This window comes from Streptomyces mirabilis, assembly GCF_018310535.1.
Lineage (GTDB): Bacteria > Actinomycetota > Actinomycetes > Streptomycetales > Streptomycetaceae > Streptomyces.
The window spans coordinates 1-461373 of sequence record NZ_CP074102.1 but is presented as its reverse complement, the minus strand read 5'-3'; the positions used below and the strand labels follow the sequence as shown (position 1 = coordinate 461373).

Below are 461373 nucleotides of genomic sequence, written 5' to 3'. Positions count from 1 at the left end.
AACCCCTCCCGCAGCCGGCCCTTCTCTCTGCGCCCCCGGCAGGATTCGAACCTGCGACACCCGCTTCGGGAGCAGGGGATCAGCTGACGTCGAGGTAGTCCCGTAGGGCCTGGGAGCGGGAGGGGTGGCGCAGTTTGGACATCGTCTTGGACTCGATCTGGCGGATCCGCTCGCGTGTCACCCCGTACACCTGCCCAATCTCCTCCAGAGTCCGGGCCTGCCCGTCGATGAGGCCGTAGCGCAGGGAGATGATTCCGGCCTCGCGTGCGGTCATGTTCGCGAGGACGGCCTGGATGGCGTCCTTGAGGAGGAGGAAGGTGACCATGTCCGCGGGGGAGATGGTCTCGCTGTCCTCCAGGATGTCACCGAGTTCCGTGCCGCCGTCCTCGCCGAGCGGGGTGTGGAGTGAGACCGGTTGCTTGCTGTAGCCCTCTATCTCGGTGATCTTCTCGACGGGGACGTCCAGCTTGTCCGCGAGTTGTTCCGGTGTGGGTTCGGCCCCGGTGTCCTGGAGTATTTCCCGGCGGACCTTGGCCATGCGGTTGATGACCTCGACCATGTGGACGGGAATGCGGATGGTCCGGCTCTGGTCGGCGAGGGCGCGTGAAATCGCCTGCCGGATCCACCAGGTCGCATAGGTCGAGAACTTGAACCCTTTGGTGTAGTCGAATTTCTCCACCGCGCGGATCAGTCCTGTGTTCCCCTCCTGGATCAGATCCAGGAAAAGCATTCCGCGCCTGCTGTACCGCTTGGCGATGGAGACGACCAGGCGCAGGTTCGCCTCGACGAGATGGGATTTCGCCACGTGCCCGTCCGCGGCGAGAATCTCCAGTTCGCGTCGGAATTCCAGGCCGAGGGCCGACTCCTCCGCCAGCCTCCGCTCGGCGAACAGGCCCGCCTCGATCCGCTTCGCCAGCTCCACCTCCTTCTCGGCGTCGAGGAGGGAGACCCGGGAGATCTGCTTGAGGTAGTCACGCACCTGATCGATCGTGGCGCCGCCGGAGGTGAGCCGGGGGCTGGGCGCGTCGGCGTCCTCGTCCGGGTACGCGTCGGGACGGGGCGACTCCAGTTCCCATGCCTGAGTGTCCGTTTCCATGGCGCTCAACTCCTCTCCAGAAGCGGTCGGAGGAACTGCCCGGTGTAGGACCGAGGCTGGGCCACCACCTGTTCGGGGGTGCCCTCGGCGATCACGGTGCCGCCGCGGTGGCCGCCTTCGGGACCCATGTCGACGATCCAGTCGGCGGTCTTGATCACGTCGAGGTCGTGCTCGATGACGACGACCGTGTTGCCTTGGTCGACGCGGTGGAGCACGGCCAGCAGTTGGCGGACGTCGTCGACGTGCAGGCCGGTGGTCGGCTCGTCGACGACGTAGAAGGTTCTGCCTTTGGTGCGTTTCTGCAGTTCGGAGGCGAGCTTGACGCGTTGTGCCTCGCCGCCGGAGAGCGTCGTGGCGGGCTGTCCGAGTTCCACATAGCCCAGACCCACGTCATGGAGTGCCCTCAGGTGCCGGGAGATGATCGCGTGTTCCGCGAAGAAATCCAGGCTGTCCTCGATGGTCATGCCCAGTACGTCGGCGATGGACCTGCCTTTGAAGTGTACGTCCAGGGTCTCCCGGTTGTACCGCGCTCCGTGACACACCTCATACGGCACGTAGACGTCAGGGAGGAAGTTCATCTCGACCTTGATGGTGTCGCCGTCGCCGTGGCAGTGCTCGCAGCGGCCGCCCTTGAGGTTGAAGGAGAAACGGCCCGGCTGGTAGCCGCACACCTTCGCCTCCGGGGTCTGCGCGAACAGCTTCCGCAGGTGGTCGAAGACTCCGGTGTACGTCGCCGGGTTCGACCGGGGGCTGCGGCCGATCGGGGACTGGTCGACCTGGACCACCTTGTCGATCTCCCCGACGCCGGTGAGCGTGCGGTGTCGGCCGGGCACCTTGTGGGCGCCGTAGAGCTGTTTGGCCAGTGCCGTGTAGAGGATGTCGTTGACCAGTGTCGACTTGCCCGAGCCGGACACATCCGTGATGGCGACGAACTGCCCGAGCGGGGACGAGACCGACACCTCGCGCGGGTTGTGCTCGCCGGCGTCGTGCACCGTGATCGCACGCCCCTCCGTGCGGGGCCTGCGTGCCTCGGGCGGCGGTATCCGCCGCCGGCCGGACAGATGGGCGCCGGTGAGGGAGGTCGGATGGCCGAGGAGCTCGCGCACGGTACCCGAGTGCGCCACGTGTCCGCCGTGCGCGCCCGCGCCCGGCCCGATGTCCACCATCCAGTCGGCGACCTTCACGGTCTCCTCGTCGTGCTCGACGACGAGGACGGTGTTGCCACGGTCCCGCAGCCGCAGCAGTGTCTCGACGAGCCGCCGGTTGTCGCGCAGGTGCAGCCCGATGCTCGGTTCGTCCAGCACGTACAGCACGCCGACCAGACCGGTGTCGATCCGGTTGGCCAGCCGGATCCGCTGCGCCTCGCCGCCGGACAGACTGGCGGTCGGCCGGTTCAGCGACAGATGGTCCAGGCCGACGTCGAGGAGGAACCGCAGCCGCTCGCCGATCTCCGCGACGACGGCGTCGGCGACCCGCCGCTCCCAGCCCGCCAGCTCCAGGTCCCGCAAAAATCGTGCGAGTTGATCGATCGGCAGTGCCGTCAGCTCGGCGATGGTGCGTCCGCCCATGGTGACGGCGAGCAAGCCCGGCTTCAGCCGGGCGCCGCCGCAGGCCGGGCAGGGCACCTCGCGCACACAGCCCGCGAACCGCTCCCGGGAGGCGTCCTCCTGTGAGTGGCGGCGGGTGACATGGGGGAGGACGCCCTCGAACCGGGTGAGGTGGGAACGCTCGCGCCCGAACCGGTTCCGATCGGTGAGGTGTACCTGCTCCCGGAACCCGCGCAGTACCACCTTCTTGGCTGCAGCGGGCCGTTGATGCCAGGGGACGACGGTGCTGAACCCGGCCGACGCGGCCACCGCTTCGAGCAGCCGGGTGAAGTACCCGGCGCCGCCGGTGTTCGTCCACGGCGCGACGGCGCCCTCGGACAGCGACTTCTCCTCGTCCGGTACGACGAGTCCGGGGTCGGCCTCCATCCGCGAGCCCAGGCCGGTGCACTCGGGGCAGGCACCCCACGGCGCGTTGAAGGAGAACAGCCGCGGCTCCAGCGCCCCAAGGCCGATGTCGTGCGACCGCGGGCAGGCCATCCGCTCCGAGAACAGCACCTCACGTTCCGGGGCGGAGGCGTCCAGATCCACGAAGTCGACGCGGACGACGCCTCCGGCGAGCCCGAGCGCGGTCTCGACGGACTCGGTCGGCCGCTGTCGCGCAATCGCCTTCACCACGAGCCGGTCCACGACCACGTCGATCGAGTGCTTCCTGCGTTTGTCCAGCGGCGGCGGACCGGTGAGCGGATGGACCTCCCCGTCGACCCGCACCCGGCTGAACCCGTCGGCCCGCAACTGCCCGAACACGTCCGCATGCTCGCCCTTGCGGTCCCGAACCACCGGAGCCGGCACCTGGACGCGCACCCCGTCGCCCTTCGCGAGCAGCCGGTCCACGATCTGCTGGGGAGTTTGCCGTTCGACCGGCTCGCCGCACTCGGGGCAGCGCGGGCGCCCGACGCGGGCGTACAGCAGACGCAGGTGGTCGTAGACCTCGGCGAGGGTGCCGACCGTGGAGAGCGGGTTGCGGCCGGTCCTCTTCTGGTCGATCGCGGTGGCCGGCGACAGGCCCTCGATCACATCGACATCGGGCTTGTCCAACTCGCCGAGAAACTGTCGGGCGTAGACGGAAAGCGATTCGACGTAACGCCGGCGACCTTCGGCGAAAATCGTGTCGAAAGCCAGACTGGATTTTCCCGAGCCCGATACTCCGGTGAAAGCGATGAGCGCATTCCTGGGCAACTCCACGGAGATGTCACGCAGGTTGTGCTGACGGGCGCCCTTGATGACGATTCGGTCTTTCACACATCCGAACCCTACGACGCGGCAGAGCGTGCGGTTGCGGAATCGTTATCAACTGATTCCGCCCTCGGTGCCGCTCCGCCCGTCGCCGCCGCGACCTCACGCTTCGACGAGCTCGCGGACGCCGTCCCGCACCTGCTGCTCCTGCTCCTGCTGGTTCCGCGCCTGCTCCTGCGTCCGCTCCTCGACCGGGTGGCGGTGGCGGTACAGCCAGGTGATGTCGCGGCCGAACGACCAGACGAGCGAGGCGAGCGCGAGGAGCACCGCGGCGGCGTTGCCCTCCAGGGGCATGATCCCGGCGCCCGCGACGAGCAGCACGATCCCCTGAAGGGCCGCCACGGTCTTGCGCGCCATGCTGTGCGGCAGCGCCGCGTTCAGCCAGGGCAGCACCCGGGCCGCCGCCACGAACGCGTACCGCATGGTGCCGATCAGCAGCACCCACGGGCCTAGCGACATCGAGACGTACACGCTCAGCACCAGGATCAGGAACGCGTCCACCTCCATGTCGAAGCGGGCGCCCAGCGCGGTCGAGGTGCCGGTGCGACGGGCGACCTTGCCGTCCACCCCGTCGAGGATCAGGGCGACCGCCGTGAGACCGACGAGCAGGCTGACCGGGGGCGAGCTCTCGAAGGAGTCCGCGACCAGGGCGGTGACCCCGCCGACCAGGATGGCCCGGCCGAGCGTCACCCGATTGGCCGGTCCGAAGGAGCGGGGCCGTGAGCGACGCAGGGCACGGGTGAGAACCGCCCAGGTGGCGAGCGCGAAGGCCAGACCGGTCAGCCAGCCCGCGGGCCCCATCCCGATCGCCGTGCCCAGCAGAGCCAGCACCAGGAGCTGCAGACCCGCTCCCACCATGGTCTCCTGCGCCAAGAGCCTCGCGTCGTACGTGTTGTTCAGGGCCACCGCACATCCTCCGGCCGTATGACAGAGTCGATCAACGCCGCGTACAGTGCGCGGCTTGTCACCGCTCCGTACGTGAAGATCTGCTGAATCGTTCAGGGGGACGCTCATGGAACTCACAGCTCGTGCCTTCTGGCTGAACTCGCCCGGCCACGCCGAGATACGCGAGGTCGCCCTGTCGGCCCCCGCCGAGGGGGAGGTGCTGGTGCGCACGCTCTACTCGGGGGTGAGCCGGGGCACCGAGACCCTCGTCTTCCGCGGCGGCGTTCCGGAAAGTCAGCATGCTTCGATGCGTGCACCGTTCCAGGAGGGGGATTTCCCCGGACCGGTGAAATACGGCTATTTGAGCGTCGGCCAGGTGGAGGAAGGCCCGGCGGGTCTGCGCGGCCGGACCGTCTTCTGCCTGTATCCGCACCAGACGCGGTACGTCGTGCCGCTGAGCGCCGTGACCGTCGTACCGGACTCCGTCCCCGCCCCGCGCGCGGTGCTCGCCGGGACCGTGGAGACCGCGGTGAACGCGCTGTGGGACGCGGCCCCGCTGGTCGGCGACCGGATCGCCGTGGTGGGCGGCGGCATGGTCGGCTGCTCCATCGCCGCGCTCCTCGCCCGCTTCCCGGGCGTACGCGTCCAGCTCGTCGACGCCGACCCCGCGCGCGCCGACATCGCCCGCGCCCTGGGCGTCGATTTCGCGCTCCCCGCGGACGCCGCGGGCGAGTGCGACCTCGTCGTGCACGCCAGCGCCACCGAGGCCGGGCTCACCCGGTCGCTGGAGCTCCTCGCCCAGGAGGGCACCGTCCTGGAGATGAGCTGGTACGGCGACCGGCGGGTCAGCCTGCCCCTGGGCGAGGCCTTCCACTCACGGCGCCTGGTCGTGCGCAGCAGCCAGGTGGGTTCCGTTTCACCGGCGCGGCGCGCCAGCCGGACGTACGCCGATCGGCTGGCGCTCGCCCTGGAACTGCTCGCCGAGCCCGCCTTTGACGCGCTCGTCACCGGTGAGTGCGGCTTCGACGAACTGCCCGACGTGATGCCGAAGTTGGCCTCCGGATCGATACCCGGCCTGTGCCATCGCGTCGTCTACGAAGGCGTTTGAGCACTGAACAACCTGCCTGACCTCCAAAAACTGCAAAGAAAGGGGAACAGGCAGCTGAACAAGGAGAACGGGGCAGCCGTACTACACGGCATGGTCCCGGCAGGGGATCAGACGTGCCGCACCTGGAGGGTCGTCCGTTGTTCAGCATCACCGTCCGCGATCACCTGATGATCGCCCACAGCTTCCGTGGCGAGGTCTTCGGGCCCGCGCAACGCCTGCACGGGGCGACGTTCCTGGTGGACGCCACGTTTCGCCGGGCCGAGCTGGACGACGACAACATCGTCGTCGACATCGGTCTGGCCACGCAGGAACTCGGCGCAGTCGTGAGCGCGCTGAACTACCGCAACCTCGACAACGAACCGGACTTCAAGAACACCAACACCTCGACGGAGTTCCTGGCCAAGGTCATCGCCGACCGCCTCGCCGAGCGCGTGCACGCGGGGGCCCTCGGCGAGGGCGCCCAAGGCCTCGCGGGCATCACGGTCACCCTGCACGAGTCGCACATCGCCTGGGCGAGTTACGAGCGTGCACTGTGACCGACACGACCATGGACCAGGCGTCCCCGAAGACCGGTCAGGTGTCTCCCAAGACCGGTCAGGTGTCCCCGAAGACCAGCCCGGCGGCTCCGAAGACCGGCCCGGCGTCCGCGAACGGCGACCAGGCTTCCCTGAACTACGTGCCCGTGCAGCACACGGCTCTCAAGAACGCCGAGATCATCCCCATGTCCCTGCGCTCCGTGCACTTCGTGATGCCGGGCGGTGTCGACGACGCGTCCGCGCCCAGCGGCGGCAACGCCTACGACCGGCGGCTCTGCCTCGACCTGCCCGGCTTCGGCTGGCAGGTCCACAAGCACGCCGTCGCGGGCAGCTGGCCCCGACCGTCGGCTTCCGCCCGTGCGGAGCTGGCTCGCACGCTCAGTGAGTTCCCGGACGACGCGGTCGTCCTCCTCGACGGGCTGGTCGCCTGCGGCGTCCCCGAGATCATCGTCCCCGAGGCCGAACGGCTGCGTCTCGCCGTCCTGGTGCACCTGCCGCTCGGCGACGAGACCGGGCTCGCGCCCGCCGCGGCCGCCGAGCTGGACGCGAAGGAACGGGCGACGCTGCGGGCCGTGTCCGCCGTCGTCGCCACCAGCGACTGGGCCGTCCGCCGGCTGGTCGCCCACCACGGGCTCGCCCCGGAACGGGTCCATGTCGCCGCCCCGGGCGCCGACATCGCGCCCCTCGCCTCCGGCACCGACGGTGTCTCCCGGCTGCTGTGCGTCGCCGCGGTCACCCCGCGCAAGGGCCAGCACCGGCTGGTCGAGGCCCTCGCCACCGTCACCGACCTGCCCTGGAGCTGCGTCTGCGTCGGCGGACTCACCCAGGACCCGGCGTATGTCGCCCAGCTGCGCACCCTGATCGGGAAGTACGGGCTCGGCGACCGGCTGCACCTCGCCGGACCGCAGGCGGGCGCGGAACTCGACGCGAGCTACGCGGCGGCCGATCTCATGGTCCTCACCTCCTACGCCGAGACGTACGGCATGGCCGTCACCGAGGCACTCGCGCGCGGGATCCCGGTGCTGGCGACCGACGTCGGCGGTCTCCCCGAGGCGGTCGGGCGCGCGCCCGACGGCGGGGTCCCCGGCATCCTCGTACCTCCGGAGAACCCGGCGGCGCTCGCCGCGGAACTGCGCGGCTGGTTCGGCGAGGCCGATGTGCGCCGCCGGCTGAAGGCCGCCGCGCGCAGTCGCCGGGCCGCGCTGGACGGCTGGGCGACCACCGCCCGCAGCCTGGCCGGAGTGCTGGGACGTCTTCCGCAGCAGCCTCGGAGGGCGGCATGAGTATGACTGCGACTCCGTCGGGAGTTCCGGAACAGGGCGTGTCGGAGGTGGGCGTGCAGGGTGGTGTGTCCGGGGTTCCGGGGCAGCGCGCGAGCGCGCCCGACGACGACGTGCCCCGCTACGCCCCCCAGTGGCTCCAGCTGCGGGAGCCGGCGGACGCCGCCGCACGGGCGCCCGAACTGCTCGACCCGCTGCGCATCCGGCTGGCGAACCGGCCGGGCCGCGGCGGCGACCTGGTGATCCACGACCTCGGCTGCGGCACCGGCTCCATGGGCCGGTGGCTCGCCCCCCGGCTCGACGGCGCCCAGCACTGGATCCTGCACGACCGGGACCCGTATCTGCTGCACTTCGCGACCGTGGGCGCACCGCACGCGGCCGCCGACGGCAGCCGGGTCACGGTCACCACCCAGCGCGGTGACATCGGCCGGCTGACCGCGGACGCGCTGACCGGGGCGTCACTGGTGACGGCGTCCGCCCTGCTCGACGTGCTGACCCGCGAGGAGATCGACCGGCTCGCGGCGGCCTGCGCGGGCGCCGGGGTGCCGGCCCTGCTCACGCTCTCCGTCGTGGGGCGCGTCGAGTTCACACCGGCCGATCCGCTGGACGCCGAGTTCATCGAGGCGTTCAACGCCCACCAGCGGCGCGGGGAACTGCTCGGCCCCGACGCGATCACGGCGGCCTGTGAGGCCTTCGACCGGCACGGCGCGACGGTACGGGTGCATCCGAGCCCCTGGCGGCTCGGCGCCGACGAGGCCGACCTCACGGCGGAGTGGCTGCGCGGCTGGGTCGGCGCGGCCGTCGAGGAGCGGCCCGCGCTGGCCGCCCGTGCAGAGTCGTATCTGCAGTCCCGCCTCGCCGCCTGCGCCGCGGGTGAGCTGCGCGTACGGGTCCACCACAGTGACGTACTGGCGCTGCCGCGACCGACGGACGGTGCGGCGTGAGCGCCGGGGCGGGGACGGCGGAGGCGGTCGGCGTGGACGCCGGCACGTCCCGCGAGCGCGATGCGGCGACCGCTGTCCGGGCCCACGCCGACGTGGACCTGGTCGCGGTGTGCGGCGACGTGAGTCACGCGGACACGGCACCGACCGGTGGCGAGACGGGTGAGCCGCACTCTGAGGGTGAGCCGCACACCGAGGGCGAGTCGAACGTGATGCCGGGCCGCCGCTTGACGGAGCTCCTGCGTCCCCGCCCCGCCGCGGAAGCCGACCGCGGCAGACTCGCCGTCATACCGCCGCCCGGCGACGGCGGGCGGGACGCGGCCGCCGCGGTACACGTCGACGCCGAGACGTCCCCGACCCCGGCCCGGCAGGAAGCCGAAGCGACCCCCGCCCGACGCAAGGGGGGCGCGCTGCGCACGCACATCGGTTCCGTCGCCGGTGTCCTCATCCTCGGTGTGCTGCTCTGGCGGCTCGGTACCGGTGTCTTCCTGGACGGGCTGCGGCGGGTCGACGGCCCGATCCTGCTGGCAGGGCTTGGGCTCGGTCTGCTGACCACCGTGTTCAGCGCCTGGCGCTGGTGCCTGGTGGCGCGTGGGCTGCGGATCCGGCTGCCGCTGGGCGGCGCCGTCGCGGACTACTACCGCGCGCTGTTCCTGAACGCGGCGCTGCCCGGCGGTGTCCTCGGCGATGTGCACCGCGCTGTACGACACGGCCAGAGCACCGGGGACGTCGGCCGCGGCGTACGCGCCGTGGTCCTCGAACGGACCGCGGGCCAGGCGGTCCTGGTGGCCGTCGGAGCGGTGGTCCTGCTCACCCTGCCGTCACCGGTCCTCACGGACGCCCGCCACCTCGCCCTGATCCTGGCCATCGTCTCGGTGTGCGGGGTCGTCGTGACGGCGGGCGCGGTTCGCAGGGGCAGAGCTTCGTCCGGCTCGTCCCGGCGCTACGGAGCTGTCCGCGCCGCGCTCATCGAGGCGCGCGGCGCGCTGCTCGCCCGCGGCAACTGGCCGGGCGTGCTCATCTCGTCGGTCGTGGTGCTGGCGGGACATCTGGCGATGTTCCTGCTCGCCGCCCGCGTCGCCGGATCCCACGCCTCCGCCACGGTACTGCTGCCGCTCGCCCTGCTGGCCCTGCTCGCCATGGGCCTGCCGCTGAACATCGGTGGCTGGGGCCCCAGGGAAGGCGTCATGGCCTGGGCCTTCGGCGCCGCCGGGCTGGGCGCCGGCATGGGCCTGAGCGTCGCGGTGATCTACGGAGTGCTCAGCTTCGCCGCCGCGCTGCCCGGCGTCGTGGTCCTGGTCGTCCGGTGGTTCGCGGCGCTGCGGCGCCCCCGGCAGGAGAACGCAGGAGGGCACGATCAATGCCGAGCGTCAGAGACCGCCGAAGTTCACATTCCGGAAGTCCCCTTGACCGGGGCCGCGTCGGAGGCGGTGGGCAGCGTCTTCGCCGTCACCAAGGAGAAGTACGCCCCGAAGGCCTCGGTCAGCCCGGCCAGGAGCTCCTTCCCCTTGTCGGCGGACGCCTTCGAGGGACGGCCGATGACGCCGGACTCGGTATAGCCGGCCATTCCGAGGGTGAGCAGATGACGGCGGTCGTCCGCGACGAAATCAGAGGTCTCGTAACCGGGCCGGACCAATTCGGGGTGCGTGTGCAGAAGAATGGAGGTCTCGATTTCACCGGCGTGCATGTCGGTGAGCAACGAGGTCTCCACGCCTGCCCGTTCCAGCGCCGCCTCCCAGTCCTCCATGGCCGGGAAAAGCGCCATACGCGTACCGGTGCCGACGGATTCCTGAACCACATTGCCCAGCACGTAATTCCCGCCGTGCCCGTTGACCAGCACCAGGGTGTCGACGCCGGAATGGCGCAGCGATGCGGCTATGTCCCGTACCACCGCGTGCAGCGTGACGGCGGAAATGCTGACGGTACCCGGCCAGGCCGCGTGCTCGTGCGAGCAGGAGATCGTCACCGGAGGGAGGAGATGGACCGGATGAGCGGCGGCGATCCGTTCCGCGACGGCGCACGCGACCAGGGTGTCCGTCGCCAACGGAAGATAGGCACCGTGCTGTTCGAAACTCCCGACGGGAAGCACGGCGACCTCACGGGCGACACCGGCCCCCCGCTCGCGCACATCCTCCGTGGTGTCCGCCGGCAACAGACCGGATACCGCCGAGCGCGTTCCCGAACCACTCATGTTTCACGGCCTTTCGACTCTGCTTTCGACTCTGCTTAGGAACCAGATCATGACAGATAACTTTGGAGTACTCGCCGGGACCGCACGCCTCACAGGTGTCGAACGAGTCGTCAATGCCCCTTTGCCCACCGTGTACGGGGACTTCCAGGCGGTCGGCTTCCTGGATCACGATCGCGGAGAGGAGCAAGTGGCCCTGGTTTACGGCGAGGTCGGCGACCTCAGCAAGAGCGGGGAAGGCGCCACGAAGGAGGGCATCCTCACCCGGCTCCATTCGGAGTGCCTCACCGGGGACGCCTTCGGCTCCACCCACTGCGAGTGCGGCGACCAGCTGGCCGCCGCGCTGCGCGCCATCGTCGCGGAGGGCCGTGGCGTCCTCGTGTACCTCCGCGGCCACGAGGGCCGCGGCATCGGCCTGCTCGCCAAGCTGCAGGCGATGAAGCTCCAGTCGGAGGGCCTCGACACCGTCGAGGCGAACGTCGCCCTCGGCCTTCCGGTCGACGCCCGTGACTACCGGGTGGCGGCGGACATCCTGCACGACCTCGGCGTCCGCTCCGTACGCCTCCTCTCGAACAACCCGCGCAAGCGGGAGTCGCTCCAGCGCAACGGCATCAAGGTCACCGAGCAGGTCCCGCTGCTCATACCGCCGTGCCCGCAGAACATCACCTATCTGCGCACCAAGCGGGAGCGCCTCGACCACTTCCTGCCGCACCTGGACGTGGTGGTCTCGCACTCCTCCTGAGCGCGGGCGCCCGAGGACGTCACCCGGAGGCGTCGGTTGTGGTGAGAGAGGTGCGTGCGGGGAAAGGTACAAGGAATGACCGACGACGTCCTGTACCTCTCCCGGGACCGGGTGACGGAGCTGTTGGACACCGATGCGGCGATCGCCTCGCAGCGCGCGGCGTTCACCGCGCTCGGTGACGGCACCGCCGAGCTCCCCGGCAAGATCATGCACCCCAGCCGATTCGACGACAGTGTCGTCTTCGCCTACCTCGCCCGGCTGTCCGCGGACACCGGGGCCGTCGCCAAGTTCGGCAGCGTCAACCCGGCCAACACGGCGGCCGGGCTGCCGACGGTGCACGCCGTGATCAACGCGCTCGATCCGGTGACCGGGCAACTCGCCGCCGTCATGGACGGTACGGCGGTCACGACCCTGCGCACCGCCGCGGCGAGCGCCGTCGCCCTCGACGCGCTGGCCACCGCCGACAGCGCGGAGCTGGGCCTTCTCGGCTCCGGCACCCAGGCTCTCGCCCACGCGCGGGCCGTCGCCCGGGTGCGGGACCTCAGGTCCGTACGGGTGTGGAGCCCTGACCCGGCCCGACGGGCGCGGGCGGCGCGGCGCCTCGCGACGGAACTCGGGGTCGCGACCAAGGCCGTCGACACGGCGGAGGAAGCCGTCGCGGGCCTGCCCATGGTCGCCGCCTGCACGCTCAGCAGCACACCCGTCGTACGGGGCGCGTGGCTGGCGCCCGGGTGCACGGTCGTGAGCGTCGGCTCCTTCGAGCCCACCCGCAGCGAGGTCGACACGGAGGTCGTACGGCGGGCGGCGGCGGTCGTGGTCGACGACCCGGAGACGGCGGCGGAGCACGCCGGACCGATCGTGGACGCGCTGCGGGACGGAGTACTCACCCGTGCCGACCTGATCCCGCTCGGCGGCGTCCTCACCGGCCGCCACCCGGCCCGCACCCACCCCGACGACATCGTCTTCTACAACAGCGTCGGGCTGGGCATCCAGGACGCCGCCGCGGCCTGGGCCGTGATCGAGGCCGCTCGCGCCCGGGAGACGCGCCCATGACCGGGAGCGCGCGGGTCGTCGTGATCGGCGGCGGGGTGATGGGCACGAGCATCGCCTACCACCTGGCCAGGGCGGGCGTGCCGGACGTGGTGCTCGTCGAGCGCGACGAACTCGCCTCCGGTTCCACCTCGCGGGCCGCGGGCGGGGTCCGGGCGCAGTTCTCCGACGAGCTGAACATCCAGCTGGGTGCCCGGAGTCTGGAGGCGTTCGTCCGTTTCGGTGAGGAGCTGGGCCAGGACATCGGGCTGCACCAGGTCGGCTATCTGTTCCTGCTCTCCACGCCCGAGGAGGTCGCCGCCTTCGAGGACGGCGTACGGCTGCAGAACGCGCTCGGGGTGCCCAGCCGCCTGATCGACCCGGCCGAGGCGCGGCGGCTCTCCCCGCTGATCACCACCGACGGGCTGCGGGCGGCGGCCTTCTCCCCGGACGACGGGCACTGCACGCCCGAGTCCGTCGTCCAGGGCTACGCGGCCGGGGCCCGCCGGCACGGCGCGACCCTGCTGCGGCACCGCGAGGTCACCGGCATCGAGACCCGCGGCGACGAGATCACCGCGGTCGTCACCAGCCAGGGGCGGATCGCCACCGACACGGTCGTCTGCGCGGCCGGTGCCTGGTCGCGGGCGATCGGCGCGATGGTGGGCGTGGACCTGCCGGTGGAACCGCTGCGCCGCCAGATCGCCGTCACCGAAGCCGTCCCGGGCCTGCCGCCCGACCTCCCCATGACCATCGACTTCACCACCAGCCTCTACTTCCACAGCGAGGGCCCCGGCCTCCTCCTCGGCATGTCCGACCCCGACGAGGTCCCCGGCTTCGCCACCACCACCCACGACCGCTGGATCCCCCGCCTGTCCGAGGCGATGGAGCGCCGCGCCCCGGCCCTGCTCGACCTGCGCCGGACGGGCGGCTGGGCGGGCCTGTACGAGATCACCCCGGACCACAACGCCCTGATCGGCGAGGCGCCTTCGTGCTCACGTTTCCTGTACGCGACCGGGTTCTCGGGCCACGGCTTCCTCCAGGGGCCGGCGGTCGGCGAGGTGATCCGTGATCTGTACCTGGGCCGCGTACCCTTCGTCGACATCAGCCCCCTGAGCGTCGAGCGTTTCACCGCCGACGCCCCGCGCCCGGAGGTCAACCTCGTATGACCGAGCTCCACTTGTGGCTGCGCCACGAGATCCGTACGACCGAACGGCGTACCCCGATCGTGCCCTCGGACGCCCGACGGCTCGTCGAGAGCGGCGTGACGCTCACGGTCGAGGAGTCGCCCCAGCGGGTCTTCCCCATCGAGGCGTACGAGAACGCCGGGTGCCGGGTCGCGAAGGCGGGCTCCTGGGTGTCGGCGCCGCCGGACGCCGTAGTCGTGGGACTGAAGGAACTCCCGGACGGGCCAGCCGAACTGACACACCGCCATGTCTTCTTCGGGCATGCCTACAAGCGGCAGCCCGGGGCAGCCGCTCTGCTCCACAGGTTCATCGCCGGGGGCGGAGCCCTGCTGGACATCGAGTACCTGGTGCACGACGACGGGCGCAGGCTCGCCGCGTTCGGCTACTGGGCCGGATACCTGGGCGCCGCCCTGGCGGTGTTGCACCACCGGGGCAGCCTCAAGGCCCCTTTGCGGCCCATGTCGAAGGAGGAGCTCGATGCCGAACTGGCGTCAGAGAAGGGGGAGTTGCGAGCCCTCGTCATCGGCGCGCTCGGCCGCAGCGGCCGGGGCGCCCGCGTGGCGCTGGGTGTGGCCGGGGTCGAGCCCACCTGCTGGGACCTCGACGAGACCCGTGAGCTGGACCGACCGGCGCTGCTGGCACACGAGTTGATGGTCAACACCGTGCTCACCACCCGGCCGATCCCGCCCTTCCTCACGGACAGGGACCTCGACGAGCCCGGCCGCCGGCTGCGCACGCTGTGCGACGTCACGTGCGACGTCGGCTCCCCCCTGAACGTGCTGCCGATCTACGACACCACGACGGACTGGACGCACCCCGCCCGCCGCATCCGCGAGCGGCCCGCGCTCGACCTGATCGCCATCGACAATCTGCCGTCGCTGCTGCCGCTGGAGGCGAGCGTCGACTTCTCGGCGGCGCTGCTGCCCCAGCTGCTGGAGTTCGGGGTCGGCGGTCCGTGGGGGCGCTGCCTGGACCGCTTCCACGAGGCGTGCCGCGCCCTCGAAGCCGAGGAAGCCGAGGAAGCCGGGGAAGTTGAGGAAGAGGAGAAGACAGAGGAAGGGGAGTCGCGTGATGTCTGAGGTGACGGCCGCAAGCGGCACCGTCCACTGGATCGGCGCGGGCCTGTCCACCGGCAGCGGTCTCGCCGCGACCTGCGACGCCGCCGACCGCGTACGCCTGTGGCACCGCACCGAAGAGCGCGCCGCGCGCAGCCTGGAGGCGCTGGGCCTGACCGGGCGGGCCGAGCCCCGCGCGTACACCCTGGAGGCGCTCGCCGCCGAGCTCACCCCCGGAGACGTCGTCGTCTCCATGCTGCCCGCACCCGAACACGCCCCGCTGCTCGGCGTCTGCGTCGAGCGCGGCGCCCACTTCGCCTGCTCCAGCTACGTCTCGGACGCGGTCCTCGACCAGGTGCCCGCGGCCGAGGCGGCGGGAGTGGTGGTACTGACCGAGTGCGGGCTCGACCCGGGCATCGACCACCTCTTCGCGCACAGTCTGATCGCCCGGGCCGAGGCCGAGATCGGCGCCGAGTCGGCCGCCTCGTACCGCCTCACCTCGTACTGCGGCGGCATCCCCGCCGTGCCCAACGACTTCAAGTACCGCTTCAGCTGGGCGCCCGCGGGCGTGCTCAACGCTCTCCGCTCGCCCGCCCGTTATGTCGAGGACGGCACCGAGACCACCGCCGACCGCCCCTGGGAGGCCACCCGCCCCCACCTGATCGACGGCGAGGCCTTCGAGGTCTACCCCAACCGCGACAGCGTGCCCTTCGTCGAGCAGTACGGGCTTCCCGGCACCTGGAAGCCGGAGACCTTCGTGCGCGGCACCCTGCGCCTCGACGGCTGGCTGCGGGCCTGGGACGCGGTCTTCGAGGAGCTGAAGGCGGGCGACGACCGGCGGATCACCGACCTCGCCCAGGAACTGGCGAAGACCTATCCGACCACTGACGCGGACCGTGACCGGGTCGTCCTCGCCGTCTCCCTCGACGTCCGCGGCGGCTCCGGCGCGGCCTGGTCGGGGCGCTACCTCCTCGATCTCGTGGGCACCGCCGAGGAGAGCGCCATGGCCCGCTGTGTCTCCCGCACACTCGCCCTCGGAGTCCGCCACATCCTGGACGGTTCGCTTCCGCCAGGCCTCGGCCGCGCCGCGGAGACGGCGCGGCGGTCCGAGCAATGGCTGGCCGAACTGGCCCGGGAGGGAGTGCCCTTCACCCTGCACGCGGGGTAGCCGGGCTCAGTCGAGCACCGCCTCGTGCACGAGCCGCTTGAGCTCGGGATAGATCGAGTGGGACGAGGTCGGGCGGACCTGGGTGTAGAACTGCACGGTCAGGTCGTGGCGCGGGTCGACCCAGAAGGTCGTACTGGCGACCCCGCTCCAGCCGAACGCGCCCTCGCTGGAAGGCGACCGGGTGATCTCGGGGTCCACCACGACGGAGACCCCGAGCCCGAAGCCGAGCCCCGCGTTGCCGGGTTCCCGGTGCAGCGCGCTGCCGAAGGTGCGGCGGTCTGTCCCGCCCGGGAGGTGATTGGCGGCCATCGTGTCCACGGTCTCCGGCTTCAGCAGCCGGGCCCCGTCCAGTTCGCCGCGGCGGCGGAGCATCTCCATGAAGCGGTGGTAGTCGTGCGCGGAGGCCACCATGCCGCCGCTCCCGGAGAGGAAACGCGGGCGGCCGTGCAGTGGGAGCCCGGTGATCGGGGTGATGCGGCCCTCGGCGTCCTGCCCGTAGAGCTGGGCGAGCCGCCCGGCCTGCTCGTCGGTGACGCAGAACCCGGCGTCCGCCATCCCCAGCGGCCCGAAGATCCGCTCGGCGAGGAACTCGTCGAGGTCCTGCCCCGACACCACTTCGATCAGGCGGCCGAGCACATTGGTGGAGACCGAGTAGTTCCACTCGGTGCCCGGCTCGAACTGCAGGGGCAGCCCGGCGTACACGTCGCAGGTGCCGGCCAGGTCCGAGCCCGGCGCCACCGACGACTCCAGACCGGCGTCGCGGTAGAGCGCGTCGACGGGGTGGGAGTGGTAGAAGCCGAAGGTCAGTCCCGAGGTGTGGGTCAACAGGTGCCGGATCAGGAGGGGTTGCTCGGCCGGGCGGGTCTTCATGCCGGCGCCGGACCCGCTGACGTACACCCGGGGTTCGGCGAAGGCGGGAAGGAAACGGGCGACGGGGTCGTCGAGCCGGAAGCGTCCCTCCTCCAGGAGCATCAGCGCGGCGACCGAGGTGACCGGCTTCGTCATCGAGTAGATCCGCCACAAGGTGTCGGTCTCGACGGGGAGTCGGGCCTCGCGGTCGCGGTGGCCGTACGTGGTGAGGTGCGCGACCCGGCCGTGCCGGGACACGGACACGAGATAGCCGGGCAGCCGGAGGTCGTCGACCAGATGGGAGAAGTGCTGGTCCAGGCGGGCCAGCGCCTTCGGATCAAGGCCGGCCTCGTTCGGCTCGACCTCTTGTCGCAGATGTCCCATGGTTCTCCTCCGGACTGCGGCTCTCGGACTCGCTCGCCCTCATCGTCTCGCTCGCCTTCATCGTCTCGTACGGACTTCGCAAGCGGCGTCGGTGGGTGGGTGACCGGCGGGTCGCCGCTCGGCGTCCGGCGCTTCGCCGCGGCCCGGGAGCCGCAGCGCCGACAGCGCGCCGACCGCTGTGAGGGCCGCGAGGACGGACAGCGCGGGGCCCATGTCGACGCCGGCCAGGCCGACCAGCGTGGTCGCGACGGCCACCCCCACCGTCGGTCCGATGTTCATCGCGGTCTGCTGGAGCCCGCCCGCCACCCCGGCCGACCCGGCGGACGCGGACCGCACGACGACGGCCGTCGCGCTCACCATCACCGCGACGAACCCCGCGCCCAGGAGCAGGAATCCGACGCCGATCGCCAGGTCCGTCGAGGCGCGGTCGAGCCGGGACAGCAGCAGGACGCCGAGGAGGACCAGCAGCATCGCGGTCCCGGTCGTGCGGCGCGGGCCGTAGCGGCGCAGCAGTACGGCCGAGACCGGCGCGCCCAGCACCGTCATCACGGCCAGCGGGAGCGCGCGCAGACTGCTCTGGAGCGGGTCGAGGCCGAGCACGTCCTGGAGGTAGTAGGTGCTGACGAAGAGCGTGCCGAACAGCGTTGCTGAGGCGCACACGAGGGTGCCGAGCGCCGCGCCGACCGTGGGGGAGCCGAGCAGGCCGGGCGGCACCAGCGGGCTCGCCGCGCGCCGTTCGTGCCGTACGAACGCGGCTGCCGCGGCCGTCGCCACGAGCGGCCCGAGCACGGTCGCCATGGGCCGGCCCGTCTCCGGCAGCACGACGAGCGTGTGCACCAGGGCGACCAGGGTCACCGAGAGCAGCGCCGCGCCGGGCACGTCGAGTCCGGCCGCCGAGTCTCTGTCCCGGGGCGCGTCCCGGACGGTCAGGGCCAGGGCGGCCATGACGAGCGCGGGTACGACGTTCAGGAAGAAGACGGCCCGCCAGCCCAGCTGGGTGACCAGCGCCCCGCCGAGGAGGGGACCCGCGGCGGCCGCGAGACCGATGGCACTGGTGCGCAGCGCGATGGGCATGCCGAGCCGGTCGGGCGGGTAGGCCGCGCGCAGCATCCCGAGCGTGGCGGGCTGCGACAGCGCGCCGAAGACCCCCTGGGCGACCCGCAGCCCGATCACCCAGCCGATGCCGGGCGCCAGACCGATCCCCGCCGACGCCGCCCCGAACCCCACCATCCCCACGGCGAAGACCACTTGGTGGCCGTACCGGTCGCCGAGACGCCCTGCGAACACCAACAGGCCCGCCACCGCGATGAGATAGCCGGTACTGGTCCACTGCACCTGCGCGAACGACGCGTCCAGGTCGCGCCGCAGCGTGGGCTGAGCGACGGTGAGGACGGTTCCGTCCAGCGCGACGATCACGGCCCCGACGACGCTGTTGGTCAGCGTGAGACGGCGCCGCGCCGAGGGGTTCACCGCTCCTCCGGCCCGAGGTGCGCGTCCAGCGCGGCATCCAACAGGGGTACGAAGTCGGCTGCTCCCGTGGCGAGTTGGAGACTGCCCCAGCCCCACAGCTGGGCGATCCCGTGCAGGTTCGCCCACAGGGCGCTCGCGACGAGCGTGGCGTCGGCCGCGGGGCGCGCCCGACCGACCAGGTCCACCAGGACGCCGAACAGCGGGAGGCTGGTCTCCCGGAGTCCCAGTCGTCCACTCTCCAGCAGATCATGACGGAACATCAGCTCGTACATTCCGGGCTGAGTGAAGGCGAAGTCGAGGTAGACCCTCCCCAGCGTCGCCAACTGGGCGCGGGGACTCGCCCCTTCGTCGACCAGCGCCTCCGTCGCCCGGGCTCCCAGGTCGGCGAAGCCCCGGCGCGCGATGGCGGAGAGCAGCTCCAGATGGGTCGGGAAGTAGCGGCGCGGGGCGCCGTGGGAGACGCCCGCGCGACGGGCGATCTCCCGCAGGGTCAGAACCTGCGCGCCCTGCGTGGTCACCAGGTCCACGCCCGCCTCGATCAACCGGGCCCGCAGCCCCGTCTCCGCTTCACTCATAGACAGTGTCTACCAGTTCCCGTAGACACTGTCTACCTTGTCGGTAGACAGTGTCTACGCGACGGGAATGGCCATGCGTCCCCCGGGGTTGAGCGATACATGACTCAGGACGCGACGCAGGACACACTGCTCAAGCTGCTCTCCGAGTACGACGGCGGGGTGCTGGTCACCCTCAAGAAGGACGGCCGGCCCCAGCTGTCCAACGTGAACCACGCCTACGATCCCGACGAGCGGATCGTCCGGGTCTCGATCACGGACGATCGCGCCAAGACCCGCAATCTGCGCCGGGACCCGCGGGCCTCCTACCACGTGACGGCCGAGGACCGTTGGGCGTACACGGTCGCCGAGGGCACCGCCGAGCTCACGCCCGTCGCCCGGGACCCCCACGACGAGACCGTCGAGGAGCTGGTGCGGCTCTACCGGGCCGTCCGGGGCGAGCACCCCGACTGGGACGACTACCGGGCCGCGATGGTCAGCGACGGCCGACTCGTCCTACGGCTCCACGTGGAGCGCGCGTACGGCATCCCGCGCGGACGCTGAGCCCGCTCCCTCGTCGATGACGGTTTCCGAGCGGGGGCCGCGCGAGCGGATGGTGTTCAGCGCGGCACAGCTCATCCGGCGCGACGGGGTCACCGCGACGGGCATGCGCGAGGTCGCCGCGCATGCGCGGGCGCCGCGCGGATCTCTCCAGCACTACTTCCCGGTCGTCAAGGAGCAGTTGGTCAACGAGGCCGTGGACTGGGCGGGCGGTTACGCGGGCAAGCGCGTCGCGCGCTTTCTCGCCGCGCTGTCCCGGCCGACGCCGAGCGGTCTGTTCGCGGCGATGGTGCAGCAGTGGGCCGACGAGTTCCAGGAGGCCGGATTCGCCTCCGGCTGCCCCGTCGCGGCGGCGACCGTGAACTGCGCGGAGTCCACCGAGTCCACCAGGACCGCTGCCGCCGCCGCGTTCGCCCGCTGGAACCGCGCGGTGGCCGAGGCCCTGACGGACATGGGCGTACCGGCCGGACGGGCCGAACCGCTGGCCACGCTCATGATCAGTGCCCTGGAGGGGGCACTCCTCATCGCCAGAGCCGAACGGGACGTACGGGCCCTGACCGCTGTGACCCACGAGCTCGGTCCCCTGCTGGACGGGGCTCGAACGGTGAGCCGAGGGTCGATGGGGTCTCCGCGCACACCGGCCGCCCCTGAACCCGGCCGGGGTGCGCGGAGTGGCTCTGTGTGACCGCGCTGTTTCTTTCCGCTTGTTCCGGCCGATGTTCTTGCCGAAAACGTCGGATGTCAACTCCGCCCCGACCGCACCGGCCCGAGAACCGCCACGTCCCCGGCAGTCCGAGGCTGCCGGGGACGTGAGTGACCGGGGTACGGAGCGCGCGGTCAGGGGTTCAGGCGGTGACGGTCTCGCGCTTCGCGGCGTCCCGGGGCACCCGCTCACCCAGCTCCTCCGTCGGCACCGTGTGCGTCTCGCGGGCGGTCAGCGCGGCGATCACCGGCGGGACGCACAGGGCCGCGGTGAACAGCGCCACGGACGACCAGTCGTCGCCGCCCGGGCCCGCGATCTGCGCGGCGAAGGTGACCGCGAACCCGGCGACGGCGAAGCCGATCTGCGTGCCGATCGCCATACCGGAGAGCCGGACGCGGGTGGAGAACATCTCGCCGTAGAAGGACGGCCAGACACCGTTGGCCGCGCTGTACACGACACCGAAGGCGAGGATGCCGAAGAGGAGGACGAGGGGGTACGAGCCGGTGGATATGGCCCACAGGTAGGCGAACATCAGCACGGCGCTGCCCGCGGCGCCGATCAGATAGACCGGACGGCGGCCGATACGGTCGGAGAGCGTGGCCCAGGCGGGGATCGCACCGAGGGCGACGACGTTGGCGAGCGCGCCCACCCACAGCATCTGCGTGCGCGACAGCCCGACCGAGTCGCTCGTGCCGTACGCCAGCGCCCACACCGTGAAGATCGTGCTGACCGAGGCGATCAGGGCGCCCGCGACGACCCGCAGGACGTCCGCCCAGTGCTCGCGCAGGAGCACGAGGAGCGGCAATTTGGGAACGCCCTCGCTCGCGGCCTGCTGGGTGAAGGCGGGAGTCTCCTGGAGGGTGCGGCGGATGACATAGCCGACCACGGCGACCGCGACGCTCGCCCAGAACGGCACACGCCAGCCCCAGGAGAGCAGTTGGTCCTCGGGCAGCGCGGCGACCGGCAGGAACACCAGGGTCGCCAGGAGCTGGCCGCCCTGGGTGCCGCTGAGGGTGAAGCTGGTGAAGAAACCCCGGCGGTTGGGTGGCGCGTGTTCCAGCGTCATGGAGTTGGCGCTCGCCTGCTCACCGGCCGCGGAGATGCCCTGGAGAACGCGGCAGAGCACCAGCAGGACCGGGGCGAGGCCGCCGACCTGGGCGCGGGTGGGCAGACAGCCGATGAGGAACGTCGACAGGCCCATCAGGATCAGCGTGAAGACCATGATCTTCTTGCGGCCGACCCGGTCGCCGAAGTGGCCGAGGAAGAGCGCGCCGACCGGGCGGGCCGCGTACGCGACACCGAACGTGGCCAGCGAGAGGAGGGTCGCGGTGGCCGGGTCCGACTCGTCGAAGAAGACCTTCGGGAAGATCAGGGCGGCGGCGCTGCCGTAGATGAAGAAGTCGTAGTACTCCAGGGCGCTGCCGATCCAGGCGGCCATGGCGGCCTTCCGGGGCTGGCCGGGTGGCGCGTCGAGCGGGACGGCGGGGACAGACACGGCGTGCTCCTTCGAGGGAACTCCGGGGACGGGAGTGACGGAGTGGCGGAGGGGAGAGGTGCCGGGGCCCTGGGGGTGTACGGGTCGGCCGTGCCGGATGCGACGAGTCTGCTTGACGGTAGGGAGCCTGCTCAACGTTGTGCGTCCGGCTAATTAACCCACTGGATAGTTAGTAGCGGATGGCTACGGATGTTGCGCCCACGTTTCCCGGGTGTCAAGAGGTCGTACTGAAGGATCTTTCCGGCCGTGCCCCGTCCCGGCCCCGGAGCGGGGCGTGGGACGGGGTGTCGGTGCTCCGGTTCTCAGTCCTGGGTGCGGTCCGCCGTCAGATAGGCGATGACCATGTCGCCGAGCATGGTCCGGTAGTGCTCCCGCTGGTCAGGGGCGACCAGGTCACGGCCGAAGAGGGCGCCGAAGGTATGGCGGTTGGAGACCCGGAAGAAGCAGAACGAGCTGATCATCGCGTGCAGGTCCACGGCGTCGACGTCGGCCGTGAACAGCCCCGACCTCCGGCCGGTCTCCAGGATCCGGCGGATCACCTCCAGCGCGGGCGAACCGATCTTCCCGAGCTCCTCGGACGCGGCTATGTGCTCCGCCTCGTGGATGTTCTCGATGCTGACCAGCCGGATGAAGTCCGGGTGCGCCTCATGGTGGTCGAAGGTCAGCTCGGCGAGCCTGCGGATGGCCGCGACCGGGTCCAAGTGCTCGACGTCCAGCTCCTGTTCGGCCATCCGGATCACGGAGTACGCACGCTCCAGAACGGCCGTGAACAGCTGCTCCTTGCCGCCGAAGTAGTAATAGATCATCCGCTTGGTGGTGCGGGTGCGGGCGGCGATCTCGTCGACGCGGGCACCGGCGAAGCCGGCCCGCGAGAACTCCTGGGTCGCCACGTCGAGAATCTCGGCCCTGGTCCGGGCGGCGTCGCGGATGCGCCCGCCGGGCCGTGCAGGTTCTTCGACGCTGGTCATCGGCTTCCTTCGGGCGAGAGGGTCAGTGCCCGCGATTGTAGAAGCAGGGTCTGCCGCCGTGGTCCCGAGTTCCGGGGCGGGCCTTCCCGTGAGCTCGGGATGCTGATATAGCTAACGTACTAGTTCGTACATTAGTGAGTCGCTCAGGAGGTCCGCCGTGACCATGGACACGTATCTCGTCGGCCTCATCGGTTCCGGCATCGGCCCCTCGCTCAGCCCCGCGCTGCACGAGCGAGAGGCCGACCGGCAGGGACTTCGCTATCTGTACCGACTGATCGACATCGACGTGCTCGGCGTCGGGCCGGAGGCGGTGGGCGATCTCGTACGTGCCGCGCGGGACCTCGGCTTCGACGGGCTGAACATCACGCATCCCTGCAAGCAGCTGGTCATCGACCACCTCGACGAGCTCGCTCCGCAGGCGGCGGCCCTCGGCGCGGTCAACACCGTCGTCTTCGAGGGGGGCCGTGCGGTCGGGCACAACACCGATGTCACCGGGTTCGCGGCGTCCTTCGCGCGCGGGCTGCCCGACGTCCCGCTGGAGCGGGTCGTGCAGCTGGGTGCGGGCGGGGCGGGGGCGGCGGTCGCCCACGCCGTGCTGACGCTGGGCGCGGGGCACGTCACCGTCGTGGACGCGATGCCGGACCGGGCGACGGATCTTGCCGCCGGGCTGAACCGGCACTTCGGTGCGGGGCGGGCGGTGGCCGGGACGCCGGATGCGCTCGGGGGGCTGCTCGGCCTGGCCGACGGGGTGGTGCACGCGACGCCCACCGGGATGGCGGCCCATCCCGGGCTGCCGTTCCCTGCCGGGCTGTTGCATCCCGGGCTGTGGGTCGCCGAGGTGGTGTACCGGCCTCTGGAGACCGAGTTGCTGCGCACGGCGCGGGCGGTGGGGTGCGCGACGCTGGATGGCGGGGGCATGGCCGTGTTCCAGGCGGCGGACGCGTTTCGGCTGTTCACGGGGCGGGAGCCGGATGCTGTTCGGATGCTGGCGGACATTTCTGAGCTGGCGGGTGTGTCGGGTGCGGCGGGTGTTCGTGGCTGAGGACGCCTTGTGGGTGGGGTGGCTCGGGTTGTGTGGCGGGGTGCCGGTCGGTGGGGGCTGGTCGCGCAGTTCCCCGCGCCCCTTGCGGGGCGGGGTGGCTGAGGTCGGGCGGCGGGTGCGGGGCGGTGGGGGTTGATCGCGCAGTTCCCCGCGCCCCTTGCGGGGCTCGGGCCTGGCCGTGCCTGTGTCTGGAGCGCTGGATGAGGAGTATCGACGTGCGTACGTCCATTGCCACTGTCTCGCTCAGTGGGTCCCTGACCGAGAAGCTCACGGCCGCGGGGCGGGCGGGGTTCGACGGGGTGGAGATCTTCGAGAACGATCTGCTCGCGAGCCCCCTCACACCCGAGGAGATCCGGGCCCGCACCGCGGACCTCGGTCTGAGCATCGACCTGTACCAGCCGATGCGGGACATCGAAGCGGTGCCCGAGGAGGAGTTCGCCCGCAATCTGCGCCGCGCCCGGCACAAGTTCGAACTCATGCGCCGCCTCGGCACCGACACGGTCCTGGTCTGCTCCAGCGTCTCCCCGCTCGCCGTGGACGACGACGCGCTCGCGGCCGACCAGCTGCGCCGGCTCGCGGACCTCGCTCAGGACTTCGGCATGCGCGTCGCCTACGAGGCGCTCGCGTGGGGCCGCCATGTGAGTACGTACGACCACGCCTGGAGCATCGTCGAAGCCGCGGACCACCCCGCCCTCGGCACCTGCCTCGACAGCTTCCACATCCTTGCCCGCGGCGGCGACCCCAAGGGCATCGAGGACATCCCCGGAGAGAAGATCTTCTTCCTGCAACTCGCCGACGCCCCCCTGATGGCGATGGACGTCCTGCAGTGGAGCCGCCACTACCGTTGCTTCCCGGGCCAGGGCGGCTTCGACATCGCGGGGTTCCTCGGACACGTCCTGCGGGCCGGATACCGCGGACCGCTCTCCCTCGAGGTCTTCAACGACGTCTTCCGGCAGGCCGAGGCCGGGCCGACCGCCGTGGACGCACGCCGCTCCCTCCTCGTCCTCCAGGAGGCGACTGGACTCGCGGCCCCGCCCGCGCCCGTGGTGCCGACCGGTGTCGCCTTCGCCGAGCTCGTCACCTCCGACGCCGAACCCGTCACCGCGCTCCTCGGCGCCCTCGGCTTCACCCGCAGCGCCAGGCACCGCAGCAAGCCCGTCGACCTCTGGCAGCAGGGCGAGGCCCGTGTCCTCGTCAACACCGGACCGGCCGCCCGGCGCGACGGCACCGCCCTCGCCGCTGTCGGCCTGGAGTCCCCGGACCCGGCCGCCGCGGCCCGGCGCGCCGAATCCCTCCTCGCCCCGGTTCTGCCTCGCCGTCGTGCCCCCGAGGACGCACCGCTGGACGCGGTGGCCGCCCCCGACGGCACCGAACTCTTCTTCTGCGTCACGGATCGCTCCGGGCACCCCGAACTCGCGAGCTGGACAGGCGACTTCGTGCCGGTCCCGCACGAACGACTCCCGCAGCACGTGGCCCGTATCGACCACCTGGCCCTCACCCAGCCCTGGCACCAGTTCGACGAGGCGGCGCTCTTCCACCGCAGTGTGCTCGGGCTGAGCGCACAGGACAGCGTCGATGTCGCCGATCCGTACGGGCTGCACCGCAGCCGTGCGGTCACCAGCGCCGACGGCAGCGTCCGTATCGCCCTCGGCGTCGGGCCCGCCCCCACCGACGAGGGCGCCCGCGCCCAGCACATCGCCCTCGCCTCGGACGACGTGGTCACCGCGGCCCGCCGCTTCCGCGAGGCCGGCGGCCGACTGCTGGCGATGCCCGCGAACTACTACGACGACCTCGCCGCGCGGTATGAGTTCGCCGACGGCGAGCTGGCGGCGTACCGCGAACTCGGCATCCTCTACGACCGTGACGCGGAGGGCGAGTTCCGCCACTGCTACACCGAGACGGTCGGCCGTGTCTTCTTCGAACTCGTCCAGCGTGACGGCGGCTACCGGGGCTACGGAGCGCAGAACGCCCCCGTGCGGCTGGCCGCGCAGCACCTGCCGCGCCGGCCGGGGCGGTGACGCTTCAGCCGTGTGCCGCCGCCGCTCGTCCGAGTCCCGGGCGGCGCATATTACCCGTCAGTTGACATTGAAACGTCAATGGCCACCGCTATCATCACACCACCCGCGGAACACCTCTGCGGAGCGACCGTCGGCCGATGACAGCGGCAGCACGGTATCGCCCCCAGTCCGCTGCCCAGGACGTGGAGCAATCGGCCTCCGGCTCCGAGGCCGGTTTCAGTGCCTCATGTTCTGAGAGGGAGCCCATGCCGGGAGACCGCTTCACCCCCGACTTCGACCCCGACTACGGGGACGCGCCCCTCTCCACCGCACGCAAGGACATCGCCAACGGGCGCTGGCAGGGCCTGCGGGATCTGCTGCGGGTGACCGGCCCCGCGTGGTCCGTGCGCGCCCACCGGATCCGGCTGCTCGCGCCGGCGTGCGCGGGCAACTCGGCGGTCGAGTCCTGGCTCGCCGCGGAGCCGCGCAGCGCCGACGCCCTGGTCCTGCGGGCCGCGACCGAGGTGGCCAGGGCCTTCACCCTCGCCACCGCCGCGGGTGGGCGCGTACCCGTCGAACAGCGACGCGTCGACCGGGCGGTGCTGGCTTGTCTCCAGGGCGCCGAAGCCTACCCCGAGGACCCCACGCCCTGGATCTGCCTCATCTCCGTCGCCCGGCTCTATGCCGCCGGGGTGCGCCGCCAGGAACTCGGCCGCTGGTGGGACGAGTTGCACGCCCGTGACCCCTACACGATCGAGGGCCACCTCCATGTGCTGCGCTACTACTCGGCGCGCTGGCACGGCACCCACGCCCTGATGTACGACTTCGCCCGCGACGCGGCGAGCGTCGCCCCGCCGGGCTGCGCGCTGCCGGTCCTGGTGCAGTTCGCCCGTGTGGAGGAGTACCGCTTTCTCCAGGAGGAGGCGAAGGGGCGGCCGGACGCGCCCGTCGACCTCGACGGGCACTGGAACCACGAAGGAGCCGTCGACGACGTACGGCGCACCTGGCAGCGCTGGATATCCGCGCGCCCGGACGGCCAGCCCGCGCCGGAGGAGGTGCGCGACCTCAACTACCTGGCGCACGCCGCGAGTTACGCCGGCCAGTGGGATCTCGCGGCCCCGCTCTTCCGGACGCTTGGGGTGCGCGCCAGCCGGATGCCCTGGTCCCGCACCGGCGACCCGGAGGCGGAGTACGTGAAGTGGCGCAGGCGCGCCACGCGCGGCGCCTGAGCCACCTCACGTGTCCCGGCCGTCGAGGTGGCGCGGCCGGAGCCGGTGGGGAACTACAGGTCGAACTCGTGCGGCGGCAGGTCGAGCGTGAAGCACGCCTCGCGCACGACGGCCTGCTCGGTCTTGTCGAAGTCGCCGTCGGCGCCGCCGATGACGATGCCGATCTGGATGACGGCGCGCGCCTCGGCCGGCTTCTTCTTCGCCTTGGCGATCTCCTGGAGGACGCTGACCTTGCCGAAGGCGAAGTCGGCGGTCAGCTTGTTCAGGTTGTCGTCGAAGCGGCGGCGCAGGTCGTCGGCGTCGAAGTTCTGCAACACCTCGTTCGTGGCGATGAGTTGCGCGACGCGCTGGCGCTCGGAAGGATCGACCGTTCCGTCCGCCGCGGCGACGAGCGCGCACATCGCCATGCTCGCGTCGCGGAAGGCACCGCTCTTCAGATCGTTCTTCTTCGCCACGAGCTGGGTCTGCATCGTCGACGCGGACTCCTTGATGCGGTCCCACAGGGCCATGAGAGCTCCATACGTTGGGAGAGGCCCGGCCCGCCCCTGAGGGCGGACCGTGACCTCTTCGATTTCTACAGCAATGTAGAAACTAGCGAACCGCCACAGAAGTTCCGGCGGCGTTCCACTCGGCGATCACAGGATGTCCGTGCTCGGTGGACAGCCGGCTGACGGTGCCCGTCGCGAGTTGGAACAGCCGCCCGTCCGCGGGGGACAGCCCGAGCCGACGGGCCGTCAGCACACGCAGGAAGTGGGCGTGCGCCACGAGGATCACGTCGCCGTCGGCCAGCGCCGGTCCGACGCGGGACAGCACGCGGTCGGCGCGCTCTCCCACCTCCGCCGGTGACTCGCCGGGACGGCCGTCAGGGCCGGACGGCACACCGTCGTTCCACAGGAACCAGTCGGGCCTGGTGCGATGTATCTCGACGGTCGTGATGCCTTCGTACGCGCCGTAGTCCCACTCGTGCAGATCGGGATCGGCCACGGCCCCGTACACGCCCGCGAGTTCCGCCGTGCGTATCGCGCGGCCGAGCGGGCTGGTCAGGGCCAGGGCGAAGGTCCGGCCGGCGAGCAGCGGGGCGAGGGACTTGGCCTGTTCCTCGCCGTGCTGGGTGAGGGGCAGGTCGGTCCAGCTGGTGTGCTGGCCCGACACGCTCCACTCGGTCTCACCGTGGCGGACCAGCAGGAGGTCGCCCATGGTCGTTACTTCGCCGACTCGACGGCGTGGCCGCCGAACTGGTTGCGCAGTGCCGCGATCATCTTCATCTGCGGGGAGTCGTCCTGGCGGGAGGCGAACCGGGCGAAGAGGGAGGCGGTGATGGCGGGCAGCGGGACGGCGTTGTCGATGGCCGCCTCGACGGTCCAGCGGCCCTCGCCGGAGTCGTCCGCGTAGCCGCGCAGCTTCTCCAGGTGCTCGTCGTCGTCCAGCGCGTTGACCGCGAGGTCGAGCAGCCAGGAGCGGATGACGGTGCCTTCCTGCCAGGAGCGGAAGACCTCGCGCACGTCGGTGACGGAGTGGACCTTCTCCAGGAGCTCCCAGCCCTCGGCGTAGGCCTGCATCATGGCGTACTCGATGCCGTTGTGGACCATCTTGGAGAAGTGGCCGGCGCCGACCTTGCCGGCGTGCACGAAGCCGGCGTCGCCCTCGGGCTTGAGGGCGTCGAAGACCGGCTGCACCTTGGCGATGTGCTCGGCGTCGCCGCCGACCATCAGCGCGTAGCCGTTCTTGAGGCCCCAGACGCCGCCGGAGACGCCCGCGTCGACGAACCCGATGCCCTTGGCGGCCAGCTCCTCCGCGTGCTTCTCGTCGTCCGTCCAGCGGGAGTTGCCGCCGTCGACGACGGTGTCACCGGGCTCCAGGAGCTCGCCGAGCTGGTCGATGGTGGACTGCGTGGCGGCGCCGGCGGGGACCATCACCCACACCACGCGCGGGCCTTCGAGCGCGCTCACGAGTTCGGTGAGGCTGCTGACGTCCGAGACCTCGGGGTTGCGGTCGTAGCCGACGACCGTGTGGCCCGCGCGGCGGATCCGCTCGCGCATGTTGCCGCCCATCTTGCCGAGGCCGATGAGTCCGAGCTGCATGACAGTCACTTCTTTCGGAGGGTGCGGTACGCGGCCACGAGGGCGGCGGTGGAGGGGTCGAGGCCGGGCACGTCGGCGCCTTCGGTGAGCGCGGGTTCGACGCGCTTGGCGAGGACCTTGCCGAGCTCTACGCCCCACTGGTCGAAGGAGTCGATGTTCCAGATCGCGCCCTGGACGAACACCTTGTGCTCGTAGAGGGCGATGAGCTGGCCGAGGACCGACGGCGTCAGCTCGCTCGCGAGGATCGTCGTCGTCGGGTGGTTGCCCTTGAACGTCTTGTGCGGGACCAGTTCCTCGGGCACGCCCTCGGCGCGCACCTCGTCGGGCGTCTTGCCGAAGGCGAGGGCCTGGGTCTGCGCGAAGAAGTTCGCCATCAACAGGTCGTGCTGGGCGGCGAGTTCGGGCTCCAGCTCGTCCACCGGGTTGGCGAAGCCGATGAAGTCGGCGGGGATCAGCTTCGTGCCCTGGTGGATGAGCTGGTAGTAGGCGTGCTGCCCGTTGGTGCCGGGCGTGCCCCACACCACGGGACCGGTCTGCCACTCCACCGGGTTGCCGTCGCGGTCCACCGACTTGCCGTTGGACTCCATGTCCAGCTGCTGCAGGTAGGCGGTGAACTTGGACAGGTAGTGCGAGTACGGCAGTACGGCGTGCGACTGGGCGTCGAAGAAGTTGCCGTACCAGACACCCAACAGGCCAAGCAGCAAAGGCGCGTTGGCCTCGGCGGGAGCCGTACGGAAGTGTTCGTCGACGATCCTGAACCCGTCGAGCAGCTCCCGGAAACGGTCCGGGCCGATCGCGATCATCAGCGACAGGCCGATCGCCGAGTCGAAGGAGTAACGTCCGCCGACCCAGTCCCAGAACCCGAACATGTTGGCCGTGTCGATACCGAAGTCCGACACCTTGCCGGCGTTCGTCGACAGTGCCACGAAGTGCTTGGCGACCGCCTTCTCGTCACCTTCCAGCGCGGCGAGCAGCCAGGTCCGCGCCGAGGTCGCGTTGGTGATCGTCTCGATCGTGGTGAACGTCTTCGAGGCGATGATGAACAGCGTCTCGGCCGGGTCGAGGTCGCGGACGGCCTCGTGCAGATCGGCGCCGTCCACGTTCGACACGAACCGCACGGTCAGCGAACGGTCCGTGAAGGCGCGCAGCGCCTCGTAGGCCATCGCCGGACCGAGGTCGGAGCCGCCGATACCGATGTTGACGACATTGCGGATAGGACGACCCGTGTGACCGGTCCACTCGCCGGCGCGGACCCGCTCGGCGAAGTCGGCCATCTTGTCGAGCACGGTGTGCACGCCAGGGACGACGTTCTCGCCGTCGACCTCGATCACGGCGTTCCGGGGGGCCCGCAGCGCGGTGTGCAGCACCGCCCGGTCCTCGGTGACGTTGATTCTCTCGCCGCGGAACATCGCGTCCCGCAGCCCGAACACGTCGGTGGCGGTGGCCAGTTCCTGGAGGAGGGCGAGGGTCTCGTCCGTGATCAGGTGCTTGGAGTAGTCGATCCGCAGATCGCCGACCCGCACGACATAGCGTTCTGCGCGGGCAGGATCGGCGGCGAACAACTCACGCAGCCGCGGGTGGAGCAGACCGTCCGCGCGGTGGTCCTCCAGGGCCACCCACTCCGGACGCCGTGTGAGCTTGGGGGAGTCAGACATGACGGGGGGTCTCCTTGGTGCCGCCCTCGCCCCGCAGGGCGACGGCGTACATCTCGTCCGCGTCGAGGCGGCGCAGCTCCTCGGCGATCAGCTCGGAAGTACTGCGCACCTTCAGCGCGAGGGTGCGGGAGGGTTGCCCGGGCAGCGACAGCGTGGCCAGCGGCCCCTCGGGCCGGTCGATCACGATCTCGCCGTTCTCCGTGCCGAGCCGCACCGCGGTCACCACCGGACCGGCGGTGACGACCCGCTCGACCGGCACGTCGAGCCGGGCGCCCAGCCAGCGGGCGAGCAGCTCGGCGCTCGGGTTGTCGGCCTCGCTCTCGACGGCGGCCGAGATCACCTTCGTACGGGCCTGGTCGAGCGCGGCGGCCAGCATCGAGCGCCAGGGCGTCAGCCGGGTCCACGCCAGGTCGGTGTCGCCCGGCGCGTACGAGTTGACGCGGGCCTCCAGGGCCGTGAGCGGCGACTCGACGGCGTACATGTCGGTGATCCTGCGCTGCGCGAGGGCGCCCAGCGGGTCCTTGGCCGGTACCTCGGGGGCGTCCACCGGCCACCAGACGACGACGGGCGCGTCCGGCAGCAGCAGCGGCAGGACCACGGAGTCGGCGTGGTCGGACACCTCTCCGTAGGTCCGCAGCACGACGGTCTCACCGGCGCCGGAGTCGGCGCCCACCCGGACCTCGGCGTCGAGGCGCGAGTTGGTGCGGTCGCGCGGGGTGCGGGCGTGCCGCTTGATGACGACCAAGGTGCGCGAGGGGTGCTCGCGCGAGGCCTCCTCGGCGGCCTTGATCGAGTCGTACGCGTTCTCTTCGTCGGTGACGATGACCATCGTCAGGACCATGCCCACGGCGGGGGTGCCGATGGTGCGGCGCCCCTGCACGAGCGCCTTGTTGATCTTGCTTGCCGTGGTGTCGGTCAGGTCGATCTTCATGGCCTGCGCCAGCTCCGTCCGTCTCGTGCGAGCATCTCGTCGGCTTCCTTCGGACCCCAGCTGCCCGAGGGGTACTGCGCGGGCTTGCCATGGGTCTCCCAGTAGTCCTCGATCGGGTCGAGGACCTTCCAGGACTCTTCCACCTCCTGGTGACGGGGGAAGAGATTGGCGTCGCCGAGCAGGACATCCAGGATCAGCCGTTCGTATGCCTCCGGGCTGGACTCGGTGAACGACTCGCCGTAGGCGAAGTCCATCGTGACGTCCCGGATCTCCATCGACGTACCCGGGACCTTCGATCCGAAGCGCACCGTCATACCCTCGTCGGGCTGGACGCGGATGACGATCGCGTTCTGGCCGAGCTCCTCGGTGGCGGTCGAGTCGAACGGGGAGTGCGGGGCGCGCTGGAAGACCACCGCGATCTCCGTCACCCGCCGGCCAAGGCGCTTGCCGGTGCGCAGATAGAAGGGGACGCCCGCCCAGCGGCGGTTGTCGACCTCCAGCTTGACGGCCGCGTAGGTGTCGGTCGTCGACTTGGGGTCGATGCCCTCCTCCTGCAGATAGCCGCGCACCTTCTCGCCGCCCTGCCAGGCCGCCGCGTACTGGCCGCGCACGGTGTGCTCGCCCAGGTTCTCCGGCAGCTTCACCGACTTGAGGACCTTGAGCTTCTCGGTCAGCAGCGACTCGGCGTCGAAGGCGATCGGCTCCTCCATGGCGGTCAGCGCCATCAGCTGGAGCAGGTGGTTCTGGATCACGTCACGGGCCGAACCGATGCCGTCGTAGTAGCCGGCCCGGCCGCCGATGCCGATGTCCTCCGCCATGGTGATCTGCACGTGGTCGACGTACGACCGGTTCCAGATCGGCTCGTACATCTGGTTGGCGAAGCGGAGCGCCAGGATGTTCTGGACGGTCTCCTTGCCGAGGTAGTGGTCGATGCGGAAGACCTGCTCCGGGTCGAACACGTCGTGCACGAGCGCGTTCAGCTCGCGCGCGCTCTCCAGGTCGTGGCCGAACGGCTTCTCGATCACCGCGCGCCGCCAGGAACCCTCCGGCGGGCTCGCGAGCCCGTGCTTCTTGAGCTGTTGGACGACCTTCGGGAAGAACTTCGGGGGTACGGAGAGGTAGAACGCGTAGTTGCCGCTGGTGCCCCGGGCCGCGTCCAACTCCTCGATGGCGGAGCGCAGTTGCTTGAACGCCGTGTCGTCGTCGAAGGTGCCCGGGATGAACCGCATGCCCTCGGCGAGCTGCTGCCAGACCTCCTCCCGGAACGGGGTGCGCGCGTGTTCCTTCACCGAGTCGTGCACGATCTGCGCGAAGTCCTCGTCCTCCCAGTCGCGGCGGGCGAACCCGACGAGCGAGAAGCCCGGCGGCAGCAGACCGCGGTTGGCGAGGTCGTAGACGGCCGGCATCAGCTTCTTGCGGGACAGGTCGCCGGTGACACCGAAGATGACGAGGCCCGAGGGACCCGCGATACGGGGGAGGCGGCGGTCACGGGGGTCACGGAGCGGGTTCTCCCATTCCGCCACCGGAACGGGGCCGTCGCTCTTGGCCGCGGCCTTCACATCGACAGCCTTCACATCGACCGGCTTCACACCGTCCGGTTCCACGGTCGTGTCACCAGGTCCCTCCGGCGTGGTGGCCGCATCCTGCGGGGCACTGTCGGGAAGCGCTTCACGCTCGGTCATTCCCCCTCAACTCCCTTGCTGCTCAGCGAGGTCGCGACCGCGTCGAGCAGATCACCCCAGGCCGCCTCGAACTTCGAGACGCCCTCGTCCTCCAGCAGGTCGACCACCTCGTCGTAGGAGATCCCGAGCCCTTCCACGGCGGCCAGGTCGGCGCGCGCCTGGGCGTAGCCCCCGGTCACCGCGTCGCCGTGGATGTCACCGTGGTCGGCCGTGGCGTTGAGCGTCGCCTCCGGCATGGTGTTGACCGTGCCCGGCGCGACCAGCTCGTCGACGTACAGCGTGTCCTTGTACGAGGGGTCCTTGACGCCCGTCGAGGCCCACAGCGGGCGCTGCTTGTTGGCGCCGGCCGGAGCGAGCGCGGTCCAGCGGGCGGAGGCGAACACCTCTTCGTATGCCTCGTAGGCGAGCCGCGCGTTGGCGAGCGCCGCCCTGCCCTTGAGAGCGAGGGCCTCGTCGGTCCCGACCTTCGTCAGCCGCTTGTCGATCTCGCTGTCGACGCGGGAGACGAAGAAGGAGGCGACGGAGTGGATGGTGGCGAGGTCGATGCCCGCCGCCTTGGCCTTCTCCAGGCCCGCCAGATAGGCGTCCATGACCTCGCGGTAGCGCTCCAGCGAGAAGATCAGCGTGACGTTGACGCTGATACCGAGGCCGATGACCTCGGTGATCGCCGGGAGACCGGCCTTCGTCGCCGGGATCTTGATCATCACGTTCGGGCGGTCGACGAGCCAGGCGAGCTGCTTGGCCTCGGCGACGGTCGCCCTCGTGTTGTGGGCGAGGCGTGGGTCGACCTCGATGGAGACCCGGCCGTCACGGCCGGCGGTGGCGTCATACACCGGGCGCAGGATGTCGGCGGCGGCGCGGACGTCGGCCGTGGTCATCATCCGGACGGCCTCGTCGACCGTCACGCCGCGTTCGGCCAGGTCGGCGAGCTGCTCCTCGTACCCCTCACCGGAGCCGATGGCGGCCTGGAAGATGGAGGGGTTGGTGGTGACGCCCACCACGTGCCTGGTCTCGACGAGTTCGGCGAGGTTGCCGGAGGCGATGCGCTTGCGGGAGAGGTCGTCCAGCCAGATGGAGACGCCTTCGTCGGAGAGGCGCTTCAGGGTTACCGCGGTCGCGGTTGTTTCGGTCACAGTGATCATCTTCCTTCGTGCGATCGGATCAACCGCGGGCGGCGGTGAGGGATTCCCGCGCGGCGGCGGCGACGTTCTCGGCGGTGAAACCGAACGCGGCGAACAGGGTCTTTGCGTCGGCCGAAGCACCGAAGTGCTCGAGGGAGACAATGCGTCCATGGTCACCGACGTAGCGGTACCAGGTCAGGCCGATGCCCGCCTCGACCGCCACGCGGGCCTTCACGGACGGCGGAAGGACGCTCGCCCGGTACTCCGTGGACTGCTCCTCGAACCACTCCACGGACGGCATCGACACGACCCGGGTGCCGATCCCCTCGGCCTCCAGCAGCTCACGCGCCTCGACGGCGAGGTGCACCTCGGAGCCGGTGGCGATCAGAACCAGGTCGGGCGTCTCGGTGGAGGAGTCACGCAGCACGTAACCACCCTTGGCGGCATCGGAGTTGGCCTCGTAGGTGGGGACGCCCTGGCGGGTCAGGGCCAGGCCGTGCGGGGCGGGGTTGGTGGCGTGCCGCTTGAGGATCTCGGCCCAGGCGATCGCGGTCTCGTTGGCGTCGGCCGGGCGGACGATGTTCAGGCCCGGGATGGCGCGCAGCGAGGCCAGGTGTTCGACGGGCTGGTGGGTCGGGCCGTCTTCGCCCAGACCGATGGAGTCGTGTGTCCACACGTAGGTGACGGGGAGCTGCATCAGCGCGGACAGACGTACGGCGTTGCGCATGTAGTCGGAGAAGACCAGGAAGGTGCCGCCGTAGATGCGGGTGTTGCCGTGCAGGGCGATGCCGTTCATCTCCGCGGCCATGGAGTGCTCGCGGATGCCGAAGTGGACGGTACGGCCGTACGGGTCGGCCTCGGGCAGCGGGTTGCCCTTCGGCAGGAAGGAGGACGTCTTGTCGATGGTGGTGTTGTTCGAGCCGGCCAGGTCGGCGGAACCGCCCCACAGCTCGGGGATCACTGAGCCGAGCGCCTGCAGGACCTTGCCGGAGGCGGCGCGGGTGGCGACGGACGTGCCTGCCTCGAACGCCGGGAGCTTCTCCTGCCAGCCCTCGGGAAGCTGGCCGGCGACGATCCGGTCGAACAGCCGGGCCCGCTCGGGCTGCGCGGTGCGCCACTCGGCGATGTGCTTGTCCCAGGCGGCGTGCGCCTCGGCACCCCGGTCCAGGGCCTGGCGGGCGTGGGCGAGGACCTCGCCCGCGACCTCGAAGGACTTCTCCGCATCGAAGCCCAGCAGACGCTTGGCGGCGGCGACCTCGTCCGCGCCCAGCGCGGAGCCGTGCGAGGCCTCGGTGTTGCGGGCGTTCGGCGCGGGCCAGGCGATGATCGTGCGCATCGCGATGATCGAGGGCCGTCCGGTCTCCGCCTGCGCCGCCTTCAGCGCCGTGTACAGCGCGCGGACGTCGATGTCGCCGTCGGCCGAGGGCTCGATGCGCTGCACGTGCCAGCCGTAGGCCTCGTAGCGCCCCAGCACGTCCTCGGAGAACGCGGTGGCGGTGTCGCCCTCGATGGAGATGTGGTTGTCGTCGTAGACGAAGACCAGGTTGCCCAGCTTCTGGTGGCCCGCGAGCGAGGACGCCTCGGCGGAGATGCCCTCCTCCAGGTCACCGTCCGAGACGATGCCCCAGATGGTGTGGTCGAAGGGCGACTCACCCTCCGGCGCCTCGGGGTCGAACAGACCGCGCTCGTAGCGGGCGGCCATCGCCATGCCCACCGCGTTCGCGACACCCTGCCCCAGCGGACCGGTCGTCGTCTCCACACCCGCCGTGTGCCCGTACTCGGGGTGACCCGGCGTCTTCGAACCATGCGTGCGGAACGCCTTCAGATCGTCCAGGCCGAGTTCGTAGCCGGAGAGGAAGAGCTGCGTGTAGAGGGTCAGCGAGGTGTGACCGGGGGACAGGACGAACCGGTCGCGGCCGGTCCACTCCGGGTCGGCGGGGTCGTGTCGCATCACCTTCTGAAAGATCGTGTACGCGGCCGGGGCCAGGCTCATCGCGGTGCCCGGGTGGCCGTTTCCGACCTTCTGTACGGCGTCAGCGGCCAGGATGCGGGCGGTGTCGACGGCCCGCCGGTCGAGCTCGGTCCATTCGAAGCCGTCGGGGCTCTGCGCACTCATCTTCAAGAAGTCCTCACTGGATCTGGAATCTCTGGTGGAACGCCTTCAAAACTAAAAGTCAGACTTTTGCCGGGGAAGGTGCCCGTGTGTCAGCCTTCGGTGAAAGTGGGACACGGAGTGCTGTAGCGAGTCGACGCGAGAGGGACATGGCAGACAGAACCACCCAAGGCGGTGCAGGGGGCGAAGGCGGGACCCAGGACGGGATCAGGACCTTCCCCTTCCCGGTCGATCTGAGCCTGTCCGGCGTCGGTATGCAGGTCGGCGCAATGGGGACCGGGCGCGTCTGGCACGCGGACGCCCCGCTGGAACGCGTGCACCGGATCGACTTCCACGTCGTGATGATCTTTCGCGAGGGCCCGGTCAGACACATGATCGACTTCGCCGAGTACGAGGCGTCCGCGGGCGACATCCTGTGGATCCGCCCCGGTCAGGTGCACCGCTTCTCCCGCACCGACCGCTACCGCGGCACCGTCCTGATCATGCAGCCCGGCTTCCTGCCGCGCGCGACCGTCGAGGCGACCGGTCTCTACCGCTACGACCAGCCGCCGCTGCTGCGACCCGGCGTCGCCCAACTGGCCGCCCTGGAGCACTCGCTCACCCAGCTCGAACGCGAGTACGTCGACACCACCACGCTGCCGCTCAGTCTGCATACCGCGGTGCTGCGGCACTCCCTCACCGCGTTCCTGCTGCGCCTCGCCCATCTCGCGGCCAGCTCCGCCGAAGCGGCCCGCGAGCAGACCGACACCACCTTCACGCGCTTCCGGGACGCGGTGGAGAAGGACTTCGCCTCCAACCACAGCGTCAGCGCGTACGCCGACGCCCTCGGCTACTCCCGCCGCACCCTGGTCCGCGCGGTGCGCGCGGCCACCGGTGAGACACCGAAGGGATTCATCGACAAGCGGGTGGTCCTGGAGGCCAAACGGCTGCTGGCCCACACGGAGATGCCCATCGGCCGCATCGGCGTCGCCGTGGGCTTCCCCGACTCGGCGAACTTCTCCAAGTTCTTCCACCAGCACACGGGGACGAGCCCGGTGGTGTTCCGGGCGGAGCTGCGCTGAGTCCGTCCCGACGAGAAGGGTCCGTGCCGAGGAAAGGACGAAAAGGGTCCGTGCCGAAGAAAAGGGGCGCGCCCGCGGGCCCGCCCCTTCACTCCTCGTACCACTCGCCGGGGAACCTCCTCGTCAGTGGCCGAAGTCGAACCAGTTGACGTTCACGAAGTCGGCCGGCTGGCCGCTGGTGAAGGTCAGATAGACGTCATGGGTGCCGGTGACGCCGGTGATGTTGGCCGGGACCGTCCGCCAGCTCTGCCAGCCGCCGGTGTTGCCCACCGCGAAACTGCCGATGGGGGTGCTCGTACGGCTGTCGAGGCGCACCTCGACCAGACCGCTGACCCCGCTCGCCGCACCGCTCGCGACCCGCGCGTAGAACTGCGTGGCCGCCGTGGAGCCGAAGTTGACGCCCTTGTAGAGCGCCCAGTCACCGCTTGCGAGCGAGCCGATGTCCTGGCCGCCGCCGGTGTCCGTGGTGGTCTCGGTACTGGTGCCCGACTGGCTGTCGTACGACTCGGCCTGGATGGCGCTGTAGGCGTCACGGTTGCCGGTCGGAGGCGGTGTGGTACCGCTCCCACTGGCCTGCAGCACCTGGACGTAGTCCACGACCAGCGGGTGGCCGGGCTCGGTGCCGCTGTCCGGACCGCCGCCGAACGCGTCGGGGAAACCGCCGCCCATCGCCACGTTCAGGATGACGAAATAGCCGTGGTTGGTGGCGTTCGCCCAGGTGGTCGCGTCGACCTGGTTCGCCTTGACCGTGTGGAAGTTGACGCCGTCGAGGTAGAAGCGGATCTCCTCGGGGCTCGTCGAGCGGTCCCACTCCATGGCGTAGGTGTGGAAGCCGGCCTGACAGGTGGTGCCGGCGCACGGGGTGTTGCCGCCGATGCCGCTGGTCTCGTTGCACGGGCCGCCCGGGTTGGTGCCACAGTGCATGGTGGCCCATTCGGTGTTGAGGCCCTGGACGTTCTCCATGATGTCCAGCTCACCGACGCTCGGCCAGTTCTGGTAGTTGCCGCGGTAGGGCGCGCCCAGCGTCCAGAAGGCGGGCCAGTAGCCCTTGGCGGCGGCGCCGGTCACGTTCGGCATCTGGAGGCGCGCCTCGACGCGGAGTTTGCCGCCCGCGGGCGGCTGGAAGTCGGTGCGGGTGGTCTCGATACGGCCCGAGGTCCAGTTGCCTGAGGCGTCCCGCCGCGGGGTGATCAAAAGGTTGCCGTTGCCGTCGAGCGCCACGTTGTTGGTGCTTGAGGTCATCGTCTCGACCTCGCCGGTGCCCCAGTTGGCGGCGCCGCCCGGATAGCTGGTGCCGGTGTCGTACTGCCAGTTGGAGGTGTTGACGCCGGAGCCGGCCGCCCCGTTGAAGTCGTCGACGAAGACCTGGGACCAGCCGGCCGGGGGAGTGGGCGCGGACGCGTTCGCGGGGAGGACCGCGGCCACGGCCAGGGACAGTGTGCCGACCGCTGCCAGGATGACGCGCCGCAGGGGGCCGCGTCTGACAGGTGTGCCGGAGGGTTCACTCATGAATGCCTCTTCGGTACGGAGTGGGGGTGCGCGGGTGGTGCTGAGAGCGCTCTCAGCAAGGTGCGCGGCCAATGTGCTCTCTGTCACTCCGAGCGTCAAGAGGTAAAGCCGAGAAACTCCTTTCCCTGTACGGGAGTTCATGCAATGAAGAGTGGGATGTGCGGGGCCCTGCCTAGAGGGCGCTCCCCGCCTTCCAGTCCGACCAGGACAGGTTCCAGCCGTTGAGGCCGTTGGACGCCTCGACGGTCTTCTCGCCCGAGTTCTTGACGACGACGACATCGCCGAGCATCGAACTGGCGTAGAACTTGTAGCCCGGCACGGAGCTGTCGTCCGCTCCCTTGGCGTCGTGCAGACCGACACATCCGTGGCTGGTGTTGGTGGAGCCGAACACCGAGGTCGAGGCCCAGTAGTTGCCGTGGATGAAGGTGCCGGAGGTGGTCAGGCGCTGGGCGTGCGGGACATCCGAGATGTCGTACTCGTCACCGAGCCCGACGGTCGAGGACTCCATCCGGGTCTGCTTGAACCGTTCGCTGATCACCATGATCCCGGACCAGGTGGTGTGCTCGGCGTCGCCGCCGCTCACCGGGTAGGTGGCGAGGGTGGAGCCGTCGCGCTCGACGGTCATGGTCTTCTTCGCCAGGTCGACCGTGCTGATCTGACGGCGGCCGATGTGGAAGGTGACGTCCTTGGACTGGGTGCCGTAGACACCGGTCGTGCCCTCGACGTCTTTCAGGCGCAGGCTCAGCGTGATCTTCGTGCCCGCGGCCCAGTACTCCTCGGGCCGGAAGTCGAGCCGAGTGTCGCTGAACCAGTGGCCGACCACCTCGACCGCGGGCTCCGCCGTCACCGTGATCGCCTTTTCCACGGCGGCCCGGTCCTTCACGGCCTCGGTGAAGTTGATCGACACGGGCATGCCGACACCGGAGGTCGAATTCGCCTCGGGCGTGAAGTAACCCACGAACATGTCCGAGGGCTGCTTGGTGACGAAGGTCGCGCTTTGCGCGGCGGCGCCCTTCGGTGTGGCCGTGACCGTGTATTTGGTGCCCGAGTAAGGGTTTTTCGTGGACGTCCATTTCGTACGGGCGTCATTGAAGGATCCGGCCAGGGTGGAGCCGTCGTTTCCGCTGACCTCGACGCTCGCGAGCGTGCCGTTGCTGACGGTGACCTCGACCGGGTCCGTGAAACCGGCCTTCTTCGTGCCGTCGGCCGGGGTGACGGTCACGGTCGGGGTCTTGACCTCGGCTTTTGTGCTCGCGCCGGCCGTCGCCCCCGCCTTCGCGTCCGTTCCCTCCGAGGCGTCCGCCGAGCCGCTGCAGCCCGCGAGGATGCCCACGGCCGGCACGGCGCCGAGGGCGGCCAGCACCCCGCGCCGCGACCAGGCCTGCCACTCGGACCGGTTCGCCGTCCGCCGCTCGGACCGGTTCGAATTCTTCGCGAAGCCCACGGCACGCCTTTCCTGGATGACCATCACGCCTGCTGGTGCATCCTGCGCCGCCTTCCTGGGGTGACTCTTTGAAACCCGGGGCTTCCGTCTGAGACTTGCGTGAAGAGGACCTGAGAATCGGCCTGAAGGAACGGCGTACGGCAAGGTGTGAAGCGCCGTTCGAGGGAACGGCGAGTGTCGTGGACAGGGGCGAGGAAGCGTGGCTCGTACGTTCGGCCGACGTGACCCATGTATCGCGTGACCGCGAGTCCGGCTCCACCCGCCGCACCGCGCTGACCGGGCTCGTCGGTGGTGCCGGGGCCCTGCCGGCCGCCGGCTGCACCCCGTCGGACGTGGAGTCCTCGGCCGCGTCCACGCCCGCCACCCGCATCTGGCCCCGCAGCGGCACCGCGAGGCTGTCTTCGGCTGACTGCAGGGCAGGTTGTCGGGCAGCTGACCGCCGCGGGGCGGATCCGCGTTCCCGGGAGCCTCAGATGATGCCCGGCTCGGTCCGTGTCTGTGGCTGCCACCCCAGGGCGCGGGAGATGCCCCGCGCCGCCAGCCGTACCGCCGGAATCAACGCCGGTACCTGGGCTTCGTGTTCGGGGACCACGACGGAGACCGCCGCGACCACCGTGCCGCCCGCGCCGCGGACCGGAGCGGCGACCGACAGGGCGTCGTCGGTGACCTGACGGCTGCTCACCGCCACGCCGGTGCGGCGGACTTCGGCGAGCGCGCGGCGCAGGCGGACCCCGTCGGTGAGGGTGTGCGGGGTGAACGCGGCCAACGGCCCGGAACAGTAGGCCTCTTGGGACGCCAAATCGCCGTGGGCCAGCAGCGCGAGGCCCACGCCCGTCGCGTGCAGGGGCCAGCGGGCGCCCACCTGGATGCGTACACCGACCGCGGAGCGTCCGGAGATCCACTCGATGTAGACGACCTCGGAGCCGTCGCGGACCGCCATCTGCACGTTCTCGTGCGTGGCCTCGTACAGGTCCTCCAGGTACGGCAGGGCGATCTGGCGGAGGGCCAGGCCACGGGGTGCGAGGGCCGCGATCTCCCAGAGGCGCAGGCCCACGTGGTAGACGCCGTCCGCGTCCCGCTCCAGCGCGCCCCAGTCGGTGAGGGCGCCCACCAGTCGGTGCGCGGTGGTGAGGGTCAGTCCGGCCCGGCGGCTGATGTCCGTCAGGGAGAGCGCCGGATGCCGGTGGTCGAAGGCGGCGAGCACGGCGAGCAGACGGTCGGGCGCGGACAGCATGGTCATGAGTTCAGTTCGGCTTCCGCGACCCGTTGCAGGAGCGTGTGCAGGGCGTCCCGCTCGGCGGGGGCGAGCGGCTGGAGCAGGTCGTTCGTGACGCGCAGGCCCGCCTCGTCCGTGTCGCGCAGGAACGCCCTGCCGTCGTCCGTGAGCACGACGATCCGGCTGCGGCGGTCGTCCGGCGACGGGCGGCGCTCGGCGAAACCGAGCTTCTCCAGGTCGTCGACGAGTCCGACGATCGCGCTCGGGTCGTAGCCGAGCCGCGAGCTCAGCTCCCGCTGGAGCGCTCCCTCGGAGGTGGCCAGGAAGCGCAGCAGCGCGTAGTGGCGCAGCCGCAGCCCCGACTCCTGGAGGAAGGTGTTGAACAGCTGCCCGGAGCGAAGGCCCAGCCGGTACAGCAGATAGCCGGTGTCGGCGTGCAGTCCGCGCATCCACGGCTCCTGGGCGTCGATGGGGGCGGGGCCGGTGGCCGGGCTGGTGGCGTGCTGCTGGCCTGCGATGACGGGCTCCCTGGGCCGGGCCCCGGGCGGGGCGGTTCATTCGTGCCGGGTACGGCATGCCGTACTGCGTACAGCATCGCGCCGTACTCCGCACAGCATGCCGCACGGATGAGTCGGCAACAACTATTGACGTCAACAATTATTGTCCTTAGCTTCGATCTCGTAGCCGCAGCTCGGCATCGCAAGCCGCGCTTTGGACCCTCAGCGTCGAAGGGACCCCCTCGTGCCCAGCATCGATCTCACCGGCAAGGTGGCCGTCGTCACCGGCAGCGGCCGTGGCCTCGGCCTGGCCTACGCGCACGCCCTCGCGGCCGTCGGCGCCCGCGTGGTCGTCAACGACGTCGACGAGGCCGTGGCCGAGCAGGCCGTGAAGTCCATCACCGCCGCGGGCGGCAAGGCCGTGGCCGAGGTGGTCCCGGTCGGCACCACCGAGGCGGCCGACCGGCTCGTCGCCCGTGCGGTGGAGGAGTTCGGACGGCTCGACATCCTGGTCACCAACGCGGGCATCCTGCGTGACAAGGTGCTGTGGAAGATGACCGACGAGGACTTCGACGCGGTGATCACCACGCATCTGAAGGGCACCTTCACCTGTGCCCGCGCCGCCGCCGTGCGCATGCGCGAGCAGGGCGAGGGCGGCTCGCTGATCCTGGTCGGCTCGCCGGCCGGACAGCGTGGGAACTTCGGCCAGACGAACTACGCCGCCGCGAAGGCGGGCATCGCCGCCATGGCCCGTACCTGGTCGATGGAGCTGGGCCGCGCGGGCATCACCGTCAACGCGATCGTGCCGGTCGCCGCCACCGCGATGACCGAGACCATCCCCGCCTTCGCCCCGTACGTCGAGGCCATGCGCACCGGCGAGCCGCTGCCCGACTTCCTCCGCAAGGGCGAGGGCTTCGGCACCCCCGAGGACTGCGCCGCCCTCGTCCCCTTCCTCGCCTCCGACGCCGCCCGCGGGGTCACCGGCCAGGCCATCGGCATCGGCGGTGACAAGGTGGCACTCTGGTCGCACCCGCAGGAGGTCAGGGCGGCGTACGCGGACGGCGGCTGGACCCCCGACACCCTGGCCGACGCCTGGGCCACGTCGGTCGGCGCCGAGCCGCAGACCGTCGGGATCCCCGCGCCGAAGCTTCCGGAGGCGTGATGGACCTGAACGAACTCGTCGCGATCGACGTCCACACCCACGCGGAGGTGTCCTCGAAGGGTCACGCCTCGCTCGACGACGATCTGCACGAAGCCTCCAGCGCCTACTTCAAGGTCGAGGGCAAGCGGAAGCCCACCCTGGAGGAGACGGCCGCCTACTACCGCGAGCGGAAGATGGCCGCCGTGATCTTCACGGTGGACGCCGAGTCCGCCACCGGCACCGCGCCCGTCCCGAACGAGGAGGTCGCCGAAGCCGCCGCCGCCCACCCGGACGTGCTGATCCCCTTCGCCTCCATCGACCCCTTCCGCGGCAGGGCGGGCGTCAAGCAGGCCCGTCGGCTGGTCGAGGAGTACGGGGTGAAGGGCTTCAAGTTCCACCCCAGCATCCAGGGTTTCTTCCCCAACGACAGGTCGGTGGCGTACGAGCTGTACGAGGTGATCGAGGAGACCGGCACCATCGCCCTCTTCCACACCGGGCAGACGGGGATCGGGGCCGGAGTTCCGGGCGGCGGCGGCATCCGGCTGAAGTACTCCAACCCCCTGCACGTGGACGACGTGGCAGCCGACTTCCCGCACCTCAAGATCATTCTGGCGCACCCCTCCTTCCCCTGGCAGGACGAGGCCCTGGCCGTCGCCACCCACAAGCCGGGTGTGCACATCGACCTGTCCGGCTGGTCGCCCAAGTACTTCCCGCCGCAGCTCGTGCAGTACGCCAACACGCTGCTCAAGGACAAGGTGCTCTTCGGCTCCGACTACCCCGTCCTCACCCCCGACCGCTGGCTCGCCGACTTCGACAAGCTGACGATCAAGGACGAGGTCAAGCCGAAGATCCTCAAGGAGAACGCCGCCCGGCTGCTCGGGCTGACACCGTAAGGGGCCACAGATGCGCAATGAGGGACTGGGGTCGTGGCCCGCACGCCGGGCCCGCAAGACCCCGCACCGCACCGCCCTGATCCACGGCGACACCACCGTCAGTTATGCCGAGCTGTACGCCCGCACGACCCGCCTCGCCCACGCGCTGCGCGCTCTCGGCCTGCGCCGCGGCGACCGCATCGCCTATCTCGGCCCCAACCACCCCTCCTACCTCGAAACCCTCTTCGCGGCGGGCACGCTCGGCGCGGTCTTCGTGCCGCTCAACCCGCGTCTCGCCGGACCCGAGATCGCCTACCAGCTCAGCGACTCGGGCGCCAAGGTCCTCGTGTACGCGCCCTCGACGGCCGGACTCGTCGCGGGGCTGCCGGGCAACGCGCACGTTCGGACGTACGTCGAAGTCGGCTCCCCGTACGAGGAGTTGATCGACAAAGTCGCCGAGGAACCGATCGACCAGCCCGTCACCGCCGACGACATGTGCATCATCATGTACACCTCGGGCACGACAGGCCGCCCCAAGGGCGCGATGCTCACCCACGGAAATCTGACCTGGAACGCGGTCAACGTCCTCGTCGACCACGACCTGATCGCCGACGAACGCGCCCTGGTGTCGGCCCCGTTGTTCCACACGGCCGGGCTGAACATGCTGACCCTGCCGGTGCTGCTCAAGGGCGGTACCTGTGTCCTGGTCGAGTCCTTCGACCCGGCGGCCACCCTCGACCTGATCGAACGGCACCGGATCACCTTCATGTTCGGGGTGCCGACCATGTTCGACCAGGTGGCCCGCCATCCCCGGTGGGCCGACGCCGACCTGTCCTCGCTGCGGATCCTCACCTGCGGCGGCTCACCCGTACCGACCCCGCTCATCGCCGCCTACCAGGAGCGCGGGCTCACCTTCCTCCAGGGCTACGGCATGACCGAGGCCTCGCCCGGCACCCTCTTCCTGGACGCGGAACACGCGGTCGGCAAGGCGGGCTCGGCGGGCGTGCCGCACTTCTTCAGCGATGTGCGGGTCGTACGGCCCGACTTCACGCCGGTGGACATCGGGGAGACGGGCGAGGTGGTCGTCCGCGGGCCGCACGTCATGCCCGGGTACTGGGGACTGCCCGAGGAGACTGCGGCGGTGTTCGCCGACGGCTGGTTCCGCAGCGGGGACGCCGCCCGGGTCGACGAGGACGGCTATGTCTTCATCGTCGACCGCATCAAGGACATGATCATCTCGGGCGGCGAGAACGTCTACCCCGCCGAGATCGAGGACCTGCTCCTCGGTCACCCCGGCATCGTCGAGTGCGCCGTCATCGGTGTCGCCGACGACAAGTGGGGCGAGGTGCCGCGCGCGGTCGTCGTTCCCCGCGAGGGAGTCGAGCTCGACCCGGACGAGGTCCTCGCCTCGCTCGCCGGACGCCTCGCCAAGTACAAGGTCCCGAAGTCGGTGGTCGTCGTGGACGAACTCCCGCGCACCGCCTCCGGAAAGCTCCTCAAGGCCCGTGTCCGTACGCGGTACGGCACCACCGACTCGTAAGCAAGGAAGTGCTCATGAGCATCACCGTGAACGGTCTCGACGAGCTCAAGAAGCTCGCCGGCGGCGACCTCGGCACCAGCGAGTGGATCGAGGTCACCCAGGAGCGGATCAACACCTTCGCCGACGCCACCGGCGACCACCAGTGGATCCATGTCGACCCGGAGAAGGCCGCCGGGGGCCCCTTCGGCGCGCCCATCGCGCACGGCTATCTGACCCTCTCCCTCTTCATCCCGCTCTTCACCGAGCTGCTGGAGGTCGAGGGCGTGTCGACGAAGGTCAACTACGGTCTGAACAAGGTGCGTTTCCCCGCCCCGGTGAAGGTCGGCTCGCGCATCCGGCTGGTCGCGAGGCTCGCCTCGGTCGAGGACGTGCCGGGCGGGGTGCAGATCGCCGTCGACGGGACGGTGGAGATCGACGGCGGCGGGAAGCCCGCCGCCGTCCTCCAGAGCCTGTCGCGCTTCTACGCCTGACGGTCCTCGTCAGACGGCTGTTCTCCCTACCGGCCGCCCACCACGTCGACGAACACGGGGTTCGCGTAGAACCACGTGTCGACCCACGGGTCACCGTTTCCGGGCACGTGCGGAATCGGGCCGTGCGGGTCGATCGAGGCGCCCAGGTAGCCCGTACCGTTGCGGTTGCCGTCGCTGCCGCGCAGCCGTACGTAGAAGGACTCGTCACCGGCGGCCAGCGGGATGCGCAGGGTGTACGTGCCCTTGCGGCCGCTCACGTCCACCGTGCGGACGACCTTGGTGTCGGGCGCGCGCCAGTCGTCGCGGTCGGCGGCCGGGCCGCGCACCGCGCCGCGGATCACGTCGACGTGCGCCAACTCCGGCAGGATTCCATGGGGGTTGGCGCGCGAGGCGGTCGTCACGGTGACCGACAGCGTGAGCTTCTCGCCCTTGCGGACGCGGATCCGGCCACCCATGGTGACACCCGGACCGTGGTCGCAGTCCCGCTTCACCCGGACGTCGAGCCCGTCGAGCAGGTGCCCGTGGTCGAGCCAGACGCGGCCCGCGCGCAGGCCCGCCATCACGGCGCGGTAGCCGTAGCGGGTCACGCCCACGTGGGTGCGGCTGAACTGGCCGGGCCAGAAGTCGCCGCCCGGCTGCTGGGAGTCGGTGTTCACCGGGTCGGGGATGTGCCCGGTGTTGTCGAAGTTCTGCCCGGGTGCCCAGTCGCCGTTCTTCCAGGTGTCGAAGACGACGCGGTGCACATCGGAGTTGGTGGTGATGGTGAACAGCCTGCCCTCGGCGAGCATCGCGTCCCACATGCCGCCGACGGTCGCCGTCATCCAGTCGAAGCCGCCGTACAGGACGTAGGCGTTCTCCGGGTAGCCCGCGAAGGAGTCCGCGGACGGCTTGTTGGTGTACTCGCCGCGCTGCTGGCCCGAGCCGACCCAGCCCGGGATGCCGCCGCCCTGGGCGCCGGGCGCGCCCTCCATGCCGATCATGATCTCGGGCGCCGCGTCCCGCCAGTTCCGTATCTCGTGCGGGGAGTCGATGCCCAGGCGCGTGGGGTGGTTGGCGAGGACGAGCACGTCGTCGACGTAGCCGGTGCGGCGCTGCTCCGCGAGCCACTTGACCGCCTTGACCGCGTGGGCCTCGTTGCGGGCCGTGTCGGGGCTGGTCGGCGAGCCCGCCGTGTAGCCCAACAGCTTGCCGTCGTAGGCGAGTTCGAACTTCGTGAGCAGATCCACCTCGTGCCGGCCGGGCGCCGCGAAGACGGTGGCGTGCTCGGCGCCCGGTATGTACCACTCCAGACCCTGGAAGATCAGCTGACGCGGGTTCTCGGCGCGCGCCTTCAGGATCTCCTGGTGCTCCAGCTGGGCGCCGTAGTTGGCGTGCCCGAAGTTGGAGTGCTCGTTGAAGACCATCCAGTCCAGGCCGTACTCGGCGCTCGCCTGGGCGAGCTGGGAGAACGTGTACTTCGCGTCGTGGCTGTACACGGAGTGGACGTGGTGGTCGCCGACGAGATAGGCGAGGCGCGGGTCGCTTCCGCCGAGGCGCCGTGAGTCGGCCGTCGCGGGCGTGGCGAGCGAGCCGACCGCGAAGGCCGCCCCGAACAGGCCGGCGCTGCGCAGCAGCCCGCGCCGTGACATGCCTTGCGGGTCCAGCGCGGCGGGGGAGACGGATGGATCGGCCCAGGCGGGCAGTTGCTGCTCGGACATGCGGAAGTTCTCCCTCGGGGAGTCAGAAGGTCTTCGGGGCCACCGGTGGCGGAGACGGCTCAGTGGTTCATGAACTGTGAGACGGACAGCGCCCGTTCGACGACGCGTACGTCGCCGAGCCGTCCGTGCAGGATCTGGTCGATCTTGCCCGCGTACTCGTAGCCGCCGAGCAGCCAGGGCAGCCCGAGCGAGGTGAGGCCGACGGCGACGGTGTGCGGGTTGCGTGCGACCGGGCAGCCCTGGACGTACATCGTGGTGTGCGAGCCGTCGTTGACGACGGCGACGTGCCACCACTGCTCGCGGGCCGTCTCGTCGCCCCAATTGGTGACGATGCCCTGCTGGTTGAGCGGCCGGACGGCCCACTGCGGGCCGGGCCCGTCGGACAGGGAGAGCGTGGCGAGCGGCTCGTCCGGGTCGTCGGCGGTCTTGCCCGCGCCACCACCCGTGCCGGTACGGCTGATCAGCGAGGCCCAGGCGTTGTGCGAGGCGTCCCAGTCGGCGGGGAGCTGGTAGAAGGCCTCGATGGTGTAACCGCGCTTGAAGGTCGCCGAGTTGATGGGGGCCCCGTCGACCGTGCGCAGATACGCGCCCTTCAGCGGGGGCTTGCCGCCCTGGAAGAAGAGGCTGCCGTGGCCCGGCTGGTCGGGGTGGTGGGCCGAGGACCAGGTGAGGGCGCTGTCGCCGACCCTGACCACGGTCAGGTCGTTGCCGTGCCCGGACCGGTCGCGGACCGTGCCCTCGGCCGCCGTACCGTCCGCGTGTCCGTCGAAGCGCCAGTACGCGACCGTGCCCCGGACCAGCATCTCGGACACCGGGCGCGACGAGCGGACGGGCACCGGCGCGAAGCCCGCGAAGCGGTCCTCGAAGTCGACGCCGACCGAGAACCGGTCGGCGTCGCCGCTGAGTTCGATCTCCTGCCGCTCCAGCTCGTTGAGGCCCTTGGCCGCCCGGCCCAGGATCCACGGCGAGATGGTCTCGACGTCGATGGTGTTGCGGTCGAGGTCGAAGCGGTAGAGGCGGATCATCGCCGCGCCGCCGTAGTAACGGTTCTGATAGTTCGTCAGGTGGAGGTGGACGTCGTGCCCGGCCGCGTTGGTGCGGGTGGCGCGGGCGGCGGGCCAGTAGTGCCCGTTCAGGGTCAGGAAGATCTGGTCGTGGTCGTGGATGAGCTGGTCCCAGAGCTGCTGACCGTACGAGGACAGGGTGTCGTCGTCCACGACCAGCTCGTGCGTGGTGAGGATGACCGGCGTCTTCGGGTGCTGGGCGATGACGTCCTTCGCCCACGCGTAACCCTGCGACGAAAGCCGCCAGTCCAGGGCGAGGACGAGCCACTCCATGCCCGCCGCCCGGAACAGGTGGAAGGTGTTGTAGCCGTCCGTCGAGGCGCCACCGAACGTGCGCTTGCTCTGGAAGCGCTGCGGGCCGAAGACGTCCAGGTAGGGGGTCTCGCCCCGCTGGTCGTTCGTGGACGACCTGATGTCGTGGTTGCCGGCGAGCACGCTGTAGCCGACGCCGCGCCGGTCGAGCAGCTCGAACGCCTTGCCCGCGGCGGCGAATTCGGGCTGCGCCCCGTTCTCGGTGAGGTCACCCAGGTGCGAGAGGAAGACGATGTTCTCGTCCTTGCCGTGCTCCAGGAGATAGCGCAGCGAGGCCTCGATCGGCGCGGGGTTGATGCTCGGCCCGTCGAAGAGGTACTGCGTGTCGGGCATGACGGCGAGCGTGAAGCGGCGGCTGTCGGCGTCGGGCCACCAGTTCGCCTCACGCGTCGCCGCCTGTGCCGTCACCGCGGGCAGGGCGACCGAGGTGGTGGCCGCCGCGCCGATCAGGGCCGTGGCCCGCAGGAAGTTGCGTCTGCCGGCGCCGACCTGCTCGGCCTCCGTCGCCTGGTCATGCGAAGTACACACGTCTGCTCCATGAAGGTGCGAAAAGGTCAGTGAGGAGTTCGAGTCAGGTCGAGCGTCGAGTCGGGTCGAACGGGTCGAGGCGGTCGGACAGGCGGCGCGCCGCGGGCGGGTCAGAGCACGCGCAGCGTCCAGGACCAGCGGTGGGTGCCGGCCGGGACGAGATAGCCGGCCGAGGTGTCGGACCCGCACGAGGCCGTGCCCACCCCCCGGTGCGCGGCGTCGAGGTGCACCACGCAGCCGGGCCGCGGCACCAGCTCGTCGTGATGGGTGGAGGCCGCCAGGTCCGTCGCCCGGTAGCGGGTCACGGTCACCTGGCGCGGTTCGTCGAGCGCGACCGCGAAGCCCGTGGCGTCAGGCGCCGAGAGCGTGAAGCGGCGTACACCGTGCCGCCCACCGCTCTCCTGCGGACGCAGATAGGGGGTGAACAACTCGTCCACGGGGAGGGAGTGGTGGCCCACCGGCGCGCCTGCGCTCCGGTCCGGGTAGGACTCCCAGGGGCCCTGCCCGTACCACTCCAGGACATCGAGCCCGGCGACCGTCTCGAAGACCGAACCCACCCGCGGCACGTCGTCGAGCGCGGCCGGCAACTGCGCGGTCTCCTCGATCCGCACCCCGCCCTCGACTCGGGTGAACACCTGCTCGTGACGAACAGCGCCCGCCAGGGTCGCGTACTCGGCGACCACCGTGACGCTTCCGCCCTCCCTGCGTACATCGACGAGCTTGCGCTCCAGCGCGTCGAGCCCCCAGGCCCGCCAGCGCACCGCCATGCCGCCGAGCTCGTCGTTGTCGGTGGGTGTCCGCCACAGCGACAGCACAGGGGCCGCGGTGAGCAGCGGATGGACGAGCAGCCCGTCCTCGTCGACCTCGACAGAGGAGTCCGGAGTTGCGACAGAGCCCATGGGGGTGGCCGCCCTGAGCCGTACCTGCGGCACACACACCTCCGTGCCGCGCGGTGCCCACGCCTCCTCGTCCGCGGTGGTCACCCGCAGCGTCAGCCAGGCCTCGCCACCGTCCTCCGGCAGCGTGAACGGCACCGGTACGGCCACCGATGCGCCCGCCCGTACGTCGGGCAGCTCGGCCGGAGCCGTCAGCGTGCCGCCCTGGGCGAGCGACAGCTCCCACTCGGCGGTCAGCCACTCAAGGCCCCGGAAGTGCTGGTGGTTGGTGAGCCGCAGCTCGCCGTCGATGTACGCGAGGCGCACCGGCGCCGCGATCTCCCGGTGTTCGTACATCACCGGCTTGGGCGTGCGGTCGGGGAAGACGACCCCGTCGGCGATGAAGGCGCCGTCGTGGATCGTCTCGCCGAAGTCGCCGCCGTAGGCCCAGCGGTGGCCCGGCGCGGCGACACCGTTGTCATACAGCCCGGCGCCACCGCGCCCGGCCGGTCTTCCGTCGTTCACGCGTTGAAGAATGCCGTGGTCCCAGAACTCCCAGATGAAACCGCCCTGAAGCCCTGGGGTTGACTCGATGGCGGCCCAGTGGTCGGCCAGCGTGCCGTTGCTGTTGCCCATGGCGTGCGAGTACTCGCACTGGATGAGCGGCTTGGTCTGCTCCCCGGAGAGGGCGTGCGCGACACAGTCCTCAAGCGGCGCGTACATGGGACAGGCGATGTCGGAGGCGACCTTCGGATCGGCCCAGCCGAGCTTGGCCGCGCCCTCGTACTGGAGGGGCCGGCTCGGGTCGTGGCGGCGCACCCAGCCCGCGGCGGCGTCGTGGCCCGCGCCGTAGTCGGACTCGTTGCCCAGCGACCAGATGATCACCGAGGGGTGGTTCTTGTCGCGCAGGACCATACGGGAGACGCGGTCCACGAAGGCGCCGAGGTAGCGGGGGTCGTCGGCGATCTCGTGCGCGTGGTCGTGCGCCTCGATGTTCGCCTCGTCCACGACGTAGAAGCCCAGCTCGTCCGCGAGGTCGAGCAGGGAGGGGTCATTGGGGTAGTGGGCGGCACGGATCGCGTTGAACCCGAAGCGCTTCAGCGTCACCAGATCCGCGCGCATGTCGTCGTACGACACCGTCCGGCCCGTCAGCGGGTGGAAGTCGTGCCGGTTGACGCCCCGGATGTAGACCCGCTCGCCGTTGAGGAGTAGATCCCGGCCGCGGATCTCGACCTCGCGGAAGCCCACGCGGTGGTGCGAGGTGTCGGCGACCGAGCCGTCGGCGCGGTGCAGCCGTACGGTCAGGTCGTACAGCTCGGGCGTCTCCGCGGTCCAGGCGCGGACGCCCTCGACGACCGTGGTGAGCCGTGCCTCGCCGAGGAAGTCGGAGACCCGGCCGTCCTCCTCCTTGAACCGCTCGTACTCGGCGTCCTGGGTGAGCAGTTGGCCGTCCAGCTCCCCGGTGACGTACCAGCCCTCCGGCAGCGCGCCCCCGGCGTCCCGCACCTGGCAGTCGACCCGCAGCCCACCGTCGCACCGGGCCCGTACGGTCACGTCGGCCAGCCGCAGCGGATCGGTCGCGTACAGCAGTACCGAGCGGGTGATCCCGGCGTGCCACCACTGGTCCTGGTCCTCGAGGTGCGAGGCGTCCGACCACTTGACGACGGTGAGCCGCAGCGAGGCGCGCTCTGCGGGCCGTACGACGTCGGAGAGGTCGAACTCGGCCGCGAGGTGCGAGTCCTTGGACACGCCGACCGGCCGCCCGTCCACATGGACCAGCAGCACGCTCTCGGCGGCGCCGACCTGGAGCACGATCCGGCGGCCGGCCCACTCTGCGGGGACGTCCACCTCACGCTCGTACACGCCCGTCGGATTCGCGTCCGGCGAGGTGGGCGGGAACTCGGCCCAGGGCATCTGGAAGTTGGTGTACTGCGGCAGGTCGTCGGTGTCCTGGGTGGTCCAGGAGCCGGGCACCTGGAGCGAGGACCAGGCGAGACCGGGGGCCGAGGTGGGCGTGGGCAGCAGCTGGAAGCGCCAGGAGCCGTCCAGCGAGAGGGCACCGGCCCGGCGGTCGACGGCGTTCATGGGCAACCGCCCCCAGGAGGTCACCTCAGGTGACTCCCAGGGGCGGAGCGCGAGCAGCGGGTCCGTCATCAGCGGATGGCCCCCTTGCCGAGATCCGCGATGATCTGCTTGGCGCCGATCGCGAAGACGATCAGCAGCGGGATGAGGGCGAGAAGTGCGCCGGTCATGACCATTCCGTAGTCGGTGGTGCCGTGGACACCGTTCAGCTGGGAGAGCGCGACCTGGAGGGTCACGTTGTCCGGGTTGGTGAGGGCGATCAGCGGCCAGGCGTAGTCGTTCCACTGGCCCATGAAGGTGAAGATGCCGAGGAAGGCGAGGCCCGGCCGGACCACCGGGAGCGCCACGTGCCAGTACTGGCGCAGGAAGCCTGCCCCGTCCAGCTTCGAGGCGTCGATCAGCTCGTCGTGGATCGCGCTCTTCATGTACTGGCGCATCCAGAAGATGCCGAACGCGTTGGCCGCCGCCGGGACGATCAGCGCGGTCATCGAGCCGATCCAGCCCAGCTTCGCCATGATCACGAACTGCGGGATCGCCTGGAGCTGCGCCGGGACCATGAAGATCACCATCATCAGCGCGAACAGCACCCGGCGGCCCGGGAACTGGAACTTGGCGAACACGAACGCGGCCAGCGAGTCGAAGAACAGGACCAGGACGGTCACCGAGCACGCGACCAGCAGCGAGTTGAACATCGACCCGAAGAAGTCGACGTTGTCGAAGAGGTTGCGGACGTTCTCGAGGAAGTGCGTACCGGGCAGCAGCTTCGGCGGGTAGGAGAAGATCTCCGTCGACGAGTGCGTCGACATGATCACGGCCCAGTAGAACGGGAAGACCGAGAGCAGCAGACCGATGATCAGGGAGAGGTGGAGGGCGATGCCCCGGCGCTGTGACCCCTTGATGGCCGACCTGCGCCCCGCCCCCTTCATGGAGGCCGATGAACCCTTGAGGATTGCCATGGTGGGGCCTCCCTAGTCTTCGCCCCGGCGCTGCACCAGGCGCCAGTTGATGATCGAGAAGATGATGACGACGAGGAAGATGCCCCAGGCCACGGCGGCGCCGTAACCGAAGTCGTTGTTGTCGAAGGTCTGCTGGAAGAAGTAGAGGACCATGGTCTGGCCGGAGTGGCCGGGACCGCCCGCGAACGACGAGTTGTTGTCCGTGGTCTGCAGCAGCACCTGCGGTTCGGAGAACGTCTGCAGTCCCGTGACCGTCGAGATGATGAGCACGAACAGCAGCACCGGACGCATCAGCGGCAGCGTGATCCGGAAGAAGGTCTGGATGGGCCCGGCGCCGTCCATCCGCGCCGCCTCGTACAGCTCGCCCGGGATCGTCTGGAGCCCCGCGAGGAAGATGATCGCGTTGTAGCCGGTCCACTGCCAGGTCATCAGCGTGGCGATGGCGACCTTGATGCCCCACGGTGTGTTCAGCCAGGCCACCTGGTCCAGGCCGATCGCCTGCAAGAACGCGTTGACCAGGCCGAAGTTGGTGGAGAAGACCGAGCCGAAGATGATCGCGACCGCGACGATCGAGGTGACGTTCGGCAGGAAGTAGGCGAAGCGGTAGAGGTTCTTGAAGCGGACGGCCGAGTTGAGCATCACGGCCGTGACCATCGCCAGGAAGATCATCGGGAAGGTGGCCAGCGCCCAGATGATGATCGTGTTCCCGATCGAGGTCCAGAACTGGGTGTCCGACAGCAGATAGCGGTACTGCGAGAGCCCCGCGAACTCCATCGAGCCGAGGCCGTCCCAGCGGTGGAACGACAGATAGAGAGAGAAGCCGACCGGTATCAGACCGAAGGCGAGGAACAGCAGATAGAAGGGGGAGATCGCGGCGTACAGCCGCCAGTAGCTGAGGATGCCCTTCTTGGGGTGGGTGACGGGTGTCTCGGCGAGGGCCGCGCGGGGCGTGTCGACCACGGGTGCGGTAGCCATCAGTAACTCACCCCCAGGTGGTCCGCGATGCGCCGGCACTTGCTCATGGCGTCCCTCCAGGCCTTGTCCGGGTCCTTGCCGAGGACGGAGAAGTTCCGCAGCTCGTCGTTGATCGGGGTGCTCAGCGCGATGTCGTACGGGCTGTTGAAGGCGACCGGGATGTTCTGCGCCGCCGGACCGAAGACGTCCATGGTGACCTGGTCGCCGAAGAAGGCGTCGGGTTCGCGCAGCTTCTTCATCGCGTACGACGCCGGGGTCGAGGGGAAGAGCACCGAGTCGACGAAGCCCTGGGCCTGGTTGCTCGCGTCGAGCATCCAGGTGATCATCTCGAAGGCCTTCTCGGGCTCCCGGCACGCCTTGGTGATCGCGAGGAACGAGCCGCCGATGTTCGAGGGACCGCCCGGACACGCGGCCACCCGCCACTTGCCCTTGGTCTTCGGCACGTTGAGCTTGATGTCGCCGGCCGCCCAGGAGGCGTTCAGCTGGCTGGGCAGCAGACCCCGCTCGGTGGCCGAGGTGTTGTCGGCCGTACCGTTGATGATCTTCGAGACGAGTCCGCGACGGGTGGCCTCGACGGAACGGTCCCAGGCGGTGCGTACATGCTCCTGGTCGCCGATGAAGTGCCGGTCCTTGTCGACGAACCGTTTGGTCGTCTGGTTGACCGAGATGCCGAAGACGCTGAGGGCGTCGGTCAGGATGAACGTGCCGGGGAGGTGCTTCTTCAGCTGCTCGCCGGCCGCGAAGAACTGGTCCCAGGTGGCCAGTTCCCTGGAGACGTCCTCGGGCTCGTACGCCAGTCCGGCCTTCTGGAAGACGGCGGGCTGGTAGTAGTGCGCGACCGGACCGCAGTCGATCGGGAAGCCCACCATCGAACCGTCCGGAGCGATGCCCTGGTCCCATTTCCAGGGCAGGTACTGGTCCTTGAGCTTCTCGGCACCGAGCGTGCGCAGGTCCACGAACTGGTCGGAGTTGGGCAGATACGAGGCCATGTCCTCGCCCTTGAGCCCGGCGATGTCCGGGATGTGGGCGCGTCCGGTCATCGTGGTCATCAGCTTCGAGCGGTAGTAGCCGCCGATCTGGATGGCCTGCAGGTTCACCGCGCTGTCGTAGCGGGTCTTGGCATCCTGGACGACCTTCGGGCTCAGCCCGCCGCTCCAGTACCACAGGACCATGTTGCGCCCGGTCGAGCCGGTCGGAACGCCGCAGCCGGTTGCCAGGCCGCCCAGGGCCGTGGCGGCCGTACCGGCCAAGCCGGCGCGCAGCAGGCCCCTTCGTGAGAGCCGCACAGCTCCCACCGCCTTTCGGTTCTTTTCGGTCTTCGCGTACGTGGGGTGTTACGTGGGGTCTTGCAAGGGTTCGTGCGAGGGGTGTTTCGAGTTGCGATGCGTGGGGTCGTGCGTGTCATGCGGGGGGTCTTGCGGGGTGTTGCGCGTGGGGTCATCGGGGTGCGCCCGGCCGACGTGTGGCGTCGGGCGGGGTCACGGGGGCGGGGCGGACGGGCGGGCCCGGGTCCGCCGGGAGACGGTCGGCCAGGAAGCCGTACGCACGCCGCAGTTCACGGTCTTCGAGCGACTGCCACCAGTGGTGGACGCCGTACCAGCCGGGCGCGGCGAGCGCACCGCCGTGCCGTTGTACGGACAGGCCCGCGGCCAGTACCGCGAAGCGCAGCCGTTCCTCCAGCGGCCAGCCGCCGAGCGAGGCGGCGACGAAGCTCGCGCCGAAGACGTCTCCGGCACCCGTCGCGTCCAGGACGTCGACGGGGAGGGCGGGCACCTCCGCGTACTCGCCCGTCGTCTGGTCCACCGCGACCGCGCCGTCGCCGCCCCGGGTGACCACGGCGACCGGCACCAGCTCGGTCAGGGTGCCCAGAGCCGCGACCGCGCTCTCGGTGCGCGTGTACGCCATCGCCTCCGTCTCGTTCGGGAGGAAGGCGTGGCACAGGGAGAGCTGGTCGAGGAGGTCGCGGGACCACTGTTGTGTGGGGTCCCAGCCGACGTCCGCGTAGATCTGCGTGCCGGCCGCGGCGGCCTTGGCGAGCCAGGTGCGCGGCTCGGCCTCGAGGTGCACAAGGGCGGTGCGGGCCTCGGGCGGGTCGCCCATCAGCTCGTCCTGCGAGTACGGCGGTTCCTGGCCGTGGGTGACCAGGGCCCGGTCGTTGCCGTGGGCCAGTGAGACGGTGACGGGAGTGTGCCAGCCGTCCGCGGTGCGGGACAGGGAGAGGTCGATGCCCTCCTGGTCGGCGAGGACCTCACGGCAGTACGCGCCGTAGTGGTCGTCGCCGAAGACCGTCGCCAGGGAGGTGCGCAGACCGAAGCGCGAGGCCGCGACCGCCAGGTTGGCGATGCCGCCGGGGCTCACGCCCATGCCCTCGGTCCAGATCTCCTCGCCGGCCGTCGGCGGCTTCCCCAGTCCGGTGAGGACGAGGTCGTAGAAGAGCAGCCCGGTCAGCAGCACATCGGGCCGTTCGTCACCCACGAGCGCATCCTCTCGTCAAAACTCTGCAAGCGGTGCACAGGATCGTGCGCGCCTCTGGCCAATTTGGCAAGAGTCGAGCAGAACTGAGCATAGAAATGATTGGGAATGACGAGTACTGTTCACAGGGTGCTGGCAGAGCGACGACATCAACTCATCCTGCGGGCCCTGCGCTCCGGCGGGCCCGCAGCCGTGACCGATCTCTCCGAACAGCTGGGCGTGAGCCCCGCCACGGTCCGCCGTGACCTGCTGAAACTGGAGGAGGAAGGCCTGCTCACGCGGGTGCACGGCGGGGCGGTCGTGGAGGAGGGCGACCAGCCCTTCGCCGAGGTCGCCGAGGTCCGTGTGGCCGAGAAGGACGTCATCGCGGCGCGCGCCGCCTCGATGGTCCAGGACGGCCAGTCCGTCCTGCTGGACATCGGCACCACCGCCTACCGGCTGGCCCGGCAGCTGCACGGCCGCCGGATCACCGTGATCACCAGCAACCTGGTGGTCTACGAGGAGCTGGTGGACGACGAGGGCATAGAGCTGGTGCTGCTCGGCGGGATGGTCCGCCGTGAGTACCGCTCCCTGGTCGGCTTCCTCACCGAGGACAACCTGCGACAACTGCACGCCGACTGGCTGTTCCTCGGTACCAGCGGGGTGCGGCCCGGCGGGCAGGTGATGGACACCACCGTCGTCGAGGTGCCGGTCAAGCGGGCCATGATCGAGGCGGGCGACAAGGTCGTCCTGCTCGCCGACCGCGCGAAGTTCCCGGGTACGGGGATGGCGCGGGTCTGCGGCCCCGAGGAGCTGGACGTGGTGGTGACGAACGACCCGATGGACCCGGCGACGCGGTCGTCGTTGGAAGAAGCGGGCGTGCAAGTGGTCGTGACAGGAAAGGCGGAAACGGCGTGAAGCTGACGATTCTGGGTGGCGGCGGATTCCGGGTGCCGCTCGTGTACGGGGCGCTCCTCGGGGACCGCGCCGAGGGCCGCGTCACCCATGTCGTGCTGCACGACGTGGACGCCGGGCGGCTCACGGCCGTCGCCCGGGTGCTGGCCGAGCAGGCGAAGGACCTGCCGGACGCCCCCGAGGTGTCCTTCACCACCGACCTCGACGACGCCCTGCGCGGCGCCGACTTCATCTTCTCCGCGATCCGCGTCGGCGGACTGGAGGGACGTGCCGACGACGAACGGGTGGCACTCGCGGAGGGCGTCCTCGGCCAGGAGACGGTCGGCGCCGGCGGTATCGCGTACGGCCTGCGCACGGTCCCCGTGGCCGTCGACATCGCCCAGCGGGTGGCCCGGCTCGCCCCCGACGCCTGGGTCATCAACTTCACCAACCCGGCCGGACTGGTCACCGAGGCCATGTCCCGCCACCTCGGCGACCGCGTCATCGGCATCTGCGACTCGCCGGTCGGCCTCGGCCGCCGCATCGCCACCGTCCTGGGCGCCAACCCCCGAGAGGCCTGGATCGACTACGTCGGCCTCAACCACCTCGGCTGGGTGCGCGGGCTGCGCGTCGCGGGCCGCGACGAACTGCCGCGGCTGCTCGCCGACCCCGAGCTGCTCGGCTCCTTCGAGGAGGGCAAGCTCTTCGGCGTGGAGTGGCTGCAGTCCCTGGGCGCCGTCCCGAACGAATACCTGCACTACTACTACTTCAACCGGGAGGCCGTCCGGGCCTACCAGCAGGCGGAGAAGACCCGCGGCGCGTTCCTGCGCGACCAGCAGGAACAGTTCTACGCCGAGATGAAGCGCCCGGACGCCGCCGCGCTGACCGCCTGGGACCGTACGCGGGCCGAGCGCGAGGCCACCTACATGGCGGAGAACCGGGACGCGGCGGGCGCGGGCGAACGCGACGCCGACGACCTCTCCGGCGGCTACGAGAAGGTGGCGCTCGCCCTGATGCGGGCCATCGCCCGCGACGAGCGCACCACGCTCATCCTCAACGTCCGCAACCGCGGCACGCTGGGCGTGCTCGACACCGAGGCCGTCATCGAGGTGCCCTGCCTCGTCGACGCCAACGGTGCCCACCCGGTCGCCGTCGACCCGCTGCCCGACCACGCCAGCGGGCTGGTCTGCGCGGTCAAGGCGGTGGAGCGCGAGGTCCTGTCCGCGGCCGAGTCCGGCTCGCGCGCGACCGCCGTGAAGGCCTTCGCCCTGCACCCGCTCGTCGACTCCGTGAACGTGGCCCGTCGTCTGGTCGAGGGGTACGCGTCGGTCCACCCAGGCCTGGCGTACCTTAAGTAAGCGCTTTCCCCCTTTCTTGGCTTCTTGGCTCCTGGAGACCTCACATGCACGACGAACGCCGCCGGATCGAGGAGCGCGTCGCACGCGTCCACGACCAGCGCATCAAGCCCGCGATCTACGCCGCCTCGGTGCCCTTCGAGGTCGAGGCCTGGCAGGCGCCCGGCGAGCCGGTCCCCTTCGAGGAGGCCGCCACGGCGCCGTACAAGCCCTTCGCGATGGACACCCCCTGGGGTCCGCCGTGGGGCACCACCTGGTTCCGGATGCGCGGGTCGGTCCCCGCGGACTGGGCGGGCAAGCGCGTCGAGGCCGTCTTCGACCTCGGCTTCGTGGGCGACTGGCCCGGCAACCAGGCCGAGGCGCTCGTCCACCTCCCGGACGGGGTCCCGCTGAAGGCGGTCAACCCGCAGAACCAGTACGTGCCGATCGCCCACCCGGCCACGGGCGGCGAGGAGATCCACTACCTGGTCGAGGCGGCCTCCAACCCCGACATCCTCGCGAACGACTTCGCGGGCCCGACCCCGCTCGGCGACCGCCTCACGGCCGGTGACAAGCCGCTCTACACCTTCAAGCGCGCCGACATCGCCGTCCTCGACGAGAACGTCTGGCACCTCGACCTCGATGTCCAGGTGCTGCGCGAACTCATGCTGGAGCTGGGCGAGCTCGACCCGCGCCGCCACGAGATCATGATCGCGCTGGACCAGGCGATGGACGCCCTCGACCTGGACGACATCTCCGGGACGGCCGCCGCCGCCCGCGCGGTGCTGGCCCCCACCCTGGCCAAGCCCGCGCACGCCAGCGCCCACACCCTCTCCGCCGCCGGTCACGCGCACATCGACTCCGCCTGGCTGTGGCCGATCCGCGAGACCAAGCGCAAGACCTCCCGCACCTTCTCGAACGTCACCGCGCTCGCCGAGGAGTACGAGGAACTGGTCTTCGCCTGCTCACAGGCCCAGCAGTACGAGTGGGTGCGCGACAACTACCCGCATGTGTGGGCGCGCATCAAGAAGGCCGTCGCCGACGGGAACTGGGCGCCGGTCGGTGGCATGTGGGTGGAGGCCGACGGCAACCTGCCCGGCGGCGAGGCGCTGGCCCGCCAGCTCATCCACGGCAAGCGGTTCTTCATCGAGCACTTCGGCATCGAGACCAAGGGCGTCTGGCTGCCGGACTCCTTCGGCTACAACGCGGCCTACCCGCAGCTCGCCAAGCTCGCCGGCAACGACTGGTTCCTGACCCAGAAGCTCTCCTGGAACCAGACCAACAAGCTGCCCCACCACAGCTTCTGGTGGGAGGGCCTCGACGGCACCCGCATCTTCACGCACTTCCCGCCCGTCGACACCTACAACGCCGAGTTCTCCGGCAAGGAGATGGCGCACGCCGTCCGCAACTACCAGGACAAGGGCCGCGGTACGACGTCCCTGGCACCCTTCGGCCACGGTGACGGCGGTGGCGGACCCACCCGCGAGATGATGGAGCGCGCCCGGCGTCTGGCGAGCCTGGAGGGCTCGGCGAAGGTCCGTGTCGAGCACCCGGACGCCTTCTTCGCCACCGCCCGCGAGGAGATCCCCAAGGACCAGGTCTGGTCCGGTGAGCTGTACTTGGAGCTGCACCGCGCCACCTACACCTCGCAGGCCCGCACCAAGCAGGGCAACCGGCGCAGCGAACACCGCATGCGCGAGGCCGAGTTGTGGGCGACCACCGCCGCGCTGAACGCGCCGGGCTACGCCTACCCGTACGAGAAGCTCGACCGGCTCTGGAAGACCGTCCTGCTCCACCAGTTCCACGACATCCTGCCCGGCTCGTCCATCGCCTGGGTACACCGGGAGGCCGAGGCGGAGTACGCGCGGGTGGCGAAGGAGGTCGAGGTGATCACGGCCGAGGCCGTGGCCGCGCTGGGCACGGGCGAGACCCGGGTGTTCAACACCAGCCCGGTCGACCGCGCCGAGGTGGTCCGCACTTCCGTCGGCATCCCGATGTACGCCGAAGTCCCCGCGAACGGCAGCGCGTTGCTCGACGCGGGTGAGCCCCCGCAGCCGGTGACCGTCGACGGCCGCGTCCTCGACAACGGACTGGTCCGCGTCGAGCTGGCCGAGGACGGCACGCTGGCCTCCGTACGCGACCTGACGGCCGGCCGTGAGGTCCTCGCCGACAAGGGCAACCTGCTCCGTCTGCACAGCGACCTCCCGAACTACTGGGACGCCTGGGACATCGACAAGCACTACAAGAACCGCTACACGGACCTGCTCGACGCCGAGTCCGTCACGGTCGTCGAGGACGGCCCGCTGCTCGGCGCGCTGAAGGTGGAGCGCGCCTTCGGCAAGGGCTCCCGGATCGTGCAGACGATCACCGTGCGGGCCGGCAGCCGCCGGATCGACGTCGAGACCGAGATCGACTGGCACGAGGCGGAGAAGATCCTCAAGGCGGCCTTCCCGGTGGACATCCGGGCCCCGCACTCCTCCGCGGAGATCCAGTTCGGCCATGTCCAGCGGCCCACCCACACCAACACCAGCTGGGAGTCCGCCCGCTTCGAGGTCTACGGTCACCGCTGGGTGCACATCGCCGAGCCCGGCTACGGCGTCGCGGTCATCAACGACTCGACGTACGGCCACGACGTCTCCCGCACGGTCCGCGAGGACGGCGGTACGACCACGACCGTACGCCTGTCCCTCGTGCGCGCCCCGCGCGTGCCGGACCCCGAGGCCGACCAGGGCAAGCACCGCTTCACCTATGCGCTGCTGCCGGGGGCGAGCATCGAGGACGCGATCGCGGAGGGCTACGCGCTCAACCTGCCGCTGCGGGTGGCGGATTCGGCCGGTCCCGTCGAGCCCGTCGTCTCCGTGGACGGGGAGGGCGTTACCATCGAGGCGGTCAAGCTCGCCGACGACGCCTCGGGCGACGTCGTCGTACGCCTCTACGAGTCCCGCGGCGGTCGCGGCACCGGCACCCTGCGCACCGGCTTCCCGCTGGCGGGGGCCCAGGTGACCGACCTCCTGGAGCGCCCGCTGACGACCGTGGGCACGGACGGGAACGCGGTTCCTGTCGCACTGCGCCCCTTTGAGGTGCAGACGCTGCGGCTGGCCGTGGTGAAGGCGTGATCCCAGTTCCCATGAAGTATTAAGGAAACGGTAAAATGCCTGGTCGCGGCGGGTTTCGCGCCCGCCGTGACCACGGCGCTTCTTCTGTGCGACACCTGGAGTTCGCCCTTCCCCGTTGTGATGCGGGGACCAGCGAGAAAGAGGTGTCACGGTGCGAGACCCGCGTATGTCCGCGATCGGCAAGGGACTGAAGCGCCGGGGGAGGCTGATGGCGGAGGCGGTGCGCCCGCCGCGGCGAACCCTCGACGGGGTGCTCTCGCCCCGGAGTCCCGAGGGCCCCGACGGGCGGCCGTACGTCGCCCCGCCCGCCCCGCGGCTGGTGGACTCGCCCGTCTTCGTGCTCTCGTCCGTGCGCTCCGGCTCGACCCTGCTGCGGGTCCTGCTCAACAGCCACAGTCAGATCCGCGCCCCGCACGAGATGCATCTGCGCACCGTCCACGTCCACCTTGTTTTCGGGCAGGGTGCCCGGTCCTTCAGGACTGGTGCGAATGCCCGCTCCCGCGTGGCGGGGCAGGGGTGGCCGAATCGCCTTCAGGGCGTTTTGGTGTCTTGCCCGACGTGACGGCGCGTCGCACGACGGCGATCAGCCAGGAGTTCAGGGAACGGTCGTCGGCCTCGGCGGCGGCTCGGGCCTGTTCGTGCAGATCGTCGGGGAGTCTCAGGTTCACATGTTTCATGGGACCATGGTTGAGCTAGATTGGTCCCATGGCAAGGTTTCGGCTGTACCCCACGGGTGAGCAGGAGCAGCAGATGCTGCTGCACTGCGCGCACGCCCGGTACGTGTGGAACCTGGCCGTCGAGCAGCACTCGTACTGGTACAGGGGCAGGAAGGCCGCGCCCGGTTTCGCCGAGCAGTGCCGCCAGCTCACCGAGGCCCGCACCACCAGTGAGTGGCTGCGCAAGGGCAACGCGGATGTGCAGCAGCAGGCACTGAAGGACTTCGGGAGGGCCAAGCAGGCGCGGTTCACCTCCGGGTTCGGCGAGCCGACCTGGCGCAGGAAGCACCGGCACGAGGGCTTCCGCGTCGTCGGCACCGACCGCGTCCCGGAGTTCGACACCGACGGCGGCCCGAAGCTGAACGCGAAGACGGGCAGGCAGATCATGGGCCGCTCGGTGGTGGTCCAGAAGCTGAACCGGCGATGGGCACAGGTGAAGGTGCCGGGCTGCGGCTGGGTCCGCTTCCGTCTCACCCGGACCGAGCTGCCGCAGGCGAAGACGTTCCGGGTCACTTGGAAGAACGGGCAGTGGCACATCGCCTTCGCCGTCGTCCCCGCCCCGGTCATGGCGCCGGACACCGGCGAGGTCATCGGCATCGACCGCGGTGTCACGATCACCGCGGCCCTGTCGGACGGCCGGACCCTGAACTGCCCCCAGCTCACCACCCGTGAGCGGGCGCAGATCCGCAAACATCAGCGGCGTGCCGCCCGCGCTCCCAGGAACAGCCCGCAGAAGACGGCCGGGTACGCGAGGGTCGCCAAGCTCAAAGCCCGTGAAGCAGACCGGCGCAAGGACTGGTGCGAGAAGACCTCGACCATGCTGGCCAGGTCGTACGGCCTGGTGCGGTTCGAGAAGCTGAACATCAAGAACATGACCCGCTCGGCGAAGGGGACCATCGAGGAGCCGGGCAAGCGGGTGGCGCAGAAGGCCGGGCTGAACCGGGCGATCCTCGCGCAGGGCTGGGGTCTGCTGCGCCGGCGCACCGAGCACAAGGCTCCCGGGCGGGTCGAGGACGTACCCGCCCCCTACACCAGCCTGCGGTGCAGTGCCTGCGGATGGATCGACAAGAACTCCCGCAAGAGCCAAGCCGAGTTCGTCTGTTCCTCCTGCGGTTTCACCTGCAACGCGGACACCAATGCAGCAGCCAACGTCGCGGCAGGACAGGACGGCGAAAGCCGCCCCGGGTGCCAAGCCCGTGCCGGAGGGACAACACCGCCCAGACGGCGGTCGAGTGTCCGTGAACCGCAACCCACCCGGGTTGGAATCCCTCTCTTTTAAGAGGGGGAGGATGTCAATTGTCCCGGGACTTCACCGCGGACGCCATGCGGGCCCTCGAACTCGACAAGGACGAGCTGGAGCACGCCCTGTGGGACCGGCTGCTGCACCTCGAACTCACCCGCAGCGGCAAGCGGATCATCGTCGACAAGACCCCGCCGAACACCCTCGTCTGGCCCCGCCTGCACCGATGTTGGCCCAGCGCCCGCTATCGAACTCTTGCCCATTGATGCGACCTTCAGGGTGGCGGTGTGGGGCATCCGGCCTGTAGCGGCCCGGGAGTCCGCGGCTCCAGGCTATTGTCGTCGTGTCCGACACCGAGGTGTCGGACCTACCGCCGGACGGGCGGGAAGTCAGGCCTGCGGAGGCCTTGTAAGACCGACCCTCACCAGTCGGCAGGGCCCGTGAAACAGGAACCCAAGGTGGTACCGCGTAGCGGTACGGACCGGAATCTCCTGCCCCCGGGCAGGAGAGGGCGTCAAATCGTGCTGCTGCGCCTCCCGGCGACTGGAGCGACACGTGGGGGTACCCGACCGTCTGACGGCCGGATACCCCCACGCCGGGAGCGTCAGCCGGTGAACCCGGCCGTGATGGAGGTGAACTGCCAGTTGTTCTGGCTGATGCCGGAGCAGTTGCTCACCACACCGCCGCCGGGACAGGGCCGGTCACGGTTGACCGCCCAGTAGGCGAGACGGGCGATGTGGTGGGAGTTCGCCCAGTCGCGGATCTGGGTCCAGATCGCCGGGGTGGTGTTCTCCTGCTGGTCGGACAGACCGTTCATGCCGGAGATGCCGATGTGGGAGTAGGCCGTGGCGTCGTCCCAGCCGAAGGTGGACTTCAGCTTGGCCTTCAGCCCCTCGGCGGCATTGACGGTGTTGCCGTACATGTCGGAGCCGCCGCCGAAGTCGAACGGCATGATCGTGAAGACGTCGATGCCCGCGTTCAGCGACTGCGCCTGCTCGATGAGCCGGTTGCCGTAGTAGGTCGGGCCGGTCGTCGAGGTGCCGAAGGTGACGATCGTCCTGAGGCCCGGATTGTTGGCCTTGACGGTCTTCAGCGCGGTCAGGATCTTGGCCTGGACGGCCTCGTTCTCGAACTCGTCCGTGTTCTCGATGTCCATGTCGATCGCCTTGAGGCCGTAGGCGTCGATGACCTTCTGCAGCGCACCGGCGAGCGCGCTCGCCGAGGAGCAGTTGGCCCCGAGCTTGCTGCCCTGCCAGCCGCCGAACGACGGGACGACGTCACCGCCGGCGGAGCGGATCTGGTTGATGACGGTCTGGTCGTTGCCACCGGTCAGCGCCCTGCTGCCGTCCCAGGCGGGGTTGCAGCCGCCCGAGTCCAGCATGAACGCCATCGTGAACCACTTGACGCCGGTCGAGCTCATCACCGAGGTCGCGCTCGGCGGGTCGCCCCAGCCGAGGTAGAGGTACGGTGCCGCCTGCTTGAAGCCGGTGCCGCCACCACCGCCCGCGTCCGTGGTCACGGACACGGAGTTGGAGGCCCCGGAGGTGTTCCCGGCCGCGTCCCGCGCCTTCACCGTGAACGTGTAGGCGGTGCTCGACGCGAGACCGCTGACCGTCGCGCTCGTCCCCGACACGCTCAGCACCTGGTTCGAGCCGCTGTAGATGTCGTACGCGGTGACGCCCACGTTGTCGCTCGACGCGCCCCACGACAGGGACACGCTGGAGGAGGTCTTGCCGGTGGAGGTCAGGTTCGTCGGCGCGGTCGGCGCCTGGGTGTCGGAGCCGCCTCCGCCGCCGCCCGGACCGTCCAGGCTGATGTCGTCGGCGTAGTAGGTGCCCTGCGCGTACCAGCCGTGGACGTAGATCTTGGCGCTGGTCTGCGAGGCGCCGGTAGTGAAGGAGACGCTGAGCTGGCTGTACGCCGACGGGGACGTCGTCCACGTCGAGGCACCGCCGTCCACACCCAGGTAGACGTAACTGCCGCGCACCCAGCCCGAGAGGCTGTACGTGGTGTTCGGCTGGACCGAGACGGTCTGGCTGCACTGGGCGTTGTCACTCGAACTCACCGCCCCGGCAAGGGCCTTGGAGCCGCCGTGTACGGGGCTGGAGACGACCGAGCCGAGGTTTCCGGTGCACGACCAGGGGGAGAGGCTGCCCGACTCGAAGCCGGGGTTGGACAGGATGTTGGCCGCCTGGGCCGTGGTGGGCAGCGCGACCGCCCCGGCCAGCGCCAGGGCGGCGGTGCCGAGCAGCGCGAGGACGCGATGTCTGGAACGCCTGAGGTCTGTTCTGAGGTTGATGCGCACGCGATCTCCCTTGAGGCATGGGGGTGTTCGGGAGTGCTTCAGGAGTGCTGAGAGGTGCGCAACCAAGTTGGTATGGACCAATCCCACTGTCAAGGCGTTGCGCGGAATTGGTCCAGACCGGTGAGCGGGTGGTGAGAGGTGAAGGGCGAGGGGCGAGAGGTGAAGAGTGAGAGGCGAGGAGTGGAGGCCGGGGCGTAGGGCTCAGGCGGGCGCGATGGCGGCCGTGGTCGCGTTGGAGGCCTTGGACGCATGGGTGGGCGCGGACTCCGGCACCGGAGCGCCCTCCGTCGCGGGGGCCGGGGCGGGCACGGCGGGCAGGGCGGGCGCGGGCGCGTCGGTGCGCTGGTGCGGCAGCGAGACCGGACGCACCGGACGGGGGCCCGCGAGCACGGTGTAGTCCTGTCCGAGCAGCGGCGGCACCATCTCGCCCGTCTCCTCGCCGAGTGCCAACTGCACCGCTGCCCAAGGGGCGTTGATGCCGCACTGCGAGAGCTGGTGCAGACCGCCCGCCGGGCGGGTGTTGACGTCCATGAGGACCGGGTCGTCACCGAGCATGCGGAACTGAATGTTCGTCAGATAGTGCAGTCCGAACGCCTCCGCGAGCAGCCGCGCGGGCTCGATGAACGAAGGGTGCAGCGTGAAACCGCGACGCCGTCCGTTCTTGGTGCGGCCCACCGCCATACGGACCCGGCCGTCCGGCGCCGTGAGGCAGTCGACGGACACCTCCGGCTGCCCCAGAAGGGGCATGACCAGCCAGTCGACGGGCTCGTCCGCCGACCGCAGTGCCTCCACGACCAGGTCGAGCGGCACGTACGGGCTCGGAAATCCATTGAGGTGAGCGAGCGAGAAGGGGGCGCGTGTGATGACGCGGAAGCCCACTCCGCCCGCCCCCGCCGCCGGCTTGAAGCAGGCCTTGTGACCTTCGGCCTCCAGCGTCTCGACCGCGGCGACGAGCTCCTCCTCGGTGCGCACCCGCCACCACGGCGGCACCGGCACGCCCACCGCCTGCACCGCCTGGTACGCGGTGGCCTTGTCCAGGAAGACGGCCACGGCCTCGGAGGGCGGCGCCAGCAGGGCCGTACCGAGCGCCGCGAACTCGGCGCGGTGCGCCACGATCGCCGCCTGCTGCAGGACCGGCACGAACACGTCGATGGAGTGGCGCGCGCACTGGTCGAGGGCGTACTCGACGTAGGCGGCGGGGGAGAGGCCTTCCGGCTCCATGGCGGCGGTGTCGGCGGCGGCCAGTACAGGGGAGTCGGGATCGCCGTGGGTGGCATGGATCTCGACCGGGCGGAGCTGCGGATTACTTCGCAGCTGGTCCATGAAGAACACGTTCTCCGCGTACGTGCGGTTGAGCCAGACGCGTACGCGAGAACCCATGCAGGCCGCCTTTCAGGGTTCCGGGCACGGCGGAGCAGGCCGTGCCCGGCCAGGGGAGAGGGAGGAACAGCAAACCGCCATACGCCGAGAAGGGTTCGTGGCGGTTGTGTTGGGGCGATCATAAGGGGCGCGAGCCCGGTGTGACGCTACGGGCGTGTTACGGATTTCCCGAGACCCCGGAATCCGGCCCGACGCGCCGGGGCGCGAGGCCCGGCGCGCGGGCCGTCCTTGTCCCGCGGGGACGAATGTGTTCTTGTGTTTCCAGTCCTTTTCTCGGAGGTGGCGAGGGTGCGGTCGACGGCCGGCGGACACGGAAACCTGCTGGCCATCAGCGACCTGCACATCGGGTACGCGGAGAACCGCGCCCTGGTCGAGAAGATGCGCCCGCACACCGACGACGACTGGCTCCTGGTGGCCGGTGACGTCTCGGAGACCGTGGCCGACATCCAGTGGGCCCTCGAAACCCTCAGCGGACGCTTCCGCAAGGTCGTCTGGGCGCCCGGCAACCACGAGCTGTGGACCCATCCCAAGGACACCGTGCAGCTGCGCGGTGTCGCCCGCTACGAGCATCTCGTCGCCATGTGCCGGGAGTTGGGTGTCACGACCCCCGAGGACCCCTACCCCGTCTGGGAAGGGCCGGGCGGCCCCGCGGTCGTCGCACCGCTCTTCCTGCTCTACGACTACTCGTTCCTGCCGCCGGGCTGCGCGACCAAGGACGAGGGCCTGGCGTACGCCGAGGGGACCGGGGTGATCTGCACCGACGAGCACGTCCTGCACCCCGACCCCTACCCGAGCCGCGAGGCCTGGTGCCGGGCCCGGGTCGCCGAGACCGAGCGCAGGCTCGCCGAGCTGCCCGAGGACCTGCCCACCGTCCTGGTCAACCACTACCCCCTGGACCGCCACCCGACCGACGTCCTGCGCTACCCCGAGTTCGCCATGTGGTGCGGCACCCGGCTGACCGCCGACTGGCACCGCCGCTTCCGCGCCCAGGTCATGGTCTACGGTCATCTGCACATCCCGCGGACCACCCACCACGAGGGCGTCCGCTTCGAAGAGGTCTCGGTGGGATACCCCCGGGAGTGGCGGCCCCGCCCCGACCCGCCGGACACCCTGCGCCACATTCTGCCGATGGAGGTCGGAACCGGTGATCGAGGAGCTGCTCCCGGAATCGGTCGTGACCGTGGAGACACACGGTGACGACCAGGACTGGGGCGCGCCGCTGTACCCCGGGGAGCAGCAACTCGTGGCGCGGTCCGTGGAGAAGCGGCGCCGTGAGTTCGCTGCCGTGCGCGCCTGCGCCCGCCGGGCCATGGAGAAGCTCGGCGTGCCCGCGCAGGCCGTCCTGCGCGGCGAGCACGGGGCGCCCGTCTGGCCCGACGGGCTGATCGGCAGCATGACGCACTGCGAGGGCTACTGCGCCGCCTCCCTCGTCCGCGCCACCGACCTGGCCTCCCTGGGCATCGACGCCGAACCCCACGAGGAACTCCCCGACGACGTCATCGCCTCCGTGGCCCTGTCCACGGAGAACGACCGGCTGCGCGAGCTGGCGCGGCGGGACGCCTCCGTGCACTGGGACCGGCTGCTTTTCAGCGCCAAGGAGTCCGTCTACAAGGCGTGGTACCCCCTCACCGGAAAGTGGCTGGACTTCTTCGAAGCGGACATCGAACTCTTCGCGGACGACGGCCCCATACGCTCCGGCGGCCTGCGCGCCGAACTCCTCGTGCCGGGACCGCTGGTGGACGGGCGACGCATACAGTCCTTCGAAGGACGCTGGACCGTGCGACGAGGCCTGCTGGCCACGGCCGTCACCGTCCCGCACACCGGGGCCGACGCGGCCTAGGCAAGGCGGCCTCCGGGCTCCGGGCACCAGCTGTGCAGCAGCCGGAAGAACTCCTCCTCGTTGCCCGCGAGCCCGGCCGCCGCCAGCGCCTGCTCCGCCTCGGCGAGTGCGGCGGGCGGCACCACGGGTGGTCGACACCCGTCCGGCGGACCGTCGAACGCCGCTCGTACGGTCTGAAGGAGACGCAGATAGGCCTGCACGGCGGCGCGTTCGTGGTCGGTCAGTACGGCGGTCGGCATCGGACGGCTCTCCCCGGGTCGGCTGGTCGAAGCGGTACATGGCGGTACGTGCCTCCAGCTTGCCAACCGCCACTGACAATGCCGTTTCGATGCGTGGAGGTTCGCCCGCTTAGCGGAGGCGAAACCTCACGGAAATCCCTTGTGGGACAGGGGCCCTAGGGTGGTGAGAAGAGCCGGGAAGCGCCTTCTCGGCGGCGGGGAAGCCGCTTTCACGGCGGCCCGGAACAGGAGGTGAGCCCGTGGTCGACGTACCGCCTCGGCGTCCGCGGCGCAATCCGCGGCTGCGCTCGGTGGGTGGCGCGGAGCTGCGTCTGCAGCACCGTGTCGTGCACGGCTACCGTCGTGCCTACCGCGTGGCCGGTGAGGGCCCCGCGCTCGTCCTGATCCACGGCATCGGCGACTCCTCGGCGACCTGGGCCGACCTGATCCCCGACCTCGCCCGCTCGCACACGGTGATCGCGCCGGACCTGCTCGGCCACGGCTCCTCCGACAAGCCGCGCGCCGACTACTCGGTGGCCGCGTACGCCAACGGGGTCCGTGATCTGCTCACCACGCTCGACATCGAGTCCGCCACCCTGGTCGGACACTCGCTCGGCGGTGGTGTCGCGATGCAGTTCGCCTACCAGTTCCCGGAGCGCACCGAACGGCTGATCCTGGTCAGCGCGGGCGGCGTCGGCGGCGAGGTCAACCCCGTACTGCGGGCCGTCTCGCTGCCGGGCGCCCACCTCATGCTCTCCACGCTGCGGCTGCCCGGCATGCGGCTCCAAGTCGGGCTGTTCCTGCGTCTGATGAGGCTCCTGGACACCGATCTGGGCCAGGACGCACCGGAGTTGCTCAACCTCGTCGACGCGCTGCCCGACGCGACCTCCCGCAGCGCGTTCATCCGCACCCTGCGGGCGGTCGTCGACTGGCGCGGGCAGGCGGTGACCATGCTCGACCGCTGCTATCTGACCGAGGGCATGCCCACGATGCTGCTCTGGGGCGACCGGGACAGCGTGGTGCCGGTGCGGCACGCGTACGGCGCGCACCAGGCCATGCCGGGCAGCCGGCTGGAGATCTTCGAGGGCGCGGGCCACTTCCCGTTCCACAGTGACCCGGGCCGTTTCCTCGACCTCGTCGAGGAGTTCACCAGCAACACCAGCCCGGCCGACTGGAGCCGCGAGCACTGGCGCGAACTGCTGCGCGCGGGCCGCCCCGGCACGACGGCCGGCCGGCCCGACACCGCCCACAACCGGGCGGTGGAGCGAGACCTGCGCGAGGCGAGCGAACGCAGCGCGACCTGACACCCGCCGCCGAGGGTGCCCGGCGCCGCCGGATGCCGCCCTCCGCTCAGCCGACCGCCCGCGTTCCCGACGGCTCCCGGGCACTCAGAACCGCTTCCCGTTCCTCGGCCGTGAGGGGCGGGGCGGTCAGGGGAGGGCGGCGTGGGCCCCGCAGTACGGCGAAGACGACCTTCGGTCCGACCAGCGCGGACAGGGGCGCGGAGAGGGTGAACACGGCCAGGAACGCCTCGGCGACCAGGGGGCGTCCCGCCGCCGTCCGCAGGAGCCGTTCGACATAGCGCCCCAGCAACTTCCGCGTGGCCCCGGGCTGCTCGCCGATCGCGCCCGGGTAGCGGATGTCCGTGCCCGTGGCCAGATCCCAGGCGATCGTCACCGGAAGCGCCACCGCTCGCTGCACCCGCCGCGCGAGCCCCGGCGTCGCGATCCCGTGCTCGGCGAGCTGCCCGCGCAGCGCCAGCGCGCCCTGCGCGGCCACCGCCATGCCGTGCCCGTAGACCGGGTTGTAGGTGGCGACGGCGTCGCCGAGCGCGACGAACCCCTCCGGCCAGCCCTTGACCTTTTCGAAGAAGCGCCGCCGGTTGATCGTGCTGCGGCTGATGGTGACGTCCGTCAGCGGCTGCGCGTGCGCGATCAGCTCGCCCACCACGGGGTGGCGCAGACCGCGAGCGAACGGCTCGAACTCCTCGGCGGAGTCGGTCGGCTGTCCGTCGCGGGTGCCCGACAGCGTCACCAGCCAGCGCCCGCCCTCGACGGGCACGATCGTCGCGGACCGGCCCGGCACGGGCTGCGCCGGGTCGGGCTGTACACCGACCACGGGGTAGTCCTCGGTGCCCGCCGGTGCCCGGAAGATCCGACTGGCGTAGGTGAGTCCGGAGTCGACCTCGTCCAGCGGCGCAGGTGCGACGCCCAGCGCGTCGAGCCAGAGGGTGGAGCGCGAGCCGCGCCCCGAGGCGTCCACCACCAGGTCGGCAGGCAGCACCCGTTGCTCACCGTCGCGGGTCCGCACGCGCACGCCCGTCACCCGGGAGGCGTCGCCCTCCAGACCGAGCAGTTCCGTGCCGTCCACGACGGTCACCCGGTCCTTCGTGGCGACCTGGTCGCGCAGGACCGAGTCGAGCAGATCACGACTGCACGAGATCATGAACTCCATCTCGGGCCAGCGCCGCAGCCAGCCCTGCGCCGTCAGCGAGACGAATCCGGTGGGCAGCGGGATCCGGCGGGCGCCCGCGGCGAGCCAGGCGACGGTCACCCCCGGCAGCAGCTCCTCCATCGCACGGGCGCCGCCGGACAACAGCAGATGGGCGTGCCGGGCCTGCGGGAGGCCCTTGCGCGGCGCGGGCCCGTCCGGCAGGACGTCGCGCTCGACGACGGTGACCTCGGCGTACGGGTCCAGGGCGGCGGCGGCCAGTAGACCGGCCGTCCCCGCGCCGATGACGACGGCCCGACGGGGGGCCGTAGCTCTGTCGCCTGCTGCCGCGTTAGCGGGATTGCTCATGAAAGTCGCTCTCTGACCTGGTCGCGGCCCGTCCTTTGACGGCCGCGACGACGGGTGACTGACGCAGGGCCATCGACATCCGTACGAGGTCGCGTGGACCCTCGGCGGAAGCGGCGGGGGCTGCCTCCGCCGCGCTGATGACCCTGCCCTCCGGGTCGGCCGCCCTGGCCCGCACCGCCGCCGTCACCATCGCCGCGTCGGCCTCGGCCTGAGCCTGGGCGGGCTCGGAGCCCGCCGTCACGGCCGCGTCGTAGGCGAGGGAGCGTACCTCGGAGTCGAAGTAGGGGTACAGGCTGAGCATGCCGTCGTGGATGTCGGACTCGCGCTGGGTGACCTGGAGTTCGGCGGAGGACCACCAGGAGATCCGCACCGCGTGGTCCGCGTGTGCCGAGACCGTCCTCAGCTCGCGCCACAGCGGCCCGAGCCGGCGGTACGTCGACCAGGTGGTCCAGCTGTCCCCGATGCGCTGGCAGGCCAGCGGGAGCAGGAAGCCGACCGCGCTGACCTGGGCTCCGACGGAGGCCAGTACAGGGGCCACGTCGGTGCTCAGACCGTCCAGGTTCGCGCCGTTCCAGCGGGCCACCACGGCGATGAACTTGGTCGCCGCGTAGGGGACGTTGAAGAGGAAGCCGACCGCGATCGTCAGCAGCCCGGCGCGCAGCCAGCCGTCCACCTGAAGGGCCCAGCGCCAGCACATGACGTTCATCGCGACGCCCGCGACGGTCAGCGCCACGAGGTAGAGGACGATCATCTCGCGGATGAACGGGGTGTTCGCGTAGTAGGTGTCGAGGTCCCGCAGGCGCTCCTCGGGGCAGTCCCCGAGCAGGTAGAGCACGACCAGCGCCACGCTGACGACGCCGTACCCGGTGATCCAGCGGCGGGAGAGCCGGCGGGTGACCTCGGGGGGTCCGCCGCGCCAGTGGATGATCAGCACCAGACAGGACGCGCTGAAGACGCTCAGCAGGCAGTAGACCAGGGGCGCCGAGACGTTGGGGATACCGGTGATGTCATTGACCTCGGCGATGGTCGGCGGAGCAGCGAAGAGGAACACCAGACAGGCCAGCGCCAGCAGGATGCCCACCGACCGCAGCAGCGGGTCGCGCCAGCCGCGGATCAGGGTGGGCGCCTTGACGGCGAGGGCGACGCCCATGGCGACGGCCGGGACGTAGTAGCTGGATCCGTCCATGTCCGGGAAGGCGCCTCAGCCCTGCGGTCCGCGGTACCCCAGGGACGCCTCGATGCGGCCGGCCAGACCGTCCCGGCTCACCGGCCCGCGCAGTGGCGAACCGGCCAGCCAGGTACGGCACTTGCTGGCGAGCAGCAGGCCGAAGCTCTCGGCTTCCTTCTCGTCCGCGAGGTCGAAGCGGGTGCGCGCGGCGACCCTCAGGACGGTCGCCTGCAGATCGGCGGTGTCGCTGAGTAAGCGGGCCGCGACGGCGGCGCCCTCGACGTGGTGACTGCAGTGCCCGGCCTTCATGTGCCACAGCTCGTGGCCGAGGATCACCAACTGGTGGTCGGGGGCGGTGCGTTCCTCGATGACGACGAGGTCCTGGTCGGCCATGTCGAGCCACAGCCCGCTGGCTGTGCCGGGCGGGAACGCGGCCGTGCGGAACTGGACGGGACGGCCGCGGCGTCTGCTCATGGCGTCGCACAGGGCGGCGTACAGGTCGGCGGGTTCCGCCGGTGCCGGGAGCGAGAGCTCCGCGACCAACTCGCCGCACAGGCGGCGCATGTCCCTTCCGATGCCCACAGTTCTCCCCCGGATCACGACTCGGGCCGCTTGACGCTCTCCAAGAGCATGTCCAGCCACTCGGCGACCTTGTCGCGGTGCTGGTCGGTGGGCAACTGCGCAGCCCGCCAGGCGATTCCGCGGACACCGTGGTCCTGGAGCAGCCGTTCCAACGGGTCGTCGGCGGCCGCGGCCGCCTCGCGCTCACGGTCGGCGAGCTGTTGCAGCAGCTCCTGCTCCGAGCGCTGCAGGGCACCCACGAGCGCCTCGGAGTCCTCGGCCGTCAGGAACCCCGCATGCACCCGGAAGAAGCGCTGGATGGCGTCGCAGTGCTCCATGGTGGGGCGCCGGTCGCCGTTGATGAGGGCGCCCGCCTGTTGACGCGACATCCCGGCGCCGTCGGCGATCTCCTGTTGGGTGTATTTGCGCCCATTGGGCTTGAGCCGGGTGCGGCGCAACAGGTCCAGGCGCTGGAGGAAGCGGGCCTGCAGATCGGGCTCCCCGGCGGGGCGACCGCTCAGCAGGGCCCGCACCACGGGTTGGGGGACGCCGGACTCGGCCGACAGGCGCTGGACGTCGAAAACCTCGGAGTGCTGCACATCGAGCCGGTCGGCGAGTGCGGTGACCCGGGCCACGACGGCCGGCAGCAGAACCGTCGCCGTGGCGCCCGGAACTTCGAAGCCATCCGTCACCGACTGATCTCCTACGTCTCTCTCAGTCTCGCTCAGGTCTGTCAGGTCCCTCTCACAAGGGTCAGGGACCAACGGGAGACTAGCCGCTCGCTCGAACTCACATCCAGCGGTCGCCACAACTGTGGCGCGAATCAGCTGTCAACAAGCGCCAAATGCCACGATAGTTGACATGGCTGAGCTCCGGGCAGCAGGATCGGGGCGCCGCGTGAAGGCCGCAGAGGCAAGAGGGGTGACCTCCCGATGGCGTACCAGGCAGGATGGCAGCGGTCTCAGCCGCGACCTGTCCCCGAGAGTCTCGAGGCTCAGGCGTATCTCCAGGACTACGCCACTCTTCTGGAGGCCGTTGCGTTCCCGTCCGTCGTCTTCGACCACCGCTGGGACGTCGTGTTGGCCAACGCCGCGTTCGAGACACTTTTCAGTGGCGTAGGCCCTCATCCGACCGCCATGCCGGGTGACAACTTCCTCCGGTTCGTCCTCTTTCACCCGGACGCGGCCACGGTCCTCGGTGAGCACGAGTCGAGCTGGTGCCTGCCGCTGCTGGCCCAGTTCGCCGCGGCGGTGGAGCGCCACGGTCAGGACCGCGGACTCCAGTCGGTCCGCCGGGACATCGCCCAGGACCCGATCATGGAGGCCGCCTACCGGCAGGGCCTGCCGCACTGGATCCGCGCCGTCGGCCCGGACGCCGTCGAGCACGACGGCGCCGTACGGCCGCTGGTGCACCCCGATCCCCGCTGGGGCCGCATGGACTGCCGGATCGTCGGCGAGACCCCCAAGACCCTTCAGGACATGGGATATACGCGGATGACCCTGGTCCTGCGCGAGGCACGGCACATGACGGCCGGACCGCGCAGGACACGCAACGGCGCGGCGGAGCTCCGCGTGGTGTGAGCCCGCTCGGCGGTCCAGGGTGTGGGCTCGCTCAGGGGTCCAGTACTACGAGCACGAGGGGCACTCCGTCGCACGGGATCAGCCGCATCCCGTCGTGGCGCGCGGTCCGCGCCCCTGCCAGTACGGCCCCGAAGTCCGGGCCCTTGGTGAGCGATCCGGCCAGATGCGCCGGATCGGCGGACGCGGCCACCCGCCCGCGCCCGTTCACCAAATGGGCGGACCCGGGCAGCTGTTGGAGCAGCGGCACGACCGCCGCCTCGAAGTGCCGCAGATACACGTCGGCCGCGGCGACCCCCACGAACCGGCCCTCCACCTGCACGGGTGCGGACAGCGTCAGGCTGTACTCGTCGGAGCAGAGGTAGTCCACATAGGGGCCGGCGACCGCCCGCTGCCCGGTGTCACGGGGGAGGGCGAACCAGTCCCAGTGCGTGTAGTCGGAGTACGCGGAGTGCGCGGGGTCGAGGTCGAGCAGCAGCGGCCGTACGTCTCCGTCGGAGCCGGTCTGCCACCACTCCAGCCACGCCGGTACGTCACTCAGCAGTCCCGGCGCGGCGACGAATCCGACGCCCGACACCAACCACTGCCGGGTGAGCCGGAGATGAAGCCCCGGGCGCAGCGCGGCCAGGTCGACGGTCGCGGGGCGACGGCCCTGCGCGGCGACCCCGGTGAGCCGGGCCGTGGTGTCGGCGCGGGTCTCGGCAACCGCCTCGAACACGGCCTCAAGGGTGGAGCGGACCTGGGCGGCGACGGCCGCCTCCGGTGTCGCGTCAAGCGTCGCCGTGGCGCCGGCCGGACCGGGGCTCCTGCTCATGGACGCCCTCCAGCGGACGGGGACCGGACGCGGCGCGCGGCATCGCGAGGCGGAGGGCGATGAGCCGTGCCGTCGAGGCTTGGACGCACCGCTCGGCCAGCGCTCTGGCCGATGCGTGGGCTCCATCTTGCACGGCCGAGATTACGGAGCGGTGACGGTCTGCGACTTCTTCACGATATGCGTCGTCCCCGAGCACGAGACACAACAGTGCCCCCACCTCCGTCTGGAGCGCGACCTGCTCGCGGGTCAGCCGGGCGGACTGGGCCGCCGCGGCGAGCTCGACGTGAAACCGGCCGTAGACCCGGCTGCGCGCCGCGGCGTCCTCGGCGGACGTCAACTCATCCAGTGTGCGCCGCAGTTGCCGTAGATCGCCCGGCTCCGTGCGCTCCGCGGCCAGCTGGGCGGCCGCGCCCGACAGGGCGGCCCAGTGGTCGCCCAGATCGCGCAGTTCCTCCGTGCTCCAGCCGGCCAGCCGCACCCTGAGCCGCTCCTCGCCGGGCTCCTCGGGGAGTGAGACGAAGCTGCCGCCGCCGCGCCCCCTGCGAGTGGTGACCAGTCCTTGCTGGCGCAGCGCCATCAGCGCCTCGCGCAGGGTGACCGTGGAGACGCCGAGCTGACCGGCCAGCTCCATCTCGCCGGGCAGCTGCTCCCCGTCGGCGAGCAGGCCGAGCTCGATGGCGTCGCTGAGCCTGCGGATGACCGTGTCCACCCGGGCGCGGTTGTCCACGGGGGTGAAAACGGCTCTGCGGGCACCCTCGGCGTTGTTGTTCACGTACTGCTTCACGGCCACCACCTTGTGCGTTGACTCAACCTTTACTCTAAGGGGGTCTTGAGCTTTGAACTATGACTTCATATCTTTCCGGTCAACGCGCCAGTGCACCAGAAAGGTTCCCGCCCATGGAGGCAACAGCGATCCGGCTCCAGGGCCTGCGGAAGGCGTTCGGTGAGACGACCGCCGTGGCCGGAGTGGACCTGGACATCGCCGACGGTGAGTTCTTCTCGATGCTCGGCCCGTCCGGCTCGGGCAAGACGACCGTCCTGCGGATGATCGCCGGCTTCGAGAGCCCGACCGCGGGCCGGATCGAGCTGGCGGGCCAGGAGGTCACCGGGCTGGCCCCCTTCGAGCGGGACGTGCACACCGTCTTCCAGGACTACGCGCTGTTCCCGCACATGACCGTCGAGCAGAACGTCGCGTACGGCCTCAAGGTCCGCAAGGTGCCCAAGGCCGAGCGGCTCCGACAGGCCCGCGAAGCGCTCGCGAACGTACGCCTCGAAGGCTTCGGGGCCCGCCGCCCCTCCCAGCTCTCCGGCGGTCAGCGTCAGCGCGTCGCACTCGCCCGCGCCCTCGTCGGGCGCCCCCGGGTGCTGCTGCTCGACGAACCGCTCGGCGCCCTCGACCTCAAGCTGCGCGAGCAGATGCAGGTCGAACTCAAGGCGATCCAGCGCGAGGTCGGCATCACCTTCGTCTTCGTCACCCACGACCAGGAGGAGGCCCTGACGATGAGCGACCGCATCGCCGTCTTCAACCAGGGCCGCATCGAACAGGTCGGCACCCCGGCCGAGATCTACGAACGCCCCGCGACCCCCTTCGTCGCGGGCTTCGTCGGCACCTCCAACCTGCTCGAAGGCGACTGTGCGCAGCAGGTGGTGGGCGCCTCGGGCACGTACAGCATCAGGCCCGAGAAGATCCGGGTCCTCAAGGAGTCCGCCGAGGCCGACGAGCCGGAGCACTCCACCGCCACGGGCACCGTCGTCGAGGTCGTCTATCTGGGCGACGCCACCCGTTTCCTGGTGGACCTCGACGCGGGCGGACGTCTGACCGCGCTCCAGCAGAACCTGGAGACCTCCTCCGAGGACGTCGCCGCCTATCGCGGCACCCGGGTCCGGCTCCAGTGGCACCACCGTCACACCTTCAAGGTCCCCGCCCCCCGCTGACGACCCCCACGCTCAGTCCCCCATCACGTATGGAGTACGTCGTGCGCCCCAACCGAACCCTCCGCACCTCTCTTTTCTCGTTCACCGCCGTCGCGGTGCTCCTCGCCGCGACCGCCTGCGGGTCGTCCGACTCGGGCGCCTCCTCGGCCACCGGCCTCAACCCCCCCGACCTCAAGGCGCAGTCGAAGCTGGGCAAGACCGAGGGCCAGGTCAACCTGGTCGCCTGGGCCGGGTATGTCGAGGACGGCTCCAACGACCCCAAGGTCGACTGGGTCGGCGACTTCGAGAAGCAGACCGGCTGTCAGGTCAACTCCAAGGTCGCCGCCAGCTCCGACGAGATGGTCAAGCTGATGAAGACCGGCCAGTACGACGCCGTCTCCGCGTCCGGCGACGCGTCCCTGCGCCTCATAGCCTCCGGCGACGCGGCCCCGGTCAACACCAGCCTCGTGCCGAACTACAAGGACGTCTTCAGCGGCCTGAAGAACGGGGCCTGGAACTCCGTCGACGGCAAGATGTACGGCATCCCGCACGGCCGCGGCGCCAACCTGCTGATGTACAACACACAGAAGGTCACGCCGGCCCCCACCTCCTGGTCCGCGGTCTTCGAGGACGCCTCGAAGCACAAGGGGCACGTGACGGCGTACGACTCGCCGATCTACATCGCCGACGCGGCGCTGTATCTGAAGGCGACCAAGCCTGAGTTGAAGATCAAGGACCCCTACGCGCTGGACCAGAAGCAGTTCGACGCGGCCGTCGCGCTGCTGAAGAAGCAGAGCGCGAATGTGGGGGAGTACTGGAGCGACTACCTCAAGGAGATCTCCGCCTTCAAGAGCGGTGACTCCGTGGTCGGCACCACCTGGCAGGTCATCGCCAACCTCGCGCAGGGCGAGGGCGCCAAGGTGAAGGCCTTCGTGCCCAAGGAAGGCGCCACGGGCTGGTCGGACACCTGGATGATCTCCGCCAAGGCCAAGCACCCCAACTGCGCCTACAAATGGATGGACTGGATCATCTCGCCGAAGGTGAACGCCCAGGTCGCCGAGTACTTCGGTGAGGCCCCGGCCAACTCCAAGGCGTGCACCGAGACCAGCGACAAGTCCTTCTGTGACACCTTCCACGCGGCCGACGAGAGCTACTGGAAGAACATCGCCTTCTGGAACACGCCCATCGAGCAGTGCCTGGACGGCCGCACCGACGTGAAGTGCGTGCCGTACGCGAAGTGGGTCCAGGCCTGGACCGAGATCAAGGGCTGAGAGACAACCGATGACCTCCACCGCGCAGGCCGCCGGACGGTCCCCCGTCCGGCGGCTCGCCGGGACCCTGCACCGCCGGCCGCGGCTCAGGCTGTCCCTGCTGCTCACCGCACCGCTGCTGTGGCTGGCCGTGCTCTACCTCGGCTCGCTGGCCGTGCTGTTCGTCTCGGCGTTCTGGACGACCAACTCCTTCACCTCCGAGGTCGTGAAGGTCTGGTCGACCGACAACTTCCACGCCCTGATCACGACGCCTGTCTTCCGGCAGGTGATCCTGCGCAGCATCGGTGTGGCGCTCGCCGTCACCGCTCTGTCCGCGGTGATCGCCTTCCCGGTCGCCTTCTACACGGCCCGCATCGCCAAGCCCAAGTGGCGGCCGTTGCTCGTGGTCGCCATTCTCACGCCGCTGTGGGCGAGTTACCTCGTCAAGGTGTACGCCTGGCGGTTGATCCTCTCTCAAGGAGGCTTCGCCGACTGGATATTGAAGCCCTTCGGGCTCAGCGGACCCGGGTTCGGACTGTTCGCGGCGATCATCGCGCTGACCTACCTCTGGCTGCCGTACATGATCCTGCCGATCCACACGGCACTGGAACAGCTGCCCGCCAACCTGCTCGACGCGTCGGCGGACTTGGGCGCCCGCCCCGGACGCACCTTCCGCTCGGTCGTGGTCCCGATGGTGCTGCCGTCCGTGGCCGCCGGCTCGGTCTTCACCTTCTCGCTCAGCCTCGGGGACTACATCACCGTGCAGATCGTCGGCGGCAAGACCCAGCTGATCGGCAACCTCGTCTACTCCAACATCGAACTGAACCTGCCCATGGCCGCCGCGCTCGGCACGGTCCCCGTCGTCGTCATCGTGCTCTACCTGCTCGCGATGCGCCGCACGGGCGCCTTGAGCAGTCTCTGAGGAGCCCGCCGTGCAACTCTCCCGTTCCGCGCGCATCGCGCTCCGCGTCGCCGCAGGGGTCGGCTTCGCGTGCATCTACGTCCCGCTCGCGCTGGTCCTGGTCAATTCCTTCAACCCGGACCGCAGCGCGAGCTGGCCGCCGTCCGGACTCACCTTCCGCTGGTGGTCGGTCGCCTGGGAGAATGAGGGTGCCCGCGCGGCGCTCTGGGTCTCGGTGAAGGCGGGCCTGGGCGCCACGGCCATCGCCCTGGTGCTGGGCACGCTGATCGCCTTCGCCGTGGCCCGGCACCGGTTCTTCGGCCGCGACGCCATCTCGTTCGTGGTCGTCCTGCCGATCGCGCTGCCCGGCATCGTCACCGGCATCGCGCTCAACTCGGCGTTCAGTACGGTACTTGAGCCACTTGGCGTCGGTCTCGGCCTGTTCACCGTGATCGTCGGTCACGCCACCTTCTGCATCGTGGTCGTCTTCAACAACGTCGTCGCGAGGCTTCGGCGTACCTCGGGCTCGTACGAGGAAGCGGCGATGGATCTGGGCGCGGACACCTTCCGGGCCTTCATCGACGTCACCTTCCCGCTGGTGCGCTCGGCGCTGCTGGCGGGCGGACTGCTCGCCTTCGCGCTCTCCTTCGACGAGATCGTGGTGACGACGTTCACGGCCGGGCCCGGCATCGAGACCCTGCCGATCTGGATCTTCAACAACATGACGCGGCCCCAGCAGGCACCGGTCGTGAACGTCGTGGCGGCGGTGCTCGTCCTGCTCTCCGTGCTCCCGATCTACGCGGCCCAGCGGCTGTCCGCCGACACGGCGTCCGGGAGCCGGGTGTGAACGGGAGCGGGAGGTGGTGCGGGCCGGCTACGCGGCGAACTCCCGCATTCGACGTGTGCCGTTGAGGGCCGCCGCTGAAAATGAGAGTTGACAAGGCCTCTGACCTGCGCAGTATCAGTTCGAGGAACATCGTACTAGGGCGCGTATCGAGTCGTGATCAATGGGTGGTCCGGGTGAGGTCTTTGATCCAGATCATCGAGGCGCGTAGGTGGAGGCCGGCGAGGTAGCTGTCCGGGGTCTTGTCGTATCGGGTGGCGATGCCTCGCCAGGCCTTGAGCTTGTTGATCAGGCGCTCGACGGTGTTCCTCTCCTTGTAGAGGTCGGCGTCGTGGCTGACGGGGCGGCCGCCCCCGGAGCCCTTCTTCTTTCGGTTGGCGGCCTGGTCCTTCTTCTCCGGGATGACTGCCTTGATGCCGCGTTGGCGCAGGTGGGCCCGGTTGCCGCGGGACGAGTAGGCCTTGTCTCCGGCGACCGCGTCCGGCCGGGTGCGGGGACGGCCGACGGGGCCGCGGACCCTTAACTTCTTGAGCACCGGGATGAACTGCGGACTGTCCGCGGCCTGGCCCGCGGTCAGCACGAACGCCAGCGGGCGGCACTTGCGGTCGGCGGCCAGGTGGACCTTGCTGGTCTGCCCGCCCCTGGAGCGTCCGAGGAGAGCGGCCTTCAGGCGGAGTCTTCGCCGACGCCGGATGCGTCGTCGTTCCTCCCACTCGGGATCTGCTGTGACGTCCTGCCCGCTTTGTTCTTCGAGGCTGCCCCCTTTGACCTGGTCTTCTCCTCCTCGGCGGCAGCCTTCTCCAGTGCAGTGATGACGTCCTCGCCCAGGTGCATCCCGGCGGCGTCGTGGTGTGCCCGCGCGGTGGTGGAGTCGATGCTGACCAGGGACAGGTCCACCTCGCCCCGCTTCGCCGCTTCCGCGATCAGGCCCTCCAGCAGGGCCTCGAAGACGCCGGCGTCACGCCACTGCCGGAAGCGGTTGTGCACGGTCGACCAGGCGCCGAACTCCCGCGGCATCTCCCGCCACTGCCCGCCGGTCTTGAACCGCCAGATCACACCCTCGAACTGGTACCGAAGCCGTTCGGGGTACGGGCCGTACGCGCCGATCGGCAGGTACGGCCCGATGAACTCCCACTCTGCATCCGTCAGTTGCACTCGCGTCACGCAAGAAGGCCTACCGGACCAGACCCCGCCGCGAGAGCAAATCCCGCAGATTGATCACGACTCGATACGCGCCCTAGTGCGATTTTGGGACATTGGGAATGAGAGTGGCGCTGACCTGCGCTTATCGAGAGGCGCGGCAGTGATCTTTGCGTGGAGCCTCCAGCTGGCGCCCCGGGGGGCGCAGTGCTTCTCGCGTCTCTTGCTGCAGGTGGCGATCACGTGGTTGTGATCACCGCCTCTCGACATGGCACGCCGGACCTCCTCGTGGAATCGGGCCCGCCACCTTGATCGTGGACACCTCGACACTGGATCTTGAGTCCAGGGAGAGGAGTCCCAGGTGGGGACCTACAAGTACTCGGCGGAGTTCCGGGCCGACGCTGTGGCGTTGGCCCGTTCGTCGGGCCGGCCCGTCTCGCGCGTTGCCGCCGAACTGGGTGTGAACCACGAGACGCTGCGGCAGTGGATCAAGGCGGCGGACAAGGCCGCGCGGCCCGAGGCCGTGGCGGAGTCGGCGAAGGACGCGGAGATCGAAGCCTTGCGCAAGCAGGTGCGCGAGCTGGAGATGGAACGTGACATCCTGCGCCGGGCGGCCAAGTATTTTGCGGGCGAGACGAACTGGTGAGCCGCTTCGAGTTCGTTGCCGACCACCGCGGCGCCTACGGCGTGAAGCGGCTGTGCACAGTGTTGAACCTGTCGAGGTCCGGGTTCTACCGGTGGCTGAAGACCGCCCCGGCCCGCGCCGCGAAACAGGCCGCGGACGCCGCACTCACCCGACGGATACGCAAGGTCCACGCAGAGTCTGGAAAGACGTACGGGGCCAAGCGGATCACCGCCGAGCTTCGCGAGGGCGGCGTGGTCGTCAACCGCAAACGTGTCGAACGGCTCATGCGCCAACACGCCATCCAGGGGCGGACGTTGAAACGCCGACACCGAACCGCCATTCCGGACCCCGCCGCCCAGGCGGTGCCCGATCTGCTGCGGCGCAACTTCACCGCATCCGCCCCCAACCGGGCCTGGGTCGGCGACATCACCTATCTGCCCATCGCCGGCGGGAAGTTCCTGTATCTGGCCACCGTCATCGACGTGTACTCCCGTCGCCTGCTGGGCTGGTCGATGGCTGATCACATGCGGGCCGAGCTCGTCACCGACGCGCTCAACGCGGCTGTCCGCACTCGCGGCGGCCGGGTGGACGACGTCATTTTCCACAGCGATCACGGTGCTCAGGGCGGATTCAATCGGTCGTTGCAACACCTCGTCCTCGGAGGTGTTGATGGGCAGGCCAGCAGGGTGGATGGCAGCGTTGACCGGGCGGTCGCCGATGAAGTCCCCGGGTGCGCCGGCGCTTCGGCGGGAAGTGGAACGTCAGTTCTGGCGGGAGATCGCGAAGGGGCTGCTCCCGGAGGAGGCGGCAGCTGCGGTCGGCGTATCCCAGGCAGCGGGTTGCAGGTGGTTCCGTCACGGTGGCGGCATGCCACCAATGGATCTTGCTCCGCAGTCCGGCCGGTACCTGTCCTTTCACGAGCGGGAAGAGATCGCGATCCTCAAAGCGCAGGGCATCGGGGTCCGGGAGACCGCGCGACGTCTCGGCCGCGATCCATCGACGGTATCCCGGGAGCTGCGGCGCAACGCCGCGACCCGTGGCGGCCACCTGGACTACCGGGCTTCGGTCGCGCAGTGGAAGGCCGATCTGGTGGCCCGGCGCCCGAAAACAGCGAAGCTGGCCGCGAACGACCGGCTGCGGGACTACGTGCAGGAAAGGCTTTCCGGCCAGGTCAGCCGCCCGGACGGGACGGTACTGGGGCCAGAAGGCCCGCGGTGGAAGGGGAGGAACAAGCCGCACCGCGGCGACCGCCAATGGGTCATGGCGTGGAGCCCGGAGCAGATCGCGAACCGCCTGAAGGTCGATTTCCCCGATGATGAGTCCATGCGGATCAGCCATGAGGCGATCTACCAGGCACTGTTCATCGAAGGCCGTGGAGCGCTCAACCGTGAGCTCGTTGCCTGCCTGCGCACCGGCAGAGCCCTGCGGGTGCCCCGAGCCCGCTCCAGGCGGAAGGCGTGGGCCCACGTCACGCCCAAGGTGTTGATCAGCGAACGGCCGGCCGAAGCCGAGGACCGCGCCGTACCGGGACACTGGGAGGGCGACCTCCTGATCGGACTTGAACGATCAGCGATTGGCACGCTGGTCGAACGCACGACCCGGTACACGGTGCTTGTCCACCTGCCCCGCCAGGACGGCTACGGCGCCGTTCCCCGTACCAAGAACGGGCCGCCGCTGGCCGGTTACGGCGCCGTGACGATGAAAGATGCGCTTGCCGCAACGATCGGCACCCTGCCCGAGCAACTATGGCGATCGCTGACCTGGGACCGGGGCAAGGAGTTGTCGGCGCACGCCCAGTTCACGATCGAGACCGGCGTCCCGGTCTACTTCGCCGATCCGCACAGCCCCTGGCAGCGCGGCACCAACGAGAACACGAACGGCCTGCTGCGCCAATACTTCCCGAAGGGAACCGACCTTTCTCGATGGGCGGCGGAGGACATCGAGGCGGTCGCAGCCACGCTCAACAGTCGCCCCCGCAAGAGCCTCGGTTGGAAGACACCCGCCGAAGCCCTCAACGGCCATCTACTATCGATCAAATAAGCCGGTGTTGCATCCACTGATTGAACCTGGTCAATACAGCGCGGCCGCGTTCGCCGAGGTCTGCCGCCGGCACGGCATCCGCCGCAGCGTGGGCCGGGTCGGCTCAAGCTATGACAATGCCCTCGCCGAGTCGTTCTTCCAGGGTCTCAAGCGCGAGTTGCTCCACGGAAGGCGCTGGACCTCAAAGGCACAGACTCGGCTGGAGCTGTTCCGCGGGCTGTCGTACTACAACCGGCGCCGTCGGCATTCCGTGCTCGGCTACCTCACACCAGCCGAGTTCGAACAGCAACTGACCACATCACGTACGCTGTCACTCGTCGCATGAAACCCGGTGTCCACTCCCGGGGATCAGCCTCACCGGACGCCTGCCCCTGCGGGACGGCTCCTGTCCCGTGAGTGGCCTGGTGAGCCGGGCCGGCGCCTGGCTGGCATTCCTGCAGTAGGCGTTCCCGCGAGATACCACTCCAGCGATCGCATGCTTGCGGCGCCCGGACCGTCAGGCGTTGGGCACACTGCGCTCCAGGGCCGTGACGAGCAGTTCCAGGGCCTCGACGACCCGCTCCCGATCGGGTCCCAGACCCGCCAGCGCCTGGGCCTCCCGGTCCAGATGGCGGGGGAACGTCGTGTCGATGGCCGCCACACCACCCTGGGAAATCGTTACCAGAGCACTGCGTTGGTCGGCCGGATTCGCCCGGCGCTCGATGAGACCCCGGCTCTCGAGCTTGGCCAGCATCTTGCTGACGGCAGCACGCGAAAGACCCATCCACTGCGCCAGCCGCCGCGCAATGACCGGCTCCTCCAAGTACCGGAGGAAAACCAGGACGTCCGCCTCCGAGGGGGTGAGTTCGGAACCCTCGTACGTCGGCTCCAAAGCAAGCGCCAGCAGCGCGTGCGCATGCTTGAGCCGACCGACGACCTCCAGGGAGGACGTGTCGAGGTCCGGGCGGGCCGTCCGCCACTTCTGCCTCACCTGTGCGCGTGCAAGCGGGGATGGCTGAGTCTCCATTGCGACATGTTAACCGATTAACGAAGTGGTCTCGCCGGGATTCTGAAGGCTGCCATCAAGGACCCGCGAAACCATCGGCGATGGGCGCCCGCCAGCGTCTCTCGGCTGCCGCCGTCGGGTGTGGGAGGCCATGCCTCGTCCCACCTCCCCGACTCCCGGGTCTGGCGGCACCGTGCGGCCGGCAAGCGGCGCGGGACGCGTGCGCGCCCTAGACCGGTAGCCAGTGGTTGACCTATTAACAAATTTGCCGCTACGGTCCTTCTGCCACCCCGGCATCGGGGCAAGATCCACGTATCTGTAGTTGCAGGTAACGGTCTCGTTGAATGCCCGGACGAAAGGAAGCAGCGTGTCTCACACCAGCCGCATCGCCGTGGCCCGGAGGTTCGGGCCGCCCGAGGTCATCACCATCGAAGAGCACCCTGTGCCGAAGACTGATCCTGGGCACGTGCTCGTCGCCGTACGCATCGGCGGGCTGAACCCGGTCGACGCTCGTCGCAGGGCGGGCACGTTCGGCGGGAGCCCGCCGTTGGTTTTCGGTACGGAGTTTGCCGGGGTTGTCATCGAATCCGCCGACGCCGCCTGGCGTCCCGGCGACGAGGTCATCGGGTTTGGGGTGAACGGCGGTGACGCCGACGCCGTCATAGCTCCCGGCTCACAGTTGCAGGCCAAGCCTGCCGAGATCCCGTGGGAGGTCGCGGGTGGCCTGAGCGGAGTCGGACAGGCCGCACTCACGGCGCTGGACTCGCTGTCGCTGGACCGCGACAATCTGATCGTCGTGCACGGAGCCGCGGGCGGCGTCGGAACGGTGCTCACCCAATTCGCCGTCGCACAAGGCCTGCGCGTTATTGGTACCGGCAGCGAGGAGAGGCGGGACTACCTGCGAACCCTCGGCGCGATCCCCGTGGCCTACGGGCCTGGGCTCGCCAAGCGCCTCGCGGACGCCGCGGACGGCGCGCCCATTGCCGCGTCGATCGACCTTGCCGGAACCGCCGAGGCAGGGGACACCGGCCTCGCCGTCCGCGCGGCCGGGGGTCAGTCGATCACCATGGTGCCGGAGACCATGCAGTCGCACGGAATCAAGTTCGTACAGGTTCAGCGCTCGAACACGCGGCTGCGCCAGCTTCTGGACGCGGTCGTGACCGGCTCACTGACCTTCCCCGTCGAGACGGTGCCGTTCAAGGACATCGTGGAAGCACACCGGCGGCTGGATGCGAAACATGCGAGAGGAAAGCTCGTACTCGACCTATCGGACAACCCGCTGCTTCCCGGGAAGGGAGAGGCGAGCTGACATGGCGGCTATCACGCTTATCGGCCCGGGCCGGCACGGCTCGGCGATCGCCCGGCTCTTCGCCTCGCACGGGGTCGGCGTGACTTTGTACCACCACCGGCCGCAGAAGGCGGACCTTGCGGCAGCGAGCGTGCGGCAAGCCGCGACTGGCGCGGCCGAGGTGACGGTCGCGCCCACTCTCGCGGCAGCGGCTTCCGCGAACGAGCTGATCATCCTCACCACGCCCTGGGACTCCGCGCAGCGGGCGGTGATCTCTGAACTGGGCGACGCGCTTGCCGGGAAGGTGCTTCTCGACGTCTCGAACCCCCTGGACATAACACCATCCGGCGTCGTCCCGCGCCGGCCTGCGCAAGGCTCGGCCGGGCAGTTCGTCGCAAGCCTCCTTCCCCGCGGTGCTGGTCAGGCGAAGGCGTTCTCGAACCTGCCGACCGTTGCCATCGCGGAGGGCGCGGACCGCGACCCCCTGGCCGTGCTGCCCTTCGCTGCCGATTCCCACGCCACTGCGGAGCTGGTGCGTCCCTACCTGGCGGCGACCGGATGGCTGCCCTGGCTCATCGGGGACATCTCCCGGTCTGCCGCCCTGGAGATCGGCGGCGAGCTGAACGTCGTGCAGGGCCGGTGGGGCCGCGCCCGCCTGGATGCGGAACAGATGCTCGCCTACTGGGGGCCGGAAGCAACCATCATCTCTGCCCCAAACCTCGGCTAGGGCCTGTTCTGAGTTGAGATCACAGGATCGGTCATTCCCGCTTCAGGAGGGCGCTGGCTGCGGTAGACCGGTCGCGTGACTCGTGGTGATCTGACCGATGCCGAGTGGGAGTTGATCGAGCCGCACCTGCCGCTGGGGGCGTTCGGACCGATCCCTGACCTGCGCAGCTACTTCAACGCGGTGATGTGGCGGTTCCGCACCGGCAGCCCCTGGCGGGATGTGCCGGAGAGCTACGGCTCCTGGTCGACGATCTACGACCGGTTCCGGATGTGGGCGCATGGCGAAGTCTTCCAGGCCCTCATGGAAACGATGATCGCCGAGGCGGCGGCCCGCGACGATGTCGATCTCAGCCTGGTCAGCGTGGACTCGACCGTTGCCCGCGCGCATCACCACGCGGCGGGCATGGTCGTCGACCCGGAGCTCCTTGAGGACCTGGAGAAGGCCGTGGCGGAAGAAAAGGGGCTGCAGCAAAGGGGCAAAACAACCCCGTAGGTGAGGGGTCCGCGGACAGGGAGGACCCCGAGCGGGAACAGCGCCGCGCCGTGCGCCGACGCCGCAGGGCCCGACTGCGGGCCGCCGAACTGGGCCGCTCCCGGGGCGGGCTCACCAGCAAGGTCCACCTCGCCGTCGAGCGACGCTGCCGCCCGCTGGCCATCATCCTCACCCCCGGGCAGTCCGCGGACAGCCCGCGCTTCATCCCGGTCCTCAAGAAGATCAAGGTGCGCGTCCCGGTCGGCCGCCCCAGGACACGGCCGGACGCGGTCGCCGGAGACAAGGCGTACTCCTCCCGCGCCAACCGCGCCCACCTGCACAGACGCAACATCAAGGCAGTGATCCCGGAAAAGGCCGACCAGGCCGCCAACCGCAGGAAGAAGGGACGTTCCGGCGGCCGCCCGGTCAGCCACGACGCCACGCTCTACAAAGATCGCAACACGGTCGAGCGCGCCATCAACAAGTTCAAGGAATGGCGGGGACTGGCCAGCCGGTACGACAAGACATCCGAGAGCTACGCCGCAGGACTCCACCTGCGCGGATCCATCCTCTGGTTACGCAGCCTGCCAGCCCTCCCGTGATCTCAACTCAGAACACGCCCTAGGGCGCGTATCGAGTCGTGATCAATCTGCGGGATTTGCTCTCGCGGCGGGGTCTGGTCCGGTAGGCCTTCTTGCGTGACGCGAGTGCAACTGACGGATGCAGAGTGGGAGTTCATCGGGCCGTACCTGCCGATCGGCGCGTACGGCCCGTACCCCGAACGGCTTCGGTACCAGTTCGAGGGTGTGATCTGGCGGTTCAAGACCGGCGGGCAGTGGCGGGAGATGCCGCGGGAGTTCGGCGCCTGGTCGACCGTGCACAACCGCTTCCGGCAGTGGCGTGACGCCGGCGTCTTCGAGGCCCTGCTGGAGGGCCTGATCGCGGAAGCGGCGAAGCGGGGCGAGGTGGACCTGTCCCTGGTCAGCATCGACTCCACCACCGCGCGGGCACACCACGACGCCGCCGGGATGCACCTGGGCGAGGACGTCATCACTGCACTGGAGAAGGCTGCCGCCGAGGAGGAGAAGACCAGGTCAAAGGGGGCAGCCTCGAAGAACAAAGCGGGCAGGACGTCACAGCAGATCCCGAGTGGGAGGAACGACGACGCATCCGGCGTCGGCGAAGACTCCGCCTGAAGGCCGCTCTCCTCGGACGCTCCAGGGGCGGGCAGACCAGCAAGGTCCACCTGGCCGCCGACCGCAAGTGCCGCCCGCTGGCGTTCGTGCTGACCGCGGGCCAGGCCGCGGACAGTCCGCAGTTCATCCCGGTGCTCAAGAAGTTAAGGGTCCGCGGCCCCGTCGGCCGTCCCCGCACCCGGCCGGACGCGGTCGCCGGAGACAAGGCCTACTCGTCCCGCGGCAACCGGGCCCACCTGCGCCAACGCGGCATCAAGGCAGTCATCCCGGAGAAGAAGGACCAGGCCGCCAACCGAAAGAAGAAGGGCTCCGGGGGCGGCCGCCCCGTCAGCCACGACGCCGACCTCTACAAGGAGAGGAACACCGTCGAGCGCCTGATCAACAAGCTCAAGGCCTGGCGAGGCATCGCCACCCGATACGACAAGACCCCGGACAGCTACCTCGCCGGCCTCCACCTACGCGCCTCGATGATCTGGATCAAAGACCTCACCCGGACCACCCATTGATCACGACTCGATACGCGCCCTAGTGGCCCGTGCCGGAGTCTCGTCGTCTTCGGTGCGCCCTGAGTGCGTGCTTCCGGACCACGTTCCGTCCGTACCGTGAGCGAGATCACAACCTAATTTGAGGGGTCCCTCATGTTAGTCTGGATGCATGAGTCACCAGCACGTCCTGTCCGCGCCCCAGGCGCCGGTCAAACCGCTGCGCCGCGACGCGCAGCGCAACAGGGACGCGATCGTGGCGGCTGCCCGCAAGGCTTTCGCCGAGCAGGGGCTGGACGCGTCCTTGGAGGGTGTTGCCCGCGAGGCGGGTGTCGCGATCGGCACGGTCTACCGTCACTTCCCCAGCCGGCTCGACCTGGTCGAAGAGCTCTTCACCGCGAAGTTCACGGATCTGCTTGCCGCAGCCGAAGAGGCTGCGGCCATGGACGACGCCTGGGAGGGGTTCTGCCACTACCTGGAAAAGTTCTGCGAACTGCAGGCCTGTGACCGGGCCTTCAATGACCTGGTCTCGGCTCGCCTGCCGGTCCATGCGCTCGGCAGGGGAATGTTCGAGCGTTCGAAGGAACGGCTTGCTCAGATCTTCCGCAACGCCCAGGAGCAGGGCGTCCTGCGTGACGACGTCACTCCGGAGGACATCGTCTTCGTGATCTGGTCCCAGGTGGGGATCATCCGGGCCACCCGTGCCGTCGCCCCCAACGCCTGGCGCCGCCAGCTTCACCTGCTGCTCGACGCCTTCCGCGCCCAGTGCGCCCACGAGCTGCCCGAACCCCCGCTGACCCCCCAGCAGGTCGACCAGACCCTCACCACTCTCGAGTGCCCCGAAGAGGAGTGCCGCGAGTGCCGCGAGGAGACATGAGCCGCGGCTGACGACGTCGGGCAACAGGGCATACGACGTTGGGCAACACGGCATACGGCGTCGGGCAACGCGGCATACAGCGGGACATGCGGCGGGCCCGGTGCCGCGGTCGGCATCCGGGCCTTCAGTCCCTCGGGGGTGTCACCGTCCAGGGGATGGCGTTCAGTTTTCCGCCAGCAGCTGTGCCAGTTCGGCGTCCAGGTCGAGCCGGCTGGATTCGGCCCCCGGCGGCACCGCGGACCGCGTTTCGCGCAGGAAGGATTCCACGCCCTGCGCGGGGAACTCGAGCAGGGCCGATCCCCCAGGCGAACGAAGAACCATGCACACCGCATCGCGTCCCGAGTCACGGGTCGGCCACATGTGCACGTCTCCGTGCCCGGTGTGCTCGCTCAGAGCCTGAGCCAGCATGTCGCGGCTGAGGAACCACTCGACCGTTCCGCTCTGGTCCAGGGTGTGGAAGACGGCACGCACGGCATAGGGATCATCCGCGTCGTACTGCAGTGCTGCACGTATCGGCACCGACAGGTCGTGCGACAGGACGAGCCGCACGGGCAGCTCGTGTGCCACGGTTCTGACCGATCTCACGGTCCCTCACTTCCATGTCCCCGCTTGCCCGGCACTGCGATCGCTCCCCGTGTGCTTCGAGGCGCGGGGGTGGCGGTACCACCGGCGCGACCGGAAGCGCCGGTGGACGGGAGCGGCACACACGGATCCCGCGTGTTGTCCCGGTTCGGCCGGAGGGCGATGTCACCGGCTCGCGCTCGATGTCGGCTCGGCGAGCGGTCGGTTTGACGAGTCGCAACGGCACAGCCCAAAGCCACGTCGTTGCGGCCGGTCAAACCGACCGTGCCGGCCTGCGGCCGCATCAGCGCTGGTTCGCGTACCACGCGACCTGGTCCAGGTGCCAGCGCTCGGTGCTGACGCGGTACGTGGTCGCCTCGTTCCAGCGGTACCCGTCCCAGACGTACACGTGGCTACCGTTCCAGCGCTCTTCACCGTAGTGGCCCTGGCGGTCGTCGTTCGTGTACCAGCCGCGGGGTGCGCCCCAGCTGTCGTCCTGTGCCTCGTGGTGGGCGCTCTGGTATCGGTCCGCGCGGTCGCCGCTGGTGGCGAAGGCGGTGATCGCGGTGTGCGTGTGCTCCCCGGGCGCCGAGGCCGTCGCCGCCGAGGCCGTGCCGCTGACTCCGAGAAGGGCTCCGCCTGCCAGCGCCGTAGAAGCGACAGCGGTCGAGACGCGCTTGATCCACTTGTTCATGGTCATCTCCTTGTGATGTGCCGCGATTCCGTTGACCGGGCGGCCGTCCTGTCCGTGATCCGGGGAATCCGGATCGGCCGGGTGCCGAACTGTGAGGATCATTCGGAGGGGGCCCTCATGTTCGACGTTGCCAGCGTACTCGAGGGGGCCCTCATGTTTGCGGTGAGGCTCATCACAGCACGTCGGAGGGGGCGAATGGCATGAGCAGGGCGACGGTGGCCGAGGCGGCGGGCGCCCGGCCTGACCTTGCAGGAACGGGCATCCGGGACCCGGGGCGCCGACGCGTCCGGCAGCCGCGAGGTCATGGCCTGGATGGACTTGCGGCGACCGTCCACCATCAGTTCGCCGGAGGCAATCACGTTCAGAAAGCGTCACACCGTGACGCCTTCATGTGACGCTATAGGGCTCAGGAAACCGGCATTGCCCGGCCGCGTAGCCACGCTGCTGCCAGCGCGCCGGCAGCATCCTCCGACGGGCACGAACGGGTGAGCCGCGCCTCTCTCCAAGCGGACCTGGCGAACGCACTCGACCACAATCGGCGCCTCGCCACACGAGTGCAGCAGTTGGAGAAGCGGCTTTCGCAGCTGCTCGGCGAACAGGCATGGCGCGACTCCGGGCTCGGGGCCTCGGCCGACCTCGACCAACTCCAGCGGCACGCCACCGGCCTCGAACAGCGCATGATCGACCTCCAAAGCCAATTGGAAGAACGCACCGAAGAACTCCAGGCCGCGCGGGCGGCGAACCGGGAACTCACACGCTCACTCAACCACGGCCAGCACTGACTGCGTTCCGCCGACTGGTGAGATCCGGGATGCGATCAGCGCCCAGTGGCGGTCGGATGGGAACCAAGGAGGTGACAGGTCATGGCGGCAGTCTGGAGCGGCGCTCTGTCATTCGGGTTGGTCGCCATGCCAGTGCAACTGGTTACCGCGACGGAAAGCCATACCATTCGGTTCAACCAGCTTCAGCGCGGCACTTCCGACCGAGTACGCAATAAGCGAGTGAACGAGCGCACCGGTGACGAGGTCCCCTTCGAGGAGATCGTCAAAGCCTATGACACAGGAAAAGACTACGTAGTGGTCGAGCCCGAGGAGTTGGAAGAACTCGCCCCTGGTCGCTCGCTCGAAGGCACTGGAAATCACCGGATTTGTTGACCTGGAGAAGGTCGAACCGGTCTTCTTCGACAAGACGTATTACCTGGTTCCGAAGGGCAAGGAGTACGCCAAGGTCTATAGTCAGCGGAACAGTCGGGAAGGGCGAGCCGCCCCCGAAGGCAACGAAGGTCCTCGACCTCATGGCGGCCCTGCAAGCCAGTGTCGAAACAGCCAAGAGCCACAGACAACAAGTCGGTGCGGAAGAGGAAGCGTCCCAGCGTGGTCGCCCACCGACGCATATCAAGGAAGCGGCAGAGAAACGCCGGACCCGGACTACGAAGAAGACTGAAGAGAAGCCGCCGAAGCCTTCCGAGCTCAAAGAACTGAGCAAGGCAGAGCTCTACCAGAGGGCATCCGACGCAAACATTCCTGGTCGTTCCTCAATGAGCCGCGATGAACTGATCAAAGCCCTCTCCGGCAGGGGCGGCCGACGCAAAGCGAAGGTGTCCTGACGCTGGTGCAATGTGTCGACCCTTCGTACTACCGGGAAGCCTTGAGACGGATTCCATACTCGGCCAGCCATGCCACCAACTCATGCCGGGAAGTCTCGACCAGTCTCCTGCCGGTGAAACGAGCGTCATCCGTGACCTCGGCCACGCACTCCGGGGGTGGCACAAAACCCAGTGCCTCTTCATCGCTGGTGAACTCGGCCTCTCCCAGGACCAGGCCCTCCAGAGGAGCGTCGAAAACATCAATACCCAAAGGCGGCACGCTGAACCGCGTCTTGGTCAACACCGCAGCCGGCAACGAGGGTCTTCGAATTTGGTGGGGGTACGGCGGTGACAATCTGACGGTCGGTTGCTGACTGTGACGGGTCCGGGGTGTGGGTGGCCTGGACGCAAGGAGCCCGCGGGCCTTCGCGATCATGGTTGTCCTACCTTTCAAGCGTGGGTTTCCGCTGGTCATTCGTAAGATCGGTGGGCCCAGGGGCTCCGGGTATTTGTGTCCTGAACGTGGATGGAGCTGGTTGTAGGAACAGTTCTTGAAGTGATGCTGTGCGGAAGATGAAGGTTGTTGGCCCTTCGGAGTCGCCCTGCGGGGGGAGGCTTCAAACCACCTCGTGCTGCGTTGGCTGAAGACCGTCGTGGTGAGCGACGAGGAAAAGGCGTCGTAAGAGGCGTCAGGTGGGGATCGGGAAGACGAACGCAAGTGAATCGCTGCTGACGTGTCGTAAGAGCCAAATCTGACATCAAAACCGGGGTGTATACCCAATCCCGGGATGAGTCTGGCGGGTGCCCGTTTACTGGCCAGGTGGTGTCCGGCATGCAGGCGACGTGAGCCCGGTCTGCGGCTTCCGCATGGAACAGGAGAAGGCGTTCCTTGCCGCTGCTCGTGTTGATGGCGGGCGAGAGGGAGTGTCCCAAGCAGCCGAAACTGCAAGGGATCGAGTACCGAGGCCAGGCGCGCCGGCGGACCGGCTCGTAGTAGTGGTGAAGCCCCTGTAACGGGGGTGGAGCGAAGGGGCCGGGCCGTTCGTGGCTGAGTTGATCGCGTCAACCGGGCGGTGCCCGGGAGGAATTCGGTGGACCAGTTGAAGTCACAGGCCAAGCCGTTCGAGATTTCGAAGTGGGAAGTGAAGGAGGCGTGGGAGGAAGTCAGGGCGAACAAGGGCGCTCCCGGGGTGGACGGGCAGTCTCTTGACGAGTTCGAGAAGGATCTGAAGGGGAACCTCTACAAGGTCTGGAACCGGATGTCGTCGGGGTCCTACTTTCCGCGGCCGGTGCGCTCGGTGGAGATTCCTAAGCCGCGTGGCGGAGGCGCGAGAATCCTTGGGATTCCTTGTGTGGCTGACCGGGTGGCGCAGACCGTGGTGGCCAGGCATCTCATGCGTCGGGTGGAACCTGTTTTTCACCCGGATTCGTATGGATACCGGCCCGGGCGGTCGGCGCTGGACGCGGTCGCACGCTGTCGGGACCGCTGTTGGAAGAGGAATTGGGTCATCGATCTCGATGTCGCCAAGTTCTTCGACAGTGTCCGGTGGGACCTCCTTGTCAAGGCGGTGGAAGCCCACACTGATGCCGTTTGGGTGATTTTGTATGTGCGGAGGTGGCTCCAAGCGCCGATGCAGCAGCCCGACGGCAGCCTGCTGGTCCGAGACCGGGGGACCCCACAAGGTGCACCGGTCTCGCCCGTGCTGGCGAACCTGTTCATGCACTACGCGTTCGACACCTGGCTCGCCAGGGAGTACCCGGGCGTCTGGTTCGAGCGTTATGCGGACGACGCGGTCATCCACTGCGTCACCGAGCGCCACGCCACAGAGGTGCTGGCCGCGCTGATGGACAGGATGGAACAGGTCGGGCTGCGACTGCATCCCGACAAGACCCGGATCGTGTACTGCCAGGACGGCAAGCGCCGGAACTCGTACGAGCACACGGCGTTCACCTTCCTCGGGTACACCTTCCGCGCCCGCAGGAGCCGGGACAAGAAGGGGGAGAGCTTCCTCTCCTTCGACCCGGAGATCAGCAAAGAGGCCCTGAAGCGGCTCAGTGCGGAGGTCCGTTCCTGGCACCTTCATACGCGGGCCGACCTTTCCTTCGTTGATCTCGCCCGGTGGGTCAACCCACGGGTGGCGGGGTGGATGCAGTACTACGGCCGCTTCCGGCGGTCGGGGCTGGATCCCCTTCTGACGCGCATCAACGCCTACTTGGTGCGATGGATCCGCAAGAAGTACGAGCGGCTCAGGGCGAAGCGGAAGGCCATTGCGAAGATGGGGGAGATCGCCAAGCGGTATCCCCGCATGTTCGCGCACTGGCCTTGGACCACCACCTCGGCCTGGTGACCAGGACGGCAGGAGCCGTGTAACGAGAGATCGTTCCGCACGGTTCCGTGAGAGCCGAGGGGTGAGATTCCCCTCGGCTACTCGGCGGCTGTCATGGAGGAGCCGATCGGATGGCTCAGAGAACATGACCGCCCGGAGCCCCGCGACGACTCGACCGCCAATTGGGATGCGCGACTTGATCGCTCTGTAGGACTACGTCGGCGAGGTCGTCTGCGGGATGGACTGACGACGAGCTGACGGAGGTGGCCGTGCCCCAGATCTGGGCCGGGATGGACATCGGCAAGGAGCATCACCACTGTGTGGTGATCAACGAGCGGGGCGAACGGCTGCTGTCCCGCCGAGTCCTGAATGACGAGGCGGCCCTGCTGGAGCTGATCCGCGACGTCCTGGACATCGACCAGGACGTGCTGTGGGCGGTGGACGTCAATCACGGCGGTGCTGCGCTGCTGATCGGTCTGCTGCTCAACCACGGTCAGCCCATGGCCTACCTCACCGGCCTGGCCGTCCACCGCGCGTCCGGCACCTACCGCGGTGAGGGCAAGACCGACGCCAAGGATGCCTTCGTCATCGCCGACCAGGCCCGCATGCGTCGCGACCTGGGCCTGCTGCGGCCCGGCGACGAGATAGCCGTCGACCTGCGCATCCTCACCACCCGCCGCACCGACCGCGCAGGCGACCGCACCCGCCAGATCAACCGGCTCCGCGCCCAACTGCTGGAGTTATTCCCCGCGTTGGAACGCGCGCTGGACCTGACCAACAAGGGTCCCGTCATTCTCCTGACGGGATACCAGACACCGGCCGCCATCCGCCGCGCCGGCGCGAAGCGTATCGAGACCTGGCTGCGTAATCGCAAGGTCCGAAGCGCCGCGGCCCTGGCCAAGGTCGCCCTGGAGGCGGCGCAGGCCCAGCACACCGCGCTGCCCGGCGAGACGCTGGCCGCCGGCATGGCGGTCCGTCTCGCGAAGGCGGTGATGGTCCTCGACGAGGAGATCGCCGAGCTCGATGCGCTCATCGAGGCCCGGTTTCGTGAGCACCCGCACGCCGACGTGATCTGCAGCCTGCCCGGAATGGGCACTCAGCTCGGTGCCGAGTTCATCGCCGCCACCGGCGGCCACATGACCGCCTTCGCGAGCGCCGACCGTCTTGCCGGCTACGGAGGCGTGGCCCCCGCTGCCCGCGACTCCGGCCGCATCAGCGGCAACCACCACCGCCCGCGGCGCTACCATCGCGGCCTGCTGCGGGTGTTCTACCTGTCGGCGATGGCGAGCCTGAAATCCTGCCCGGCGTCGCGGACTTACTACGATCGCAAGCGCGCCGAGGGCAAGGGACACAAGCAAGCCCTGATCGCGCTCGCACGGCGGAGAGTGAACGTCCTCTGGGCGATGATCCGTGACGGAGCGTGCTACCAATCCGCACCGAGTGTCGCACCCGCGGTTTGACAACGGCATTGGGATGTTCTCTACGCAACCGATCATGAAAACCCACGGGCTTGAGCATCGACGATACCGGGACCAACGAGGCTGCGACACGGCTGCTGGGGCTGGAGGGGGTGAATGTGATCAAGGTCGGGGACGACGGAGCGGGCGGGTCGGTGGCGTACGTGGTCACTGCCGAGGAGGGTGCCCGCGCCCCCCGTCGCTTCGTACTCGGGGTGCGCACGCACGCCTTGGCCTCCTTCTTGCCGATGTCCGCACCCGCACAGCGTTCGTGCAGCACATCCACGGCCTTGCTCCCTCCCGAACACCAAGCGGTACGCCGTTCCGGGAGGGCCAGGGTGGCACAGGAATTCTGACGCCCGTGCTCACAGCAACACTCCACGGTTCCCGTGGACGGCCCTCAGCGCCACGCTGACCTGCGAGCTCACCAGCATCACAGAGACATCGGCTTCGGCCGGAACGAACCCCTCCAGCGTCCCGGACCGACATCACTCCACGTCAGGGCAGACAGAAGCACGTTCGGCGCGCGCCATGGGATTTGCCACGCCCCCGGCGCGCACCGAAGGTGCGCTGGTTCGCTGACCTGCGCATTCACGTGAGATCGCGATTCCTGGTCCGCATCTGGCCCGGATCTTGGACTGAAACCTGCCTGCGCCGCTCGCGGCCGTGAGCTCGAAGAGCGCATCCGCCCGGGTGCAAAGGCAGTCGTAGAACTGGACACGAAAGTGGGACAGGATGCCCAGCGCGGCGTCAACGGACTGTTCAGGGGCGAGACTCATCACCAGCGGCCGTTCCTTCACGCGACGTTGCTCGACACCTCGAAGCGTGCAGAACGGCCGCCCTGTTGTCTCACGAAGAAGCCAAGATCAGCAGGTCGGGTGACCCGGCGAGGTTACTGTAAACACAAAGCTGAGACCGGCGCCGGTCAGCGGGTGATGCGCTGCCATAGGCCGTGTCCGCCAGCTGCCAGCGCGGCGTCCGCGACGACGTCGTCCCAGTGCTGCACCGACCCGTACTCCGCGCGCCAGGACAGCGCCGGGAGGGTGAACCGGTGCAGCGGGTGTTCGAGCGTTGTACCGATGGCGCCATGGATCTGGTGCGCGTGCCGGACCACGAGTGAGGCCGCGTGACCGACGCAGGAGCGGGCGGTGGCCACCGCGAAGTTGGTTGCCGAAAGGTCGGCTGCGTCGGTGTCCATACGCCGCACCGCGGCGTTCACGGCGGCGCGGGCCAGTGCGCTCTCGGCGGCGGCGTCGGCGAGCTGCTGCTGCAACGCCTGGAACTTCGCCAGCGGCCGGCCGAACTGCACCCGGGTGGTCGCGTGTTCCACGCACAGGTCGACGATCCGCTCGAGGGCCTGGCACACCTGGACCGCGCGGGCGAGCGCGCCCCGCACGACGAGCTCGTTGGCCACGTTGTCGGGCACGGGGACGCCGGAGAGGCCGGCCATGTCGACGCGTACGTCGTCCCGCGGTTCGCCAGCCAGGTTGCTGCCTTCCACGATGCTCATCTCGGACGCCGGAACATCCGCGACGAGCCAGGTGTGCGCCTGCCACAGCACGACGATCCGCTCGGCGTGACGCGCCCAGGGCACCGCGGTCGCGTGGCCGGCGTGGAGAACGCAGGCGGTACGGACATGGGCGTCCCCCGGCAGTCCGGCTTGGGCCAGCAGCCAGCCTGCGAGGAGGTCGTGCTCGACGAGGGGCAGTGACACCGCATGCGCGGCGGCCGCGCCGACCACTGCCGCCGACTCGCGCCAGCCGGCGCCGCTGCCGCCCTGGTCCTCCGGAGCCGTGAGGCGGGCCAGCCCGAGTTCGTCCAGTTTGTTCCAGAGGGTCCGGTCGAAAGTCACGCCGGTGACCGGGTCGCGCTCGGTCGGACCGGTCCGGCTGAACAGGTTGTTGACGGTGTCGACCAGTGTGGGGTCGACGGCGTCTGTCTCTATCTCGGTGGCCATGTCAGCGCAGCCCCATCTCTCGTGCGATCACACCACGCAGTACCTCGTTGGTGCCGCCTCGCAGGGTGAAGCCGGGGCGCTGCACAACTGCCTGGGAAGCCAGGTCGCGCAGCTCCGGCGGCGATCCGGCGGCGATGAGCCGGTCGGCCAGGTCGGCGATGTCGCCCTCGGTCGTGGTGCCGAGCACCTTGACCACGGCCGCCGCCGTCTCTACCGGCGCGTGCCGCTCGAGTGCGGCGGCCACCGCCGAGGACAGGTGATGCAGGCTCGCCACGCGGGCGACGTACCGGCCGAGGTCGGCGTGTCGGCGCACCTGGCCATCCCGGGTCGCGTCGACGAGTTCCGCCAGCAGGACGTAGGTCGACAGCACCCGCTCCGGTCCGCTGCGCTCGTAGCCGAGTTCGGCGGTGACCTGGTGCCAGCCGGCCCCGACGTCGCCGAGGACCCTCTCGTCGGGGACGAAGGCGCCGTCGAAGGTCACCTCGTTGAAATCGTGGCCGCCGTTCATCCCCAGGATGGGACGGATTTCCACGCCGGGGGAGGGCAGTTCCACGATGAGCTGGCTCAGGCCGGCGTGCCGGTTGGTCGGGTCGGCGGGCGAGGTGCGGGCGAGCACGGACATCGCGTGAGCGTGGTGCGCGCCCGAGGTCCACACCTTCGTGCCGGTGAGCCGCCAGCCGCCTTCGACCCGTTCCGCCCGGGTCCGCACGCTCGCGAGGTCGGAGCCGGAGTCGGGCTCGCTCATCCCCAGTGCCCAGAAGCACTCGCCGCGGGCGATGGCGGGCAGGAACCGCTGTTTCTGGAGTTCGGAGCCGAAACGCAGCAGCGACGGCGCCGCCTGCCGGTCGGCGATCCAGTGAGCCGCAACCGGGGCTCCCGCGACCAGAAGCTCCTCGGTCACCACGAATCGTTCCACGAATGAGCGTCCGAGGCCGCCGTACTCGATGGGGATGGTCATACCCAGCCACCCCTGTGCGGCTAGCGCCTGGCTGAACTCGGTGTTCCAGCCGGTGAGCCAGGTGTCCACGGCCGGCGTGAACCGTCCGGCTGCGATCTGCTCGGCGAGGAACCGCCGTACGTCGGCCCGAAGCGCGGCCAGGGCGGGGGTGTCGGCGACCGTGGGGGGCATCAGTGCGGGCATGTCACGCTCCGGTGAAGACAGGGTCGCGGCGGTCCAGGAAGGCGGCGACGGCCTCGGCATGGTCCTGGGTCTGGTGTGCGATCCCCTGCAGACTCGCGGACAGTTCCAGCACGGAGTCGAGACTGTGCGTCTGCGCTTGTCGCAGCAGCTTCTTGGCCATCCGGACCGCGCGTGGCGGGTTTGCGGCGATCCGACCGGCCAGCGCCCGCGCCTCGTCGAGCAACCGGTCGGCGGGCACCACCTTGGAGACGAGGCCCCAGGCGAGGGCCGTCTCGGCGTCGACGCGGTCACCGGTCAGCGCCATCTCGGCCGCCCGCGCCGCGCCCACGGCGCGCGGGAGGAACCAGGCTCCGCCGTCGCCGGGGATCAGCCCGAGCTTGACGAAGTTCTCCGCGAGGAACGCCGTCGGGGTCGCGATCCGCAGGTCGCACATGAGCGCCAGGTCGCACCCCGCGCCGACCGCAGGCCCGTTGATCGCGGCGATCAGGGGCACCTCGCAGGCGTGCAGCGCGCGGGGGATCCGCTGGATCCCGTCGCGATACGCCGTGCGCTGCTGGTCCGCCGTACCCTCGAACAGGCCCCGCCGCTCGGCCATCTCCTTGACGTTGCCGCCCGCCGAGAACGCGGACCCGGCGCCGGTCACGATCACGGCCCGCACGGCCGCATCCCGGTTGACCCGGTCGGCGGCTGCGACGATCGCGTCGATCATGTCCGCGCCGGAGATCGGGTTGCGGGAGTCTGGCAGGTTGAGCGTCCAGGTCTCGACATAGTCGGTGCGCTCGACGAGGAGGGGGCCGGTCATAGTGGGGTTCCTTCCGATGACGGGTCGTGGGTGATCGGTAGCGGATTCTGTTCTCGCACCCGCGGGCGCCCTTACGGAATCAGCAGCACTTTGCCGAGTGTGCCGCGTGCTTCCAGCGCGCGGTGGGCCTCGCCGACCTCTTCGAGGGGGTAGCGGCCGGCGATCCGGGGACGGATGCTCCCCTCGCGCAGCAGCGAAAAGATTTCCGTCAACCCGGACCGGAGGCGTTCACGTGACAATTGACCCTGGATCCCGAAACTGGCCACCGTGAGGTTGCGCAGGTTCATCATCCTCATCTGGTCGCTGCTGATCGAGTCGCCCTTGAGGTTGTTCGATCCGTAGAAGACGAGCTTGCCGTGCTCGGAGAGCATCGCGAGATTCGTGTCGAAGACCTCGCCACCGACCGAGTCGTAGACCAGGTCGGGGCCCAGCCCGCCGGTGGCGGCCCGAAGGGCGTCCTCCCATCCCGGCTCGTTGTAGTTCACGACATCGCTGGCGCCCAGTTCCTTGACAGCGCCGAACCTGGCCTCGCTTCCGACGGCCCCGATGATCGTGTGCGCGCCGTGCAACCGAGCGAACTGGACCAGCATCCCGCCGACACCGCCCGCCGCCGCCGTGACCAGGACACGACGATCCCGGGGAGGGTGCACCGTGGTGATGTAGTGCCCCGTCAGCCCCTGGACGGTCACAGCGCACGCGTCCTCGAAGGAGATGTCGTCTGGTATCGGGAGAACGAAATCCTGCTTGGCCACGGTGTATTCCGCGTAGCCCCCGTTTCGGGTCCCGTCGACGAACAACGCCGCCACGACGCGGTCGCCGACGCGGATGCCGTCAACGCCCTCCCCGAGCTTCTCGACCGTTCCGACGACTTCGGAGCCGAGAATCGTCGGCAGCGACGGGGTGACGAGGAAGTTGTTCTGCCGGAGACTGGTTTCCGCGAAATTGACTCCGCATGCCGCCGTCTTGACCAGAACCTGCCCTGGCGCTGGTTCCGGCCGGGGAATTTCGACGATCGAGAAGACCTCCGGTCCACCGAAACGATCGATTTGTGCTGCCTTCACGAGTTCACTCCTTGTGCAGTGGGTCCGCCGATGACCTGACGCAGGGCGTCGGTCAGGTCATCGGCAGCGGTCGGGCCGAACCGGTGGGCGCGCCAGGCGATGTGACGGTCGGGTCGCACGAGTACGCAGCCGTCCTCGGCGACCTCGCGCCGTGCGGCCCATTCGCCGTACAGGTCGGCCGTTCCGCCAGGGGTTCCGATGACGTGGGTGTCGATTTCCACCCCTGTCGCTTCGGCGGCAGCCTTGGCCGCCGCCAGCCACTGCTCGCCGCCGATACCGGTGATGAGGAGGAACCGGGGTCCGTCCACGAGGTCCAACGTGGAGATCTCAGAGGTGCCTTGCCCGAGCCGGGCGTGCGGCAGCCGGGCACCGGGACGGGTGGTAGGCCGGTAGTACAGCTCGCGGTCGTCATCATCGCGGTCCGGTGCACCGGCGTCGGTTGCGGTGTCCGAGGCGACGGCGCCGTGTTCGTAGAGGTATCCCAGCTCGGTTCCGTGCGCGTTGAGCTGGTGGTTGGTGCGGTCGATCGCGCGGCGCACCGCCGCGCGCCGCTGCTCGCCTTCCGGCCCTGCCGCGTACAGCAGGTCCAGAGCCTCTTGCCCGTCCTGCCTGGACTGGCCAGGCGTCAGTCCGAGCGCCGCGCGCACGTCGGCGAGTTCGTGGCGGCTGGTGATTGCCCGCCGCACACCGACCGCGCCCACCGGCTGCCGTTCCGTCGAGTAGCTGTCGAGCAGCGTCGGCGGTGCCTGCCCGTTCAGGACGAGGGCGAGTTTCCACGCCAGGTTGTAGGCGTCGGCGACCGACATGTTCAGGCCGAGGCCGTTGGTAGGCGGGTGGCGGTGCACCGCGTCGCCCATGCAGAAGACCCGGCCGGCCGAATAGGCGTCGGCGACCTGCGCGTTGACCGACCAGGCGGCGCGACCGAGGATCTCGACCTCGACCGTGTCGTCTCCGATGAACTCGTGCACCCGGTGCACCAGCTCGTCCTCGCCGGCCGAGGCAGGGCCGTCCGCTCCGGGCTCGTTGAACAGGACCATCACGAACTCGGTGAACGGCTGGTGGCAGATGAGCGTGCCCAGTCTGCCGTTCGACTGGGGCCCAGGGGCCACGTTCCAGGTCAGGATGCCCGGCCGGTGGGCCAGGTAGCGGGACAGGTCGGCCCGGAACCAGACGTTGTAGGCGTCTGCGAGCCCGGACGGACCCGTCACCGTCAGCCCGGCCTGGCCCAGTATTTGGCTGCGGGCGCCATCCGCGCCGATCAGGTACTGGGAGCGGACCGTCAAAGTCTCGCCCGTGCGGCGGTCACGGACCGTGCTCACGACGCCGAGCTCGTCCTCGCTGAAGCTCTCGAAGACGTGCTCGAAACGGACATCGCAACCGGCTTCCGTGACGGCGTCAAGCAGCATGGGCTCGAAGACGGTCTGCGGGCAGTTGACCATCGGTGACGGGCTGGCCGCACGGTATTCCGTGGCACGGTCCGGACCGGCGCCCCACGATTCAAGGCGTGCGACCTCCTGTCCGGCCAGGCTGGTCACCCAGAGCGAGTTGCGCATCATGTCCTGGGGTGTGGCCGCCGCGAGCAGGCGGTCCTCGATGCCGAGGTGCCGCATGATCTCGACGGTTCGCTGGTTGACGATGTGCGCCCGAGGCGTGTGCGCGGTCCCGGCGTGCTTTTCGACCAGCAGTACGTCGATTCCGTAGCGGGCCAGGGCCAGTGCGCTGGTCAGACCGGACGGACCAGCGCCAACGATCAGCACCGGCACAGATATTTCGGGCATGACGACTCCGTTGTCGTAGGGATGCGAGATGGCCCGGGCCTGGTCAGGCCGGCCGATGGGCGCCGGTCATCGCCGCCGCGATGTCCTCCGGCGTCACGAAGGACTTCGGCGGGCGTGGTCCCCAGCTGTAGAGGCTGCGGGCGCCCTGGAAGTCCTCGGGGGTCCACAGCGCGTCGTCGACCACGCAGTCCAAGTCGGAGTAGTACTCGGAGAAGTTCCCCGCCGGGTCTTTGAGGTACCAGAAGAAGTTGGAACCGACGTGGTGGCGGCCCAGGCCCCAGGCGTGGCGATCCGGGTGACCTTCGAGCATCGCCGTGGCACCGCGCCCGATCTCGTCGACGTCGGCGACCTCCCAGGCGGTGTGGTGCAGGAAGTTCACCGGCGCCTTCTGCACGAGCACGTTGTGGTGGTCGCTGGAGCAGCGCATGAACGCCGCCCGGTCGCCCAGATTGTCGCTTATCTTGAAGCCGAGCCCGGCGGTGAAGAATCGCTGGCTGGCCTCCTTGTCGACCGATCCGATGACGACATGACCGAGCTTGTGGGGACGTACGGGCTCGGCACGCAGTACGACGGGGGCGCGGAGGTTCTCTCGCACGGTACGGCCCGGACCGTTGTACAGCGGGTCCGGTGTCCTGGCCGGGGCGATACGCGGCGCGACGGTGACGTCCACCTTGACCCCGGTGACCGATTCCACGGTGTGAAGCGAATCGCCCGTCGAGCGCACCGGCGCGTCGATGGCGCGCAGCGAGGCCTCGATCCGGGCGATGTCGTCCGGATCGTCCACGCCGACGCCCAGCGTGGTGAGTCGACGGGTGGGGGCAGGCTCGATCGTGAGCTGCTCGCCGCCGTCTACCGTGGCGAACCGGTGGGGCGCGATCTCGCGCAGGCCGAACTCGGAGTAGAACCGGGCGACGTCAGCGACGTCGGGAACGCCGATGGTGATGGATGTCAAGCGGTGCAGTGCCATGGTGACGCCTCTTTCTCCAGGTTACCGGCTGGCGACGCAGGTCTGGCTCATGAAGCCGAGCCCGTCGATGGCGCTGCGCACGGTCTCTCCCGGCTTGAGGAAACGACGGGGTCTCCGCGCCGCGCCGACGCCGGCGGGAGTGCCGGTGAACAGGACGTCGCCGGGAAGCAGCGGTGTGACGGCGGAGAGCCGGGCGACCAGTTCGGGCACGCTGAAGATCATCGACGAGGTGCGGCCTTGCTGGACGCTGTCACCGTCGATCGTGCACTCGAGCCCGAGATCATCGGGATCGGCGAACTCGTCAGGGGTGACCAGCCAGGGGCCGATGGGCCCGAAGCCGGGGAAGGACTTGCCGAGCGAGAACTGCGGTACCGGGCCGACGCGCTGGACCACCCGCTCGGAGTAGTCCTGTCCGATGGACAGCCCCGCGATGTACGACCAGCCGTCTTCGACCCGCACCTGCTCGGCCCGGCGGCCGATGACCGCGACGAGTTCGATTTCCCAGTCGACGTTCTCGGTGGGGAGAACCAGGTCTTCGAACGGTCCGGTCAGTGATGAGAGGAACTTGGTGAACACCGGCGGTTCCTCGGGTATCGCCAGGTTGGCCTCGCGTGCGTGGTCGCGGTAGTTCAGCCCGATCGCGAACACCTGGCGTGGTTGCGGCGTCGGAGACCCGATCGTGGCGGGAGACGGCATGTGCGCGTCAGGATCGCCGCCGGCGTGCGACTCCGCCCAGTCCCGAAAGTCGTCCCACGACTCGTACACGGCCTGAACGTCGGGGCCGAAGCGCCCCCCGCTCAGGGTGGCGACGTCCGCCAGTCCGTTTTTGGTCAGCAGGGCCAGCCGACCCTCCACGTTCGTGATCCGCATGCATTCCTCCAGCAGGTGGGGCGATTCCGGAAGCCCTGCGCCTGGCCACCGCCCAGAGGTCACCGGTGAATGACGACAAGCTACAAGAACATCGTAATTATTGCCAGTCTGCGAAATTCATGGTTTGCTACGACCATGGAACCAGGAGGCAGGTCCAAGACCGACGACGTGCAGCGCCTGCTGCGCGCCGACATCCTCAACGGGGTGTGGGCGCCCGGGACGAAGCTGCGTTTCACGGAGCTTCGGGAGCGCTACCGGTGCAGCACGGGGGTGGTCCGCGAGGCGCTGCCGCGTCTGGTCGGCGAGGGCCTGGTCACCGCGGAACCACAGCTCGGATTCCGGGTCGTGACGGTCAGCCCGGAGGACCTGCGCGACTTGACCGAGGCGCGGATCCTGCTGGAAACGATGGTCTTGCGGAGCTCCATCGAGCAGGGAGACCTCGCCTGGGAAACCCGCCTCGTCGCGGCCCATCACCTGCTGGCGAATCTGCCCAGACGAACTGCGGACGGCTCGCCGTCGCTGGAGTGGCTCTCCGCCCACTCGGCGTTCCACGCGGCGTTGGGTGGGGGTTGCGGCAATGGGCGGATGAAGACGATCGTCAACTCGCTGCGGGACTCGGCCGAGATATACCGGTGCTGGACGGCCAAGGACGACCGTGCGCTGACCCGGGACGTGGAAGCCGAACACCGGACGATTCTGGAAGCCGCTCTCAGGCGAGATGCGGACGCCGCTGTCGCGGCGCTCACCGACCACATCCAGCGGTCGACCGACTTGCTGCTGCATTCGCAACGACAGCCCGCCGGGACGGGTCTTGACGGTCGGGCGGGAGGGGACGGCTCGTGACCACCGTCTACCCCGGTGCCGACCTGGCCCCGATCTGGACTCCCTCCCCGGACGTGCGCGACGCCGCCAACCTCGAGCACTTCCGCCACTGGGTGAACGACCGGAACGGGTTGGCGCTTGCGGACTACCACGCCCTGCACGCCTGGTCAGTGACCGAACTGGAGCGGTTCTGGGGCAGCCTGTGGGACTACTTCGATGTGTGGGCTGCTACAGCCGCCGAGCGTGTCCTCGCCGAGCGCGTCATGCCCAACACCCGCTGGTTCCCCGGTGCCCGTCTCAACTACGTCGATCACGTCCTGCGCCATGCCGAGCGCTCCGGTGCGGCCGTGATCGGGCTGACCGAACCCGGCGGCCCGGCCGGGCGCACCCTGTCCTGGGCCGAGCTTCGGCGCCAGGTCGGCGCCGTGGCCCACACCCTGCGCGAACTCGGTGTCCAGGAAGGTGACCGGGTCGTGGGGTACTTGCCCGACATACCGGAGGCCGTTGTGGCGTTTCTCGCCACGGCGAGCATCGGCGCGGTCTGGGCGGTCTGCGGGCAGGATTATGCGGCGCCGGCCGCCGCGGCGCGACTGGCGCAACTCGACCCGGTCGTGCTGATCACGGCCGATGGCTATGGCTATGCCGGAAGGCTCCACGACCGGCGCGAGGCCGTCGCGCGCCTGCGCACCGAACTGCCCAGCCTCCGGGGGACCATCCTGATCCCCCGGCTGGGATCAGAGCCTGATGTCCCGGAGGGAACCGTCCCGTGGGAACAGGCGAGTTCCGGCGACCACCCACCCGTTCCCGCGCCCGTCGCGTTCGACCACCCGCTGTGGGTGCTGTTCACCTCCGGTACCACCGGCAAGCCCAAAGGCATCGTGCACGGTCACGGCGGGATCCTGCTCGAGCACCTCAAGATGGTCACCCTGCAGTACGACCTCAAGCCCGAGGACACCTACTTCGGCTACACCTCACCCAGCTGGATGATGTGGAACGTCAAGGTGTCGGTGCTACTGACCGGGGCCACGATCGTGTGCTACGACGGCAACCCGGCATATCCGGCCCCCGACACCCTGTGGACGCTGGCCGCCGGGCACGGCGCCACAGTTCTCCAGACGAGTCCCCCGTACCTGGACAGCTGCCACCGGCTCGGCCTGCACCCGGCCGTCGACCACGATCTGTCCCGGCTGCGGAACCTCCGCGCAACGGGGTCTGTCCTGCCCCCCGAAACCTCCCTCTGGGCAGCACGCGAACTGGGCCCGCAGGTCGCCGTGACATCGTCTGCCGGGGGCACCGACGTGGCCAGTGGGCTGGCCGGCGCAGTGCCTACGCTGCCCATCTACGCCGGGGAACTGACCGCGCCGTGCCTGGGCGTCGCGTTGGAGGCATGGGACAACGACGGCAACAGCGTCCGTGACCGCGTCGGCGAACTCGTCGTCACCGAGCCGATGCCGTCCATGCCACTCGGCTTCTGGAACGACCCGGACGGCCAGCGGTACCGCAGCGCCTATTTCGAGACCTTCCCCGGCGTGTGGTGGCACGGTGACTCGATCACCGTGACCCACCGCGGCTCCGTCATCATCCACGGCCGCTCGGACGCCACCCTGAACCGCAACGGTGTCCGGTTCGGCAGCGCAGACATCTACCAGGTGGTCGAGCAGCTCCCTGAGATCGCCGAATCCCTCGTGATCGGCGTGGAGCTGCCGGACGGCGGCTACTGGATGCCACTGTTCGTCTCGCTCGCCGGCGCGGCCGAGCTGACGCCCGAGTTGAAACACACCGTCACCACCGCGATCAGGGAAAACGCGTCACCACGGCACGTCCCCGATGAGATCATCGCCGTCCCGGGCATACCGCACACACTCACCGGAAAAAAGCTCGAGGTACCGATCAAACGCATTCTTCAGGGAACCGCCCCACGCGACGCCCTGGACCCCGAGTCGGTCGACATGCCCCAATTCCTCGACGCCTATGCGCGCATCGCCGAAACCAGCCTCGGCACGGCGACCAGGCCACCGGCCAACGCCGAATAACAGGACCTCGGACCGCCCGCCGTCAAAAGCACTGTGAAGGAAAAGCACTGTGAAGGAAAGGACTGCGTCAATCATGACCGCCCAGCTCAGCCCGGAAGCTGTCATCAGGTCGTACTTCGGCCTCGTCGATGTTGGCGACCCGAAAATACTCGAGCTTTTCAGCGACGATTTCGAGTTCTACTTCCCAGGCTTCGGAGTCGGCCGGGGGCGGGATGCGTTCGCCGCGTGCATGACTGGATTCCAGGGAAAGATCGACGAGCTGAGGCACCACATGGATGACCTCGAGTTCACCATGGCCGGAAACCGGGTCGTCGTGGAGGGCACCACCGAAGGCCGCATCGACACCAAGACCTGGAACGGAGGAACGACACCAGGCGGGCGATTCTGCAGCGTGTTCGATGTCGACGGTGGCCGCATCGTCCGGATGTACGTCTACCTCGACCCGGACTACACCTCCGACAACGACCTCGGGTTCCCCTGGCCGGCTGACCGTGAGGTCAGCTGGTAACCCACAGGCCCGCAGCTCGACCGATGGGCACGTCCCCGGCGGGCCTGCCGCAGCGGCACGGACGGCACGGTGTTCCCAGATATCGGGGTCTTCGAACTTGAGCGATGCGTCTCGTCCGGCGCGCTGACTGTTCGTCACGGTGTGTGATGTGCAGGGCGGGACTGGCCCCTGGACGCAGGACTGCGGGTGCCGATACATCATCCGACCAGGTCACGCCCTTGATCATTGATCTCCGGCCGTGCCCGCTGTCCGGCCCGCCATCTTCACCTGAGCAGGGCACGGACGGCATGTCATTCCCCTCACTCCGAGAGACGACACACCGCTACTCACCCAGGGTAACCAGGCCCTACTAGGCCTCTACTAGGGCCTGGTGGAGGCCGAGCAGCTCCAGCTGCGTCATCAGGGCCTGTTCGGGGCTGCGGACTCGGACTCGACGATGCGCCGCCTGTCGGCCGGTTGATCATCTCAGATCGAATGAACAGTAAAGGGAACTCCTCCTTGCCGATCCATCAGTCTTTTTCTGGCAAAGAGCATCGAGACTGACAGTGGGTGACTGTAAGGCCTGGAGCGGACCTGGCGGGGCGCACGGCCGAGCTGGAACTGATCGACTCGCTACTCGCAGGGGAGTACCGGGCCGGCCCCGGCGTGCTGCTGCGTGGCGACCCGGGGGTGGGGAAGAGCGCGCTGCTGAATGCCGCAGAGGAGCGGGCCACAGCAGTCGGCAGGCGTGTACTGCGCGCCTCCGGTGTGGAGTTCGAGGCCGGGATGAACTTCTCGGCGCTGCATCGGTTGCTCTACCCGCTGCGTGAGCGGGCCGGCCGGCTCGCCGACCGCCAGCGCTACGCCCTCCACCACATCCTCGGCCTCGCGCCGGGACCCTCGCCGGACCCGCTGGTCGCCTCGACGGCCCTGCTCGCCCTGCTCGACGGCCCTGCTCGCCCTGCTCGACGACCTCGCGGCCGATGGTCCGCTGCTCTTGATCGTCGACAACGTGCAGTGGGTCGACCGTGTCAGCGCGACCGCGTTGGGGTTCGCCGTCCGCCGCATCGACGGCACCACCATCGTCTTCCTGGCCGCCAGCAGGACCGGGGTGGACGGCTTTGTCCACCACATCCGGCTATACGAACGTATCATCGAGCCGCTGTCTGAGCAGTCGGCGGCCACGGTGCTGGACACCCGGTGGCCGGGGCTGGCGCCGAGCGTACGGCGGCGGCTGCTCGCCGAAGCCGCAAAGGCGTACTGGCCATCGACCAGGAGATCACCGAACTCGACACGCTCATCGAGGCCCGCTTCCACGAGCACCGTCACGCCGCCGTGATCCGCAGTCTGCCCGGCATGGGCGCCCTTCTCGGCGCCGAGTTCATCGCCGCTACCGGCGGAGACATGGATGCTTTCGGCACGGCTGACCGCCTGGCTTCCTTCGCCGGCCTATCGCCCGTCCCACGGGACTCCGGCCGCGTCAGCGGGAACATGCGCCGTCCGCGCCGCTATCACCGCGGCCTACTCCGAGCCTTCTACCTGTCCGCCATGGCCAGCCTGAGAACCTGCACCGCCTCGCAGGCCTACTACGGACGTAAGCGGAACAAGGGGAAGGGACACAAACAGGCCTTGCTCGCTCTGGCCCGTCGACGAGCCAACGTCTTGTGGGCCATGATCCGCGACGGAGCGTATTACGAGGTACTACCAACCGTCACGACAGCAGCTTGACATCGTCATTGGGAAGTTCTTTATGGTCTGACCTCGAACGATGCCCCGAACGTGATCGCTCGTATGAGCGATTCCGGGGACGTGAACACGGTCTCCGTCTGATCCTGTGCTCCGACCAAAGAGGCACTTGACCAGTACGAAGGCCGTGGGGGAATGAGTCTGCTGCATCATGATGCCCGGCAAGAAGCGTTCGCGGTGGCGTCACACTTCCGGGACGACTTCTTCGAGTGCCTGCCCGTGCGCGGGGACACGCTGTTCGAGCTGACCGACGCGTTGCTGTGCGCGGATGGGCCGGTGACCACGCCGGTGGACCTCACGCTGACGGCCGAGCACCGGCGCGGTCACGGCGCGATGTACGACGCGCTGAACAGCGGAGGTGTTGATGTGCCGCGGCTGCGGCAGGTGCTGGCCGGGCTGCCGCAACCCGAGGCCGCCGACGGTCGTCTGGTACTGGCCGTGGACGTCACCCACTGGCTCCGGCCGGACGCTCCGTGCAGTGCGGACCGCCCGTTCTGCCACGTCTACGGCTGTAGCGGACGCTCCTCGGATCAGTTCGTGCCCGGCTGGCTCTACTCGTTCGTCGCCGCGCTGGAGTCGGGCCGTACCTCCTGGTGCCAGCTCCTGGACGCCGTGCGCCTGGGGCCGGCCGACGATGTCGCCGAGGTCACCGCCGCGCAGGTCCGCCGGGTGGTCGAGGACCTGATCGAGATGGGCCGTTGGCACGCGGGTGACCGCGACATCCTGGTCGTCTTCGACGCCGGTTACGACGCCCCGCGCATGGCCTATCTCCTGGAAGGACTGCCCGTGGAAGTCCTCGGGCGGATGCGCACGGATCGTGTGATGCGCAAGCCGGTGCCAGTGCCGTGGATCTCGCCGCCGCAGGGCGGGCGCCCGCCGAAGCACGGCAAGGAGTTCCGCTTCGCCAAGCCGGAGACCTGGGGTGAGCCGGATGCCGCGACCCTTCAGGTCACCGACCGCTACGGCACCGCTCGCGCGATGGCCTGGGACCGTATCCACCCGAGGCTGACCACCCGCTCCGCGTGGATCGATCACACCGGCGAACTCCCCGTCATCGAGGGCACGTTGATCCGCCTGGAAGTTGACCGTCTGCCAGGCGGCCACGATCCGCTCCCCGTCTGGCTATGGTCGTCGGCCACCGGCCTGCCGGAAGAGGACGTCGACCTGCGCTGGCGGGCGTTCTTGCGCAGATTCGACCTCGAGCACACCTTTCGCATGCTCAAGCAGACGCTGGGCTGGACACGCCCGAGACTCCGCACGTCCGAGGCGGCAGACCGGTGGACCTGGCTGATCGTCACCACCCACACACAACTCCGCCTCGCCCGCCCGCTGGCTGCGGATCTACGCCGCCCCGGGGAGAAACCGGCAGAGCCCGGCCGGCTTACCCCCGCCCGGGTCCGCCGGGGGTTCAGGAACCTCCGCCCCAACCTGCCCTGTCCGGCACGTGCACCCAAACCCAACCGACCCGGCCCCGGCAGGCCGCCCGGCTCGAAGAACCGGCACCCCGCCACCCGCTACGACGTGGGCAAAACAGTCAGGCGACCCGAGACCATCGCCGAACGTGACCAGGTCAGACCATAAAGAACAAGATCATGGACGCAATCTTGTACGTGGACCGGACCGGCGTTCAGTGGCGCTACCTGCCGCACGATTTTCCACACTGGAACACGGTCTACGGCTACTTCGCCAAGTGGGCGGACGAGGGCGTGTTCGCGCAGCTGGGCGGCTTGCTCCGGCAGCTCCTGCGGGAGAAGGAGGGGCGGGATGCCGAGCCGTCGGCCTGTGTGATTGACGCCCAGAGCGTCAAGACCTCCACCAGCGTCCCCGCCGCCGGCCAGGGCATCGACGCCGGGAAGAAGATCGTGGGCAGGAAGCGGAACATCGTCACCGACACCATCGGGCTCCTGCTTGCCGTGCTGGTCACCGCAGCGAGTGTGCAGGACTCCGTCGCCGGCACCAGACTCCTGGACCAGGTCGCGGCCGAACACCCCGGCATCCGCAAGGTGTGGGTCGACGGCGGCTACCGTCAGCACCTCGTCGAGCACGCGGCCACCCTCGGCATTGACATGGAAACCACTCAACGCAAGCCCGGGACCAAGGGATTCACCCCGATCCCGAAACGCTGGGCAGTCGAGCGGACCTACGGCTGGCTCATGCTCCACCGACGACTGGCCCGCGACTACGAAACCCTGTCCGTCCGCTCCGAAGCCATGATCCACATCGCCATGACCGACCTCATGGCCCGCCGCCTCACCAGCGAGAACGCCATCTCCTGGCGCGACCCGACACCGCAGACCAAACGGAAGATTCCGGGATGAAACAACGGGAGAAAACGACCTCTGAGTCAGGCTGACGATGTCGGTCCCGGCACCGCCGCCTCGTGACGTAGAACGAGGCGTCACAGCCAGCCGCGTCGGGCGGCGGTGAGGCTGGTCTGGAAGCGGGTGGAGGCGCCGAGCCGGCGCATCAGCTGATGGATGCGCCGTTGAGTGGTCCGCTCGCTCCAGCCCTGGGCCCGAGCGATGGCGGCGTCGGTGAGGCCGGAGGCGAGCAGGGCAAGCAGGGCTCGGGTGTCCTCGTCAGGCTGTGCGTCCTCGGATTCCGCTGCGGTGGCGCTACCGCCGGGTGGGAGTCGGGTGTCCGACAGCGGCAGAGCGCGCTCCCATTGAGCCTCGAAGAGCGATTCCAGGGCTACGAGCAGGGGGGATTGGTGAATCAAGTAGGCGACCGACTGGCCACCGGGCGCGAGGGTGAAGGGGAGGATGGCCGTCCGGCCGTCGCTGATCACGAGTTTGAGGGGCAACTCGGGGTGTACCCGTGCCTGCTCGCCTGCCCGGATACTGGGCACGATGTCGTTGTGCAGCCTGCCGGGCCAGGCCACCGCCTCCCGGTCGTAGATCACCCGGTGGATCACTCCGCGCTGCTGCTGCTGGAGTTGGTGGCCGAGATTACTGCCCGGCCGGTCGACATAGGGCGGGCAGTCGAATGCACGCACCTCGTGGCGGGCATAGGTGGTCAAACGGCGGACTGCGTCACTGATGTGCTCGCGGTTGGTGAGCAGTTCCACGGCCATGTCCGGCTGGCTGATCCGGGCTGCCTCCCGATGGGTCTCGGTCAACTGCTGTACCAGGGATCGTGCCTCCTTGAGCTGGTCCTCCCGTTGGTCTATCAGCGCGGTGACGGCGACGTCCGGGGGCGTGGCGGTGAAGCGTGGCGGGCGTCCGGCGTCCCGCACGGCAAGCCCGTCCTTGAGCAGATTGGACAGTTGTCTTCCCACAGTGATCGCTGACATGCCGCAGGCCTCGGCCAACTCCGCAGAGCTGCACCGCGGCTGCCGAACCAGTGCCACGTAAACGCGTTCAGTCTCTTCGGCCAGCCCGAGCACGCTGAATCCCATACCGTCCCGCCAATTCTGTGGCGACTCCCGCCAGCTGGCGGAGAGCCGCCAGAAGTTTAACCTTGTACTTTGTTCGTCGCCGGTGACATTTTTCACGCTGAACCTGGCACTGTCCTGCTGACGTTCGAACGGACGGCGCCTGCCGGTGCGCGCCCGCACTTGCGGACTCGCTCCACTGGAAGGTGTCCCATGACGCATGCCCATATGCGCGGCAGACGGCCTGGCGCCGTCGGTGTCGCGACCGTGCCCATAACCGCCGCCGCCTCAAGCTCTCCCGGCTCCAGCCCCCGTGCCCACTGGATTCGGGGCGGACGCCTCGACCGTGGCGAGCGGCGCACCTGTCATTCACACCTCGGCGGGCACACCGGTGGCACGCACCCAGCCGGATATCCGGTGGTCAGCCTGATAACAAAGCCGTTGAGCAGGAAATCCACCATGGTCGGCTGCGACTGCGGCCCGGTCCGCCACGTCCGTGCCGCCCGGACGGCGTCAAGCAGAGTGTCGTCCCTAGAGGGCGTTAAGTCCCTTCTCTCTCGGTTTGTGATCGCTCGTTCGTGGTACTGATCGCCGTACGGGCCAGGCGTCGGCATGCGCTTGCCGAGATGCGAAGCATGGAGCGAAGATCGTGTCCGAGCGACTTGGCGGATGAGCAGTGGGCGTTGATCGAGCCGATGATCACGGCCTGGAAGCAGGGCCGGGTGGAGCGGTCTCCGACCGGGGACCCCGGAGACTGTGATCTTCGGGAGGTCGTGAACGCGATCTTCTACCAGAACAGGACGGGCTGTCAGTGGCGCTACCTGCCCCACGATCTCCCGGCCTGGTCAGCGGTGCTCTACTACTTCACGCTATGGCGCCAGGACGGGCTCGACCAGCGGATCCAGGAACTGCTGCGCCCGAGTCGGCCACCGCCTACCGGGCCATCCTGACTGCCTTCAACACCCAGCTCGATCAGGCGTTCCGGGTCCGTGAACTGCACGAACTCCTTGGCATGCCCACCGACGGCCCGGCCATGAACGTCACCCGCAGCCGCCTTGGAAGCCTCACCCGTCAAGGCTTCCTCACTCAACCTGGACGCGGCCGCTATCAGAAACAGACTTACAGCCGCTCTTCGCGGGCTGGTATCGGCACGGCCACCGGTCGCCACTCTCGCCTGAGCAACCCGAACACCCACGAGTCGGATACCTCGCCGTTCACGACGCAGTCTTCCCGCAACGTCCCTTCACGCACGAATCCGATCTTCTCCAGGACCCGGGCAGATGCCACGTTGCGCGTATCGGTCTCGGCCTGAACTCGATTCAGGTCCAGTGTGTCGAATGCCCACTGCAGCAAGGCGTGCGCGGCCTCCGTCGCGTAGCCGTGGCCCCACATCGCTTCGTCGAGGACATAACCCAACGACGCGCTGCGGTAGTCCGGGTTCCATCCGGTCAGACCGCACCAGCCGACGAAGGCCCCGTCAGAAGCACGGTCGATGGCCACCCGCGCCCCGGTGTCTTCGTCCGCCATCTTCCGGCACATCGCGATGAAGCGCTCGGCGCGGGCCCGTTCGTTCCACGGCGGGGAGTCCCAGTAGCGCATCACGTAAGTGCTGCTGTGCAGCGCGAAGAGGCGGTCCGCGTCGGCGTCGGTGAAGGGGCGCAGCCGCAGGCGAGCGGTGTGCAGTATGGGGGTGGCCAAAGTCATGCGCGCCATCTTGTGTCCTCATGGGGCGGGCAGAACACCGAATATCCGATCTCGGTTCGGTCCTCACACCCAAGGCGCCGCCTACCAGCAGATCGTGCACGGCACGGCTACTCGGCCTGCCCACCGACGACCCGGACATGAACGTCACCCACGGCCGCCTCGCCCGCCAAGGCTTCCTCACCCACCCGGACGAGGCCACTACCGGAAACGGACTTGGCTTCCTATGAAACCGAGGAGCGCCCTGCGGCGAGCAATTCTCAAGAGCTGTGGATCAGTAGCCGTTCACCACGCCTCGTGCTTCATGTGGCGCTCGCTTTCGTAAGAACTTCGTAAGGCCGCAAAGCCAGTAAGGGGCCTTCGCGGCCGCCCCGTCCTGTACTTCCCGACCCCGTCGCAGCCGACGGGAAAGCGCGGGCGCAAGCCCAAGCGCGGGACGGAGTTCAAGTTCGAGGATCCTGCCACCCAACCTGCCCCGCCCATCACCACGGTGACCGATACCACCCACTATGGGAAGGTCGTCGCCACCGCCTGGGACCGGCTGCATCCCCTGCTGGTCCGGCGCTCGCCCGGGCCGACTGCCCCGACGGACGTCGGTACGCGAACTGTTGACCTTGGGGCCGGGCCACGCTGATCCACGGCGGTTCGGGTCCGTCGGCCGCATTCGTAGCACTCGGTCCGACACCGGGGCACCACCCCCAACGGCTCGACGGCGGCGGCATCGACCCGGAAGACGCATCGCAGCGGCCGTTGTGGACCTTGGCCCTCCGAGAGTCACAGGCGGCCGTGCCCCGTGGCCCGGAAGCAGCAGTATCCAACTGGCCCGAATCGGCGCGAGATGACGAACAGGTCACAGAAGCCGATCGTCTGGCGGATCTCCGCCACATGGCGCGAGCTCGCCATCCCGAAGATCTTGTGGTCCGAGCCCTTCCTCCGGAACCTTGCAATCCACATCTCTCGGGCGACCGCGCCTTGCTCTGCGGTGCGTTGGCTCAACCTGCAGGAGGTTCCTCAATGAATCGTGTCCATAGACCGGGGAGGCGGCTCAGTACCGTCCTTCTCGCAGTCATGGCCACCAGTGCCGCCATGCTCCCTTCGACGTCTGCGGCGGCCGCCTCCGCCTCTGCTGCCCCTTCTCCGGCTCCGGTCTCGACCGGGCCTTCCGCCTCCATAGCACCCGCCGCCAAGACGCCACTTGGCAAAGGCCTTTCGGCTCAGCAGCCCCGACAGCGCAACGGGAAGGTGCCCGGACAGGTCGTGGTGACCCTGGCCGCGGGCACCGCGGTCACCGGGAAGCCGCTGACCGGCCATCGGTTGTCCACATGGACTCCGCAGACGGACAACGCGACGGTGAACTCCGCCCTTCGTGCGGTCGGCGCCAAGACGATGCGCACCGTCGTCCCGGCACTGTCCCAGACTTCGGGGACTGCGCCCCGCGACAACGCCGCCTCCCAACCGTCCGCAGGCTCCGCTCTCTCGCGCACCTATGTGCTCCAGACGACAGACCGCGACTCCGAGGCGGTGGCGAAGAGGCTGCGCACGACGCGCGGCGTCGCGTACGCGGAGCCGAACCGCTATGTCAATACACTCGACACCCCGAGTCCGCCGCTACCCGCGTCCGTGGTCAAGGCCGCCGCACGGGCGGGGGCAGCGCAGGCTCACGCGACGCCGTCGGGTGCGACAAGGACCAGCCCCGACCCCAGCGGGATTCCGACCAACTACGCACTGGCCGATTCCGCTCAGGCGCTGCTCAACGCCGGAGGGGTCAACGCGACGGGCGCCTTCGCGACGCTCAAGGGCAGGTTCGGACAGGAACCGGGGGCCGGCGAGATCATCACCAACGTCTCCATCGGAGACCTGGTGGACCAGTCGATGCTGGACGGCAGCAACGCCGTCGCTGTCAGAAGCGGGGCCACCACCATCCTGAAGGATGGCCAGCGCTATCTCGACCTGCCGTCGATGCCGCTCATCCCGACCTATGTGTCCGATGGGCAGGGCGGCCTCAGCGGCTCCGCCGCGGTTCAGGGTGAGGACCCCGGGCTGGGCGAGGCTTTGATGGACTTCAGCGTCATGAGCCCGCTGCCGCACGACCAGCAGCGGCCTGGCCGAGAAGGGAGCGGCTACACCGATCTGCTCGGCATCGCGCCCGGGGCCAAGTACCGTCTCGTGGTCCCGCAGACCCCGACGACCGACCAGATAGTGTCCGCGCTCATGGCGGCGGCCAACCAGTCGCCCCGCCCCGATGTGATCACCGCCAGCCTCGGCTTCGGCACTGACGCCCTCGGCTTCGCGGGGCGTTACCTGGAGGACGACCCGGTCGTCCGCGCCGTCGTCGAGCACATAGTCAAGCAAGACGGCATCACGGTGGTCATCTCCTCCAACGATGGCACCCGCCTGTTCACCTCGGCGGCGGTGGGCCCGGACGGTGGCAGCACACCCACCGACCTGGCTGCCGACGACGCGGCGGCGACGAGCCTCGACGACGTCCAGATGTCGTCGGTGCCTTCACGGGACCCGGACACCGGCGCCATCGCGGCCGGCGGCACCACCCTGGACGACACGCTCGCCGGCCCGGCGGGCAGCCCCACCGTGGCGGAGACCCGCATCAGCGGCTTCGGCACGTTCTCGTCCGGCTTCGGCAGCCGCGTCAACCTCTCCGCGCCCAGCGACAACATCCCCTCGTTCCTCCACCCCGTCGAGACGAGTTTCGCTCCTGCCGGCGGCCCCTCGGACGTGCAGGTGGTCCTCAACGGCGGCACGTCCGCGTCCGCTCCGGAGATCGCCGCAGCCGCGGCCGTGGTGCTGCAGGCGTCCCGCCTGGCCGGACACCACCTGACGCCCGCCGATGTCCGCGACCTGCTCGAGCGCACCGGGCGACCGGTCTCCAGCCCGCGGCAGATCGACCGGACTGTGCATGTGGGACCGCAGATCGACGTCTCCGCAGCCGCACAGGCAGCCCTCGGTGACAAGCTCAAGGCCAAGCCCGCCCTGGTGCGGCTGTCGGTCGCCCACCGGGTGACCCGTGGCAGCCTCGGCGGCATGTTCACGGAGACGACCGATCCACAGCACATCGACCTCGGCGACGTCGCCTCCGGCGGCAACGGCGAGGGCCTGGTGGGTCCGGTCACCTTCGCCGGCGACGTCACGGGCCTGCCCAGCGGGGCGGTCGCCCAGTACCGGCTCACCGAAGGCTCCACGGTGTGGCGGTCCAACACCCCGGCCATCCGTGTGACCCCGCGTCAGCTGCTCGCCGCGGCCGGTCTCCCGGTCGTGTCCACGAGTGACCGCAGCGTCAAGCTCCGCTACGACGTCCTGATCAAGGGGCACGTGGTGGCGAGCGCCGACCGTACCGTCACCATCGGAGCCAGCGACGGCACCTACATGGAGGCCAAGGCACCGACGGCGCCCGCGGTCGCCCCGCTCGGAAGTCCGGTCACCGTGCACTACGACCTGACCGGCGTCAACCGCCTGTCCAACCCCGCCATCGCCGTGTCCGGCGTCGGCCACTGGAACCCGGACCTCGGGCCGATCTTCTACCCGGCCTGGACGCAGCCGCTGACAGCCACCTCCGGCAGCGTCACCATTCCGGCGAGCGCCTTCCACGGCGGGGCCGGACTCTACGGCATCGGCGTCATCCAGAAATCCGTCAACCTTGCGGACAACGTCTACGCCGAGTTCACTCCTATCCGCATCGGCACCGACACCGCCCGCCCGGCGGCGCCGCTGATCACCGACGCGAGCGGTGCAGCCGGCCACAGCGCCACCGTCAACCGTGCCAACCCGGTCCTCCACCTCGGTTACGACGTCAGCGCCGTCCACGGTGCGGTCGCCGCCGAAGTCGAGTTCTCCGCGCCCGGTCCGGCGAGAGCCGGCCACAACCGGTACAACACGTTTGACAACCCCAACGGGTCCCAGGTGGACAATGACGGCATCAACACGCCGTCCACCCTCCACCAGACGCTGCCCGGAACCTCGGGCACGGCCCGTCTCGACGTCCTGAAGCTGGGGCTGCCGCTGTCCGAGCTGTACAACGTACGCGTGCTCGCCCTGGACAGCGACCACCACGTCATCGGGCAGGCATCGCCGAGCGCGGAGTTGGAGGCCGATGACGGGCTCGTTCCGGACGACGCCCGGGTGGTCGACTTCGCCTTCGCCGGCCAGGACTCGCTGGTCTCCCTGATAGACCGGAACGGTGTGGCCATGGTGAAGCCGTACGACCCGGCGACCGGCACCTACGGGGCCGCCCTGACCGTGGACCGCACCAACCCCTCCGGTGCGACCTACGGTGCGACCTACGCGGTGATCGGGGCGTCGGCCACCACCCACCGGGCCCTCGTGGCGCACCAGGCCAAGCCGAACGGCGACGTCGACCTGCAGGTCTGGGACACGGCGAGCCGGACGATGGTCACCCAGCAGACACTGTCCGCATCCGATTACACCTTCGTGAACGGCCGGCTCGATTCCGCCCGGAACCGCGGCGTCGTTCTGCTCCACCGGACGTCCGACGATGTCTACGTCCTGCTGCCGATCAGTCTGACGACCGGCGCATCCTCCGCGGAGGTTCCGCTCCCGGTCTCCGGCGCGGGAGTCACCGATCCGGGCGCTGCCCGCATCCATTATTCGCAGATGGCCGTCGACCCCAAGGACGGCACGGTCGTCGTGCTGCCCGGGAGTGACCGGCTCTGTTCGGGCAGCGTGTCCGCACCTCGCGTCGACCTCGATTCCGGCACCGCCACTCTGGCTGGGGACACCTCCCGGTGCGCTAAGGGCGTCGCGATCGATGATGCGGGCAACGCCTACAGCGCGTCGAACACGGGATGGAGCACAAAGCAGTTCGCTCCCAGCGTGATCACCAAGATCGACCCCACGGACTCGTCCGATCCGGTCACGGTCCGCCAGGACCTGGGTCTCGAATTCACCCTTGACGGTGGGCGCGACCTCGCCTTCGAGAAGTTCGTCGGGCCCGATGGCGTTCACCTCTACGGGCATCCGACGCTGGTCTTCGACAACGACGCGGTGGGGCAGACGGACGTCGTGGACCTCACGACCGGCAAGCGTGTGGAGACGATCAACGGCGCCTACACGTACTCCGACGGCAGCCCGCTGATGTCCTTCCCGGGGCTCAACGCGCCTATCTTCCAGGACGGACAGTCCATTCAGCTGGACCCCGCCACCCGCACCGGATACACGATCGGCGTGAACCGCCAAGAGATCCAGCAGTTCTCCTACTGAGGATGAACTGACCACCGTCAGGCGACGGGGGCGAGGAACGGTGGCCCGTTCCTCGCCCCCGCTCGTGGGACGGGTCGCCTCGGGCGAGCTGCGCACGCCGGCCACTCAGACGCTGCCCCTCGCCGAGGCCGCCGAGGCCCACCGTCTTCTGGAGACCGGCCAGACCACGGGCAAGCTCGTCCTCAAGCCCAGATCCGCCGGGCCGGCTCTGCCAGCTGCTACCGGCTCCGGCCGTATCGGCGGCGCCGGCCCTCGCTCCTCCGTGAGGCCCAGGTGTCGCGCGCCCGCTGGGGCGCGGGTGGAAGGTTGCCCTGCTGCAGTATTGCCCGGACTGTGGCTGCAGAGACGGCGATCGCTCCCTGGGCAGCAGCCGTGAAAGGGCCGCCAGCAGGACCCGGTCGCCCGTTTCCAGCTTCGGTTGACCGACCTGACGCTGCAGCACTGCGAGTTGGTGCCGCAGCACCAGGAGTTCGACGTCCTTCGTTGCATTGCCCAGCAGGCGCAGGCCCGCCGGCTCCGGCGACCTGCGCGTCAGCAGGTGGATCCAGGACCACCGCATGGACCTCGATCATGACCCGGTCCACACCCGACGCGCAGCGAAAGGCCGCAGATCAGCGATCCGAAACCAGGCTTTCACACTCCCTGCTCGGCGACCGCTGATGCGCACCTTCCGCCAGACTGTGCTGCAGGACCTCGAACCGGGCGCGGTCGCCGTCCATGACCGCTACCAGCCATACGACAGCGCCAAGTTGGGCGAGCTGAATCACCGGCTGTGCTTGGCCCACGTGCTGCGCGATCTCGCCTCGGCCGCCGAGCTCTGTCCCAACCAGACCTGGCCCAACCAGTTGGCCGACGAACTGCGCGAGCTGATCCACCGCGCCAGCCAGGCCCGGATGCGAGGCGAGACCTCGCTGCCCCAGCGGATCAAGGACCTGGGAGTCCGTGCTCTGCGCGCCGCCGCACGGCACTCCGCCAGCCGACGACCCGCACGGTCATCGGCCGTCACAGCACACCCGAATCGACCACCCAGCGCACACGAGCCGAATGTTTACGTTGCGACTTCGGTGGCGCTTGAAGCTTTCACGTGCTTGACGCAGCCTGTGGCCGAGTCCATGAAGCAGGTGCGCAGTTCTTCTGGCTCGGTCGTCAGAAGCTCAGACGCAGCCGCACGGGTCTACTCACGGTACTTACGCCGTACCACGGTGACGGCTCGCTCTCAGCTGGTGGCTGCGCCGTATCGCCGGGGTCGGCGTGATTTCTTGTGTGTCCTGCTACGCGGTGTCCGTCGCCTGTTGCGGGTCGCACGGCGACCGCAGCAGCGTGTGTACGCGGTAAAAGAGGAAGGCTGCCATGGGCAGTTCGACGAAGACGGCCAGCGCGGCGGACGCCCAGACGGCCGATGTGCCCAAATCGAGCGAGACGTCGAACCATGCGTCGCACACCAGTAGGACGGCGGTCGCCACTGCGGGAATCATCGCGGCCTGGTGGCGGCGCTTCGCAAGGACGGTCGTCATTCCCAGGGCGGTGAGCAGCAGGATGTCGAAGCCGACCCAGGTGGTGCGCCACGCGTGGACTCGGTAGTCGGATGGCAGGGTCAGTCCCAGTATCACCGTCCAGGGGGCCAGGCTCAGTGCGGACACCGCGAGCAACTCGAGTGTGTGCCGTCGGCGGCGCTCTTGCGGGTCGTTGCGCCTGGCGCGGCCCACGGTGGCCGCGGGTGTCGGTGTCCGGGCATCCGTGGAGGTGGCTGCCCTTGAGTACTCGATCGCGTGGCTCATCGGCGTCTCGATTCCTCGAGAACACTGCGTGACGACGCGGGGTACCGGTTCGCGATGCGCCCGGTGGCGAACCAGCCGAGACCGGCCAGGAGCACACCGGCCAGGGCGCTGGGAAGGTGTCGGCTCAGCAGCATCGCTGCGGCTGCCGTGTCCAGGCCCACCGCAAGGAGGACGAACCCGGCGCGCTGCCATGCTTCGCGCGGCGCGGTGGCCGCCATCGGACGGTCGGGCCAGCTGCGGAAGATTCCCGGAGTGAGGTGGCTCATCGCGGTTCCCCCTCCTGACCCCCATGACGGTTGTCCATATCAACCTCCAGAACGCCCCCGGATGTGAGCAACAACTGGAGAAAGGTCTGCTGATATTTCCGGGGAGACCACCAAAGAGCCGACATCCCGCGTGACGTGAGGCACACAAGGTGCAGGTCCGGGCGTGGGTCGCGCGCACGAGGCGCACAGGCGACGCGCCGACACGCAGCAGGCGACGCAGCCTGCTGTATCGATACCCGCAGACCACCTGTCCACCGCCGCGAAGCAGGGGAAGAACCTGCTCGACGCGGTGGTCACCCGGCTCTTCGACGGTCGAGGCGCCCGGATACCCACCCCGTTCCGACCTCCAGATCAGTCACATGGACGGATGCCTCGCCAGAACCGGGCTGTCCCGCACGCCGACGACAAGCCGAGTTGCCGTACGGGCTATGACCGGGATCACAGCGCCGCTCGGACAGGCCGGGAATGCATGCGCCGTCATGTTGTTTGGAATGCATGCGAAGTCATGTATCAGCGAGGAGTGCGCCATGCAGTTCGGCATCTTCGGTGTCGGAGACGTCTCGGCCGACCCCACGACGGGTTACACCCAGAGCGAGGCGGAGCGGATCAGCAACATGATCAAGGTCGCCCGGCGGGCCGACGAGGTCGGCCTCGACGTCTTCGCGCTGGGTGAGCATCACAACCCACCCTTCGTGCCGTCCTCGCCGCCGGCGCTGCTCGCTCACATCGCGGCGCTGACGGAGCGGATCATCCTCAGCACATCCGTGACCCTGATCACGACCAATGACCCGGTGAAGCTCGCCGAGGACTATGCGATGGTGCAGCATCTCGCCAAGGGGCGGCTGGACCTGATGCTCGGACGCGGGAACACCGTCCCGGTCTACTCGTGGTTCGGCAAGGACATCCGCCAGGGCGTCGCGCTCTCCCTGGAGAACTACAACCTGCTCCACCGGTTGTGGCGCGAGGACGTGGTCGACTGGGAAGGCCAGTTCCGCACCCCGCTGCAGGGCTTCACTTCCACCCCGCGTCCGCTGGACGACGTCCCGCCGTTCGTGTGGCACGGCTCGATCCGTACCCCTGAGACCGCGGAGCAGGCGGCGTACTACGGCAACGGGTTCTTCGCCAACCACATCCTGGCCCCGAACTTCCACTTCAAACCGCTCGTCGACCTCTACCGGCGGCGGTTCGAGCACTACGGACACGGAACCGCCGAGCAGGCCATCGTCGGGCTGGGCGGCCAGGCGTTCATCGCCAAGCGTTCCCAGGACGCGGTCAACACCTACCGGCCCTACTTCGAGAACTTCCCGATGTTCCGCGGCTCGAAGCTGGAGGACTACATGGCCGGCACGCCGCTGACGGTGGGCAGCCCGCAAGAGGTCATCGAGAAGGTGCTCACCTTCCAAGAGGGATTCGGTGACTACCAGCGCCAGCTCTTCAACATCGACGCGCTCGGCCTCCCGCTCGACATGGCGCTGGAACAGGTCGAGCTGCTGGGCACCGAGGTGGTCCCGGTACTGCGCAAGGAGATGGAGGCGCGCCGCAAGCCCGGCGTCCCGGACGCACCGACGCACGCTTCGCTGGTCAAGGCCAAGTACGGTGACGCCGAACCGCGCCAGCTGCGGCCGAACCCCAACCGGGGCGACAACCTCTCGGGTACCTCGCCCTACCAGGACAGTGACCCGAACACGGCGGCTCGCCTCCCGGTGGGGCCGTGATGGAGGCAACCAGGGGCTTGACCAGGTTGGCGAACGAGGCCTGGGAAGCGATGTTCAGGGCGCAGGCGACCCTCGCGCGTGAGTTCGAGTTCTGCGGCGACTGGGGCGACTTCCCGCCCCGGGAGTACGGCGTGCTCTATGCCCTTTCCGACGCCGAGGACGGTTTGCGCATCACCGATCTCATCGACGACGTCCTGCTGACTCAGGCGGGGGTCTCCCGGCTGGTGGCGCGGCTGGAGAAGCGCGGCCTTGTCGAGCGTCTCGCGGATCCCGACGACGGCCGTGCCTGCCGCATCGTCCTGACCAGTGAGGGACGCGATGTTCAGCGGCGCCTCGGTCGCGCACACGCGCGACACGTCGCGACAGCGATGACCCGCGCGCTCACCCCGTCACAACTGACAACGCTGCGCGAGCTCGGGAAGGCGCTTACCGCCGCAGCCCCGCCGACAACCTCGCAGCACTCGAAGCCGGACCCAGGGAACATCGCATGAACAACCCGCCCGTCGTCCCCCGACAAGGCCTCATCCTCACGGTCGTCAATGCCGGGGTGAGTGATCCGTCCTCGACCCGGCTGCTGGCCGACCGGATCGCCCAGAAGAGCATCGACGCCCTCCGTGACATCGGCATTGCCGCGACCGTGCGCTCGATCGATCTGGGACCTATCGGCGTCGAGATCGCACGGTCGATCGTCTCGGGGCTGCTCGACCCGAAGGTGCGGGACGCCATCGCACAGCTCGCCGAGTCGGACGCGATCATCGCCGCGGCCCCGGTCTACAAGGCAGGGATCAGCGGCCTGTTCAAGTCGTTCGCCGACCTGATCGACAACGACCTGCTCATAGCCAAACCGGTCGTCCTCGCCGCCACCGGCGGCTCGGCCAGGCACAGCATGGTCGTCGACGAACACCTCCGGCCGCTGTTCGCGTTCCTACGGGCGATCCCGATGCCGACCTCCCTGTACGCCGCACCGGAGGACTGGGGCTCGACCGACCTCGGCAAGCGCATCGCCCGCGCGGCCGGCGAACTCGCCGCCGTCCTGCGCAGCGGCGTCGGCCGCGACATCGCCGACGGCAACTGGGCGGGCTACCAGCACGCGTTCGGCGGCAACGCCACCCGCGCCGAACGCAGCATCGAGGACGTCGACTTCGACACCGATCTCATGCGCCTGGCCACCGGCAGAACCGCGCGCCCCCAGGCCGGTGACCGGGCCGATGTACGCTGACGTATCCACCCCGGCACGGGAACCAGCGGGGCCCGAGCGAGCCGGTGGGCACGCGACGGTGGTGGTCATAGGCGGAGGGCAGTCGGGGCTCTCGGCTGCCTACCACCTGAAGCGGCGCGGTTTCACCAGCGCCCTGACCGGCACGGACGGCCCGGACGGCGACCGGACCTTCGTGGTGCTCGATGCCGAACCGGCAGCCGGTGGGGCCTGGCGGCACCGGTGGGAGTCGCTACGGATGGCGACCGTGAACGGCATCTTCGACCTACCCGAATTCCCGCAACCGCCCGTCGACCCCGACGAGCCCAGTCGTACAGCGGTGCCGCGCTACTTCGCTGCCTTCGAGCACGCGACCGATCTGCCGATCCTGCGGCCGGTGACCGTCACCGCCGTACGGCGTGTGGACGCCCGGCCCGAAGGGGAGCTGGTGGTCGACTCCAGCGCAGGGAGATGGACCGCCCGGGCCATCATCAACGCCACCGGGACCTGGACCAACCCCGTCCGTCCCCGCTACCCGGGGCAGGAGCGTTTCACCGGCATCCAGCTGCACACCCACGACTACGTCTCGGCCGACCAGCTCGCAGGGCTGCGGGTCGCCGTCGTCGGCGGTGGCATCTCGGCACTCCAGCAGCTGGAGGAGATCTCACGGGCGGCCACCACGTTCTGGTACACGCGTCGCGAACCCGTCTTCCGTGACGGTGAGTTCGAGGCCGAGGTCGCCGGCCGTGAGATCGTCGCCAAGGTCGCCGCCGATGTCGAAGCAGGCAGGCCCACCGGCAGCGTCGTCTCCTACACCCACCTGGCCTGGACTCCGTACGCGTTGGCGGCGAAGGAACGCGGGGCACTGCAGCGTCACCCCATGTTCACCGCCATCGAACCCAACGGCGTCCGCGAGGCGGACGGTTCCTTCACCCCGGTGGACGCGATCGTGTGGGCCACAGGGTTCAAGGCCGCCCTGGCGCACCTGGAACCTCTGGGGCTGCGCAACGAGTTCGGTGGGATCACGATGCGGGGCACCCAAGTGGCCGGCGAACCGCGCGTGCACTTGGTCGGCTTCGGACCGTTTCAGTCCACCGTCGGTTCCAACCGTTCCGGCCGTCAGGCGGTCAACAGCCTGTTGCGGCAGTGGAACGCTGCTTCGAACGGTACGTCGAGCGGCTCAGGTTTCGCGACACGTGCATACGCCGGGGGTGGCGCCGCGGCTGGTGAGTGACGGTTCCCGCAACAGGCTGCGGGACTCGTAGTGCCTCAAAATGGCTTCACCGGGTTTGACCTGCGGCGTTACGTCTTGATCAGCTTGCTCGATGGTACTTGTTGATCAGGCCGGTGACGGCATGTCGGCGTTCGATCCGGGCGGCGGGGAGGGGGATGACGTTGGGGTCGTCGAGGGGTGCGAGTTGTTCTCGGCCTTGGTGGGGCCGGTGCCGGTTGAAGTGGGTGGCGTACTCGTGGAGGATCTTCTCGGCGTGGCCGCGGTCGTAGATCAGGAGCCGGTCGGTGCACTCCTCCCGCGCGGAGCGCACGAAGCGTTCCGCGTGGGGGTTGCAGTTCGGGCTGCGCGGCGGGATCTTGGTCACGGCGATGTCCTCGCTGGCGAAGACGGCGTCGAACGCGCTGGTGAACTTGGTGTCGCGGTCGCGGATAAGGTGGGTGAACTCGTCAGCACGGTCGCCGAGTTGCCACAGGAGTTGACGGGCTTGCTGGGTGGCCCAGGCGGCGGTGGGGTGGGCGGTGACGCCGAGGATGTGCACGGTGCGGGTGCGGACCTCCATGACGAACAAGGCGTACAGGCGCTGCAGGCCGATGGTGTCCACGTGGAAGAAGTCCGTTGCGAGCAGGCCGCTGGCCTGGGCTTTGAGGAACGCCGCCCATTCGTCACGGATCGACTGGCGCCGCGGGGCGGGTCCCAGGCAGGCCTGGCGCAGGATGCGGCGGACGCTGGCCGCGCTGATCCTGTGGCCGAGGCGGCGTAGTTCGCCGTGGATGCGGCGGGTGCCCCAGCGGGGGTTCTGGACGCCGAGCCGGATGATCAGGTTGTACAGTTCCTCGGTTATCGGTGGACGTCCCGGCGATGCTGGCTGTGTCCACTTCTCCTTGGCCAGCCGCTGGTGCCAGGCTAGTAGGGTGCGCGGAGAGACGATCCGGTGGCCGCGCGGGATCCGCGGCAGCAGTCGGGCCAGGGCTGCGAACACGGCGCGGTCCGGCCAGGTCGGCTTCGGGGCATTGATCTGGCGACGCAGCACTGCGACCTCGTGCCGGAGAATCAGTATCTCGGCGTTCTTGGCTGCGGAGGACCGGCACAGCAGAACCTGCCAGGCGAAGATCCTGGTGGCGAGTAGGTAGATCATCCGTACGAGCACAGGCCCCGATGATGCCGGACGGTCGTCCGGTCGGACGCATCGGGCGAGGTCGGCGACTGTGAAGGGGTTTTAAAGCAGTACGGGTCACTTGCGGGTCGAAGTCCAGCAGCGTCAGCCACTTCGACTCCAGCACGCTCTCGTAGTCGACGAAGTCACCCCACTTCGCCACCAAGTACTGGCCCGGCATGTGCCCTTGGTCCCTGTGGCTGGGGATGGCCCGCGCCATCCTGCCGTTCTCGAACGGCACGTCAGCGGCTTCCTCCAGCCGCACCAGATACTCGTCCCCCTCAGAATCGACGTACCGTACCCGCACTAGGTCGATGTCTCGAACGGATGGCTCCGGTGCTTCCGTATCACTGCTCACCGCGAACACCTCCTCCTCACGCACTCCTTGCCGAACGTCCCACCGGCACCTGCGCCGCCACTGCCTCCGCGAAAACCTCCGGCACCGAGAGCCGTGCCAACGGCCGGGCCGTCAAGCAGCCTTCCTCAACCGCCGTCCGCACCAACGGCGCCAACCGCCGAGTCAACTTCCGCATGTCAGCCGCAGCCAGAAGAGGGGTCACCACCGTGAGAAACGCTGCCGCAGCTCCGGCCGAAGCGGGACCCCAACCAAACTGGTTCCGGTACACGTCGCGCTCGATGCGTTCATCCAGAAGGGCGCGACCGCACCAGTCAGGCACGTTCGGTAGACGTTTTAGGATCTGGGGCAGTCCGAGCCGCAACAAGATCACACATGCTCGGAACGCCGCGAACCACTCTCCTGCCGACACGTTCACGCCTCCCAGCGAGGGGCAGGCCCGGCTGTACGCGGTGTCCAGCCATCGCCGCTGCGCGGCGACCGTCCGCTTGTCCGCCTGGCCCACGCGAATCGCGGGCAGCCACTGCGAGCACGGTTTCCCGTGAACGGAATTCGCGCAGCACGTCGGCGACCTGACCCACTGTGCCGGCATGACCCGAGGCCGGTCCCCACCCCATCTCAGTACCCAACCGCACGCTGGACACCGATCCAGCAGCGTCACCCGATGCTTGGGGCACACCGCCGCACACGACAGCTTCCACCACAGTTGCCACACCCCACCCGATGCCAGCAGACAGCACGGACAGGCCCGGCTGCCGTACACCTCCACCCACTCCCGGGTTGCCGACGGCCAGTGTGCCTTGTCCGCGGAGAGCACCGCCGCCACGCTCAGCGGCCCACCCTCGAAAACCGACAGGTGCATCCTGTCCACCGTGCCGCCAGGGACACCCGTCGCTGCGTACACGGTTTGCCGGACCGCCTCATCACATTGCACTCCGAACACAGGGGGCCGGGCCTTCGCATACACCCCCCGAAGGCGCAGCCCCAGCAGGTCGGCGACCTCAGCCGACGGACATCGGTTCGCGCGAGCCATCCGATCCACCCACGACGCGAACGCCTCATCCGCCCGCGGAGCTGTGACCAGCGCTAATCGCCGTGGCAGCATGTGCCCACCTCCTGAGAGTGACCTGCGTCACTAACATTTTGAGGTATTCACTCTCATTTGCGCTCTCATGTTGAGGTATTCACTCTCATTTTGAGGTGCCGCGCTCGGCCGTGGACTGTTCCCGGCTGTGCTTCCCGAGCAGAGAAGCATGTGACATAGTACTGGCGTGAGCGAGCGGCTGACCTGTGATGTCGTGATCGTCGGAGCCGGAATGGTCGGCGCGGCCTGCGCGCTGTACACCGCGCGGGCGGGTCTCGACGTCGCTCTGGTGGACCGCGGCCCGGTGGCCGGCGGGACCACCGGCGCGGGTGAGGGCAATCTACTCGTCTCCGACAAGGAACCCGGGCCTGAACTCGACCTCGCCCTGCTGTCGGGACGCCTGTGGGCCGACCTCGCGGAGGAACTGGGCGAGGCCGTCGAGTACGAGGCCAAAGGGGGCGTCGTCGTGGCCGCCACGCCCGAGGGGCTCGCCGCGCTGGAGACCTTCGCGGCGGGACAACGAGCCGCCGGGGTCGAGGCGGTGCCGGTCGCCGCCGACCAACTCCACACCCTGGAGCCCCACTTGGCACCCGGCCTCACGGGCGCCGTGCACTACCCCCAGGACAGCCAGGTGATGCCGGCACTCGCCGCGGCGCACCTGGTACGGGCCTCGGGGGCGCGGCTCCTGACAGGGCGGACCGTGACCGAGGTGCTGCGCACGGCGGACGGGTCGGTGCGCGGCGTGCGGACCGACCGTGGTGACCTCCACGCCCCGGTGGTCGTCAACGCCGCCGGAACCTGGGGCGCCGACGTGGCCGCCCTCGCGGGCGTCTTCCTGCCCGTTCTGCCCCGACGCGGCTTCGTGCTGGTGACCGAACCACTGCCGCGCCGGGTGCGGCACAAGGTGTACGCCGCGGACTACGTCGCCGACGTGGCCAGCGACTCGGCCGCGCTGGGGACCTCACCCGTCGTGGAGGGCACCGCGGCGGGGCCGATCCTGATCGGCGCGAGTCGTGAACGGGTCGGCTTCGACCGGTCGTTCTCACTGCCGGCCGTACGGGCGCTGGCGGCCGGGGCGACCCGGCTGTTTCCGTTCCTGGCCGACGTACGGGCTCTGCGGACGTACCTGGGTTTCCGCCCGTACATGCCCGACCATCTGCCCGCGATCGGCCCCGATCCACGGGTGCCCGGGCTCTTCCATGCCTGTGGGCACGAGGGCGCGGGAATCGGCCTCGCCACCGGCACCGGGCGGCTGATCGCGCAGGTCGTCGCGGGCAGGACACCCGACCTGGACCTCACGCCGTTCCGGCCCGACCGCTTCCCGAAGGAGACCGGGTGAATCCCCTGGAGCTGGTCGGGGCCGAGCCGGGCCCCGGGTTCACCGTCACCCTGGACGGCCGCGAGATCGCCGCGCTGCCCGGGCAGACCGTCGCCGCAGCACTGTGGGCGGCGGGCGTCACTTCCTGGCGCGCCACCCGCGGCGCGGGCCGCCCGCGCGGCGTCTTCTGCGGCATCGGCGTCTGCTTCGACTGCCTGGTGACCGTCAATGACCGTCCCAACCAGCGGGCCTGCCTGGTGCCGGTCCGAGCGGGCGACACGATCCGTATGCAGGAGGGGACAGGCCATGGCGACTGAGCGACCGCACCTCGCGGTGATCGGCGCGGGGCCGGCCGGGCTGGCCGCGTCCCTGGCCGCCGCGGCGCACGGTGTCCGTGTCACGCTGATCGACTCGGCGGCCGGAGCGGGCGGCCAGTTCTACCGGCGGCCCCCGGCGGGGCTCGGGGCCCGGCGCCCGGAGGCGCTGCACCATCAGTGGCGGACCTGGCGGCGCCTTGAGGACGCACTGGCCGCGCGGGTCGAGGCGGGCACGATCAGGCATCTGGCGGACCATCACGTGTGGTGCGTCGTACCCGCCGTACCCGTCGGCTTTGTCGTGCACGCGCTGCTCGGACCCCTCCAGGAGGAGCCCGTCACCGTCCGCGCCGACGCCGTGCTTCTCGCCACCGGCGGGTACGAGAAGGTGTTGCCGTTCCCGGGCTGGACCCTTCCCGGAGTCGTCACCGCCGGTGGTGCGCAGGCCATGCTGAAGGGCGGGCTCGTCGTCCCCGGGCAGAGGGTGGTCGTGGCGGGGACCGGGCCCCTGCTGCTGCCCGTGGCGACCGGGCTCGCCGCGGCGGGGGTCGAGGTCGCCGCCCTCGTCGAGTCCGCCGATCCGAAGGCGTTCCTGCGGCGGCCCGTGGCACTGGCCGCACAGCCCGGGAAGCTCGCCGAGGGGGTGCGGTACGGCGCCCAACTCCTGCGACACCATGTCAAGTTGCTTCCACGCCACACCGTCGTCGCGGCACACGGCGAGGAGCGGCTCGACGCCGTGACCGTCGCCGCGCTCGACACGCACGGACGGGTCAGGCCCGGCACCGAACGGCGCGTCCCGTGCGACACGCTCGCCGTCGGCCACGGCATGCTGGCGCACATCGACCTCGCCGAGTCGCTCGGCTGCCGTATCGACGGCCTGAACGTCGCGGTGGACGAGGAGCAGCGCACCGACGTCCCCGGCGTATGGGCCGCGGGCGAGACCACCGGCATCGGTGGCGCGGCGCTGTCGCTCGCCGAGGGACACATCGCGGGACGCTCTGCCGCGGCCCGGCTGACGGGGACGCGGCTCGACCCCCGCGCATGGGCGCGCGCCGCCAGGTCCCGCAGGAGAGCGCGGGAGTTCTTCGCCGCGCTCGACACCGTCCACGTCCCGCCCGCGCACTGGACGGAGCAGGTCACCGACGACACCGTCGTCTGCCGCTGCGAGGAGGTCACCGCCGGTGCGGTCAGGAACGCCGTCGACGAGCTCGGCGCGGGCGACGTACGGACCGTGAAGCTGCTCACCCGAGCGGGGATGGGCTGGTGCCAGGGCCGGATGTGCGAGCCCGCCGTCGCCGGTCTCGCCGGATGCGAACAGACGCCCGCTCGGCGGTTGCTGGCACGCCCGGTACCGCTCGGGGTGCTGGCGAGGGCCGGGGACCCCGACGACGACTGACCGCCTTCGTACCGCCCCGCCCACCGCGACTGAACGTCAGTAAAATGTCACACACCATGGAGAGGGAACCGCTCATGACCGCCACCGAGAACCGTCCCTGGCGCGGCGTCCTCGTCGCCACCGCGCTCCCGCTGAACGACGACCTCTCCGTCGACTACGACCGCTACGCGCAGCACTGCGCCTGGCTCGTCGAGAACGGCTGCGACGGGGTCGTACCGAACGGCTCGCTCGGCGAGTACCAGGTGCTCACGCCCGAGGAGCGCGCGAAGGTCGTCGAGACGGCGGTGTCGGCGATCGGCGGCTCCCGCGTGATGCCCGGCGTCGCCGCCTACGGCTCCGCGGAGGCCCGACGCTGGGCCGAGCAGGCCCGCGACGCCGGCTGCCGGTCCGTGATGCTGCTGCCGCCGAACGCCTACCGCGCCGACGAGCGTTCCGTCCTCGCCCACTACGAGGCGGTCGCCGAGGCGGGCGTCCCGGTCGTCGCGTACAACAACCCCATCGACACCAAGGTCGATCTGGTGCCCGAACTGCTCGCGAAGCTGCACGCGGAGGGGTACATCCACGGCGTCAAGGAGTTCTCCGGCGATGTCCGCCGCGCCTACCGGATCGCCGAACTCGCTCCCGAACTCGACCTGTTGATCGGCGCCGACGACGTCCTGCTGGAGCTCGCCGTCGCGGGCGCCAAGGGCTGGGTGGCCGGCTACCCGAACGCGCTGCCCGCCGCGAGCGTCGAGCTGTACCACGCCGCCGTCGAGGGCGACCTCGACACGGCACGGCTGCTCTACCGCCAATTGCACCCACTGCTGCGCTGGGACTCCCAGGTCGAGTTCGTCCAGGCCATCAAGCTGTCCATGGACATCGTGGGCCGGCACGGCGGGCGGGTGCGTCCACCGCGCGTCCCGCTGCGGCCCGAGCAGGAGGCCGCGGTCCGCGCCGCCACCGAGAAGGCCCTCGCCGCCGGTCTCGCCTGAGCGCCGCTCCTTGAGCGAGTCAAGTTCCCCGCGAAAAGCAGGAGTTACGGAGATCCCATGCGCAGCAAACTCGTCCTGCACGCCGTCGACTCGCACACCGAGGGCATGCCCACCCGGGTGATCACCGGCGGCATCGGGACCATCCCCGGCGCGACCATGAACGAGCGGCGGCTGTATTTCCGCGAGCACCGCGACGACATCAAGCAGCTCCTGATGAACGAGCCGCGCGGCCACTCCGCGATGAGTGGCGCCATCCTCCAGCCGCCCACCCGCCCGGACTGCGACTACGGAGTCCTCTACATCGAGGTGTCGGGCTATCTCCCGATGTGCGGGCACGGCACCATCGGCGTGGCGACGGTCCTGGTGGAGACCGGCATGGTCGAGGTCGTCGAGCCGGTCACCACGATCCGGCTCGACACCCCGGCGGGCCTCGTCGTCGCCGAGGTCGCGGTCGAGGACGGCGCCGCCCGCGCGGTCACGCTCAAGAACGTGCCGTCCTTCTCGGCGGGCCTCGACCGCAAGGCCACCCTGCCCGACGGCCGGACGGTGACGTACGACCTCGCATACGGCGGCAACTTCTACGCCATCCTGCCGCTGGAGCAGTTCGGTCTGCCCTTCGACCGGTCGCGAAAGGAGGAGATCCTCGCCGCCGGACTGTCGCTGATGGAGGTCGTCAACGCCAAGGACGAGCCGGTCCACCCCGAGGACCCGTCCATCCGCGGCTGCCACCACGTCCACCTGTACGCGCCCGGCGCCACCGCCCGCCACTCGCGCCACGCCATGGCGATCCACCCCGGCTGGTTCGACCGCTCGCCCTGCGGTACGGGCACCAGCGCGCGCATGGCGCAACTGCACGCCCGGGGCGAACTCCCCCTGCACACGGACTTCGTGAACGAGTCCTTCATCGGGACGCAGTTCACGGGACGACTGCTCGGCACGACCGAGGTCGCCGGAATCCCCGCCGTACTGCCCAGTTTCACCGGTCGCGCCTGGATCACCGGCACCGCCCAGTACCTCCTGGACCCGACCGACCCGTTCCCGGCTGGTTTCGTGCTCTAGAGATACTGATGTCACGTGACATTGCACAAACCCACCATGCCGTACGAGGAGTCGACCCATGCCCGCCACGCGCAGCAGCGCACCCTCCGCCGCTCCCGCCGCCCTGCCCGTCCTCGGCGGCAAGAAGAGCAGCTACCGCGAGCGCGTCGCCGACGCCCTGCGGGCCGCGCTGATCGCGGGCGAACTACGGGCCGGCGAGGTGTACTCCGCGCCGACGCTCGCCGCCCGCTTCGGCGTCTCGGCGACACCGGTGCGTGAGGCCATGCTCGACCTCGCCAAGGAGGGCCTCGTCGACACGGTGCCCAACAAGGGCTTCCGGGTCACCGCGGTCTCCGAGAAGCAGCTCGACGAGTACACCCACATCCGCTCGCTGATCGAGATCCCCACCACCGTGCAGCTGGCCACCACCGCGGACCCGGTCTCCCTGGAGGCGCTGCGTCCCGCCGCCCGGGAGATCGTGACCGCGGCGGCGGCCGGTGACCTCATCGCCTACGTCGAGGCGGACATCCGCTTCCACCTCGGTCTGCTCGCCCTCGCGGGCAACGCCCACCTGGTCGAGGTCGTCGGCGACCTCCGCAAGCGCTCGCGCCTGTACGGCCTCAACGCCCTGGCCGAGGCGGGCCGCCTCCAGGACTCCGCCGAGGAGCACCTCGAAATCCTCGACGCCCTGGTGGACCGCGACCCCGAGTCCGTACGCAGGGTCATGACCCGGCACCTGGGTCATGTCCGTGGCCTGTGGGCGGCCCACTAGGTTCGACTGGGCCGAGTGAGTGTTACGCAAGACGCTTGCATTTCTTGCGCTATTCTTGCGCGCATGACGCGACGACTTGCTCAGGTGGCGAAAAAGGTCGGGGTCAGCGAGGCCACGGTCAGCCGGGTGCTCAACGGGAAGCCCGGCGTCTCCGACTCCACCCGGCAGGCGGTGCTCTCGGCGCTGGACGTGCTCGGCTACGAGCGGCCCACCCAACTGCGCGGTGAACGCGCGCGGCTCGTGGGGCTCGTCCTGCCCGAGCTGCAGAACCCGATCTTCCCGGCGTTCGCCGAAGTGATCGGCGGGGCGCTCGCCCAGCTCGGGCTGACGCCGGTGCTCTGCACCCAGACGAAGGGCGGCGTCTCCGAGGCGGACTACGTGGACCTGCTGCTCCAACAGCAGGTATCCGGTGTGGTGTTCGCGGGCGGACTGTACGCGCAGGCCGACGCCCCGCACGAGCACTACCGGCAGCTCGCGGACCGCAACATCCCGGTGGTGCTGGTGAACGCGGCCATCGAGCACCTGGGCTTCCCGGGCGTCTCCTGCGACGATGCCGTGGCGGTCGAGCAGGCCTGGCGCCACCTCGTCTCGCTCGGTCACGAGCGCATCGGTCTGGTCCTCGGGCCCGCCGACCACATGCCCTCGGCGCGGAAGCTGGCGGCGGCCCGCGCACTCGCCCCCGAGCTGCCCGACGCACACATCGCACGGGCCATGTTCTCGATCGAGGGTGGCCACGCGGCGGCCGCCCGGCTCATCGACCGCGGAGTCACCGGCTTCATCTGCGCCAGCGACCCGCTCGCCCTCGGTGTCGTACGCGCCGCCCGTCGCAAGGGACTCGGCGTGCCCTCGCAGGTGTCCGTCGTCGGCTACGACGACTCCGCGCTGATGAACTGCACCGAGCCGCCCCTGACCACCGTCCGCCAGCCCATCGAGTCGATGGGCCGGGCGGCCGTCGAGCTGCTGAACGCCCAGATCGGCGGGAGCAGCGTCACCCCCGAAGAGCTCCTGTTCGAACCGGAGTTGGTGGTCAGGGGGTCCACCGCGCAAGCGCCCCGCCACTGAGACCCACTCAGCTGTCAAATAATTCCAGATTCTGCGCGACATCTTGCGGACCCTTGTCGGCGGTGCTTGAGTGTGCGGCGCCAGCACACGGCGGTGCGCCAGATCAAGGTGGCGCGCCCCCGTGGGCCTTCCTCGCTCCTGCCCAAAGGGGTCCACCGATGAGAAGTACCGGGTTCCGCCGTACCTTCGTCGTGCTCACGGCGTCCGCCCTCGCGCTCACCGCCACCGCCTGCGGTGGCAGCGACGACGGCTCCGCGGGTGGCAAGACCCGCATCACGGTCAACTGCATGCCTCCGAAGAGCGCCAAGGTCGACCGCTCGTTCTTCGAGGCCGACATCAAGGCGTTCGAGAAGCAGAACCCGGACATCGACGTCGTCGCCCACGACGCGTTCCCCTGCCAGGACCCCAAGACGTTCGACGCCAAGCTCGCCGGCGGCCAGATGGAGGACGTCTTCTACACGTACTTCACCGATTCCAAGCACGTCGTCGACATCAACCAGGCCGCCGACATCACGTCATACGTCAAGGACCTCAAGAGCTACGGCACCATTCAGCAGCAACTGCGCGACATCTACACCGTCGACGGCAAGATCTACGGAGTGCCGCGCACCGGCTACTCGATGGGACTCATCTACAACCGCAAGCTTTTCCAGAAGGCCGGTCTCGACCCGGACAAGCCCCCGGCGACCTGGGAAGAAGTGCGCGCGGACGCCAAGAAGATAGCGGCGCTCGGCGGCGGCACCGTCGGCTACGCCGACTACAGCGCCCAGAACCAGGGCGGCTGGCACTTCACCGCCGAGATGTACTCGCAGGGCGGCGACGTCGTGGCGCCGGACGGCAAGAAGGCCAGCGTCGACACCCCGGAGGGCAAGGCCGTCCTGCAGAACCTGCACGACATGCGCTGGACCGACAACTCCATGGGCAGCAAGCAGCTCCTCGTCATCAACGACGTCCAGCAGCTGATGGGCTCCGGCAAGCTCGGCATGTACCTCTCCGCGCCCGACAACATCCCGATCCTCGTCAAGGAGAAGGGCGGCAACTACAAGGACCTCGCCCTCGCGCCCATGCCCGGCGGCAAGGGCACGCTCATCGGCGGCGACGGCTACATGTTCAACAAGAAGGACAGCCCCGAGCAGATCAAGGCCGGCCTGAAGTGGCTCGACCACATGTTCCTCACCCCCGGCAAGGGCTTCCTCGGCGACTACGCCCGCGCCAAGCAGAACAACGCCCCCGTCGGCCTCCCCGAGCCCCGCCTCTTCACCGGCGCCGCCGACGCGAAGGACCAGCAGGTCAAGAAGGCCAACGCCAATGTGCCCGTGGAGAACTACCAGGCCTTCCTGGACGGCAACCAGAGCCTGCAGATGAAGATCGAGCCGCCCCAGGCCCAGCAGATCTACTCGGTCCTCGACGGAGCCGTCTCCGCGGTCCTCACCAAGAAGGACGCGAACATCGACCAGCTCCTGGGGGACGCCTCCGGGAAGATCGACTCCATCCTGGCCCGGGGCTGACCACGCGTATGAAGACCGCATCGAAGCCCGCGGTGCTTCCTCCGGCCGCCGTCGGCGCGCCGGAGGTACCGCGGTCGGCCGGGCGCCGGGCAGGGGGCCCGTGGCGCCGGCGCCTGGCCGACCAGTCCCGCGCGTACGCCTTCCTCGTCGGCGGCCTGCTCTGCTTCGCGCTGTTCTCCTGGTACCCCGCGATCCGCGCGGTCGTGATCGCCTTCCAGAAGTACACGCCGGGCTCACCGCCCCAGTGGGTCGGCACCGCCAACTTCACCCGCGTCCTGCACGACCCGGAGTTCACCGCGGCCTGGCGCAACACGTTCACCTTCACGCTCCTCGCCCTGCTCATCGGGTTCGCCGTCCCGTTCGTGATGGCCCTGGTCCTCAACGAACTCCGGCACGCGAAGGCCTTCTTCAGGGTCGTGGTGTACCTGCCGGTGATGATCCCGCCGGTGGTCAGCGCCCTGCTGTGGAAGTGGTTCTACGATCCGGGAGCGGGCCTCGCCAACGAGGCGCTGCGCTTCCTGCACCTGCCCACCTCGAACTGGTCCAACGGCGCCGACACCGCGCTCGTCTCCCTGGTCATCGTGGCCACCTGGGCCAACATGGGCGGCACGGTCCTGATCTATCTGGCCGCGCTCCAGGGCATCCCGGGGGAGCTGTACGAGGCGGCGGAACTGGACGGCGCGAACATCCTCCAGCGCATCCGGCACGTGACGATCCCGCAGACCCGTTTCATCGTCCTCATGTTGATGCTGCTTCAGATCATCGCCACGATGCAGGTCTTCACCGAGCCGTTCGTCATCACCGGCGGCGGCCCCGAGAACGCCACGGTCACCGTCCTCTACCTCATCTACAAGTACGCGTTCCTCTACAACGACTTCGGCGGCGCGTGCGCGCTGAGCGTCATGCTCCTCGTGCTGCTCGGCCTCTTCTCCGCGGTCTATCTGCGGCTGACCCGCTCGTCGGGGGAGGAGTACTCATGAGCAGCGGCACCCGCACCCTGGTCTCCCCGCTCACCCTCGCCCGCCCCCGTGGCAAGGCCCTCTACTGGACCGTCTTCACGGCCGTCGTCCTGCTCTTCGCGCTCGCCTTCCTCTTCCCGGTCTACTGGATGGTCACCGGCGCGATGAAGTCCCCGGACGAGGTGACGCGGACCCCGCCGACCCTCGTGCCCAAGGCGTGGCATCTCAGCGGCTACACCGACGCCTGGGACCTGATGGACCTGCCCACCCACCTGTGGAACACGGTGGTGCAGGCCGCCGGCGCCTGGCTGCTCCAGCTCGTGTTCTGCACGGCCGCCGCGTACGCCCTCTCCAAGCTGAAGCCGGCGTTCGGCAAGGTGATCCTCGGCGGCATCCTCGCCACCCTGATGGTCCCGGCGCAGGCGCTGGTCGTGCCGAAGTACCTGACCGTCGCCGACCTCCCGCTGATCCACACCAGCCTGCTCAACGACCCGCTCGGCATCTGGCTGCCCGCCGTGGCCAACGCCTTCAACCTCTATCTCCTCAAGCGCTTCTTCGACCAGATCCCGCGCGATGTCCTGGAGGCCGCCGAGATCGACGGTGCCGGACGGCTGCGCACCCTCTGGTCCATCGTGCTGCCCATGTCCCGCCCCGTCCTGGGCGTCGTGTCGATCTTCGCCCTGGTCGCCGTCTGGCAGGACTTCCTCTGGCCGTTGATGGTCTTCTCCGACACCGACAAGCAGCCGATCAGCGTGGCCCTCGTCCAGCTGTCGCAGAACATCCAGCTGACCGTGCTCATCGCCGCGATGGTGATCGCCAGCATCCCCATGGTCCTGATGTTCCTGGTGTTCCAGCGACACATCATCGCCGGGATCAGCGCGGGCAGCACGAAGGGCTGACGCCGACCCCCGCAACAGAAAGGCAGGCACCGTGGGACAGCCCACCCATGCCCAGAACTGGTGGCGCTCCGCCGTCATCTACCAGGTGTACGTCCGCAGCTTCGCGGACGGCGACGGCGACGGCACCGGCGACCTCGCGGGCGTCCGCGCCAAACTTCCCTACCTCGCCGAACTCGGCGTGAACGCCCTGTGGTTCAACCCCTGGTACCTGTCCCCGATGAAGGACGGCGGCTACGACGTCGCCGACTACCGCGTCATCGACCCGGCCTTCGGGACGCTCGCCGAGGCGGAGAAACTCATCGCCGAGGCGAAGGAGCTGGGCATCCGCACGCTCGTCGACATCGTGCCCAACCACGTCTCCGACCAACACCTTTGGTTCCAGGCCGCCTTGGCCGGGGGACCCGAACGCGAGCTCTTCCACTTCCGTCCCGGACGCGGCGAACACGGTGAACTCCCGCCCAACGACTGGCCGTCCCAGTTCGCCGGCTCCGCCGAACCCGTCTGGACCCGGCTGCCCGACGGCACCTGGTACCTCCACCTGTTCACCCCCGAGCAGCCCGACCTCAACTGGGCGCACCCCGCCGTCCGCCAGGAACACGAGGAGATCCTGCGGTTCTGGTTCGAGCGCGGCGTGGCGGGCGTCCGCATCGACTCGGCCGCCCTGCTCGCCAAGGACCCGGACCTCCCCGACTTCGTCGAGGGCCGCGACCCGCATCCGTACGTCGACCGCGACGAGCTCCACGACATCTACCGCTCCTGGCGCACGGTCGCCGACGCCTACGACGGCATCTTCGTCGGCGAGGTCTGGCTCCCCGACACCGAGCGCTTCGCCCGCTATCTGCGCCCCGACGAGTTGCACACCGCCTTCAACTTCTCCTTCCTGTCGTGCCCCTGGGACGCGGGACGCCTGCGGACGTCCATCGACGAGACCCTCGCCGAACACGCCCCGGTCGGCGCGCCCGCCACCTGGGTGCTGTGCAACCACGACGTGACCCGCACGGTCACCCGCTACGGCCGCGCCGACACCGGCTTCGACTTCGCCACCAAGGCCTTCGGCACCCCGGCCGACCTCGCTCTCGGCACCCGCCGGGCCCGCGCCGGGGCCCTGCTCTCCCTCGCCCTGCCCGGCGCCGTCTACCTCTACCAGGGCGAGGAGCTGGGCCTGCCGGAGGCCGAGATACCGCGTGACCGCATCCAGGACCCCATGCACTTCCGCTCCGGCGGCACCGACCCGGGCCGGGACGGCTGCCGGGTCCCGCTCCCGTGGACGGCCGACGCGCCGTACGCGGGCTTCGGCGGCGAGCCCTGGCTGCCGCAGCCGAACGGCTGGTCCGCGTACGCCGCCGACCTCCAGGCCGCCGACCCCGGCTCGATGCTCTCCCTCTACCGCGCGGCCCTGAGGACCAGGCCGGAGTTCGGCGACGGCCCGCTCACCTGGCTGCCCGCGCCCGAGGGGGTACTCGCCTTCGCCCGGCCCGGACAGGAGGGGCGGCTGCTGTGCGTCGTGAACCTCGCCGACGCCCCCGCCGACCTTCCCGCCCACTCCCGACTCCTGCTCGGCAGCGGTCCCCTGGACCCACAGGGGCGACTGCCGAAGGACACGGCGGTCTGGCTGCGCGGCTGAGACCGCGTCGACGGCGTCGACCGCATACCGCTATCCCCGTACCCCCACCACGAAGGGATCAGCACATGCACAACAGCTCCAGTTCTGTCAGGCGCATGCCAACCTTCGTCACCGTCGCCGCGGTCACCGTCGCCCTCGCGGCCGGCAGTGGACATGAAGGTTGTGAATGACGTGGCGGCCAGTTCGTGCAGCGGGATTTGGAGTCCATCGTGGTGACATGAGCCAAATCGTAGAGTGATCGTGTGAGTACGGAACGTGTGCGGGAGAAGTGGCGGTTCGGGCACCGCGCCCGACTGGGGCTGACGCCCGCACAAGTCCGCCTGATTGACGGCCAGGCGCACGCCGTCCGTACGACGTGGAACCTCCTGCATGACTGGTGGACGATGCTGCCGAAGGGCAAGCGCACGCTTGCCGCGGCGGACGCCGCGATCCGCCAGGCCCGCAAGGACATCGATTGGCTCGCAGTCCTTCCCGCCCAGGCCGCCCAGGCGGTCCTCAAGACGTACTTCCAGGCATGGAAGAACTGCTGGGAGGGGCGGACCGAAGCGCCGATTTTCAAGGCCCGCTTCCGATCGGTGATGAGCGTGGACATCCCGCAGGGCCGCGACCTCCAGATCGAGTGCGTGCACCGCCGCTGGGGCATGGTCAACATTCCCAAGGTCGGCCGCGTCCGCTTCCGCTGGACCAAAGACCTCCCCGTCGGAAAGCATGCAGGCGCGGATAACAAGATCACCGGTGCCCGGCTGATCAAGGAGGCGCTCGGCTGGCACATCGCCTTCCGCGTCCAAATCCTCGCACCTTCGCCCGAGCCGCACGCCGGTCCCGAGGTCGGTATCGACGTGGGAGTCAGCATCCCGCTCGCCCTGTCCGACCAAAACCATCAGGACCACGGCCGACCGGCTCACCTCCTGGACGGCACAGCAGACCGGGACAAGTGGCTGAATGCCGCCCGGAACGTCCTGCACCTGTACCGGACGGGCCATGCGCTCATCCCGGCTGCCGGAAGGGCAGTCGTCAGGCGCCCGCGAGGCGTCGAGCCCGCCACCGTGAGGTAGGTGGGAATCTCCCAGCTTCAATCGGGAGAGCACTTCAAAACTGCCCCTACCCGACCGGGCGCTCGGGTGCCTTCACGCTCACCAACGGCGGCGGCAACTCCGGCTGGGACACCACCTGGGCGGACTGCTCCACCTGGCCCCAGCCCGGCGCTGGGAACCCGGACCCCGACCCCGCCCGCAACCTTGCCAAGGGCCGCCCGGCCTCCGCCACCGGATCGCAGGACGTCTACACCCCCGGCAAGGCGGTCGACGGCGACGCGAACAGCTACTGGGAGTCCACCAACAACGCCTTCCCGCAGGCCTGGACGGTGGACCTCGGCTCGAACCAGCCCGCCCGCCGCCTCGTGCTGAAGCTGCCGCCCGCCTCGGTCTGGCAGGCGCGCACACAGACCCTGTCGGTCCTGGGCAGCACGGACGGCTCGGCGTACTCGACGGTCGTCGCCTCGAAGGACTACCGCTTCGACCCGGCCACCGGGAACACGGTGACGGTCACCCTGCCCAGCGGCACGAACCTGCGCTACCTCCGGCTCAACGTCACCGCCAACACCGGGTGGCCCGCCGCCCAGTTCAGCGAGGTGGAGGCGTATCTGTCTTGAGGCCGAAGGGTGTCCCGCGCTTCGCCGCCTGGATCTGCTCGTACACATGGGTCCGCAGTTCGGCGAAGCGCGGGGCGACCCGGGTGTGCAACTGGTCCCGCTCGTCGGGGAGATCGATCTTCAGCTGCTCCTGTACGACGGTGGGGGATGCGGAGAGGATCAGGACCCGTTCGCCGAGGTACACGGCCTCGTCGATGTCGTGGGTGACGAACAGGATGGTGATGCCGCGTCCCCGCCACAGGCCGCGCACCAGGTCCTCCAGATCGGCTCGGGTCTGCGCGTCGACCGCCGCGAACGGCTCGTCCATCAGCAGGACGTCGGGCTCGTACGCGAGCGCGCGGGCGATCGCGACGCGCTGCTGCATCCCGCCCGACAGCTGCCACGGGTAGGCCCCCGCGGCATCCGTGAGCCCGACCGACTCCAACGCGTCCGAGACCAGCTCCCGGCGCCGCGCCTTGCTCAACGGCTTCTGCTTCAGGGGCAGTTCGACGTTCTCCCGCACTCGCATCCAGGGGAACAGACTGCGTCCGTACTCCTGGAACACGAACGCCATCCCCGGCGGCGGACCGCTCACCGGGCGGTCGTTCAGCCGCACTTCGCCCGACGTCGGTGTCAGCAGCCCGCCCATGCACTTCAGGAGCGTGGTCTTGCCGCATCCCGACGGGCCGACCAGACAGACGAGTTCGCCCGCCTCGACGGTGAAGGTGAGGTCCCGTACCGCCTCCACCCGGCGGCCGGAACCCTCGTAGACCTTGTTCAGGCCGGATACGACAAGAGACGCGTGCATGGACCGCCCTTTCGCGAGCTTCACGGAGACCGCCGGGACACCGCGCGCTGACCGTGGTACCAGCCGAGCACCCGGCGCTCGACCAGTTGGAAGACGACCGAGAGAAGGAAACCGAGCAAGCCCAGGACGAGGATTCCGGTCCACATGTCGGGGATCGCGAAGCTCCGCTGGAACTGGACGACGGTGAAGCCGAGGCCGTTGCTGGCCGCGAACATCTCGCTGATGACCATCAGGATGATCCCGATGGACAGGGCCTGGCGCAGGCCCGCGAAGATCTGCGGGCTCGCCGCGCGCAGGACCACGCTGCGCAGCCGGGCCACGCCCGTGATGCCGTACGAACGCGCCGTCTCCGCCATCACCGAGTCGACCGCCCGCACGCCCTCGACCGTGTTGAGCAGGATCGGCCAGACGCAGCCGCTCGCGATCACGGCGATCTTCATCGTGTCGCCGATGCCGGCGAACAGCATGATGACGGGGACCAGGACGGGAGGCGGTACCGCGCGCAGAAACTCCAGGACCGGCTCGCACAGGGCCCGCACCCGCCGGTACGAGCCGATGACCGTGCCCAGCGCCACGCCCACGACGGCCGCCGCCGCGTACCCGGCGAGCAGGCGGAGCACGCTGGGCACGAGGTCGGAGCGCAGCCGCTCGCGCGTCCAGACGTCCGGGAAGGTCCTGAGGATCGTGCGCAGCGGTGGCCAGTACACGTTCGTACTGCCGTCGGACGCCAGCCACCAGACCGCGACGAGCAGCGCGGGCAGCGCGACGACGAAGAGCAGCCGCAGCAGGAAGGACCTCACACCATCACCTCCCCGCGCACCGACTGGTGCCAGGCCAGCGCCCGGCGCTCCACCGTACGGGCGCCCACGTTGATGAACAGCCCGAGCAGACCGGTGACCACCACCAGCGCGTACATGTCGGGGACCGCCTGCGAGGACTCGGCGACCGCGATCCGCGCGCCCAATCCCGGCGCGCCGATGACGAGTTCGGCGGTCACGGCGAGGATGAGGGCGACCGCGGCGGCGAGCCGGACGCCCGTCATGACGTACGGGAGGGCCGTGGGCCACAGGACGTGCCGGACGCGTGCCCATGGGCCGAGGCCGTACGAGCGGGCCGTCTCCTCGGCGACCGGGTCGACATCCTGGACGCCGTACAGGACCTGGACGAGGACCTGCCAGAACGAGGCGTACACGACGAGGAGGAGGACGGAGCGCAGTTCGGTGCCGTAGAGCAGGACGGCGAGGGGGATCAGGGCGACGGAGGGGATCGGGCGCAGGAACTCGATGGTCGAGGCGGTGGCCTCGCGCAGATACGGCACGACCGAGACGAGCAGCCCCACGACGACGCCCGCGCCTACCGCGATCGCCAGGCCCAGGGCCCAGCCGGTCAGGGTGTCACCGAGCGCCGTCCAGAAGGCGTGGTCGGTGACCTCCTGGCCGAGCGCGTCGGCGATGCGGCTGGTCGGCGGAAAGTACGCCTCCTTGACGAGACCGAGCCGCGGCACCGCCTCGCCCAGCGCGAGGAAGGCCGCGAGCCCGGCTGCGCCCAGGGCGGCGTTCGCACCCCTCATGGCAGCAGCTTGTCGAGGTCGGGCGTCGACTTGAACAGCCCGTCCTGCTCGCCCAGTTTCTCCAGCGCCTCGATCGACGCGCGGTTCGGCTCGGCCGGCCACTTCGGGAGGGTGACCTGGGCCAGTGTCGCCGCCGGGATCTTCGTGTACGTGGTGACGGCCTGGCGGACCTCGTCCGGGTGGGCGTCGGCGTAGGCGAGGGACTCCGCGGTCGCCTCCTGGAACTTCTTCACCACGTCGGGGTTCTTCTGCTCGTACTGCGTCGAGGTGAAGTACATCGCCACGGTGAGGTCCTTGGCGACGTCGACCAGGGACGAGGCGATCTCCGTGGCGCCCTGGCTCTTGACGGTGGCGAGCGCCGGCTCGACCATCATCGCGGCGTCGATCTGACCGCTGTCGAGGGCGGCGGGCATCTGGTCGAAGGCCAGCTCGACGAACTTCACCTTGGACGGGTCACCGCCCGCTTTGCGCACCGACTCGCGCACCGCCGTCTCGTTGATGTTCTTCAGCGTGTTGACCGCGACCTTCTTCCCCTCCAGTTCCTTCGCGGACGTGATCGGGCTGCCCTTCTTCACGGTGATGGCGCCGAAGTCCTTGCCCGCCATGCCCGTCGAGGCGACGCCGTTGACGACGGCCTTCACGGGCAGGTTCTGGCTCTGCGCGATCATCAGCGAGGTCATGTTGCTGAACCCGAACTGGAACTGGCCGCTGACCACTCCCGGCACGATCGCCGCGCCGCCCTGCGCGGTCGTCATGGACAGCCTCAGGCCGCGCTTGCTGAAGAAGCCCTTCTGCTGGCCCAGGTAGAGAGGCGCGACATCGACGATGGGGATGACCCCGACCTTGACCGTGGTGGTACCGCCGGACGACGCGTTCTTGTCCGAGGCGCCACCGCCGCCGGACGAACCGCATGCCGACGCGGCGACCAGAAAGGATCCGACCGCGAGACCGGCGAGCAGACGACGCATGGCTCCTCCTGTGCAGACGACATTGTTCCGACAGGCTGTGCGCGCACCGCAATGGGTGCTCAGCGGGAAGGTAGAGCCCTCGTACGGCGGGGTCAATGGCTTTGGCTAACAATATTGTTGACAGTTGGTTCGGGTCGGGGCCCGCGCCGAGGCGGGCCTCCAGAACCCCGCGGCTCACAAGTCCAGCACGAGCCGCTTCCCGAGGCACCGGGAGACGCAGATGAGCATGGTCTCGCCCGCCTCCCGCTCCTCGTCCGTGAGCACCGAGTCCCGGTGGTCCGGGGTCCCTTCCAGGACGTCCGTCTCGCAGGTCCCGCAGGTGCCCTCGGTGCAGGAGAAGAGCACCTCGACGCCCGCGCCGCGCACGGTGTCGAGCACGGAGACATCTGCGGGAACGGTCAGCGTATGCCCGCTGCGTGCGAGTTCCACCTCGAACTCACCGTCCGCGCCCGTCTCCTGAACCTTCGGCTGGAAACGCTCGACGCGCAGCAGCCCGGCGGGGCAGCGCGCCTCCACCGCGTCCAGCAGCGGGCCGGGACCGCAGCAGTAGACGAGTGTGCCCTCGGGGACCCCGGTCAGGACGGAGTCGAGTTCCAGCAGTCCGCACTCGTCCTGCGGGGCGACCGTCACCCGATCCCCGTACCGCTCCAACTCCCCGGTGAACGCCATGGAGTCGCGTGTCCGCCCGCCGTACAGCAGCGTCCACTCGGTGCCCGCAGCCTCCGCCGCGGCGAGCATCGGCAGGATCGGGGTGATGCCGATGCCGCCCGCGACGAAGCGGTAGCGGGCGGCGGGTGCGAGCGCGAAGTGGTTGCGCGGGCCGCGGACCCGGACCTTGTCGCCCGCGCCCAACTGCTCGTGCACGTACGAGGATCCGCCGCGCCCGTCCGCATCCCGCAACACCGCGATCCGCCACGCCCGACCGTCCGCGGGATCCCCGCACAGCGAGTACTGCCGCTCAAGGCCGACCCCGAGCACGACGTCGATGTGGGCGCCGGGCTCCCAGGCGGGGAGTTCCTCGCCGAGAGGATGGCGCAGGGTGAGGGAGAGCACGCCATCGGCGACGAACTCTCTCCTGTCCACGACGAGTTCGACTTCGTAGGAGCTCATGATCCAAGCCCCCGTGACTCTTGCGGCCGATGTCCTTCGGGGTGGCCGAGCATCCACTCCCACATCTCGATCGGGTCCTGGGCGCTGTGCTCGGCACCGCAGTGACAGGTGCCGTGCAGCACATCGGTCCCCGGGATCCAGTCGATGCGGTAGATCTCGCGGGTCGCGAAGCGGGGAGGCATGGTCACAGGACCTTCTCCATCGGCTTGTCGCCCTCCTCGACCAGGCGGGCGAGGATGCGGCGGGCCGCGAGACCGCCGGTGTCGATGTTGATGCTCAGCTCCTGGTAGCCCGTCCGCTCGGTGCCGAGCGTCTTCTGCAGCAGGTTGAGCGCGTCCACGTCCTGCATCACCACGGTGTGGTTGAAGTCCCGCAGGAACGTGGTGACTTCCTCGTCCTCCTTCGCGAAGTCCCGGGAGACCGCCCAGAAGTCGTAGACATGGCCGTCGCTCGACGGAGTGATCGCGTAGGTGATCTCGGTGTGGAAGCCGTTCGGGTCGCTGCCGTCCGCCTCGGGCAGCACCCCGACCGGGGCGATCCGGCTGTGCAGCAGATACAGGCACGGCGCGTGGTACTCGATGTCCTGCCAGCGGGTGATCCGGCCCTCGATGCCGGTCGAACGGGCGTAGAACGGCGGACACTCGGCGTCGTCCATGTGCCTGCTGACCCGTACGACTCCCGCGCCCTCGTCGACCTCGGTGGTGATCGGCGTCTCGGCGACCTCGGGGGTGCCGATGTATCCGCCGTGCAGATACGTCTCGTGCGAGAGGTCGAGCAGATTGTCGACCAGCAGCCCGTAGTCGGCGTCGATGGGCTCCATGCCGCAGACGGTGGTCCAGTCCGGCGAGTCCATGTGCCGGGCGCGGGGGACGGACCCCGGGTCGGCGAGCGCCGGGTCGCCGAACCAGACCCAGACGAACGAATCCTGCTCGACGACGGGGTACGAGGCGACCCGGGCCGTGCGCGGTATGCGTTTTTGCCCCGGCACGTACACACAGCTGCCGGTCGTGTCGTACGTGAACCCGTGGTACCCGCACACGATCCTGTCACCGTCGAGCCGGCTCTCCGAGAGCGGGAAGCGGCGGTGCACACAACGGTCCGCCAGGGCGACGGCCGTCCCGTCGTCCTCGGTCCGGTAGAAGACGAGCGGTTCACCGAGGATCGTCCGCCCGAGCAACTCCCGCCCGACCTCGTGCGAGTAGGCGGCGACGTACCACTGGTTCCTGGCGAAGGCGGTCAAGTGAGGCATGGCGTTCCCGTCCCTGAGAGCGGGGCGCCGTCGCCCCGCGTGCCGTGGTTGGATTCAGGGTCGTGACGCTTGCTGCCTCTCGGCAAGGCGGCTTCTGCCAGGCGGAAGGGCTTCCGGGAAATGGCTGTTCAGGTGCGATGTCCCAGGGCCGAGGAAGCCGCTCGGTTGTTCCGGTCAGCTCGGTCCGTGGTGGAGCAGGGCGGCCCTCAGGTAGTTCTCGGTGATCTGGTCGGCGGGGCGGTGGAGTGTCCAGCGGTGGACCTCGCCGTCCATCGGCACCACGGCGACGACGGTTTCCAGCGGTGGGCAGCCGGGTTCGCTGCAGGTGAGTTGGCGGACTATGACGGCGGTGTCGTCGTCCAGTCCTAGCAGGGCGCGCACGGCATCCTTCAGTTCGCGGAGGTGCGGGCTCGACCGGGCGGTTCCTGGGCGCGGTTCCAGGTGCATGGGGATCCTCCTTGGTTCTGGGCCATCCCGAGCGGCTTGGCCGTGGTGGTTCAGTTGGTGGCCCGCTCCCGGATGGGTGTCCTGACGGGTGTTCGGGCAGCGCGGTGTTGTCTTGTCACGGTCACCTGCCAGATCGAGAGGAGCAGCAGCGTGCCGGTTTCGGCGAGGAGGCTGAGGAGGGCTTGTGGGGCAGGCTGCAGGCCGTGTTCGGTGAATCCGAAGACGCCCACGGTGCGTGAGGCGGCGAAGCCGGCGAGGGCGCCGAGCGTGACACCGGCTGCGGCGGCCCTCAGGAGCAGGGGTGGTGTCCCCATCAGCAGCAGGGCGGCGAGGGCGAAGGAGGCGCCGGCCTGGAGCAGGAACAGCGGACCGATGATGTGGATGAAGCGGTACCCGTCGACGTAGAGCTGGGCGTGTATGTATCCGCCGGCGGCGAGGGCGGCGGCGCTCGCCGATCGCAGGGTGGGGGCAAGGAGTCTTTGGGTGTTCATGCCAGCCTCTGATCCTTGATGGCCAGTTCGCGGTCGCCTTGGCGGTAGCCGACGGTGCGGATGCCGAGTGCGTCCTTGAGCTGCCGGGCGGGGACGACCTGCGGAGTGGGGGCGGGGCCACGGCCCGGTTTGGGCAGGGGGTAGGCGGTGGTGGTGGCGGAGTGGAAGGTGATGTTGCCGTCTGTCTTGGTAAACAGCTGGTGGACGTGCCCGTTGAGACAGGTGACGGAGGAGAAGCGGCGCAGGAGGGCGATGACCTTGAGGGCGTCATCGGTGCTCCAGCCCCACTTCGGGTACATGGCGAACAGCGGGATGTGGCTGAAGACCACGATGGGGGTGTCCGACGACAGTCCGGCGATGTCCTTGCGGACGAAGTCGATCTGGTCGTTGCCGAGATGGCCGAGCTTCTCCAGGCTCAGGGTGTTGACCAGGGCGATGAAGTGCACGCCGTGGGTGTCGAAGCTGTACCAGCCATCGCCGAGCGTGCCCATGCCGAAGGTCTTCCGGTAGGCGCGGCCTGCATCGCCGATGGAGTCGTGCTCGCCCGGTACGGTGAAGACACGGTCTGTCTGCATACCGGTCAGCATCTGCTTGACCTGGTCGAACTGGCCGGCCGTGGACAGGTGGGTCAGGTCGCCGCTGTGCATGACGAAGTCGGGTCTGAATCCGAGCGAGTTGACCTGGTTGATCGCTTCGGTGAATGAGCCGACCACGTCCGTGTTCGCCGGGCCCTGGAACCCGATATGGCTGTCGGAGACCTGTACGAACCGCAGCGAGCCGTTCGCCGCCGCGGTGGCGCCGGCGGCGGCCATGGAGTTGGTCTCCCGGGAGTCGGCGATGTGGCTGATCACCTCTCCACTGGCCACGGTCAGCACCACGGCGCCGCCGAACCACCCCGCGTGGCGGATGAGCTGGCGCCGGGACATACCGTGCTCCGCGGCGGGCTGCTCGGTATCGCCGGCCGGTGCACTGTCGTGACTGTCGTAGTAGCCGGTCATCGGGTCACCTCCACGGTGGCTGTCATGAACGGATGGATGGTGCAGAGGTAGGCATATGTGCCGGGCTTGGTGAACGTGTAGCTGAAGGTTGCGTGGGTGTTCAGGGCTGCCGAATGCAACGGGCCGCCCGATCCCGTGCTGGTGACCGTGTGGGCGTCGGTGTCCTGATTGGTCCAGGTCACCGTCGTGCCCACTTTGACCTTGAGTGTGGCCGGGGCGAATGTGAAGTTCTTGATCGTCACGGCGTCCCCGGCCACCGGCGCGGCAGCCGCGCCCGTGCTCGGGGGGCTCATGGGCATGCTCATGCTGGGCATCGGCGAGGTGCCGGGAGCGGAGCTCGCCGTGTTCCCCGGTCCGGCGGCACCGGGCATCCCGGCCGTCTGGTGCTGACCTGCTCCGGGTGTGATGGCGCCGGTTCCGGTGGACGAGGAATGCGACGACTGGCCGCATGCGCTGAGGAGCCCCAACGCGCAGGCGGTGGCGACGGCCAGCCCGGCCGCGGCGCGTGATCGCCGACTTGGTGTACGAAAGTTCAGGTGCATGGTGTTCGTTCCTCGCTGATCAGGCAGAGATGGGGGAATGTGCCGGCTGAGCGCACGCCATCGCAGTGATGTGTGGTGGATGCCGTGTCACGGTCGCGCGCCCTTGACGGATGGAGGAGGAGTGCCGCGTAAATCGGCTCTTGTCCGGTTCCACGGGCGGCGGGGGCGCTCGGTTCGGTAGATATGCACTTTTTATGATGCTTCTTGGTGATCTTCGTAGATCAGCCGGCCCCGGGCGCTCCGCTCGCGTGGTCCTGGTGGTGCCGTCGGACCCGGCAGGGGCGTGCCGCCTCCGGCGCTCACGGAGTGTCACCGGCACCACGCCGTGCGTTACACGACAAAGCAATACATATGCGCGATGATCGTCTTATGCCCTGGAGTTCCCGAAAACGTGATCAAAGGACCGATCCGGATGACTCCGCGCACCGTGTCTCTGGTAAAGGGACCCTTTCGACCGCAGACGAGGAACTGTTGCGCACTCTGTACGCGGAGCACGCAGGCCCCCTGTTCCATTACGTGTTGCGACTGACCTCAGGAGACTGGCAATGGGCGGAGGATGTCGTGCAGGAGACGCTGCTGCGAGCGTGGCAGCATCCCTCCGCGTTCGACCCGGCACGCGGCCCGGCCCGGGCATGGCTGTGCACCGTGGCCCGGCACCTGGTCATCGACGCCCACCGGGCCCGGAAGGCCAGACCGGCCGAGGCCGGCGGCGAGGCGCTGGAGCGAGTCGCCGAGCAGGCACCGGGCGAGGACGAGATCGAGCAGGCACTGCAGAGCTGGGCGGTGGCCGATGCCATCCGGACGCTGTCCCCGGACCATCGCGCGGTCCTGCTGGAGACCTACTACCGGGGCCGGACCATGGCGGAGGCCGCCCGGGTGCTGGGCGTCCCGCTGGGCACCGTGAAGTCGCGAACGTACTACGCCCTGCACGCCCTGCGGCTGGCGCTGCTGGAACGGGGCATCGAGCCATGACCGTGGCATGCAGGAGGTGGCGACCATGAGCGCGGAGCACGACGGCCTCAGGCTGGTGCTGGGAGGATACGTCCTGGGCACGCTGTCCCCGGCGGAAATGGAACAAGCGCGCGCCCACCTCGCGGAATGCGCCGAGTGCCGGGCGGAACACGCCCAACTGGTGGGACTGCCCGTGCTGCTGGCGACGGTGACCGCAGCCGAAGCTGCGGGCCAGGCGGTGCCGGCGGCCGGTGAGGACCTGGTCGACCGGCTGGTGGCGCGGGCAGCCGAGAGCGCCCAGGGTTCCTCGCCTGCGGGGCCCACCGTGCCTGCGGTGCCGCAGGCGGGTGTGCTGGAGAGGCTGCTCCAGCAGGCCGCGGCGCGGCGCCGCAGGACCTGGCGTCTGCAACTGGCCGGCGCCGCCGCCTCCCTGACGTTCATCGCGGCAGCGGTCGGCGGCACATGGCTGGCGGCTGTCGGATCGGTGGGCAGTCAGGCGACACGGCCTGGGCCGACCGCGCCTACTGCCTGGCGTACCTTCTCCGGAAGCGATGCCGCCACCGGCGTAACCGCCTCGGTGAAGGTCTCACCCTCTGCCTGGGGCAGTGTCCTGCAGGTCTCCGCCAAGGGGGCGCCCGCCGGAATCACCTGCCGGCTGCAGGCGGTCGGGCCCGGCGGGGCCAGGGCGGACGGCGCCACCTGGCGGGCAGGCGAGTACCCTCCCGGCACCACGATCCCAGGGGCGGTTGCCATGTCTCCGGGAGCCATCGAGCACTTCGAGATCGTCGCAGGCAACGGTCAGAAGCTGGTCACGATGCAAGCGTGAGGGGCGGGGAGCCCGGTCATCGAGGAGGCCAGTGCTCGTGGCATCGGCCGCAAAGGCGAGCTCGCGGGCGCTGTCGTCGACCGACGCCATCACGCCGTACGCCTCCGGGATCGGCGAGATCGAGAGCGTCCGACAAGGGCGCCCGGCGGATGCCCGCGGTGGCCCCGGAGGCCGACATCGGCCTCTATGGTCACGGACTGATGCCTCACCGTCGGCTCCCGCGAAACGGGCCGGTCCTCAGCCGCACCTGATGCGTGAGCGCGCCGACAGGGCGTGCACGCCCCCTCCGAGTGGCCGGTGACGGCGCCCTGGGCCTCAGAAGGACCTGGCCGAGGTGTTCCCCGTCCCCTCGCGCAAGCGGATGTACGGGGTTCACAGACGGCCGGCGTTCTCGACTCTCCCTCTCTTGCGAAGTCTGTGCAGCCCGGGACGGAGGCGAGTGAGCCCAGCCCGGCACCGGCATTGACCTGACCCACAAGAAGTTGGGCAAAAGGCGCGAATAACTCGAACCGTTCGGCACGCGTCGCCCGTGGAACTGAATGAGCGCTCCCATGCAGGATCCGGCATAGCGACCGCCCCTCGAAGTCATTGGCGGTCCCCCACTTTCCGGTCTCCGTACATCCACAGAAGAGCCAGATGACCATGTTTGTAACCGATTCCCCCTGCCCGAGCCCGCCGCTCACCCGGCACTGCGGCCGGCAGGCGCTGCTCACCCTGCCCGCGCAGGAGGCGCACGTCTCCGCCGTTCGTCACTTCGCGGCCGATCTGCTGGAGACCTGGAGTGTTCCCGCGAGCGAACGGGACTCCGCCGTTCTCATCGTCGACGAACTCGCCGCCAATGCCGCCCAGTACGGACGCGAGCGCATGACCCTGCTGCTCGTCCTCGACCACGGCACTTTGCACATAGTGGTCAGTGACTCCGGAACGGCCGTGGAGCACCTTCGCCCCGACATCGCCCCGGACGAACACGGCCGCGGCACCGGCATCGTCCAGTACCTCGCACAGTCGACCGAGGTCCACCAGACGCGCGGCGGACGCGAAGTCCGCGCCTGCCTGGAGTGCTCGGCATGACCGGCCCCGGATCACCCGATGGCCCCACCGCGTGGGCCTTCGCGACCCACAGGCCGTGCCCCGTGGACGGCTGCCTGGGCCCGGCGCAGGTGCTCGTGCCCTCCCCGGCAAACCTGTCGGCCCTCGGCCACGGCGACCCCGACCAAGACACGGTGCTCTGCAAACGCTGCGGCCTCGGCGTACCGGCGGAGGTGTGAGCGTGGGGGTCACCCCGGATACCGCCGAGGTCATCGACGCGCCGCGTCCGCACCAGGCGTACTCCAACGCCCCCGAACTGCGCCGCGAGATGCACCAGGTGCTCGCCCTCGGGGCCGAACGCGACGGCCGTCAAGTCCGGCCCGTCTCCGGCCCGCCGGTCGATGCGACGGCTGCAGAACGGGTCTGGCTGCTGCGTAGGGCTGCTCTTATGGACCGGATGGCCCTGGACGACCCCGGCCCCGGCCCGGTCGGCGCCGCCGCACAAACCGCCGAAGAACTCGTGCTGCACGACCGACGCCATCCCGGCCTGGTGGCCGGCCCGCACCACCCCGACGCGATCACGCTCGACCCCAGCCGCCGCCCCTACGTCCGCCAGGAGTACGCCGCGTGGACGGCCGCCGGGCGTCCCGGCACCTGAGGCGACCTCGAAGTACGACGAATTCCCTTCTGAGGCCGGGCTGCCCGGCGACCTCCTGTGGATTCCTTCTGCGACGACGAGTGCCGGGCATCCGTCGGTGAAGAGCCCTGCCGGGTCACGCACGCTGGTGTTCGCATCGCAGACTCCTGTGCGACACACCACCGCCACGGGGTCTTCCCCGACATTCGTTCCTCTTGGAACACTCCCCCCGCGCAGGTCCCATCCACAGCACCACGTCAGGACAAGAGGTCACCCAGTCATGCCTCAAGTGAACCGACGCCGATTCCTCCAACTCGCCGGTGGCACCGCGGCGTTCACCGCGCTGTCGAACAGCATCGAGCGCGCCGCCGCGCTGCCCGCGCACCACGGGTCCGGCACGATCGACGACGTCGAGCACATCGTCGTGCTGATGCAGGAGAACCGGTCCTTCGACCACTACTTCGGCTCGCTCAGAGGCGTCCGCGGTTTCGGTGACCCCCGCCCGTCCACGCTGCCCAGCGGCAAGTCGGTCTGGCACCAGTCGGACGGCACCAAGGAGGTGCTGCCCTTCCGGCCCACCGCCGACAACCTGGGCCTGCAGTTCATCCAGGACCTCCCGCACGGCTGGAGCGACGGGCACACCGCGTTCAACGCGGGCAAGTACGACAAGTGGGTGCCCGCCAAATCGTCGACCACGATGGCGTACCTGACACGCGAGGACATACCGTTCCACTACGCGCTCGCCGACGCGTTCACCATCTGCGACGCGTACCACTGCTCGTTCATCGGCTCCACCGACCCGAACCGCTACTACATGTGGACGGGCTACACGGGCAACGACGGCAAGGGCGGCGGCCCGGTCCTCGGCAACGACGAGGTGGGCTACGACTGGACGACGTATCCGGAGCGACTGGAGGCGGCCGGGGTCTCCTGGAAGATCTACCAGGACGTCGGTGACGGCCTCGACGCGAACGGCTCCTGGGGCTGGATCCCGGACGCCTACCGCGGCAACTACGGCGACAACTCGCTGCTCTACTTCAACCAGTACCGCAATGCGAAGCCCGGCGATCCGCTCTACGACAAGGCCCGCACCGGCACCGACGCCCGCAAGGGCGAGGGCTTCTTCGACCAGCTGAAGGCCGACGTCAAGGGCAGGAAGCTGCCCAAGATCTCCTGGATCGTCGCACCCGAGGCGTTCACCGAGCACCCCAACTGGCCCGCGAACTACGGCGCCTGGTACATCGCCCAGGTCCTGGACGCGCTGACCTCCGACCCCGAGGTGTGGGCGAAGACGGCCCTGTTCATCACCTACGACGAGAACGACGGCTTCTTCGACCACCTCGTGCCGCCGTTCGCGCCGCAGTCGCCCGCGCAGGGCAAGTCCACGGTCGACGTCGGCCCGGACCTCTACAAGGGCGACGCGAGCCGTGCCGCCGGACCGTACGGACTCGGCCAGCGGGTGCCGATGCTTGTCGTCTCGCCCTGGAGCAAGGGCGGTTTCGTCTGCTCCGAGACCCTCGACCACACCTCGATCATCCGGTTCATGGAGCGCCGCTTCGGCGTGCACGAGCCCAACATCTCGCCCTGGCGGCGCGCGATCAGCGGCGACCTCACCGCCGCCTTCGACTTCTCGTGCAAGGACACCAAGCCGGTCGCGCTGCCGGACACCGACGGCTACCAGCCGCCGGACCACGACCGGCATCCCGACTATGTGCCGACCCCGCCCGCGAACCCTGTCCTGCCCCGGCAGGAGCGCGGCTCGCGCCCGGCCCGCCCGCTCAAGTACGCGCCCCTCGTGGACGGTTCGGCGGACGCGGCGGCCGGGAAGTTCACGCTCGCCTTCGGTTCGGGTGCCAAGGCCGGCGCCGCTTTCTTCGTCACCTCCGGCAACCGCACCGACGGCCCCTGGACGTACACCACCGAGGCCGGGAAGGCCGTCTCCGACACCTGGAACTCGGCGTACTCCAGCGGCTCGTACGACCTGACGGTGCACGGCCCCAACGGCTTCCTGCGCGTCTTCAAGGGCCCCGGCAAGTCCGCGGGACCCGAGGTCACCGCGCGCCACGTCGACGGGAACCTGGAACTGACCTTCACCAACAAGGGGTCCGGCACGGCCGAGCTCAAGCTCACCAACGGCTACGGAGGGCGGCCGAGTTCGTTCAAGGTGCGGGCGGGCGCGACCGTGCGGCACACGGTGGACCTGCGGGCGAGCCGTCGCTGGTACGACCTGACCGTCGTGTCCGCGGCGGACGCGGGGTTCTTGCGGCGGTTCGCCGGACATGTCGAGAACGGTCACGCGGGCGTGAGTGACCCGGCGATCCTCACCTTCTGATGGATATCTCGCCTCTGGTCAAATTCCGGCCAACTCACGGTAGTGTGCCCCGGTGACCACGCATTCGAACACACCTGCAGGTTGGTACCCGGATCCGCACGGGGCGCCCCAGACGTTGCGTTACTGGGACGGCTCGCAGTGGACCGAGCACACCAATGCGGACCAGGCGGCCCCGGCGGGGCCGTCGGTTCCGCAGCAGGCCCAGCAGCCGTACGGACAGCCGTCGGCCGGTCCCGACCCTCGCGTGCAGAAGCAGGTGCGGCAGCAGGCGGGTGTCGCGGGTGGTGGTGCCGGTGGTGGCACCCTGTTCACCGAGCCGGTCCTGGTGGTGAACCAGAAGGCCAAGCTGATCGAGCTGACCAACGAGTACAAGGTCATGGACCAGCAGGGCAACCTGCTCGGCGCGGTCGTCGAGGTCGGCCAGAGCGGTCTGAAGAAGGCGCTCCGCTTCGTCTCCAGCCTCGACCAGTACATGACGCACAAGCTGGAGATCCGTGACGCCTACGGGCAGCCGGTGCTGCGGCTCACGCGTCCCGCGAAGTTCATCAAGTCGCGGGTGGTCGTGGAGCGTCCGGACGGGCAGCCCGTCGGCGAGATCGTGCAGCAGAACATGATCGGGAAGATCAACTTCGCGATCAACGTCAACGGCCAGCAGGTCGGCGCGATCAAGGCGGAGAACTGGCGCGCCTGGAACTTCGCCATCGTCGACCACACGGACAACGAGGTCGCCCGGATCACCAAGACCTGGGAAGGCCTCGCCAAGACGATGTTCACCACGGCGGACAACTACGTCCTCCAGATCCACTACCAGCTTCCCGAGCCCCTGCTGAGCCTCGTCGTCGCGACGGCGCTCACCGTCGACACGGCGCTCAAGCAGGACGCCCGCGGGCTGGGCTGAACCGTCGCACGACAAGAAGAAGGGTGGCCGCGGAACTCTCCGCGGCCACCCTTCTTCCTTGTCGTGCGTTTTCCTGGAGTCCTCCTGTAGGACTCCAGGAGTCCTACAGGGGCGTCAGCTGACCCGAGTCGGGCTGCTTCGGCAGCAACGAGGGTTCGTACGCCGCCGATCCTGGCTCCAGCGCCAGTACCGCCGCGACGGGGTGCTCGTCCGCGGTGCCCACCAGAGGTTCGGGCAGCGCCGGCTCCGGCACCGAGCGGGACAGCGTCACCACACCCCACGACGCCACGCCCGCGCCCACGGCCGCGAGCAACAGGCCGGCCGGGCCGCCCTGCAACTGCTCCCCGAGCAGGAAGAGGCCTATCGCCGCGGCGGCGACCGGGTTGGCGAGCGTCACGACGGCGAGCGGGGCGCCGAGACCACCCCGGTAGGCGGTCTGCGACAGGAGCAGTCCGCCCGCCGCGAAGGCGGCGACGAGCAGGGCCACCACGATCACCTGGGCGCTGAGCAGCGGGCCGGAGCGGTCCGTCACGGCCACGGTCACCGTCTGCGTGAGCGCGGAGGCGACACCCGAGGCGAACCCGGAGGCGGTCGCGTGCCGCAGCCCCGGCCGGGCGCCGGGCCGAGACAGGATGCCGATCAGGGCGGCCGTCGTGGCGGCCACGCCCAGCGCCTGCGGCACACTCAGCACATCGTCGGGCGCGGGCCCGGACGCCGTGACCAGCAGCGCGGACAGTCCGATCAGGGTGAGCGCGGTACCGCGCCACTCGACCGCGCTGACCCGCCGTCCGGCGACCCGTGCGCCGAGCGGCACCGCGGCCACCAGCGTGAGCGCGCCGAGCGGCTGTACGAGCGTGAGCGTGCCGTACTTCAGCGCGGCGACGTGCAGCAGCGCGGCGGAGGCGTTCAGTACGACGGTCCACCACCATGCCCCGCTGCCCAGCAGCCGCAGCATGCCCGAGTCGGTGGTCCGGGAGGCCAGCCGCTCCTGGGCCACTGCCGCGGCGGCGTACGCCACGGCCGAGAAGAGCGAGAGGACCACGGCGGCGAGTGTGGCGTTCATCGTCTTGCCCCCACGAGCTCCGGTACGGATTCCTTTTCGCCAGCACCGCCGGCCCCGCCGGAATTCCCGGCTTCTCCGTCGGCTTCCTCGGACGCTTCGGCGGCGACGAGGCCGTGCGCCTCGGCCGCCCCGGTCCCGCGCGGCAGACGGATCACGGCCAGCGCGATGCCGAGCAGCGCGGTCGCCACGATCGCGTCGAGCCAGTAGTGGTTCGCCGTACCGACGATCACCAGCAGGGTGAGCAGCGGATGCAGCAGCCACAGCCAGCGCAGGCGGGAGCGGGTCGCGGCGATCAGGCCGATCGCCACCATCAGGGCCCAGCCGAAGTGCAGCGAGGGCATCGCCGCGAACTGGTTCGCCATCTCGTCGGTCGCCGGGTGCGCTCCGTACACGGTGGGCCCGTACACCTGTCCGGTGTCCACCAGGCCCGCGGCGGCCAGCAGCCGGGGCGGGGCGAGCGGGAAGGTGAGGTGCAGAGCCAGGGCGGCGGCGGTGACCGCGGCCAGGACTCGGCGGGCCCACACGTAGTGGACCGGGCGCCGCAGGTACATCCAGACCAGGAAGGCCACGGTGGCCGGGAAGTGCACGGTCGCGTAGTAGGTGTTCGCGAGGTGCACCAGGGCGTCGCTGTGCAGCAGCGCGCCCTGTACGGAGCCTTCGCCCGGCAGGTGGAGCGTCCGCTCCCAGTCCCACACGCGGTTCGCGTTGCGGAAGGCCTCGGCGGTGTGGCCGTCGGCCAGCTGCCGGCCGACCTTGTAGACGACGAAGAGCCCTGCGACGAGCAGGAGCTCACGTACGAGAGGCGGCCGTGCCGCGGTGCTGTGCGGCGACGGCCGCCGTATCGCCGCGGCCGGCTCTGGTTCTGCTTCCGCAGGCTCGGTTCGGGATTCCATCCCCCGGCCCCTTTGCTGACGGTGTTGCTTGGGGTGGTGCGCGGTGAGCCCAGGACAGAATCCACTCGATCACTCGAGATTCACTCGACAGCGGAGTGGGTCCTGTCCAAGGCTCATCGATACGGAACTGTACCGATACGGAAGTGTACCGATACGAAGGTGTACCGATACGCCACTGTACCGATACGGATGCGTACCGGTACAGTGGCGTATCGATATACACTGTGTGAAGCGGAACACCAGGCGAGCCACCCACACGAGCGAGGAGATGAGCCATGACGTCGCAGGCCGCGGACGGACCGGAGACGGTCGTCGCCTCGCGCCGCTCCAAGATCACGCCCGAGCGTGAGCAGGAGTTCTACGACGCCGTGCTCGAGCAGATCCGCGAGTGCGGCTATGACTCGCTCACCATGGAGGGCGTGGCCGCGAGCACCCGGTGCAGCAAGTCCACGCTCTATCGCCAGTGGAAGACGAAGCCGCAGTTCGTGGCCGCCGCCCTGCGCGCCAACAGTTGTCCGCGCTTCTCGGGCATCGACACCGGCACGCTCGCCGGGGACCTGCGCGCGATGGCGCAGGCCGCGGGGAACTGGTCGGGCCGCGACAGCCAGCTGCACCAGGCGCTCGGCCACGCCGTGTTCCAGGACAAGGAACTGCAGGAGGCGCTGCGCGACGCGCTCGTCGAACCCGAGATCGGCGCGGTCAAGGAGATCCTGGCCCGCGGGGTCGCCCGGGGCGAGGTCGCCGCGGACCACCCGGCGCTGGAGTTCATCCCGGCGCAGCTGTTCGGTGTGGTGCGGGTTCGCCCCGTGCTGGAAGGGCGGAACGCCGATGCGGCGTATCTCACACAATTCGTCGAGGCCGTCGTGATTCCGGCCCTCGGCCTGACCTGAGACTCAGGTCGCCGTCCGCGGGATGACCGGACGTCGGCCTGCTCGCGCCGCACCGTGGGGACGGGGGCGGCGCGCACCCCCCGGCCGGGTGGGGTTCCTCTTGAGCGGAGGGGCACCCCACCCGGCCGATCCATGTCCGGGGCTGGACTTACGGGCTAGACGTTCTGCCCGTTGCCGCTCACTCCGGACGCCACCTTGATCCCCTTGGTGATGTCGTCGATCACGGACTCCTGGGGCGCCTTGGAGCTGACGTCGATGCCGAAGCGGACGACGATCAGCGACTTGGAGTCGGCGGGGGACGGGAAGACGAGCGACTCGACGTAGCCGTCGTCACCCTTGCTGGTGACGACCTTCCAGCGGACGAGGTAGCCCTTCTCGCCGGCCACGGTGACCGCCTTGGAGGCGAGCTCCGTGTGCGAGGTGATCGTGCCGTAGCCCTTGCCGTACGACTCGGTGGCGTTCTTGGAGATGTCCTCCTTGGCCGCCGCCTCCGCCGTGGTGGACTTCAGTTTCTGTGCTGCGGCGGTTGCCGAGTACGCGCCGCCCCGCTGGCAGTCCTGCGAGGTGTCGCCGGGGCACTTGTAGGTGTCCTTGGTCGACAGCACGGCACCCGTCGTGGTGCTCCCGCCGGTCCAGTTGTCGGGCACGGGCATGCTGATGCCGCTGATCAGATCGGTGGCGTAGCCGTCCTCGAGCTGCGGCTGCCCGGACTGGCCCGGTGCCGGGGTCTGGCCCCCGGAACCGCCCGAGCCTCCGGAGCCCCCGGAGCCGCCGCCCGGTCCGCCCTCGAGGCCCCCGTTGCCGCCGCCCTGACCGCCGAATCCGCCCTGGCCGCCGTTCTGCCCGCCGGAGGCCTGGGAAGTGGCGCTGTTCCCGCCGTTGCCGTCGCTCTTGGTCAGGGCGTACACCCCGCCCCCGATGCCCGCGAGGACCGCGATCGCGGCGGCGACGGCTATGCCGGTGCGCAGTCCGCGTCGCGGGGCGCCCGGAGCGAGCGCCGGATACGGTCCGGCGGCCGGCGGGTGCGTCGGGGGACCCCATGCGGCGGCGGACCCGACGGGGCGGGTCTGGTCCGTCCATGTCTTGCCGTCCCACCAGCGTTCGGTGGCGGGACTGTCACTTGTCTGCCCCGGGTCGGGATACCAACCGGGAGGAGTCACCTGCGTCATGGACCCACCGTATGAGCCGTGGGTGAAAGGCGGATGAGAGGGATCCGGAAGATTCGTTTCAAGAACGCCTCGGAAGCGCCGCCGGGTGTCCTGTCACGACCGGCGGATGTCATGCCAGGACCAGTCGCACCGGCGCCGCTCCCGCCCTCGGCGGCAGCCGCAGCCCGCCGCGCCCCGGCGTGATCGAGCCGAGCACACTCGGATGCCGGGCCCCGGTGCTCACCGGATCGGTGCCCGTGAGCCCGTGCAGGGTCAGGAAGCCCAGCACGGCGAAGGCGTACGCCTCCTTGGCGGCCGCGGGCAGGCCCAGAGCGTCGGACGTGCGCACGGGCACTCCCGGCAACTCCGCGCCCAGCATCGCCATCAGCGCCGGATTGCGGGTGCCGCCGCCGGACGCGATCACCTCCGTGGCATCCACCGAGCGCACCGCGTCGGCGACCGTACGGGCGGTGAGCCGGGTGAGGGTCGCGATGACGTCCTCGGCGGTGAGCGTGCCGAACCCGGTCAGCGCGTCGCGCAGATGGCCGAGGTGGAAGAGCTCCTTGCCGGTGGTCTTGGGCGCGGGCAGCGCGTAGTACGGATCCGCGAGCAGGCGTTCCAGCAACGGCTCGTGCACCGCGCCGCGGGCGGCGAGGGCGCCGTCCACGTCGTAGTGCAGACGTCCCCCGGTCAACCCCTGCACGGCCACGTCGACCAGGGCGCACCCGGGCCCGGAGTCGAAGGCGGTGCCGTCCGGCGCGGTGAGGTTGGCGATGCCTCCGACGTTCAGCGCCACCGGAGTCCCCGCCCTGCCGCGCAGCCACAGTAGGTCGACCAGGCTCACCAGGGGCGCGCCCTGACCACCGGCGGCGATGTCCCTGGGGCGGAAGTCGGCGACCACCGGCAGCCCCGTCGCCTCGGCGATCCAGGCGGGCTGACCGAGCTGGAGCGTGCCGTGCACCCGCCCGTCCTCGACCCAGTGGTAGACGGTCTGTCCATGCGAGGCGATCAACTCGGCTCCGCCGTCGCACAGTTCACGGTCGGCCCGGACCGCCGCCGCGGCGAACGCCTGCCCGATCAGGGTGTCCAGGCGGCACACCTCGGCCAGCGTGGTGGCCGCCGGGGGCAGCGCGGCCGCGAGCGCCTCGCGCAGTGCGCCGTCGTACGGCTCACCGACCATCCCGAGCGGCCGCAGGGCGAGGTCCTCGCCTTCGAGGGTCAGTTCCGCCGCCGCCGCGTCGATCGCGTCGTACGACGTCCCGGACATCAGGCCGATCACCCGCACGTGCTCAACTCCCTCGGTTGTCGGGGAGCGTGGCCAGGGCGAGCGCACTGACGGCGCACGTCGCCGCCGCGTAGTACGCGGGGATGTCCACGCTTCCGGTCCGCTTCATCGTCTCGGTGATGATGAGGCCGGCACAGCCCGAGAACACCGCATTGGACAGGGCGTAGGCGAGTCCCAGGCCGGTGTGGCGGACGCTTGTGGGGAACATCTCGGAGAGCATGGCGGGCCCCGGTCCCGCCATCAGCCCGACGACGGCACCTGCCCCGAACACGGCGACACCCTTCACGGCGTTCGAAGTCCCCGTGTCCTGAAGGAGGTTGAGCAGCGGAACGGACAGGACCACGACCAGTCCTGCGCCGGTGAGCAGCACCGGGCGCCGCCCGATCCGGTCGCTGAGCAGGCCCGCCGGGACGATCGTGGCCGCGAAGCCGAGGTTGGCGAGGACCGTGGCGAGCAGTGCCTGCCGGAAGCCGGCGTGGAGGGTGTTCTGGAGGTACGAGGGGAGCACGACCAGAAAGGTGTAGCCGGCCGCCGACCAGCCCATCACGCGCCCCGCTCCGAGGACGACGGTCCGCGCGACCTCGCGCCCGGGCGGGTGCTCCCGCTTCCCCTCGTGCCGGAAGGCCGGCGTCTCCTCCAGCCGCAGCCGCAGCCAGAGCGCGACCAGCCCCAGCGGCAGTGTCAGCAGGAACGGCAGCCGCCAGCCCCAGTCGTTCAACTGCCCCTCGGTCAGCACCGTCGCCAGCAGTGCCGCCACGCCCGCACCACCGAGCAGCCCCAGAGCCACCGTGAACGACTGCCACGACCCGTACAACCCCCGCCTGCCCGGCGGAGCGAACTCCGTCATGACCGAGACCGCGCCCCCGAACTCCCCGCCCGCGGACAGCCCTTGGACCACTCGGAGGAAGGTCAGCAGCCACGGTGCGAGGGCGCCGACCGTGGCGTAGGTGGGCAGCACGCCGATGAGCGTCGTGGCGCCCGTCATCAGCGCGATCACCAGGATCAGCACCGGGCGGCGCCCAATGCGGTCGCCCAGCCGTCCGAACAGCGTGGCGCCCACCGGCCGGAAGAAGAACGCCAGCGCGAAGGACGCGTACGTCCTCACCAGACCCTCGGTCTCGCTGCCGCCCTCCGGGGTGAAGAACCGCGCCGCGACGACGGTCGCGAAGTAGCCGTAGACCCCGAACTCGTACCACTCGATGAAGTTGCCGACCGAGCCCGCCAGCAGGGCCCCGCGCCGCGGGCGCGGGGGACGGGCGGTGTGCGGGACGGAGTCGTGCACGCGGGCGCCGCTCATGGGTCCCTCCTCCTCGCTGTCCATGGGAAAGTCAGCACCATTTTGGGGGCTTTTGACTGTCGACAACTTTCACCATGGCTGGTCGGCGCCCCACCGCGTCGCCTGTCGACACCTCCCGTCACCCGTCTCGGAAACAGGTGCGCCGACCCGCCTCCGCATCGGCTTCCGGACGGCTAGGCTCAATGTCTGTACGTCGTACGGGCGACCTGGGGAGGTAGCGGCGTGACGGAGGCACGGCCGGAACCGGCCGCCTCGTCCTCCCTGTGGGAGCGCGAGGCGGAGATCGCCGACGTCGTGGAGGCCGTCAGGGCCCTGCGCGCGGACGCCTCGTCCTCCGGCAGCCTGCTGGTGTTCAGCGGTGAGGCCGGCATCGGCAAGACCGCGCTGCTCGCCGAGGCACGCCGGATCGCGGAGGCCCACGGCTGCACGGTGTGGTCGGCCCGCGGCGGCGAGACCGTCACCTCCGTTCCCTTCAACGTCATACGGCAACTCCTCCAGCCCGCCATCGTCTCGCTGATGCCCGAAGAGGCCCGCGAATACCTGGGCGACTGGTACGACATCGCCGGACCCGCGCTCGGCATCGCCGAGCCCGGTGAGCGCCAGGCCGACCCGCAGGGCGTGTGCGACGGACTGGTCGCGGCGGTGCGGCGGCTGGCCAAGCGCGAGTGGCCCCTCGTCCTGATCGTCGACGACGCGCACTGGGCCGACCAGGAGACCCTGCAGTGGCTGGTCGCGTTCGCCGAGCGCCTCGACGACCTGCCCGTCCTCGTCGTGGTCGCCCGCCGGCCGGGTGACGTCAGCGGTGAGCGGGCCCGCCAGCTGGAGGCCGTCGCCGCCGCGGCCCGCCCGGTCCTCACGCTCAGCGCGCTGACTCCCGACGCCACCGCCGGGCTGACCCGCGCCACGCTCGGCGAGCACGCGGACGCCCCGTTCTGCCGCGAGGTGTGGGCAGTCACCGGCGGCAACCCGTACGAGACCGTCGAACTGCTCGCCAAGGTGCAGGACAGTGAGCTGGAACCGGTCGAGGCTTCGGCCGCCGAACTGCGCGCCCTGAACCGCTCGGCACGCGGCCGCGGACTCGTCGCCCGCCTCGAAGGGCTCGGCATCGACGCCACCCGCTTCGCCTGGGCGGCCGCGATCCTCGGCACCGGGATCTCCCTCGACCTCGCCGCCCAGCTCGCCGGGATGCAGCGCGACGAGGCCGTGCGCTGCGCCGAACTGCTCGGCGCGGCCCGTATCCTCGCCGCGACCGAACCCGCCGGCCGCGAACTGACCGGCGGCGACCTGGAGTTCGTGCACCCCCTCATCGCCAGCGCCGTCTACCGCTCGATCCCCGACGCGCTGCGCACCGCGATGCACGGCCAGGCCGCCTGGGCGGTCACCGAATCGGGCCGCGGCGCCGCTGCCGCCTCCCGCCACCTCCTCGAAGTACACCCGGACGACGACCCCGAACTCGTCGAGCAGATGCGCGAGGCCGCCCGCGAACACCTCGCCGTCGGCGCGCCCGACGCGGCCAGGCGCTGCCTGGAGCGCGCCTTGGCGGAACCCCCGCTTCCGGAGGTCCACGCGCGTGTGCTCTACGAACTGGGCTGCGCCACCCTCCTGACCGCTCCCGCCACCACGATCCGCCATCTGCGCACCGCGCTCGACCAGTCCGGCCTCGACGGCGATCTGCGGGTGGACGCCGTCTTCCGTCTCTCCCAGGCCCTGGTCCACAACGACCAGCTGGACGAGGCCGTCCGCACGGTCGACACGGAGGCCGCCCGGCTCGACCCGGGCGCCGCCCGGATGCGGCTTCAGGCCGTCCACTACATGTGGGAGGGCATCCACGCGGGCGAGGACCACGTTCCGGGACGCTCCCGAAGCCTCGCCGAACTCGTCAAGACCTGCACCGGACGCGACAACTCCGAGCGCGCCCTGCTGATACTGCGCGGCTTCGACGCGATGACCCGTGGCGAGAGCGCGGAGGAGGTCGTGGAACTCTGCGACCGCGCCCTCGTCAACGGCCGCCTCGCGCCCGGACTCGGCTGGACCGACACCGAGTGGGGCATCGAACTCCTCATGATGCTGGGCAGTTCGTACGCCTACGCGGACCGGCTCGACCGGGCCGAGAGCCTCTTCTCCGAGGCGCTGCGCTCCTACACGAGCGCCGGATGGAGCGGCGGCCACCTCGCCCTGGCGCACGCCTTCCTCGGTCTCGCCTACCGCAGGCGGGGCCGCCTCAGGGACGCCGAGACCACCCTGCGTGAGTCGCTGCGCATCGCCGAGCGGGTCGGGCGAGGGCTGCCCCTGTACTGGTCCGCCACCTGCGGCCTCGTCGACACGCTGCTTGTCCGCGGCGACGTCCAGGAGGCCTGGGCGATCGCCGAGCAGTACGGCTTCGCACCGCCGTACCCGTCCACCATCGTGCTGCCCGACACCCGGTCGGTACGCGGCCGGCTGCTGCTCGCCGTCGGCCGCGTCAAGGACGGCATCAACGAACTCGAGGCCGCCGAGAAGGCCGCCGCCGCGCGCGGCCACCACAACACGGTGATGGCGCCCTGGGCGCTCGACCTCGCCCGCGCGCTCGCCTCGGACGACCCGGCCCGCGCCGGCGCACTGGTCACCGACGCCCGCCGCCAGGCCGAGCGCTTCGGCACGGACACCGCGATCGGCGAGGCGCTGCGCTGTGCGGCGGCCCTCGAATCGGGCCAGCGCGCGGTACGCCTGGCCGCCCAGGCCGTCACCTACCTGGAGGCCTCGCCCTGCCAGTACGAACACGCGGCGGCCCGCGTCGAGTACGGCATCGTGGCGCGCTCGGTCTCGGAGCTGGGCAAGGGCCTGACGCTGGCGCGCTCGTGCGGGGCGGACGGGCTGGTGGCGAGGGCGGAGGAGGTCCTGGCGACGGGGAGAGGGCTGAGGTAGCCGCCAGGCCGTGCGCGAGGACGAGGTGGCCGCAGCGGACAGGCAGGCTCAGCCTGCGGCGCCGTCGCCGCCCTCCTCCTCGGCGAGCACCCGCTGAGCCGTCGCGAACGCCGAGTTCGCCGCCGGGACACCGCAGTACACGGCCGTCTGCAGCAGTACGGCGCCGATCTCCTCCGGGGTCAGGCCGTTGCGGCGCGCCGCCCGGACGTGCATGGCCAGCTCGTCGTAGTGACCGTGTGCGACCAGCGCGGTCAGGGTGATCATGCTGCGTTCGCGGCGCGAGAGCGTCGGATCGGTCCAGATCTCGCCCCAGGCGTAGCGCGAGATGAAGTCCTGGAAGCGGGCGGTGAAGGGGGTCTGCCGGGCCTGCGCCCGGTCCACATGGGCGTCGCCCAGCACCTCACGCCGCACCTCCATGCCCCGCTGGGCGCCCCCGTCGAAGTGGGCCCGCAGCGCCGTGAGGACCGCCGCCGGACACTGCGCGGGCGCGAGGTGCGAGGCTCCGGGGAGCTCGACGAGCGTGGCGCTCGCCACCGCGTCCGCGATCTCCCGCAGATGGGCGGGCGGCGTCGCCGGGTCCTGGCGGCCCGCGATCAGCAGGGTGGGCGCGGAGATCTCGGGGAGCCGGTCGCGCAGGTCGAAGGCGGCGAGCGCGTCACAGCAGGCGGCGTACGCCTCCGGGTCCGCGTCGCGGTGGTCCTCGATCAACCGCGGCACGGTGAAACCGGGTGTGAACCACCGGGAGTTCGCGTTCTCGGCGAGCGCGGCCAGCCCCTCCCGGCGTACCAGCTCCGCACGCTCCTCCCACGGCTTGGAGCCGTTGAAGTGCGCCGAGGAGCAGATGACGGCGAGGGACGACACACGCTCCGGGTGGTGGACGGCCAGGTGCAGACCGACCGCGCCGCCGAGCGAGACGCCCGCGTAGGCGAAGCGGTCGACGCCGAGCGAGTCGGCGAGGTCGAGGACCAGGGCGGCGAGGTCTTCGACGGTGGCTCCCGGCCCGATCAGGTCCGGCGCCGACCCCCCGTGTCCCGGCAGATCCCAGCGAACCACCCGGTGGGTGGCGGACAGCTCGGGCGCGACCTCGTCCCACAGGGCGTAGGACGTGCCGAGCGAGGGCCCGAGGAGCAAGGGGGGAGCGGTCTCGGGGCCCTCGGCGAGGTGGTTGAGCAGTTTGCGGGTCACGTTCGCTCCAGAGCACGGTCGGTGAGGGCTCCCGCGGAGCCCGTGTAGCGGGTGGGGTCGGTGAGTTCCACGAGGTCGAGCTCCTTGAGCTCCGCCTCCTCGCCGAGTACGTCCACGAGGGGTCGCCGCTCGGCGACGGCCCGTTCGGCGGCCCGGGTCAGGAGCTCCTTGGCGCGGGCCCGCCCGAGCACCGGGGCGAGTTCGACGGCCAGGCGTTCGGAGACGATCAACCCATGGATGAGACCGAGGTGTTCGCGCATGGCATCCGCGTTCACCCGGAGCCCTTCGACCAGCTCGACGGCGTTGTGGGCGGCGCCTCCGACCAGCCTCAACAGCTCGCGCAACGGCTCCCACTCGGCATGCCACGCACCGGCCGGCCGCTCGTCCTCGGCGACCATCGACCCGTAGAGCGTGGCAGCGAGCCCCGGCGCGCGCCGCGCGGCGGCGGCGATCACGGTGGCCGCCACCGGGTTGGCCTTGTGCGGCATCGCGGACGACCCGCCACCGCTCCCCTCCGAGACCTCGGCGATCTCGGTGCGGGAGAGGGTGTGCACATCGGCCGCCATCTTGCCGAGGGCCCCGGCCGTGAAGGCCAGACCGCCGGCCAGGTCGGCGATCGGAGTCCGCAGGGTGTGCCAGGGCAACGCCGGTTCCGCGAGGCCGAGTTCACCGGCGTACGCCGCCACGAGCGCGCCCGGATCCACGGCGCCGAACGCCGCGAATGCGGCCAATGTCCCTGCGGCCCCGCCCAGTTGGACCGGGAGCCGGAGAACCGCGAGCCGGTCCCGCGCGTCCAGCACGAGCGACCGCCACCCCGCCGCCTTCAGCCCGAAGGTCGTCGGCACGGCGTGCTGAGTGAGGGTCCGCCCCGGCATCACCGTGTCCCGGTGCTCGGCGGCGAGTCGGCCCAGGGCCCGCGCCGTCCGCTCCAGCTCCGCCAGGACCAGGTCCAGCGTGCGACGGGCGACCAGCATCAGCGCCGTGTCCAGGATGTCCTGGCTGGTCGCGCCCCGGTGGACGTAGGGCCCGTACTCCGTGCCGACCGCCGCCGTCAGATCCGCGACCAGCGGAATCACCGGATTGCCGCCGCCTCGGGCGCGCAGCGCGATCGACCTGACATCGAGGTCCGCCGCGGCCACGGCGGACACCGCCGACGCCGCCGCGTCCGGAGCGAGCCCGAGCCCCGTCTGAGCGCGGGTCAGCGCCGCCTCCGCGTCGAGGAGCGCCCCCAGAAACGCGCCGTCCGTGGTCACGGACGCCGCGGGGGAGCCTGCCCACCCGGGGGCGAGCAGCCCGGCGTCGGCGTCGGCATCGGACTCGGAACGGACCGGGCCGGCAGCTGTCACTGGAACTCCAGGAAGACCGTTTCGCCTTCGCCCTGAAGGCGGATGTCGAAACGGTATGTCCGGTTCGCGCCCTTGGCCGCGATCAGCGTGGCGCGCCGGTCGGCCGGGAGCGAGTCGAGCAGCGGGTCGGCGCCGTCGGTGAGGTACGCGCGGGTGAAGAGGTGGTGCACCAGACCGCGCGCGAACACACACACGCTGATGTACGGAAGTCCGGCATTGCCCGGCGGCAGGGTGTGCAGCGCGTACTGACCGTCGGCATCCGTGGCGACCCGGCCGAAGCCCGTGAAGTCGACGCCACTCCGGCCGAGGAAGCCGCCCGTCGACGGGTCGCGGCGCATCGAGCCGGGGGCACCCTTGAGGGAGCCGTCGGGCGCCGCCTGCCAGAAGTCCAGGAGGGCGTCCGGGATCACCTTGCCCGCGCCGTCGAGCACGTACCCGTGCAGGGTGATCGCCTCAGGGTGGCCCTGCGGCGCGACCTGACCGCCGCCGGGAAAGGGCAGCGCGTGGCCGTAGAAGGGGCCGATGGTGTGGGACGGGGTGGGGAGCAACCGCTCGGTCATGGTCAACGACCTTCCTCGATCCAGGTGGCGGAGGGACCGTCGAGGACGATGTCCCACTCGTAGCCCATGGAGAACTCGGGCTGGGAGAGATCGTGCCGGTAGGCGGCGATGAGACGGTCGCGCGCCGCCTGGTCCGTCACGGACTGCAGGATCGGGTCGTAGCGGAACAGCGGGTCGCTCGGGAAGTACATCTGGGTGATCAGCCGCTGGGTGAACGCCGTACCGAAGACCGAGAAGTGGATGTGCGCGGGCCGCCACGCGTTCGTGTGGTTGCCCCACGGGTAGGGGCCCGGCTTGATCGTGGTGAACCTGTACCGGCCCTGATCATCCGTCAGAGTGCGCCCGACACCGGTGAAGTTGGGGTCCAGCGGCGCCGGGTGCTGCTCGCGCAGATGGGCGTAACGACCGGCGGCGTTGGCCTGCCAGACCTCGATGAGCTGACCGCGCACGGGACGCCCGTCGCGGTCGAGCAGCCGGCCCGAGACGGTCATGCGCTCGCCGATCGGCTCGCCCCGGTGCTGGATGGTCAGGTCGCTGTCGTGCTCGGTGATGTCGGTGACGCCGAACACCGGACCCGACAGCTCGACCGTCTCCGGGTCGCCGCCGTCGACGGCGACCAGCGGCTGCTCGGGGTGGCGCAGCAGGGAGCTGCGGTACGGGGGGTAGTCGCGCGACGGGTGGTTGCGAACCGGCGCTCCGCCGGCGACCGCCTTGTCGTACGCGTCCTGGAGATCCTTGATCTCGACGTCGATGTCCGACTGGGTGAGGGCCATGGTCGACTTCCTATCGTTCGAGGACGAGGGCGAGGCCCTGGCCGACGCCGATGCAGAGGGTGGCGACGCCGGTTCCGGTGCCCTTGCGGGCGAGTTGGTGGGCGACGGTGCCGGCGAGGCGGGCGCCGGATGCGCCCAGGGGGTGGCCGAGGGCGATCGCGCCGCCCTGGGGGTTGAGGACCTGGGGGTCGAACTCGGGCCATTCGGCGAGGCAGCCGAGGACCTGGGCGGCGAAGGCCTCGTTCAGTTCGAGGACGGACAGGTCCGCGAAGGTCTTGCCGGCTTTGGCCAGGGCACGGGTGACGGCTTCGACGGGGGCGAGTCCGAAGTACTGGGGGTCGGTCGCGGAGACGCCGGTGGCTCGGATGCGGGCGAGGGGCTCACGGCCGGTGGCTTCGAGGCCTTCCTCGTCGGTCAGGAGGAGGGCGGCGGCGCCGTCGTTGAGGGGGGAGGCGTTGCCCGCGGTGACGGTGCCGTCGGTGGTGCGGAAGGACGGCTTGAGCCTGGCCATGGCGGTGGGGGAGGCGTCGGGGCGGACGGATTCGTCGGCGGCGAAGACGACCGGGTCGCCCTTGCGCTGGGGGACCGGCACGGGGGTGATCTCGCGGTCGAACAGGCCCTCCTGCTGGGCCTTCGCCGCCTTGCGGTGGCTGCCCAGGGCGTATTCGTCCTGCTGCTCGCGGCCGATCTTGTGTTTGTCGGCGATGAGTTCGGCGGACTCACCGAGGGGGACGGTCCACTGGGGGTCCATGTTCGGGTTGACCATGCGCCAGCCAAGAGTGGTCGAGTACAGCTCGGCGTGCCCGGCGGGGAAGGGCCGGTCACTCTTGGGCAGGACGTACGGCGCGCGGGTCATCGACTCCACACCACCGGCCACGGCGATGTGGGCGTCCCCGACCGCGATGGCGCGGGCCGCCTGGATGACTGCCTCCAGGCCGGAGGCACACAGCCGGTTGACCGTCACGCCCGGCACCGAGGTGGGCAGGCCCGCGAGCAGGGCGGCCATGCGGGCGACGTTGCGGTTCTCCTCGCCGGCGCCGTTGGCGTTGCCGAAGTACACGTCCTCGATGCGAGACGGGTCCAAGTCCGGCGTACGGGCCAGGAGTTCACGGATGGCGTGGGCGGCCAGGTCGTCCGGGCGCACGCTCGCGAGGGCGCCGTTGTAGCGGCCGATGGGGGTCCGTACGGCGTCGACGATGTACACGGTGTTCACTGCAGGTCCTCCGCGACGGTCAGCTTGGCGGCGGTCTTGGCCACGATCTCTCCGGCCGTGACGCCGGGCGCGGTCTCGATGAGCACCAGCCCCTCGTCGGTGACGTCGAGGACGCCGAGGTCGGTGATGATCCGGTTGACGCACGCCTTGCCGGTGAGCGGCAGCGCGCACTCATCGAGGATCTTCGCGGTGCCGTCCTTGGCGGTGTGGGTCATGACGACGATGACGGTGCGGGCACCGTGGACCAGGTCCATCGCGCCGCCGATCCCGGTGATCATCTTCCCCGGGACGGCCCAGTTCGCCAGGTCGCCGCCCGCGGACACCTGCATCGCGCCGAGCACGGCCACGTCGATGTGCCCGCCCCGGATCATCGAGAACGACAGCGCCGAGTCGAAGAAGGAGGCGCCCGGCAGGACCGTCACGGTCTCCTTGCCGGCGTTGATGAGGTCCGGGTCGACCTGGTCCTCGGTGGGGTAGGGGCCGGTGCCGAGGATCCCGTTCTCCGACTCGAGGATCACCTCGACGCCGGCCAGGAGGTGGTTGGGGATCAGCGTCGGCAGTCCGATGCCGAGATTGACGTACTGGCCGTCCTGGAGTTCGCGTGCCGCACGGGCCGCCATCTCCTCGCGTGTCCACGCCATCAGCCGCTCACCGTCCTCTTCTCGATCATCTTCGCGGCGGCCTGCTCCGGAGTCAGCGCGACAACCCGCTGCACGAAGACCCCCGGCAGATGCACCGCGTCCGGGTCGATCCCGCCGGGCTCGACCAGCTCCTCCACCTCGGCGATCGTCACCCTGCCCGCCATCGCCGCGAGGGGGTTGAAGTTCCGGGTCGACTTGCTGAACACCAGGTTGCCGTGCCGGTCGCCCTTGGCCGCCCGGACCAGCGCGAAGTCGGTACGGATACCGCGCTCCAGCACGTACTCGGTGCCGTCGAACTCGCGCACCTCCTTCGGCGGCGACGCCAGCGCCACCCCGCCGGAGCCGTCGTAGCGCCAGGGCAGGCCGCCGTCCGCGACCTGGGTGCCCACCCCGGCCGGGGTGTAGAAGGCGGGGATCCCCGCACCGCCCGCCCGCAACCGCTCCGCGAGCGTGCCCTGCGGGATCATCTCCACCTCCAGCTCACCCGCCAGATACTGCCGCGCGAACTCCTTGTTCGCCCCGATGTAGGAGCCGGTCACCCGCGCGATCCGCCCGGCGGACAGCAGCACCGCGAGCCCGGACTCCATCGCCCCGCAGTTGTTGGAGACCACGCCCAGAGAGCTGACCCCGCGCTCGTACAGCGCCTCGATCAGCACGTTCGGCACACCGCTCAGCCCGAAACCGCCGACCGCGAGGGTCGCGCCGTCCGGCACATCGGCCACCGCCTCCAGGGCTGTGGCGACCACCTTGTCCATCCGTGAAGCCCCATCTCTTCCAAGCGTCCAGACCCTCAATTGCTCAGGGCACTGATTATTTCTGCGAGGTTTCACTCACGCTGCCATCAGCGGCCCGAGCCGTCAAGACCTCCAGGAGATCGGCGGGTGGACGGCCATGAACGCGCTGGCACGCATCCGGGCGATGGGCGGTATCGTTCAGTGCACCAACGAAATGACGGACTCATCCAGGGGGAGCGCACATGGCCGCGGTGGACCTCACCACCCACCCCGGGCACCTCGCCCGGCGACTCCAGCAGGCCCACTATCTGCTGTGGAACACGATGGTCTCCGAGGAGATCACCTCGCCGCAGTTCGCAGTCCTGAACGCGCTGGTCGCGGAGCCGGGACTGGATCAGCGCACGGTGGGGGAGCGGGTGGGCCTGGACCGGTCGACCATCGCCGAGGTGATCAGCCGGCTCAGTCGCCGGGGCCTGCTCGACAAGGTGCGCGATCCGCAGGACGGCCGGCGCTTCCTGCTGCGCCTCACCGACGAGGGGACGCGTACGCACCGCAAGCTGACCGTGCGTACGGCGCGTATGAACCAGGTCTTCCTGGCCCCGCTCTCCGCCGAGGAGCAGACCGTCTTCTTCGACCTCATCCAGCGTGTCTCGGACGCCGCGGAGGGGCTGCGCAACCCGACGGAACCCCTCACTGCGCAACGCTAGGCGTTCCCTCACCAGGAGGTGCCAGGCGAAAACATCTGACGGATCACGGTCAGGAGCGCTAGGCTCCCCGCGATGATGACTCACTCTGTCGGCAGAATGGGGGTCCCATCCGCGCAAGGTGAGTGCTGATGCTCACTCGGACCGCGAATGGGGATTCCCGCCTTTCCTTCTGGCTGCCCGTGCGAGAGTTCGCCGTGCCGCCCGCCATGATCGAGACTGCGACCGCCCGCCGCCGTGCCGGGGACTGGGCGGGGGCGTGCGCCGCCGCAGGCATCGATGTCGATCTCAACCTGCGTTCCGTGGCGCGTACTTACGGCCACGACCTCGCCGCTCGGGTCCGGGCCGATCTCCGCCATCTGGCTCCCGACCTGCTGCGCTGGCACATGCCGAGGATCGCTCCGCACGGGTTGCTGCGTCCGGGGCTGACCATCGCCCTGGCTCGGTACGACGCCCACGGCCGTGACGGCGTAGGTCCGGTGCACCTCGTGGTCCGCACTCCACCGGCCTGGGCGGACGGCGGCCAGCGGATCAGCCTCGCTCTGTGGGCTGCACCGCACGATGGACCCCGCGATGGACCCCGCGACGGATCTCACGGCCGATCCCACTTCGAGGCCGGTGTCCGCCGGCATCCGCACCCTCGTCCCAGCCGCCGGTTCCGTCTCGATCTGCACCGCCATCTGTGGGACGCGCGCAGGACCGATGAGCTGCGGGTGCGGTCCGGGGCCGACCGGCTGCCCGCCGACGGCCACCCCGAGAACCCGGATCCGCTGGGGTTCGTGCCGCAGGGGCGCGGGTGTGCCGTGGATCGGTGGGCGGCCGAGGCGGGGATTCTGCTTCACACCGAGGGGCGGACGGCCGGTACCGTCACCGTGCGGCTCGGGGCCCGGGACCGGCTGGTCCTGGACGTGGTCGCGGACAGGGACGGCGTCGGGCCGCCGGGTATGCGGATCGCGGCGGCACCCAGGGACGGCAGTGTCTCCACGCTGCCCGTCCTGCCCGACGCGGCCACCTGGCTGCTGCCCGATCTGGAACTGATCCGCACCGGTTCGATCGAGGTCGATCGGCTGCATCCGCTGGTCGCCTCGGCACTGGTGCCGAATCATTCGCCGACGGCTTCCTCGCGGGCGCTGGGGCATGTCCCGGCCGAGCCCTCCCGGGCATCGGACCGGGCCGGTCAGCCGCGCCTGGTGGACTGCCGGGGAGCCCAGCACCGTATCGGCCTGGTCGACGGGGTGCTGGCGCCGCTGGACCACGACCCGGCCGAGATCCGCCGGGAGGAACTGCTGGTCGCTCTGACCGGGACGCCGCTTCCCTGCCTGCGGGCCATCGACGAGGCGCACCGTCGTCCGGACTGCCTCACCGGGGTCCGCGAACGCCTGATCCATGGCGACACCGCCGGTGCGCTGGACGTCGTCGAGGGCCTGCTGGGTCCGGACGCGGTGCTGCGCAGCGGCCCTCTACTGGACGAGCTCGAGGCGGCCGCGCTACGGCGGATCACGTACGGCCTGTTCAGGGCGGGCATGACCGGCCCCGGTCCCGGATCCGGCCGCCTGCTCCCCGGCCCCGACCGCCCCCGTGGGCACCGAGCGCACCCGCGCCACACGACCTCTCGCTGACCCGGGGCCCTCCGCCCCCCCTGCGCCGACCCGGCCACAGAGCATCCATCGGCCACCCAACGGCCGCCCGCCAAGCACCCACACACTCGTTCCACCACGACCCAAAGGTGATGAAATATGCCCACATGTACACCGTTCGTTATGACCGACACTCCGTCCGGCCCGGCCCCCGCCTCTCAGATGGACGTCGCCGGCGCGTTGCTGGCCCTGCTGCGTGACGCCGGCACCGAACCGCGCCCCGACATCCAGCTGGAGGCACTGACGCTGGCCGTGGCCGCCGACCTGCCCGTGCTCCTGTGGGGTGAGCCGGGGATCGGCAAGACCGCGGCCCTGACACAGCTCGCCGCGGCCCTGGACCTTCCGCTGACCACCGTGATCGCCAGCGTGCACGAGCCGTCCGACTTCTCCGGACTGCCCATCGTCGGAGACGATCCCGCGCAGCAGGGTGTCCCGATGGCCCCGCCGGACTGGGCCGTGCGACTGGTACGGGCGGGCCGAGGGCTGCTGTTCCTGGACGAGCTGTCCACCGCGCCACCGGCCGTCCAGGCCGCCCTGCTCCGCCTCGTCCTGGAGCGGCGGATCGGCGCCCTGCAACTGCCGCCCGAGGTCCGGATCGTGGCTGCCGCCAATCCGCGGTCCTCGGCTGCCGACGGCTGGGAGCTGAGTCCGCCGCTGGCCAACCGGTTCGTGCATCTTCAGTGGACCCACGACCACGAGGTCGTGGTACGAGGCCTCGGTGGGACGTGGCCGCGGGCGACACTGCCCCGGCTCGACCCGGAGCGGTTGCCGGAGGCCGTGGACTTCGCCCGCCGCGCGGTGTGCGGGCTCCTCTCCGCCCGGCCTGGGCTCGTGCACCGGCTGCCCAGCAACGAGACGCGCCGGGGCGGCCCCTGGCCGTCGCCCCGAAGCTGGGAGATGACCCTGGGCCTCATCGCCTTCGCCACCGCGGCCGGCTCCTCCCGGGAAGTGCTTTCCCTGCTGGTCAGGGGCACAGTGGGGGACGGTCCGGGGCTGGAACTGCTGGCAAGCCTGGACCGGATGGATCTCCCGGACCCCGAGACGCTGCTCGCCGACCCGGCGGGTGCCGACCTGCCCGAGCGGGGGGACCTCCGCCAAGCCGTGCTCGACGGTGTGGTGGCCGCGGTCCGTGGGCGTCCGGAGAAGTCCCGTTGGGACGCGGCATGGGCGCTCCTGGTGCGGGCGCTGGAGACCGGAGCCCCGGACCTCGTGGTCGTCCCCGCGACCACACTCGCCTCGCTGCGCCAGGAGGACTGGGACGTTCCGGCAGCGATCGAGCGGCTTGCCGGAGCGGTGTCCCTGTCCCGACGGGCGGACCGGGCGGCGGTGCGGACCGCGGCCGCCGCGAAGGCCGGCCGATGACGGCGCCCGCGCCCGCACCGGGGACACTGGACCTCGACAAGCTCTTCGCCGCCCGGCTGCACGCCGCCCGGGTCCGGCCCTACCTGGCCACGGCGCTGTTCGCCCTGCACACCGTGGAGTCGCGGCGCGTACCGACGATGGCCGTCGACCGGCACTGGCGCTGCTACGCCTCGCCGGCGTTCGTGGACCGGACCCCGGTGGAGGAACTGGCCGGGGTGTGGGTGCACGAGGTGTCGCACCTCCTGCGCGACCATCACGGGCGCGGGGACAGGGTCGCGCGGGAGCGCGGACTGACCGGCCCGGGGGAACGGCTGCGTATGAACATCGCCGCGGACTGCGAGATCAACGACGACGCGTTCGGCGACGGACTGCTCCGGCCCGAAGGCGTCGTCACGCCAGGGTTCTTGAAGCTGCCCGAGGGACAGCTCATGGAGGACTACCTGCGCCAGTTCCGCCTCGGGGCGCTCACCCAGAGCCTGGCCTGGCTGGACTGCGGAAGCGGCGCCGACGGACTCGAACGGGAGTGGGACCTCGGTCCGGACGGCGCGCACGGCCTCAGCCCGCAGGAACAGGACGCGGTCCGGTTCCGGGTGGCGCAGGGCATCACCGCCCGTCCGGGAGACACTCCGAACGGGTGGCGGCGGTGGGCGGACGAAGCGTTCCACCCGCCGCAGCCCTGGCGCGAGTTGCTGGGCGCGGCGGTCCGCTCGGCCGCCTCGGCCTCCGGCGTGGGGGAGGACTACACGTACGGCCGGCCGTCGCGGCGCTCGGCCGGGGTGCCCGGCGCCGTGCTGCCGAGCCTGCGGCGCAGGCCGCCTCGGGTCTGCGTGGTCATCGACACCTCCGGGTCGGTCAGTGACGCCGAACTGGGCAGCGCGCTCCTCGAGGTCACCGCCATCTCCCGCGCCGTGGGCGGCCGCCGCGACCTGGTCACCGTGGTGCCCTGCGACGCGGCGGCCCCGATCGCGCACCCGCTGTGCCGTGCCGAGGGAATACCGCTGGTGGGCGGCGGGGGTACGGACCTGCGCACGGGCTTCGCCAAGGCGCTCCGGGCGCAGCCCCGACCGGACGTCGTCGTGGTCCTGACGGACGGGCAGACACCGTGGCCGGACCGGCCACCGTGCCGGACGGTGGTGGGTCTGTTCCCCCGGGAGCCGGCGGCCGGGTCGGGGGACGAGGACGATCCCGACTACACACCGGACTCACCGCCCGCGTGGGCACGAGTGGTGGCCATCGGGTAGGCCCCGGCCGCGGTCACGGCTCCGTCGTCATGCCTCGGCGAAGACCACCCACACCTGCCCCTTCGCGAAGTTCATCGGCGCACCGGCGGTGGTCGTGAAGTCCGTGCCGTCGCCGGCGGTCGGGCGCTTCCAGTCGGCGTCGAAGACCTTGCCGTCGCGCAGCACCTTCGCCGTGCCCGAGCCCACCGTCTCCGTGTACGGCGTGTTGTTGCCGAGGAAGTCGTGGTACTTGGAGTTGCGCACCTTCACGTACTGCACGACGACGGTCGCGGGCGCCACCCGCTTCCCGTCCGTCGTCACCGTCGGCGTCCCGTCCATCGACACCAGCCAGCGGTGCTTGCTCGCCGACCAGGCGAAGGTGAAGCGGGCCGCGGGGAAGCGCACCGTGCGGGAGGTCTCCGGGCTCCCGCCCGCCGGGGCGGCACCGAAGTGGAACCCGGTGGTGAGGGCGTCGGCCCCCGGCGCGGAGCGCATGAGCTGCTTCGGGTGCAGAAAGAGGTTGTGGGGGGCGACCTTGGAGGCACTGCGGTAGTACGCGCTGGAGCCCTGGTCGGCCGACACCGCGTGCAGGGGCGCCTTGGCGATGACCGGCAGCAGCTTGTGCTGGGCACCCGAGAAGGCGAGCGTCGGCATGTGGAACTGGCGCAGCAGCTCCAGGTCCGACTCGCGCGCACTGCGCACCGGCCCGACGGCCTTGGGCAGCTTGCTCGCGTAGATGGCCATCAGCCTGCTCAGACCGCCCTCGACCTGCTCCGCGTAGACGACGTCCGCCGCGTCGAGACCCGTTTGAGGGCGCGCCGCACTCACATTGTCGATCTTCACGGCGAGTACGGGACCGGCACTGGCGGCACTCGAGGGGGTCTGTGCCGGTCCCGTCTCCTGCCCTTGGCTGCGGCTCGGTGCCGGGGCGCGTCCGTCGTCGGTGGCGCTACTGCCCGAGGAACAGCCCGTCATCAGGGAGCCGGCCGCGGCGACGGTCAGCAGCGCCACCGTCATCGCGCCGCACCGCGTCCGCGCCATCTGTCGCATGCTCAACGTGCCACCCTGTCCCGTGCCATCAGATTGTGCGCTCATAGGTTCATCGGTGGCCATACCCGCTCACTTCTGTTCGCGTGCGCAGAGTTGGGCCGATCAGCCCACTTATTGGACCCATCGGACCGCGGGTCGGTTGTGCGGGTGACGGAGTCAGTTCTGCGGGCCGAGGATCTCCGCGAGGTCGTACCCGACGGGCTCGTCCAACTGGCTGTATGTACAGCTCTCCGCGGTCCGGTCCGGGCGCCAGCGGCGGAAGCGGGCCGTGTGACGGAACCGCACGCCGTTCTCCATGTGGTCGTACGCCACCTCCGCCACCCGTTCGGGCCGCAGCGGCACCCAGGAGAAGTCCTTCTTCGTCGACCACCGGCTGGGCGCGCCCGGCAGCCGCGCGGACTCGTGCGCCGACTCCTGCGACCAGGCCGCCCAGGGATGCCGCTCGACGTTCTCCATGCGCAGCGGCTCCAGCTCCTCCACCAGCTGTGCCCGCTGTTTCATCGGGAAGGCGGCGCTCACCCCCACGTGCTGGAGGGCGCCCCCGTCGTCGTACAGACCGAGCAGCAGGGAACCGACGACGGGCCCGCTCTTGTGGAGGCGGTACCCCGCGACGACGACGTCGGCGGTGCGCTCGTGCTTGATCTTGAACATGGCCCGCTCGTCCTGCCGGTAGCGCAGGTTGAGCGGCTTGGCGATGACCCCGTCGAGGCCCGCGCCCTCGTACTGCTCGAACCACCGCTCCGCCACCTCGCGGTCCGTGGTCGCCGGTGCCACGTGAACCGGGGCCGTCACCCCCGACAGCGCCATCGTCAGCAGGGCCCGTCGGTCGCCGAGCGGCACGTCCAGCAGCGCCTCGTCGGCCAGCGCCAGCAGATCGAAGGCCACGAAGGAGGCGGGAGTCCTCTCCGCCAGCATCCGTACCCGGGAGTCCGCGGGATGGATGCGCTCGGTGAGCGCGTCGAAGTCGAGCCGGCCCTCCCTGGCGATCACGATCTCGCCGTCCATCACACAGCGCTCCGGCAGCCGCTCCCGCAACGCCGCCACCAGCTCGGGGAAATACCTGGTCAGCGTCTTGCCGGTACGGCTGCCGAGCTCGACCTCGGCGCCGTCGCGGAACACGATCGCGCGGAACCCGTCCCACTTCGCCTCGTACTGCATGTCCGGCGGGATCTTCGCCACGGACTTGGCGAGCATCGGCTTCACGGGCGGCATCACCGGCAGATCCATGCTTCGACTCTACGAGTCGTCCGTGGTGTCCGCACGCTCCGCCGCTTGAGCGCCAGGGTCCCGCTGGCCTGGGCTTTTGTCGCCGCCAAGCTGCAGGACTGTGAGATGAATGTGAGACGGCTGCCCCGCCCGTCAGGGCTCGGTGGCCGTCTCGGTCTCGCCGTCGGGCACGATGCGACGCACCTGCCGGCGGGTGTCGCCGATGGCCTCGCAGATGTCCACCGCGGACCTCGCCGCCGCGGGCGCCCTGTACGCGGAGATTGCCCGCAGCGCCGCTGCCGTCGCCGAGGCCTGCCCGAGGACGTCACCGAGACCCGGAGGGCACCAGTGTCCGAGCATCCGTCCGCGCCAACAGTGGCAAGGCCGCCCAGGGCGCCAAGTGCTCCAAGGGCCGCGCCCTGCGTGAACAGGCCGGACAGCTCACCGGCGAGGCCGCCAACGACCCCGGCGCCATCGCCAGCGCAGCAGGCATCACCGTGCCGCCGACCTGCTCGCCCGCCTGGAGAACCTCGACGAGGACCATGGCGACTGGGACGCCGAGCGCCTCGCCATGGAGCTCGACGACGCCGGCGTGAGGCGCACCACCAAGCAGGTCAACATCGGCGGCGAGAACCTCGCCGGGTACCGTCGCGAGGTCCACGAAGCCGCCGTCCCCGCCGAGCTCCTCAACGCCCGGTAGAGAGGGGAGGGCTCTACAACCCCCGCTTCAAGACCCTCGCTTGGCCACCCCTACCCAGCGAGTGGATCTAGAGGGGGCTCTCTACGGCCACTCACTTAGTGGTGGCAGTACTGCCGTTCGGCCCGGGAAAACCCGTCGCCGAAGCCATCGCTGTAGCCGCGGTAGTAGTCGCCGTTGGAGCGGCCGTGTCCATACCCGCCGCGGTCCCTGTGGCAGTCGCGTCTGGCATCGTTATAGCCATCCCGGAAGCCGTCCTTGTAGCCCCGGCGGTATTCATTTTGATTTGAAACGGCTGTAGGCGCACTCGCGTGGGTCTCGCTCGGCGTGGCCGCCGAAGCCTGCTGCAGGCCCACCGGAGCGAGGGCGAGAATGAGGGTCGAGCTGAAGACGACGGATCGCTTCCAATGACTGGCGTTCACGGCCTTACCCCTCAGTCATATAGGCCAAATGCGGTAATTACTACTCTAATCGCCCTAATGGGCCCTGCAACTTGCCGCACGCCGACGTCAGCAATACCGTCCAGCGCCTCGACTCCCCCAACGGGTCCCTGCCGCGTCATGGAGGGCATGGAGTCGCAGATCATCCGCCACGGCCACCTCACCGCCCGCCAGGTCGCCCGGCAGTCGGCGGCACCCTCGGAGGGCGTGCGCCGCCTCGTCCGACGCGGCGGACATCACCCCCACGGTCACGAGACGGCCACACCGCGTACACGCGGCCCCGGCACGGCGCATGACGTCCCCTCAGCAATGGAACGCCCTCGGGGGACCATGCATGCCCGTAGAGCCGCCGTAGCCGCCCTGCTCGCCGCAGCCACCATCACCGCCTGCAGCAGCAACAGCGCCGACGACAAGGCGCAGAGCAAGCCCATCAGCGGCACTGCGACCGTCCTCAGCTACGCCCAGCCCGCCAAGGACGTTGACCTCACGAAGGAAGCCTCCGACTTCGCCCACCCCGTCTGGTCCGTCCTCGAAGTCAAGGTGTGCGTCGCCGCCAAGAGCAGCCCTGTGACCGTCTCCCAAGGCCCCCGGGCCCTCGGCTTCCCCGACGACACACGCCTCGACGCCCCCAACGTCAGCGGCTCCGGAGTGCCCAAGCCCGAGTACGCCGGCAACGGCGCCACCGTGAACGCCGGCAGCCACCTTCGAGGCAAGATCACATACTTGGTCGAGCGAGGCACCCGTCCCGACCGGATCGTCTACGGCGCGGCAGGCCGCGACACCGTCGAATGGGCAGTGCCCAAGGCATAGGTGGGAGGCGCTCCGGGGCGTGCTGCACGGCACCCTGCGCGTGTTCCACCCCATCTGGTGGGACCCTGACCGCAAGATCTGTCCATAGCCGGTTGGCACCGCCGCTGAAATCGGGCACTCATGCGAGTGCCCCTTCGTGCGGGTGAGGATCTGACATCAAACCCCACGATCGAGTGGAGCGGCGCCCCCCATCCGTGAGTGCGGCTGGCCATGTACGCATCACGATGTGGCGGCGGCCACGCCTACCACGAAGTCGCGGCCATCCTCCGCGCCGAAGAGTTGTGGCTGCGCAGGCACATCAAGAAGCTGCCGCACTCGACGAAGTGTCGGGTCGTCACATTCTTTGACGACGACCTCAACCGGATAGACGCCGAGTTCCATCACGAGCCGACGGCGGCCCTCGTGCCCGCGGTGCCGGCCGGGGTGTCCGGCTCGCATCCGATGGCGCATCTGATGCCGCTGCCGTCCCGCCGGTCGAGGAGGAGATCGCGGTGACCGCGAGGAGCGCCTCGCGATCCTCGGCCCCGCGACCGTCGCCAAGATCCGCGCCCGCGTGGCGCTCGCCCCGGTGCCGACTGACGAACTCGTCGAGGAGGAAACAATCCTCGCCCACCGCAGCGTGCTGGGTGCGCTCGGTCTCCTGGACACGCCCAGCGCGGCCAAGGTCGGGTCGGTGGGGGTGAACAACAGTCGTATTTTTCATCAGTAGTTATCTGCCTTCATCAGTCTTTATCATGGTTGCGTGAAGCTTTCCGAGTGGGCGGCGCGCAACGGCGTGCACTACCAGACCGCGTGGGCCTGGGCGAAGGAGGGGCGTATGCCGGTCCCTGTCGTGCAGACGCCGTCCGGTATGTGGCTGGTCGAAGAGTCCGCTCCCGAGGTCGTTGGGCGGACGGTGGCGTACTGCCGTGTTTCGTCCGGCGACCAGAAGGCGGATCTTGACCGGCAGGTCTCCCGTGTCGTCCAGGGAGCAGGCGGGCTGGGGCTCGCCGTTGCCGAGGTTGTGACCGAGGTCGGGTCGGGATTGAACGGGAATCGGCGCAAGCTGCACCGTGTCCTGTCGGACCCGGCCGTTGCCGTCATCGTCGTGGAGCATCGCGACCGGCTGGCCCGTTTCGGTGTCGAGCAGCTGGAATCGGCACTGTCGGCTTCCGGCCGGCGTCTGGTGGTACTCGATCCGCAGGAGACGACCAGCGACCTGGTCCGGGACATCACCGAAGTCCTCACCTCGATGTGTGCCCGACTGTATGGGCAGCGAGCGGCGAAGAACCGGGCCGCACGCGCTATCGCCGAGGCCACCGCCCCGGCGGCGGAGACGACCGGGTGAGCGGGGCGGAGCCTGCCGGGAACGGGAAGAAGAAGCGCCGGGGGTTCGAGGCGCGGCCCGGCTTCCACGTCGTGGGCCACAGGCTCGCCCTCGATCCCAACGCGTCCGCCCTGCAGGCTCTGGCCTCGCATTGCGGGGCGGCGCGGGTCGCCTACAACTGGGCGGTGCGGCATGTGCTGGCGAGTTGGTCGCAGCGCGCAGCGGAGGAGACCTACGGCGTCCCCGAGGCAGAGCGCGTTGCGTGGCGGTCGTGGTCGCTGCCGTCGTTGCGGAAGGCGTTCAACGAGGCCAAACACACCGACCCGTTCCTGCGGGAGTGGTGGGCACAGAACTCGAAGGAGGCCTACAACACCGGCCTCGCGAACGCTGCCGCCGCGTTCGACAACTACGCCAAGTCCCGGCGCGGCGAGCGCAAGGGCGCCCGGATGGGCAGACCCCGTTTCAAGTCGAAGCGGAAGGCTCGTCCGGCGTGCAAGTTCACCACCGGCACCATCCGCCTCGATGACCGGCGGCATATCGTCCTGCCCCGCCTCGGCCGGATCCGCCTCCACGAGGACGTCCAGCCCCTCGTGGACGCGATCGCCGAAGGCGGGAGGCGGATTCTGTCGGTGACGGTGCGGTTCGAGCGGGGCCGCTGGTTCGCGGTCCTGCAGACCGAGGAACGCCACACCATCGCTCCTGCCATCCGCCCCGGCACGGCGGTCGGGATCGACCTCGGCGTCAAGACTCTCCTTGTCATGGCGGACTCGGCCGGCGAGGTCCGCGAGGTCGCGAACCCCAAACACTACGACCAGGCACTCACGCAGCTCCGGAAGGCCTCCCGGACCGTCTCCCGCCGACGCGGCCCCAACCGGCGCACCGGACAGGCCCCGTCCCGTCGCTGGGAGAAAGCCAACGCGGTCCGTAACCGGGTGCACCACCGGGTGGCGAACCTGCGGGAGAACCATCTCCACCAGGCCACGGCGCGTATCCCCGCCGAGTACGGCACCGTCGTGGTCGAGGACCTCAACGTGAAAGGCATGGTCCGCAACCGGCGTCTGTCCCGCCGTATCTCCGACGCGGCGTTCGGGGAACTGCGGCGCCAGCTCACCTACAAGACCCAGCGCCACGGTGGACGTCTTGTCGTCGCCGACCGTTGGATGCCCTCCTCGAAGACCTGCTCCCGCTGCGGTGCGGTGAAAGCCAAACTGCCCCTCGGCGTGCGCGTCTTCGAGTGCGACGCCTGCGGACTCGTCCTGGACCGGGACGCGAACGCAGGCCACAACCTGGCCGCCCTCGCGGCGGCCAACGGTAAAACGGGTACCGGAGTGACCGGAGACCCGGGCCCCCTGGTGGTGGTGCCGAAGCCTCGTGGAGCCAACCAGAAGACCCGCACCGCCCGAACCCGCAAGGGGACCGGCACGCGGGCAGCTGGCGCAACACCCCGCCAGGGGACGGAAACGAGAGATCGTCGACAGGACACCAGGCGCGAGCAACTCGCGCTCTGGTGACACCGTCACGAACCTTCCGGGCGGAAACACCCGGAATACTGAGAGTCGCTGAGACTCGAAGCAACGGTTGATGGGGCGTGTCTACAGGCCTCGGCCTGGATGACGAGCAACGCGCGTTCCTCGGGCTGACGCTGTCGATGCTGGGTATCGGTGGTGTCTCCCTTGCGGCGGCATCCGAGCTCGGCGAGCGCCGCCTGGCCGTCATGCTGCGGGCGATCGCACGACTGGCCGGCAGCGACACGATCGCGGTCGGTACGCGGATCTAAGCACTCGCCGTCGGCTTCCCTGTCCGGCGGTGAGAAGGGGCGGCCGCCCTATGTCCCCACGTGGGGCGGTCGCCGCACGAACGCCTGCCCGTCCTCGCACCCCAAGCTCAACGGAGGGCGGGCGGGTCACCAGCCCCGGATCTGGGGCAGCTGTCCGCAACAGGAGGAAGACGTGACCGTCGCGTTAGGGCGCGTATCGAGTCGTGATCAATCTGCGGGATTTGCTCTCGCGGCGGGGTCTGGTCCGGTAGGCCTTCTTGCGTGACGCGAGTGCAACTGACGGATGCAGAGTGGGAGTTCATCGGGCCGTACCTGCCGATCGGCGCGTACGGCCCGTACCCCGAACGGCTTCGGTACCAGTTCGAGGGTGTGATCTGGCGGTTCAAGACCGGCGGGCAGTGGCGGGAGATGCCGCGGGAGTTCGGCGCCTGGTCGACCGTGCACAACCGCTTCCGGCAGTGGCGTGACGCCGGCGTCTTCGAGGCCCTGCTGGAGGGTCTGATCGCGGAAGCGGCGAAGCGGGGCGAGGTGGACCTGTCCCTGGTCAGCATCGACTCCACCACCGCGCGGGCACACCACGACGCCGCCGGGATGCACCTGGGCGAGGACGTCATCACTGCACTGGAGAAGGCTGCCGCCGAGGAGGAGAAGACCAGGTCAAAGGGGGCAGCCTCGAAGAACAAAGCGGGCAGGACGTCACAGCAGATCCCGAGTGGGAGGAACGACGACGCATCCGGCGTCGGCGAAGACTCCGCCTGAAGGCCGCTCTCCTCGGACGCTCCAGGGGCGGGCAGACCAGCAAGGTCCACCTGGCCGCCGACCGCAAGTGCCGCCCGCTGGCGTTCGTGCTGACCGCGGGCCAGGCCGCGGACAGTCCGCAGTTCATCCCGGTGCTCAAGAAGTTAAGGGTCCGCGGCCCCGTCGGCCGTCCCCGCACCCGGCCGGACGCGGTCGCCGGAGACAAGGCCTACTCGTCCCGCGGCAACCGGGCCCACCTGCGCCAACGCGGCATCAAGGCAGTCATCCCGGAGAAGAAGGACCAGGCCGCCAACCGAAAGAAGAAGGGCTCCGGGGGCGGCCGCCCCGTCAGCCACGACGCCGACCTCTACAAGGAGAGGAACACCGTCGAGCGCCTGATCAACAAGCTCAAGGCCTGGCGAGGCATCGCCACCCGATACGACAAGACCCCGGACAGCTACCTCGCCGGCCTCCACCTACGCGCCTCGATGATCTGGATCAAAGACCTCACCCGGACCACCCATTGATCACGACTCGATACGCGCCCTAGAGCGTTCCTCCGCAACCCGAACCCGCGACCCGCAACGCCCCGGCCAGAGCGGTTGCGGTCGCCCCGCCCTGGTCCACTCCGGCGGCGCGATCTGCGCGATCAGGTCCGACGACAGTCCCTTCTTCTGCGATGCGCGCAGCTGGGCCGCAAACTGGACCGCCTTGCTCATCTGGTCGCGCATCTTGTTGACGACGTCCTGAGCGGACCACGCGAACCCGTCCTGGGGCGCCTCCGTGACGATGCTGAAGCCCTGCATCACGCCGGACGCCACCGACTTGACCTCGTCGGACCACGACTTCTGCAAGGCGGCGAGGTTCTTCGGCGCGACTTCAGCTTCGTCGCGACCGAGTCCCGTTTCGCCGCGAGGCTGCGGAGCGCCTTGTCCTCGCGCTTCGCGTACGCCTCCAGGTGCTTGATCGTCGCCTCGTGCGACTTCACCCACCGGTTAGAGACGTCCTTCGCCCCCTTGAGGTCCGCGACCTTGCTGTAGGTCTGGATGAGGAGCGTTTCGATTCTGCGGCGACACGATGCCTTTCGCCCGGTGTGCGAGGTGTGCGCGCTGCGCCTACCGTGGCTCGCATGGCCGATGCGGTGGAACTCGACGCAGCCGGGAGGACCGTACGTCTGTCCAGCCCGGGCAAGATCTTCTTTCCGGAGCGCGGCTTCACGAAGCTGGACCTCGCCCAGTACTACCTGTCCGTCGGCGAGGGCATCCTGCGCGCCCTGCGCATCCGCCCCACCACCCTGGAGCGGTACCCGGAGGGCGTCACGGGCGAGAGTTTCTTCCAGAAGCGGGCGCCCAAGAACATGCCCGACTGGATCCCGACCGCGCACATCACCTTCCCCAGCGGGCGCACCGCCGACGAGATGTGCCCCACCGAGGTCGCGGCCGTGGTGTGGGCCGCGCAGTACGGCACCCTCACCTTCCACCCGTGGCCGGTGCGCCGCGACGACGTCGACCACCCCGACGAACTCCGCATCGACCTCGACCCACAGCCCGGCACGGACTACGACGACGCCGTGCGCGCAGCCCATGAGCTGCGCGAGGTCCTGCACGAGTACGGCGATCTGCGCGGCTGGCCCAAGACCTCCGGAGGTCGAGGGCTGCACGTCTTCGTCCCGATCGCGCCGCGCTGGACCTTCACCCAGGTGCGCCGGGCCGCGATCGCCGCCGGGCGCGAACTCGAACGTCGGATGCCCGAGCAGGTGACCACCGCCTGGTGGAAGGAGGAACGCGGCGAGAAGATCTTCGTCGACTACAACCAGACCGCGCGGGACCGCACGATCGCCTCCGCCTACTCGGTACGGCCCCGCGCGCACGCCCCCGTCTCCGCGCCCCTGCGCTGGGACGAGGTGGCCGAAGCGCGTCCCCGGGACTTCGACCTGGCGACCATGCCCAAGCGCTTCGCCGAACTCGGCGATGTGCACGCCGACATGGACGACCACGCCTTCTCACTCGAAGCGCTCCTGGAGTTGGCCAGCCGCGACGAACACGACCACGGTCTCGGGGACCTGCCGTATCCCCCCGAGTACCCGAAGATGCCGGGCGAGCCCAAACGGGTACAACCGAGCCGAGCCAAACGTGAGGACGGCTAGGGCCTGTCCGGCGGCTCCGGTCGGCAGTCCCTCGGCGGCGCGGTGGACGTCGGTCGGCAGTCCCTCGGCGGCGCGGTGGACGTCGGTCGGCAGTCCCGCAGTGGCGCGGTGGACGTCGGTCGGGGAGCGCTCTCACCACGTGCTGTCCGGGGCTATCCTTCTTGGCAACCGCCGAGGAGGAGCCCTGAGGTGACCGAGACAGCGTCGCGCCCCACGCTGGAGGCCGTGGCCGCGCGGGCCGGGGTCTCACGGGCCACCGCCTCGCGCGTCGTCAACGGCGGCGACGGAGTGCGCGAACCGCTCGTCGAGCGGGTCAGACAGGCCGTCGAGGAGCTCGGTTACGTCCCCAACCAGGCCGCCCGAAGCCTGGTCACCCGGCGCCACGACGCCGTCGCCGTCGTCATCGCCGAACCGGAGACCAGGGTCTTCGCCGACCCCTTCTTCGCCCTCCAGCTCCGCGGCATCAGCAAGGAGCTGACCGCGCACGACTCGCAGCTCGTCCTGCTGCTCACCGAGGGCCGTGACGACCACGCGCGCGTCGGCCGCTATCTCGCCGGCGGCCATGTCGACGGCGCGCTCGTCTTCTCGCTGCACCTCGACGACCCGTTGCCGGAGCTGATCCACGGCGCGGGCGTGCCGACCGTGTTCGGCGGGCGACCCGGGTGGGGCGACGGCGCGCGGCGGGCCGTCTACGTCGACAGCGACAACCGGGGCGGCGCCCGAGAGGCCGTACGCCATCTCGTCGGACTCGGCCGCACGCGTATCGCGCACATCACCGGCGCCCTCGACCAGACGTCCGCGGTCGACCGGCTCGACGGCTTCCGGGACGTCATGGGCGACGCCGATCCGCGGCTCGTCGTCGAGGGCGACTTCACGCCCGCGGGCGGCGAGCGTGCGATGCGGGAGCTGCTGGAGCGCTGCCCGGACGTCGACGCGGTGTTCGCGGCCAACGATCTGACGGCCTCGGGAGCCCTGCGGGTGCTGCGAGAGCGGGGGCGGCGGGTGCCGGACGACGTCGCCGTGATCGGCTTCGACGACATGCTGCCGGTCGCCGAACAGACGGACCCACCGCTCACGACGGTCCGTCAGGACATAGAGGAGATGGGCCGGTTGATGGCTCGGCTGCTGCTGCGGGACCTCGATCGCCGGGCGGGCAAGCAGGGCGCGGACGGCGCCCCCGCCGGCGTGGTGCTGCCGACGACGTTGGTACGGCGGCTTTCCGCGTAGGACCGTTGCTCCCCGTGGTGCGCCCACCCGCTCTGGTTCGTCTCCGTTCGCTTCCTTCAGTCCCGGTGCGGTCCCAAGTTGCCCAGGAACGTTCCGAGTTGGGGCGCGGTGAGCGACGGCTCGGGCAGCGGGGCGGCGGTGGGGGAGGCACGCAGGCCGTCGAGGAGGAGGGCGAGCGGGCGGCGCCAGGCGTCCGGGGCCGTACTCGTGAGGGCCGGGACGGCGCGGCCGAGTACGGCCAGCGCGACGAGGAGGTCCTCAGTGGTGAGATCGTCGCGGAGCGTGCCCTGTTCGCGGCCGCGGCGCAGGAGCACCTCCACCGTCTCCCGGTTGTGGGCGTGCACGGAGTCGAGGGAGTGGACGCCCTCCAGGTGGGTGGTCATCAGATCGTTGGCGCCGCGGTCGGCGGCGAGGCCCTCGAAGACCTCTTCGACGTATCCCAGCAGACCAGCCCAGGCGTCCTCGGCGGTCCTGGCCCGGTCTCCTGCGTCCATGGTCTGCGTGAGCGAGTCGCGGAAGACCGCGTCGACCAGTGCGGCGCGGCTGGGGAAGTGCCGGTAGAGCGTGGCGTTTCCGACACCGGCCCGGCGTGCGATCACATCGAGCGGCGCGTCCAGGCCCTGCGCGGCGAACACCTCGCGAGCCGCCTCGACCAACAGCTCGCGATTGCGCCGCGCGTCGCGTCGCCGCACCGGATCGGGCCCGTTCGCGTCGACTTTCATCATGTCGCCTCCCGAAAGTACCGGGGAGCACTCCCCGGAACTGATGATATCGGTTGGGCTCGTCGCAGCCGCCGGGGGCGCGTGGCCCTCCGCGCGGGGGCCGAGGGCGCATTCCCCGGACGGGGGCCCGGTGGCTGCGGCCATGAGGAGGTCGGTGGGGCCCAAGCGCAGGGGCCCCACCGACTCGGCCCGTATGTTCAGCTCTCCCGCGTCGCGCTCTTGATGACCGCGAAGCGCGCCCCGTACGGATCGGCGAGCTTCGCCATGCGGCCGACGCCCTCCAGGTCCGTGGCGGGCATCCGGACCGTGCCACCCAGCTCCTGGGCCTTGCTGACGGCGGCGTCCGTGTCGGTGACCTCGAAGTACGGCAACCAGTACGCGCCCGACTGGGCCTCGGTCGGGTCGTCGGCCAGCGGGACGACACCGCCGAACATGTCCGACTCCTCCGCCCCGGCCGGGTTGATACAGGTGTACGTGCCCCCGGGGAACGAGGCGGCCGAGGTCTCCCAGCCGAACACGGAGTTGTAGAACGCGGCGGCCGCCGGCTCGTCCGGGGTGTAGAGCTCGACCCAGCACAGTGAACCCGGGTCACCCGCCACGTCGATGCCCTTGGTCAGGGCCGGCTGCCAGATACCGAAGGGCACACCCGCCTCGTCCCCGAGAATCGCCATGTGGCCCTGGCCCATGACATCCATGGGCTGGACGATCACACTGCCGCCGGCCTGCTCGGCGGCCTTGGCCGTGGCCTGCGCGTCGGGGCTCTGGAAGTACACCGTCCAGGAGGGCGGGCCCTGCTCCTCGGTGGTCTGCATACCGCCCGCGGCGGTCTTTCCGGCGAGCTGGAAGAAACCGTAGCCGCCGGCGTCGGGCCCTGCCGACTGGAACTGCCAGCCGAAGAGGCCGCCATAGAAGGATGAGGCGCCTTCGATGTCGGGGGTGCCGACATCGAGCCAGTTCGGAGCGCCGGTGACGAAACGGGTGGTGAGCATGTTGTGCCCTCCTTTTGAGGGGTCCCGTTGCCTGTACTGCCGAGTCTGGCACCGCCCACTGACAATCGCTGACAGGACTCCCACCGCGGGCGGGAGAGACCATTGCGATTACCCTGGGTGATCGGTTATGTTTGTTTTGTTTTCATACTTTGCGGCGAGCCGCCTGGTACCTCGGAACGTGGCGTTGATCCCGCGTTGATCGAACGTTTTTCGCCGCGCGGCACGATCCTCGTCATGCACACCGACACCATGACCCCGGCCGACTCCGCCTGGCAGGAGCAGGCGTTGTGCGCGCAGACCGGGGCCGATTTCTTCTTTCCCGAGCCGGGCAGCTCGGTGCGTGAGGCAAAGCGCATCTGCGGGATGTGCGAGATGCGCTCCGCCTGCCTCGAGTACGCGCTGAACAACGATGAACGCTTCGGCGTCTGGGGCGGCCTGTCCGAGAAGGAACGGCTCAGCCTTCGGCGCTCGGACCAGAACTGACCCCTACGACGCCGAACTGACCCCTACGACGCCGGGCCCCGCGCCGGACGCCGTGAACGGCCGCGTCCGGGCGGTGCCTTGCCCCGGTTCGGTGCCATGCCCAGGGCCGGGGCCCTGCCGTAATTCGGTGGGGCGATCCGGTGGCGGTGGTTAGGATCGCCGTGGCGCACCCGGGCGTAGAGCAGAGGCAGACTCGCCGCCTTGGCAAGGCGGATACGCCGGTTCGAATCCGGTCGTCCGGGCTGCGTCCGGCCGGACGGACCGGGACAGCGGGGTCCTGTAGAGCAGAGGCAGACTCGCCGCCCTCTCAAGGCGGATACGCCGGTTCGAATCCGGTCAGGATCACGGCGGCGCACACGCGGGGCGGGGACACATGGGTGACGGCGGCGCGATCACACAGGACGAACTGGCGGCGTTCCACCGTACGGTCGGCAAGCTGCGGGCACTGCCCGTCGACGACCCGGTGAGGCTGCGCGCCGAACAGGTCGCCGCGTCCTTCGCGAGAGACGGGCGGGTGCGCAGGCGCAAGGTGCGCGGCGCCGAACTCTCCGCCGCCGACGCGGCCGTGATGGCCGCGACCGCGACGGGAGCGCTCGACCGGCGGGAGGACGCTCCGCTCGACCGTCCCGGGGGTGGCGGCGTCTTCGTCAAGCCCCGTTCCTGCTATGTCTGCAAGACGCCCTATCGACAGGTCGACGCCTTCTACCACCGGCTGTGCCCGGACTGTGCCTCGGACAACACCGCCCGGCGTGCGCTCACCACCGACCTGAGCGGCCGTCGCGCGCTGCTCACCGGAGGCCGGGTCAAGATCGGTTTCCAGCTGGCCCTGATGATGCTGCGCGACGGCGCCGAACTCCTGGTCACCAGCCGCTTTCCGCACGACACCATGCGTCGCTTCCGCGCCGAACCGGGCAGCGCGAAGTGGCTGGACCGGCTGACGGTGCTGGCGGTGGACCTCCGTGATCCTCGTCAGGTACTGGGGATCTGCGAGCAACTGAGGCAGGAGGGTGAGCCCCTCGACATTCTGGTCAACAACGCCGCGCAGACGGTGCGGCGGCCCGCCGAGTCGTACGCGCTGCTGGCGGGCGGGGAGCGCGCCGCGCTGCCCGAAGGGGCTCGGGAGGCGCCGGGGTTCACAGCGATGCGGGCGCTGGCCGGTGGTGGTCCCTCGGCGCTCCCCGCGGCGTTGCGGGAGGCCGACGAGGCCGGGCTGCTGCCCGATCCCTCCCCGGAGAACTCCTGGTCGGCCAGGCTGGGCGAACTCGACCCGGCCGAGGTCCTGGAGACCCAGTTGGTCAACGCGCTCGCCCCGGCACTGCTCTGCGACCGGCTGCTGCCCCTGCTGCTCGCCTCGCCCCACCCGCGGCGATATGTCGTCAACGTGACCGCCGTCGAGGGCCGCTTCGCCGTACGCAACAAGACGGCGGGCCATCCGCACACCAACATGGCCAAGGCCGCCCTCAACATGCTCACACGCACCAGCGCCGCCGAACTCGCCGAGCAGGGGGTGCACATGTGCGCCGTCGACACCGGCTGGATCACCGACGAGAACCCCGCCCCCAAGAAGGAGCGGATGGCGGGCGCGGGGTTCCGCACCCCCCTCGACATCGTGGACGGAGCGGCCCGGGTGTACGACCCGATCGTGCGGGGCGAGGCGGGCGCACCCGTGTCCGGGGTGTTCCTCAAGGACTACCAGGAGGCGGAATGGTGACCGAGCCGGAGCGGAGGCCGGACCCGCGGTTCGCGGGCGTACCGGCGGTCGTACCGCGCCCTTTGACCGAACTCGCCCCGCTGCTCGACTGGTTGCGCGACGGGCGCCCGGCCGGCGAGCGGCTGGACTTCACGGCCGGTACGGCGCTGCCCGACGGGCGCCTCGACCTGTGCAAGCAGGGACTCGGAGCGCGGGGCGCGGCGCTGGTCGCCGAGGCCCTCTCCGAGATGTCCGCCGTCTCGGACGGACCCTCTCCCGTACGGCACTTGCTGCTCGGCACCGACGGGCTCGGCGACGAGGGTGCCGCCGCGGTCGCCGCGCGTGCCGAGGTCGAGACGCTGTACCTCGGCTGCAACGGGATCACCGCGGGCGGCGCCTGCCGCATCGCCGACAACCTCCGTGCCTCACCGCGCGTCGTCACGGGCGTCTGGCTCAAACGCAACCCGCTCGGCAGCGGGGGAGGGCGTGCCGCGGCCGAACTCGTCGAGGCCGCACGATCGTTGCGCACGCTCGACCTCGTGCAGACCGGGCTCGACGCGACGGGCGCCGTCGTCCTCGCCGACGCCCTCCTCGCCGCGACGCAGAACGGCCGCCGCATCGAGCGGTTGTTCGTGGGCGGCAATCCGCTGGGCGCGGCGGGTGCGGTGCCGCTGTCCGCGCTGATCGCCGAGGGCGCGGTGGACGAACTCTACGTATCCGCCGCACAGTTGGGCGACGTGGGCGCGCTGCGTCTCTCCGACGCGCTGGCACGGGCACCGCACGGACGGCTCGCCCGGCTCTCCGTCGCCAGCAACGGCATCGGGCCGAACGCCGCCGCCCGGCTGGTGGCGGCGGCGACCGCGGCGGGGGTCGCCCTGCTCGACCTCGGGCGGGTGCGGGCGGCCGCGGTGCTCGGCGCCGCCGACAACCGCGTCGACCTCACCGCGGCCACCGACATCGCACACACCCTCGCGAGCGCCGAACACCGCCTCACCCACCTCGTCCTCTCCCACACCGGCATGCGCAGCCGCGAGGCCCATCGTCTCCTCGACACCGCCCCGCGCGCCGCGACCGCGACCCGCTTCGTGCTGGGGCAGTCCATCGCGACCAGTGTGAAGCGGCGCCTGGACGCGCTCAGCGCGCACATCCCGATGCCGTCGGTCCCCGCCGACGTCGCCGCCGTACGCAGCGTCCACCGCACGGCGCCGCTACGCTAGGCCTCAAGGGCGGGGCCGTAGCGCAGAGGCAGGCGCACCTGGTCTCCAAAACCGGAACACGCTGGTTCGAATCCAGCCGCCCTGCCCCCTTCCCCCAGGGTTTCGGGCGATGGCCCCGGCCCGCCGGAGCGCACCGGGAAATCAGTACGCCGCGCGTACTTCAGCAGGCACAATCCCCGCATGGATCGCACCCCGCAGCGGCACGCCGAAAGTCTGCTCAACGCCCTCGACCCGCTGCCCTTCCCCCAGCGCATGCGCGAACTCGCCCTGCGGGTGCGGGAGCCGGTCCCGCTGCGGCCCGTCCTGGAAGAACTCGAATCCCGCGGACCGTACGAACGGGGGATCGCCGTCGTCGCGGCCGCCGTCGGCGGCGACGCCGAGTGGATCGCGGACCGCATCGCCGACCCGGACGCCTTCGTGCGCGGACAGGCTCTCCGGGTCGCGGACAGCCTCCAAGTACCCGACTCCGCCTACGAGTCGGCGCTCGACGACGCTCCAGAGGCGGTCCGCAGGGAGCTGTTGCGCGCGATCGTCGTGGGACGGCGCACCGCACTGGCCGAGCGGCTGCTGCCGGGGCTGCGGCGGGACTGGGGCGACGCGGAGGCGGCCCGCCTGCTGCCGGGGTGCGCGCCGGAGACGGTCGCCCGGCTGCTGCCCGAACTCTTCCACGCCGTCACCGGCTGGAAGGCCCTCGCCAGGCGGCATCCCGGCACCCTTCTCGACGTCGCCGAAGACGAGTTGGCGGCGCTCCCCGAGGCCCTGCGGGACACCTGGTGGGGCCGGTACGTCCCAGGTGTGGCCGCCACGGTCGCGGCGGAGCCCCTGCGCGTGCTCGACCTTCTCGAACGCTTCGGGCCCGCCACCCTGCCTCTCCAACTGCACGACCACTTTCCGCGGTTCGCGGCGACCGACCCGAGCGGGCTGCTGCGGCTGCTGCTCACCCCCGCCGGATTCGCCGCGCGCCGCTATCGGGCCCTGAGCCCCGCCGTGCTGCGCAGGCTTGCCCGTTCCGACGCACCCGAACTCCTGGCATTCAGCCAGGTCTTGGCCGACTGGGGGGATCTCGCGCCGCTCGTGAAGGCGCTGCCGCCTGCGCGACGCCACGCCTTCTACCAGGCCGCGCAGGAAGGTCGTGGAGCCGGAAACGTCACCATCGACGCGGTCATCCTCGACGTCCTGCCGCGCAGTTGTGTGGCGGAGGAGGCCCGCCGCATGGCCGCCGTCGCACGCGAGCGCGGCGCCCTCTGGAACTCCCTGCTGCTCGCCGATTCCTTCCTGCCCGTCGCGGAGGCGCGCGCCCGACTCGTCGAGGCCACCCGCCGCCCGGCCGCCGAAGACCGTGCCGAGGCCTGGCCGTTGCTCATCCGCAACGCCGCCGGCTCCGGCGACAGCGCGGCCGTCACCTCCGTCCTGGAGGAGATGGGCCGGCTGCGCAACGAACACGACCCGGTACGCTCGGCCGCGCTCGGCGCACTGTCCGGGGTACGGCCCGCGCTGTTCACCGAGGACGCCGAGCCGCACCTCGACCGTATCGCCGCGGACGCCGTCGAGGCCCGCGACTCCTCGCCCGCCACCCGGCAGAATCTCAGTCGCCTCGCCCTGTCCGTCCTGCGCGAGCACGCGGCGGGCGGGCGGCGGGAGTTGGTGAACTGGGCCCTGCGCACCCTGGTCCGGATATCCGGCAGCACCGGTGACGTCGACCTCGGCCGCCTCGACACGACCCTGCGGCGGGGCCAGGAGCACCAGGTGTACGAGGCCCTGCGCCCCTGGATCGAGGCGGGCGCGGAAAAGGCCGACTACAGCCTCGCCTTCACGCTCGCCCGTGCGGTGGGACGGCGCGCCGCCGGTATGCCCGAACTGCAGGACCTGCTCTGGCAGGCCATCCGGTACGGCGACGACGTGACCATGCGCTGTGCGGTCGAACTGTGGCTCGAGCCGCCCGCGACCCGCGACGAACGGGTGGCCCGCGTACTCGCGTTCGAACTGTCCGCGGGCGTGCTGTGGCCCGTCGTGGGGATCGTCACCCGGCGCCGCACCGATCTGCTCGACCCGCTGCTCGCCGAGGCTCCTCCGTACGGCCGCTTCCTGACCACGGGCACCCCCTGGACCGTACCGGTGGTCCGTGACATACGGCGCTGGGTACCACGCCAACAGCGCGCGGTGGCACGACAGTTGGCGGACCGTGCCGAGGACGCCGCGCTGCCGCTCTTCGTGCGTGCCGCAGCCGTCGCGCAGGCCGCCCTTGTCCCGGGTCGCGGCGCCGATCTCGTACGTCACTGGACCGATTCCGCGCACGTGCCGCTCGCCGAGGCGGCGCTCGCCGCACTCGCCCGTACGGACCGGCCCGCCGACGCGCTGCCCGAGTTGCTGGCGCACGTGGGTGGCGAGCGGGCGCGGGTCGCGGTCTACGCGGCCACGCAGGCATCCCGGTACGCGGCACCCTCGCTGCTGGCCGCAGAGCTGCGCGCGGTGCTCTTCGCGCCGCGCGCCAAGGTGACCAGCCGCAAGGAGGCCGCCCGGCTCGCCGCCGTACGGCTCCCGATGCCACGGGCGGCGGCGCTGCTGACCGAGGCGTACGCGGCGCCGGGCACCCATGTCGACGTCCGCGCGGCCATCGTCGCCTTCGCGGGCGGCCTGCTCGCCGAGGAACCGGTGTGGGGCCTGCTGCGCGATGCCGCGGGCGCCGAGCCGGTGCTCCGTACCGCGATCCTGCGCGTCACCCCGCTTGACCTGCCCGAGCCCCACCGCGAGCGGTACGCCGGGCTGGTCCGCGACGTGTCGTCCACCGACGACCCCGAGACCGCCACCCTCGCCTTCGACGCCCTGGCCCGCTGGGCGCCCTGGTCCCCCGAGTCGCCGACGGTCCTCGCCGACGCCGTCACCGATCTGACGGGACGCATCGGCTGGCGCGCGGCGGCCAATGGCCTGGTGACCGCGGCGGCGGGCTCACCGCGCGGCGGCCGGGGCCTTCAGGAGGCGCTGCGGGCGCTGGCGGAGGCGGAGACGGCCGCTGCGACGGAGGAGACCGGCCGTGCCGATGCCGGCGAGCGGCGCGACCGACCGGCCAGGCGGCGCGTCGACCACCTCGTCGTGCGCCTCGCCCAGCAGGCCAGGACGGCCCCGCGACCCATCCGGCCCGCGGCTCTCGCCGCCGGCGAGCTGCTCGCCGGGTACGACGCCTTCGTACCGCAGGCGGTCGCGATCACGGCGTTCCACCTGGACCTGGACGGGGAACCGGGGGACCTGCGGCGCCTGGCCGCCCTCACCGAGGGACGCCCGGCGCTGGCCGCACGGACGGCCCAGGAGCTCGGGGAGCGACTGCGGCGGCAGGCGCACGAGGGGGATCCCGACGTCCTGCTGGACGTGGTGCGGCGGCTGGACGCGCACGGCGGTCACGGCGAGGGACTGCTCGCGGCGGCCGTCACCGGGGCGATCGGCGCCCGCACGGGCTGGGCCGCGCCCTGGCGGGAGCGGCTGAGAGCACTGCGCCGCCACCCGGTGGCCGACGTGCGGGACGCGGCGCTGGACCAGGTGACGGCGTACGAGTGAGGCGGCTTCGACCGGAGAGGGTCAGCCGGCGGCGCGCGCGGCCATCCGCGCCTTGCGGGTCGCGAGCTTCTCGTCGAACTTCGAGGCCTCCGCGTCCAGGCCGCCCATGAAGAAGCCGAGCTCCTCCTGGGCCTGCAGGCCCTCGGGGCCGAGGCCGTCCATCTCCAGGACCTTCAGGTGGCGCAGCACCGGCTGCAGCACGTCGTCGTGGTGGATGCGCATGTTGTAGACCTCGCCGATGGCCATCTGCGCGGCGGCGCGCTCGAAACCGGGCATGCCGTGTCCGGGCATCCGGAAGTTGACGATGACGTCGCGGACGGCCTGCATGCTCAGGTCGGGGGCCAGCTCGAACGCGGCCTTGAGCAGGTTCCGGTAGAAGACCATGTGCAGGTTCTCGTCGGTCGCGATGCGCGCCAGCATGCGGTCGCAGACCGGGTCGCCCGACTGGTGACCGGTGTTGCGGTGCGAGACGCGGGTCGCGAGCTCCTGGAAGGCGACGTACGCGACCGTGTGCAGCATCGAGTGGCGGTTGTCCGACTCGAAGCCCTCGTTCATGTGCGCCATACGGAACGCCTCGAGCTTGTCGGGGTCGACGGCGCGGGAAGCGAGCAGGTAGTCGCGCATCACGATGCCGTGCCGGCCCTCCTCCGCGGTCCAGCGGTGCACCCAGGTGCCCCAGGCGCCGTCACGGCCGAAGAGTGCGGCGATCTCGTGGTGGTAGCTCGGCAGGTTGTCCTCGGTGAGCAGGTTGACGACCAGCGCGATCCGGCCGATCTCCGTGACCTTGGACTGCTCCTTGCCCCAGGCCTCGCCGTCCTCGAAGAAGCCGGGGAAGTTGCGGGCGTCGCTGAACGGCACGTACTCGTGCGGCATCCAGTCCTTGGCCACCTTGAGGTGGCGGTTGAGCTCGGTCTCGACCACTTCTTCCAGCGCGTACAGCAGCCGAGCGTCGGTCCAGGCGGCGGACGGGCTGCCAAGGTGGGGAGAAGTGATCGTCACGGGTGCTCCAGGGGGACGTGAAAATATCGAGCGAGTTACTGAGCGGGTTGCCGAGCGAGTCACTCGGCGAGTTTCCGAGCGGAGACGAAACCTACGGCATCGTAGGCTACGTATCCGTAGGTTACGAAACCGTAGGTTAAGTGTGCTGTAAAGAGTGCCTGATCAGTGGGGGTCCCAGCGGGGAGCGGGCGTGCTCAGAGGTACAGCTCCCTCAGTCGTACCGAGAGGCATGTCACACAGCCCTCGAGCTTCTCGAACTCGCTGATGTCCACGAGAACCGGTTCGTGACCGAGGCCCGTGAGCAGCTCCGCCGTCTGCGGGGCGCTCGCCGCCATCAGCAGCTTCCCGCCGCCGAGCAGCACGACATGCGCCCCGGACTCCTCCGGCACCGGCAGGAAGCGCGGGAACAGCGAGGGCGTGTCCACCAGGGGCTCATGGCCGATCACCGTCCCGTCGGGCAGCGCGGTGACCGCCGACTTCAGATGCAGCACCTTGGTCACGGGTACGGCCACGACCCGCGCCCCGAGCGGTTCGAGGGCCGCCCGCAGCTGCTGGACCCCGGCCGCGTTGGTGCGCCCGCCGCGGCCCACGTACACCGTGTCGCCGACCTTCAGGACGTCACCGCCGTCCAGGGTCCCCGGCTCCCAGATCCAGTTCACCGAGCAGCCCAGCCGGGCCACGGCCTCCTCGACCCCGGCGGTCTCGGCGCGCCGGGACTCGGCGCCGGGGCGGGAGATCAGCGCGACATTGCGGAAGACGACCACGGCGTCCTCGACGAACACCGAGTCGGGGCAGTCGTCGGCCGCATCGACCTCGACGGTCTCCCAGCCGTGCGTGCGCAGCGCCTCGGCGTACCCCTCCCACTGTTCGACGGCCAGGTCGACGTCCACCTTCTCGCGCTCGATGTGCGTCACCAGTCCTTCGGCGAGAAGGGGACTGGGCCTGCGGATGAGGGCTTTCTGGCTGGGCACGTGCGGTCTCCGAATCGGCAGGGTGCGTCGGCGCACATCATGCAGCGCCGTTCGCGCGCACAACAGCCCCCGACTCGGCACCCCCGGACCGGACGGCGGGCGGACCCGCGTCCGAACGTGACGCGGGGCGGTGCCCGAAAGCTGACGTTAGCCAGCCTCCGGGCACCGGCGCTATGTCGGATACCCGACAGCTTCCGCCGTGGTTTCTTTCAGTTCTCCTCCTTCCAGCAGCAGCCGGCGTGTGATTCCGATCGACTCCAGGAACGGCAGGTCATGGCTGGCGACGATCAGCGTGCCCTCGTAGGACTCCAGCGCCGTGGTGAGCTGGCGGACGCTCGCCAGGTCGAGGTTGTTGGTCGGCTCGTCGAGCATCAGGAGCTGCGGCGCGGGCTCGGCGAGCATCAGCGCCGCGAGCGCCGCCCGGAAGCGTTCGCCGCCGGAGAGCGTCGCCGCCCGCTGGTCGGCCTTCGCCCCCTTGAACAGGAAGCGGGCGAGCCGTGCCCGGACCCGGTTGTTCGTGGCCGCGGGCGCGAAACGGGCCACGTTCTCTGCCACGGTCAGCTCCCCGTCGAGCACATCGAGCCGCTGAGGCAGGAACCGCAGCGGCACATGGGCCACGGCCTGGCCGGACACGGCCTCCAGCTCCCCGGCGATCGTCCGCAGCAGCGTCGTCTTGCCCGCGCCGTTGCGCCCGATCAGCGCGACCCGCTCGGGCCCGCGCAGATCGAACACACCGTTCACGCGCGCGCCGTACCTCAGCTCCAGGTTCTCCAGCGTGAGGACGGTGCGGCCCGGCGGTACGGCCGTATGGGGCAGGTCGACACGGATCTCGTCGTCGTCCCGTACGGCCTCCACCGCGTCGTCGAGCCGGTCCTTCGCCTCCGCGAGCTTCTCCTCGTGCATGATGCGGTGCTTGCCCGCCGACTCCTGGGCGGCCCGTTTGCGCGCACCCATGACGATCTTCGGCTCGCGCTTCTGTTCGAACATCTTCTGGCCGTAGCGCTTGCGACGGGCGAGCTTGACCTGTGCGTCGACCAGCTCGCGCTTCTGCTTCTTCAGATCGGCCTCGGCCACGCGCACCATGCGTTCCGCCGCCTCCTGCTCGCCGGCGAGGACCCCCTCGTACGCGGAGAAGTTGCCCCCGTACCAGGTGACCTCGCCCGACCGCAGATCGGCGATCTGGTCGACCAGGTCCAGCAGTTCGCGGTCGTGGCTGACCACGACCATGACCCCGGACCAGGCCTCGACGGCCGCGTACAGCCGTCGGCGCGCGTACAGGTCGAGGTTGTTGGTGGGCTCGTCCAGCAGCAGGATGTCCGGCCGGCGCAGCAGCAGCGCGGCCAGGCGCAGCAGTACCGACTCGCCGCCCGAGACCTCGCCGATGGTGCGGTCCAGCTCGACGTGCCCGAGTCCGAGTTCGCCGAGCATGGCGAGCGCCCGCTCCTCGACGTCCCAGTCGTCGCTGACGACGTCGAAGTGCTCCTCGGCCGCGTCGCCCGCCTCGATGGCGTGCAGCGCGGCACGCGTGGCGGCGATGCCGAGCGCCTCGTCGACCCGCAGGACGGTGTCGAGCGTGACGTTCTGCGGCAGGTAACCGACCTCGCCGGTGACGCGGATCGTGCCGTCCGTCGGGGTGAGTTCGCCCGCGATCAGCTTCAACAGGGTCGACTTCCCTGATCCGTTGACGCCGACGAGCCCGGTCCTGCCGGGGCCGAAGGCGACCTGGAGGTCGTCGAAGACGGTGGTCCCGTCCGGCCAGGCGAAGGAGAGGGAGGTACAGGTGAGGGAGGTGGGGAAAGTAGACATGAGGGCCTCGCGATTACTGGGTGCGGTCAGGGGCACGCGTTCGGGACACCGCGAGGTGACGACGATCCAGTCAGGAGGGCGGAAAGAAGGCCCCGTAAAACCGGAGGACGGCTCATACGCCGAGGTCGCACGCTGCGCACACGGGGGCGACGAGAGCCCACTGTGGACGCGGTGTCTCAGACCTCAGACGAGCAACGTCCTTCTCCAATCGACGGCAACAGGACCGCTGTACACCGTAGGAACAGCCCTGAACGCTGTCAACGCATTAACGGCCTGTCCGGCGGATCAGGTCGCAGGAAACGGGCGGTGCCTCAACGCCGCAGATGGGCGCGCCAAGCCCCGCGTCTGCGGCATGATCCGCCGGACAGGCCCTAACGTGGCCCCGACCTCGACCCCGAAGGAGACGCCGTGCCCAACGGCTCGCTGTCGCTGCCCGCCCGGCTCTATCTGCTGGCCTGGGACACCACGAGGCTCAAGGTCACGGGGGCGACCCACCTCCACCACCTGGTGCGCGCCGGCGCCCTCACGGAGCTCGCCCAGCGCGGACTGCTCGCCGACGTGGACGGCATCGCCACACCGGTCGACGCCGACGCCCATACGGGGGACCTCGTCCTCGACGGGCTCCTGGAACTGGTGGAGGAGTCCCGGCCCCGGAAGTGGAAGGCGTGGGTGACCCTGCGGGCGCGCGTCACCCTGGACGCGGTCCGCGCCCAGCTCGCCGCCGAGGGATACCTGCGGGCCGAGAAGAAACGGGTGCTCGGGCTCTTCCCGTCCGTGGAGTACGAGCTGGAGCGGGTGTCCGCGGTGGAGGCGCTGCGGGAGGAGGCACGGACCGTGTTGCAAGGGCCCGTGCCCGTCGAGGACGTCTCCGACCGCGACGCGGCCCTTGTCGCCCTCGCCGCCGCGGCCGAACTGCGCACGCTGGCGTCCGGCAAGGACCGCAAGCTGTACAAGCAGCGCATCGAGGAGCTGACCGACCGCAGTGGAGCGGCGGCCCCGGCGCTGAAGAAGGTCATTCAGGAGGTGCGCACCGCGATCGTCGTGGCGGCCACGGCGGCATCGACCTCGGGCGCGGCAACGGGGGGTTGAGGCGCCCGGGAAGGGGCGCGGGGAACTCCGCGAGCAACCCCCGGCAGCCCGCACCCGGTCGTACTTCCCGGCCCCCACGCACATGTCGCATTCCTGCCAGCCCCCACCCCGCCCCCGGTGATGGGATCGGCCCCATGACGAACCAGAACCCCACCCACGAAACCGCCCTCGCCTTCCGCGCCCTGCACACCCCCGGCCGCCCACTCGTCCTCCCGAACGCCTGGAACACGGCGAGTGCGCGCCTGGTCGAGGAGGCGGGCGCCGCGGCCATGGCGACGACCAGCGCGGGGCTCGCCTGGGACCTGGGAACGGCCGACGGGGACCGGCTCGACAGGGACCGGGCCCTCGGCGCGGTCGCACGCGTCGCCGCCGCGGTCCGGGTCCCGGTGAGCGCGGACATCGAGAGCGGCTACGCGAAGGACGCCGCGGGCGTCGGGGACACGATCCGCGCGGTGCTCGCGGCCGGCGCCGTGGGCGTGAACATCGAGGACGCGCTCTACGACGGCGAAGGGGGCGAGGGTGACGGCGGCCGTGGCCCGCTGCGCCCGGTCGCCGAGCAGGCGGAACGCATCGCCGCGGCCCGTGCCGCAGCCGATGCGGCAGGTGTCCCGCTGTTCATCAACGCGCGTATCGACACTGTTCTGAGGGGCGCGGGAGGGGTCGGGGAGACCCTGGAGCGAGCCGCCGCCTTCCTCGCCGCCGGAGCCGACGGGATCTTCGTTCCCGGGGCCGTCGACCCGGGGACGGTGAAGTCGCTCGTGGCGGGGGCCGAGGGCCCGCTCAATGTGCTGGTCGGTCCCGGCGCGCCGCCCGTCGCCGAGCTGGCCGCCCTCGGGGTCGCCCGGATCAGCGCGGGTTCGAGCATCGCGCAGGCCGCGCACGCCGTGGTCCGCCGTGCCGCGCGGGAGCTGCTGAGCGCGGGGACCTACGACTCGCTGACCGGTGGACTCGACTACGCCGAGCTCAACACCGTGCTGGGCGGCGCTCGCTGAGGGCGGGGGCGCCGCTCAGCAGGTGCCCCGCATCAGCTCCTCCAGGTCGTGGTCCAGGTCGACCTGGAGATGCTCGAGTCCGACGGGCACCAGCTCGGTCGTGCGCTGGAGGAACTTCCGCACCTCGCCCGAGCGCACATGCACCACGGCGGTGCCCTCGGGGGCGTGGAACTCCAGAACGGTGCGGTCGTAGCCGTACGGTCGCACCCGTACGTCGCCGTACCCCACGGAGTCCTCCATGCCGGACGCGAGCAGCTCGCGCGCGAACGTCCAGCAGACCTCCACGCCCTCCAGCGTGGCCGGGGCGGGGAAGGTCATACGGACGGCGAAGGGGTCGCTCCGGTCGTAGTGGAGCGTTGCGGGAATGCTCGGCATCCGCGGGGCGGCGGCGACGAGGCGGGCCTCTACGGGCTGCTCGATGACGGTGGACAACGCCTTGCTCCCTTGTGACGGCTGGACGAACTCCGGGCGGATGAGGCCGGGCAATGTATGAGACGACGGAATGAGCCATTCAGTGCACCTGAAGCCCAAGTGACCTCTGTCACCGAGTTCATTCACCTCGGTGACGCGTAGTGATCCATTTCTCGTTCCGGCATGCCCGCGATACCGGAGAGGACACCAACCGCGGCCCCAGGGTTCCCGCCGAGGCCATCTGGACGGCGCCGGGGGAGTGGGCTAGCTTCGCCCGCCATGAGGGGCTTGGGGAAGTCGAGACGTACGAGTCGGGCGGTCACCGTGGGACTGTGCGCGGCGGCGTTCGCCGCCGCGCTGACGGCTACGCCCGCGCAGGCACACGAGGCGGGGAAGGCGGCCCACTGGGCGCTCAAGGACAGCGGCAGCGACGTTCGCTTCCGCGGACTGTCGGCCGTCAGCCGGGACACCGCCTGGGTGGCCGGCGCCAAGGGCACCGTCCTGCGGACCACCGACGGCGGCGCGAGCTGGCGGAACGTCTCGCCGCCCGGCGCCGCCGACCTGGAGTTCCGCGACATCGAGGCGTTCGACGCGCGGCGCGCGGTGGTCCTCGCCATCGGTGAGGGCGAGGCCTCCCGGGTCTTCAGGACCGACGACGGCGGCGCGACCTGGACCGAGTCCTTCCGCAACACCGACGCGAAGGCCTTCTACGACTGCCTGACCTTCTTCGACCGGCGCCACGGCCTCGCGATGAGCGACCCCGTGGACGGCAGGTTCCGCATCCTGTCCACCAGCGACGGCGGACGGTCCTGGAAGGTGCTGCCCAGCGACGGCATGCCCGCCGCGCAGGACGGCGAGGCGGGCTTCGCCGCCAGTGGACAGTGCCTCGTGAGCGCGGGATCGCACGATGCCTGGCTGGCCACCGGCGGGGGCGCACACGCGCGTGTGCTGCATTCCACCGACCGGGGACTGACCTGGAAGGCGGCCGAGACGCCGATCCCCGCGGGCGACCCGGCGCGTGGCGTCTTCGCCCTCGCCTTCCGGGACCGCGCCCACGGCCTCGCGGTAGGCGGCGACTACCGCGCCGACCAGGCATCGCCCCAGGCGGCCGCCGTCACCTCCGACGGCGGGCGCACCTGGACCCCCGCCGCCCAGCCGCCGCCCGCCTACCGCTCCGGTGTCGCCTGGCTCCCGCACAGCCGCACCTCCGCGCTCGCGGTCGGCCCGACCGGCACCGACCTCACGACCGACGGCGGCCGCACCTGGCGCACCCTGGACACCGGCTCGTACGACACCGTGGACTGCACCCCCGACCTGGGCTGCTGGGCGTCCGGGGAGAAGGGCCGGGTGGCACGTCTGGAGCGCTGACTCGCCGCGTGCCCCGTGGCGAGTGGGGTACCCGTGTCGCCGACGCGCAAGCAAGCGATCGGCGACACGGAAGGAAGTGAGCCGCCATGCCCCGTGGCTCCAGCCCCAAGCGCGAACGCCAGTACGAGCACATCAAGGAGAGCGCTCTCGACCGGGGAGAGAGCAGGGAGCGCGCCGAGGAGATCGCCGCGCGCACCGTGAACAAGGAGCGGGCCCGGTCCGGCGAGTCGAAGACCGCGAGCCGCACGTCCACCCAGGACATCTCCTCCGGCAGGCGCGGCGGCCTGCGCTCCCACCAGGGCGCTCAGGGACCCACGTACGACCAGCTGTACGAGGAGGCCAAGCGCCGTGACGTCCACGGCCGTTCGGACATGAACAAGGAGGAGCTGAGGCGCGCGCTGGGTGGCAAGTGACCGCCCTCAGGACTTCCTCCGGAGCTGTGGGCCTAGGCTCGTCGGCACCATGAACACCTCGTTGAACACCGTACCGATTCCCGCGGGTTGGCCCGCGACCGAGGAGCAGGCCCGCGCCGTGCAGGACGAACTGCGGGGGCGCGTGGTGCTCGACGAGCCCGGGCCGCCGCCCGGCACCGGCAGGGTGACGGGCGTGGACGTGGCGTACGACGACGAGCGGGACGTCGTCGTGGCCGCGGCCGTCGTGTTCGACGCGGCGACCCTCGCCGTCGTCGCCGAGGCCACCGCCGTCGGACAGGTCTCCTTCCCCTACGTCCCCGGGTTGCTCGCCTTCCGCGAGATCCCGACCGTGCTGGCCGTGCTCGACGCGCTGCCGTGCGCGCCGGGTCTCGTGGTCTGCGACGGCTACGGGCTCGCCCACCCCCGCCGTTTCGGCCTCGCCAGCCACCTCGGAGTGCTCACCGGGCTCCCCACGATCGGGGTGGCCAAGAACCCGTTCACCTTCTCCTACGAGGAGCCCGGCGCCCGGCGCGGCAGCGCCTCCCCGCTGCTCGCGGGCGAACCGACGGGCCCGGAGGAGGTCGGTCGGGCACTGCGCACCCAGGACGGCGTCAAGCCTGTCTTCGTCTCGGTCGGCCACCGGGTGAGCCTCGACAACGCCTGCGCGCACACCCTCGCGCTCACCCCGAAGTACCGCCTCCCGGAGACCACCCGAAGTGCGGACTCCCTGTGCCGACGGGCCCTGAAGGAGACAACTCCCTCAGGAGCCTCACCCGTTGACTGAGCACGTGCCCTGAGTATGTGCCCCGAGTACGTGTTCTGAGTACCTGTACGGATGTGGGGGCGCCGTCATGATCGGCAGGCTGTGCCGCATGACGACGCACCGTTCCCCGAAGCCCGCCACCGGCGCCACCCAGCCCGTCGAGCGCACCGTGATGGCCGCGCTGGTCCTGTCCGTCCTCGCCGGGGTCGGCTGGATCGGCGGGATGATCTACACGGTGCTGGGCTGGCCGTTCTAGGGGAGTTCCGGACGGTCCTACCTGGACGCGGCCACCCGGAACGTGATCCCCGCCCCCCGCAGCCGCTCGATGAGCGCGTCGCCCATCGCCACCGCCGTCGTGACCTGTCCGGCCGTTTCCGGCAGGTCGTCGAAGGCGAGCGACAGCGCGGACTCCGCGAACATCTTGGCGGTCTCGCCGTAGCCGGGGTCGCCGCCCGCGACCTCCGTGAACACGCGGCGCCCGCCGCCCTCGCCCACGAACCGCACGGAGAACCAGCTCTTGGCCCGCCGCGAGGCACTGGGCCCCTCGCCCGGCTTGATCCGGTCGGACAGCCAGCGCCGCGCGGGCGGCACCTGGGCGGCCGCGAACACCGCGCCGACGGCCGTGACCCCGCCCAGCGCGACCGGCAGCCGTTCGACGGCCGCGTAGTGGCGGTAGCGGAAGTCGGGCCCGTAGCGCTCCAGCACCCGAGCCGAACGCTGCACGATCTGGGCGTCGATGGTGGGCAGCGGCAGCGCCCATGCCCCGACCTCCTTGGCGAACCGCGGCGTGCTCAGCGGCGCGTGTGCCCGCCGCCCGACCAGCCGTGGTTCGTGCCGCCCCCGATCCCGCGCCGCGGCCAGGATGTGCCGCCCGCGCGCGAACTGGGTGAGCGCGGAGGCGAAGGTGCCGCCCGAGAACATCGCCTGGGCGCGGACGAAACCGTCGACCCGCAGCGGCACGTCCTCGGGCAGTTGCCGCACCGTGAAGTAGGCGCCCAGGTCGTGCGGAATCGAGTCGAAACCGCAGGCGTGCACCAGGCGTGCCCCGGTCTCCCGCGCGCGTGCGTCGTGCCGGACGTACATCAGGTCCACGAACTCGGGCTCGCCGGTGAGGTCCAGATAGTCGGTGCCCGCGTCGGCGCAGGCGGCGACCAGCTCCTCGCCGTGCAGGATGTACGGCCCGACGGTCGTCGCCACCACGCGTGCGCCGCGGGCGAGTTCGCGCAGCGACGCCGGATCGGCGACATCCGCCAAGAGCACGTCGGGGGCGCCGGACAGCCGCTCCCGCAGCCGCGCCAGCTTCTGCTCGTCGCGGCCCGCGATCGCCCAGCGCAGGCCCTCGGGCGCGTGTGCGGCGAGGTACTCCGCGGTGAGGGTCCCGACGAACCCGGTGGCTCCGAAGAGCACTATGTCGTACGTGCGAGCCGTCCCGTTCAGCCTGCTCATGACACCCCATCTGTCGTGCGCGAAGCGCCGTTGTCGGTGGCCGAGGCTAGCGTGAGGTACGAGCAGCCGAACGACGAGGTCGACATAGAGGTCGGAGGTGGCCGTGGCCGTGCAGGGGAACGCGCGCCGGCGGTGCGGTGGCATACGCCGCTGACGTGCCCGGTTTCATGACCTTTCGGCACGATCCGCCACCCGGGATTTAACTAAGCGCTTGCTCGCTGGGGGCTTGCCCGGCGTGGAACACGTTCATAACATCACTGATGTCACATCAGTGGTGTCACAGTGCTGGGGGCTCGATGGCAGTGGCAGGGACGCCGGCGTACGGCCCGCTGGCCGGAGTGCGCGTGGTGGAGCTGGCGGGCATCGGCCCCGGCCCGTTCGCCGCCATGCTCCTGGCCGACCTCGGCGCGGACGTCGTCCGCGTGGACCGGCCCGGCGGTACGGGGCTCGCCGTCAACCCGGAGTACGACATCACCAACCGCAACAAGCGGTCGGTCGTGATCGACCTGAAGGCCGAGGACGGCCCCGCCCGCGTCCTCGATCTGGTCGAGCGCGCGGACATCCTCGTCGAGGGCTACCGCCCCGGCGTCGCCGAGCGCCTCGGTGTCGGCCCCGAGACCTGTCACGCCCGCAACCCCCGGCTCGTCTACGGCCGGATGACCGGCTGGGGCCAGCAGGGCCCGCTCGCCCCGCGTGCCGGGCACGACATCGCTTACATCGCCCTCACCGGCACCCTCGGCATGATCGGCAGGCCCGACGAGCCGCCCACGGTCCCCGCGAACCTCGTCGGCGACTACGCGGGCGGCTCGCTCTATCTCGTCGTCGGCGTCCTCGCCGCGCTCCACCACGCACGCGCCACCGGCGCCGGGCAGGTCGTGGACACGGCGATCGTCGACGGCGCCGCGCACCTCGCCTCGATGATCCACGGCATGCTCGCCGCGGGCGGCTGGCAGGACCGGCGCGGCGCCAACCTCCTGGACGGCGGCTGCCCGTACTACGGCACCTACGAGACGGCCGACGGGAAGTACATGGCGGTGGGCGCCCTGGAGCAGCAGTTCTACGCCGAGTTCGTGGAACTGCTCGGCATCGAGGAGCACGCAGACTCCCGCAAGGACCTGGCCCGCTGGGGCGAGCTGCGCGAGGCGGTCGCCGCCCGCTTCAAGACCCGCACCAGGGACGAGTGGACCGCGGTCTTCGAGGGCTCCGACGCCTGCGTGGCCCCCGTCCTGTCGTTGCGGGAGGCCCCGGCCCACCCCCACCTCGCCGCCCGCGGCACCTTCACCGACCACGGCGGCATCACCCAGCCCGCCCCGGCACCCCGCTTCTCCCTGACCCGCACCTCCGTCCGCACCGGCCCCGCCCTGCCCGGCGCCGACACCGCCGACGTGGCCCGCGACTGGGACGTACCACGGCTGACGCGGCACGACCGCATGAAGGACGACACGATGAAGGACGGCGACTGATGGAGCTCTCCCTCCCGCTCGACTACGCGGGCGACCCCCGGCACGCCGCCGATGAGGTCGCCGCCCTGGAGTCCGCGGGCCTGGACGCCGTCTGGGTGGCGGAGGCCTACGGCTTCGACGCACCCACGATCATGGGCTATCTGGCCGCCCGCACCGAGCGCATGAAGATCGGCTCCGGGATCCTCAACGTGTACTCGCGCACCCCGGCGCTTCTCGCGCAGACCGCCGCCGGACTCGACGCGATCTCGGGCGGCCGCGCCATCCTGGGGCTCGGTGCCTCGGGCCCGCAGGTCGTCGAGGGCTGGCACGGGAAGGCATACGACAAGCCGCTGGGCCGCACCCGCGAGGCCATCGAGCTGACCCGCCGCATCCTGCGCCGCGAGGTCATCGACCACCACGGCATCACCGACATGCCCCGCCCCGGCGGTCTGGGCAAGCCCCTGAAGCTCCTCACCAAGCCGGTGCGCCCCGACGTGCCGCTGTACGTGGCCTCCCTGGGCCCGGCCAACGTCCGGATGACCGCCGAACTCGCCGACGGCTGGCTGCCCACCCTCTTCATCCCGGAGAAGGCCCACCAGGTGTGGGGCGCCCCCCTCGCGGAGGGCGCCGCACTGCGGGACCCGGCGCTCGGCCCCCTGCGGACCGTCGCGGGCGGCCTGCTCGCCATCGGCGAGGACGCGGCGGCCGTACGCGAGCTCGCGCGACCCAAAATCGCCCTCTACGTAGGCGGCATGGGTGCCCCCGGCAAGAACTTCTACAACGACCTCGCGGTGGCCTACGGCTACGAGAAGGAGGCTCGGCTCATCCAGGAGCTGTACCTCTCCGGTCGCAAGAAGGAGGCCGAGGCCGCCGTACCGGCCGAGTTCTGCGAGCTGATCTCGCTGTGCGGGCCGGAGAGCTATGTGCGCGAGCGTGTCGAGGCCTTCCGGGAGGCCGGGGTCGACATGCTCAACATCACTCCCGTGGGGCCGGAGCCGGCCCGGCTGGTCGAGACCGTCAAGAGCTGGCTCTAGGAGGGCGACCGCGCATGAAGCGGCAGATTTTCGGCGCCGAGCACGACGCGTTCCGGGAGACCGTGCGCACCTTCCTCGCCAAGGAGGTGACGCCGTACTACGAACAGTGGGAGAAGGACGGCATCGTCTCGCGCGAGGCCTGGCGCGCCGCAGGGAAACAGGGGCTGCTCGGCCTAGCCGTACCGGAGGAGTACGGAGGCGGCGGCAACGCCGACTTCCGCTACAGCGCCGTACTCGCCGAGGAGTTCACGCGCGCGGGGGCCGCGGGTCTCGCCCTCGGGCTGCACAACGACATCATCGGGCCGTATCTGACGGACCTGGCCACCGAGGAGCAGAAGCGGCGGTGGCTGCCCGGGTTCTGCGACGGTTCGATCATCACGGCGATCGCGATGACCGAGCCCGGCGCCGGATCCGACCTCCAGGGCATCAGGACGCACGCCGAGGACCGGGGCGACCACTGGCTGCTCAACGGCTCCAAGACCTTCATCTCGAACGGGATCCTGGCCGATCTGGTGATCGTCGTCGCGAAGACGACCCCGGAAGGCGGCGCCCACGGTCTGTCTCTGCTCGTCGTCGAGCGCGGCATGGCAGGCTTCGAGCGTGGCCGCAACCTCGACAAGATCGGGCAGAAGGCGCAGGACACGGCCGAGCTGTTCTTCCACGACGTACGCGTCCCCAAGGAGAACCTGCTCGGGGAGCTCAACGGCGCCTTCGTGCACCTCATGACGAACCTCGCGCAGGAACGCATGGGCATCGCCGTCGCCGGGATCGCGGCGGCCGAGCACCTGCTGGAGATCACCACCCAGTACGTCAAGGAGCGCGAGGCCTTCGGACGGCCGCTGTCCAAGCTCCAGCACATCCGCTTCGAGATAGCCGAGATGGCCACCGAGTGCGCCGTCACCCGTACGTTCCTCGACCGCTGCGTCGTCGACCACACGAACGGGGAACTCGACGCCGTGCACGCCTCGATGGCCAAGTGGTGGGCCACCGAACTGCAAAAACGCGTCGCGGACCGCTGCCTCCAGCTGCACGGCGGCTACGGCTACATGACGGAGTACCGCGTCGCCAGGGCCTTCACCGACGGCCGTATCCAGACCATCTACGGCGGGACCACAGAGATCATGAAGGAGATCATCGGCCGCTCCCTGCTCGGCTGATCCTCCGCACCCTCCCCGAAAGGCTTATCCAGTGAGCACCGAAGCGTACGTGTACGACGCGATCCGCACCCCGCGCGGGCGCGGCAAGGCGAACGGCGGCCTGCACGGCACCAAGCCCATCGACCTGGTCGTCGGCCTCATCCACGAGATCCAGCGCCGGTTGCCGGGCCTGGACCCGGCCGCGATCGACGACATCGTGCTCGGTGTCGTGGGCCCGGTCGGCGACCAGGGCTCCGACATCGCGCGGATCGCCGCGATCGCCGCCGGACTGCCCGACACGGTCGCCGGAGTCCAGGAGAACCGCTTCTGTGCCTCGGGCCTGGAAGCCGTCAACCTGGCCGCGATGAAGGTCCGCTCCGGCTGGGAGGACCTGGTGCTCGCGGGCGGCGTCGAGTCGATGTCCCGCGTGCCCATGGCCTCGGACGGCGGCGCCTGGTTCGCCGACCCGATGACCAACATCGCCACCAACTTCGTGCCGCAGGGCATCGGCGCCGACCTCATCGCCACCATCGAGGGCTTCTCACGGCGGGACGTCGACGAGTACGCGGCCCTCTCCCAGGAGCGCGCGGCCGCCGCCTGGAAGGACGGCCGCTTCGACCGGTCCGTCGTCCCCGTGAAGGACCGCAGCGGGCTCGTCGTCCTCGACCACGACGAGCACATGCGCCCCGGCACCACCGCCGACTCGCTCGGCAAGCTGAAGGCCTCGTTCGCGGACATCGGCGAGCTGGGCGGCTTCGACGCCGTGGCGCTGCAGAAGTACCACTGGGTCGAGGAGATCGACCACGTCCACCACGCGGGCAACTCCTCCGGCATCGTCGACGGCGCCTCCCTGGTCGCCATCGGCTCCAAGGAGGTCGGCGAGCGCCACGGCCTGACCCCCCGCGCGCGGATCGTCGCCGCGGCCGTCTCCGGCTCCGAGCCCACCATCATGCTCACCGGCCCCGCGCCCGCGACCCGCAAGGCGCTCGCCAAGGCCGGGCTGACCATCGACGACATCGACCTCGTGGAGATCAACGAGGCCTTCGCCGCGGTCGTCCTGCGCTTCGTGAAGGACATGGGCCTGTCCCTCGACAAGGTCAACGTCAACGGCGGCGCGATCGCGCTCGGCCACCCGCTCGGCGCCACCGGCGCGATGATCCTCGGCAGCCTCGTCGACGAACTGGAGCGCCAGGACAAGCGCTACGGCCTCGCCACGCTGTGCGTGGGCGGCGGCATGGGCATCGCGACCATCGTCGAGCGCCTGTAACCCCCGGCGGACCCCCAGACTTCCACGGCTTAAACGGCTTCTACGGAGACCCTCCTCATGACCGAGAGCACCACCATCCGCTGGGAACAGGACGAGACCGGTGTCGTCACCCTCGTCCTCGACGACCCCAACCAGTCCGCCAACACCATGAACCAGGCCTTCAAGGACTCGATCGCGGCGATCGCCGAACGCGCCGAGGCCGAGAAGGACTCCATCCGGGGCATCATCTACACCTCCGCCAAGAAGACCTTCTTCGCGGGCGGCGACCTCAAGGACATGATCAAGGCAGGCCCGGAGAACGCCCAGGAGGCCTTCGACGCCGGCACGGCCATCAAGTCCTCCCTGCGCCGCATCGAGACCCTGGGCAAGCCGGTCGTCGCCGCCATCAACGGCGCGGCCCTCGGCGGCGGCTACGAGATCGCCCTCGCCTCCCACCACCGCGTCGCCCTCGACGCCCCCGGCTCCAAGATCGGCCTGCCCGAGGTCACCCTCGGCCTGCTGCCCGCGGGCGGTGGCGTCACCCGCACCGTCCGCCTCATGGGCATCACCGACGCCCTGCTGAAGGTGCTCCTCCAGGGCACCCAGTACTCCCCGCAGCGGGCCCTGGAGAACGGGCTCGTCCACGAAGTGGCGGCCACCTCCGAGGAGATGCTCGACAAGGCGCGCGCCTTCATCGACGCCAACCCCGAGTCGCACCAGCCCTGGGACAAGCCCGGCTACAAGATCCCGGGCGGCACGCCGTCGAACCCGAAGTTCGCCGCCAACCTGCCCGCCTTCCCTGCCAACCTGAGGAAGCAGCTGAACGGCGCCCCCTACCCGGCCCCGCGCAACATCATGGCGGCCGCCGTCGAGGGCTCCCAGGTCGACTTCGAGACCGCGCTGGTCATCGAAGCCCGCTACTTCACCGAGCTGGTCACCGGGCAGACCTCGAAGAACATGATCCAGGCGTTCTTCTTCGACCTCCAGGCGGTCAACTCCGGCGCCAACCGCCCCCAGGGCATCGAGCCGCGCCAGGTCCGCAAGGTCGCCGTCCTCGGCGCCGGGATGATGGGCGCCGGCATCGCCTACTCGTGCGCCCGCGCGGGCATCGACGTCGTCCTGAAGGACGTGTCGGCTCAGGCGGCGGCCAAGGGCAAGGCCTACTCCGAGAAGCTCTGCGCGAAGGCCGTCTCCCGGGGCCGTACGACCCAGGCGAAGGCCGACGAGCTGCTCGCCCGCATCACGCCCACCGCCGACCCGAACGACCTGGCCGGCTGCGACGCCGTGATCGAGGCCGTCTTCGAGGACACGGCCCTCAAGCACAAGGTGTTCCAGGAGATCCAGAACGTCGTCGAGCCCGACGCGCTGCTGTGCTCCAACACCTCGACCCTGCCGATCACCGTGCTCGCCGAGGGCGTGGAGCGGCAGGAGGACTTCATCGGACTGCACTTCTTCTCGCCCGTCGACAAGATGCCGCTCGTCGAGATCATCAAGGGCGATCGGAGCGGCGACGAGGCGCTGGCGCGCGCCTTCGACCTCGTACGGCAGATCAAGAAGACCCCGATCGTCGTCAACGACTCGCGCGGCTTCTTCACCTCCCGCGTCATCGGCCACTTCATCAACGAGGGCGTCGCGATGGTCGGCGAGGGCATCGAGCCCGCCTCCGTCGAGCAGGCGGCGGCCCAGGCGGGCTACCCGGCCAAGGTCCTCTCCTTGATGGACGAGCTGACGCTCACCCTGCCGCGCAAGATCCGCAAGGAGTCCAAGCAGGCCGTCGAGGAGGCGGGCGGCACCTGGCAGACGCACCCGGCGGAGGCGGTCATCGACCGCATGGTCGACGAGTTCGGCCGCACCGGGCGCAGCGGCGGCGCGGGCTTCTACGAGTACGGCGCGGACGGCAAGCGCGGCAAGCTCTGGCCCGGCCTGCGCGAGCACTACACCAAGCCCGGCCACGAGATCCCGTTCAAGGACATGCAGGAGCGCATGCTCTTCTCCGAGGCGCTGGACACCGTCCGGCTCCTGGAAGAGGGCGTGCTGACGTCCGTCGCCGACGCCAACATCGGGTCCATCTTCGGGATCGGTTTCCCGGGGTGGACCGGCGGCGTGCTCCAGTACATCAACGGCTATGACGGAGGTCTCCCCGGATTCGTGGCACGCGCGCGTGAACTCGCCGAGCGCTACGGGGAGCGGTTCACGCCGCCCGCGCTGCTCGTCGAGAAGGCGGAGCAGGGCGAGAAGTTCAGCGACAACTGACATGTAGCTGAGCAGGAGGCGCGCGGGTGTGGCTCAGGAGTCCTCGGTGGCTCAGGACTCCTTGAGCCACACCCGCAGCTCCTCCTTCAGGGAGCGCTGGAACGTGGTCAGCAGCGCCTGCACCACCAGCGGCTGCATGTGCGCCGACAGGGACTTCACCGCCGCCACCGACTCGTGCTCGCCCACCGCCTCGCGCAGCAACGCGGACAGCTCGCGTGCCGCCGCGCGGGAGTGCTCCAGCAGGACGCCGCGGGCGGCGAGGATCGACTCGTGCGCGAGCGGTACGTCGAGGAGCTGGACGCCGAGCGCCAGCAGCGCCGGGTCCACACGGAAGGAGCCCGAGGAGTCCACGGAGTCCGATCTCTCCACACTGTCGGAGGTGTCCTCGGTCCGCTCGACGATGTTCATCGCGACGAGCCGCTCCAGGTCCTCCTCACCCAGGGGGCGGCCGGCGCGCCGTTCCAGTTCCCCGCGTGTCACGTCCTCCGCCGCGTCCTGCGCCCAGGAGGCGACCACGGCGCGGTGCAGGGCGAGATCCTGGGCGCTCAGGTCGGCCGGCAGCTGCTGAAGATGGCGCTCGATCGCGGCCAGCGTCATGCCCTGGCGCTGCAGCTCCTCGATGAGCGCGAGCCGGGCCAGATGCTCCTGGCTGTAGTGCCCCACCCGGCGGGGTCCGATCACGGGCGGCGGGAGCAGCCCCTTGGAACTGTAGAAGCGGACCGTACGGACCGTGACGCCCGCGCGTGCCGCCAGCTCGTCGACCGTGAGCGTCGGCTCCTCGGTGTCCGTCGTCATCACAGGTCCTCGCCTCTTCGATGGTGCAGCGATCAGGTGCAACAGTATTGCTGTCTCACCGGTCCTGTGAAAGCGCTGTCGACGAGTTCTGCACCCTTTGATCACCATGTGAGATGTTCCGCGGTGTGAGGTGTGCCATCGCATCCGGAGGATCCCTCGGGGAAGGTGATTCCTTGGTCTGCGCCGCGTCAGGGGTGGTGCGGGCCGAGGCACATCCGGAAACCCGCGTGCTCAGTGCGTGGGCGCACCAGAGAGTAGATCCACGCGTGAGCAAGGACGCCGTAGACACGGCCAAGGCCGCATCCCGCACCGATGCGGCCCGCACGCCCGCGGACGCGGGCGACGCCGGTTACAGCAAGGACCTCAAGGCCCGCCACGTCAACATGATCGCCATCGGCGGCGCGATCGGCACCGGACTCTTCCTCGGCGCCGGCGGCCGCCTCCACAGCGCGGGCCCCGCGCTGGCGATCGCCTACCTCGTCTGCGGAGTCTTCGCCTTCTTCGTCGTGCGTGCGCTCGGCGAGCTGGTCCTCTACCGGCCCTCCTCCGGGTCCTTCGTGTCGTACGCGCGCGAGTTCCTCGGCGAGAAGGGCGCGTACGTCGCCGGGTGGATGTACTTCCTCAACTGGTCGACGACCGGCATCGCCGACATCACCGCGATCGCGCTCTACACGCACTACTGGAGTTTCTTCACCGACATCCCGCAGTGGGTGCTGGCGTTGATCGCCCTCGCGGTGGTCCTGGCCGTCAACCTGATCTCGGTGAAGATCTTCGGCGAGATGGAGTTCTGGTTCGCGATCGTCAAGGTCGCCACCCTCGTCTCCTTCATGCTGGTCGGCATCTTCCTGCTGGCCACGCACCACGACGTGGGCGGTCAGAAGCCCGGCCTGAGCGTCATCACGGACCACGGCGGTCTCCTCCCGCACGGGATCATGCCGGTCGTCCTGGTGATGCAGGGCGTGATCTTCGCGTACGCGGCCCTGGAGCTGGTCGGCGTCGCCGCGGGCGAGACCGCCGAGCCGGAGAAGGTGGTCCCGCGCGCGGTGAACTCGATCATGTGGCGCGTGGGCCTGTTCTACGTCGGCTCGGTCGTGCTGCTCGCGCTGCTGCTGCCCGGTTCGGTCTACTCGGCCGACGAGAGCCCCTTCGTCACCGTCCTGTCGAAGATCGGCGTCCAGGGAGCCGGTGACGTCATGAACCTGGTCGTCCTCACCGCGGCCATGTCGTCCCTGAACTCCGGCCTGTACTCCACCGGCCGCATCCTGCGTTCCATGGCGATGGCGGGCTCCGCGCCCCGGTTCACCGCGAAGATGAACCGCAGCCAGGTCCCGTACGGCGGCATCCTGCTCACCTGCGCGGTGTGCGTGCTCGGCGTCGGCCTGAACTACCTCATGCCCAGCCAGGCCTTCGAGATCGTCCTGAACGTCGCGTCCCTGGGCATCATCAGCACCTGGGTGATCATCATGGTCTGTCACCTGGTGTTCGTCCGCCGCGCCAAGGACGGCCTGGTCACCCGCCCGTCCTTCCGGCTCCCCGGCAGCCCCGTGACCGAGATCGTCACCATCGTCTTCCTGCTGGCCGTGCTCGGCCTGATGGGGAACGACCCCGAGGTCGGCCGCAAGACCCTGCTCCTCATCCCGGTGATCGCGGCCCTGCTGGTCGGCGGCTGGTTCGCGATCCGCCACCGGGTCTCGAAGACCACGGACCAGGAACTGAGCGAGCTGACGAAGTAGCAGGTCGGACGCCGTTGTCAGTGGCGGCGCCTACGGTGGCGTCATGTCGGAGATCATGTACGTCCGTGGTGACGCCGCCACTCCGTCGGCCAAGGGCGTCAAGCTGATCGCCCACGTCTGCAATGACATCGGGGGCTGGGGGAAGGGCTTCGTCCTGGCCCTCCGCGCTCACGACTTCGGGTCGGGCGCGGCCCACTTCGTCCGGGTCGAGAAGGCCCTCGCCCATCTCGCGGCCAAGGCCGCCGAACTCGACACGTCCGTCCTGTGGTGGGGTGCGTGGTTCCTCGCGCCCCTGAGGGGTGGTGCGAGTGCGTTGCCCCGTCGCGGGTTGTCTGTGGCTGGGCGCGCAGTTCCCCGCGCCCCTGGTGGGGCATCCGGGCCGCCCGTCTGTTCGGCCGCACCGGAGATTCGACCGAAGGGGCACCGGGGTCGGCCAGAGGGGCAGTTTTCGGTCAACTCTGGCGCGGATGTGCGTTGGTTCGCACGCATGAGCGGGTAAGTCACGGCCATGGAACTCATCCCCTACCCGATAGGTCCACTCAACCCGAAGGTTCAGGACGTCGGCTACGCCTTGGCGTTGTTCGCCTTCATCTATGTGTTCGTCGCCCGCGTACTCCCGCGGATGAACCGAGCGCTCGAACTGCGGGACGACGCCATCAACGGCGCCAAGCAGCGCGCCGAAGCCGTACGCGCCCGCGCCGAAAGTGAGCGCGTAGGGGCCGAGGCCCTGTTGGCCGAGGCCCGCCACGAAGCCGCCCGCATTCGCCAGCAGGCCCTCGAACAGGGCTCCGCGCTGATCGCCGAGGCCCGCGCGGACGGGCAGCGCGAACGTGACGCCGTGGTGGCCGCCGGCCGCACCCGCATCGAGTCCGAGTGCGCGGCGGCCGATGCCGAACTCCGTATGTCCGTATCGGAGTTGGCTTCGGAGCTGGCGAGCCGCATTGTGGGCGAGCGGATCGCGGCCCCGGTGGAGCAAGGCAACTGACGCCCGTACGCGAACGGCCCCCCGCTCGCCCGCCCTGAATGGGAAAGGGCGGGCGAGCGGGCGAAGGCCGCGCTCAGGGGCCCGGGGTACCGGTTCAGCCGGAGTGGACGGAATCGGTCGCCGCGATCTTCTTCCACGACCTGGGTTGCGCCGGGGCACCCGCCGTGGCCGGGGCCACCGCGATGGAAACACCCCGCGCCGCGGGCGCCGCCGGCTTCGACGGCTTGAACAGCCAGGTGTCGAAGAGCGTGGCGAGCGACTTGCCGGACACCTTCTCCGCGTACTTCTGGAAGTCCCCGACCGACGCGTTCCCGTATGCGTGTTCCTGCGGCCACCCCTTCAGGATGGCGAAGAACGTGTCGTCCCCGACCTCGTTGCGCAGCGCCTGGACCGCCAACGCCCCCCGGTCGTAGACCGCGGTGTCGAACTGGTTGTCCGGACCGGGGTCACCCGGTGCGACCGTCCAGAAGGCGTCGTCCGCCGGATGCGAGGCGTACACGTAGTCCGCGAGCTCCTGCGCCGTCCCCTCGCCCTCGTGCTCGGACCACAGCCACTGCGCGTACCGCGCGAAGCCCTCGTTGATCCAGATGTCCTTCCAGCCCTTCAGGGACACGTCGTCGCCGTACCACTGGTGCGCCAGCTCATGGACGACCACGGAGGTGTTGGAGCCGTTCGCGAACTGCCGGGGGCTGTAGTACACGCGGGTCTGGGTCTCCAGCGCGTACCCGGTGGTGGTGTTCGGCACGTATCCGCCCACCGAGCTGAAGGGGTACGGGCCGAAGTAGCCGGTCAGCCAGTCGACGATCTCCCCGGTCCGCTCGACGCTCGCCCGCGCGGCCCCGTCGTTGTCGCCGAGGTCCTTGCTGTACGCGTTGACGACCGGGACGCCGTCGGACGTCGTCCCCGTCGTGATGTCGAACTTTCCGATGGCGAGCGTGGCGAGATAGGTCGCCTGCGGCTTGTTGGACCGCCAGTTGTAGCGGGTCCAGCCGAGCCGTGAGCTCGTCGACTGGAGCGTGCCGTTGGAGATCGCCTGCGTGCCGTCCGGCACGGCCACCGAGACGTCGTACGTGGCCTTGTCGCTCGGATGGTCGTTGCTGGGGAACCACCACCAGGCCGACTCCGGCTCGTCCGCCGCGACGGCCCCGTCCGGAGTGCGGTGCCAGGTCGAGAAGCCGTACGCGCTCTTCGTCGAGGGCACTCCGCTGTAACGGACGACGACCGTGACGGGCGTGCCCTTCGGCAGCCCAGTCGCCGGGGTGATCTCCAGCTCGTGCTGGCCCGAGGTGGTGAACGAGGCCTTCGCCCCATTGACCCGCACCTCGCTCACGTCGAGCAGGAAGTCCAGGTCGAAGCGTGAGAGGTCCTGCGTGGTGGTGGCCAGGACGGTCGCCGTTCCCTGCAACTCGTCGGTCGCCGGCTGGTACTGGAGCCGCAGGTCGTAGTGGGAGACGTCGTATCCGCCGTTGCCGTAGGCCGGGTAATAGGGGTCGCCGATACCGGGCGCCCCGGGGGTGTAGTCCGCCGCCGATGCCGGGATCGCCAGCAGCAGGGAGATGGCGAGCGCGCCCGGGGCGATGAGTCTGCGGTGCACGGAGAGCTCCAAGTCGTGGGGGAACGAGGACGGTTCGGAGCCTATTGACTCCCTGTGCCGTCCCCCTGTCCATCGCCCCTCCTGTCACACGATCGCCATTCGGCCGACATGACCGATTCGGGCCCGGCTGCCTCCACAGACCCTCTTTTGTACGGGAGTTGGCCGGGGTACCTTCCGCGCATGCCGAAACCAGCGCGCCGTATGCGCTTCACGACCTGGAGATCGCTCGCGACGGCGGCCACCGCCGCCCTGTTGGCCGTCTTCCTCGCCCCCGCCGCCGCACACGGCGCGCCCCGGGAGAGCACCCCGGTCTATTCGTACGAGAACGCGATCCGCGAGTCCGTCTGGGTGGACACCGGCCTCGACGGCGACGGCGACGGGAAGACCGACCGTGTCGCCGTCGACATCGTCCGGCCCCGCGAACTCGCCCGGCAGGGCCGCAAGGTTCCCGTGATCATGGACGCCAGCCCGTACTACTCCTGCTGCGGACGCGGCAACGAGAGCCAGCTCAAGACGTACGACGCGAACGGCAACGTCGTCCAGATGCCGCTGTTCTACGACAACTACTTCGTGCCGCGCGGCTACGCCTTCGTCGGCGTCGACCTGGCCGGAACCAATCGCTCCGACGGCTGTGTGGACGTCGGCGGCCGCTCCGACATCCAGTCCGCGAAGGCCGTGGTCGACTGGCTCAACGGCCGGGCCAAGGGCTACACGACGCGTACCGGCGCCGACCGGGCCAAGGCGAGCTGGACCAACGGCAGAACCGGCATGATCGGCAAAAGCTGGGACGGCACCATCGCCAACGGCGTCGCCGCGACCGGCGTCAAAGGCCTGAAGACCATCGTGCCGATCAGCGCCATCTCCTCCTGGTACGACTACTACTTCGCCAAGGGCGCCCCACTGTACGACTCGGGCCCGGACTGGCTCTCCGGCTACGTCGACAGCCCCGAGGCCACCGCCAAGTGCGCCGCCGTGCAGCAGAAGCTCGTCGACGGAGCGCCGCGCACCGGTGACTGGACCAAGTTCTGGACCGAGCGTGACTATGTGAAGGACGCGAGCAAGGTCAGGGCGAGCGTCTTCCTGGTGCACGGCATGCAGGACCTCAACGTCCGCACCAAGAACTTCGGCCAGTGGTGGAGCGCCCTCGCCAAGAACGGCGTCGAGCGCAAGATCTGGCTCTCCCAGACCGGCCATGTCGACCCCTTCGACTTCCGCCGCGGCGCCTGGGTCGACACCCTGCACCGCTGGTTCGACCACGAACTCCTCGGCTACGACAACGGCATCGACGACGAGCCCATGGCCGACATCGAGCGCCACCCCGACCAGTGGGTCACCTCCAGCGTCTGGCCGCCCCGCGGGACGCAGACGACGACACTGCGTCCGGGCACGGGCACCCAGGCGGGCGTCGGCACCCTCGGCCTGCGTACGGGCTCCGGAACCGAGGCCTTCACCGACGACCCGAAGCTGAGCGAGACCGACTGGGCCGCGCACATCGACCGGTCCACCCCCGAGAAGGCCGGGTTCGTCACCAAGCCGCTGGCCGGGGACCTGCGTCTGTCCGGTTCCTCCAAGGTGACCGTCACCGCCACGCCGACCACCTCGACCGCCCACCTCTCCGCGGTCCTGGTCGACCTGGGCCCGGACACCATCCGCGACTACGCCGACGGCGGCGAGGGCATCACGACCCTCACCGACCGCACCTGCTGGGGTCCGAGCACGACCGGCGACAGCTCCTGCTACAAGGTCACCCAGGCGAAGAAGACCGACGTCGCGGCCACGGTCTTCAGCCGCGGCTGGGCCGACCTCGGCAACTACGCCTCCGACCTCAAGGGCGCCCCGCTCACCCCGGGCAAGGCGTACACGATCACGCTCGACCTGGCCGCCACCGACCACGTCGTCCCGGCGGGCCACCGGCTCGCCCTGATCGTCGCGGGCACGGACAAGGACCTCATCGACCCGCCGTCCACCACTCCGACCCTCACCCTGGACCTGTCCCGTACGTCGGCCCGCGTGCCCTTCGTCGGCGGCGCCGGGGCCTTCACCAGGGCGACGGCGGGCTCCGCCGCCGCCACGAGCACGGCCGGCCTCGACGGCGTACGCGATCCGAGCAGTGCCCTCCGGGTGCCGGGGGAGACCCGCTGATCCACTGACGACCTCAAGGGCGCACGGCGGCCGGTTCCTCGCCCAGCGCGAGCCCGGCCGCCTCCCGCGCACAGCCCCAGGCCACCGTGACGCCCGCGCCGCCATGTCCGTAGTGGTGCACCAACACCCGCCCGTCCGGCAGTACTTCACGCTCCAGCCGGACCGTGTCACGCACCGGCCGCAGCCCCACCCGATGGCCGAGCACGCGCGCCCCGGCGATCTCCGGCCGCAGTGCCGCACACCGTTCGACGATCGCCCCGGCCGCCACCGGATCCGGCGTGAGCGACCAGTCGTCCTCGTCGGTCGTGCCACCCAGCACGAGCCGGTCCGGGTGCGGGAAGACATAGGTGGTCGTCCCGGCGTCCGAATCCGTCGACACGAGCCAATTGCGGATCCCGGGGTTCTCCACGATCACGAGCTGCCCGCGCACGGGTCGTACGGCCGGATCCGGTACGAGCGTGTGGGCGCCAAGACCCGTGCAGTTCACGACGACCGGCGCCTCGACCTCCGCGAGATCCGTCACCGTCCGTGTCTCGATCGTCCCGCCCGCCCGCAGAAGCCGCTCGCGCAGCCACCGAAGATGCACCGGCATGTCGATCAGCGGCAGCCGCGCCCACAGCCCCGTACCCGTGTACTCCTCGGCCGTCGTCGCCCTCAGCCCCGGCACCCGGGCGGCCCACGGCTCCAGCTCGTCCAGTCGTGTCTCGCCCTGTACGCCCTCGACCACGCGTACGCCCGTCTCCTGGGGCCGGGCAGCCAACTCCTCGTACACGGAGAGTGATTGCAGGGCCCATTCACCCGCGAGCGCTTTCGGCCGGATGCGGTAAGGCCACCACAGCGCGCCGGCAACGGCCGAGGTGGTCAGCTCGCCGGACTCCCGCGCCCACACCCTTACCCGCCGGCCGCGCTCGGCCAGGACGATCGCCGTCGTCAACCCGACGACACCGCTTCCGACCACGATCACGTCACCGCTGGGCACGTTGTCCATGCGGGGACGTTAGCGGAATATGTCATGCCGTGCTCACATCACTCCCAGTCTGGGGATACTCACAGCATGTCTGCCGAGTACGCGACCTTCGGCCTGGCACCGGCGATGCGTGCCGGTGGAGTCCTCGCCAACGGTGACTACCAAGTGCACCGGGACTTCGTCGACTTCATCGTCGACGGCCGCCCGCTGCTGTACCAGCTCTCCGACCTCGACGCGGTGTCCCCGCTCGCCTCCGACGTACCACCCGCCATCTTCACCGCCCAGGTCCGAAGCCTCCTCCTGGAGGCCGAGGCTCCGCTCGACGACGGCCGCTACGTGATCTACGGCTGTCCCGAGTGCGAGGGCATCGAATGCGGTGCCGTGACCGCCGTCATCGAGAAGGACGACTCCACCGACGACTACGTGTGGCGCGACTTCGCCTGGCAGACCGGCGAACACGCCGATCTGGAACTCAACGGGTACCACGGGATAGGGCCGTTCCGCTTCCAGGGCGCCGAGTACCGCAGCGCCCTGAACTCCCTGCTCCTCGGCGACCCCGGGGCGCGCCGCCGGGTCCTGCTCATCGGCGCCAGGGTCGCCGTGCTCGCCAAGCTCGCCGCCGCCCTGCGCACCATCGGCATCGGCGCCGACATCACCCGCGACGCCACCTACGTCCCGGCCGAGGAACTCCGCGGGTACGGCGCGGTGGCCTTCGGGCGCGCCATCGGCGAACAGGAGCGCGCGGCGGTACGGCGGTCCTTCGAGCGGGCCGGGGTCGAGGTCGCCTACGTCGACGGCCTGGCCCCCGTCATCCCGCTCCTCGTCGCCCAGATCGAGCACGCCCTGGACCGCAGTCCCCACGAGCTGCGCCGCCTCACCCGCCTGGTCGCCGCCGACGGCGAGGCGGGCATCGAGGTCACCTCCACCTGCCGGGTCCAGATCACCGCGTACCGCCTCGACCGGCTGTACCGCACGCACGCCCAGGAGGTCTTCGACGGGATTCTGGAGGCGGGCAGACACCGGATCGCCCTGGACGCCAAGGCCGTGAAGGGGGAGTCCTTCCTCGTGGCGCGGACCTCGGGGAGCGTGCTGGTGGAGGCGATGGCCCACTGAGCGGGCCCCATGGAACGGGGGTGCGGCCCCGCAGCGAAGCGGGGGCGCAGCCGGGGCGGCCGGGCCGTTAGGATCGGCCTCCTGATGACTGCCACTCTCGTCGCCAAGAACCTCGCCGCCGGACACGGCGACCGCTCGCTCTTCTCCGGGCTCGACCTCGTGGTCGCGCCCGGCGATGTGATCGGACTCGTCGGTGCCAACGGCGCGGGCAAGTCCACCCTGCTGCGGATGCTCGCCGGACTGCTCACGCCCGAGGAGGGGGAGCTGCGGCTGTCCCCGCCGTCGGCGACCGTCGGGCATCTGCCGCAGGAGCCGGAGCGGCGGGAGGGCGAGAGCGTCCGGGAGTTCCTGGCCCGGCGCACCGGTGTGGCCGAGGCCCAGCGCGTGATGGACGAGGCGACGCAGGCACTCGTCGACGGCGCGCCGGGCGCGGACGACGCGTACGCGGAGAGCCTGGAACGCTGGCTCGACCTCGGCGGCGCCGACCTCGACGAGCGCGCCGAGGAGGTCGCCGACACCCTTGGGCTCGGCGTCGACCTCGACCAGCCGATGACGTCACTGTCCGGCGGCCAGGCGGCCCGCGCCGGACTGGCCTCCCTGCTCCTGTCCCGCTACGACGTCTTCCTGCTCGACGAGCCCACCAACGACCTGGACCTGGAGGGCCTGGAGCGGCTCGAACGCTTCGTCTCCGGGCTGCGCGCGGGCACCGTCGTCGTCAGCCACGACCGTGAGTTCTTGACCCGCACGGTCACCAAGGTGCTCGAACTCGACCTCGCCCAGCAGCAGATCACCCTCTACGGCGGCGGCTACGAGGCCTACCTGGAGGAGCGCGACACCGCCCGTCGGCACGCCCGCGAGGACTACGAGGAGTACGCCGACAAGCGCACCGCCCTCGAAGGCCGCGCCCAGATGCAGCGCTCCTGGATGGACAAGGGCGTGAAGAACGCCCGGCGCAAGGCGAACAACGACAACGACAAGATCGGCCGCAAGTTCCGCAGCGAGGCCAGCGAGAAGCAGGCGGCCAAGGCCCGGCAGACCCAGCGCATGATCGAGCGCCTGGACGTCGTCGACGAGCCGCGCAAGGAGTGGGAGCTGCGGATGGAGATCGCGGCCGCTCCGCGCTCCGGCGCTGTCGTCGCCACTCTGCGTGACGCCGAGGTGCGGCGCGGCGACTTCACCTTCGGCCCCGCGACCCTTCAGATCGACTGGGCGGACCGGGTCGCCGTCACGGGCGCCAACGGCGCGGGCAAGTCGACCCTGCTCGGCGCCCTGCTCGGCCGGGTCCCGCTGGACGCCGGTCACGCGACCCTCGGCTCCGGCGTCGTCGTCGGCGAGGTCGACCAGGCCCGCAAACTCTTCCACGGTTCCGAGTCCCTGCTCGACGCGTTCAGCGCGGCCGTCCCCGACACCGAACCGGCCGAGGTTCGCACCCTGCTGGCCAAGTTCGGCCTCAAGGCGGAACACGTCCTGCGCCCTGCGGCCACCCTCTCCCCGGGCGAGCGCACCCGCTCGGCCCTCGCCCTCCTCCAGGGCCGTGGCGTCAACCTCCTCGTCCTCGACGAGCCGACCAACCACCTCGACCTGCCCGCGATCGAACAGTTGGAGTCGGCGCTCGACTCGTACGAGGGCACCCTGCTGCTCGTGACCCACGACCGCCGCATGCTCGACGCGGTCCACACCACGCGTCGGCTGGAAGTGGCGGCGGGCAAGGTGACCGAACGCTGAGCTAGGCCGTGGCCATCCGGCGCGCCATATTGGGGTAGTCCACGACGTACCCCTCCGCGTCGAACTCCAGATCACTGCGGTGGTCACCCGACGAGAAACGCACGCGCCCGCCGTCCCCGGTGCGTCCGAGATGTGTGTACGTCTGCGCCGACGCCCGCACGGCCAGGTCCGGCACCGACACCCAGGCCATCAGGAACTCCCGCTCACCCGGCCCGAGATGCAACCCGTGGCGCAGCACCGGCATCGTGTTGGTGAGCGGGCACAGGCCCAGGTCGCAGTCGAGGGCGCCGCCGAGGTCGGGCAGCCAGTCCCCGTCCGCCGTCCAGTGCCCCTCACCGTCGTGCCGCAGGTCCAGCGAGCGTGTGCCCGAGGCCGTCTCGGCGCTCACACACAGCCGCCGGGTCACGAACCCGTCGACGGTGTCGAGCTCGTAAGAGATCCAGTACGGCTCGGGAACCGTCCCGACGGCACGCCCGCGCGCCCGCAGAGAGCGGGCGCCGGACATGATCCAAGAGGTCTCGAACCCCTTGCTCTCACTGACTTCCCAGGTGATGACGCGCGAGCTGGCCATACGTCACCTTAGGATCCCGGGCCGGTACAGCGCCCCGAAAGGGGCGCGGGAAACTGCGCGCTCAGCCACGAACGACCCGCAGTTCCCCACGTACCTTCAGCCGCTCAGCGCCTGCCCTTCTTAGGATCGACAAGCCCAGCGCGCCGCAGCGCGTCGGCCATCGCACTGTTGGCCGGCGGCGGAGCGGCCTGCCGCGAACCGCCGCCTCCGCCTCCGCCCGCCCCACCCCGCGGCTGACGCTGCTGCTGGCGCTGCTGCGGCGGCCGTCCACCCCGCTGCGGACGCCCACCCCCACCCTGCTGGTCCGACGCAGTCGCCTCGTCGTCGAGCCGCAGCGTGAGAGAGATCCGCTTGCGCGGGATGTCGATCTCGAGCACCTTCACCTTGACGATGTCACCCGGCTTGACCACATCGCGCGGGTCCTTCACGAACGTCTTCGACATCGCCGAGACATGCACCAGACCGTCCTGGTGGACGCCGATGTCCACGAAGGCCCCGAACGCGGCCACATTCGTGACGACCCCTTCGAGCACCATCCCGGAGGCCAGGTCGGAGATCTTCTCGACGCCCTCCTTGAAGGTGGCCGTCTTGAAGGCGGGTCGCGGGTCGCGCCCCGGCTTCTCCAGCTCCTTCAGGATGTCCGTGACGGTCGGCAGACCGAACGTCTCGTCCACGAAGTCGGTCGGCCTGAGCGAGCGCAGCACACCGGTGTTGCCGATCAGGGAGGCGACCTCGCTGCCCGCCGTCTTCACCATCCGCCGCACCACGGGGTACGCCTCCGGGTGCACGCTGGAAGCGTCCAGCGGGTCGTCCCCGCCCCGGATGCGCAGGAAGCCCGCGCACTGCTCGTACGCCTTCGGGCCGAGCCGGGCCACGTTCTTGAGGGTGGTACGGGACGTGAAGGGGCCGTTGGCGTCACGGTGCGCCACGATGTTCTCCGCGAGCCCGGAGGTGATGCCGGAGACGCGGGCGAGCAGCGGGGCGGAGGCCGTGTTCACGTCCACGCCCACGCCGTTCACACAGTCCTCGACCACCGCGTCCAGGGACCGGGAGAGCTTCACCTCGGACAGGTCGTGCTGGTACTGCCCGACGCCGATGGACTTCGGGTCGATCTTCACCAGCTCGGCCAGCGGATCCTGCAGGCGGCGCGCGATGGAGACGGCGCCGCGCAGCGACACGTCCATGTCGGGCAGCTCCTGCGAGGCGAACGCCGACGCCGAGTACACCGACGCCCCCGCCTCGGACACCATCACCTTGGTGAGGTTCAACTCCGGGTGCTTGGTGATGAGTTCACCGGCGAGCTTGTCGGTCTCGCGGGACGCCGTCCCGTTGCCGATCGCGATCAGCTCGACCGCGTGCTCCTTGGCGAGGCGGGCGAGCTTGGCGATGGCCTCGTCCCGCTTGTTGGCCGGGACGTGCGGGTAGATGACATCCGTCGCCACGACCTTGCCGGTCGCGTCGACCACGGCGACCTTGACACCCGTACGGAAACCGGGGTCGAGGCCCAGCGTCGCGCGCGTGCCCGCCGGGGCGGCGAGCAGCAGGTCCCGCAGGTTCGCCGCGAAGACGTTCACCGCCTCGTCCTCGGCGGCCGTGCGCAGCCGCAGCCGCAGGTCGATGCCGAGGTGCACGAGGATGCGGGTGCGCCAGGCCCAGCGGACCGTGTCCGTGAGCCACTTGTCGCCGGGACGACCGCGGTCGGCGATCTGGAAGCGATGGGCGACGATTCCCTCGTACGAGGAGGGACCGGGCTGCTCGGAGGGCTCCTCGGGCTCCAGGACGAGGTCGAGGACCTCCTCCTTCTCACCGCGCAGCATGGCGAGGATGCGGTGCGAGGGCAGCTCCTTGAAGGGCTCGGCGAAGTCGAAGTAGTCGGCGAACTTGGCGCCCGCCTCCTCCTTGCCGTCCCGCACCTTGGCGGCCAGACGCCCGCGCACCCACATGCGCTCGCGCAGCTCGCCGATCAGGTCGGCGTCCTCCGAGAACCGCTCCGTGAGGATCGACCGGGCGCCGTCCAGCGCGGCCTGCGGGTCGGGTACGCCCTTGTCGGCGTCGACGAAGGCCGTCGCGGCGGCGAGCGGGTCGACCGACGGGTCGCCGAGCAGGCCCTCGGCCAGCGGCTCCAGGCCCGCCTCGCGCGCGATCTGCGCCTTCGTGCGCCGCTTCGGCTTGAACGGCAGATAGATGTCCTCGAGCCGCGCCTTCGTCTCGGCGCCCCGGATCTGCGCCTCGACCTCCTCGGTGAGCTTGCCCTGCTCGCGCACCGATTCGAGGATCGCCGTGCGCCGCTCCTCCAGCTCCCGCAGATAGCGCAGCCGCTCCTCGAGGGTGCGCAGCTGCGCATCGTCGAGCATCTCGGTCGCTTCCTTGCGGTAGCGGGCGATGAAGGGCACCGTCGACCCGCCGTCGAGCAAGTCGACGGCGGCCTTGACCTGCCGCTCCCGTACGCCGAGCTCCTCGGCGATCCTGCCTTCGATGGACCCTACGAGGGGTGTCGTCACGATCCCGTACCGCCTTCTCCACTGAGGTTGCGCGGCAATTGTGGCAGGTGACACCGACAACGGGGGATCAGGGCGCCGATCGGCGCTGTCAGGCCTTGCCGGTCATGCCCTCGGGAAACGCGCCGGCCGCCAGCGCCCGCATCAGGATGCCCCGCGCCAGCTCGGTGAGGCGCTCCACGCCCGCGGCGCCCAGATGCTCGTACGGGGCACGGTCCAGCCGGTCCGTGCGGTCCTCGATCTCCTGGCGCAGGGCCACCCCCGCCGCGGTCAACTCGCCCTCCGTGTCGAGCAGTTCGCGCTCGCGCAGCCGTTCGACCGCCGCGTCCCAGTGCGCCCGCGACCAGCCGCGCGTGCCCAGTGCCCACTTCGGGGCCATGCCCTTGCCGGTCGCGGTGTGGCTCACCAGGGCCTCGACCGGGTCGAGTTCCGCGTCGAGCAGCGCCGCGAGGTGACCGTCGCCCCGGTGCTCGCGCAGCAGCGTGGCGCCGTGCCAGAGGGCGAGGTGCGGCGTGTCGGGCACGGGCAGGTCGGCGTGCGCCGCGTACAGCGGACGCGCGGTCCTGGTGCAGGCCTCCGCGGCCCGAAGGGCGAGCTCCGCCGCCTCGGCGACCTCCTTGGAGGCGAGGACGTCCTCGCCGAGGAGCCGTCGCCAGGTCGCGTCGACGGCACGCGCGCGCGCCGCGAGGACGGTCTCCGGGGACGCCTTCTCCCACACCTCGGGCACATGCCGGGCCACCAGCTCGTGGCGGAAGTTGTAGAACGTCGCCGTCACCGTGCCGGGACCCACCGGCCCCATGGCGGCGGCCCGTACGGCGAAGTACGCGCCTTTGCTGTCCTCGATCCCGATGGCGGCCAGCTCCCGGCCCAGGTCCGGGGAGAAGTAGTGCGTCGAGTGCAGCGGGTTGAGGACGTTGTGGCAGCGCCGCCCGGCGCGCTCCGGCAGAGGTGTGGTCATGCCCGAAGGTTACCGACTAGTCGGTACGCCGGGAAGGCTGGAGGGGCGATGGGGTGATGGCAGGAAAGGTGCGGGCGGGGCGATGGCAGGAAAGGTGGGGTACTCGTCATTGCGGCCATCACCCCGCCCGCCAAGAATCGAGACCATGCGAACCGTTCTGGTCGTCCTCTTCGACGACGTGCAGAGCCTCGACGTCACGGGCCCCGTGGAGGTCTTCGCGGGCGCCGAGGCCCTCCGCGGCGGCTCGTACCGCATCCACACCGCCTCCCTGGACGGCGCACCCGTGCGTACCACCAGCGGCCTCACCCTCGTCCCGGACCACACCCTCGCCGAAGCGCCCGTCCCGCACACCCTGCTGGTCCCGGGCGGCCGGGGCACCCGGCGTCCCGACCCCCGGCTGACCGGCTGGCTGCGCGCGCACGGGCCGCGCGCCGAGCGCCTGGTCTCCGTCTGCACCGGCGCCATCCCGCTCGCCGAGGCGGGCCTTCTGGACGGCCGCCGCGCGACGACCCACTGGGCGTACTGCGACAAGCTCGCCCGCGACCACCCGGCCGTCGAGGTCGACCCCGACCCCATCTACGTGCGGGACGGACAGGTGTCCACCTCGGCCGGCGTCACCTCCGGCATCGACCTCGCCCTCGCGCTCGTGGAGGAGGACCTCGGCCGCGAGGCCGCCCTGACGGTCGCCCGTCACCTCGTCGTCTTCCTGCGCCGCCCGGGCAACCAGGCCCAGTTCAGCGCCCAGCTGGCCGCGCAGACGGCGCGGCGCGAACCGCTCCGCGAGGTCCAGCAGTGGATCACCGAGCACCCCGGCGACGACCTGTCCGTCGAGTCGCTCGCCGCCCGCGCCCGGCTCTCGCCCCGGCACTTCGCCCGCGCCTTCCAGACCGAGACGGGCATGACCCCGGGCCGGTACGTCGACCGCGTCCGCCTCGAACACGCCCGGCGCCTGCTGGAGGACACCGCCGACGGAGTCGAGGGGATCTCCCGCGTCTGCGGCTACGGCACCCCCGAGGCGATGCGCCGTGCCTTCGTGAAGGTGCTCGGCACGGCGCCGGCGGAGTACCGGCGCCGCTTCCGCCCCGCCCCGACCCGTTGACCGGCCCTCATCTGACGCCCCTGCCCCACCCACCCGTGGAAAGGAACCCGATGCAGATCGCCATCGTCCTCTTCGACCGTTTCACCGCCCTGGACGCCGTGGGACCCTACGAGACCCTCGGCCGCCTGCCCGACGCGGAGACCGTCTTCGTCGCCGAGCACACGGGCGCCGTCCGCAACGAGAGCGGCAACCTGGCTCTGACCGCCGACAGGACCCTGGCCGAGGTGCCGCGCCCGGACATCGTCGTGGTCCCCGGCGGACCGGGCCAGACCCCGCAGATGGACAACCGGGTCCTGTTGGACTGGCTGCGCGCCGCCGACGCCACGAGCACCTGGACGACCTCCGTGTGCACCGGCTCCCTGCTGCTGGCCGCCGCTGGGCTGCTCGAGGGCCGCCGGGCCACCTCGCACTGGCTGGCCCTCGACCACCTCAAGCGGTTCGGTGCCGAGCCGACGGGGGAGCGGGTGGTGTTCGACGGGAAGTACGTCACGGCGGCCGGCGTGTCGTCCGGCATCGACATGGGGCTCGCCCTGCTCGGACGGATCGCGGGCGACGAACACGCACAGGCCGTACAACTGCTGACGGAGTACGACCCGCAGCCGCCCTACGACGCCGGGTCACCCCAGAAGGCTCCTGCACATCTGGTGGCGGAGTTCCGGGCGAAGAGCCGCTTCATCATGGAGTAGTCGCGGTGGACGACGGAGCGGTCGTGGTGGCCGGCCGGCTGGTTGCGGTGGACGCCGGCGTGGTCCAGGTGAAGCGCGGCGGCCGGCGCTCCAGAAACGCGGCGACGCCCTCCGCGGTGTCGTCGCTCCCGCGCGCCTGCTCGGCCCAGTACGCGTCCCGGTCGGTCCGCCCATGGGCGAATTCCTTGGCGGACGCCTGCGTCAGCAGCGACCGCGTGGCCAGGACGCGGCTGAACTCCCCGACCCGCTTGCCGAGTTCGCCCTCGGGCAGCACCTCGTCCACCAGACCCGTGCGCAGTGCCCGTTCGGTGTCGATCAGCTCGCCCGAGAACAGCAGGTACTTGGCGGTCGCCGGACCCACCAGCGACACCAGCCGCCGGGTGGCCGAGGCGGCGTAGACGATCCCCAGCTTCGCCGGCGTCACTCCGAACTGCGCGCCCTCCTCCGCGAACCGCAGATCGCAGGCCGCCGCGAGCTGGGATCCGCCGCCGACGCAGTACCCGCGGATCGCCGCGAGCGTCGGCTTGGGGAACGCGGCGAGTGCCTCCTCGGCGTTCACGGCGAGCCCTTGCGCCTCGTCCGAGGAGCCCCGCAGCGTCGAGATGTCGGCCCCCGCGCAGAAGGTGCCGCCCTCGCCGGTGAGCACCAGTACACGGACGTCCGGGTCGGCCGCGAGCCCGTCGAGCAGGGGCGGCAGCGCCCTCCACATGTCGGCCGTCATGGCGTTGCGCTTGGCCGGGTGGTGAATGACGACGGTGGCGACCCCGTCGCCGACGCTGTGCAGCAGCTGCGGCTCCATATGCCGGATGCTATCCGCAACCCTCGAACGTACGATCAAGAAGGGGCCGGGCGCGAGGAGGCGCTGATGGCCAGGACCAAGGACAGGGCGCCGAACGACGCGACCACCAAGCTGAACCGCGGCTTCAGCTGGACCGCCGCGTTCGGCGTGATCCTGGTGATCGCGGGGCTCGTCGGGCTCGTATACACGGGCGTCGCGACCCTGACCTCGATGATCCTGTTCGGCTGGCTGCTGCTGATCGGCGGAGCGGTCGGACTGTTGCACGCGATTCAGGCCCGCGGCACCAACTTCTTCTGGCTCGGGGTGGTGGTCGCGGCCTTGAACATCGCGGCCGGAGTGGTGGTGATCCGCCGCCCGGACGCCGCGGCCGAGGCGCTCACCATGTTCGCGGCCCTGCTGTTCCTGACCGGTGGAGTGTTCCGGCTGGTCGGCAGTCTCGTGGTGCGCGGTCCGCAGTTCGGCTGGACGCTCCTGCAGGGCGTCTTCGGCCTGCTCCTCGGCATCCTGGTGCTGGACAACTGGCCGAGCAGCAGCAAGTACGTGATCGGCTGCTTCTTCTCGCTCGCGCTGCTCTTCGACGGGCTGGGCCTGATCGCCACCGGCTTCGGCGGGCGGCGCATCGTACATCTGGTCTCGGGGCGCGGCCGCTGACGGACGAATCGGGCGAGCCCGGCGCCCAACCCGTACAACCCGAATAGTTCTCGAAGCAGACACCACACGGACAGGAGCGGTCGTGCGGCCGACCGTGCCATGCGTCAACGGTCAGAAACCGTCGATAGTCGCTGACTTCTGTTCAGGGATGCGGTCCGGACCAGCGCGTTACCAACACTCGACGTGTGGTGACAATCGAGCGCAAGGGTGGCGACCGGACGATGGAGAACCACGGGCGGGGGTTCGACTCCCGCCCTGAAGGCGCCGGGGATGTGCCTCCCGATCGGAGACCGCCGGGTCCGCTGCCGTACGAGGGGGTGTGGCGGTTCACCGCTCCCGCCATCGACGCCTCGGTTCCGCAGGCACGACACGCCGTTCGTGACCTGCTCTTCCGTCAGCAAGTGCCAGTCTCGGACGACCTCGTCCACGGGCTTTTGCTGATCGTCTCCGAACTGGTCACGAACGCCGTACGACACGCGGCACTGCTCTCCCCGATGCTCGCCGTGGAGGTGGCCGTGGGATCCGAGTGGGTGCGGGTCTCGGTGGAGGACAACCATCCCTACCGCCCCACCGCCCTGGAGGCCGACCACGGCCAGACCGGCGGCCGTGGGCTGCTGCTGGTGCGGGAGGTCGCCAGGGAGTCGGGCGGGGTGTGCGACGTCGAGCACACGGCGAGTGGCGGCAAGGTGATCTGGGCCGCCCTGCCGCTCACTGCGAGCATCTTCTAGCACCCTCGGGGAGTCTTCGCGGAGACGGGACCGTCACCAGCCGGCGGACGGGCCCGTCAGCTCCCTGATCGCCGGGCGGGCCGCGTCCAGGACCGTCATGAACCACGCCGAGAAGGGGTCCTTCGCGTGCCGCTCCATGAGTTCGGCGGCGGTCACGAACGCGGTGTCCCCGACCTCCTCAGGATCGGGGTGCAGCGACGACTGCACCATGCCGACGAAGAGATGGTTGTACTCCTGCTCCACCAGGCCCGACTCCGGGTCCGGGTGGTTGTAGCGGACCGTGCCCGCCTCCGCGAGCAGCGAGGGCGAGACGCCGAGCTCCTCGTACGTCCGCCGGGCCGCCGCCGCGAAGGGCGCCTCGGCGGGGTAGGGGTGGCCGCAGCAGGTGTTGGACCAGACACCGGGGGAGTGGTACTTGCCCAGGGCGCGCTGCTGGAGCAGCAGCCGGCCGTGCTCGTCGAAGAGGAACACGGAGAAGGCCCGGTGCAGCTGTCCCGGTGGCTGATGGGCGGCGAGCTTCTCCGCCGTGCCGATCGTGTTGCCGTCCTCGTCGACCAACTCGAGCAAGATCGCTTCAACGGTGCCGTTCGACGAACTGTGCGTCGCGGTGGCAGGTGTGATCGGCATACCCATCCTTCGCATCGGTCTTCGAGCCCCAAGTCTGCCGTACGAAACCGGCACTCCCGGCACTTCGCGGCTCCCCGCATGTCCCGCTCCGGGGGCCCGGAGCGGGACACGCGGCCGACGTCTGTCAGTCACCGAAAGCGGCCGGACACCTGATCGTGCCCGGCGCCACGGACGGGGAACCGTCCAGGACAGGGGCCATCAGATGTTCGCCGGGACCCCCGGAGGCGGTGCCCGTCCGGCCCGTCGAACCCGGGCCGGATGCCGTAGTCCGCGGCCGGTTCACCACGGTGCGCGGCGCACCCGCCGTACGGCGACGGACGCAGGCGCCGACGCGGGCACCGGGCGGACGGGAGGCGTCAGTCCCCGACGGCGACCGGACGCAGGACATAGCCCACGTAGCCGTACTCCCTCCCGTGCTCGCGGCGCATGGCGATCTCCGCCCGGGCACCCGCCACCGCCTCGGCCATGCCGGGCCTCGTGACATCGGCCACGTCGGCGTGGACGCCGAGCGCGTCGTAGTACTCGTCCCAGTCGGACTCCGGCTGGAAGTACACCCCCAGTACGGAGTACCCGGCGTCGCGCGCGACCCGGGTGTCCTGGTCGGCCGTGCGCAACGGTTCGTCCTCCCAGAACGCGCGGGCCTGGTCGGACGGCGTGTCGGTGGTCCACACACAGTGGGTGAGGACCAGCGTGCCGCCGGGGGCGAGCAGCCGCCGCCAGCGGCGCAGGGCGGTGTCGAAACCGATCAGATAGGCCGAGCCCTCGGCCCAGAGCAGGTCGAACGAGCCATCGGGGTGGGCGAGCTCCCCCATGTCCCCGTGGACGGTGTCGATCGAGGCGGTCAGCCCCCGGGCCTCGGCGGCCGTCCGCAGTTCGTCGAGGAACGGTTCGTGCAGGTCGACGGCCGTCACCTCGGCCGCGGCCTCGGCGGCCAGGAGCAGCGCCGAGCGGCCGGGGCCGCAGCCCAGGTCGAGCACGCGGGGACGGACGGGCAGTGGGCCCGCGAGTGAGAGCAGGTGACGGGTGGTGGCGTCGGAGCCGGGGCCCTGCCGGGGCAGTCGGTGACGCAGGGTGAAGAAAGCCTCGTGGAGGGCGTTGCGGTCGGACGAGTCGTGATGCTCGGACAACGTGGGAAACCTTTGGATGCGGGGGCCCGGGCCGCCGCGAACGCCGCTCGGCGTGGGTCAGCCGTGGACCCGGAGGATGGGGACGCACCTGTCGCCGCGCACAGCGGCACCGAACGCGACAGTCATCAACCCACCTCTTCCTCTGATTTCCGGCCACGCTAGCACCGGAGGCGCCGACCACGCCCGCGAATTTGAAGCCCGCTGGATCAGGAGCCCCTCAGTGGCAGAGCTTCGCCTCGTGCTCCGCGTGCCCGCTCGGTTCCAGCTGGAAGGTGCAGTGCTCCACGTCGAAGTGGTGGCCCAGACAGCCCTGGAGCTCGTGGAGCATCTTCTCGTGGCCGATGGCGTTCAGGACGTCGGAGCTGACGACCACATGGGCGGAGAGGACCGGCATGCCCGACGTGATGGTCCAGGCGTGCAGGTCGTGCACGTCCTCGACGCCTGGCAGGGCCAGGATGTGGGTGCGCACCTCCGCCATGTCGACGTTCTTGGGCGCCGCCTCCAGGAGCACGTCGAGCGTCTCGTGGAGCAGCTTCCAGGTGCGCGGGACGATCATGATGCTGATGATGATCGAGGCGATCGGGTCGGCCGCCTGCCATCCGGTGGTCATGATCACCACGGCGGAGATGATCACCGCCACCGAACCCAGCGCGTCCGCCACCACTTCCAGGAAGGCGCCGCGCACGTTCAGGCTGTCCTTCTGGCCGCGCAGCAGCAGCGTGAGCGAGATCGTGTTCGCGACCAGACCGATCAACCCGAAGACGATGGTCAGACCGCCCTCGGTGTCGGCGGGCGTCACGAAGCGGTGGATCGCCTCGTACAGGACGTAGCCGCCGACACCGAGCAGCAGCAGACAGTTGGCGAGCGCGGCGAGGATCTCGGCCCGCGCGTAGCCGAACGTGCGGTTGCCGCTGGGCGGGCGGTTGGCGAAGTGGATCGCGAGCAGTGCCATGCCCAGCCCCACCGCGTCCGTCGCCATGTGTGCCGCGTCGGCGACGAGTGCGAGGGAATCGGCCATGAGGCCGCCGACGATCTCGACCACCATCACGGTGAGCGTGATCGACAGCGCGACCCGCAGCCTCCCGCGGTACGCGGCTGCCGCCGTGCCGCTGGTGGGCGCGCCATGGGCGTGCCCGTGATCGTGTCCAGCCCCCATGGAAGCCGCCTCCTGTGCTCTGCCCGGGATCACAGTGAACTACGGGCGGGGGGTATCGGGCAACGCGGCACTGAACACCGTTGTCATATGCTCTGACCTGCGGAAACGATCCGCAGGTCAGAGCACACTCGAGATCGTTAATCCTGTGCCCGGGGGTGATGCAGCACCCACCCCTGCCACGCCGACTCCACCATCTCCCGGACCCCGCGCCGCGCGCTCCAGTCGAGTTCCCGCGCGGCCAGGTCGGCCGAGGCGACCGCGCGCGGCGCGTCCCCGGGGCGGCGCGGCTCGACCACCGGCCGCCGGCTGTCCCCGCTGACCTCGCCGATCAACGTGAGCAGTTCACGTACCGATACTCCTTCCCCGCGGCCGATGTTCACCGTGAGGTCGCCCGTCGCGCCGCCGGCCAGCCGCCGGGCCGCCGCGAGGTGTGCCTCGGCGAGGTCGGCGACATGGATGTAGTCACGGACGCAGGTGCCGTCCGGCGTCGGGTAGTCGTCGCCGAAGATCCGCGGGGCCTCGTCGCGGGTGATGCGGTCGAAGACCATCGGGATCACATTGAACACGCCGGTGTCGGCCAGCTCGGGCGTGGCCGCACCCGCCACGTTGAAGTAGCGCAGGCACACGGTCGCGATGCCGTGGGTCCGGCCCGCCGCGCGGACCAGCCACTCCCCGGCGAGCTTCGTCTCGCCGTACGGGCTCATCGGCGCACAGGGAGTGTCCTCCGTGATGAGGTCCACATCCGGGTTGCCGTAGACGGCGGCGGAGGAGGAGAAGACGAAGCGCTTGACGCCGGCCCCGGCGACCGCCTCCAGGAGTGTCGCGAGCCCGCCCACGTTCTCCTGGTAGTAGCGCGTCGGCTGGGCCACGGACTCGCCGACCTGCTTGCGCGCGGCGAGATGCACCACGCCCGTCACCGAGTGCTCCGCGAGGACCCGCTTGAGCAGGTCCCCGTCGAGTGACGAGCCCTGCACCAGCGGAATGCTCTCCGGAAGCCGGTTCGGAACCCCGGCCGAGAGGTCGTCGAGGGCGACGACGCGCTCACCGGCCTCCGCCATCGCCCGCGCCACGTGTGCCCCGATGTATCCGGCCCCGCCTGTGATCAGCCATGTCATGGACGACCACCCTATGTCGGTCCGCCGCCGGTGGCTCCGGTGCCGGCCGCCGATCCGACCGTCCTGCCCCTCTATGTAACGGTCCGGAAGGTGTCGAGATCAATGACGCAAATATTGCGTTCTGCGAGTGCGGGTTTGTGACACGGCCCCCGGATCACCGATGATGATCGCGGCGGAGGCGGTACGCAGATGTGGTTGATCGCGCAGTGAACGGGCGGTGAACGCCCGCTTCTCATCATCCGATAGCCTCTGCCGACATGCCGCCCAGCGGCCTGAGCCCCCTCGGGCCTGGGGCCGGGGCCTTCCCACCACGTACACGCCCGGCGCAAGGCCGCGTCGGCACTCAGGGAGTGAGTTCGCTGTCGACCGCCATCCTCACCGGCCAGCCGGTCCCCGGATCGTCGCTCGAGGGCGATCTGCGGTCGCTCGGCTTCGACGTGCGGCTCGCCGGCGAAGCCGGTGACGCCGAGACACTGCTGGCCGCCGTACCGGCGGACCAGCGCGTCGCCGTCGTCGACGCCCGCTTCGTGGGGCACCTGCACGCCCTGCGCCTCGGCCTCACGGACCCGCGGTTCGCGGCCTCCGCGCTGCCCGGTGCCGTATCGGTGCAGCCCGAGGCCCGCCGGGCGCTGACCCGTGCCGTGGCCCGTGAGAGCTCCGCCTCCGGCAGCCTCGCCGTCGCCACCGACAACCTCGCCGAGCGGCTCACCGCGGCCCTCGACGCGGACGGCGTCGCCGTGTTCCGCCCCGAGCTCGGCACGCTCGTCGCCGCGGTCCCCACCGACCCGCAGGAGCGCAACGAGGCCCGGCAGGCCGTCTCCGCCGTGGACGACGAGGCCGTACGCCTGCGCAGCGCGGTGAAGGCCCGCGACGGCTTCTTCACCACGTACTGCATCAGCCCGTACTCGCGCTACATCGCCCGCTGGTGCGCCCGCCGCGGCCTGACCCCGAACCAGGTCACCACCGCCTCCCTGCTCACCGCGCTGATCGCCGCGGGCTGCGCCGCCACCGGCACCCGCGCCGGATTCGTCGCGGCCGGGCTGCTGCTCCTGTTCTCCTTCGTCCTGGACTGCACGGACGGGCAGCTCGCCCGCTACTCGCTCCAGTACTCGACGCTCGGCGCCTGGCTGGACGCGACCTTCGACCGTGCCAAGGAGTACGCCTACTACGCGGGCCTCGCCCTCGGAGCCGCCCGCGGCGGCGACGACGTATGGGCCCTCGCGCTCGGCGCGATGATCCTGCAGACCTGCCGGCACGTCGTGGACTTCTCCTTCAACGAGGCGAACCACGACGCCACCGCCAACACCAGCCCCACCGCCGCCCTCTCGGACAAGCTCGACAGCGTCGGCTGGACGGTCTGGGTGCGCCGGATGATAGTCCTGCCCATCGGTGAACGATGGGCGATGATCGCCGTCCTCACGGCGCTGACGACCCCCCGCATCACCTTCTACGCACTGCTCGTCGGCTGCGCGTTCGCCGCGACGTACACCACGGCGGGCCGCGTACTGCGCTCGCTCACCCGCAAGGCCCGGCGCACGGACCGGGCGGCGCAGGCGCTGGCGGATCTCGCGGACAGCGGACCGCTCGTCGAACTGCTGGTGCGCTTGGCGCGCGGCACGGTCCGTATCGCGGCGCCGGTCAGTGCCGCCGTCGGCGGCGTCCTCGTGGTGACCTCGGCCCTGCTCTGGGGCGCGGGCTGGCAGACCGTCCTGTGCGCCGTCGGCTACGTGCTCCTGTCCGCCCTCGCCGTCGTCCGCCCCCTCAAGGGTGCCCTCGACTGGCTGGTGCCCCCCTTCTTCCGCGCCGCCGAATACCTCACCGTTCTGGTACTGGCGGCCAAAGCCGATGTGAACGGGGCACTTCCCGCGGCTTTCGGCCTGGTGGCCGCCGTCGCCTACCATCACTACGACACGGTGTACCGCATCCGCGGCAACGCCGGAGCCCCCCCGCACTGGCTGGTGCGGGCGATCGGCGGGCACGAAGGCAGGACGCTGCTGGTCACCGTCCTGGCCGCGCTGCTCGCCGCCGCACAGTTCAAGGTCGCGCTCACGGCGCTCGCCGTGGCCGTGGCGCTGCTGGTGCTCGTCGAGAGCATCCGCTTCTGGGTGTCCTCCGGGGCCCCCGCCGTACACGATGAAGGAGAACCCGCATGATCGGCCTCGTGCTGGCGGCCGGCGCCGGACGGCGTCTGCGTCCCTACACCGACAGCCTCCCAAAGGCTCTCGTGCCGGTGGGCCCCGCGGGCGTAGAGGACAGCATCACGGTCCTGGACCTGACCCTCGGCAACTTCGCCGAGATCGGTCTGACCGAGGTCGGGATCATCGTCGGCTACCGCAAGGAAGCCGTGTACGACCGCAAGGACGCCCTGGAGGCCAAGTACGGCCTCAAGATCACCCTCATCGACAACGACAAGGCCGAGGAGTGGAACAACGCCTACTCCCTGTGGTGCGGCCGTGACGCCCTCAAGGACGGTGTGATCCTCGCCAACGGCGACACCGTGCACCCGGTCTCCGTCGAGAAGACGCTGCTGGCCGCCCGCGGCGACGGCAAGCGCATCATCCTCGCCCTCGACACGGTGAAGAAGCTCGCCGACGAGGAGATGAAGGTCGTCGTGGACCCCGACAAGGGCGTCCGGAAGATCACCAAGCTGATGGAGCCCACCGAGGCCACCGGCGAGTACATCGGCGTCACCCTCATCGAGGGCGACGCCGCCGCCGACCTGGCCGACGCCCTGAAGACGGTGTGGGAGACGGACCCGCAGCAGTTCTACGAGCACGGCTACCAGGAGCTCGTCAACCGCGGCTTCAAGATCGACGTGGCGCCGATCGGTGACGTCAAGTGGGTCGAGATCGACAACCACGACGACCTCGCCAAGGGACGGGAGATCGCGTGCCAGTACTGACAAGGCTCATTCCCTCGCCAGTCGTCGTCGACATCCGCCCGGGTGCCCTGGACGACCTGGCGAGCGTGCTCTCCGACCAGCGGATCTCGCACTCCGGGAAGCTGGCCGTCGCGGTGAGCAACGGCTCCGGCGCGAGGCTGCGCGAGCGGATCGCCCCGGCGCTGCCGGGCGCCACCTGGTACGAGGTCGGCGGCGGCACCCTCGACGACGCGATCCGGCTGGCCGGTGCCATCAAGGCCGGGCACTACGACGCGGTCGTGGGCCTGGGCGGCGGCAAGATCATCGACTGCGCGAAGTTCGCCGCGGCGCGCGTCGGGCTCCCGCTGGTCGCCGTGCCCACCAACCTCGCGCACGACGGCCTGTGCTCGCCCGTCGCGACCCTCGACAACGACGCGGGCCGTGGCTCCTACGGTGTGCCGAACCCGATCGCGGTCGTCATCGACCTCGATGTGATCCGCGACGCGCCCGTACGGTTCGTGCGCTCCGGCATCGGCGACGCCGTCTCCAACATCTCCGCGATCGCGGACTGGGAGCTGGCCAACCGTGTCAACGGCGAGAAGATCGACGGTCTCGCGGCCGCGATGGCACGCCAGGCCGGAGAGGCCGTACTGCGCCACCCCGGCGGCATCGGCGACAACGACTTCCTTCAGGTGCTCGCCGAGGCACTGGTCCTCAGCGGGATCGCCATGTCGGTGTCGGGCGACTCACGGCCCTCGTCGGGCGCCTGCCACGAGATCAACCACGCCTTCGACCTCCTCTTCCCCAAGCGCGCGGCGAGCCACGGCGAGCAGTGCGGTCTGGGCGCGGCCTTCGCGATGTACCTGCGGGGGGCGCACGAGCAGTCGGCGTACATGGCCGAGGTGCTGCACCGGCACGGGCTGCCGGTACTGCCCGAGGAGATCGGGTTCACCGTGGACGAGTTCGTGCAGGTCGTGGAGTTCGCTCCACAGACCCGGCCGGGCCGCTACACGATCCTCGAACACCTCGACCTGAAAACCAACCAGATCAAGGACATCTACTCCGACTATGCCAAGGCCATCAGTAGCTGAACTCCGCCCCGTCGTTCATCCCGCAGGGGTGAAGGACCGGCGCAGCGGTGAGCATTGGGCGGGACGCCTGTACATGCGAGAGATCTCGCTGCGCTGCGACCGCTACCTGGTGAACACCAGGATCACGCCCAACCAGCTCACGTACCTGATGACTGTCTTCGGCGTGCTCGCCGCCCCGGCCCTGCTGGTGCCGGGCATCCCGGGCGCCGTGCTCGGTGTGATCATGGTCCAGCTCTACCTGCTGCTCGACTGTGTCGACGGTGAGATAGCGCGCTGGAAGAAGCAGTTCTCGCTCGGCGGGGTCTACCTGGACCGGGTCGGTGCCTATCTGACCGACGCCGCGGTACTCGTCGGCTTCGGCCTGCGCGCCGCCGACCCCTGGGGTTCCGGGCGGATCGACTGGCTCTGGGCCTTCCTCGGCACCCTGGCGGCCCTCGGCGCGATCCTGATCAAGGCCGAGACCGACCTCGTCGGCGTCGCCCGCCACCAGGGCGGGCTGCCGCCGGTCAAGGAGTCGGCGTCCGAGCCGCGCTCCTCCGGCATGGCGCTGGCCCGCAAGGCCGCCGCCGCGCTGAAGTTCCACCGGCTGGTCCTCGGGATCGAGGCGTCCCTGCTGATCCTGGTGCTGGCCATCGTGGACTCGGTGCGCGGGGACCTGTTCTTCACCCGCCTCGGCGTCGCGGTCCTGGCCGGCATCGCCATCCTCCAGACCGTGCTGCACCTCGTGTCCATCCTCGCCTCCAGCAGGCTGAAGTGAGTACGGCGATGAAGGTCGGCGCGGTCATCATCACGATGGGCAACCGCCCCGACGAACTCCGAGCCCTGCTGGACTCCGTCGCCAAGCAGGACGGCGACCGGGTCGAGGTGGTCGTGGTCGGCAACGGCTCGCCCGTCCCGGACGTCCCCGGCAGCGTGCGCACCGTCGAGCTGCCCGAGAACCTCGGCATACCCGGCGGCCGCAACGTGGGCATCGAGGCCTTCGGCCCCGGTGGCACGGACGTCGACATCCTGCTCTTCCTCGACGACGACGGCCTCCTCGCCACCCACGACACCGCCGAGCTGTGCCGCCGGGCCTTCGCGGCCGACCCCGAGCTCGGCATCATCAGCTTCCGGATCGCGGACCCCGAGACCAAGGAGACCCAGCGCCGCCACGTACCGCGGCTGCGCGCCTCCGACCCGATGCGCTCCTCACGCGTGACCACCTTCCTCGGCGGCGCCAACGCGGTCCGTACGAAGGTGTTCGCCGAGGTCGGCGGACTTCCGGACGAGTTCTTCTACGCCCACGAGGAAACCGACCTGGCATGGCGGGCCCTCGACTCGGGCTGGATGATCGACTACCGGTCCGACATGGTGCTGTACCACCCCACGACCGCCCCTTCGCGGCATGCGGTGTACCACCGCATGGTGGCCCGCAACCGCGTCTGGCTCGCGCGCCGAAACCTTCCCGCGCCGCTCGTCCCCGTCTACCTCGGCGTCTGGATGCTCCTGACCCTGGCCCGCCGTCCCTCGGGACCTGCCCTGAAGGCGTGGTTCGGCGGTTTCAAGGAGGGCTGGACCAGTTCCTGCGGGCCCCGGCGTCCCATGAAGTGGCGTACGGTGTGGCGGCTGACGCGCCTCGGTCGTCCTCCTGTCATCTGACAAGCGGCTACACCATCTGACAAGCTCGTTCCCGGGAGCACGTTCGCCGTACTGCGGTCCCGTGCCTCCAGCCCCTGCCCCACCAGGCCGTGCGCATCATGAAGACGAAAGTTTCCATTTGTGAGTGAGACAACGCATGACGGAACTGTCGCGGTGAGCGACCGTCCGTCCCCCGATGACGGGTTCTCCGCGGCCGACCTGGCCGCCAAGTACGGGCTCGCGGTCAGCGGCGCCCGGCCCGGACTCGTCGAGTACGTGCGTCAGCTGTGGGGGCGGCGGCATTTCATCCTTGCCTTCTCGCAGGCGAAACTCACCGCGCAGTACAGCCAGGCCAAGCTCGGCCAGCTGTGGCAGGTGGCGACGCCGCTGCTGAACGCGGCCGTGTACTACTTCATCTTCGGCGTGATCCTCAAGGCCAGCCGGGGCATGTCGCACGACACCTACATTCCGTTCCTGGTGACCGGTGTCTTCGTCTTCACCTTCACGCAGAGCTCGATCATGGCGGGCGTCCGCGCGATCTCCGGGAACCTGGGGCTGGTGCGCGCGCTGCATTTCCCGCGCGCCTCGCTGCCCATCTCCTTCGCGCTCCAGCAACTCCAGCAGCTGCTGTTCTCGATGATCGTGCTGTTCGTCGTGGTGATCGGTTTCGGCAGCGCGCCAGGTCTGTCCTGGCTGCTGATCGTCCCGGTGCTGGTGCTGCAGTTCCTCTTCAACACCGGCCTCGCGCTGATCGTGGCGCGCCTGGGCGCCAAGACGCCGGACCTCGCCCAGCTGATGCCGTTCATCCTGCGCACCTGGATGTACACCTCGGGCGTCATGTTCTCCATCAGCAACATGCTCGTCGGACGGCCCGAGTGGTTCATCCGCGCGCTCCAGGTGAACCCGGCCGCGATCTACATGGACCTGATGCGCTTCGCCCTCATCGACGGTTACGGCGCCTCCCACCTGCCGCCCCATGTGTGGGCCATCGCCACCTTCTGGGCCGTGGTCGCCGCCGCCGGCGGGTTCGTGTACTTCTGGAAGGCGGAAGAGAGGTACGGCCGTGGCTGAGCAGACATCCCACATCCCGACCGTCATCGCGGACGAGCTGCACATCGTCTACCGCGTGAACGGCGCCAAGACCGGCAAGGGCAGCGCCACCGCCGCTCTCAGCCGCATCATCAAGCGCGGCGAGGAGCGGGGCGTACGCAAGGTGCACGCCGTCAAGGGCGTCTCCTTCACGGCCTACCGCGGCGAGGCCATCGGCCTGATCGGCTCCAACGGCTCCGGCAAGTCCACGCTCCTGCGCGCCATCGCCGGTCTGCTGCCCGCCGAGAAGGGCAAGGTCTACACCGACGGCCAGCCCTCGCTGCTCGGCGTGAACGCGGCCCTGATGAACGACCTCACGGGCGAACGCAACGTCATATTGGGCGGGCTCGCGATGGGCATGTCCCGCGAGCAGATCAGGGAGCGCTACCAGGAGATCGTCGACTTCTCGGGCATCAACGAGAAGGGCGACTTCATCACCCTGCCGATGCGCACCTACTCCTCCGGCATGGCGGCGCGGCTGCGCTTCTCCATCGCGGCCGCCAAGGACCACGACGTCCTCATGATCGACGAGGCTCTCGCCACCGGAGACCGTTCCTTCCAGAGGCGCTCCGAGGAGCGGATCCGTGAGCTGCGCAAGAGCGCGGGCACGGTGTTTCTGGTCAGCCACAACAACAAGTCGATCCGCGACACCTGCGACCGCGTGCTCTGGCTGGAGCGCGGTGAGCTGCGGATGGACGGACCGACCGAAGAGGTCCTCAAGGAGTACGAGAAGTTCACGGGCAAGTAGCCCGCAACGCCCGCAATGCCCAGGGCCCCGCCGCAACGGTTCGGCGGGGCCCTGCGTCTGCAAAGGAAACGCCAACTCCTGCTGGCCTTAGGAATCTTGACACCAATCGGTGTGTTGTTGTGATGTGCGGGACACCCCGACGAACCTCGCTGCGTTGTACAACGTAAGCTGTACCGGTGCTGAATCGCGGCAAGTGGGGCGATACTGCGCGACACCCGGCACCGGCGCGCCGCGCGGAGTCCCGGGCGGCGTGTCCGAAATGGGCACTATTGGGTCGGCAGTGTAGAACGGGAGATGTGACGGCAATGGCTACGGAAACTCTCCAGCTCCGCGACGCGTGTGCCGTCCCCGCGCCGGGCGGCGAGCGGTGACCCAAGCCGGTACGGCGCGCACTGGTGAGACGGAGCGCGGAACGCTCGACAAGGCCGCGGGCGAGAACTTCCCCGTGGCTCCCTTCTTCCTGCCCCAGGCCTGGCGCGACGATCTGATGGCCGTCTACGGCTTCGCCCGCCTCGTCGACGACATCGGTGACGGTGACCTCGCCCCGGGTGGCGCGGACGCCAGGCTGCTCGGCGTGTCGCCCGAAGAGGCCGAGGACCGTCTCGTACTCCTGGACGCCTTCGAGGCCGACCTGCGGCGCGTGTTCGACTCGACGCCGCACCACCCGCTGCTGCGCCGCCTGCAGCCCACGGTCCGCCGCGCGGACCTCACCCCCGAACCCTTCCTCGGGCTGATCGCGGCCAACCGCCAGGACCAGCTGATCAAGCGGTACGAGACCTATGACGACCTCGTGTCTTACTGCGAGCTGTCCGCCAACCCCGTCGGCCGCCTGGTGCTGTCCGTCACCGGCACCTCCACGCCCGAGCGGATTCGCCGCTCGGACGCGGTGTGCACGGCGCTGCAGATCGTCGAGCACCTCCAGGACGTCGCAGAGGACCTCGGCCGCGACCGCATTTACCTGCCGGCCGAGGACATGAAGCGCTTCCATGTCCAGGAGGCGGATCTCGCCATGGCCACAGCAGGCGCATCGGTGCGCGCGCTGGTTGCATACGAAGCAGAACGCGCGCTCCACCTCCTGAATGAAGGCACCCCCCTCGTGGGTAGCGTCCACGGCAGGTTGAAGCTGCTGCTCGCGGGGTTCGTGGCAGGGGGAAGGGCGACGATCCGTGCGATCGCCGCCGCTGAATACGACGTACTTCCCGGCCCGCCCAAGCCCGGCAAGCTCCAGTTGCTGCGCGAGGTGGGAGTGACTCTGCGAGGAGAGGGGTGATCCGGACCGTGGAGTCGGAACAACACGTGTCCGCACCGGTACTCGCCGCTTACAGCTACTGCGAGGCAGTGACCGGTCAGCAGGCTCGTAATTTCGCCTATGGCATCAGACTTCTGCCGACGCCCAAGCGTCGTGCGATGTCGGCGCTCTACGCGTTCTCACGGCGTGTCGACGACATCGGCGACGGCGCGCTGGCGCCGGATGTGAAGGCGGCGCGGCTCGAGGACACCCGGGCGCTGCTCGCCCGGGTCCGCGAGGGCCGGGTCGACGAGGACGACACCGATCCGGTCGCGGTCGCCCTCAGCCACACCGCCGCGTACTTCCCGGTGCCGCTGGGCGGCCTCGACGAACTCATCGACGGCGTCCTGATGGACGTACGCGGTGAGACGTACGAGACCTGGGACGACCTGAAGGTCTACTGCCGGTGCGTGGCCGGGGCGATCGGGCGGCTCTCGCTCGGTGTGTTCGGTACGGAACCGGGGGCGCGCGGCGCCGAGCGCGCGCCGGAGTATGCGGACACGCTCGGGCTCGCGCTCCAGCTCACCAACATCCTGCGGGACGTACGGGAGGACGCCGCGAGCGGGCGCATCTATCTGCCCGCCGACGACCTCGCGAAGTTCGGCTGCTCGGCCGGGTTCAACGGCCCGACCCCGCCCGAGGGCTCCGACTTCGCGGGCCTCGTCCACTTCGAGGTGCGACGGGCCCGCACCCTTTTCGCCGAGGGCTACCGGCTGCTGCCCATGCTCGACCGGCGCAGCGGCGCCTGTGTCGCGGCCATGGCCGGCATCTACCGGCGGCTCCTCGACCGCATCGAGCGCGAGCCGGAGGCCGTGCTGCGCGGCCGCGTCTCGTTGCCGGGGCGCGAGAAGGCGTATGTCGCCGTGCGCGGCCTCTCCGGTCTGGACGCCCGGCATGTTTCGCGGCGTACCGTCAGGAGGCGTACCTGATGGACAATATGGGCCAAGGTGATTCCATCGGCGAAAAGCGGCACGCAACCCTCCGGCACCGGGTGGCGTCCCTGACTGCGATGGCCTGCCGTGCACCGTTCAATCACCGCGGCACGGCCGCTGGGGAGGGTGCACGATGAGCGAGGACACGCAGCCCGCGGGGACTTCGGGCCGCCCTGAAGGGGCTGCCGCCGTGGTGGTCGGCGGCGGGCTGGCGGGAATCACCGCCGCGCTCGCGCTGGCCGACGCCGGGGTACGTGTCACCCTGCTCGAAGGCCGGCCGCGGCTCGGCGGGCTCGCCTTCTCCTTCCAGCGCGGCGAACTCACCGTGGACAACGGACAGCATGTGTATCTGCGCTGCTGCACCGCCTACCGCTGGTTCCTCGACCGCATCGACGGGGCCTCTCTCGCGCCTCTGCAGGATCGTCTCGACGTGCCGGTTCTCGACGCCGAGGCGAAACCCGGGCGGCGGCTCGGCAGAATCGGCCGCAGCGCGCTGCCCGTACCGCTGCATCTCGCGCGCAGCCTGGCGACGTATCAGCATCTGTCGCTCGCTGAGCGCGCCAAGGTCGGCCGTGCCGCACTGGCGCTCAAAGCGCTCGATCTCGACGATCCGGCCCTCGACGACCAGAACTTCGGCCAATGGCTCGCCGAACACGGTCAGTCGGAGCGTGCCGTCGAGGCACTGTGGGACCTGGTGGGGGTCGCCACCCTCAACGCGGTGGCCGGCGACTCCTCGCTCGGGCTCGCCGCGATGGTGTTCAAGACCGGTCTGCTGTCCGACCCGGGCGCGGCCGACATCGGCTGGGCCCGCGTCCCGCTGGGCGAACTGCACGACACACTGGCCCGCAAGGCGCTCGACTCCGCGGGCGTGCGTACCGAAGTCCGTACACGCGTCACCTCCATCTCCCTTAACGAGAACGGGCGTTGGAGCGTTCAGGTTCCCGGCGAGACGCTCGAGGCCGACACCGTCGTCCTCGCCGTACCCCAGCGCGAGGCCCACGATCTGCTGCCCGAGGGAGCGCTCGACGCCCCCGAACGGCTGCTGGAGATCGGCACCGCGCCGATCCTCAACATCCATGTCGTCTACGACCGGAAGGTGCTCGCGCGACCGTTCTTCGCCGCCCTCGGCTCCCCGGTGCAGTGGGTCTTCGACCGCACCGACGCGTCTGGACTGCGGGAAGGGCAGTATCTCGCCCTGTCGCAGTCGGCCGCCCAGGACGAGATCGACGAACCCGTCGCCGTCCTGCGTGAGCGCTATCTGCCGGAGCTGGAGCGGCTGCTGCCCGCCGCGCGCGGCGCGGAGGTGAAGGACTTCTTCGTGACCAGGGAGCGCACCGCGACGTTCGCCCCCACCCCAGGCGTCGGGCGGCTGCGGCCCGGCGTCCGCACCAGAGCCCCCGGCCTGTATCTGGCCGGCGCGTGGACCGCCACCGGGTGGCCCGCGACCATGGAGAGTGCGGTCCGCAGCGGTGTCGGTGCGGCGCGAGCCGCACTCGGCGCCCTGGGCCGGCCCCGCGACCACCTCCTCGCGTTCGAGGAGGCGGCCTGATGCTCGACGAGCGCGCGGCAGACCCCCGCACCCCCGGTACCGCAACAAGAGGAGAGACTGTGCCCACTGTGCCCCCGGCCGACAAGGCTGCCGACGCGGTGGACGTGACCGCGCTCCTGGAGCGCGGCCGGACCCTGGCCACACCGGTGCTGAAGGCGGCCGTCGACCGCCTGGCGTCGCCCATGGACACCGTCGCCGCCTACCACTTCGGCTGGATCGACGCCCAGGGCAACCCCGCGGACGGCGACGGCGGCAAGGCCGTGCGCCCCGCGCTGGCCGTGCTCTCCGCGCAGGCCGCCGGTGCCGCCCCCGAGGTCGGCGTGCCCGGCGCGGTCGCGGTCGAGCTGGTGCACAACTTCTCGCTGCTGCACGACGACCTGATGGACGGCGACGAACAGCGCCGCCACCGCGACACCGTCTGGAAGGTGCACGGCCCCGCCCAGGCGATCCTCGTCGGCGACGCCCTGTTCGCGCTGGCCAACGAGATCCTCCTCGAACTCGGCACCGTCGAGGCCGGCCGCGCCACCCGCCGGCTGACCAGCGCGACCCGCGCCCTCATCGACGGTCAGGCGCAGGACATCTCCTACGAGCACCGTGACCGCGTCAGCGTCGAGGAGTGCCTGGAGATGGAGGGCAACAAGACGGGCGCCCTGCTCGCCTGCGCCTGCTCCATCGGCGCGGTCCTCGGCGGCGCGGACGACCGTACCGCTGACACGCTGGAGAAGTACGGCTACCACCTCGGCCTGGCCTTCCAGGCCGTCGACGACCTCCTCGGCATCTGGGGCGACCCGGAGGCCACCGGCAAGCAGACCTGGAGCGATCTGCGCCAGCGCAAGAAGTCCCTGCCGGTCGTGGCCGCGCTCGCCGCGGGCGGGCCCGCCTCCGAGCGGCTCGGTGAGCTGCTCGCCGAGGACGCCAAGGCCAGCGACTTCGAGAACTTCTCCGAGGAGGAGTTCGCCGTGCGCGCCGCGCTCATCGAGGAGGCGGGCGGCCGCGAGTGGACCGCCCAGGAGGCTCGCCGCCAGCACACCATCGCCATCGAAGCCCTGGACGCCGTGGAGATGCCCGACCAGGTGCGGGCCCAGCTCGTGGCGCTCGCCGACTTCGTCGTCGTACGGAAGAGATGATCACTATCGGTCGAATAAACCTCGCGTAGTCGCCGGCCGGTGCCGCGGGACAACGACGCACCGGCCGACGGCGGACCCAGCAGAGACGTACCACTGCACGAAGGGGAAGCCATGACAGCGACGACCGACGGAAGCACCGGGGCACTGCCGCCCCGCGCTGCCGCGGCCAGCGAAATCCACCCAGAGACGACTCCCGTGGCGGCCGGGGCAGTCGAGACCCGAGACGTCGCCACGCACGCCATACAGCGCGCCACCGATTTCCTGCTCTCGCGGCAGGACGCGGAGGGCTGGTGGAAGGGCGACCTCGAGACGAACGTCACGATGGACGCCGAGGACCTGCTCCTCCGTCAGTTCCTGGGAATCCGCGACGAGACGACCACACGCGCCGCCGGACTGTTCATCCGCGGCGAGCAGCGCGAGGACGGCACCTGGGCCACCTTCTACGGCGGCCCAGGCGAACTCTCCACCACCATCGAGGCGTACGTCGCCCTGCGGCTGGCCGGGGACGGCCCGGACGAGCCGCACATGGCGAGGGCGGCCGCCTGGATCCGCGAGCGGGGCGGCATCGCCTCGGCCCGCGTCTTCACCCGGATCTGGCTCGCTCTGTTCGGCTGGTGGAAGTGGGACGACCTGCCCGAACTCCCTCCGGAACTCATCTACTTCCCGAAGTGGATGCCGCTCAACATCTACGACTTCGGCTGCTGGGCGCGGCAGACGATCGTGCCGCTGACCATCGTCTCGGCGAAGCGCCCGGTGCGACCCGCGCCGTTCCCGCTCGACGAGCTGCACACCGACGCCCGCGACCCCAACCCGGTCAAACCCCTTGCTCCCGTGGCGAGTTGGGACGGGGTCTTCCAGCGTCTCGACAAGGCCCTGCACCAGTACCGCAAGGTCGTCCCACGTCGGCTGCGCCGGGCCGCGATGAACACGGCGGCGCGCTGGATCATCGAACGGCAGGAGAACGACGGCTGCTGGGGCGGCATCCAGCCACCCGCGGTGTACTCGGTCATCGCGCTGCACCTGCTCGGCTACGACCTCCAACACCCCGTGATGCGTGAGGGGTTGGCGTCGCTGGACCGGTTCGCCGTCTGGCGCGAGGACGGGGCCCGGATGATCGAGGCCTGTCAGTCGCCGGTCTGGGACACCTGCCTCGCCACCATCGCGCTCGCCGACGCGGGTCTGCCCGCCGACCATCCGCAGCTGGTGAAGGCCGCGGACTGGATGCTCGGTGAGGAGATCGTGCGGCCCGGGGACTGGGCGGTGAAGCGGCCCCACCTTCCGCCCGGGGGTTGGGCCTTCGAGTTCCACAACGACAACTACCCCGACATCGACGACACCGCCGAGGTCGCCCTCGCGCTGCGCCGCGTCCGCCACCACGACCCGGAGCGCGTCGAGCACGCCATCGGGCGCGGGGTGCGCTGGAACCTCGGCATGCAGTCCAAGGACGGCGGCTGGGGCGCCTTCGACGTCGACAACACCAGCGCCTTCCCCAACCGGCTCCCGTTCTGCGACTTCGGGGAGGTCATCGACCCGCCGTCCGCCGACGTCACCGCTCATGTGGTGGAGATGCTCGCGGTCGAGGGGCTCTCGCACGACCCGCGCACCCGCCGGGGCATCGAGTGGCTGCTCGCCCACCAGGAGCCGGACGGCTCGTGGTTCGGCCGCTGGGGCGTCAACTACGTCTACGGAACGGGGTCGGTGCTCCCGGCGCTCGTGGCCGCCGGACTGCCCGCCTCGCATCCGGCGATCCGCCGGGCCGTCGCCTGGCTGGAAACCGTCCAGAACGACGACGGCGGCTGGGGTGAGGACCTGCGCTCCTACCACGAGGTCGCCGAGTGGAGCGGACGCGGCGCCTCGACCGCCTCTCAGACCGGCTGGGCGCTGCTCGCCCTGCTGGCCGCGGGGGAGCGGGACTCCAAGGCGGTGGAACGCGGGATCGCCTGGCTCGCGGAGACCCAGCTGGCGGACGGCTCCTGGGACGAGCCGTACTTCACCGGCACCGGGTTCCCGTGGGACTTCTCGATCAACTACCACCTCTACCGGCAGGTCTTCCCGCTCACCGCGCTCGGCCGCTATGTCCACGGCGAACCGAGCTTCGTACACGGCGAGTCGTTCGCCGAGGTCAAGGGGGGTTGATGAGCACGAAGCCCGATCCGGCCCCGCTGCTGATCGCCTGCGCGCTCGGCATCGAGCATCTCGCCCTGCGCAGCGGCGACCGTAGCGGGGCCGACGGGCCCGTCACCGTGCTGCGCACCGGCATGGGTCCCAAGGCAGCCGAACGCTCTCTCACCCGGGTCCTGGCCGACCCGGCGCTGAGTGAGGCCGCCGTCCTGGCCACGGGCTTCTGCGCGGGGCTTGCCCCGGGCATGCACCCCGGTGACCTGGTGGTCGCCGAGGAGACCCGGGACCCACGCGGCAGCATTCCGTGCGTGGGCACCGAACTGCTCGTCAAGGAACTCGTGCGCACCGTGCCCGGGCGCACCGTCCACACCGGGCCACTCACCGGCTCCGATCACGTCGTCCGAGGTCACGAGCGGTCGGAACTGCTCGCGACCGGCGCGATCGCGGTCGACATGGAATCCGCGGCCACGCTCCACAGCGCCGTACGTGCGGGCGTGCGCCCGGTTGCGGCCGTACGGGTGGTCGTGGACGCTCCAGAACATGAACTCGTCCGAATCGGCACAGTACGCGGTGGAATATCAGCTTTCCGTGTTCTTCGTGCCGTCCTTCCCGCTTTCTTTGAATGGCACCGTTCTTTGTTGCTCCCCCGGAGGTGAGCCAGATGGCCATGCCGCTTCGGCAGTCCATGAAGGTCGCTGCGTACCTGTTTGAACAGAAGCTCAGGAAGCGGGACAAGTTCGCGCTGCTGGTCGAGTTGGAACCCCTCTTCGCCTGCAACCTCAAATGCGAGGGCTGCGGCAAGATCCAGCACCCGGCGGGGGTGCTCAAGCAGCGCATGCCCGTTGCCCAGGCCGTGGGCGCGGTCCTCGAATCCGGCGCGCCGATGGTGTCCATCGCCGGCGGCGAGCCGCTGATGCACCCGCAGATCGACGAGATCGTGCGGCAGTTGGTGGCCAAGAAGAAATTCGTCTTCCTGTGCACGAACGCGCTGTTGATGCGCAAGAAGATGGACAAGTTCAAGCCCTCGCCGTATTTCGCCTGGGCCGTGCACATCGACGGGCTGCGCGAGCGGCACGACGAGTCGGTGGCCAAGGAAGGCACCTTCGACGAGGCGGTCGCGGCCATCAAGGAGGCCAAGCGGCGCGGCTTCCGGGTCACCACCAACTCGACCTTCTTCAACACCGACACCCCGCAGACCGTCATCGAGGTCCTCAACTTCCTCAATGACGACCTGAAGGTGGACGAGATGATGCTCTCGCCCGCCTACGCCTACGAGAAGGCACCCGACCAGGAGCACTTCCTCGGCGTCCAGCAGACCCGGGAGCTGTTCAAGAAGGCCTTCTCGGGCGGCAACCGCCGCCGCTGGCGGCTCAACCAGAGCCCGCTCTTCCTGGACTTCCTGGAAGGCAAGGTCGACTTCCCGTGCACCGCATGGGCGATCCCCAGCTACTCGCTCTTCGGCTGGCAGCGACCCTGCTACCTGATGAGCGACGGGTACGTGCAGACGTACAAGCAGCTCCTGGAGGACACCGACTGGGACTCCTACGGGCGCGGGAAGGACGAGCGGTGCGCGAACTGCATGGCGCACTGCGGCTACGAACCGACCGCCGTCCTCGCCACGATGGGCTCCCTCAAGGAGTCGCTGCGCGCCGCCCGCGAGACCTTCACGGAAAGCCGCGGGTGACGACATGACCGCCGTTTCCTTGGGCCTCCCCGAGGTGCCGGTCCGACCGATCGCCGAACGCCGTGTGTCGCGGCGGATCCAGGTCGGAACGGTGGCGGTCGGGGGCGGAGCACCCGTTTCGGTGCAGTCGATGACGACGACGCGTACGTCGGACATCGGTGCCACCCTGCAGCAGATCGCGGAACTCACCGCGTCCGGCTGCCAGATCGTGCGCGTCGCCTGTCCCACGCAGGACGACGCGGACGCCCTCGCGACCATCGCCCGCAAGTCCCAGATCCCGGTGATCGCGGACATCCACTTCCAGCCCAAGTACGTGTTCGCGGCCATCGACGCGGGCTGCGCCGCGGTGCGGGTGAACCCGGGCAACATCAAGCAGTTCGACGACAAGGTCCGCGAGATCGCACGGGCCGCCTCGGACGCCGGGACGCCGATCCGGATCGGGGTCAACGCCGGGTCGCTCGACCGGCGGCTGCTGCAGAAGTACGGCAAGGCGACCCCCGAGGCGCTGGTCGAGTCGGCGCTGTGGGAGGCGTCCCTCTTCGAGGAACACGGGTTCCGGGACATCAAGATCTCGGTGAAACACAACGACCCGGTGGTGATGGTCAACGCGTACCGGCAGCTGGCGGCCCAGTGCGACTACCCGCTGCACCTCGGTGTGACGGAGGCCGGTCCGGCGTTCCAGGGCACGATCAAGTCCGCCGTCGCCTTCGGGGCACTGCTCAGCGCGGGCATCGGGGACACCATCCGGGTCTCCCTGAGCGCCCCGCCCGCAGAGGAGGTCAAGGTCGGCCTCCAGATCCTTGAGTCGTTGAACCTGAAGCAGCGCCGCCTGGAGATCGTCTCGTGTCCGTCCTGCGGACGCGCCCAGGTCGACGTCTACAAGCTGGCCGACGAGGTCACGGCCGGTCTGGAGGGGATGGAGGTCCCGTTGCGCGTAGCGGTCATGGGCTGCGTCGTCAACGGCCCCGGCGAGGCGCGGGAGGCGGACCTGGGGGTCGCCTCCGGCAACGGCAAGGGGCAGATCTTCGTCAAGGGCGAGGTCATCAAGACCGTGCCCGAGTCGAAGATCGTCGAGACCCTCATCGAGGAAGCGATGAAGATCGCCGAGCAGATGGAGCAGGACGGCGTCGCCTCCGGCGAACCCGCCGTCACCGTGAGCTGATCAGCACGGACCGAGAGGGGGCCCGAGCGTGACGATTCTGGAGAGCATCCGGGGACCACGCGACCTGAAGGCGCTGGCCGAGGCGGACGTCGGTGAACTGGCGGATGAGATCAGGGAGTTCCTGGTGCACGCGGTCGCCAGGACCGGCGGTCACCTCGGACCCAATCTGGGGGTGGTGGAACTGTCCATCGCGCTCCACCGGGTTTTCGAGTCACCCGTCGACCGCATCCTGTGGGACACCGGCCACCAGAGCTACGTACACAAGCTGCTGACGGGACGCCAGGACTTCTCCAAGCTGCGCGGAAAGGGTGGCCTGTCCGGCTATCCCTCGCGCGAGGAGTCCGAGCACGACATCATCGAGAACAGCCACGCCTCCACGGCGCTCGGCTGGGCGGACGGGCTCGCCAAGGCCCGCCAGGTGCAGGGCGAGAAGGGCCATGTCGTCGCGGTCATCGGCGACGGCGCGCTGACCGGCGGCATGGCGTGGGAGGCGCTGAACAACATCGCAGCCGCCAAGGACCGCCCGCTGATCATCGTCGTCAACGACAACGAACGCTCGTACGCGCCGACCATCGGTGGCCTCGCCAACCACCTCGCGACCCTGCGGACGACCGACAGTTATGAGAAGGTCCTCGCCTGGGGCAAGGACGTACTGCTGCGCACCCCCGTCGTCGGACACACCCTCTACGAGTCGCTGCACGGTGCGAAGAAGGGGTTCAAGGACGCCTTCGCGCCGCAGGGCATGTTCGAGGACCTGGGGCTCAAGTACGTCGGGCCGATCGACGGGCACGACGTCGGGGCCGTGGAGTCCGCGCTGCGCCGCGCGAAACGTTTCCACGGGCCGGTGCTGGTGCACTGCCTGACCGAGAAGGGGCGCGGTTACGAGCCGGCGCTCGCGCACGAGGAGGACCACTTCCACACGGTCGGTGTGATGGACCCGCTGACGTGCGAGCCGCTCGCGCCCTCGGGCGGCCCGTCCTGGACCTCGGTGTTCGGGGACGAGATCCTTCGGATCGGCGAGGAGCGGGACGATGTCGTGGCGATCACGGCGGCCATGCTGCACCCGGTGGGGCTCGGGAAGTTCGCCGAGCGGTTCCCCGACCGGGTGTGGGACGTAGGGATCGCCGAACAGCACGCCACGGTGTCGGCGGCCGGGCTCGCCACCGGCGGTCTCCACCCGGTCGTCGCCGTCTACGCGACCTTCCTCAACCGGGCCTTCGACCAGCTCCTCATGGACGTCGCGCTGCACCGCTGCGGAGTGACCTTCGTGCTGGACCGGGCGGGGGTCACCGGCGTCGACGGGGCCTCGCACAACGGGATGTGGGACATGTCGATCCTGCAGGTCGTGCCCGGCCTGAGGATCGCCGCGCCGCGCGACGCCGACCAGCTGCGGGCGCAGTTGCGGGAGGCGGTCGCCGTCGACGACGCGCCGACGCTGATCCGCTTCCCGAAGGAGTCGGTGGGTCCCGCGATCCCGGCGGTCGACCACCTGGGCGGACTCGACGTCCTGCACCGCTCCGACGACACCCCGCAGGTCCTCCTGGTCGCCGTCGGCGTGATGGCGCCGGTCTGCCTCCAGGCGGCCGACCTGCTGGAGGCCCGTGGCGTCGGGTGCACGGTCGTCGACCCGCGCTGGGTCAAACCCGTCGACCCGGCGCTGCCCGGCCTCGCCGCCGAGCACCGGCTCGTCGCGGTCGTCGAGGACAACAGCCGGGCGGCCGGCGTCGGCGCCGCGGTCGCGCTGGCGCTCGGGGACGCCGAGGTCGACGTGCCCGTACGGCGCTTCGGCATCCCGGAGCAGTTCCTCGCGCACGCCAAGCGCGGGGAGGTGCTGGCCGACATAGGTCTCACGCCCGTCGAGATCGCCGGGCGGATCAGCGCCGGTCTGGCCGTCAAGGACGCGCTGTCGAAGGACGCGCCGTCCGAGGAAGAGTTGTCCAAGGAGAAACAGGAATGACCGACCCTGTGGAGAAGGGGGAGTTCGACCTCGGCGCGCTCCTCGCCGCGCGCGGAGCCGAGCGCTACGAGCTGCACACCAAGTACCTGAACCACCAGCTCCCGCGCATGCTGCACACCATCGGCTTCGACAAGGTGTACGAGCGGGCCGAGGGCGCGCACTTCTGGGACGCGGACGGCAACGACTACCTGGACATGCTCGCCGGGTTCGGGGTGATGGGCCTGGGCCGCCACCACCCCGTCGTACGCAAGACGCTGCACGACGTCCTGGACGCCTCGCTCGCCGACCTCACCCGCTTCGACTGCCAGCCGCTGCCCGGGCTCCTCGCCGAGAGGCTGCTCGCCCACAGTCCCCACCTGGACCGGGTGTTCTTCGGCAACAGCGGTACGGAGGCGGTGGAGACCGCGCTCAAGTTCGCCCGGTACGCCACCGGGAGGCCGAGGATCCTCTACTGCTCCCACGCCTTCCACGGGCTGACCACCGGCTCGCTGTCCGTCAACGGCGAGGACGGCTTCCGCGACGGCTTCGCCCCGCTGCTGCCCGACACCGCCGTTCCGCTCGGTGACCTGGACGCTCTGGCCCGGGAGCTGAAGAAGGGCGATGTCGCCGGGCTGATCGTCGAGCCCATCCAGGGCAAGGGTGTGCACGAGGCCCCGCCCGGGTATCTGCGTGCCGCGCAGGAACTGCTGCACCGGCACAAGGCGTTGCTCATCGCGGACGAGGTGCAGACGGGTCTCGGGCGGACCGGGGACTTCTACGCGTACCAGCACGAGGAGGGCGTCGAACCGGACCTGGTGTGCGTGGCGAAGGCGCTGTCCGGCGGCTATGTGCCGGTCGGCGCGACGCTCGGCAAGGACTGGATCTTCAAGAAGGTCTACTCGTCCATGGACCGGGTCCTCGTCCACTCGGCGAGCTTCGGCTCGAACGCTCAGGCCATGGCGGCGGGCCTCGCCGTGCTCTCCGTGATGGAGAACGAACAGATCGTCGCGAACGCCCGGGCCACGGGAGAACAGCTCAAGTCCCGGCTCGCGGCGCTCATCGACAAGTACGAGCTGCTGAGCGACGTACGCGGCCGGGGCCTGATGATCGGCATCGAGTTCGGCCGGCCCAAGTCGCTCAAGCTGCGCAGTCGTTGGACCATGCTCCAGGCCGCGCGCAAGGGCCTGTTCGCGCAGATGGTCGTCGTCCCGCTGCTCCAGCGGCACCGCATCCTCACCCAGGTCTCCGGCGACCACCTGGAGGTGATCAAGCTGATCCCGCCGCTGATCATCGGCGAACGGGACGTGGACCGGTTCGTGGAGGCCTTCACCGCCGTGATGGAAGACGCGCACAGCGGCGGCGGTCTGATGTGGGACTTCGGAAAAACCCTGGTCAAGCAGGCGGTCGCCAACCGCTAGCCCTGCGGCACGAAGGGGCGGGGCGGGCTCGCACCACGGGCCCGCCTTCACCGGGACGAATGGTTTGCCTCTGAGGCAAGAAACTTGCCCGAGAGGCAACAGTGCGGCTCAATAGAGGGCATGAGCCCTGTCGAGTCGGGGGCGGCCGCCACACCGCCGGAGTCCGCAGCAGCCGAGGCGCTGCCCGCCGTCGCACCGCAGCTGCGTGCGCTGCGCCGCCGAGCCTCGCTGACCCTGGAGGCCGCGGCCGGCGCCGCCGGCCTTTCGGCCGCCCACCTCTCCCGACTGGAGACGGGGCAGCGCCAGCCCTCGCTGCCGATGCTGCTCGCACTCGCTCGTATCTACGGTACGACGGTCTCCGAACTGCTGGGTGAGACGGTCGCCGAACGGGACGCGATCGTCCGGGCCGCCGACATGGAGCCGACGAAGGCGGGCGGCTGGACCTACTGGCAGGCCGGTGCCCCGGGCCGCGGAATGCAGGCCCTGCGGGTGCACGTCCCCTACGGCTCGCAGGGCGACATCGTGCGCGTCCACCCCGGCGAGGAGTGGCTCTACGTCCTTCAGGGGCGGCTGCGGCTGCGCCTCGGGGACACCGCCCAGGTGCTCGCGCCCGGGGACAGCGCGCACTTCGACTCGCTGACCCCGCACCGCATCGCGGCCGCCGATCAGTCGGGGGCCGAACTCCTCTTCGTACACACCCTGCTGCAGAGCCCCACCGCCGCGCTGTGCCTCGGCCCGGCGGCAGGGCACCCGACCATGGGAGAGCTGTCATGACGGAATCCACGGAATACACGCAACCCACGGAGCCCACGGAATCCGCCGCCCCCGTCACTCGGCGGCGCATGGTCGAGAAGTTCCCCCGCGCCCTGTGGGTACGCCTCATCATCTACATCGCCGTCGGCCACCTCTTCGCGGCCTTCATCTATCTGCTGTTCGAGCTGGGCGGGCAGAACCAGTAGCCCAGGGTTCAGTCCCTCGGGGTTCAGTCCAGCAGGCGCTCGCGCAGCCGCTCCCGCTGCTCGGGCGTGACCCCCAGCCCCCGCTCCAGGTAGGGGGCGATGCCACCCCAGGTATCCTCGATCGTCTCGAAGGCCGCGGTCAGATACTCGGCGCGGGCGTCGAACAGAGGGCTGAGCAGCTCCATGACCTCGGGGGAGCGGGCCGTTTCCGAGGAGCCGTTGCGGCGCACCTTGTAGCGACGGTGCGTCGCGTTCGACTCCAGGTAGTCCGCCACGATCGCGTCGCGTTCGACGTCGAGGGCGAGGAGTGTCACGGCTATGGAGAGGCCCGCGCGGTCCTTGCCCGCCGCGCAGTGCATCAGCGCGGGCACGCTGTCCTCGGCCAGCGCGTGCAGCACGTGCGAGTGCTCGGCCGTGCGCTCCTTGACGATCGTGCGGTAGGAACCGATCATCCGGTTCGCCGCCTTGCCGTCGCCGAGGTGCCCGCGCAGCTGTTCCACGTCGCCGTCGCGGACCATCTTCCAGAACTCGCTGCCGTCGGCAGGGTCGGTGAGCGGAAGGTTCACGTTCCGTACACCCGGCAGCTCGACGTCCGGCCCCTCCAGCTTCTGGTCCGAGGCATTGCGGAAGTCGAAGATCGTGTGCAGCCCGAGGGAGGAGAGGAAGGTGGCGTCCTCGTCCGTGGCGTGCGCGAGATGACCACTGCGGAACAGCTGTCCGTAGCGCACCCGCCGGCCGTCCACGGTGGGCAGGCCGCCCACGTCTCGGAAGTTGCGCACTCCGGCCAGCTCCGGCTCGGTCGACGGGACCTGCTGCGTCACGGGGGCTCCTCCCATTGGACCGCCGGCGCTGCTCGGCGACGCTCGCCGACGGGAATCGCGCTTTCGACGATACGACATGGGTTCCTCAGGCAATGAAGTTGTCCACAGCCGTTGCCTCCCGAGTGAGACGCCGTTGATGATGTTGGTGATTGAGTGCGGATGTTCGAATCTGTGAGGGTTTGATGATCGAAATCGGCGGAGATGGTCGTACGTGGCTTCTTTCGGGTCCGGCCAGCAGCTACGCACTGCGGCTGACCGACCTCGACGAACTGCTCCACCTCCACTGGGGGCCACGGATCACCCTCGCCGACGCCGAGTCGCTGGCCGCCCTGCCCGGCCCGCCGTACCGGCCCTTCGAGTCCCGGCTCGACGGGCGCGAGGAGTATCCCGTCGAGGGCGGCCCCCGCTTCGTACGTCCGGCGCTGTCCGTGCGGACGCAGGAGCGGCGCGGCACCGAATGGCGTTTCGAGGCGTACGAGGCCGACGGTGACGAACTGCGGCTGCGCTTCGCGGACGACGGGCTCGGCATCACCCTGCACTACCGGATGCGCGGCGACGTCGTCGAGCGCTGGGTGACCCTGGCCAACGAAGGGCCCTCCCTGGAGCTGCTGCGCGCGGACTCCGCGACCTGGACGCTGCCGGAGCGCGACGGCTGGCGGCTCTCCCAGCTGCACGGGCGGTGGGCGGCCGAGTCCCGGCTCGCGCGCTCCCCCCTCACCTTCGGTGAGAAGGTCATCGGCAGCCGCCGCGGGCACACCGGGCACCAGCACCTGCCGTGGGTCGCGCTGGACAGCGGGGCGAGTGAGGAGAGCGGCGAGGTCTACGGGTGCGCGCTCGGCTGGTCGGGCTCTTGGCGGATCTGCGTGGCCCAACTCCCCGACGCGCGCGTGCAGATCTCCGGCGGCGCGGGGTACGACGACTCCGGACTGTTGCGTCTGGAGCCGGGGGAGTCGTTCACCACCCCCGTCTTCGCGGGGCTGTGGAGCGACGACGGCTTCGGCGCGGCAAGCCGGACGTGGCACGCGTACCAGCGCGCGTACGTGATCCCGGACGCGGATCAGGACCGGCCGGTGCTCTTCAACTCCTGGGAGGCCACCCACTTCGACATCTCCCAGGAGCGGCAGCGGGAGCTGGCCCGACGGGCCGCGGCGATGGGCGTCGAACTGTTCGTCGTCGACGACGGCTGGTTCGGGGCACGGACGAGCGACCGCGCCGGGCTCGGCGACTGGACCCCCAACCCGGACCGCTTCCCGCAGGGACTGAAGCCCCTCGCCGACGACGTGCACGCGCTCGGCATGCAGTTCGGGATCTGGGTCGAGCCGGAGATGGTCAATCCTGACAGCGAGCTGTACCGCGCGCACCCCGACTGGGTGCAGTTCCAGCCGGGGCGGACCAGGACGGAGTTCCGCAACCAGCTCGTACTCAACCTCGCCCGCCCGGACGTCCAGGAGCACCTGTGGGAGCAGCTCGACAGTCTGCTCTCGAGCGCCCCGATCGACTATGTGAAGTGGGACTTCAACCGCTGCTTCACGGACGCCGGTTGGCCCGGCGAGCCGTACCCCCAGAAGCTGTGGGTCGAGCACGTGGAGGCCCTGTACGGACTCCTGGACCGGCTGCGCGCCGAGCACCCCGGGGTCGCCTTCGAGTCCTGCTCGGGCGGTGGCGGCCGGATCGACCTCGGGGTCATGGCGCGTACGGACCAGGTGTGGACCTCCGACAACACCGACCCGCTCGACCGGCTCGCCATCCAGCACGGCTTCAGCCAGATCCACCCGGCCCGGATCATGGCCGCCTGGGTCACGGACAGCCCGAACGCGCAGCTCAACGGGCGGATCAGCGCGCTGCGCTTCCGGTTCGTGAGCGCCATGGCCGGGGTCCTCGGGGTCGGCGGTGACCTGGCCGACTGGAGCGAGGCGGAGCTCGTCGAGGCGCGGGAGTGGGTGGACCTCTACAAGGAGATCCGGCCGGTCGTGCAGCGCGGCGACCTCTACCGGCTGCGGCCTCCGGAGGGCGGACTGAGCGCCGTGCAGTACGTCCGCGGCGACGAGACCGTCGTCCTCGCCCTGCTCCAGGCCCAGCACCACGGCGAGCCGGTCGCCCCGCTCCGGCTACGCGGGCTGGATCCGAGCGCCGCGTACGAATGCCGCGAAACGGGCGAAGTGCACCGAGGTGCGGTGCTGTTGCATCACGGGTTGCGGGCGGGGCTGCGCGGGGACTTCGATGCGGCAGTTATCCGGCTGCGTCGCATGTGAGTGTTCTGTCCGTATTGATGCCTTCATTCCAACTGGCCCTGGAATGAAGGACCGTGGTGCGACGTGCGTGAGCAGCGTCATATTCGTGACGATGCGTTGCGGTCCCGCTTTCTCGATCCGCCCGAATTTCCGGGCGGTTTGAGGGACGGGGGAGATCATTGTCCACGGAGGGTGACCGGCATTCCGGCATGGATCAAGAGAGGCATGCGCACAGAAAAGCCATATGGTTGGCGATGCGCCCCCATCTCGCTTACGTTCGCCCTCAATCCGGACGGACGCCCAATCCTGCCGCCGCCCGGTATCCGCACACCCACCGGTAATCGGCAGGAGCGGGGGACCCACAGGTACCACGCCTGTTCCGGTCTCCGGAACGGCTAGGGGTATAGCCGCGCAGCCGCGTGGCCGGGCATCTCCAGCCCGCACCCGACAGCTCACCTCGCAGGCGCCGGAGAGGAATTCTTCATGCCCGCGAAGGGTAAGCACCGCCGTCCCAAGTCCCAGCGCTTCTCCCGCTCGATCGCCGTGGCCGGAACCGGTGGCGCCGCGCTCGCGCTGCCGCTGATGGGGGCCGCCGGTGCCCATGCCGTGACGCCGACAGCCGCGGTTTCGTCCACTCCGGAAAAGACCGCGACGATTTCCGGCGCGACAGTTTCCGAAAAGTCCGCGACAGTTTCGGAAAAGACCGCGACGGCCTCCACGGCCGCGACGAAGACCTATTCGGTGAAGGCCGGCGACTGGCTCGCCAAGATCGCCGAGCGGCAGCATCTCAGCGGCGGGTGGCAGAAGCTCTACTCCGACAACCGCCAGGCCATCGGCGGCGACCCCTCGCTGATCCACCCCGGCCTGAAGCTCACGATCGGCGAGAAGGCCGCGTCGACCGACGACACCAAGCCGTCGGTCAAGTCGTCCACGCAGTCGTCCGCCAAGACGTCCACGCGGTCGTCGGCGCAGCCGGCCACCGAGTCGTCCAGCGCGGCGGACGCGCCCAAGAGCCAGGCCGCGGCCACCCAGGCCACCGGCACCGCCGACAACACCGGTTACACCCTGCCGGTCGAGGGCGCCACCATCGGTACCGGCTACAGGGTCGCCGGCAGCATGTGGTCCAGCGGCTACCACACCGGCGTGGACTTCGTGGTCCCGACCGGCACCACCATCAAGGCCGTCGCCGCCGGCACCGTCGTCTCGGCCGGCTGGGGCGGCGCGTACGGCAACCAGGTCGTCATCCAGCACGCCGACGGCCGGTACTCGCAGTACGCCCACATGTCCGCCCTGTCGGTCTCGGCGGGCCAGACCGTGACCGAGGGCCAGCAGATCGGTCTCTCAGGCGCGACCGGCAACGTCACCGGTCCGCATCTGCACTTCGAGATCCGCACCACCCCGAACTACGGCTCGGACGTGGACCCGGTCGCGTACCTGCGCTCGCACGGTGTCGCCGTCGGCTGACGCCCGCCGCGCCTTTCACGACCTTCGAGGGCCGGACCTCTGCGATCGCGGAGGTCCGGCCCTCGGTGTTTCTCCACGCGTCCCGGCGTGGTCATTTCATGATCGGCACATTGCGGTCTTGTGGCACCGGCGCACGAGGTGTCGACACGGTGCGGGAGTGACTCCACAGTGATCTCCGTAAGTGCTTTCTGTGTCTTCGGCGACGGCATCGCGGCCGTCGTCGCCACCGCAAGGAGCACGTCATCCTGAGACCTCGAAGACTCGGCGTCGTCACCGCCGCCGCGCTGCAGGCCGGACTGGTCGGCGCGCCCTCGCACGCCACCGAACAGCATCCGCCGCCGCGCCGGATCGTGGAGAACCTGGACCGCGGCCTGGTCGCCGTCCCCTCCGGCAAGGGCACCTTCCTGAGGCGGCGGTTACTGGCTCAGCGAAGTTAGTGGGGGTCGGGCTGGCACAGCACTCCACTTGGCCATTCGGAGACACGGTCGTCTCGGCCGGCCCCACGGCTGGGTCAGCCCGGCTTGACCGCCAGCGTCGCAAAATAGTTCGACATGTATTGAGCGGATGCGTTGGATTGGTGCGGCGCTTCCGCGAAGCCGGTGAGGACGAACCCCGCGGCGAGTTGCCCGCCGATCTGGTCGGTGAGGGTGTGGCTGTATTCAAGAGCGGCATCCGCGCCGAACTTCGTGGTGCGTTCCTCGGCGGAGTACTGCGTGACATCGCTGTAGGGCAGCTTGTGCACGACGATCAGCTCGCCGCGCTCGTCGAGCGCCTCGTGGTCGAACAAGTACACATCAGGGTTGAGGAAGCCCACGAGCAGAGTTCCGCCCGGTCGCAGGACGCGGAAGCACTCACGCCACACCGGTGCCAAGTCTGGTACGAATAGGTTAGAGACCGGATGGAATACGACGTCGAATGTTGCGTCGCCGAAGGCGCTGAGGTCGCGCATGTCGCCTAGGACGGTGCGCAGCTCGAGTCCGTCGCGCGCCGCCACCATCTGGTCCTGGCCGAGCTGGCGGGGTGAGTTGTCGAATACGGTGACCCGCGCCCCTGCGGCGGCGAGGATCGGACCCTGCTGGCCACCGCCGGAGGCCAGGCACAACACGTCCTTGCCGGTCAGGTCCGTCGGCAGCCAGGAGCGGTCGACTGGCTCACGCCCGATGAGAACAATCGACCAGTCGCCCATGCGGGCGCGCTCGACATCCTCAGCACTCACCGGCCTCGACCACTCGTTGCCCTCTTGGACATACTTGTCCCAGGCTGCCCGATTGTGGGCAACGGGGTCGACAACAATGTCCTGCACGTTTAACTCCCTGCTACAGCCAAGCGGACACCTGCGGTACTGACAGTTCGGTGCCGCCAGCCAACACGATTGCAGGGTGCGGGCTCAACGAAATTAGCGGGCATCGAGGTGTCCACGGGCTCGACGGGTGGTCGCGCAGCGGGTGCGTAAGCGCTGGTTGCCGGGGTTGCGGAAGCCGTAGGCGTCGCGGGCGATGGTCTTGATGACCCGGTTGGTGCCTTCGGAGCCGGCGTTGGTGATCCCAGTGTGCAGGAACGCAAGGATCTCTGGCCACCATGTCTCGACGGTTGTGGCTAGGCGCTGCAGTTCGGGAAGGTCGGCGTCGGCGCATCGGCGGTAGAACCGGTACAGCAGATCGCGGACCTGTTCCCGGTCTGGGCGGGTCCGGGCGGTGGCAAGCAGGTCCAGGAGGTCTTCCTTGGCGTTCCACGCAACGGTGATCGGCGCGCCGATCACCCTGGGCAGGTTGGACAGCTCGTCGAGGAGAGCGTCGACGTGCTCGCCGCGCATCCGGGCGGCGGAGCGGGTGAGCCGGTTGCGCAGTTCCCACTCGCGGTTGCCCTTGCGGCCGCGCCGGCCGCGATGGGTCACGGTGACCCGGCGGCGGACCTCGGTGAGGGTCTGGTTCGCCAGCTGCACCAGGTGGAAGTCGTCCACGATCAGGGTGGCCTGCGGCAGGACCCGGCTGATCGCCGACTTGAAGATCGTGCACATGTCGATCGCGACGTACTGGACTGCGTCGCGCCAGGCTTGGTCGCGGTCGGCCAGCCAGTCGATGACCGCCTGGGCGGTGCGGCCTTCGACCTGCCCGAGCAGGTCCTGCTTGCCGGACAGGTCGACGAAGCCGACGTGCCAACGGTCCACGGCGGTCGGCCAGATCCCGGTGGCCTCGTCGGGGATCCATCTCGGCCGGCCTCGGCGGATCTCGTCGATACCGAGCGCCTGCACCGGCTCGGGCTGGGCCGGCAGCACCGCCCGGGCGTGACTGGTGAACGCCGCCGCAACGACCGGCCAGGAGAGCGCATGGTCGCGGGCCGCCTGGGCGACCGTGCGGCCCTGATCGGCCACCGCCGCCCCGGCCGCAGTCCGTAATCGTGTGGTTAGCCGCTTACGTGACGGTACTGGCGGGACCGACTCGGTGAACGAGCGACGCCGGCACGCCAGCTCGTCGCAGCGCCAGCGGCGCTTGGCCCACACCAGCCGCGGTCGGCGGCCACCGACCGACAGGTCACGCGGCCGGGTCACCCGCCGGCCCTTCGACCGCCGCGCCCGGGTGCCGCAGTCTGGGCAGTGGCGTGCCAGCTCATCAGCAGTGACCAGGTACACCACCGGCCCGTCGGTGTCGTCGGCAACCCCGACCACGGCCAGGCCGTCAAGGCCCAACAACCGCGTCGTATCGTTTGCCACGTCCGTAGCTCTTCTGTTGTGATCATCTTGCTTCGACAACAACATGATCTACGAGAGCTGCGGGCATCTATCAGTCAGGGTCCACAGTGGAACCCCGTCCGGCGCTCAAACCCCCACCAATTTCGAAGAGCCCGGTTACTCGGCACGGAGTACGCACGGTACGGGGACGCGATCGCGTTCGACGTGTACAAGGGCGGACGGCGGCTCAACCGGGCGCCGGTCACCCGCTCGACCACATACCAGGACGACAGCCCGGCGGCACCCGGCACGTACAGCGTGCGTGCCGTCGTCAACGGCCATGAGCTGAAGCAGAGTTCGGCGGCGCTCGACTTCGCGAAGGGCTATGCCGAGATTCCGCTGGCAGCCGCCGACGGATACACCGTGCAACACGCCTGGCCCGGCGACCTCGACGGCGACGGCCGCTACGAACTCGTCGTCAGCCGACTCGCGCGGACCCGTGACAAGCCCGACCTCCTGGAGGCATACACGCTCACCGGCGCGCGGCTGTGGCGCGTCGACATCGGTCCGGGCTCGTACACGCAGGTCGGCGGGAACGGCGCCGACGACCCCGCGCCCGCCGCGATCAGCGGCTCGACGGCGATCGGCGGCTACCGCAACGGCGACAACGTCACCGTGTACGACCTCGACGGCGACGGCGAGGCCGAGGTGCTGGTGGACACGGCCGACGGGACCACCTTCGCGGAGGGTGCGAAGGTGACCGCCGACTCGCCCGCCAACCAGGTCATTTCGGTGATCGACGGTGAGACGGCGTATCTACACGCTCGCCCAGAACCCCGGCCACCGCCTCGGCTGGACCGTGCGCGGCTATCTCCAGTCGACGTACACGGACTATTACCCGGGCACCGGGACCCGGCGGGTGCCGAAGCCCGCCATCACCACCGCCGCTCGCACGGAAGGAACCTCATGACCACCCGCAGAGCCTTCGCGACCCTCGCCGCCGGTGCCGCGCTGTCGACGCTCGTGCCGGCCACCACCGCGAGCGCCTCGCCGCGTCACCGTCGCGGCCGGCTCATCGCCCACGACGGCTTCCGCCACGGCCTCGGCCAGTGGGTCACCGAACTGCAGGACGGCGGCACGGTCAGCGCCTCGCGCGGCGTCCTGGAGATCGACGTACCGAGCGGTGCGACGGTCTGGTTCAAACAGAGGCTCGAAGGGCCCTACGTCATCGAGTACACCGCCACACCCGTCTCCGAGGGCGGTGTCAACGACCGGGTCTCCGACCTCAACAACTTCTGGAACGCCGTCGACGTCCGTTCCCCGAACGACCTCTTCGCCACGCCGCGCGGCGGCGCCCTGGCCGAATACGACTACCTGAAGACGTACTACGTCGGATACGGCGCCAACACCAACACGACCACGCGGCTGCGCCGGTACGTGGGGGAGCCGGGCGTCCGCCCGCTCGTCTACGACTACACGGAAGCCGCTGCTCATGGCCAACGGGCCCAACCGTGTCCGGATCGTCTCGGACGGCTCCACGGTCCGCTGGTGGGACAACGGACGGCTGGTCTTCGACTACGGCGACCCGGAGCCGTACACGAGCGGGCACTTCGCGTTCCGGACCACATGGAGCCACTTCCGGATCGAGGACTTCCAGGTGTGGCGGCTGTTCAACCACTCCTGAGAGGGCCTTATTCCGGGTTCACCGACACTTTACGAGTGGCTTATCTCACCACCCGTCAACCCCTTCCTACGGTCGCGTAGCTCACATCGAAAGGTGAATCATGGGCCGATGTGGCAGACGATTCGAAGAGTGACAACAGATCAGTGATCGGGTCGTACGTGGCGGTGGGGGACAGCTTCACCGAAGGCGTCGGAGACCTCGGCCCCGACGGGGCTTTCGTCGGGTGGGCCGACCGGTTCGCGGTGCTTCTCGCCGACCGGCGGCCCGAAGGCGACTTCACCTACACGAACCTCGCCGTACGCGGAAAGCTGCTCGACCAGATCGTCGAGGACCAGCTCAGGAGCGCCAAGGAACTCGCCCCCGACCTGGTCTCCTTCTGCGCGGGCGGCAACGACATCATCCGGCCGGGCACCGACCCCGACGAGGTTGCCGAGCGCTTCGAGCGCGCGGTCGCCGACCTCACCTCCGCCGTCGGCACCGTCATGGTGACGACCGGCTTCGACACCCGTACCGTGCCCGTGCTGAAGCATCTGCGCGGCAAGATCGCCACGTACAACGGGCACGTACGCGCCATCGCGGACCGGTACGGCTGTCCGGTCCTCGACCTGTGGTCCCTGAAGACGATCCAGGACCGCCGCGCCTGGGACGGCGACCGCCTGCACCTCTCACCCGAGGGCCACACCCGGGTCGCGCTGCGCGCCGGCCAGGTCCTCGGCCTCGAAGTGCCCGCGGACCCCGACCAGCCCTGGCCTCCGCTGCCGCCCCGCGGCACCCTCGAGGTCCGGCGTGACGACATCCACTGGGCACGCGAGTACCTCGTCCCGTGGATCGGGCGCCGACTGCGCGGGGAGTCCTCCGGCGACCACGTGGCCGCCAAGGGCAGCCTCTCGCCGGACGACATCAAGATGCGGATCGAGTCGGTGGCCTGAACGACGGGTCCCCGACGTGCCGGTGCCTTGGAGGGGGTGGGCGCGGGCCCGGGCCCGGGCCGAACTCGCCGCCGCGCCTGCGGCCCTTGTGGCGCGGCGGCGTCGTCGTGCGTCGACATGGCGCGGCGGCTGTCGACGGGCCGGGCCGGCCGTGCCCCGTGGACGTCTCCGCGGCGGCTCGGCGGTGGGCTAGCCGACTCGGGTGGCAGTGAGCCGGCGGCCGACGAGGTGAAGGGCCCGGGGGTGGGCCGGTCGCAGCCGGACCGACCCGCTCGGTGGGCGGCGGGGCGGCGATTGTCGACCGAACCGTCCAGGCGCGTGTCTCAGCGCACCGCCGCCGCCAAAGCCTCCCGCGCGAGCCCCAGTTCCCGGGCGAGCGCCTCATCCACCCACTCCTGGGCCCGCGCCCGCGACACCGCTCCCGTGTAGGCGGTCATCTGCACGGCCAGCCCGTCGAGCAGCGCCGTGAGTCGCAGGGCGGCGCCCGTGGGATCCGGGCACTCGAACTCGCCGCCCGCCACTCCCTCCGCGATCACCTCGGTGATGGCGGCCTTCCACTGCTTGTCGAGATCACGCGTGACCTCCTGAAGCGCAGGCTCGCGCAGGGCGGCCGCCCAGCCCTCGATCCACAGCCGCCAGCCCTTGGCCTGGCCGGTCGGCGCGTACCAGCGCACGGCGGCGCGCAGCCTGCGCAGCGCCGACGTACGACGGCCGAGCAGCTTGCGCAGATGGGCGAGGTCGTCCTCGGCCGCATAGGTGAACGCGGCGGCGACCAGCTTCTCCTTGGTCGAGAAGTGGTACAGCACCAACGCGTTGCTCACCCCGAGCACCGAGGCCACGTCGGCGATCCGCACCGCCGCCACGCCCCGCGCCTCGATCTGCTCGATGGCGGCGCGCAGCAACTCCTCGCGCCGTTCCGCCACGCTCAACCGCACCCTTGCCACGCGGTAAGCCTAATGCTCGGCAGGGTCAGTCGACGAACTGGTAGTCAAACCGGATGCGGCCGTCCTCGTCGAGGACCAGGAACTCCCGGCCGCCACCCGTGGCACGTCCCTCCCCGGTGTGGAAGGACTCCCAGCGGAACGTGATGACGTCCCGCAGCCGTTGGGCGGGTTCCTGGATCCGGAAGACGTAGGTCCCCGGGGCGACGAAGTCGTCGTAGGCGCGCGTCACGCGCGTGTGCAGTTCGTCGTGGCCACGGGCCTCCAGGACGGCGGTGGTGAAGCCGAGGTCCACCGCGGTGTCCCGCATCTGCTGAGGCGGCCGGAGGACGTGCAGACCGTCCTGAGCCCAGAGTTCGTCCACGGTCTTGCGGCGGATCTCGGGATCGGGCTCGTTCCAGACGCCGATGTAGCGCTCGATCAGGTCCTGCGGGTCGATGGTGGGCATGGATACTCCCGGTACGAGTCGGACTTGGTGGGGGGAGGGGCGGTCACGCGTGCTCGCGCGCCCTCGCTCCACCGACTCTGCTGTCACCGGCCCCGCGCCTCAATTCCCCAGGAGGAATGACGGGAGGGCCGCGAGGCGGGTGCCCGTCAGCGGTACCACCCGAACCGCTCCGCGATCACCGGCAGCCGGTCGGCGACGATGGCGTGCGCCGCGGCCCGCGGAGTCGTCCCGTCGGCCTCCGCGCGGGCCAGCATCCGGTCGATCAGGTCACGCATGGAGCGCCGGGTGTACGTGAACGCCTCGTCCGCGTCCGCGCCGATGTCGCCGAAGAGCGTCCACCACCACCAGGCGTTCGTCCCGGAGTTGACCACGACGTCCGGCAGCACGACGACCCCGCGCGCGGCGAGCAGCTCCTCCGCCTCGGGCAGTACGGGCATGTTGGCCGCCTCGACGATCCAGCGGGCGCCGATCCCCCGCTGGTTCTCGGTGTCGATGGCGTACGAGACCGCCGCGGGAACCAGCACCTCCGCGTCCACGGACAGCCAGGCGTCGCCCGGGAGTTCCTGGTCGGCCGGGCGCAGCGCGCCGCGGTCGACCGTCCCGTAGGCGTCCCGCGCCGCGAGCAGCGCGTCGACGTCGAGCCCGTCCGGGTTCGCGATCGTTCCCTTGACGTCCGCGACGGCGACGATGTCGAGGCCCGCGCGGGAGAGGAAGCGGGCCGTGGCGCCCCCCATGGTGCCCAGGCCCTGTACGGCCACGCGCGTCCCCGCGCGCGCCACCCCGGCCCGGTCCAGGGCCGCGAGCACCGACTCGGCGACACCGCAGCCGCCGACCAGTTCGTCGAGCCCGATCCCGTCCACGTCGACCGCGAAGGCTTCCGCGAGCCGCCGACGGGCCGTCGTCTCGTCGTCGAGCAGCGGGTACACGGCCTGGATGGACGAGACGAGCCCCGCCTCCTCGGCGGCCCGGTCGACCAGGTCCTGGGTGAGCCCGAGGTCCTCACCCGTGGTCCAGAAGCTCTCGATGTAGGGGCGCATGGCGCGCAGATAGCGCACCAGCAGGCCGTACGCCGCCGGGTCCTGGGGATCGCAGTCGATGCCGCCCTTGGCACCGCCCAGCGGGATGTAGCGGCCCTCGGGGTTGTAGTGCAGGGCCTCCTTCATCGTCATCCCGCGGGCGAGCCCGGCGACCTCGTCCAGGGTGCAGCCCGCGCGCATCCGCAGGCCGCCGCTGGAGACGCCCCGGACGAGCCGGTCGACCACGAGATAGCCGGGTCTGCCCGTGACGTGGTCGGTCCAGGTGAGCGTGATCAGGGGCGCGGTCGAAGGCGGGGTGAGCGGCGCGGCCGACGGCGCGGTCGGGGGCGTGGTCATGGGCGTGGTCATGGGGTCTCCTCGGGGACGGCGATCAGGGTGGGACCAGGCGTGCGCAGCGCCTCGGTGAGGGCGAGAGCCAGCTCGTCGGGGTGGCACACGCGTGTGCCCTGTCCTCCGTAGGCGCGGGCCAGGGCGGGCAGGTCGACCGGAGCGAGGTCCACCGCGGTCGGGCGGTCACCCCGTGCGGCCATCTCGTCGCGGATCTCTCCGTAGCCGCCGTTGTCGAACACCACGACGGGCAGCGGGAGTCGCAGCTGCGCGGCGGTCGCCAGTTCCTGCACCGTGAACTGGAGGCCGCCGTCCCCGCTCAGTGCCACCACCTGGCGCTGCGGGCACGCCACCTTGGCACCGAGCGCCGCGGGCAGCGCGTAGCCGAGCGTGCCGAAGCCGGTCGGGTGAAGATAGCGTCCCGCCGGGCCCAGCGGGAGGTGCGGGAGCGCGCCGTAGTAGCAGCACTGGGCACTGTCCGAGGTGATGACCGCGTCGTCGGCCAGGACGGCGCGGATCGCCCGCAGGTACGGGATCCAGCGCGCGTCGCGCGCGGCACTCCCGGCGTATCGCGCGTCCCGCACCGCGGCGACCTCGTCGACGTTGGTTCCGCCTCGTGGGTCGGGGATGTCGTGTCGCACACGCGCGTGGAGGCCGATTTCCGACAACAGCCCCTCCAGGGAGGCCCGCGCGTCGCCGACGAGCGCGATGTCCGTGGGCAGCCCGGAGTGCATCTGGTCCGGGTCGAGGTCGGCCCGGACGAGCGTGCCCCCGAGGGCGGTCGGCGGCGACCAGAAATCGGACTCGGCCAGTTCCGTGCCCACGGCGAGGACGACATCACGACCCGCCAGCCACTTCTGCACCGACTCAGTGTGCAGCGAGACGCCGAGCGAGAGCGGATGCCGCTCGGGAACGACGCCCTTGCCGTTGGCGGTCGTCACGACGGGCGCGCCGCACGCCTCCGCGAGGGCGAGACAGGCGGTCGCGGCACCGCGCGCGCCACCGCCGAGCACCAGTGCGGGCCGCCGCGCCTCCCGCAGGGCGCGCGCGGCCCGTCGTACGGCCTCGGCGTCCGGCAGCGTCGGCGCGGCGGCCGGGGCGAGCCGCACCGGCCCGGCGGTCTCGGCCGCCGTCAGCAGGTCCAGCGGCACCTCGAGGTGCACGGGCCGCGGCCGCCGCGTACGGAAGAGGGTGAACGCGCGCGCCACGGCGGCGCCGATCTCCGCCACCGAGGAGACCCGGTGGCTGAACGCGGCGACGCCCCGCAGCGCCTCGGTCTGGCTGCGCATCTCGTGCAGCAGCCCGGACGCCAGCCGGGGGTGGCGCAGGGGCATACCCGGGGAGACGACCAGCAGGGGCACGCTGTCCGAGTAGGCCTGCCCGACGGCGGCCGCGACGTTGAGGAGCGCGGGACCGGTGGTCGTGATCACGACACCCGGGCGGCTCGTCACGCGCGCGTACCCGTCGGCGGCGTACCCGGCGCCCTGTTCGTGGCGCGGGGTCGCATGCCGTATGCCGTACGCCGCCAAGTGCCGGTAGATCTCCAGGTTGTGCGTGCCGGGGATGCCGAACGCCTGCGTCACGTCATGCGTGGCGAGCGCCCGGACGAGCGCCTCGCCACCGGTGAGCACGCCAGTGAGAACGCCGGTGCGCGGGTCGGCCTCCATGGTGCCTCCAAGTGCGGAACGAGCGGCGCGACCGAAGACCCACCGGACCTTTACTGAATCACGAGTCAGTATCGGGAGCGGTCCCGAAATCTGTCAATTTACTGAACGGATCATCAGTAGTGGGTCTGTGACGCGTCGCCCGTCCGGCCCGTCGAACCCGCTCCACGGAATCCTCGGTTCCATCGCGTCCGCAGCGCGAGGCGCCGGCGCACGGCAAGGGCGCGGTGCACGAGGTGCAGCGCACCGAGGTGATTCAGGCCCAGGTCGACGAGATCGGACGCCGTCGGCGCGACGGAGTGCTCGGCGAGCGGTTCGACGCCGGACTCCTGCGCCTGCCGGGTTTCGGCACGGCCGGCTGTCCGCGGCTGGTGCCCCAGGTCACGCGCATGATGACCGGGCTGGACGCGGACGATCCGCGGGTTGGTGAGCGGTGGGCGGATGTCCTGCGCGCGGTGGGCGGGGCCGTGGAGGAGCGGGCGCGCGAGCGGCAGGGGCCCGCCCAGGCCGGCCCTCCCGGGGCCCCGTGGGTGGCCGCTACTTCTCCGAAGGCGCCTGGTGCGCGGCGGCCGGCAGGTCGCACGAGTCCTTGAAGCCCTGACTGGTCAGCCCCAGTGCCGAGTTGATGCGCGAGCGCAGGTTCTCCACCGCCACCATGGCCGTCAGTTCGACGAAGGCGGGCTCGCCCAGGCGGTCGCGCAGCCGGTCGGCCAACTCGTCCCGCACGGCGGGCGGGGTGGCCGTCACGGCCTCGGCGTACTCCAGGACGTCCCGCTCCAGCGGCGTGTACGCCTCGCTCTCGCGCCAGCAGGGCACGTCCAGCAGCTTCTCGCGGGCCATCCCGCGCTCGCGGCTGACCCAGTAGCCGAAGTCCATGCACCAGGAGCACCCGATCGACGCGGACACCGCCATCTCCGCGAGCGCCTTGAGGTCCGGGTCCAGCGCGTTCCACTTCGCGACCGAGCGCTCGAAGGCCAGATCGGACCGCAGGACACGTGGATTGTGGGCGAGTGCCCGGCCGGGGTCGAGGACCTTTCCGTAGGTCCGCTTCGAGTACCACTCCATGACGCGGAAGAAGATCGTGCGCCGCGGGGTTAGGGAAACGCGGGCCATGGGGGCCACCTCCGTGTCCGGGGCGGGGTGCCGCGTTTCGGCGCCCTCACCGAGACGACGGACCGGCACCCACGGATGTGACATCGGGTCCCAGGCGTGTCACCCCAGGCGTGTCACACCGGGGCCCGGACCTCGCGGTGTGTACCGGGGACATCGCGCTGTGACACCGTCGACCCGGCGCTGTCAGAGGGGCCGACCATAATGGAAAGCCTGACCGACTCCACTTGGAGGTACCGTGACCGGTTTCCGTACGTTGAGCTCCGGGCTCCGCGCGTTGCAGCCCGCCGCCTTCGGCGCGGACCCCGGCGGTGAGCGCATGGAGCGCATCCGCAGATCGCCGAATTTCGCGGACGGTGTCTTCCAGAACCCGGTGAGCGCCCGGACCCGCCCCGACGGCTCCATGATCGAGTTCGCGAAGGTCTTCTTCCGCAAGGAGGAGCGCGCCCACCGCGCCCCCGCGGGCACGGTGCCGGTGTACCCCACCACGCTCGCCGACCTCGCCAAGCCCGCGGCGAGCGGGTTGCGGATCACCTGGATGGGGCACTCCAGTGTGCTGGCCGAGATAGACGGGCACCGGGTGCTGTTCGACCCTGTATGGGGCGAGCGCTGTTCCCCCTTCAACTTCGTCGGGCCCAAGCGGCTGCACCCGGCGCCCCTGCCGCTGGCCGCGCTCGGCCCGGTCGACGTCGTCGTCATCTCGCACGACCACTACGACCACCTCGACCTGCCCACCATCAAGGCCCTGGCCGACACGGACACGGTCTTCGCGGTGCCGCTCGGCGTCGGCGCCCACCTGGAGCACTGGGGCGTCTCGCCCGACCGGCTGCGCGAGCTGGACTGGAACGAGAGCACCAAGGTCGGAGGCATCTCCCTGACCGCGACACCCGCCCGGCACTTCTGCGGCCGGGGCCTGCGCAACACCCAGCACACGCTCTGGGCCTCCTGGGTGGTGACGGGTGACGAGCACCGGATCTACCACAGCGGGGACACCGGCTACTTCGAGGGCTTCAAGGACATCGGCGCCGAGCACGGCCCGTTCGACATCACGATGATCCAGATCGGGGCGTACAGCGAGTTCTGGCCCGACATCCACATGACGCCCGAGGAGGGCATGCGCACCCACCTGGACCTCCAGGGCGGGCGCCCCACCGGCGTGATGCTGCCCATCCACTGGGCCACGTTCAACCTGGCGACCCACCCGTGGGTGGAGCCCGGCGAGGGCACGATGGCCGCCGCGCACGCGGTGGGCGCCCGCGTCGCGCTGCCCCGCCCCGGCCAGCCCTTCGAGCCCACTGCCGAGACCGTCCCGTCCGAGCCCTGGTGGCGCGGTGTGGCCGTGCCACCGACGGGCGGCTGGCCCGCGGCGCAGGTGGTGCGGGCCTCGACCGCCGAGTCGGCGGAGGCTCAGAACACCTCAGCCGGTGATGGACTCGGGGGCACGGCCGAGGGCACGGGAGAGCCCGAGACCGTTTCGGCGGGCTGACAGTGCCGTAGGAACCAGCGGACGGCCAGGGCCGAGAAGCAGTCGGCTCCTGGCCTGTTCATCCTGCGCACGCCTACGAGAGACGGATCGCGCAGAGAGCCATGCGACCCGAGCATTCGACCTCCTATCCTGAAAACAACGAGGCGAGGGATTGCAGGAGCTGGGGGCGTACGTGGGGGCGGCAGATGCTCCAGTGGGCGGGCCGTACGGTTATGTGAGCGAGGAGCCCGAGCCGTATGTCCGTCTCGCGACGTTGCGGCGGCTGCAGCAGGTCACGGCCGACGTGAACACCGCGCGGAGCCTGGCGGACACGCTGCAGACCGTCGCCGACGGTGTGGTCACGGGTCTCGGCTACGAGCTGGCGTGTGTCAATCTCGTGCGCCCGGACAGCGATCTTGTTGTCGCCGCGGTGGCGGGAAACGCCGGCACCGACGAGATGAATCCGGGAGAGGTCGCGGCCCGCGCCTTCTGGGACCGCCGGCTGAACATGGGCGAGGCCTGGGGTGATCTGCGCTTCGTACCGCACACCGAGGGCCGAGATCTCGGAGAGGACGACGTACCGCAGTCGCATGCGGACAGCCCAGCGGCGGGCATGCCCGCTCCCGGGTCCCAGGGCGAGTGGCATCCCTCCGATCGCCTCTTCGCGCCGATGTACAGCCCCGGTGTCTCCGGCGCCAGCGCCGGTGAGCTGATCGGCGTCCTGTCCGTGGACCGGCCGCGCAACGGCCAGCGGCCAGGTGCGTGGGGGCGCGAGGCGCTCCAGATGTACGCCTTCCAGGCCGCCATCGCCATCAGCAACGCGCGTCTACGAGCCAATATGCAGCGCGCCCTGGTCCGCCTCGAGCGTGAGCAGCAGGCCCTGCGCGCCAGCGAGGAGAGCTTCCGGCAGGCCTTCGAGTACGCCCCCTCCGGCATGGCCATCGCCGAGATGGGCGGCGACCAGCACGGCCGCATCCTGCGTACGAACGACGCCCTGTGCCGCCTCCTCGGCCGTCCCGCCTCCGCGATGCGCCGCTACTCCTTCTCCGACCTCGTGCACCCCGAGGACATCGGCACCCTGCTCCGGACGTCCGCCGAGGGCGGGCGCGCCGAGCTCAGACTCGGCCGCCGCGACGGCACCTACGTCTGGGTCTCGCTGCGCAACTCCGTCGTCGCGGACGCCGCCGACGGCCCCCGCTTCCTGCTCACGCACGTCGAGGACATGGAGGAACGCAAGCGCCGCGAGCTCCAGCTCGCCCACCGCGCCTCGCACGACTCGCTCACCGGCCTGCCGAACTCAGCCGAATTCCGTGCTCGTCTGGAAGAGAGGCTCTGTGGCGACCCGCGGCAGGATCCGCGGAGTCACCACGTCCACACGGTTGCCCCCAAGGAGGGCAAGGGCGACCGCAGCAAAGGACTCGCGGTGCTCTTCTGCGACCTCGATGGCATGCAGGCGATCAATGACCGTTTCGGGCAGAGCACCGGCGACGCGGTCCTCGTCGAAGTCGGCCGACGGCTGGCACAGGCCTTGCGCGAGGGCGACACGGTGGCACGGTACGGGGGCGACGAGTTCGTCGTGCTGGCCGACGCGGTCAGCGCGTCAGGGTGCAGGGAGTTAGTGGCACATCTCCGGGAGGCCATTGCCCAGCCCATACGCGTGGAGGGGAACACGGTACGGGTGGGGGCCAGTATCGGCACCGCCTGGGCAACCTGCGGGACATCGGTCGGGGATGTGCTGAAGGCGGCCGATCTGCGGATGTACGAGGAGAAGAGAGCCCGCGCGGCGGCCCCTCGCAAAGAGACGCAAGGCGCGATCGTGCCGGAGCGGCGGACCGTGGGTTCACTGCCCGACCGGACCGTCGGCTCATGGGTCCCGCACAGGCCCACCGCCCAACGGCAGCTCGTCAGGACATGGCCCACCAGCGAGGCCGCGGCGTCCGCGTCCCCCAAGGAAGTGGAGATCCACTCCGGAGAGGAGATCTCCCGGCTGGTGGGCAGCCCGCACGTGCACCGCGTGGTCCTCCGGGGCAACATCGCTGATCTCAGCGGGCTGCGCCATCTTCCCGTACTGCGGTCGCTGGTGATCGCGGAAAATACGGTGCTCTCCTACCTGGACGATCTTGAGGGGTGCGAGAAGCTTCGGTTCCTCACCGTTTCGGGTTGCCGCTCACTTGAAGGCTGGGCCGGGGTGGCGAAGACCGGGGTGATGTTCATGAAGGTCGGACTCGATCACGAGATCGAATCTCTCGCCGATCTGAGGGAGGCCCGCCGTCTGCGCGAACTGACATTGGTGCACACAGGGTCCGAGAATGACCCTGACCTTGTGTGGCTGAGGTTGTTCCTGCCCGGCGTGCGCATTCGTAGCACGCCGGATGCTCACTGGCTGAACTCTCGGTAAGTACTGATCATGTCTTTCTCCTGGCCCTCCGTGAGTGCTTGGAGTCGCGAGTGTTCAGGCACGCTCGGGCCCATGTGCGCCTGAGCGTGTGCGAAAAGAAACAGGAGCTTGGGAAACGCCACCAGCAGGCGCCGCATCATCTCGGCGTCAGGTTGTACACCCAGGACGATCGTGACCGGCCCGGATTCTTCCTCCTGCCGGGCCAGCCACCGGCCCAACTCGTCGTCGGTGAGTGTGTCGAACACGAAGAATCTCTCGACGAGGAACTCGCGGATGTCCGCGATCACACCGTCGACGAAGTCCAAGCCCGGGCGCGGCACGGGTGTGTGCAGAGGCCAGGGGTCGGGGGATTCGCTGGCACGCCGTACGTACATCTCCGCAGTTGTGGTCCTGTGTGCCGTCAGCAGTGCGATGCGGCCCTCCGACGAGGCGCCGCAGAGCCTGCGCAACTCTTTCGCCGCCGCCCCGGGCACTCTGGCGAACGGCACCACCACGTCGACCACTTCCTGGCGGTGCTCCTTGTGGCGGAGCAGCGGAAGCAGCCCCTTGAGAGCCTTGCGCATCGCGCACGCCGCACCGAATCCGTCCACGGGACGTTCGCTCAGCAGGCCTGCGGAGACAACGTAGTTCGTGTGGTCCGAGGCATAGGCGATGTGTGCCACGCCCAATTCCCGCGCGATGTCCGACAGCGCCGCGGCGGGTACCTCCTCGATGCGGTGAGCGACGTACTCAGTCACCTTCGGGTACGGCAGTGATCCGTGCTGTTCCACCAGCGGCCGCAGGCGTTCACCCATCTTGGCGGGCGGAGCCGAGGCGCCGGCCACGCGGGGCCAGTCGACCATGTCGAAGCGCCCAAGTCCGAGCCGCGCCAGCTGGCTCTCCTTGAGATCACTGCGGCGCACTCCGGGCAGCATGACGGGAAGGACGAGGAACCGCTCCCGGGTTACTTCCCACAGGGCCATGGAGAGCAGCGCCTCCTCCATGACGTAGTCGGAGTCGAGCGCGTGCGGTGACAGCAGAAGCACCGTGCCCTGGCAGCGGAACAGCTCACGTATCAGTTTCGGGTGCCACTGGTCGCCCGCTTGGAGGAGGGCCTGATCGACGACGGGATCGCAGCCCAGTTCCTCCAACTGCGCGGCGACGGCATCGCGGTAGGTGGCGCATTCACAGCCGTGCCCGGCGCACTTGCTTGCACTGGAACTGTGGCTGATGAAGATCCTGGGGCGCGCCATGAACCGACTCCTGCTGGTGAGGCATGAAAGGTCTTATTGTGCGATACACCGGAACCAGCGGACGGAACCCGCCGTCAAAGGCACGGTCAGGGACGTTTCGTCGGACAGAGTGAGAACGGAACCGTCGAACAGGTCCTGCAGACGGGTCGTGGCGCCCAGTTGGCCTGGTCGGAACTCGACCGTCGTCGGGATGTGCGCGACGTTGACCAGACAGAGGACCGCGTCGTCGCCGTGACGGCGGGCGACGGCCAGCACGTACGCGGTGCCGACATCGACGACCAGACAGTCGCCACGAGACAGCGCGAGATGGTTGCGCCTGAGCTCCAGAAGCCGGCGCAGCGCGAGACCTCCGCCATCCTCCAGCAGCATGCGGCCGGGCAGGACTGGGCACCCCGGCAGCGAGAGCAGGATGGCGACGGCCAGTTTGCGAAGCGACTGCGGAAGCGCGGGCGGCAGTTCCAGCCCCCACTGGAAGACCCTTCCTTCCCTCAGTGTCCGAAAAGACGCCGAGAACGCATCCTCGATCTCCCTTCGAAGCTGAGTCATGGCCTGCTCGAAGGCGCCTCCGGCCATCGTGCGGCTGCGGAGGGCGAAGCCGAGCGTCGAGATCAGCGGCGACGCAGGAACTACGTGGAATTCGTTGCGCCGGTCCGACGGCTGAGAGGGTGCGCAGAGAAGCATTCGGTCGTCGTATCCGTCGACCAGGTGGCGTACGTCGTTCAGGATGGCTGCTCCGACGCTGCCGGCGAGTCGCAATCCGTCAGCGCTCTGGTCCAGCCAGTGGCAAACGGCGTCAAGCACCTCCTCTTGCGCATCGGACACATCGAGGCCGCAGACGACGCGCACACCGCGACGATGTGCCTCGACAAGACGCAGAGCGAACTCGTCATGTTCCTGGCCGGAGGCGCGGTTGAGGTCGACCAGCAGGCAGTCCACGCCCGGTATGTCCGTGAGGACGTCCATCTGCGCGACCGGCGTGTCGACCAGGACACAGCCGTGTCCCCACGTGGGGCTGACGCCGCCTGCCGGATCGACCTCGGGCATGATGCGGTAACTGCGACCCTCCTCCGTGTTCAGTCCCACGGGGCCGCCGGTTCCGGCGATCACCCAGCCGCCGTCGCCGCCCGCGAAAACACGCGTGGCACTGAAGCGCAGTTGGGTCTCACGCGGCCGTCGGCCCGGAGCGAGAGGCAGTTCCATCAGCAAGGAATCGTTGCCGACCACCGCCACCCACTGCGCGTCGGCGCTGATGGCGAGCGAGGACACCCGCCAGGGAGCCTGCCCGATCAAACGAGTGGTGCGCCTGCCGGGGAACGCGGTGGACGTGGCCAAGATCCGGCCGTCCGTGGTTGCCCGGACATCCATGCTGCCGTCCCTCGCCCGGGATGCCACGGTGGTGGCGTCGGTCCCGGTGCTACTGCTCGAAGACCCCTGAACGTTCTCGACAGTCGGGTCGGCCGTGGTGTGAACGCCCGGACGCAGCGATCGGTGGTGCCGAACGTTGTTCTGGACGTACGACACCGTGGTGCCGTCCGCGGAGAGGACGAGGTCGCTTCGAGTCGTGAGGGGACTCTCCGCGAGCACACGCCCGCTCTCCGATCCGTCACCGCGGTGCAGGACGATCGTGCCGTCGGGAAGCAGTACCGCACAGTGTGCCGCGGAGGGATCCGATCCCGTGTAGTCGGCCACCGCCACCTCCAGGGCCGAGCCCGGATGGCTGAGGCTCATCCTCAGGTCGCCGTCAGGACCGGTCCGTTGCACCACGGTGAAGGGCAGATGCACGCTCTGTCCGTCAAGGAGATCCAGGCGTATCGGCTCCGCCGTGTGGGCCAGCGAACTCACGGCGTCGAGCCGGACCTTGTGCCTGGTGCCCTGGGCGTGAAGGATCCGCGCGCCGCTCGCCGGTGGTCTGCTGAGCACGATCCCGTCCGACCGGGCCGTCACACCGATGGCCAGGGTGTGTTGAACGCGAGCTCGTGCCTGTACCGTCACTCCCGTCCGCCCCCCGGCGGGGTCGTCGGGCAGTCCCAGGCCCAGCCGTTCGCAGGAAGCGACCTGGATGCGCCACACGTCGTCGCGACCCAGCAGGTGGGTCGGCAGTCGACGTGCGTAGTGCAGGGCCCAACGCCCCGTGTCGTCGGCGACCGCAGCGGCCACGCCTTCCCCCGACACCATCCGCAGGACGCGATCCGCGTGGTGTCTCGCGTGCGTGTCCACGGTCTCGGTCGTTTGGAGGGCTGACCAGAGGAGTTCCTCGTAGAGACGGACGACGAGCGGAGCCCGGGTGTGTTCGGCGACGGTGAACTCTCGCACCTGCCGGAGCAATTGCGGGGACCGCTGGGCGAGATCCCTGCGTAAATGCTCGGAAGCCTCAGGGTCGAGGAGCAGGGCCCGGCTTCCGGCCGCCTCCACCAGGGGAGAGAACCACAGTTCCGCCTCGAGTCCGGCTGCCGTCCTTGGTAAGAAGCGTAGTCGGGCCTTGCGCAGAAAGGCCCGGTCGACGCTGACCGTGAGCGAGACATACGAGGCCAGTTCGACCATTTGGGGCCGGTGCCGTTTCAGCCGTGAGATCAGCTCGGCCGGATCTGTGCCGGTCACCGGCGCTCTTCCAGCAGACGATGGATCTTCCGTGTCGCTTCCTGGGCGTGCCGAAGTGAGATCCGTCGGTCGAACGGGATCAGGGCGATCCGTTCGGTGACGGACGACGGATACGCAGCAACGGGAAACGGCGTGAGACATACCGGCGGACACCCGCCGTGCAGCAGACCGTCGATGAAGGTCAACCACTCGTCGAGCCGGGCCGTCGCGCTTCCCGTGAACGGTGGCCTGGCGTGCCCCAGGTCCGACACGAGGACGGCGGGCGTACCGGGAGCGGGTGCACGATGCGTCTCCAGTACGGCGGAGCCGGTTCGCATGACACCACGCAGAGGGGAGCCGGTGAAGCGCAACACGGATACGCGGTCGCGTCCGGCGACGCTCGCCATCAGCCCGCACAGCCAGCGGCGGTCGTCCTGGAACGGGGCCATGCCGGCGCTGTGATCGAGCAGGAGCTGGACTCCGAGTCGAGTACTGGGGCGGCGCTGCCACGGAACAGAACGAAGTACCTCCTGGCGGGACACCTTGCGCACGAGGGTCCGCTGGTCGAGTCGGCGGCTCGCGACGGGAGCCGACACGGCGGCGACCATCACCCCACGCGACCATTCCGGTGTCCACGGTGGCTCCACGGTTGGCTGCGCGTCGTGCGCTCCCTCGGTCTGGGCGGACAGATCTCCGGAGGCAGTGACGTTGCCCGGTCCGGGGAGGGAATCCCGACTTTCGTCCTGCGCCGGCAGGCGGGTCAGCACCAAGGAGAAGTCGATGGGGCGTTCCGCCAGCCTGGGTGCCTGGTCCGCAGGACCCATGGGGGCCGAGGATGGTGTCTGCGGACGTTGATCAGGTTCGTCTCGCTCCGGATCAACGTCCGAGGACGGGCGTTCGGACCGGTCGGCCATTTTCTGGGGCCGAGGATCGGCGACGGCGGCGGGAGGCGTTCTCCGATCAACCCCGTTCTGCCCGTCGAATCGCGTTGCCGGGTCGGACGGCAGCCCCGCAGAGGCGTTCGCGAGTTCGAGCTGTTCGGGCTCGCTGGGGCCGAGTCCGAGAAGGCGCGCCATGGTGGTGGCTGTCGCGAGATCACGGGGCTGCAGGAGGGACACTGTTTTGACGAGGTCTCCGAGGAAGACGACTCCCCGCCCACTCATGCGGAATGCCCCGCATTGTCGCGTCGCTTCCGAAGGGTGACGGCCTCCAGCACCGTCCACTCCGGGGTATCGGGTACGACTCCCAGCTGATGGCTGGCTTTGAGGGCATCCAGATACTCCGCGGTGCTGGGGCCCGCCGGGTCGTCGTACCGCTGACCGCGGATGTCGAGAATGTGATTGGCGATGCGGCCGGCGAGTTCGGCGTCGTAGTGTGCGCCCAGATGCTGCTCGGCCACTCGCAGCAGATGCGTCCTCGTGGGCGCGCCCAGTTCGAACACGATGCAGCGACGGAGAAATGGCCTGGGCAGTTCGCGCTCGTCATTGGTCGTGATGACCACCAGAGGAGCGTGCTCTTCGGCGACGACGACCTTGCTGCGGTCGTCCCAGGGGAGAGAGAACGAGAGCGAGCCAAGTGGGCCCAGCAGACTGTTGGGCAGGTCGGGGTCGGCCTTGTCGATCTCGTCGATGAGGACGACGGACCGCTTTGTACCGCCCTCCTCGAACGCTCGCCACAGAGGTCCCGGAGTGTAGTAGTCCTGCATGTTCTCACTGAGCGCTCGTGCCTGGGCGTCGTTGAGGCGCTTCATCGCATCGAACCGCCACAGCAGATCCTCCGGTTCGGTACGTGCCGTCACGACATGGGCGTAGTGCCGCCACTTCAGTATCCGTGCAACGTTGGGTGCCAGTGAGGACTTTCCGGATCCCGGCGGGCCGAAGAGCAGTAGTGGCCTTCCTGTCTTGAGCGCCACGTTCACGGCGAGGACCAGGCGCTCGTCGTCGAAGACATAGACCTCGTCGTCTGCCGCGTAGCCGGATTCGGAACCCGTAGCCGTACGGTGACCGTTGGCGGCGGAGCCGTCGACGACGGGATCGAACTCCTTCTGGTAGTGGAGCACGTGTCCTCCGAGTTTCGCTGCGTCAGGGGCCGACCAACGCGCCTTCGCCAGACGCGAATCGATCAACATTCTGTACCCCCTGGTTGGGCGACGGGGCAGTCGGCCACAATCACACCGTGAATCGACTCGGGGGAGACACAGGGGTGGCGAGCGTCTGGGACGAGCAGAGTTCCTGGTCCCAGGCTGCGAATCGTCTCAAGGCGGCCATCGGTCGTGCGAGGACGTTGTCGCTCTTCATGGGGATTCTGGCGGCGCTCCTCGGCACAGCCGCCTCTCAGGCAATGGGTGGGAGCAGGGTGCTCGGCCAGACCTTCGCCTTCGCGGCCGCGCTGGCCGCGGGCACGGTTCCCCTGCTGGCAAGGCAGACAGGCCCCAAAGCCATCCAGAACTGGACGCGGTTGCGCTCGATGAGCGAGGCGATCAAGAACGAGGTCTACGTCTTTCTGGCCGGAGCCGGCCCTTACCGCGGAGCCGAGGCCGAGGCCGTTCTGCACGATCGCGTCGGTCGACTGCGGAGTGAGACTTCAGATCTTCTGCCGTCCGTCATCGGTCTTTCTCCGGTCGCCAGGCCACTGCCCGCAATCACCGACATCGATTCCTACGTGGACATCCGTCTGAAGGGACAGATCGCTCACTACTACCGCCCCAAGGCACTGGAGATGGGACGACGGCTGGCAGCGGTGCGGCGCGCAGAGTTCCTCTTCGGCTGTGCAGGCGCGCTCTTGGGCGCGGTGGCAGGTGCCTACGGAGTTGCGCAAGCCGCCGCGTGGGTAGCGGTGGTGGCCGTGGCCGCAGCCGCGGTGAGTGCTCATTCCACGGCATCCAAGTACGCCTATCAGCAGGTCGAGTTCGCGCGCACAGCGGACGAGTTGGAGCGCCTTCTCGCTCGATGGTCGGTCCAGGGACAGCAGTCGGCGCAGAGCGACGACGTGTTCGTCCGCCGCTGCGAGGAGGTCATCTCTGTGCTGAACGAGAGCTGGATGGTGAAGTGGAGCACTGAATGAAGAGGCGCCGGTCTGGAGACATGGCTCGCTAGAAGAAGTGCACACGGCCGGTGACGAGCCGCGACACGTATCTGAGGGCACCGGAGAGCCCGAGACGGCGTCCGCGAGCCGAATTTCCTGAATGTCCGATCGACGGCGAGGGCCGGGGAGCGAGTTGCTCCCCGGCCCTCGCCGTTTTTTTCGCGACCGGTTCTGACCAGCTCTGATCGGATCCGTGATGCAAGGGAACATGCGTCCGAGAGGGATATCGGTCTGCCGTACGAGGCCTCATACCAGAGCGGGACGCCTTCCGGGGGAGTTTGTCAACTGCCCACCGCACATGATGGCTTGGCGACTACTGTCAGTTGCCGTCGGGCGACGCAGGGCCGATTTTTTCGGCTCTCTCGACCGGCATCGCGATGGCGCACGCCCGAGTCGCGCAGACCCGCGGGAGCCCCCGTGGCCCCCGACGCACCAGTACGAGGACGCAGATGTCTCACCTCCGCGCACCGGCCGCACGCGCAGACCGCCGTGAGGGCGGGCGGCACGGGCGGCCGGTCGCCCGCACGGTTCCCCCACAGCCCGAGACCCGCCTACGGCCCCAGTTGCTGCGCCTGGCGGTCCTGCCGCCGATCGCGGTGGCGCTCAGCGGGTGTGCGGCGGTGCTGTTCACCGTCCGCTCCACCGGCGTACGCCCCGGCGCCGTCTTGTGGGCGGTGCTCGCCGGCGCCGGCTGTGTGGCCCTCGCGGGCATCCTGATCGCCGCCGTGGGCGCCGACCGGGCCGCCACGTCCGTACGGGAACGCATCGGCGCCCTGCGCCGCGGCAGCGCCCGTACCGAGGCCGACCTGCGCGTCGTCGTCGAGGGCCTGCGCCGGGGCGAGAGCCCTCCCGCGCCCAAGCCGCGCCACCGGCCCAAGCCGGACGCCGACGAGTTCGAGCTGCTCGCCGCCGACCTCTCCCGCGCGCACGACGGCGCCGTCACCGCCGTCGTGCAGGCAGCCCAACTCTCCAGCCAGGCGGGCAGCGAGCAGAAGGTCGAGGTCTTCGTCAATCTCGCGCGGCGCCTTCAGTCCCTCGTGCACCGCGAGATCTCGATCCTCGACGAGCTGGAGAACGAGATCGAGGACCCGGACCTGCTCAAGGGCCTCTTCCACGTCGACCACCTCGCCACCCGCATCCGCCGGCACGCCGAGAACCTCGCCGTGCTCGGCGGCGCCGTCTCACGCCGCCAGTGGAGCAACCCCGTCTCCATGACCGAGGTGCTGCGGTCCGCGATCGCCGAGGTCGAGCAGTACTCGCGGGTCAAGCTGGTACCCCCGATCGACGGCACCCTGCGCGGGCACGCCGTCGCCGACGTCATCCACCTGCTGGCCGAACTCGTCGAGAACGCCACGGTGTTCTCCGCCCCGCACACCCAAGTGCTGCTGCGTGCCAACCTCGTCACCTCCGGCCTCGCGGTCGAGGTCGAGGACCGGGGTCTGGGCATGCCCGTGGGTGAACAGGACAAGATGAACGCGCTGCTCACCGACCCCGATCAGGTGAATGTCGCCAGCCTCCTCCAGGACGGCCGGATCGGTCTGTTCGTGGTGTCCCAGCTCGCCCGGCGGCACGGTATCCACGTACGGCTCCAGACCAACATCTACGGCGGAGTCCAGGCCGTACTCGTCGTACCGCAGGCGCTGTTGGGCGCGGCGCAGGGCGCCCCCGGGGACGTATCGCAGGCGCAGCCCCAGCCGACCCAGCGGGCCAAGCCCGGCGGCCCGCGTCCGCCCGCCGGACCACAGGCCGGGCCGACCGCGCCCGTGCCGTCCGCCGGCGCGATGGCAGCCTCCGTGCCGCGGCAGGTGCAGCGGGACCAGATGCCGCCCGCCGCGCTCGGCACGGGCGGCAGCGGCCCGGCGCCGCTCCCCGTGCGCGGCGCCCGCGCGCAGCGACCCAACCCGGCCGAGGCCCTGCCCGGCATCCGCCCCGACGACCGGCCCGTGGTCGCGGAGAACGCGGCCATGCCGCCCACTCCCCGCAACGGCGCGGTGCGGGGCACCATGGGCAAGCCGCAGCTGCCCAAGCGGCGCGCCCAGGAGCACATCGCGCCCCAACTGCGCGACGGGCCCCTGCCCCGCCAGGATCCGGAGCAGGTCGTCGGCCACGACCCCGGCCTGATGGCGGCGTTCCAGCGAGGCATCGGGCTCGCGGAGGCCCAGCACGCCGAGGAACGGCGCACGGAGGCACCGCACAGGGGAGCACCGAACCTGGAGCGGCCACACCCTGATCTGCCGAACTCCGACCTGCCGCATCCGGACCTGCTGCACCGGGACCCGCCGCACTCGGACCCGCCGCACCCGGACCTGCGGCACCTGGACCCGTTGCCGCCGCTCGATGTGCTCCGCGTCGACCAGACGTCCACGGGCGCGCCCCGCATAGCCGACACCCACACGGCGCATGCGCCCGCCCCTCGCGAGGCGCACGGGACCCGCGACAGCGCACCCGTGCCCGGACACGACCACACGGCCCGGCACGACGGGAGCACAACGGCCGGATGACCACCCCCCTGACGACCCCCACCCGCACGCCCTTCCACACCCCCACACCCTGCGCTCCGGCAGACCTTCGTACTTCAAGGAGTCGATCCACCATGGCGAGCGACGCGCCGACCGCCCATGTATCCGATCTCGACTGGCTGATGAGCGGCCTCGTACAGCGCGTACCGCACACGACCAGCGCGGTACTCCTCTCCTGCGACGGACTCGTGAAGTCGGTCCACGGCCTCGACCCGGACAGCGCCGACCACATGGCGGCGCTCGCCTCCGGCCTCTACTCGCTAGGCCGCAGCGCGGGCGTGCGCTTCGGCGACGGCGGAGACGTACGCCAGGTCGTCGTCGAGCTCGACTCGACCCTGCTGTTCGTCTCCACCGCGGGCTCCGGCACCTGTCTCGCCGTGCTCGCCGGCCGCGAGGCCGACGCGGCGGTGCTCGGTTACGAGATGGCGATGCTGGTCAAGAGCGTCCGTCCGTATCTGATGACCGCGCCCCGGCAGGCCGCCGTGGAACCGCCGGCGATGAGGCCTTGAGCATGGCCGCGGCCGGCGACGGGCCCTGGCTCGACGACGCGGCCGGACGGCTGGTGCGCCCCTACACGGTCAGCAACGGCCGGACCCGGCCGACCACCGCCCTCGACCTGCTGTCGCAGGTGATGGCCACCGGGGCCACACCTCTGGGCTACCTCGGTCCCGAGCACACCCAGGCACTCGAACTGTGCCGGGCGCCCGTCTCGGTCGCGGAGATCGCCGCACACCTGAAGCTGCCCGCGGCGGTCACCAAGGTGCTGCTCTCCGACCTCGTCGACTGCGGGGCACTGACCACCAAGCCGCCCGAGTTCCACCACAACCCCACTGACCGGTCTCTTCTGGAGGCAGTGCTCGATGGACTACGACGACAGCTCTGATCCCTTCCCCACCGCGCTGAAGATCCTGGTGGCGGGCGGGTTCGGAGTCGGCAAGACGACCTTCGTGGGCGCGGTGAGCGAGATCGCGCCGCTCAGCACGGAGGAGCTGCTCACCACGGTCAGCGCCGCGACCGACAATCTCGACGGCATCGAGAACAAGGTCGAGACCACCGTGGCGATGGACTTCGGCCGCATCACCCTCGATCCGGAACACGTCCTGTACCTGTTCGGCACCCCCGGGCAGCAGCGGTTCTGGTTCATGTGGGACGAGCTGTCCGAGGGCGCGCTCGGTGCGGTGATCCTCGCCGACACCCGTCGCCTGGAGGACTGTTTCGCGGCCGTCGACTTCTTCGAGCAGCGTGGTCTCGGCTTCATCGTCGCCGTCAACGAGTTCGACGGTGCCTACCGCTACGACCCCGAGGAGGTGCGCGCGGCCATCGACCTCGACCCCGAGATCCCCATCGTGCGCTGTGACGCCCGGATCTCCAGTTCGGGCGTGCAGACGCTGCTCACCCTGGTCCGCCACCTCATCGCCCACGCACCGACGCACGCCCCCAGCCGCTGAGCCCGCGCCCCGCGCACCCCTTCGACCGGCTGAGCCCGCACCCGACCCACGTCCCCGCCACGGAGCCCACACACCATGACGCCCGCCCCACCACAGGGAGCCCGTAGATGAGTTACGACCCGCCGCGCCCGGCCGGTCGTCTGCTGCTGACCCCGGAGGACAAGGACGCCCCCGCCCGTGTCAGGCGGCTGCGCCGACTGGGCCTGGGGGAGCACACGGAACCCGCCTTCGACGCCTTCGCGGACCGACTCGCCGAGGTCGCCGCGGTGCCGTACTCGATGGTCAACTTCATCGACGAGAACCGGCAGTTCTTCGCGGGCCTGCACACCCCGGACGGAAACGTCTCGGTCACCCGGCCGCTCCCGGCCGCCCCGGACGGCACCGTGAAGGTCGTCGGGCGCTACATGACCCGCGACTACGGGTTCTGCCCCCATGTGGTGGTCCGCCGCAGGGCGCTGGTCCTGGAAGACGTCTGCGACTACCCGCGTTTCGCCGGCAACCCGGTCGTCGACGAGATCGGCGTCCGCTCCTACCTGGGCGCCCCGCTCATCGACCACACCGGCATCGCCCTCGGGACGATCTGCGTCGTCGACCTCGAACCGCGCCCGTGGGGGAAGGCGGGCCTGGAGACCATCAAGTCGATGGCGGCGGAACTGGTCGAGCGGATCGAGCGCAGGGAGGACACCGGGGGGATCTGACGCCCGCGGCCGGAGGCGTGAAGGAAGCCCTGGCCGGAGGCGTGAAGGAAAGCTGCGGCAGCGCTTAAGAAATCCTCGATGGACCGACGGCGCCCCCGTGCGGCAGATTTCTCCGGGAAATCACCCCTCTCCCCGGTACGGGCCCCTTCGGCGTGCCCTGCTCCGGGATCTCACCACGGGAGCCGCAGCTTGAAGGCGCTGGTCAAGGAGAAGGCGGAGCCCGGGCTCTGGCTGACGGACGTCCCGGAACCGGAGATCGGCCCCGGCGACGTACTGATCAAGGTCCTCAGGACCGGGATCTGCGGCACCGACCTGCACATCCGCAACTGGGACGGCTGGGCGCAGCAGGCCATCCGCACGCCGCTAGTCCTCGGCCACGAGTTCGTCGGAGAGGTCGTCGAGACCGGCCGCGACGTCGCCGACATCAAGGCAGGCGACCGGGTCAGCGGCGAGGGCCACCTCGTGTGCGGCAAGTGCCGCAACTGCCTGGCCGGGCGCCGCCACCTGTGCCGCGCCACGGTCGGCCTGGGCGTCGGCCGCGACGGCGCGTTCGCCGAGTACGTGGCCCTGCCCGCCGCCAACGTGTGGGTGCATCGGGTCCCGGTCGACCTCGACGTCGCCGCGATCTTCGACCCGTTCGGCAACGCCGTGCACACGGCACTCTCCTTCCCCCTGGTCGGCGAGGACATCCTCATCACGGGCGCGGGCCCGATCGGTCTGATGGCCGCGGCCGTGGCCCGGCACGCGGGTGCCCGCAACGTCGTCATCACCGACGTCAGCGAGGAGCGCCTCGATCTCGCCCGCAAGATCGGCGTCAGCCTCGCGCTGAACGTCGCGGAGTCGACCATCGCCGACGGGCAGCGCGCCCTCGGCCTGCGCGAGGGCTTCGACATCGGCCTGGAGATGTCCGGCCGCCCCGAGGCGATGCGCGACATGATCGCCAACATGACGCACGGCGGCCGGATCGCGATGCTCGGCCTGCCCGCCGAGGAGTTTCCGGTCGACTGGTCCCGGATCGTCACCTCCATGATCACGATCAAGGGCATCTACGGCCGTGAGATGTTCGAGACCTGGTACGCGATGTCCGTCCTCCTCGAAGGCGGCCTTGACCTCGCACCGGTCATCACCGGCCGCTACGACTACCGCGACTACGAGGCAGCCTTCGCGGACGCCGCGAGCGGCCGCGGCGGCAAGGTCATCCTCGACTGGAGCGCGTGAGCGTCCGCACGAGCCACTCCGAACCGCGTAACCCCCTAGGAGCCCTTCCCATGTTCGACTCCGTGCGCGACGACCTCCGCACCACCCTCGACGAGATCCGCGCCGCCGGTCTGCACAAGCCCGAGCGCGTCATCGGCACCCCGCAGTCCGCGACCGTGAGCGTCACCGCGGGCGGCCGCCCCGGCGAGGTCCTCAACTTCTGCGCGAACAACTACCTCGGCCTCGCCGACCACCCCGAGGTCGTCGCCGCCGCCCACGAGGCCCTCGACCGCTGGGGCTACGGCATGGCGTCCGTGCGCTTCATCTGCGGTACGCAGGAGGTGCACAAGGAGCTGGAGGCGCGCCTGTCCGCGTTCCTCGGCCAGGAGGACACGATCCTCTACTCCTCCTGCTTCGACGCCAACGGCGGTGTCTTCGAGACCCTCCTCGGCGCCGAGGACGCGGTCATCTCCGACGCCCTCAACCACGCCTCGATCATCGACGGCATCCGCCTCTCCAAGGCACGCCGCTTCCGGTACGCCAACCGTGACATGGCCGACCTGGAGGCCCAGCTCAAGGAGGCCTCCGACGCGCGCCGCCGTCTGATCGTCACCGACGGTGTCTTCTCGATGGACGGCTATGTCGCGCCCCTGAAGGAGATCTGCGACCTCGCCGACCGCTACGACGCCATGGTCATGGTCGACGACTCGCACGCCGTCGGCTTCGTCGGCCCCGGCGGCCGCGGCACCCCCGAGCTGCACGGCGTCATGGACCGCGTCGACATCATCACCGGCACCCTCGGCAAGGCGCTCGGCGGCGCCTCCGGCGGCTATGTCGCCGCCCGCGCCGAGATCGTCGCCCTGCTGCGCCAGCGCTCCCGCCCGTACCTGTTCTCGAACACGCTCGCCCCGGTGATCGCGGCGGCCTCCCTGAAGGTGCTCGACCTGCTGGAGTCGGCCGACGACCTGCGCATCCGCCTTGCCGAGAACACCGCGCTGTTCCGTTCCCGGATGACCGCGGAGGGCTTCGACATCCTCCCCGGTGACCATGCGATCGCCCCCGTCATGATCGGTGACGCGACCGTCGCCGGACGCATGGCGGAGCTCCTCCTGGAGCGCGGCGTGTACGTGATCGGCTTCTCCTACCCGGTGGTCCCGCAGGGCCAGGCCCGGATCCGGGTCCAGCTCTCGGCCGCGCACTCGACGCAGGACGTGAACCGGGCGGTCGACGCGTTCGTCTCCGCCCGCGCGGAGCTCGAGGGCTGAAAGACGCCGATGACCTGAGAGAATCGGTCGCATGATCGAAGCGCGGCGGCTCCACATCCTCCGTGCGGTGGCCGACCACCGCACGGTCACGGCGGCGGCCGCCGCGCTCTATCTCACCCCCTCGGCCGTCTCCCAGCAGCTGACCGCGCTGGAGCAGGAGACCGGCCACCGGCTCGTCGAGCGCGGTGCCAAGGGCGTACGGCTGACTCCGGCCGGCGAGATCCTGCTCAGCCACACCAATGAGGTGCTGGCCCAACTGGAGCGCGCCGAGGCGGAGTTGGCCGCGTACAGCTCGGGCTCGGCGGGCACGGTCACCGTCGCCGCCTTCGCGACCGGCATCGGCCTGGTGGTGGCCCCCGCGCTGGCCCGCCTCGCCCGCACGGCACCCGGCATCCACGTCCGCGTCCAGGACGCCGAGGGCGACGCCAGTCTGCCGATGGTGCTCGACCGGCAGGTCGACATCGCGGTCGCCGTCGAGTACCGGGGCGCCCCGGACGCGGACGACCCGCGCCTGACCCCCGTACCCCTGTACGCCGAGCCCTTCGACGCGGTCGTCCCGCTCGGCCACCGGCTCGCCGACGCCGCCGAGGTTCCGCTCGCCGAGCTGGCCAAGGACCCGTGGATCGGCCCGTACCCCGGCAACCCCTGTCACGACGTGGTCGTCCTGGCCTGCGAGAACGCCGGATTCCAACCCCGTCTCGAACATTCCTCCGACGACTTCCGGGCCGTCGTCGCCCTCGCCTCGGCCGACGCGGGTGTCGCCCTGGTGCCCCGCTCGGCCCTGCGCGGCATGGACCTCACGGGCGTGCTGGTGCGGCCGGTCGACGGCGTCGCGCCCACGCGCCGGGTCTTCGCGGCCGTACGCCGGGGCGCGGAGGGGCATCCGCTGATCCGCCCGGTGCTGGAGGCGCTGGCGGAGGCCGCGACGGTGGACTGAGGGGAGTGGTCGGAGCCACTGCGGCTCGTCCCGCATCTGGGATAGCATCCCGAATATGGGAAACGATGAGGGGCTCGATGTCGTCGATGTCCGGCTCGGCGCCCGGCTGGCCGAGCTGCGGTCCGAACGCGCCTGGTCCCTGGGGGAGTTGGCGGAGCGCAGTGGGGTCAGCCGTTCCACGCTGTCCCGCGCCGAGCGGGCCGAGATCAGCCCCACGGCCTCGCTCCTGAACCGGCTGTGCGCCGTCTACGGACGCACCATGTCGCAGCTGCTCAGCGAGGTCGAGGCGGAGCCCGTCCCGGTGGTGCGGGCGGCCGACCAGACGGTCTGGGCCGACGAAGCCTCCGGATTCGTACGACGATCGGTGTCCCCGCCGCACGCGGGGCTGCGCGGCGAACTGGTCGAGGGGCGGCTCACGGCCGGCGCCGACATCGCCTACGACCGGCCTCCCGTGCCCGGCCTGGAGCAGCACATCTGGGTCCTCGACGGAACGCTGGAGGTGGCCGCGCAGGACGTCGAACACCGGCTCGACGCCGGGGACTGTCTGCGGCTGCGGGTGTGGGGGCCCACACGCTTCCGGTGTCCCGGCCCCGAGGGCGCACGGTACGCGCTGGTGGTGGTGCTGCCGTGACCACCGTCTCCCGGCTGGACGCCGAGCGCCTTCGTGCCTCGGCGGGCGAGTTGGCCGAGCTGCTGATCGACACCGTGGAGGGCGGGGCCTCGATCGGCTTCCTCGCCCCGTTGGAGCGGGCGGCGGCCGTCGCCTGGTGGGAGGAGCGCGTGGACGCGGTGTCGGCCGGGCGCCTCGCCGTGTGGGTGGCGCACACCGCGGACCGGATCCTGGGCACCGTCAGCCTCGTCTTCCCCGACAAACCCAACAGCCGCCACCGCGCCGAGCTGGTGAAGCTGATGGTGCACCGCGACGGCCGCGGACAGGGCGTCGGCCGGGGCCTTTTGACCACCGCCGAGCGCGCGGCCGCCACCGCCGGAATCACGCTCCTGCACCTGGACACCGAGACCGACAGCCCCGCCGAGTCCCTCTACCGCTCCGCGGGCTGGACCCGGCTCGGGGCGATACCCGACTACGCGGCGACGCCGTCGGGTGAGTTGCGCCCGACGACGATCTTCTACAAGCGGGTGGGAGCGACGGTCCCCGGCGCGTGAAGAGCCGCCGCTCCCGGCCGCGGCTACAGCAGGGAGGTGAGGTGGCGCAGCTCCTTCACGAGAGGCGGCCGGGGGAGCGGGACGGTGCCGATCTCCGGGTGGTGCGGGCGGGCGATGTGCGGGTGGACGTGGTCGATGAACGCCGGGTTGACCAGGGGCGCGGTGACGCGGTCGCCGCACATGTAGGTGGGTTCGAAGTGCTCGCGCACCAGTTGGGTGCGCCAGTGGTCGGCGTCGTGGTACTCACCGCTGTGGGCGTGTTCGAGGAACAGGCAGTACTCGGCGACCTGGTGGCCGACCCCGGCCGCGAAACGCCACCAGAAGCGCGCCCCGCTGCTGTCGCCCGCCACGTGCAGCAGACACGCGAAGACCAGGGCGCCGGTCTTGTCCGCGTACTGGCTGTCGATGAACTCGCTCAGATGACGGTCGGCGTCCGGCCCGAACAGCACCAGCAGGCTCACGGCGTTCAGGTCCCACCAGGCGCGGTCCGCGTCCGGGGTGCGGTCGTCCTCGGGGGTGGTCCACACGGCCCGGACGAGCGCGGCATCGGGGGTGCGCGGGCGGTGCCGGGCCGCCTGCCGGCTGCGCAGACGGGCTTCGGCGCCCGCGAGGTCGTAGTCGGCGTAACGATCCCGCGTACGCGCTTTGGCCAACAGTTCGTCGATGGTGCGGCGGTCGGACGGCAGGGTGCTCATCAGGGGTTCTTCCCGTCGGGGTGCTCCGGGCAGCGGAGTTTGAGCAGGGTGGCGAGGCGTCGGCGTCCGGTACGGAGCTGGGAGCGGACGGTGGCCTCCTCGTTGCCCATGAGTACGGCGGCTTCGGCGGCCGTGAAACCTATGCCGTAGTAGAGGAGGATCGCGTCCCGCTGCCGCTCGCTCAGGGAGCCGACCGCGACGTACAGGGCGATGGCGTCGGTGAGCGTGTCGTACGGATCCTCGGCCGGATCGGCGAGCGCCGCCTCGAAGGCGGCGATCTCCATCAGCTCCGGGCGGCGCCGGCGCTTGCGGTGCATGTCGATGATGCGGCGCTTGAGGATCGTCCAGGCGTAGCCCTCCAGGTTCTCCATCCGCAGCATCCGCGGCCAGCGGTCCATGACCTGGTCGAAGGTCAGGTCCACGGCCTCCTCCGCGTCGGCGTCGGAGCCGAGCTGGAGATAGGCGTAGCGCATGTAGTCCTGGCGGCGCTGAAGATGGAAACCCCAGTACGCCATCTGCGCGGTGGGGTCCCACTGGTCGATGGGTACCACCCGTGGTGCGCCGACGGCCCCGCCGGTCTCCTCCGGCCCGCCGTCGCCGCTCACGGGACGTCCCGGGTCGACTCGGCGGAGCGGGACGGGGCGCGGGTGCCGGTCAGTCCGGTGATGCCGATCCGTACGCCGGCCGTCAGGAGCCGACGGCAGCCTCGGACGACGTCCGGGCCGAACACCCTCAAGCCAAGCGCGATCTCGAACAACCACGCGGCAGCGCTCTGCTGCACGGGGTCCTCCCCTGTACCTGTGCTGATCGAAGGCGCCGTGTCCCCACCCCGGCACCAGAGGCACCATCCGCCTCCACCCATGAAGCGTCCGGGGCGACCCGAACGTGCAGCCGGTGCTCGAAAAATATTACGGTCAGTATCGATCCGATCGCAGCTGGTTCAATCATCGACGATCTCGGGCGCGGGGCCGGGAGTGACCGAAGCCGCCGACCGATATCAATGTCAGTGCCATTGGCTACGGTGCGTCCCATGCCGGATGCCGAAGACGTACGCCGTACCGCCCTCTCCCTGCCGGACACCACGGAGAAGATCGCCTGGAGCATGCCCACCTTCCGGGTCGCGGGGAAGATGTTCGTCACGCTGCCCGAGGAGGAGACCTCCATCGCGGTGCGCTGCCCCAAGGAGGAGCGCGACGAACTCGTCCTGGCGGAGCCCGGCAAGTTCTGGATCGCCGACCACGAGGCGGGCTTCGCCTGGGTCAGGGTCCGGCTCGCCGCCCTGGAGGACGGCGACGAACTCCGTGACATCCTGGCCGACTCCTGGCGCCAGGCGGCTCCGCCCCGGCTGCTCGACGCCCACCCGGAGCTGGGACTTCCGAGGGCCGACTGACACGCATGTCCACGCGGGTCCGCGCGGGGGCGGACTCAGGGGCGCGGTCGGCCCGAGGCGCTCAGGAAGCCGCCGATCCGCTCCCGCAGGGACCCCGCGTCGAGGCCCTGCGCGGTCAGGTGCTCGTCGATGGTTCCGTACCGGCGCAGCTCACGGCGGCGGACGCCGAGGCCGAGGACGCGGTGGGGTACGTCGGCGAGCGCGTCACCCGCGGGGGCCGTGGACGTACCGGCCAGATACGGCTCGACGAGGACGACGTCGGTGCCCGCCGCCTCCGTGGCGCGGCGCAGGGACGCTCCGTCGAAGGGCCTCACGGTGGCCCCGTACAGGACGGTGACGTCGAGTCCCTCCGTGGCGGCAAGTACGGCGTCGAGCATCGGCCCGACGGCGACGACGACCCCTGCGTGCCCCTCCCGGACGGTGCGGAAGCGTGCCCCGTCGACCGGCAGGCCCTGCGCGTTGGACTGCACGGACAACCGCACGTACACCTTGTCGTCCCCGGCGGCGACCGCCTGCCGCAGCAGCTCCTCGGCCTCGTCCGGATGGCCGGGAACGTGCACGGTCCAGCCGTCCAGGGTGTCGAGCAGGGCCACGTCGCCCGGTGCCATGTGGGTGAAGCCTCCGGCGGGCCAGTCGAAGGACGCGGCCGCACTCACCAGCACCGCGCCCACGTCCTGGTGTCCGAGGTCCAGCTTGATCTGCTCGAACGGCCGCTCGACGAGGAAGCTGGCGAAGGTGTGCACGACGGGCCGCAGGCCGGCCAGGGCCAGGCCCGCGCCCGCCCCGACCAGGAGCTGCTCGCGGATCCCGACGTTGATCACCCGATCGGGATGCCTGCGCCGGGCTTCCGTGAAGCCGTCCTTGCCGATCTCGGCGAGGACGACCGCGACCCGAGGATCCTCGTCGAGCAGTCGTGTCATGACGGGGGCGAAACGATCACGCATGGTGTCCATGGAAGGGGTTCCTTTCAGGGGCGTACGGGATGAGGAGAGGGGAGCGTCCGGCTCCGCAGATGCCTGACGTGCCTCATGTGCCTTGCGTGCCTCGGGTGCCGCAGATGCCTCAGGTGTCTCAGGCGGACTTGGGCTCGACCCGGGCGACGACCACGTGCGGGCGACCCGGGTGGGGCGCGGTGAAGGCGGAGTACAGCGCCTCGTGGTCACGGCCGTCGACGGTCAGGGCGGACCAGCCCGCGGCCTCGAACCGGGCGGCGATACCGCCGGGCCGGGCATGGCTGGCGGAGGAGTTGTCGATCACTACGGTGTGCAGCCGGTCGAGACCGGCCGGCCCGGCGTACGCGATCGCCTCGTGGTTGCTGCCCTCGTCCAGCTCCGCGTCGCCGATCAGCACCCACACACGGGGCTCGCCCAGCCCCTGCGCCCGCAGGCCCAGCGCGGTGCCGACCGCGATCGGCAGACCGTGCCCCAGCGACCCGCTGCCGATCTCGGCGCCGGGTACCAGTACCCGGTCCGGGTGGTGTCCGAGCGGTGAGTCGTACGCGCCGAAGTCCGACAGCCACTCCACCGGCACGAAGCCCTTGGCCGCGAGCACCCCGTAGTACGCCATCGGCCCGTGCCCCTTGGAGAGCAGGAACCGGTCCCGCTCCGGATGGTCCATCCGCTCGGGCCCGACCCGCAGAACCCGGTCGTAGAGCACCCACAGCGCGTCCAGCGTGGACGTCGCCGCGGGTCCGTGCTTCTCGTCGCCGGTCATCAGCCCCATCAGACGGGGCAGGTCCTGGTACTGGTGCCGGCGTTGTGCCTCGGTGATCGTCATGCCGACGATCGTGCAACCTCAATCAAACTTCAGGTCAAGTGCTGTCTCGGAGTCTTCTCCCGCGCGGCCCCGTGACCCTGCGCCCCGGTCGGCCCCGTGGCCCCGCGCCCCGGTCGGCCCCGAATAAACGGATGCGCGACCATCGCCCCGAGTGCGGTATTGTTTCCGTGCGCGTTCGGCCAGGGGAAACCCCAGGTCAGGCGGGCAACGGGACGTGGCGCAGCTTGGTAGCGCACTTGACTGGGGGTCAAGGGGTCGCAGGTTCAAATCCTGTCGTCCCGACCAGCTTCACAGCAGGTCGGAGGCCGTCTTCTCGGCGATGAGGAGACGGCCTTTGTCGTGTCCGCTCCTTCACGGTCCTCCAGGAGCTATCAGGTGACGGGCAGCTCGTAGATGCCGTACGCCTGCGAGTCCTCCTTGAACTTCAACTCCGAGACGTCGACCGCGAGCCGCAGGGTCGGCACCCGACGGAACAGGGTGCGGAACACGATGTGGAGTTCGATACGGGCCGGCTGTTGCCCGATGCACTGGTGCGGGCCCCAGCTGAACGCGACATGGTGCGCCGCCCGGCGGGGGAGATCGAGCTTCTCGGGCTCGGGGAACGCCAGCGGATCCCAGTTGGCGGCCGGCAGGGCCGCGCTGACGCCCTCACCGGCGCGGATGGTCTCGCCGTCGATCTCGATGTCCTCGACAACGGCTCGTCGTGCGAGCAGGTGCGGGATGGTGAGGTAGCGCAACAGTTCCTCGACGGCGTTCGCCACGAACTTCGGGTCGTCGCAGTTCTCGCGCAGGGCCGCGAGCTGGTCGGGGTTCTGGAACAGAAGCGCGGTGCCCAGAGTGATCATGTTGGCGCTGGTGTCGTGGCCGGCGACGAGCAGGATGTGTCCCAGGGGAGCGGCCTGCGCCAGGCTGAGATCGCCCTCCTTGACGCGTGCGCCGAGATCGGACGGGACGTCCTCGGCGGGGTCGTCCATCTTGGCCTCGATGAGCCCGGAGATGTAGCGGCGCAGCTCCCTCGTCGTCTCGGCGGCCTCTTCCGGTGTCTTGAACCGCGCGTTGGTGACGCCGGCGTGCTCCTGGAAGAACTCGTGGTCCTCGTAGGGCACTCCGAGCGGTTCACAGATCATCAGCGACGGCAGGGGCAGGGCCGCGATGAGGTCGGTGGCATCTTCTCGATGAGGTCGTCGGTGATCTGCTGGATCGCCGGGCGGAGCTTCTCCATGCGGTGGCGGGTGAACGAGCTCGTCAGCATCCGGCGCCACCGGGAGTGTTCGGCGCCGTCGGTGTTGTTGATCGACGGCTCCATCTCGGTGGCGTGCGCCTTCATGGCCTCCGTGGTGTGCGGGTATCCCGGCCCACCGATGTCGGCGCTCACCCGTGGGTCGGCGAGGATCTCGCGCAGGGTTCGGCAAGAGTCGAGCAGGCGTGCGACGTGCGCCATTGGCCGATAAAAACGCTTGGACTGCGCGAGAGCCCACGCGGGACACTGCGATTCCTGGCCCGCCGTACTCGCACGTGGGTGTCGCCACGAGCCCGCGCGGGGCCCGTCGTCGTACCTCGCCTGTCGGAGGACGACCCGAGCGAACGCGCTCACTCGAAACCGAATCTCCACACGGCCACTGAGGCAACGGAATCTCCCCGGAGAAGCACGCGGCAGGCTGCCGCACGACAACACAGGGTTGGGATGGGATCGCCTGAATCGCGCGAGGGTTCACCGGGCAAAGGCTCGGTGCTCCTCGCCCTTCGCTATTACGGACGGGAGTTGGCCCGGCTTCGACGGCTGACAGCCCCCGCGATGCTGCTGCCGGCGCTCGGCAACATCGGCATCAACTACGTCGCGCCTCTGATCGTCGCGAAGCTCGTCGGCCGGATCGCCGGCGACGCCGGTATCTCCATCGGATCAGCGCTGCCGTACGTCCTCGGCTTCGCCGGCGTCCTGCTGCTCGCGGAGATGCTGTGGCGCATCGGCCTGCACTGCCTGAACCGCCTCGACGCCCTCGGCATCGAACAGCTGTACGTCATCGGCATGGACGAGCTGTTCGCCAAGGACGCCGCGTTCTTCCACGACAACTTCGCCGGGTCACTGACCAAGCGGGTGCTGAGCTTCGCCTCCCGCTTCGAGGAGTTCGTCGACACGATGACGTTCCAGGTCGTGGGCAGCTTCGTACCGCTGGTGTTCGGGGCGGTGGTGCTGTGGCGCTACGAACCGCTGCTCGTCGTCGGACTCCTGGCGATGATCGCGCTGACGGCGCTGTGCGTGTTGCCCCTCATCCGCCGCCGTCAGGCGCTCGTCGACCAGCGCGAGGAGGCGATTGCCCGGGTGTCGGGCCATGTCGCCGACAGCCTGATGAACATGGACACGGTCCGGGCGTTCGCCGCCGAGGAGCGCGAGGCCGCCGAGCACCGGTCCCGGGTCGCGGCCTCGCGGCGGCTCATGCTGAGGTCGTGGGACTACGGCAACCTGCGCATCGACACACTGGTCGCGCCGATGTCCGTGCTGACCAACGCGCTGGGCCTGCTGCTCGCGGTCGCGCTCGGCGGAGGCAGCCACGGCGTCGAGGCGGTCGTGGTCGCCTTCACGTACTACAGCAACGCGACGCGGATCATGTTCGAGTTCAACCAGATCTACCGCCGCCTGGAGAGCTCGATGACGGAGGCCGCGCAGTTCACCGAGCTGCTGCTGAAGCCGCCGACCGTGCTCGACCCAAAGGTGCCGGAATCGCTGCGTTCCCGGGCCGCCGACGTCCGCTTCGAGCAGGTGACCTTCGCCCACGCGGGCGCGGAGCCGCTCTTCGAGGGACTCGACCTGGCGGTGCCCAGCGGGGCGAAGATCGGTCTCGTCGGCCGGTCCGGCGGGGGCAAGACCACGCTGGCCCGGCTGCTGTTGCGGATGACGGACATCGACTCCGGCCGCATCCTGATCGGAGGGCAGGACATCAGCAGACTGCGCCAGGCCGACCTGCGCGGGCTGATGGCCTATGTGCCGCAGGACCCGGCGATGTTCCACCGCACACTGCGGGACAACATCGCCTTCGCCCGGCCGGACGCCACCGAGGCCGAGATCCGTCGCGCGTCCGAGGCGGCGCATGTCACGGAGTTCGCCGACGCGCTGCCGGACGGCTTCGACACGATGGTGGGCGAGCGCGGGGTCAAGTTGTCCGGCGGACAGCGCCAGCGGGTCGCACTCGCCAGGGCGATCCTGCGCGACGCACCGATCCTGCTGCTCGACGAGGCGACCAGCGCGCTGGACTCCGAGAGCGAGATCCTCGTACAAGAAGCGCTGTGGCGGCTCATGGAGGGCCGGACGGCGCTCGTCGTGGCGCACCGGCTGAGCACGGTCGCCACCATGGACCGGCTCGTCGTCCTCGACCGTGGACGAATCATCGAGCAGGGCACGCATCAGGAACTGCTCGCGGCGGAAGGCGCCTACGCGAAGCTGTGGCAGCACCAGTCGGGCGGTTTCCTCGACGACAGCCAGGAGCCGGCCGACCTGCACTGAACGCGAGCCCGGCGGGCGTGGGGTCCCCCCGCGCCCGTTCGGCGCGATCCGCTCCCCGATGTCCACTCCGGGCACTGATTGACGAAAGCCGCAGAGCCCCCTTTTCGGATGTCGTTGAGGATCTGACTACTCATCAATGTTCGCAACTGCTCCTCATATTGACGGTCCGTCATCAGTTGGGGCGATGATACGATCGCCGCACTTGCCGAGCGGGCTATGTGCACAAAACGACTCTTCTGGCCAAACGACTCTTCTGGCCAACCGTGTGGCCCGGACGGTAAACCCTGCGCAGTGGGCTGTCAGCCCGCCGCGCTGACGGAATTCAGTAGCTGGCTGTCGGTCGCTTGAAGAGAGTCTTATGACGCAATACATGCAGGACCCGGCTCTCTGGGCTCTTATCGCTGGTACTCCGCTTGCAGCTACCGCCATTATTCGCGGAAAGCGCTCTGCGCGGAGTTTAAGGCAGGGAAATCAAGAACTCAGGGATCACTACGCTGAGCTTGAGAATCAATATTCGGCCTCGGTGAAGAAGGCTCAGGAGCAAGCCGAGGAATCAACGAGAACCGCGCTCAAATCGGCGATGCGGACGCTTCAGGGTCTCGCCGCCGAACAGCAGTTGGCCATTTCCAAACTGCAGAGCAAGTATGGCGAGTCGGTGATTCTCCAGGACCTCCTGGAAATCGACCACATGAACTCGCAGTTCGGGCGGCGCGCCCAGTCCATCGCGGTGCTCTGCGAAGGCTGGCTGGGACGACAGCGTGACGTCGCGTCGGTTTACGACGTGGTCCGCAGCGCACAGGGAAGGATCCGGCACTTCCAGCGGGTCGAAATTCTTTCGCAGGTCGATTTCGCGGTCACCAACCGGGCCGTCGAACCGGTGGCGCTGGCCCTTGCCGAACTGCTCGACAACGCCACCAGTTATTCGGCACCGGAAACCAGTGTCGAGATCAATGTCCGTGCCGTCCCGAAGGGTATCTGCATCGTCGTCGACGACGCCGGTGTCGGCATGAACGAGGAGGAGAAGGCCCGAGCGGCGAAACTCCTGTCGAGTGAGCGGGCCTCGGGTGTTTCCGGGCTCGGCAATCCTCCGCAGTTCGGCTTCGCGGTGATCGGTGTGCTCTGTGAGCGCTACGGCTTCACGGTGTCCGTCGACTCGACCTCTCCCTACGGGGGTGTGCGAGCGGTGGTACTGCTGCCGGACGAGCTGCTCACCAGCATGCCGCAACCAAAGGAGCGAGCACAGACTGTGAGCACTGTTCCCTCGCTGAACCCGAGCGGCCCGGAACCCGCCGCGGCCGTGTCCACGACCGCCGACGGTCTTCCCAAGCGCCGCCGCAGGCGGGCCATGGCCATCGTGCCGCCGAGTTCCGAAACCACGGGCGCCCCCATGACCACGGGCACCCCGATCCGCTCCGAAGAGGAGACCGCCTCGATCATGGGTGCCTTCCAGCGCGGCACGCAGTCCGGTCGAGCCGCGCTCCCGGAGCCTGCGGGCCGCACGGGCAACGCACATGACGCAAGCAGCGAAGGGCATGAGGTTTCGTGAACAACGATCTGTCATGGATGCTTGACGGCGTCCTGGAGATTCCCGGGGCCCTGCACGCGGTCCTGGTCTCCGCCGACGGGCTCTTGATGGCGTCCTCGAAGGGGGTCGGCAGGGACCACGCGGACACCGTCGCCGCCGCGATGAGCGGTGTGCAGTCACTGAGCCGCTCGATCGGGTTCTTCTGCGACGGGTCCGATCTGAAGTGGCGGCAGACGCTCGTCGAGTTCGACGGCGGCTGGGTCTTCCTGATCTCCGCCGGTGACGGCGCGTACCTCGCGGTCTCGGCCTCTCCCAACGTCGAGATGGGGGAGATCACCTTCCGCATGCAGCAGCTCGTCGGCCAGCTGGGCAAGGCGCTGACGACTCCGCCGCGCGAGAACATCGGCGCACGCCAGTGACCGATTCCGAGCGGCAGGAGCCCGAGGCCGCGGAGTTAGTGCGGCCGTACGTCATCACCAATGGCCGGGACCTTCCCGACGGCGACCAGTTCTCCCTGATCACGCTGGTCACGGCGGCCGCCGACCATCAGCAGCGGCCGGCCCGGCTCTCCCCGGAGGAACAGAGCCTGCTGGAGATGTGCTCCGGCGGTTACCTCTCGGTCGCCGAGATCGCGGGACACCTGCGCCTGCCCATGGGCGTGGTGAAGATCCTTCTCAATGCCCTCGCCGAAGGCGGCTACCTCATCACGCGCGCGCCGGTGGCGCGCGCCCGCCTGGTCGACGAGCAGATTCTTCAGGAGGTGCTGGATGGTCTCCGGGCCCGTTTTGGATGAGAAGGCGTACGTCCGAGGTGGAGCGGCGCAGACCGCCGTGAAGATCCTGATCGTCGGGCACTTCGCGGTGGGCAAGACCACCTTCGTCGGGACGATGTCGGAGATTCCTCCGCTGTCCACGGAGGAGACGATGACGCAGGCCGCCGAGGAGATCGACGACCTGAAGGGCGTCCACGGCAAGACCACCACCACGGTGGCCATGGACTTCGGACGCCTCACGATCAGTGATCACGTCGTGCTGTACCTGTTCGGTACGCCGGGTCAACAGCGGTTCGTGCAGATGTGGGAGGACATGGCGCGCGGCGCTCTCGGGGCGCTCGTGCTGGTCGACCCCGAGCGGCTGGCGGACTCCTTCGCCGTCATCGACCTGATCGAGCAGTACGGACTCGCCTACGCCATTGCCGTGAACCACTTCGACGGTACGCCGATTCGTGGCGAAGAGGCGCTGCGTGAGGCGCTGGACCTGCTCCCCGACACCCCGGTCGTCACCTGCGACGCTCGCGACGAGAACTCATCAGCAAGCGCCCTGATCACCCTCGTTCACTATTTGCAGGACCGTGCCCGCTAGGAGCAAGCATGAACACTGAATCCACCGCCCCCGTGCCACCACCCGGCTGCCCGGCTCATGCCACGGGTGAGCCGGTGCCGTTGCACGGGTCGGAGTTCGCGGCCGATCCGCAAGCCTATTACGAGTACATGCGTCACTACGGGCCGACCGCTCCGGTCGAACTCGCCCCCGGCGTCGAGGCGACCCTGGTCACGGATTACTCGGCGGCGCTCCAACTGCTCCAGAACGCGGGTGCCTTCCGGAAGGACTCGCGCCGCTGGCGGGATTTCAACGAAGGTGCGATCAGTCCGGACAGTCCGGTGCTTCCGCTTCTGGTGTACCGGCCCAACGCCATGTTCAGTGACGGGGCCGACCACATGCGGCTGCGGCAGGCGATCACGGACAGCTTCGCGCGTGTCGATTCGCATTGGTTGAGCCAGAGTGCCGAGCGGGTCTCCAATTACCTCATCGCCCAGTTCCACACCCGTGGCTCGGCCGATCTGCTCAACGACTACGCCAAGCTGCTGCCGCTTTTCGTGTTCAACGAACTCTTCGGCTGCCCCGCGGAGATCGGTGACCGGGTCCTCTTCGGTATATCCGGCATTTTCGACGGTGTGAATGCCGAGAAGGCGAACGAGGTACTGGGCCAGGCCGTGGGCGAGCTGGTGGCCCTCAAGCGGTCCCGGCCCGGCGACGACGTCACCTCCTGGCTGATGCAGCATCAGGCGCGCCTGACCAACGAGGAGATGGCCCACCAGCTCGTCCTGCTCCTGGGCGCCGGCGCGGAGCCGCTGCGCAACCTCATCTCCAACACCCTGCACCTGCTGCTGACCAACGACCGTTACGCGGCTGGCGGGTTGATCGAAGAGGCCATCGACACCACGCTGTGGAAGAACCCTCCCATGGCGAACTACGCGCCGCACTACCCGGCGGCCGACATGGAGTTCGGGGGACAGAAGCTGGCGGCGGGCGACCTCGTGCTGGTCAGCTTCGCGGCCGCCAACACCGACCCGGCGCTCGCGGCGTCCCGTCACGCCTCCAGCAACCGCTCCCACCTGGCGTGGAGCGCGGGACCGCACGCCTGCCCGGCCAAGGACCCCGCCCGGCTCATCACCGTGACGGCCATCGAGAACCTCTTCAACCGGCTGCCCGATGTCGAACTGGCCGTGCCCGAGGACAGTCTGACCTGGCGTCCGGGTCCCTTCAACCGGGCGCTGGCCGCGCTTCCGGCCCGTTTCACCCCCGTACGGGCCACCCGGCAGCCCGACCCTCAGCACCGTCCGGAGACCACGGCGCACAGCGACCAAGGAGGTGCGCAGGGCCGACAGGAGCGTGGCGGGCTGTGGAGTTCGTTCCTGTCCTGGTGGAAAGCGTGAGCTACGCAACAGCTGCCAACATCCTCGCACTGCATCAATGTTCAACCGGAGGGGTAGGGAAGAGCGCGGCAATCGTGTTGATCACAAGTTAAAGGAGGTGTCGTGGAGCCCTCGACCACAGACGCCACTTCAGCACAGCACTCCGCAGCCACGCTCCGCCCCCGACGACAGACCTCCCAAGGGAGTTTCGACCCCCGCGCCATACCCGTCGCACCACACAAGCCGGATGGCGAGATACCCGCCCGCACAGGCGGGTATCTTTTTGCCCTCCTTCCCAGGCCCACCCGCCGGGAGGGCCGATGATCACCTCCCGTATAGGGGGTGGACCGGTCACGGAGACGCAACCGCTCGGCGGTTACGTGGCCGACCAGTTACTCCGACTGTGCCAAGCCATGGGTCTCGAACCGTCCGACGGCGAGATCTACGCGCGTGTCCTGACCGACTGTCTCGGTCCCGTCGCGGAGCGTCCGTTGGACGAACCGCCGACCTACCCGAGTTTCCTGTCCGACGACCACACGCCGGTGGAGTACTCCCTCGCCTTCGTGCCGGACGCGCCCCCGACCCTGCGCGTGCTGCTGGAACCGGGGTACGGCGCCGAAGGCCTGGCGGAGAACGGGCGCGTCGGACTGCGTGTGGTCCGGGCCATGGCGGACCGCTGGGGCTTCGCCACCGACCAACTCGACCGGCTGGAGGACCTGTTCTTCCCGCCGGTCCCCGAGGGCCCGCTGGCGCTGTGGCTGGCCCTGGAGTTGCGGCCCGGCGGAGTCCCCAAGGTCAAGGTCTATCTGAACCCGGCGGCGTCCGGGGCGGATCGGGCCGCCGAGACGGTGCGTGAGGCACTGGACAGGCTCGGCCACCGGCAGGCGTTCGCCGCGCTGCCCCAGGCCGACGGCTATCCGTTCCTCGCCCTCGACCTCGGGGACTGGGAGACACCCCGGGTGAAGGTCTACGTCACCCATCGGAACCTGGCCGCCGCCGACGTGGGTGAGCTGCCCCGCACGGACCCCGGCCCACGGCCCGAGACCGTACGGGAGTTCCTGCGGGTCGCGGCGGGTCTCGACAGCTCGCCGCAGCACTCCGGCGCCGGTAAAGGCGTACGGCTGGAGGGGCGCCCCGTGCTCTCCTGCCACTCCTTCACGGAGTCCGGAACCGGCCTGCCCAGCGGCTTCACCCTCCACGTGCCGGTCAGGGACTACGTCCGGCACGACGGGGAGGCCTATGCGCGAGCGGTGGCCGTGCTGCGCCGACACGGCATGGACACCGCGGCGCTCGATCGGTCGCTGGCCACCGTCACCTCACGCCTGCTGCACGACGGCGTGGGGCTCATCGCCTATCTGGCGCTGGTGTACGAGCGTGGCCGACCGCCCCGTGTGACCGCGTACATCTCCTCGGAGGCGTACGCGGTACGACCGCCGTTGCCGGCCCAGCCGCCCCATCAGACGTTCTCCCCCCATCGCACGGCGGGTACCGAGCCGCGCGAGACCCTCCACTCAGTAGGAAACGGAAAGGCAGGAGCAGAAATCAGGATGGAGCCGTACCGGATCAAGGTCGTCGAACCTATCCCGCTCACGACCCCCCAGCAGCGCAAGGCGGCACTCGAACGAGTGCACTACAACCTGTTCGATCTGCGCGCGGAGGAGGTGACCATCGATCTGCTGAGCGACTCGGGGACCGGTGCGCTGTCCTCGGCGCAGCTCGCCGTGGGCATGGCCGGTGACGAGTCCTACGCGGGCTCGCGATCCTTCTACCGTTTCCGGGACACGGTGGCGGAACTGACCGGCTACCGCCACATCCTGCCTGCTCACCAAGGGCGCGCGGCGGAACGGCTCCTGTTCTCCAACCTCCTCGAGCCCGGCGACACCGTCCTGTCCAACACGCACTTCGACACCACCCGCGCCAATGTGGAGCTGGCCGGCTGTGTGGCCCGCGACCTGCCCTGCGCCGAGGCGCGGAACCTGGACAGCGCGGAGCCCTTCAAGGGGAACATCGACCTCGAGGCCCTGGAGCGGGGGCTGACCGAGACGACCGGCTCGCGTGTCGCCGCGGTGGTCATGACCATCACCAACAACGGCGGTGGCGGTCAGCCCGTCTCCATGGAGAACCTGCGGCGCACCTCCGAACTCTGCCGCCGGCACGGTGTCCCCCTGATCCTGGACGCCGCCCGGTTCGCCGAGAACGCCTGGCTGGTCACCCGGCACGAGGCGGCCTACAAGGACCGCACCCCGCGCCAGGTCGCCGAAGAAGCGTTCCGCCTGGCCGACGGCTGTGTGATGAGCGCCAAGAAGGACGGCATCGTCCACATCGGCGGCTTCATCGGACTGAACGATCCGGAACTCGCCCAGAAGTGCGAACTCCTCCTCATCGCCACCGAGGGGTTCCCCACCTACGGGGGGCTGGCCGGACGCGACCTCGACATGATCGCCCAGGGCCTCCAGGAGGTGACCGAACCTTCCTACCTCGCTGAGCGGGCGGAGAGCGCCGACCACCTGGCCCAGCGGGTCCGTGCCGCCGGCGTGGACATCCTGGAGCCGCCCGGTCTGCACGCCATCTACCTCAACGCGGGCCGGTTGCTGCCCCATATACCGCCCCACCAGTACCCCGGGCACGCGCTCGCCTGCCGGCTCTACCTGGAGGGCGGCATCCGGTCGGCCGAACTGGGTTCGCTGTACCTCGGCGAGGAGGACGAGGACGGGAACCCGGTGAAGAGCCCGCCGTACGAGCTGGTGAGGCTGGCGCTGCCGCGGCGCGTCTACACGCGCAGTCACTACGACCACGTCGGCAGAACCCTGGAGAACATCGCCAAGAACTCGGATTCCGTGCACGGCTACCGGATCGTGGAACAGTCCCCGATCCTGCGGCACTTCCGCGCCAAGCTCCAGCCGGTGACCGCCTAGCGGGCGGGGCGACACCGTCCTGAGGCCGGTGCCCGGTCACGTCGTACGACGTGACCGGGCACCGGCTCGTCGGCGCTCGGCCGCTCCTACCCGAAGTGGCTGTCGGTGATCTCCCCGTCCTCCGTGGCCGCGTGGGCGACGCAGCGGAACGCGCGGAGTCCGTCGGCCCACTGCTGGGCGGTCGGCGGCAGGATGTCGGTGCTCCACTGACCGGTGACGGCCCGTCCGGTGGCCGTCCTGGACTTCAGCATGACCTCGTGCGAGCACAGTGCCTGGACGGTGGGGTGCTTGATCAGGTCCCGGGCGTTGTTCGTCATCCCGTCCTTGGGCAGCGGGGCGATGGCGAAGGTCTCCCACACGTGCTTCACCCGGCAGTCCGCGAGGCTGACGGTGATCGTCCCCGAGATGTCGGTGATGCCGCTCCAGCACTCGGGGGTCGTGACGCACCGGCCGCCCGCGCCGTCGACCGCGGCGGCGGGGCAGTTCCGGGTGGTGGTCGACACCCCACCGAACCCCGCGTTCACGGTGGACGCGGTGACGGACGGCCGGGACGCGGTCGAGGGGGACTTGGGGGTGTCGGACCCCCCGCCCCGGTAGGTGATCACGGTGACCGACACGCTCACCGCGACCGCCGCCGCCGCGGCGATCAGCTGCGGGCGCCGCCTCTTCTTCTCCGGGTCCCGCGGCGCCGGGACGGTGGTCGTGCCCGGCGGACCGGCCTCGGGCGGAGGCGCGGTGTCCCGTCGCGCGGGGACGGTGGTGATCAGGCCGCCGGGTACGGGCCCGAAGCCGACCCGGTCGGCGCTGTCCACATCGACGGCGGCGAGCGCGTCACGCAGTGCCCCGGCGTCGGACAGCCGGCGCGCCGGGTCCGCCACCAGGGCCTGCCCGAGCACCTCGTTGAGGGCCGTCGGCACTCCCGGCAGATCGGGGTAGGGCCAGGTGTGCCGCACGATGAGCTCCGCGAGACTGAGCTGGGTGCCGTCCTCGGGGAAGTGCGGCGGGCGGCCGTGCAGCAGGGCGTAGAGCGTGGCGGCGAGCGAGTACACATCGCCGGCCGGGGTCGGTTCGGCCAGGTGGAAGGCCTCGGGCGGAGCGTACGCGGGGGTCAACGCCTCCCGAGTGACCGACAGTTCCCGGTCCGGCCGGGGCATGGCCGCGAGGCCGAAGTCGGCGAGCGCGACACCGCCGTACCGGTTGATCAGGATGTTGCCGGGTTTGATGTCCCGGTGCAGTACCCCGGCCGTATGCGCCGCGGCCACCGCGTCGGCTATGCCCACGCCGATGTCGCGGGCCTCCTTCACGGACAGGGGGCCCTGGAGGTGCAGACGATCACCCAGGGAGCCGCCGGGGCACAGTTCGAGCACCATGTACGGGCGGTTGTCGCCGAATACCCCGGCGTCGTACACCGGGACCACGTGCGGATGCCCGGACAACTGTCCGGCGGCGGTGACCTCCCGCATGAACCGCTGCCGGTCGCGGGGCGAGTCGAGCACCCTGCTGTCCACCTTGAGCGCCACCTCGCGGCCCACGGCCAGCTGCCGCGCCCGGTACACCGTGGCGAACCCGCCCTGGCCCAGGACCTCCTGGATCTCGTACCCGGCCAGTTGCATTCGTTCGAACCGCATCGTGCCCGTCATCCCCCAGCGCAGGACCCCCCCCCGCGGCAGCATGTCTGACCGGGGACCGCGCCGACTCTAGCGGAGGCCCGAAGTCAGGACAGCCGGCCCACATGGGCCAGGGCCTGCTTGAGGAGGGCTCCGTGGCCGCCCGGCATCTCGCCCAGAACCGCGGGTGACGAGGCCTCCTCGGGGCTGAACCAGACCAGGTCGAGGGCGTCCTGCCGGGGGCGGCAGTCGCCGGTCACCGGGACGATGTAGGCGAGGGAGACCGCGTGCTGGCGGGGGTCGTGGAACTGCGTGACGCCCACCGTGGGGAAGTACTCGGCGACGGTGAAGGGCTGGAGCGAGGTCGGGATGCGGGGGAGCGCCACCGGGCCGAGGTCCTTCTCCAGGTGGCGCAGGAGGGCGTCCCTGACCCGCTCGTGGTGCAGCACCCGGCCCGAGACGACGGTGCGGCTGACCGTCCCGTCCGGCCCTATGCGCAGCAGCAGTCCGATGCTGGTGACTTCGCCGTTGTCGTCGACGCGGACCGGCACGGCCTCGACGTACAGGATCGGCATGCGTGCGCGCGCGCTTTCGAGTTCGTCGGGCGTCAGCCAGCCCGGCGTGGTCTCGGTCATGTCAGACATTGGGTGATCATACTTTCAACCCTTCCGGATCCGCGCGCAGTGCTCGCCGTGGTGTCTGGTGGCCATTGTCATCACCCACAACGTGCGCGCGGCGGAACGGATACGCCGACTGGCCGGATCGGTAAGGAAAGTCGTCGGACGGGGAGGGCGGGCGTCGGATCAGCAGGGCAGCCGTCGCGTCAGTAGGGCAGCAGGCGGCCCGACGGTGTCCTGCGGTCGATCGTCACCTCGCGCTCGGTGGCGGGGCGACGGCTGGGGCGAATGCGGATCTGGCGGTTCATGGCGGCCTCCTCGGACTCGTACAACCAGCTTCCACGCCGCCGCGCTCACGCGCGTCGTGCTCACGGGTCACCCGCACCTCTCCCTGAGGAGCAGATGCGCGACCCGGTCGTACTACCAAGGAGGGATGCCGACCCTGGGGCACGGTCCGGCGCGATGCCGTGCTCTCCGGGCTTATCCCCATTCCGCCTTCGCGTACTCCGGTGCCGTGCCACCGGCGAAGTCGCGGCTGGGGTGGCCAACGACCCGGAGGTGGTCGCGAGGTCAGCCGGGCGCCGCCATCCGGGTGAAGGCGGCCTCCTGTGCGCCCCGGGTGAACCTCGTCCGTGCGCCCCACGTGAACGTCGTCGAGGGTTAACCCTCGATTGCCTCCGACCTGCATGACATGTCTAGGTCAAGCTGCCATTCTTCTTCCTCACCTGCCGGACAGGCCTCACACGGTCTGCGCAGGGGCCCCGCACTGCTCAGCTCGTCCCGGCCAGCACATCCCGTCTGCCCGGGTCTGTCACCGGCCGTCGACGCGCGGCCGCAGCAGTAGGAGTACGAGTGAGACGAATCCCCCGTCAGGCGGCCGCGGCCGGAGCGCTGGCGGCCACCGCCGCGTTCCTGGCCGTCGGCATACAGACGGTCCCCGCGGCCGCCAAGCCTGCCGCCCCCCACCCCAGTCCGCTGCGCACCGGAGGCCTGGAGGCCAAGCTCACCCCCGCACAGCACTCGGCACTGCTGAAGAGCGCGGCACAGAAGACCACGGCGACCGCCGGCACCCTGGGCCTCGGGGCCAAGGAGAAGCTGGTCGTCAAGGACGTCGTCAAGGACCAGGACGGCACGCTCCACACCCGCTACGAGCGCACCTACGCCGGCCTGCCGGTACTGGGCGGCGACGTGATCGTGCACACCCCGCCGGCCTCCCTCGCCGCCGGCACGGTGAGCAGCACCTTCAACAACAAGCGGACCATCAAGGTCGCCTCCACCACCGCGACCTTCACCAAGTCCGCCGCCGCGAGCAAGGCGCTGAAGGCCGCCAAGTCCCTGGCCGCCGAGAAGCCCACCGCCGACAGCGCCCGCAAGGTGATCTGGGCCGGCAGCGGCACCCCGAAGCTTGCCTGGGAGACCGTGATCGGCGGCCTCCAGGACGACGGCACCCCGAGCCAGTTGCACGTCATCACCGACGCCACCACCGGCCAGGAGCTCTACCGCTACCAGGGCATCAAGACCGGTACGGGCAACACCCAGTACAGCGGCACGGTCACGCTGAACACCACGCTGTCCGGTTCGACGTACCAGCTGTACGACACCACGCGCGGCGGCCACAAGACGTACAGCCTCAACAACGGCACGTCGGGCACGGGCACGTTGATGACCGACTCCGACGACACGTGGGGCACCGGAGCCGGCTCGAACACCCAGACCGCCGGCGCGGACGCGGCCTACGGCGCCCAGGAGACCTGGGACTTCTACAAGAACACGTTCGGCCGCAGCGGCATCAAGAACGACGGCGTCGCGGCCTATTCGCGCGTCCACTACAGCTCGGCGTACGTCAACGCCTTCTGGGACGACAGCTGCTTCTGCATGACGTACGGCGACGGCTCGGGCGGCACCCACGCGCTCACCTCGCTCGACGTGGCCGGGCACGAGATGAGCCACGGCGTCACCTCCAACACGGCGGGCCTGGACTACAGCGGTGAGTCCGGCGGCCTCAACGAGGCCACGTCCGACATCTTCGGCACCGGCGTCGAGTTCTACGCCAACAACTCCAGCGACGTCGGCGACTACCTCATCGGCGAGAAGATCGACATCAACGGCGACGGCACGCCGCTGCGTTACATGGACAAGCCGAGCAAGGACGGCGGCTCCGCGGACAGTTGGTACTCAGGCGTCGGCAACCTGGACGTCCACTACTCCTCGGGCCCGGCGAACCACATGTTCTACCTGCTCTCCGAGGGCAGCGGCACCAAGGTCATCAACGGTGTCACGTACAACAGCACGACCTCCGACGGAGTCGCCGTCGCGGGCATCGGCCGGGCCGCGGCCCTGCAGATCTGGTACAAGGCGCTGACCTCGTACATGACGTCCAGCACCGACTACGCGGGCGCCCGCACCGCCGCGCTGAACGCGGCCACCGCCCTGTACGGCGCGAGCTCCACCCAGTACGCGGGGGTGGCGAACGCCTTCGCGGGCATCAACGTCGGCAGCCATGTCACGCCGCCGTCGAGCGGGGTGACCGTCACCAACCCGGGCAGCCAGTCCTCCACCGTCGGCACCGCGGTGAGCCTGCAGATCTCGGCCGGCAGCACCAACACCGGCTCGCTGAGCTACGCCGCGACCGGGCTGCCCACCGGCCTGTCGATCAACAGCTCCACCGGAGCGATCACCGGGACGCCGACCACCGCCGGGACGTACAGCACCACGGTCACCGTCACCGACAGCACCGGAGCCACCGGAACGGCGTCCTTCACCTGGACCGTCAGCTCCTCCGGAGGCGGCGGCACCTGCACCTCGGCGCAGCTGCTCGGCAACCCCGGCTTCGAGTCGGGCAACACCACCTGGACCGCGACCAGCGGCGTCATCACCAACTCCAGCAGCCAGGCGGCGCACGCCGGTTCGTACAAGGCGTGGCTGGACGGCTACGGCTCGACGCACACCGACACGCTCTCCCAGTCGGTGACGATCCCGTCCGGCTGCAAGGCCAGCTTCACGTTCTATCTGCACATCGACAGCGCGGAGACGACCACTAGCACCGCGTACGACAAGCTGACGGTCACCGCCGGCACCACGACGCTGGCGACGTACTCCAACCTGAACAAGGCCACGGGGTACACGCAGAAGACCTTCGACCTGTCCTCGTTCGCCGGTACCACCGTCGCTCTGAAGTTCAGCGGGGTCGAGGACTCCTCGCTCCAGACCAGCTTCGTCGTCGACGACACCGCCGTCACGACCAGCTGATCGACCCGATCGACACCGTCTGACGCCTCCCCGGCAACAGCCGCGACGTGGGTCACCCGCCAGGGTGGCCCACGTCGCGTCGGTGTGTCGTCGTTCTCGTGGTGTCGTCGTTCCCGTGGTGTCGTCGTCGCCGGGCCGGCTCAGGCGAGGGCGAGGAAGAGCTTCTCGAGTTCGGCCTCGGACATCGGGGGCGTCTCGTCGTCGGCCGCGGCCATGCACTGGCGCATCCCGCTGGCGACGATCTTGAATCCGGCGCGGTCGAGCGCGCGCGAGACGGCGGCGAGTTGGGTGACCACGTCCTTGCAGTCGCGGCCGGCCTCGATCATGGCGATGACGCCGGCGAGCTGCCCCTGAGCGCGGCGCAGGCGGTTGAGGATCGCGGTACTGGCTTCCTCGTCGACGGACATGGCCATGGGGTGGGTCCTCCTCGGGGTGGTGCCGTTGAGTTTACCCCCTGGGGTATCACTGGGGGCGGCCGTCCGGGAGGCCGCCAGTCGGCCCGCCCGGTCCGATGACCTTCTTTATCGCGGGATCGTCAACCGGCCGGTTCGCCCGGGCGACTCTTGGTGGGGGGCCGCCGAGGGGGAGAGGGCGCCGAGCCCGGCGGCGAGAACGAGCCAGACGACCGCGACGACTTTCGGGGTGGCGGTGGCCTCTCGGGGCGGCCCGGCCCGTTCCCGGACTCTCACCGTGGTCCGAGGTCGGCCCCCGGGTGCCCGTCCGCGGTCGAGGATTTTGGCGCGATCGCCCCCCGCGCCGCTGAGGCGGATGTGATTTCGGCTCCCTTTTGGTGCGGCCCCGCTCATGGCGTGACGTTTCCGCAGACGTGAGGTGCCGCAAGTGCATGCATGAAATGTGTAGCACGGTATGGGGTGCGCCGGAACGCAGTCCTCCGTTTTCCATGCGGATGAGTGGTCCGTATTCCCTCTGGTTTGTTGGTGTGTTGACTCGGAAAAGAACCTTCGCGACGGGTGGGGATAGGCCGTGCGAACATTCCGATTCGCACCAGGGAATCAAGCTCGGGGTCATGGATCACAGGGAATTGCTAGACCACTTAGATGAGTGCGAAATCATCGATCGAGCGATTGATCGAGCAAGCCACGAATCCCAGGAAGAGGTGCGGCGGGAGTTCTCCTGGGATGTGATCGCCAGTCACCGGGAGCGACTGATGAGGCTGGTCCGCCGCCGGCTGCCGAATGCCCAGGACGCGGAGGACTGCGTTCAGGAAGCGATGCTCAGAGCGGCCGCCCACGGCAATCTCGACCAGGACCGGATCGGTCCCTTTCTGACCTCGGTCGCCCTGCGTCTTTGTGTGGACCACTACCGCGAACTGGAGCGGGGGCGGCGACTGTTGCGCCGCGCGGCGGATGTGGGCGGACCCGAGCTGCCGGACGAAGGCGTGTGCGACCAGGACTTCGGACGCTGGCTGCTCGGCCAGGTGCACCTGCTGCGGGGCCGGGAGCGTCAGGTGGTCCTCGCCCGCGCACATGGGATCTCCACGCTGGAATTCGCCCGCATGCACCAGATCTCGGTCAAGGCGGCCGAAGGCGCGTTCACCCGGGGGCGGGCTCGGCTGCGGCTGCTCTGCGCCAGGGCTCTCGACGGCGCCGCGGCATAACGGATTTCCGCATTCCTCCCGCGTCCGGCGCAGGCCGGGAGTGGGGACGAAAACGGCTCCCGAATTCCGGGAGTGCGGGTGAGATGGAAAGGGTAGTGACCGTGAGCAAGAATAACACCCAGGACACCATCAAGGATTTCATCGGCGATATCGCCGACAGCACCAAGAAGGCATTCGATGAAATTCTCGACCGGAAAGGCGACGATTCGCATTCCGCGGATTGGCTCACCCCGGGAAATCCGTATCAGGCGCTGAACGGGCTTCCCGGCGATGTGCTGCGGACGGTCAGCGCGCTGTCCGCCCTCGGCGGCGTGGCCAACCCCGTGGCCGCACTCGCCAACGCGGCCAACGCCGCGGCCGGCCTCGGCGCCGCCAACCCGCTGGCCGCTCTGGCCGGCGCGGCGCCCAACCCGCTGGCCGCGCTGGGCGGTGGGGCGCCCAATCCGCTCGCGGCCCTCGCGGGCGGCGGCGCGAACCCGCTCGGCGCCCTCGGCGGTGCCAATCCGCTGGGCGCGCTCGGACAGGTCGCCGGCGGGGCGGCCTCGGCCGTCTCGGGCGCGGCCGACATGGCGGAGGGCCTGGCCGCGCTTCCCCGGCAGATCGCCCAGCTCTCCGAGCTCGTCGCCTCCCTGGTGAACGTGCTGGAGGGCGTCCAGGGGGTGGCCGGCGCCATGGCGGGCGCCGGGCGGGCACCGGCGGCGAGGAAGAGCGGCTGAGCCGCCGCTGAACCGGGGCTCACCGGGCGCGTACCGCCTCACCTCGGGTGAGTGATCGCGCCGCATGACCCACGTGCGTGGGCGATCGCACGGATGACCGACGGAACTCGTCAGGCACAGGAGGTTGTGACACATGGGTGCCATGCTCGGCAGTCGGCTCCGGCTGGTTGTGAAGGTGCTGGGAAGCCTCGTCGCCGACGAGGTCGGCCAGGTGACGCGGGAGCGCCGGCGGTCCCGGCAGGACCCGAACTCCCCGGCGGAAGGCGAGGCCTCCGCCGGGGACGGGACCACCTCCGTGGACGGGGCACGCCGTGCGAAGGCGGTGCGGCACGCCCTGGAGAGCCTCGGCCCGTTCTACGTGAAGCTCGGCCAGATCCTCTCCACCCGGCCCGACATGGTGCCCGCCTCCATGATCGGCGAACTGCAGAACCTCCACGACCAGGTCGACGTCCAGCCCTTCGCCCTCTTCGAGCCCGTGCTCCAGGAGGAGCTGGGAACGGACTGGAAGCGCCGCTTCGACGACATCGAGACGGTCCGCCCGCTCGGGGCGGCCTCGCTGGCCCAGGTCTACCGGGTGACCCTGCCCGGCGGCCGGCCCGCCGTGGTGAAGATCCAGCGGCCCGGGATCCGGGACACCGTCCGCGCGGACATGGCACTGATGCGCAAGGCGTCCCGGATCGTCGCCCGTACCGCACCCCGATTCAACGAGGTCATCGACGTCGAGGCGATGCTCGGCTCCATCTTCGACGCGATGGAACCCGAGCTGGACTTCACCGGCGAGGCCCGCAACATGGACGAGGCCCGCGAGAACATCCGCCGCTATCCGTCGCTGGCCGTGCCCCGGGTCGTCCACGCCACCCCCAAGGTGCTGATCCAGTCGCTGGCGCCCGGCACCTCCGTGCGTCATCTCGACCGCCGCTCGTTCAGCGACCGGGAGCGCACGGACATCGGCAAGGACCTGCTGCGCTTCATGTACCGCGGGTACTTCGTCGACCGGATGTTCCACGCCGACCCGCACGCGGGCAACGTCTTCGCGCTGCCCGGCGGTCCGGCCACCCTCATCGACTGGGGCATGGTCGGCCGCCTCGACCGGCGCACCAGCCTCCAGCTGCTGCCCCTGCTCATGGCCATCGCGCAGAACGACGGCCACGGTCTCGCCCACGCGTGGGCCGACATGGGCCGGGTCACCGCCTGGTCGAACCTGCCCGCGTTCGCCGCCGACATGGCCGCGCTGGTCCCCAAGGTCGCCACCGCCTCCCTGGAGGACATCAACTTCGGGGTGTCCCTGACCACCGTCCTGGAGAAGGCGACCCGGCGGGGCATCGGCTCGGCGCCCGCCATCTCCCTGCTTGGCAAGTCCTTCGCGAACCTGGAGGGTTCGGTGCGCTGTCTCGCGCCGGACATCGCCCTCGCGGAGGTCTTCAAGGCGGAGGCGCGCGGGATCATCCTGGCGCTGATCCGCGAGTACTTCTCCGTGGACCAGGTCGCCCGCAACACGATGGACCTGCTCTCGGCCGCCGCGTCCGCCCCCGAACAGTGGCGCGGGCTGCTCTCCGACGCGGCCAACCGCCAGTTCGCGCTCCAGCTCCACGAGCCGCACACGCCCTCCTCCATGGGCGGACAGCGGCCCTGGTCACCCTCGCGCGGCCTGATGGCACTGGGCGCGGCGGCCCTGTTCCTCGACCGCCGCCGCACGCCCCGCTGACCCGTCCCACCACCCGATCCACCGTCAGCACCCCCATCCACAGCCCATGTCAACCGCACGCCCAAAGGAATCACCCATGCCCATGCAGCAACACGACGCTCAGCGCGAAGCGGCTCCCGGCGCCCTGGACGGGGTCTCGGAGACGGCCCTGTGGACCGTCCGCATGCGGGCCCAGGAGTCCGCGCGGACGGACGCCCTCTTCGACGACCGGCTCGCGGGCGAGTTCCTGGACGCCGCCGGGGCGGCCGGCGCCCCGCCGGGAGCCGGCGTCCTGCAGAAGGTGCTGCCCGACTGGCTGGCCGTCCGCACCCGCTTCTTCGACGACCACCTGCTCGCCACGACCCGGGAGGGACGCGCGCAGGTCGTCCTGCTGGGAGCGGGGCTCGACACCCGTGCCTTCCGGCTCGACTGGCCCGCCGGAACCCATGTCTTCGAGGTCGACCTGCCGGCCGTACAGACCTTCAAGACACGGGTCGTCGACGGACGTACGCCGGACACCGCCCGGCGCACCACGGTCGCCGCCGACCTGCTGGGCGACTGGCGCGGCGCGCTGCTCGCCGCCGGGTTCGACCCCGGCCGGCCCACCGCCTGGCTGTGCGAGGGGCTGCTCTTCTATCTGGCACCGGAGGCGGTGGAGCGGCTGATCGGCACGGTGAGCGCGCTCTCCGCGCCGGGCAGCAGCCTCGGCGCCGAGTGCCTCAACGCCGACACCGCCGACTCGCCCTTCGTGAAGCCCTGGCTGGAGGCCCTGTCCGGCACGGGGACACCATGGGTGTGGCACCTCGCGGACGCGGAGCGCTGGTGGGGCGGCCACGGCTGGCAGGCGCGCGTCGCGGACCTGCTGGCACTGCCGTACGCCGTCGAGCGGTTCGCCCCGCATCTGGCCGCGTTCTCGGGGGTCGAGACGGACAGCATGATCCTGGTCACCGCGACGATTCCGGAGGGCGGGGCGACCCCGGACGACGGGACGAGCCCGGTCGGCGGGCGGTGACCGTGGACGGCCACAATCTCTGCCAGACCCCCACCACCTACCGGCTGCTGCGCCTCGAATACCTGCTCGGGCTCCTGGTGGCCGCGGGATTCTTCCTCGCGCACCTGGCCGAGGTGCGCTGGTGGGTCGCCGTCGTCCTGTTCGCCTACGTCGACGTCATCGGCTATCTGCCGGGCGCGCTCGCCTACCACCGCAGCCCCGACCAGCAGGTCTCCCGCGTCTACTACGTGCTCTACAACACCATGCACAGCCTGAGCGTGCAGGGCGCGGTCCTCGGCGCCTGGGTCCTGGCGTACGGATGGGAGTGGGCGCTGCTGGTGCTGCCCATCCATCTCTTCGGGGACCGGGCGCTGTTCGGTAACTTCGCCAAGTCGTTCACCGTGTCCTTCGAGCCGGTTCCGCACCCCGCCGTCCAGGGCCCGCTGAGGGACTTCGCCACCGTCCCCTGGCACAAGGCGGCGGTGCGGTGAGCGCCGCACAGGCGCCGGCCGACACGGAGGCGTACGAGATGCTGCGCAGGTACGGCAGCCACAGCAGCGCCTTCCTCGCGATGAACAGCGGGAACCGCCGCTTCCGCACGGACGGTGTCGACGGCTTCGTCCCGTACCGGGAGGCCGGCCGACGACACCTGTTCCAACTGGGCGGCCCCGTATGCGCGGTGGAGGACCAGCCGAGCCTGCTGACCGCGCTGCTCGCGCGGGCCGGCAGTGAGCGACGTCGGGTCGCCGCCGTCCAGCTCTCCCGCCCGCAGGCCGAACTGCACGCCGGACACGGCTTCGTCGTCAACCAGTTCGGCGCCTCCTTCAGCATCGCGCTCGACGGGTACAGCCTCGGCGGACAGCGCATGGTCAAGGTGCGCAACATGGTCAACCGGGCTCGCAGAGAAGGGGTTTCGGTCGTCGAGGTGCCCGCCGGGGAGCGGGACGGCGAAGACGTCACCACGGCGCTCGACGCGGTGGACGCCGCCTGGCTGCGCGCCAAGGGCCGGCACGTCAAGGAACTCGAGTTCCTGATCGGCGAGCGCGGCGGCCCCGGCGCACCGCACCGGCGCCTGTTCACCGCCGTCCACGAGGGGCGGACGGTCGGTTACGTGTCGTACTCACCGGTCTTCGGCGAACACGCCGGCTGGCTGTACGACCTCACACGGCGGCTCCCGGACGCACCGCCCGGCACGGTGGAACTGCTGTTCGCCACCGCGCTGCGCCGGTTCCAGGACGAGGGCTGCGGCTGGCTGCACCTCGGCTTCACCCCGTTCGTCCAGCTCGGCCCGGACACGGCCGCACCCGGCCCGACCAGCGCCTTCCTGCACCGCTGCGTGGAGGTGCTGGCGGCCAAGGGGCGCGCCGTCTATCCGGCGGCCGCCCAGGAGTCCTTCAAGCTCAAATGGCGCCCACAGCTCATCGAACCGGAGTACCTGGCCTTCCAGGGCCGGGTGAGCCCCGGCGCCGTCTGGCAGCTGATGCGCCTCACCAAGTCGGTCTGACCCGCTCCAGGGCCCCGGCCGTCCCCATGACTCAGAAAGGCTGAAATGACCACATCCATCGAGAAGTTCCCGGTGGAGGCCGACCGCCACCGCGCCCCGGGCCTCCTGGAAGGCGCGCTGCGCACCGAGCTGACACCGGAGGGCTGCGACCTCGGCTACTGGTTCCGGGCCGTACCGGAAGGCACCCTCGGCGGCGATCCCCTGGGCCGCTCCCCGGACGTGCCGGTCCCGGACCACATGATGGTGGACGGCCCGCTGCGCCAGGCCGTCATGCAGGAGCTCGCCTTCCGCTCGATGGCGGAGGAGAAGGCGGCCCGCGCCATCTCCTTCCTCGTCGCGTACGCCCCCGACCTCGCCGAGATGGACTTCTACACCTCCCAGCTGATGGACGAGGCCCGGCACGCCTACGCCTTCCGCGGACACCTGCTCGAACTGGGCGTACCACAGAACGAGTTGGAAGCCACCATGGAGTCGCTCGCCGGGGTCGACCGGGACGCCGTCCTGAATCCCCTGGAGGAGTTCGGGCTCGCCGTCATGGAGAAGGAACGCGACTACATCGGCGGCGTGATCACCCTCACCGTCCTGGTGGAGGGGGTCCTCGCGCCCACCGCCGAGCTGAGCGAGCGCAAATGGCGGCCCTTCGACGCACCCGCCGCCGAGATCGAACGCGCCGCGGGCATCGACGAGATCCGGCATCTGTCGGTGGGCACCACGATCGTCCGCCGCCATGTCCGGCAACACCCCGAGGAGCTGGAGCGGATCGGCGAACTCGTCGCGCGCGGTATGCGGTTGTGGTCCGAACTCCCCGTGCAGCAGATGACCTTCCGCCGCGAACAGCTCTACCAGCAGGGGCTGGACCAGCACCGCGACCTCGCAGGCGACTACGAGCTGTGGCCGGGCCGCCGCCTGGTCGACACCACCGCCGAGGAACGGATGCTCGCCGCCGCGGAATGGTCGCGCGTCACCCAGGAAGCGCGCCTCACCGACATGGGCCTGACCTCGTGAACAGGCCGCGCACACCCGCCCGCATCGCGGGCGTCCAACAACGGAAGGGTCGGTGGCACACCGATGACCGACAGCCCGGCAGTCAACTCCTCACCGCATGAACCGGCCGCGCAGGACGAGGACTTCCGCGAACTGACCCGGCGCGTCCAGGCCGCCGGGCTCATGCGGCCCCGCACGGGCCAGTACGTGACCGGGATCGCGGTGGTCTGGCTGATGAACGCCCTCGGCTGGGCCGCGCTGGTCTTCTCCGGCGGCACCTGGTGGAAGGTGGTCCTGGCCGCGGTCTGGCTCGCCGTCTGGCACGAGCAGCTCGCCTTCATCGTGCACGACGCGGGACACCGTCAGATCACCCGGTCCCGCAGGTTCATCCAGGCCCTCGGTCTGGTCCACGGGAACCTGATGCTCGGGGTCTGCTTCGGCTGGTGGGTGCAGCATCACAACCGGCACCACAACCACCCCAACCACCTGGAGCTCGACCCCGACATCCTGCGCCGCGTGGCCGTCTTCGCACCCGAACAGGCCCAGGACCGCAAGGGATTCGCCCGCTTCCTCGCCGCCAACCAGCGCTATCTGTTCTTCCCGCTGCTGGGCCTCGAAGCCCTGGTGCTGCGCATCGCCGGCGTCATCGCCCTGCGCCGCCGGGCGCTGCGCAAGCCCCTCCTGGAGGGCGGCCTGATGGTGCTGCACGCGGTGCTGTTCTTCGGCGCGCTCTTCGTGCTCCTGCCCTGGCCGTCCGTCCTGCTTTTCCTCGCCGTCCACCAGGTCCTCCTCGGGTATCTGCTCGGCCTCGGTTTCGCCGTCAACCACAAGGGCCTGCCGACCCGCGTGGGCAAGGAGTGGAGCTGGCTGGAGCGCCAGGTCCTCACCTCGCGCACCCTGCCCACCGGGTACATCGGCGACTTCTTCTACGGCGGTCTCAACTACCAGATCGAGCACCACCTCTTCCCCGGCATGCCCAGGGCGGCGCTGCGCCGCGCCTATCCGCTCGTCAAGCAGTTCTGCGTCGAGAGGGAGATCCCGTACGTCGAGACGGGCGTCCTGGAGTCGTACCGCGACCTCGCCGAGCACCTCGGCTCCGCGAGCGAAGTTCTCCGTGGCACCACGACCACGGCGTGAAGGAAAGGAACCAGACGCAGTGACGTTCTCGGTGAAGGCGAAATCGAAGATGCCCCCGCTGTCCCGCCTCGGCAGGAGGTCGGTGCTGACCGCCGCCCTCCTCGCGGGCACGGCCCTGGCCGCCCCCGCGGCCCAGGCCGAACCGGCCGCTGTACGGGCCGCACCGGTCCCCGACCTCGTGTGCCGCCTCGACGCCGAGGTGAACTTCAGTCCGCCGCTCAGTGTGCGGGTCAAGGAGGCCGAGGTGACCGGGCACATCGGGTACCTGGACTGCCGCTCGCCCAATGGGGCGGCACCACAGCTGACCGACATCGTCTTCGCCGTCAACGGCACCGGAAGATTCGGTGTGCTGCCGCCGACCTTCTCCGTGGAGGGCAACGGCGTGGGCACCTGGAACACGGGTGAGGTCGGCAGCCTCTACTTCAAGGGTGACCTCAAGCAGGGCAGCCCTGTGCCCGAGCGCACCGTGACGAGCGGCCCGCTCGCCGGCGACGGGATCAATGGGCTGCAGATCCCCACACCCCGATTCGACAAGATCACCCCGGACGGCGTCGCGGGCTTCGACGTCATCGGCCAGGTCTGCTTCTGGCCCGGTGAGAAGGGCCGCTGCACGGCGTTCTGAGCCGACCGGGCGAAGGAGGGGGTGGTGCGGGCCGACCGGGCCCGCACCACCCCCTCCCTTTCGTCCATTCCATCGTCGTACGGGTGCTTCGGCGTCGTACGGGACTCAGTCGGCCAGTGCCTTGAGTGTCTCCCGCACCACGATCGGGTCGTACGGCATGGCCAGGTGGGTGGTCCGGTTCTGCGGGGCGATGAGCTGGAGGCAGGTGTTGGTGACCGGGTGTTCCGGCCTGGAGGGCTTCAGCTGCTGGGCCTCGGGAGGCTGGACCAGCTCGTCCCGGGTCGACCAGATGACGGTGTAGTCGACGCCGTCCACCGTGTCGCCCGGAGCCACCAGCTCACCCACGAACTCCGAGTCGTGCAGCAGCTGGGTGAAGGCCGGGCTGATACGGAAGAGCACCTGGTCCTCCACGACCGCCTGAACACCCGGGACCTGGCGGACCAGCTTCGTCAGGCCCGCCACCTCGACCCCGTGGTTGCTGGGCGCGATCCCGACGACACGGCGCACCTTCCCGGTCCCGCCGAGGTACTTGAGGTAGTAGTGCGGGAGCATCCCGCCCTGCGAGTGGCCCACGAGGTCCACCTTGGACGCCTTGGTGTCCACCAGCACCCGGTCCACGAAGTCCGCGAGCTCCTGGGAGGACTTGCGCATGTCACCGAGACCGTACAGACGGGGGAGCGTGGGCAGTTCACCGTAGTTGAGGCGGAAGATGTGGTGCCCGGCCGTTCGGAGCGCGGGCGCCAGCTTTCGCCAGACGGACTCCCGGTCGCCGAGCGTGCCGTGCACGAGGACGACCGGGTGCGGACGCTCCGGTGTCGGGGGCAGGCCCCAGTCGTCCGTCTCGGGGTCGCCGTCGAGTCCGGCGATCAGCCGGTGCGCGCCGGACTGGGTGTTGCCGGCCAGCCGCTCGGGCGTCCTGAGCAGTTCGGTCGCGGCGCTCTCGGAGTTCACGCCGGGAATGCGGGGCAGGGACATGGGGCCTCCTTGGCCTCGGTCGTGTGTGCGCAATGGTTGTGAACACGGGGAGGCCCGGCCGGGGAAAAGCCCCGGCCGGGCCTCCGTCCTGACTTCTGGTGGGCTCAGTCGGTGGTCGCCGCGGGCAGCGCATGGAACGCTCGGTCGTGCCAGAGCAGCGGCCGTCCGCCGTTCACCTCCACCGCCATCACCCGTCCGACGACGGCGTGGTGATCCCCGTACGGTCGTACGTCCTCGACCAGGCACACCGACCACGCGAGTGCGTCGACGAGCACCGGCAGGCCGAGCACCCGGCGCACCGGGCTGCCGTCGAACCGCCTGGCGGGCGGCACGGAGGAGTCGGCGAAGAGTTCGGCGACCGATCTCTGATGATCCGTCAACACATTTACGGCGAAGGCACCTTGCTCCCGCAGGGCGGTCAGCGTGCGGGAACTGCCGCGCAGACACGCGAGGACCAGTGGCGGCCGCGCCGACAGGGAGGTCAGCGCGGAGACCGTCATCCCGGTCGGGCCCGCCCCGTCCAGCGCCGTGACGACCGTGACGCCGGCCGTCAGCTTGGCGTAGAGACCGAGACAGCGGACCGTGTCGGGGCCGGGCTCGTCCCGCAGGGTTTCCCAGCCCGCGGCGGACGGGCCGTCGGGACGGGGCCGGCGGGGCACGAGGGTGAGGTCAGCCATGCGCGGGGGCGACGCTGTCGGCGAGTTGGGCCGGGGTGGGCGTGACCCTGCCGAGCAGCCCGCGCAGGATGCGCTCGATATTGCTGCGCAGCGTCGAGTCGGCGACCGGGTCGAGGAGTTCCGCCAGCGTGGGGATACCCAGGTCGAAGACGGCGTCGAAGGTCACCGCCGTACCGTCCTGGCCGGACGCGCACCGCCAGGTGCCCTCGAACAGCTCGAAGTCGCCCGTGAGCTGGGTGAAACCGATGGTCCGCGTCTTCGGGAAGAACGCGTCCCGTTCCGACCAGCGCATCAGACCGTTCCTGAAGCGCACGGTCCAGTCCGACACCACCGTGCCGTCGTCATGGGGCGGATGGACCACGACCTCGCGGACGGTCTCGGTGACTTCGGGATACCGGCGGAAATCACGGATCCGCTGGTAGGCGGTCTCGGGGTCGACGTCGTGGGCGGTCAGCCGTACGGTCACGTGACGCATGGGAGGTGTTGCCTTTCCACGGTAGGGACGGGTCGGCGGTAGCGGACGGGTCAGCCGATGTGGGTCGCGACGACGCGCAGCGCCTCGGTCAGGGCGGTGAGGAACAGCCGCACCTCCTCCTCGCCGACGATCGCGGGCGGTGTCAGCCGCAGCACCCGGGTGGCGTTGAGGGAGTGGTTCACGAGGACGCCGCGCCCGACGAGTTCGAGGATCAGTTCACCCACGGCCTGTTCCTCGGTGAACTCCAGGCCGATCAGCAGCCCCCGCCCGCGGACCTCGCGCACCAGGCCGCCGGTGTACGGGGCACAGGCGGCCCGGACGCCCGCGAGCAGTCGCTCGCCCAGGGCCTTGGCACGCGGGACGACATCCTCCCGGTCCAGGGCCTCGACCGCGGCGAGCGCGGCGGCGCAGGCGATCGGGGAGGCCGCGAAGGTGGAGGTGTGCAGATAGGGGTCGCGGGAGAACGGCCCGTATGCCGCCGCGGTCGCGACCATCGCCGCGACCGGCACGACACCGCCGCTGAGTCCCTTTCCGACGAGCAGTACGTCGGGCTGTGGGGGCAGGCCACCCTCGGCGTCCATGCCCCACCACGAGCCCAGCCGGCCCAGGCCCGTCTGGATCTCGTCGATGATCAGGAAGGCCCCGTACGTCCGGCACAGCCGGCTCACCTCCGCCAGATGGCCCGGCGGCGGAATGCGTACGCCGCCCTCGCCCTGCACGGGCTCGACGATCACGCAGGCTCGGCGGCCGAGTTCGGCGAGCGTCGCTTCCAGCGCGGCCGTGTCCCCGTACGGGATCGCCGTGCTGTCCGGCAGCAGCGGCTGGAACGGCTGCTGGTACTTCGGGTTGGCGGTGGCGGTCAGCGCGCCCAGGGTCTTGCCGTGATAGCCGCCGACGGTGGAGACGAGGGCGGTGTGCCCGTGCGCCCGGGCCAGTTTCAGACCGGCCTCGGTGGCCTCCGTGCCGGAGTTCACGAAGTGGACGTGGTCGAGGCCGGGCGGGGTCCGTGCGGCCAGTGCCTCGGCGGCGAGGGCCGCGACGGGCTCCAGGAAGACCCGCCCGGCCAGCGGATGGGTGTCCACCTGGCGGTGCACGGCCGCGGTCACGTGGGGGTGCCGGTGCCCGAGGATGAAGACCCCGTACCCGCCGAAGTCGAGGTAGCGGCGGCCGTCCTCGGTGAACACCCACGCGCCGTCGGACGCCGTCTCCAGCATGCCGCCGAGCACCGTGCCGAGGACGGAGCGGCCGGAGGAGAGGTGCTCGCGGTAGAGGCGGGCGATGTGCGCACGGTCCGTGGCGGGGTCGGCGGCCGGTGCCACGGATCCGGCGGCGGGCGCCACGGCGGGGGCGGGGGCCGCCGTCATGACGCCAGCTCCTGCGTGTGGGTGGCCTGCGCGGGCTGGGACCTCGCCGCCGTGTCCTGGGCGGGCCCCGGACGCAGGCGGGTGCGCATGCCGCCGCGCCCGGTGGACCAGGCGGCCAGGTTGCGGACCAGCGCCCGCCGGAGGTCGTCCTTCGAGAGGGCCGTGCCGCAGTGCGGCGATCCTAGGGACGATTCGAAGGGGAGGGCCCGCTGGAAGACCAGCAGCAGTTCCGCGTACGTCTGGAAGCGGCGGCGCAGCGACTCCGGGAACGTGGGGCCCTCGATCAGCGGCAGCAGCAGTCGGTGCACCGACTCCAGCGGGATGAGCCGGGGCGGATGCGGACGCGGTCCCCACTGGTCGGCGAACTCCAGGCAGGTGTCCACCACTTCACGCTGGAGCAGCGCCTCGGTGCCGGCCGTCAGCCAGTACTCGCCGCCCGTGACACCGGCCCTCACCAGGTCACCCACCGCGCGCGCGACGATGTCCTGGGGCACCATGTCGATCCGCGCGTCCGGTGCTCCCGGCAGCACCGGCACCTGCCCCTTCACGATGGCACCCAGGGCCCGCGTCAGCCCCTGCATGCCGGCGATCCGGCCGGTGACGGAGTCACCCATCACCACCGACGGGCGCATGATCACGCCTGGCACCGAGGCGTCGCGCACGACCTGTTCGGCCGCCGTCTTGGAGGCGAGGTACGCGGCGGCACCCGGGAAGCGCTCCTGCTCCTCCGGCGCCAGCGGGTTGGCGACGAAGGCGGTGCTCATGTGGAAGAACGGAGCCTCGGCGCGGGCGGCGAGGTCGAGCATCGCGATCGTGCCGTCGAGGTTGGCACGCCGGATCTGGTCCGGCTCCGCCTTCCAGTTGGTGGCGGCGGCGGAGTGCACCACCAGGTCCACTTCGGCGATGAGCTGGGTGAAGTCGGCCTGGGCCAGGCCGAGTCCGGGTTCCAGCAGATCGGCGCGGACCTCACGGACCCGGTGGTCGTTCACCGGCGTGCGATGGCGCAGGCAGACGATTCCGAAATCCGGCGACAGCTCCTCGATCAGGGCTCTGCCGAGTACCCCGGCGCCGCCGGTGAGCAGAATCGTGGGGCGTTTCGCGGGCGGTCGCGGGCTGGTCGGAGCGCTGGGCCGGGGTCGGGGCAGAGGCATGGCGGTGATCCCCTCGGTCGAGTGAGCGTAGGTCCTGCCGGACGGACGGACGGGCGGGCGGGTGTTCGGGTGCTGGGGTTTCGCGCGCGCCGGGCGCCTATGAGCTCGGTTCTTGTTGTCCGGCGGCGACTGCGGGTTGTTCGTGGCTGGTCGCGCCGTTGCCCGCGCCCCTGCGGGGCGCTCCTGGCGGGGCCGGGTTCAGGCGATGGTCAGCGGCTCGTCGGCGAGGTACGCGGACAGCGGCCCGGTCATCCGCGAGCGCGACGGCGGGTGCAGGGCGAGGCCGTTGGCGCAGGCGGCGAGGTATCCGACCTCGTCCGAGGTCATGAAATTGAGCCCGCCCAGCAGTTCGACGGACCGGGGCACGATCCGGGCGAGGGCGTCCTGCACGGTGTAGCGCGCGTAGAGGGAGTCGGCGAGCGCGGACTCGTCGGGCGTGCCCTCGTCCACCCGGCGGGCGAGGCCCTCGACCGTCGCCGTCGCGCCCTCGATCTCCACCAGCAGCCGGACCCGTTCGGCGTCGGGCACCCGGTCGTTGAGCAGCACCCGCTCGACGAGGGCGCTCGCGGCGCCGAGGTAGCTGCCGGTCATCAGCAGCTCGAACCAGACCAGGCCGGCGGTCTGCACCTCGTCGAGACGGGCCCCGGCCGGCGAGGCCGTGCGCACCAGGAGTTCCTTCGGGACCAGTACGTTGTCCAACGTCACCTGGTCGCTCTCGGCGCCCGCCAGGAAGGTGCTCGACCAGAAGCCGCTGACGCTCAGCCCCTCGCTCTCGGCGGGAACCAGCGCCACGGCCAGCTCCTCTCCTTCGCCTTCCTCGCACGGCACCAGCACGCTGGCGGTGAGCAGATCCATGGAACGGGCGAGGCTGCACGGCCGCTTCACGCCGGTGATCCGCACCCCTTCGGGCGTCACGGTGGCGGACATGGAGGGCGACAGGATGCCGGTGCCGCTGCGTCCTTCGGCGAAGCCGGACGCCATCAGCCGGTTCTCGGACGCGACGCCCTGCACGAGCATCCACTCCAGCCCCTCGCCGGAGTCGCTCAGCCCGACCAGCGTGGCCATCGAGAAGTGGTGCATCGTCGTCGCCACCGCGAGCGAGGGCGAACGGCTGCCCAGCGCGCGCTGCACCCGCAGGGTCTCCAACGCGCTGGCACCCCGGCCCTGGAAGGCGGTCGGGGCCAGCAGACCCGGCCCGCCCGCCTCCCTGAACAACCCGATGCCGGGGCTCTTCGGTCCCTCCAGTGTCATCAGCGGTACGGCCCTCAGACTCTCGTCGAGGCCGGGCAGCAGTTTGGCGAGGGCCGCGCGCTCACGCTCCAGGAATCTCATGTCGTCCCCTGCTCCTTGATCCTCAGGTGTCGCCGGCAGCGTCGTTTCTGTTTACGCGCGAACCGGCGGAACCCCTCGGGGCAAAAAGGATGTTGGGGCGTTCCAGGGTCAGTGGTTCGGCTGCCGGGCCGGGTCCCGTACGACGACGAGGCGGGTGGGTCTGGCCTGGGTCAGTTCCACCCAGCGGGCGAGTTCCTGCTCGTGCGAACCGCTGCGCGTCGCCCGCGCCACGACGGTCGCCGCCGCGTCGTCGGGGTGGCCGTCGCGGGTCAGGAGACTGAGCGGCCAGGCGGGTTCGGAGGGCTCCTGACCGTCGAACGGGTGCCAGTCCCACGGCGCGTCGAACCGCCAGGCGCGCCCCGCGGCGTCCGCGACCTCGTCACCCGCCACAAGGCAGGCGTACGGGCGCAGCAGCAGGTCGAGGGCGATCGGGATCCCGTCGTCGGGGGCGATCCCGTAGCCCGGCCACTCCAGGTCGGGATCGTGCGACTGTCCCGCGCGCAGCACCATCACCTGCGTCCCCAGACGGGGGAGACGTCCTGTCTCCAGCGGTGGATCCATCCGTTCGACGCTCATCACATGCACCACCGTGGGAGGGATGCCGACCTTGCACACCGCGCCGACATCGAGGTGCCGGGGCGGCGGCTCGGTGCGGAACAGCTCCAAGTCCCAGTCGTACGAGGCCGGATCGCCTGCCAGGGCCACCTGACCGTTCCACTCGATCCAGTCGCACTCCGGGTCCACCTCCCACCACGGCCACTCGACGACCACTTCCCGTCGGGTGAGACGGGTGACCCGTGCGTCGGTGTACGGGCACGAGACCAACAGGACATCCCCCACACGGTGATCCGCTCCCACAGCCCGCCTCCCGCTTCCCCGGTCGCCACCGCCCGCACGGTACAAGCTCAAGGTCATCGCCGGTCTACCGGGATCCGTGGTCCTCGTCGAACTGTCCGTTCACCAGGGAGGCTTGCGCGATGGCCTGCCTTCGTTCAGGGGGCAGTCGCCAACATCGGGCGCGACGGTGGGATCGCTCTGGGCCAGGAGCGGGGTGGGTGTGCGGGTTCCTCAGGAACGGGGGGACTTGAAACCGACCGCGCCGTACAGCGGGACGGGCGAGTCGTCGATCTCGTCCTCGTCCAGCGCGAGCTCGGGGTGCCACTTCGACACCGACACCACCCCGGGGTCGGCGAGGTCGAGTCCCCGGAAGAAGCGGCTGACCTCGGAGTGCGAGCGGGCCACGAGGGTCACGCCGCCCGCCGCGTACGCCGAGATACCGGTCGCGACCGTCACGGGGTCGTAGTCGCCGGTCAACGCGGACAGGACCAGACAGCTGCCCGGCGCCAGCGCGTCGACCAGGGTGTCCACCAGGTCGTACGCGCCGTCCTCCTCGGCGATGAAGTGCATCAGGGCGATCAGCGACAGCGCGATGGGCCGGTCGAAGTCGAGGACCTGGGCGGCCTGTTCGAGTATCTTCCCCGGTTCCCGCGCGTCGGCCTGGATGTACTCCGTCACGCCCTCGGGGGTGCCGCGCAGCAGGGCCTCGGCGTGGGCGAGGACGATCGGGTCGTTGTCGATGTAGACGACCCGCGCGTCCGGGACGGCGGCCTGGGCGATCTGGTGGAGATTCGGCTCCGTGGGGATGCCGGTGCCGATGTCGAGGAACTGGCGGATGCCGGTCTCCCGGACCAGCCAGCGGGTGGCGCGCTGCATGAACCAGCGGTTGCTGCGGGCCGAGCGGGGAGCGCTCGGGTCCGTGGAAATGATCCGCCGCCCGAGTTCCTCGTCGACCGGGTAGTTGTCCTTGCCGCCGAGGAACCAGTCGTACATCCGTGCCGGGTGCGGCCTGCTGGTGTCGATCCGCTGGGCGGAAGGCCCGGTCGCGGTCATGCGGCACTCCTCTGCTCACGCTCGTGTTGATGTTCGAGCAGTCTGCCACGGGAGTTGGGCCGGGCGGGGGGATTCTCCGGGGCCCCGACCCACGGGTCCATCCGCCGTCGCAGGGGTCACCTGGCGAGACGGTCCTTACGTCAGGACATGCGTGCGCCTAGCATCGGTTCCCGCATGAACACGATGACGCTCTGGCACATATCCATCTGGGAGTTCGCCGCGCTCGCCGCCGCGGCCCTGCTCGTCGGCTTCTCGAAGACCGCCGTGAGCGGCGCCAACACGGTCAGCCTGGCGATCTTCGCCGCCGTGCTGCCCGCCCGCGCCTCGACCGGCGTGCTCCTGCCCCTCCTCATCGTCGGGGACGTGCTCGCCGTGCTCACCTACCGGCGGCACGCCCACTGGCCCACGCTGTGGCGGCTGTTCCCGGCGGTCGCCGCGGGCGTCGTGTTCGGCACGCTGTTCCTGGTGTGGGCCGACGACGGGATGGTACGGACCTCGATCGGTGCGATCCTGCTGCTGATGGCGGCGGTGACGATGTGGCGCCGCCGGGCCGCCGCCCAGGACGAGGAACCCGACTCGGTCTCGACCCGGGCCGGCCGGGTCAAGGCCCGCTCGTACGGCGTCCTCGGCGGCTTCACCACGATGGTCGCCAACGCGGGCGGCCCGGTGATGTCGATGTACCTCCTGTCGGCCGGCTTCCGCAAACTCGGCTTCCTGGGCACCTCGGCCTTCTTCTTCCTGATCGTGAACGTCTCCAAGGTGCCCTTCAGCGTGGGCCTCGGGCTCATCGACTGGCATTCGCTGCTCCTGGACGCGGCACTCGCGATCTTCGTCGTGCCGGGGGCGCTCCTCGGTAAATGGGCCGTGCACCGCATCAACCAGATCCTGTTCGAGCGGCTGGTCATCGCGGCGACCGTGGTGGGCGGGGTACAGCTCCTGTTGCGCTGACCACCTCGTAGGCTCGACGCCATGTCCCCCCACGTCCTGGTCCTCGGCGGCACCACCGAGGCACGCCGACTCGCCGCCGAACTGGCGGCGCGCCCAGGTGTCCGCGTGACGACGTCCCTGGCGGGGCGCGTCTCCCGGCCGGGATCGCTCGACGGGGACGTCCGCGTCGGGGGCTTCGGCGGGGAGGACGGGCTGGCACGGTGGCTGCGCGAGCACCGCGTGGACGCCGTGGTCGACGCCACCCACCCCTTCGCCGCCGGCATCACGGCGAACGCGGCGCGTGCCGCCGTGGCCACGGGGATCCCGGCCGTGGTGCTGCGCCGCCCCGGCTGGACCCCCGGCCCCGACGACCGCTGGCACTGGGCCGGCTCCCTCCCCGAGGCCGCCGCACTCCTCCCGTCCCTGGGCCGCCGTGTCTTCCTCACCACGGGCCGCCTGGGCCTGGCGGCCTTCGCCCACCTCTCCGAGCTCCACTTCCTCGTCCGTACGGTGGAGTCCCCCGAGCCGCCGATGCCCCAGGACATGGAAGTGCTGCTCGCCCGTGGACCTTTCACACCCGACGACGAGAAGACCCTGCTGCGCGCACACCGCGTCGACGTACTGGTGACCAAGGACAGCGGAGGAGACGCGACAGTCGCCAAACTGACCGCCGCACGCGACCTCGCCCTCCCCGTGGTCGTCGTACGCCGCCCCCCGCTCCCGGCGGACGTCACCGCCGTGCCGGACGTGCCGTCGGCCCTGGCCCGGCTGGATCTCGGCCCTCGATGACGGAGGGGCCGGTCAGCTCGCACCGCTGGACTCCAGTTCCCGGGTCCGGGTGGGCGACCCGCTCGGCCGATCCCGCTACCCGCGCGGATGTCTGCGCAGCAGATACGTGTCCATGATCCAGCCCTTGCGATCGCGTGCCTCGGCCCGCAGCCGCTCGATGCGCGGGGCCGTCTCGGCTATCGGACCGGAGGCCAGGATCTCGTCGGGCGTACCGATGTAGGCGCCCCAGTAGATGTCGATGTCCTCGTCGGCGTACTGCCGGAAGGTCTGATGGGCGTCGAGCATCACGACCACGTCGTCGACACCCTCGGGGAAGCCCTCCGCGAGCCGCCGCCCCGTGGTGATCTGGACGGGACGGGCCACCCGGTTCAGCCCGGTGCGATGACGGGCGACCAGCGCGGAGACGCTGCTGATGCCGGGCACGACCTCGTACGTGAACGCCACGGCGCCCCGCTCCAGGATCTCCTCCAGGATCCCGAGCGTGCTGTCGTACAGCGCGGGATCCCCCCACACCAGGAACGCGCCGCTCTCGTCCTCGCCCAGCTCCTCCGCGATCAGCCGCTGGTAGATGTCGGCCCGGGCACTGCGCCAGTCCCCGACGGCGGGGGAGTAGGCGGAGCCGCCGGCGGCCCGGTCGCGGTCCGGGTCGCGCGCCTCGACCAGGCGGTAGGACCCCTCCGGTATGTGCGCGTCGAGGATGTCACGGCGCAGCTGGACGAGGTCCGACTTCACCTCGCCCTTGTCCAGGATGAAGAACACGTCCGTGCTCCTCAGCGCCTTGACCGCCTGCAAGGTGAGCTGGTCGGGGTCGCCCGCACCGATGCCGATGACATGAATCTTTCGCACACCCCGAGTCTGCCGCACGCCACTGACAGCGGACGCACCGCACCCGGGTGACGCCGCACGCACCGCGCGCCCATCGGCGCCACCGCACCCGTCAGTCCCGGCGCCCCCGCAGCCGGGGCGCCCACGTCACCGCGCTGATCGCGGCACCCTCACGCTCCACGACCGCCGCCAGCTCCCGTGCCCAGGAGGCGAGTTCGGCGAGGTCCAGCTCATGCGGACGGTCCCGGCCGTCCGCCCCCGCCGCCCACTCCTCGACCGCCCCGGCCCCGCGCCGCAGCAGCCGGGCACCGCCCGTCGTGTTCCCACGGGCCGCGTGCGTGAGCCCCACCGAGAGCTGCGCCAGCCCTCGCCAGAGCGTGCGCTCACCCTCGGGGCCCGACTTCCAGGCGTCCTCGAAGACCTCGTGCGCGTGGAACGGCTTCCCCGCGTCCAACAGCGCCTGCGCCTCGGTGACCGTTTCCTCGGGGCCGCGGACGACTCCCTCCGGCTGCCGCTCCACGCCGTCGGCGCCGTACGGCAGCGGCCGTCCCAGTCCGTCCCGCGGCCGGGCGTTGCGCGCCCGCCCCGTCGTGTCCCGATCCCGCCCGTCGCCCCGCCGACCTCCGGATGTTGCGTTCATGCCCCGATTGTCGCGCGCCCCGCGCCCCCTTCGGAGCAGCCCCCGGCGTGGGGTAAAGTTCTGTTCGCACGATCACGCGGAACACCGCGGGTGAACGCACCGGGACGTGGCGCAGCTTGGTAGCGCACTTGACTGGGGGTCAAGGGGTCGCAGGTTCAAATCCTGTCGTCCCGACTTTACGAAGTCGCAGGTCAGGGGCCGTTTCAGAGAGCATCTGAAACGGCCTTTTGATCATTCTTGGGGACCGGATGGGGACCAGCCCACTTGCACAGGCCGAAAGCGCGCCTTGACTCCGTCAAGGCGCGTCATGCGGCCCGTCTACGGATGACGACGCAGGAACACCTCCGCTCGCGCGGAGACGACCGGTACGCCCAGCAGTTCACCGTCGACGCGGCGGCGCCGAGGATCCGGATGGGCCTCGTTGAATGCTCGATGACCGCGAAGACGTACAGGCGAGTCCCGGTCGGGGTGCGGGTCTCGAAGAGCTCGCATGCGAGCAGGGCGTCGGCTTGGTTGCGGTGCTCTGCCGTTCGGGCGTCGCCGGGATGCCGTGTTCTTTGCGGATCTCCCAGATGGTCGAGCGGCGACCTTGATGCCGAGCGCGGCGGGCCAGCCGTGGATGCGGCGATCTCCCCATGCGCTGCTCTCGCTCGTCAGGTCCACAGCGGTCATCGGTAGCAGCCGTATGAAGGCGAACGCGCTCGACGCGGCGAGGTAGGGCAATCGCAACAGCACGGTCCACCAGCCTGACACGCCCCCCGCGATCAATGGCCGTTCGCGACCTTCTGCAGGTGCAGACCTTGGATGGGAATTTCTGCACCGGCAAGGCGCCGAGAGGCCATGTCGCGCTCCATCCGATATTTGCGGACTTCAGTAAGAAACTTGCAATTGCTTGCATGGCTCATTCTTCAGTTCGTCAGAATCTAGCGGGGTGGATGAGGGCTCTGTACGGTCGGGGCGCCGGTTTCCCGCACTCCTTGAAGGAGCATCAGATGCTGACGATCCCCAGACCCCGGCGACTGGCGGTGGCCGCCGTCGCCGCGGTCGGCGCGATGTGCGTGTCCGTCTTACCGGCCGCCGCCACACAGGAGGCGCCGCCCTCCAAGGCGCTCTGGGCCGACCCGACGGCCCACGCTCCCCGGCAGGCGCAGGCGGCAGCGAGCGCGGCGATGGGTGCGACGAAGCCGTTCTCGGTCTACGAGGCCGAGGCGGGAACGCCGGGCGGGGGTGCGGCCGTCCGGTCGCTGACCTCGGCCCCGACGACGCAGTACTCGAGCGCCGCCTTGGAGGCTTCGGGCCATTCCTATGTCCACCTGGGCGGCACGGGCCAGTCGGTGCAGTGGACGAACACCACCGGGCAGCCGATCTCCTTCATCAACGTCCGCGCCAGCATCCCGGATTCGGCATCCGGCGGTGGTGTCACCGGAACGCTGAACCTGTACGTCAACGGAGTGTTCCGGCAGGAGCTGAACCTCAACTCGCGGCAGAGTTGGGTGTACGAGGGCAACGGCAACTACAACACGAGCGACAACCAGAACCCGGCGGACGGCGACCCGAGGGTCTTCTGGGACGAGTCGCACACCTTCGTCACCGGGTCCCCGATCCCGGCGGGCGCCACGTTCTCGCTGTGCAAGGACTCCGACAACAGCGCGTCCTTCTACGACGTGGACTCCGTCGACGTGGAGAACCCACCGGCGCCGCAGACGCAGCCGGTGAACTCGATCTCGATCACGAGTTGCGGCGCGGTGGCGGACAACACTCCGACCAACGGCGCGGCCGACAGCCAGTCGGTGGACAGCCGGGCCGCCATCCAGAACTGCATCGACCAGGCCCAGCAGCAGGGCAAGACCCTGTGGATCCCCCAGGGCACCTTCTACGTGAAGGGCACCGCGGGACTGAACGCACAGGGGATCACCATCGCGGGCGCGGGCCTGTGGTACAGCACGGTCTACCGTGACGTCCCGGTCCCCAACAGCACGCCGCTGGCGGCCCTGTTCGACCTGACCTCCTGCACCGTGCGGAACTTCCACATCGACGCCAACGCCGTCAGCCGGAGCACCATCGGCGGGGACGGCGGCGCGATGGACACCACCGGCACCGGCTGGCTGGCCGACGGCATCTGGACCCAGCACGCCATGTCGGGCTTCTGGGCCTCCGGCACCGGCGGGAAGGTGCAGAACAGCAGGCTGACGTCGATCTGGGCGGACGGGATCAACGTCAACAACGTGTCGCTGGGCGCGGACACCGGCAACAACCTGACGGTCACCAACAACTTCGTCCGCGGCACCGGGGACGACGCGATAGCCATCAACTCGGTGAACTACAACACCAACAGCGACGGTTCCAAGACCTACTACAACCCGATGAGCGATGTCACCGTCAGCGACAACACCTCGATCGCCCCGTGGGGCGGCAAGGGTGTCGGGATCTACGGGGGCAGCGGCCACCAGGTCAAGAACAACTACATCAGCGACACGGCCCGCTACATCGGTCTGGGCGCCGGGCGCTTCGGTGTGAACGGCAGTGACCTGCTGTCCGCGACCGTGACGGGCAACATCGTGGTCCGCTCCGGCGGCAACGCCTACAGCCAGGGTCAGCCCGCCCTGCACATCGGCAACGGCGGCGACGGACAGAACACCGGGATCGTCGACAAGGTCACGGTGACCGGCAACACCGTCACCGACTCCCTCTACGACGGGATCGGCTTCTCCACCTCGACCAACACCCTGCTGCAGGACAACACCGTCAGCGACCCCGGCCGCAACGGCATCGCGATCTCGCCGCCGTTCTACCCCGCGCCCACCGGTTCCGCGACGATCACCGGCAACACGGTCACTGGGCTCGGCTCCGGTGCCTCGGCCTTCGTCAACAACTCCAGCGGGTTCGTCGCAACAGTGAGCGACAACCACTGGCCGCCGGCCGCTCCCGAGGGTCCCTACGGCGGCACCCCTGCCGCCGTGCCCGGCACGGTGCAGGCGGAGGACTACGACACCGGCGGCCAGGGGGTGGCCTACAACGTCACCTCCGTCAACGGCAATGCCAACGCCTACCGAGCCGACGGGGTGGACCTGGACAACACCTCGGACACCGGCGGCGGTTACAACCTGGGGTGGACCGGGGGCGGACAGTGGTTCCGGTACACCGTGGACGTCGCCACGGCCGGCTCCTACACCCTCGGCCTCCGCGTCGCGGCCCCGTCCGCGGTGACCGGCGCGCTGCACCTGTCGGATGCCGCAGGCACCGACCTCACCGGAGCCGTCGACCTGCCCGCCACCGGCGACTGGCAGACATGGGCCACTGTGACCACGCATGTGGTCCTGCCCGCGGGCCGGCAGATTCTGACTCTCAACCAGGACAGCGGCGGCTGGAACATCAACCACCTCGGCTTCGCCGCGGGGAGCGGCTCGCCGTCGGCCACCCTGACCGCGTCTCCCGGATCGCTGACTTTCGCCGACCAGGCGGTGAACACGACCAGCACCGCGCAGACCGTCTCGGTCACCAACTCCGGCACCGCCACCGCCTCGATCACCGGGGTCACCGTCGGCGGTGACTTCGCCCAGACCAGCACCTGCGGCACCTCCCTGGCCGCCGGAGCGAACTGCACGGTCTCCGTCACCTTCAGACCCACCGCCTCAGGCACCCGCACAGGCACTCTCAACCTGACCGGCAACCAGTCCAACAGCCCCACCACGGTGGGCCTTTCGGGCACCGGAATCGACACCACGGGGACCAACCTCGCCGCAGGCAAGCCCACCGGCGAGTCCAGCCACACCGACGTATACCCGTCGTCGAACGTGACGGACGGCAACCAGGGCTCCTACTGGGAAAGCGCCAACAACACGTTTCCACAGTGGGTCCAGGTCGACCTGGGCTCGGCCCGGAGCGCCTCCCGCGTGGTCCTGCAGCTGCCCGCCACCTGGGGCGCCCGCACCCAGACCCTGACCCTCGGCGGCAGCACCGAGGGCACCGCCTTCACCACCCTGAAGTCCTCGGGCGCCTACACCTTCGACCCGAACACCAAGAACACCGTCACGCTTACCTTCCCCGCCGTCACCCAGCGCTACTTCCGTGTGACCATCACCGCCAACAACGGCTGGCCCGCGGGCCAGGTCTCCGAATTCCAGATCTGGGCCTCCTGACCCCACCCTCCCCACGGTGCCGCCGGACACTCCGTCCGGCGGCACCGCCATGTGTGCGGCCTGCGCGGCCCGGTGCTGGGCGCAGTCTCGAGACGACACATTAGATCTTGCATGCTGCATTTTTATTGTTGCAATGTTCTGTCTGCTTCTTGCGTGTCCATGTCGACGATATTACGGTCCCCCACGCGTCGTTACCGCCCCTTGCCTCCCCCCTCTCCCTTTGAGTCCCGTCCCTCCCTTCCTGGCGGCGTCAGCGGCACAGTTCCGGCATTTCGTGATGAAAGGAGTGGCAAGTGTTCCATTCCATCCGAGATCTGAGACGCGCCCTCGTCTGGGCGGTCAGCACCGCGATGCTGGCTGCCGTCGGCGTCGTCGCTCTGGCCGTCCAACCCGCCTGGGCGGCGTCCACCGCCACCGGCGGCAGCGGCGCGAGTCTGCCGTACGTCGAGGTGCAGGCGGAGAACTCCGCTACCAACGGCACGCCCATCGGCCCGAGTTACACCCAGGGCCAGTTGGCCGACGAGGCGTCGTACCGCAAGGCGACGACGCTGCAGGGCACCGGCAAGTACGTCACGTTCACCACGCCGGTGGCGACCAACTCGATCAACTTCCGCTACAGCATCCCCGACACCTCGGGCGGCTCGGTCTACACCGCCGCGCTGTCGCTGTACATCGACGGCGTCAAGCAGCCCGACTTCACCCTGACCAACGCCTACAGCTGGTACTACGGCAGCTACCCCTTCACCAACACGCCGGGCAGCAACCCACACCACTTCTACGACGAGGCCCACCGCCTGTTCTCCACCACGTATCCGGCGGGAACGACCTTCAAGCTGCAGGTCGATGCGGGGGACACCGCCTCCTCGTACACGATCGACTTTGCCGACTTCGAGCAGGTCGGCGCCGCCCTGACCGCGCCCGCGGGGTCGGTGTCGGTGACCAGCAAGGGCGCCGACTCAACCGGTGTCGCCGACGCGACCAGCGCGTTCAACGCCGCGATCAGCGCGGCCGGCCCCGGCGGCACCGTGTGGATCCCGCCGGGCACCTACAACATCCCCGGCCACATCAGTGTCAACAACGTCACGATGGCCGGCGCCGGCATGTGGTACTCGACCGTCACCGGCACGGCCCCCGGCTTCTACGGCAACTCCGCGCCCTCGGCGAGCACCGGTGTGCGCCTGCAGAACTTCGCGATCTTCGGCAATGTGCAGGAACGCGACGACAGCGCGCAGGTCAACGGCATCGGCGGCGCGATGAGCAACTCGACCGTCTCCAGCCTGTGGATCGACCACATGAAGGTCGGCGCCTGGATGGACGGGCCGATGGACGGGCTGACGTTCACCGGCATGCGCATCCGGGACACCACAGCGGACGGCATCAACTTCCACGGCGCCGTCACCAACTCGAAGGTGACCAACAGCGACATCCGCAACACCGGTGACGACGGCATCGCCACCTGGGCGGACTCCGGTATCGGTGCCGACGCCGGTGACACGATCTCCAACAACACCGTGTCACTGCAGATCCTCGCCAACGCCATCGCGATCTACGGTGGCCACGACAACACGGTCAGCGGCAACCGCGTGGTGGACACCGGCCTCGCCCAGGGCGGCGGCATCCACGTGGGACAGCGCTTCACGTCGACGCCGGTCGGCACCACCACGATCTCCGACAACACCATGATCCGGGCCGGCAGCCTCGACCCGAACTGGCAGTTCGGGGTCGGAGCACTGTGGTTCGACGGCAGCCAGGGCGCGATCACCGGCCCCATCAACGTGACCAACGCGCTGATCCAGCAGAGTCCGTACGAGGCGGTCCAGTGGGTCGAGGGCACCATCAGCGGGGTCAATCTCAACAACGTCACCATCGCCGGAACCGGCACCTTCGCCCTCCAGGAGCAGACCGGTGGCGCCGCCAAGTTCACCAACGTCACGGCAACCGACGTCGGTTACTCGTCGCCGGTGTACAACTGCTCGGGCGGCAATTTCGTCGTCACCGACGGCGGCGGCAACTCCGGCATCAGCGGAACGCCGTACTGCGGCGGTTGGCCGGCTCCGGTCTACCCGCCCTACCCGCCCGAAGGCGTGACGGCCACCCCCGGCGCGCTGAACTTCGGCTCGGTCGCGACCGGTTCGACGAGCGCCGCACAGACCGTGACGGTCTCCAACCCGACCAACACCGCCGCCTCCGTCTCGTCGATCTCCGCCGGCGGTGACTACTCCCAGACCAACACGTGCGGCTCGTCGATCGCGGCGAACGGCTCGTGCACCGTCAGCGTGAAGTTCGCGCCGAGCGCGACCGGCAACCGTAGCGGCGCTCTGACCGTCGACGCGGGCGGGATCACCAACACCGTCAGCCTCTCCGGTACCGGCACAGCGCCGGGCCCGGTGCTGAACACCGACCCGGCGAGCCTGTCCTTCGCCGCTACGGTCGTCGGCTCGTCGGCCACCGCGCAGACGGTGACGGTGACGAACTCGGGCACCGCATCGGCGACCGTCTCGGGCGTCGCGGCGACCGGTGACTTCAGCCAGACCAACAACTGCTCCACCCTCGCGGTCGGTGCGTCCTGCACGGTGAGCGTCGGGTTCAAGCCCACCACAGGCGGATCCCGTGCCGGCAACCTGACCGTCACCAGCAACGCCAACAACAGCCCGACCGTCGTCTCCTTGACCGGCAGCGGCATCGACAGCACCACCAATGTCGCCGCCGGGCGGCCGGCGTCGGCGAGTTCGAGCAACAGTCCGTATGTCGCCTCGAACCTCACCGACCCGGACGCGTCGACGTACTGGGAGGGCGCGAACGGTTCGTTCCCGCAATGGGCCCAGGTCGACCTCGGCCAGAACTACAGCGTCGGCAAGGTCGTGCTCAAGCTCCCGTCGGCGACGGCGTGGTCGGCTCGCACGCAGACCCTGTCGGTGCAGGGATCCACGGACGGTTCGAGCTTCTCCACGATCAAGGCATCGGCCGGATACACCTTCGATCCGAACACCAACAACAACACGGTGACCATCACGTTCAGCGCCGCCACAGCGAGATACGTGCGGGTGAACATCACCGCCAACACAGGCTGGAATGCAGCCCAGTTGTCGGACTTCGAGGTGTTCCCCAGTGACGGGGGCTCCTCGCCGGCGACCCTGTCGGCCAGCCCGACGTCACTGTCGTATCCCACCCAGGCGCTCAACACCACCAGCAGCGCGCAGAGGGTCACGGTGACCAACACCGGTACCGCCGCCGCGACCGTCTCCGGCATCACCGTCACGGGCGACTTCTCGCAGACCAACAACTGCGGGACGTCGATCGCGGCGAACGCCTCCTGCACGGTGAACGTCACGTTCGGGCCCACCGCGTCCGGCACCCGCACCGGCGATCTGAGCATCGCCAGCAACGCGTCGAACGGCACGACCACGGTCGCGCTGACCGGCACCGGCGCCGGCACGGTGAGCAGGAACCTGGCAGCAGGCGCGGCCACCACCGAGTCCAGCCACACCGACGTGTACGCGTCGTCGAACGTGACGGACGGCAACCAGGGCAGCTACTGGGAGAGCGCCAACAACGCCTTCCCGCAGTGGGTGCAGGTGGATCTCGGTTCTGCGCGGAGCGCCGGCCGAGTCGTCCTCCAGCTCCCGGCCGGCTGGGGCGCCCGTAACCAGACGCTGTCCCTGGCGGGCAGCACCGACGGCGCCGCCTTCACCACCATCAAGTCGTCGGCCACGTACACCTTCGACCCCGCCACCAACAACACGGTCACCATCACGTTCACCGCGACCACCCAGCGGTACGTCCGGGTGAACATCACTGCGAACAACGGCTGGCCGGCCGGTCAGATCTCGGAGTTCCAGGTCTGGAACACCTGATCCGACCCGAGGGTGCCGCCGAGCGCGAGCGCGCTCGGCGGCACCGACCACCGAAGCGGAGTCCAGAGGAGTCCAGATGGGTGTCACACGCAGAGTCTTCTTACGGGCCGCGATCGCGGCCACCGCGGTGGGAACCGTCGGAGCGACCGAGACCGTACTCTCCCAGAGCGCGGCAGCGGCCAGCCCGCCGGGCGACGTGGTCGGCAAGATCAGCGTCGGCTACCAGGGCTGGTTCGCCTGCATCGGCGACGGCGCGCCCATCAACGGCTGGTGGCACTGGACCCAGAACTGGGGCCAACCGCCGTCCCCGTCCAACACCGGCATCAGTTGCTGGCCCGATGTGCGTGACTACACCAACACGTACCAGACGTCGTACGCCGGCCTGGGCAACGGCCGGCCCGCAAAGCTGTTCTCCTCGTACGACCAGCAGACGGTGAACACCCACTTCCTGTGGATGCAGCAGAACAACATCGACACGGCGGCACTCCAGCGCTTCAACCCCACCGGCGGAGAGGGCCCCACCCGCGACGCCATGGCGACCAAGGTGCGGAGCGCCGCCGAGTCGTACGGGCGGAAGTTCTACATCATGTACGACGTCTCCAACTGGACGAACATGCAGTCCGAGATCAAGACGGACTGGACGAACAAGATGTCCGCGCACACCGCGTCCTCGGCGTACGCGAAGCAGAACGGCAAGCCGGTCGTCTGCATCTGGGGCTTCGGCTTCGACGACAACAACCACCCCTTCACCGCCGACGCCTGCCTCGACGTCATCAACTGGTTCAAGGGCCAGGGCTGTTACGTCATCGGCGGAGTCCCGCGGGAATGGCGGACGGGCACCGGGGGCTCACGGCCCGGCTATCTGGGCGTCTACCACGCCTTCAACATGATCTCGCCGTGGATGGTCGGCGCCATCGCCAATGTGACCGAGGCCGACAACGCCTACAACACCTACACGCTCGGCGACCAGGCCGACTGCAACGCCAACGGCATCGACTACCAGCCCTGTGTCCTGCCCGGCGACGTCTCCGCCCGGCAGCGCGTACACGGCGACTTCATGTGGCGGCAGTTCTACAACGTGGTGCGGGCCGGGGTGCAGGGCATCTACATCTCGATGTTCGACGAGTTCAACGAGGGCAACCAGATCGCCAAGACCGCCGAGACTCAGGCATGGGTGCCCACCAACTCCGGATTCCTCGCCCTCGACGAGGACGGCACCGCCTGCTCCGCCGACTACTACCTTCGCCTGACCGGCGACGGCGGCCGCATGCTCAAGGGCCAGATCGCGCTGACCGCCACTCGCCCCACCCAGCCGACCGTCCCCACCGGCGGTGACACCACACCGCCCGCCGCGCCGAGTGCCCTGACTGTCACCGGGCACACCAGCAACTCCGTCTCGCTGGCCTGGAACCCGTCGACCGACGACGTCGGCGTGACCGGCTACCGGATCCTTCAGGTGTCCGGCTCGACCAGCACACAGGTGGACACCACCAGCGCCGCCTCGTTCACTGTCACCGGACTCGGCGCGTCCACCGCGTACACCTTCGACGTCGTCGCCCTCGACGCGGCGGGCAACGTGTCGCAGCCCTCCAACCAGGCCACCGTCACCACCGACCCCCCTTCCAGCACCACCAACCTCGCCCTCCATCGCCCCACCTCGGAGAGCAGCCACACCCAGACATACACCTCGGGCAACGCGACCGACGGCGACACCAACACCTACTGGGAGTCCGCCAACAACGCCTTCCCGCAGTGGGTCCAGGTCGATCTGGGCGCCACGATCGGGGTCGAACGGATCGTCCTCCACCTCCCCCCGGCCACCGCCTGGGCCACCCGTACCCAGACCATCTCCGTCCAGGCCGGCACGGACGGCACCACCTTCACCCAAGTCCTCGCCCCGGCGGACTACACCTTCGACCCGACGACCGGCAACACCGCGACCCTCACGCTCCCCTCCACCGTCACCACCCGCTACGTACGACTCACCTTCACCGCCAACAACGGCTGGCCGGCCGGACAGGTCTCGGAGTTCCAGGTCTTCGGCGTCTGATGAACAGAGGGCCTCGACCTTACGGCCGCGGTCCTCGTCGCGTTGTCGTAGGTGGGCCGTCCGCGCCGGCGGAGGCATGAACGCTCTCGCCCCGTGCGGAATGCCGTTTTCTTGCCTGTCTGCTGCCTCGTTGCCGGGCGCGGCGGTGTGCGCATACTTCGGGAGGCCGCGAACGGGGGGATCGCATTGGGCAGGCTGCTCGTCGTACGTGTACATCCCTCCGCAACCGGTTCAGCGATCGCGAGGGCGACAGACCGGTGAGCCTTCGGTTGAGGAACAGTGGTGCGGCAGCGAATTCTGGCAATGGCACGACACCATCCGCGAGCTCATGCGCAAGGTTTCACGCCGTGACGAGCCCCGGCGAGCCGGCCTCGTGACCCGGCAGCAGCCGTTGGACGCGCGTCTCCTGGAGGTCAAGCGGTCGCAGGTTCAAATCCCGTCGTCCCGACTTTTGAAGTCGCGGGTAAGAGGTTGTATCGGACATTTCGATACGGCCTCTTCCTCGTTTCCGGGGCCGGCCGGGGGCTCAGCGGTAGTACGAGGCGACGGCCGGCTGACCGGTGTAGTTGGGTCCGGCGTGCGGGTCGGCGCCGAGGTAGGCGAAGGGCAGGGTGACGGGGCGGCCGCCCCGCAGGCTGAGGCGGTGGTGGCGGGCCGAGTACTGGAAGCCGGCGGCCCGCAGTGCCGCCAGGACCGGGCGGGACGCGTCGCTGCCGTCCGGGCGCCGCAGCGTCGAGGGATCGAGATGGGCGACCAGCAGACCCGTGCCGGTGAGCCAGGAGGCGGCCCGCTCCAGCAGGGTGAGCCGGTCGCCGATGTAGTGCAGTCCGTGGACGCAGGTGATGAGGTCGTAGCGGCGGCCCGGTGACCACCGGCCGAGATCCGCGGTGACGAGTTCGAGGCCGTCGGCCAGCGCCGTCCGCAGCAGCGGGCCTACCAGGTCCACGCCCGTGATGGCGGCCTGGGGGAGTCGCCGCGCCGCCTCGCGGAGGGCGAGTCCCTCTCCGCTGCACAGGTCCAGCCAGGACGGGGCGGGTCCGTGGTCGTTCAGGAACTCGGCGGGGGAGAAGCCGAGTTCGCGGGCGTAGCTGTTGACGCCCGCCAGGACGCGTTCGCGGTTCATGGTGCTGTTGGCCACCACGGCATGGCCGGTCAGCTCGTCGTCCTTGACCAGCCTGGGTGGCGGTTGGGTTGTTGTCGGCGAAGTACCGTCGATCATCGCCCCATTGTGCGACAGGGCCGACGCGCCGCGGGGCGTGCGGACGGACGCCCCGGCTTCGAACCGCGGGCCACCCACGCGCACCGGCCTGTCGTGGCCGGACGTTTCGAGCGTCGTCGAAAGAAGTTCCGCCCCCGGGCGTCGACCCGGCAGGGTGGGCCCGGGCGTGACCGGGCGGGCCGCACGGCCCGGCCCGGGAACATGCCCGGACTCCACCACGGGGAAGGACCGCATGACCATGAGGATGAGGACCAAGGCGTTCGCCACGGCGGGCGTCGGCGCGCTGGCCACCGGACTGCTGCTGACCGGCGCGGCCGGGGCGCAGGCCGCGGCGGCGGGGCTGCCGTACGCCGTCACGCCGTATGTGAACGTCAACGTCCGCTCCGGCCCCTCGACCACCACCGACATCACCGGGCATGTCGCCGCCGGGCAGCCGCGCGGCGCCTCCTGCTGGACCCATGGCGAGACCATCCGCGACAACGGCTACGTCAACGACGTCTGGGTGCGACTGGCCGAGGGCTATGTGAGCGCCGTCTACCTCAAGGGCGACCAGTACGGCGGCCTCCCGGCCTCCGCCACCTGCTGACCGACCCACACGCGGTGCCCGACCCCGACCCGGGGTCGGGCACCGCGCCGCGTTCAGGAGCCATCAGCCAGCCCCCGCACCGCCGGCCAGGTTCAGGATCCGCCGCGTCCGGGTGACGGGCCGCCACACCGCCGACCGCTCGAGGTGCCGAAGGATCTCCCACCGGGTAGAGATCGTGTGGGGCCTCGGGTATGGAGTCGCGGATCAGCATGATGGTGGGATGCCACAGGGCGCGGGCCCTGCGAGCGGAGGCGTCGGCGTGCCGGAGCACGGCGCCGCCGGTCTCCCGGTTCCCGGCCGCCGCGCCGAACCGGACGCTCGGTCGGTACCGCCATGGTGCCCCGCCGGAGCCGACCGACCCCGCACGGGGAGCGCGTCGATCCGGCCCCGCACGGAGAGCGCGTCGATCCGGGCCCGTCGATTTCGGCGGCTGCCGTGGCACGTGTCATGTCCCCGACCGCCTGCGTCCGCCGGGACGCTCCTCCGGTCCCCGTCCGCCGCCCTCGTCGCGTGCCGACGGTATCCTGCGCCATACGACCCGGAGTGCCCCATGAACACACCCTCACTCGCGGTGCGCGATCGCATCCTGACCCTGCCGCCCACGGAACTTCCCGCCTACGTGTACGACTTGGCGGCACTGCGCGCACACGCCGCGTCGGTGCGGGCCGCGCTGCCCGAGCGCGTCGAGCTGTACTACGCGACCCAGGCCAACCGGGAACCGGAGATCCTGACCGCGCTCGCCCCGTACGTCGACGGCTACAAGGTCTCCACCGACAGCGAACTGGCCCACGTCACCCGGGCGGCGCCGGACCACCCACTGGCCTTCGGCGGCCAGGACAAGACCCCGACGGAGCTCTTGGACGCGCTGGAGCAGGGCGTGACACGCTTCCTCGTGGAGAGCGAGTACGAGCTGTACATGCTGGCCGGGCTGGCCCAGCGGCACGCTCCGGACGGCCGGGTGGCGGTCCTGCCGCGCTTCAACCTCCCGGTGGCCGACCATCTGTTCGCCGACGGCGGCCGGAGCCGCAGGACCTCCGGCCTCGACCCGGCACAGGCGGACACGATCGTCGGCCTGCTCACCGACGGCAGCTACCCGAACCTCGAACTACGCGGCGTCTACGCCCACTTGGCCAACGGCCTGCACGCCCCCGAACACCTCGCGGTGGCCGAGAGCGTCGTCGCCTGGACCGGTGAACTCGCCGCACGGCACGGCCTGCGCCTCCCCGAGGTGAACGTCGGGGGCGGCATGGCGGTGGACTACGAGCACCCCGAACGCCGTTTCGACTGGCAGTCGTACGGCCAGGGACTGGCCCGACTCGTCGCCGCACACCCGGAACTGACCCTGAGCATCGAGCCCGGTCGCGCGCTGACCGCGTACTGCGGCTGGTACGCGAGCGAGGTGCTGGACGTCGAGCACGGCGCACACGAGGACTTCGCCGTCGTCCGCGGTGGCGCGGTGAACCTGCGCACGTCGGCGTCCAGGAGGCCCGACCAGCCGTGGCCCGACCAGCCCTGGTCCGTACTCGAAGTGGACGTGTGGCCCTACTCCTGGCCACGGCCCGTGGTGCGCCGTGAACGGGTCACGCTCACCGGCCAGTTGAGCACCTCCAGGGACGTCCTGGTCCGGGACGTCCGGGCGCCGGGGCTGCGGGCCGGCGACCGTGTGGTGTTCTCCCTCGCGGGCGCCTACACCTCGTCCGTGCCCCACCGGGCGTTCGCCAGGTTTCCCGAGCCCGGCTTCCACTTCGTGGACCCGGGCACCGACGGCGATCAGTCCCGATAGCACCGCGAGGAGCGGCATGACAGACGAACCGAACCGCTCGACGACGGCCGATGCCACGACCGACTTCACGCACGGCATCACCGACGCCGTCGTCGACAGCGTGCGGGGCACGGCCGATCCCCGTCTGCGTGAACTGCTCGGCGCGCTCACCCGCCATCTGCACGACTTCGTGCGCGAGACGGAGCCGACGATGGCGGAATGGGAACGCGCGATCGGATTCCTGACCGCGACCGGGCAGCAGTGCACCGACACCCGCCAGGAGTTCATCCTGCTGTCGGACGTGCTCGGCGTCTCGATGCTCGTGGAGACGCTGGGCGGCCACCGGGACCCGGGTGCCACCGAGTCGACGGTCCTCGGCCCGTTCCACCTGACCAGATCGCCGATCCGCGCGCTCGGCGCGAACCTCGACCTGGTGGGCAGGGGCGAGCCGTGCGTGGTCAGCGGCCGGGTCCTGGGCAAGGGCGGCACCCCGCTGCCGGGCGCGGTCCTCGACGTGTGGCAGGCCGACTCCGAGGGCTACTACGACGTCCAGCAGCCGGACGTCCAGCCGGCCGGCAACGGGCGGGGACTGTTCACGGCCGACGCCGAGGGCCACTTCTGGTTCCGCACCTGCCTACCGAGCCCGTACCCGATCCCCACCGACGGCCCGGTCGGTGAACTGCTGCGCGCCACGGCCCGGCACCCCTACCGCCCCGCCCACATCCACTTCATCGCCTCGGCCGAGGGCCACGCCCCGGTCACCACGCACATCTTCGTCGCGGGCAGCGACTACCTCGACTCCGACGCGGTGTTCGCGGTCAAGAAGAGCCTGGTCCAGGACTTCACGGAGACCGACGACCCGTCCCTGGCGGGGGAGTTCGGCGTCCCGAACCCCTTCCGCCACGCCCGCTTCGACCTCGTACTGGAACCGGAATGAGCACCATGACCGACATGAACACCCCGCTCGACTTCTCGTACGAGACCCAGCCCGCGCGGATCGTCTTCCGGCCCGGCGCCGCCGTCTCCGCGACCCCCGACGAGGCCGCCCGGCTCGGGCTGCGCAGGGTGCTGGTGGTCTGCGGCGGCAGGGGCGAGGACACGGCACGCGCGGTCGCGGACGCCCTGGGCGACGCCTGCGCGGGGCTGCACGCCGAGGCCCGGATGCACGTACCCGTAGAGGTCGCCGACCGGGCCGTCGAGGCGGCGCGCGCGGTCGGCGCCGACGGGTGTGTCGCGGTCGGCGGCGGCTCGGCGATCGGCCTCGGCAAGGCGATCGCGCTGCGCACCGGCCTGCCCCTGATCGCCGTGCCCTCCACCTACTCCGGCTCCGAGATGACCCCGGTCTGGGGACTCACCGAGCACGGCGCCAAGCGCACCGGACGCGACCCCGCCGTCCAGCCCCGCAGCGTCGTCTACGACCCCGAGCTCACCCTCTCGCTCCCCGTGCCCCTCACCGTCACCAGCGGCGTCAACGCGCTCGCCCACGCCGTCGAGGCCCTCTACGCGCCCGACGCCTCGCCCCTCGTCTCGCTCATGGCCGAGGAGGGCGTACGGGCGATGACAGGGGCCCTGCCGCTGGTGGCCGCCGCCCCCGGCGACCTCGACGCGCGCGGCCGGGCCCTGTACGGCGCCTGGCTCTGCGGCGCCTGTCTCGGCGCCACCACCATGGGCCTGCACCACAAGCTGTGCCACGTCCTCGGCGGCGCCTTCGGCCTGCCGCACGCCGAGACGCACACGGTGGTCCTCCCGTACGCCCTCGCCTACAACGCGCCCGCCGTGCCCCGGGCGATCACCGCGCTCTCGCGCGCCCTGGGCGGCACCGACGACGTCCCCCATGCCCTGCGGGCGCTGGCCGGGGACCTCGGCGCTCCCCGGAGCCTCGCCGAACTCGGCCTCAAGAAGACCGATCTGGCGGTGGCCGCCGAACAGGCCGTCGCACAGACGTATCCGAACCCGCGCGAGGTCACCCTGGGCGGTGTGCTGGCGCTGCTGACGGCGGCGTACGAGGGCGGGGAGCCGAGCGTCGACGCGTAGCAGCGGTGCCGTGCGGACCCCTCCCCCTGGGGCATACCGCGCCCGCCGGGCTATCCTGAGCGCCGAACCGGACACGGGGTGCCCCGCACGAGGGCTGAGATCACACCCGTCGAACCTGAACCAGTTAGGACTGGCGGAGGGATGTCTCATGTCGTTGCCGTATGCCCGTAACGCTCGCGGCGAGGTGGCCGTAGGAGGCCCGCAGGGCGTTTTCGACGGGCGGATGCCCACCGCCCCGGGGGACCTGCACGTCGAGGCGCGTGGAATCGCCCCGGTCCCGGAGGACCACCGCTACGGCGGCCCCGGCCGTCTGTTCACCGTGTGGTTCGCCCCCAACCTGACCATGACCGGCGTGTTCACCGGCACCGTCGGCATCGCGCTCGGCCTGGACTTCTCCACCGCGCTCGCCGCCGTCGTGCTGGGCACCCTCCTGGGGGCGGTACCGACCGCGTACCTCGGCACCTGGGGGAGCCAGACCGGCGCCGGACAGCTGCCGCTCGCCCGACTCGCGTTCGGCCGGGCCGTGGTCGTCCCCGGCGCCCTGCAGTGGCTGTCGTCCATCGCCTGGGACGCGCTGATCGGCCTCTTCGGCGGGGACGCGCTGGCCCAGCTGTGCGGCTGGCCGTTCTGGCTGGGCGTGCTCGTCATGATGGCGGCGCAGGGGGCGCTCGGCGTCCTCGGCTACGAGGCGATCCACCGGCTCCAGAGCGTGATGACCTTCGCGCTCGCCGCCGCGTTCGTGGCCCTGACCGTGAAGCTCCTGAGCGGCGCCCACACCACCCCCGCCGCAACCGCCCACGGCGCCGACCGGGCCGGGGCCTTCATCCTGACCTGCACCATCGCGCTCAGCCTTGCGCTGTCGTGGGCCCCGTACGCGAGCGACTTCAGCCGCTATCTGCCGCGCACGGCGTCCCGCCCGCGCATGTTCTGGTACACCCTGGCCGGCGTCAGCGTGTCCTTCGTGGCCGTCCAGGCGCTCGGACTGTGGGGCGCGGCCGTCTTCACCGACCAGACCGCCCGCGGCGTCGACACCCTGCTCGGCGGGGGCGCCCTCGGCGCGTTCGGCCTGCTCGCCGTGGCGCTCGCCGCACTGAGCAGCAACGCCATGAACGACTACAGCGGCTCGCTCGCCCTGCAGACCATGGGCGTACGGCTGCCGCGCCCGGCCGCCGCCGCGCTGGCCGCCGTCCTGGGCTTCCCGCTCGTGCTGTGGATGCACGCCGCCGACACCACGGCCCGCTTCCAGAACGTCCTGCTGTTCGTCGGCTACTGGATTCCCGGGTTCGTCGCGATCGTCGCCGTCGACTGGCTCGCCCGGGCCAGGGCCCGCGGCGGCGCACCCGTCGACCTGGCCGCCGAGAGCGCCCGCCCGCGTCCGTGCTGGCCCGCGCTCGTGGCGTTCGTCGCCGCCTTCGCCGCCGCGGTGCCGTTCATGAGCACCAGCCTGTACGTCGGCCCCGTCGCGCATGCCCTGCACGGCGCCGACACCGCCTACGGGGTGGCATTCGTCGCGGCCCTGCTGGTCTACGCCCCGCTGCGCCTGCGCCTGCGCCGCTGACCCCGCCCCCTCTCACCCCCTTCGTACGGAGTGACACCCACCATGCCCGCGAACAAGCCGACCGCCCCGCCCCGCGTCCTGACCATCGCCGGATCGGACTCCGGGGGCGGCGCCGGCATCCAGGCCGACCTGAAGACCATGCTCGCGCTGGGCGCGCACGGGATGAGCGTGCTCACCGCCGTCACCGCGCAGAACTCCCTCGGCGTACAGGGAGCCTGGGAGCTTCCCGCCGAGGCGGTGCGCGCGCAGTACCGCAGCGTCGTGGACGACATCGGTGTGCAGGCCGTGAAGACCGGCATGCTCGCCTCGCCCCTGCTCGTCGAGACCGTGGCCGAACTGCTCTCGGACGTCGGCGCGCCCGTGGTGGTGGACCCGGTGAGCGTCTCCAAGCACGGCGACCGGCTGCTGGCGGACGACGCGCTGGACGCCGTACGGACCGCCCTGCTGCCGCTGGCGACGGTGGCCACCCCGAATCTCGACGAGACCGCCGAGCTGACCGGGATCAAGGCCACCGGTGAGCGGGACATGTGCCGGGCCGCGGAACAACTGCTGTCGTACGGGCCACGCTGGGTCCTGGTGAAGGGCGGCCACCTGCCCGGCGAGGCCGTCGACCTGCTGACCGACGGCACCGAACAGCACTGGTTCCGGGCCCCGCGCCACGACAACCGCCATACGCACGGCACCGGTTGCACCCTGGCCTCGGCCATCGCGGTGGGGCTGGCGCAGGGGCGGGCGGTGCCGGAGGCGGTGCGGCTGGCGAAGGAGTACGTCACCGGCGCGATCGCGGCGGGATTCGCCCTGGGCTCGGGCCTCGGACCGGTCGACCACGGCTGGCGGACACGCGCCTGAACGCCGCGGGTCCGTCCGCACGGCGGACGAGGCCGTCGTCCGCTGCGACCGACGGGGAACCCGGACGTCAGCCGGTCGGCGTGATCGTTGTCTTCAGGACGTCCGCCAAGGCCGTCGTGGGGCGGCCGAGCAGGCGGCCCAGCGTGGGGTCGGCCGGAGTGAACCGTCCCTGTCGGCTCGCGGCGAACAGGCCGAGGAGCAGGTCGGCGCCGGCCTCGGGCAGACCGCGGGCGAGCAGGCTCGCGCGGTAGTCGGCGTCGGAGACGACCACCCGGCGGACTTCGCGGCCCGTGAGCCGCGTGGCGATCGCCGCGATATCCGCCAGGTCGAGCGACTCGGGGCCGGTGAGCGCGGGTGTCGTCCCGTCGAGGCCCTCGCCGGTGAGCACGAGCGCCGCCGCCTCGGCGAGGTCGGCGTGGGCCGTCCAGGCGACCGGTCCGTCCTCCGGCGCGGCCAACTCGCCCGTCTCGAGCGCGTGGCCCAGCAGCATCACGGCTGAGGAGGCGTAGAAGCCGTTGCGCAGCGAGGTGAAGGGGACCCCGGACTCCCGGAGCGCCGCCTCGGTGGCGGCGTGGTCGCGCATCGGAGCGAAGGGGGAGGACGGGTCCGAGCCCATGTGGCTGGTGTAGAGGATGCGCTTGGCTCCGGCTGCCGCCGCGGCCTCGATGGCGGTGCGGTGGTGGTGGACGGCATCCACGCCGGTGCTGTCCGTCGACACGACGAGGACCTGCTGGGCGCCCTCGAAGGCGTCCGCGAGGCTCGCGGGGTCGCCGAAGTCGCCCTGGCGGACGCGCACGCCCCGGTCTTCGAGCTCTCCTGCCTTCCCCGGGTCGCGCACACTGACGCCGATCCGCTCGGAGGGGACGCGCTCCAGCAGCCGCTCGGTGATCAGCCGGCCGAGTGCGCCGTTGGCGCCGGTGACGATGATCATGACAACCTCTTCCCTGTTTCCATCGATAACGTGATGACGGTACCACTGGAAATTCTCATCGGTAACAGGATTCTGTTATCGTCGGAATCATGGAGAGTGAGGACGTCACCGCGGCGGACGGGCACCGTGAACGCATCGTCGTGGCCGCCGCCCGGCTGCTGGCCGAAGGCGGGCCGGACGCGGTCTCCACCCGGGCGGTGAGCGCCGCGGCGGGCGTGCAGCCACCGACCATCTATCGGCTCTTCGGCGACAAAGAGGGCCTGCTCGACGCGGTCGTCGCCCACGGCTTCACCGCGTACCTGACCAGCAAGACCGCCCGGAAACCCACCGATGACCCGGTCGAGGACCTTCGCGCCGGCTGGGATCTGCACGTCGGCCTCGGCCTGGCCAACCCGGCGCTGTACACCCTGATGTACGGCCGGTACCGCCCCGGCACGCCCTCGCCTGCGGCGCTCGCCGCCTTCGGGGTCCTCGCCGAGCACATACGGCGCGTCGCCGAGGCGGGCCGGCTGCGCGTCCCCGAGGACCGCGCCGCGGACCTCGTCCACGCGGCCGGCTGCGGTACGACGCTCACGCTCATCGCCACCCCCGAAGACCGCCGCGACCCGGAGCTGTCCCGCACCGCCCGCGAGGCGGTCATCGCGGCGATCGCCACGGACGCCCCTGCCGCGCCCGCACCCGGGCCCGTCGCGGCCGCCGTCACCCTCCGGGCCGTACTCCCGCAGACCGACGCGCTGACGGCACCGGAACGCGGCCTCATGGAGGAGTGGCTCAACCGAATCGCCGACCCGGACTGAGGGCGGCTCGGTCGGGCGGGGCCGGCCACCCTCGTGCCTACGCGGAATCGGGTAGGACGGCCCACCGCATCCGAGTACGCGTACTCATGATCGATTTTCTTGCTTCCCGCAGGCTGGTGCCACAAGCCGTCCAAAGGGAGTCATCGTGCGTATGACAAGCCGAGTTCACCGCCCGTCGTCCGTGATCAGCAGTGGCCCGGCGCGGTCCGCCCTGGGCCTCGCGCTGGCCTGCGTGACCCTCGCGATGCTGACCGGCTGCTCCGCCGAGGACGCGAGCTGCGGTGGTGGCGAGTACCCGGTCATGGCGGTGGGCAGCACCGGCGGCACCTGCGTGTCCAACGGTGACGAGCCGCCGAAGGGGTACGTCCGCTATCCCGAAGGGAAGGTCCCCCAGCACGTCGGCGACAAGTGGGACACCTACTGGAGCACCCACACCATCGACGAGAACGGCAAGATCATCAAGGCTCCCGACGCCGGGGTGTGACCACCGGCTGCTCGGCGACGCCCGGCCGCTTCGGTCAGGACCGGGCCGTCCGGCGGTGCATGGGCGGTCGATCAATGATCTCGATGTACATGATCCGGCCGTCCACGACGTCCAGGATCAGCATGCCTTTCGAGGGCATGAGCGGTACACACCGATGACCCGGGCCGAAGGGCTTCCCCTGCGGATGATCTGCCGTCCGGATGCTCTGGCAGAAGTCGTCACCGCAGCCGCACTCACCCACCAGGCGGACATCCCGTACGCAGATGGCCAGCTCGCGTTCCCCTTCCTCCTCCAGGAGGGTGGCCAGTTCGGCGACGAGGTCCGGGAAGACATCGCGAACGAGGGGGTGCTCCTGCTCCATGGGGGGAGGGTAGCCGCAGCGGTCAACCGGGCGCCGAGCAGGGCCGCCCATCGCTGAACGTCACACGAGTGGCGGGTGGCCGTGCGCTGGAAATCGAACACGTGCTTGAATTCGGGTATGACGTACCCACACTTCCAGGGCCGGGATGCAGGCCGGGACCGGAGAGGCGAGGCTGGATCCATGTCCGAACCGTTGCCTGTCATCGTGGCTCCGCCGAGTGACACCGGTGGCCGCCGAGTCCGAGTGCACGGCGAGAACCTCGGGTTGGCCTACAACCTGGAGGACCTGTCCGAATTCCTGCGACGCGCGGGTCTTGACGTGGACCCCGTGACCGCGGCGGTGTCCCCCCTCATCGACTGGCGCGGTGTCGGCCCGGAGTACTGGGGGCCCGAGACCCGCAGATGAGGGCGCCTCTGTGGCCGCCCCGTGTGGCCGCCCCGTGTGGCCGCCCCGTGTGGCCGCCTCGCGCGGACGGCCACACGTGCAGCCGTCGTACGTCCGTCCGTCCGACGGCGCTGAGTGGTGCCGTCGATCGTGCGTCTTGTCGTACCGATCGGTGACCGGTACAACGGGAGCGTGACCGACCCATTCGCGCCACCCCCGGAGGCGGGGTCCGCAATCGCCGCGTCGGAGGGGCGGCGGTGGACCAAGGAGTCGGCCGGGGGCTTCTTCGCGGCCACCGCCGCCTTCGTGGTCGTGCAGGCGCTGGTCTTCGAACCCGTCAGCCGGTTGCTTCCCGACTACGCACACCGTGTCACCGCCCTGGCGGGGATCCTGGCCGCGACGCTCGCCCACCCACTTGCCACCCGGTGGCTCAAGCGGCTGCCCTCGTCGGCCGCGCCGAAGTGACGTCCGGGGCGCAGCCGTAACCTCGGGGCGCCATTGAGGAAGACCCCCTGGGCGGGGTCGCTCGCCGGGTCCAGGTCCCGGGCAGCAGTCGCGGTGCAGTCGCGGTGCAGCCGCCGCGCTGCCGTCGGGTGGCCTCGTCGTACTAGCCGTACTAGCCGTACTAGCCGTACTAGCCGTACTAGCCGCACTAGCCGCACTCGCGACACCGCTTCCTCGCGCGCGTCCTGCGCCGTGCGCCCTGTGCCCCACGCCCCGGCGGCGGGGCGCGGCGCTGTTGCCAACTCCGCCTCCTTGTCAGTTGGTTGGCCTTTCATCACTCAGACACCCCCTGACGCTTGCGTTGTCGATGAGAGGGGGAATGGTGATCTGGGCATGCCAATTCGACCGGGTGTGCCCGACCCGCCCCCACATCGCGGTCGATCAGGAGGACGCAGTGAAGAGAAGCTCGCGCATCCGCAAGGTCTCGCTCATCCTCGGCAGTGCGGTCGCATTGGTAGTCGCCTTCCCCGGCAGCGCCCTCGCCGCCCCGCCCCAGGCCCTGCCCGCCAACGCGGACGGACTGGAGCAGACCTTCCAGCCGGCCTTCGACTACGACACGGACGGCTGCTACCCCACCCCGGCCATCGGTCCCGACGGGACGATCAACCCCGGCCTCAACCCGTCCGGCGCCCTCAACGGCCAGTGCCACGATGCCTCGGACCTCGACAACACCAACGGCTACTCGCGCGAGAAGTGCAACAACGGCTGGTGCGCCATCATGTACGGCCTCTACTTCGAGAAGGACCAGGCCGTGCTCGGCAGCGGCCTCGGCGGGCACCGCAACGACTGGGAACACGTCGTGGTGTGGGTGCAGAACAATGAGGCCCAGTACGTCTCCACCTCCGCCCACGGCAACTTCAACATCTACGGCCGTGACCAGATCCGTTGGGACGGGACCCACCCCAAGGTCGTCTATCACAAGGACGGTCTGAGCACCCACTGCTTCCGCCCCGCGAACTCGAACGACGAACCGCCGGAGAACCACTACCACGCCTGGCAGTTCCCGGACCTGGTCGGCTGGAACGGCTACCCCGCCGGTCTGCGCGACAAGCTGAGCGCCTACGACTTCGGCAGTGCCGTCTTCGGCCTCAAGGACGGCAACTTCGACTACCACCTGGCGAAGGCGAAGCCGGCCGGTATCCCGTTCGATCCCAATGCGTGATGCCCCGTCAATTGACGCGACACGCGGATGAGTTGGTGAGGCCATCGGCCACTCTCGACGCGTGATCGTGGCGTACATCACCCCTGGAGGGGGTGGAAACGTGAAGCAGGGCTTCGCGTCTTCATGGCATGCTCACATCTAGTTACTCGCTGGTAATTCCATGCCACCCCCACCCCCCTCAGGACTGATCTTGCGCATCCGCAAGCGGCCCTTGCGCGCCCTCGTGCCCGCACTCGCCGCCTCCGCCCTCTTCCTCGCCGCCGGCTGCTCCGCAGACCCCGGCCAGAGCTCCGCCGCCGAACGGACCCCGGACTCCGGCGCATCCGCGACCGCGACCGCGAACAGCGACCAACCGCTCGCCGTCGCCGCCGCCCCCGCCGCGGCGGCCACCTCGACCGCCGTCGCGCGCCCCGGTACGGCCGGCGGGAAGGCCCGCAAGACCTCACTCAAGGTGAAGTCGTACGACAGTCACACCCGACGAGCCGTCATATCCACCGTCGGCAAGGGAACTTCATCGCCGTCCCCGACCGGGACCCCGACCCCCGCGGGCACCGCGACGCCGGGCCGCACCGCCGTCGGCGATGTCATCGCCAGTGCCCCCGCGCCCGGCGCCCCGGACGGACTCCTCGCAAAGGTCACCAAGGTGATCGGTGAGACGGCCGACGGCACCGAGGTCCAGACCGCGCCGACGACCCTGGACACGCTGCTGGGTGACGACGACGCGAAGGGCACCGTCCCGGTCGACCCGGCCTCCTTCGACGTCGAGCGGCTGCTGCCCGACGTGAAGGTCTCCTGGGCGAAGACGGGAGACATCCACTCCGGCCCCGAGGGGACGAAGGTCCCGCTCGGCAGCCTGCGGGTCGATGTCGCGACGAAGGTCGCCACGGCCGAGGGGGCACCGGCCTCGGCGGCCGCATCCGTGTCCGGCTTCGTCCAGGTCAAGCCCGAGGTGGACTTCTCCTACGGAGGCGGCAGCTCCACCGCCTCCACCGCCTCCACCGCCTCCACCGCCTCCACCGCCTCCAACGGTTCCACCGGCTCCGCCGCTTCCGGACCGGGGGCGGCCTACCTCGGCGTCTCCGGCGACTGGACCTCGCAGTGGGCGCTCAAGGGGCGCGCTGCCGCCTCCACCAAGCCGGTCCGGCTGCCGTTCGCGAAGCTGCACGCCGACCCCGTCCTCCAGGTCGGCCCCATCCCCGTCGTCGTGAACCTCGACCTGACCTGCTACTTCGAGATCAGCGGCGACGGCAACGTCACCGTCGACGTCGAACAGGACCTCAAGGGCGACTTCAAGGCTGGCGGCACCTTCGGCACGGCGGCGGGCTGGACACCGGTCAACGAGTCCCACATGGACAGCTCTCCGGTCCGTACGTCCGTCACGACCGCAGGAAGCGTGAAGGCGGCCCTCGGCGCACAGGCCACCGTCGGCCTGTACGGCACCGTGGGCGTCACCGCCGACCTGGCCCCCTACCTGCGCGGTGACGCCGCGGGCACGGTCACCGCGACCACCCCGGTCGGCTCCGAGGCCAAGTCCGACGTCGCGGCGAGTGGTTCCTGGGCCCTCTACGGCGGCCTCGACCTGAGCGGCACCCTCCAGATCCAGCTGGCCATCTTCGGCACCCCCGTCATCCAGCACGCCATCCCCCTGGGCACACTGCACCGGGAGTGGAAGCTCGCCGACGGCAAGATGTAGGTCCGGCGAACGCGGCTCGCGCCGCGCCGTGACCAGCGCCCCCGCACCCGCCGTACCTTCACGTGTGCGGGGGCGCCCCCTCACGTGCGGTAGGGTTTACCTGCACGATCACGCGGAACACCGCGGGTGAACGCACCGGGACGTGGCGCAGCTTGGTAGCGCACTTGACTGGGGGTCAAGGGGTCGCAGGTTCAAATCCTGTCGTCCCGACGGTGCGAAGGGTCTTCGCAGGCGAGAGCCTGCGGGGACCCTTTTCGCGTGGAACCTTCCGGCTTCGGGGTTGAGCATGGGTGGAGGAGCCTGTCGACAGCGAGGCCCGTCCCGGCAAGGGACCCGCCGAGGACGCTGTGTCGCCGACCTCAGGTGCGACCCTTCGGCGGACGGCCGACACGACCGTTTCGTCCTCGAAGCAGATCCACGCCGGCTTTTCGCCACCGTCGTCTGTCACACGAGCCTGCCCCGCCGTGTCCACATGATTCCCTCTGCCTGTTGGTCGACACCACAACTGCGATGCTCAGGTCATATCCGGAGCTGAGCATGGACGACGTGTCCTTCCACTTGGTCGAGGCTCGCGGCCGCATCCTCCCCGAGGGGGCGACAAGCCTGCCGGACGAGGTGTTCGCGGTGCTGCGCGTGGTCGACGACTGGCCCCTGTGGTGGCCCGGAGTGCGGCGGGCTCGCCGTATCGATGAGCAGTCGGGGGCGTTCCTGTTGCCCTCGCTGCTGCCGTTCGACCTCCACCTCACCATCACCGGCGCGTTCGAGGACACGGAGTCGAGGGTGCTGCGCGGAGTGGTCGGCGGGGACCTGGAGGGTGTGTCGGGGTGGAGCGGGGGTCAGGAGGCTCGGCGGGCACGCCAGGAGGACCGGCGGCCGGGTACCCGTTCCGAGTGAGACCCTCGGCTCGGCCGGAAACGGGTACCGGCGCGCTCTGCCGACGCGGACGTCGGGATCACGGTGTGACCGGAGCCGTCAGCCCCGGTCCAGGATCGCCGCGAGAGCCTCCCGCAGTGCCGTTTCCGGGTTCGCCGATGGGCCCTCGGAGCGCCAGGCGACGAATCCGTCAGGGCGGACCAGCACCGCCCCGTCCTCGGTGACGCCGTGCACCTCCGCCCAGTCCGTGTCGCTCGCGGGGGAGAACTCCGCGCCGGGGCCGCTGCCGATCCGGTACGCGTCGAGCGGGACGGACAGCCGCTGGGCGACGTCCTTCGCCGCGCTGTGCCACTTGTCCGACGAGGTCAGGAGCACCATGGACCGCTCGTACAGGTCGAGGGTGGAGACCCGGGTGCCGGCGCGGTGCAGCCACATGTGCGGTGCCCGGCTGCCGGGCTCGCCGGTCAGGCGCAGGCCGTCGGGGACGATCGGTGCCGACTGGTCGGCGCCCAGGACCGCGCCACGCGGATAGCGGTAGGCCAGCGCCACGTTGAGGATGCCGCCCTTCTTGCCGCCGGGGCCGGCGGCTCCCGGGGCGGGGATGTACCCGGGGTGGCTGTGCTCGACCGAACGAGACGAGGCGCGGGCGCTGGTCGCCTCCGCGACCGGGCGGCGCTCGGCGTCGTAGGACTTCAGCAGTCCGGGACCGGCCCAGCCGTCCAGCACGGCGGCCAGTTTCCAGGCGAGGTTGTGCGCGTCCTGGATACCGGTGTTGGAGCCGAACGCACCGGTGGGGGACATCTCGTGGGCCGAGTCGCCGGCCAGGAACACCCTGCCGTCCGAGTAGCGCTCGGCGACCCGCTCGGCGGCGTGCCAGGCGGCCCTGCCGGTGATCCGCACATCGAGATCGGCTACGCCCACGGCGCGTCGGATGTGGTCCGCGCACCGCTCGTCGGTGAACTCCTCCAGGGTCTCGCCGTGTTCGGGGTGCCAGGGCGCGTGGAAGACCCAGTGCTCCTTGTTGTCGACCGGCAGGAGCGCCCCGTCGGCCTCCGGGTTGGTCAGGTAGCAGACGATGAAGCGCCGGTCGCCGACGATGTCCGCGAGGCCCCGGGAGGTGAACGTGACGCTCACGTTGTGGAACAGGTCGCCCGGTCCGCTCTGCCCGATGGCGAGCCGCTCGCGGATCGGGCTGCGCGGGCCGTCCGCCGCGACCAGGTAGTCCGCGCGGACGGTGCTGTGCTCGCCCGTCTCCCGGCTCTTGAGCTGCGCGGTGATCCCGTGCACGTCCTGCTCGAACGACAGCATCTCGGTGGAGAACCGCAGGTCTCCGCCCAGCTCCCGGGCGCTCTTCAGGAGCACCGGCTCCAGGTCGTTCTGGCTGCACAGGCACCACGCGCCGGGGCTGAAGCGGGCGAGCCCGCCGCCCGGGTCGATCTCCTTGAACAGCCATTCACCGGCGTCGCCCACCAGCGTCGGGGTCTGCATGATGCCGTGGTTCTCCGCCAGGACCGACGCGGCCTCCTCGATGCGCCGCTGCACCCCGGCCACCCGGAACAGCTCCATCGTGCGCACGTTGTTGCCGCGCCCACGCGGATGGATCGAGGTGCCCGAATGGCGTTCGACCAGCAGGTGCGGCACACCGAGCCGGCCCAGGAACAGCGAGGTGGACAGGCCCACCAGGGAGCCGCCGACGATGAGGACCGGCGTGTGCTGACCGACCTCGCCGGCCTCTTCCAATCGGTTCATTGATTGCCTCCAGCGTCACCCGCGAGGTGAGTCAGGGATGGGATGCCGGCCGCTTTGAACGGCCATCAGTTTCCATGCCCTGTGCGGAGAGGATCGCGCGCTCCGGGCACCCGGATGGCACACAGTTCACTCGTCCGCACCGGCGGGCTCGCGCGCCTCGGGGGTCGCGTCAACGATCGGCACATGGCGACCCCGGCCTTTGGGACACGGCGGTCGTTCCTGACCTTCCGTGAAGAAGAGAAGAGGTGTGCCGGATGACTACTTCGGGACGTATATCGCAATCGGCGTTCGACGGCTCCAGGCTTCGGGTGATTCTGCTGCTGGACCTGTACGAAGGCGCCCAGGAGCAGTTCCTCGACGCGTACGAGCACATGCGCAATCAGGTGGCGTCCGTCCCCGGACATCTCAGCGACCAGCTCTGCCAGTCGATCGAGAACCCCTCGCAGTGGCTCATCACCAGCGAATGGGAGAGCGCCCCGCCCTTCCTCGCCTGGGTGAACAGCGAGGAGCACGTCGAGACGGTCCGGCCGATGCACAACTGCGTCCGGGACACCCGCTCGATGCGCTACAGCATCCTTCGGGAGACCAGCCCCGCCCAGCCGAACGGCCACAAGTCGGCCCAGGCGGGTATGCAGGTCGAGGCTCGGGTGGGCGAAGGTGTGGCACGCCACGCACTCACCTTCACCGTCAAACCGGGCACCGAGTCGAAGGTCGCGGAGATCCTCGCCGGATACGAGTCCCCCCAGGCCCAGGTCGACGACACCACGCGGCTGCGGCGCACCTCCCTCTTCATGCACGGCAACCGTGTCGTGCGTGCGGTGGAGGTGGAGGGCGACCTCATGGCGGCACTGCGTCACGTCGCCCGTCAGCCCGAGGTACGGGCGGTCGAGGAGGCCATCAACCCGTACCTGGAGCAGGACCGGGACCTGAGGGACCCCGACTCGGCGCGGGTCTTCTTCACCCGGGCCGCGCTGCCGTCCGTGCACCACGTGACGTCCGGCCGCAAGGCACCCGAGGACGTGCGCCGCCACGCGCTCTACTACCCGGCCAAGCCAGGCTGCGGGATGGAGCTTGCCAGGTTGCTCGCCCACCAGGACGAAGCCGCGGCGGAGGACCCGAAGAGCCCGGTGTACCGGAGCACGGTCTTCCAGCGTGACGACATCGTGGTGCGTCTCATCGACGTGACGGGCGAACTGGACGCGGACCCCGTCGCCGCGCTCGGAGTCAAGGGCGCGAAGAAGGCCGCGGAGCTGGAGCGTCTCCTCGACGGTGCCGCGATCGGCGTCGAGGGCTCCCTGGAGACGGAACGCAACATCAACCGCCTCCTGTCGCACGTCGACATGATGCCCGTCACCGACCGCTCGGCGGATTCCTGACAGAGGGCCGCGGCTCCGTCCGCGGCCCTCCCTCCCCGGACGTCACTGCCCCACCCGGAGGTATCAAGCATGTTCAAGAAGCATCCACGCATCGTGGACCTGAGCGAGACGGAACCCAACCGCAGGCGCGGAGGCGACATCCGGGCCATGCTCACGCCCGCCACGGCGGGGTCCACCAGCGGCTTCATGGGCCTGGCCCTCATCCAGCCCGGCGAGCGCATCGGTGAGCACTACCACCCGTACTCCGAGGAGTTCGTGTACGTCGTCAACGGCGCCCTCGAAGTGGACCTGGACGGCGACACCTTCGCCCTGCGGCCCGATCAGGGTCTGCTGATCCCGATCAACATGCGGCACCGCTTCCGCAACGTCGGCGACACGGAAGCCCGCATGGTCTTCCACCTGGGCCCGCTCGCTCCGCGTCCGAGCCTCGGCCACGTCGACACGGAGGTGACCGACGACACCGCGCCCGGCCCCGAGTTCGCCACCGCCGGGGCGGACCTGTCCGCGCCGGACCACGGACAGCCGTCCGAGCGAAGTGGGGCCATAAAGTGACCCGGCGGGTGGCCGTCACCGGTATCGGTGTGGTCGCTCCGGGCGGCACCGGGGCGACGGCGTTCTGGGACCTCCTGTCCAACGGCCGCACCGCGACCCGTGGCATCTCGCTGTTCGACCCGGCGGGCCTGCGTTCCCGCATAGCCGCCGAATGCGACTTCGACCCGCTCGCGCACGGCCTCGACCCGGAGCTGAGTGAACACGCCGACCGGTACATCCAGTTCGCGGTGGTCGCGGCCGGGGAAGCCGTCCGCGACTCCGGACTCGACACCGGCAAGGAGGACCCCTGGCGGGTCGCGGTCTCCCTGGGCAGCGCCGTCGGCGGCACCACCCGCCTGGAACACGACTATGTCCAGGTCAGCGAAAGGGGCCGGCGGTGGGACGTGGACCACCGCGCGGCCGACCCGCAGCTGCACCTGGCGTTCTCGCCCAGCACGCTGGCCTCGGTCGTCGCCGAGGAGTTCGGTGCCCAGGGACCGGTGCAGACCGTCTCCACCGGCTGCACCTCCGGACTCGACGCGGTCGGCTACGCCTTCCACACCATCGAGGAGGGCCGGGCGGACGTCTGCATAGCCGGGGCGTCGGACTCTCCGATATCCCCGATCACCATGGCCTGCTTCGACGCCATCAAGGCCACCTCACCCAACAACGACGACCCCGAGCACGCCTCCCGGCCCTTCGACGCCCACCGCAACGGCTTCGTCATGGGCGAGGGCGGCGCGGTACTGGTCCTGGAGGAGTACGAGCACGCCCGAGCCCGCGGCGCGCGCATCTACTGCGAGATAAGCGGCTACGCCACCTACGGCAACGCCTACCACATGACCGGTCTGACCAGTGAGGGGCTGGAGATGGCCCGGGCGATCGACACCACGCTCGCCCAGGCCCGCGTCGACCCCACCCTGATCGACTACGTCAACGCGCACGGCTCGGGCACCCGACAGAACGACCGGCACGAGACCGCCGCGGTCAAGCGGTCCCTGGGCGAGCACGCCTACAAGACGCCCATGAGCTCCATCAAATCCATGGTGGGGCACTCGCTTGGCGCGATCGGCGCGATCGAGGTCGTCGCCTGCGTCCTCGCCCTGAAGCACCAAGTGGTGCCGCCCACGGCGAACTACGAAACTCCCGACCCCGAGTGCGACCTGGACTACGTGCCGTGCACCGCACGTCCGCGGAAGCTGAACAACGTGCTCTCCGTGGGCAGCGGATTCGGCGGATTCCAGTCCGCGGTGCTCCTGACCGGGCCGGGTGGGAGGAACCGATGACCACTCAGCGCACTCAGCGCCCCCGGCGCGCGGCCATCACCGGCATCGGTGTGATCGCGCCCAACGGACTGCGCGCCGACGCGTACTGGAAGTCCGTCAGAGAAGGCCTCGTCGTCCTGGACCGGATCACCCGCGAGGGATGCGAGCACCTGCCGCTCCGTATCGCGGGCGAGGTCCGGGCCTTCGACGCCGCGGCCCTCATCGAGGAGCGGTTCCTCGTCCAGACGGACCGCTTCAGCCACTTCGCGATGGCAGCGACCGTGCTCGCCCTCGACGACGCCGGCCTCGGCCACGGTGACCCCGCGGACCCGTACGACATCGGCGTGATCACCGCCGCCGGATCAGGTGGCGGCGAGTTCGGACAGCGCGAGCTCCAGAAGCTGTGGGGCCAGGGATCCCGGTACGTGGGCCCGTACCAGTCCATCGCCTGGTTCTACGCGGCCAGCACCGGCCAGATCTCCATCCGGGGCGGCTTCAAGGGGCCCTGTGGAGTGGTCGCGAGCGACGAGGCGGGTGGCCTGGACTCCATCGCGCTCGCCGCGCGGGGTGTACGGCGCGGCACCGGGGCGGTGGTCGTCGGATCCGCGGAGGCCCCCCTCGCCCCGTACTCGATGGTGTGCCAGCTCGGATATCCCGAGATCAGCACCGCCGAGGATCCCGGTCAGGCCTATCGGCCCTTCACCGCGGGAGCGTGCGGCTTCGCTCCCGCGGAGGGGGGAGCCATGCTCGTCGTGGAGGACGAGACCCGCGCCCGTGAGCGCGGGGCGGCCGTCCGGGCCACCGTGGCCGGCCATGGGGCCACGTTCACCGGAGCCTCCCGCTGGGAGCGGTCCAGAGAGGGTCTCGCCCACGCGATCCGTGGCGCCCTCGACGAGGCCGGCTGCGCTCCGGAGGAGATCGACGTCGTGTTCGCCGACGCCCTGGGCGTTCCGGAGGCGGACCGCGCCGAAGCCCTGGCCATCGCCGACGCCCTCGGTAAGCACGGCACCCGGGTCCCCGTCACGGCGCCCAAGACGGGCATCGGGCGGGCCTACTGCGGGGCACCCGTGCTGGACACCGCGGCCGCGGTGCTCGCCATGGAGAACGGTCAGGTACCCCCCACCCCCAACGTGTTCGACATCTGCCACGACCTCGACCTGGTGATGTCGAGCGCTCGCCCCGCCGAGCTGCAGACGGCCCTGGTCCTCAGCAGGGGACTGATGGGCTCCAACGCGGCGCTGGTAGTGCGCCGCGGCGGCGACTCCGCCCGATAGGACCGGGCGGGAAGGAGAACAGACCCATGATCACCACTGAAGTGACCCTCATCGAACTGGCCTCGCTGATGAAGAAGGCGGCCGGAGTCTCCGTCGACCCCAACGACCTCGAGAAGTCGTCGGACTCCCCGTTCGGCACCCTCGGCCTCGACTCCCTCGGCCTGCTCGGCATCGTCGGTGAGCTGGAGAACCGGTACAGCCAGCCGCTGCCCCCCGACGCCGAGCGCTGCAAGACCCCCCGTGAGTTCCTCGACCTCGTCAACAACACCCTCAAGGCTGGAGCCTGAAAGTGGCAGGACACACCGAGAACAGCATCACCATCGACGCCCCTCTCGACCTCGTCTGGGACGTGACCAACGACATCGAGAACTGGCCGCAGCTCTTCAGCGAGTACGCGTCACTGGAGGTGCTCTCCCGCGACGGCGACACGACGAAGTTCCGCCTGACCATGCACCCGGACGAGAACGGCAAGGTCTGGAGCTGGGTCTCGGAGCGGACCGTGGACCGTGCCAGGCGGACGGTCCGCGCCCGCCGCGTCGAGACGGGCCCCTTCGACCACATGAACATCCGGTGGGAGTACGAGGAGACCCCCGAGGGCACCCACATGCACTGGGTGCAGGACTTCGCGATGAAGCCCGAGGCCCCGGTCGACGACGCCTGGATGACCGACAACATCAACCGCAACTCCCGCGTCCAGATGGAGCTCATCCGGGACCGGATCGAGAAGGTCGCCCGCGACCGTCAGAACGCGCCGTTGCCCGGCTGACAGCCGAAGCCCAGGAAGGACATCCGATGCACCACGCCCTCATCGTCGCGCGCATGGCGCCCGACTCGGCCCCGGCGATCGCCGATGTGTTCGCCGCCTCCGACCGCGGTGAACTCCCGCACCTGATCGGCGTCAAGCGGCGCAGCCTCTTCCAGTTCGGTGATGTGTACATGCACCTCATCGAAGCCGACAAGGACCCGGCGCCCGCCATCGCGAAGGTGGTCGGGCACCCCGAGTTCCGGAGCGTCAGCGAGCAGCTGTCGGCGTACGTCAGCGCGTACGACCCGCAGACGTGGCGCAGCCCCAAGGACGCCATGGCCCAGTGCTTCTACCGCTGGGAGCGGGACGCCGTCTCCTGAGGCGAACGCCCGGACACAACCCGAGGCCGCCGACCCCGCGATGGACGCGGAGCCGGCGGCCTCGGGTTTTTCCCGGTGCGCCGGGAAGGCCGGATCAGCCGGGGATCGTGCACTCGAAGGCGTGCAGATACGCGTTGACCGGACGGAACTCGTCGATGACGAGCCCCGCGTCCGTCAGCCGGTCGACCATGCTCTGTCGGGTGTGCTTCGCACCACCGACATTGAGGAGCAGCAGCAGGTCCATGGCCGTGGTGAACCGCATCGACGGGGTGTCGTCCACGAGGTTCTCGATGACGACGACGCGGGCACCGGGCGGCGCCGCCTTGCGGACGTTGGCCAGTGCCCTGCGGGTGCTGTCGTCGTCCCACTCCAGGATGTTCTTGATGATGTACAGGTCCGCCTGGACCGGGATGTCCTCACGGCAGTCCCCGGCCACGACGCGCACCCGCTCGGCCAGCGAACCGCCGCCGCGCAGCCGGGGATCGGCGTTCTCCACCACTCCGGGCAGGTCGAGCAGCGTGCCGTGCATCCCGGGGTGCTTCTCCAGCAGGCTGACCAGGACCTGGCCCTGACCGCCGCCGATGTCCGCGACCGAGGACACGCCCCGCAGATCGAGAAGGTTCGCCACGTCCCGCGCCGACTGCTCGCTGGACGTCGTCATGGCCCGGTTGAACACGTACGCCGACTCCGGGGCCTCTTCGTTGAGGTAGTCGAAGAACTCCCGCTCGTACACGTCCTCGAAGACGTTCCGGCCGGAGCGCACCGCCTCGTCGAGCTTCGGCCAGACATTCCACGTCCACGGCTCGGTGCACCACAGGGCGATGTAGCGGAGGCTGTGCGGGTCGTCCTCGCGCAGCAGCCGGGACATCTCCGTGTGTGCGAACGTGCCGTCCGGGAGTTCGGTGAAGACCCCCTGGCAGGACAGCGCGCGCAGCAGCCGCCGCAGGGTCTTCGGTTGGGCCTTCACTGTCGCCGCCAGGTCCTCCACGCGCATGGGCGTGTCGCCCAGGGCGTCCGCCACGCCGAGGCGGGCGGCCGCGCGTACGGCGGCGGCGCACGCCGCTCCGAAGGCGAGCTCCCGCAGCCGCATGGAGGGCGGCGGGGGAGCCGGATCGACCGTGGTCGGGGGAGCCGGATCAACAGTGGTCATGGTCGTGCCTCGCTTCTGGGGTCGTGCTGGTGGGGGGAGGGGGAGGGGTCAGCACAGTCCGGCGGGCTCGGAGTGCGCGCAGGTGTTGCCGTGGAAGGTGTTGCCCTTGCCCTTGACGCGGTCGCGGTTGGCGAGGTCGGCCTTGCCGTTGCGCTGCACCACGTTGTCGCGGATCTCGTTGCGCTCGTTGACGGCGCCCACGAAGCTCTTGTAGAGCACGATGCCGCCGGACAGCGGGGAGGTGCCCACGTTGTCCTCGACCCTGTTCTCCGCCACCAGTGTCTTCTCGGCGCCGGTGAGGACGATCCCGGAGCCCTGCAGGAAGGGCAGACGGGGGGTCTTGGGGCAGTACTTGTTGTTGGCGTGGACGTAGTTGCGGAGCACGCTCAGCGCCCCGACGCGCGGCTTGTTCTCGTCGCCCACGACGAACACCGCGGCGCAGTTGCCGGTCGCCTCGTTGTGATCGACGGTCAGGTTCCGCAGCCGTCTGACCGTGACGCCGATCCGGTTGCCGGCCAGAAGGTTGTGACTGACGACCGTCCCCAGGGTGTCCCGGGCGCCCTCCTCGGTGCTGACCGTGTTGGACAGGAACAGTCCGGCGTCGCCGTTGTTCCGGGCGAGGTTGTAGCGGAACACCCCGCGCACGGAGCGCTCCTGGGCGATGCCCCACTGGCCGTTCTTCTCGGCGACCACGTCCTGGACCGTCAGCCGGTCGGTGCCCGACGCCCACAGGCCCTGCTTGGCGAAGCCTCTGAGGGTCAGTGAGCTGACGGTGACGCCCTTGACGCGGTTTTTGTCCGTTCCGGTGACACAGATGCCGTTGCCGGCCTTGGCGCAGCTGCTGTCGGAGGCCTTGCCCGGCACGATGACGGTGGCACGGGCACCGGACCCGCGCAGCGTCAGGTTCGCCACCGTGACGCGGACGCTCTCGTGGTAGGTGCCGGGGAAGAGGAAGACGGTGTCCCCCGGTTGTGCGGAATTCACGGCCTTCTGGATCGACTCGCCGGGGTGGACCGAGTGCACCGTCCGGTGCTCGGCCGACGGGGCGGCACCCAGCACCGACGCCGTGACGGCTGCGGTGCAGGCGAGGTAGGCCATCTGTCGTTTCGTCATAGGCCGAAGCTAAGAGCGGGTGTTCCGGCCCGCCACCGCTGATCACCCAGGTGGACCGCCGATGTCACCTGCCTGCGCGCGTAAGGGTGAGCCGTCGGGGGCAGAGGCGTCGGCGGACACGCGACCGCCCCGGCCGGAGAGCCCGGCCGGGGCGGTGCGGTGGTGACGCGTGGGCGCCGACGGTGTGTCAGGCGAGGGTCGCGAGCGTCGCGTTCCAGGTGGCCGAGGGGCGCATGACGGTCGTGGCCTTGGCCGGGTCGGGCTGGTAGTAGCCGCCGATGTCGGCGGGCTTGCCCTGGACCGCGAGCAGCTCGTCGACGATCGTCCGCTCCTGCGCGGTCAGCGTCTCGGCGAGCGGGGCGAACGCCTTGGCGAGGTCCGCGTCGTCGGTCTGCTTGGCCAACTCCTGTGCCCAGTACAGGCCCAGGTAGAAGTGGCTGCCGCGGTTGTCGATGCCGCCGACGCGACGGGTCGGCGACTTGTCCTCGTTGAGGAAGGTCGCCGTCGCGCGGTCGAGGGTGTCGGCGAGCACCTGGGCGCGTGCGTTGCCCGTGCTCTGCGCGAGGTGCTCGAAGCTGGCCGCGAGGGCGAAGAACTCGCCCAGGCTGTCCCAGCGCAGGTAGTTCTCCTTGACCAGCTGCTGGACGTGCTTCGGGGCGGAGCCGCCGGCACCCGTCTCGAAGAGGCCGCCGCCCGCCATCAGCGGAACCACCGAGAGCATCTTGGCGCTGGTGCCCAGCTCCAGGATCGGGAACAGGTCGGTCAGGTAGTCACGCAGGACGTTGCCGGTGACCGAGATGGTGTTCAGGCCCTTGCGGATGCGCTCCAGGGAGAACTTCGTCGCCTCGACCGGGGACAGGATCTTGATCTCCAGGCCCTCGGTGTCGTGCTCCGGCAGGTACGCGTTGACCTTCTCGATCAGCTGCGCGTCGTGGGCGCGGGTCTCGTCCAGCCAGAACACCGCCGGGTCGCCGGTGGCGCGGGCGCGGGTGACGGCCAGCTTCACCCAGTCCCTGATCGGGTCGTCCTTGGTCTGGCAGGCGCGGAAGATGTCGCCCGCGCCGACGGCCTGCTCCAGGACCACGTTGCCGGCCTGGTCGACGAGGCGGACCGTGCCGGTGGTGGGGATCTCGAAGGTCTTGTCGTGGCTGCCGTACTCCTCGGCCTTCTGCGCCATCAGACCGACGTTCGGCACCGAGCCCATGGTGGACGGGTCGAAGGCGCCGTGGGCGCGGCAGTCGTCGATGACGACCTGGTAGACGCCGGAGTAGCTGCTGTCCGGGAGGACGGCGAGGGTGTCGGCCTCCTGGCCGTCCGGGCCCCACATGTGGCCGGAGGTGCGGATCATCGCCGGCATGGAGGCGTCGACGATCACGTCGGAGGGGACGTGCAGGTTGGTGATGCCCTTGTCCGAGTCGACCATCGCGAGGGCCGGGCCCTCGGCGAGCTCGGCGTCGAAGGACGCCTTGATCTCGGCGCCCTCGGGCAGCGCCTCGAGGCCCTTGAAGATGCCGCCCAGACCGTCGTTCGGGGTCAGACCGGCGGCGGCGAACGTCTCGCCGTACTTCGCGAACGTCTTGGGGAAGAAGGCGCGTACGACGTGGCCGAAGACGATCGGGTCGGAGACCTTCATCATTGTGGCCTTGAGGTGCACGGAGAACAGCACGTCCTCGGCCTTGGCACGGGCGATCTGCGCCGTGAGGAACTCGCGCAGCGGCGCGACGTGCATGACGGACGCGTCGACGACCTCGCCCGCGAGGACGGGTACGGACTCGCGCAGCACGGTGGTGGAGCCGTCGTCGCCCGCCAGCTCGATGCGGAGCGAGCCCGCCTCGGAGATCACCGCGGACTTCTCGGTGGAGCGGAAGTCGTCGGCGCCCATGGTGGCGACGTTGGTCTTGGACTCGGGGCTCCAGGCGCCCATGCGGTGCGGGTGGGTCTTGGCGTAGTTCTTGACCGACGCGGGGGCGCGGCGGTCGGAGTTGCCCTCGCGCAGGACCGGGTTCACGGCGGAGCCCTTGACCTTGTCGTAACGGGCGCGGATGTCGCGCTCCTCGTCCGACTTCGGGTCGTCCGGGTAGGCCGGAAGCGCGTAGCCCTGCTCCTGGAGCTCGGCGACCGCGGCCTTCAGCTGCGGGATCGAGGCCGAGACGTTGGGCAGCTTGATGATGTTGGCCTCGGGCGTCTTGGCCAGGTCACCGAGCTCGGCAAGGGCGTCGGGAACGCGCTGGCCCTCCTCGAGGAACTCGGGGAAGAGCGCGAGGATGCGCCCGGCCAGCGAGATGTCACGGGTCTCCACAGTGACACCCGCCTGCGAGGCGTAGGCCTGGACGACCGGCAGGAACGAATACGTCGCCAGGGCCGGGGCCTCGTCAGTGTGCGTGTAAATGATGGTCGAGTCAGTCACCGGGTGCTCCGCTCCACGTCTGCAACATTGCTCGACATCAAGATATCTCGTGAACGACCCCGGCTCGACAGGGGTCCGTCCGCCATCGCCGTGAACAAGAAATGGCTCGTCGCACGCAACCGCCCTCAGCGCGCTCGCGCTCCTGCTGGACGAACGCCCACCTGACCAGCTCGTCCTTCCGAACGAAAGCGAACCGGGAGATATCGCACGAGAGTGACGGCCCCCGCTGCCGCGCTGATCGGCACGGCCGCGGCGCTCACCGCGGGGACCTGGGCGGCGCACGCCCAAACCCCCGGCCTTACGGGGTGGGGGCACCTCCGGCGCGGAGACCCTGCCCGATCCCGATCCCGATCCCGATCCCGTCTTCCCGGCTCTCGGCAACGACGGCTACCGCGTCACCGCGTACCACCTCGACTTCTCGCTCGACGCGTTCGGTCTGGACATCCGTTCCGTGCGGTCGGCGGCCGCACGGCGATATTCGAACAGATAAACGAAAAGCTGCGGGTCACCCCGGCGCGCCCTGTGCAGGAGCACGCCCGGGTGACCGTCCGCGTCGAGTACTCCGCCGACCCGAGCCGCACGCTCGCGCACACCGGCTGGGTCGTCACCTCCGACGGATTCGCGGTCTGCGCCCAGCCGAACTCGGCCCACACCGTCTTCCCCTGCAACGACCACCCCACGGACAAGGCGGCCTTCGGCTTCCGCGTCACCGTCCCCAGCGGTCTGCGCGGCGTCGCGAACGGCCCCCTGGTCCGCACCGAGAACCTGGACGGCGACAGGACCGCGTACATCTACCGCTCATGCCACCCCATGGCCACGGAGCTGGTGCAGATCACGGTCGGCGACTACACGGTCAAGGACCGGCGGGGGCCACACGGCCTGCCGCTGCGGGACGTCGTCCCGACCACGCGGGCCGCCGCCCTCGAACCCGCGCTCGACCTCACCCCAGGCCTGGTCGAGTGGGTGGAGCGGTGGCTCGGATCGTTCCCCTTCGAGACGTACGGTCTGCTGCCGTGCAACTCCGACGATCCGAAGGCCTTCGACTTCACGGGCCTGGAGACGCGGACTCTCACGCTCTACAAGCCGAACTTCCTGCTCCCGGAGGAGGGGAAGATCGGCGCGCACCTGATGCACCCGCTACGAGCTGCGGCTGGCCCGACTCGCTCGGCCTGACCAGCATGGAAGCCCGGATGAAGGACACGTACGCCAGGGGCGACCTGTGGCGGCGGTCCTCGGGGCCGGTCGCGGCGCCGAACGCCGTGAACCTCTTCGACAACCAGCGCTACCTGGGCGGCGTCCTGGTGCTGTACGCGCTGTGCGAGCTGGTCGGCGAGGACGCCTTCCACCGCATCGAGCGCACCTTCCTGGAGTGCCACCGGGGCTCCTCCGCGAGCACCGAGGACTACATCGCCATCGCCTCCGAGGTCTCGGGGCAGGACCGGTCCGCCCCGGTGCCCCCGGGCCTGCTCGCGCCGCGCAACCGTGAGCCCGGCCACTACCCCGACTCGACCGCCACCCTCTGACGGCACACGGACCGGCCCTGACGGCACACGGACCAGGGAGCCGGGCCGGGCTCGCCGCGCCCGGCTCTACCTCCCCGACGTGACCTCGCGCTGGTGCGGGATGCCCGCCTCCAGCAGTTCGGCCCCGCCCGGCTGCAGCGCCACCGTCCGCGTGGGCGCCGGGATCCGGATGCCCTCGTCCCGGTACCGCTTGTGCAGGCGTTTGATGAACTCGTGCTTGATCCGGTACTGGTCGCTGAACTCCCCGACGCCGAGGATGACGCTGAAGCTGATGCGGGAGTCGCCGAAGGTGTGGAAGCGGACGGCGGGCTCGTGGTCCGGGACCGCGCCGGTGATCTCGGTCATCGTCTCGGTGACGACCTCCGTGGTCACGCGCTCGACGTGCTCCAGGTCGCTGTCGTAGCCGACGCCGACCTGGACGATGAGAGTCATCTGCTGCTCGGGGCGGTTGAAGTTGGTCATGTTGGTGCCCGCGAGCTGGGCGTTGGGGATGATGACCAGGTTGTTGGAGAGCTGACGGACCGTCGTGTTGCGCCAGTTGATGTCGACGACGTAGCCCTCCTCGCCGCTGCTGAGGCGGATGTAGTCGCCGGGCTGGACCGTCTTCGAAGCGAGGATGTGGACGCCCGCGAAGAGGTTGGCGAGGGTGTCCTGAAGGGCGAGCGCCACCGCGAGACCGCCCACACCCAGTGCCGTGAGCAGCGGGGCTATGGAGATGCCCAGCGTCTGCAGCATGACGAGGAAGCCCATCGCCAGCACCACGACCCGGGTGATGTTGACGAAGATGGTGGCCGAACCCGCGACACCCGAGCGGGACTGGGCCAGCGACCGGACGAGGCCGGTGATGACCCGGGCCGCGGTCAGGGTCGCGACGAAGATGAGGACTACGGTCAGGACCCTGTTGACGTTGCGTCCGACCGGAGCCGTCAGCGGAAGCACCGCGCCCGCCGCCGAGACGCCCGCGGCGATCGCTCCCCAGGGGACGAGCGTGCGCAGCGCGTCGACGATGAAGTCGTCACCGCTCCACCGGGTGCGCGAGGCGTGCTTGCCGAGCCAGCGCAGCAGTATGCGCAACAGGAACGCGGCCAGCAGACCCGCCACCACGGGGATCCCGGCCATCATCAGGTCGTCCAGTGTGAGGGAGTGTTTCACCGGCCGCCTCCCGTGCGACGGAGGGGAAGGCCCGCGGGCCGGATGTGCTGTGTCGTCACTTGCCACCTGCTCGAATCCGGGAATGCACGATCACGCCCGGACGTGTGTTCGTCGTCCGGGGCGATCTCTCATCCTGCCGTACTCACGGGTACGTCCGTTACCGGGCCCACACGTCTCCGGCACACCTGCCGGCCCGTCACCAGGGCCTCGGTCGGGGCTGATCCGATCGAGACCGATCCGATCGAGGCCGATCCGATCCAGCCGACGGGCCGCGACACAGTACAGGCCCCGACCCGCTACCTCGCCGTGAACGAGCCGTGCCGCCCGGCTCCCGAGGCGAAGCGGGCGGCGCCCTCCATGCCCTCGGCCAACACATCCATGCCGTAACGGAGTTCGACGCGCATGGCCGCCGCCTCGACCAGGCCCTCCTGGTCGAGGACCGACGCGCGGTCGCTGCGCAGACAGGACTGGGGGAAGTCGGCGATGGCCGCGGCGAGTTCCTCGGCCTCGGCCCGGGCGCGGCCGGTCGGGACGAGCCGGTTGGCGAGGCCCATCTCGTACGCTTCGGCGGCCGGGACCGCGCGGCCGGTGAGGATCATGTCCATCGCACGGCTGGCGCCGATGAGGCGGGGGAGCCGTACGGTGCCGCCGTCGATGAGCGGGACGCCCCAGCGGCGACAGAAGACGCCGAAGACGGCGTCCTGCTCGGCGACCCGTAGATCGCACCAGAGCGCCAGTTCCAGGCCGCCCGCCACGGCATGCCCCGCGACCGCCGCGATGACCGGCTTGGACAGCCGCAGCCGGGTGGGACCCATCGGCCCGTCACCGTCCTGCGCGACCCTGTTGCCGTGCTCGGTGCCGATCGCCTTGAGGTCCGCGCCGGCGCAGAACGTGCCGCCCTCGCCCCAGAGCACCGCCACCCGAGCCGTCTCGTCCGCCTCGAACTCCCGGAAGGCGTCGGCGAGTTCGGCGGCGGTCGGGCCGTCCACGGCGTTGCGGGCGGCGGGGCGGGAGAGGACGACCGTGGTGACGTACCCCTGGCGTTCGATCCGGACCGACATCGTGCTGTCCCCTTCTCGCGGCCGTGTACGCCTTCTTCTGAGCGGCGTACGGGGAGGTTACTCCGGAGCTGCCGGCGGCGCGGATCCGTGCCGCTCAGATCACCTTCAGACGGACCAGCGCCCCCAGCGTCAGCGCCCCGGGCAGCAGCGGCACCCACACCGTGATGATCCGGTACGCCAGCACGACCGCCGTCGCCACGGCCACCGGGCCGCCCGCCGCCACCAGCGCGACGATCAGCGCGGCCTCCACCGAACCGATGCCGCCCGGCGTGGGCACCATCGCGACGGCCGCCGTCGCCGCCAGATACGCGAGCGCCATGTGCAGGGGCGGCACCGCCAGGTTCATCGCCTGACCGACCGCGGTCAGCCCGGCGGCCTGCAGCAGCGGGAAGGCGAGCGATCCGCCCCACAGGGCGAGCGCGCGTGCCGGACGGGAGTGCACGGAGCGGGCCTCGCCGAGCGCGGTGCGCAGGAACGAGAACACGGCCCTGCGCAGCCGTCGCACGAGAAGAAGCGTGGCCACCGCGGCCAGGAGGACCACTCCCGCGGCGAGCAGCAAGGGGCCGATCGCGCCTGAGGGGAGGAGGGATCCGATGTGCAGGGCTCCGGGGAACGCGATGAGCAGGCCCACCAGGAGGGTGAGCCGTGCGATCGACTCCGCGAGCATGTAGAGCGCGAGCGCGGCGGAGGAGCGGGCGAGCGGGACGCCGCACACGGTCATGAAGCGCAGATTGACCGCGCTGGCACCAAGACCGGTCGGCAGCAGGTGGTTGGCCGCGCCCGCGGCGAACTGGGTGGCGAGCAGCCGGCGCGCGGGCAGGCGCTGCACGACCGCGCCCTGCCGGGCGGAGGCCGCGGCGACCCAGGTCAGGCAGGTCGCGACGGCGGCGGCCAGCAGCCACGGCCATTCGGCCGAGCGTAGATGGCCGAAGCCCTCCATGAGGACGGACCGATGCCGCGCCGCGACGACCAGGACGAGGGCGAGCGGGATCAGGCACAGGACCGACCTGAGCGGGAAGCGTCGGGATCCTTGGGGGAACCCCTGGGGAAGCTTCTGGGGAAGTCGAACCGCTGTCACATCGGGAGAGGTTCTCCACGCCGCGCCAACGGGGGGTTGCGGGCGCGCGTCCGGCGGCTGACGTGCCGGGCAAGGTGCGGGAGAGGGCGTCGCCGTCGTGGGTGCCGTCATGGATTCCTTACTGTGTTCTTCGCCGTGTTCTGCGACGCGTTCCTCGGTGTGTTCCTCGGTGTGTTCCCGCGCGCTTTCCGTCGTGTGCGTGGAATTCGTCCAGGAAGCATTGACCTCAACGACGCTTGAGGTCCTACGGTCACTCCCATGAGCATGGAGAGCACAGCCTGGACCCAGCTGTACAGCGTCATGAACGCGCAGCAGGAGCGCCGTCCCTTCGCCCGCGCGACCCTGCGTCGCATCGCCGCCTTCGCCCGTCCGCATCGCCGTCGTATCGGCCAGTTCGTGGTCCTCAGCGTGCTGACCGCGCTGCTGGCCGTCGCGACGCCGGTGCTCGCGGGGCGCGTCGTGGACGCCATCGTGTCCGGCGGCGACGAAGCCACCGTCATCCGCCTTGCCGTGCTCATCGCACTCATCGCGCTCGCCGAGGCGGCGCTCGGGCTCCTCGGCCGCTGGCTGTCGGCGACGCTCGGCGAGGGGCTCATCCTCGATCTGCGGACGGCTGTGTTCGATCATGTGCAGCGCATGCCGGTCGCGTTCTTCACACGTACCCGTACGGGCGCGCTGGTCAGTCGACTCAACAATGACGTGATCGGCGCCCAACGCGCCTTCAGCAACACACTGTCGGGAGTCGTCAGCAATCTCGTCACCCTGCTGCTCACCCTCGCCGTCATGCTCACCCTGTCCTGGCAGATCACCCTGCTCGCGCTGGTGCTGCTGCCGGTGTTCGTGGTGCCGGCGCGGCGGACGGGCAGCCGGATGGCACGTCTGCAACGGGAGGCGGCGAACCTGAACGCGTCGATGGGCACCCGGATGACCGAGCGGTTCTCCGCGCCCGGCGCCACGCTCATCAAGCTCTTCGGGCGGCCCGAGGACGAGTCCGCGGAGTTCGCGGCGCGGGCCCGGCGGGTGCGGGACATCGGGGTGCGTACGGCGATGGCGCAGTCGGCGTTCATCACGGCCCTCACGCTGGTCTCCGCCCTGGCCCTCGCGCTCGTGTACGGGCTCGGCGGCTGGTTCGCGCTGCGCGGCAGCCTGGAGCCGGGCGCCGTCGTCTCACTGGCGCTGCTGCTGACCCGCCTGTACGCCCCGCTCACCTCGCTCGCCGGGGCGCGCGTCGAGGTCATGAGCGCCCTGGTGAGTTTCGAGCGCGTCTTCGAGGTGCTCGACCTCAAGCCGCTCATCGAGGAGAAACCGGACGCCCGTACGGTCCCGGAAGGGCCGGCGGCCGTGGAGTTCGAGGACGTCCGCTTCGCCTACCCCTCCGCCGACAAGGTCTCCCTCGCCTCCCTGGAGGAGGTCGCAGCCCTCGACACCCGGGGTGGCGCCGAGGTCCTGCACGGCGTGTCCTTCCGCGCCGAGCCCGGCCAGACCGTCGCCCTCGTCGGCTCCTCCGGCGCCGGCAAGTCGACCATCGCCCAACTGCTGCCGCGCCTGTACGACACCGACGAGGGCACCGTCCGTATCGGCGGCGTCGACGTCCGCGACCTGAGCGCCGAGTCGATGCGCGAAACCCTCGGCATGGTCACCCAGGACGGTCACCTCTTCCACGACTCGGTACGCGCCAACCTGCTCCTGGCCCATCCCTCCGCGACGGAGGACGACCTGTGGGACGTACTGCGCAGGTCCCGTCTCGAAGACCTCGTACGCTCCCTGCCCGACGGCCTCGACACCGTGGTCGGCGAGCGCGGCTACCGTCTCTCCGGCGGCGAGCGCCAGCGCATGACCATCGCCCGGCTGCTGCTCGCCCGCCAGCGTGTCGTCATCCTCGACGAGGCCACCGCCCATCTGGACAACACCTCGGAGGCGGCCGTCCAGGAGGCGCTCACCGAGGCGTTGGAAGGGCGTACGGCCGTGGTGATCGCGCACCGGCTGTCCACCGTGCGGACCGCTGACGTGATCCTCGTCGTGGAGGCCGGGCGGATCGTGGAGCGGGGCACGCACGAGGAGTTGCTCACGGCGGAGGGCCGGTACGCGGAGCTGTACCGCACTCAGTTCAAGAAGGACCGGGAAGTCACGAAGGACCGGGAGGTCGGTAGGGACCGGGAGATCAGCGAGGGCCGGGAAGTCGGCGAGGACCGGGACGGCGTGGCGGAGATCGTTGTCGCGGGGGAGGCGATCCCGTAGGACCGTCGGCCGACGCTCCGTCCCGCCGGATCACCGGATCCGGCGGGGCGGAGGTGAGGTGTCGTCAGTCGGCCGTCGACGGGGTGGCCGACGCCCTCGCGCCTTCGGCGTCGCCCGCCCCGGTACGGGGTAGGGGCGCGGATTCCGGTAGGGCCGCGGCGTGCGCGTGGTCGAGCCGGTCGCCCTCGATGTCGAGGTCGGGAAGGCGGCGCTCCAGCCACTTCGGCAGCCACCAGGCCGCATGCCGGGTCAGTGCCAGGGCGGCCGGGACGAAGGTCATCCGGATGACGAACGCGTCGAGCAGGACACCGGCGGCGAGTGCGAAGGCGATCTGTTTGAGCATCGTGCTGTCGGAGGTGAGGAAGGCGGCGAAGACCGAGGTCATGATCAGGGCCGCGGCCGTCACGACGCGCCCGCTGTGGCGCGCGCCGCTGTGCACCGCGCCCAGCGGATTCCCGGTGCGGAGGTAGGACTCCCGCATCCTCGAGACGAGGAAGACCTCGTAGTCCATCGCGAGGCCGAACAGCACGGCCAGCAGGATGATCGGCAGGAAGCTGCTGACCGGTCCGGTGGTGTCCACACCGATCAGCTTGCCGAGATGGCCCAGTTGGAAGACGCCGACCGCCGCGCCGAGGGTCGCCGCGATCGAGAGCAGGAAGCCCGCTGCGGCCTTGAGGGGCACTACCAGCGAGCGGAAGACCAGGAGCAGCAGGAGCAGCGACAGCCCGATCACAACAGCGGCGAAGGGGATCAGCGCCGAGTTCAACTTCGCGGCGACGTCGACGCTCACGGCCGTGCTGCCGGTGACCTGGACGGTGGCGCCGGTGTTCCGCAGGATCGCGGCCCGGTCGTCGCGGATGGTGTTCACCAGGGTCTTGGTCGCCGGGTCGCTGGGCGCGCTGTGCGGTATCACCTGGATGAGCGCGGTGTGCGTGGCCGGGTTGGCCACGGGCTTGCCGACGGTGGCCACGTCGGGCAGCGCGCCGATGGTGGCGGCGACCCGCTGGGCGGCCGTGGTGGGGTCGGAACTGTGGCTGGTGTCGGCCAACACGAGGAGCGGGCCGTTGAAACCGGGCCCGAGCTTCTCGCCGACCGTGTCGAAGGCGATGCGCTGTGAGGAGGAGCTGGGCGCGGTGCCGTTGTCGGGCAGGGCGAGGCGCATGTCGTGGGCGGGCCAGGCCAGCGCGCCGACGGAGGCCACCACCGCGACCAGGGTCAACAGGGGACGGCGGGTGACCAGCCGGAACCAGCGCTCGGCGGCGTTGGCGGCCGAGCCCATGACGCGCTCGCCGGTACGGCTCACGACGTTCTCGCCAGTACCGCTCACGACGTTCTCCCCGGAACCGCTCACGACGTTCGCGCCGGTGGCGTCGAGGGCGTTCTCGCCCGCACCGCCGACGGCTCGCTCGCGGCGCATCGCGCGGGAGCCCGGCCTGGGCGTCAGGCGCGCACTGGCGAAGCCGAGGATCGCGGGCAGCAGTGTGGTCGCGACCAGTACGGCGATCAGCACCGCACCGGCTGCCGCCAGTCCCATGGCCGTCAGATAGGGGATGCCGACCACGGTGAGACCGGTCATCGCGATGACCACGGTCAGCCCGGCGAACACCACGGCACTGCCCGCCGTGCCCACCGCCAGCGCGGCCGACTCCTCCGGTTCCATGCCGTGGGCGAGGTGGAACCGGTGACGGCTGACGATGAACAGGGCGTAGTCGATGCCGACCGCGAGCCCGATCATCAGGGCCAGGCTCTGCGCGGTCGAGGAGATCGAGACGGTCCCGGTGAGCGACAGCGCGCCGAAGATGGCCGTGGCGACGCCGAAGAGCGCCGTGACGACGGGGATTCCGGCGGTCAGCAGGGAGCCGAAGGTCAGAGTGAGGATGACCAGGGCGACGCCGATGCCGATGATGTCGCTGCCGTGGGACTCCGACGGGGCGTTGCCGAACGCGGAGCCGCCGACGTCGACCCGCATGCCCTGCTGGTTCGCCCCGGCCACGGCGGACTTGAGCGCGTCCAGCGCGTTCGGCTCCAACGCGCTCTGCGGGACCTCGTAGCGCACCTGTGCGACGGCGGTGGTGCCGTCGGCGGAGATGGTGTGAGCGTCGAACGGGCTCACCACCTTGGCGACTTGGGGCGAGGACCCGGCCGCGTCCAGAGCGGCCCGGATACGGGTGCTGTCGGCCGGGTCGGTCACCTTCCGGCTGTCCGTCGCGGTGAACACGATCTGCGCGCTCGTGCCGGAGAAGGTGGGGAAGTCGGTCTTCATCCGGTCCAGGGCCCGCTGGGACTCGGAGCCGGGGATCGAGAAGGTGTTGTCGAGCTTGCCGGTGCCACCGAAGGCCGTCATGCAGACCACGGCGGCCGCGACCAGCGCCAACCACAGGGCCAGCATGCGTCGTCGGCGGCGGAAGGCGAGGCGCCCGAGGCGGTGAAGGAAGGCGGGCATGGCGCTCCATGGTGAGAAAGCGGTCCCAAAAACTGGCAGTCCTGCCACAATAACAAAGTGGCAGGACTGCCAAGTTTTCGTGGGGCTGGGATACTCGGGGTGTGGAGAGCGCGACAGAACCGGGACGCAGGGAACAGAACAAGCGGCGCACGCATGAGGCGCTGATCCACGCGGCGGCGCGGCTGTTCCAGGAAAACGGCTACGAGGCGACGACCGTGCGGGACATCGCCGCCGCCGCGGGCGTCGGGGAGCGGACCTTCTTCCGCTACTTCCCGTCCAAGGAGAGCCTGATCCTGCAGCACGTCCGGGACTTCATCCCGTTGTTGGAGGAGGCGATCAGGGCCCGCCCGCAGGGCGAATCTCCCCTCGCGGCCCTGCGCAACGCCGTCCTGGAGCTCGCCGCTCGCGATGACTGGGCCGCCGGGATCCTCCTCGCCGGACCGCAGCCCCTGTCGACCGCTCCGTCCGGGCGCGGCGAACGCTTCCTCCTGTTCGACCTGGAGGAAGCCGTCGCATCGGCGTTCCTGGACCGCATGACGGTGGACGGTGCCGACCCGGCCGCGCCGGAGAGCGTGCTGCGGGCGTCCGTCCTGGCCCGCGCGGGAGTGGGCGTGCTGCGTGCCCTGCGGCTCACCTACGCCCGCCTGCCGGAGGCGGCGCGCGACGAGATCGGCGTCCTCGACTTCGCCCACGCGGCCTTCGAGACGCTGACGGATGCGGAGGGGCGCACCTTGTAGGGGGCGACGCCGGCGGCTCGGCCCCTTTCACGAGCGAAGAGGCAGGGTTGATGCCTCCGCCTGGGCAGCGCTGCTGTGTCGTGGGCTGTTCAGTGGCGGGAAGGGCGAGCGATCACGAGGTCTGGCTGAAGTGCGCGACGATCGTGTGGTGCGCGGCGACCGTCACCTGCGTGCCGGGTTCGTAGGGGCCACACTCGCTCACCTCACGGAAATCTTGCAAGATCCCACGGTGGGAGTGCTGAGCCGTGCGGCGGCATTTTTGATGTTCGCGTCGCCGGGCGCCTGCCCGTTGAGCGTGTTCTGCGTGTTGGAGTACAACCTTTCGAGCACGACCGGCGGCGCGCCGGAAAGACAGCCGTCGGCCGGAGTGAGTCGGGGACCCGACCTCCAGGATGGGTCTGAGCGCAAGTCGCCGCACCTCTACTATGGAGACGTCTTCGTGCGGGTCCGAGGTGACTCACCGTGCCGTCAACTCCGCACATGACAGCACGGTCAGCCGCGGGCGGTGCAACGACTAGGACTCCAAGGTGACACGTACAACAGAGGGCGGAGAGACCGGCAGCGTCTCGCCCGATGGCCCTCGGGTCTTCATCTCCTACGCGCACGAGGCCGACGACGGTGCTCACGCGGACCGGGTACGTGCGCTGTGGATCCTGCTGCGACGCCATGGCATCGACGCACGGTTGGACCGGCCGGCCGCGGAGCGGCCCCAGGACTGGGCCGCGTGGATGCAGCGGGAGTTCGAGGCGGCCGACTACGTACTGACGATTGCCTCACCCGCCTACAAGCGACGGGCGGAAGGGGCGGAGGCCCCCGGAGTCGGAGAGGGCGTGGCCTGGGAGGCGCGGCTGATCAAGGACATGGTCTATCGCAACCCCACCGACTGGTACGAGCGGATCCTGCGTGTGGTGCTCCCCGGAGGCAGCCGGGAGGACCTGCCGGCGTTTCTCGGCGGTCACACCGTCACCCACTACACCGTCGACCCGATCGACCTCGCGGGCGCCGAGAAACTGCTGCGCTATCTCACCGACCAGCCCTACGAGACGGAGCCCGCACTCGGTTCCCTCCCGCAGTTGCCGCCCCGGGACGCGCAGACCGCGCCTTCCGAGACCGAACGCGCACCCGTCCGACACACCTTCAACGGACCGGCAGCTGTGCAGATCGGTGACCACAATCACCAGACCAACACTTTCAATTCCTCGCTGTAGCCCGGCATGACCCGCGGCACCGATGAGGCCGGCGGTGCGGACATCCCGGCGCCGGGCGACACGTACACAGGCCCTACGGCGGTACAGCTCGGCGACCACAACCAGCAGACCAACTAATTCGATCAGCGCAGCTACCACAGCGACCCACGATCGCCCTCGGCCACGTTCGACGACTTCGAGCAGCAGCTCAGGCTTCGAACGCCGTACGAACTCCGCGTCCGCCGAGACGGAGGGAGGATCGAGCGGGCATCCGTGGACCGAGCGGCCGCTCTGCGGGACTTGGCCGCGGCGATGACCCGGGCCGCATCGACCGGCGGTGGGCTGGTGGTGCACGGCGAGCCGAGCGTGGGGAAGTCCGTGCTGTGTCTGCAGGTTGTGGACCAGCTCCGGGAGACCGGTGCCGCAGTCGTGGTGGTCGACCTGCGCGACTGCAGGCCGCCGCTGCCGATCCTGGAGTCCGTGGTCGGCGTACCGCTGTCTCAGCCGTTCGCCCACGTGCCGATGACCGCCGTGCGCCTGCTCGTGCTCGACGGAGCGGAAGTGGTGCAAGAAGGTGACCGCGACAGGTTCCTGGCGCCGGCCGACGCCGCCCGCCGCGCGGGTCTTGGGGTGGTCACCGTCGCCCGCGACGACGCGGTGGCGGCGGTCGAGGAGGCGTTCGGCATGCTGTCGGGCGTTAGCCCTCGCCTACTACGTCGTTCTGCCGGGGAACCGCCCCCGAGGGGGCATGCCGTCGACAGGAGACGGCGTCCGAGAGCACCGGTTCGGTCACGGGATCGGAGTGCCGCGGGCTGCCCGGTACTACGGACCGTTCTGGGCTCTGCCGTGTACCCGGCCGGCCTTGGGTCTGTCCGTCATCAACACGTTGCTGGACCATGCGACGACCGTGCGGTACGAAAAGCTCAGCGTGCTTCCTGACCTGGGCACGTCGCCACCGGAATCCATGCGGATCGACATGGACCTCCTGTGCCTCGGACCACAGGTCTACGAGGGCGACGCACATGTCTACGCCTGGTATCGGGCTGGCCCGCCGCGTCGGGTCTCGCGTACCTGGTGGAGCAGTGGATTCCCCGGGCCGTCGGCCTCCGGGGCGCCGTCGACGCTCTGATTGTCATCATGGACGCCCTGGCCGCCGCGGGCAGCAGCGCCGCACAGGAACTGCGGCAAGAGGAAGAGTGATCACCTCTCCTTCCCCTGCGGCCGGTGCGGCAGGACGTGTCGGTCCCGGGGGTCGGCCGGCGAGGTGTGAGAGGAGAGCTCCTGCGCGGCTTCGTGGCGGACCTCCGCGTCCAGCCCGGGGTCGTCGGCGAGGCGGCGCAGGAGCTCCGGACCGCTTGGATCACCGGATCGCGTGAGGCGGCGGACCGCCACGAAGCGGGAGAGGCCGTCGAGCGTGGGGTCGTCGGCCATGATGCGCAGCAACGCCGGAAGCCGTGGGTCCTCGTGGCGGGCGAGCTCCCTGGCCGCCGACCGTCGGGTGAAGGATCCGACACCGGTGTCGCAAGCGAGTTCGTGGAGCAGGTCAGGCCCGCGAGGATCACGCAGATGTGCCAGGTCCTGAGCCGCTTCGAAACGGTACTCGTCGTCGAGGGCGGTGTCCCGGGCCAGGCGGCACAGAAGGTCGGGGCCGCGGGGATCGCCTCGGTCGGTCAGGTTGTAGGCCGCGGCGGCGCGGTCCCTCGGGCGGGCATCGGCGTCGAGGGCGAGGGCGATGAACAGTTCGGGAGCCTCAGGAGCATCGCGAAGCGCCAGGGCGCGCACGGCCGAGTACCGGAGCCCGGAATCCAGGTCGGAGGAGGAAGCCAGGTCGCACAGGAGGGCGTGGGCGCGCGGCCGACGGGTACGGCCCAGCCAGGTGATGGCCGCTTCCCTCGTCGCGGGACGCAACGCCGATGCCGCGGCCAGCGCGTGCAGTTGATCCGGGGCCCGGGCGTCACCCCGGTCCATGAGCGCCTGGGCGGCCAGACTTCGGGCGGACTCATCCACGTCGGTGTCCGCCGCGACGGTGAACAGCATGTCCGGTACGGAGTCCTCATGGCGCTTCGCCAGTCCAGCGATCGCCCGGGATCGCAAGGGGCTGTAGAGGCTTTCCCGCGTCGCCAGGTCCCGGAGGATGCCCGGCACACGCGCGTCGGTGTGCTCGCTGAGCCGCAGCAGGGCGAACGCCCGCACCTGCCTCTCCAGCGAGTTGTCGAGCACGAGTGAGTGCAGTACGTCAGTCCCACGAGGGTCGCCCAAGTCGGCCAGTTCGTAGGCCGCCTCGGTGCGGACGGAGACATGGAGGGTGGTGTCGACCGCGAGTGTGTGGAGGGCGTCGGCCGCATGCGAGTCCCCGAGGTCGGCCAGCTGATGGACGGAGAAGCGACGGTCGAGATAGCTGCGCCTCCTGTCCCGGGCCAGGTTGTGAAAGACCTCCGGAGCGATCGGGCTGCCCAGCGCGGCCAGAGCCGAGGCGGCCCTGGCCCTCGATCCCTCGTCCCCCAGGGTTCCGGGCGCGCGCCCCGGCTTCGCCAGCGCGAGCGAGCGCAGCAGTTCCCGGGCCCGGGGATCTCCGGTACGTCCGAGATCCCAGGCCGCTCTGACGCGAGCGTGACCGTCGAGACCGGGGTCGCAGGCCAGGGAGTAGAGCACGTCCGGCAGGTCGGGATGCCCGAGTGCCGACAGTTCCCATGTGGCCCATCGACGGAAATCCTCCCCCAGGGCTGAGTCGCGGGCCAGCTCGAGGAGGAGCCCGGCAGTGCGAGGATCGTCGCCGGGGGCCACACGCCGGGCGGCCCACTGCCGCGTGGAGAAGTTCACCCGACGGTCTCGCGCCAGCGCGTACAGCACGTCGGGCAGCCTGTGGTCCTGGAGTGCCTCCAACTCCATTGCCGCCGACACCCGATACATGGCATCGGCGGAAGCGCCGGCCGCGATGGCGTAGTGGGCGTCGGCGACGCGAAGATCGTGAAGAGCTGCCAGCCGCTCCGCCGCGACGGCCCGGTCCGCGGCGTCGGCGTGCGCGCTGAGGGCGAGGACGTACAGCACGTCGGGAAGCCGCGGGTCGTCGAGGGCGGCCAGATGGCCGGCCGCCCACAGTCGGTGGGCGGAGTACTGGGCGTCGCTGACAGCCAGGTCGTGGAGCATCTCGCGCACCTGCGGATCACCGAGTTCCAGCAGTTCCGCGATGGCGGCGACCAGTGCGGTCCCGTTCAGCGCACCGGACTGGACGAGGCCGTGAAGGACTGTCTGGACATCGGGGCCGGAGAGCCGGGTCAGCGCCACGACGGCCTGCGTCCGGTCCCTCTCGGCCTTTCTCCTGTTCCGGGCGGCGGCGGCCAATCCGTCGGCCGTGGCATCGAGCACGTGGTCCGGCAGGTCCGTGCCGAGGCCGGCGAGTTCCGCGAGGAAGAGGCACCCGTCGAGCCCGCCGCGACGCGCCAGACGGCGCAGCTTCGGCATTGCCTTGCGCCTGGCCTTCGGCGAGGCGGTGTCGATGAGGAAGCCGACATAGGAGGGATCGTCACTGCGCCACCGCGCCAGGATCCGTCGCAGGGGAGGTTCTCCGGGGCCTCGCGTGGTGTGCCGGGCGGCGCAGTACTCCATCAGCGTCTGATGGGCGAAGAGGTGGTCACCGGCGTGGAAGGTCAGAAACCCGCTGTGGCGCAGAGCGGTGGCCAGGAACCCCTGCCATTCGTCCGGGGGCACAGGGTAGGGCGGGGGTTCGGCATCCGGGTGCATCGCCACGATCTCGACCGCGCCGAGTTGGCTCCCGCCACGCCGCTCTGCCGCCAAGTGCTCGATGAGATCCGGCAGATGGCCGAGCGTGTGCTCGGCCCGCGCTACGGCGGCCTCGCCGTAACGCTGGAACCCGGCGCAGATCTCGCGAGGGTTGCCCGGCTCGGCAGGGCTGTACTGCCGCTTGTGCAGCAGCCGGGCGAACTCCGCATAGATCGCTCCGCGCACCGCGGGCAAGGGCTTCGCAGGTGTCGCCGTGTGGAGCTGGCACAGCAAGGAAGCCATGAGGGGGATGCGCGCCAGTCCTGCCAGATGTGACCGGTCCAGATCCGTGACGAACAGGTGCGCCTGCCCGGACGGGTCGTTCAGCCCATAGGCGGAGAACCAGCGACGGGCGACCTCCTCCAGCTCGGTGAGCTGGAAGCGCTCCAGTTCGTAGCGGGGGACGTCCGGGCCCAGCAGATCCAGCTCGCCGTCCGGCAGAGGGCGGGTGGCGACGACGAAGCGGTACTGCGGATTCTTCTGGTTGCGTTCGATCGCCAGCAACTGACGGAGAACGTTCCGGCGCCTGGTGGGATCGGCTATCTCGTCCAGTTCGTCGACCAGGACGAGCCAGTAGGAGCCTGGTCTCGGCGGGACCCCGAAAAGGTCTGGCGGCAACGTCCGCACCAGGCCCTTCAGTTCAAGCCGTACCGCGATGGAGAGTGCCTTCGAGAGCGATCGGCCCTCCAGCGCCGCAGCGGGGACGAGCACCGGTACGGGGCCGTCCTCGGCGCCCTTGAGCTGCCGGTCCACGCCGATCGCCAGAAGGGTGCGCAACAGGCTGGACTTTCCGCCGCCGGCCCCGGCGAGCACCGCGCACGTCTGGCCGCTCGTCAGGATCCGTTCGACCGCCTCGGGTTCCATCGGGAGCCCGTCGTCCGTCAGGCTGCCGAGGCGCTGGTGGACGTAGACGGCGTCCAGCGACGGCCCCTGCCCGGGCAGCACCGCGGGATAAGGGTGCTCCTTCGAGGCGTCGGCGGCGGCCACGAGGTACTCGGCCAACCAGCTCTCGTGGGAGTCGTCGGGGCGGCCGCCGAAGTGGTTGATCTGAGTGTTTCCGGTGCCCTGCACGACTGCCGCAGGACCGAAGAACGTGGTGCCGGCCGGCTCGGAGCGCGCGCCACCGCCGGGTTCTTCGAGGGGGCCGTCCTCCCCTTCGGCCTCTTCCATGCGTCGATGCCGTCGCCTCACCGGTTGCACGATCGGTTGGAGTTGAGTACCCCTCCACGGTACTCGCAGGACATCGCACTCACGAGTCCGTCCACCGCCGTTCTCGCGCCGCCGCATACTCATCCGGAACCACTCGGGCAAGTACCAGGTCGTGGCGACCGAGAACCGCGGGGTCCAGATCGGGGACGGCAACTCCATGACCCTGAACATCGGCGAGTGAGCCCAGTGGATGGCCGGACCGGTGGGGTACACGGCAACGTCGGCGTCCAGATCGGTGATCACAACACCCTCAACATCACCGTGGCGGAACGCGGGGCCGGCCATGTCGTGGTGGGCAGCCCACCGATCGCGCCGTCTCGCCTGTACGGCCGTGACGCGGAGTGCCGGCTGCTCCAACAGCACCTGTCCGCGGGCCGACACGGTGAGATCGATGCCCGTGGCGCGCTGGACGCGTTCACAGTGGAGAGACTCCGCAGGTTGAAGCACGAGCACGAGGACAGAATCCGGCACGTGACGGGCCTGGGGCGGAGCTGAAAGATCGGCGCAAGGTCCGGCACACCGGGGTCCCGCGCTGGCTAGCGTGCAGGGACGGCCGTGGCGGGCGCTCACGGAGCAGGGCGGCGTCCCCCTGCCGGTCAACCGGGCCGGCGCCATCTTTTGCGGAGGTCACCCTTGAAGGTTGTGACGGTCCTGCCGGGCGACGGCATCGGTCCCGAGGTCGTCGAAGCCACCTTGAGCACGCTGGAGGCGCTGGACGCCCCGCTCTCCTTCGACGTGCTGGATCATGTGAACGCGTCCGCGTACCGGCGGAGCGGGCACGCGCTGACGGACGGGGACCTCGCACGGATCACCTCGGGCTCCGCGGTGCTGCTCGGTGCCTTCGGCGATCCTGCGCTGGAGGACACCGACTATGTGCGCAGTGTCCTGCTCAGACTCCGCCTGGAGTTCGACCTGTACGCCAACTACCGCCCCGCCAGACTGTGGCAGGATCGGCTCAGCCCCCTGCGCGACCCCTCGAAGCGGGCCGTCGACTGTGTGATCGTCCGCGAGAACACCGAGGGGCTGTACAGCGGCGTCGGCGGGGCCCTTCGCGCGGCGACCCCGTGGGAGACGACGGTCGACGCCGACATCAGCACGTACCACGGTGTCTCGCGCATCATCGACTTCGCCTTCTCGGTGGCCGCGGAGAAGGTCTGCATGGTCGACAAGGCCAACGCGGTCCGCTCGGGCGGCGGCCTGTGGCAGCGCTGCTGGCGGGAGGCCGCCGAACGCCACCCGGACAAGCGCGCCTTGCACCTGTACGTGGACGCCGCCGCGATGAAACTCGTCACGGACCCCACCGAGTTCGAGGTCGTCGTGACGAACAACTCCTACGGTGACATCCTCAGCGACCTCACGGCCGCCCTGGCGGGCGGTCTCGGTCTGGCCGCCTCGGCGAGTCTCAACCCGGAGACCGGCTTCGGCCTGTACGAGCCGGTCCACGGAACGGCCCCGGACATCGCGGGGAAGGGCATCGCCAACCCGCTGGCGACCGTCCTGACCGCGGCGCTGCTCTACGAGCGGCTGGAGCTGACCGCTGAGGCCGACGCCCTGCGCCGGGCCGTCACGGCCGCGATCGCCAAGGGACGCGTCACCCCGGACCTGGGCGGGGACCTGTCCACCCGGGAGGCGGCCGCGGCGGTCCGCGCCGAGCTGTGAGGACACAGGACAGGGGTACGCCGCCGCCCGTCACTCCGAGGGGTAGGCGGCCTCGTCCTCGCTGGAGCTCGTGCGCATGACTTCCGCGACGCTCAGCTCGTAGAACGAGTACCAGTGCTCCTTGCCGCGCCGTTGCGCGTCCTGGTGCTCGGTGTCGTTGCGCCACTTCTCCAGGGACTCCGCCGAGCGCCACCAGACGAGAGCGAGGCGTTCGCCGTCCTCGGACTGGTAGTTCTTCAGATGGACCAAGTCGTCGCCCGCGAGTTCGCGGACCTTCTGGGCGAGATGCCGTTCCGTGGTGTCGTACGAGCCGTCCACGTCGTCTGAGAAGCGGGACCTGAACACGACGAGAATCACTTGGACCTCCAAGGCGGGAGCCGGGTTCTGAGAGGGCGGGGGTGGTCAGACGAGCAGCCGGTGGCGGCGCAGCTGGTCGTCGGTGAGGTCGCGCACGGCCGTGCCGTGGCTGCGCGTCAGGGCGTGGGCGACACGGCGCAGGGTCTGTTCGTCGTCCCAGGCGGAGGCGTAGCTCTGCTCGGAGAAGGCGCAGCGCTCGTACAGCGGCACGAAGCGGCCCGGGAAGAGGTCCTGCAGGCGCCGAATCACCGCCGACTCCAGCTCGGTCTCCGACTGTCCGGGCAGGCGGGACATCGTCCGGTAGTGCTCGTGGGAGATGTCGGCGATGGAGTCCCCGTCGGCCCGGCGGACGTCCTGGTAGCGGGCCAGGGCCGCACCCCAGTCGCCCGTCTCGTCCAGCAGCCGTACGAGGGTGCGGGCGTCCTCGAAGCCGCAGTTCATGCCCTGCCCCATGAACGGGGCCATGGCGTGGCAGGCGTCACCGAGCAGGGCGGTGCTCTCACCGTGGACCCAGGTGTCGCACCGTACGAGCGAGACGGTCGAGACCGGCTTGGCGGCCAGTTGGTCGCGCAGGTCCGGGATGTGGGCGGTGAGCTTCGGGAAGAGGTCGTGGAACTGCCGGGCGCGGTCCTCAGGGGAGGACGCCGCGGCGAAGGAGGGTGCGGGCCCTTCGCGGCGCAGGAACACGGACCCGGCGAAGAGGTCCGCGGACAGCATCGGAAAGGCACCGAACAGGGCGTCACCGGCCGGCCAGTAGTGCATGATCTCCGGGTCGCAGCCGGGCAGCGGCAGGTTGATCTCCTGGTAGGCCAGTTCCAGGGTGCCGACCCGCTCATGTGCCCCGCGGCGCACCATCGCCGCGCGCACGGCCGAACGGGCGCCGTCGCATCCCAGCAGCCGTGCGCAGGAGAGCCGGTGGGTGCCCGAGTCGTCGCCGACCGTCACCCCGGGGTCGTCCAGGTCGATGGCGTGGACACGTTGCCCGAAGTGCAGCTCCACCCCGGGCGTGGCCGCCGCGGCGTCCAGCAGCAGATGCTGAAGCCGTCGGCGTTCCACCGCCCAGATGGGCGAGCCGTCCCTGCTGTAGGGGGTGAAGTCCGTGCTGCCGTCAGGGAGGTGACCCATGCGTCCCTTGAGGGGAAGGCACAGGCCGCGCACCCGCTCAGCCAGTCCGAGGTCCTCCATGACCCGCCAGCCGCGGGCGGACAGGATGACGGTGAGCGAGCGGTCCGCCCGGGTGGAGGTGCCGCGCGGGTCGGGACGCTGTTCGAGGACGGTGACCGGGCCGTGCCGCCGCGCCAGGTACATGGCCGCGACCGGTCCGACGAGGCCCGCCCCGACCATGACGATTTCCCGGCTCTGCGAGGCTGCGACGCGCGGTGTCATGGCATCAGCTCACGCAGAACACCGGCCAGCTCGGCGAGGGAGGCCGACTCGAACACCGCACGCAGGGGCAGCCGGACGCCGAGTTCCTTGTCGACCGTGCTGACGAGCCGGGCGACCACCAGCGAGTTCGCGCCGATCTCGAAAAGGTTGTCCGAGGGGTCCACCGACGGCAGCCCGAGCAGGGCGCCGACCTCGGCGCACAGCACCTCCTCGGCGGACGCGTCCGCGTCGAGGGAGCGGCGGGGCACGGGCGGGGTGCCGCCCGGACGGCCCAGCGCCTGCCGGTCGATCTTCCCGTTGGGAAGGGTCGGCAGGCTGTCCAGGACGGTCACGCGAGCCGGCACCATCCACTCGGGAAGCGCGTCGGCCGCGGCCGAGCGGAGGTCGCGCGGGGTCACGGTGGTGCCCGGCCGGACGGTCGCGTACGCCACCACCCGGGCGTCCGCGAGTTGGCCCTCCACCACCGCGACGGCCAGATCCACCGCGGGGTGCCGGCCGAGGCACGCCTCCACCTCGCCCAGTTCGATCCGGAAACCCCGTACCTTCACCTGGTCGTCGGCGCGGCCGGTGAAGGAGAAGCTGCCGTCCTTCTCCCGTCTGCCGCGGTCGCCGGAACGGTACATGCGGCTTCCCGGCGGCCCGAAGGGGTTGGGCACGAACGTCGCGGCGGTCAGGCCCGGCCGGTTCAGATAGCCGCGGGCCAGACCGCTGCCGGCGAGGTACAGCTCGCCCTCCTTGCCGTCGGGGACGGGGCGCAGCCGCTCGTCGAGCACGTAGACCGCGCCGCCGGTCCAGGGCTGCCCGATGCCGAACCGGTCCGCGTCGGTGAGGGGCCCGGCGATGGTCGCGCCCACGGTCACCTCGGTGGGGCCGTAGCCGTTGAACATGCGCCGGCCCGGACTCCACTTGCGCACCAGCGCGGGCGTGCAGGCGTCTCCGGTGGACATGATGGTCCCGCCGAGCAGGACGCCCTCGCTGTCGGTGAGACTGAGCGCGACGGGCGGCAGCACCGCGTGCGTGATGTCGTGCTTGAGCAGGGTCTCCCGCAGCGGCCGGCCCGGCAGGACGTCGTCGGCGTCGGCCATGACCAGGGTGGCCCCGGACAGCAGGGCCAGGGCGATGTCCCAGAAGGCCGCGTCGAAACTGACCGATGCCCACTGCAGGACGCGTTCGCCCGGGGCGACGCCGAAGCGGGCGGCCTGGGTGACGGCGAGATCCGCGACCCCCTCGTGGGTCACGGCCACGCCTTTCGGCAGGCCGGAGGAGCCGGAGGTGTAGATCACGTACATCAGGTGGTGCGGCCGCAGCGGGCTCCTCAGGTCGCCCTCGCCGAGACCGGCGGGGGAGCGGCGGGACAGCTCCCGCGCCGTGTCGGGGCTGTCGAGGACGACCTCCGGCAGCCCCGTGTCCGGCAGCCCCACCGCGGAGGTGCGCAGGAGCAGCATCGGCCGGGCGTCCGACACCATGTGGGCCAGCCGGTCCCGCGGGTAGTCGGGATCGAGCGGCAGATACGCCCCGCCCGCCTTGAGGACGGCCAGCACGGCCACGACGAGTTCGATCGAGCGGGGTACCGCGAGGGCCACCAGCGTGTCCGGCCCGACGCCCAGGGCGGTCAGCTGCCGGGCCAGGCGGTTGGACTGCTGGTCGAGGAGCCGGTACTCGAGGGCCGTGTCCCGGTGGACGACCGCGGGCGCGTCGGGGTACGCGGCGGCGACGGACGCGAACAGCTCCGGCACGGTCCGCGCGGCCGAGGCCGCGTTCATGACCGCTCCGTCTCGTCGAGGCGGGGACGGACACGCTCGGCGAACAGCCGCAGCGTGCGCTCCATGGCGGCCCGCGGCTGCTGGCCGAAGTCCAGCTGCCACAGCATGACGTCCGGGCGCAGCAGGTCGCGTATCTCCCGGATCTGCTCCGCGGCCGATTCGGGCGCGCCGAACACGGACATGCCGGCGTCCTCGCTGTTGCCCGCCGTGTGCCTGTCGACGAGCGCTTCGCGGTAGCCCTCGTACGAGGTGGAGCCGCGCCCCTGCCAGGAGCGTACTGCGGCGGCGAAGGTGTCCCAGTGCCGGCGCAGGTGCCTCCCGCCCTCGGCGCGTGCCTCCTCGTCGCTGTCGGCGAGGAGGAGGGCGATGCTGATCGCGACCCTCGGGCGCCGGCCGGTGTGGCCGTACGCGGCGAGGAACCGCTCACGGTAGAGCTCGATCAACTCCTTGAGCTGACCGGCCTTCTCGCGGCTGGGCGAGGAGGCGATGAGCAGGTGGTGACCGCGGTCGCCGATCCACTCGAAGCTGGACTTCGTGAACAGGGCCGCGGCCCACACCGGAGGATGGGCCTGCTGGGTGACCGGCGGCTGGGAGGTGACGCCCTTGTAGCGGAAGAAGGGGGTGTCCTCCGAGACCTGGCGGCCGGTCCAGAGCCGTACGACGGCGTCGACGGTGCTGCGGAAGCGCTCGGTGCTGGTGTCCATGTCGACACCGAAGGCGTCGAACTCGTAGGGCAGGAAGGCCCGGGCGAAGCCCACCTCCAGGCGGCCGTGGCTGAGGGCGTCCAACTGCGCTGTGCGGGCCGCAAGTTGGATCGGGTGGTGGAAGGAAGCCTGGATGCCGCCGGTCATCAGCCGCACCCGGCTGGTCTGCGCCGCCACGGCGGACAGGAACGCCAGCGGGTCCGCGCAGTAGCCGCCGTACGGGTCCATGTAGTGCTCGGTCATCTTGATGTACTCGAACCCCAGCTGGTCAGCCAGCCGGGACGCCGCCAACAGGTTGTCGTAGTAGTCGCGGGGGCTGCGGACATCGGAGCCGGTGTCGGGGAGCAGCGAGATTCCGTACTCTGTCATGTCTTCCTCAGTCGGTTCGTCGGGTCTGGCGTATCGCGCTCCCGGCGGGAGCGCCGCTGCCGCCCTCGTCGAGCGACCAGTAGTCGCGCAGCGCGTACAGCAGGGGAGCGGGGCCGCCGGTCCGCTCGGTGACGGAGAAGACCTCGGCGAAGACCACCGTGTGATCGGCCACCGTCACCATGCCGGTCACCCGGCAGTCCGCGACCGTGTGGGCGTCGCCCAGGAGATGGGGGCCGCCGTGGGACGGCGCCCGGTACTCCCAGGGCGCCTGGTCGAACCGGTCGGGACGGTCCGAGGCGAACCGCTCGGCGGCGCAACGGGCGTGCCGGTGCAGCAGGTTGACCGCGAACGTGCTGCTCTCGTCGATGGCCGCGAGGGTCCGGCTGGACTGCTGGATGCACACCAGAAGAGTCGGCGGCCGGTCGGAGACGCTCGACAGCGCGGTACAGGTCATGCCCCGCGGCCGGCCGTCGGCAGCCATGGCGGTCACCACGGCGACACCGGCCGGGAAGTGCGCCATCAGCGACCGGAAGCTGGGGGCCGGCACGGGCGGCCGGTGCGCCACGGGACCGGCCGTCCGTGGGGCGAGGGGAGGGAGCGAGGTCATGCGTCACACCTTTCTGGGGCGGTGACCGTCGGTGCGCCGGTGTCAGGCGGTTGATGCCGGCCGTCCCGTCGAGGTGTTCTGCTGGTGCGCGAGATAGGCGTACTGACTGGGCAGCCGCTGTGCGAGAGCCTGGGCCTGGTCCCGTATCAACGCGAACTCCCGGCGTGCCGCGGTGTCGTCCATGCGGGACAGCGCGGCGGGCGGCCGGACGGGCAGGCCGTCGAGGCCGAGGAGCATGGCGGTGTACGAGTAGGGCTCAAAGCCGTGGAAGCGGGGAAAGACGGACTCGGCGTCGGGGAGCCGGTGGCTCCAGGCCTCGATGCGCTCGGCCAGGCCGTCGGGCAGTGGCCGCTTCTTGGCGTCACGCCAGTACGCGTTGTCGTCGCGCGCGGCCGCGTGGTAGTGCAGCACCAGGAACTCGCGCACGCCGTCCATGACCGCCGTGACCTGCCGGTTGTAGGTACGGCGCCGGTGCTCGTCGTCGCGCCCGCCGGGGAAGTGCTTGACCAGCTGCTCGACGGCGTTGTGGATGAAGAAGATTCCCGTCGACTCCAGAGGTTCGACGAAACCGCTGGAGAGGCCGATGGCCACGCAGTTGCGCACCCACGACTGCGCGCAGCGGCCGATGCGCATCTTGATGTGGTTGGCGGTCAGACCGTCGGCGGCGGGCCCGACGAACTCCCGCAGCGTGCGTTCGGCTTCCTCCGGTGTGCAGTAGTCGCCAGCGTAGACGTAACCCGTGCCGATGCGGCCGAAGAGGGGGATCGTCCAGATCCAGCCTGCGTCCTGGGCGGTGGCCGTCGTACAGGGCCGCATGCCCGCCTTCTCGCCGTTCACCGGTACGCGCAGGGCGACGGCGCTGTCGTTGGGCAGGCTCTTCCGGAACGACTCGAAGGGCACGCCGAGGGCCTTGTTGATGAGCATGCCCCGGAAGCCGGTGCAGTCGATGAACAAGTCGCCCGTCAGCGCCCCGTGTTCGCGGGTGACGACGTGGGAGATGTCACCGTGGTCGTCGAGGGCCACGTCGAGGACGTCGTCGAGCACGTGCCGAACCCCGCGCTCGGTGCCGAAGCGGGTGAGGAACCGGGCGAGGAGGGCAGCGTCGAAGTGGTAGGCGTACGGGAACTGCGTCTCCCGGCCGTCCTCGGCCGCCTCGGCGGGCTCGTCCGCCGCGCCGAAGCCGGACGTGAACATCGCACCGTCCAGGTACCGGGGGGAACTCTTCGCCTCGCACAACGCGGCGAGCAGGGAGGTGTCACGGTCGAACTGCCCGCCGGGGCGCGTGTGCAGCCACCAGTCGGCCAGCGAGAACCCCTGGACGTTCCTGGGGCGTTCGAAGGGGTGGTAGAAGTGATGCCCTTCGGCCCGCCAGTTCTCGAACCGGATGGCGAGTTTGTAGGAGGCGTGGCACTCCGGCATCCATTCGTGTTCGGCCAGGCCGAGATAGGAGAAGAAGTGCCGGACCGTGCTGAACGTGGCTTCTCCGACCCCGATCGTGGGCACGTTCTTCGATTCAACCAGAGTGATACTGACATCGTCCCCGAAGGTCGCCCTCAGATAGGTGGCGGTCATCCAGCCCGCTGTGCCGCCTCCGACGATCACGACATTGTTCGCCATCTCATCTCCTCATTTCCGTCGCCCACGTCACCAGATCAACCCACAAGGCCTGCCGACACATTGGCAAAGCCCTGCGGATGTCGGCCGGATCCAAAAAGATCTGCGAAAGATCGGCGCACCCCGCGGACGCGGAGCGGTGTCCCGGGCGGGAATCTTGCACGGGTCTTTCCGGCCGATTGCGGAGGGAAGGCGAGATGGCGCAGGGTGGGGCATCATCGAGACCGTCCCGTGGGAGTCAATCAATGGGCACAAATCCCTTCGACGACGAACGCCACCAATTCCGGGTCGTGGTGAACGACCAGGGACGGCACGCCATCTGGCCCGACGTGCGCGACATTCCGCGCGGCTGGCGAAGTGTGACGGCGCCCGGCGACCGCCAGGCCTGTCTGGACTACATCGGGGAGTCCTGGACGGATCCGCGGCCGGCCGAACCGACTACCCCCGACTGATCCGCACGACCGGGCGATCACGGGCCGGCAGGCGCGAGGGTCTCGTGCAACTGACCGCGCACCCGGCGCAGTTCGGCGAACGGCATGATGATGCGACTCAGGAGATGGTCCGCACCGGTCGTTCCGCCGGAACCGTTCTGACCCGCCATCATCTTGGCAACCAGACCCAGATGGGCCACCTTCCAGCGCCAGTACCCGTTTCCGATGTCGAGGAGTTCCTCGGCGATCCGATGCAGCGCCCCGGCGGTGACCCCCTGGTGGCAGATCCCGAGGACCGACGTGCCCCGGCTCAGGGCCGCCGCCGTGAAGGCGCGGTACAGCGTGCCGTCGTCCGATTCGTTCTCCACCAGCCGAGCCAGCAGCGAGAACTGCCGCGACTGCGCGCCGCTCGCGCTGCCGAGATGGGGCCGGAACTGTGCGAAGTGCCGCACGGGCAGCCGTTCGAGTACGACGACCTGGTCGTGCAGGACGCGCAACAACACACCGGCCCGCTGCAGCAGTTCGGTACTCTCCTCCAGGTCCTGGTGTCCGCCGGCGGGGGACAGCCGGTCCACCGCGGCCGCGAGGTCGCTCAGCAGCTGCTTGAGCCACAGCTCGCTGGACTGGTGCGCGACGATGAAGAATTGCTCGGACAGCGCCACCGACCGGTCGGCGGTGTCCGGTGTCCGGGTGCGCTGGAGCGAGAGCAGCGTCTCCGTGTGAAGATAGCTGTCATACGTCAGGGCGGTCATCAGCGGCTCCATCTACGGGGCGTTGAGAAGGTCGTCGACAAGGGCCTGCGACTCGGCTAACGCATGGAAGTGCCCGCCTTCGCGCCGGTGCGTCGAGAACGGCCCCGTGCTCACGTCCGCCCATCGGGCGAGACGGGACGCGTCCACCAAGGGATCGCCGATGCCGTGATAGCAGCGGACCGGGCAGGAGAGGGCCGCCCCGTCCCGCGTCGGTACGTAGTTCTCGTTCAGCGCGATGTCATCGCGGAGCACCTCCAGGACGAGGGCCGCCAGCTCACCGTCCGCGGCGAGCTCCGCCTCGACTCCGCCGAGGCTCCGTACGGCCGCCCAGAGTGCGTCGTCCGAGGCGAGATGAGCGTCTCCGCCTCCCGCGCAGGCAGGAGGAAGGGAACTCGACACCGCCACGAGCTCCGGCTCCCTTCCCGTCTCCCGCATTCTGACGGCGGTTTCGTAGGCGACCAGTGCACCGAGGCTCTGCCCGAACAGCACTGTCGGTATGTCCTCCGACAGCAGTTCCCGGGCGACCTCGCCGCCCATTTCCTGTATGGACGCGGCCGGTGCTGCACCGAATCGGTCCGCACGGCCCGGGTACTGGACGGCCAGCAGCTGTGTGCCGCGGCGCATTTGGCGGGCCCAGGGGGCGAAACTCGTCGCTGATCCCCCTGAATGCGGAAAGCAGATCAGCCGCAGCTCCGGAAGTCGGTCGCCGCCCAGGAAACGGAGCCAGGTGTCTCGTGGCTTCTGCACGGTGTTCTCACCCTTCTCGCAGTGACATCGCGGAGCCTTCCACGGGAGCGTGGGGTCACCAACCGATCTGTCGTCTCTCCGTCATGACCCGTCCTTTGTGAAAGACATCGGCAATGTCTCGCCGTCGCGCAGTTGAGCGTCTGCCACTCTTCCGTCGGCAGCGAACACCGACTGCCTATTTCCCCAAGTCCCGTGCTGCTGCCGGAAGGAGTCCGGTCATGGCCCCGTGCGCATCCAGTGCCGCCGCACTCTCGCTCGACCTCACCGACGCCGAGACCTTCGTGGACCACGACCCGCACGCGTACTTCCGCGAGGTTCGCCGCAGCCGGCCCGTGTACTGGCACGAGGCGCCCGGACCGCACTCCGGGTTCTGGGTTGTCGCCGGGTACGAGGACGTCGTCGCGGCCTACAGCGATGCGGACGCGTTGAGGTCCGCTCGCGGTACCGTGCTGGACGTCCTGCTCGCGGGAGACGACTCGGCGGGCGGGAAGATGCTCGCCGTCACCGACGGCCCCCGCCATCGGGCCGTGCGGTCCGTGATGTGGCGCTCCTTCACGCCCCAGGCACTGGAGGCGGTCGCCCGGCAGGTGCGGTTGCGCGCCCAGCGCCTGGTGCGTGAGGTGACCGGAGCCGGGGCGTTCGACTTCGCCGCCGAGGTGGCGGAGCACATCCCCATGAACACCATCTGCGACCTGCTCGCCGTTCCCGAGGTCGATCGCGGCCGATTGCTGGGGTGGAACAAGAAGACCCTGTCGGCGGAGGCGGCCGACGCCGACCCGCTGGATGCCCTCCAGGCTCGCAACGAGATCGTCCTGTACTTCATGGACCTGGCGCGGGAGCGACGGGCCGACCCGGGCGACGACGTGGTGAGTGTGCTCGCCTGCGCGAAGGTCGACGACGAGCCCTTCACGCTGGAGGAAGTCGCCCTGAACTGCTACAGCATCATGCTGGGCGGCGACGAGTCGTCCCGCGTCTCCGCCATCAGCACGGTGCGGGCACTGGCCGAACACCCGCATCAGTGGCGGGCGTTGAAGTCGGGCCAGGTCTCCCTGGACTCGGCGGTGGAGGAAGCCCTGCGCTGGGCCACGCCCGCGATGTACTTCGCCCGCACCGCCCATCACGACCTGGTCCTGGGCGGCCGGCACATCCGCGGGGGAGACATCGTCACCCTGTGGAACATCTCCGCCAACAACGACGAGCGGGTCTTCCTCGAGCCGAGGTCCTTCGACCTGGCCCGCTTCCCCAACAAGCACGTGGCCTTCGGGCACGGCCGACACTTCTGTCTGGGCGCGCACCTCGGCCGCATCGAACTGCGGGCTCTCCTCGAAGCGCTCATGGCGTCCGTCGGTGCGGTGGAGCAGGCCGGCGTGCCGAACAGGCTCCACTCCAGCCTGCTGCACGGCCACAGCAGCCTTCCCGTGGTCTTGCAGGCCGGGTGACCGTGGGCCGAGCGGCCCGCCTGTCTCTCCCCGTACCAGCCCACCCGTTCCGCGACAGAAGGCGGTATCAGTCAGTGCTCACGACGGCGGCATCCCAGGACGCGCGTTCGGCGGTACTGCTCGCGGACATCGCCGTCGTGCTGGTGACGGGCCTGGTGCTCGGCCGGCTGGCGCGGTGGCTGCGCCAGCCCGTCGTCATCGGGGAGATCGTCGCGGGGATCGTGCTCGGGCCCAGCCTGCTGGGCCGACTGCCTGGGAACCCGACCCGGGCCCTCTTCCCCGCCGATGTCCGGCCACTGCTGTCGGCGGTCTCCCAGATCGGGCTGGTCCTGTTCATGTTCGTCGTCGGCTGGGAGTTCGAGAAACAACTCGTCAGGCCGCATGCCGGACTTGCGGTCCAGGTGTCCCTGCTGTCGGTCGCGGTGGCCTTCGGCATGGGGGTCGGCCTCGCTGCCCTGATCCACCCGGCCCATGCGACGGTCGGCGGCCGCGAGATACCGTTCGGCGCCTTCGCTCTCTTCATGGGTACGGCACTGTCGGTCACCGCGTTCCCCGTCCTGGCGCGGATCCTCACGGACCGGAAGCTGATGTCCACCCGTGTGGGATCCCTCGCCCTGGCCTGTGCCGCGGTGGACGACGTCCTCGCCTGGTTCCTGCTCGCCTTCGTGTCGGCCCTGGTGAAAGCCGACGGCGACCACCTGGCGCTGCTGCGCGTCGGGGCCCTCAGCCTCTGCTACGTGGCGGCGATGTTCTTCGCCGTCCGCCCGCTGCTGGCCCGGCTGGTGCGGCGCCCGGCGGCACTCGGAGACCGGCCGGCGCTGCTCACCGTGGTGTGCGCGGGTGTCTTCCTGTCCGCGTGGGTGACGTCGTGGATCGGTCTCCACGCCATCTTCGGCGCCTTCCTCTTCGGCTTCGTCATGCCGCGTGAACCGGAACTCGCCCGGAAGCTGCGCACGCCGGTCGAGCAGATCAGCCGGCTCTTCCTGCCGGTCTTCTTCATCGTGACGGGGCTCGGCGTGGACCTCGGTGCCCTGGGGACGGGCGGATACCTGATGCTGGTGTCGGCCGTGGGGGCCGCCTGCGCGGGCAAGCTGATCGGGACGATGATCCCGGCACGGCTGTCGGGACTGTCCTGGACGGAGGCAAGGGACCTCGGCGTCCTGATGAACACCCGCGGGCTGACGGAACTCGTCGTGCTGAACGCCGGCGTGAGCATGGGTGTCCTCGACGGAACGGTCTTCACCGTGCTGGTGATCACGGCTCTCGTCACGACGGCGATGGCCGGGCCGCTGCTGTCCGCACGCGCGGCCGATCCCCCTGCCGGCCGGTTCAGTTCGCCGGAGTGGTCACCGGCAGCCGGGTCGCGGCGGACATGAGCGCCGCACGCGGCACCCATGTCCCGGAGGCCAGCGCCCGGCCCACCGGGTAGGCGAGGGCCGCCGCCGGGAGCACTCCGGGCCGGCCGCTGAGCTGCACATCGACGGCACCGACGGCCTGCCCGTCCCCCTCGGCCGGCTCCGCCCCCACGGCCCCGTTCAGGCGCCGCAGAGTCTGCCGAGCGACCGCCTCCGCGCTGTCGTACAGGGTGACCCCCGCCGGCAGCCGCTCCAGGATCTGCGGGGCGACGAGAGGGTAGTGGGTGCAGCCCAGGACCACGGAGTCACAGTCGGCGGGCGTGCGCTCGGCGGCGGCCGCGATCGCAGCGGTCGCCGCGTCCTTGTCGCCGTGGTCGATCGCCTCGGCGAGACCCGGGCAGGCGACTCGCGCGACCGGTGTGCCGTTCGCGAAGTCGGCGATGAGCCGCTCCTGATAGGCACTCGCGGTCGTACGGACGGTCGCCCACACCGCGACACTCCGGCCGGCTGCCGCGGCCGGCTTCACCGCAGGGACGGTGCCCACCACCGGCAGGTCGGGCTCGAACTCCCGGCGCAGCAGGTCGATCGCGGTGACGGTCGCCGTGTTGCAGGGCACGACGAGAGCCCGCGCACCTCGCGCGACGGCCGTCCGGGCCGCGGCGAGGAGGCGGTCCGTGACGTACGACGCCGTCCGCGATCCCCAGGGCGCGCCGTCGGGGTCCATAAGCAGCAGCAGATCGAGCCGCGGGGCGAGGTGCCGCAGCCAGCCGGTGGTGGGCACGAGTCCCAGCCCTGAGTCGATCAACGCCACTGTCACGGCGACGAAGCTACCAAACGCCCGGAACCGGGCCGGTGCGGGTGCGCGGGCTGTGTGGTCCCGTCACCTCTCCCCGGTCGCCCGCCCGTGCCCACGGCCCCCGCGCCTTTCGCCCACCCGACCCGGGAGGTGGCCGAGCGACCCTCCCCGGGTGCGTATCCGGTGCCCCGCCGACCTCGTCCGCGCAGTTCAGCGAGGTCAGTCTGGCCAGCGGCACGGCAAACGGAAGGAACCACTGTGAGCGTTCAGATTGAGGCGACCCCGGAAGAGTACGCGCCGTCCGATCCGGGCCGGTGGTCCGGCCCGGGCGGTGGTCCGGCCCGGGCGCGGGAGCAGGCGACGCAGGAGCTGGCCGACGCGCTGTTCGCCTCCTTCCCGCGGCGCGACCAGCGCCGCAAGGGGGAGCTGTACCTGCGCGGACTGCTGTCGGCCGAGGGACGCAAGACGATTCGCAACATCGGTGCCCACGTCGGCGGGGCGGCCATGGAGCAGAGCCTGCACCACTTCATCAGCAGCTCCACCTGGGACTGGATGCCGGTGCGGCGGGCCTTGGCCGGGCACCTTCAGCAGGTCAGCGCCCCGCACGTGTGGGTGGTGCGGCCGATGCCGATACCGAAGGCCGGCGACCGGTCCGTGGGCGTCCACGAGGGCGTGGACCCGGGCACGGACCAGACGTTCCACGGTCAGCGCGCCTTCGGTCTGTGGCACGTGTCCGACACCCTGGACGTGCCGGTCAACTGGCGGCTGTTCCTGCCCGAGCAGTGGCTGCGGGACCGTACGAGGCGGCGTCAGGCCGAGATACCCGACGCGGTCGCGCAGGAGACCTGGGAGCAGTGCGCCGCCGCCACGGTCCTGGAGCCCATGGCCGAGTGGCGGTTGGCTGCCCGGCCGGTCGTGCTGAACGCGCGCGTCGACCGGATCGCGGACACGGTCGGCCGCTTCACCGCGGCGGGCGTCCCGGTGATCGCCCGCGTCGACGGTGCCGGGCGACTGACGGTGCGCGACCCCGCGCTCTCCCGCCACGTCGGCAAGGTGTACGGCGCCCAGCAGATCCTGGCCTCGGCCAAAGGGCTGCGCCGCCGCGTCGAGCGGCCCGGCCCGGCCGGTTCCCCCGCCGCCCGCCGTGCCTCGTGGGCGGTCGCCGTACGGGTCGACACCGCGGGCAGGTTCGCGGGGCTGCGCCTGCCGGGTTCCGGCCGCAGTGGCGGGAGCCTGCTCCTGCTCGGTGAGTGGGAGGACCCGCAGCGCCCGCCTGTGGGGTGCTGGATCACCAACATGGACTCGCTCGCGCCGGGCTCCCTGCTGCGGATCGCGAAACTCGCCGGGCGGGCGGGGCAGGCACAGGCGGGGACCGGGGAGGACGTCGGCCTGAAGGACTTCGAAGGGCGCTCCTTCCGCGGCTGGCACCGGCACATCACCCTGGCCTCCGCCGCTCATGCCGCAACAGCCCTGGCGGAGCTCGCGGTGCCCTGGGTGTGACCCGACGTTCCGCAGGCGTGAGCGGGTCGCGCCTGCCGTGTGCCGGGCTACCGGTGCACCGACCCCTTCACGCGCTGGAGCCGCAACGCCAGCTGGATCTCCAGCGCGTTGGCGGGATCCTGCCAGGAGGAGCCCAGGAGCTCGCCGATCCGGTCCAGGCGGCGCATGACGGTGTTGGTGTGGACGTGCAGCAGCTGGGCGGCCCGGGTCGGGCTGCCGCCCGAGGTGAAGTACGCCTCCAGCGTTCCGACGAGGTCGGTGGAGCGCCGGGCGTCGTAGTCGAGCACGGGGCCGACGGCCGAGGAGACGAAGCCGTCGACGTCGTTCTTGTCGGAGAGCAGCAGCCCGAGGAAGCCCAGGTCCTTCGCCGCCGCGGTGCGGCCCGCACAGCCGAGGGCGGTCAGGGTGTCCAGACATCGCCGCGCCTCTTCGAAGACCTCCTTGACCGAACACAGATCCCGGGTCGGCCCGGCCGCGCCGCCGGTCACGGGTTGCCCGAGTACGGCGGACAGCTCCGCCGCGGCCGAGCGGGCGACGGCGGAGGCGTCCGCGCCCGGCAGGAACAGCACCAGGCACTCACCGCGAACGGTCCGTATCCCCCCGTGCCGATGGGCGTACGAGGAGGCCCAGATGCTCGCCTCGCCCGGCTTTCCGCACTCCGGCCGCAGGACCAGGACGATGTGCTCGCCGTCGGGGTCGATCCTCAGCCGCCGGGCGCGTTCGGACAGCCGGCGCGAGGACTGCGGGGCAGCCGAGAGCAGGTCGTCCAGGTACTCGTCGCGTACGGGTCCCGCAGCGGCCGCCATGCTCTGCCGTTGCAGGACCAGGGCGACGGCCTGGCCGACCGCCCGCAGCAACTGCCGTTCCGTGGACCCGAGTTCGCGGGGCGCCTCAAGAAGCAGGACAGCGGGTTCCGCCAATCCGGCGCCCAGACGCGTGGCCCAGACGCTCCCGGTGACGGCCACGGGCTCGTCGCCGGCGTGCGCCTCCACGAGCGCCCTGACCGTCGTCGCCTCGTTCAGGTCGGGCAACTGCCCGGTGGCGGCCGGAACGCGACCTTGGGCATCGCGTACGCACAGGGTGCCGCCCAGCGCCTCGGCGGCCGTATGCAGGACGTCACCGAGATCGCAGCCGTCGAGCACCATGTCCATGAGCCGGGTCTGTGCCTCGCAGACCGAACTCAGCCGCGTCCGCAGGGACTCGGCACGGGCCGCCTCCCGCTCCGCCTCGGCCGCACGGGCGTCCGCCAGGTCCTGACGCCGGGCCGCCGCGATGGCCGAGGCCGACAGGTTGGCCAGGGCCCGCATCAGGCTGACCTCGTCGGGAGTGAAATGGCGTACGGCCCGCGTGGCGCCGTACAACGCCCCGAGGGTCGTCTTGCCGTGGGTCATCGGGACGGCGAGGATCCCGCGGAGGCCTTCCGAGCGCACGACCTCGTCGATGTCCCGCGCATGCGGGAACCGGTCGTCGGCCAGGTAGTCGGAGGACCAGAAGGGGGCATGCCTGTGCTGGGCCAGCTGGCCCATGCCCATGCCCTTGTCCATGGAGAGGCCGACGCTGAGCGCCGTCGTCTCGCCGTCGGTGTGCTGCACGTACGAACTGCCGTCCGCCTGCTGGAGGCTGGCATACGTCATGTCGAAGTCCAGCAGCAGTCGTGCGCGGCGGGTGACCGCCTTCAGGATGTCGGCGCCACTGTCTGCCATCTCCTGGGCCGCGTCGACCAGCGCCGCGAGGGCGGCTTCCCGTTTCCGCTGTCTGTCCATCGAGGCGCGGACGTCCAGCGCCAGCCGGGTGGCCTGCCGCAGTCCGCTCAGCTGCCGCTCCGTCAGCTTGCTCTGGTGCGTCTCCCGGAGCAGGTCCTCGAAGTGCCAGGGCGGGGCTTCCTGGGCGAGGAGGCGGAGAACGGTCAGCGCGGGAGACTCCGCGCCTGCGTCACCCGAGGTGTCATCCGAATCCACCAAGTGCCCCCCACCACAGGCTTCCGACGAACTTCCCCATTGTACGCGTAGGCGATTCAGCAACTCGGATGCCTACTCTCCGGTAGCCGCGCAGGCCCTGCGTGGCGCGGGGACAGGTGCCCGGGCCACCTCTTCAGCGGCCGAGCGTTGTGGCACGAGCACCTTCCGGCAGGTGTCAGGGCTGGTCAATATGTCGATCACGGGGACAGACGGCGCGCACGGCGCTCATGGTCACAAGGGATACGGATGGCAGAGCTGAAGAGCTATGTGCGGTCGCTCGAGCGCAGCCGGCAGGCGTTGACACGGACGGACAGGCCGGAGATGTTTGCACTGGCGAACAGAGAGTGGGGCGTCCTGGGTGGCGTGTTCTCGCCCGTGTTCTCGGCGACGACCAGGGTGGCGATGGAGGTTCTCGGGCTCGTCGGCGACGAGGAGCCCGATTTCTGGCGGCGCAACGGATCGTTCCTGGAGATCGGTTCCGGAACCGGGATCATCGCGGTGTCGGCCGCCCTCGCGGGCTGTGAGCGAGTGGTCGCCACCGACATCAACCCGGACGCCGTGCGCAACACGGAGATCAACGCCGCGCGCCACGGCATGGCGGACCGGGTGAGAGTGGTCCACAGCGACCTGTTCTCGGCACTGGACCCCGCTGAGCGCTTCGACACCGTCTACTGGCACTCCAACTTCGTTCTCGCGCCCGACGACTACCGGTACGAGACCGATCACGAGCGGGCGTACGTGGATCCGGGCTACCGAGCGCACCGGCGCTACCTGGTCGAGGCCCCGGGCCTGCTGACCGAGGGCGGCTCGGCCCTGCTCCAGTTCAGCGACCGCGGCGACCTCTCCCTGCTCCGCGACATGGCCGCCGAGTGCGGCCGGACGCTGCGTGTGCTGGACGGCCGCAGCTTCCTGGAGGGCGAGGAGAGGATTGAGCACCTACTCCTGGAGATCGTTGTTGTCGACTGACGTCACGGAAAGAACCATGCGCACGCTCCTTGTCGACAACTATGACTCCTTCACCTACAACCTTCACCACTACCTGGCGGAGGTGAGCGGACAGGAGCCGGTGGTGATCCGCAACGACGACCCCTCCTGGCACCGCGGCATGCTCGACTCGTTCGACAGCGTCGTCCTCTCGCCGGGGCCCGGAGATCCGGCGGTCGCCGCCGACTTCGGGATCTGCCGGGAGATCGTCGAGCATGCGCGGCTGCCCCTGTTGGGTGTGTGTCTCGGCCACCAGGGACTGGCCCTGGCGCACGGCGCCACCGTGTCCCGGGCGCCGGAGCCCAGGCACGGCCGCCTCTCGCCCGTGCTGCACGACGGCACCGGGCTGTTCGCCGGACTCCCGTCGCCGTTCGAGGTGGTGCGCTACCACTCGCTGGCCGTGACCGACCTCCCCGAGGAGCTCAGGGCCGTCGCCCGGACACCTGACGGCGTCCTGATGGGCATCGAGCACCGCGACCGGCCGATGTGGGGCCTGCAGTTCCACCCCGAGTCGATCCTGACCCGGCACGGGCACGACCTGCTCGCCAACTTCATGCACCTGAGCCGGACATGGCGCGCGAGCCGCGCGGCGGAGCGGGTGGAGATCTCGGGACGGGCCCCAGCGCCCCCGGCCGCCGACGCGGCCCACGACGCGGGTGCCGGATCCGCCGCCGAGGCAGTCATCGGTGCCGGTGGGGCCCAGGACGTGGAGCCGGAGCAGGACCGGCGACGGCCCCGTTCGCTGCGGGTCCTGGCCGAGCAACTCCCCGTGCCCTGCGACGCCGAGGTCGCCTACGACCGCCTCTTCCGGGGCGGGGAGTACGCCTTCTGGCTGGACAGCAGCAGATCCGACATGGACACGGGGCGGTTCTCCGTCATGGGGGACGCGTCAGGCCCGCTCGCCCGAGTGGCACAGGCCGATGTGAACGCGGGTACCGTGACGGTCCGGTCCGCCGAGGGCACGCGCGTGGTCCAGAGCGGGCTCCTGGAATGGCTCGATCGCGACCTCCGCTCGATCCGCGTAGAGGTTCCGCCGCTCGACTGCGGATTCGCCCTCGGCTGGGTCGGCTACCTCGGCTACGAGCTGAAGGCCCAGTGCGGCGGGGACGCGGCGCACCGGTCGAAGGAGCCCGATGCCGTCATGGTCTTCGCCGGCCGCGCGCTGGTCTTCGACCACCTGGCGGGCACCGTCCAGCTGCTGGCCCTGGCGCCGGACGGCGACGAGACGGCGGCACGCGCCTGGCTGCGCTTCGCCCAGGACGAGCTCGCGGCCTTGGCAGCCGGCCCTGCCGCCGAGGACGTACCGGCTCCGGCTGGGCCCGCCGAACTGCGGCTGCGGCACGACCGCGACACCTACCTCCGGCTCATCGCCGACTGCCGACGCGAGATAGCCGCGGGCGAGACGTACGAGGTGTGCCTGACCAACATGGCCGAGGTGCACCTCGACCTGGACCCCTGGCAGGGCTACCGCTTCCTGCGCCGCAACAGCCCCGCGCCCTACGGGGCGCTGCTCAGCTTCGGGCCGCTGTCTGTGCTCAGCACCTCGCCCGAGCGTTTCCTGCACATCTCGGCGGACGGCAAGGCCGACTCGAGGCCCATCAAAGGGACGCGTCCGCGCGGCGCGACCCCGGCGCAGGACGCCGACCTGGCCGAGGATCTGCGGACTCAGGAGAAGGACCGCGCGGAGAACCTGATGATCGTCGACCTGGTCCGCAACGACCTCGGCCGGTGCGCCGAGATCGGTTCGGTCGAGGCCGACCTCTTCCAGGTCGAGACCTACGCGACGGTGCACCAGCTGACGAGCCGGATCCGGGCGAGGCTCTCGGCGGGCCGCAGTTCGGTGGACTGGGTGCGCGCCGCCTTCCCGCCCGGTTCCATGACCGGCGCCCCGAAGATCCGCACCATGCAGCTCATCGACAAGCTCGAAGCCGGCCCGCGTGGCATCTACTCCGGCGCCATCGGCTACTTCTCGCTGACCGGTGCAGCCGATCTGAGCGTCGTGATACGCACGGCCGTGGTCACCCCCGGCCGTATTCGTTACGGAGTCGGCGGAGCCGTCATAGCGCTGTCGGATCCGATGGCGGAGTTCAAGGAGACCGCCGTCAAGGCACGGCCCCTCCTCGACCTCACCGGCGCCGATTTTCACTGACCTGACATAGTCCTCGAACACCTGTGGTCAGCCGCCCCGGCTTTGAGCAGAATTCAATCAGTGGGGCAGGCCAGAATTGGCTGGACGGGTCCCGTCGTCGCAATCGCAAGGACGTTGGGTGACCTATTGGCAAAAAGTGGCGGGCAGTTGGTGGTGACCGGTTCCGGAAACCACCCGGACGCCCCTCCCGGTCTGGCCTGATCGCCTCTTCAAGGACCGGCCACCCAGGCCGAATTCAGCCGCCCCGGCCGGATTCGACTGCCCGCCGGGTGTGCCCACGTCAGCGTCGTGCGCCTGCCACCGCCCTGATCACCGGGCAGAACGCGGTCGTCGACGACCGTGCGCGCCATCGTGCGGCTTTTCGACGGCCATTCACAGTGAACCAGGAGTGATTCGATTGACCACTTCCGACGTGCGGGACATCAACGAACTCCGCTCGGTGCTCGACCGGGACGGATACATCGTCATCGAGAACGTGGGTTCCACCGAGAACGCCGAGAAGCTGCTGAGCGGGCTGGGCAGCATCCTGCCGCAGTACGACGGCCGCAAGTCGCACGAAATCGTGGTCACCCCCGGATTCGAGGATCTGCTGCACTCCAAGACCTCGAGGGAGATATACGTCCACACCGAGGCGCCGGGCTGGGACCCCGTCCCGCAGTACCTGGCCCTCTACTGCCACGCGCAGGCCCGGTGCGGAGGCGGGCACACGACGATCTGCGACGGGCGCAAGTTCCTCGCTGATCTCAGCGACCGCGAGCGGGAATTGATGTACGACGTGGAAACCGACTTCCCCGGCGCCTATGGAACGCAGGGAAAGGACGGCGAGGCCGAGTGGACGGTCCACAAGCCGATGGTTTCGCGTGACGTGGACGGCACCGAGGTGATCCGGTTCAGCTACACCCACCTCACGTTCGGAGATTACACACCCGACCTCGGCCGGGACGTCTTCGTCGACCGTCTGCCCCTGGGCGAGGAGGGCATCGCCCTCGCCGAGCACGGCACCAGGTTCTTCAACGACAACCACCTGCCGGTGCTCGTCCCGGACCACGCGCTGCTGATCTGGGACAACCGCCGGATGTTCCACGGCCGCAGCTCCTACACCGACCAGCGCCGGCACCTGACCCGCTTCTTCGTCGGCGCCTAGGCGGACAGGGGCCGCACCGGCCCGGATCAGCAACAGAGAGGAAGCACCCCTGTGATCACCGATCCTCAGGAAGGCAGCACCGGAAACTTCGGCACCGTGCTCTTCGACGCGGTGGACAACCCGGTCATCCAGCGGCTCGCCCTGAACTGGGAGAAGCGCGCCACGGTCAAGCGGGACGACCCCGACCTGCTCGATCTCTTCGATCCGGAACTCCCGGACTACCCCGACACGATCGTGCCGTTCAAGGACCACCCCACCTACCGGGAGCTGTCTTCCGAGCAGCAGGGGGAGATCCTGAGCTGGGCGATGATCGCGCTGAACCGGAACACGATGTTCTCCGAACAGCGCGTGGTCAACCCGGCGTTCAGCCTCATTCTCCAGGGAGAGTTCCCCGGACTGTGGGGTGAGGCGCTGGAGATCTCGCTGATGCAGTCGATGGTGGACGAGCAGTACCACACCCTCATGCACCACATGGCGAGCGGCATCACGCGCAAGCGGCGCGGCAAGCCGTTCAAGGACTCCGATCTGCCGCTGCCGTACTACTCCCGGGTGCACATGCAGCTCAGTGCGGACGCCCCGGAGCGCTGGCAGCGCAGTCTCCTCACGCTCTCCTTCGCCACCATCACGGAGCTGTGCATCGGCGGCTACCTCGAACTGATCGCCAAGGCTCCCGGCATCCAGCCCATGAACCTGGCCCTCGCCCGGCTGCACCGCCACGACGAGGTCTGCCACGGATCCATCAACGGCGAACTGGTCAAAGTCCTCTACCCCCAGCTGAACAAGGAACAGCAGCGCTTCCTGCTGCAGGCCCTGTGCGATGCGCTGGAGGCGTACGCGGCGAACGACTACGGCACGTGGCAGACCGTCATGAAGCTGGTCGGCGTCAAGGGTGGCGAGGAGATGCTGCTGGACGTCCAGGACGCCGGCCGCAAGGCGCTGCTGCGCGACTACAGCGGCCTGCACCGGGTCTTCGAGGACCTCGATGTGCTGGAGCAGATCGAGTTCGACTGGTCGAGCGTCAAGGTGTCCGGCGAGATCCCCTACCAGTGAGCCGTCGGTTCGGAGCCGAACAGGGAATTCGCCGCCAAGGGAACTCGCCCGAAAGGGAACACATGGACAAGGTCATGCCCGTGGCCGACCAGTACCGCATCGCGCCGGACGTCGCCGAGACCGTCGCCGCCCGCGCCCTCACGGACGCCGGGGTGGCACCGGCCGACAGTGCCGCCGTGGCGGACGCGCTGGTGCAGACCTCGCTGCGGGGCATCAGCACCCACGGCCTGCGCCTGCTTCCGCAGTATCTGAGCGACATCGAGCACGGCATCGCCAACCCGCGGCCTGTCTGCACCGTGGTCAGGGAGACGGGACCCACCGCCGTCCTGGACGCGGACTCGGCCCTCGGCATCGTGGCCGGCCTGCGAGGAACCGAGGAAGCGGTGCGCAGGGCGAGCCGGTTCGGCGTCTCCGTGGTGGTGGTGCGCAACTCCAACCACTTCGGCGCGGCGTCCGTGTACAGCCGGGCGATGGCGAAGGCCGGGATGATCGGCTGGGTCATGACCTCCTGCTCGCCGCGGGTCGCGCCCTTCAACGGCAGCAAGGCGCACCTGGGCACCAACCCGATCAGCGTGGCCGCGGGCGTCGGGGACCACGAGTTCGTCCTGGACATGGCCACCAGCCAGGTGTGCCTGGGGGAGATCCGTGAACGCGGACGTCAGGGCGAACCGCTGGAGGAGGGCTGGGCCAAGGACGCTTCGGGACGCCCCACCGTCGACGCCGCGCAGGTCTCCACGCTCATGCCCCTCGGCGCCGGGCACAAGGGCCAGGGACTGGGCATGGTGGTCACCCTGATGACGGCGGTGCTCGCCGGCTCCCCGCTCGACTGGGAGCTGGAGCACATCGAGAGCGCCCCTCACGGCAGGGGCCGCCAGGTGGCGCACTTCCTGATGTGCCTGGACCCGGCCGTCTTCGGCGGGGACGAGGCGTTCGACGAACGTATGCGGACGTTCGTGGACGACACGCGGCACAGCCCCTCCGCGGGCGCCGAACCGGTGCGTGTGCCGGGCGACCCGGAGCGCATCACGGCGGCACGCAACGCCGCCCACGGCATCCCCCTGGACCCCCGCACGGGCCAGAGGCTGTACGGCCTGGCGGCCGACTACGGCATGGACAACCTGCTGCCCACCACCGGCATCGCCTGACGCCGGGCAAGGAGAATTCGCGTGGTAACCCTCTCCCGATCCAAGTCGATCTGGATGGACGGCGAGTTCGTCCCCTGGGACGACGCCCGGATACACTTCCTGACGCCGTCCCTGCACTACGGCTGGGCTGTCTACGAGGGCATGCGCGCCCATCGCACGGCCGACGGCACGGCGGTCTTCCGGATCGACGACCACATAGCCCGGCTGCGCAACTCGGCACGGGTGTACATGATGGAGGTCCCGTACTCCGATGAGGAGATCGCTGAGGCGATCGTCTCCCTCGTCAAGGAGAACGGCTCGCAGCCCTGTTACATACGGCCGAACATCTACCTCGGCTATGGCAGCATGGGCGTCTCGCTGGATCTGTCGGCGGCCCGCGTGGCCATCGCCACCTGGCCCTGGTCCGACTACGTGGACCGGCAGGCGCTGGCGCGGGGCTGCCGGGTGATGACCAGCGGCTGGCGGCGCAACCACCAGGACGCCATCCCGCCGCAGGCGAAGGCGACCGGCGCCTACATCAACTCCTGCATGGCCAAGATCGGCGCCCAGCGGGCCGGCTACGACGACGCGCTGCTGTTGACCGACACCGGCCATGTCGCTGAGTGCTCGGCGGCCAACTTCTTCCTCGTCAAGGACGGTGTCCTGCACACGCCCCCGGTCAGCGAGGGGATCCTGCCCGGCATCACCCGCTCCACGGCCATGACGCTGGCCGCCGAAGCGGGCCTGGAGGTGGTCGAACGCCGGATCGCGCGGGCGGAGGCGTACACCGCAGACGAGATCTTCCTGACCGGCACGGCCATCGGCGTCGTCCCCGTGGCCTCCGTCGACGACCGGCCGACCACGTCCGCGGGCTGCGGGCCGGTCACCAAGACCGTCGTCGAGGCGTACGAGGACGCCACGTCGGGCCGGCTGCCCGGCCACGCGGACTGGTGCACCCCGGTCTGACCGGCGCCGGGTGCAGGAGCGCCGTCCACGGAAGCGCTCCCGCACGGCGGGCGGCAGGCAGGAGAGGGCAGACCGAACGAGCGGAGGCACGACGTGAGCCGATCGCACACCGACAGCCGTGATCTACAGCGGGGACCGGCACCCGCGCCGAACGCACCCCGGGTCGTGGCGGTCGTCGACGCCCCAGAGGGCGGTTATGTCGACAGCACCGACCTCGAACAGCGGGAGGCCGGCAGCGGGATCGACGTCCGGCTGCGGGTCCTGTCCCAGAGCGAGGTGCCCGAACTGGCGCGCCGGGCCCCGGAGTGCATCATCCTGTGGCATCGCATCTCCCTCACGGCCGAGTTCTTCGCGCTCAACTCCTCCTGCCGCGTGGTCGTCTGCGCGAGCGTGGGCCACGACCACGTGGACACCGAGGCCGCCCGGGCGAGCGGAGTGGCCGTCTACCACGTACCCGACTACGGCGTCGACGAGGTCGCGGACCACACGCTGGCCCTCGCCCTGAACGCCGTACGCCGTGTCCGGGAACTCGACGCGCATGTGCGCGACGGCGGATGGGAGTGGCGGCGGGCCGAGGGCGTGCGCCGACTGCGCGGCGCCGCCTGGGGTCTGGTGGGCTGCGGACGCATCGGGCAGGCGGTGGCCCGCCGGGCCGCGTCCTTCGGCATGCGCATCGGCTTCTACGATCCCTACGTCCACCCCGGCACCGAGAAGGCTCACGGCTGGACGCGCTTCTGGAGCCTGCACGAGCTGCTGGCGGCCTGCGAGGTCGTGAGCCTGCACGTGCCTCTCAGCCCGGAGACGGAGCACATGATGGACCGAGCCGCTCTGGAGGCACTCGCGCCGGGGGCCGTCCTGATCAACACCTCACGCGGCGCGGTCGTGGACGAGGACGCCCTGCGCCAGGTCCTGGACCGCGGCCGGCCGGCGGCCGTCGGACTGGACGTCGCCGAGCACGAACCGGGCGTCGCCGGCTGGCTGCGCGGACATCCCCGGGCCCTCCTCACCCCCCACTCCGCCTTCTACTCCGTCGAGTCGATGACCGAACTGCGGCGCAGGGCCGCCTGTGCGGCCGCCCAGGCGCTCCGCGACGAGCCGGTGACCGCGGCCGTCCGCATCGTGTGAGACCGGGCGCGCGATCGCCGTCGCCGTCCGACGTCCCGTCCCGACGTGCCCAGAGAAGAGTCCCTATGCCCCTCGCCCCCAAGGAAGCGGTGGCCCGCCCGGCCGGCTGGAAGGACTGGAAGTGGCAGCAGCGCCACGCCGTCCGCAGCGCCGGCGCGATCAAGGAGTACTTTCCCGGGTGCCCGCCCGAGGTGCTCCGGGAGATCGACGCCCACGCCTCGACCCGTCGGTTCCAGGTGACGCCCTACTACCTCAGCCTGATCCGCACGGACGGCGACCGGCTGCGTCCCCTCGAAGACGACCCGCTGTGGCGCCAGGTCTGTCCCTCGGCCCCGGAGCGTGCCGACCCCTACGGCTACGACGGGGAGAGCGAGAACTGGGAACTGGACGAGGAGATGGTGACCCCGGTCGCCCAGCACAAGTACGGCAACCGGGTCATCATCCGGTACTCCAACATCTGCCACGCGTACTGCCAGTTCTGCTACGAGGCACTGCGCACCCTCGAACGGAACTCGTCGAAGCCGTCCTTCGAGCGGCGCCACTGGCTCCAGACGCTGGACTACCTCGCGGACCACGCCGAGGTGGAGGAGGTGATCCTCAGCGGCGGCGAGCCGTTCATGCACAGCGACGAACAGCTCGCCGGGGTGCTGGCGGACCTCCGGGAGGTCCGTCCCGAGCTGGTCGTCCGCATCCACACCCGCAGCCTCACCTTCAACCCGTTCCGGGTCACCGAAACGCTGGCACAGACGCTGCGGGCGCACGAAGTGCAGGCGCTGGGCCTGCACATCACGCACCCCAACGAGATCACCCCGGCCTTCGTCGAGGCCCTGCGCCGGCTGCAGAGCGCGGTCCCCCTCGTGTTCTCCAACGTGCCCCTGCTGCGCGGCGTCAACGCGTGCCCCGAGACGATGCGGGAGCTGTCCATGTCCCTGTACCGGCTGGGCGTGCACGCCGGCTACCTGTACCACTTCATGCCCCGCAGCCCGAAGGCCGAGCTGTTCTGGGTCCCCGTGGACGAGGGCCGCAGGATCGTCCGGTCCATGAAACGCCACATGTCCAACCCCGCCGTCCCCGAGTACGTCCTGCCGCATCCGACCGGGAAGTACACCGTGCCGCTGCACGACGCGGACGAACACCCCAGGCACGAACAGGACTCCGACGGCGTCCGGTTGCTCGGCTTCGTGAACTGGCGCGGCGAGCACGTCACGTATCCCGACCCCGAATGACCGGCCCAGAGCCGCATCCCATTACCACACCGCCCCCCCCACGGCAGGAGACGAGGCATGTGCGACACCGTCCGTAGCGTCGTCGACAGACAACGGATCCCGTCGATGCGGCCGCCTTTGCGAGACCCCTCGCAGACGGCGCGGCACACGGTTGAACACCGGCTCGCCCGCTGCCTGGACGGTCCGCTGGACCTCCAGGGCCGCGGCGACGACAGCAGGGCACTCCTGCGCACCGCGCAGGACCGGCTCGAAGCCGGGATCGCGAGCCAGGACCCCGACGCCCTGCTGGACGTCCACCGCTCGCTGTACGCGGTCTACGAGACCCTCCTCGGGCACCCCCTCGCCCCGGCCGCGCGGCACGAGCGCAGCGCGTGGTTCAACGTGTTCCGGGCGATGTGCGAGGACGCCCTCCTGGAGGCCGACCTCGCGTCGCTGGAGGGCAGCCTGCCATCAGCCGTCGAGGCCGGCCGGCCGCACTACCTGAGGCAGTGGTTCCTCACCGCCTCCCAGCAGCGCAGCCCGCTCGACCGGGCGGTGGAGGACCACCTCGAACACAAGGCGACCCTGAAGGAGATGACCCGGTTCATCCAGGCCGACGGCTATCTCAACTACCGGTTCTTCGACGCCCTGGTGCTGGCGCAGACCCACTTCATGGAGAGCGTCAAACAGGAGATCGGCCACCACCTGTGGGACGAGTGCGGCGCCGGCGACGACTCGGCGGCCCACACCGTCCAGTTCACCCAGGCCTTGCACCGGCTCGGCACGTCGCTGCCGCTCCTGCCGCCCTGGGAGGACTGGCGCCCCTACGCCGGCTTCAATCTGTACTTCATGCTCGGCACCAACCGCCGCCACCATCTCAAGGCGCTGGGCAGTCTGGCCATGCCCGAGCTGTTCGACGTGGACCGTGACGACATCGTCGTACGAGGTCTTCAGCGGCTGGGGCTCGACCCCCACGACGGATTCCAGTTCTTCGTGAACCACGTCTCCGGCGACGCCGAGCACGGGCCCGAGTGGCTGAGCCATGTCGTCACCCCGATCGTCCGCCACGACCCGGCCGCCGGCATGGAGCTCGCGCAGGGCGCGGCGCTGCGGATGCTCGCCATGCGCCGCTACAACGAGTTCCTCGCCGACCTGCTGAACGTCGAACCGGTCCAGGCCGTCACCGGGTGGACCTGAGATGAGCCGCGCCGCATCCAATCCCTTTCCGTCGATCGAGATGCAAGAACGTTCCACCGGTCTGCCCGCACGATGGCGCCTGTCCACCAACGAGAACGAGTTCGGCCCCGCGCCCTCGGCCGTCGAGGCCATGGTCGCCGCCGCACAGGACGCGCACCGCTATCCGGACTGCGCGCACCACTCGCTGCGCCGGAGCCTGGCCCGCCTGCACGGGGTGAGCGAGGAGGCGATCCTGGTGGCGACGGGCATCGACGGCCTGCTGGCCCAGGTGTGCCGCTCGCTGCTGCACCCCGACTCGCCGGTGGTCACCACCACGGGCACCTATCCGACGTTCGCCCACTTCGCCGAGGCTGCCGGGGCCGTGGTCCACACCGTCGACTACCACCAGGACCGCGCCGACGCCGAGGCACTGGCCGACGCCGCGCGCCGGCATCGGGCCGCACTGGTCTACCTGGCCGAACCCGACAACCCGCTGGGCAGTGCCCTGGGAGCCGACGAGGTGCTGCGACTCGCCGACCGGCTCCCGGAGTCCACCGTCCTGGTCGTCGACGGGGCCTACACCGAGTACGCCGCGACCCGCCCGCTGGACGCGCGGGATGTCATGGGGCGCCGCCTGCTGTGGTTGCGCACCTTCTCCAAGGCCCATGGTCTGGCGGGGCTGCGGGTGGGCTACTGCCTGTACGACCGCACCACGACGGCCGGCCTCGATCGCGGCCTGGAGCACTACGCGGTCGGCCGGCTCGCCGAGACGGCCGCACGCGCGGCCCTCGACGACGCCCGGCACCTGGACCGGACGGTCGCCCTGACCACGGCCGGCCGCACGCACTACCAGGCGGAACTGGCGGCGCTCGGCTGCCGGCCCCTGCCGTCCGAGACGAACTTCGTGACCTTCCGGATCCCGGGCGACCCCGGCCGCACCGGCGAGGTGACGAACGCCATGCGACAGCGGGGCACGTACATCCGGCCGGTGCGGATCCCCGGGCGGCCCGACCTGGTACGCCTCACGGTCGGCCCGCCGGCCCAACGCGCCGAGGTGCTCGGCCTGTTGCGCGACCTTCTCTGAACGTTCCCTCACCTCGACCATGCACCCGCGGGTGCGGAATGTGAGCCCTGCCATGTCGTCGTCGTCCTCGTTGCCCTCCTCCAGGCCCTCCAGCAGCCTCCCCTGGTCCCAGATAGCCGAGTCCGTCACGCCCGGTCATCCCGACAAGGTCGCCGACCAGGTCTCCGACGCCGTACTCGACGCATATCTCGCCACCGACCCGCACGCACGCGTCAACTGCGAGGTCATGGTCACCCGGGACCACGTTCTGGTGACCGGCCAGGTGACCGCCGCCGGGGCGGTGGACGTCGAGGCGGTGGTACGCGGCGTGCTGTCCGACGTCGGCTACCGTGAGGTGGCTGTCCACGGCATCGACGCGACGCGCAGCCCGGTCACGGTCGTCCTCGACCACCAGTCGCGTGAGATCGGAGCGGGCGTCGACGAGGGCGGCTCCGGTGACTCCGGCATCGTGTACGGGTACGCCTGCGACGAGACGCCCGAACGGCTGCCGCTCAGCTGCGTGCTGGCGCATACGCTCAGCAGGACACTCGCCGAACAGCGCGACCAGGCACCGCAGGTCGGGCTCGGACCCGACGGCAAGGTGCAGGTGGAGGTCGTGGCCGGCGACCGACCCTCGCACGGCCGGGTCGTGCTCTCCGTCCAGCACGCCGCCACGGAACCGCCCGAAGCGGTACGGGAGTTCTGCGCCGAGCAGGTGGTCAAGCCCGTCCTGGCGACGCGGGACCTTCCCGTCGAGTGGGTCCAGGTCAACCCCGCCGGGTCGTTCGTAGTCGGAGGCACCGCGGCCGATGCGGGGCTCACGGGCCGCAAACTCATGGTCGACACCTACGGGGGCCTCGCCCGCCACGGCGGCGGCTGCTTCTCCGGCAAGGACGCCACCAAGGTGGATCGTTCGGGCGCCTACGTGGCACGTCAGCTCGCCCTGACCGCGGTCGAGGCCGGCCTTGCCGCGCGGTGCCAGGTGGGCATGGCCTACGCGATCGGACGCCCCGAGCCGGTGTGGTTCGAGGTGGACTGCTTCGGCACCGAGCGCGTCGACCCGACGAAGCTCACCGCCGCGCTGCGCTCACTGACCGACCTGCGGGTCGACGCCACCATCGACCGGCTCCGCCTGCGCCACATCCCCTTCCGCCCCACCGCCACCTTCGGCCACTTCGGACGCACCGGCTTCCCCTGGGAGCAGCCGGTGCGCGCCGACGAACTGCGCGCCCAGCTGGCCTGACCGGACCCCCCACCTCGGACGGACCCACTCACCCTGATGAAACGCACCCCTTCCGCAGACCTCCAGGGCTTCTCCTACGGCTTCCTGGGCGTCCTCGGGTTCAGCCTCACCCTGCCCGTGACCCGCATGGGGGTGGGTTCCCTCCCGCCCGAACTCGTGGGCCCCGGGCGCGCCCTGCTCGCCGTGATCCCCGCGGCACTCCTACTGCTCCTGCGGCACCGGCCACTGCTGCCACCTAGACACCAGCTGCGTGCCGTGCTCGTCACCGCCCTGGGCACCGTCATCGGCTTCCCGCTGCTGACGGCGCACGCCCTGCGCACGGTGTCGGCCAGTCATGCCGCCCTGGTGGTTGCCCTGTTGCCGGCCACCACCGCGGTCATGGCCGTGCTCCGGGGCAGGGAACGGCCCTCCGGCAGGTTCTGGGTGTGCTGCGGGCTGGGCACCGCGATCGTCCTCGGCTACCTCTCGCTGGGCTTCGGCGGGGGTCTGCACACCGGCGACGCCGAACTGCTGGCGGCCGTCGTCGTCTGCTCCCTCGGCTACGCGGAGGGAGGCGTGCTGGCCCGGGACGTGCCGGGCTGGGTGGTCACCTCCTGGTCCCTGGTCGCCGGAACCCCCGTGGCCGCTCTGGTGGTGGCCCGCGCCTGGCCGCCGCAGGGGCTGACCCTGGACGCGCGCGGTGCGGCGGCCTTCGTCTACCTCGCCCTGGGCAGCTCGCTGCTGTCGTTCATCGCCTGGTACCGGGGCCTGTCCAGCGGCGGTGTGGCCAAGGTGGGCCAGATTCAGCTCCTGCAGCCGGTACTCACCATGCTCTTCGCGGCCGTTCTGCTCGACGAACCGCTGCGGCCCTCCACCGTACTCGTGGGTCTCGCCGTGGGCGTCGTCGTCCTCGCCGCCCAGCGCACCCGCACCGCAAGCAGTGGTGGCCCCGCCACCACCCAAGAAAGGATCGTCCATGACCGTCGTGCAGGGCTTGAGTGACCTGGCAGCTCCCGTGTTCTCCGCCATCACCTCCAACCGGCTCGCCGAACTCGTCGGCCGGGCCGGATTCACGGGCGACCAGGTCACCGCGGTACGAGCCGTGGCCGAGGTGCTGCCGTTCAGGACGAACAGCTACGTCGTCGACGAGCTGATCGACTGGAGCGCGGTGCCGGACGACCCGATATACCGCCTGGTCTTCCCGCAGGAGGACATGCTGCCGCCCGCTGACGTGGCCCGCATCGCCGACCTGCTGAACAAGGGAGCCGCACGCCGGGAGGTGACGGCCGCCGCGAACGAGGTGCGCCGGAGGCTGAACCCGCACCCGGCCGGCCAGCTGGAGCTGAACATCCCCAGCCACGCGGGCGCGCAGATGCCGGGCGTGCAGCACAAGTACCGCGAGACGGTCCTGTTCTTTCCCAAACAGGGCCAGACCTGCCACTCGTACTGCACCTACTGCTTCCGCTGGGCCCAGTTCATCGGCGACACCGACCTGAAGATGGCCAGCGGTGACATCGAGCAGCTCAAGCGCTACCTCGCCGACCACCCCGAGGTGAGCAACGTGCTGTTCACCGGCGGCGACCCGATGATCATGCGGGCCGGGGTGCTGCGCCGCTACGTCGAACCGCTGCTGGAGCTCGACCAGCTGGACTCCATCCGCATCGGCACCAAGGCGCTCAGCTACTGGCCCTACAAGTTCACCACCGATCCGGACGCCGACGACATGCTGCGGCTCTTCGAGGAGGTGTCACGCTCCGGCAAGGACCTCTCGGTCATGGCCCACTTCTCCCACCCGCGCGAGCTCCAGACCCCGGCTGTCGAGCAGGCGGTGCGGCGGCTGCGCAGCGCGGGGGCGAGCATCCGGACCCAGGCGCCGCTGATGCGGTACATCAACGACGACCCCGCCGTCTGGTCCACGATGTGGAGCAAGCAGGTCAGCATGGGCATGGTGCCGTACTACATGTTCATCGAGCGGGACACCGGCCCGCAGGAGTACTTCAAGGTTCCTCTCGCCGACGCCTACGAGATCTTCCGGCGGGCCTACCGGGACGTGAGCGGGCTGTGCCGCACGGTGCGCGGGCCGTCCATGTCCACGACCTCCGGCAAGGTCTGTGTGGACGGCGTCGTGGAGGTCGCCGGGGAGAAGGTGTTCGCCCTGCACTACATCCAGTGCCGCGACGCCGATGCGGTGGGCCGTCCGTTCTTCGCGAAGTTCGACCCCGCCGCGTCCTGGTTCTCGGAGCTGGTCCCGGCCTTCGAGGGGGACTTCCCGGCCGGCATCGCATGATCCGCACGCGCCTCACCTACGCCCACCGCCCCGGTCGGGAGCTGCTGAGGATCGCCGCCGCCGAGGCAGGGCCGTGGTTTCCGGGCCGGATTTCCGGGGTCTTCGCCCTCGGCAGCATGGCCCACGGCGGCTTCGTCCCCGAGGTGAGCGACGTCGACATCGCCCTGGTCTTCGACGAGGTGCCGGCCGACGCGGCCGAACGCGTCACCGCCCTCGTGGAACACGTCCGCGCCCTGGTCCCGCCCGAGGCGCGTCTGCTGGCCGAGCGGCTGTCGGTCTTCTGGAGCGACTGGCCTCACCTGTGCCGGGGAGAGGGCGCGGGACGTCTCCCGGCGGTCGACCGGGCAGACTTCCTTGAGTACGGTGTCCTGCTCACCGGGCACGACCTGCGGCACCTGTGCCCACGCCCCGACGATGGTGAACTCGTCGTCGAGAGCGCACGCTTCGCCGCGCGCAAGTTCGGTGCCGAGCCGTACCTGGCGCTGCTGAGGTCGCCGCGGCGGCTGCTCGCGGCCGGCGCCCGGGAAGCGACACGGGCGGTGCTGGTGCCCGCCCGCGTCTGCCGCACCCTGGCCACGGGCGACGTCGTGCGCAGCGACATGGCCGCGTCCTGGTACGCCGCCCAGGGCTTGCCCGCCCACCACCTGGTGACGGCGGCCGCCACCTGGCGGCAGCACGGGCTACCGCCCGACACCGGCGAGGCCGAGCGGCTGCTCGGGCGGCACCTGCCGCTTCTGCACGCACACCTGGCCGAACGGATCCGGCAGACGCTCGGACCGGCCGCCGGGGCGGACGCCGCCGCGGCCTGCGACCGGCTCACCGCCCTGTCCCGGCCGGTCCCGTAGCGGGACCCCTGGAGGGCGGCGCAGGCGGCCCGTGTCCGGCGGGCGAGAGCCCGTCCCCCCACCAACGAGGAGACATCTGTGCAGAGCCACTACGACGTGATCGTGATCGGTGGCGGCATCGTCGGTCTGTCCACCGCGTACGCCATCTCCCGGGCCGCGCCCAGCACTTCCGTGGCCGTACTGGAGAAGGAGCCCGCCGTCGCGCGCCACCAGAGCGGTCGCAACAGCGGTGTGATCCACAGCGGTATCTACTACCGCCCTGGGTCGTTCAAGGCGCGCTTCGCCCTGCAAGGCGCCCAGGAGATGGTGAAGTTCTGCGCCGAGCACGGCATCGCGCACGAGGTCACCGGCAAGTTGATCGTGGCGACCGATGCATCCGAGCTGCCGCGGCTGGCCGACCTGGCCCGGCGCGGCGAGCAGCACGGCATCCCGGTGCGCACGCTCGGCCCCAGGGAGATCGCCGAGCACGAGCCGCACGTACGGGGCCTGGCCGCCCTGCACATCGGCACCACCGGCGTGGCGGACTACCCGGCGGTCGCGCGCAGGCTCGTCGAACTGGCCCGACTCGACGGAGCCGAGATCCACGCCGGCTGCGAGGTGCTCTCCCTCGGCCGCGGGCCGGGCGGCGTCATCGTGCACACCACCGCTGGAGACGTCCGGGCCCGGATGCTGATCAACTGCGCCGGCCTGCACAGCGACCGGATAGCCCGCATGGCCGGGGACGACCCCGGCGTGCGCATCATCCCCTTCCGCGGCGAGTACTACGAGCTGAAGGAGCGGAGCCGCGACCTGGTCCGGGGGCTGGTGTATCCGGTGCCGGACCCCGCCTTCCCCTTCCTCGGCGTCCATCTCACCCGGGACGTGCACGGCGGGGTCCACGTCGGGCCCAACGCGGTCCCCGCGTCGGCCAGGGAGGGCTACCGGTGGCGGGACTTCCGGGCCCGGGACGCCGTCGAGATCGCCGGCTGGCCGGGGCTGTGGCACATGGCCCGTCGGCACTGGCGCCAGGAGATCGGTGAGTTGTGGCGCTCGGCGTCCAAGGCGGCGTTCACCGCCGCGGTGCGCCGCATGCTCCCCGACGTCACCCGGCACGATCTTCAGCGGGCGCCGGCGGGTGTCCGGGCGCAGGCGGTACTGGCGGACGGAACCCTCGTGGAGGACTTCCTGTTCACCGGCTCCGGTCCTTTCGTCCATGTCCTGAACGCCCCGTCACCCGCGGCCACCGCATCGCTGCCCATCGGCCGGGAGATCGCCACGCGCGCGTTGAAGGTACTGAGCTGATCCGCTTGGGGGTTGACATGGAGAACTCCGGTCGGCACGTCAAGTTCGTACGATGGCCCGCCGAGGCGAGCATCCGCAACCATCTCCGAAAAGAAGGAATTCCCTGCCTCCTCGTCGTCGAAGGCGGCGCACAGCCGCCGATCTGCACCGACGTGTCGGAGGACTGGATACGGGCGCCGATCTCCCACCAGGACGTGCAGGCCCGGGTCAGGGCGCTGCAGCAACGCACCTACGCGCGCAAGGTTCCGGTGCTCGACTCCACCGGTGTCCTGTATTTCCGGAACAAGACGGTCACCGTCTCCAACGCCCAGGTCGAACTGATGGAGAAGTTCATAGAGCACTACGAGGAGGTCGTCTACCGCGCCGAGTTGGAGCAGCAACTCGCCAAACGAGTCCCCGCGCCCACCCGTAACTCGCTCGACCTGCACATCATGCGCCTGCGGCGCCGCATTTCCATGGTGAACCTCAGCATCCGGACCGTATGGGGACGCGGATACATGCTGGAGCCACAGTTCAGTGAGAAGGCGACTCTCTAGACGGAGTGATCCATGACCTATGTCATCGCCCAGCCCTGCGTCGACGTCAAGGACAAGGCGTGCATCGACGAGTGCCCGGTCGACTGTATCTACGAGGGCCGCAGGTCCTTGTACATCCATCCCGACGAATGCGTCGACTGCGGTGCCTGCGAGCCGGTCTGCCCGGTCGAGGCGATCTTCTACGAGGACGACGTGCCGGAGGAATGGAGGGACTGCTACAAGGCCAACGCCGAGTTCTTCGAGGACCTGGGCTCCCCGGGCGGCGCCGGCCCGCTCGGTCTGATCGAGCGCGACCATCCCTTCGTCGCCGGCCGGCCGGTCACCGAGGCATGAGAAAGCCGACTGCCTGCCCTTGGGCGGTGATGGTGTAGTGCGGCGGGGCGCTACGGCCGGCGCGGACATCCGGGCCGTGCGGGCCGGCAGTGGCGAACGTCACGTGCGTTCGCGGGCTTGACCTGCAAAAACGCAGGCAGTGAGCCTAGGTCCGAGAGTATCTCCATGCTGCGCACCATGTTCAAGCCCAAGATCCAGCGTCTCGGTTTTTCTGCAGGTCGGAGCCGTGAATGCTGTGCCGGGGTCAGTAGATGATCAGCATGAGGCCGGACGGCATCCCGGCTTGCTGACCTCCCCCCGTGGCAAGGGCCTCCGTACAGCCCGGTGCCCCGCTCGGAAGGCTGATTCACCAGCGGTGCCGGTCTCCGGTCGGCAGATCCGGCGGTGCGCTCCAGTCCCCCCGCCCAAGTGGTATACCGCCGCAGGAGTGGCCGTGGCGCCGTGTGCCCCGCAGCGGAGGTGCAGGCGGCCGGCGCACTCGCTCGCTGTGCAGTCCCGAAACGGGGCGAAGCCCCCACTGATCCGCAGCGGCACGGCCTTCTCCAGTGCCACACGAAAGCACTGCCGAGCTGGGGTAGTTGCCGACTCCGGCCCTCCCGCAGGTCACCGTTCAGGCCACAAGCCGGCCAACGTTATGGCCTAATATCCGAATCGACAACAGAGGCTCCTGGCGCTCGTGTGCGCATCCATGGGAAGGGAGAGGATCACTTGCCCCCCAAGGATCCGGCCCATGAGAACGGCGCCGTTCTCGTTGGCAGACACACGCAGATCGAGTGTCTTTCCGCGGTCGTACAGGATCTGACCGACGGCCAGGGAACGGTCCTGGAGGTCACTGGTGAGCCGGGGATCGGCAAGACCACCCTGCTCGCCCTGCTCGCCGAGCGGGCAGCCGGGTCAGGGGCACTGGTGGCGCGAGCCCACGCCGCGCGCGGTACGACACAACCCGGCCAGGTCATCAGAGAGGTGCTGGATGCCCTGGAGGTGCGGGATTCCCCGATCGCCCGGGAGCTCGGCGCCGGGGCGGGTGCCGAGGTGCGGAGCGTACTGGGGCGCTGGGCGGCCCGGCGCGGCGGCGTGCTCGTTCTCGACAACGTGCATCTGTGCGACGAGCAGTCCGCGAGACTGATCGCGCAGCTCGTGCGGACACCTCCGCCCGGCCCGTTCGTCCTGGCGCTGGCGCACCGCCCGTGGCAGTCCAGCCCGGTACTCAGAGAAGCGCTCGAACACGGAGTCGAGACCGGCTCGGTCATCCGCCTGTCCCCGTCCTCCTTGGACCTCCGGGCGATATCCACCTTGCTCGGCAGCAGGGGGTCTCACACTGACACCACCTCCCGGCACGCCTTCTCCCACTCGGCGCGTGACCATGCGTACACCGAGTGGCGCGCCTTCCCGGCACCCGTGGTCGACGGCACCTACGCCGAGCAGTTGCACGCCGCTTCCGGCGGCAACCCGCGGATGCTGCGGATCCTGGTCGCGGCGCGGTGGGACCCGGACGAGTGGCCGCTGAGTCCCGGTCCGGACCGGGACGGCATGCTGCGGGAGGCCGCCTCCGTCGTCACCGAGTTGGACTCCATCACCGCTGACGCCGCGCTCTCGGTCCAGGTCGCCGCCGTTCTCGGCGATCCTTTCCTGCCGGACGACATCGCTGCGGTCTCCGATCTCGGCCTGGAACGGACCCTCGGAGCGTTCACCGAACTGGTCGAAGCGGACTTGATACGGCCGCTGCCCTGGGGCGGCGGCTACGTCTTTCGGCACCCGGTGCTCGGCCACGTCGCCCTGGAACACGCTCCGCCGTCCTTGCGCGTCAACGCCCACAGGCGGGCCCTGGATCTGCTCACCACGCGAGGAGCGTCGGCGCTCCGACGCGCCCGACAGGCCGAGCACCTGGTGGGCGCGGGCAGTGCGGAGGCCCGGCAGGTTCTGGTCGAGGGTGCGGCGGAGGCGATGGCCAAGTCCCCGGCCGTCGCTGCCCGCTGGCTGCGCCTGGCGCTGGAACACCTGCCCGCCGGGGACAGGATCAGCGCTCCCCGGGTCGTTCTGGTGCTCGACTATTGCCGGGCCCTCAGTGCCGTCGGCCGCCTGCAGGAAGCCCGTTCCCTGGTACACGATCTGCTCCGGCACCAGTCGGATCTCTCCGAGGACCTGCGGCTGAGCGCCTACGCCGTCTGCGGAGAACTGGAGCGGTTGTTGGGCCGCCACCAGGAGGCCGAAGCAGTGGTCCGGACGGCACTGGTCCTCGTACCCCGCCCACTGCCGGTTCCGCTGCCGGCGCCGGCGGCCGAACTGATCACCACATACGGGCGAGTGCAGTTGTTCCGGGGCGCCTACGGCGAAGCACGTGACGTGGTCCGCGAGGCGGCGGAGGCTGCCGGAGCCGTCGGCCCGGCGGTGCCCTACCTGAGGGCCCTGGGCGCCCTCGGCGATACGCAGCTCGGGCTGCTGCCCGAGGCAGTCGCCGAGGTCACCAAGTGTGCGCGGATCGTGGACGCCCTGCCGGACGCCGCTGCCGTCACCATGCCCGACGTCCTGGCGATGCTCGGCTGCGCGGAGTTGTTCCAGGAGCGGTTCCATGACGCCTACCGGCATCTGGAACGAGGACTGCAGGCAACCACGGGTGCCACCCGGAGGTTCATCCGGATCAACCAACTGGTGGCCCTGTGCCATCTCGACCAGCTGACGGGGCGTCTGGAGTCGCTCTGTCGCCGTGCCGGGGAGGCCGAGCTGCTAGCCCGGATGAGCGGGGCCGACGAAGCCGCCGGAATCGCCATGATCCTGCGGGCGACGGGGCTGCTGTGGACACGCCCACGGCGGGACACCGAAAGGCTGCTCGAACTCGCCGGGGAAGGACTTTCCCTCGCCTTGCGCAAGCGGGGCTGGCGGGCAGCCGTAGCGGTCGGCCTGCGCGCCCACGCCCAGTTCCTCGGCGGGGACCCGGCAGGCTGTCTGCGCACCCTCGTCGAGGAGGGCGGCCCGCAACTGCAGCGGTTGCTGCGGGCCTGGCAGCCCTCTCTTCTGGCCCTCGCCTCCGTCGCTGCACTGCGTTGCGGTGACATCGACGCCGCACGCGACTGGGCCAGGACGGGGGAGGCCGTGGCCGAGCAGTTGGGACTGCCGCTGCAACAGCAACACGTGCGCAGAGCCCGGGCCGCGCTCCACGCCGCCGAGGGAGAACACCACCTGGCGGCAGGGCTGTTTCACGAGGCTGCGGAGTCGTTCCGCCGCGCGGGCCTGCCGGTGGAACACGCCTGGACCCTGGTGACCGGGGCGCCTTCGGTCCACGCGGCCCATGGCACCCAGCCGGCGATGGAGTGGCTCGACATGGCGGGAAAAGCGGCTCGGGCCTGTGGCGCACAGCGGATCCTTGAGGAGGCGGCAAAGGTCAGGTCCCTGCTGCCGGCGTCCTGCGCCGCCACCGGTACGGCGGTCGCAACGACGCAGGACGCGAGCACCCCGGCGACGATGGTCCTTCTCACCGAGCGGGAGCGGGAGATCGCGGAACTGGCGGCAGGGGGCAAACGCACCAAGGAGATCGCAGAGCAGCTCTTCGTCAGCATCAGGACGGTCGAAACCCACCTCGGGCGTATCTACCGCAAGCTCGACATCTCCTCCCGGGCGGCACTGCCGCGCGCACTCGGCCGAGTGGTCCACCGGCCGACCGCCTGACCGGTCGCTCTGGTCCCACCTCGTCGCCGGTGGTCCCGCGGCCTCGTCGCGCAGGTGATGACCATGACCGTGCTGACGAGCCTCCTCGTGCCCGGTCTGACCCACGGCCCGCTCGCCGCCCGGTCCGACGGCCAGGCCGTCCGCTTTGCTGCCGGTCAGGAACGCAGCTCGGGCAGCAGTGCCCGGACGGTCTCGGCCATGGCCGGCCAGGCCGCCGTGACCTGTTGATCCGTCAGGGGTGCAAGGCTCTGCACCTGGACCTCGCACTCCAGGTTGCTGTCCCGAACCAGTAGCCGAAGGTCGTTACGGAACGGTGCGGCCTCCTTGACGTTCTCGTAGCGGAAGGCCCCCCGGCCAAGACCCGGCTCCCGCACCACCGGGCCTCTGGCCTCCTGCGGTGCCGAGGACAGCCGGTACGTGTACTGCTTGATCGCGGCGGCGACGTCCTTCCATGCGGTGCAGTAGACGATCGAACGGCCATCCACCTTCGTGCCGGCCGTCCTGAAGCCCTGCAGGCAGGCGGCGCCGCTGGCGGTCGCCGGATCGGAGCCGGTCCGCTCCCCCTTCGTCGGACCGGCCGTCGGCGCGACGGCGGCAGTCAGCGGGCCGAAGTCGACCTTCGGGCAGAGGTCCGTCGGCGGACGGTAGTCGCCCGGCCCGTTCGTCGGTCGGGCATCCGCCGCCGGCGTGGCTCCGGCGTGGGCGGATGCCTTCCCGTCGCCGCTGCCACACCCGACCAGTGAGCCAAGGACGAGCAGCGCGCCCATACCCCATCTCGCTGAACGAATGCCTCTGCCCGTAAGCCTCACGACGTCCTGGGCAGCTCGCCGCCCTTGGGACAACCCCATGTTCTCTCCCTTCAGCGCCGTCCCGCCCGCGACCAACGGCGTCATCACCATCGCAAAGCGCAGTCCCGGATCCATCTGGGGAAACACGGAATCCTCTACGTAGGGAACGGGACGGGTACCGCCGGCTTGCCTCGGCCGACGACGATCAGCGCCTCCAGCAAGGCGCTGCCAGGCATCAGCGTCGCCCCTGGCGGCCCTGTCAGCGCTCGCCCGAGCTGCGAGGCGCACGTTCGCTGGACGGCCGAAGCAAGACCATCCCACCCGTGCCAGACCGTCGGTGCACTCCCAACGCCAGGCCGTTGACCAGCAAAAAAATCCAGAAGTTCCGCTGGAGCGTCAGGCGGCGGACTGCTCGTGCAGGTTGTGGGCGACCGCCAGGAACAGGTGCAGGTTCGTGATGTCCTTGGCCAGGTGGTGGGACCAGCGGACGGGGTCGCCCGAGGAGTCGGTGGTCATGACGCGGACCAGGCCGCCCGCGGCACGGACCTCCCTGACCTCCGGCCAGGGCAGGTTGCCCTTCCCACGGGCGTACACGGCCGTGCGGGAGAGCGAGAGCGCTCCGAACGGGACCGTGCCGCCCTCGCGAAGCGTCTCCAGCACGGCCGGTCCCTGCGCGCGTACTACCGCGTCCTGCATCTGGGGACCCCAGACGTCGGGATCCTCGTAGAACTCTGTGATCCGCACCGCCCCCTGGCCAGGGGCGCTTGCCGAGTAGACGTATCTGGTCGGTGCGGGGAGTCCGTTGATGACCAGCTGGATGATCTCCTGCTGGAGGCGCAGGGAGTCCCAGCGCAGGGCCACCGGGTCGCCGCCGGACGGCGGGTGCACGACCAGCCCCTCGTCGAACAGGTGCAGCCGCTGGGCGGCCCGCTTCCGGCTGAAATCGGGGAAGCGGCGCATGAAGAACCAGTAGTACAGCAGTCCGGGGACCAGGAAGAGCGACATGAGCATGAGGCAGTTGAAGACATGGGCGGCGAACGCCACCCGACGCAGGCGCTTCGGCGCGAACACGCCCTGGAGCGCCCCCAGCCGATGGCGGGCGGCCAGGTCGGCGACCTCGGCCGACGCGGGGGTGAGTGGAGTCATGAGGACGAGCCTCCGAGCCGCCTCCACACGTGACAACCGTGGATCTACGTAAATCGGTTACGTATCTTCCGCGCCGGTTGCCGGCCGACCCGGTGGCCGACATCAATGGGCGCCCCCCCCGTGCCGGACGTCGGTGGCGAGGTCCGTGGCTGGGCCGATTCGTCAAGATCGTCGGATCGTTGGTCGGGTGTGCCGTTGACTGACGCGCAGTGGGCGCGGATTGAGCCGGTGGGGCGGTTACCGTACCGGTCATGTCTGATGCTCTTCAGGATTACGGCCCACGAGAACTCAACCTGGTGTGGGAAAGGCCGGCGGGTCGGGTGCGGCCTTCGGCGACGTTGCGTGGGTTCAGGGACGGTCTGGGTGTGGCGGTCGTCGTGCCCGTCGGGGACGGCCGCGTCCTGCTGGCCGCGTCGGGTGACGACGAAGAAGACGACGTGGTGCGGCTGTGGGACTTGGTGACCGGCGAGCAGGTGGGTGGCCCCCTGCGGGAGAACTCGAAACAGGGTGGGCTCGTCATCGCGATGGTGGCCCTGCCGTTCGCCGGCGGGCACACCCGGCTTGCCACGGCGCACTACGACGAGGACGACGACGGGCATGTGGTGTACCTGTGGGACACGGTCACCGGCGAGCAGGTCGGCGGGCCGCTGCCAGGCCCGGAATGTGCGTCGAATCTGGTCGCCGTACCCACGCCGGACGGGCGGAACCTGCTGGCCATCACCCCCCACGACGAGGAAGACGTGTGGCTGTGGGACGCGGCCACAGCCGAGCGGGCTGTCGGTCCGCTGAGCGCCCCCGCGGGTGTGGACGACCCGAGCGCGATGACGGCGGTGACGCTCGCCGACGGCCGTACGCTGCTGGCCACCGCCCATGGTCACGGGGAAGGCGCCGTGGTGTGCCTGTGGGACCCGGTGACGGGCGAGCTGGTTCAGACACTGCTGTGCCCGCACGAGGACGAGGGCTGGCCGAGCGGACTGGCGGCGGTGCCGCTGCCCGACGGACGCAGCGTGCTGGCCTTGTCCTTCAATGACGACGACCACGAGACGGTGCGGCTGTGGGACGTGGCAACCGGTGCTCCGGTCGGCGGGCCCATCACCGGTCCCGGTCTGCACCCCGTCCCTATGGCCGACGGGACGACACTGCTGGCGATCGGGTCGGGACTGTGGGACCCGGCATCCGGGCGCCGAATCGGTGACCTGGGGACGAACGGTGTCCCCGCCGCAGTGGCAGCGGTTCCGTTGCCGGACGGCCCCACACTGCTCGCGGGAGAAGTACCCAGTGGTGCGGTCTGGTTGTGGGACCCCACCACAGTGGAGCCACCGACCGAGCCGGAGGAAGTCGGCTGGGGCGGCCTTGTGGCACCTGTGACGGTCCCCGGCGGGCGAACGCTGCTCGCCACCCGCAGCGACATCACTGTCTGGTTGTGGGACCTGCGCACCGGCGAAGCCGCCGGGCAGCTGCACACCGGCGATACGGATGTCCTGACGGCGATGGCGGCCGCGCCCCTGCCGGACGGGCGCACCGTCCTCGTCACCGGCCGCAGGAGCGGCGCCCTCCAGTCATGGGACCTGGCGACGGGCGGGCTGGTCGGTTTGTTGCCGCCCGGCCGCACCAGCGCGATCGTCACCATGGTGCCGATCACGACGCCCGACGGACGGGTACTCATAGCCACTGGTAGTCACTCGGGCATCATCCGTCTTCGTGACCCCGAGACCTGTGAAACCGCGAGTGATGTTTTCAACCGGCCCGACCGACCACCGCTCGTACTGGGCTGCGTTCCGATGCCGGACGGACGCACTCTCCTGGCAAGCAGCGAAGCCACCCCCGCCCGGGGCGGCGGGAAGGCGGTCCGGCTGTGGGACCCGGCCACGGGTCTACCGGTCGGCGCCCCCTTCGAAAACCACCGGCACGTGGAGCACCTCGCGGCCATGCCCTTGGCGGACGACCGGACTCTCCTGGCAGTTCGAGACTTCGACGGCTCGATCCGAGTCTGGGATGCCGGCAGCCGTCAACTCGTGGGCGAACTCACGGGCGGCCCGATGGCCGTGATCGCTGCGTCCGGCGGGCACCCCCTACTGGCCGTCACCAGGCGGGGCGCGATCGAGCTGTGGGATCCCCTGACCTGCCAATGGGTGGGCTCCCGTCTCCTGGAGCGACCGATCAAGGCCCTGGCCGGTGTCGGGTCGAATCTGGTCGTCGGATGCACCGACGGCCTTGCCGTTGTCGACCTCGTCAGCTGAAAAGCCGCGCTCCGGGGTCGGTGCGCACACTCGGCGTGACTGTTACGGCCACTGGTTCCTGGCCCGTCCCACGCCAACCGGGGCACGGGCGTGACCTCGCCCCGCGGTGCTCGGCGCATCCCAGTGTTGGCCACCGCCCGGGCATCGGGCCCGGCTGGTGGGGGTGCGTGGAAGTACGTATGTTGCTACGGGAATTTGCTCTGGTGCGTGCCGCGAGGCGGGTGGGGCGGTTACGGTTCCGGTCTTGTCTGGTGATCCTCAAAGCGATGGTCAGGCCCGTGAATTCGCGGCGGTGGGTGGGCGGTTGACCGATCCGGGGTGGCTGGTGAAGGGCGACCCGGAGCAGGTCCTGGCGGCGTTGGACGGCGCTGCCGGGCCAGAGGAGGTGTTGGCGGCTGCCGTGTACCGGGCGTCAGGGCATGTGCACCGTGACGCCGGTGCGGGGGTACGGCGGCAGGTACTGGCGCTGGACGCCGCCCGGTATGGAGACCGGGAGTTGGCGAGAGACATCGCCGAGGTAGCAGGCTGCCAGGAGACCGACAACCCCTGGGCCGTGCAGTGGGCGACCGGTACCGGCCTGGACTCCCGGCTGCGGTATGCGTTGCCTGCGCCGGCCGGGGTGGGTGTGGTGGCGACTGTGGTCGTGGAGGACCGTGGACTCGCTGTCGCCGGCTGCGAGGACGGCACGCTGCACTGGTGGGATCTGGCAACGGGCAGGAAGCTCGGCAAGGCCGTGACCGAGCACACCGGCGCGGTGCGTGCTCTGACGACGGCGGTGCCGGACGGCCGTTCCGTTGCTGTGACCAGCGGCTCCGAGGGGACGGTCCGGGTGTGGGACCTCGCTGAGGGAGAACTGGTCGGTGCGTTCCGCGCCAACGACGACTCCTGGGTCACATCGCTCGCCACCGGACTGGTCGAGGGCCGGCCGGTCGTGGTCGGCGGCAGCACCGACGGCGTGGTGCGGGTGTGGGATCTGGCCGCCCTCACCCGGCGCGGTGAGCTCTTGACCATTCACACCGGCACCGTGTCCGCTCTGGCGACGGCGACGCTGGAGGGCCGTCCCGTCGCTGTCACCGGTCACTCCCACGGAACCGTCCGGGCGTGGGACCTGGTCTCGGGACAGGAGTTCGGCGCCCGGAGCGACCACGCCGAGGAGTCTCGCGTAGTCACAGACCCGGCGTCCGACCGCCCGATGGCCGCCGGCAGTGACGGCGACGAGCAGGTACGCGTCTGCGTCACCCCGGACTCGCTCACGTCCAGAGTCCGCGCCGCGGCGCTCACCGAACCGAGCCGGGCAACCAGCACGAAGGAGCCCAGCCGTGTGACCGCCGCCATCCCATTTTCTCGCGTTTGGGTAGATAAGTGAATGTTTATCCATCCATTGCGTGATCGGTGCGGACGAGCGCAGCATGAATGAACACTGGGAACAGCGTTCCAGGAGGGCCCGATGCAGGTTCCAGCTGCCTTCCAGTACGAGACGGCCACCAGCCTCGAGCAGGCGATCGAGCTGCTCACACGGTATGGCCCCGAGGCCCGCGTGGTGGCGGGCGGACACAGCCTGCTGCCGATGATGAAGCTGCGGCTGGCCCAGCCCGAAGCCCTGATCGACATCAACGGCCTCGGCGAGCTGGCGTTGATCCGGGTGGACGGGCACGACCTTTCCGTCGGAACGATGGTCCGCCACGCGGAGCTGCTCGCCTCGCCGGTCGTCGGCGAGCACTTCCCCATCCTGCGGGACGCGGAACGAGTCATCGCCGATCCGCTCGTACGCAACCGCGGTACCGTGGGCGGCTCGCTGTGCCAGGCCGATCCCTCGGAGGACCTGTCCGCGGCGTTCTCGGCACTGCGGGCGACCCTTGTCGCCCAAGGCCCCGGCGGCAGGCGCACCATCGGGATCAGGGAGTTCTTCCGCGGGCCGTACGAGACCGCGCTGAACGAAGCGGAGCTTCTGGTGGAGATCCGCGTGCCCATCCGTTCACACGCCAGCGCCTACCGCAAGGTCGAGCGCCGGGTCGGCGACTGGGCGGTCGTCGCCGCGGGAGCGGTGCTGGAGATCTCCGACGGGGTCATCACCGAGGCCGGGATCGGGCTGACCGCGGTGGGTGCCCCACGGTTCGTGGCCGAGCAGGCCGAGGACTTCCTGCGCGGTGGACGGCCGGACGACGAGGTCTTCGCCGAGGCGGGCCGGATCGCCTCGCGGGAGTGCAGGCCGACGGCCGACCAGCGCGGCCCGGTCGACTACAAGCGGCATCTGGTCGGGGTGCTCACCACGCGGGCGCTGCGCGCCGCCGCCGCACGTGCCCAGGGGCAGGAGGCGTGACATGCGGATCACCGTGACCGTGAACGGCGAGCAGCACACGAGGGACGTGGAACCCAGACTGCTGCTCGTTCACTTCCTGCGCGACGAACTCGGACTCACCGGCACCCACTGGGGCTGCGACACCTCCAACTGCGGGGTGTGCACCGTCTGGCTGGACGGGACGCCGGTCAAGTCCTGCACCGTGCTCGCCGTGATGGCCGACGGCCATGAGGTGGGGACCGTAGAAGGCTTGGCGCACGGGGCCGAACTCGACCCGGTACAGCAGGGATTCGTCGCCTGCCACGGGCTGCAGTGCGGTTTCTGCACGCCGGGAATGATGATGACCGCCCGCTGGCTGCTCGACCACAACGCGGATCCGTCGGAGGAGGACATCCGCGAGGCCATCTCCGGACAGATGTGCCGCTGCACCGGTTACGAGAACATCGTGCGCTCCATCCGCTGGGCTGCCGAGCACGGCGGCGGGGCGCAGACTGCGGACGCAGACGCGGCCACCGAGTCGGCGCCCGGCCGCGAGGAGGTGCGGGCATGACGACCACCGAGGAACGGCCGGTCGGTTTCGGACGGATGCCCCGCAAGGAGGACGCGCGGTTCGTCCGCGGCCACGGGACCTACGTCGACGACGTCCGGCTGCCCGGGATGCTGTACGGCGCCATCCTGCGCAGCCCGCTGGCGCACGCCAGGATCGTGTCCGTCGACACCAGCGCCGCCGACGCGCACCCGAAGGTCAAGGCCGTGATCACCGGGGAGACGCTGGCCGGACTCGGGCTGGCCTGGATGCCCACACTCTCGTACGACACCCAGGCGGTGCTCGCCACCGACAAGGTGCGCTTCCAGGGCCAGGAGGTCGCCTTCGTCGTCGCCGAGGACCGCTACGCCGCCCGGGACGCCCTCGAGCTGATCGACGTGGAGTACGAACCGCTCCCGCCAGTAGTCGATGCCCGCCGGGCGCTCGACCCGGACGCGCCGGTGATCCGCGACGACAAGGACCATCAGACCGACAACCACATCTTCGACTGGTCGGCGGGCGACAAGGAGTGCACCGACGAGGTCTTCGCGGCCGCCGACGTCGTGGTGAAGCAGGACATGCTGTACCCGCGGGTGCACCCGGCGCCGCTGGAGACCTGCGGCACCGTGGCGGACATGGACGCCATCACCGGGAAGCTGACCGTGTGGTCCACCACCCAGGCCCCGCACGCCCACCGCACGATCTACGCGATGGTGGCCGGCATCCCGGAGCACAAGATCCGGATCATCTCCCCGGACATCGGGGGCGGCTTCGGCAACAAGGTCGGCATCTACCCCGGTTACGTGTGCGCGGTCGTCGGATCGATCGTCACCGGCAAGCCGGTGAAATGGGTGGAGGACCGCTCGGAGAACCTGATGAGCACCTCCTTCGCCCGCGACTACCACATGCACGGCGAGATCGCGGCGACGAAGGAGGGGAAGATCCTGGGCCTGCGCGTCCAGGTGATCGCCGATCACGGCGCGTTCAACGCCACCGCGCAGCCGACGCAGTTCCCCGCCGGCTTCTTCGGCGTCTTCACCGGCTCGTACGACCTGGCCGCCGCACACTGCACCGTGACCGGCGTCTACACCGACAAGGCCCCCGGCGGCGTCGCCTACGCCTGCTCGTTCCGCGTCACCGAGGCCGTGTACCTGGTCGAGCGGATGGTCGACTTGCTCGCGGACAGGCTCGGCACGGACCCGGCCGAGCTGCGGATGCGCAACCTGCTGCGGCCCGAGCAGTTCCCGTACAAGACGCTGACGGGGTGGGAGTACGACTCCGGCGACTACCCCCGCGCCCTGCGGCTGGCCATGGACATCGCGCACTACGAGGACCTGCGCCGGGAGCAGGCAGAAAAACGCGAGCGCGGCGAGCTGATGGGCATCGGGGTCAGCTTCTTCACCGAGGCCGTCGGCGCGGGCCCGCGCAAGCACATGGACATCCTCGGACTGGGCATGGCCGACGGCGCCGAACTGCGCGTTCACCCGACCGGCAAGGCCGTCCTGCGGATCTCCGTACAGACCCAGGGGCAGGGCCACGAGACGACCTTCGCGCAGATCGTCGCCGAGGAACTGGGCATCCCGCCCGACGACGTCGAGGTGGTGCACGGCGACACCGACCAGACCCCGTTCGGGCTCGGAACCTACGGATCCCGCTCGACACCGGTGTCCGGAGCAGCAACCGCGATGGTCGCCCGCAAGGTGCGCGAACGCGCGAAGATCGTCGCCTCCGCGATGCTCGAAGTGAGCCCGGACGACCTGGAATGGGAGAAGGGCCGCTGGTTCGTCACGGGCGACCCCGACCAGGGCAGGACCATGACCGAGATCGCGCTCGCCGCGCACTCCACCCTGGAACTCCCGGAGGGCGTCGAGGGCCACTTGGACGCGACCTGTGTCTACAACCCGCCGAACCTCACCTTCCCCTTCGGCGCATACATATGCGTCACCGATGTGGACGCGGACACCGGCCAGGTGAAGGTCCGCCGGTTCATCGCCGTGGACGACTGCGGCAACCGGATCAACCCCATGATCGTCGAAGGGCAGGTGCACGGCGGACTCGCCGACGGCGTCGGCATGGCGCTGATGCAGGTGATCGCCTTCGACGAGGACGGCAACTGCCTCGGCGGGTCGTTCATGGACTATCTCTTGCCCACCTCGGTCGAGTGCCCGTCCTGGGAGCTCGGCGAGACCGTCACCCCCTCTCCGCATCACCCCATCGGAGCCAAGGGCGTCGGCGAGTCCGCCACGGTGGGCTCGCCCGCCGCGGTGGTCAACGCCGTGGTCGACGCGCTGAAGCCGCTCGGCGTACGCCATGTCGACATGCCGCTGACGCCCGCTGCGGTGTGGCGGGCCGCCCAGGGCCGGCCGCTGCGCACCGACCTGGCGATCACCTGAGGCCCCCGCGATGACGAACACCGAACTGCTGACCCGCGCGGACGTGCTCCGGCACGGCCGGACCCCGTTCGTCCTGGCCACTGTCGTCCACGCGGAACGGCCGACGAGTGCCAAGCCCGGGGACAGCGCGTTGGTGCTGCCTGACGGCACCGTCGAGGGTTTCGTGGGCGGCACATGCGCCGAGACGACGGTGCAACTGCAGGGCCTGCGGGTGCTGGCGACCGGCGAATCGCTGCTGCTGAGGATCACGCCCGCCGCGGACAGCGGGGCCGAAGGCGCGCAGGAGCCGGGCGAAGGCCTGGTCACGGTGGCCAATCCCTGCCTGTCGGGCGGGACGCTGGACATCTTCCTGGAGGCCAACCTCCCGCCGGCGCTGGGGTACGTCTACGGACACGCCCCCATCGCCCGCGCTCTGCTCGACGTCGGTCGTGTGCTCGGCCTCGACGCCCGGCCGGCCTCGCCCGGGGAGCCGCTGCCGCCCGATCTGGACGTCGTCGTCATCGCCACCCACGGCCGCGACGAGGAGACCGTACTGATCGAGGCCGCACGCGCCGGGATTCCGTACATCGGGCTGGTGGCCAGTCCGAAGCGCGGCGCGGCGGTGCTCACCGGGCTGCGGCTCACCGAGGAACAACGCGCGCGCGTCCACACCCCGGCCGGCCTGGACATCGGCGCACGGACCCCGGCGGAGATCGCGCTGTCGGTGTACGCCGAGATCATTGCCTTGCGGCCGCAGGCGGCCCGGGCCGCGCGCCCCGGCGCCGACTCCGCCGCACCGCAGGCCGTGGCCGAGGGCGTGGATCCCGTGTGCGGCATGACCGTGGTGATCACGCCCGCCAGCCTCTCACTGGACCGGGCCGGCAGCAGGGTGTACTTCTGCGGCCCGGGGTGCCAGCACGCCTTCGCCGACGACCCTTCCCGGTACGCGCATGCCTGACCTCGACCCCCTCGTACCCGATGTCCCCGCCCTGCGCTCGCGTCTGGACACGGTCGGCTACCTGGCCGACGACGCCCTGGCCACGGCGCTGCTGCTGGCCGTGCGCATGCGGCAGCCGATCCTGCTGGAGGGCGAGCCCGGCGTCGGCAAGACCGAGGCGGCCCGTGCCCTCGCCGCCGTGCTCGACACGCCGCTCATCCGGCTGCAGTGCTACGAGGGACTGTCCTCGGCCGAAGCCCTCTACGAGTGGAACTATCCACGGCAACTGCTGGCCATCCGACTGGCCGAGTCCCGCGGGGAGCCCCTCCGGGACGCCGACCTGTTCGCCGAGGACTACCTGCTGCCACGGCCGCTGCTCGCCGCGATCTGCCACCCGGGACCGCGGCCGGCGGTGCTGCTCATCGACGAAGTGGACCGCGCCGACGACGAGTTCGAGGCGTTCCTGCTGGAACTGCTCGCAGACGCCGCGGTCACCATCCCCGAACTAGGCACCCGGACGGCCGCGGTACCGCCGGTGGCCGTACTGACGTCCAACCGCACCCGGGATCTGCACGACGCGCTCAAACGCCGCTGCCTGTATCACTGGATCGACTACCCGGACACCGCACGGGTCGCCGCGATCATCCGCAGGCGGGTGCCGGAGGCGGCCGAGTGGCTGGCCGCGCGCGTGGCGATCGGGGTGGCACGCCTGCGCGCTCGGCAGGGACTCACCAAGCCACCCGGCATCGCCGAGGCGATCGACTGGGCGGGCGCGCTGCACACGTTGGGGCTCTCCGTGCTCGACGCCGACGCCGCCGACCGGACCCTGGGGGCGGTACTCAAGTACGCCGAGGACCTGGCGGCCGTGCGCGGGGCCGGCCTGGCGGAGCTGATCGACGCGGAGGCCGGCTCCGATGCCTGACCTGCCGGAACTGGCAGCCTCGTTCACCGCCGCCCTGCACGACGCGGGGATCGCGGTGGGCCCCGACCGCACCCGGAGCTTCGCCCGGGCGCTCACCCTGCTGGCACCGTCGACGACGCGCGAGCTGCGGCACTGCGCGCTCGCCACCCTGGTGTCCGACCCGGAGCAGATCGAGCCGTTCGACGCGGTCTTCCGCGAGGTCTTCGGCGGCCCGGCCGACAGCGGAGCACCGCGCGGGCAACCCGGCGACCCGCCCCGAACGCTCCCGAACACCGTTGCGGGCCGCGTCCCGGGCACCCGGAAGGACACCGTCGACGGACGAGACCGGGATGCCGACGCACAGCCGCAGAAGGCTCCCGTACCTTTCGCCGCCAGTCCGCTCGACCGTCTCGCGGGCCGCGACTTCGCGGACCTGTCCGCCGAGGAACTGGCGCGGCTCTCCGAGGTGATGCGCACCCTCGTGCTGCGCACCCCGACCCGGCCGTCCCGGCGGCGCCGCACCGCGCACCACGGTGCGCGCATCGACGTGCGCCGCACCCTCTCCGTCAGCCGGCGCACCGGCGGATACCCGCTGCGACTACGCCGCTTCGTGCGCCGCGCCCGCCCCCGCGACCTCATTGTGCTCTGCGACATCTCCGGATCGATGGAGCCCTATGCCCGCGCGATGCTCCAACTGCTCTACTGTGCCGCCCGTGCCGCCCACGCCGAGGTCTTCACCTTCGCCACCCGGCTCACACGCCTCACGCCCGTCCTCCGGCGGGCCGGGCCGGACGACGCCTTGGCACGGGCCGGACGGGTGGCCCCGGACTGGTCCGGGGGTACCCGGATCGCCGACTGCCTGGCGGAGTTCAACGAGCGGTTCGGCCGGCGCGGCATGGCGCACGGCGCCGTGGTCGCCATCATCTCCGACGGCTGGGACACCGGAGCGCCCGCCGACCTCGCCACTCAGATGGCGCGGCTGTCCCGGGTCGCCTACCGCGTCGTGTGGGTCAACCCGCGTACGGCAAGCCCGCGCTACCGTCCGCTCGTGGGCGGCATGGCTGCGGCACTGCCCTACTGCGACGCCGTCGTCAGCGCCCACAACCTCGCGGCCCTGGACGACTTCACCGCTGTTCTGTCCGCCCCGCGCCGCCGCCGATGACCCTGCCCTTCGCATGCCGGGCCTCGAAGGCGCCGAGAGGCCGGGGCCGAGGCAACACGTGCTCAGTCGACAATGGTCCGGACTTCCCCCACTCCGCCCCGCCGCCGATCGCTGTTCGTCCGCTTCGCGGGTCGCCACAGGTCTGACGGCTTGACCTTGATGTCCGCGCCGCATCGGTTGCGGATGACCGGAACCATGACGCGAACCATGACGCGGGAAATCCAGCGGCACGCGCCCGTGAGGGCGGTTGGTCACGGGCGGCCAGTGCCGTCGGCGAGTGACGTGGCCCGGTTGGCACGCGCTACTGCTCTGCGCGCCGTCCCGCGCAGGGCATCAGGGGCACGTGACGGAGATCTCGATGCGTCGGCGGTGTCCTGGTCCCTACCCTGATCCCGTTCATTGGCCGCGGCTGAGGAGTGGACTCGTGCACAGCCTTCAGCCCATGGCTGATGCCATGTCAGTGAACTCGGCAAGCGGTCAGTGAGAGGCCCGAATCCGCGGATGAATGTCCGCCGGAGAGCCCTCCGCTGTAGGGTGCAAGAACAGCCCTTGACCTGCACAAAGCAGGCAGGGAGCGAATTTCGGGAGTGCTGAATGCTTCGTACCGTATTCAAGTCCAAGATCCACCGTGCCACCGTCACCCAGGCCGACCTGCACTACGTCGGATCCGTCACGATCGACGCCGACCTGCTCGACGCCGCGGATCTGCTGCCGGGTGAGCTCGTGCACATCGTCGACATCACCAACGGCGCCCGGCTGGAGACGTATGTCATCGAGGGCGAGCGTGGTTCCGGGGTCGTCGGGATCAACGGGGCGGCGGCCCATCTCGTGCATCCCGGAGATCTGGTGATCATCATCAGTTACGCTCAGGTCTCCGACGCCGAGGCGCGGGCACTGCGGCCGAGGGTCGTGCACGTGGACCACGACAACCGGATCGTGGCCCTCGGCGCCGATCCGTCCGAACCGGTGCCGGGCTCGGACCAGGAGCGCAGCCCGCAGGCGGTCACCGTCTGAACCCCGGGCCCGGGGCAGCGGCTGGGCAGACAGACGACCCGAGGACGCGAGGAGTTGCCCATGAGCGACATGGAGATCCGCGACGACCGTGCGGGCGGCCGCCTGGAGGCCTTCGCCGGGGACGAAGTCGTCGGCCACATCGAGTACTTCGTCCTTGAGGCCCCAGAGCGTGCCCTCGTCCCCGTGCACACCATCGTGGAACCCGAGCACGAGGGGAAGGGCATCGCGGGCTCCCTCGCCCGTGAGCTGTACGGCATCGCCGCGCGCGAGGGCGTCGTGGTCGCGCCCCTGTGCCCGTACGTCGTGAAGTGGGCGGCGCGCCACCCCGAGGAGGCTCCGGCGGCCGACCCGGAGCTGCTCGGGGCGGCGGCGGAGTGGCTCAAGACGCACCCCGGGCGCTTCTGATGAACCGATCGGGTCCTCTCGCCCTGCTGCACACCTCGCCCCTGCACATCCCCGTCTTCGACGCGCTGCGCGACGAGGACCACCAGGGGCTGGAACTGTGGCACCTGGTGGACGAGGAACTGTTGGCCCGGGCCCGGAGCGAGGGCCCGGCCGCGGTGGCCGGCGAGGTGCGGGCGGCGCTCGACCGGGCGGTCGCCGACGGGGCGCGTGCCGTGCTGTGTACCTGCTCGACCATCGGCGCCGTCGCAGAGGAGGCGGGCGCCGGGGTACCCGTGCTCCGGGTGGACCGTCCGATGGCCGCCGCCGCGGTCGCCACGGGCCCTCGGGTGGTGGTCGTCGCGACGTCGGACAGCACCTTGGGGCCGACGGCCGCCCTCGTCGAGGAGGAGGCCCGCGCCGCCGGGCGTTCCGTACAGGTTCGTACGCTGCTGGTCGACGGGGCCTGGGCTCGTTTCGAGGCGGGCGACATCGACGGGTACGTCCGCAGCGTGGCGGCGGCCGCCGACTCGGTCACCGACGCCGACGCGATCGTCCTCGCCCAGGCGTCGATGACCCCGGCCCAGCGGCTGACCACGACCGCGGTCCCGGTACTGTCCAGCCCCCGCCCGGGGCTCGCGGCCGGCGCGGACGCGGTGCGCCACGGGTAGACGCGGCATGGGCGGACGTGTCATGGCCGGACGTGCCATGGACGGACACGCCACCGGTGGACCGGCCGGGTCCGTCTGGTCCAACTGGTCCGCACGCCTTGCGCGACGGGGTGACTGGGGGAGCGGTGGCCGGGTACGCGTGGGACAAGTCCAGGGCCGACGTATCGACTGGCTGGAGGACACCATGACGCATCCGAACCCCGATCCGGTACAACCGGGTCCCACGCCCGGGCCGGGCCCCGACCGCCCGCAGCCCTTCCCGGACCCCCACCCCTTCCCGGACCCGACCCCGGATCCGGGCCCTCACCCCGCACCGAAGCCCACCCCTCCGCCGTCCCCGGTGCCGAAGCCGCCGGGGCCCGAGCCGACCCCGCCGAGCCCCGGCCCGGTGCCGCCGGGTCCCGAGCCGGTACCGAACCCCGAACCGGGACCCCCGCTCACGTGAACAGTCGAGCGAACGGGTGAACGGATGAACGGCTTATCGTCGGAGGCCGTCACACCCCGGGTTCCAGGGATGTGACGGCCTCGGCGGCGCGGAATACCCGTACGTCCGGTACCCGTACGTCCGCCTACGCCTCGACCTCCGACCGGTCGCCGCCCCACAGCGTGTGGAACGAGCCCTCCCGGTCGACGCGCCGATAGGTGTGCGCCCCGAAGAAGTCCCGCTGCCCCTGCGTCAGGGCGGCGGGCAGCCGCTCGGCGCGCAGGGCGTCGTAGTAGGCGAGCGCCGCGGAGAATCCGGGTGCGGGCACGCCCTGGCGGGTGGCGGCCACCAGGACCTCGCGCCAGTCGTCCTGCGCCGCCGCGATCTCCCGCGCGAACGTCTCGTCGGACAGCAGGCTCGGCAGGTCGGGCCGGGCGTCGTACGCGGACCGGATCCGGTCCAGGAACGCCGCCCGGATGATGCAGCCGCCGCGCCAGATCGCGGAGACGGCACCGAGGTCGATGTCCCAGTCGTACTGGTCGCTGCCCGCGCTGATCTCGTGGAAGCCCTGCGTGTACGACACGATCTTCGAGGCGTACAGCGCCTGCTCCACCCGGTCCGCGAAGGCTGCCGCCTCCGACTCACCGAGCGGCTTCGCCTTGGGGCCCGCGAGCTCCTGGGAGGCGGCGCGCAGATCGGCGTGCCCGGACAGCGAGCGGGCGAAGACCGCCTCCGCGATACCGGACACCGGAACGCCCAGGTCCAGCGCGATCTGCACGGTCCAGCGGCCCGTGCCCTTCTGCTCCGCGCGGTCCTGGACCACGTCCACGAACGGCTTGCCCGTCGCCGCGTCCACGTGCGACAGGACCTCAGCCGTGATCTCGATCAGGTAGGAGTCGAGCCGGCCGGTGTTCCAGGTGCGGAAGATGTCGGCGATCTGCGCGGGGGAGTACCCGGCCACATCGCGCAGCAGCTGGTAGGCCTCGCCGATCAGCTGCATGTCGGCGTATTCGATGCCGTTGTGCACCATCTTCACGAAGTGCCCGGCGCCGTCGGGACCGCAGTGGGTCACGCAGGGAGAGCCGTCCGGCGCCTTCGCGGAGATCTTCTCCAGCATCGGACCGAGCGACGCGTACGACTCCTTCGAGCCGCCCGGCATGATGCTCGGCCCGTTCAGCGCGCCCTCCTCGCCGCCGGACACGCCCGTGCCGACGAAGTGGATGCCCTGGCCCCGCAGGTCGCGCTCCCGGCGTCGGGTGTCCTCGAAGTGCGCGTTGCCACCGTCGATGATCATGTCACCGGGCTCGAGAAGCGGGGCGAACTCCTGGATCACCGCGTCGGTCGGCTCACCGGCCTTCACCATGATCATCAGACGTCGCGGCCGCTCCAGTGCCTCGACGAACTCCTTCGCGGTCACCGTCGCCACGAAATCGCCCTCGTGGCCGAATTCCTCCACCAGCGCGTGCGTCCGGGCCGCGGTCCTGTTGTGCACGGCGACCGTGTAGCCGTTGCGGGCGAAGTTACGGGCGAGATTGCGCCCCATGACCGCGAGACCCGTGACGCCGATCTGGGCTGAGTTGCTCATACGGTTGGCTCCTAAGGGATCCGGTAAGAGGTCTTGGTAATCGTCGGTATCTATCGGTATCGGTCGGTATCGGTACTGTCGGTGATCCTGCCGTTCCTGTTCGTCAGTATTCCTCCGGCCATCCTGACGCGTCGGCGACGTGTACGCAGAAGAACGACCCGCTGCCTCCCCGGGCGAGGGAGCGGCGCCCGGGGCGCACAGCACGGCCGATTGCGCTCTTGTCATGGCCTGTTCGCAGCGCTTACTTTTGCCGCTCCTGACGCATGTCGAGGGGGCTCCCACATGGCCGTACGCGGCCGGCACCGCCGGTATCAGCCGAACAGGATCAACCGCGCCTCACTCACCGTCACGGCGGGCGGCGCCGGAATGGCACTCCCGCTGATCGGCACCGGCGTCGCACACGCGGCCGACGTGGACACCTGGAACAAGGTCGCCGCCTGCGAGTCCACCGACAGCTGGAGCATCAACACCGGCAACGGCTACTACGGCGGACTGCAGTTCACCCAGTCCACCTGGGAGGCGTACGGGGGGCAGGTCTACGCCCCGCGCGCGGATCAGGCCACCAAGGACCAGCAGATCGCCATCGCCGAGAAGGTGCTCAAGGGCCAGGGGCCCGGTGCCTGGCCGGTCTGCTCGGTGCGCGCCGGTCTCACCCGGGGTGGGGACACCCCCGACATCACCCCGGCCGCCGAGCGGACCGGCACCAAGTCCGGCACCTCGCCCCAGACCACCAAGCGCTCCGTACGCGACGTCCAGCCGCAGACCACACCGCAGTCGCGGGCCGGCACCGCCGAGATGTACACGGTCGTCCACGGCGACACACTCTCCGGCATCGCGGGATCCCGCCACGTCCAGGGCGGTTGGCAACGGCTGTACGACGCGAACCGCACCACCGTCGGCTCCGACCCGGACCTGATCCTCCCGGGCCAGCGGTTGAACCTGCGAGGCAAGGGCCAGACCCCGGCACACACCAAGAGCACTCCCTCGTCGGCGTCGAAGAAGCAGAAGACCCCCGACAAGCCGTCCACGCACACGACGTCCCCGCACAAGACCTCCTCGCACAAGACGTCCTCGGACACCGCCAAGAAGACCGACACGCTCGTCGCCCCCGTGCACGCCGCGACCGGCACGCCCTACCATGCCGCCGGTGCCTCCTGGTCGAAGGGCTACCACACGGGCGTCGACTTCCCGGTGCCCACCGGTACCTCCGTGAAGGCGGTCGCCGCGGGCGAGGTCGTCAGCGCGGGCTGGGGCGGCTCGTTCGGCTACCAGGTGGTGATCCGGCACGCCGACGGCCGCTACACCCAGTACGCCCATCTGTCGGCGATCTCGGTGAAGGACGGGCAGAGCGTGGTGGGCGGACAGCGCATCGGCCGCTCCGGCTCCACGGGCAACAGCACGGGCCCGCATCTGCACTTCGAGGTGCGGACGGGGCCCGGTTTCGGCACGGACGTCGACCCGGTCGCCTACCTGAGGGCGGGCGGCGTCAGGATTTGACGCGTGTGCGGTGGTGGTGGTCCAGCAGAGGTGTCGCCACTACGTAGGGCCCGCACAGGGGGCCGAAATAGGCCAGCGCGGGTGGCGCGTCCTCCTCGGCCGACTCGGGTGAGTCGGCCGAGTCGGGCGCGCTCTCCGCGGCCCTCGCCATCGCCGGAGCCGGTACGAAGACGTCCTCGCCGAGGTCCGCGCCGAACCCGTCTCCGAGTTCCGAGCCGAACGCCTCCCCGAGGCCCGCGCCGAACCCGTCTCCGAGTTCCGAGCCGAACGCCTCCCCGAGGCCCGCGCCGAACGCCTCCCCGAGCTCCGAGCCGAACCCCTCTCCACGGCCCGCGCCGAACCCCTCTCCGCGGTCCGCGGCCGGCTCGACCTCGTGGCCCGGTCCCGCGGACTGCTCGGGCAGCGCCGCGAGCAGCAGCGCCTCCAACGCGGAGTCCGGCGTGGCCGGTTCCGCCTCGGGCTCGGTCTTCACGGCGGCGGGTGCGGCGACCTCGGCGGTGTTGCGGGCGCTGCCGATCTGCTCGGTCGTGAGCAGGATCAGACCGCCCGCCGCGACGACTCCGCAGGCCAGCGCGAGCACGGTGCCCGTCTCGCCGTAGCGGAAGGTCTCGCCGAACATCGTGATGCCGACAGCCGCCGCCACGACGGGGTTGACGACCGTCAGCGTGGCCAGCGGCGCCGCGAGACCGCCGCCCCGGTAGGAGACCTGCGACAGCAGCATCCCGGCCGTGGCGAAGACACCTATGAGGGCGAGGCTCGGCAGATCGGAGAGCGAGACCTGGTGCGACCAGTCCACCGCGACGGTCTTGGTGAACACCGAGGACATGCTGAAGGCTATGCCCGACCCCACCGCGAGCATCACGCTGCGCACGGCCGGGTGCCGGTGCGCGGCGCGGCCCGCCACGATGGAGGCCGCCACCGCGCCGCCCGACACCACGGCCAGCACCGTGATCTGGGTGTCACTCAGGGACTGCGAATCCGCCGAACCGACCAGGGCGAGCAGGACCGCGAGGCCGCCCGTGGCCATGATCGCGCCACGCCAGGCGGTCGCCCCGGCCTTGCGGCCGACGAAGACGGCCGCCATGGGGAGCGCGAACACGATGGTCAGGGCACCCAGGGGCTGCACCAGGCTCAGCGGGCCGTAGGCGAGCGCCACCACGTGCAGCACCCCGCCGACGCCGCTCAGGGCGACCGCCGCCCACCAGCCGGGACGGCGCAACGGCGCGTACGTCTGGTCGGGAGAGGTCAGCGCGACCTGCTCCTGGACGATCGCGCCGCCCGCGTACGCAACGGCGGAGACGAACGAGAGCAGGACGGACAGCGCGAGCGCGCTCATGAGTCCCTCCTCTGCGTGCGGCGGGGGCGCTGTGCCCGGCGCGGCGAACGATCGGCCTTCATACCCACTACGATGCCTCGCGCATCCGTTCACGTCGTCGTACCTGAGCAGGCAATGAGTAGTACTGCCGATGGAGTACGACTCGCCCCATGTCCTCCCCTGGGTGGGCGACATGAGGGGGAGACCCTCCGGTGAGAACCCCTAGGGGGCTTGGTACTACTGCTGTTCGTGGACCTCGACCCGGAACTCGTGGCGCTCGGCTCGCTCGGCGGCTTCTTCGTACTGCGCACCGGCGTACCGCCGCGTGCCCCGCTGCCGACGCTCGCACAGGCGTACGCGTCTCCCCGAGACGATGATCCCAGAGATGTCTGGTCGGATCCTCTGAATTTTCGCGTCCGGAAGGTCGCGGCGAGTCTGCGGGCGCCCGAGGACCGGATCGCGGTCTCGGTGGCGCAGCAGGGCCTCGTGGCCCGTCTGTGGTCGGTCTCGCTCGGCGCCGCCGCGCTGTACGGGCGGCTGCCGGACCTCGATCCGGGGCTGCTGCGGTGGGATCCGGACGGCAGTGCTCCGGAGGACCTGTGGCTGTCCGAGGTACGCGCACTGCCGGTGGCGGCGATCGGAGAGGTCGTACGGGACGGCCACCTCGCCCCGCTGGCGGCGGCTCTGCGCACCCGATACCGCATGTCGGAGGGCCTGTTGTGGGGGAACGCGGGCTCGGCGCTCGCGGGTGCCTGGCGCCAGCTGCACCGCTGGGCCGAGGCCAACGGCCGTACGGACGTGGCCGATCGGGCCCGCGCCCTAGCCGCCGGCCTGTTCACGCATCCCGACCTGTCCGCGACCGTCGACCCCCGTACCCTCCGCCGCCGCAGCTGCTGCCTCTACTACCGGCTCCCCGGCGGCGGCCTTTGCGGCGACTGCTGCTTCGACCGTCCGCCGGGCCGGACGCGGGGCGGGGCTCCGGGCCGCCGCTGAGACCGCGGTCTTCCCCAAGCGTCCCTTCTGGGTGACCATGAAAGGCACCAGCCGGTATCCGGTACGACGGGGGGCTCTGCGTGCGAGTGGGACTGCTGACCCGGGAGTACCCGCCGGACGTCTACGGCGGCGCGGGTGTCCATGTCGAGTTCCTCGCCAGGGAGTTGCGGACCCTCACGGACCTGGACGTGCACTGCTGGGGCGAGGGTGCCGCGGGCGGCGTCGTACGCCACCGGTCCTGGTCCTCGCTCGACGGCGCCAACGACGCGCTGCGCACCTTCTCCGTGGACCTCGCCATGGCCGCCGCCCTCGAAGGCCGCGAACTCGTCCACTCGCACACCTGGTACGCCAACCTCGCCGGTCACTTCGGCAAGCTCCTGTACGGCATCCCGCACATCATGACCGCCCACTCCCTGGAGCCGCTGCGCCCCTGGAAGGCCGAGCAGCTCGGCGGTGGCTACGCCCTGTCCAGCTGGGCCGAGCGCACCGCCATCGAGGCCGCCGACGCCGTCATCGCCGTCTCCGGCGCCATGCGCGAGGACATCCTCACCTGCTACCCCGCCCTGGACCCGGCCATGGTGCGCGTCGTGCACAACGGCATCGACACCACCCTCTACCGGCCGGACCACGGCACGGACGTCCTGGAGCGCATCGGCATCGACACCACGCGCCCCTATGTCCTGTTCGTCGGCCGCATCACCCGCCAGAAGGGCGTGCCCCACCTGCTGCGCGCCGTACGCGGCATCGATCCGGCCGCGCAGGTGGTGCTGTGCGCGGGCGCCCCCGACACTCCCGAGATCGACCGGGAGTTCCGTGATCTCTTCCAGGAGCTGAGTGCCGTACGCCAGGGGCTGCACTGGATCCCGCAGATGCTGCCCCGCCCGGACGTCGTCCAACTCCTCACGCACGCCGCCGTCTTCGTCTGCCCCTCGGTGTACGAGCCGCTCGGCATCGTCAACCTGGAGGCGATGGCCTGCGGTACGGCCGTGGTGGCATCCCGGGTCGGTGGGATACCCGAGGTGGTCGAGGACGGCGTGACGGGTGTCCTGGTGCCGGTAGAGGAGGACTTCGAGGCGGGTCTGGCGCTCGCCCTCGACTCCGTACTCGCCGACCCCCGGGCCGCCCGGCGGATGGGCGAGGCCGGACGGGAGCGCGCGGTGCGGGAGTTCGGATGGGACGCGGTGGCCCGGCGGACCGTCCAGCTTTACGAGGAAGTCCTCAAACCGGGGTAACCATCGGACAGGTGTAGTTCAAGCGACGGGGCCGGCCCGGCACAGCGGGCGCGGCTCGACCGGGCTTAGAGGGGCGGCGGCATGCGGCGCGGTGGACCTTCGGTGCTGGGAATCGTACTTGCGGGTGGAGAGGGCAAACGGCTCATGCCCCTCACCGCGGACCGCGCGAAACCCGCGGTCACCTTCGGCGGGACGTACCGCCTGGTGGACTTCGTACTCTCCAATCTCGTCAACGCCGACATCCTGCGCATCTGCGTCCTGACGCAGTACAAGTCGCACTCCCTGGACCGCCATGTGACCACGACCTGGCGGATGTCGAGCCTGCTCGGCAACTACGTCACACCGGTCCCGGCCCAGCAGCGGCTCGGCCCGCGCTGGTACCTGGGCAGCGCGGACGCGATCCTGCAGTCCCTCAACCTCGTGCACGACGAACGGCCCGACTACATCGCGGTGTTCGGCGCCGACCACGTCTACCGCATGGACCCGCGGCAGATGCTCGCCCAGCACATCGAGGGCGGCGCGGGTGTGACCGTCGCCGGGATACGGGTGCCGCGCGCCGAGTCGTCCTCCTTCGGGGTCATCAGCCCCGGCTCCGACGGGCAGACCGTCGCGGGCTTCCTGGAGAAGCCCGCCGATCCGCCGGGCCTGCCCGACGACCCCGAGTGCGTCTTCGCCTCGATGGGCAACTACATCTTCACCACCAAGGCCTTGGTGGAGGCGCTCCAGCGGGACGCCGAGGACGTGCATTCGGTGCACGACATGGGCGGATCGATTCTGCCGATGCTCACCGACCGCGGCGAGGCACAGCTCTACGACTTCAGTGACAACCACGTGCCCGGCGAGACCACCCGCGACCAGGGCTACTGGCGTGACGTGGGCACCCTCGACGCCTACTACGACGCCCACATGGACCTGATCGCCGAACGCCCCGCCTTCAACCTCTACAACCGCAGCTGGCCCATCTACACCAGTTCCGGACAGCTCTCCCCGGCGCGATTCAACGCCGGGGGCATCGCGAGCGAGTCGATCGTCAGCGCGGGCTGTCTGATCCGGGGCCAGGTCACGCGGTCCGTGCTCTCGCCGGGTGTCGTGGTCGACCCGGGAGCCGTCGTCCAGGGTTCGATCCTGCACGACAACGTCCACATAGGGCGGGGTGCGGTGGTGCGCGGCGCGGTCCTCGACAAGAACGTCGAGGTGCCGCCGGGCGCGACGATCGGCGTCAACCCCGAGCGGGACGCGGATCTCTACACGGTCTCCAAGGGCGGGGTGATCGCGCTGGGGAAGGGCCGGATCGTGCCCTAGGGCCTGTCCGGCGGTGACCGACGACGGCCCCGGTGCGTCCGTGCCCACCGGGGCCGTCGTCATGTCCCTGGACAGAAAGTGGAACCCCGTGTTGTCATGCCAACTGCCGTTGGTGACAACGTTGTTCCGTCTGAGCAAGAGCCGCACCACCCGCCCCACGCCCATCCCTGGCCCGTCCGGCAACCGTCCTCACCACCGTCCCCCCACCCGTCCTCAAAGAGGAGGATCCGTGCGTTTCGGACGACTCAGAGACCGACTCGCGTTACTGCTCGCCGCGGCCCTCGGTGCCGCGGGACTCGCCTCCGTGCCCGCCGCGGCCGACGATCCCGTCGCGGTCCACGGACTGAAGGGCGACTACTACACCCAGTCCGCCCCCGGCGCCTTCGACTTCCACGAGCTCAAGGCCACCGGCTTCGACCCGCAACTCGACTTCGACGACCTGGAACCCCGGCTGCGCTTCGCCACGGGCCAGGACAACGATGTCAGCGTCCGCTGGACCGGCAAACTCGTACCGGAGAAGAGCGGACCCACCACCTTCTCGATCATCGGCGACAACGGTTTCCGTCTCTGGATCGACGGCAGGCCCGTCATCGATCACTGGGTGGACGACTGGGACCGTGAACAGACCTCCGAGCCCATCGAGCTGACGGCGGGTCAGGCCTATGACTTCAAGCTCGAGTACTTCGAGCACTACGGCGGCTCCAACCTCCATCTGCGCTGGACCGAACCGGGAGGCGGCAAGGTGGCGATCCCGCAGTCGGCGTTCCTGCTGCCCGACGGCTACGACTACGACGGCGCCCTCGCGACCACCGTCCAGCCGGACGGCCGCACCCTCAAGCTCGACTTCGCAACGGAACTGTCCGCGCCCCCGGCCGCCGTCGTCGACCACCTCCAGGCCGTGATCGGCGGCGCCAAGTGGCCCTTGGCAGCGGCGGAGTTGGACCCCGCCGACCCCAGATCCCTCCTCGTCACGCTCAAGGAACCCGTCGTCGGCGACAAGACCGGCACCGCACGCGGCACCGCCGACCTGCGCTACGACGGCACGGGCGGCCTCGTCGCCGCCGGGGACGGCGGGGCGATCGGCGCCTTCTGGAGCAGTGGCCCCAACCGCTCCACGTACGAACTGCGCACGAAGTGGGCCGACGAGGTCGGGCCGGACAACGCCCTGCCGGAATACCCCCGCCCCCAGCTCACGCGTGACGCCTGGCGCAACCTCAACGGGCGCTGGCAGTTCGCCGCCGCCACCGCGGGGGAGCAGCCCCCGGTCGGGAGGACGCTCGGCGAGCACATCCTCGTCCCGTACCCCGTGGAGTCCCAGCTGTCCGGCGTCGAACGCCACGAGGACCGCATGTGGTATCGCCGCACCTTCACCGTCCCGGCCGACTGGCACATCGGCTCGGGCAAGCGGCTCCTGCTCAACTTCGGTGCCGTCGACTGGCAGTCCGAGGTGTACGTCAACGGGACCAAGGTCGCCGAACACCGGGGTGGCTACGACAAGTTCGGCGCCGACGTCACCGACGCGCTGAAGCCCGGCCGCACCCAGGAACTGATCGTCGGCGTGTACGACCCGACCGACGCCGCGTCCGGTGAGAACCCGCCGCTCGGCAAGCAGCGCCTCGACCCCAGCGGGATCTGGTACACCCCGACCTCCGGCATCTGGCAGACGGTGTGGATGGAGCCGGTCGCCCCGGACCACGTCGACTCGCTCAAGCTCACTCCGGACGTCGACGGCGGCCGGCTCACCGTGGAACCGAAGGGCGTGCGCGACGGGCTGCCCGTCACGGCGACGGCGTACGAGGGAGGTCGGAAGGTCGCCACCGTCACCGGCCGCACCGGACAGCCGCTGACCCTGAAGATCGCCCACCCGCGCCTCTGGTCGCCGGACGACCCCTTCCTCTACGACCTCAGGGTGAGCGTCGGGCGTGACCGCGTCGGCAGCTACTTCGGGATGCGCTCGATCTCCGTCGAGAAGGTCGACGGCACCCCGCGCACCGTCCTCAACGGCAAGCCCGTCTTCATGATGGCCACGCTCGACCAGGGGTTCTGGCCCGACGGCCTGTACACCGCGCCGACGGACGAGGCCCTCGCGTACGACCTGCGCATGCACAAGGAGATGGGCTTCAACGCGGTGCGCAAGCACATCAAGGTGGAGCCCGACCGCTGGTTCTACTGGGCGGACCGGCTCGGCCTGCTGGTCTGGCAGGACATGCCCGCCATGACCGCCGGGGTGAACCCGAGCGCGGCGGCCCGCGCCGAGTACGAGCGCGAGATGAAACTGATGATCGACCAGCACATCAGCAGTCCCGCGGTCGTGATGTGGGTGACCTTCAACGAGGGCTGGGGCCAGTACGACGAGGGCCGCATCGCCGACCAGGCCAAGTCCTGGGATCCGACCCGGCTCGTCAACGGCATGTCGGGGCTGAACCTGGGGGCCGACGGCGGCACCGGCGACATCATGGACGAACACGGCTACCCGAGCCCCGCGCTGCCTCCGGCCCCCGACGGCAGACGCGCGCTCGTCAGCGGCGAGTACGGGGGCCTGGGGCTCGCCGTACCCGGGCACGCCTGGTCGGTCCAGCAGTCGTACGTGGACGTGGACCCGTCGACGTACACCGACGACTACCTCGCCCGCCTCGCCGAGGTGCGGGCGCTCGCGTGCCGGGGGAGCAACGGCGCCGTCTACACCCAGATCTCGGACGTGGAGGGCGAGCTGAACGGGCTCCTCACCTATGACCGCAAGGTCGTGAAGCCGGACGTGGGGAGGTTGAGGGCGGCGCACGAGTCGCTGATCGCCGACGCGTCCCGGGCGACCCCCACGGGCTGCCCGGCAACCTGACGCTCCCGGCCCTTCGAGGTCCTTCGAGGCCCTTCGAGGTCCTTCGAGCGGCCCGACGCCTCTGGTCCTTAGCGCGGCCGCGCGTCGGCGCGCGTGCCGCGGCCGGGACGCCTATCCTGATCCGACCTCACGTGCCCCTTGTGTCCCGCCCCTTTCGCGGGGGCGGGACTTAATCTGCTGTTAACTGAGCGTAGCTTGATCGTACTTGACCGTAATCGCCTGCCGGGGTTTGACTGCTTGCTCACCCTGTCGTCGACGCGAGAGCAAGCCTTTGACTCCTGATCTCCTCGCACCACTCGACCTGGCGTTCTGGAACATCGAGTCCGCCCAGCACCCGATGCACCTCGGCGCCCTCGGTGTCTTCTCCGCGCACTCGCCGACCGCGGGCGCGCACGCGGCCGAACTGCTCGCGGTCCGCGCGGCCGGGGTGCCCGGGCTGCGCATGCGGATCCGCGACGTCTGGCAGCCCCTCGCCTTCCCGCCCAACTTCGGGAGCGCGGCCCGGGAACCCGCGCCCGACTTCGAACCCCTCGACCACGTACGGCTGCACGCGCCGACCGCGGACTTCCCCGCCGCCGCGGGCCGGCTCATGGAACGCCCGCTCCAGCGCGGCCGGCCCCCGTGGGAGGCGCACGTCCTGCCCGGTGAGGACGGCACCTCGTTCGCCGTGTTCTTCAAGTTCCACCACGCGCTGGCCGACGGCCTGCGAGCGCTGATGCTCGCCGCCGCCCTCATGGACCCGCTGGACCTGCCCGAGCCCCGCCCGCGCCCCGCTGAGCCGCCCCGCGGATTTCTCCCGGACGTCCGCAAACTGCCCGACCTGGTCCGCGGAACCCTCACCGACCTGGGCCGCGCCCTCGACATCGGCAGCTCCGTCGCCCGTGCCACCCTCGGTGCCCGTTCCTCGCCCGCGCTCACCTCGCAGCCCACCGGCACCCGCCGGGTCGCGGGTGTGGCCCTCGACCTGGACGATGTGCACCGCGTCCGCAAGAGCGTCGGCGGCACCGTCAACGACGTCCTGATCGCCGTCGTCGCGGGCGCCCTGCGCAACTGGCTCGACGAACGCGGTGACGGCAGCGAGGGAGTCGTGCCCCGCGCCCTGATCCCCGTCTCCAGGCGCCGCCCGCGCACCGCGCACCCTCAGGGCAACCGGCTCTCCGGTTACCTGATACGGCTTCCCGTCGACGACCCCGACCCGCTCGGCCGGCTCCGTTCGGTGCGTACGGCGATGGACGCCAACAAGGACGCGGGACCCAACCGGGGAGCGGGCGCCGTCGCGCTGCTCGCCGACCATGTGCCGCCGATCGGCCACCGCCTCGGCGGTCCCGTCGTCGGCCAGGCGGCCCGGCTGCTCTTCGACATCCTGGTCACCAGCGTGCCGCTGCCCAGCCTCGGCCTGAAGCTCGGCGACTGCCCGCTCACCGAGGTCTATCCGCTCGCCCCGCTGGCCCGCGGCCAGGCGCTGGCGGTGGCCGTGTCGACGTACCGCGGACGGGTCCACTACGGGCTCGTCGCGGACGCACAGGCCGTGCCGGACCTGAACCGGCTGGCCCGCGCGCTGTCCGAGGAGGTGGAGACGCTGATCATCGCCTGCGGCCCCTGAAACGGCCCGCGGGGACCGGTGATCATCTCGGGTTTGGCGCCTTGCCCTCTTGCTCCGTAAAATTCCGCCTTCGAAAGCGAGCGCGGTTCGAGCGCGGCGCGAGACCCGAGGAACGGCACACGCGATGACGGTGACAGAGGACGGCCAGGCGGCTCTCGCCGTGGACACGGCTGAGGACGACCGGACGGCTTCCGCCGTGGACGGGGAGGCGGTCTCCTACGGGCCGGGCATCGACCCGGAGCGGCTGGCCGTCTGCCTCGGCGTGCTCGACGAGCTCGACAAGATCGAGGTCGACCATCCGGACGCCATCGCCGTGCGCCGCGCCACCGCGGGCGTCTACCGCACGGTCAAGCAGCGCCGCCGCCAGGAGCGCAGGGCCGCCAAGACCGCCCACGACAAGGCCGTCACCGAGTCCACCGCGACCGGCTCAGCCCAGCGCATCGACGACGAGACGGAGGGCATCCTGCCCTCGTCCGTCACCGACGCCGGCGAGATCGCGGGGATACTCCAGCGTCCGCGCTCCTGCTACATCTGCAAGAAGCGGTACGTCGAGGTCGACTACTTCTACCACCAGCTCTGCCAGGACTGCGCCGCCGAGAACCGCGCCCGCCGCGACGCCCGCGCCGACCTCACCGGCAAGCGCGCGCTGCTCACCGGCGGCCGCGCCAAGATCGGCATGTACATCGCGCTGCGGCTGCTGCGCGACGGCGCGCACACCACCATCACCACGCGCTTCCCCAACGACGCGATCCGCCGCTTCAAGGCCATGCCCGACAGCGACGAGTGGATCGGCCGTCTGAAGATCGTCGGCATCGACCTGCGCGACCCGGCGCAGGTCGTGGCCCTGGCCGAGTCGGTCGCCGCCGAGGGCCCGCTCGACATCCTGATCAACAACGCGGCCCAGACCGTACGCCGTTCCCCGGGGGCCTACAGCGAGCTGCTCGCCGCCGAGTCCGGCCCGCTGCCCGCCGGTGAGCTGCCGCCCGCCGAGGTCATCGGCACCTTCGGCTCCGGCGCGGTGGCCGCGCTCCCGGTCGCCGGGGGCGGCGCGCTGACCGCGCAGGACGTCACCGACCTGGCCCTGGTGTCAGGCTCGGCCTCCCTGGAGCGGATCGCGGCCGGTACGGCCATCGACGCGGGCGGGCTCGTGCCCGACCTGCACGACACCAACAGCTGGATCCAGTCGGTCGAGGAGGTCACGCCGGTCGAGCTGCTGGAGGTCCAGCTCTGCAACTCGACGGCCCCCTTCATCCTGATCAGCCGGCTGCGCGCGGCGATGGCGGCCTCAGGGGCCGACCGCACGTACATCGTGAACGTCTCCGCCATGGAGGGCGTCTTCAACCGCGGCTACAAGGGTGCGGGCCACCCGCACACCAACATGGCCAAGGCCGCCCTGAACATGCTCACGCGCACCAGCGCCCAGGAGATGTTCGAGAAGGACCGCATCCTGATGACCGCCGTCGACACCGGCTGGATCACCGACGAGCGCCCGCACCCCGACAAGATGCGTCTGGCCGACGCGGGCTTCCACGCCCCGCTCGACCTGATCGACGGCGCGGCCCGGGTGTACGACCCGATCGTGCGTGGCGAGCAGGGCGAGGACCTGTACGGCGTCTTCATGAAGGACTACGCGCCCGGCAAGTGGTGACCCCACCGTCATCCGCGGGTGAAGGTGCCCAGGCCGTCGTGGTCCCAGGCCTCGACGGTCACCCGCGACGCCTTCGAGCCGCCGGACCCCGGTGAACCCGAACCGACCTTGAACGTCACCCCCGAGAGCCCGGTCGCGTTCTCGCCGACGGTCCGGAAGCTGAACCTGTCGCCGTCGTAGTGGGTGAGCCGGAACTTCGTGTGCTTCGGGCCCAGGCTCATGCCGAGTTCGCCGTTCGCGGCCGTGACGGTGAGCGGACCGTAGTAGGCGTTGCCGTACGTGCCCGCGTACGTGTCGAGGGCGCGGGCCGGGGACGCGTTCCGCGGGGGGCTGGCGTAGTCGGTGGGGGAGCGGCCCTGCTGCTCCTGCTGCCGGTAGACCCGGTCGATCAGGGGCAGCCAGTCCCTCGTGGGCTTCCCGTACTGGGCGGTGTCGAAGAAGTCCTGCGCGACCGAGTCGGCGAGGCCCACCGGCGCCGCATTGGTCAGGACGGTGATGCCGAGCTGCTCGCCGGGCAGCATCGTCACATTGGTGTTGGCGCCGAGCTCGAAGGCGCCGGAGTGGCTGAGGCGCAGTCGGCCCTGGTCGTCGTATCCGACGTTCCAGCCGAGGCCGTAGAAGCCCGCGCGGCCCGCCGGGGCCTGCGGGGGCTGGGCGACGATCTCGGGCAGGTGGGTGCGCTCCAGCGGTGCGGCGGGGATGATCTGCCTGCCGTCCAGCTTCCCGTTCGCCAGTTGCAGCCGCATCCAGGTGGCCATGTCACGGGCCGTGGAGCTCG

The 461373-nt window shown here is 70.2% G+C and carries 399 protein-coding genes, 6 tRNA genes, 19 pseudogenes and 2 riboswitches; of the genes and pseudogenes, 262 read left to right on the top strand and 162 right to left on the bottom strand.

The genetic code is table 11. The annotated features are described in order from the left end of the window. Window positions 1-79: 79 nt before the first annotated feature. The 3 genes and pseudogenes from SMIR_RS02070 to SMIR_RS02060 all read right to left on the bottom strand — a co-directional run. Window positions 80-1117, bottom strand: a pseudogene (locus SMIR_RS02070) (RNA polymerase sigma factor); the annotation flags it as partial. Continuing rightward, window positions 1102-3942, bottom strand: coding sequence for an excinuclease ABC subunit UvrA (uvrA, locus tag SMIR_RS02065; protein ID WP_212726361.1), 2841 nt, complete (start codon window positions 3940-3942; stop codon window positions 1102-1104). The gene uvrA and the pseudogene SMIR_RS02070, both read right to left, overlap by 16 nt. Window positions 3943-4038: 96 nt before the next feature. After that, window positions 4039-4842 carry a CDP-alcohol phosphatidyltransferase family protein gene (locus SMIR_RS02060; RefSeq protein ID WP_212726360.1) on the bottom strand — a complete coding sequence of 268 codons (804 nt, stop codon included), beginning with the start codon at window positions 4840-4842 and terminating at the stop codon, window positions 4039-4041. 106 nt (window positions 4843-4948) lie between these two features. On the opposite strand from SMIR_RS02060, the gene SMIR_RS02055 reads away from it, so the two are divergent. The 5 genes and pseudogenes from SMIR_RS02055 to SMIR_RS44530 form a co-directional block, all read left to right on the top strand. Beyond that, a complete protein-coding gene (locus SMIR_RS02055; RefSeq protein ID WP_212726359.1) occupies window positions 4949-5929 on the top strand; it encodes a zinc-dependent alcohol dehydrogenase in 981 nt (326 codons plus the stop codon). Between the two features lie 137 nt (window positions 5930-6066). After that, a complete protein-coding gene (locus SMIR_RS02050; protein WP_060900963.1) occupies window positions 6067-6465 on the top strand; it encodes a 6-pyruvoyl trahydropterin synthase family protein in 399 nt (132 codons plus the stop codon). Beyond that, window positions 6462-7748, top strand: a complete 1287-nt coding sequence (locus SMIR_RS02045) for a glycosyltransferase family 4 protein (protein ID WP_249938322.1) — start codon at window positions 6462-6464, stop codon at window positions 7746-7748. The genes SMIR_RS02050 and SMIR_RS02045 overlap by 4 nt, the downstream gene beginning before the upstream one ends. Next, window positions 7745-8689, top strand: coding sequence for a class I SAM-dependent methyltransferase (locus tag SMIR_RS02040; RefSeq protein WP_212726358.1), 945 nt, complete (start codon window positions 7745-7747; stop codon window positions 8687-8689). The genes SMIR_RS02045 and SMIR_RS02040 overlap by 4 nt, the downstream gene beginning before the upstream one ends. Window positions 8690-8898: 209 nt before the next feature. Then, window positions 8899-9900 (top strand): annotated as a pseudogene (locus tag SMIR_RS44530) (lysylphosphatidylglycerol synthase domain-containing protein); the annotation flags it as partial. Between the two features lie 173 nt (window positions 9901-10073). Here SMIR_RS44530 and SMIR_RS02035 read toward each other — a convergent pair. Beyond that, window positions 10074-10877: a creatininase family protein gene (locus SMIR_RS02035; protein WP_168497872.1), complete on the bottom strand. Its 804-nt coding sequence runs from the start codon at window positions 10875-10877 to the stop codon at window positions 10074-10076. 49 nt (window positions 10878-10926) lie between these two features. Here SMIR_RS02035 and ribA point away from each other — a divergent pair, with 49 nt between their 5' ends. The 5 genes from ribA to SMIR_RS02010 all read left to right on the top strand — a co-directional run bounded on the left by ribA (window position 10927) and on the right by SMIR_RS02010 (window position 16052). Next, a complete protein-coding gene (ribA, locus tag SMIR_RS02030) occupies window positions 10927-11616 on the top strand; it encodes a GTP cyclohydrolase II (RefSeq protein ID WP_168497874.1) in 690 nt (229 codons plus the stop codon). 75 nt (window positions 11617-11691) lie between these two features. Next, window positions 11692-12669 carry an ornithine cyclodeaminase family protein gene (locus SMIR_RS02025; RefSeq protein ID WP_168497876.1) on the top strand — a complete coding sequence of 326 codons (978 nt, stop codon included), beginning with the start codon at window positions 11692-11694 and terminating at the stop codon, window positions 12667-12669. Next, complete coding sequence (locus SMIR_RS02020) at window positions 12666-13811, top strand: NAD(P)/FAD-dependent oxidoreductase (RefSeq protein ID WP_168497878.1); 1146 nt, start codon at window positions 12666-12668, stop codon at window positions 13809-13811. The genes SMIR_RS02025 and SMIR_RS02020 overlap by 4 nt, the downstream gene beginning before the upstream one ends. Beyond that, on the top strand, window positions 13808-14908 hold the full coding sequence (locus SMIR_RS02015; RefSeq protein ID WP_168497880.1) for a saccharopine dehydrogenase: 1101 nt from the start codon (window positions 13808-13810) through the stop codon (window positions 14906-14908). The genes SMIR_RS02020 and SMIR_RS02015 overlap by 4 nt, the downstream gene beginning before the upstream one ends. Continuing rightward, entirely contained in the window at window positions 14901-16052 is a 1152-nt protein-coding gene (locus SMIR_RS02010) for a saccharopine dehydrogenase family protein (protein WP_212726357.1), read from the top strand. The genes SMIR_RS02015 and SMIR_RS02010 overlap by 8 nt, the downstream gene beginning before the upstream one ends. Before the next feature lie 6 nt (window positions 16053-16058). Here the strand turns inward: SMIR_RS02010 and SMIR_RS02005 are convergent, their stop codons facing one another. From SMIR_RS02005 to SMIR_RS01995, 3 genes are read right to left on the bottom strand one after another with little or no spacing between them, the layout of a single operon-like run. Further along, the gene (locus tag SMIR_RS02005) at window positions 16059-17285 is read right to left on the bottom strand and encodes a serine hydrolase domain-containing protein (RefSeq protein ID WP_168497884.1); all 1227 of its coding nucleotides are present in this window, start codon (window positions 17283-17285) and stop codon (window positions 16059-16061) included. Window positions 17286-17342: 57 nt separating this feature from the next. Further along, window positions 17343-18755, bottom strand: a complete 1413-nt coding sequence (locus tag SMIR_RS02000; RefSeq protein WP_168497886.1) for an MFS transporter — start codon at window positions 18753-18755, stop codon at window positions 17343-17345. Beyond that, a complete protein-coding gene (locus SMIR_RS01995; RefSeq protein WP_168497887.1) occupies window positions 18752-19330 on the bottom strand; it encodes a TetR/AcrR family transcriptional regulator in 579 nt (192 codons plus the stop codon). Before SMIR_RS01995 ends, SMIR_RS02000 begins: the two co-directional genes overlap by 4 nt. 99 nt (window positions 19331-19429) lie before the next feature. Between SMIR_RS01995 and SMIR_RS01990 the strand changes: the two genes are divergently transcribed. Continuing rightward, a complete protein-coding gene (locus tag SMIR_RS01990; RefSeq protein WP_168497889.1) occupies window positions 19430-19870 on the top strand; it encodes a PPOX class F420-dependent oxidoreductase in 441 nt (146 codons plus the stop codon). A gap of 16 nt (window positions 19871-19886) precedes the next feature. Further along, window positions 19887-20552: a TetR/AcrR family transcriptional regulator gene (locus SMIR_RS01985; protein WP_212726356.1), complete on the top strand. Its 666-nt coding sequence runs from the start codon at window positions 19887-19889 to the stop codon at window positions 20550-20552. A gap of 160 nt (window positions 20553-20712) precedes the next feature. Here the strand turns inward: SMIR_RS01985 and SMIR_RS01980 are convergent, their stop codons facing one another. Then, window positions 20713-22065 carry an MFS transporter gene (locus SMIR_RS01980; RefSeq protein ID WP_168497893.1) on the bottom strand — a complete coding sequence of 451 codons (1353 nt, stop codon included), beginning with the start codon at window positions 22063-22065 and terminating at the stop codon, window positions 20713-20715. A 302-nt stretch (window positions 22066-22367) separates the two neighbouring features. After that, the gene (locus SMIR_RS01975; protein ID WP_168497894.1) at window positions 22368-23033 is read right to left on the bottom strand and encodes a TetR/AcrR family transcriptional regulator; all 666 of its coding nucleotides are present in this window, start codon (window positions 23031-23033) and stop codon (window positions 22368-22370) included. Window positions 23034-23196: 163 nt separating this feature from the next. Between SMIR_RS01975 and SMIR_RS01970 the strand changes: the two genes are divergently transcribed. From SMIR_RS01970 to SMIR_RS01960, 3 genes are all read left to right on the top strand, one after another. Next, window positions 23197-24075, top strand: coding sequence for a shikimate dehydrogenase (locus SMIR_RS01970; protein WP_422664504.1), 879 nt, complete (start codon window positions 23197-23199; stop codon window positions 24073-24075). A gap of 215 nt (window positions 24076-24290) precedes the next feature. Beyond that, complete coding sequence (locus SMIR_RS01965) at window positions 24291-26093, top strand: bifunctional sugar phosphate isomerase/epimerase/4-hydroxyphenylpyruvate dioxygenase family protein (protein WP_168497896.1); 1803 nt, start codon at window positions 24291-24293, stop codon at window positions 26091-26093. A 245-nt stretch (window positions 26094-26338) separates the two neighbouring features. Then, a complete protein-coding gene (locus SMIR_RS01960) occupies window positions 26339-27301 on the top strand; it encodes a hypothetical protein (protein WP_168497898.1) in 963 nt (320 codons plus the stop codon). A gap of 53 nt (window positions 27302-27354) precedes the next feature. On the opposite strand, the gene SMIR_RS01955 is transcribed toward SMIR_RS01960, so the two are convergent. From SMIR_RS01955 to tkt, 8 genes are all read right to left on the bottom strand, one after another. Continuing rightward, a complete protein-coding gene (locus SMIR_RS01955; RefSeq protein WP_054234523.1) occupies window positions 27355-27810 on the bottom strand; it encodes a tellurite resistance TerB family protein in 456 nt (151 codons plus the stop codon). 82 nt (window positions 27811-27892) lie between these two features. Continuing rightward, window positions 27893-28498, bottom strand: coding sequence for a histidine phosphatase family protein (locus tag SMIR_RS01950; RefSeq protein WP_168497900.1), 606 nt, complete (start codon window positions 28496-28498; stop codon window positions 27893-27895). A gap of 5 nt (window positions 28499-28503) precedes the next feature. Further along, window positions 28504-29382 (bottom strand): phosphogluconate dehydrogenase (NAD(+)-dependent, decarboxylating), encoded by an 879-nt coding sequence (gene gnd / locus SMIR_RS01945; RefSeq protein WP_248003255.1) that lies wholly within the window; start codon window positions 29380-29382, stop codon window positions 28504-28506. A 5-nt stretch (window positions 29383-29387) separates the two neighbouring features. After that, entirely contained in the window at window positions 29388-31037 is a 1650-nt protein-coding gene (gene pgi / locus SMIR_RS01940) for a glucose-6-phosphate isomerase (protein ID WP_168497903.1), read from the bottom strand. Then, window positions 31030-31968 carry a glucose-6-phosphate dehydrogenase assembly protein OpcA gene (gene opcA / locus SMIR_RS01935; protein ID WP_168497905.1) on the bottom strand — a complete coding sequence of 313 codons (939 nt, stop codon included), beginning with the start codon at window positions 31966-31968 and terminating at the stop codon, window positions 31030-31032. The genes pgi and opcA overlap by 8 nt, the downstream gene beginning before the upstream one ends. After that, on the bottom strand, window positions 31965-33650 hold the full coding sequence (zwf, locus tag SMIR_RS01930; protein WP_248003256.1) for a glucose-6-phosphate dehydrogenase: 1686 nt from the start codon (window positions 33648-33650) through the stop codon (window positions 31965-31967). Before zwf ends, opcA begins: the two co-directional genes overlap by 4 nt. Next, window positions 33647-34792 carry a transaldolase gene (tal, locus tag SMIR_RS01925; protein ID WP_168497907.1) on the bottom strand — a complete coding sequence of 382 codons (1146 nt, stop codon included), beginning with the start codon at window positions 34790-34792 and terminating at the stop codon, window positions 33647-33649. The genes zwf and tal overlap by 4 nt, the downstream gene beginning before the upstream one ends. 19 nt (window positions 34793-34811) lie before the next feature. Next, the gene (gene tkt, locus SMIR_RS01920; RefSeq protein ID WP_212726354.1) at window positions 34812-36887 is read right to left on the bottom strand and encodes a transketolase; all 2076 of its coding nucleotides are present in this window, start codon (window positions 36885-36887) and stop codon (window positions 34812-34814) included. Between the two features lie 146 nt (window positions 36888-37033). On the opposite strand from tkt, the gene SMIR_RS01915 reads away from it, so the two are divergent. Next, window positions 37034-37945 carry a helix-turn-helix domain-containing protein gene (locus SMIR_RS01915; protein WP_168497911.1) on the top strand — a complete coding sequence of 304 codons (912 nt, stop codon included), beginning with the start codon at window positions 37034-37036 and terminating at the stop codon, window positions 37943-37945. 123 nt (window positions 37946-38068) lie between these two features. Here the strand turns inward: SMIR_RS01915 and SMIR_RS01910 are convergent, their stop codons facing one another. The 4 genes from SMIR_RS01910 to SMIR_RS01895 all read right to left on the bottom strand — a co-directional run bounded on the left by SMIR_RS01910 (window position 38069) and on the right by SMIR_RS01895 (window position 42563). Beyond that, window positions 38069-39454, bottom strand: coding sequence for a glycoside hydrolase family 16 protein (locus SMIR_RS01910; protein ID WP_168497913.1), 1386 nt, complete (start codon window positions 39452-39454; stop codon window positions 38069-38071). 172 nt (window positions 39455-39626) lie between these two features. Further along, window positions 39627-40898 carry a L,D-transpeptidase gene (locus SMIR_RS01905; RefSeq protein WP_168501444.1) on the bottom strand — a complete coding sequence of 424 codons (1272 nt, stop codon included), beginning with the start codon at window positions 40896-40898 and terminating at the stop codon, window positions 39627-39629. A gap of 469 nt (window positions 40899-41367) precedes the next feature. Then, window positions 41368-42138 (bottom strand): IclR family transcriptional regulator, encoded by a 771-nt coding sequence (locus tag SMIR_RS01900; RefSeq protein WP_168497915.1) that lies wholly within the window; start codon window positions 42136-42138, stop codon window positions 41368-41370. Then, complete coding sequence (locus SMIR_RS01895) at window positions 42135-42563, bottom strand: MarR family winged helix-turn-helix transcriptional regulator (RefSeq protein WP_067361645.1); 429 nt, start codon at window positions 42561-42563, stop codon at window positions 42135-42137. Before SMIR_RS01895 ends, SMIR_RS01900 begins: the two co-directional genes overlap by 4 nt. A 292-nt stretch (window positions 42564-42855) precedes the next feature. Here SMIR_RS01895 and SMIR_RS01890 point away from each other — a divergent pair, with 292 nt between their 5' ends. The 4 genes from SMIR_RS01890 to SMIR_RS01875 are packed head-to-tail and all read left to right on the top strand — an operon-like array spanning window position 42856 to window position 46634. Beyond that, a complete protein-coding gene (locus SMIR_RS01890; RefSeq protein ID WP_168497917.1) occupies window positions 42856-43773 on the top strand; it encodes an SDR family NAD(P)-dependent oxidoreductase in 918 nt (305 codons plus the stop codon). Further along, window positions 43773-44645 carry an amidohydrolase family protein gene (locus tag SMIR_RS01885; protein WP_095851454.1) on the top strand — a complete coding sequence of 291 codons (873 nt, stop codon included), beginning with the start codon at window positions 43773-43775 and terminating at the stop codon, window positions 44643-44645. The genes SMIR_RS01890 and SMIR_RS01885 overlap by 1 nt, the downstream gene beginning before the upstream one ends. A gap of 10 nt (window positions 44646-44655) precedes the next feature. Beyond that, window positions 44656-46164: an acyl-CoA synthetase gene (locus SMIR_RS01880; RefSeq protein ID WP_168497919.1), complete on the top strand. Its 1509-nt coding sequence runs from the start codon at window positions 44656-44658 to the stop codon at window positions 46162-46164. Between the two features lie 14 nt (window positions 46165-46178). Next, window positions 46179-46634, top strand: coding sequence for a MaoC family dehydratase (locus tag SMIR_RS01875; RefSeq protein ID WP_101402031.1), 456 nt, complete (start codon window positions 46179-46181; stop codon window positions 46632-46634). A gap of 26 nt (window positions 46635-46660) precedes the next feature. Here the strand turns inward: SMIR_RS01875 and SMIR_RS01870 are convergent, their stop codons facing one another. The 7 genes from SMIR_RS01870 to SMIR_RS01840 all read right to left on the bottom strand — a co-directional run bounded on the left by SMIR_RS01870 (window position 46661) and on the right by SMIR_RS01840 (window position 57598). Beyond that, window positions 46661-48331, bottom strand: a complete 1671-nt coding sequence (locus tag SMIR_RS01870) for a PHP domain-containing protein (protein ID WP_168497921.1) — start codon at window positions 48329-48331, stop codon at window positions 46661-46663. A 59-nt stretch (window positions 48332-48390) separates the two neighbouring features. After that, window positions 48391-50235, bottom strand: a complete 1845-nt coding sequence (locus tag SMIR_RS01865; protein WP_212726353.1) for a LamG-like jellyroll fold domain-containing protein — start codon at window positions 50233-50235, stop codon at window positions 48391-48393. A gap of 110 nt (window positions 50236-50345) precedes the next feature. Beyond that, the gene (locus tag SMIR_RS01860) at window positions 50346-53264 is read right to left on the bottom strand and encodes a glycoside hydrolase family 2 TIM barrel-domain containing protein (protein ID WP_212726352.1); all 2919 of its coding nucleotides are present in this window, start codon (window positions 53262-53264) and stop codon (window positions 50346-50348) included. Beyond that, the gene (locus SMIR_RS01855) at window positions 53264-54118 is read right to left on the bottom strand and encodes a carbohydrate ABC transporter permease (protein WP_168501445.1); all 855 of its coding nucleotides are present in this window, start codon (window positions 54116-54118) and stop codon (window positions 53264-53266) included. Before SMIR_RS01855 ends, SMIR_RS01860 begins: the two co-directional genes overlap by 1 nt. Window positions 54119-54160: 42 nt before the next feature. Continuing rightward, the gene (locus tag SMIR_RS01850; RefSeq protein ID WP_101402036.1) at window positions 54161-55123 is read right to left on the bottom strand and encodes a carbohydrate ABC transporter permease; all 963 of its coding nucleotides are present in this window, start codon (window positions 55121-55123) and stop codon (window positions 54161-54163) included. Then, window positions 55123-56409: an ABC transporter substrate-binding protein gene (locus SMIR_RS01845; RefSeq protein WP_168497927.1), complete on the bottom strand. Its 1287-nt coding sequence runs from the start codon at window positions 56407-56409 to the stop codon at window positions 55123-55125. Before SMIR_RS01845 ends, SMIR_RS01850 begins: the two co-directional genes overlap by 1 nt. Before the next feature lie 151 nt (window positions 56410-56560). After that, a complete protein-coding gene (locus SMIR_RS01840; RefSeq protein WP_168497929.1) occupies window positions 56561-57598 on the bottom strand; it encodes a carbohydrate kinase family protein in 1038 nt (345 codons plus the stop codon). A 126-nt stretch (window positions 57599-57724) separates the two neighbouring features. Between SMIR_RS01840 and SMIR_RS01835 the strand changes: the two genes are divergently transcribed. From SMIR_RS01835 to SMIR_RS01820, 4 genes and pseudogenes are all read left to right on the top strand, one after another. Next, window positions 57725-58492, top strand: a complete 768-nt coding sequence (locus tag SMIR_RS01835) for a DeoR/GlpR family DNA-binding transcription regulator (RefSeq protein WP_168497930.1) — start codon at window positions 57725-57727, stop codon at window positions 58490-58492. Then, window positions 58489-59826, top strand: coding sequence for a 6-phospho-beta-glucosidase (locus SMIR_RS01830; RefSeq protein ID WP_168497932.1), 1338 nt, complete (start codon window positions 58489-58491; stop codon window positions 59824-59826). Before SMIR_RS01835 ends, SMIR_RS01830 begins: the two co-directional genes overlap by 4 nt. A gap of 44 nt (window positions 59827-59870) precedes the next feature. Further along, entirely contained in the window at window positions 59871-62918 is a 3048-nt protein-coding gene (locus tag SMIR_RS01825) for an alpha-mannosidase (protein ID WP_168497934.1), read from the top strand. A 166-nt stretch (window positions 62919-63084) separates the two neighbouring features. Then, a pseudogene (locus SMIR_RS01820) lies at window positions 63085-63375 on the top strand (sulfotransferase); the annotation flags it as partial. Window positions 63376-63391: 16 nt separating this feature from the next. On the opposite strand, the gene SMIR_RS01815 reads toward SMIR_RS01820, so the two are convergent. Beyond that, complete coding sequence (locus tag SMIR_RS01815; protein ID WP_248003259.1) at window positions 63392-63595, bottom strand: Arc family DNA-binding protein; 204 nt, start codon at window positions 63593-63595, stop codon at window positions 63392-63394. Window positions 63596-63623: 28 nt separating this feature from the next. Here SMIR_RS01815 and SMIR_RS01810 point away from each other — a divergent pair, with 28 nt between their 5' ends. Continuing rightward, a complete protein-coding gene (locus tag SMIR_RS01810; protein ID WP_168497476.1) occupies window positions 63624-64913 on the top strand; it encodes an RNA-guided endonuclease InsQ/TnpB family protein in 1290 nt (429 codons plus the stop codon). 17 nt (window positions 64914-64930) lie between these two features. Further along, complete coding sequence (locus SMIR_RS01805; protein ID WP_249938320.1) at window positions 64931-65140, top strand: hypothetical protein; 210 nt, start codon at window positions 64931-64933, stop codon at window positions 65138-65140. Window positions 65141-65478: 338 nt separating this feature from the next. On the opposite strand, the gene SMIR_RS01800 is transcribed toward SMIR_RS01805, so the two are convergent. Together SMIR_RS01800 and SMIR_RS01795 are read right to left on the bottom strand one after the other, a co-directional pair. Further along, a complete protein-coding gene (locus SMIR_RS01800) occupies window positions 65479-67179 on the bottom strand; it encodes a carbohydrate binding domain-containing protein (RefSeq protein WP_249938319.1) in 1701 nt (566 codons plus the stop codon). Between the two features lie 201 nt (window positions 67180-67380). Next, window positions 67381-68559, bottom strand: a complete 1179-nt coding sequence (locus SMIR_RS01795; RefSeq protein ID WP_168497938.1) for an ATP-grasp domain-containing protein — start codon at window positions 68557-68559, stop codon at window positions 67381-67383. A gap of 288 nt (window positions 68560-68847) precedes the next feature. Here SMIR_RS01795 and SMIR_RS01790 point away from each other — a divergent pair, with 288 nt between their 5' ends. Beyond that, entirely contained in the window at window positions 68848-69756 is a 909-nt protein-coding gene (locus SMIR_RS01790) for a metallophosphoesterase family protein (protein WP_168497940.1), read from the top strand. Next, on the top strand, window positions 69704-70399 hold the full coding sequence (locus SMIR_RS01785) for a 4'-phosphopantetheinyl transferase family protein (RefSeq protein WP_168497943.1): 696 nt from the start codon (window positions 69704-69706) through the stop codon (window positions 70397-70399). The genes SMIR_RS01790 and SMIR_RS01785 overlap by 53 nt, the downstream gene beginning before the upstream one ends. Here the strand turns inward: SMIR_RS01785 and SMIR_RS01780 are convergent. Then, complete coding sequence (locus SMIR_RS01780) at window positions 70396-70638, bottom strand: hypothetical protein (protein WP_168497945.1); 243 nt, start codon at window positions 70636-70638, stop codon at window positions 70396-70398. The genes SMIR_RS01785 and SMIR_RS01780 overlap by 4 nt on opposite strands. 239 nt (window positions 70639-70877) lie before the next feature. Between SMIR_RS01780 and SMIR_RS01775 the strand changes: the two genes are divergently transcribed. Continuing rightward, window positions 70878-71921, top strand: coding sequence for an alpha/beta fold hydrolase (locus SMIR_RS01775; RefSeq protein ID WP_211118871.1), 1044 nt, complete (start codon window positions 70878-70880; stop codon window positions 71919-71921). Window positions 71922-71967: 46 nt separating this feature from the next. On the opposite strand, the gene SMIR_RS01770 is transcribed toward SMIR_RS01775, so the two are convergent. From SMIR_RS01770 to SMIR_RS01755, 4 genes are read right to left on the bottom strand one after another with little or no spacing between them, the layout of a single operon-like run. Next, window positions 71968-73416 (bottom strand): NAD(P)/FAD-dependent oxidoreductase, encoded by a 1449-nt coding sequence (locus tag SMIR_RS01770; RefSeq protein ID WP_168497947.1) that lies wholly within the window; start codon window positions 73414-73416, stop codon window positions 71968-71970. Further along, entirely contained in the window at window positions 73400-74602 is a 1203-nt protein-coding gene (locus SMIR_RS01765) for an MAB_1171c family putative transporter (RefSeq protein ID WP_212726351.1), read from the bottom strand. Before SMIR_RS01765 ends, SMIR_RS01770 begins: the two co-directional genes overlap by 17 nt. 15 nt (window positions 74603-74617) lie before the next feature. Next, window positions 74618-75148, bottom strand: a complete 531-nt coding sequence (locus SMIR_RS01760; protein WP_101403922.1) for a toxin-antitoxin system, toxin component — start codon at window positions 75146-75148, stop codon at window positions 74618-74620. Between the two features lie 32 nt (window positions 75149-75180). Continuing rightward, a complete protein-coding gene (locus tag SMIR_RS01755; protein ID WP_168497949.1) occupies window positions 75181-75837 on the bottom strand; it encodes a helix-turn-helix domain-containing protein in 657 nt (218 codons plus the stop codon). A gap of 240 nt (window positions 75838-76077) precedes the next feature. Here SMIR_RS01755 and SMIR_RS01750 point away from each other — a divergent pair, with 240 nt between their 5' ends. After that, a complete protein-coding gene (locus SMIR_RS01750) occupies window positions 76078-76725 on the top strand; it encodes an MmyB family transcriptional regulator (protein WP_168497951.1) in 648 nt (215 codons plus the stop codon). 31 nt (window positions 76726-76756) lie between these two features. On the opposite strand, the gene SMIR_RS01745 is transcribed toward SMIR_RS01750, so the two are convergent. Together SMIR_RS01745 and SMIR_RS01740 are read right to left on the bottom strand one after the other, a co-directional pair. Continuing rightward, complete coding sequence (locus SMIR_RS01745; protein ID WP_168497953.1) at window positions 76757-77536, bottom strand: PDC sensor domain-containing protein; 780 nt, start codon at window positions 77534-77536, stop codon at window positions 76757-76759. After that, the gene (locus SMIR_RS01740) at window positions 77493-78329 is read right to left on the bottom strand and encodes a FadR/GntR family transcriptional regulator (RefSeq protein WP_422664387.1); all 837 of its coding nucleotides are present in this window, start codon (window positions 78327-78329) and stop codon (window positions 77493-77495) included. Before SMIR_RS01740 ends, SMIR_RS01745 begins: the two co-directional genes overlap by 44 nt. A 104-nt stretch (window positions 78330-78433) precedes the next feature. Between SMIR_RS01740 and SMIR_RS01735 the strand changes: the two genes are divergently transcribed. From SMIR_RS01735 to SMIR_RS01720, 4 genes are read left to right on the top strand one after another with little or no spacing between them, the layout of a single operon-like run. Continuing rightward, a complete protein-coding gene (locus SMIR_RS01735) occupies window positions 78434-79471 on the top strand; it encodes an ABC transporter ATP-binding protein (RefSeq protein ID WP_168497958.1) in 1038 nt (345 codons plus the stop codon). 29 nt (window positions 79472-79500) lie between these two features. After that, window positions 79501-80721: an ABC transporter substrate-binding protein gene (locus SMIR_RS01730; protein ID WP_211118872.1), complete on the top strand. Its 1221-nt coding sequence runs from the start codon at window positions 79501-79503 to the stop codon at window positions 80719-80721. 10 nt (window positions 80722-80731) lie between these two features. After that, window positions 80732-81622, top strand: coding sequence for an ABC transporter permease (locus SMIR_RS01725; RefSeq protein ID WP_168497962.1), 891 nt, complete (start codon window positions 80732-80734; stop codon window positions 81620-81622). Window positions 81623-81632: 10 nt separating this feature from the next. Continuing rightward, a complete protein-coding gene (locus SMIR_RS01720) occupies window positions 81633-82448 on the top strand; it encodes an ABC transporter permease (protein ID WP_168497964.1) in 816 nt (271 codons plus the stop codon). Between the two features lie 157 nt (window positions 82449-82605). Here SMIR_RS01720 and SMIR_RS01715 read toward each other — a convergent pair. Further along, window positions 82606-83609, bottom strand: a pseudogene (locus SMIR_RS01715) (IS5 family transposase). 337 nt (window positions 83610-83946) lie between these two features. Between SMIR_RS01715 and SMIR_RS44785 the strand changes: the two are divergent. The 4 genes and pseudogenes from SMIR_RS44785 to SMIR_RS01695 all read left to right on the top strand — a co-directional run. Then, window positions 83947-84231 carry a transposase gene (locus SMIR_RS44785; RefSeq protein ID WP_212726349.1) on the top strand — a complete coding sequence of 95 codons (285 nt, stop codon included), beginning with the start codon at window positions 83947-83949 and terminating at the stop codon, window positions 84229-84231. Next, a pseudogene (locus SMIR_RS01705) lies at window positions 84228-84821 on the top strand (IS3 family transposase); the annotation flags it as partial. The gene SMIR_RS44785 and the pseudogene SMIR_RS01705, both read left to right, overlap by 4 nt. A 79-nt stretch (window positions 84822-84900) precedes the next feature. Next, on the top strand, window positions 84901-86250 hold the full coding sequence (locus SMIR_RS01700; RefSeq protein WP_212726348.1) for an IS30 family transposase: 1350 nt from the start codon (window positions 84901-84903) through the stop codon (window positions 86248-86250). Between the two features lie 31 nt (window positions 86251-86281). Further along, window positions 86282-86575, top strand: a pseudogene (locus SMIR_RS01695) (integrase core domain-containing protein); the annotation flags it as partial. Between the two features lie 171 nt (window positions 86576-86746). On the opposite strand, the gene SMIR_RS01690 reads toward SMIR_RS01695, so the two are convergent. Further along, window positions 86747-87256 carry a MarR family winged helix-turn-helix transcriptional regulator gene (locus SMIR_RS01690; RefSeq protein ID WP_168497988.1) on the bottom strand — a complete coding sequence of 170 codons (510 nt, stop codon included), beginning with the start codon at window positions 87254-87256 and terminating at the stop codon, window positions 86747-86749. A 445-nt stretch (window positions 87257-87701) separates the two neighbouring features. Between SMIR_RS01690 and SMIR_RS01685 the strand changes: the two genes are divergently transcribed. The 5 genes and pseudogenes from SMIR_RS01685 (at window position 87702) to SMIR_RS01665 (ending at window position 92276) form a co-directional block, all read left to right on the top strand. Then, window positions 87702-88544: a zinc-binding dehydrogenase gene (locus SMIR_RS01685; RefSeq protein WP_212726347.1), complete on the top strand. Its 843-nt coding sequence runs from the start codon at window positions 87702-87704 to the stop codon at window positions 88542-88544. Between the two features lies 1 nt (window position 88545). Next, window positions 88546-89250, top strand: a complete 705-nt coding sequence (locus SMIR_RS01680) for an NADPH-dependent F420 reductase (protein WP_168497992.1) — start codon at window positions 88546-88548, stop codon at window positions 89248-89250. Between the two features lie 75 nt (window positions 89251-89325). Then, window positions 89326-90323 (top strand): annotated as a pseudogene (locus SMIR_RS01675) (IS5 family transposase). A gap of 96 nt (window positions 90324-90419) precedes the next feature. Beyond that, a pseudogene (locus SMIR_RS01670) lies at window positions 90420-91423 on the top strand (IS5 family transposase). A gap of 148 nt (window positions 91424-91571) precedes the next feature. After that, window positions 91572-92276 carry a TetR/AcrR family transcriptional regulator gene (locus tag SMIR_RS01665; RefSeq protein ID WP_168497993.1) on the top strand — a complete coding sequence of 235 codons (705 nt, stop codon included), beginning with the start codon at window positions 91572-91574 and terminating at the stop codon, window positions 92274-92276. A gap of 162 nt (window positions 92277-92438) precedes the next feature. Here the strand turns inward: SMIR_RS01665 and SMIR_RS01660 are convergent, their stop codons facing one another. Further along, entirely contained in the window at window positions 92439-92843 is a 405-nt protein-coding gene (locus SMIR_RS01660) for an SsgA family sporulation/cell division regulator (RefSeq protein ID WP_249938318.1), read from the bottom strand. Window positions 92844-93141: 298 nt separating this feature from the next. After that, window positions 93142-93531, bottom strand: coding sequence for a hypothetical protein (locus tag SMIR_RS01655; protein ID WP_168488575.1), 390 nt, complete (start codon window positions 93529-93531; stop codon window positions 93142-93144). A 485-nt stretch (window positions 93532-94016) separates the two neighbouring features. Between SMIR_RS01655 and SMIR_RS01650 the strand changes: the two genes are divergently transcribed. The 4 genes and pseudogenes from SMIR_RS01650 to SMIR_RS43180 all read left to right on the top strand — a co-directional run bounded on the left by SMIR_RS01650 (window position 94017) and on the right by SMIR_RS43180 (window position 95137). Then, window positions 94017-94313: a hypothetical protein gene (locus SMIR_RS01650; RefSeq protein WP_168497998.1), complete on the top strand. Its 297-nt coding sequence runs from the start codon at window positions 94017-94019 to the stop codon at window positions 94311-94313. Window positions 94314-94394: 81 nt separating this feature from the next. Then, the gene (locus SMIR_RS43185) at window positions 94395-94685 is read left to right on the top strand and encodes a Ku protein (RefSeq protein ID WP_248003268.1); all 291 of its coding nucleotides are present in this window, start codon (window positions 94395-94397) and stop codon (window positions 94683-94685) included. Beyond that, window positions 94663-94716: pseudogene (locus tag SMIR_RS44525) on the top strand (hypothetical protein); the annotation flags it as partial. The gene SMIR_RS43185 and the pseudogene SMIR_RS44525, both read left to right, overlap by 23 nt. A 109-nt stretch (window positions 94717-94825) precedes the next feature. Next, the gene (locus SMIR_RS43180) at window positions 94826-95137 is read left to right on the top strand and encodes a hypothetical protein (protein WP_249938317.1); all 312 of its coding nucleotides are present in this window, start codon (window positions 94826-94828) and stop codon (window positions 95135-95137) included. A 28-nt stretch (window positions 95138-95165) separates the two neighbouring features. Here SMIR_RS43180 and SMIR_RS01640 read toward each other — a convergent pair whose 3' ends face one another. Continuing rightward, window positions 95166-95417 carry a CYTH domain-containing protein gene (locus SMIR_RS01640; protein WP_249938316.1) on the bottom strand — a complete coding sequence of 84 codons (252 nt, stop codon included), beginning with the start codon at window positions 95415-95417 and terminating at the stop codon, window positions 95166-95168. A 790-nt stretch (window positions 95418-96207) separates the two neighbouring features. Here SMIR_RS01640 and ltrA point away from each other — a divergent pair. Together ltrA and SMIR_RS01630 are read left to right on the top strand one after the other, a co-directional pair. Beyond that, window positions 96208-97464, top strand: a complete 1257-nt coding sequence (gene ltrA / locus SMIR_RS01635) for a group II intron reverse transcriptase/maturase (protein ID WP_168498000.1) — start codon at window positions 96208-96210, stop codon at window positions 97462-97464. Window positions 97465-97733: 269 nt separating this feature from the next. Further along, a complete protein-coding gene (locus tag SMIR_RS01630; RefSeq protein WP_422664386.1) occupies window positions 97734-98903 on the top strand; it encodes an IS110 family RNA-guided transposase in 1170 nt (389 codons plus the stop codon). Between the two features lie 922 nt (window positions 98904-99825). On the opposite strand, the gene SMIR_RS01625 is transcribed toward SMIR_RS01630, so the two are convergent. The 7 genes from SMIR_RS01625 to SMIR_RS01595 form a co-directional block, all read right to left on the bottom strand. After that, on the bottom strand, window positions 99826-100857 hold the full coding sequence (locus SMIR_RS01625) for an acyl-CoA dehydrogenase family protein (protein ID WP_168498002.1): 1032 nt from the start codon (window positions 100855-100857) through the stop codon (window positions 99826-99828). 1 nt (window position 100858) lies between these two features. Beyond that, complete coding sequence (locus tag SMIR_RS01620) at window positions 100859-101998, bottom strand: acyl-CoA dehydrogenase family protein (RefSeq protein ID WP_168498003.1); 1140 nt, start codon at window positions 101996-101998, stop codon at window positions 100859-100861. Window position 101999: 1 nt separating this feature from the next. Then, window positions 102000-102800, bottom strand: a complete 801-nt coding sequence (locus SMIR_RS01615; RefSeq protein ID WP_168498005.1) for a crotonase/enoyl-CoA hydratase family protein — start codon at window positions 102798-102800, stop codon at window positions 102000-102002. 71 nt (window positions 102801-102871) lie between these two features. Beyond that, window positions 102872-103861 carry a quinone oxidoreductase family protein gene (locus SMIR_RS01610; protein ID WP_168498007.1) on the bottom strand — a complete coding sequence of 330 codons (990 nt, stop codon included), beginning with the start codon at window positions 103859-103861 and terminating at the stop codon, window positions 102872-102874. Further along, complete coding sequence (locus SMIR_RS01605) at window positions 103858-105639, bottom strand: FAD-dependent monooxygenase (protein WP_212726344.1); 1782 nt, start codon at window positions 105637-105639, stop codon at window positions 103858-103860. The genes SMIR_RS01610 and SMIR_RS01605 overlap by 4 nt, the downstream gene beginning before the upstream one ends. A gap of 43 nt (window positions 105640-105682) precedes the next feature. Beyond that, the gene (locus SMIR_RS01600) at window positions 105683-106606 is read right to left on the bottom strand and encodes a VOC family protein (protein WP_168498011.1); all 924 of its coding nucleotides are present in this window, start codon (window positions 106604-106606) and stop codon (window positions 105683-105685) included. Window positions 106607-106627: 21 nt separating this feature from the next. Next, the gene (locus tag SMIR_RS01595) at window positions 106628-107476 is read right to left on the bottom strand and encodes a fumarylacetoacetate hydrolase family protein (protein ID WP_212726343.1); all 849 of its coding nucleotides are present in this window, start codon (window positions 107474-107476) and stop codon (window positions 106628-106630) included. A gap of 135 nt (window positions 107477-107611) precedes the next feature. Here SMIR_RS01595 and SMIR_RS01590 point away from each other — a divergent pair, with 135 nt between their 5' ends. The 7 genes and pseudogenes from SMIR_RS01590 to SMIR_RS01560 form a co-directional block, all read left to right on the top strand. Then, a complete protein-coding gene (locus SMIR_RS01590; protein WP_168498015.1) occupies window positions 107612-108319 on the top strand; it encodes a GntR family transcriptional regulator in 708 nt (235 codons plus the stop codon). Further along, on the top strand, window positions 108316-110331 hold the full coding sequence (locus SMIR_RS01585; RefSeq protein ID WP_212726342.1) for an acetoacetate--CoA ligase: 2016 nt from the start codon (window positions 108316-108318) through the stop codon (window positions 110329-110331). Before SMIR_RS01590 ends, SMIR_RS01585 begins: the two co-directional genes overlap by 4 nt. Window positions 110332-110404: 73 nt before the next feature. Continuing rightward, window positions 110405-110839 carry a nuclear transport factor 2 family protein gene (locus SMIR_RS01580; RefSeq protein WP_168498017.1) on the top strand — a complete coding sequence of 145 codons (435 nt, stop codon included), beginning with the start codon at window positions 110405-110407 and terminating at the stop codon, window positions 110837-110839. A 549-nt stretch (window positions 110840-111388) separates the two neighbouring features. Beyond that, a complete protein-coding gene (locus tag SMIR_RS44780) occupies window positions 111389-111988 on the top strand; it encodes an ATP-binding protein (RefSeq protein WP_212726341.1) in 600 nt (199 codons plus the stop codon). A gap of 42 nt (window positions 111989-112030) precedes the next feature. After that, window positions 112031-112546, top strand: a pseudogene (locus SMIR_RS01570) (transposase); the annotation flags it as partial. Window positions 112547-112699: 153 nt separating this feature from the next. Next, the gene (locus tag SMIR_RS01565) at window positions 112700-114145 is read left to right on the top strand and encodes an NF041680 family putative transposase (RefSeq protein WP_168498022.1); all 1446 of its coding nucleotides are present in this window, start codon (window positions 112700-112702) and stop codon (window positions 114143-114145) included. A gap of 8 nt (window positions 114146-114153) precedes the next feature. Next, window positions 114154-114882: pseudogene (locus SMIR_RS01560) on the top strand (IS5 family transposase); the annotation flags it as partial. An 80-nt stretch (window positions 114883-114962) separates the two neighbouring features. Here the strand turns inward: SMIR_RS01560 and SMIR_RS01555 are convergent. Then, window positions 114963-115961, bottom strand: a complete 999-nt coding sequence (locus tag SMIR_RS01555) for a helix-turn-helix domain-containing protein (RefSeq protein ID WP_168501455.1) — start codon at window positions 115959-115961, stop codon at window positions 114963-114965. A 611-nt stretch (window positions 115962-116572) separates the two neighbouring features. Between SMIR_RS01555 and SMIR_RS01550 the strand changes: the two are divergent. Continuing rightward, window positions 116573-116854, top strand: a pseudogene (locus tag SMIR_RS01550) (transposase); the annotation flags it as partial. Window positions 116855-117056: 202 nt separating this feature from the next. Here SMIR_RS01550 and SMIR_RS01545 read toward each other — a convergent pair. Then, entirely contained in the window at window positions 117057-117641 is a 585-nt protein-coding gene (locus SMIR_RS01545; RefSeq protein ID WP_168498026.1) for a GNAT family N-acetyltransferase, read from the bottom strand. Window positions 117642-118895: 1254 nt separating this feature from the next. On the opposite strand from SMIR_RS01545, the gene SMIR_RS01540 reads away from it, so the two are divergent. The 3 genes and pseudogenes from SMIR_RS01540 to SMIR_RS44770 form a co-directional block, all read left to right on the top strand. Next, window positions 118896-122870, top strand: coding sequence for a S8 family serine peptidase (locus SMIR_RS01540; RefSeq protein ID WP_168498028.1), 3975 nt, complete (start codon window positions 118896-118898; stop codon window positions 122868-122870). Window positions 122871-122910: 40 nt separating this feature from the next. Further along, window positions 122911-123246, top strand: a complete 336-nt coding sequence (locus tag SMIR_RS44775; protein ID WP_422664385.1) for a zinc-binding dehydrogenase — start codon at window positions 122911-122913, stop codon at window positions 123244-123246. Between the two features lie 181 nt (window positions 123247-123427). Beyond that, window positions 123428-123787 (top strand): annotated as a pseudogene (locus SMIR_RS44770) (IS66 family transposase); the annotation flags it as partial. A gap of 354 nt (window positions 123788-124141) precedes the next feature. Here SMIR_RS44770 and SMIR_RS01530 read toward each other — a convergent pair. Then, window positions 124142-124648 (bottom strand): hypothetical protein, encoded by a 507-nt coding sequence (locus SMIR_RS01530; RefSeq protein WP_248003273.1) that lies wholly within the window; start codon window positions 124646-124648, stop codon window positions 124142-124144. After that, window positions 124645-124914 carry a hypothetical protein gene (locus SMIR_RS01525; RefSeq protein WP_168498030.1) on the bottom strand — a complete coding sequence of 90 codons (270 nt, stop codon included), beginning with the start codon at window positions 124912-124914 and terminating at the stop codon, window positions 124645-124647. Before SMIR_RS01525 ends, SMIR_RS01530 begins: the two co-directional genes overlap by 4 nt. Before the next feature lie 527 nt (window positions 124915-125441). Here SMIR_RS01525 and SMIR_RS01520 point away from each other — a divergent pair. Genes SMIR_RS01520 through SMIR_RS01505 form a run of 4 tightly spaced genes read left to right on the top strand, consistent with a single transcriptional unit; the run spans window position 125442 to window position 129058 of the window. Further along, window positions 125442-126629 (top strand): CE1758 family FMN-dependent luciferase-like monooxygenase, encoded by a 1188-nt coding sequence (locus tag SMIR_RS01520; RefSeq protein WP_168498032.1) that lies wholly within the window; start codon window positions 125442-125444, stop codon window positions 126627-126629. Between the two features lie 26 nt (window positions 126630-126655). Further along, window positions 126656-127120 (top strand): MarR family winged helix-turn-helix transcriptional regulator, encoded by a 465-nt coding sequence (locus SMIR_RS01515; RefSeq protein ID WP_249938314.1) that lies wholly within the window; start codon window positions 126656-126658, stop codon window positions 127118-127120. Further along, window positions 127117-127848 (top strand): CE1759 family FMN reductase, encoded by a 732-nt coding sequence (locus SMIR_RS01510; protein WP_212726340.1) that lies wholly within the window; start codon window positions 127117-127119, stop codon window positions 127846-127848. The genes SMIR_RS01515 and SMIR_RS01510 overlap by 4 nt, the downstream gene beginning before the upstream one ends. Then, a complete protein-coding gene (locus tag SMIR_RS01505; protein WP_212726339.1) occupies window positions 127838-129058 on the top strand; it encodes an NAD(P)-binding domain-containing protein in 1221 nt (406 codons plus the stop codon). The genes SMIR_RS01510 and SMIR_RS01505 overlap by 11 nt, the downstream gene beginning before the upstream one ends. A gap of 79 nt (window positions 129059-129137) precedes the next feature. Here the strand turns inward: SMIR_RS01505 and SMIR_RS01500 are convergent, their stop codons facing one another. Together SMIR_RS01500 and SMIR_RS44765 are read right to left on the bottom strand one after the other, a co-directional pair. Further along, window positions 129138-130193 (bottom strand): integrase core domain-containing protein, encoded by a 1056-nt coding sequence (locus SMIR_RS01500; protein ID WP_212726338.1) that lies wholly within the window; start codon window positions 130191-130193, stop codon window positions 129138-129140. 392 nt (window positions 130194-130585) lie between these two features. Beyond that, complete coding sequence (locus SMIR_RS44765) at window positions 130586-131671, bottom strand: TniQ family protein (protein WP_168498039.1); 1086 nt, start codon at window positions 131669-131671, stop codon at window positions 130586-130588. Between the two features lie 166 nt (window positions 131672-131837). Here SMIR_RS44765 and SMIR_RS01490 point away from each other — a divergent pair, with 166 nt between their 5' ends. From SMIR_RS01490 to SMIR_RS01430, 13 genes and pseudogenes are all read left to right on the top strand, one after another. Beyond that, complete coding sequence (locus SMIR_RS01490) at window positions 131838-132989, top strand: NAD(P)/FAD-dependent oxidoreductase (protein WP_168498041.1); 1152 nt, start codon at window positions 131838-131840, stop codon at window positions 132987-132989. Then, window positions 132986-133285, top strand: a complete 300-nt coding sequence (locus SMIR_RS01485) for a (2Fe-2S)-binding protein (RefSeq protein WP_168498043.1) — start codon at window positions 132986-132988, stop codon at window positions 133283-133285. Before SMIR_RS01490 ends, SMIR_RS01485 begins: the two co-directional genes overlap by 4 nt. After that, a complete protein-coding gene (locus SMIR_RS01480; RefSeq protein ID WP_212726337.1) occupies window positions 133275-134678 on the top strand; it encodes an NAD(P)/FAD-dependent oxidoreductase in 1404 nt (467 codons plus the stop codon). The genes SMIR_RS01485 and SMIR_RS01480 overlap by 11 nt, the downstream gene beginning before the upstream one ends. 74 nt (window positions 134679-134752) lie before the next feature. Next, window positions 134753-135649 carry a dihydrodipicolinate synthase family protein gene (locus SMIR_RS01475; protein ID WP_212726336.1) on the top strand — a complete coding sequence of 299 codons (897 nt, stop codon included), beginning with the start codon at window positions 134753-134755 and terminating at the stop codon, window positions 135647-135649. Between the two features lie 57 nt (window positions 135650-135706). Then, on the top strand, window positions 135707-136708 hold the full coding sequence (locus tag SMIR_RS01470) for a proline racemase family protein (protein WP_168498047.1): 1002 nt from the start codon (window positions 135707-135709) through the stop codon (window positions 136706-136708). Between the two features lie 58 nt (window positions 136709-136766). Then, window positions 136767-137459 carry a GntR family transcriptional regulator gene (locus SMIR_RS01465; protein WP_168498049.1) on the top strand — a complete coding sequence of 231 codons (693 nt, stop codon included), beginning with the start codon at window positions 136767-136769 and terminating at the stop codon, window positions 137457-137459. Between the two features lie 63 nt (window positions 137460-137522). Next, window positions 137523-138521 (top strand): LacI family DNA-binding transcriptional regulator, encoded by a 999-nt coding sequence (locus SMIR_RS01460; protein WP_211118876.1) that lies wholly within the window; start codon window positions 137523-137525, stop codon window positions 138519-138521. 158 nt (window positions 138522-138679) lie between these two features. Next, window positions 138680-140029 carry an ABC transporter substrate-binding protein gene (locus SMIR_RS01455; protein WP_212726335.1) on the top strand — a complete coding sequence of 450 codons (1350 nt, stop codon included), beginning with the start codon at window positions 138680-138682 and terminating at the stop codon, window positions 140027-140029. A gap of 8 nt (window positions 140030-140037) precedes the next feature. Further along, on the top strand, window positions 140038-141009 hold the full coding sequence (locus tag SMIR_RS01450) for a carbohydrate ABC transporter permease (protein WP_168498053.1): 972 nt from the start codon (window positions 140038-140040) through the stop codon (window positions 141007-141009). Then, the gene (locus SMIR_RS01445; RefSeq protein WP_067361564.1) at window positions 141006-141887 is read left to right on the top strand and encodes a carbohydrate ABC transporter permease; all 882 of its coding nucleotides are present in this window, start codon (window positions 141006-141008) and stop codon (window positions 141885-141887) included. The genes SMIR_RS01450 and SMIR_RS01445 overlap by 4 nt, the downstream gene beginning before the upstream one ends. A gap of 31 nt (window positions 141888-141918) precedes the next feature. Next, entirely contained in the window at window positions 141919-143511 is a 1593-nt protein-coding gene (locus SMIR_RS01440; protein WP_212726334.1) for a glycoside hydrolase family 13 protein, read from the top strand. 242 nt (window positions 143512-143753) lie between these two features. Further along, window positions 143754-144566 carry a hypothetical protein gene (locus SMIR_RS01435; protein ID WP_248003275.1) on the top strand — a complete coding sequence of 271 codons (813 nt, stop codon included), beginning with the start codon at window positions 143754-143756 and terminating at the stop codon, window positions 144564-144566. Window positions 144567-144598: 32 nt separating this feature from the next. Beyond that, window positions 144599-145162 (top strand): annotated as a pseudogene (locus SMIR_RS01430) (discoidin domain-containing protein); the annotation flags it as partial. Here SMIR_RS01430 and SMIR_RS01425 read toward each other — a convergent pair. The 11 genes from SMIR_RS01425 to SMIR_RS01375 form a co-directional block, all read right to left on the bottom strand. Then, window positions 145134-145949, bottom strand: coding sequence for an ABC transporter ATP-binding protein (locus SMIR_RS01425; RefSeq protein WP_212726333.1), 816 nt, complete (start codon window positions 145947-145949; stop codon window positions 145134-145136). The pseudogene SMIR_RS01430 and the gene SMIR_RS01425 sit on opposite strands and share 29 nt — an antisense overlap. A gap of 20 nt (window positions 145950-145969) precedes the next feature. Next, window positions 145970-146749 (bottom strand): ABC transporter permease, encoded by a 780-nt coding sequence (locus SMIR_RS01420; RefSeq protein ID WP_168498059.1) that lies wholly within the window; start codon window positions 146747-146749, stop codon window positions 145970-145972. Next, window positions 146746-147519 (bottom strand): ABC transporter permease, encoded by a 774-nt coding sequence (locus SMIR_RS01415; RefSeq protein ID WP_168498061.1) that lies wholly within the window; start codon window positions 147517-147519, stop codon window positions 146746-146748. Before SMIR_RS01415 ends, SMIR_RS01420 begins: the two co-directional genes overlap by 4 nt. After that, the gene (locus tag SMIR_RS01410; RefSeq protein ID WP_212726332.1) at window positions 147516-148487 is read right to left on the bottom strand and encodes an ABC transporter substrate-binding protein; all 972 of its coding nucleotides are present in this window, start codon (window positions 148485-148487) and stop codon (window positions 147516-147518) included. The genes SMIR_RS01415 and SMIR_RS01410 overlap by 4 nt, the downstream gene beginning before the upstream one ends. A gap of 174 nt (window positions 148488-148661) precedes the next feature. Continuing rightward, window positions 148662-149597 carry a PDR/VanB family oxidoreductase gene (locus SMIR_RS01405; RefSeq protein ID WP_212726331.1) on the bottom strand — a complete coding sequence of 312 codons (936 nt, stop codon included), beginning with the start codon at window positions 149595-149597 and terminating at the stop codon, window positions 148662-148664. Then, window positions 149594-149779 (bottom strand): hypothetical protein, encoded by a 186-nt coding sequence (locus SMIR_RS01400; protein ID WP_168501461.1) that lies wholly within the window; start codon window positions 149777-149779, stop codon window positions 149594-149596. Before SMIR_RS01400 ends, SMIR_RS01405 begins: the two co-directional genes overlap by 4 nt. 2 nt (window positions 149780-149781) lie before the next feature. Further along, entirely contained in the window at window positions 149782-150846 is a 1065-nt protein-coding gene (locus SMIR_RS01395; protein ID WP_168498067.1) for an aromatic ring-hydroxylating dioxygenase subunit alpha, read from the bottom strand. A gap of 174 nt (window positions 150847-151020) precedes the next feature. Then, window positions 151021-151293: a hypothetical protein gene (locus SMIR_RS01390; protein WP_168498069.1), complete on the bottom strand. Its 273-nt coding sequence runs from the start codon at window positions 151291-151293 to the stop codon at window positions 151021-151023. A 50-nt stretch (window positions 151294-151343) separates the two neighbouring features. Then, the gene (locus tag SMIR_RS01385) at window positions 151344-151784 is read right to left on the bottom strand and encodes a hypothetical protein (protein ID WP_168498071.1); all 441 of its coding nucleotides are present in this window, start codon (window positions 151782-151784) and stop codon (window positions 151344-151346) included. Then, window positions 151781-152782, bottom strand: a complete 1002-nt coding sequence (locus SMIR_RS01380) for a metallophosphoesterase family protein (RefSeq protein ID WP_168498073.1) — start codon at window positions 152780-152782, stop codon at window positions 151781-151783. The genes SMIR_RS01385 and SMIR_RS01380 overlap by 4 nt, the downstream gene beginning before the upstream one ends. Further along, window positions 152779-153024: a plastocyanin/azurin family copper-binding protein gene (locus SMIR_RS01375; RefSeq protein WP_249938313.1), complete on the bottom strand. Its 246-nt coding sequence runs from the start codon at window positions 153022-153024 to the stop codon at window positions 152779-152781. Before SMIR_RS01375 ends, SMIR_RS01380 begins: the two co-directional genes overlap by 4 nt. On the opposite strand from SMIR_RS01375, the gene SMIR_RS01370 reads away from it, so the two are divergent. From SMIR_RS01370 to SMIR_RS01335, 8 genes are all read left to right on the top strand, one after another. Beyond that, entirely contained in the window at window positions 153014-153172 is a 159-nt protein-coding gene (locus SMIR_RS01370; RefSeq protein ID WP_212728507.1) for a hypothetical protein, read from the top strand. The genes SMIR_RS01375 and SMIR_RS01370 overlap by 11 nt on opposite strands. A gap of 521 nt (window positions 153173-153693) precedes the next feature. Continuing rightward, window positions 153694-154296 (top strand): sigma-70 family RNA polymerase sigma factor, encoded by a 603-nt coding sequence (locus tag SMIR_RS01365; RefSeq protein WP_168498077.1) that lies wholly within the window; start codon window positions 153694-153696, stop codon window positions 154294-154296. 25 nt (window positions 154297-154321) lie between these two features. Then, window positions 154322-155101 carry an anti-sigma factor gene (locus SMIR_RS01360; RefSeq protein WP_168498078.1) on the top strand — a complete coding sequence of 260 codons (780 nt, stop codon included), beginning with the start codon at window positions 154322-154324 and terminating at the stop codon, window positions 155099-155101. Window positions 155102-155737: 636 nt separating this feature from the next. Further along, on the top strand, window positions 155738-156172 hold the full coding sequence (locus SMIR_RS01355; protein WP_248003277.1) for an ATP-binding protein: 435 nt from the start codon (window positions 155738-155740) through the stop codon (window positions 156170-156172). Next, window positions 156169-156369: a hypothetical protein gene (locus SMIR_RS01350; RefSeq protein ID WP_168486636.1), complete on the top strand. Its 201-nt coding sequence runs from the start codon at window positions 156169-156171 to the stop codon at window positions 156367-156369. The genes SMIR_RS01355 and SMIR_RS01350 overlap by 4 nt, the downstream gene beginning before the upstream one ends. 2 nt (window positions 156370-156371) lie before the next feature. Next, window positions 156372-156788, top strand: coding sequence for a hypothetical protein (locus tag SMIR_RS01345; RefSeq protein ID WP_168501462.1), 417 nt, complete (start codon window positions 156372-156374; stop codon window positions 156786-156788). Window positions 156789-157047: 259 nt separating this feature from the next. Continuing rightward, window positions 157048-159099: a phosphocholine-specific phospholipase C gene (locus SMIR_RS01340; protein ID WP_168498080.1), complete on the top strand. Its 2052-nt coding sequence runs from the start codon at window positions 157048-157050 to the stop codon at window positions 159097-159099. Between the two features lie 52 nt (window positions 159100-159151). Then, a complete protein-coding gene (locus SMIR_RS01335) occupies window positions 159152-159997 on the top strand; it encodes an LURP-one-related family protein (RefSeq protein ID WP_168498082.1) in 846 nt (281 codons plus the stop codon). Window positions 159998-160100: 103 nt separating this feature from the next. Here SMIR_RS01335 and SMIR_RS01330 read toward each other — a convergent pair whose 3' ends face one another. After that, window positions 160101-161060 (bottom strand): DMT family transporter, encoded by a 960-nt coding sequence (locus SMIR_RS01330; RefSeq protein WP_212726329.1) that lies wholly within the window; start codon window positions 161058-161060, stop codon window positions 160101-160103. Continuing rightward, a complete protein-coding gene (locus SMIR_RS01325) occupies window positions 161057-161953 on the bottom strand; it encodes a phosphatase PAP2 family protein (RefSeq protein WP_212726328.1) in 897 nt (298 codons plus the stop codon). The genes SMIR_RS01330 and SMIR_RS01325 overlap by 4 nt, the downstream gene beginning before the upstream one ends. A gap of 275 nt (window positions 161954-162228) precedes the next feature. Here SMIR_RS01325 and SMIR_RS01320 point away from each other — a divergent pair, with 275 nt between their 5' ends. Further along, on the top strand, window positions 162229-162843 hold the full coding sequence (locus SMIR_RS01320; RefSeq protein WP_054236092.1) for a TetR/AcrR family transcriptional regulator: 615 nt from the start codon (window positions 162229-162231) through the stop codon (window positions 162841-162843). A gap of 155 nt (window positions 162844-162998) precedes the next feature. On the opposite strand, the gene SMIR_RS01315 is transcribed toward SMIR_RS01320, so the two are convergent. The 3 genes from SMIR_RS01315 to SMIR_RS01305 form a co-directional block, all read right to left on the bottom strand. Continuing rightward, window positions 162999-164012, bottom strand: a complete 1014-nt coding sequence (locus SMIR_RS01315; RefSeq protein ID WP_168498086.1) for a DUF2510 domain-containing protein — start codon at window positions 164010-164012, stop codon at window positions 162999-163001. A 109-nt stretch (window positions 164013-164121) separates the two neighbouring features. Then, window positions 164122-165276 carry an anhydro-N-acetylmuramic acid kinase gene (locus SMIR_RS01310; RefSeq protein WP_168498088.1) on the bottom strand — a complete coding sequence of 385 codons (1155 nt, stop codon included), beginning with the start codon at window positions 165274-165276 and terminating at the stop codon, window positions 164122-164124. A 4-nt stretch (window positions 165277-165280) separates the two neighbouring features. Beyond that, window positions 165281-166573, bottom strand: a complete 1293-nt coding sequence (locus SMIR_RS01305; protein ID WP_249938312.1) for an MFS transporter — start codon at window positions 166571-166573, stop codon at window positions 165281-165283. Between the two features lie 222 nt (window positions 166574-166795). Between SMIR_RS01305 and SMIR_RS01300 the strand changes: the two genes are divergently transcribed. Further along, window positions 166796-169477 (top strand): ATP-binding protein, encoded by a 2682-nt coding sequence (locus tag SMIR_RS01300; protein WP_212726326.1) that lies wholly within the window; start codon window positions 166796-166798, stop codon window positions 169475-169477. A 48-nt stretch (window positions 169478-169525) separates the two neighbouring features. On the opposite strand, the gene pcaDC is transcribed toward SMIR_RS01300, so the two are convergent. Genes pcaDC through SMIR_RS01265 form a run of 7 tightly spaced genes read right to left on the bottom strand, consistent with a single transcriptional unit; the run spans window position 169526 to window position 175950 of the window. Beyond that, window positions 169526-170662 (bottom strand): bifunctional 3-oxoadipate enol-lactonase/4-carboxymuconolactone decarboxylase PcaDC, encoded by a 1137-nt coding sequence (gene pcaDC / locus SMIR_RS01295; RefSeq protein WP_212726325.1) that lies wholly within the window; start codon window positions 170660-170662, stop codon window positions 169526-169528. After that, window positions 170659-172008: a 3-carboxy-cis,cis-muconate cycloisomerase gene (gene pcaB / locus SMIR_RS01290; RefSeq protein WP_212726324.1), complete on the bottom strand. Its 1350-nt coding sequence runs from the start codon at window positions 172006-172008 to the stop codon at window positions 170659-170661. Before pcaB ends, pcaDC begins: the two co-directional genes overlap by 4 nt. Continuing rightward, a complete protein-coding gene (gene pcaG, locus SMIR_RS01285; RefSeq protein ID WP_212726323.1) occupies window positions 172005-172568 on the bottom strand; it encodes a protocatechuate 3,4-dioxygenase subunit alpha in 564 nt (187 codons plus the stop codon). The genes pcaB and pcaG overlap by 4 nt, the downstream gene beginning before the upstream one ends. Before the next feature lie 2 nt (window positions 172569-172570). After that, on the bottom strand, window positions 172571-173341 hold the full coding sequence (pcaH, locus tag SMIR_RS01280) for a protocatechuate 3,4-dioxygenase subunit beta (RefSeq protein ID WP_168498098.1): 771 nt from the start codon (window positions 173339-173341) through the stop codon (window positions 172571-172573). Between the two features lie 10 nt (window positions 173342-173351). Then, window positions 173352-174554 (bottom strand): thiolase family protein, encoded by a 1203-nt coding sequence (locus SMIR_RS01275; protein WP_168498100.1) that lies wholly within the window; start codon window positions 174552-174554, stop codon window positions 173352-173354. Beyond that, the gene (locus SMIR_RS01270; protein ID WP_168498102.1) at window positions 174551-175195 is read right to left on the bottom strand and encodes a CoA transferase subunit B; all 645 of its coding nucleotides are present in this window, start codon (window positions 175193-175195) and stop codon (window positions 174551-174553) included. The genes SMIR_RS01275 and SMIR_RS01270 overlap by 4 nt, the downstream gene beginning before the upstream one ends. After that, the gene (locus tag SMIR_RS01265) at window positions 175195-175950 is read right to left on the bottom strand and encodes a CoA transferase subunit A (RefSeq protein WP_168498104.1); all 756 of its coding nucleotides are present in this window, start codon (window positions 175948-175950) and stop codon (window positions 175195-175197) included. The genes SMIR_RS01270 and SMIR_RS01265 overlap by 1 nt, the downstream gene beginning before the upstream one ends. A gap of 221 nt (window positions 175951-176171) precedes the next feature. Between SMIR_RS01265 and SMIR_RS01260 the strand changes: the two genes are divergently transcribed. The 4 genes from SMIR_RS01260 to SMIR_RS01245 all read left to right on the top strand — a co-directional run bounded on the left by SMIR_RS01260 (window position 176172) and on the right by SMIR_RS01245 (window position 180873). After that, window positions 176172-176636 carry a MarR family winged helix-turn-helix transcriptional regulator gene (locus SMIR_RS01260; RefSeq protein ID WP_168498106.1) on the top strand — a complete coding sequence of 155 codons (465 nt, stop codon included), beginning with the start codon at window positions 176172-176174 and terminating at the stop codon, window positions 176634-176636. A gap of 128 nt (window positions 176637-176764) precedes the next feature. Then, entirely contained in the window at window positions 176765-178252 is a 1488-nt protein-coding gene (locus SMIR_RS01255; protein WP_168498108.1) for a hypothetical protein, read from the top strand. A 117-nt stretch (window positions 178253-178369) separates the two neighbouring features. After that, window positions 178370-179632: an AAA family ATPase gene (locus SMIR_RS01250; protein ID WP_168498110.1), complete on the top strand. Its 1263-nt coding sequence runs from the start codon at window positions 178370-178372 to the stop codon at window positions 179630-179632. Beyond that, on the top strand, window positions 179629-180873 hold the full coding sequence (locus SMIR_RS01245) for a vWA domain-containing protein (protein WP_168498112.1): 1245 nt from the start codon (window positions 179629-179631) through the stop codon (window positions 180871-180873). Before SMIR_RS01250 ends, SMIR_RS01245 begins: the two co-directional genes overlap by 4 nt. A gap of 27 nt (window positions 180874-180900) precedes the next feature. Here SMIR_RS01245 and SMIR_RS01240 read toward each other — a convergent pair whose 3' ends face one another. From SMIR_RS01240 to SMIR_RS01230, 3 genes are all read right to left on the bottom strand, one after another. Then, window positions 180901-181902 (bottom strand): DUF3048 domain-containing protein, encoded by a 1002-nt coding sequence (locus SMIR_RS01240; protein ID WP_248003741.1) that lies wholly within the window; start codon window positions 181900-181902, stop codon window positions 180901-180903. Between the two features lie 156 nt (window positions 181903-182058). Next, complete coding sequence (locus tag SMIR_RS01235; RefSeq protein WP_212726322.1) at window positions 182059-183129, bottom strand: ATP-dependent DNA ligase; 1071 nt, start codon at window positions 183127-183129, stop codon at window positions 182059-182061. Between the two features lie 132 nt (window positions 183130-183261). Then, window positions 183262-183468: a hypothetical protein gene (locus SMIR_RS01230; protein ID WP_212726321.1), complete on the bottom strand. Its 207-nt coding sequence runs from the start codon at window positions 183466-183468 to the stop codon at window positions 183262-183264. A gap of 211 nt (window positions 183469-183679) precedes the next feature. On the opposite strand from SMIR_RS01230, the gene SMIR_RS44235 reads away from it, so the two are divergent. Continuing rightward, entirely contained in the window at window positions 183680-183808 is a 129-nt protein-coding gene (locus SMIR_RS44235) for a hypothetical protein (protein ID WP_283959536.1), read from the top strand. Window positions 183809-183903: 95 nt separating this feature from the next. Here SMIR_RS44235 and SMIR_RS01225 read toward each other — a convergent pair whose 3' ends face one another. Next, entirely contained in the window at window positions 183904-184227 is a 324-nt protein-coding gene (locus SMIR_RS01225; protein ID WP_168498122.1) for a hypothetical protein, read from the bottom strand. 147 nt (window positions 184228-184374) lie between these two features. On the opposite strand from SMIR_RS01225, the gene SMIR_RS01220 reads away from it, so the two are divergent. The 7 genes and pseudogenes from SMIR_RS01220 (at window position 184375) to SMIR_RS01190 (ending at window position 189403) form a co-directional block, all read left to right on the top strand. Beyond that, entirely contained in the window at window positions 184375-185055 is a 681-nt protein-coding gene (locus tag SMIR_RS01220; RefSeq protein WP_168486638.1) for a hypothetical protein, read from the top strand. A 210-nt stretch (window positions 185056-185265) separates the two neighbouring features. Further along, window positions 185266-185550, top strand: coding sequence for a DNA-binding protein (locus tag SMIR_RS01215; RefSeq protein WP_249938311.1), 285 nt, complete (start codon window positions 185266-185268; stop codon window positions 185548-185550). Window positions 185551-185623: 73 nt separating this feature from the next. Next, window positions 185624-185764, top strand: a complete 141-nt coding sequence (locus SMIR_RS01210; protein ID WP_168498123.1) for a hypothetical protein — start codon at window positions 185624-185626, stop codon at window positions 185762-185764. Window positions 185765-185797: 33 nt separating this feature from the next. Continuing rightward, on the top strand, window positions 185798-186382 hold the full coding sequence (locus tag SMIR_RS01205) for an IS607 family transposase (protein WP_168498126.1): 585 nt from the start codon (window positions 185798-185800) through the stop codon (window positions 186380-186382). Then, window positions 186379-187872: an IS607 family element RNA-guided endonuclease TnpB gene (gene tnpB / locus SMIR_RS01200; RefSeq protein ID WP_212726320.1), complete on the top strand. Its 1494-nt coding sequence runs from the start codon at window positions 186379-186381 to the stop codon at window positions 187870-187872. Before SMIR_RS01205 ends, tnpB begins: the two co-directional genes overlap by 4 nt. A gap of 77 nt (window positions 187873-187949) precedes the next feature. After that, window positions 187950-188138, top strand: a complete 189-nt coding sequence (locus SMIR_RS01195; RefSeq protein WP_168498132.1) for a hypothetical protein — start codon at window positions 187950-187952, stop codon at window positions 188136-188138. 261 nt (window positions 188139-188399) lie between these two features. Continuing rightward, window positions 188400-189403, top strand: a pseudogene (locus SMIR_RS01190) (IS5 family transposase). Here SMIR_RS01190 and SMIR_RS01185 read toward each other — a convergent pair. Beyond that, window positions 189404-189868, bottom strand: a complete 465-nt coding sequence (locus tag SMIR_RS01185; RefSeq protein ID WP_212726319.1) for a hypothetical protein — start codon at window positions 189866-189868, stop codon at window positions 189404-189406. It abuts the pseudogene before it with no gap. Between the two features lie 137 nt (window positions 189869-190005). Between SMIR_RS01185 and ligD the strand changes: the two genes are divergently transcribed. Both ligD and SMIR_RS01175 read left to right on the top strand, forming a co-directional pair. Continuing rightward, on the top strand, window positions 190006-191022 hold the full coding sequence (gene ligD / locus SMIR_RS01180; protein ID WP_212726318.1) for a non-homologous end-joining DNA ligase: 1017 nt from the start codon (window positions 190006-190008) through the stop codon (window positions 191020-191022). A 189-nt stretch (window positions 191023-191211) separates the two neighbouring features. Continuing rightward, window positions 191212-192249 (top strand): LacI family DNA-binding transcriptional regulator, encoded by a 1038-nt coding sequence (locus SMIR_RS01175; protein WP_168498138.1) that lies wholly within the window; start codon window positions 191212-191214, stop codon window positions 192247-192249. 56 nt (window positions 192250-192305) lie between these two features. On the opposite strand, the gene SMIR_RS01170 is transcribed toward SMIR_RS01175, so the two are convergent. Beyond that, complete coding sequence (locus SMIR_RS01170; protein ID WP_422664503.1) at window positions 192306-192971, bottom strand: TetR/AcrR family transcriptional regulator; 666 nt, start codon at window positions 192969-192971, stop codon at window positions 192306-192308. Between the two features lie 197 nt (window positions 192972-193168). Further along, window positions 193169-193960 carry a VOC family protein gene (locus tag SMIR_RS01165; protein ID WP_168498142.1) on the bottom strand — a complete coding sequence of 264 codons (792 nt, stop codon included), beginning with the start codon at window positions 193958-193960 and terminating at the stop codon, window positions 193169-193171. Between the two features lie 234 nt (window positions 193961-194194). Here SMIR_RS01165 and SMIR_RS01160 point away from each other — a divergent pair, with 234 nt between their 5' ends. From SMIR_RS01160 to SMIR_RS01130, 7 genes are all read left to right on the top strand, one after another. Further along, a complete protein-coding gene (locus SMIR_RS01160; RefSeq protein ID WP_179436804.1) occupies window positions 194195-194443 on the top strand; it encodes a WhiB family transcriptional regulator in 249 nt (82 codons plus the stop codon). Between the two features lie 170 nt (window positions 194444-194613). After that, a tRNA-Ala gene (locus SMIR_RS01155) sits at window positions 194614-194685 on the top strand. 31 nt (window positions 194686-194716) lie between these two features. After that, window positions 194717-194788, top strand: a tRNA-Glu gene (locus SMIR_RS01150). 28 nt (window positions 194789-194816) lie between these two features. Further along, window positions 194817-196154, top strand: coding sequence for an SDR family NAD(P)-dependent oxidoreductase (locus tag SMIR_RS01145; RefSeq protein WP_168498144.1), 1338 nt, complete (start codon window positions 194817-194819; stop codon window positions 196152-196154). Then, window positions 196148-197350, top strand: a complete 1203-nt coding sequence (locus SMIR_RS01140) for a leucine-rich repeat domain-containing protein (protein ID WP_212726317.1) — start codon at window positions 196148-196150, stop codon at window positions 197348-197350. Before SMIR_RS01145 ends, SMIR_RS01140 begins: the two co-directional genes overlap by 7 nt. Window positions 197351-197359: 9 nt before the next feature. Next, window positions 197360-197436 (top strand) — tRNA-Trp (locus SMIR_RS01135). A gap of 94 nt (window positions 197437-197530) precedes the next feature. Next, complete coding sequence (locus SMIR_RS01130; RefSeq protein WP_249938310.1) at window positions 197531-200899, top strand: hypothetical protein; 3369 nt, start codon at window positions 197531-197533, stop codon at window positions 200897-200899. Between the two features lie 21 nt (window positions 200900-200920). On the opposite strand, the gene SMIR_RS01125 is transcribed toward SMIR_RS01130, so the two are convergent. From SMIR_RS01125 to SMIR_RS01115, 3 genes are all read right to left on the bottom strand, one after another. Beyond that, window positions 200921-201898, bottom strand: a complete 978-nt coding sequence (locus SMIR_RS01125; protein WP_212726316.1) for an acyl-ACP desaturase — start codon at window positions 201896-201898, stop codon at window positions 200921-200923. Window positions 201899-202092: 194 nt separating this feature from the next. Further along, window positions 202093-202869 (bottom strand): dimethylargininase, encoded by a 777-nt coding sequence (ddaH, locus tag SMIR_RS01120; protein ID WP_168498149.1) that lies wholly within the window; start codon window positions 202867-202869, stop codon window positions 202093-202095. A gap of 171 nt (window positions 202870-203040) precedes the next feature. Further along, the gene (locus SMIR_RS01115) at window positions 203041-204675 is read right to left on the bottom strand and encodes an ABC-F family ATP-binding cassette domain-containing protein (protein ID WP_168498151.1); all 1635 of its coding nucleotides are present in this window, start codon (window positions 204673-204675) and stop codon (window positions 203041-203043) included. Window positions 204676-205083: 408 nt separating this feature from the next. On the opposite strand from SMIR_RS01115, the gene SMIR_RS01110 reads away from it, so the two are divergent. Both SMIR_RS01110 and SMIR_RS01105 read left to right on the top strand, forming a co-directional pair. After that, on the top strand, window positions 205084-205764 hold the full coding sequence (locus tag SMIR_RS01110; protein WP_075030391.1) for a GOLPH3/VPS74 family protein: 681 nt from the start codon (window positions 205084-205086) through the stop codon (window positions 205762-205764). A 134-nt stretch (window positions 205765-205898) separates the two neighbouring features. Continuing rightward, window positions 205899-206756, top strand: a complete 858-nt coding sequence (locus SMIR_RS01105; RefSeq protein WP_212726315.1) for an isocitrate lyase/PEP mutase family protein — start codon at window positions 205899-205901, stop codon at window positions 206754-206756. A 15-nt stretch (window positions 206757-206771) separates the two neighbouring features. Here SMIR_RS01105 and ssgD read toward each other — a convergent pair whose 3' ends face one another. Continuing rightward, window positions 206772-207188, bottom strand: a complete 417-nt coding sequence (gene ssgD / locus SMIR_RS01100) for a spore wall synthesis regulator SsgD (RefSeq protein ID WP_101402127.1) — start codon at window positions 207186-207188, stop codon at window positions 206772-206774. Window positions 207189-207446: 258 nt separating this feature from the next. Here ssgD and SMIR_RS01095 point away from each other — a divergent pair, with 258 nt between their 5' ends. From SMIR_RS01095 to mmpA, 4 genes are all read left to right on the top strand, one after another. Next, window positions 207447-208535 carry a WD40/YVTN/BNR-like repeat-containing protein gene (locus SMIR_RS01095; protein ID WP_168498155.1) on the top strand — a complete coding sequence of 363 codons (1089 nt, stop codon included), beginning with the start codon at window positions 207447-207449 and terminating at the stop codon, window positions 208533-208535. Between the two features lie 86 nt (window positions 208536-208621). Next, window positions 208622-208948: a plasmid stabilization protein gene (locus SMIR_RS01090; protein ID WP_168498157.1), complete on the top strand. Its 327-nt coding sequence runs from the start codon at window positions 208622-208624 to the stop codon at window positions 208946-208948. Between the two features lie 61 nt (window positions 208949-209009). Then, window positions 209010-209732, top strand: coding sequence for an endonuclease V (locus SMIR_RS01085; RefSeq protein ID WP_212728251.1), 723 nt, complete (start codon window positions 209010-209012; stop codon window positions 209730-209732). Between the two features lie 88 nt (window positions 209733-209820). Next, window positions 209821-209967 (top strand): morphogenic membrane protein MmpA, encoded by a 147-nt coding sequence (gene mmpA / locus SMIR_RS01080; RefSeq protein WP_168486641.1) that lies wholly within the window; start codon window positions 209821-209823, stop codon window positions 209965-209967. A 17-nt stretch (window positions 209968-209984) separates the two neighbouring features. Here mmpA and SMIR_RS01075 read toward each other — a convergent pair whose 3' ends face one another. Then, window positions 209985-211157: a saccharopine dehydrogenase family protein gene (locus tag SMIR_RS01075; RefSeq protein ID WP_168498159.1), complete on the bottom strand. Its 1173-nt coding sequence runs from the start codon at window positions 211155-211157 to the stop codon at window positions 209985-209987. A 296-nt stretch (window positions 211158-211453) separates the two neighbouring features. Between SMIR_RS01075 and SMIR_RS01070 the strand changes: the two genes are divergently transcribed. Genes SMIR_RS01070 through SMIR_RS01050 form a run of 5 tightly spaced genes read left to right on the top strand, consistent with a single transcriptional unit; the run spans window position 211454 to window position 218268 of the window. After that, the gene (locus SMIR_RS01070; RefSeq protein WP_249938309.1) at window positions 211454-212620 is read left to right on the top strand and encodes a CaiB/BaiF CoA transferase family protein; all 1167 of its coding nucleotides are present in this window, start codon (window positions 211454-211456) and stop codon (window positions 212618-212620) included. Beyond that, the gene (locus tag SMIR_RS01065; RefSeq protein ID WP_168498161.1) at window positions 212620-213633 is read left to right on the top strand and encodes an LLM class F420-dependent oxidoreductase; all 1014 of its coding nucleotides are present in this window, start codon (window positions 212620-212622) and stop codon (window positions 213631-213633) included. The genes SMIR_RS01070 and SMIR_RS01065 overlap by 1 nt, the downstream gene beginning before the upstream one ends. 14 nt (window positions 213634-213647) lie before the next feature. Further along, a complete protein-coding gene (locus tag SMIR_RS01060) occupies window positions 213648-214790 on the top strand; it encodes an acyl-CoA dehydrogenase family protein (protein ID WP_168498163.1) in 1143 nt (380 codons plus the stop codon). A gap of 31 nt (window positions 214791-214821) precedes the next feature. Further along, window positions 214822-216036, top strand: coding sequence for an acetyl-CoA C-acetyltransferase (locus tag SMIR_RS01055; protein ID WP_168498165.1), 1215 nt, complete (start codon window positions 214822-214824; stop codon window positions 216034-216036). A 57-nt stretch (window positions 216037-216093) separates the two neighbouring features. After that, window positions 216094-218268 (top strand): 3-hydroxyacyl-CoA dehydrogenase NAD-binding domain-containing protein, encoded by a 2175-nt coding sequence (locus tag SMIR_RS01050; protein WP_168498166.1) that lies wholly within the window; start codon window positions 216094-216096, stop codon window positions 218266-218268. Window positions 218269-218319: 51 nt separating this feature from the next. Here SMIR_RS01050 and SMIR_RS01045 read toward each other — a convergent pair whose 3' ends face one another. Beyond that, a complete protein-coding gene (locus SMIR_RS01045; protein ID WP_168498168.1) occupies window positions 218320-219063 on the bottom strand; it encodes a MerR family transcriptional regulator in 744 nt (247 codons plus the stop codon). Window positions 219064-219329: 266 nt separating this feature from the next. Between SMIR_RS01045 and SMIR_RS01040 the strand changes: the two genes are divergently transcribed. Genes SMIR_RS01040 through SMIR_RS01030 form a run of 3 tightly spaced genes read left to right on the top strand, consistent with a single transcriptional unit; the run spans window position 219330 to window position 221781 of the window. Further along, complete coding sequence (locus SMIR_RS01040) at window positions 219330-220796, top strand: amino acid permease (protein ID WP_168498170.1); 1467 nt, start codon at window positions 219330-219332, stop codon at window positions 220794-220796. 43 nt (window positions 220797-220839) lie between these two features. Beyond that, on the top strand, window positions 220840-221295 hold the full coding sequence (locus SMIR_RS44760; RefSeq protein WP_422664384.1) for a macro domain-containing protein: 456 nt from the start codon (window positions 220840-220842) through the stop codon (window positions 221293-221295). Window positions 221296-221304: 9 nt separating this feature from the next. Then, window positions 221305-221781 carry a F0F1 ATP synthase subunit B family protein gene (locus tag SMIR_RS01030; RefSeq protein WP_168498172.1) on the top strand — a complete coding sequence of 159 codons (477 nt, stop codon included), beginning with the start codon at window positions 221305-221307 and terminating at the stop codon, window positions 221779-221781. Window positions 221782-221875: 94 nt separating this feature from the next. On the opposite strand, the gene SMIR_RS01025 is transcribed toward SMIR_RS01030, so the two are convergent. Then, on the bottom strand, window positions 221876-223375 hold the full coding sequence (locus SMIR_RS01025; protein WP_168498174.1) for a M1 family metallopeptidase: 1500 nt from the start codon (window positions 223373-223375) through the stop codon (window positions 221876-221878). A 180-nt stretch (window positions 223376-223555) separates the two neighbouring features. On the opposite strand from SMIR_RS01025, the gene SMIR_RS01020 reads away from it, so the two are divergent. After that, complete coding sequence (locus tag SMIR_RS01020) at window positions 223556-225517, top strand: Xaa-Pro dipeptidyl-peptidase (protein ID WP_212726313.1); 1962 nt, start codon at window positions 223556-223558, stop codon at window positions 225515-225517. A gap of 13 nt (window positions 225518-225530) precedes the next feature. Here SMIR_RS01020 and SMIR_RS01015 read toward each other — a convergent pair whose 3' ends face one another. Beyond that, window positions 225531-226505, bottom strand: a complete 975-nt coding sequence (locus SMIR_RS01015; protein ID WP_168498178.1) for an FAD-dependent oxidoreductase — start codon at window positions 226503-226505, stop codon at window positions 225531-225533. A 66-nt stretch (window positions 226506-226571) separates the two neighbouring features. Here SMIR_RS01015 and SMIR_RS01010 point away from each other — a divergent pair, with 66 nt between their 5' ends. Together SMIR_RS01010 and SMIR_RS01005 are read left to right on the top strand one after the other, a co-directional pair. Beyond that, a complete protein-coding gene (locus tag SMIR_RS01010; RefSeq protein WP_168498180.1) occupies window positions 226572-227597 on the top strand; it encodes an oxidoreductase in 1026 nt (341 codons plus the stop codon). An 84-nt stretch (window positions 227598-227681) separates the two neighbouring features. Then, window positions 227682-229322: an ABC-F family ATP-binding cassette domain-containing protein gene (locus SMIR_RS01005; protein ID WP_168498182.1), complete on the top strand. Its 1641-nt coding sequence runs from the start codon at window positions 227682-227684 to the stop codon at window positions 229320-229322. Window position 229323: 1 nt separating this feature from the next. Here the strand turns inward: SMIR_RS01005 and SMIR_RS01000 are convergent, their stop codons facing one another. The 3 genes from SMIR_RS01000 to SMIR_RS00990 form a co-directional block, all read right to left on the bottom strand. Next, window positions 229324-229893, bottom strand: coding sequence for a putative glycolipid-binding domain-containing protein (locus SMIR_RS01000; protein WP_168498184.1), 570 nt, complete (start codon window positions 229891-229893; stop codon window positions 229324-229326). A 104-nt stretch (window positions 229894-229997) separates the two neighbouring features. After that, window positions 229998-232394: a Tex family protein gene (locus SMIR_RS00995; RefSeq protein ID WP_212726312.1), complete on the bottom strand. Its 2397-nt coding sequence runs from the start codon at window positions 232392-232394 to the stop codon at window positions 229998-230000. 88 nt (window positions 232395-232482) lie between these two features. Then, a complete protein-coding gene (locus tag SMIR_RS00990; protein ID WP_168498188.1) occupies window positions 232483-233349 on the bottom strand; it encodes an SCO6745 family protein in 867 nt (288 codons plus the stop codon). 145 nt (window positions 233350-233494) lie between these two features. Between SMIR_RS00990 and SMIR_RS00985 the strand changes: the two genes are divergently transcribed. Beyond that, complete coding sequence (locus tag SMIR_RS00985; RefSeq protein WP_212726311.1) at window positions 233495-234448, top strand: GlxA family transcriptional regulator; 954 nt, start codon at window positions 233495-233497, stop codon at window positions 234446-234448. Window positions 234449-234498: 50 nt separating this feature from the next. Further along, window positions 234499-235134, top strand: a complete 636-nt coding sequence (locus tag SMIR_RS00980; protein ID WP_075030367.1) for a DJ-1/PfpI family protein — start codon at window positions 234499-234501, stop codon at window positions 235132-235134. Here SMIR_RS00980 and SMIR_RS00975 read toward each other — a convergent pair. Further along, complete coding sequence (locus SMIR_RS00975) at window positions 235124-235933, bottom strand: enoyl-CoA hydratase/isomerase family protein (RefSeq protein ID WP_168498192.1); 810 nt, start codon at window positions 235931-235933, stop codon at window positions 235124-235126. The genes SMIR_RS00980 and SMIR_RS00975 overlap by 11 nt on opposite strands. A 66-nt stretch (window positions 235934-235999) precedes the next feature. On the opposite strand from SMIR_RS00975, the gene SMIR_RS00970 reads away from it, so the two are divergent. Beyond that, on the top strand, window positions 236000-236584 hold the full coding sequence (locus SMIR_RS00970) for an HdeD family acid-resistance protein (protein WP_168498194.1): 585 nt from the start codon (window positions 236000-236002) through the stop codon (window positions 236582-236584). 221 nt (window positions 236585-236805) lie between these two features. Continuing rightward, window positions 236806-237312 (top strand): ATP-binding protein, encoded by a 507-nt coding sequence (locus SMIR_RS00965; RefSeq protein WP_168501468.1) that lies wholly within the window; start codon window positions 236806-236808, stop codon window positions 237310-237312. A 33-nt stretch (window positions 237313-237345) separates the two neighbouring features. Here SMIR_RS00965 and idi read toward each other — a convergent pair whose 3' ends face one another. The 4 genes and pseudogenes from idi to galE all read right to left on the bottom strand — a co-directional run bounded on the left by idi (window position 237346) and on the right by galE (window position 241337). After that, the gene (idi, locus tag SMIR_RS00960; RefSeq protein WP_054232743.1) at window positions 237346-237939 is read right to left on the bottom strand and encodes an isopentenyl-diphosphate Delta-isomerase; all 594 of its coding nucleotides are present in this window, start codon (window positions 237937-237939) and stop codon (window positions 237346-237348) included. 374 nt (window positions 237940-238313) lie between these two features. Further along, window positions 238314-239066: pseudogene (locus SMIR_RS00955) on the bottom strand (SAM-dependent methyltransferase); the annotation flags it as partial. A 217-nt stretch (window positions 239067-239283) separates the two neighbouring features. Beyond that, the gene (locus SMIR_RS00950) at window positions 239284-240222 is read right to left on the bottom strand and encodes a cation diffusion facilitator family transporter (RefSeq protein ID WP_168498198.1); all 939 of its coding nucleotides are present in this window, start codon (window positions 240220-240222) and stop codon (window positions 239284-239286) included. Between the two features lie 137 nt (window positions 240223-240359). After that, complete coding sequence (galE, locus tag SMIR_RS00945) at window positions 240360-241337, bottom strand: UDP-glucose 4-epimerase GalE (protein WP_168498200.1); 978 nt, start codon at window positions 241335-241337, stop codon at window positions 240360-240362. 359 nt (window positions 241338-241696) lie between these two features. Here galE and SMIR_RS00940 point away from each other — a divergent pair, with 359 nt between their 5' ends. The 20 genes from SMIR_RS00940 (at window position 241697) to SMIR_RS00850 (ending at window position 262918) form a co-directional block, all read left to right on the top strand. After that, on the top strand, window positions 241697-243490 hold the full coding sequence (locus SMIR_RS00940) for a DUF5941 domain-containing protein (RefSeq protein WP_168501469.1): 1794 nt from the start codon (window positions 241697-241699) through the stop codon (window positions 243488-243490). Beyond that, window positions 243487-244239 (top strand): phosphocholine cytidylyltransferase family protein, encoded by a 753-nt coding sequence (locus SMIR_RS00935; RefSeq protein ID WP_168498202.1) that lies wholly within the window; start codon window positions 243487-243489, stop codon window positions 244237-244239. Before SMIR_RS00940 ends, SMIR_RS00935 begins: the two co-directional genes overlap by 4 nt. Next, window positions 244227-245288, top strand: coding sequence for an iron-containing alcohol dehydrogenase family protein (locus tag SMIR_RS00930; protein WP_168498204.1), 1062 nt, complete (start codon window positions 244227-244229; stop codon window positions 245286-245288). Before SMIR_RS00935 ends, SMIR_RS00930 begins: the two co-directional genes overlap by 13 nt. Continuing rightward, window positions 245266-246045, top strand: a complete 780-nt coding sequence (locus SMIR_RS00925; RefSeq protein ID WP_168498206.1) for a CDP-alcohol phosphatidyltransferase family protein — start codon at window positions 245266-245268, stop codon at window positions 246043-246045. The genes SMIR_RS00930 and SMIR_RS00925 overlap by 23 nt, the downstream gene beginning before the upstream one ends. A gap of 8 nt (window positions 246046-246053) precedes the next feature. Next, the gene (locus tag SMIR_RS00920) at window positions 246054-246926 is read left to right on the top strand and encodes a glycosyltransferase family 2 protein (RefSeq protein WP_422664502.1); all 873 of its coding nucleotides are present in this window, start codon (window positions 246054-246056) and stop codon (window positions 246924-246926) included. Window positions 246927-247046: 120 nt separating this feature from the next. Next, window positions 247047-247976: an ABC transporter permease gene (locus SMIR_RS00915; RefSeq protein WP_168498210.1), complete on the top strand. Its 930-nt coding sequence runs from the start codon at window positions 247047-247049 to the stop codon at window positions 247974-247976. Next, entirely contained in the window at window positions 247882-248742 is an 861-nt protein-coding gene (locus tag SMIR_RS00910; RefSeq protein WP_422664383.1) for an ABC transporter ATP-binding protein, read from the top strand. Before SMIR_RS00915 ends, SMIR_RS00910 begins: the two co-directional genes overlap by 95 nt. A 367-nt stretch (window positions 248743-249109) precedes the next feature. After that, window positions 249110-250012: a squalene synthase HpnC gene (hpnC, locus tag SMIR_RS00905; RefSeq protein WP_212726310.1), complete on the top strand. Its 903-nt coding sequence runs from the start codon at window positions 249110-249112 to the stop codon at window positions 250010-250012. After that, entirely contained in the window at window positions 250009-250959 is a 951-nt protein-coding gene (hpnD, locus tag SMIR_RS00900; RefSeq protein ID WP_168498216.1) for a presqualene diphosphate synthase HpnD, read from the top strand. The genes hpnC and hpnD overlap by 4 nt, the downstream gene beginning before the upstream one ends. After that, entirely contained in the window at window positions 250959-251099 is a 141-nt protein-coding gene (locus SMIR_RS44755; RefSeq protein ID WP_382119283.1) for a DUF6380 family protein, read from the top strand. Before hpnD ends, SMIR_RS44755 begins: the two co-directional genes overlap by 1 nt. Beyond that, a complete protein-coding gene (gene hpnE / locus SMIR_RS00895; RefSeq protein ID WP_212726309.1) occupies window positions 251096-252511 on the top strand; it encodes a hydroxysqualene dehydroxylase HpnE in 1416 nt (471 codons plus the stop codon). The genes SMIR_RS44755 and hpnE overlap by 4 nt, the downstream gene beginning before the upstream one ends. Beyond that, complete coding sequence (locus SMIR_RS00890; RefSeq protein WP_079064752.1) at window positions 252511-253638, top strand: polyprenyl synthetase family protein; 1128 nt, start codon at window positions 252511-252513, stop codon at window positions 253636-253638. Before hpnE ends, SMIR_RS00890 begins: the two co-directional genes overlap by 1 nt. A gap of 111 nt (window positions 253639-253749) precedes the next feature. Continuing rightward, a complete protein-coding gene (gene shc / locus SMIR_RS00885; protein WP_168498218.1) occupies window positions 253750-255774 on the top strand; it encodes a squalene--hopene cyclase in 2025 nt (674 codons plus the stop codon). Beyond that, window positions 255774-256415 (top strand): phosphorylase family protein, encoded by a 642-nt coding sequence (locus SMIR_RS00880; protein ID WP_168498220.1) that lies wholly within the window; start codon window positions 255774-255776, stop codon window positions 256413-256415. Before shc ends, SMIR_RS00880 begins: the two co-directional genes overlap by 1 nt. A 5-nt stretch (window positions 256416-256420) precedes the next feature. Next, on the top strand, window positions 256421-257443 hold the full coding sequence (gene hpnH / locus SMIR_RS00875) for an adenosyl-hopene transferase HpnH (RefSeq protein WP_075030350.1): 1023 nt from the start codon (window positions 256421-256423) through the stop codon (window positions 257441-257443). A gap of 4 nt (window positions 257444-257447) precedes the next feature. Next, window positions 257448-258605, top strand: a complete 1158-nt coding sequence (gene ispG, locus SMIR_RS00870) for a flavodoxin-dependent (E)-4-hydroxy-3-methylbut-2-enyl-diphosphate synthase (protein ID WP_168498222.1) — start codon at window positions 257448-257450, stop codon at window positions 258603-258605. A 28-nt stretch (window positions 258606-258633) separates the two neighbouring features. Continuing rightward, complete coding sequence (dxs, locus tag SMIR_RS00865; protein WP_168498224.1) at window positions 258634-260562, top strand: 1-deoxy-D-xylulose-5-phosphate synthase; 1929 nt, start codon at window positions 258634-258636, stop codon at window positions 260560-260562. Then, window positions 260559-261959, top strand: coding sequence for an aspartate aminotransferase family protein (locus SMIR_RS00860; RefSeq protein WP_168498226.1), 1401 nt, complete (start codon window positions 260559-260561; stop codon window positions 261957-261959). Before dxs ends, SMIR_RS00860 begins: the two co-directional genes overlap by 4 nt. Before the next feature lie 120 nt (window positions 261960-262079). Then, the gene (locus tag SMIR_RS00855) at window positions 262080-262733 is read left to right on the top strand and encodes a helix-turn-helix domain-containing protein (protein WP_212726308.1); all 654 of its coding nucleotides are present in this window, start codon (window positions 262080-262082) and stop codon (window positions 262731-262733) included. A 68-nt stretch (window positions 262734-262801) separates the two neighbouring features. Beyond that, window positions 262802-262918 carry a DUF6126 family protein gene (locus tag SMIR_RS00850; protein WP_101403940.1) on the top strand — a complete coding sequence of 39 codons (117 nt, stop codon included), beginning with the start codon at window positions 262802-262804 and terminating at the stop codon, window positions 262916-262918. 23 nt (window positions 262919-262941) lie between these two features. Here the strand turns inward: SMIR_RS00850 and SMIR_RS00845 are convergent, their stop codons facing one another. Then, on the bottom strand, window positions 262942-263739 hold the full coding sequence (locus tag SMIR_RS00845) for a tyrosine-protein phosphatase (protein ID WP_212726307.1): 798 nt from the start codon (window positions 263737-263739) through the stop codon (window positions 262942-262944). Between the two features lie 182 nt (window positions 263740-263921). Here SMIR_RS00845 and SMIR_RS00840 point away from each other — a divergent pair, with 182 nt between their 5' ends. Both SMIR_RS00840 and SMIR_RS00835 read left to right on the top strand, forming a co-directional pair. After that, window positions 263922-265991: an alpha-galactosidase gene (locus SMIR_RS00840; protein WP_212726306.1), complete on the top strand. Its 2070-nt coding sequence runs from the start codon at window positions 263922-263924 to the stop codon at window positions 265989-265991. A 301-nt stretch (window positions 265992-266292) separates the two neighbouring features. After that, window positions 266293-266451: riboswitch (cyclic di-AMP (ydaO/yuaA leader) on the top strand. Between the two features lie 2 nt (window positions 266452-266453). Then, on the top strand, window positions 266454-267434 hold the full coding sequence (locus SMIR_RS00835; protein WP_212726305.1) for a M23 family metallopeptidase: 981 nt from the start codon (window positions 266454-266456) through the stop codon (window positions 267432-267434). A 511-nt stretch (window positions 267435-267945) separates the two neighbouring features. On the opposite strand, the gene SMIR_RS00830 is transcribed toward SMIR_RS00835, so the two are convergent. Continuing rightward, entirely contained in the window at window positions 267946-268737 is a 792-nt protein-coding gene (locus SMIR_RS00830; RefSeq protein WP_168498236.1) for a class I SAM-dependent methyltransferase, read from the bottom strand. Between the two features lie 93 nt (window positions 268738-268830). Next, window positions 268831-270144 (bottom strand): ISL3 family transposase, encoded by a 1314-nt coding sequence (locus tag SMIR_RS00825; RefSeq protein ID WP_212726304.1) that lies wholly within the window; start codon window positions 270142-270144, stop codon window positions 268831-268833. On the opposite strand from SMIR_RS00825, the pseudogene SMIR_RS44230 reads away from it, so the two are divergent. From SMIR_RS44230 to SMIR_RS00810, 3 genes and pseudogenes are all read left to right on the top strand, one after another. After that, window positions 270028-270453 (top strand): annotated as a pseudogene (locus tag SMIR_RS44230) (rhamnogalacturonan endolyase family protein); the annotation flags it as partial. The gene SMIR_RS00825 and the pseudogene SMIR_RS44230 sit on opposite strands and share 117 nt — an antisense overlap. A gap of 615 nt (window positions 270454-271068) precedes the next feature. After that, window positions 271069-271786, top strand: a pseudogene (locus tag SMIR_RS00815) (DUF6250 domain-containing protein). Window positions 271787-271929: 143 nt separating this feature from the next. Continuing rightward, on the top strand, window positions 271930-272715 hold the full coding sequence (locus SMIR_RS00810; protein ID WP_168501470.1) for an SGNH/GDSL hydrolase family protein: 786 nt from the start codon (window positions 271930-271932) through the stop codon (window positions 272713-272715). Window positions 272716-273038: 323 nt separating this feature from the next. Here SMIR_RS00810 and SMIR_RS00805 read toward each other — a convergent pair whose 3' ends face one another. From SMIR_RS00805 to SMIR_RS00785, 5 genes are all read right to left on the bottom strand, one after another. Continuing rightward, the gene (locus SMIR_RS00805; protein WP_248003283.1) at window positions 273039-273659 is read right to left on the bottom strand and encodes a TetR/AcrR family transcriptional regulator; all 621 of its coding nucleotides are present in this window, start codon (window positions 273657-273659) and stop codon (window positions 273039-273041) included. 25 nt (window positions 273660-273684) lie between these two features. After that, window positions 273685-274104 (bottom strand): hypothetical protein, encoded by a 420-nt coding sequence (locus tag SMIR_RS00800; RefSeq protein WP_168498241.1) that lies wholly within the window; start codon window positions 274102-274104, stop codon window positions 273685-273687. 146 nt (window positions 274105-274250) lie between these two features. Then, window positions 274251-275477, bottom strand: coding sequence for a Glu/Leu/Phe/Val dehydrogenase dimerization domain-containing protein (locus SMIR_RS00795; protein ID WP_212728249.1), 1227 nt, complete (start codon window positions 275475-275477; stop codon window positions 274251-274253). 8 nt (window positions 275478-275485) lie between these two features. After that, window positions 275486-277135, bottom strand: a complete 1650-nt coding sequence (locus SMIR_RS00790; RefSeq protein WP_168498243.1) for a 5-guanidino-2-oxopentanoate decarboxylase — start codon at window positions 277133-277135, stop codon at window positions 275486-275488. 534 nt (window positions 277136-277669) lie between these two features. After that, window positions 277670-278245: a carboxymuconolactone decarboxylase family protein gene (locus tag SMIR_RS00785; protein ID WP_101402178.1), complete on the bottom strand. Its 576-nt coding sequence runs from the start codon at window positions 278243-278245 to the stop codon at window positions 277670-277672. A gap of 235 nt (window positions 278246-278480) precedes the next feature. Between SMIR_RS00785 and SMIR_RS00780 the strand changes: the two genes are divergently transcribed. Beyond that, window positions 278481-279728 (top strand): MBL fold metallo-hydrolase, encoded by a 1248-nt coding sequence (locus tag SMIR_RS00780; protein WP_168498248.1) that lies wholly within the window; start codon window positions 278481-278483, stop codon window positions 279726-279728. A gap of 214 nt (window positions 279729-279942) precedes the next feature. Further along, window positions 279943-281505: pseudogene (locus SMIR_RS00775) on the top strand (diguanylate cyclase domain-containing protein); the annotation flags it as partial. A gap of 578 nt (window positions 281506-282083) precedes the next feature. Here SMIR_RS00775 and SMIR_RS00770 read toward each other — a convergent pair. The 4 genes from SMIR_RS00770 to SMIR_RS00755 all read right to left on the bottom strand — a co-directional run bounded on the left by SMIR_RS00770 (window position 282084) and on the right by SMIR_RS00755 (window position 287973). Further along, window positions 282084-283337 (bottom strand): toll/interleukin-1 receptor domain-containing protein, encoded by a 1254-nt coding sequence (locus tag SMIR_RS00770; RefSeq protein WP_168498259.1) that lies wholly within the window; start codon window positions 283335-283337, stop codon window positions 282084-282086. A 33-nt stretch (window positions 283338-283370) separates the two neighbouring features. Continuing rightward, window positions 283371-285935, bottom strand: coding sequence for an alpha-amylase family protein (locus SMIR_RS00765; RefSeq protein ID WP_212726302.1), 2565 nt, complete (start codon window positions 285933-285935; stop codon window positions 283371-283373). After that, a complete protein-coding gene (locus SMIR_RS00760; protein ID WP_168498263.1) occupies window positions 285932-286738 on the bottom strand; it encodes a hypothetical protein in 807 nt (268 codons plus the stop codon). The genes SMIR_RS00765 and SMIR_RS00760 overlap by 4 nt, the downstream gene beginning before the upstream one ends. A 335-nt stretch (window positions 286739-287073) precedes the next feature. Then, window positions 287074-287973: an AAA family ATPase gene (locus SMIR_RS00755; RefSeq protein WP_248003284.1), complete on the bottom strand. Its 900-nt coding sequence runs from the start codon at window positions 287971-287973 to the stop codon at window positions 287074-287076. 143 nt (window positions 287974-288116) lie between these two features. Here SMIR_RS00755 and SMIR_RS00750 point away from each other — a divergent pair, with 143 nt between their 5' ends. The 11 genes from SMIR_RS00750 (at window position 288117) to SMIR_RS00700 (ending at window position 298226) form a co-directional block, all read left to right on the top strand. Then, the gene (locus tag SMIR_RS00750; protein ID WP_248003285.1) at window positions 288117-288977 is read left to right on the top strand and encodes a DUF4231 domain-containing protein; all 861 of its coding nucleotides are present in this window, start codon (window positions 288117-288119) and stop codon (window positions 288975-288977) included. Between the two features lie 470 nt (window positions 288978-289447). After that, complete coding sequence (locus SMIR_RS00745; RefSeq protein WP_212726301.1) at window positions 289448-291499, top strand: ATP-binding protein; 2052 nt, start codon at window positions 289448-289450, stop codon at window positions 291497-291499. Window positions 291500-291591: 92 nt separating this feature from the next. Further along, complete coding sequence (locus tag SMIR_RS00740; RefSeq protein ID WP_168498267.1) at window positions 291592-292026, top strand: roadblock/LC7 domain-containing protein; 435 nt, start codon at window positions 291592-291594, stop codon at window positions 292024-292026. 2 nt (window positions 292027-292028) lie between these two features. Then, the gene (locus tag SMIR_RS00735) at window positions 292029-292400 is read left to right on the top strand and encodes a DUF742 domain-containing protein (protein WP_054232708.1); all 372 of its coding nucleotides are present in this window, start codon (window positions 292029-292031) and stop codon (window positions 292398-292400) included. Further along, entirely contained in the window at window positions 292378-292965 is a 588-nt protein-coding gene (locus SMIR_RS00730; protein ID WP_168498269.1) for a GTP-binding protein, read from the top strand. Before SMIR_RS00735 ends, SMIR_RS00730 begins: the two co-directional genes overlap by 23 nt. Window positions 292966-293072: 107 nt before the next feature. After that, window positions 293073-293663 (top strand): GAF domain-containing protein, encoded by a 591-nt coding sequence (locus tag SMIR_RS00725; protein WP_168498271.1) that lies wholly within the window; start codon window positions 293073-293075, stop codon window positions 293661-293663. Between the two features lie 189 nt (window positions 293664-293852). Continuing rightward, complete coding sequence (gene tdh, locus SMIR_RS00720) at window positions 293853-294881, top strand: L-threonine 3-dehydrogenase, zinc-binding type (RefSeq protein ID WP_168498273.1); 1029 nt, start codon at window positions 293853-293855, stop codon at window positions 294879-294881. 50 nt (window positions 294882-294931) lie between these two features. Beyond that, window positions 294932-296125, top strand: coding sequence for a glycine C-acetyltransferase (gene kbl, locus SMIR_RS00715; RefSeq protein ID WP_168498274.1), 1194 nt, complete (start codon window positions 294932-294934; stop codon window positions 296123-296125). 31 nt (window positions 296126-296156) lie between these two features. Continuing rightward, window positions 296157-297062: a LysR family transcriptional regulator gene (locus SMIR_RS00710; protein ID WP_168498276.1), complete on the top strand. Its 906-nt coding sequence runs from the start codon at window positions 296157-296159 to the stop codon at window positions 297060-297062. A gap of 55 nt (window positions 297063-297117) precedes the next feature. Next, window positions 297118-297693 (top strand): helix-turn-helix domain-containing protein, encoded by a 576-nt coding sequence (locus SMIR_RS00705; RefSeq protein WP_212726300.1) that lies wholly within the window; start codon window positions 297118-297120, stop codon window positions 297691-297693. Then, window positions 297690-298226, top strand: coding sequence for a GNAT family N-acetyltransferase (locus SMIR_RS00700; RefSeq protein WP_211118880.1), 537 nt, complete (start codon window positions 297690-297692; stop codon window positions 298224-298226). Before SMIR_RS00705 ends, SMIR_RS00700 begins: the two co-directional genes overlap by 4 nt. Before the next feature lie 23 nt (window positions 298227-298249). On the opposite strand, the gene SMIR_RS00695 is transcribed toward SMIR_RS00700, so the two are convergent. From SMIR_RS00695 to SMIR_RS00685, 3 genes are read right to left on the bottom strand one after another with little or no spacing between them, the layout of a single operon-like run. After that, the gene (locus tag SMIR_RS00695; protein ID WP_168498282.1) at window positions 298250-298921 is read right to left on the bottom strand and encodes a hypothetical protein; all 672 of its coding nucleotides are present in this window, start codon (window positions 298919-298921) and stop codon (window positions 298250-298252) included. Continuing rightward, window positions 298921-299526, bottom strand: a complete 606-nt coding sequence (locus SMIR_RS00690; protein WP_101402188.1) for an RNA polymerase sigma factor — start codon at window positions 299524-299526, stop codon at window positions 298921-298923. The genes SMIR_RS00695 and SMIR_RS00690 overlap by 1 nt, the downstream gene beginning before the upstream one ends. Further along, the gene (locus SMIR_RS00685; protein ID WP_075030329.1) at window positions 299523-299702 is read right to left on the bottom strand and encodes a hypothetical protein; all 180 of its coding nucleotides are present in this window, start codon (window positions 299700-299702) and stop codon (window positions 299523-299525) included. Before SMIR_RS00685 ends, SMIR_RS00690 begins: the two co-directional genes overlap by 4 nt. 249 nt (window positions 299703-299951) lie before the next feature. Here SMIR_RS00685 and SMIR_RS00680 point away from each other — a divergent pair, with 249 nt between their 5' ends. Next, complete coding sequence (locus tag SMIR_RS00680; RefSeq protein WP_168498284.1) at window positions 299952-300311, top strand: MmcQ/YjbR family DNA-binding protein; 360 nt, start codon at window positions 299952-299954, stop codon at window positions 300309-300311. A gap of 35 nt (window positions 300312-300346) precedes the next feature. Here the strand turns inward: SMIR_RS00680 and SMIR_RS00675 are convergent, their stop codons facing one another. Both SMIR_RS00675 and SMIR_RS00670 read right to left on the bottom strand, forming a co-directional pair. Continuing rightward, window positions 300347-301264: a transketolase family protein gene (locus SMIR_RS00675; protein WP_168498286.1), complete on the bottom strand. Its 918-nt coding sequence runs from the start codon at window positions 301262-301264 to the stop codon at window positions 300347-300349. Between the two features lie 118 nt (window positions 301265-301382). Continuing rightward, window positions 301383-302087 carry a thiamine pyrophosphate-binding protein gene (locus tag SMIR_RS00670; RefSeq protein WP_168498288.1) on the bottom strand — a complete coding sequence of 235 codons (705 nt, stop codon included), beginning with the start codon at window positions 302085-302087 and terminating at the stop codon, window positions 301383-301385. Between the two features lie 208 nt (window positions 302088-302295). Between SMIR_RS00670 and SMIR_RS00665 the strand changes: the two genes are divergently transcribed. Then, window positions 302296-302372: transfer RNA gene (locus SMIR_RS00665), tRNA-Pro, on the top strand. A gap of 86 nt (window positions 302373-302458) precedes the next feature. Here the strand turns inward: SMIR_RS00665 and SMIR_RS00660 are convergent. Continuing rightward, window positions 302459-303214, bottom strand: a complete 756-nt coding sequence (locus tag SMIR_RS00660) for a cytochrome P450 (protein ID WP_248003286.1) — start codon at window positions 303212-303214, stop codon at window positions 302459-302461. After that, window positions 303214-303528, bottom strand: coding sequence for a cytochrome P450 family protein (locus SMIR_RS43160; RefSeq protein WP_249938308.1), 315 nt, complete (start codon window positions 303526-303528; stop codon window positions 303214-303216). The genes SMIR_RS00660 and SMIR_RS43160 overlap by 1 nt, the downstream gene beginning before the upstream one ends. A gap of 243 nt (window positions 303529-303771) precedes the next feature. Here SMIR_RS43160 and SMIR_RS00655 point away from each other — a divergent pair, with 243 nt between their 5' ends. The 7 genes from SMIR_RS00655 to SMIR_RS00625 all read left to right on the top strand — a co-directional run bounded on the left by SMIR_RS00655 (window position 303772) and on the right by SMIR_RS00625 (window position 312721). Then, window positions 303772-305586, top strand: a complete 1815-nt coding sequence (locus SMIR_RS00655; protein ID WP_168498291.1) for an ABC transporter ATP-binding protein — start codon at window positions 303772-303774, stop codon at window positions 305584-305586. Between the two features lie 358 nt (window positions 305587-305944). After that, entirely contained in the window at window positions 305945-307132 is a 1188-nt protein-coding gene (locus SMIR_RS00650; protein WP_168498293.1) for a sensor histidine kinase, read from the top strand. After that, window positions 307129-307530 carry a roadblock/LC7 domain-containing protein gene (locus tag SMIR_RS00645; RefSeq protein WP_101402195.1) on the top strand — a complete coding sequence of 134 codons (402 nt, stop codon included), beginning with the start codon at window positions 307129-307131 and terminating at the stop codon, window positions 307528-307530. Before SMIR_RS00650 ends, SMIR_RS00645 begins: the two co-directional genes overlap by 4 nt. Beyond that, a complete protein-coding gene (locus SMIR_RS00640; protein WP_054232691.1) occupies window positions 307527-307904 on the top strand; it encodes a DUF742 domain-containing protein in 378 nt (125 codons plus the stop codon). The genes SMIR_RS00645 and SMIR_RS00640 overlap by 4 nt, the downstream gene beginning before the upstream one ends. After that, a complete protein-coding gene (locus tag SMIR_RS00635) occupies window positions 307879-308472 on the top strand; it encodes a GTP-binding protein (protein WP_168498295.1) in 594 nt (197 codons plus the stop codon). Before SMIR_RS00640 ends, SMIR_RS00635 begins: the two co-directional genes overlap by 26 nt. Window positions 308473-308480: 8 nt before the next feature. Beyond that, entirely contained in the window at window positions 308481-309827 is a 1347-nt protein-coding gene (locus SMIR_RS00630) for a cytochrome P450 (RefSeq protein WP_168498297.1), read from the top strand. Window positions 309828-310219: 392 nt separating this feature from the next. Further along, window positions 310220-312721: a tryptophanase gene (locus tag SMIR_RS00625; protein ID WP_212726299.1), complete on the top strand. Its 2502-nt coding sequence runs from the start codon at window positions 310220-310222 to the stop codon at window positions 312719-312721. 86 nt (window positions 312722-312807) lie between these two features. On the opposite strand, the gene SMIR_RS00620 is transcribed toward SMIR_RS00625, so the two are convergent. Together SMIR_RS00620 and SMIR_RS00615 are read right to left on the bottom strand one after the other, a co-directional pair. Continuing rightward, entirely contained in the window at window positions 312808-314349 is a 1542-nt protein-coding gene (locus SMIR_RS00620) for a serine/threonine-protein kinase (RefSeq protein WP_248003288.1), read from the bottom strand. 86 nt (window positions 314350-314435) lie between these two features. Next, the gene (locus tag SMIR_RS00615) at window positions 314436-314963 is read right to left on the bottom strand and encodes an NUDIX hydrolase family protein (RefSeq protein WP_168501474.1); all 528 of its coding nucleotides are present in this window, start codon (window positions 314961-314963) and stop codon (window positions 314436-314438) included. Window positions 314964-315797: 834 nt separating this feature from the next. Here SMIR_RS00615 and SMIR_RS00610 point away from each other — a divergent pair. Beyond that, window positions 315798-318194, top strand: coding sequence for a M4 family metallopeptidase (locus SMIR_RS00610; RefSeq protein WP_168498301.1), 2397 nt, complete (start codon window positions 315798-315800; stop codon window positions 318192-318194). Window positions 318195-318334: 140 nt separating this feature from the next. Here SMIR_RS00610 and SMIR_RS00605 read toward each other — a convergent pair whose 3' ends face one another. Further along, a complete protein-coding gene (locus SMIR_RS00605) occupies window positions 318335-318601 on the bottom strand; it encodes a metal-sensitive transcriptional regulator (RefSeq protein ID WP_095857593.1) in 267 nt (88 codons plus the stop codon). Window positions 318602-319311: 710 nt separating this feature from the next. Here SMIR_RS00605 and SMIR_RS00600 point away from each other — a divergent pair. The 9 genes from SMIR_RS00600 (at window position 319312) to SMIR_RS00560 (ending at window position 327450) form a co-directional block, all read left to right on the top strand. After that, window positions 319312-319812 (top strand): RNA polymerase sigma factor, encoded by a 501-nt coding sequence (locus SMIR_RS00600; protein WP_283959582.1) that lies wholly within the window; start codon window positions 319312-319314, stop codon window positions 319810-319812. Between the two features lie 101 nt (window positions 319813-319913). Beyond that, window positions 319914-320528, top strand: a complete 615-nt coding sequence (locus SMIR_RS00595) for a hypothetical protein (RefSeq protein WP_249938307.1) — start codon at window positions 319914-319916, stop codon at window positions 320526-320528. Window positions 320529-320661: 133 nt separating this feature from the next. Next, complete coding sequence (locus SMIR_RS00590) at window positions 320662-322233, top strand: ABC1 kinase family protein (RefSeq protein WP_168498305.1); 1572 nt, start codon at window positions 320662-320664, stop codon at window positions 322231-322233. 76 nt (window positions 322234-322309) lie between these two features. Next, on the top strand, window positions 322310-323224 hold the full coding sequence (locus SMIR_RS00585) for an SAM-dependent methyltransferase (protein ID WP_248003291.1): 915 nt from the start codon (window positions 322310-322312) through the stop codon (window positions 323222-323224). Between the two features lie 2 nt (window positions 323225-323226). Beyond that, window positions 323227-323694, top strand: coding sequence for a hypothetical protein (locus tag SMIR_RS00580; RefSeq protein WP_168498307.1), 468 nt, complete (start codon window positions 323227-323229; stop codon window positions 323692-323694). Further along, on the top strand, window positions 323691-324707 hold the full coding sequence (locus tag SMIR_RS00575; protein ID WP_348774766.1) for an MprF family protein: 1017 nt from the start codon (window positions 323691-323693) through the stop codon (window positions 324705-324707). The genes SMIR_RS00580 and SMIR_RS00575 overlap by 4 nt, the downstream gene beginning before the upstream one ends. A gap of 45 nt (window positions 324708-324752) precedes the next feature. Then, on the top strand, window positions 324753-325712 hold the full coding sequence (locus SMIR_RS00570) for a ferritin family protein (protein WP_168498309.1): 960 nt from the start codon (window positions 324753-324755) through the stop codon (window positions 325710-325712). 63 nt (window positions 325713-325775) lie between these two features. After that, window positions 325776-326828: a fatty acid desaturase family protein gene (locus SMIR_RS00565; protein WP_168498311.1), complete on the top strand. Its 1053-nt coding sequence runs from the start codon at window positions 325776-325778 to the stop codon at window positions 326826-326828. 19 nt (window positions 326829-326847) lie between these two features. Continuing rightward, a complete protein-coding gene (locus tag SMIR_RS00560) occupies window positions 326848-327450 on the top strand; it encodes a hypothetical protein (protein WP_212726298.1) in 603 nt (200 codons plus the stop codon). Window positions 327451-327555: 105 nt separating this feature from the next. Here SMIR_RS00560 and SMIR_RS00555 read toward each other — a convergent pair whose 3' ends face one another. The 8 genes from SMIR_RS00555 to SMIR_RS00520 form a co-directional block, all read right to left on the bottom strand. Continuing rightward, window positions 327556-328425 (bottom strand): esterase/lipase family protein, encoded by an 870-nt coding sequence (locus SMIR_RS00555; RefSeq protein WP_212726297.1) that lies wholly within the window; start codon window positions 328423-328425, stop codon window positions 327556-327558. Window positions 328426-328529: 104 nt separating this feature from the next. Next, entirely contained in the window at window positions 328530-329102 is a 573-nt protein-coding gene (locus tag SMIR_RS00550; protein ID WP_168498315.1) for a flavin reductase family protein, read from the bottom strand. Further along, entirely contained in the window at window positions 329095-329577 is a 483-nt protein-coding gene (locus SMIR_RS00545) for a type II toxin-antitoxin system RatA family toxin (protein WP_212726296.1), read from the bottom strand. The genes SMIR_RS00550 and SMIR_RS00545 overlap by 8 nt, the downstream gene beginning before the upstream one ends. A 50-nt stretch (window positions 329578-329627) precedes the next feature. Next, window positions 329628-330941, bottom strand: coding sequence for an aspartate aminotransferase family protein (locus SMIR_RS00540; RefSeq protein WP_212726295.1), 1314 nt, complete (start codon window positions 330939-330941; stop codon window positions 329628-329630). Beyond that, window positions 330938-332092 carry an SDR family oxidoreductase gene (locus SMIR_RS00535; RefSeq protein ID WP_212726294.1) on the bottom strand — a complete coding sequence of 385 codons (1155 nt, stop codon included), beginning with the start codon at window positions 332090-332092 and terminating at the stop codon, window positions 330938-330940. Before SMIR_RS00535 ends, SMIR_RS00540 begins: the two co-directional genes overlap by 4 nt. A gap of 198 nt (window positions 332093-332290) precedes the next feature. Next, window positions 332291-333424, bottom strand: a complete 1134-nt coding sequence (locus SMIR_RS00530; RefSeq protein ID WP_168498321.1) for an acyl-CoA dehydrogenase family protein — start codon at window positions 333422-333424, stop codon at window positions 332291-332293. A 108-nt stretch (window positions 333425-333532) separates the two neighbouring features. Beyond that, window positions 333533-334264, bottom strand: a complete 732-nt coding sequence (locus tag SMIR_RS00525; protein WP_248003293.1) for a hypothetical protein — start codon at window positions 334262-334264, stop codon at window positions 333533-333535. Between the two features lie 228 nt (window positions 334265-334492). Then, complete coding sequence (locus tag SMIR_RS00520) at window positions 334493-335314, bottom strand: SAM-dependent methyltransferase (RefSeq protein WP_168498325.1); 822 nt, start codon at window positions 335312-335314, stop codon at window positions 334493-334495. Between the two features lie 174 nt (window positions 335315-335488). Between SMIR_RS00520 and SMIR_RS00515 the strand changes: the two genes are divergently transcribed. Continuing rightward, the gene (locus SMIR_RS00515; protein WP_168498327.1) at window positions 335489-336262 is read left to right on the top strand and encodes a sulfite exporter TauE/SafE family protein; all 774 of its coding nucleotides are present in this window, start codon (window positions 335489-335491) and stop codon (window positions 336260-336262) included. 21 nt (window positions 336263-336283) lie between these two features. Next, the gene (locus SMIR_RS00510) at window positions 336284-337030 is read left to right on the top strand and encodes a cobalt-precorrin-6A reductase (RefSeq protein WP_168498329.1); all 747 of its coding nucleotides are present in this window, start codon (window positions 336284-336286) and stop codon (window positions 337028-337030) included. A 75-nt stretch (window positions 337031-337105) separates the two neighbouring features. Here the strand turns inward: SMIR_RS00510 and cobF are convergent, their stop codons facing one another. Next, window positions 337106-337876, bottom strand: coding sequence for a precorrin-6A synthase (deacetylating) (gene cobF, locus SMIR_RS00505; protein ID WP_211118884.1), 771 nt, complete (start codon window positions 337874-337876; stop codon window positions 337106-337108). 91 nt (window positions 337877-337967) lie between these two features. Beyond that, window positions 337968-338495, bottom strand: coding sequence for a DUF309 domain-containing protein (locus SMIR_RS00500; RefSeq protein WP_212726293.1), 528 nt, complete (start codon window positions 338493-338495; stop codon window positions 337968-337970). Between the two features lie 100 nt (window positions 338496-338595). On the opposite strand from SMIR_RS00500, the gene SMIR_RS00495 reads away from it, so the two are divergent. From SMIR_RS00495 to SMIR_RS00480, 4 genes are all read left to right on the top strand, one after another. Beyond that, window positions 338596-338669, top strand: a tRNA-Pro gene (locus SMIR_RS00495). 818 nt (window positions 338670-339487) lie between these two features. Further along, window positions 339488-342634 carry a discoidin domain-containing protein gene (locus SMIR_RS00490; protein WP_212726292.1) on the top strand — a complete coding sequence of 1049 codons (3147 nt, stop codon included), beginning with the start codon at window positions 339488-339490 and terminating at the stop codon, window positions 342632-342634. A 293-nt stretch (window positions 342635-342927) separates the two neighbouring features. Then, window positions 342928-346488, top strand: coding sequence for a choice-of-anchor D domain-containing protein (locus SMIR_RS00485; RefSeq protein WP_212726291.1), 3561 nt, complete (start codon window positions 342928-342930; stop codon window positions 346486-346488). A 76-nt stretch (window positions 346489-346564) separates the two neighbouring features. Then, window positions 346565-348538 (top strand): discoidin domain-containing protein, encoded by a 1974-nt coding sequence (locus SMIR_RS00480; protein ID WP_168498337.1) that lies wholly within the window; start codon window positions 346565-346567, stop codon window positions 348536-348538. Between the two features lie 526 nt (window positions 348539-349064). On the opposite strand, the gene SMIR_RS00475 is transcribed toward SMIR_RS00480, so the two are convergent. Continuing rightward, the gene (locus SMIR_RS00475) at window positions 349065-349757 is read right to left on the bottom strand and encodes a class I SAM-dependent methyltransferase (RefSeq protein WP_212726290.1); all 693 of its coding nucleotides are present in this window, start codon (window positions 349755-349757) and stop codon (window positions 349065-349067) included. Window positions 349758-349989: 232 nt separating this feature from the next. On the opposite strand from SMIR_RS00475, the gene SMIR_RS00470 reads away from it, so the two are divergent. The 6 genes from SMIR_RS00470 to thiD all read left to right on the top strand — a co-directional run bounded on the left by SMIR_RS00470 (window position 349990) and on the right by thiD (window position 356546). Next, entirely contained in the window at window positions 349990-350343 is a 354-nt protein-coding gene (locus tag SMIR_RS00470; RefSeq protein ID WP_249938306.1) for an SH3 domain-containing protein, read from the top strand. Window positions 350344-350893: 550 nt separating this feature from the next. Further along, window positions 350894-352126, top strand: coding sequence for an alanine racemase (locus SMIR_RS00465; RefSeq protein ID WP_168498340.1), 1233 nt, complete (start codon window positions 350894-350896; stop codon window positions 352124-352126). Between the two features lie 16 nt (window positions 352127-352142). Then, window positions 352143-353042: a dioxygenase family protein gene (locus tag SMIR_RS00460; RefSeq protein ID WP_168498342.1), complete on the top strand. Its 900-nt coding sequence runs from the start codon at window positions 352143-352145 to the stop codon at window positions 353040-353042. A 14-nt stretch (window positions 353043-353056) separates the two neighbouring features. Beyond that, a complete protein-coding gene (locus tag SMIR_RS00455) occupies window positions 353057-354139 on the top strand; it encodes a maleylacetate reductase (protein WP_168501479.1) in 1083 nt (360 codons plus the stop codon). Between the two features lie 64 nt (window positions 354140-354203). Continuing rightward, a riboswitch (TPP riboswitch) is annotated at window positions 354204-354298 on the top strand. Beyond that, entirely contained in the window at window positions 354288-355697 is a 1410-nt protein-coding gene (locus tag SMIR_RS00450) for a purine-cytosine permease family protein (RefSeq protein ID WP_168498344.1), read from the top strand. (Overlaps the previous riboswitch by 11 nt.) Before the next feature lie 42 nt (window positions 355698-355739). After that, entirely contained in the window at window positions 355740-356546 is an 807-nt protein-coding gene (gene thiD, locus SMIR_RS00445; protein WP_101402223.1) for a bifunctional hydroxymethylpyrimidine kinase/phosphomethylpyrimidine kinase, read from the top strand. Between the two features lie 67 nt (window positions 356547-356613). Here the strand turns inward: thiD and SMIR_RS00440 are convergent, their stop codons facing one another. Continuing rightward, complete coding sequence (locus SMIR_RS00440; RefSeq protein WP_168498346.1) at window positions 356614-357477, bottom strand: NAD(P)H-binding protein; 864 nt, start codon at window positions 357475-357477, stop codon at window positions 356614-356616. 89 nt (window positions 357478-357566) lie between these two features. On the opposite strand from SMIR_RS00440, the gene SMIR_RS00435 reads away from it, so the two are divergent. Together SMIR_RS00435 and SMIR_RS00430 are read left to right on the top strand one after the other, a co-directional pair. Next, entirely contained in the window at window positions 357567-358274 is a 708-nt protein-coding gene (locus SMIR_RS00435) for a TetR/AcrR family transcriptional regulator (protein ID WP_168498348.1), read from the top strand. A 151-nt stretch (window positions 358275-358425) separates the two neighbouring features. Continuing rightward, a complete protein-coding gene (locus SMIR_RS00430; protein ID WP_168498350.1) occupies window positions 358426-358758 on the top strand; it encodes an SCO0607 family lipoprotein in 333 nt (110 codons plus the stop codon). Between the two features lie 34 nt (window positions 358759-358792). On the opposite strand, the gene SMIR_RS00425 is transcribed toward SMIR_RS00430, so the two are convergent. Then, the gene (locus tag SMIR_RS00425; protein WP_212726289.1) at window positions 358793-359119 is read right to left on the bottom strand and encodes a hypothetical protein; all 327 of its coding nucleotides are present in this window, start codon (window positions 359117-359119) and stop codon (window positions 358793-358795) included. 180 nt (window positions 359120-359299) lie between these two features. On the opposite strand from SMIR_RS00425, the gene SMIR_RS00420 reads away from it, so the two are divergent. From SMIR_RS00420 to SMIR_RS00395, 6 genes are all read left to right on the top strand, one after another. Next, window positions 359300-359524 carry a hypothetical protein gene (locus SMIR_RS00420; protein ID WP_180362196.1) on the top strand — a complete coding sequence of 75 codons (225 nt, stop codon included), beginning with the start codon at window positions 359300-359302 and terminating at the stop codon, window positions 359522-359524. Between the two features lie 171 nt (window positions 359525-359695). Then, complete coding sequence (locus tag SMIR_RS00415; RefSeq protein ID WP_168498354.1) at window positions 359696-359968, top strand: hypothetical protein; 273 nt, start codon at window positions 359696-359698, stop codon at window positions 359966-359968. A 433-nt stretch (window positions 359969-360401) separates the two neighbouring features. After that, window positions 360402-361169, top strand: a complete 768-nt coding sequence (locus tag SMIR_RS00410) for an NPP1 family protein (protein ID WP_168498356.1) — start codon at window positions 360402-360404, stop codon at window positions 361167-361169. Between the two features lie 196 nt (window positions 361170-361365). Continuing rightward, complete coding sequence (locus SMIR_RS00405) at window positions 361366-362862, top strand: hypothetical protein (protein ID WP_249938598.1); 1497 nt, start codon at window positions 361366-361368, stop codon at window positions 362860-362862. Window positions 362863-362998: 136 nt separating this feature from the next. Continuing rightward, a tRNA-Pro gene (locus SMIR_RS00400) sits at window positions 362999-363072 on the top strand. A 327-nt stretch (window positions 363073-363399) separates the two neighbouring features. Further along, the gene (locus SMIR_RS00395; RefSeq protein WP_212728506.1) at window positions 363400-363756 is read left to right on the top strand and encodes an SRPBCC family protein; all 357 of its coding nucleotides are present in this window, start codon (window positions 363400-363402) and stop codon (window positions 363754-363756) included. A gap of 78 nt (window positions 363757-363834) precedes the next feature. Here SMIR_RS00395 and SMIR_RS00390 read toward each other — a convergent pair whose 3' ends face one another. After that, window positions 363835-365484, bottom strand: coding sequence for an FAD-dependent oxidoreductase (locus SMIR_RS00390; protein WP_168498358.1), 1650 nt, complete (start codon window positions 365482-365484; stop codon window positions 363835-363837). 254 nt (window positions 365485-365738) lie between these two features. Here SMIR_RS00390 and SMIR_RS00385 point away from each other — a divergent pair, with 254 nt between their 5' ends. The 7 genes from SMIR_RS00385 to SMIR_RS00355 all read left to right on the top strand — a co-directional run bounded on the left by SMIR_RS00385 (window position 365739) and on the right by SMIR_RS00355 (window position 371055). Continuing rightward, entirely contained in the window at window positions 365739-366860 is a 1122-nt protein-coding gene (locus tag SMIR_RS00385; protein ID WP_168498360.1) for a SchA/CurD-like domain-containing protein, read from the top strand. 69 nt (window positions 366861-366929) lie between these two features. After that, the gene (locus SMIR_RS00380; protein ID WP_075030275.1) at window positions 366930-367412 is read left to right on the top strand and encodes a cupin domain-containing protein; all 483 of its coding nucleotides are present in this window, start codon (window positions 366930-366932) and stop codon (window positions 367410-367412) included. Next, entirely contained in the window at window positions 367409-368677 is a 1269-nt protein-coding gene (locus SMIR_RS00375; RefSeq protein ID WP_168498362.1) for a beta-ketoacyl-[acyl-carrier-protein] synthase family protein, read from the top strand. The genes SMIR_RS00380 and SMIR_RS00375 overlap by 4 nt, the downstream gene beginning before the upstream one ends. Beyond that, window positions 368674-369930: a ketosynthase chain-length factor gene (locus SMIR_RS00370; RefSeq protein WP_067361020.1), complete on the top strand. Its 1257-nt coding sequence runs from the start codon at window positions 368674-368676 to the stop codon at window positions 369928-369930. Before SMIR_RS00375 ends, SMIR_RS00370 begins: the two co-directional genes overlap by 4 nt. 26 nt (window positions 369931-369956) lie before the next feature. Beyond that, window positions 369957-370217, top strand: a complete 261-nt coding sequence (locus tag SMIR_RS00365; protein ID WP_168498364.1) for a phosphopantetheine-binding protein — start codon at window positions 369957-369959, stop codon at window positions 370215-370217. Between the two features lie 2 nt (window positions 370218-370219). Continuing rightward, window positions 370220-370696, top strand: coding sequence for an SRPBCC family protein (locus tag SMIR_RS00360; RefSeq protein WP_101402260.1), 477 nt, complete (start codon window positions 370220-370222; stop codon window positions 370694-370696). 26 nt (window positions 370697-370722) lie between these two features. Further along, window positions 370723-371055 (top strand): TcmI family type II polyketide cyclase, encoded by a 333-nt coding sequence (locus tag SMIR_RS00355; RefSeq protein ID WP_054232638.1) that lies wholly within the window; start codon window positions 370723-370725, stop codon window positions 371053-371055. A gap of 94 nt (window positions 371056-371149) precedes the next feature. Here SMIR_RS00355 and SMIR_RS00350 read toward each other — a convergent pair whose 3' ends face one another. The 3 genes from SMIR_RS00350 to SMIR_RS00340 form a co-directional block, all read right to left on the bottom strand. Next, window positions 371150-372205, bottom strand: a complete 1056-nt coding sequence (locus SMIR_RS00350) for a methyltransferase (RefSeq protein WP_168498366.1) — start codon at window positions 372203-372205, stop codon at window positions 371150-371152. 48 nt (window positions 372206-372253) lie between these two features. After that, a complete protein-coding gene (locus SMIR_RS00345; RefSeq protein WP_168498368.1) occupies window positions 372254-373318 on the bottom strand; it encodes a right-handed parallel beta-helix repeat-containing protein in 1065 nt (354 codons plus the stop codon). Between the two features lie 187 nt (window positions 373319-373505). Then, window positions 373506-375725 (bottom strand): NADP-dependent isocitrate dehydrogenase, encoded by a 2220-nt coding sequence (locus SMIR_RS00340; RefSeq protein ID WP_168498370.1) that lies wholly within the window; start codon window positions 375723-375725, stop codon window positions 373506-373508. Window positions 375726-375938: 213 nt separating this feature from the next. Between SMIR_RS00340 and SMIR_RS43150 the strand changes: the two genes are divergently transcribed. Together SMIR_RS43150 and SMIR_RS43145 are read left to right on the top strand one after the other, a co-directional pair. Next, window positions 375939-376898, top strand: a complete 960-nt coding sequence (locus tag SMIR_RS43150) for a gluzincin family metallopeptidase (protein WP_349636885.1) — start codon at window positions 375939-375941, stop codon at window positions 376896-376898. A 17-nt stretch (window positions 376899-376915) separates the two neighbouring features. Beyond that, window positions 376916-377248, top strand: a complete 333-nt coding sequence (locus tag SMIR_RS43145; protein WP_248003296.1) for a hypothetical protein — start codon at window positions 376916-376918, stop codon at window positions 377246-377248. A gap of 66 nt (window positions 377249-377314) precedes the next feature. On the opposite strand, the gene SMIR_RS00330 is transcribed toward SMIR_RS43145, so the two are convergent. From SMIR_RS00330 to SMIR_RS00320, 3 genes are all read right to left on the bottom strand, one after another. Further along, complete coding sequence (locus SMIR_RS00330; protein ID WP_101402265.1) at window positions 377315-378400, bottom strand: mechanosensitive ion channel family protein; 1086 nt, start codon at window positions 378398-378400, stop codon at window positions 377315-377317. Window positions 378401-378696: 296 nt separating this feature from the next. Then, window positions 378697-379461: a crotonase/enoyl-CoA hydratase family protein gene (locus SMIR_RS00325; RefSeq protein WP_101402266.1), complete on the bottom strand. Its 765-nt coding sequence runs from the start codon at window positions 379459-379461 to the stop codon at window positions 378697-378699. Window positions 379462-379555: 94 nt separating this feature from the next. After that, a complete protein-coding gene (locus tag SMIR_RS00320; RefSeq protein ID WP_248003297.1) occupies window positions 379556-380539 on the bottom strand; it encodes a lysylphosphatidylglycerol synthase transmembrane domain-containing protein in 984 nt (327 codons plus the stop codon). 264 nt (window positions 380540-380803) lie between these two features. On the opposite strand from SMIR_RS00320, the gene SMIR_RS00315 reads away from it, so the two are divergent. Then, entirely contained in the window at window positions 380804-382777 is a 1974-nt protein-coding gene (locus tag SMIR_RS00315; RefSeq protein WP_249938597.1) for an ABC transporter ATP-binding protein, read from the top strand. Between the two features lie 64 nt (window positions 382778-382841). Here SMIR_RS00315 and SMIR_RS00310 read toward each other — a convergent pair whose 3' ends face one another. Next, window positions 382842-385220: an MMPL family transporter gene (locus SMIR_RS00310; protein ID WP_212726287.1), complete on the bottom strand. Its 2379-nt coding sequence runs from the start codon at window positions 385218-385220 to the stop codon at window positions 382842-382844. Window positions 385221-385321: 101 nt separating this feature from the next. On the opposite strand from SMIR_RS00310, the gene SMIR_RS00305 reads away from it, so the two are divergent. From SMIR_RS00305 to SMIR_RS44225, 4 genes are all read left to right on the top strand, one after another. After that, the gene (locus SMIR_RS00305; protein ID WP_168498376.1) at window positions 385322-385957 is read left to right on the top strand and encodes a TetR/AcrR family transcriptional regulator; all 636 of its coding nucleotides are present in this window, start codon (window positions 385322-385324) and stop codon (window positions 385955-385957) included. A gap of 527 nt (window positions 385958-386484) precedes the next feature. Further along, the gene (locus tag SMIR_RS00300; protein ID WP_168498377.1) at window positions 386485-387165 is read left to right on the top strand and encodes a toll/interleukin-1 receptor domain-containing protein; all 681 of its coding nucleotides are present in this window, start codon (window positions 386485-386487) and stop codon (window positions 387163-387165) included. A 252-nt stretch (window positions 387166-387417) separates the two neighbouring features. Beyond that, window positions 387418-388083, top strand: coding sequence for an ATP-binding protein (locus tag SMIR_RS44750; protein ID WP_422664382.1), 666 nt, complete (start codon window positions 387418-387420; stop codon window positions 388081-388083). A 135-nt stretch (window positions 388084-388218) separates the two neighbouring features. After that, window positions 388219-388344 carry a hypothetical protein gene (locus SMIR_RS44225; RefSeq protein WP_282190339.1) on the top strand — a complete coding sequence of 42 codons (126 nt, stop codon included), beginning with the start codon at window positions 388219-388221 and terminating at the stop codon, window positions 388342-388344. Here SMIR_RS44225 and SMIR_RS00295 read toward each other — a convergent pair whose 3' ends face one another. Further along, a complete protein-coding gene (locus SMIR_RS00295; RefSeq protein WP_168498379.1) occupies window positions 388345-392094 on the bottom strand; it encodes a HEAT repeat domain-containing protein in 3750 nt (1249 codons plus the stop codon). Window positions 392095-392310: 216 nt separating this feature from the next. Here SMIR_RS00295 and SMIR_RS00290 point away from each other — a divergent pair, with 216 nt between their 5' ends. Continuing rightward, a complete protein-coding gene (locus SMIR_RS00290) occupies window positions 392311-392628 on the top strand; it encodes a hypothetical protein (protein WP_168498381.1) in 318 nt (105 codons plus the stop codon). 147 nt (window positions 392629-392775) lie between these two features. Further along, complete coding sequence (locus tag SMIR_RS00285) at window positions 392776-393792, top strand: isocitrate/isopropylmalate dehydrogenase family protein (RefSeq protein WP_249938596.1); 1017 nt, start codon at window positions 392776-392778, stop codon at window positions 393790-393792. Window positions 393793-393822: 30 nt separating this feature from the next. Here SMIR_RS00285 and SMIR_RS00280 read toward each other — a convergent pair whose 3' ends face one another. The 6 genes from SMIR_RS00280 to SMIR_RS00255 are packed head-to-tail and all read right to left on the bottom strand — an operon-like array spanning window position 393823 to window position 400595. After that, window positions 393823-394149: an antibiotic biosynthesis monooxygenase family protein gene (locus tag SMIR_RS00280; protein ID WP_168498385.1), complete on the bottom strand. Its 327-nt coding sequence runs from the start codon at window positions 394147-394149 to the stop codon at window positions 393823-393825. A 45-nt stretch (window positions 394150-394194) separates the two neighbouring features. Continuing rightward, a complete protein-coding gene (locus tag SMIR_RS00275) occupies window positions 394195-395535 on the bottom strand; it encodes an FAD-dependent oxidoreductase (protein ID WP_212726285.1) in 1341 nt (446 codons plus the stop codon). Further along, a complete protein-coding gene (locus SMIR_RS00270; protein ID WP_212726284.1) occupies window positions 395532-397298 on the bottom strand; it encodes a non-ribosomal peptide synthetase in 1767 nt (588 codons plus the stop codon). Before SMIR_RS00270 ends, SMIR_RS00275 begins: the two co-directional genes overlap by 4 nt. After that, window positions 397295-398371, bottom strand: a complete 1077-nt coding sequence (locus tag SMIR_RS00265) for an LLM class flavin-dependent oxidoreductase (RefSeq protein ID WP_212726283.1) — start codon at window positions 398369-398371, stop codon at window positions 397295-397297. Before SMIR_RS00265 ends, SMIR_RS00270 begins: the two co-directional genes overlap by 4 nt. Before the next feature lie 7 nt (window positions 398372-398378). Beyond that, entirely contained in the window at window positions 398379-398978 is a 600-nt protein-coding gene (locus SMIR_RS00260; protein WP_168498393.1) for a flavin reductase family protein, read from the bottom strand. Between the two features lie 42 nt (window positions 398979-399020). Next, window positions 399021-400595 (bottom strand): tryptophan halogenase family protein, encoded by a 1575-nt coding sequence (locus SMIR_RS00255; RefSeq protein ID WP_212726282.1) that lies wholly within the window; start codon window positions 400593-400595, stop codon window positions 399021-399023. Window positions 400596-400837: 242 nt separating this feature from the next. Here SMIR_RS00255 and SMIR_RS00250 point away from each other — a divergent pair, with 242 nt between their 5' ends. Beyond that, entirely contained in the window at window positions 400838-401044 is a 207-nt protein-coding gene (locus SMIR_RS00250) for an MbtH family protein (protein WP_212726281.1), read from the top strand. A 17-nt stretch (window positions 401045-401061) separates the two neighbouring features. Here SMIR_RS00250 and SMIR_RS00245 read toward each other — a convergent pair whose 3' ends face one another. Further along, on the bottom strand, window positions 401062-401775 hold the full coding sequence (locus SMIR_RS00245; protein ID WP_248003298.1) for a tryptophan 2,3-dioxygenase family protein: 714 nt from the start codon (window positions 401773-401775) through the stop codon (window positions 401062-401064). A gap of 12 nt (window positions 401776-401787) precedes the next feature. Next, window positions 401788-402522, bottom strand: a complete 735-nt coding sequence (locus SMIR_RS00240) for a thioesterase II family protein (protein ID WP_168498401.1) — start codon at window positions 402520-402522, stop codon at window positions 401788-401790. Window positions 402523-402740: 218 nt separating this feature from the next. Here SMIR_RS00240 and SMIR_RS00235 point away from each other — a divergent pair, with 218 nt between their 5' ends. Both SMIR_RS00235 and SMIR_RS00230 read left to right on the top strand, forming a co-directional pair. Further along, window positions 402741-403961 (top strand): cytochrome P450, encoded by a 1221-nt coding sequence (locus tag SMIR_RS00235; RefSeq protein ID WP_168498403.1) that lies wholly within the window; start codon window positions 402741-402743, stop codon window positions 403959-403961. Window positions 403962-404035: 74 nt separating this feature from the next. Next, the gene (locus SMIR_RS00230) at window positions 404036-405337 is read left to right on the top strand and encodes a cation:proton antiporter (RefSeq protein ID WP_168498405.1); all 1302 of its coding nucleotides are present in this window, start codon (window positions 404036-404038) and stop codon (window positions 405335-405337) included. Here SMIR_RS00230 and SMIR_RS00225 read toward each other — a convergent pair. Beyond that, window positions 405291-406133 carry a glutamate racemase gene (locus tag SMIR_RS00225; protein ID WP_168498407.1) on the bottom strand — a complete coding sequence of 281 codons (843 nt, stop codon included), beginning with the start codon at window positions 406131-406133 and terminating at the stop codon, window positions 405291-405293. The two genes, SMIR_RS00230 and SMIR_RS00225, sit on opposite strands and share 47 nt — an antisense overlap. A 249-nt stretch (window positions 406134-406382) precedes the next feature. On the opposite strand from SMIR_RS00225, the gene SMIR_RS00220 reads away from it, so the two are divergent. Next, window positions 406383-407612 carry an IS701 family transposase gene (locus tag SMIR_RS00220; RefSeq protein ID WP_422664501.1) on the top strand — a complete coding sequence of 410 codons (1230 nt, stop codon included), beginning with the start codon at window positions 406383-406385 and terminating at the stop codon, window positions 407610-407612. A 47-nt stretch (window positions 407613-407659) separates the two neighbouring features. On the opposite strand, the gene SMIR_RS00215 is transcribed toward SMIR_RS00220, so the two are convergent. Beyond that, window positions 407660-409570, bottom strand: a complete 1911-nt coding sequence (locus SMIR_RS00215) for a helix-turn-helix domain-containing protein (RefSeq protein WP_249938595.1) — start codon at window positions 409568-409570, stop codon at window positions 407660-407662. Between the two features lie 246 nt (window positions 409571-409816). Here SMIR_RS00215 and SMIR_RS00210 point away from each other — a divergent pair, with 246 nt between their 5' ends. The 18 genes from SMIR_RS00210 to SMIR_RS00125 all read left to right on the top strand — a co-directional run bounded on the left by SMIR_RS00210 (window position 409817) and on the right by SMIR_RS00125 (window position 431723). Then, window positions 409817-410536 carry a 50S ribosomal protein L11 methyltransferase gene (locus tag SMIR_RS00210; protein ID WP_212726280.1) on the top strand — a complete coding sequence of 240 codons (720 nt, stop codon included), beginning with the start codon at window positions 409817-409819 and terminating at the stop codon, window positions 410534-410536. 16 nt (window positions 410537-410552) lie between these two features. After that, window positions 410553-412703: an aminodeoxychorismate synthase component I gene (gene pabB, locus SMIR_RS00205; RefSeq protein WP_212726279.1), complete on the top strand. Its 2151-nt coding sequence runs from the start codon at window positions 410553-410555 to the stop codon at window positions 412701-412703. Window positions 412704-413100: 397 nt separating this feature from the next. Continuing rightward, entirely contained in the window at window positions 413101-413847 is a 747-nt protein-coding gene (locus tag SMIR_RS00200) for a TauD/TfdA family dioxygenase (protein ID WP_159055269.1), read from the top strand. 51 nt (window positions 413848-413898) lie between these two features. Then, complete coding sequence (locus tag SMIR_RS00195) at window positions 413899-414897, top strand: diiron oxygenase (RefSeq protein WP_168498412.1); 999 nt, start codon at window positions 413899-413901, stop codon at window positions 414895-414897. Between the two features lie 62 nt (window positions 414898-414959). Beyond that, window positions 414960-416042: an Ldh family oxidoreductase gene (locus tag SMIR_RS00190; RefSeq protein WP_168498414.1), complete on the top strand. Its 1083-nt coding sequence runs from the start codon at window positions 414960-414962 to the stop codon at window positions 416040-416042. A gap of 21 nt (window positions 416043-416063) precedes the next feature. Then, window positions 416064-416987 carry a branched-chain amino acid transaminase gene (locus tag SMIR_RS00185; RefSeq protein WP_249938303.1) on the top strand — a complete coding sequence of 308 codons (924 nt, stop codon included), beginning with the start codon at window positions 416064-416066 and terminating at the stop codon, window positions 416985-416987. A 93-nt stretch (window positions 416988-417080) separates the two neighbouring features. Beyond that, window positions 417081-418112: a C-terminal binding protein gene (locus SMIR_RS00180; protein ID WP_212726278.1), complete on the top strand. Its 1032-nt coding sequence runs from the start codon at window positions 417081-417083 to the stop codon at window positions 418110-418112. 65 nt (window positions 418113-418177) lie between these two features. Further along, on the top strand, window positions 418178-419338 hold the full coding sequence (locus SMIR_RS00175; protein ID WP_212726277.1) for a KamA family radical SAM protein: 1161 nt from the start codon (window positions 418178-418180) through the stop codon (window positions 419336-419338). Window positions 419339-419395: 57 nt separating this feature from the next. Beyond that, entirely contained in the window at window positions 419396-420514 is a 1119-nt protein-coding gene (locus tag SMIR_RS00170; RefSeq protein WP_168498420.1) for an iron-containing redox enzyme family protein, read from the top strand. Between the two features lie 40 nt (window positions 420515-420554). After that, on the top strand, window positions 420555-421577 hold the full coding sequence (locus SMIR_RS00165; protein WP_168498422.1) for a pyridoxal phosphate-dependent aminotransferase: 1023 nt from the start codon (window positions 420555-420557) through the stop codon (window positions 421575-421577). 40 nt (window positions 421578-421617) lie between these two features. After that, window positions 421618-422799 (top strand): methionine adenosyltransferase, encoded by a 1182-nt coding sequence (metK, locus tag SMIR_RS00160; RefSeq protein WP_212726276.1) that lies wholly within the window; start codon window positions 421618-421620, stop codon window positions 422797-422799. A gap of 36 nt (window positions 422800-422835) precedes the next feature. Further along, complete coding sequence (locus SMIR_RS00155) at window positions 422836-423780, top strand: DMT family transporter (RefSeq protein ID WP_212726275.1); 945 nt, start codon at window positions 422836-422838, stop codon at window positions 423778-423780. After that, a complete protein-coding gene (locus SMIR_RS00150) occupies window positions 423755-425065 on the top strand; it encodes a KamA family radical SAM protein (protein ID WP_212726274.1) in 1311 nt (436 codons plus the stop codon). Before SMIR_RS00155 ends, SMIR_RS00150 begins: the two co-directional genes overlap by 26 nt. Continuing rightward, window positions 425062-425910, top strand: a complete 849-nt coding sequence (locus SMIR_RS00145) for a nucleotidyltransferase domain-containing protein (protein ID WP_168498430.1) — start codon at window positions 425062-425064, stop codon at window positions 425908-425910. Before SMIR_RS00150 ends, SMIR_RS00145 begins: the two co-directional genes overlap by 4 nt. 78 nt (window positions 425911-425988) lie before the next feature. Beyond that, window positions 425989-427191 (top strand): L-2-hydroxyglutarate dehydrogenase, encoded by a 1203-nt coding sequence (gene lhgD, locus SMIR_RS00140; RefSeq protein WP_168498431.1) that lies wholly within the window; start codon window positions 425989-425991, stop codon window positions 427189-427191. Window positions 427192-427208: 17 nt separating this feature from the next. Further along, window positions 427209-427727 (top strand): winged helix-turn-helix domain-containing protein, encoded by a 519-nt coding sequence (locus tag SMIR_RS00135; protein WP_168498434.1) that lies wholly within the window; start codon window positions 427209-427211, stop codon window positions 427725-427727. A gap of 12 nt (window positions 427728-427739) precedes the next feature. Beyond that, a complete protein-coding gene (fdxA, locus tag SMIR_RS00130) occupies window positions 427740-428060 on the top strand; it encodes a ferredoxin (RefSeq protein WP_168498436.1) in 321 nt (106 codons plus the stop codon). 708 nt (window positions 428061-428768) lie between these two features. After that, entirely contained in the window at window positions 428769-431723 is a 2955-nt protein-coding gene (locus tag SMIR_RS00125; protein WP_212726273.1) for a helix-turn-helix transcriptional regulator, read from the top strand. 155 nt (window positions 431724-431878) lie between these two features. On the opposite strand, the gene SMIR_RS00120 is transcribed toward SMIR_RS00125, so the two are convergent. Next, window positions 431879-432490, bottom strand: a complete 612-nt coding sequence (locus tag SMIR_RS00120) for a hypothetical protein (protein ID WP_168498438.1) — start codon at window positions 432488-432490, stop codon at window positions 431879-431881. A gap of 417 nt (window positions 432491-432907) precedes the next feature. Further along, window positions 432908-433657: a DUF6585 family protein gene (locus tag SMIR_RS00115; protein ID WP_168498440.1), complete on the bottom strand. Its 750-nt coding sequence runs from the start codon at window positions 433655-433657 to the stop codon at window positions 432908-432910. Window positions 433658-433908: 251 nt separating this feature from the next. On the opposite strand from SMIR_RS00115, the gene SMIR_RS00110 reads away from it, so the two are divergent. The 11 genes from SMIR_RS00110 (at window position 433909) to SMIR_RS00060 (ending at window position 446160) form a co-directional block, all read left to right on the top strand. Further along, a complete protein-coding gene (locus tag SMIR_RS00110; protein WP_212726272.1) occupies window positions 433909-435897 on the top strand; it encodes a WD40 repeat domain-containing protein in 1989 nt (662 codons plus the stop codon). Window positions 435898-436201: 304 nt separating this feature from the next. Further along, window positions 436202-437263 (top strand): WD40 repeat domain-containing protein, encoded by a 1062-nt coding sequence (locus SMIR_RS00105; protein WP_168498444.1) that lies wholly within the window; start codon window positions 436202-436204, stop codon window positions 437261-437263. A gap of 81 nt (window positions 437264-437344) precedes the next feature. Then, window positions 437345-438217 (top strand): FAD binding domain-containing protein, encoded by an 873-nt coding sequence (locus SMIR_RS00100; RefSeq protein WP_168498447.1) that lies wholly within the window; start codon window positions 437345-437347, stop codon window positions 438215-438217. Window position 438218: 1 nt separating this feature from the next. After that, complete coding sequence (locus SMIR_RS00095) at window positions 438219-438746, top strand: (2Fe-2S)-binding protein (RefSeq protein ID WP_168498449.1); 528 nt, start codon at window positions 438219-438221, stop codon at window positions 438744-438746. Then, window positions 438743-441115 (top strand): aerobic carbon-monoxide dehydrogenase large subunit, encoded by a 2373-nt coding sequence (locus SMIR_RS00090; protein ID WP_168498451.1) that lies wholly within the window; start codon window positions 438743-438745, stop codon window positions 441113-441115. The genes SMIR_RS00095 and SMIR_RS00090 overlap by 4 nt, the downstream gene beginning before the upstream one ends. A gap of 10 nt (window positions 441116-441125) precedes the next feature. Beyond that, window positions 441126-442052 (top strand): XdhC family protein, encoded by a 927-nt coding sequence (locus SMIR_RS00085; RefSeq protein WP_212726271.1) that lies wholly within the window; start codon window positions 441126-441128, stop codon window positions 442050-442052. After that, window positions 442045-442953, top strand: a complete 909-nt coding sequence (locus SMIR_RS00080) for an AAA family ATPase (RefSeq protein WP_212726270.1) — start codon at window positions 442045-442047, stop codon at window positions 442951-442953. The genes SMIR_RS00085 and SMIR_RS00080 overlap by 8 nt, the downstream gene beginning before the upstream one ends. Beyond that, on the top strand, window positions 442946-444094 hold the full coding sequence (locus tag SMIR_RS00075) for a vWA domain-containing protein (protein ID WP_212726269.1): 1149 nt from the start codon (window positions 442946-442948) through the stop codon (window positions 444092-444094). Before SMIR_RS00080 ends, SMIR_RS00075 begins: the two co-directional genes overlap by 8 nt. Window positions 444095-444688: 594 nt before the next feature. Beyond that, complete coding sequence (gene panD / locus SMIR_RS00070; protein ID WP_075030252.1) at window positions 444689-445108, top strand: aspartate 1-decarboxylase; 420 nt, start codon at window positions 444689-444691, stop codon at window positions 445106-445108. A 60-nt stretch (window positions 445109-445168) separates the two neighbouring features. Continuing rightward, window positions 445169-445513, top strand: a complete 345-nt coding sequence (locus SMIR_RS00065) for a GNAT family N-acetyltransferase (protein WP_168498461.1) — start codon at window positions 445169-445171, stop codon at window positions 445511-445513. Then, window positions 445513-446160 (top strand): aspartate/glutamate racemase family protein, encoded by a 648-nt coding sequence (locus tag SMIR_RS00060; protein WP_212726268.1) that lies wholly within the window; start codon window positions 445513-445515, stop codon window positions 446158-446160. The genes SMIR_RS00065 and SMIR_RS00060 overlap by 1 nt, the downstream gene beginning before the upstream one ends. 303 nt (window positions 446161-446463) lie before the next feature. Here the strand turns inward: SMIR_RS00060 and SMIR_RS00055 are convergent, their stop codons facing one another. Together SMIR_RS00055 and gnd (SMIR_RS00050) are read right to left on the bottom strand one after the other, a co-directional pair. Then, a complete protein-coding gene (locus SMIR_RS00055) occupies window positions 446464-446601 on the bottom strand; it encodes a hypothetical protein (protein ID WP_212726267.1) in 138 nt (45 codons plus the stop codon). A gap of 128 nt (window positions 446602-446729) precedes the next feature. After that, the gene (gene gnd / locus SMIR_RS00050; RefSeq protein ID WP_168498465.1) at window positions 446730-448169 is read right to left on the bottom strand and encodes an NADP-dependent phosphogluconate dehydrogenase; all 1440 of its coding nucleotides are present in this window, start codon (window positions 448167-448169) and stop codon (window positions 446730-446732) included. Window positions 448170-448451: 282 nt separating this feature from the next. On the opposite strand from gnd (SMIR_RS00050), the gene SMIR_RS00045 reads away from it, so the two are divergent. Beyond that, entirely contained in the window at window positions 448452-449666 is a 1215-nt protein-coding gene (locus SMIR_RS00045) for a transglycosylase family protein (protein WP_168498467.1), read from the top strand. Here SMIR_RS00045 and SMIR_RS00040 read toward each other — a convergent pair. Further along, entirely contained in the window at window positions 449656-451002 is a 1347-nt protein-coding gene (locus SMIR_RS00040) for a DMT family transporter (RefSeq protein ID WP_212726266.1), read from the bottom strand. The two genes, SMIR_RS00045 and SMIR_RS00040, sit on opposite strands and share 11 nt — an antisense overlap. A gap of 228 nt (window positions 451003-451230) precedes the next feature. Here SMIR_RS00040 and SMIR_RS00035 point away from each other — a divergent pair, with 228 nt between their 5' ends. The 6 genes from SMIR_RS00035 (at window position 451231) to SMIR_RS00010 (ending at window position 460595) form a co-directional block, all read left to right on the top strand. After that, window positions 451231-451974 (top strand): (2Fe-2S)-binding protein, encoded by a 744-nt coding sequence (locus SMIR_RS00035; RefSeq protein ID WP_168501484.1) that lies wholly within the window; start codon window positions 451231-451233, stop codon window positions 451972-451974. Window positions 451975-452054: 80 nt separating this feature from the next. Next, a complete protein-coding gene (gene glgA / locus SMIR_RS00030; RefSeq protein WP_168498470.1) occupies window positions 452055-453206 on the top strand; it encodes a glycogen synthase in 1152 nt (383 codons plus the stop codon). Between the two features lie 81 nt (window positions 453207-453287). After that, complete coding sequence (gene glgC, locus SMIR_RS00025; protein WP_212726265.1) at window positions 453288-454508, top strand: glucose-1-phosphate adenylyltransferase; 1221 nt, start codon at window positions 453288-453290, stop codon at window positions 454506-454508. A gap of 229 nt (window positions 454509-454737) precedes the next feature. Further along, complete coding sequence (locus SMIR_RS00020) at window positions 454738-457344, top strand: PA14 domain-containing protein (protein WP_212726264.1); 2607 nt, start codon at window positions 454738-454740, stop codon at window positions 457342-457344. A gap of 271 nt (window positions 457345-457615) precedes the next feature. Continuing rightward, window positions 457616-458947: a wax ester/triacylglycerol synthase family O-acyltransferase gene (locus SMIR_RS00015; RefSeq protein WP_168498476.1), complete on the top strand. Its 1332-nt coding sequence runs from the start codon at window positions 457616-457618 to the stop codon at window positions 458945-458947. Between the two features lie 124 nt (window positions 458948-459071). Then, on the top strand, window positions 459072-460595 hold the full coding sequence (locus SMIR_RS00010; RefSeq protein WP_248003301.1) for an SDR family NAD(P)-dependent oxidoreductase: 1524 nt from the start codon (window positions 459072-459074) through the stop codon (window positions 460593-460595). 8 nt (window positions 460596-460603) lie between these two features. On the opposite strand, the gene SMIR_RS00005 is transcribed toward SMIR_RS00010, so the two are convergent. After that, window positions 460604-461373 (bottom strand): serine hydrolase (locus SMIR_RS00005; protein WP_212726263.1); only part of this gene is annotated, 770 nt, incomplete at its 5' end.

Bases quoted from the DNA above. Each gene is read 5' to 3' on its own strand.
- SMIR_RS00090 (WP_168498451.1), top strand. From the start codon at position 438,743: ATGACGACCACCGAGGAACGGCCGGTCGGTTTCGGACGGATGCCCCGC.
- SMIR_RS00255 (WP_212726282.1), bottom strand. From the start codon at position 400,595: ATGGCGAACAATGTCGTGATCGTCGGAGGCGGCACAGCGGGCTGGATG.
- SMIR_RS00630 (WP_168498297.1), top strand. From the start codon at position 308,481: ATGAACACTGAATCCACCGCCCCCGTGCCACCACCCGGCTGCCCGGCT.
- SMIR_RS01140 (WP_212726317.1), top strand. From the start codon at position 196,148: ATGGTGACCGAGCCGGAGCGGAGGCCGGACCCGCGGTTCGCGGGCGTA.
- SMIR_RS00740 (WP_168498267.1), top strand. From the start codon at position 291,592: ATGGCGAGCGACGCGCCGACCGCCCATGTATCCGATCTCGACTGGCTG.
- SMIR_RS00135 (WP_168498434.1), top strand. From the start codon at position 427,209: ATGGAGAACTCCGGTCGGCACGTCAAGTTCGTACGATGGCCCGCCGAG.
- SMIR_RS00585 (WP_248003291.1), top strand. From the start codon at position 322,310: ATGCCCATGCAGCAACACGACGCTCAGCGCGAAGCGGCTCCCGGCGCC.
- SMIR_RS00650 (WP_168498293.1), top strand. From the start codon at position 305,945: ATGACGCAATACATGCAGGACCCGGCTCTCTGGGCTCTTATCGCTGGT.
- SMIR_RS01985 (WP_212726356.1), top strand. From the start codon at position 19,887: ATGACGGTTTCCGAGCGGGGGCCGCGCGAGCGGATGGTGTTCAGCGCG.
- SMIR_RS01470 (WP_168498047.1), top strand. From the start codon at position 135,707: ATGCGCAGCAAACTCGTCCTGCACGCCGTCGACTCGCACACCGAGGGC.
- SMIR_RS00530 (WP_168498321.1), bottom strand. From the start codon at position 333,424: ATGAGATTCCTGGAGCGTGAGCGCGCGGCCCTCGCCAAACTGCTGCCC.
- SMIR_RS01260 (WP_168498106.1), top strand. From the start codon at position 176,172: ATGGCCGCGGTGGACCTCACCACCCACCCCGGGCACCTCGCCCGGCGA.
- SMIR_RS00880 (WP_168498220.1), top strand. From the start codon at position 255,774: ATGAGCACGAAGCCCGATCCGGCCCCGCTGCTGATCGCCTGCGCGCTC.
- SMIR_RS00475 (WP_212726290.1), bottom strand. From the start codon at position 349,757: ATGATCGACGGTACTTCGCCGACAACAACCCAACCGCCACCCAGGCTG.
- SMIR_RS01480 (WP_212726337.1), top strand. From the start codon at position 133,275: ATGGCGACTGAGCGACCGCACCTCGCGGTGATCGGCGCGGGGCCGGCC.
- SMIR_RS01745 (WP_168497953.1), bottom strand. From the start codon at position 77,536: ATGAGCAGGAGCCCCGGTCCGGCCGGCGCCACGGCGACGCTTGACGCG.
- SMIR_RS01770 (WP_168497947.1), bottom strand. From the start codon at position 73,416: ATGAGCAATCCCGCTAACGCGGCAGCAGGCGACAGAGCTACGGCCCCC.
- SMIR_RS01780 (WP_168497945.1), bottom strand. From the start codon at position 70,638: ATGCCGACCGCCGTACTGACCGACCACGAACGCGCCGCCGTGCAGGCC.
- SMIR_RS00175 (WP_212726277.1), top strand. From the start codon at position 418,178: ATGCCCCTCGCCCCCAAGGAAGCGGTGGCCCGCCCGGCCGGCTGGAAG.
- SMIR_RS01400 (WP_168501461.1), bottom strand. From the start codon at position 149,779: ATGCCTCCCCGCTTCGCGACCCGCGAGATCTACCGCATCGACTGGATC.
- thiD (WP_101402223.1), top strand. From the start codon at position 355,740: ATGCCCGCGAACAAGCCGACCGCCCCGCCCCGCGTCCTGACCATCGCC.
- SMIR_RS00935 (WP_168498202.1), top strand. From the start codon at position 243,487: ATGATCGGCCTCGTGCTGGCGGCCGGCGCCGGACGGCGTCTGCGTCCC.
- mmpA (WP_168486641.1), top strand. From the start codon at position 209,821: ATGACGACGCACCGTTCCCCGAAGCCCGCCACCGGCGCCACCCAGCCC.
- SMIR_RS00500 (WP_212726293.1), bottom strand. From the start codon at position 338,495: ATGAACGCAACATCCGGAGGTCGGCGGGGCGACGGGCGGGATCGGGAC.
- SMIR_RS01815 (WP_248003259.1), bottom strand. From the start codon at position 63,595: ATGAAACATGTGAACCTGAGACTCCCCGACGATCTGCACGAACAGGCC.
- SMIR_RS00325 (WP_101402266.1), bottom strand. From the start codon at position 379,461: ATGTCGGTCCGGATCGAACGCCAGGGGTACGTCACCACGGTCGTCCTC.
- tkt (WP_212726354.1), bottom strand. From the start codon at position 36,887: ATGAGTGCGCAGAGCCCCGACGGCTTCGAATGGACCGAGCTCGACCGG.
- SMIR_RS01245 (WP_168498112.1), top strand. From the start codon at position 179,629: ATGACGGCGCCCGCGCCCGCACCGGGGACACTGGACCTCGACAAGCTC.
- pcaG (WP_212726323.1), bottom strand. From the start codon at position 172,568: ATGACCGAGCGGTTGCTCCCCACCCCGTCCCACACCATCGGCCCCTTC.
- shc (WP_168498218.1), top strand. From the start codon at position 253,750: ATGACAGCGACGACCGACGGAAGCACCGGGGCACTGCCGCCCCGCGCT.
- SMIR_RS01735 (WP_168497958.1), top strand. From the start codon at position 78,434: ATGGAGGCAACAGCGATCCGGCTCCAGGGCCTGCGGAAGGCGTTCGGT.
- hpnE (WP_212726309.1), top strand. From the start codon at position 251,096: ATGAGCGAGGACACGCAGCCCGCGGGGACTTCGGGCCGCCCTGAAGGG.
- SMIR_RS00520 (WP_168498325.1), bottom strand. From the start codon at position 335,314: ATGACCGCGACCGGGCCTTCCGCCCAGCGGATCGACACCAGCAGGCCG.
- SMIR_RS00550 (WP_168498315.1), bottom strand. From the start codon at position 329,102: ATGGCTGACCTCACCCTCGTGCCCCGCCGGCCCCGTCCCGACGGCCCG.
- SMIR_RS00760 (WP_168498263.1), bottom strand. From the start codon at position 286,738: ATGGGTCCTGCGGACCAGGCACCCAGGCTGGCGGAACGCCCCATCGAC.
- SMIR_RS00920 (WP_422664502.1), top strand. From the start codon at position 246,054: ATGAAGGTCGGCGCGGTCATCATCACGATGGGCAACCGCCCCGACGAA.
- SMIR_RS01910 (WP_168497913.1), bottom strand. From the start codon at position 39,454: ATGAGTGAACCCTCCGGCACACCTGTCAGACGCGGCCCCCTGCGGCGC.
- gnd (WP_248003255.1), bottom strand. From the start codon at position 29,382: ATGCAGCTCGGACTCATCGGCCTCGGCAAGATGGGCGGCAACATGCGC.
- SMIR_RS00115 (WP_168498440.1), bottom strand. From the start codon at position 433,657: ATGACTCCACTCACCCCCGCGTCGGCCGAGGTCGCCGACCTGGCCGCC.
- SMIR_RS01000 (WP_168498184.1), bottom strand. From the start codon at position 229,893: ATGGCCAGCTCGCGCGTCATCACCTGGGAAGTCAGTGAGAGCAAGGGG.
- SMIR_RS00345 (WP_168498368.1), bottom strand. From the start codon at position 373,318: ATGACGAAACGACAGATGGCCTACCTCGCCTGCACCGCAGCCGTCACG.
- SMIR_RS00680 (WP_168498284.1), top strand. From the start codon at position 299,952: ATGCCGGATGCCGAAGACGTACGCCGTACCGCCCTCTCCCTGCCGGAC.
- SMIR_RS44760 (WP_422664384.1), top strand. From the start codon at position 220,840: ATGTCGGAGATCATGTACGTCCGTGGTGACGCCGCCACTCCGTCGGCC.
- SMIR_RS01880 (WP_168497919.1), top strand. From the start codon at position 44,656: ATGCGCAATGAGGGACTGGGGTCGTGGCCCGCACGCCGGGCCCGCAAG.
- ispG (WP_168498222.1), top strand. From the start codon at position 257,448: ATGACCGCCGTTTCCTTGGGCCTCCCCGAGGTGCCGGTCCGACCGATC.
- SMIR_RS01265 (WP_168498104.1), bottom strand. From the start codon at position 175,950: ATGGACAAGGTGGTCGCCACAGCCCTGGAGGCGGTGGCCGATGTGCCG.
- SMIR_RS00145 (WP_168498430.1), top strand. From the start codon at position 425,062: ATGATCCGCACGCGCCTCACCTACGCCCACCGCCCCGGTCGGGAGCTG.
- SMIR_RS01330 (WP_212726329.1), bottom strand. From the start codon at position 161,060: ATGAACGCCACACTCGCCGCCGTGGTCCTCTCGCTCTTCTCGGCCGTG.
- SMIR_RS00990 (WP_168498188.1), bottom strand. From the start codon at position 233,349: ATGACCACACCTCTGCCGGAGCGCGCCGGGCGGCGCTGCCACAACGTC.
- SMIR_RS00425 (WP_212726289.1), bottom strand. From the start codon at position 359,119: ATGGAGCAGGAGCACCCCCTCGTTCGCGATGTCTTCCCGGACCTCGTC.
- SMIR_RS00420 (WP_180362196.1), top strand. From the start codon at position 359,300: ATGTCCGAACCGTTGCCTGTCATCGTGGCTCCGCCGAGTGACACCGGT.
- SMIR_RS01075 (WP_168498159.1), bottom strand. From the start codon at position 211,157: ATGAGCAGGCTGAACGGGACGGCTCGCACGTACGACATAGTGCTCTTC.
- kbl (WP_168498274.1), top strand. From the start codon at position 294,932: ATGTTCGACTCCGTGCGCGACGACCTCCGCACCACCCTCGACGAGATC.
- SMIR_RS01325 (WP_212726328.1), bottom strand. From the start codon at position 161,953: ATGGAATCCCGAACCGAGCCTGCGGAAGCAGAACCAGAGCCGGCCGCG.
- SMIR_RS00110 (WP_212726272.1), top strand. From the start codon at position 433,909: ATGTCTGATGCTCTTCAGGATTACGGCCCACGAGAACTCAACCTGGTG.
- SMIR_RS00510 (WP_168498329.1), top strand. From the start codon at position 336,284: ATGTCCCCCCACGTCCTGGTCCTCGGCGGCACCACCGAGGCACGCCGA.
- SMIR_RS00250 (WP_212726281.1), top strand. From the start codon at position 400,838: ATGGGCACAAATCCCTTCGACGACGAACGCCACCAATTCCGGGTCGTG.
- SMIR_RS01060 (WP_168498163.1), top strand. From the start codon at position 213,648: ATGAAGCGGCAGATTTTCGGCGCCGAGCACGACGCGTTCCGGGAGACC.
- SMIR_RS01875 (WP_101402031.1), top strand. From the start codon at position 46,179: ATGAGCATCACCGTGAACGGTCTCGACGAGCTCAAGAAGCTCGCCGGC.
- SMIR_RS00190 (WP_168498414.1), top strand. From the start codon at position 414,960: ATGGACAAGGTCATGCCCGTGGCCGACCAGTACCGCATCGCGCCGGAC.
- SMIR_RS00725 (WP_168498271.1), top strand. From the start codon at position 293,073: ATGAGTTACGACCCGCCGCGCCCGGCCGGTCGTCTGCTGCTGACCCCG.
- SMIR_RS00385 (WP_168498360.1), top strand. From the start codon at position 365,739: ATGACTACTTCGGGACGTATATCGCAATCGGCGTTCGACGGCTCCAGG.
- SMIR_RS00460 (WP_168498342.1), top strand. From the start codon at position 352,143: ATGACAGACGAACCGAACCGCTCGACGACGGCCGATGCCACGACCGAC.
- SMIR_RS01010 (WP_168498180.1), top strand. From the start codon at position 226,572: ATGTCTGCCGAGTACGCGACCTTCGGCCTGGCACCGGCGATGCGTGCC.
- SMIR_RS00860 (WP_168498226.1), top strand. From the start codon at position 260,559: ATGACCGACCCTGTGGAGAAGGGGGAGTTCGACCTCGGCGCGCTCCTC.
- SMIR_RS00370 (WP_067361020.1), top strand. From the start codon at position 368,674: ATGACCACTCAGCGCACTCAGCGCCCCCGGCGCGCGGCCATCACCGGC.
- SMIR_RS00095 (WP_168498449.1), top strand. From the start codon at position 438,219: ATGCGGATCACCGTGACCGTGAACGGCGAGCAGCACACGAGGGACGTG.
- SMIR_RS00210 (WP_212726280.1), top strand. From the start codon at position 409,817: ATGGCAGAGCTGAAGAGCTATGTGCGGTCGCTCGAGCGCAGCCGGCAG.
- SMIR_RS00085 (WP_212726271.1), top strand. From the start codon at position 441,126: ATGACGAACACCGAACTGCTGACCCGCGCGGACGTGCTCCGGCACGGC.
- SMIR_RS00270 (WP_212726284.1), bottom strand. From the start codon at position 397,298: ATGAACGCGGCCTCGGCCGCGCGGACCGTGCCGGAGCTGTTCGCGTCC.
- SMIR_RS01995 (WP_168497887.1), bottom strand. From the start codon at position 19,330: ATGAGTGAAGCGGAGACGGGGCTGCGGGCCCGGTTGATCGAGGCGGGC.
- SMIR_RS01825 (WP_168497934.1), top strand. From the start codon at position 59,871: ATGCACGACGAACGCCGCCGGATCGAGGAGCGCGTCGCACGCGTCCAC.
- SMIR_RS01215 (WP_249938311.1), top strand. From the start codon at position 185,266: ATGTACGCATCACGATGTGGCGGCGGCCACGCCTACCACGAAGTCGCG.
- pabB (WP_212726279.1), top strand. From the start codon at position 410,553: ATGCGCACGCTCCTTGTCGACAACTATGACTCCTTCACCTACAACCTT.
- SMIR_RS00480 (WP_168498337.1), top strand. From the start codon at position 346,565: ATGGGTGTCACACGCAGAGTCTTCTTACGGGCCGCGATCGCGGCCACC.
- SMIR_RS02020 (WP_168497878.1), top strand. From the start codon at position 12,666: ATGACCGGGAGCGCGCGGGTCGTCGTGATCGGCGGCGGGGTGATGGGC.
- SMIR_RS01605 (WP_212726344.1), bottom strand. From the start codon at position 105,639: ATGCCCGAAATATCTGTGCCGGTGCTGATCGTTGGCGCTGGTCCGTCC.
- SMIR_RS00730 (WP_168498269.1), top strand. From the start codon at position 292,378: ATGGACTACGACGACAGCTCTGATCCCTTCCCCACCGCGCTGAAGATC.
- SMIR_RS00675 (WP_168498286.1), bottom strand. From the start codon at position 301,264: ATGGACACCATGCGTGATCGTTTCGCCCCCGTCATGACACGACTGCTC.
- SMIR_RS00615 (WP_168501474.1), bottom strand. From the start codon at position 314,963: ATGACCGAGACCACGCCGGGCTGGCTGACGCCCGACGAACTCGAAAGC.
- SMIR_RS00450 (WP_168498344.1), top strand. From the start codon at position 354,288: ATGTCGTTGCCGTATGCCCGTAACGCTCGCGGCGAGGTGGCCGTAGGA.
- SMIR_RS00800 (WP_168498241.1), bottom strand. From the start codon at position 274,104: ATGCCCACCATCGACCCGCAGGACCTGATCGAGCGCTACATCGGCGTC.
- SMIR_RS00490 (WP_212726292.1), top strand. From the start codon at position 339,488: ATGCTGACGATCCCCAGACCCCGGCGACTGGCGGTGGCCGCCGTCGCC.
- ribA (WP_168497874.1), top strand. From the start codon at position 10,927: ATGACAGATAACTTTGGAGTACTCGCCGGGACCGCACGCCTCACAGGT.
- SMIR_RS01915 (WP_168497911.1), top strand. From the start codon at position 37,034: ATGGCAGACAGAACCACCCAAGGCGGTGCAGGGGGCGAAGGCGGGACC.
- SMIR_RS01525 (WP_168498030.1), bottom strand. From the start codon at position 124,914: ATGAGCCACCTCACTCCGGGAATCTTCCGCAGCTGGCCCGACCGTCCG.
- glgC (WP_212726265.1), top strand. From the start codon at position 453,288: ATGCGGCGCGGTGGACCTTCGGTGCTGGGAATCGTACTTGCGGGTGGA.
- SMIR_RS00350 (WP_168498366.1), bottom strand. From the start codon at position 372,205: ATGACCACTGTTGATCCGGCTCCCCCGACCACGGTCGATCCGGCTCCC.
- SMIR_RS01305 (WP_249938312.1), bottom strand. From the start codon at position 166,573: ATGAGCGGCGCCCGCGTGCACGACTCCGTCCCGCACACCGCCCGTCCC.
- SMIR_RS01595 (WP_212726343.1), bottom strand. From the start codon at position 107,476: ATGCGGATCACGAACGTGGAGGGTCGGCTGGCCCTGCTGACCAAAAAC.
- SMIR_RS01960 (WP_168497898.1), top strand. From the start codon at position 26,339: ATGCCGGGAGACCGCTTCACCCCCGACTTCGACCCCGACTACGGGGAC.
- SMIR_RS01145 (WP_168498144.1), top strand. From the start codon at position 194,817: ATGGGTGACGGCGGCGCGATCACACAGGACGAACTGGCGGCGTTCCAC.
- SMIR_RS01615 (WP_168498005.1), bottom strand. From the start codon at position 102,800: ATGACCGGCCCCCTCCTCGTCGAGCGCACCGACTATGTCGAGACCTGG.
- SMIR_RS00785 (WP_101402178.1), bottom strand. From the start codon at position 278,245: ATGGCCCGCGTTTCCCTAACCCCGCGGCGCACGATCTTCTTCCGCGTC.
- SMIR_RS01500 (WP_212726338.1), bottom strand. From the start codon at position 130,193: ATGATCTACCTACTCGCCACCAGGATCTTCGCCTGGCAGGTTCTGCTG.
- SMIR_RS00835 (WP_212726305.1), top strand. From the start codon at position 266,454: ATGCCCGCGAAGGGTAAGCACCGCCGTCCCAAGTCCCAGCGCTTCTCC.
- SMIR_RS00435 (WP_168498348.1), top strand. From the start codon at position 357,567: ATGGAGAGTGAGGACGTCACCGCGGCGGACGGGCACCGTGAACGCATC.
- SMIR_RS01895 (WP_067361645.1), bottom strand. From the start codon at position 42,563: ATGCGCGGACTGCACGCCGACACCGGCTATCTGCTGTACCGGCTGGGC.
- SMIR_RS02015 (WP_168497880.1), top strand. From the start codon at position 13,808: ATGACCGAGCTCCACTTGTGGCTGCGCCACGAGATCCGTACGACCGAA.
- SMIR_RS01165 (WP_168498142.1), bottom strand. From the start codon at position 193,960: ATGCTCACCACCCGTTTCGTCACCGGCGCTCCGAACTGGCTCGATGTC.
- ligD (WP_212726318.1), top strand. From the start codon at position 190,006: ATGGCCGATGCGGTGGAACTCGACGCAGCCGGGAGGACCGTACGTCTG.
- SMIR_RS00975 (WP_168498192.1), bottom strand. From the start codon at position 235,933: ATGGAGCCGCAGCTGCTGCACAGCGTCGGCGACGGGGTCGCCACCGTC.
- SMIR_RS01700 (WP_212726348.1), top strand. From the start codon at position 84,901: ATGGCAGCGTTGACCGGGCGGTCGCCGATGAAGTCCCCGGGTGCGCCG.
- SMIR_RS00710 (WP_168498276.1), top strand. From the start codon at position 296,157: ATGATCGAAGCGCGGCGGCTCCACATCCTCCGTGCGGTGGCCGACCAC.
- gnd (WP_168498465.1), bottom strand. From the start codon at position 448,169: ATGAGCAACTCAGCCCAGATCGGCGTCACGGGTCTCGCGGTCATGGGG.
- SMIR_RS01320 (WP_054236092.1), top strand. From the start codon at position 162,229: ATGACGTCGCAGGCCGCGGACGGACCGGAGACGGTCGTCGCCTCGCGC.
- SMIR_RS01350 (WP_168486636.1), top strand. From the start codon at position 156,169: ATGACCGGCCCCGGATCACCCGATGGCCCCACCGCGTGGGCCTTCGCG.
- SMIR_RS01510 (WP_212726340.1), top strand. From the start codon at position 127,117: ATGAACAACCCGCCCGTCGTCCCCCGACAAGGCCTCATCCTCACGGTC.
- SMIR_RS01020 (WP_212726313.1), top strand. From the start codon at position 223,556: ATGCCGAAACCAGCGCGCCGTATGCGCTTCACGACCTGGAGATCGCTC.
- SMIR_RS00275 (WP_212726285.1), bottom strand. From the start codon at position 395,535: ATGACACCGCGCGTCGCAGCCTCGCAGAGCCGGGAAATCGTCATGGTC.
- SMIR_RS01505 (WP_212726339.1), top strand. From the start codon at position 127,838: ATGTACGCTGACGTATCCACCCCGGCACGGGAACCAGCGGGGCCCGAG.
- SMIR_RS00890 (WP_079064752.1), top strand. From the start codon at position 252,511: ATGCTCGACGAGCGCGCGGCAGACCCCCGCACCCCCGGTACCGCAACA.
- SMIR_RS00155 (WP_212726275.1), top strand. From the start codon at position 422,836: ATGAAACGCACCCCTTCCGCAGACCTCCAGGGCTTCTCCTACGGCTTC.
- pgi (WP_168497903.1), bottom strand. From the start codon at position 31,037: ATGTCTGACTCCCCCAAGCTCACACGGCGTCCGGAGTGGGTGGCCCTG.
- SMIR_RS01580 (WP_168498017.1), top strand. From the start codon at position 110,405: ATGACCGCCCAGCTCAGCCCGGAAGCTGTCATCAGGTCGTACTTCGGC.
- SMIR_RS00605 (WP_095857593.1), bottom strand. From the start codon at position 318,601: ATGTCCGTCGACGAGGAAGCCAGTACCGCGATCCTCAACCGCCTGCGC.
- SMIR_RS00970 (WP_168498194.1), top strand. From the start codon at position 236,000: ATGGCCAGGACCAAGGACAGGGCGCCGAACGACGCGACCACCAAGCTG.
- SMIR_RS00075 (WP_212726269.1), top strand. From the start codon at position 442,946: ATGCCTGACCTGCCGGAACTGGCAGCCTCGTTCACCGCCGCCCTGCAC.
- SMIR_RS01455 (WP_212726335.1), top strand. From the start codon at position 138,680: ATGAGAAGTACCGGGTTCCGCCGTACCTTCGTCGTGCTCACGGCGTCC.
- tal (WP_168497907.1), bottom strand. From the start codon at position 34,792: ATGATCACTGTGACCGAAACAACCGCGACCGCGGTAACCCTGAAGCGC.
- SMIR_RS01415 (WP_168498061.1), bottom strand. From the start codon at position 147,519: ATGAGGGGTGCGAACGCCGCCCTGGGCGCAGCCGGGCTCGCGGCCTTC.
- SMIR_RS00555 (WP_212726297.1), bottom strand. From the start codon at position 328,425: ATGTCCCTGCCCCGCATTCCCGGCGTGAACTCCGAGAGCGCCGCGACC.
- SMIR_RS00455 (WP_168501479.1), top strand. From the start codon at position 353,057: ATGAACACCCCGCTCGACTTCTCGTACGAGACCCAGCCCGCGCGGATC.
- SMIR_RS01545 (WP_168498026.1), bottom strand. From the start codon at position 117,641: ATGACTTTGGCCACCCCCATACTGCACACCGCTCGCCTGCGGCTGCGC.
- SMIR_RS01105 (WP_212726315.1), top strand. From the start codon at position 205,899: ATGACGAACCAGAACCCCACCCACGAAACCGCCCTCGCCTTCCGCGCC.
- SMIR_RS00540 (WP_212726295.1), bottom strand. From the start codon at position 330,941: ATGACGGCGGCCCCCGCCCCCGCCGTGGCGCCCGCCGCCGGATCCGTG.
- galE (WP_168498200.1), bottom strand. From the start codon at position 241,337: ATGACATGGCTGATCACAGGCGGGGCCGGATACATCGGGGCACACGTG.
- SMIR_RS00925 (WP_168498206.1), top strand. From the start codon at position 245,266: ATGCCAAGGCCATCAGTAGCTGAACTCCGCCCCGTCGTTCATCCCGCA.
- SMIR_RS01220 (WP_168486638.1), top strand. From the start codon at position 184,375: ATGGAGTCGCAGATCATCCGCCACGGCCACCTCACCGCCCGCCAGGTC.
- SMIR_RS00120 (WP_168498438.1), bottom strand. From the start codon at position 432,490: ATGGGCGCGCTGCTCGTCCTTGGCTCACTGGTCGGGTGTGGCAGCGGC.
- SMIR_RS01360 (WP_168498078.1), top strand. From the start codon at position 154,322: ATGAGCGCGGAGCACGACGGCCTCAGGCTGGTGCTGGGAGGATACGTC.
- SMIR_RS00165 (WP_168498422.1), top strand. From the start codon at position 420,555: ATGCAAGAACGTTCCACCGGTCTGCCCGCACGATGGCGCCTGTCCACC.
- SMIR_RS43185 (WP_248003268.1), top strand. From the start codon at position 94,395: ATGGCGGCAGTCTGGAGCGGCGCTCTGTCATTCGGGTTGGTCGCCATG.
- SMIR_RS01390 (WP_168498069.1), bottom strand. From the start codon at position 151,293: ATGCACCTGGAACCGCGCCCAGGAACCGCCCGGTCGAGCCCGCACCTC.
- SMIR_RS44765 (WP_168498039.1), bottom strand. From the start codon at position 131,671: ATGCTGCCACGGCGATTAGCGCTGGTCACAGCTCCGCGGGCGGATGAG.
- SMIR_RS00245 (WP_248003298.1), bottom strand. From the start codon at position 401,775: ATGACCGCCCTGACGTATGACAGCTATCTTCACACGGAGACGCTGCTC.
- SMIR_RS01460 (WP_211118876.1), top strand. From the start codon at position 137,523: ATGACGCGACGACTTGCTCAGGTGGCGAAAAAGGTCGGGGTCAGCGAG.
- SMIR_RS01655 (WP_168488575.1), bottom strand. From the start codon at position 93,531: ATGAACAAGTGGATCAAGCGCGTCTCGACCGCTGTCGCTTCTACGGCG.
- SMIR_RS02035 (WP_168497872.1), bottom strand. From the start codon at position 10,877: ATGAGTGGTTCGGGAACGCGCTCGGCGGTATCCGGTCTGTTGCCGGCG.
- SMIR_RS00745 (WP_212726301.1), top strand. From the start codon at position 289,448: ATGTCTCACCTCCGCGCACCGGCCGCACGCGCAGACCGCCGTGAGGGC.
- SMIR_RS00470 (WP_249938306.1), top strand. From the start codon at position 349,990: ATGACCATGAGGATGAGGACCAAGGCGTTCGCCACGGCGGGCGTCGGC.
- SMIR_RS01810 (WP_168497476.1), top strand. From the start codon at position 63,624: ATGGCAAGGTTTCGGCTGTACCCCACGGGTGAGCAGGAGCAGCAGATG.
- SMIR_RS01095 (WP_168498155.1), top strand. From the start codon at position 207,447: ATGAGGGGCTTGGGGAAGTCGAGACGTACGAGTCGGGCGGTCACCGTG.
- fdxA (WP_168498436.1), top strand. From the start codon at position 427,740: ATGACCTATGTCATCGCCCAGCCCTGCGTCGACGTCAAGGACAAGGCG.
- SMIR_RS01030 (WP_168498172.1), top strand. From the start codon at position 221,305: ATGGAACTCATCCCCTACCCGATAGGTCCACTCAACCCGAAGGTTCAG.
- opcA (WP_168497905.1), bottom strand. From the start codon at position 31,968: ATGAAGATCGACCTGACCGACACCACGGCAAGCAAGATCAACAAGGCG.
- SMIR_RS01315 (WP_168498086.1), bottom strand. From the start codon at position 164,012: ATGACGCAGGTGACTCCTCCCGGTTGGTATCCCGACCCGGGGCAGACA.
- SMIR_RS01240 (WP_248003741.1), bottom strand. From the start codon at position 181,902: ATGCGACAGATGGCGCGGACGCGGTGCGGCGCGATGACGGTGGCGCTG.
- SMIR_RS01465 (WP_168498049.1), top strand. From the start codon at position 136,767: ATGCCCGCCACGCGCAGCAGCGCACCCTCCGCCGCTCCCGCCGCCCTG.
- SMIR_RS01405 (WP_212726331.1), bottom strand. From the start codon at position 149,597: ATGAGCTCCTACGAAGTCGAACTCGTCGTGGACAGGAGAGAGTTCGTC.
- SMIR_RS01045 (WP_168498168.1), bottom strand. From the start codon at position 219,063: ATGACGACGGACACCGAGGAGCCGACGCTCACGGTCGACGAGCTGGCG.
- SMIR_RS00390 (WP_168498358.1), bottom strand. From the start codon at position 365,484: ATGAACCGATTGGAAGAGGCCGGCGAGGTCGGTCAGCACACGCCGGTC.
- SMIR_RS01725 (WP_168497962.1), top strand. From the start codon at position 80,732: ATGACCTCCACCGCGCAGGCCGCCGGACGGTCCCCCGTCCGGCGGCTC.
- SMIR_RS00150 (WP_212726274.1), top strand. From the start codon at position 423,755: ATGACCGTCGTGCAGGGCTTGAGTGACCTGGCAGCTCCCGTGTTCTCC.
- SMIR_RS00590 (WP_168498305.1), top strand. From the start codon at position 320,662: ATGGGTGCCATGCTCGGCAGTCGGCTCCGGCTGGTTGTGAAGGTGCTG.
- SMIR_RS00515 (WP_168498327.1), top strand. From the start codon at position 335,489: ATGAACACGATGACGCTCTGGCACATATCCATCTGGGAGTTCGCCGCG.
- SMIR_RS01450 (WP_168498053.1), top strand. From the start codon at position 140,038: ATGAAGACCGCATCGAAGCCCGCGGTGCTTCCTCCGGCCGCCGTCGGC.
- SMIR_RS00985 (WP_212726311.1), top strand. From the start codon at position 233,495: ATGCGAACCGTTCTGGTCGTCCTCTTCGACGACGTGCAGAGCCTCGAC.
- SMIR_RS01750 (WP_168497951.1), top strand. From the start codon at position 76,078: ATGGCGTACCAGGCAGGATGGCAGCGGTCTCAGCCGCGACCTGTCCCC.
- SMIR_RS01090 (WP_168498157.1), top strand. From the start codon at position 208,622: ATGCCCCGTGGCTCCAGCCCCAAGCGCGAACGCCAGTACGAGCACATC.
- SMIR_RS00065 (WP_168498461.1), top strand. From the start codon at position 445,169: ATGAGCGACATGGAGATCCGCGACGACCGTGCGGGCGGCCGCCTGGAG.
- pcaH (WP_168498098.1), bottom strand. From the start codon at position 173,341: ATGGCCCTCACCCAGTCGGACATCGACGTCGAGATCAAGGATCTCCAG.
- SMIR_RS00295 (WP_168498379.1), bottom strand. From the start codon at position 392,094: ATGGAAGAGGCCGAAGGGGAGGACGGCCCCCTCGAAGAACCCGGCGGT.
- SMIR_RS00045 (WP_168498467.1), top strand. From the start codon at position 448,452: ATGGCCGTACGCGGCCGGCACCGCCGGTATCAGCCGAACAGGATCAAC.
- SMIR_RS01475 (WP_212726336.1), top strand. From the start codon at position 134,753: ATGACCGCCACCGAGAACCGTCCCTGGCGCGGCGTCCTCGTCGCCACC.
- SMIR_RS00735 (WP_054232708.1), top strand. From the start codon at position 292,029: ATGGCCGCGGCCGGCGACGGGCCCTGGCTCGACGACGCGGCCGGACGG.
- SMIR_RS01975 (WP_168497894.1), bottom strand. From the start codon at position 23,033: ATGACCAGCGTCGAAGAACCTGCACGGCCCGGCGGGCGCATCCGCGAC.
- SMIR_RS01625 (WP_168498002.1), bottom strand. From the start codon at position 100,857: ATGGCCACCGAGATAGAGACAGACGCCGTCGACCCCACACTGGTCGAC.
- SMIR_RS00950 (WP_168498198.1), bottom strand. From the start codon at position 240,222: ATGGGGGCTGGACACGATCACGGGCACGCCCATGGCGCGCCCACCAGC.
- SMIR_RS01600 (WP_168498011.1), bottom strand. From the start codon at position 106,606: ATGGCACTGCACCGCTTGACATCCATCACCATCGGCGTTCCCGACGTC.
- SMIR_RS01870 (WP_168497921.1), bottom strand. From the start codon at position 48,331: ATGTCCGAGCAGCAACTGCCCGCCTGGGCCGATCCATCCGTCTCCCCC.
- SMIR_RS00440 (WP_168498346.1), bottom strand. From the start codon at position 357,477: ATGATCATCGTCACCGGCGCCAACGGCGCACTCGGCCGGCTGATCACC.
- SMIR_RS00235 (WP_168498403.1), top strand. From the start codon at position 402,741: ATGGCCCCGTGCGCATCCAGTGCCGCCGCACTCTCGCTCGACCTCACC.
- SMIR_RS01850 (WP_101402036.1), bottom strand. From the start codon at position 55,123: ATGGCTACCGCACCCGTGGTCGACACGCCCCGCGCGGCCCTCGCCGAG.
- SMIR_RS00670 (WP_168498288.1), bottom strand. From the start codon at position 302,087: ATGACGATCACCGAGGCACAACGCCGGCACCAGTACCAGGACCTGCCC.
- SMIR_RS00655 (WP_168498291.1), top strand. From the start codon at position 303,772: ATGGGATCGCCTGAATCGCGCGAGGGTTCACCGGGCAAAGGCTCGGTG.
- SMIR_RS01410 (WP_212726332.1), bottom strand. From the start codon at position 148,487: ATGCGTCGTCTGCTCGCCGGTCTCGCGGTCGGATCCTTTCTGGTCGCC.
- SMIR_RS01760 (WP_101403922.1), bottom strand. From the start codon at position 75,148: ATGCGCCGCCTGTGCGGCGAGTTGGTCGCGGAGCTCTCGCTCCCGGCA.
- SMIR_RS01795 (WP_168497938.1), bottom strand. From the start codon at position 68,559: ATGGGTTCTCGCGTACGCGTCTGGCTCAACCGCACGTACGCGGAGAAC.
- SMIR_RS02010 (WP_212726357.1), top strand. From the start codon at position 14,901: ATGTCTGAGGTGACGGCCGCAAGCGGCACCGTCCACTGGATCGGCGCG.
- SMIR_RS01230 (WP_212726321.1), bottom strand. From the start codon at position 183,468: ATGCTCGGACACTGGTGCCCTCCGGGTCTCGGTGACGTCCTCGGGCAG.
- hpnH (WP_075030350.1), top strand. From the start codon at position 256,421: ATGGCCATGCCGCTTCGGCAGTCCATGAAGGTCGCTGCGTACCTGTTT.
- SMIR_RS01730 (WP_211118872.1), top strand. From the start codon at position 79,501: ATGGAGTACGTCGTGCGCCCCAACCGAACCCTCCGCACCTCTCTTTTC.
- SMIR_RS01340 (WP_168498080.1), top strand. From the start codon at position 157,048: ATGCCTCAAGTGAACCGACGCCGATTCCTCCAACTCGCCGGTGGCACC.
- SMIR_RS00380 (WP_075030275.1), top strand. From the start codon at position 366,930: ATGTTCAAGAAGCATCCACGCATCGTGGACCTGAGCGAGACGGAACCC.
- SMIR_RS01160 (WP_179436804.1), top strand. From the start codon at position 194,195: ATGCACACCGACACCATGACCCCGGCCGACTCCGCCTGGCAGGAGCAG.
- SMIR_RS01955 (WP_054234523.1), bottom strand. From the start codon at position 27,810: ATGGCCCTGTGGGACCGCATCAAGGAGTCCGCGTCGACGATGCAGACC.
- SMIR_RS01680 (WP_168497992.1), top strand. From the start codon at position 88,546: ATGGCGGCTATCACGCTTATCGGCCCGGGCCGGCACGGCTCGGCGATC.
- SMIR_RS00465 (WP_168498340.1), top strand. From the start codon at position 350,894: ATGAACACACCCTCACTCGCGGTGCGCGATCGCATCCTGACCCTGCCG.
- SMIR_RS00100 (WP_168498447.1), top strand. From the start codon at position 437,345: ATGCAGGTTCCAGCTGCCTTCCAGTACGAGACGGCCACCAGCCTCGAG.
- SMIR_RS01235 (WP_212726322.1), bottom strand. From the start codon at position 183,129: ATGGATCTGCCGGTGATGCCGCCCGTGAAGCCGATGCTCGCCAAGTCC.
- SMIR_RS00430 (WP_168498350.1), top strand. From the start codon at position 358,426: ATGACAAGCCGAGTTCACCGCCCGTCGTCCGTGATCAGCAGTGGCCCG.
- SMIR_RS01115 (WP_168498151.1), bottom strand. From the start codon at position 204,675: ATGTCTACTTTCCCCACCTCCCTCACCTGTACCTCCCTCTCCTTCGCC.
- SMIR_RS01015 (WP_168498178.1), bottom strand. From the start codon at position 226,505: ATGGACAACGTGCCCAGCGGTGACGTGATCGTGGTCGGAAGCGGTGTC.
- SMIR_RS01950 (WP_168497900.1), bottom strand. From the start codon at position 28,498: ATGGGCGACCTCCTGCTGGTCCGCCACGGTGAGACCGAGTGGAGCGTG.
- SMIR_RS01385 (WP_168498071.1), bottom strand. From the start codon at position 151,784: ATGAACACCCAAAGACTCCTTGCCCCCACCCTGCGATCGGCGAGCGCC.
- SMIR_RS43145 (WP_248003296.1), top strand. From the start codon at position 376,916: ATGAAGGACACGTACGCCAGGGGCGACCTGTGGCGGCGGTCCTCGGGG.
- idi (WP_054232743.1), bottom strand. From the start codon at position 237,939: ATGCCGATCACACCTGCCACCGCGACGCACAGTTCGTCGAACGGCACC.
- SMIR_RS00315 (WP_249938597.1), top strand. From the start codon at position 380,804: ATGGAGAGCACAGCCTGGACCCAGCTGTACAGCGTCATGAACGCGCAG.
- SMIR_RS00695 (WP_168498282.1), bottom strand. From the start codon at position 298,921: ATGAGCACCCTGCCGTCCGACCGCCGCACCATCGACGAACTGTTGGCC.
- SMIR_RS01070 (WP_249938309.1), top strand. From the start codon at position 211,454: ATGGCAGTGGCAGGGACGCCGGCGTACGGCCCGCTGGCCGGAGTGCGC.
- SMIR_RS43180 (WP_249938317.1), top strand. From the start codon at position 94,826: ATGGCGGCCCTGCAAGCCAGTGTCGAAACAGCCAAGAGCCACAGACAA.
- SMIR_RS00060 (WP_212726268.1), top strand. From the start codon at position 445,513: ATGAACCGATCGGGTCCTCTCGCCCTGCTGCACACCTCGCCCCTGCAC.
- SMIR_RS00965 (WP_168501468.1), top strand. From the start codon at position 236,806: ATGGAGAACCACGGGCGGGGGTTCGACTCCCGCCCTGAAGGCGCCGGG.
- SMIR_RS01270 (WP_168498102.1), bottom strand. From the start codon at position 175,195: ATGGCGTGGACACGCGAGGAGATGGCGGCCCGTGCGGCACGCGAACTC.
- SMIR_RS00395 (WP_212728506.1), top strand. From the start codon at position 363,400: ATGGACGACGTGTCCTTCCACTTGGTCGAGGCTCGCGGCCGCATCCTC.
- SMIR_RS01530 (WP_248003273.1), bottom strand. From the start codon at position 124,648: ATGAGCCACGCGATCGAGTACTCAAGGGCAGCCACCTCCACGGATGCC.
- SMIR_RS00770 (WP_168498259.1), bottom strand. From the start codon at position 283,337: ATGGCGCGCCCCAGGATCTTCATCAGCCACAGTTCCAGTGCAAGCAAG.
- SMIR_RS01380 (WP_168498073.1), bottom strand. From the start codon at position 152,782: ATGACCGGCTACTACGACAGTCACGACAGTGCACCGGCCGGCGATACC.
- SMIR_RS01885 (WP_095851454.1), top strand. From the start codon at position 43,773: ATGGACCTGAACGAACTCGTCGCGATCGACGTCCACACCCACGCGGAG.
- SMIR_RS01665 (WP_168497993.1), top strand. From the start codon at position 91,572: ATGAGTCACCAGCACGTCCTGTCCGCGCCCCAGGCGCCGGTCAAACCG.
- SMIR_RS00355 (WP_054232638.1), top strand. From the start codon at position 370,723: ATGCACCACGCCCTCATCGTCGCGCGCATGGCGCCCGACTCGGCCCCG.
- SMIR_RS02005 (WP_168497884.1), bottom strand. From the start codon at position 17,285: ATGGGACATCTGCGACAAGAGGTCGAGCCGAACGAGGCCGGCCTTGAT.
- SMIR_RS00850 (WP_101403940.1), top strand. From the start codon at position 262,802: ATGGTCGAGAAGTTCCCCCGCGCCCTGTGGGTACGCCTCATCATCTAC.
- SMIR_RS01365 (WP_168498077.1), top strand. From the start codon at position 153,694: ATGCCCTGGAGTTCCCGAAAACGTGATCAAAGGACCGATCCGGATGAC.
- SMIR_RS02025 (WP_168497876.1), top strand. From the start codon at position 11,692: ATGACCGACGACGTCCTGTACCTCTCCCGGGACCGGGTGACGGAGCTG.
- SMIR_RS00570 (WP_168498309.1), top strand. From the start codon at position 324,753: ATGACCACATCCATCGAGAAGTTCCCGGTGGAGGCCGACCGCCACCGC.
- SMIR_RS00265 (WP_212726283.1), bottom strand. From the start codon at position 398,371: ATGACAGAGTACGGAATCTCGCTGCTCCCCGACACCGGCTCCGATGTC.
- SMIR_RS00910 (WP_422664383.1), top strand. From the start codon at position 247,882: ATGTGTGGGCCATCGCCACCTTCTGGGCCGTGGTCGCCGCCGCCGGCG.
- SMIR_RS00170 (WP_168498420.1), top strand. From the start codon at position 419,396: ATGTGCGACACCGTCCGTAGCGTCGTCGACAGACAACGGATCCCGTCG.
- SMIR_RS01630 (WP_422664386.1), top strand. From the start codon at position 97,734: ATGGACATCGGCAAGGAGCATCACCACTGTGTGGTGATCAACGAGCGG.
- SMIR_RS01590 (WP_168498015.1), top strand. From the start codon at position 107,612: ATGGAACCAGGAGGCAGGTCCAAGACCGACGACGTGCAGCGCCTGCTG.
- SMIR_RS01050 (WP_168498166.1), top strand. From the start codon at position 216,094: ATGACCGAGAGCACCACCATCCGCTGGGAACAGGACGAGACCGGTGTC.
- SMIR_RS00565 (WP_168498311.1), top strand. From the start codon at position 325,776: ATGACCGACAGCCCGGCAGTCAACTCCTCACCGCATGAACCGGCCGCG.
- SMIR_RS00260 (WP_168498393.1), bottom strand. From the start codon at position 398,978: ATGACCTCGCTCCCTCCCCTCGCCCCACGGACGGCCGGTCCCGTGGCG.
- SMIR_RS00795 (WP_212728249.1), bottom strand. From the start codon at position 275,477: ATGACCACGCCCCCGACCGCGCCGTCGGCCGCGCCGCTCACCCCGCCT.
- SMIR_RS01765 (WP_212726351.1), bottom strand. From the start codon at position 74,602: ATGGACGGATCCAGCTACTACGTCCCGGCCGTCGCCATGGGCGTCGCC.
- SMIR_RS01855 (WP_168501445.1), bottom strand. From the start codon at position 54,118: ATGAAGGGGGCGGGGCGCAGGTCGGCCATCAAGGGGTCACAGCGCCGG.
- SMIR_RS01620 (WP_168498003.1), bottom strand. From the start codon at position 101,998: ATGCCCGCACTGATGCCCCCCACGGTCGCCGACACCCCCGCCCTGGCC.
- SMIR_RS00635 (WP_168498295.1), top strand. From the start codon at position 307,879: ATGGTCTCCGGGCCCGTTTTGGATGAGAAGGCGTACGTCCGAGGTGGA.
- zwf (WP_248003256.1), bottom strand. From the start codon at position 33,650: ATGACCGAGCGTGAAGCGCTTCCCGACAGTGCCCCGCAGGATGCGGCC.
- SMIR_RS01355 (WP_248003277.1), top strand. From the start codon at position 155,738: ATGACCATGTTTGTAACCGATTCCCCCTGCCCGAGCCCGCCGCTCACC.
- panD (WP_075030252.1), top strand. From the start codon at position 444,689: ATGCTTCGTACCGTATTCAAGTCCAAGATCCACCGTGCCACCGTCACC.
- SMIR_RS00790 (WP_168498243.1), bottom strand. From the start codon at position 277,135: ATGGAGGCCGACCCGCGCACCGGCGTTCTCACTGGCGTGCTCACCGGT.
- SMIR_RS00365 (WP_168498364.1), top strand. From the start codon at position 369,957: ATGATCACCACTGAAGTGACCCTCATCGAACTGGCCTCGCTGATGAAG.
- SMIR_RS00620 (WP_248003288.1), bottom strand. From the start codon at position 314,349: ATGCGGTTCGAACGAATGCAACTGGCCGGGTACGAGATCCAGGAGGTC.
- SMIR_RS01395 (WP_168498067.1), bottom strand. From the start codon at position 150,846: ATGCCTCACTTGACCGCCTTCGCCAGGAACCAGTGGTACGTCGCCGCC.
- SMIR_RS00840 (WP_212726306.1), top strand. From the start codon at position 263,922: ATGATCGAAATCGGCGGAGATGGTCGTACGTGGCTTCTTTCGGGTCCG.
- SMIR_RS02055 (WP_212726359.1), top strand. From the start codon at position 4,949: ATGGAACTCACAGCTCGTGCCTTCTGGCTGAACTCGCCCGGCCACGCC.
- SMIR_RS01250 (WP_168498110.1), top strand. From the start codon at position 178,370: ATGCCCACATGTACACCGTTCGTTATGACCGACACTCCGTCCGGCCCG.
- SMIR_RS01425 (WP_212726333.1), bottom strand. From the start codon at position 145,949: ATGCACGCGTCTCTTGTCGTATCCGGCCTGAACAAGGTCTACGAGGGT.
- SMIR_RS00010 (WP_248003301.1), top strand. From the start codon at position 459,072: ATGACGGTGACAGAGGACGGCCAGGCGGCTCTCGCCGTGGACACGGCT.
- SMIR_RS02040 (WP_212726358.1), top strand. From the start codon at position 7,745: ATGAGTATGACTGCGACTCCGTCGGGAGTTCCGGAACAGGGCGTGTCG.
- SMIR_RS01130 (WP_249938310.1), top strand. From the start codon at position 197,531: ATGGATCGCACCCCGCAGCGGCACGCCGAAAGTCTGCTCAACGCCCTC.
- SMIR_RS00660 (WP_248003286.1), bottom strand. From the start codon at position 303,214: ATGATCTGTGAACCGCTCGGAGTGCCCTACGAGGACCACGAGTTCTTC.
- SMIR_RS44755 (WP_382119283.1), top strand. From the start codon at position 250,959: ATGGACAATATGGGCCAAGGTGATTCCATCGGCGAAAAGCGGCACGCA.
- SMIR_RS00080 (WP_212726270.1), top strand. From the start codon at position 442,045: ATGCCTGACCTCGACCCCCTCGTACCCGATGTCCCCGCCCTGCGCTCG.
- SMIR_RS01860 (WP_212726352.1), bottom strand. From the start codon at position 53,264: ATGACGGACCCGCTGCTCGCGCTCCGCCCCTGGGAGTCACCTGAGGTG.
- SMIR_RS43160 (WP_249938308.1), bottom strand. From the start codon at position 303,528: ATGGCGCACGTCGCACGCCTGCTCGACTCTTGCCGAACCCTGCGCGAG.
- SMIR_RS00545 (WP_212726296.1), bottom strand. From the start codon at position 329,577: ATGCGTCACGTGACCGTACGGCTGACCGCCCACGACGTCGACCCCGAG.
- SMIR_RS00705 (WP_212726300.1), top strand. From the start codon at position 297,118: ATGGGAAACGATGAGGGGCTCGATGTCGTCGATGTCCGGCTCGGCGCC.
- SMIR_RS01555 (WP_168501455.1), bottom strand. From the start codon at position 115,961: ATGGGATTCAGCGTGCTCGGGCTGGCCGAAGAGACTGAACGCGTTTAC.
- SMIR_RS00980 (WP_075030367.1), top strand. From the start codon at position 234,499: ATGCAGATCGCCATCGTCCTCTTCGACCGTTTCACCGCCCTGGACGCC.
- SMIR_RS44235 (WP_283959536.1), top strand. From the start codon at position 183,680: ATGGAGCTCGACGACGCCGGCGTGAGGCGCACCACCAAGCAGGTCAAC.
- SMIR_RS01445 (WP_067361564.1), top strand. From the start codon at position 141,006: ATGAGCAGCGGCACCCGCACCCTGGTCTCCCCGCTCACCCTCGCCCGC.
- SMIR_RS00855 (WP_212726308.1), top strand. From the start codon at position 262,080: ATGAGCCCTGTCGAGTCGGGGGCGGCCGCCACACCGCCGGAGTCCGCA.
- SMIR_RS01520 (WP_168498032.1), top strand. From the start codon at position 125,442: ATGCAGTTCGGCATCTTCGGTGTCGGAGACGTCTCGGCCGACCCCACG.
- SMIR_RS00040 (WP_212726266.1), bottom strand. From the start codon at position 451,002: ATGAGCGCGCTCGCGCTGTCCGTCCTGCTCTCGTTCGTCTCCGCCGTT.
- SMIR_RS01970 (WP_422664504.1), top strand. From the start codon at position 23,197: ATGGACACGTATCTCGTCGGCCTCATCGGTTCCGGCATCGGCCCCTCG.
- SMIR_RS01990 (WP_168497889.1), top strand. From the start codon at position 19,430: ATGACTCAGGACGCGACGCAGGACACACTGCTCAAGCTGCTCTCCGAG.
- SMIR_RS01005 (WP_168498182.1), top strand. From the start codon at position 227,682: ATGACTGCCACTCTCGTCGCCAAGAACCTCGCCGCCGGACACGGCGAC.
- SMIR_RS01900 (WP_168497915.1), bottom strand. From the start codon at position 42,138: ATGACCATGCTGTCCGCGCCCGACCGTCTGCTCGCCGTGCTCGCCGCC.
- SMIR_RS01170 (WP_422664503.1), bottom strand. From the start codon at position 192,971: ATGAAAGTCGACGCGAACGGGCCCGATCCGGTGCGGCGACGCGACGCG.
- SMIR_RS01565 (WP_168498022.1), top strand. From the start codon at position 112,700: ATGAGTCTGCTGCATCATGATGCCCGGCAAGAAGCGTTCGCGGTGGCG.
- SMIR_RS00535 (WP_212726294.1), bottom strand. From the start codon at position 332,092: ATGCCTCTGCCCCGACCCCGGCCCAGCGCTCCGACCAGCCCGCGACCG.
- SMIR_RS01690 (WP_168497988.1), bottom strand. From the start codon at position 87,256: ATGGAGACTCAGCCATCCCCGCTTGCACGCGCACAGGTGAGGCAGAAG.
- SMIR_RS00625 (WP_212726299.1), top strand. From the start codon at position 310,220: ATGGGTCTCGAACCGTCCGACGGCGAGATCTACGCGCGTGTCCTGACC.
- SMIR_RS01065 (WP_168498161.1), top strand. From the start codon at position 212,620: ATGGAGCTCTCCCTCCCGCTCGACTACGCGGGCGACCCCCGGCACGCC.
- SMIR_RS01255 (WP_168498108.1), top strand. From the start codon at position 176,765: ATGCTCACTCGGACCGCGAATGGGGATTCCCGCCTTTCCTTCTGGCTG.
- SMIR_RS00310 (WP_212726287.1), bottom strand. From the start codon at position 385,220: ATGCCCGCCTTCCTTCACCGCCTCGGGCGCCTCGCCTTCCGCCGCCGA.